General features: G+C 41.8%; 480 protein-coding genes, 2 tRNA genes, 1 other RNA gene, 3 pseudogenes, 4 riboswitches and 9 other annotated features (2 of these 499 only partly in view). Of the genes and pseudogenes, 386 read left to right on the plus strand and 100 right to left on the minus strand.

All coding sequences use genetic code 11. From position 1 onward, the window contains the following. Positions 1-858, minus strand: partial view of a helix-turn-helix domain-containing protein gene (locus BA81_RS00315; protein WP_034280716.1) — the start only. It extends 1,443 nt beyond the left edge of the window; only the first 858 of its 2,301 coding nucleotides appear in the window; its start codon is at positions 856-858; its stop codon lies off the left edge, out of view. A gap of 231 nt (positions 859-1,089) precedes the next feature. Between BA81_RS00315 and BA81_RS00320 the strand changes: the two genes are divergently transcribed. The 7 genes from BA81_RS00320 (at position 1,090) to BA81_RS00350 (ending at position 6,371) form a co-directional block, all read left to right on the plus strand. After that, complete coding sequence (locus BA81_RS00320) at positions 1,090-2,055, plus strand: ABC transporter permease (RefSeq protein ID WP_024424886.1); 966 nt, start codon at positions 1,090-1,092, stop codon at positions 2,053-2,055. 18 nt (positions 2,056-2,073) lie between these two features. Next, complete coding sequence (locus BA81_RS00325; protein ID WP_034279463.1) at positions 2,074-3,186, plus strand: glycoside hydrolase family 88/105 protein; 1,113 nt, start codon at positions 2,074-2,076, stop codon at positions 3,184-3,186. Further along, positions 3,183-3,707 carry a hypothetical protein gene (locus tag BA81_RS00330; RefSeq protein ID WP_034279466.1) on the plus strand — a complete coding sequence of 175 codons (525 nt, stop codon included), beginning with the start codon at positions 3,183-3,185 and terminating at the stop codon, positions 3,705-3,707. Before BA81_RS00325 ends, BA81_RS00330 begins: the two co-directional genes overlap by 4 nt. 17 nt (positions 3,708-3,724) lie before the next feature. Further along, a complete protein-coding gene (locus tag BA81_RS00335; protein WP_034279468.1) occupies positions 3,725-5,014 on the plus strand; it encodes a Gfo/Idh/MocA family protein in 1,290 nt (429 codons plus the stop codon). A gap of 24 nt (positions 5,015-5,038) precedes the next feature. Next, a complete protein-coding gene (locus BA81_RS00340; protein WP_034279470.1) occupies positions 5,039-5,722 on the plus strand; it encodes a YesL family protein in 684 nt (227 codons plus the stop codon). 54 nt (positions 5,723-5,776) lie between these two features. Further along, positions 5,777-6,088, plus strand: a complete 312-nt coding sequence (locus BA81_RS00345; RefSeq protein ID WP_034279473.1) for a rhodanese-like domain-containing protein — start codon at positions 5,777-5,779, stop codon at positions 6,086-6,088. Between the two features lie 100 nt (positions 6,089-6,188). Further along, the gene (locus tag BA81_RS00350) at positions 6,189-6,371 is read left to right on the plus strand and encodes a sporulation protein Cse60 (protein ID WP_024424881.1); all 183 of its coding nucleotides are present in this window, start codon (positions 6,189-6,191) and stop codon (positions 6,369-6,371) included. A 43-nt stretch (positions 6,372-6,414) separates the two neighbouring features. On the opposite strand, the gene BA81_RS00355 is transcribed toward BA81_RS00350, so the two are convergent. The 4 genes from BA81_RS00355 to BA81_RS00370 all read right to left on the minus strand — a co-directional run bounded on the left by BA81_RS00355 (position 6,415) and on the right by BA81_RS00370 (position 10,208). Next, a complete protein-coding gene (locus BA81_RS00355; protein WP_024426197.1) occupies positions 6,415-6,939 on the minus strand; it encodes a CbrC family protein in 525 nt (174 codons plus the stop codon). 130 nt (positions 6,940-7,069) lie between these two features. Further along, positions 7,070-8,602 (minus strand): glycine betaine transporter OpuD, encoded by a 1,533-nt coding sequence (opuD, locus tag BA81_RS00360; RefSeq protein ID WP_034279475.1) that lies wholly within the window; start codon positions 8,600-8,602, stop codon positions 7,070-7,072. 140 nt (positions 8,603-8,742) lie between these two features. Further along, entirely contained in the window at positions 8,743-8,940 is a 198-nt protein-coding gene (locus BA81_RS00365; RefSeq protein WP_024424878.1) for a hypothetical protein, read from the minus strand. Continuing rightward, on the minus strand, positions 8,937-10,208 hold the full coding sequence (locus tag BA81_RS00370; protein ID WP_034279477.1) for a BaiN/RdsA family NAD(P)/FAD-dependent oxidoreductase: 1,272 nt from the start codon (positions 10,206-10,208) through the stop codon (positions 8,937-8,939). Before BA81_RS00370 ends, BA81_RS00365 begins: the two co-directional genes overlap by 4 nt. A gap of 175 nt (positions 10,209-10,383) precedes the next feature. Here BA81_RS00370 and BA81_RS00375 point away from each other — a divergent pair, with 175 nt between their 5' ends. Together BA81_RS00375 and BA81_RS00380 are read left to right on the plus strand one after the other, a co-directional pair. Beyond that, the gene (locus tag BA81_RS00375) at positions 10,384-12,006 is read left to right on the plus strand and encodes a putative polysaccharide biosynthesis protein (RefSeq protein WP_034279480.1); all 1,623 of its coding nucleotides are present in this window, start codon (positions 10,384-10,386) and stop codon (positions 12,004-12,006) included. A gap of 16 nt (positions 12,007-12,022) precedes the next feature. Then, entirely contained in the window at positions 12,023-12,739 is a 717-nt protein-coding gene (locus tag BA81_RS00380) for a pseudouridine synthase (protein WP_034279483.1), read from the plus strand. A 69-nt stretch (positions 12,740-12,808) separates the two neighbouring features. Here BA81_RS00380 and BA81_RS00385 read toward each other — a convergent pair whose 3' ends face one another. Then, complete coding sequence (locus tag BA81_RS00385) at positions 12,809-13,030, minus strand: DeoR family transcriptional regulator (RefSeq protein ID WP_008356419.1); 222 nt, start codon at positions 13,028-13,030, stop codon at positions 12,809-12,811. A 370-nt stretch (positions 13,031-13,400) separates the two neighbouring features. Further along, positions 13,401-14,699 (minus strand): NCS2 family permease, encoded by a 1,299-nt coding sequence (locus BA81_RS00390; RefSeq protein ID WP_034279487.1) that lies wholly within the window; start codon positions 14,697-14,699, stop codon positions 13,401-13,403. A 94-nt stretch (positions 14,700-14,793) separates the two neighbouring features. Here BA81_RS00390 and pepV point away from each other — a divergent pair, with 94 nt between their 5' ends. Continuing rightward, complete coding sequence (pepV, locus tag BA81_RS00395) at positions 14,794-16,194, plus strand: dipeptidase PepV (RefSeq protein WP_034279489.1); 1,401 nt, start codon at positions 14,794-14,796, stop codon at positions 16,192-16,194. 28 nt (positions 16,195-16,222) lie between these two features. Further along, a complete protein-coding gene (locus tag BA81_RS00400) occupies positions 16,223-16,849 on the plus strand; it encodes a Type 1 glutamine amidotransferase-like domain-containing protein (protein WP_034279491.1) in 627 nt (208 codons plus the stop codon). A gap of 48 nt (positions 16,850-16,897) precedes the next feature. On the opposite strand, the gene cysK is transcribed toward BA81_RS00400, so the two are convergent. After that, positions 16,898-17,827: a cysteine synthase A gene (gene cysK / locus BA81_RS00405; protein ID WP_034279493.1), complete on the minus strand. Its 930-nt coding sequence runs from the start codon at positions 17,825-17,827 to the stop codon at positions 16,898-16,900. 94 nt (positions 17,828-17,921) lie between these two features. Between cysK and thpR the strand changes: the two genes are divergently transcribed. From thpR to BA81_RS00430, 4 genes are all read left to right on the plus strand, one after another. Further along, positions 17,922-18,473: an RNA 2',3'-cyclic phosphodiesterase gene (gene thpR, locus BA81_RS00410; RefSeq protein WP_034279495.1), complete on the plus strand. Its 552-nt coding sequence runs from the start codon at positions 17,922-17,924 to the stop codon at positions 18,471-18,473. Between the two features lie 25 nt (positions 18,474-18,498). After that, positions 18,499-19,434 carry a hypothetical protein gene (locus BA81_RS00415; RefSeq protein WP_034279497.1) on the plus strand — a complete coding sequence of 312 codons (936 nt, stop codon included), beginning with the start codon at positions 18,499-18,501 and terminating at the stop codon, positions 19,432-19,434. Between the two features lie 48 nt (positions 19,435-19,482). After that, on the plus strand, positions 19,483-20,412 hold the full coding sequence (locus tag BA81_RS00420) for a YegS/Rv2252/BmrU family lipid kinase (protein WP_034279500.1): 930 nt from the start codon (positions 19,483-19,485) through the stop codon (positions 20,410-20,412). A 284-nt stretch (positions 20,413-20,696) separates the two neighbouring features. Then, positions 20,697-21,497: a phosphotransferase family protein gene (locus BA81_RS00430; RefSeq protein WP_024424868.1), complete on the plus strand. Its 801-nt coding sequence runs from the start codon at positions 20,697-20,699 to the stop codon at positions 21,495-21,497. Here the strand turns inward: BA81_RS00430 and BA81_RS00435 are convergent. Next, positions 21,494-21,769: a YtzH-like family protein gene (locus BA81_RS00435; protein ID WP_024424867.1), complete on the minus strand. Its 276-nt coding sequence runs from the start codon at positions 21,767-21,769 to the stop codon at positions 21,494-21,496. The genes BA81_RS00430 and BA81_RS00435 overlap by 4 nt on opposite strands. A 188-nt stretch (positions 21,770-21,957) precedes the next feature. Here BA81_RS00435 and trmB point away from each other — a divergent pair, with 188 nt between their 5' ends. The 3 genes from trmB (at position 21,958) to BA81_RS00450 (ending at position 25,337) form a co-directional block, all read left to right on the plus strand. Continuing rightward, the gene (trmB, locus tag BA81_RS00440) at positions 21,958-22,599 is read left to right on the plus strand and encodes a tRNA (guanosine(46)-N7)-methyltransferase TrmB (RefSeq protein ID WP_024424866.1); all 642 of its coding nucleotides are present in this window, start codon (positions 21,958-21,960) and stop codon (positions 22,597-22,599) included. A 117-nt stretch (positions 22,600-22,716) separates the two neighbouring features. Next, complete coding sequence (locus BA81_RS00445; protein WP_034279506.1) at positions 22,717-23,565, plus strand: YtnP family quorum-quenching lactonase; 849 nt, start codon at positions 22,717-22,719, stop codon at positions 23,563-23,565. Between the two features lie 74 nt (positions 23,566-23,639). Beyond that, positions 23,640-25,337: an NAD-dependent malic enzyme gene (locus BA81_RS00450; RefSeq protein ID WP_034279508.1), complete on the plus strand. Its 1,698-nt coding sequence runs from the start codon at positions 23,640-23,642 to the stop codon at positions 25,335-25,337. A gap of 41 nt (positions 25,338-25,378) precedes the next feature. Here the strand turns inward: BA81_RS00450 and BA81_RS00455 are convergent, their stop codons facing one another. Then, positions 25,379-25,693 (minus strand): PepSY domain-containing protein, encoded by a 315-nt coding sequence (locus BA81_RS00455; protein ID WP_003217759.1) that lies wholly within the window; start codon positions 25,691-25,693, stop codon positions 25,379-25,381. A gap of 199 nt (positions 25,694-25,892) precedes the next feature. Here BA81_RS00455 and BA81_RS00460 point away from each other — a divergent pair, with 199 nt between their 5' ends. After that, on the plus strand, positions 25,893-26,966 hold the full coding sequence (locus BA81_RS00460) for a M42 family metallopeptidase (protein ID WP_034279511.1): 1,074 nt from the start codon (positions 25,893-25,895) through the stop codon (positions 26,964-26,966). 46 nt (positions 26,967-27,012) lie between these two features. Here BA81_RS00460 and BA81_RS00465 read toward each other — a convergent pair whose 3' ends face one another. Next, positions 27,013-27,459 (minus strand): YtoQ family protein, encoded by a 447-nt coding sequence (locus BA81_RS00465; protein WP_024426182.1) that lies wholly within the window; start codon positions 27,457-27,459, stop codon positions 27,013-27,015. Between the two features lie 200 nt (positions 27,460-27,659). On the opposite strand from BA81_RS00465, the gene BA81_RS00470 reads away from it, so the two are divergent. The 11 genes from BA81_RS00470 (at position 27,660) to ccpA (ending at position 39,226) form a co-directional block, all read left to right on the plus strand. Then, the gene (locus BA81_RS00470) at positions 27,660-28,688 is read left to right on the plus strand and encodes a PTS sugar transporter subunit IIC (RefSeq protein ID WP_034279513.1); all 1,029 of its coding nucleotides are present in this window, start codon (positions 27,660-27,662) and stop codon (positions 28,686-28,688) included. Next, positions 28,675-28,995, plus strand: a complete 321-nt coding sequence (locus BA81_RS00475) for a thioredoxin family protein (protein ID WP_024424860.1) — start codon at positions 28,675-28,677, stop codon at positions 28,993-28,995. Before BA81_RS00470 ends, BA81_RS00475 begins: the two co-directional genes overlap by 14 nt. 20 nt (positions 28,996-29,015) lie before the next feature. Then, entirely contained in the window at positions 29,016-29,828 is an 813-nt protein-coding gene (locus BA81_RS00480; RefSeq protein ID WP_034279516.1) for a DUF1444 domain-containing protein, read from the plus strand. A gap of 16 nt (positions 29,829-29,844) precedes the next feature. Further along, positions 29,845-30,450 carry a YtpR family tRNA-binding protein gene (ytpR, locus tag BA81_RS00485; protein ID WP_024424858.1) on the plus strand — a complete coding sequence of 202 codons (606 nt, stop codon included), beginning with the start codon at positions 29,845-29,847 and terminating at the stop codon, positions 30,448-30,450. Between the two features lie 194 nt (positions 30,451-30,644). Beyond that, positions 30,645-33,377, plus strand: a complete 2,733-nt coding sequence (locus BA81_RS00490; protein WP_051627314.1) for a DNA translocase FtsK — start codon at positions 30,645-30,647, stop codon at positions 33,375-33,377. Positions 33,378-33,679: 302 nt separating this feature from the next. Next, the gene (murC, locus tag BA81_RS00495) at positions 33,680-34,978 is read left to right on the plus strand and encodes a UDP-N-acetylmuramate--L-alanine ligase (RefSeq protein WP_025092288.1); all 1,299 of its coding nucleotides are present in this window, start codon (positions 33,680-33,682) and stop codon (positions 34,976-34,978) included. A 223-nt stretch (positions 34,979-35,201) separates the two neighbouring features. Next, a complete protein-coding gene (locus tag BA81_RS00500) occupies positions 35,202-35,621 on the plus strand; it encodes a DUF948 domain-containing protein (protein WP_024424855.1) in 420 nt (139 codons plus the stop codon). Between the two features lie 26 nt (positions 35,622-35,647). After that, on the plus strand, positions 35,648-36,118 hold the full coding sequence (locus BA81_RS00505) for a YtxH domain-containing protein (protein WP_034279523.1): 471 nt from the start codon (positions 35,648-35,650) through the stop codon (positions 36,116-36,118). A 33-nt stretch (positions 36,119-36,151) separates the two neighbouring features. Beyond that, positions 36,152-36,475, plus strand: coding sequence for a bacillithiol system redox-active protein YtxJ (gene ytxJ / locus BA81_RS00510; protein ID WP_034279524.1), 324 nt, complete (start codon positions 36,152-36,154; stop codon positions 36,473-36,475). 221 nt (positions 36,476-36,696) lie between these two features. Continuing rightward, entirely contained in the window at positions 36,697-37,773 is a 1,077-nt protein-coding gene (locus tag BA81_RS00515; protein WP_034279528.1) for a bifunctional 3-deoxy-7-phosphoheptulonate synthase/chorismate mutase, read from the plus strand. 451 nt (positions 37,774-38,224) lie between these two features. Next, entirely contained in the window at positions 38,225-39,226 is a 1,002-nt protein-coding gene (gene ccpA / locus BA81_RS00520) for a catabolite control protein A (protein WP_034279529.1), read from the plus strand. 43 nt (positions 39,227-39,269) lie between these two features. On the opposite strand, the gene BA81_RS00525 is transcribed toward ccpA, so the two are convergent. Genes BA81_RS00525 through BA81_RS00535 form a run of 3 tightly spaced genes read right to left on the minus strand, consistent with a single transcriptional unit; the run spans position 39,270 to position 41,740 of the window. Further along, a complete protein-coding gene (locus BA81_RS00525; protein ID WP_024424850.1) occupies positions 39,270-40,430 on the minus strand; it encodes an acetoin utilization protein AcuC in 1,161 nt (386 codons plus the stop codon). Next, positions 40,427-41,068, minus strand: a complete 642-nt coding sequence (locus tag BA81_RS00530) for a CBS and ACT domain-containing protein (protein WP_034279532.1) — start codon at positions 41,066-41,068, stop codon at positions 40,427-40,429. The genes BA81_RS00525 and BA81_RS00530 overlap by 4 nt, the downstream gene beginning before the upstream one ends. A 39-nt stretch (positions 41,069-41,107) precedes the next feature. After that, entirely contained in the window at positions 41,108-41,740 is a 633-nt protein-coding gene (locus tag BA81_RS00535) for a GNAT family N-acetyltransferase (RefSeq protein ID WP_034279534.1), read from the minus strand. A 155-nt stretch (positions 41,741-41,895) separates the two neighbouring features. On the opposite strand from BA81_RS00535, the gene acsA reads away from it, so the two are divergent. Both acsA and tyrS read left to right on the plus strand, forming a co-directional pair. Continuing rightward, positions 41,896-43,620: an acetate--CoA ligase gene (gene acsA / locus BA81_RS00540; RefSeq protein ID WP_034279536.1), complete on the plus strand. Its 1,725-nt coding sequence runs from the start codon at positions 41,896-41,898 to the stop codon at positions 43,618-43,620. Between the two features lie 59 nt (positions 43,621-43,679). Next, positions 43,680-43,911: a binding site (T-box leader), on the plus strand. A 52-nt stretch (positions 43,912-43,963) separates the two neighbouring features. Next, positions 43,964-45,232 (plus strand): tyrosine--tRNA ligase, encoded by a 1,269-nt coding sequence (gene tyrS, locus BA81_RS00545; protein ID WP_034279538.1) that lies wholly within the window; start codon positions 43,964-43,966, stop codon positions 45,230-45,232. 72 nt (positions 45,233-45,304) lie between these two features. Here tyrS and BA81_RS00550 read toward each other — a convergent pair whose 3' ends face one another. Further along, the gene (locus BA81_RS00550; RefSeq protein WP_034279540.1) at positions 45,305-45,661 is read right to left on the minus strand and encodes an antibiotic biosynthesis monooxygenase family protein; all 357 of its coding nucleotides are present in this window, start codon (positions 45,659-45,661) and stop codon (positions 45,305-45,307) included. Between the two features lie 270 nt (positions 45,662-45,931). Between BA81_RS00550 and BA81_RS00555 the strand changes: the two genes are divergently transcribed. Together BA81_RS00555 and BA81_RS00560 are read left to right on the plus strand one after the other, a co-directional pair. Next, positions 45,932-46,510, plus strand: coding sequence for an esterase/lipase family protein (locus tag BA81_RS00555; protein ID WP_369810476.1), 579 nt, complete (start codon positions 45,932-45,934; stop codon positions 46,508-46,510). Positions 46,511-46,706: 196 nt separating this feature from the next. Beyond that, on the plus strand, positions 46,707-47,273 hold the full coding sequence (locus tag BA81_RS00560) for a cysteine hydrolase family protein (protein ID WP_034279545.1): 567 nt from the start codon (positions 46,707-46,709) through the stop codon (positions 47,271-47,273). A 44-nt stretch (positions 47,274-47,317) separates the two neighbouring features. On the opposite strand, the gene BA81_RS00565 is transcribed toward BA81_RS00560, so the two are convergent. From BA81_RS00565 to BA81_RS00575, 3 genes are all read right to left on the minus strand, one after another. Then, on the minus strand, positions 47,318-47,872 hold the full coding sequence (locus BA81_RS00565; protein WP_034279547.1) for a hypothetical protein: 555 nt from the start codon (positions 47,870-47,872) through the stop codon (positions 47,318-47,320). 296 nt (positions 47,873-48,168) lie between these two features. After that, positions 48,169-48,771: a 30S ribosomal protein S4 gene (gene rpsD, locus BA81_RS00570; RefSeq protein ID WP_024424838.1), complete on the minus strand. Its 603-nt coding sequence runs from the start codon at positions 48,769-48,771 to the stop codon at positions 48,169-48,171. 303 nt (positions 48,772-49,074) lie between these two features. Beyond that, complete coding sequence (locus BA81_RS00575) at positions 49,075-49,572, minus strand: GAF domain-containing protein (RefSeq protein ID WP_034279549.1); 498 nt, start codon at positions 49,570-49,572, stop codon at positions 49,075-49,077. A gap of 126 nt (positions 49,573-49,698) precedes the next feature. Here BA81_RS00575 and refZ point away from each other — a divergent pair, with 126 nt between their 5' ends. Beyond that, positions 49,699-50,364, plus strand: coding sequence for a forespore capture DNA-binding protein RefZ (gene refZ, locus BA81_RS00580; RefSeq protein ID WP_024426169.1), 666 nt, complete (start codon positions 49,699-49,701; stop codon positions 50,362-50,364). Here the strand turns inward: refZ and hisJ are convergent. Then, positions 50,334-51,149, minus strand: coding sequence for a histidinol-phosphatase HisJ (hisJ, locus tag BA81_RS00585; protein WP_034279551.1), 816 nt, complete (start codon positions 51,147-51,149; stop codon positions 50,334-50,336). The two genes, refZ and hisJ, sit on opposite strands and share 31 nt — an antisense overlap. Before the next feature lie 341 nt (positions 51,150-51,490). On the opposite strand from hisJ, the gene ezrA reads away from it, so the two are divergent. After that, entirely contained in the window at positions 51,491-53,194 is a 1,704-nt protein-coding gene (gene ezrA, locus BA81_RS00590; protein WP_034279553.1) for a septation ring formation regulator EzrA, read from the plus strand. 41 nt (positions 53,195-53,235) lie between these two features. On the opposite strand, the gene brnQ (BA81_RS00595) is transcribed toward ezrA, so the two are convergent. Both brnQ (BA81_RS00595) and brnQ (BA81_RS00600) read right to left on the minus strand, forming a co-directional pair. Continuing rightward, on the minus strand, positions 53,236-54,579 hold the full coding sequence (brnQ, locus tag BA81_RS00595; protein ID WP_034279555.1) for a branched-chain amino acid transport system II carrier protein: 1,344 nt from the start codon (positions 54,577-54,579) through the stop codon (positions 53,236-53,238). A 215-nt stretch (positions 54,580-54,794) separates the two neighbouring features. Continuing rightward, a complete protein-coding gene (gene brnQ, locus BA81_RS00600) occupies positions 54,795-56,135 on the minus strand; it encodes a branched-chain amino acid transport system II carrier protein (RefSeq protein ID WP_034279558.1) in 1,341 nt (446 codons plus the stop codon). A 186-nt stretch (positions 56,136-56,321) separates the two neighbouring features. Here brnQ (BA81_RS00600) and BA81_RS00605 point away from each other — a divergent pair, with 186 nt between their 5' ends. The 6 genes from BA81_RS00605 to BA81_RS00630 all read left to right on the plus strand — a co-directional run bounded on the left by BA81_RS00605 (position 56,322) and on the right by BA81_RS00630 (position 63,146). After that, the gene (locus BA81_RS00605) at positions 56,322-57,464 is read left to right on the plus strand and encodes a cysteine desulfurase family protein (protein WP_034279560.1); all 1,143 of its coding nucleotides are present in this window, start codon (positions 56,322-56,324) and stop codon (positions 57,462-57,464) included. A 4-nt stretch (positions 57,465-57,468) separates the two neighbouring features. Beyond that, entirely contained in the window at positions 57,469-58,674 is a 1,206-nt protein-coding gene (gene thiI / locus BA81_RS00610; protein ID WP_034279564.1) for a tRNA uracil 4-sulfurtransferase ThiI, read from the plus strand. A gap of 89 nt (positions 58,675-58,763) precedes the next feature. After that, positions 58,764-58,976: an alpha/beta-type small acid-soluble spore protein gene (locus tag BA81_RS00615; protein WP_024424829.1), complete on the plus strand. Its 213-nt coding sequence runs from the start codon at positions 58,764-58,766 to the stop codon at positions 58,974-58,976. 226 nt (positions 58,977-59,202) lie between these two features. After that, positions 59,203-60,783 (plus strand): acyl-CoA synthetase MbcS, encoded by a 1,581-nt coding sequence (mbcS, locus tag BA81_RS00620; RefSeq protein WP_034279567.1) that lies wholly within the window; start codon positions 59,203-59,205, stop codon positions 60,781-60,783. A 132-nt stretch (positions 60,784-60,915) separates the two neighbouring features. Then, entirely contained in the window at positions 60,916-61,530 is a 615-nt protein-coding gene (locus BA81_RS00625; protein WP_034279570.1) for a LysE/ArgO family amino acid transporter, read from the plus strand. 263 nt (positions 61,531-61,793) lie between these two features. Next, the gene (locus tag BA81_RS00630) at positions 61,794-63,146 is read left to right on the plus strand and encodes an amidohydrolase family protein (protein WP_034279572.1); all 1,353 of its coding nucleotides are present in this window, start codon (positions 61,794-61,796) and stop codon (positions 63,144-63,146) included. A 38-nt stretch (positions 63,147-63,184) separates the two neighbouring features. On the opposite strand, the gene BA81_RS00635 is transcribed toward BA81_RS00630, so the two are convergent. Both BA81_RS00635 and BA81_RS00640 read right to left on the minus strand, forming a co-directional pair. Continuing rightward, positions 63,185-65,122: an ABC transporter permease gene (locus BA81_RS00635; protein WP_034279575.1), complete on the minus strand. Its 1,938-nt coding sequence runs from the start codon at positions 65,120-65,122 to the stop codon at positions 63,185-63,187. Beyond that, on the minus strand, positions 65,112-65,873 hold the full coding sequence (locus BA81_RS00640; RefSeq protein ID WP_024426158.1) for an ABC transporter ATP-binding protein: 762 nt from the start codon (positions 65,871-65,873) through the stop codon (positions 65,112-65,114). The genes BA81_RS00635 and BA81_RS00640 overlap by 11 nt, the downstream gene beginning before the upstream one ends. Before the next feature lie 327 nt (positions 65,874-66,200). On the opposite strand from BA81_RS00640, the gene BA81_RS00645 reads away from it, so the two are divergent. Together BA81_RS00645 and BA81_RS00650 are read left to right on the plus strand one after the other, a co-directional pair. Further along, positions 66,201-66,545, plus strand: a complete 345-nt coding sequence (locus tag BA81_RS00645; protein WP_034279578.1) for a PadR family transcriptional regulator — start codon at positions 66,201-66,203, stop codon at positions 66,543-66,545. Then, positions 66,536-67,789 (plus strand): FtsW/RodA/SpoVE family cell cycle protein, encoded by a 1,254-nt coding sequence (locus BA81_RS00650; RefSeq protein ID WP_034279581.1) that lies wholly within the window; start codon positions 66,536-66,538, stop codon positions 67,787-67,789. Before BA81_RS00645 ends, BA81_RS00650 begins: the two co-directional genes overlap by 10 nt. 57 nt (positions 67,790-67,846) lie before the next feature. Here the strand turns inward: BA81_RS00650 and BA81_RS00655 are convergent, their stop codons facing one another. The 8 genes from BA81_RS00655 to BA81_RS00690 all read right to left on the minus strand — a co-directional run bounded on the left by BA81_RS00655 (position 67,847) and on the right by BA81_RS00690 (position 76,222). Continuing rightward, positions 67,847-68,851, minus strand: a complete 1,005-nt coding sequence (locus tag BA81_RS00655; RefSeq protein WP_034279583.1) for a sensor histidine kinase — start codon at positions 68,849-68,851, stop codon at positions 67,847-67,849. Beyond that, positions 68,851-69,540 carry a response regulator transcription factor gene (locus BA81_RS00660; RefSeq protein WP_034279586.1) on the minus strand — a complete coding sequence of 230 codons (690 nt, stop codon included), beginning with the start codon at positions 69,538-69,540 and terminating at the stop codon, positions 68,851-68,853. Before BA81_RS00660 ends, BA81_RS00655 begins: the two co-directional genes overlap by 1 nt. A 109-nt stretch (positions 69,541-69,649) precedes the next feature. Next, positions 69,650-70,570, minus strand: coding sequence for an iron-hydroxamate ABC transporter substrate-binding protein (locus BA81_RS00665; RefSeq protein WP_034279589.1), 921 nt, complete (start codon positions 70,568-70,570; stop codon positions 69,650-69,652). Positions 70,571-70,768: 198 nt separating this feature from the next. After that, positions 70,769-71,368 carry a response regulator transcription factor gene (locus tag BA81_RS00670; protein WP_034279592.1) on the minus strand — a complete coding sequence of 200 codons (600 nt, stop codon included), beginning with the start codon at positions 71,366-71,368 and terminating at the stop codon, positions 70,769-70,771. Then, positions 71,365-72,501 (minus strand): sensor histidine kinase, encoded by a 1,137-nt coding sequence (locus BA81_RS00675; protein ID WP_034279595.1) that lies wholly within the window; start codon positions 72,499-72,501, stop codon positions 71,365-71,367. The genes BA81_RS00670 and BA81_RS00675 overlap by 4 nt, the downstream gene beginning before the upstream one ends. A gap of 116 nt (positions 72,502-72,617) precedes the next feature. Further along, entirely contained in the window at positions 72,618-73,673 is a 1,056-nt protein-coding gene (desA, locus tag BA81_RS00680) for a Delta(5) desaturase DesA (RefSeq protein ID WP_034279598.1), read from the minus strand. Positions 73,674-73,861: 188 nt separating this feature from the next. After that, on the minus strand, positions 73,862-75,304 hold the full coding sequence (locus tag BA81_RS00685) for a DEAD/DEAH box helicase (protein ID WP_034279601.1): 1,443 nt from the start codon (positions 75,302-75,304) through the stop codon (positions 73,862-73,864). Positions 75,305-75,418: 114 nt separating this feature from the next. Next, positions 75,419-76,222 carry an NAD kinase gene (locus BA81_RS00690; protein ID WP_034279604.1) on the minus strand — a complete coding sequence of 268 codons (804 nt, stop codon included), beginning with the start codon at positions 76,220-76,222 and terminating at the stop codon, positions 75,419-75,421. A 445-nt stretch (positions 76,223-76,667) separates the two neighbouring features. On the opposite strand from BA81_RS00690, the gene sppA reads away from it, so the two are divergent. The 14 genes from sppA (at position 76,668) to BA81_RS00760 (ending at position 90,043) form a co-directional block, all read left to right on the plus strand. Further along, a complete protein-coding gene (sppA, locus tag BA81_RS00695; protein WP_034279607.1) occupies positions 76,668-77,669 on the plus strand; it encodes a signal peptide peptidase SppA in 1,002 nt (333 codons plus the stop codon). 14 nt (positions 77,670-77,683) lie between these two features. After that, positions 77,684-78,208, plus strand: coding sequence for an RDD family protein (locus BA81_RS00700; protein WP_024424812.1), 525 nt, complete (start codon positions 77,684-77,686; stop codon positions 78,206-78,208). 97 nt (positions 78,209-78,305) lie between these two features. Beyond that, positions 78,306-79,013, plus strand: coding sequence for a DUF2953 domain-containing protein (locus BA81_RS00705; RefSeq protein WP_034279610.1), 708 nt, complete (start codon positions 78,306-78,308; stop codon positions 79,011-79,013). A gap of 14 nt (positions 79,014-79,027) precedes the next feature. After that, the gene (gene ytfJ / locus BA81_RS00710) at positions 79,028-79,480 is read left to right on the plus strand and encodes a GerW family sporulation protein (RefSeq protein WP_007501733.1); all 453 of its coding nucleotides are present in this window, start codon (positions 79,028-79,030) and stop codon (positions 79,478-79,480) included. 112 nt (positions 79,481-79,592) lie between these two features. Continuing rightward, on the plus strand, positions 79,593-80,093 hold the full coding sequence (gene tpx / locus BA81_RS00715; RefSeq protein WP_024424810.1) for a thiol peroxidase: 501 nt from the start codon (positions 79,593-79,595) through the stop codon (positions 80,091-80,093). 88 nt (positions 80,094-80,181) lie between these two features. Beyond that, positions 80,182-81,156, plus strand: a complete 975-nt coding sequence (locus BA81_RS00720; protein ID WP_034279615.1) for a class I SAM-dependent methyltransferase — start codon at positions 80,182-80,184, stop codon at positions 81,154-81,156. Positions 81,157-81,385: 229 nt separating this feature from the next. Then, entirely contained in the window at positions 81,386-82,570 is a 1,185-nt protein-coding gene (locus BA81_RS00725; protein WP_024424808.1) for an acetate kinase, read from the plus strand. Between the two features lie 105 nt (positions 82,571-82,675). After that, positions 82,676-83,191 carry a MogA/MoaB family molybdenum cofactor biosynthesis protein gene (locus BA81_RS00730; RefSeq protein ID WP_024426150.1) on the plus strand — a complete coding sequence of 172 codons (516 nt, stop codon included), beginning with the start codon at positions 82,676-82,678 and terminating at the stop codon, positions 83,189-83,191. Positions 83,192-83,363: 172 nt separating this feature from the next. After that, positions 83,364-84,575 carry an argininosuccinate synthase gene (locus BA81_RS00735; RefSeq protein ID WP_024424806.1) on the plus strand — a complete coding sequence of 404 codons (1,212 nt, stop codon included), beginning with the start codon at positions 83,364-83,366 and terminating at the stop codon, positions 84,573-84,575. After that, positions 84,572-85,945 (plus strand): argininosuccinate lyase, encoded by a 1,374-nt coding sequence (gene argH / locus BA81_RS00740; RefSeq protein WP_034279618.1) that lies wholly within the window; start codon positions 84,572-84,574, stop codon positions 85,943-85,945. Before BA81_RS00735 ends, argH begins: the two co-directional genes overlap by 4 nt. 118 nt (positions 85,946-86,063) lie before the next feature. Further along, positions 86,064-86,969, plus strand: coding sequence for a phosphotransferase (locus BA81_RS00745; RefSeq protein WP_034279621.1), 906 nt, complete (start codon positions 86,064-86,066; stop codon positions 86,967-86,969). Positions 86,970-87,065: 96 nt separating this feature from the next. Beyond that, positions 87,066-87,821: an SDR family oxidoreductase gene (locus BA81_RS00750; RefSeq protein ID WP_034279624.1), complete on the plus strand. Its 756-nt coding sequence runs from the start codon at positions 87,066-87,068 to the stop codon at positions 87,819-87,821. Positions 87,822-87,888: 67 nt separating this feature from the next. Further along, the gene (locus BA81_RS00755) at positions 87,889-88,572 is read left to right on the plus strand and encodes a metal-dependent hydrolase (RefSeq protein ID WP_034279627.1); all 684 of its coding nucleotides are present in this window, start codon (positions 87,889-87,891) and stop codon (positions 88,570-88,572) included. Positions 88,573-88,720: 148 nt separating this feature from the next. After that, on the plus strand, positions 88,721-90,043 hold the full coding sequence (locus BA81_RS00760) for a CBS domain-containing protein (protein ID WP_034279630.1): 1,323 nt from the start codon (positions 88,721-88,723) through the stop codon (positions 90,041-90,043). A 37-nt stretch (positions 90,044-90,080) separates the two neighbouring features. On the opposite strand, the gene BA81_RS00765 is transcribed toward BA81_RS00760, so the two are convergent. Further along, positions 90,081-90,383, minus strand: a complete 303-nt coding sequence (locus tag BA81_RS00765; RefSeq protein ID WP_003216665.1) for a YtpI family protein — start codon at positions 90,381-90,383, stop codon at positions 90,081-90,083. 147 nt (positions 90,384-90,530) lie between these two features. Here BA81_RS00765 and BA81_RS00770 point away from each other — a divergent pair, with 147 nt between their 5' ends. Further along, entirely contained in the window at positions 90,531-91,472 is a 942-nt protein-coding gene (locus BA81_RS00770; protein ID WP_024424800.1) for a DHH family phosphoesterase, read from the plus strand. A 52-nt stretch (positions 91,473-91,524) separates the two neighbouring features. Here the strand turns inward: BA81_RS00770 and BA81_RS00775 are convergent, their stop codons facing one another. The 3 genes from BA81_RS00775 to ytrH all read right to left on the minus strand — a co-directional run bounded on the left by BA81_RS00775 (position 91,525) and on the right by ytrH (position 92,660). After that, positions 91,525-91,710 (minus strand): YtzJ family protein, encoded by a 186-nt coding sequence (locus BA81_RS00775; protein WP_003216400.1) that lies wholly within the window; start codon positions 91,708-91,710, stop codon positions 91,525-91,527. A 108-nt stretch (positions 91,711-91,818) separates the two neighbouring features. After that, positions 91,819-92,322, minus strand: a complete 504-nt coding sequence (gene ytrI / locus BA81_RS00780; protein ID WP_003216226.1) for a sporulation membrane protein YtrI — start codon at positions 92,320-92,322, stop codon at positions 91,819-91,821. Continuing rightward, on the minus strand, positions 92,319-92,660 hold the full coding sequence (gene ytrH, locus BA81_RS00785; protein WP_024424798.1) for a sporulation membrane protein YtrH: 342 nt from the start codon (positions 92,658-92,660) through the stop codon (positions 92,319-92,321). Before ytrH ends, ytrI begins: the two co-directional genes overlap by 4 nt. A 137-nt stretch (positions 92,661-92,797) precedes the next feature. Here ytrH and dnaE point away from each other — a divergent pair, with 137 nt between their 5' ends. From dnaE to BA81_RS00820, 7 genes are all read left to right on the plus strand, one after another. Then, entirely contained in the window at positions 92,798-96,133 is a 3,336-nt protein-coding gene (gene dnaE, locus BA81_RS00790) for a DNA polymerase III subunit alpha (RefSeq protein WP_034279637.1), read from the plus strand. Between the two features lie 141 nt (positions 96,134-96,274). Next, positions 96,275-97,507: an NADP-dependent malic enzyme gene (gene ystJ, locus BA81_RS00795; protein WP_025092260.1), complete on the plus strand. Its 1,233-nt coding sequence runs from the start codon at positions 96,275-96,277 to the stop codon at positions 97,505-97,507. Between the two features lie 304 nt (positions 97,508-97,811). Next, positions 97,812-98,687, plus strand: a complete 876-nt coding sequence (gene accD, locus BA81_RS00800) for an acetyl-CoA carboxylase, carboxyltransferase subunit beta (protein ID WP_034279640.1) — start codon at positions 97,812-97,814, stop codon at positions 98,685-98,687. Further along, on the plus strand, positions 98,672-99,649 hold the full coding sequence (gene accA, locus BA81_RS00805) for an acetyl-CoA carboxylase carboxyl transferase subunit alpha (protein ID WP_024424795.1): 978 nt from the start codon (positions 98,672-98,674) through the stop codon (positions 99,647-99,649). The genes accD and accA overlap by 16 nt, the downstream gene beginning before the upstream one ends. Before the next feature lie 342 nt (positions 99,650-99,991). Further along, on the plus strand, positions 99,992-100,951 hold the full coding sequence (pfkA, locus tag BA81_RS00810; RefSeq protein ID WP_024424794.1) for a 6-phosphofructokinase: 960 nt from the start codon (positions 99,992-99,994) through the stop codon (positions 100,949-100,951). Between the two features lie 27 nt (positions 100,952-100,978). Next, on the plus strand, positions 100,979-102,739 hold the full coding sequence (gene pyk, locus BA81_RS00815; RefSeq protein ID WP_024426143.1) for a pyruvate kinase: 1,761 nt from the start codon (positions 100,979-100,981) through the stop codon (positions 102,737-102,739). A 99-nt stretch (positions 102,740-102,838) separates the two neighbouring features. After that, the gene (locus BA81_RS00820) at positions 102,839-103,228 is read left to right on the plus strand and encodes an FxsA family protein (RefSeq protein ID WP_024424793.1); all 390 of its coding nucleotides are present in this window, start codon (positions 102,839-102,841) and stop codon (positions 103,226-103,228) included. Between the two features lie 25 nt (positions 103,229-103,253). Here the strand turns inward: BA81_RS00820 and ytvI are convergent, their stop codons facing one another. Next, the gene (gene ytvI / locus BA81_RS00825; RefSeq protein WP_034279643.1) at positions 103,254-104,372 is read right to left on the minus strand and encodes a sporulation integral membrane protein YtvI; all 1,119 of its coding nucleotides are present in this window, start codon (positions 104,370-104,372) and stop codon (positions 103,254-103,256) included. 100 nt (positions 104,373-104,472) lie between these two features. Between ytvI and BA81_RS00830 the strand changes: the two genes are divergently transcribed. From BA81_RS00830 to BA81_RS00925, 20 genes are all read left to right on the plus strand, one after another. Beyond that, on the plus strand, positions 104,473-104,937 hold the full coding sequence (locus BA81_RS00830; protein ID WP_024424791.1) for a DUF441 domain-containing protein: 465 nt from the start codon (positions 104,473-104,475) through the stop codon (positions 104,935-104,937). 376 nt (positions 104,938-105,313) lie between these two features. Beyond that, a complete protein-coding gene (gene citZ, locus BA81_RS00835; RefSeq protein ID WP_024424790.1) occupies positions 105,314-106,432 on the plus strand; it encodes a citrate synthase in 1,119 nt (372 codons plus the stop codon). A 149-nt stretch (positions 106,433-106,581) separates the two neighbouring features. Continuing rightward, positions 106,582-107,853, plus strand: coding sequence for an NADP-dependent isocitrate dehydrogenase (gene icd / locus BA81_RS00840; RefSeq protein ID WP_024424789.1), 1,272 nt, complete (start codon positions 106,582-106,584; stop codon positions 107,851-107,853). A gap of 34 nt (positions 107,854-107,887) precedes the next feature. Then, on the plus strand, positions 107,888-108,826 hold the full coding sequence (gene mdh / locus BA81_RS00845; RefSeq protein ID WP_008356047.1) for a malate dehydrogenase: 939 nt from the start codon (positions 107,888-107,890) through the stop codon (positions 108,824-108,826). A 185-nt stretch (positions 108,827-109,011) separates the two neighbouring features. Then, positions 109,012-109,740, plus strand: coding sequence for a response regulator transcription factor (locus BA81_RS00850; RefSeq protein ID WP_034279648.1), 729 nt, complete (start codon positions 109,012-109,014; stop codon positions 109,738-109,740). Continuing rightward, a complete protein-coding gene (gene pnpS / locus BA81_RS00855) occupies positions 109,733-111,475 on the plus strand; it encodes a two-component system histidine kinase PnpS (RefSeq protein WP_034279651.1) in 1,743 nt (580 codons plus the stop codon). The genes BA81_RS00850 and pnpS overlap by 8 nt, the downstream gene beginning before the upstream one ends. Before the next feature lie 254 nt (positions 111,476-111,729). After that, positions 111,730-114,369, plus strand: a complete 2,640-nt coding sequence (gene polA / locus BA81_RS00860; protein WP_034279654.1) for a DNA polymerase I — start codon at positions 111,730-111,732, stop codon at positions 114,367-114,369. A gap of 26 nt (positions 114,370-114,395) precedes the next feature. Continuing rightward, a complete protein-coding gene (mutM, locus tag BA81_RS00865) occupies positions 114,396-115,229 on the plus strand; it encodes a DNA-formamidopyrimidine glycosylase (protein WP_034279657.1) in 834 nt (277 codons plus the stop codon). Positions 115,230-115,403: 174 nt separating this feature from the next. Then, the gene (gene ytaF / locus BA81_RS00870) at positions 115,404-116,036 is read left to right on the plus strand and encodes a sporulation membrane protein YtaF (RefSeq protein WP_034279660.1); all 633 of its coding nucleotides are present in this window, start codon (positions 115,404-115,406) and stop codon (positions 116,034-116,036) included. A gap of 13 nt (positions 116,037-116,049) precedes the next feature. Next, positions 116,050-116,655 carry a dephospho-CoA kinase gene (gene coaE, locus BA81_RS00875; protein ID WP_034279663.1) on the plus strand — a complete coding sequence of 202 codons (606 nt, stop codon included), beginning with the start codon at positions 116,050-116,052 and terminating at the stop codon, positions 116,653-116,655. A gap of 172 nt (positions 116,656-116,827) precedes the next feature. Next, the gene (locus tag BA81_RS00880) at positions 116,828-117,850 is read left to right on the plus strand and encodes a glyceraldehyde-3-phosphate dehydrogenase (protein WP_024425707.1); all 1,023 of its coding nucleotides are present in this window, start codon (positions 116,828-116,830) and stop codon (positions 117,848-117,850) included. Positions 117,851-118,085: 235 nt separating this feature from the next. After that, the gene (speD, locus tag BA81_RS00885; RefSeq protein WP_003216492.1) at positions 118,086-118,466 is read left to right on the plus strand and encodes an adenosylmethionine decarboxylase; all 381 of its coding nucleotides are present in this window, start codon (positions 118,086-118,088) and stop codon (positions 118,464-118,466) included. 183 nt (positions 118,467-118,649) lie between these two features. Continuing rightward, positions 118,650-119,036, plus strand: coding sequence for a hypothetical protein (locus BA81_RS00890; RefSeq protein ID WP_034279668.1), 387 nt, complete (start codon positions 118,650-118,652; stop codon positions 119,034-119,036). A gap of 4 nt (positions 119,037-119,040) precedes the next feature. Next, positions 119,041-119,499 (plus strand): transcriptional regulator NrdR, encoded by a 459-nt coding sequence (gene nrdR / locus BA81_RS00895; RefSeq protein ID WP_003216720.1) that lies wholly within the window; start codon positions 119,041-119,043, stop codon positions 119,497-119,499. A 101-nt stretch (positions 119,500-119,600) separates the two neighbouring features. After that, on the plus strand, positions 119,601-121,025 hold the full coding sequence (gene dnaB, locus BA81_RS00900) for a replicative helicase loading/DNA remodeling protein DnaB (protein WP_034280722.1): 1,425 nt from the start codon (positions 119,601-119,603) through the stop codon (positions 121,023-121,025). A gap of 16 nt (positions 121,026-121,041) precedes the next feature. Further along, entirely contained in the window at positions 121,042-121,971 is a 930-nt protein-coding gene (dnaI, locus tag BA81_RS00905; protein ID WP_034279671.1) for a primosomal protein DnaI, read from the plus strand. 33 nt (positions 121,972-122,004) lie between these two features. Further along, positions 122,005-122,643 (plus strand): TVP38/TMEM64 family protein, encoded by a 639-nt coding sequence (locus BA81_RS00910; RefSeq protein ID WP_034280725.1) that lies wholly within the window; start codon positions 122,005-122,007, stop codon positions 122,641-122,643. 60 nt (positions 122,644-122,703) lie between these two features. Then, entirely contained in the window at positions 122,704-123,573 is an 870-nt protein-coding gene (ytxC, locus tag BA81_RS00915) for a putative sporulation protein YtxC (RefSeq protein WP_024425712.1), read from the plus strand. A gap of 43 nt (positions 123,574-123,616) precedes the next feature. Continuing rightward, positions 123,617-123,864, plus strand: a binding site (T-box leader). Between the two features lie 45 nt (positions 123,865-123,909). Beyond that, positions 123,910-125,850 carry a threonine--tRNA ligase gene (gene thrS / locus BA81_RS00920; RefSeq protein WP_034279675.1) on the plus strand — a complete coding sequence of 647 codons (1,941 nt, stop codon included), beginning with the start codon at positions 123,910-123,912 and terminating at the stop codon, positions 125,848-125,850. Between the two features lie 157 nt (positions 125,851-126,007). Next, positions 126,008-126,928 carry a methyl-accepting chemotaxis protein gene (locus BA81_RS00925; protein WP_034279678.1) on the plus strand — a complete coding sequence of 307 codons (921 nt, stop codon included), beginning with the start codon at positions 126,008-126,010 and terminating at the stop codon, positions 126,926-126,928. A gap of 56 nt (positions 126,929-126,984) precedes the next feature. On the opposite strand, the gene BA81_RS00930 is transcribed toward BA81_RS00925, so the two are convergent. Next, positions 126,985-127,764, minus strand: a complete 780-nt coding sequence (locus BA81_RS00930) for an HAD family hydrolase (protein ID WP_034279681.1) — start codon at positions 127,762-127,764, stop codon at positions 126,985-126,987. Positions 127,765-127,940: 176 nt separating this feature from the next. On the opposite strand from BA81_RS00930, the gene BA81_RS00935 reads away from it, so the two are divergent. The 8 genes from BA81_RS00935 to BA81_RS00970 all read left to right on the plus strand — a co-directional run bounded on the left by BA81_RS00935 (position 127,941) and on the right by BA81_RS00970 (position 133,515). Beyond that, a complete protein-coding gene (locus tag BA81_RS00935; RefSeq protein ID WP_034279684.1) occupies positions 127,941-129,698 on the plus strand; it encodes a sensor histidine kinase in 1,758 nt (585 codons plus the stop codon). After that, positions 129,695-130,432 (plus strand): LytR/AlgR family response regulator transcription factor, encoded by a 738-nt coding sequence (locus BA81_RS00940; RefSeq protein WP_034279687.1) that lies wholly within the window; start codon positions 129,695-129,697, stop codon positions 130,430-130,432. Before BA81_RS00935 ends, BA81_RS00940 begins: the two co-directional genes overlap by 4 nt. Positions 130,433-130,569: 137 nt before the next feature. Next, complete coding sequence (gene lrgA, locus BA81_RS00945; RefSeq protein ID WP_024425718.1) at positions 130,570-131,013, plus strand: antiholin-like murein hydrolase modulator LrgA; 444 nt, start codon at positions 130,570-130,572, stop codon at positions 131,011-131,013. 14 nt (positions 131,014-131,027) lie between these two features. After that, a complete protein-coding gene (gene lrgB, locus BA81_RS00950) occupies positions 131,028-131,723 on the plus strand; it encodes an antiholin-like protein LrgB (protein WP_024425719.1) in 696 nt (231 codons plus the stop codon). Between the two features lie 128 nt (positions 131,724-131,851). Next, positions 131,852-131,983: a sequence feature (ribosomal protein L20 leader region), on the plus strand. Positions 131,984-132,053: 70 nt separating this feature from the next. Continuing rightward, positions 132,054-132,569 carry a translation initiation factor IF-3 gene (gene infC / locus BA81_RS00955; protein WP_024425720.1) on the plus strand — a complete coding sequence of 172 codons (516 nt, stop codon included), beginning with the start codon at positions 132,054-132,056 and terminating at the stop codon, positions 132,567-132,569. 24 nt (positions 132,570-132,593) lie between these two features. After that, positions 132,594-132,794 (plus strand): 50S ribosomal protein L35, encoded by a 201-nt coding sequence (gene rpmI / locus BA81_RS00960; protein ID WP_003216324.1) that lies wholly within the window; start codon positions 132,594-132,596, stop codon positions 132,792-132,794. Between the two features lie 31 nt (positions 132,795-132,825). Continuing rightward, entirely contained in the window at positions 132,826-133,185 is a 360-nt protein-coding gene (rplT, locus tag BA81_RS00965) for a 50S ribosomal protein L20 (protein ID WP_007501659.1), read from the plus strand. A gap of 63 nt (positions 133,186-133,248) precedes the next feature. Next, on the plus strand, positions 133,249-133,515 hold the full coding sequence (locus BA81_RS00970) for a DUF1294 domain-containing protein (RefSeq protein WP_034279690.1): 267 nt from the start codon (positions 133,249-133,251) through the stop codon (positions 133,513-133,515). A gap of 17 nt (positions 133,516-133,532) precedes the next feature. On the opposite strand, the gene BA81_RS00975 is transcribed toward BA81_RS00970, so the two are convergent. Then, positions 133,533-133,937, minus strand: a complete 405-nt coding sequence (locus BA81_RS00975) for a hypothetical protein (protein WP_024426127.1) — start codon at positions 133,935-133,937, stop codon at positions 133,533-133,535. A gap of 179 nt (positions 133,938-134,116) precedes the next feature. On the opposite strand from BA81_RS00975, the gene BA81_RS00980 reads away from it, so the two are divergent. Next, entirely contained in the window at positions 134,117-135,205 is a 1,089-nt protein-coding gene (locus tag BA81_RS00980; protein WP_024425723.1) for a M42 family metallopeptidase, read from the plus strand. 345 nt (positions 135,206-135,550) lie between these two features. Continuing rightward, on the plus strand, positions 135,551-137,347 hold the full coding sequence (cstA, locus tag BA81_RS00985; RefSeq protein WP_034279693.1) for a carbon starvation protein CstA: 1,797 nt from the start codon (positions 135,551-135,553) through the stop codon (positions 137,345-137,347). A 42-nt stretch (positions 137,348-137,389) separates the two neighbouring features. Here the strand turns inward: cstA and sspI are convergent, their stop codons facing one another. Beyond that, on the minus strand, positions 137,390-137,611 hold the full coding sequence (gene sspI / locus BA81_RS00990; protein ID WP_024425725.1) for a small acid-soluble spore protein SspI: 222 nt from the start codon (positions 137,609-137,611) through the stop codon (positions 137,390-137,392). Between the two features lie 113 nt (positions 137,612-137,724). Between sspI and BA81_RS00995 the strand changes: the two genes are divergently transcribed. From BA81_RS00995 to pheT, 3 genes are all read left to right on the plus strand, one after another. Continuing rightward, positions 137,725-138,468, plus strand: a complete 744-nt coding sequence (locus BA81_RS00995) for a TrmH family RNA methyltransferase (protein ID WP_034279696.1) — start codon at positions 137,725-137,727, stop codon at positions 138,466-138,468. Between the two features lie 376 nt (positions 138,469-138,844). Next, positions 138,845-139,879, plus strand: coding sequence for a phenylalanine--tRNA ligase subunit alpha (pheS, locus tag BA81_RS01000; protein WP_034279699.1), 1,035 nt, complete (start codon positions 138,845-138,847; stop codon positions 139,877-139,879). A gap of 15 nt (positions 139,880-139,894) precedes the next feature. Further along, a complete protein-coding gene (gene pheT, locus BA81_RS01005; RefSeq protein ID WP_034279704.1) occupies positions 139,895-142,309 on the plus strand; it encodes a phenylalanine--tRNA ligase subunit beta in 2,415 nt (804 codons plus the stop codon). Between the two features lie 36 nt (positions 142,310-142,345). On the opposite strand, the gene rnhC is transcribed toward pheT, so the two are convergent. After that, complete coding sequence (rnhC, locus tag BA81_RS01010) at positions 142,346-143,224, minus strand: ribonuclease HIII (protein ID WP_046312320.1); 879 nt, start codon at positions 143,222-143,224, stop codon at positions 142,346-142,348. Positions 143,225-143,403: 179 nt separating this feature from the next. Here rnhC and zapA point away from each other — a divergent pair, with 179 nt between their 5' ends. The 15 genes from zapA to BA81_RS01085 all read left to right on the plus strand — a co-directional run bounded on the left by zapA (position 143,404) and on the right by BA81_RS01085 (position 160,283). Further along, on the plus strand, positions 143,404-143,661 hold the full coding sequence (gene zapA, locus BA81_RS01015) for a cell division protein ZapA (RefSeq protein ID WP_012010831.1): 258 nt from the start codon (positions 143,404-143,406) through the stop codon (positions 143,659-143,661). Positions 143,662-143,668: 7 nt separating this feature from the next. Beyond that, the gene (locus tag BA81_RS01020; RefSeq protein ID WP_024423226.1) at positions 143,669-144,202 is read left to right on the plus strand and encodes a CvpA family protein; all 534 of its coding nucleotides are present in this window, start codon (positions 143,669-143,671) and stop codon (positions 144,200-144,202) included. 114 nt (positions 144,203-144,316) lie between these two features. Further along, positions 144,317-146,029 carry a DNA polymerase/3'-5' exonuclease PolX gene (gene polX, locus BA81_RS01025; protein ID WP_034279715.1) on the plus strand — a complete coding sequence of 571 codons (1,713 nt, stop codon included), beginning with the start codon at positions 144,317-144,319 and terminating at the stop codon, positions 146,027-146,029. Positions 146,030-146,050: 21 nt separating this feature from the next. Further along, positions 146,051-148,408 carry an endonuclease MutS2 gene (locus BA81_RS01030; RefSeq protein ID WP_034280729.1) on the plus strand — a complete coding sequence of 786 codons (2,358 nt, stop codon included), beginning with the start codon at positions 146,051-146,053 and terminating at the stop codon, positions 148,406-148,408. A 14-nt stretch (positions 148,409-148,422) separates the two neighbouring features. Beyond that, a complete protein-coding gene (locus tag BA81_RS01035; RefSeq protein WP_008345990.1) occupies positions 148,423-148,827 on the plus strand; it encodes a DUF350 domain-containing protein in 405 nt (134 codons plus the stop codon). A 162-nt stretch (positions 148,828-148,989) separates the two neighbouring features. Then, positions 148,990-149,445 (plus strand): immunity 63 family protein, encoded by a 456-nt coding sequence (locus BA81_RS01040; protein WP_034280732.1) that lies wholly within the window; start codon positions 148,990-148,992, stop codon positions 149,443-149,445. 99 nt (positions 149,446-149,544) lie between these two features. After that, on the plus strand, positions 149,545-151,263 hold the full coding sequence (locus BA81_RS01045) for an AMP-binding protein (protein WP_034279720.1): 1,719 nt from the start codon (positions 149,545-149,547) through the stop codon (positions 151,261-151,263). Positions 151,264-151,431: 168 nt separating this feature from the next. After that, positions 151,432-152,016 (plus strand): fatty acid metabolism transcriptional regulator FadR, encoded by a 585-nt coding sequence (fadR, locus tag BA81_RS01050; RefSeq protein ID WP_024423221.1) that lies wholly within the window; start codon positions 151,432-151,434, stop codon positions 152,014-152,016. A 26-nt stretch (positions 152,017-152,042) separates the two neighbouring features. Further along, entirely contained in the window at positions 152,043-152,822 is a 780-nt protein-coding gene (locus BA81_RS01055; protein WP_034279724.1) for an enoyl-CoA hydratase, read from the plus strand. A gap of 31 nt (positions 152,823-152,853) precedes the next feature. Continuing rightward, a complete protein-coding gene (locus tag BA81_RS01060; RefSeq protein ID WP_034279727.1) occupies positions 152,854-153,627 on the plus strand; it encodes an electron transfer flavoprotein subunit beta/FixA family protein in 774 nt (257 codons plus the stop codon). Positions 153,628-153,670: 43 nt separating this feature from the next. Further along, positions 153,671-154,648 carry an electron transfer flavoprotein subunit alpha/FixB family protein gene (locus tag BA81_RS01065; RefSeq protein WP_034279731.1) on the plus strand — a complete coding sequence of 326 codons (978 nt, stop codon included), beginning with the start codon at positions 153,671-153,673 and terminating at the stop codon, positions 154,646-154,648. Positions 154,649-154,723: 75 nt separating this feature from the next. Further along, entirely contained in the window at positions 154,724-156,202 is a 1,479-nt protein-coding gene (locus tag BA81_RS01070; protein ID WP_034279734.1) for an alpha-N-arabinofuranosidase, read from the plus strand. Positions 156,203-156,448: 246 nt separating this feature from the next. After that, complete coding sequence (gene trxA / locus BA81_RS01075; RefSeq protein ID WP_007501629.1) at positions 156,449-156,763, plus strand: thioredoxin; 315 nt, start codon at positions 156,449-156,451, stop codon at positions 156,761-156,763. A gap of 139 nt (positions 156,764-156,902) precedes the next feature. Further along, a complete protein-coding gene (gene uvrC / locus BA81_RS01080; RefSeq protein ID WP_034279737.1) occupies positions 156,903-158,675 on the plus strand; it encodes an excinuclease ABC subunit UvrC in 1,773 nt (590 codons plus the stop codon). A 61-nt stretch (positions 158,676-158,736) separates the two neighbouring features. Then, positions 158,737-158,914, plus strand: a riboswitch (Lysine riboswitch). A gap of 133 nt (positions 158,915-159,047) precedes the next feature. After that, complete coding sequence (locus tag BA81_RS01085; protein ID WP_034279740.1) at positions 159,048-160,283, plus strand: aspartate kinase; 1,236 nt, start codon at positions 159,048-159,050, stop codon at positions 160,281-160,283. A 154-nt stretch (positions 160,284-160,437) separates the two neighbouring features. Here BA81_RS01085 and BA81_RS01090 read toward each other — a convergent pair whose 3' ends face one another. Next, entirely contained in the window at positions 160,438-160,881 is a 444-nt protein-coding gene (locus tag BA81_RS01090) for a YslB family protein (RefSeq protein ID WP_024423214.1), read from the minus strand. A 283-nt stretch (positions 160,882-161,164) separates the two neighbouring features. Here BA81_RS01090 and BA81_RS01095 point away from each other — a divergent pair, with 283 nt between their 5' ends. The 5 genes from BA81_RS01095 to BA81_RS01115 all read left to right on the plus strand — a co-directional run bounded on the left by BA81_RS01095 (position 161,165) and on the right by BA81_RS01115 (position 165,719). Next, entirely contained in the window at positions 161,165-161,773 is a 609-nt protein-coding gene (locus BA81_RS01095; protein WP_034279743.1) for a succinate dehydrogenase cytochrome b558 subunit, read from the plus strand. A gap of 37 nt (positions 161,774-161,810) precedes the next feature. Then, positions 161,811-163,571 carry a succinate dehydrogenase flavoprotein subunit gene (sdhA, locus tag BA81_RS01100; RefSeq protein WP_034279746.1) on the plus strand — a complete coding sequence of 587 codons (1,761 nt, stop codon included), beginning with the start codon at positions 161,811-161,813 and terminating at the stop codon, positions 163,569-163,571. Between the two features lies 1 nt (position 163,572). Further along, positions 163,573-164,337 (plus strand): succinate dehydrogenase iron-sulfur subunit, encoded by a 765-nt coding sequence (sdhB, locus tag BA81_RS01105; RefSeq protein ID WP_034279749.1) that lies wholly within the window; start codon positions 163,573-163,575, stop codon positions 164,335-164,337. Between the two features lie 121 nt (positions 164,338-164,458). Next, complete coding sequence (locus BA81_RS01110) at positions 164,459-164,920, plus strand: acyl-CoA thioesterase (RefSeq protein ID WP_034279751.1); 462 nt, start codon at positions 164,459-164,461, stop codon at positions 164,918-164,920. Between the two features lie 79 nt (positions 164,921-164,999). Next, positions 165,000-165,719, plus strand: coding sequence for a biotin--[acetyl-CoA-carboxylase] ligase (locus tag BA81_RS01115; RefSeq protein WP_034279753.1), 720 nt, complete (start codon positions 165,000-165,002; stop codon positions 165,717-165,719). Positions 165,720-165,945: 226 nt separating this feature from the next. Here the strand turns inward: BA81_RS01115 and BA81_RS01120 are convergent, their stop codons facing one another. Then, complete coding sequence (locus tag BA81_RS01120; RefSeq protein WP_034279756.1) at positions 165,946-167,076, minus strand: 2-methylaconitate cis-trans isomerase PrpF family protein; 1,131 nt, start codon at positions 167,074-167,076, stop codon at positions 165,946-165,948. Between the two features lie 135 nt (positions 167,077-167,211). On the opposite strand from BA81_RS01120, the gene BA81_RS01125 reads away from it, so the two are divergent. From BA81_RS01125 to BA81_RS01180, 14 genes and pseudogenes are all read left to right on the plus strand, one after another. Then, entirely contained in the window at positions 167,212-168,072 is an 861-nt protein-coding gene (locus BA81_RS01125) for a LysR family transcriptional regulator (protein WP_034279759.1), read from the plus strand. 153 nt (positions 168,073-168,225) lie between these two features. Further along, positions 168,226-169,542: a CitMHS family transporter gene (locus BA81_RS01130; protein ID WP_034280734.1), complete on the plus strand. Its 1,317-nt coding sequence runs from the start codon at positions 168,226-168,228 to the stop codon at positions 169,540-169,542. Positions 169,543-169,747: 205 nt separating this feature from the next. Further along, complete coding sequence (gene gerE / locus BA81_RS01135) at positions 169,748-169,972, plus strand: spore germination transcription factor GerE (RefSeq protein WP_003184172.1); 225 nt, start codon at positions 169,748-169,750, stop codon at positions 169,970-169,972. Between the two features lie 149 nt (positions 169,973-170,121). Beyond that, positions 170,122-170,562, plus strand: coding sequence for a MarR family winged helix-turn-helix transcriptional regulator (locus tag BA81_RS01140; RefSeq protein WP_034279763.1), 441 nt, complete (start codon positions 170,122-170,124; stop codon positions 170,560-170,562). A 7-nt stretch (positions 170,563-170,569) separates the two neighbouring features. After that, positions 170,570-171,388, plus strand: coding sequence for a glutamate racemase (gene racE / locus BA81_RS01145; protein ID WP_373271705.1), 819 nt, complete (start codon positions 170,570-170,572; stop codon positions 171,386-171,388). A gap of 102 nt (positions 171,389-171,490) precedes the next feature. After that, positions 171,491-172,552 carry a GerMN domain-containing protein gene (locus BA81_RS01150; RefSeq protein WP_034279767.1) on the plus strand — a complete coding sequence of 354 codons (1,062 nt, stop codon included), beginning with the start codon at positions 171,491-171,493 and terminating at the stop codon, positions 172,550-172,552. Between the two features lie 151 nt (positions 172,553-172,703). Then, positions 172,704-173,432, plus strand: coding sequence for a ribonuclease PH (gene rph, locus BA81_RS01155; RefSeq protein WP_034279770.1), 729 nt, complete (start codon positions 172,704-172,706; stop codon positions 173,430-173,432). Between the two features lie 10 nt (positions 173,433-173,442). After that, a complete protein-coding gene (locus BA81_RS01160; RefSeq protein WP_095409231.1) occupies positions 173,443-174,045 on the plus strand; it encodes an XTP/dITP diphosphatase in 603 nt (200 codons plus the stop codon). Between the two features lie 14 nt (positions 174,046-174,059). Then, on the plus strand, positions 174,060-174,584 hold the full coding sequence (locus BA81_RS01165; RefSeq protein WP_024427164.1) for a YfcE family phosphodiesterase: 525 nt from the start codon (positions 174,060-174,062) through the stop codon (positions 174,582-174,584). Positions 174,585-174,704: 120 nt separating this feature from the next. Next, positions 174,705-174,778, plus strand: a tRNA-Arg gene (locus BA81_RS01170). Between the two features lie 610 nt (positions 174,779-175,388). Continuing rightward, positions 175,389-176,669 (plus strand): RES domain-containing protein, encoded by a 1,281-nt coding sequence (locus BA81_RS01175; protein ID WP_161522983.1) that lies wholly within the window; start codon positions 175,389-175,391, stop codon positions 176,667-176,669. Positions 176,670-177,076: 407 nt separating this feature from the next. Continuing rightward, positions 177,077-177,210 (plus strand): annotated as a pseudogene (locus tag BA81_RS20130) (DUF4241 domain-containing protein); the annotation flags it as partial. 24 nt (positions 177,211-177,234) lie between these two features. Next, a pseudogene (locus BA81_RS20135) lies at positions 177,235-177,423 on the plus strand (DUF4241 domain-containing protein); the annotation flags it as partial. A gap of 662 nt (positions 177,424-178,085) precedes the next feature. Then, complete coding sequence (locus tag BA81_RS01180; RefSeq protein ID WP_034279778.1) at positions 178,086-178,997, plus strand: DUF2971 domain-containing protein; 912 nt, start codon at positions 178,086-178,088, stop codon at positions 178,995-178,997. Positions 178,998-179,396: 399 nt separating this feature from the next. On the opposite strand, the gene BA81_RS01185 is transcribed toward BA81_RS01180, so the two are convergent. Then, complete coding sequence (locus BA81_RS01185) at positions 179,397-179,792, minus strand: VOC family protein (RefSeq protein ID WP_034279780.1); 396 nt, start codon at positions 179,790-179,792, stop codon at positions 179,397-179,399. A 332-nt stretch (positions 179,793-180,124) separates the two neighbouring features. Between BA81_RS01185 and BA81_RS01190 the strand changes: the two genes are divergently transcribed. From BA81_RS01190 to BA81_RS01215, 6 genes are all read left to right on the plus strand, one after another. Further along, a complete protein-coding gene (locus BA81_RS01190; RefSeq protein WP_024427820.1) occupies positions 180,125-180,274 on the plus strand; it encodes a teichoic acid D-Ala incorporation-associated protein DltX in 150 nt (49 codons plus the stop codon). 14 nt (positions 180,275-180,288) lie between these two features. Beyond that, the gene (dltA, locus tag BA81_RS01195) at positions 180,289-181,794 is read left to right on the plus strand and encodes a D-alanine--poly(phosphoribitol) ligase subunit DltA (protein WP_034279782.1); all 1,506 of its coding nucleotides are present in this window, start codon (positions 180,289-180,291) and stop codon (positions 181,792-181,794) included. Beyond that, positions 181,791-182,975 carry a D-alanyl-lipoteichoic acid biosynthesis protein DltB gene (dltB, locus tag BA81_RS01200; protein WP_034279784.1) on the plus strand — a complete coding sequence of 395 codons (1,185 nt, stop codon included), beginning with the start codon at positions 181,791-181,793 and terminating at the stop codon, positions 182,973-182,975. The genes dltA and dltB overlap by 4 nt, the downstream gene beginning before the upstream one ends. Positions 182,976-182,996: 21 nt before the next feature. Beyond that, positions 182,997-183,233, plus strand: a complete 237-nt coding sequence (gene dltC, locus BA81_RS01205) for a D-alanine--poly(phosphoribitol) ligase subunit 2 (protein ID WP_024423191.1) — start codon at positions 182,997-182,999, stop codon at positions 183,231-183,233. Next, positions 183,233-184,399, plus strand: a complete 1,167-nt coding sequence (dltD, locus tag BA81_RS01210; protein ID WP_034279785.1) for a D-alanyl-lipoteichoic acid biosynthesis protein DltD — start codon at positions 183,233-183,235, stop codon at positions 184,397-184,399. Before dltC ends, dltD begins: the two co-directional genes overlap by 1 nt. Positions 184,400-184,494: 95 nt before the next feature. Then, positions 184,495-184,914, plus strand: a complete 420-nt coding sequence (locus BA81_RS01215; RefSeq protein WP_034279788.1) for a YkvA family protein — start codon at positions 184,495-184,497, stop codon at positions 184,912-184,914. A 32-nt stretch (positions 184,915-184,946) separates the two neighbouring features. Here the strand turns inward: BA81_RS01215 and BA81_RS01220 are convergent, their stop codons facing one another. Next, complete coding sequence (locus BA81_RS01220) at positions 184,947-185,990, minus strand: lactonase family protein (protein WP_034279790.1); 1,044 nt, start codon at positions 185,988-185,990, stop codon at positions 184,947-184,949. Positions 185,991-186,423: 433 nt separating this feature from the next. On the opposite strand from BA81_RS01220, the gene ilvE reads away from it, so the two are divergent. The 14 genes from ilvE to yihA all read left to right on the plus strand — a co-directional run bounded on the left by ilvE (position 186,424) and on the right by yihA (position 204,772). Then, a complete protein-coding gene (gene ilvE, locus BA81_RS01225) occupies positions 186,424-187,338 on the plus strand; it encodes a branched-chain-amino-acid transaminase (protein ID WP_024427825.1) in 915 nt (304 codons plus the stop codon). 8 nt (positions 187,339-187,346) lie between these two features. Continuing rightward, positions 187,347-187,594, plus strand: a binding site (T-box leader). 122 nt (positions 187,595-187,716) lie between these two features. Then, positions 187,717-189,441: an acetolactate synthase large subunit gene (gene ilvB, locus BA81_RS01230; protein WP_025092480.1), complete on the plus strand. Its 1,725-nt coding sequence runs from the start codon at positions 187,717-187,719 to the stop codon at positions 189,439-189,441. After that, complete coding sequence (gene ilvN, locus BA81_RS01235; RefSeq protein ID WP_007501584.1) at positions 189,438-189,956, plus strand: acetolactate synthase small subunit; 519 nt, start codon at positions 189,438-189,440, stop codon at positions 189,954-189,956. The genes ilvB and ilvN overlap by 4 nt, the downstream gene beginning before the upstream one ends. 18 nt (positions 189,957-189,974) lie before the next feature. Continuing rightward, on the plus strand, positions 189,975-191,003 hold the full coding sequence (gene ilvC, locus BA81_RS01240; RefSeq protein ID WP_024423187.1) for a ketol-acid reductoisomerase: 1,029 nt from the start codon (positions 189,975-189,977) through the stop codon (positions 191,001-191,003). Beyond that, positions 190,990-192,543 carry a 2-isopropylmalate synthase gene (locus BA81_RS01245; protein WP_034279793.1) on the plus strand — a complete coding sequence of 518 codons (1,554 nt, stop codon included), beginning with the start codon at positions 190,990-190,992 and terminating at the stop codon, positions 192,541-192,543. Before ilvC ends, BA81_RS01245 begins: the two co-directional genes overlap by 14 nt. Before the next feature lie 18 nt (positions 192,544-192,561). Then, positions 192,562-193,659, plus strand: a complete 1,098-nt coding sequence (gene leuB / locus BA81_RS01250) for a 3-isopropylmalate dehydrogenase (protein ID WP_034279795.1) — start codon at positions 192,562-192,564, stop codon at positions 193,657-193,659. 40 nt (positions 193,660-193,699) lie between these two features. Continuing rightward, positions 193,700-195,115 (plus strand): 3-isopropylmalate dehydratase large subunit, encoded by a 1,416-nt coding sequence (gene leuC / locus BA81_RS01255; protein ID WP_034279797.1) that lies wholly within the window; start codon positions 193,700-193,702, stop codon positions 195,113-195,115. A 13-nt stretch (positions 195,116-195,128) separates the two neighbouring features. Next, on the plus strand, positions 195,129-195,728 hold the full coding sequence (gene leuD / locus BA81_RS01260) for a 3-isopropylmalate dehydratase small subunit (protein WP_034279799.1): 600 nt from the start codon (positions 195,129-195,131) through the stop codon (positions 195,726-195,728). 125 nt (positions 195,729-195,853) lie between these two features. Beyond that, the gene (ddcA, locus tag BA81_RS01265; RefSeq protein ID WP_034279801.1) at positions 195,854-196,861 is read left to right on the plus strand and encodes a DNA damage checkpoint antagonist DdcA; all 1,008 of its coding nucleotides are present in this window, start codon (positions 195,854-195,856) and stop codon (positions 196,859-196,861) included. Positions 196,862-197,101: 240 nt separating this feature from the next. Further along, on the plus strand, positions 197,102-198,376 hold the full coding sequence (tig, locus tag BA81_RS01270; RefSeq protein WP_034279803.1) for a trigger factor: 1,275 nt from the start codon (positions 197,102-197,104) through the stop codon (positions 198,374-198,376). A gap of 251 nt (positions 198,377-198,627) precedes the next feature. Further along, complete coding sequence (gene clpX / locus BA81_RS01275) at positions 198,628-199,893, plus strand: ATP-dependent protease ATP-binding subunit ClpX (RefSeq protein WP_024423180.1); 1,266 nt, start codon at positions 198,628-198,630, stop codon at positions 199,891-199,893. 137 nt (positions 199,894-200,030) lie between these two features. Then, positions 200,031-201,692, plus strand: a complete 1,662-nt coding sequence (gene lonB / locus BA81_RS01280; RefSeq protein ID WP_024423179.1) for an ATP-dependent protease LonB — start codon at positions 200,031-200,033, stop codon at positions 201,690-201,692. 171 nt (positions 201,693-201,863) lie between these two features. Continuing rightward, positions 201,864-204,188, plus strand: a complete 2,325-nt coding sequence (gene lon, locus BA81_RS01285; RefSeq protein ID WP_034279805.1) for an endopeptidase La — start codon at positions 201,864-201,866, stop codon at positions 204,186-204,188. After that, positions 204,185-204,772 carry a ribosome biogenesis GTP-binding protein YihA/YsxC gene (gene yihA / locus BA81_RS01290; RefSeq protein ID WP_024423177.1) on the plus strand — a complete coding sequence of 196 codons (588 nt, stop codon included), beginning with the start codon at positions 204,185-204,187 and terminating at the stop codon, positions 204,770-204,772. The genes lon and yihA overlap by 4 nt, the downstream gene beginning before the upstream one ends. 210 nt (positions 204,773-204,982) lie before the next feature. Here the strand turns inward: yihA and BA81_RS01295 are convergent, their stop codons facing one another. Further along, complete coding sequence (locus tag BA81_RS01295; protein WP_034279808.1) at positions 204,983-205,468, minus strand: hypothetical protein; 486 nt, start codon at positions 205,466-205,468, stop codon at positions 204,983-204,985. A 242-nt stretch (positions 205,469-205,710) separates the two neighbouring features. Here BA81_RS01295 and hemA point away from each other — a divergent pair, with 242 nt between their 5' ends. The 8 genes from hemA to ysxE all read left to right on the plus strand — a co-directional run bounded on the left by hemA (position 205,711) and on the right by ysxE (position 214,532). Next, complete coding sequence (gene hemA / locus BA81_RS01300; protein WP_034279810.1) at positions 205,711-207,078, plus strand: glutamyl-tRNA reductase; 1,368 nt, start codon at positions 205,711-205,713, stop codon at positions 207,076-207,078. Positions 207,079-207,085: 7 nt separating this feature from the next. Further along, positions 207,086-207,916 (plus strand): cytochrome c biogenesis protein, encoded by an 831-nt coding sequence (locus BA81_RS01305; RefSeq protein ID WP_024423174.1) that lies wholly within the window; start codon positions 207,086-207,088, stop codon positions 207,914-207,916. A 37-nt stretch (positions 207,917-207,953) separates the two neighbouring features. After that, the gene (hemC, locus tag BA81_RS01310; RefSeq protein ID WP_034279812.1) at positions 207,954-208,886 is read left to right on the plus strand and encodes a hydroxymethylbilane synthase; all 933 of its coding nucleotides are present in this window, start codon (positions 207,954-207,956) and stop codon (positions 208,884-208,886) included. Further along, positions 208,883-209,674: a uroporphyrinogen-III synthase gene (locus BA81_RS01315; RefSeq protein ID WP_034279814.1), complete on the plus strand. Its 792-nt coding sequence runs from the start codon at positions 208,883-208,885 to the stop codon at positions 209,672-209,674. The genes hemC and BA81_RS01315 overlap by 4 nt, the downstream gene beginning before the upstream one ends. Then, positions 209,674-210,642, plus strand: a complete 969-nt coding sequence (gene hemB / locus BA81_RS01320; RefSeq protein WP_029706177.1) for a porphobilinogen synthase — start codon at positions 209,674-209,676, stop codon at positions 210,640-210,642. Before BA81_RS01315 ends, hemB begins: the two co-directional genes overlap by 1 nt. A 27-nt stretch (positions 210,643-210,669) precedes the next feature. Further along, positions 210,670-211,962, plus strand: coding sequence for a glutamate-1-semialdehyde 2,1-aminomutase (gene hemL, locus BA81_RS01325; protein ID WP_034279816.1), 1,293 nt, complete (start codon positions 210,670-210,672; stop codon positions 211,960-211,962). A gap of 136 nt (positions 211,963-212,098) precedes the next feature. Beyond that, positions 212,099-213,463: a LysM peptidoglycan-binding domain-containing protein gene (locus BA81_RS01330; RefSeq protein WP_034279818.1), complete on the plus strand. Its 1,365-nt coding sequence runs from the start codon at positions 212,099-212,101 to the stop codon at positions 213,461-213,463. A 37-nt stretch (positions 213,464-213,500) separates the two neighbouring features. Beyond that, positions 213,501-214,532: a spore coat protein YsxE gene (gene ysxE, locus BA81_RS01335; RefSeq protein ID WP_034279820.1), complete on the plus strand. Its 1,032-nt coding sequence runs from the start codon at positions 213,501-213,503 to the stop codon at positions 214,530-214,532. 51 nt (positions 214,533-214,583) lie between these two features. On the opposite strand, the gene BA81_RS01340 is transcribed toward ysxE, so the two are convergent. Then, positions 214,584-214,772 (minus strand): hypothetical protein, encoded by a 189-nt coding sequence (locus BA81_RS01340; RefSeq protein WP_034279822.1) that lies wholly within the window; start codon positions 214,770-214,772, stop codon positions 214,584-214,586. A 168-nt stretch (positions 214,773-214,940) separates the two neighbouring features. Beyond that, positions 214,941-215,170 (plus strand) — a binding site (T-box leader). 60 nt (positions 215,171-215,230) lie between these two features. Between BA81_RS01340 and BA81_RS01345 the strand changes: the two genes are divergently transcribed. The 20 genes from BA81_RS01345 (at position 215,231) to pheA (ending at position 233,396) form a co-directional block, all read left to right on the plus strand. Beyond that, positions 215,231-217,873, plus strand: a complete 2,643-nt coding sequence (locus BA81_RS01345; RefSeq protein ID WP_025092445.1) for a valine--tRNA ligase — start codon at positions 215,231-215,233, stop codon at positions 217,871-217,873. A gap of 65 nt (positions 217,874-217,938) precedes the next feature. Next, complete coding sequence (locus tag BA81_RS01350; protein ID WP_034279825.1) at positions 217,939-219,243, plus strand: bifunctional folylpolyglutamate synthase/dihydrofolate synthase; 1,305 nt, start codon at positions 217,939-217,941, stop codon at positions 219,241-219,243. A gap of 147 nt (positions 219,244-219,390) precedes the next feature. Continuing rightward, on the plus strand, positions 219,391-220,122 hold the full coding sequence (locus tag BA81_RS01355; protein ID WP_034279827.1) for a prepilin peptidase: 732 nt from the start codon (positions 219,391-219,393) through the stop codon (positions 220,120-220,122). Further along, positions 220,088-221,296: an SPOR domain-containing protein gene (locus BA81_RS01360; protein ID WP_051627320.1), complete on the plus strand. Its 1,209-nt coding sequence runs from the start codon at positions 220,088-220,090 to the stop codon at positions 221,294-221,296. The genes BA81_RS01355 and BA81_RS01360 overlap by 35 nt, the downstream gene beginning before the upstream one ends. A 177-nt stretch (positions 221,297-221,473) precedes the next feature. Beyond that, the gene (locus BA81_RS01365) at positions 221,474-222,043 is read left to right on the plus strand and encodes a Maf family protein (protein WP_034279829.1); all 570 of its coding nucleotides are present in this window, start codon (positions 221,474-221,476) and stop codon (positions 222,041-222,043) included. Between the two features lie 47 nt (positions 222,044-222,090). After that, the gene (gene radC, locus BA81_RS01370) at positions 222,091-222,765 is read left to right on the plus strand and encodes a RadC family protein (RefSeq protein ID WP_034280738.1); all 675 of its coding nucleotides are present in this window, start codon (positions 222,091-222,093) and stop codon (positions 222,763-222,765) included. A gap of 89 nt (positions 222,766-222,854) precedes the next feature. Continuing rightward, on the plus strand, positions 222,855-223,874 hold the full coding sequence (locus BA81_RS01375) for a rod shape-determining protein (protein ID WP_007501538.1): 1,020 nt from the start codon (positions 222,855-222,857) through the stop codon (positions 223,872-223,874). 27 nt (positions 223,875-223,901) lie between these two features. Further along, positions 223,902-224,801: a rod shape-determining protein MreC gene (gene mreC, locus BA81_RS01380; RefSeq protein ID WP_034279831.1), complete on the plus strand. Its 900-nt coding sequence runs from the start codon at positions 223,902-223,904 to the stop codon at positions 224,799-224,801. Beyond that, positions 224,798-225,316, plus strand: a complete 519-nt coding sequence (gene mreD / locus BA81_RS01385) for a rod shape-determining protein MreD (RefSeq protein WP_034279834.1) — start codon at positions 224,798-224,800, stop codon at positions 225,314-225,316. Before mreC ends, mreD begins: the two co-directional genes overlap by 4 nt. Positions 225,317-225,370: 54 nt before the next feature. Next, a complete protein-coding gene (gene minC, locus BA81_RS01390; protein ID WP_034279837.1) occupies positions 225,371-226,054 on the plus strand; it encodes a septum site-determining protein MinC in 684 nt (227 codons plus the stop codon). Between the two features lie 2 nt (positions 226,055-226,056). Then, positions 226,057-226,860, plus strand: coding sequence for a septum site-determining protein MinD (minD, locus tag BA81_RS01395; protein WP_017358134.1), 804 nt, complete (start codon positions 226,057-226,059; stop codon positions 226,858-226,860). Between the two features lie 217 nt (positions 226,861-227,077). Next, positions 227,078-227,869 (plus strand): M23 family metallopeptidase, encoded by a 792-nt coding sequence (locus BA81_RS01400; RefSeq protein WP_034279841.1) that lies wholly within the window; start codon positions 227,078-227,080, stop codon positions 227,867-227,869. Next, on the plus strand, positions 227,862-228,731 hold the full coding sequence (locus tag BA81_RS01405; RefSeq protein WP_034279844.1) for a M50 family metallopeptidase: 870 nt from the start codon (positions 227,862-227,864) through the stop codon (positions 228,729-228,731). Before BA81_RS01400 ends, BA81_RS01405 begins: the two co-directional genes overlap by 8 nt. 66 nt (positions 228,732-228,797) lie before the next feature. Then, positions 228,798-228,870, plus strand: a sequence feature (ribosomal protein L21 leader region). A 12-nt stretch (positions 228,871-228,882) separates the two neighbouring features. Continuing rightward, positions 228,883-229,191 carry a 50S ribosomal protein L21 gene (rplU, locus tag BA81_RS01410; RefSeq protein ID WP_003216781.1) on the plus strand — a complete coding sequence of 103 codons (309 nt, stop codon included), beginning with the start codon at positions 228,883-228,885 and terminating at the stop codon, positions 229,189-229,191. A gap of 14 nt (positions 229,192-229,205) precedes the next feature. After that, a complete protein-coding gene (locus BA81_RS01415) occupies positions 229,206-229,544 on the plus strand; it encodes a ribosomal-processing cysteine protease Prp (protein WP_034279847.1) in 339 nt (112 codons plus the stop codon). Between the two features lie 12 nt (positions 229,545-229,556). Further along, the gene (rpmA, locus tag BA81_RS01420) at positions 229,557-229,841 is read left to right on the plus strand and encodes a 50S ribosomal protein L27 (protein WP_003216586.1); all 285 of its coding nucleotides are present in this window, start codon (positions 229,557-229,559) and stop codon (positions 229,839-229,841) included. Positions 229,842-230,098: 257 nt separating this feature from the next. Continuing rightward, a complete protein-coding gene (locus tag BA81_RS01425) occupies positions 230,099-230,692 on the plus strand; it encodes a sporulation initiation phosphotransferase B (protein ID WP_034279849.1) in 594 nt (197 codons plus the stop codon). Positions 230,693-230,713: 21 nt separating this feature from the next. Then, a complete protein-coding gene (gene obgE / locus BA81_RS01430; protein ID WP_024423156.1) occupies positions 230,714-232,000 on the plus strand; it encodes a GTPase ObgE in 1,287 nt (428 codons plus the stop codon). A gap of 55 nt (positions 232,001-232,055) precedes the next feature. Further along, positions 232,056-232,499 carry an ACT domain-containing protein gene (locus BA81_RS01435; RefSeq protein ID WP_008342790.1) on the plus strand — a complete coding sequence of 148 codons (444 nt, stop codon included), beginning with the start codon at positions 232,056-232,058 and terminating at the stop codon, positions 232,497-232,499. A gap of 18 nt (positions 232,500-232,517) precedes the next feature. Beyond that, positions 232,518-233,396 (plus strand): prephenate dehydratase, encoded by an 879-nt coding sequence (pheA, locus tag BA81_RS01440; protein ID WP_034279853.1) that lies wholly within the window; start codon positions 232,518-232,520, stop codon positions 233,394-233,396. Positions 233,397-233,420: 24 nt separating this feature from the next. Here pheA and BA81_RS19830 read toward each other — a convergent pair whose 3' ends face one another. Together BA81_RS19830 and BA81_RS01450 are read right to left on the minus strand one after the other, a co-directional pair. Then, entirely contained in the window at positions 233,421-233,963 is a 543-nt protein-coding gene (locus BA81_RS19830) for a transcription repressor NadR (protein ID WP_024423154.1), read from the minus strand. Between the two features lie 3 nt (positions 233,964-233,966). Beyond that, positions 233,967-235,109: an IscS subfamily cysteine desulfurase gene (locus tag BA81_RS01450; protein ID WP_186365565.1), complete on the minus strand. Its 1,143-nt coding sequence runs from the start codon at positions 235,107-235,109 to the stop codon at positions 233,967-233,969. Between the two features lie 94 nt (positions 235,110-235,203). On the opposite strand from BA81_RS01450, the gene nadB reads away from it, so the two are divergent. From nadB to BA81_RS01475, 5 genes are all read left to right on the plus strand, one after another. Continuing rightward, the gene (nadB, locus tag BA81_RS01455) at positions 235,204-236,778 is read left to right on the plus strand and encodes an L-aspartate oxidase (RefSeq protein ID WP_034279858.1); all 1,575 of its coding nucleotides are present in this window, start codon (positions 235,204-235,206) and stop codon (positions 236,776-236,778) included. Next, on the plus strand, positions 236,760-237,623 hold the full coding sequence (gene nadC / locus BA81_RS01460) for a carboxylating nicotinate-nucleotide diphosphorylase (protein ID WP_034279860.1): 864 nt from the start codon (positions 236,760-236,762) through the stop codon (positions 237,621-237,623). The genes nadB and nadC overlap by 19 nt, the downstream gene beginning before the upstream one ends. Further along, entirely contained in the window at positions 237,610-238,719 is a 1,110-nt protein-coding gene (gene nadA, locus BA81_RS01465; RefSeq protein ID WP_034279863.1) for a quinolinate synthase NadA, read from the plus strand. Before nadC ends, nadA begins: the two co-directional genes overlap by 14 nt. 131 nt (positions 238,720-238,850) lie before the next feature. After that, a complete protein-coding gene (gene safA / locus BA81_RS20020; protein ID WP_034279865.1) occupies positions 238,851-240,137 on the plus strand; it encodes a SafA/ExsA family spore coat assembly protein in 1,287 nt (428 codons plus the stop codon). A gap of 133 nt (positions 240,138-240,270) precedes the next feature. Then, the gene (locus tag BA81_RS01475; RefSeq protein ID WP_034279869.1) at positions 240,271-240,888 is read left to right on the plus strand and encodes a YhcN/YlaJ family sporulation lipoprotein; all 618 of its coding nucleotides are present in this window, start codon (positions 240,271-240,273) and stop codon (positions 240,886-240,888) included. Positions 240,889-240,933: 45 nt separating this feature from the next. On the opposite strand, the gene BA81_RS01480 is transcribed toward BA81_RS01475, so the two are convergent. Next, complete coding sequence (locus BA81_RS01480; protein WP_034279872.1) at positions 240,934-241,566, minus strand: LysE family translocator; 633 nt, start codon at positions 241,564-241,566, stop codon at positions 240,934-240,936. A 235-nt stretch (positions 241,567-241,801) separates the two neighbouring features. Further along, a riboswitch (TPP riboswitch) is annotated at positions 241,802-241,910 on the plus strand. A 126-nt stretch (positions 241,911-242,036) separates the two neighbouring features. Here BA81_RS01480 and thiC point away from each other — a divergent pair. Continuing rightward, entirely contained in the window at positions 242,037-243,797 is a 1,761-nt protein-coding gene (thiC, locus tag BA81_RS01485) for a phosphomethylpyrimidine synthase ThiC (RefSeq protein WP_034279875.1), read from the plus strand. Positions 243,798-243,833: 36 nt separating this feature from the next. Here the strand turns inward: thiC and BA81_RS19680 are convergent, their stop codons facing one another. Beyond that, positions 243,834-243,977 (minus strand): hypothetical protein, encoded by a 144-nt coding sequence (locus BA81_RS19680; protein ID WP_169737546.1) that lies wholly within the window; start codon positions 243,975-243,977, stop codon positions 243,834-243,836. A gap of 192 nt (positions 243,978-244,169) precedes the next feature. Between BA81_RS19680 and BA81_RS01490 the strand changes: the two genes are divergently transcribed. Continuing rightward, on the plus strand, positions 244,170-244,352 hold the full coding sequence (locus BA81_RS01490) for a hypothetical protein (protein ID WP_008342761.1): 183 nt from the start codon (positions 244,170-244,172) through the stop codon (positions 244,350-244,352). A gap of 224 nt (positions 244,353-244,576) precedes the next feature. On the opposite strand, the gene BA81_RS01495 is transcribed toward BA81_RS01490, so the two are convergent. Then, complete coding sequence (locus BA81_RS01495; RefSeq protein ID WP_034279877.1) at positions 244,577-245,221, minus strand: serine/threonine protein kinase; 645 nt, start codon at positions 245,219-245,221, stop codon at positions 244,577-244,579. A 239-nt stretch (positions 245,222-245,460) separates the two neighbouring features. Between BA81_RS01495 and BA81_RS01500 the strand changes: the two genes are divergently transcribed. From BA81_RS01500 to yajC, 7 genes are all read left to right on the plus strand, one after another. Next, a complete protein-coding gene (locus BA81_RS01500) occupies positions 245,461-245,961 on the plus strand; it encodes an intercompartmental signaling factor BofC (RefSeq protein ID WP_046312308.1) in 501 nt (166 codons plus the stop codon). Positions 245,962-246,109: 148 nt separating this feature from the next. Continuing rightward, positions 246,110-246,715 carry a Holliday junction branch migration protein RuvA gene (gene ruvA, locus BA81_RS01505; RefSeq protein ID WP_024423144.1) on the plus strand — a complete coding sequence of 202 codons (606 nt, stop codon included), beginning with the start codon at positions 246,110-246,112 and terminating at the stop codon, positions 246,713-246,715. Between the two features lie 11 nt (positions 246,716-246,726). Next, positions 246,727-247,731: a Holliday junction branch migration DNA helicase RuvB gene (ruvB, locus tag BA81_RS01510; RefSeq protein WP_024423143.1), complete on the plus strand. Its 1,005-nt coding sequence runs from the start codon at positions 246,727-246,729 to the stop codon at positions 247,729-247,731. Beyond that, entirely contained in the window at positions 247,724-247,924 is a 201-nt protein-coding gene (locus tag BA81_RS01515; protein WP_012010741.1) for a DUF2905 domain-containing protein, read from the plus strand. The genes ruvB and BA81_RS01515 overlap by 8 nt, the downstream gene beginning before the upstream one ends. A gap of 34 nt (positions 247,925-247,958) precedes the next feature. Continuing rightward, complete coding sequence (queA, locus tag BA81_RS01520) at positions 247,959-248,987, plus strand: tRNA preQ1(34) S-adenosylmethionine ribosyltransferase-isomerase QueA (RefSeq protein ID WP_034279883.1); 1,029 nt, start codon at positions 247,959-247,961, stop codon at positions 248,985-248,987. 31 nt (positions 248,988-249,018) lie between these two features. After that, positions 249,019-250,164, plus strand: a complete 1,146-nt coding sequence (gene tgt, locus BA81_RS01525; RefSeq protein ID WP_024423141.1) for a tRNA guanosine(34) transglycosylase Tgt — start codon at positions 249,019-249,021, stop codon at positions 250,162-250,164. A gap of 47 nt (positions 250,165-250,211) precedes the next feature. After that, positions 250,212-250,478: a preprotein translocase subunit YajC gene (gene yajC / locus BA81_RS01530; protein WP_008360993.1), complete on the plus strand. Its 267-nt coding sequence runs from the start codon at positions 250,212-250,214 to the stop codon at positions 250,476-250,478. A gap of 49 nt (positions 250,479-250,527) precedes the next feature. Here yajC and BA81_RS01535 read toward each other — a convergent pair whose 3' ends face one another. After that, entirely contained in the window at positions 250,528-250,905 is a 378-nt protein-coding gene (locus BA81_RS01535; protein WP_034279887.1) for a TIGR04086 family membrane protein, read from the minus strand. 152 nt (positions 250,906-251,057) lie between these two features. Here BA81_RS01535 and BA81_RS01540 point away from each other — a divergent pair, with 152 nt between their 5' ends. Further along, positions 251,058-251,720, plus strand: coding sequence for a DUF421 domain-containing protein (locus BA81_RS01540; RefSeq protein ID WP_034279889.1), 663 nt, complete (start codon positions 251,058-251,060; stop codon positions 251,718-251,720). 1 nt (position 251,721) lies between these two features. On the opposite strand, the gene spoVB is transcribed toward BA81_RS01540, so the two are convergent. Further along, on the minus strand, positions 251,722-253,272 hold the full coding sequence (spoVB, locus tag BA81_RS01545) for a stage V sporulation protein B (protein ID WP_034279890.1): 1,551 nt from the start codon (positions 253,270-253,272) through the stop codon (positions 251,722-251,724). Between the two features lie 116 nt (positions 253,273-253,388). Between spoVB and BA81_RS01550 the strand changes: the two genes are divergently transcribed. The 8 genes from BA81_RS01550 to dtd all read left to right on the plus strand — a co-directional run bounded on the left by BA81_RS01550 (position 253,389) and on the right by dtd (position 262,838). Further along, positions 253,389-253,685, plus strand: coding sequence for a post-transcriptional regulator (locus tag BA81_RS01550; protein WP_003216788.1), 297 nt, complete (start codon positions 253,389-253,391; stop codon positions 253,683-253,685). A 41-nt stretch (positions 253,686-253,726) separates the two neighbouring features. Further along, positions 253,727-255,955, plus strand: a complete 2,229-nt coding sequence (gene secDF / locus BA81_RS01555) for a protein translocase subunit SecDF (protein WP_034279892.1) — start codon at positions 253,727-253,729, stop codon at positions 255,953-255,955. A gap of 186 nt (positions 255,956-256,141) precedes the next feature. Beyond that, complete coding sequence (locus BA81_RS01560) at positions 256,142-256,630, plus strand: cation:proton antiporter regulatory subunit (RefSeq protein ID WP_034279894.1); 489 nt, start codon at positions 256,142-256,144, stop codon at positions 256,628-256,630. Between the two features lie 101 nt (positions 256,631-256,731). Next, positions 256,732-257,082 carry a LapA family protein gene (locus tag BA81_RS01565; protein ID WP_034279896.1) on the plus strand — a complete coding sequence of 117 codons (351 nt, stop codon included), beginning with the start codon at positions 256,732-256,734 and terminating at the stop codon, positions 257,080-257,082. An 81-nt stretch (positions 257,083-257,163) separates the two neighbouring features. Next, positions 257,164-259,488, plus strand: a complete 2,325-nt coding sequence (gene recJ, locus BA81_RS01570; protein ID WP_034279898.1) for a single-stranded-DNA-specific exonuclease RecJ — start codon at positions 257,164-257,166, stop codon at positions 259,486-259,488. A 23-nt stretch (positions 259,489-259,511) separates the two neighbouring features. Then, positions 259,512-260,024: an adenine phosphoribosyltransferase gene (locus BA81_RS01575; RefSeq protein WP_034279900.1), complete on the plus strand. Its 513-nt coding sequence runs from the start codon at positions 259,512-259,514 to the stop codon at positions 260,022-260,024. 141 nt (positions 260,025-260,165) lie between these two features. Then, positions 260,166-262,376 carry a RelA/SpoT family protein gene (locus tag BA81_RS01580; RefSeq protein WP_034279902.1) on the plus strand — a complete coding sequence of 737 codons (2,211 nt, stop codon included), beginning with the start codon at positions 260,166-260,168 and terminating at the stop codon, positions 262,374-262,376. A gap of 18 nt (positions 262,377-262,394) precedes the next feature. Next, on the plus strand, positions 262,395-262,838 hold the full coding sequence (gene dtd / locus BA81_RS01585; RefSeq protein WP_034279904.1) for a D-aminoacyl-tRNA deacylase: 444 nt from the start codon (positions 262,395-262,397) through the stop codon (positions 262,836-262,838). 97 nt (positions 262,839-262,935) lie between these two features. On the opposite strand, the gene BA81_RS01590 is transcribed toward dtd, so the two are convergent. Then, positions 262,936-264,516, minus strand: a complete 1,581-nt coding sequence (locus BA81_RS01590; protein WP_034279906.1) for an N-acetylmuramoyl-L-alanine amidase family protein — start codon at positions 264,514-264,516, stop codon at positions 262,936-262,938. A 137-nt stretch (positions 264,517-264,653) separates the two neighbouring features. Here BA81_RS01590 and BA81_RS19630 point away from each other — a divergent pair, with 137 nt between their 5' ends. The 5 genes from BA81_RS19630 to BA81_RS01605 all read left to right on the plus strand — a co-directional run bounded on the left by BA81_RS19630 (position 264,654) and on the right by BA81_RS01605 (position 269,381). Next, entirely contained in the window at positions 264,654-264,824 is a 171-nt protein-coding gene (locus BA81_RS19630) for a YrzK family protein (protein ID WP_003216250.1), read from the plus strand. Positions 264,825-264,882: 58 nt separating this feature from the next. Next, positions 264,883-265,122, plus strand: a binding site (T-box leader). A gap of 73 nt (positions 265,123-265,195) precedes the next feature. Continuing rightward, complete coding sequence (gene hisS, locus BA81_RS01595; protein WP_034279909.1) at positions 265,196-266,470, plus strand: histidine--tRNA ligase; 1,275 nt, start codon at positions 265,196-265,198, stop codon at positions 266,468-266,470. An 18-nt stretch (positions 266,471-266,488) separates the two neighbouring features. Next, the gene (gene aspS, locus BA81_RS01600) at positions 266,489-268,267 is read left to right on the plus strand and encodes an aspartate--tRNA ligase (RefSeq protein ID WP_108909033.1); all 1,779 of its coding nucleotides are present in this window, start codon (positions 266,489-266,491) and stop codon (positions 268,265-268,267) included. A 76-nt stretch (positions 268,268-268,343) separates the two neighbouring features. Beyond that, a non-coding RNA gene (gene ssrS / locus BA81_RS19040) (6S RNA) lies at positions 268,344-268,524 on the plus strand. A 92-nt stretch (positions 268,525-268,616) separates the two neighbouring features. Next, positions 268,617-269,381, plus strand: a complete 765-nt coding sequence (locus BA81_RS01605; protein WP_024423127.1) for a tRNA threonylcarbamoyladenosine dehydratase — start codon at positions 268,617-268,619, stop codon at positions 269,379-269,381. A 33-nt stretch (positions 269,382-269,414) separates the two neighbouring features. Here BA81_RS01605 and BA81_RS01610 read toward each other — a convergent pair whose 3' ends face one another. After that, positions 269,415-270,680, minus strand: a complete 1,266-nt coding sequence (locus BA81_RS01610; RefSeq protein ID WP_034279916.1) for a replication-associated recombination protein A — start codon at positions 270,678-270,680, stop codon at positions 269,415-269,417. Between the two features lie 208 nt (positions 270,681-270,888). Between BA81_RS01610 and cymR the strand changes: the two genes are divergently transcribed. The 8 genes from cymR to BA81_RS19045 all read left to right on the plus strand — a co-directional run bounded on the left by cymR (position 270,889) and on the right by BA81_RS19045 (position 277,748). Then, positions 270,889-271,308, plus strand: coding sequence for a cysteine metabolism transcriptional regulator CymR (gene cymR / locus BA81_RS01615; RefSeq protein ID WP_024423125.1), 420 nt, complete (start codon positions 270,889-270,891; stop codon positions 271,306-271,308). An 18-nt stretch (positions 271,309-271,326) separates the two neighbouring features. Further along, positions 271,327-272,469, plus strand: coding sequence for a cysteine desulfurase family protein (locus BA81_RS01620; protein WP_034279917.1), 1,143 nt, complete (start codon positions 271,327-271,329; stop codon positions 272,467-272,469). Between the two features lie 94 nt (positions 272,470-272,563). Further along, on the plus strand, positions 272,564-273,682 hold the full coding sequence (mnmA, locus tag BA81_RS01625; RefSeq protein WP_024423123.1) for a tRNA 2-thiouridine(34) synthase MnmA: 1,119 nt from the start codon (positions 272,564-272,566) through the stop codon (positions 273,680-273,682). A gap of 59 nt (positions 273,683-273,741) precedes the next feature. Further along, a complete protein-coding gene (locus tag BA81_RS01630) occupies positions 273,742-274,395 on the plus strand; it encodes a tetratricopeptide repeat protein (protein ID WP_034279920.1) in 654 nt (217 codons plus the stop codon). Between the two features lie 19 nt (positions 274,396-274,414). Continuing rightward, positions 274,415-276,799, plus strand: a complete 2,385-nt coding sequence (gene recD2, locus BA81_RS01635; protein ID WP_034279923.1) for an SF1B family DNA helicase RecD2 — start codon at positions 274,415-274,417, stop codon at positions 276,797-276,799. Positions 276,800-276,872: 73 nt separating this feature from the next. Next, complete coding sequence (locus tag BA81_RS01640; protein ID WP_051627315.1) at positions 276,873-277,391, plus strand: PRC-barrel domain-containing protein; 519 nt, start codon at positions 276,873-276,875, stop codon at positions 277,389-277,391. Between the two features lie 13 nt (positions 277,392-277,404). Then, a complete protein-coding gene (locus BA81_RS01645; RefSeq protein ID WP_003216308.1) occupies positions 277,405-277,596 on the plus strand; it encodes a hypothetical protein in 192 nt (63 codons plus the stop codon). 20 nt (positions 277,597-277,616) lie between these two features. Beyond that, positions 277,617-277,748, plus strand: a complete 132-nt coding sequence (locus tag BA81_RS19045) for a YrzQ family protein (RefSeq protein WP_003216198.1) — start codon at positions 277,617-277,619, stop codon at positions 277,746-277,748. Between the two features lie 104 nt (positions 277,749-277,852). On the opposite strand, the gene BA81_RS01650 is transcribed toward BA81_RS19045, so the two are convergent. From BA81_RS01650 to BA81_RS01665, 4 genes are all read right to left on the minus strand, one after another. Further along, positions 277,853-278,503 carry an amino acid ABC transporter permease gene (locus BA81_RS01650; RefSeq protein WP_024427867.1) on the minus strand — a complete coding sequence of 217 codons (651 nt, stop codon included), beginning with the start codon at positions 278,501-278,503 and terminating at the stop codon, positions 277,853-277,855. A gap of 15 nt (positions 278,504-278,518) precedes the next feature. Continuing rightward, positions 278,519-279,172 (minus strand): amino acid ABC transporter permease, encoded by a 654-nt coding sequence (locus BA81_RS01655; RefSeq protein WP_024427868.1) that lies wholly within the window; start codon positions 279,170-279,172, stop codon positions 278,519-278,521. A 77-nt stretch (positions 279,173-279,249) separates the two neighbouring features. Further along, entirely contained in the window at positions 279,250-280,059 is an 810-nt protein-coding gene (locus tag BA81_RS01660) for a transporter substrate-binding domain-containing protein (RefSeq protein WP_034279926.1), read from the minus strand. A gap of 13 nt (positions 280,060-280,072) precedes the next feature. Beyond that, a complete protein-coding gene (locus tag BA81_RS01665) occupies positions 280,073-280,801 on the minus strand; it encodes an amino acid ABC transporter ATP-binding protein (protein ID WP_024423116.1) in 729 nt (242 codons plus the stop codon). A 230-nt stretch (positions 280,802-281,031) separates the two neighbouring features. On the opposite strand from BA81_RS01665, the gene BA81_RS01670 reads away from it, so the two are divergent. The 13 genes from BA81_RS01670 (at position 281,032) to udk (ending at position 294,283) form a co-directional block, all read left to right on the plus strand. Continuing rightward, a complete protein-coding gene (locus BA81_RS01670) occupies positions 281,032-282,096 on the plus strand; it encodes an AI-2E family transporter (RefSeq protein WP_034279929.1) in 1,065 nt (354 codons plus the stop codon). Positions 282,097-282,140: 44 nt separating this feature from the next. Further along, positions 282,141-282,348 (plus strand) — a binding site (T-box leader). An 80-nt stretch (positions 282,349-282,428) separates the two neighbouring features. Beyond that, on the plus strand, positions 282,429-285,065 hold the full coding sequence (alaS, locus tag BA81_RS01675) for an alanine--tRNA ligase (protein ID WP_034279932.1): 2,637 nt from the start codon (positions 282,429-282,431) through the stop codon (positions 285,063-285,065). An 89-nt stretch (positions 285,066-285,154) separates the two neighbouring features. Beyond that, positions 285,155-285,421, plus strand: a complete 267-nt coding sequence (locus tag BA81_RS01680; protein WP_008358522.1) for an IreB family regulatory phosphoprotein — start codon at positions 285,155-285,157, stop codon at positions 285,419-285,421. Between the two features lie 3 nt (positions 285,422-285,424). Beyond that, positions 285,425-285,841 (plus strand): Holliday junction resolvase RuvX, encoded by a 417-nt coding sequence (gene ruvX / locus BA81_RS01685; RefSeq protein WP_034279935.1) that lies wholly within the window; start codon positions 285,425-285,427, stop codon positions 285,839-285,841. A 15-nt stretch (positions 285,842-285,856) separates the two neighbouring features. After that, positions 285,857-286,138, plus strand: a complete 282-nt coding sequence (locus BA81_RS01690; RefSeq protein ID WP_024423112.1) for a DUF1292 domain-containing protein — start codon at positions 285,857-285,859, stop codon at positions 286,136-286,138. 154 nt (positions 286,139-286,292) lie between these two features. After that, positions 286,293-286,859, plus strand: a complete 567-nt coding sequence (locus BA81_RS01695; RefSeq protein WP_034279938.1) for a biotin transporter BioY — start codon at positions 286,293-286,295, stop codon at positions 286,857-286,859. After that, positions 286,856-288,319: an acyl-CoA synthetase gene (locus BA81_RS01700; RefSeq protein WP_034279941.1), complete on the plus strand. Its 1,464-nt coding sequence runs from the start codon at positions 286,856-286,858 to the stop codon at positions 288,317-288,319. The genes BA81_RS01695 and BA81_RS01700 overlap by 4 nt, the downstream gene beginning before the upstream one ends. Next, the gene (locus tag BA81_RS01705) at positions 288,307-289,395 is read left to right on the plus strand and encodes an acetyl-CoA C-acyltransferase (protein ID WP_034279944.1); all 1,089 of its coding nucleotides are present in this window, start codon (positions 288,307-288,309) and stop codon (positions 289,393-289,395) included. Before BA81_RS01700 ends, BA81_RS01705 begins: the two co-directional genes overlap by 13 nt. Before the next feature lie 73 nt (positions 289,396-289,468). Continuing rightward, positions 289,469-290,551, plus strand: coding sequence for an endolytic transglycosylase MltG (gene mltG / locus BA81_RS01710; RefSeq protein ID WP_034279946.1), 1,083 nt, complete (start codon positions 289,469-289,471; stop codon positions 290,549-290,551). Positions 290,552-290,762: 211 nt separating this feature from the next. After that, positions 290,763-291,428, plus strand: a complete 666-nt coding sequence (locus BA81_RS01715; protein WP_034279949.1) for an O-methyltransferase — start codon at positions 290,763-290,765, stop codon at positions 291,426-291,428. Then, positions 291,425-292,354 carry a peptidase U32 family protein gene (locus BA81_RS01720; RefSeq protein WP_034279952.1) on the plus strand — a complete coding sequence of 310 codons (930 nt, stop codon included), beginning with the start codon at positions 291,425-291,427 and terminating at the stop codon, positions 292,352-292,354. The genes BA81_RS01715 and BA81_RS01720 overlap by 4 nt, the downstream gene beginning before the upstream one ends. Positions 292,355-292,374: 20 nt before the next feature. Then, positions 292,375-293,643, plus strand: a complete 1,269-nt coding sequence (locus BA81_RS01725) for a peptidase U32 family protein (protein WP_024423107.1) — start codon at positions 292,375-292,377, stop codon at positions 293,641-293,643. Positions 293,644-293,650: 7 nt separating this feature from the next. Beyond that, a complete protein-coding gene (gene udk / locus BA81_RS01730) occupies positions 293,651-294,283 on the plus strand; it encodes a uridine kinase (RefSeq protein ID WP_024423106.1) in 633 nt (210 codons plus the stop codon). A gap of 52 nt (positions 294,284-294,335) precedes the next feature. On the opposite strand, the gene BA81_RS01735 is transcribed toward udk, so the two are convergent. Then, positions 294,336-294,683 carry an Ig-like domain-containing protein gene (locus BA81_RS01735; RefSeq protein ID WP_034279955.1) on the minus strand — a complete coding sequence of 116 codons (348 nt, stop codon included), beginning with the start codon at positions 294,681-294,683 and terminating at the stop codon, positions 294,336-294,338. Positions 294,684-295,306: 623 nt separating this feature from the next. On the opposite strand from BA81_RS01735, the gene greA reads away from it, so the two are divergent. The 3 genes from greA to BA81_RS01750 all read left to right on the plus strand — a co-directional run bounded on the left by greA (position 295,307) and on the right by BA81_RS01750 (position 298,306). Further along, a complete protein-coding gene (greA, locus tag BA81_RS01740) occupies positions 295,307-295,780 on the plus strand; it encodes a transcription elongation factor GreA (RefSeq protein WP_008358505.1) in 474 nt (157 codons plus the stop codon). A 50-nt stretch (positions 295,781-295,830) separates the two neighbouring features. Continuing rightward, positions 295,831-297,573, plus strand: a complete 1,743-nt coding sequence (locus BA81_RS01745) for a peptidoglycan D,D-transpeptidase FtsI family protein (protein ID WP_034279959.1) — start codon at positions 295,831-295,833, stop codon at positions 297,571-297,573. Between the two features lie 67 nt (positions 297,574-297,640). Beyond that, positions 297,641-298,306, plus strand: a complete 666-nt coding sequence (locus BA81_RS01750; protein ID WP_034279962.1) for a YrrS family protein — start codon at positions 297,641-297,643, stop codon at positions 298,304-298,306. Between the two features lie 233 nt (positions 298,307-298,539). Here the strand turns inward: BA81_RS01750 and BA81_RS01755 are convergent, their stop codons facing one another. Then, positions 298,540-298,743, minus strand: a complete 204-nt coding sequence (locus BA81_RS01755; protein ID WP_034280743.1) for a DUF2536 family protein — start codon at positions 298,741-298,743, stop codon at positions 298,540-298,542. A gap of 186 nt (positions 298,744-298,929) precedes the next feature. Here BA81_RS01755 and BA81_RS01760 point away from each other — a divergent pair, with 186 nt between their 5' ends. The 7 genes from BA81_RS01760 (at position 298,930) to BA81_RS19520 (ending at position 303,610) form a co-directional block, all read left to right on the plus strand. Beyond that, the gene (locus BA81_RS01760) at positions 298,930-299,571 is read left to right on the plus strand and encodes a class I SAM-dependent DNA methyltransferase (protein WP_034279965.1); all 642 of its coding nucleotides are present in this window, start codon (positions 298,930-298,932) and stop codon (positions 299,569-299,571) included. A gap of 15 nt (positions 299,572-299,586) precedes the next feature. Further along, entirely contained in the window at positions 299,587-300,282 is a 696-nt protein-coding gene (gene mtnN / locus BA81_RS01765; protein WP_034279968.1) for a 5'-methylthioadenosine/S-adenosylhomocysteine nucleosidase, read from the plus strand. A gap of 46 nt (positions 300,283-300,328) precedes the next feature. Continuing rightward, positions 300,329-301,252, plus strand: a complete 924-nt coding sequence (locus BA81_RS01770) for a PLP-dependent cysteine synthase family protein (protein ID WP_034279971.1) — start codon at positions 300,329-300,331, stop codon at positions 301,250-301,252. A 1-nt stretch (position 301,253) separates the two neighbouring features. Further along, positions 301,254-302,402, plus strand: a complete 1,149-nt coding sequence (locus BA81_RS01775; protein WP_034279973.1) for a bifunctional cystathionine gamma-lyase/homocysteine desulfhydrase — start codon at positions 301,254-301,256, stop codon at positions 302,400-302,402. A gap of 72 nt (positions 302,403-302,474) precedes the next feature. Then, complete coding sequence (locus tag BA81_RS01780) at positions 302,475-302,705, plus strand: YrhC family protein (RefSeq protein WP_034279976.1); 231 nt, start codon at positions 302,475-302,477, stop codon at positions 302,703-302,705. Between the two features lie 449 nt (positions 302,706-303,154). Further along, on the plus strand, positions 303,155-303,289 hold the full coding sequence (locus tag BA81_RS19050) for a YrzI family small protein (RefSeq protein ID WP_065214597.1): 135 nt from the start codon (positions 303,155-303,157) through the stop codon (positions 303,287-303,289). Between the two features lie 159 nt (positions 303,290-303,448). Continuing rightward, positions 303,449-303,610 (plus strand): hypothetical protein, encoded by a 162-nt coding sequence (locus tag BA81_RS19520; RefSeq protein WP_155267112.1) that lies wholly within the window; start codon positions 303,449-303,451, stop codon positions 303,608-303,610. A 43-nt stretch (positions 303,611-303,653) separates the two neighbouring features. On the opposite strand, the gene BA81_RS20140 is transcribed toward BA81_RS19520, so the two are convergent. Next, the gene (locus BA81_RS20140) at positions 303,654-303,779 is read right to left on the minus strand and encodes a YjcZ family sporulation protein (protein ID WP_008342643.1); all 126 of its coding nucleotides are present in this window, start codon (positions 303,777-303,779) and stop codon (positions 303,654-303,656) included. A 269-nt stretch (positions 303,780-304,048) separates the two neighbouring features. On the opposite strand from BA81_RS20140, the gene BA81_RS01785 reads away from it, so the two are divergent. The 10 genes from BA81_RS01785 (at position 304,049) to BA81_RS01825 (ending at position 314,895) form a co-directional block, all read left to right on the plus strand. Further along, positions 304,049-304,651, plus strand: coding sequence for a class I SAM-dependent methyltransferase (locus tag BA81_RS01785; protein WP_034279979.1), 603 nt, complete (start codon positions 304,049-304,051; stop codon positions 304,649-304,651). Positions 304,652-305,052: 401 nt separating this feature from the next. Then, positions 305,053-306,267, plus strand: coding sequence for a formaldehyde dehydrogenase, glutathione-independent (gene fdhA, locus BA81_RS01790; protein ID WP_034279982.1), 1,215 nt, complete (start codon positions 305,053-305,055; stop codon positions 306,265-306,267). Positions 306,268-306,352: 85 nt separating this feature from the next. Further along, positions 306,353-307,126 carry a class I SAM-dependent methyltransferase gene (locus BA81_RS01795; RefSeq protein ID WP_034280745.1) on the plus strand — a complete coding sequence of 258 codons (774 nt, stop codon included), beginning with the start codon at positions 306,353-306,355 and terminating at the stop codon, positions 307,124-307,126. A gap of 41 nt (positions 307,127-307,167) precedes the next feature. Then, positions 307,168-307,296 (plus strand): hypothetical protein, encoded by a 129-nt coding sequence (locus BA81_RS20025; protein WP_282707022.1) that lies wholly within the window; start codon positions 307,168-307,170, stop codon positions 307,294-307,296. A 552-nt stretch (positions 307,297-307,848) separates the two neighbouring features. Next, positions 307,849-308,412, plus strand: a complete 564-nt coding sequence (locus tag BA81_RS01800; protein WP_034279985.1) for a GNAT family N-acetyltransferase — start codon at positions 307,849-307,851, stop codon at positions 308,410-308,412. Then, a complete protein-coding gene (locus BA81_RS01805; RefSeq protein ID WP_034279988.1) occupies positions 308,412-310,130 on the plus strand; it encodes an ABC transporter ATP-binding protein in 1,719 nt (572 codons plus the stop codon). The genes BA81_RS01800 and BA81_RS01805 overlap by 1 nt, the downstream gene beginning before the upstream one ends. Positions 310,131-310,485: 355 nt before the next feature. Next, positions 310,486-311,235 (plus strand): SDR family NAD(P)-dependent oxidoreductase, encoded by a 750-nt coding sequence (locus BA81_RS01810; RefSeq protein WP_034280747.1) that lies wholly within the window; start codon positions 310,486-310,488, stop codon positions 311,233-311,235. Positions 311,236-311,606: 371 nt separating this feature from the next. Then, positions 311,607-312,827, plus strand: coding sequence for an MFS transporter (locus tag BA81_RS01815; protein ID WP_034279991.1), 1,221 nt, complete (start codon positions 311,607-311,609; stop codon positions 312,825-312,827). Positions 312,828-312,897: 70 nt separating this feature from the next. Beyond that, the gene (locus BA81_RS01820; RefSeq protein ID WP_024427903.1) at positions 312,898-313,938 is read left to right on the plus strand and encodes a 2,3-butanediol dehydrogenase; all 1,041 of its coding nucleotides are present in this window, start codon (positions 312,898-312,900) and stop codon (positions 313,936-313,938) included. 126 nt (positions 313,939-314,064) lie between these two features. After that, positions 314,065-314,895 (plus strand): manganese catalase, encoded by an 831-nt coding sequence (locus BA81_RS01825; RefSeq protein ID WP_034280749.1) that lies wholly within the window; start codon positions 314,065-314,067, stop codon positions 314,893-314,895. A gap of 35 nt (positions 314,896-314,930) precedes the next feature. Here the strand turns inward: BA81_RS01825 and BA81_RS01830 are convergent, their stop codons facing one another. From BA81_RS01830 to BA81_RS01845, 4 genes are read right to left on the minus strand one after another with little or no spacing between them, the layout of a single operon-like run. After that, positions 314,931-315,644, minus strand: a complete 714-nt coding sequence (locus BA81_RS01830; RefSeq protein ID WP_034279995.1) for an amino acid ABC transporter permease — start codon at positions 315,642-315,644, stop codon at positions 314,931-314,933. Between the two features lie 12 nt (positions 315,645-315,656). Continuing rightward, positions 315,657-316,355 carry an amino acid ABC transporter permease gene (locus BA81_RS01835; RefSeq protein WP_025092844.1) on the minus strand — a complete coding sequence of 233 codons (699 nt, stop codon included), beginning with the start codon at positions 316,353-316,355 and terminating at the stop codon, positions 315,657-315,659. Beyond that, positions 316,352-317,212, minus strand: coding sequence for an amino acid ABC transporter substrate-binding protein (locus tag BA81_RS01840; RefSeq protein WP_024427907.1), 861 nt, complete (start codon positions 317,210-317,212; stop codon positions 316,352-316,354). The genes BA81_RS01835 and BA81_RS01840 overlap by 4 nt, the downstream gene beginning before the upstream one ends. Continuing rightward, positions 317,209-317,973 (minus strand): amino acid ABC transporter ATP-binding protein, encoded by a 765-nt coding sequence (locus BA81_RS01845; protein WP_034280000.1) that lies wholly within the window; start codon positions 317,971-317,973, stop codon positions 317,209-317,211. The genes BA81_RS01840 and BA81_RS01845 overlap by 4 nt, the downstream gene beginning before the upstream one ends. Positions 317,974-318,117: 144 nt before the next feature. Between BA81_RS01845 and BA81_RS01850 the strand changes: the two genes are divergently transcribed. From BA81_RS01850 to BA81_RS01905, 12 genes and pseudogenes are all read left to right on the plus strand, one after another. Then, positions 318,118-319,281, plus strand: coding sequence for an acyl-CoA dehydrogenase family protein (locus BA81_RS01850; protein ID WP_034280002.1), 1,164 nt, complete (start codon positions 318,118-318,120; stop codon positions 319,279-319,281). A 125-nt stretch (positions 319,282-319,406) separates the two neighbouring features. Continuing rightward, positions 319,407-320,195, plus strand: coding sequence for a BPU family class D beta-lactamase (gene blaBPU / locus BA81_RS01855; RefSeq protein ID WP_034280751.1), 789 nt, complete (start codon positions 319,407-319,409; stop codon positions 320,193-320,195). Between the two features lie 103 nt (positions 320,196-320,298). Continuing rightward, positions 320,299-320,913: a hypothetical protein gene (locus BA81_RS01860; protein WP_034280005.1), complete on the plus strand. Its 615-nt coding sequence runs from the start codon at positions 320,299-320,301 to the stop codon at positions 320,911-320,913. 94 nt (positions 320,914-321,007) lie between these two features. Continuing rightward, positions 321,008-321,616 (plus strand): annotated as a pseudogene (locus tag BA81_RS01865) (hypothetical protein). Positions 321,617-321,682: 66 nt separating this feature from the next. Then, entirely contained in the window at positions 321,683-322,030 is a 348-nt protein-coding gene (locus BA81_RS01870) for a YxiJ family protein (RefSeq protein ID WP_034280008.1), read from the plus strand. A 240-nt stretch (positions 322,031-322,270) separates the two neighbouring features. After that, entirely contained in the window at positions 322,271-323,140 is an 870-nt protein-coding gene (locus BA81_RS01875) for an alpha/beta hydrolase (RefSeq protein ID WP_034280011.1), read from the plus strand. A 77-nt stretch (positions 323,141-323,217) separates the two neighbouring features. Beyond that, a complete protein-coding gene (gene hxlR / locus BA81_RS01880) occupies positions 323,218-323,574 on the plus strand; it encodes a transcriptional activator HxlR (RefSeq protein WP_029708013.1) in 357 nt (118 codons plus the stop codon). A 239-nt stretch (positions 323,575-323,813) separates the two neighbouring features. After that, positions 323,814-324,446 (plus strand): 3-hexulose-6-phosphate synthase, encoded by a 633-nt coding sequence (hxlA, locus tag BA81_RS01885; RefSeq protein ID WP_024423080.1) that lies wholly within the window; start codon positions 323,814-323,816, stop codon positions 324,444-324,446. Beyond that, a complete protein-coding gene (hxlB, locus tag BA81_RS01890) occupies positions 324,443-325,000 on the plus strand; it encodes a 6-phospho-3-hexuloisomerase (protein ID WP_034280016.1) in 558 nt (185 codons plus the stop codon). The genes hxlA and hxlB overlap by 4 nt, the downstream gene beginning before the upstream one ends. 140 nt (positions 325,001-325,140) lie before the next feature. Beyond that, positions 325,141-325,866, plus strand: a complete 726-nt coding sequence (locus BA81_RS01895) for a DsbA family oxidoreductase (RefSeq protein WP_034280019.1) — start codon at positions 325,141-325,143, stop codon at positions 325,864-325,866. A 100-nt stretch (positions 325,867-325,966) separates the two neighbouring features. After that, positions 325,967-326,422, plus strand: coding sequence for a MarR family winged helix-turn-helix transcriptional regulator (locus BA81_RS01900; RefSeq protein ID WP_051627316.1), 456 nt, complete (start codon positions 325,967-325,969; stop codon positions 326,420-326,422). Further along, positions 326,423-327,433 carry a serine hydrolase domain-containing protein gene (locus tag BA81_RS01905; RefSeq protein WP_034280022.1) on the plus strand — a complete coding sequence of 337 codons (1,011 nt, stop codon included), beginning with the start codon at positions 326,423-326,425 and terminating at the stop codon, positions 327,431-327,433. It abuts the gene before it with no gap. A gap of 18 nt (positions 327,434-327,451) precedes the next feature. On the opposite strand, the gene BA81_RS01910 is transcribed toward BA81_RS01905, so the two are convergent. Then, positions 327,452-328,540: a GntR family transcriptional regulator gene (locus tag BA81_RS01910; protein ID WP_025092855.1), complete on the minus strand. Its 1,089-nt coding sequence runs from the start codon at positions 328,538-328,540 to the stop codon at positions 327,452-327,454. Positions 328,541-328,813: 273 nt separating this feature from the next. Between BA81_RS01910 and BA81_RS01915 the strand changes: the two genes are divergently transcribed. The 4 genes from BA81_RS01915 to BA81_RS01930 all read left to right on the plus strand — a co-directional run bounded on the left by BA81_RS01915 (position 328,814) and on the right by BA81_RS01930 (position 333,998). Then, on the plus strand, positions 328,814-330,439 hold the full coding sequence (locus BA81_RS01915) for a xylulokinase (RefSeq protein WP_034280025.1): 1,626 nt from the start codon (positions 328,814-328,816) through the stop codon (positions 330,437-330,439). Beyond that, positions 330,433-331,137: an L-ribulose-5-phosphate 4-epimerase gene (locus BA81_RS01920; protein WP_034280028.1), complete on the plus strand. Its 705-nt coding sequence runs from the start codon at positions 330,433-330,435 to the stop codon at positions 331,135-331,137. Before BA81_RS01915 ends, BA81_RS01920 begins: the two co-directional genes overlap by 7 nt. A gap of 17 nt (positions 331,138-331,154) precedes the next feature. Continuing rightward, positions 331,155-332,576 (plus strand): L-arabinose isomerase, encoded by a 1,422-nt coding sequence (gene araA, locus BA81_RS01925; RefSeq protein ID WP_034280031.1) that lies wholly within the window; start codon positions 331,155-331,157, stop codon positions 332,574-332,576. An 81-nt stretch (positions 332,577-332,657) separates the two neighbouring features. Continuing rightward, complete coding sequence (locus tag BA81_RS01930) at positions 332,658-333,998, plus strand: sugar porter family MFS transporter (RefSeq protein ID WP_034280034.1); 1,341 nt, start codon at positions 332,658-332,660, stop codon at positions 333,996-333,998. A 41-nt stretch (positions 333,999-334,039) separates the two neighbouring features. Here BA81_RS01930 and BA81_RS01935 read toward each other — a convergent pair whose 3' ends face one another. Beyond that, positions 334,040-334,252 carry a hypothetical protein gene (locus BA81_RS01935; protein WP_024427922.1) on the minus strand — a complete coding sequence of 71 codons (213 nt, stop codon included), beginning with the start codon at positions 334,250-334,252 and terminating at the stop codon, positions 334,040-334,042. 250 nt (positions 334,253-334,502) lie between these two features. On the opposite strand from BA81_RS01935, the gene BA81_RS01940 reads away from it, so the two are divergent. Beyond that, positions 334,503-334,796, plus strand: a complete 294-nt coding sequence (locus BA81_RS01940) for a spore coat protein (RefSeq protein ID WP_034280037.1) — start codon at positions 334,503-334,505, stop codon at positions 334,794-334,796. A 38-nt stretch (positions 334,797-334,834) separates the two neighbouring features. Here the strand turns inward: BA81_RS01940 and BA81_RS01945 are convergent, their stop codons facing one another. The 5 genes from BA81_RS01945 to BA81_RS01965 form a co-directional block, all read right to left on the minus strand. Then, on the minus strand, positions 334,835-335,503 hold the full coding sequence (locus BA81_RS01945; protein WP_034280040.1) for an ATP-binding cassette domain-containing protein: 669 nt from the start codon (positions 335,501-335,503) through the stop codon (positions 334,835-334,837). Continuing rightward, positions 335,496-336,041, minus strand: coding sequence for a hypothetical protein (locus BA81_RS01950; RefSeq protein WP_034280043.1), 546 nt, complete (start codon positions 336,039-336,041; stop codon positions 335,496-335,498). The genes BA81_RS01945 and BA81_RS01950 overlap by 8 nt, the downstream gene beginning before the upstream one ends. A 21-nt stretch (positions 336,042-336,062) precedes the next feature. Beyond that, on the minus strand, positions 336,063-336,602 hold the full coding sequence (locus BA81_RS01955) for a stage II sporulation protein M (protein ID WP_227001674.1): 540 nt from the start codon (positions 336,600-336,602) through the stop codon (positions 336,063-336,065). Continuing rightward, positions 336,565-337,470, minus strand: coding sequence for a hypothetical protein (locus BA81_RS19885; RefSeq protein WP_231122779.1), 906 nt, complete (start codon positions 337,468-337,470; stop codon positions 336,565-336,567). The genes BA81_RS01955 and BA81_RS19885 overlap by 38 nt, the downstream gene beginning before the upstream one ends. 933 nt (positions 337,471-338,403) lie before the next feature. Continuing rightward, positions 338,404-338,730, minus strand: a complete 327-nt coding sequence (locus BA81_RS01965; protein ID WP_034280046.1) for an uberolysin/carnocyclin family circular bacteriocin — start codon at positions 338,728-338,730, stop codon at positions 338,404-338,406. A 261-nt stretch (positions 338,731-338,991) separates the two neighbouring features. On the opposite strand from BA81_RS01965, the gene BA81_RS01970 reads away from it, so the two are divergent. The 7 genes from BA81_RS01970 to BA81_RS02005 all read left to right on the plus strand — a co-directional run bounded on the left by BA81_RS01970 (position 338,992) and on the right by BA81_RS02005 (position 343,453). After that, entirely contained in the window at positions 338,992-339,558 is a 567-nt protein-coding gene (locus BA81_RS01970; RefSeq protein ID WP_313960052.1) for a GNAT family N-acetyltransferase, read from the plus strand. A gap of 16 nt (positions 339,559-339,574) precedes the next feature. Further along, a complete protein-coding gene (locus BA81_RS01975) occupies positions 339,575-340,129 on the plus strand; it encodes a hypothetical protein (RefSeq protein ID WP_034280049.1) in 555 nt (184 codons plus the stop codon). Between the two features lie 204 nt (positions 340,130-340,333). Beyond that, positions 340,334-341,692, plus strand: a complete 1,359-nt coding sequence (locus tag BA81_RS01980; RefSeq protein WP_227001672.1) for a polysaccharide deacetylase family protein — start codon at positions 340,334-340,336, stop codon at positions 341,690-341,692. A gap of 107 nt (positions 341,693-341,799) precedes the next feature. Next, the gene (locus BA81_RS01985; RefSeq protein WP_034280052.1) at positions 341,800-341,991 is read left to right on the plus strand and encodes a hypothetical protein; all 192 of its coding nucleotides are present in this window, start codon (positions 341,800-341,802) and stop codon (positions 341,989-341,991) included. A gap of 279 nt (positions 341,992-342,270) precedes the next feature. Then, positions 342,271-342,696 (plus strand): NUDIX hydrolase, encoded by a 426-nt coding sequence (locus tag BA81_RS01995; protein ID WP_034280057.1) that lies wholly within the window; start codon positions 342,271-342,273, stop codon positions 342,694-342,696. A 35-nt stretch (positions 342,697-342,731) separates the two neighbouring features. Next, positions 342,732-343,160: a hypothetical protein gene (locus tag BA81_RS02000; protein ID WP_034280060.1), complete on the plus strand. Its 429-nt coding sequence runs from the start codon at positions 342,732-342,734 to the stop codon at positions 343,158-343,160. A gap of 2 nt (positions 343,161-343,162) precedes the next feature. Next, complete coding sequence (locus tag BA81_RS02005; protein ID WP_227001671.1) at positions 343,163-343,453, plus strand: DUF3986 family protein; 291 nt, start codon at positions 343,163-343,165, stop codon at positions 343,451-343,453. A gap of 22 nt (positions 343,454-343,475) precedes the next feature. On the opposite strand, the gene BA81_RS02010 is transcribed toward BA81_RS02005, so the two are convergent. Both BA81_RS02010 and sigK read right to left on the minus strand, forming a co-directional pair. Beyond that, positions 343,476-343,958, minus strand: a complete 483-nt coding sequence (locus tag BA81_RS02010) for a DinB family protein (protein WP_034280063.1) — start codon at positions 343,956-343,958, stop codon at positions 343,476-343,478. Positions 343,959-344,621: 663 nt separating this feature from the next. Beyond that, positions 344,622-345,350, minus strand: a complete 729-nt coding sequence (gene sigK / locus BA81_RS02015) for an RNA polymerase sporulation sigma factor SigK (RefSeq protein WP_034738387.1) — start codon at positions 345,348-345,350, stop codon at positions 344,622-344,624. Between the two features lie 221 nt (positions 345,351-345,571). Between sigK and BA81_RS02020 the strand changes: the two genes are divergently transcribed. From BA81_RS02020 to BA81_RS19685, 4 genes are all read left to right on the plus strand, one after another. Beyond that, a complete protein-coding gene (locus BA81_RS02020; RefSeq protein WP_024427938.1) occupies positions 345,572-346,693 on the plus strand; it encodes a response regulator aspartate phosphatase in 1,122 nt (373 codons plus the stop codon). A 157-nt stretch (positions 346,694-346,850) separates the two neighbouring features. Next, a complete protein-coding gene (locus BA81_RS02025; protein WP_034280068.1) occupies positions 346,851-347,591 on the plus strand; it encodes a polysaccharide deacetylase family protein in 741 nt (246 codons plus the stop codon). Positions 347,592-347,675: 84 nt separating this feature from the next. Beyond that, entirely contained in the window at positions 347,676-348,404 is a 729-nt protein-coding gene (locus BA81_RS02030; RefSeq protein WP_034280072.1) for an SGNH/GDSL hydrolase family protein, read from the plus strand. 78 nt (positions 348,405-348,482) lie between these two features. After that, positions 348,483-348,632, plus strand: coding sequence for a hypothetical protein (locus BA81_RS19685; protein ID WP_162842499.1), 150 nt, complete (start codon positions 348,483-348,485; stop codon positions 348,630-348,632). A gap of 135 nt (positions 348,633-348,767) precedes the next feature. On the opposite strand, the gene BA81_RS02035 is transcribed toward BA81_RS19685, so the two are convergent. Beyond that, positions 348,768-348,908, minus strand: coding sequence for a sporulation histidine kinase inhibitor Sda (locus BA81_RS02035; protein WP_003217327.1), 141 nt, complete (start codon positions 348,906-348,908; stop codon positions 348,768-348,770). Between the two features lie 361 nt (positions 348,909-349,269). On the opposite strand from BA81_RS02035, the gene BA81_RS02040 reads away from it, so the two are divergent. Genes BA81_RS02040 through BA81_RS02075 form a run of 8 tightly spaced genes read left to right on the plus strand, consistent with a single transcriptional unit; the run spans position 349,270 to position 354,287 of the window. Beyond that, entirely contained in the window at positions 349,270-349,791 is a 522-nt protein-coding gene (locus BA81_RS02040; protein ID WP_008356191.1) for a YqeG family HAD IIIA-type phosphatase, read from the plus strand. 2 nt (positions 349,792-349,793) lie between these two features. Continuing rightward, positions 349,794-350,894, plus strand: a complete 1,101-nt coding sequence (gene yqeH, locus BA81_RS02045; protein WP_034280075.1) for a ribosome biogenesis GTPase YqeH — start codon at positions 349,794-349,796, stop codon at positions 350,892-350,894. A gap of 21 nt (positions 350,895-350,915) precedes the next feature. After that, positions 350,916-351,758, plus strand: a complete 843-nt coding sequence (aroE, locus tag BA81_RS02050; protein WP_034280078.1) for a shikimate dehydrogenase — start codon at positions 350,916-350,918, stop codon at positions 351,756-351,758. Then, positions 351,752-352,042 carry a ribosome assembly RNA-binding protein YhbY gene (gene yhbY, locus BA81_RS02055; RefSeq protein WP_008342507.1) on the plus strand — a complete coding sequence of 97 codons (291 nt, stop codon included), beginning with the start codon at positions 351,752-351,754 and terminating at the stop codon, positions 352,040-352,042. Before aroE ends, yhbY begins: the two co-directional genes overlap by 7 nt. Before the next feature lie 13 nt (positions 352,043-352,055). Further along, entirely contained in the window at positions 352,056-352,625 is a 570-nt protein-coding gene (locus tag BA81_RS02060) for a nicotinate-nucleotide adenylyltransferase (protein WP_034280081.1), read from the plus strand. Further along, complete coding sequence (yqeK, locus tag BA81_RS02065) at positions 352,615-353,178, plus strand: bis(5'-nucleosyl)-tetraphosphatase (symmetrical) YqeK (RefSeq protein ID WP_034280084.1); 564 nt, start codon at positions 352,615-352,617, stop codon at positions 353,176-353,178. The genes BA81_RS02060 and yqeK overlap by 11 nt, the downstream gene beginning before the upstream one ends. Positions 353,179-353,190: 12 nt before the next feature. Next, positions 353,191-353,547, plus strand: a complete 357-nt coding sequence (gene rsfS / locus BA81_RS02070; protein ID WP_003217467.1) for a ribosome silencing factor — start codon at positions 353,191-353,193, stop codon at positions 353,545-353,547. Then, positions 353,544-354,287, plus strand: a complete 744-nt coding sequence (locus BA81_RS02075) for a class I SAM-dependent DNA methyltransferase (RefSeq protein WP_034280087.1) — start codon at positions 353,544-353,546, stop codon at positions 354,285-354,287. Before rsfS ends, BA81_RS02075 begins: the two co-directional genes overlap by 4 nt. A gap of 48 nt (positions 354,288-354,335) precedes the next feature. Here the strand turns inward: BA81_RS02075 and comER are convergent, their stop codons facing one another. Continuing rightward, positions 354,336-355,184 carry a late competence protein ComER gene (gene comER, locus BA81_RS02080; protein WP_024423047.1) on the minus strand — a complete coding sequence of 283 codons (849 nt, stop codon included), beginning with the start codon at positions 355,182-355,184 and terminating at the stop codon, positions 354,336-354,338. A 90-nt stretch (positions 355,185-355,274) separates the two neighbouring features. Between comER and BA81_RS02085 the strand changes: the two genes are divergently transcribed. The 3 genes from BA81_RS02085 to BA81_RS02095 all read left to right on the plus strand — a co-directional run bounded on the left by BA81_RS02085 (position 355,275) and on the right by BA81_RS02095 (position 358,859). Beyond that, positions 355,275-355,904 (plus strand): helix-hairpin-helix domain-containing protein, encoded by a 630-nt coding sequence (locus BA81_RS02085; protein WP_034280090.1) that lies wholly within the window; start codon positions 355,275-355,277, stop codon positions 355,902-355,904. Positions 355,905-355,969: 65 nt separating this feature from the next. Beyond that, entirely contained in the window at positions 355,970-356,539 is a 570-nt protein-coding gene (locus BA81_RS02090; RefSeq protein ID WP_024423045.1) for a ComE operon protein 2, read from the plus strand. Then, complete coding sequence (locus tag BA81_RS02095; RefSeq protein ID WP_034280093.1) at positions 356,532-358,859, plus strand: DNA internalization-related competence protein ComEC/Rec2; 2,328 nt, start codon at positions 356,532-356,534, stop codon at positions 358,857-358,859. Before BA81_RS02090 ends, BA81_RS02095 begins: the two co-directional genes overlap by 8 nt. Before the next feature lie 39 nt (positions 358,860-358,898). Here the strand turns inward: BA81_RS02095 and BA81_RS19065 are convergent, their stop codons facing one another. After that, positions 358,899-359,033: a YqzM family protein gene (locus tag BA81_RS19065; protein WP_012010638.1), complete on the minus strand. Its 135-nt coding sequence runs from the start codon at positions 359,031-359,033 to the stop codon at positions 358,899-358,901. Positions 359,034-359,269: 236 nt separating this feature from the next. On the opposite strand from BA81_RS19065, the gene holA reads away from it, so the two are divergent. Further along, the gene (gene holA / locus BA81_RS02105) at positions 359,270-360,289 is read left to right on the plus strand and encodes a DNA polymerase III subunit delta (RefSeq protein WP_034280095.1); all 1,020 of its coding nucleotides are present in this window, start codon (positions 359,270-359,272) and stop codon (positions 360,287-360,289) included. A gap of 134 nt (positions 360,290-360,423) precedes the next feature. Here holA and rpsT read toward each other — a convergent pair whose 3' ends face one another. Continuing rightward, positions 360,424-360,690 (minus strand): 30S ribosomal protein S20, encoded by a 267-nt coding sequence (gene rpsT, locus BA81_RS02110; RefSeq protein WP_024423042.1) that lies wholly within the window; start codon positions 360,688-360,690, stop codon positions 360,424-360,426. A 198-nt stretch (positions 360,691-360,888) separates the two neighbouring features. Here rpsT and gpr point away from each other — a divergent pair, with 198 nt between their 5' ends. From gpr to mtaB, 12 genes are all read left to right on the plus strand, one after another. Further along, entirely contained in the window at positions 360,889-362,004 is a 1,116-nt protein-coding gene (gene gpr / locus BA81_RS02115) for a GPR endopeptidase (RefSeq protein WP_034280098.1), read from the plus strand. Between the two features lie 66 nt (positions 362,005-362,070). After that, entirely contained in the window at positions 362,071-363,279 is a 1,209-nt protein-coding gene (locus BA81_RS02120; protein WP_034280101.1) for a stage II sporulation protein P, read from the plus strand. A gap of 13 nt (positions 363,280-363,292) precedes the next feature. Next, entirely contained in the window at positions 363,293-363,625 is a 333-nt protein-coding gene (locus tag BA81_RS02125) for a YqxA family protein (RefSeq protein ID WP_024423039.1), read from the plus strand. A gap of 141 nt (positions 363,626-363,766) precedes the next feature. Further along, a complete protein-coding gene (lepA, locus tag BA81_RS02130) occupies positions 363,767-365,605 on the plus strand; it encodes a translation elongation factor 4 (RefSeq protein ID WP_024423038.1) in 1,839 nt (612 codons plus the stop codon). Positions 365,606-365,719: 114 nt separating this feature from the next. Continuing rightward, positions 365,720-366,859 (plus strand): radical SAM family heme chaperone HemW, encoded by a 1,140-nt coding sequence (gene hemW, locus BA81_RS02135; protein WP_034280104.1) that lies wholly within the window; start codon positions 365,720-365,722, stop codon positions 366,857-366,859. Positions 366,860-366,940: 81 nt separating this feature from the next. Then, positions 366,941-367,972 carry a heat-inducible transcriptional repressor HrcA gene (gene hrcA, locus BA81_RS02140; RefSeq protein ID WP_003217350.1) on the plus strand — a complete coding sequence of 344 codons (1,032 nt, stop codon included), beginning with the start codon at positions 366,941-366,943 and terminating at the stop codon, positions 367,970-367,972. A 63-nt stretch (positions 367,973-368,035) separates the two neighbouring features. Next, the gene (grpE, locus tag BA81_RS02145; protein ID WP_024423035.1) at positions 368,036-368,593 is read left to right on the plus strand and encodes a nucleotide exchange factor GrpE; all 558 of its coding nucleotides are present in this window, start codon (positions 368,036-368,038) and stop codon (positions 368,591-368,593) included. A gap of 24 nt (positions 368,594-368,617) precedes the next feature. Then, on the plus strand, positions 368,618-370,456 hold the full coding sequence (gene dnaK, locus BA81_RS02150; RefSeq protein WP_034280107.1) for a molecular chaperone DnaK: 1,839 nt from the start codon (positions 368,618-368,620) through the stop codon (positions 370,454-370,456). 165 nt (positions 370,457-370,621) lie between these two features. Beyond that, positions 370,622-371,755 carry a molecular chaperone DnaJ gene (gene dnaJ, locus BA81_RS02155; protein ID WP_024427952.1) on the plus strand — a complete coding sequence of 378 codons (1,134 nt, stop codon included), beginning with the start codon at positions 370,622-370,624 and terminating at the stop codon, positions 371,753-371,755. 22 nt (positions 371,756-371,777) lie between these two features. Continuing rightward, entirely contained in the window at positions 371,778-372,713 is a 936-nt protein-coding gene (gene prmA, locus BA81_RS02160) for a 50S ribosomal protein L11 methyltransferase (protein WP_034280111.1), read from the plus strand. A gap of 23 nt (positions 372,714-372,736) precedes the next feature. Then, positions 372,737-373,507 carry a 16S rRNA (uracil(1498)-N(3))-methyltransferase gene (locus BA81_RS02165; protein ID WP_024427953.1) on the plus strand — a complete coding sequence of 257 codons (771 nt, stop codon included), beginning with the start codon at positions 372,737-372,739 and terminating at the stop codon, positions 373,505-373,507. Continuing rightward, positions 373,507-374,865 (plus strand): tRNA (N(6)-L-threonylcarbamoyladenosine(37)-C(2))-methylthiotransferase MtaB, encoded by a 1,359-nt coding sequence (gene mtaB / locus BA81_RS02170; RefSeq protein ID WP_024423030.1) that lies wholly within the window; start codon positions 373,507-373,509, stop codon positions 374,863-374,865. The genes BA81_RS02165 and mtaB overlap by 1 nt, the downstream gene beginning before the upstream one ends. A 42-nt stretch (positions 374,866-374,907) precedes the next feature. On the opposite strand, the gene BA81_RS02175 is transcribed toward mtaB, so the two are convergent. After that, positions 374,908-375,837 carry a Na/Pi symporter gene (locus BA81_RS02175; RefSeq protein ID WP_034280113.1) on the minus strand — a complete coding sequence of 310 codons (930 nt, stop codon included), beginning with the start codon at positions 375,835-375,837 and terminating at the stop codon, positions 374,908-374,910. A 182-nt stretch (positions 375,838-376,019) separates the two neighbouring features. Between BA81_RS02175 and rpsU the strand changes: the two genes are divergently transcribed. The 25 genes from rpsU to BA81_RS02295 all read left to right on the plus strand — a co-directional run bounded on the left by rpsU (position 376,020) and on the right by BA81_RS02295 (position 399,367). Further along, positions 376,020-376,193, plus strand: coding sequence for a 30S ribosomal protein S21 (gene rpsU / locus BA81_RS02180; protein ID WP_003152957.1), 174 nt, complete (start codon positions 376,020-376,022; stop codon positions 376,191-376,193). 14 nt (positions 376,194-376,207) lie between these two features. After that, positions 376,208-376,657 (plus strand): GatB/YqeY domain-containing protein, encoded by a 450-nt coding sequence (locus BA81_RS02185; protein ID WP_034280115.1) that lies wholly within the window; start codon positions 376,208-376,210, stop codon positions 376,655-376,657. Between the two features lie 139 nt (positions 376,658-376,796). Then, positions 376,797-378,110 carry an NfeD family protein gene (locus BA81_RS02190; RefSeq protein ID WP_034280117.1) on the plus strand — a complete coding sequence of 438 codons (1,314 nt, stop codon included), beginning with the start codon at positions 376,797-376,799 and terminating at the stop codon, positions 378,108-378,110. Between the two features lie 27 nt (positions 378,111-378,137). Then, positions 378,138-379,130, plus strand: coding sequence for a flotillin-like protein FloA (gene floA / locus BA81_RS02195; protein ID WP_024423026.1), 993 nt, complete (start codon positions 378,138-378,140; stop codon positions 379,128-379,130). Positions 379,131-379,161: 31 nt separating this feature from the next. Continuing rightward, on the plus strand, positions 379,162-379,659 hold the full coding sequence (locus BA81_RS02200) for a hypothetical protein (RefSeq protein ID WP_034280118.1): 498 nt from the start codon (positions 379,162-379,164) through the stop codon (positions 379,657-379,659). Positions 379,660-379,864: 205 nt separating this feature from the next. Continuing rightward, entirely contained in the window at positions 379,865-380,146 is a 282-nt protein-coding gene (gene yqfC, locus BA81_RS02205; protein ID WP_012010618.1) for a sporulation protein YqfC, read from the plus strand. Between the two features lie 18 nt (positions 380,147-380,164). Continuing rightward, positions 380,165-381,355 carry a sporulation protein YqfD gene (yqfD, locus tag BA81_RS02210; RefSeq protein ID WP_034280120.1) on the plus strand — a complete coding sequence of 397 codons (1,191 nt, stop codon included), beginning with the start codon at positions 380,165-380,167 and terminating at the stop codon, positions 381,353-381,355. Between the two features lie 3 nt (positions 381,356-381,358). Then, positions 381,359-382,318, plus strand: coding sequence for a PhoH family protein (locus BA81_RS02215; RefSeq protein ID WP_034280122.1), 960 nt, complete (start codon positions 381,359-381,361; stop codon positions 382,316-382,318). A 114-nt stretch (positions 382,319-382,432) separates the two neighbouring features. Continuing rightward, complete coding sequence (locus tag BA81_RS02220) at positions 382,433-384,544, plus strand: HD family phosphohydrolase (protein ID WP_411810298.1); 2,112 nt, start codon at positions 382,433-382,435, stop codon at positions 384,542-384,544. Then, positions 384,545-385,024 (plus strand): rRNA maturation RNase YbeY, encoded by a 480-nt coding sequence (ybeY, locus tag BA81_RS02225; RefSeq protein WP_024423021.1) that lies wholly within the window; start codon positions 384,545-384,547, stop codon positions 385,022-385,024. Next, positions 385,002-385,388, plus strand: a complete 387-nt coding sequence (locus tag BA81_RS02230; protein ID WP_034280126.1) for a diacylglycerol kinase family protein — start codon at positions 385,002-385,004, stop codon at positions 385,386-385,388. Before ybeY ends, BA81_RS02230 begins: the two co-directional genes overlap by 23 nt. Positions 385,389-385,501: 113 nt before the next feature. Beyond that, on the plus strand, positions 385,502-385,900 hold the full coding sequence (locus tag BA81_RS02235; protein ID WP_008356263.1) for a cytidine deaminase: 399 nt from the start codon (positions 385,502-385,504) through the stop codon (positions 385,898-385,900). After that, positions 385,893-386,798, plus strand: coding sequence for a GTPase Era (gene era, locus BA81_RS02240; protein WP_007501305.1), 906 nt, complete (start codon positions 385,893-385,895; stop codon positions 386,796-386,798). Before BA81_RS02235 ends, era begins: the two co-directional genes overlap by 8 nt. Before the next feature lie 148 nt (positions 386,799-386,946). Continuing rightward, positions 386,947-387,090 (plus strand): YqzL family protein, encoded by a 144-nt coding sequence (locus tag BA81_RS19070; RefSeq protein WP_003217288.1) that lies wholly within the window; start codon positions 386,947-386,949, stop codon positions 387,088-387,090. 34 nt (positions 387,091-387,124) lie between these two features. Next, positions 387,125-387,895 carry a DNA repair protein RecO gene (gene recO / locus BA81_RS02245; protein WP_034280128.1) on the plus strand — a complete coding sequence of 257 codons (771 nt, stop codon included), beginning with the start codon at positions 387,125-387,127 and terminating at the stop codon, positions 387,893-387,895. Between the two features lie 39 nt (positions 387,896-387,934). Continuing rightward, positions 387,935-388,112, plus strand: a binding site (T-box leader). A gap of 111 nt (positions 388,113-388,223) precedes the next feature. Beyond that, positions 388,224-389,111 (plus strand): glycine--tRNA ligase subunit alpha, encoded by an 888-nt coding sequence (gene glyQ / locus BA81_RS02250; protein WP_012010611.1) that lies wholly within the window; start codon positions 388,224-388,226, stop codon positions 389,109-389,111. Further along, positions 389,104-391,149: a glycine--tRNA ligase subunit beta gene (glyS, locus tag BA81_RS02255; protein WP_034280130.1), complete on the plus strand. Its 2,046-nt coding sequence runs from the start codon at positions 389,104-389,106 to the stop codon at positions 391,147-391,149. The genes glyQ and glyS overlap by 8 nt, the downstream gene beginning before the upstream one ends. Before the next feature lie 167 nt (positions 391,150-391,316). Continuing rightward, positions 391,317-391,955 carry a transcriptional regulator CcpN gene (ccpN, locus tag BA81_RS02260; RefSeq protein ID WP_024423017.1) on the plus strand — a complete coding sequence of 213 codons (639 nt, stop codon included), beginning with the start codon at positions 391,317-391,319 and terminating at the stop codon, positions 391,953-391,955. A gap of 25 nt (positions 391,956-391,980) precedes the next feature. After that, the gene (locus BA81_RS02265; RefSeq protein WP_008342399.1) at positions 391,981-392,802 is read left to right on the plus strand and encodes a pyruvate, water dikinase regulatory protein; all 822 of its coding nucleotides are present in this window, start codon (positions 391,981-391,983) and stop codon (positions 392,800-392,802) included. A 261-nt stretch (positions 392,803-393,063) separates the two neighbouring features. Next, entirely contained in the window at positions 393,064-393,564 is a 501-nt protein-coding gene (locus tag BA81_RS02270) for a YaiI/YqxD family protein (RefSeq protein ID WP_034280132.1), read from the plus strand. A 33-nt stretch (positions 393,565-393,597) separates the two neighbouring features. After that, a complete protein-coding gene (dnaG, locus tag BA81_RS02275) occupies positions 393,598-395,427 on the plus strand; it encodes a DNA primase (protein WP_024423015.1) in 1,830 nt (609 codons plus the stop codon). Positions 395,428-395,633: 206 nt separating this feature from the next. After that, entirely contained in the window at positions 395,634-396,755 is a 1,122-nt protein-coding gene (gene rpoD / locus BA81_RS02280) for an RNA polymerase sigma factor RpoD (RefSeq protein ID WP_008342392.1), read from the plus strand. Between the two features lie 301 nt (positions 396,756-397,056). Beyond that, positions 397,057-397,416, plus strand: coding sequence for a cytochrome c550 (gene cccA, locus BA81_RS02285; RefSeq protein WP_034280134.1), 360 nt, complete (start codon positions 397,057-397,059; stop codon positions 397,414-397,416). A 120-nt stretch (positions 397,417-397,536) separates the two neighbouring features. Continuing rightward, positions 397,537-398,253, plus strand: a complete 717-nt coding sequence (locus BA81_RS02290; RefSeq protein ID WP_034280137.1) for a tRNA (adenine(22)-N(1))-methyltransferase — start codon at positions 397,537-397,539, stop codon at positions 398,251-398,253. Further along, positions 398,246-399,367, plus strand: a complete 1,122-nt coding sequence (locus tag BA81_RS02295; protein WP_034280138.1) for a Nif3-like dinuclear metal center hexameric protein — start codon at positions 398,246-398,248, stop codon at positions 399,365-399,367. The genes BA81_RS02290 and BA81_RS02295 overlap by 8 nt, the downstream gene beginning before the upstream one ends. Positions 399,368-399,404: 37 nt before the next feature. Here BA81_RS02295 and BA81_RS02300 read toward each other — a convergent pair whose 3' ends face one another. Together BA81_RS02300 and vrrA are read right to left on the minus strand one after the other, a co-directional pair. Continuing rightward, on the minus strand, positions 399,405-400,349 hold the full coding sequence (locus BA81_RS02300) for a 4-hydroxy-3-methylbut-2-enyl diphosphate reductase (protein WP_034280141.1): 945 nt from the start codon (positions 400,347-400,349) through the stop codon (positions 399,405-399,407). A 157-nt stretch (positions 400,350-400,506) separates the two neighbouring features. Then, entirely contained in the window at positions 400,507-401,211 is a 705-nt protein-coding gene (gene vrrA, locus BA81_RS02305; protein WP_034280143.1) for a VrrA/YqfQ family protein, read from the minus strand. Positions 401,212-401,366: 155 nt separating this feature from the next. Here vrrA and BA81_RS02310 point away from each other — a divergent pair, with 155 nt between their 5' ends. Together BA81_RS02310 and BA81_RS02315 are read left to right on the plus strand one after the other, a co-directional pair. Continuing rightward, positions 401,367-402,686 (plus strand): DEAD/DEAH box helicase, encoded by a 1,320-nt coding sequence (locus BA81_RS02310; RefSeq protein WP_034280145.1) that lies wholly within the window; start codon positions 401,367-401,369, stop codon positions 402,684-402,686. Between the two features lie 9 nt (positions 402,687-402,695). Further along, positions 402,696-403,589, plus strand: coding sequence for a deoxyribonuclease IV (locus BA81_RS02315; RefSeq protein ID WP_034280147.1), 894 nt, complete (start codon positions 402,696-402,698; stop codon positions 403,587-403,589). 48 nt (positions 403,590-403,637) lie between these two features. Here BA81_RS02315 and BA81_RS02320 read toward each other — a convergent pair whose 3' ends face one another. Further along, the gene (locus tag BA81_RS02320; RefSeq protein ID WP_034280148.1) at positions 403,638-403,892 is read right to left on the minus strand and encodes a DUF2624 domain-containing protein; all 255 of its coding nucleotides are present in this window, start codon (positions 403,890-403,892) and stop codon (positions 403,638-403,640) included. Positions 403,893-404,032: 140 nt separating this feature from the next. On the opposite strand from BA81_RS02320, the gene BA81_RS02325 reads away from it, so the two are divergent. The 5 genes from BA81_RS02325 to BA81_RS02345 all read left to right on the plus strand — a co-directional run bounded on the left by BA81_RS02325 (position 404,033) and on the right by BA81_RS02345 (position 408,129). After that, positions 404,033-404,914: a YitT family protein gene (locus tag BA81_RS02325; RefSeq protein ID WP_024427967.1), complete on the plus strand. Its 882-nt coding sequence runs from the start codon at positions 404,033-404,035 to the stop codon at positions 404,912-404,914. Between the two features lie 135 nt (positions 404,915-405,049). Further along, positions 405,050-405,826 carry a metal ABC transporter ATP-binding protein gene (locus tag BA81_RS02330; protein ID WP_024423006.1) on the plus strand — a complete coding sequence of 259 codons (777 nt, stop codon included), beginning with the start codon at positions 405,050-405,052 and terminating at the stop codon, positions 405,824-405,826. After that, positions 405,826-406,686, plus strand: coding sequence for a metal ABC transporter permease (locus BA81_RS02335; protein WP_034280150.1), 861 nt, complete (start codon positions 405,826-405,828; stop codon positions 406,684-406,686). The genes BA81_RS02330 and BA81_RS02335 overlap by 1 nt, the downstream gene beginning before the upstream one ends. Then, positions 406,664-407,092: a zinc uptake transcriptional repressor Zur gene (zur, locus tag BA81_RS02340; protein WP_003217433.1), complete on the plus strand. Its 429-nt coding sequence runs from the start codon at positions 406,664-406,666 to the stop codon at positions 407,090-407,092. Before BA81_RS02335 ends, zur begins: the two co-directional genes overlap by 23 nt. 119 nt (positions 407,093-407,211) lie before the next feature. Beyond that, on the plus strand, positions 407,212-408,129 hold the full coding sequence (locus tag BA81_RS02345) for an ROK family protein (RefSeq protein ID WP_034280152.1): 918 nt from the start codon (positions 407,212-407,214) through the stop codon (positions 408,127-408,129). Between the two features lie 66 nt (positions 408,130-408,195). On the opposite strand, the gene BA81_RS02350 is transcribed toward BA81_RS02345, so the two are convergent. Then, the gene (locus BA81_RS02350) at positions 408,196-408,774 is read right to left on the minus strand and encodes a 5' nucleotidase, NT5C type (RefSeq protein WP_034280154.1); all 579 of its coding nucleotides are present in this window, start codon (positions 408,772-408,774) and stop codon (positions 408,196-408,198) included. 139 nt (positions 408,775-408,913) lie between these two features. Between BA81_RS02350 and BA81_RS02355 the strand changes: the two genes are divergently transcribed. Then, positions 408,914-409,276, plus strand: coding sequence for a DUF308 domain-containing protein (locus BA81_RS02355; RefSeq protein WP_024423002.1), 363 nt, complete (start codon positions 408,914-408,916; stop codon positions 409,274-409,276). A 43-nt stretch (positions 409,277-409,319) separates the two neighbouring features. Here BA81_RS02355 and ispG read toward each other — a convergent pair whose 3' ends face one another. Then, positions 409,320-410,435, minus strand: a complete 1,116-nt coding sequence (ispG, locus tag BA81_RS02360; protein ID WP_024423001.1) for a flavodoxin-dependent (E)-4-hydroxy-3-methylbut-2-enyl-diphosphate synthase — start codon at positions 410,433-410,435, stop codon at positions 409,320-409,322. Positions 410,436-410,540: 105 nt separating this feature from the next. Beyond that, entirely contained in the window at positions 410,541-410,843 is a 303-nt protein-coding gene (locus BA81_RS02365; protein WP_034280157.1) for a hypothetical protein, read from the minus strand. Between the two features lie 200 nt (positions 410,844-411,043). Here BA81_RS02365 and BA81_RS02370 point away from each other — a divergent pair, with 200 nt between their 5' ends. Then, entirely contained in the window at positions 411,044-411,589 is a 546-nt protein-coding gene (locus BA81_RS02370; RefSeq protein ID WP_034280160.1) for a GNAT family N-acetyltransferase, read from the plus strand. A 72-nt stretch (positions 411,590-411,661) separates the two neighbouring features. Here the strand turns inward: BA81_RS02370 and BA81_RS02375 are convergent, their stop codons facing one another. Further along, positions 411,662-412,420: a DUF1189 domain-containing protein gene (locus tag BA81_RS02375; protein ID WP_034280162.1), complete on the minus strand. Its 759-nt coding sequence runs from the start codon at positions 412,418-412,420 to the stop codon at positions 411,662-411,664. A 144-nt stretch (positions 412,421-412,564) separates the two neighbouring features. Here BA81_RS02375 and BA81_RS02380 point away from each other — a divergent pair, with 144 nt between their 5' ends. The 9 genes from BA81_RS02380 (at position 412,565) to pstB (BA81_RS02420) (ending at position 422,164) form a co-directional block, all read left to right on the plus strand. Next, the gene (locus BA81_RS02380) at positions 412,565-413,050 is read left to right on the plus strand and encodes a DUF456 domain-containing protein (RefSeq protein WP_024427974.1); all 486 of its coding nucleotides are present in this window, start codon (positions 412,565-412,567) and stop codon (positions 413,048-413,050) included. Positions 413,051-413,232: 182 nt separating this feature from the next. Further along, the gene (sodA, locus tag BA81_RS02385; RefSeq protein ID WP_007501264.1) at positions 413,233-413,841 is read left to right on the plus strand and encodes a superoxide dismutase SodA; all 609 of its coding nucleotides are present in this window, start codon (positions 413,233-413,235) and stop codon (positions 413,839-413,841) included. 122 nt (positions 413,842-413,963) lie between these two features. Then, a complete protein-coding gene (locus BA81_RS02390; protein WP_034280166.1) occupies positions 413,964-415,250 on the plus strand; it encodes an MFS transporter in 1,287 nt (428 codons plus the stop codon). Between the two features lie 122 nt (positions 415,251-415,372). Continuing rightward, the gene (locus BA81_RS02395; protein ID WP_034280763.1) at positions 415,373-417,508 is read left to right on the plus strand and encodes a peptidoglycan D,D-transpeptidase FtsI family protein; all 2,136 of its coding nucleotides are present in this window, start codon (positions 415,373-415,375) and stop codon (positions 417,506-417,508) included. A 214-nt stretch (positions 417,509-417,722) separates the two neighbouring features. Further along, positions 417,723-418,640: a phosphate ABC transporter substrate-binding protein gene (locus BA81_RS02400; protein WP_034280168.1), complete on the plus strand. Its 918-nt coding sequence runs from the start codon at positions 417,723-417,725 to the stop codon at positions 418,638-418,640. A gap of 79 nt (positions 418,641-418,719) precedes the next feature. Then, positions 418,720-419,646, plus strand: a complete 927-nt coding sequence (pstC, locus tag BA81_RS02405; RefSeq protein WP_024422994.1) for a phosphate ABC transporter permease subunit PstC — start codon at positions 418,720-418,722, stop codon at positions 419,644-419,646. Then, positions 419,646-420,530, plus strand: a complete 885-nt coding sequence (gene pstA, locus BA81_RS02410) for a phosphate ABC transporter permease PstA (protein WP_025092964.1) — start codon at positions 419,646-419,648, stop codon at positions 420,528-420,530. The genes pstC and pstA overlap by 1 nt, the downstream gene beginning before the upstream one ends. A gap of 23 nt (positions 420,531-420,553) precedes the next feature. Then, positions 420,554-421,366: a phosphate ABC transporter ATP-binding protein PstB gene (pstB, locus tag BA81_RS02415; protein WP_034280171.1), complete on the plus strand. Its 813-nt coding sequence runs from the start codon at positions 420,554-420,556 to the stop codon at positions 421,364-421,366. Positions 421,367-421,381: 15 nt separating this feature from the next. Further along, positions 421,382-422,164, plus strand: a complete 783-nt coding sequence (gene pstB, locus BA81_RS02420) for a phosphate ABC transporter ATP-binding protein PstB (RefSeq protein WP_034280173.1) — start codon at positions 421,382-421,384, stop codon at positions 422,162-422,164. A gap of 43 nt (positions 422,165-422,207) precedes the next feature. Here the strand turns inward: pstB (BA81_RS02420) and BA81_RS02425 are convergent, their stop codons facing one another. Both BA81_RS02425 and BA81_RS02430 read right to left on the minus strand, forming a co-directional pair. Beyond that, entirely contained in the window at positions 422,208-422,708 is a 501-nt protein-coding gene (locus BA81_RS02425) for an endolytic transglycosylase MltG (protein WP_034280176.1), read from the minus strand. Then, positions 422,705-423,052, minus strand: a complete 348-nt coding sequence (locus BA81_RS02430) for a hypothetical protein (protein WP_024422989.1) — start codon at positions 423,050-423,052, stop codon at positions 422,705-422,707. Before BA81_RS02430 ends, BA81_RS02425 begins: the two co-directional genes overlap by 4 nt. A gap of 413 nt (positions 423,053-423,465) precedes the next feature. On the opposite strand from BA81_RS02430, the gene rpmG reads away from it, so the two are divergent. The 11 genes from rpmG to BA81_RS02480 all read left to right on the plus strand — a co-directional run bounded on the left by rpmG (position 423,466) and on the right by BA81_RS02480 (position 433,103). Continuing rightward, complete coding sequence (gene rpmG, locus BA81_RS02435; RefSeq protein ID WP_008360061.1) at positions 423,466-423,615, plus strand: 50S ribosomal protein L33; 150 nt, start codon at positions 423,466-423,468, stop codon at positions 423,613-423,615. 48 nt (positions 423,616-423,663) lie between these two features. Continuing rightward, positions 423,664-424,224, plus strand: a complete 561-nt coding sequence (locus tag BA81_RS02440; RefSeq protein ID WP_034280180.1) for a 5-formyltetrahydrofolate cyclo-ligase — start codon at positions 423,664-423,666, stop codon at positions 424,222-424,224. Between the two features lie 131 nt (positions 424,225-424,355). Further along, positions 424,356-424,820: a hypothetical protein gene (locus BA81_RS02445; RefSeq protein ID WP_034280765.1), complete on the plus strand. Its 465-nt coding sequence runs from the start codon at positions 424,356-424,358 to the stop codon at positions 424,818-424,820. A 99-nt stretch (positions 424,821-424,919) separates the two neighbouring features. Continuing rightward, positions 424,920-425,093, plus strand: coding sequence for a hypothetical protein (locus BA81_RS19635; RefSeq protein WP_162176177.1), 174 nt, complete (start codon positions 424,920-424,922; stop codon positions 425,091-425,093). Positions 425,094-425,179: 86 nt separating this feature from the next. After that, positions 425,180-426,718 (plus strand): rhomboid family intramembrane serine protease, encoded by a 1,539-nt coding sequence (locus tag BA81_RS02450; protein ID WP_034280182.1) that lies wholly within the window; start codon positions 425,180-425,182, stop codon positions 426,716-426,718. Between the two features lie 70 nt (positions 426,719-426,788). Beyond that, complete coding sequence (locus BA81_RS02455) at positions 426,789-426,992, plus strand: YqgQ family protein (protein ID WP_008342322.1); 204 nt, start codon at positions 426,789-426,791, stop codon at positions 426,990-426,992. A gap of 13 nt (positions 426,993-427,005) precedes the next feature. After that, entirely contained in the window at positions 427,006-427,959 is a 954-nt protein-coding gene (locus tag BA81_RS02460; protein WP_025092968.1) for an ROK family glucokinase, read from the plus strand. A gap of 213 nt (positions 427,960-428,172) precedes the next feature. Continuing rightward, positions 428,173-430,092 carry an LTA synthase family protein gene (locus BA81_RS02465; RefSeq protein WP_034280185.1) on the plus strand — a complete coding sequence of 640 codons (1,920 nt, stop codon included), beginning with the start codon at positions 428,173-428,175 and terminating at the stop codon, positions 430,090-430,092. An 85-nt stretch (positions 430,093-430,177) separates the two neighbouring features. Then, positions 430,178-431,302, plus strand: coding sequence for a M14 family metallopeptidase (locus BA81_RS02470; RefSeq protein WP_034280188.1), 1,125 nt, complete (start codon positions 430,178-430,180; stop codon positions 431,300-431,302). Between the two features lie 156 nt (positions 431,303-431,458). Continuing rightward, positions 431,459-432,712: an MFS transporter gene (locus BA81_RS02475; protein WP_034280190.1), complete on the plus strand. Its 1,254-nt coding sequence runs from the start codon at positions 431,459-431,461 to the stop codon at positions 432,710-432,712. 76 nt (positions 432,713-432,788) lie between these two features. Next, on the plus strand, positions 432,789-433,103 hold the full coding sequence (locus BA81_RS02480) for an MTH1187 family thiamine-binding protein (protein WP_034280193.1): 315 nt from the start codon (positions 432,789-432,791) through the stop codon (positions 433,101-433,103). A 23-nt stretch (positions 433,104-433,126) separates the two neighbouring features. Here BA81_RS02480 and BA81_RS19075 read toward each other — a convergent pair whose 3' ends face one another. Continuing rightward, entirely contained in the window at positions 433,127-433,300 is a 174-nt protein-coding gene (locus BA81_RS19075; RefSeq protein WP_003217333.1) for a DUF2759 domain-containing protein, read from the minus strand. A 157-nt stretch (positions 433,301-433,457) separates the two neighbouring features. Between BA81_RS19075 and BA81_RS02490 the strand changes: the two genes are divergently transcribed. Continuing rightward, entirely contained in the window at positions 433,458-434,096 is a 639-nt protein-coding gene (locus BA81_RS02490) for an MBL fold metallo-hydrolase (protein WP_034280195.1), read from the plus strand. 45 nt (positions 434,097-434,141) lie between these two features. Here BA81_RS02490 and BA81_RS02495 read toward each other — a convergent pair whose 3' ends face one another. Then, on the minus strand, positions 434,142-434,384 hold the full coding sequence (locus tag BA81_RS02495) for a DUF2626 domain-containing protein (RefSeq protein ID WP_003217440.1): 243 nt from the start codon (positions 434,382-434,384) through the stop codon (positions 434,142-434,144). 212 nt (positions 434,385-434,596) lie between these two features. Between BA81_RS02495 and BA81_RS02500 the strand changes: the two genes are divergently transcribed. Then, on the plus strand, positions 434,597-434,977 hold the full coding sequence (locus tag BA81_RS02500; protein ID WP_007501232.1) for a Spx/MgsR family RNA polymerase-binding regulatory protein: 381 nt from the start codon (positions 434,597-434,599) through the stop codon (positions 434,975-434,977). A gap of 55 nt (positions 434,978-435,032) precedes the next feature. On the opposite strand, the gene BA81_RS02505 is transcribed toward BA81_RS02500, so the two are convergent. Continuing rightward, positions 435,033-435,103, minus strand: a tRNA-Gln gene (locus tag BA81_RS02505). Positions 435,104-435,200: 97 nt separating this feature from the next. Between BA81_RS02505 and BA81_RS02510 the strand changes: the two genes are divergently transcribed. The 9 genes from BA81_RS02510 to BA81_RS02550 all read left to right on the plus strand — a co-directional run bounded on the left by BA81_RS02510 (position 435,201) and on the right by BA81_RS02550 (position 440,465). Further along, positions 435,201-436,076, plus strand: coding sequence for an STAS domain-containing protein (locus tag BA81_RS02510; RefSeq protein WP_024422979.1), 876 nt, complete (start codon positions 435,201-435,203; stop codon positions 436,074-436,076). Positions 436,077-436,253: 177 nt separating this feature from the next. Beyond that, positions 436,254-437,324: a competence type IV pilus ATPase ComGA gene (gene comGA, locus BA81_RS02515; RefSeq protein ID WP_034280199.1), complete on the plus strand. Its 1,071-nt coding sequence runs from the start codon at positions 436,254-436,256 to the stop codon at positions 437,322-437,324. Beyond that, on the plus strand, positions 437,305-438,345 hold the full coding sequence (gene comGB, locus BA81_RS02520) for a competence type IV pilus assembly protein ComGB (RefSeq protein ID WP_034280202.1): 1,041 nt from the start codon (positions 437,305-437,307) through the stop codon (positions 438,343-438,345). The genes comGA and comGB overlap by 20 nt, the downstream gene beginning before the upstream one ends. Positions 438,346-438,361: 16 nt before the next feature. After that, positions 438,362-438,655 carry a competence type IV pilus major pilin ComGC gene (gene comGC / locus BA81_RS02525; RefSeq protein ID WP_024422977.1) on the plus strand — a complete coding sequence of 98 codons (294 nt, stop codon included), beginning with the start codon at positions 438,362-438,364 and terminating at the stop codon, positions 438,653-438,655. After that, positions 438,648-439,094: a competence type IV pilus minor pilin ComGD gene (gene comGD, locus BA81_RS02530; protein ID WP_034280204.1), complete on the plus strand. Its 447-nt coding sequence runs from the start codon at positions 438,648-438,650 to the stop codon at positions 439,092-439,094. The genes comGC and comGD overlap by 8 nt, the downstream gene beginning before the upstream one ends. Beyond that, complete coding sequence (gene comGE, locus BA81_RS20030; protein WP_034280206.1) at positions 439,078-439,392, plus strand: competence type IV pilus minor pilin ComGE; 315 nt, start codon at positions 439,078-439,080, stop codon at positions 439,390-439,392. The genes comGD and comGE overlap by 17 nt, the downstream gene beginning before the upstream one ends. After that, a complete protein-coding gene (gene comGF, locus BA81_RS02540) occupies positions 439,379-439,831 on the plus strand; it encodes a competence type IV pilus minor pilin ComGF (RefSeq protein WP_193510698.1) in 453 nt (150 codons plus the stop codon). The genes comGE and comGF overlap by 14 nt, the downstream gene beginning before the upstream one ends. Then, positions 439,828-440,211 carry a competence type IV pilus minor pilin ComGG gene (locus BA81_RS02545; protein ID WP_034280210.1) on the plus strand — a complete coding sequence of 128 codons (384 nt, stop codon included), beginning with the start codon at positions 439,828-439,830 and terminating at the stop codon, positions 440,209-440,211. Before comGF ends, BA81_RS02545 begins: the two co-directional genes overlap by 4 nt. 59 nt (positions 440,212-440,270) lie before the next feature. Further along, complete coding sequence (locus BA81_RS02550) at positions 440,271-440,465, plus strand: YqzE family protein (RefSeq protein ID WP_024718846.1); 195 nt, start codon at positions 440,271-440,273, stop codon at positions 440,463-440,465. A gap of 34 nt (positions 440,466-440,499) precedes the next feature. Here the strand turns inward: BA81_RS02550 and BA81_RS02555 are convergent, their stop codons facing one another. Further along, entirely contained in the window at positions 440,500-440,778 is a 279-nt protein-coding gene (locus tag BA81_RS02555) for a DUF3889 domain-containing protein (RefSeq protein WP_061109527.1), read from the minus strand. A 299-nt stretch (positions 440,779-441,077) separates the two neighbouring features. On the opposite strand from BA81_RS02555, the gene tapA reads away from it, so the two are divergent. Genes tapA through tasA form a run of 3 tightly spaced genes read left to right on the plus strand, consistent with a single transcriptional unit; the run spans position 441,078 to position 443,088 of the window. After that, entirely contained in the window at positions 441,078-441,605 is a 528-nt protein-coding gene (tapA, locus tag BA81_RS02560; RefSeq protein ID WP_034280215.1) for an amyloid fiber anchoring/assembly protein TapA, read from the plus strand. Positions 441,606-441,657: 52 nt separating this feature from the next. Further along, the gene (sipW, locus tag BA81_RS02565; RefSeq protein ID WP_034280218.1) at positions 441,658-442,230 is read left to right on the plus strand and encodes a signal peptidase I SipW; all 573 of its coding nucleotides are present in this window, start codon (positions 441,658-441,660) and stop codon (positions 442,228-442,230) included. Positions 442,231-442,287: 57 nt separating this feature from the next. Beyond that, a complete protein-coding gene (gene tasA, locus BA81_RS02570) occupies positions 442,288-443,088 on the plus strand; it encodes a biofilm matrix protein TasA (protein WP_034280222.1) in 801 nt (266 codons plus the stop codon). A 67-nt stretch (positions 443,089-443,155) separates the two neighbouring features. Here the strand turns inward: tasA and sinR are convergent, their stop codons facing one another. The 4 genes from sinR to BA81_RS02585 form a co-directional block, all read right to left on the minus strand. After that, a complete protein-coding gene (gene sinR, locus BA81_RS02575) occupies positions 443,156-443,491 on the minus strand; it encodes a transcriptional regulator SinR (RefSeq protein ID WP_024422969.1) in 336 nt (111 codons plus the stop codon). A gap of 33 nt (positions 443,492-443,524) precedes the next feature. Beyond that, positions 443,525-443,689 (minus strand): anti-repressor SinI family protein, encoded by a 165-nt coding sequence (locus tag BA81_RS19080; RefSeq protein WP_075623492.1) that lies wholly within the window; start codon positions 443,687-443,689, stop codon positions 443,525-443,527. Positions 443,690-443,872: 183 nt separating this feature from the next. After that, on the minus strand, positions 443,873-444,670 hold the full coding sequence (locus BA81_RS02580) for a YqhG family protein (RefSeq protein WP_034280228.1): 798 nt from the start codon (positions 444,668-444,670) through the stop codon (positions 443,873-443,875). Positions 444,671-444,684: 14 nt separating this feature from the next. Continuing rightward, the gene (locus BA81_RS02585; protein WP_034280230.1) at positions 444,685-446,355 is read right to left on the minus strand and encodes a DEAD/DEAH box helicase; all 1,671 of its coding nucleotides are present in this window, start codon (positions 446,353-446,355) and stop codon (positions 444,685-444,687) included. Positions 446,356-446,608: 253 nt separating this feature from the next. Continuing rightward, positions 446,609-446,715, plus strand: a riboswitch (glycine riboswitch). Between the two features lie 3 nt (positions 446,716-446,718). After that, a riboswitch (glycine riboswitch) is annotated at positions 446,719-446,813 on the plus strand. Between the two features lie 103 nt (positions 446,814-446,916). Between BA81_RS02585 and gcvT the strand changes: the two genes are divergently transcribed. Genes gcvT through gcvPB form a run of 3 tightly spaced genes read left to right on the plus strand, consistent with a single transcriptional unit; the run spans position 446,917 to position 450,845 of the window. Beyond that, positions 446,917-448,029, plus strand: a complete 1,113-nt coding sequence (gcvT, locus tag BA81_RS02590; protein WP_034280232.1) for a glycine cleavage system aminomethyltransferase GcvT — start codon at positions 446,917-446,919, stop codon at positions 448,027-448,029. A gap of 16 nt (positions 448,030-448,045) precedes the next feature. Beyond that, on the plus strand, positions 448,046-449,392 hold the full coding sequence (gene gcvPA / locus BA81_RS02595) for an aminomethyl-transferring glycine dehydrogenase subunit GcvPA (RefSeq protein WP_034280234.1): 1,347 nt from the start codon (positions 448,046-448,048) through the stop codon (positions 449,390-449,392). Beyond that, entirely contained in the window at positions 449,385-450,845 is a 1,461-nt protein-coding gene (gene gcvPB, locus BA81_RS02600; protein ID WP_034280236.1) for an aminomethyl-transferring glycine dehydrogenase subunit GcvPB, read from the plus strand. Before gcvPA ends, gcvPB begins: the two co-directional genes overlap by 8 nt. Before the next feature lie 44 nt (positions 450,846-450,889). Here gcvPB and BA81_RS02605 read toward each other — a convergent pair whose 3' ends face one another. Continuing rightward, a complete protein-coding gene (locus BA81_RS02605; protein ID WP_024422963.1) occupies positions 450,890-451,270 on the minus strand; it encodes a rhodanese-like domain-containing protein in 381 nt (126 codons plus the stop codon). Between the two features lie 219 nt (positions 451,271-451,489). Here BA81_RS02605 and BA81_RS02610 point away from each other — a divergent pair, with 219 nt between their 5' ends. From BA81_RS02610 to BA81_RS02620, 3 genes are all read left to right on the plus strand, one after another. After that, positions 451,490-452,326 carry a lipoate--protein ligase family protein gene (locus tag BA81_RS02610; RefSeq protein WP_034280239.1) on the plus strand — a complete coding sequence of 279 codons (837 nt, stop codon included), beginning with the start codon at positions 451,490-451,492 and terminating at the stop codon, positions 452,324-452,326. 85 nt (positions 452,327-452,411) lie between these two features. Then, positions 452,412-452,846, plus strand: a complete 435-nt coding sequence (mntR, locus tag BA81_RS02615; protein WP_024422961.1) for a transcriptional regulator MntR — start codon at positions 452,412-452,414, stop codon at positions 452,844-452,846. A gap of 104 nt (positions 452,847-452,950) precedes the next feature. Continuing rightward, complete coding sequence (locus BA81_RS02620) at positions 452,951-453,826, plus strand: patatin-like phospholipase family protein (protein ID WP_024422960.1); 876 nt, start codon at positions 452,951-452,953, stop codon at positions 453,824-453,826. Here the strand turns inward: BA81_RS02620 and BA81_RS02625 are convergent. Further along, complete coding sequence (locus tag BA81_RS02625; RefSeq protein ID WP_034280242.1) at positions 453,823-454,218, minus strand: SA1362 family protein; 396 nt, start codon at positions 454,216-454,218, stop codon at positions 453,823-453,825. The two genes, BA81_RS02620 and BA81_RS02625, sit on opposite strands and share 4 nt — an antisense overlap. Before the next feature lie 38 nt (positions 454,219-454,256). After that, positions 454,257-455,213, minus strand: a complete 957-nt coding sequence (locus tag BA81_RS02630; RefSeq protein WP_034280243.1) for a DUF1385 domain-containing protein — start codon at positions 455,211-455,213, stop codon at positions 454,257-454,259. A 223-nt stretch (positions 455,214-455,436) separates the two neighbouring features. Between BA81_RS02630 and BA81_RS02635 the strand changes: the two genes are divergently transcribed. The 10 genes from BA81_RS02635 to spoIIIAE all read left to right on the plus strand — a co-directional run. Continuing rightward, the gene (locus tag BA81_RS02635) at positions 455,437-455,964 is read left to right on the plus strand and encodes a YqhR family membrane protein (RefSeq protein ID WP_034280245.1); all 528 of its coding nucleotides are present in this window, start codon (positions 455,437-455,439) and stop codon (positions 455,962-455,964) included. Positions 455,965-456,072: 108 nt separating this feature from the next. After that, positions 456,073-456,516 carry a type II 3-dehydroquinate dehydratase gene (gene aroQ, locus BA81_RS02640; RefSeq protein WP_034280247.1) on the plus strand — a complete coding sequence of 148 codons (444 nt, stop codon included), beginning with the start codon at positions 456,073-456,075 and terminating at the stop codon, positions 456,514-456,516. Then, the gene (locus BA81_RS02645; RefSeq protein ID WP_034280249.1) at positions 456,513-457,574 is read left to right on the plus strand and encodes a M24 family metallopeptidase; all 1,062 of its coding nucleotides are present in this window, start codon (positions 456,513-456,515) and stop codon (positions 457,572-457,574) included. The genes aroQ and BA81_RS02645 overlap by 4 nt, the downstream gene beginning before the upstream one ends. Positions 457,575-457,599: 25 nt before the next feature. Continuing rightward, positions 457,600-458,157, plus strand: coding sequence for an elongation factor P (gene efp / locus BA81_RS02650; RefSeq protein WP_007501192.1), 558 nt, complete (start codon positions 457,600-457,602; stop codon positions 458,155-458,157). Positions 458,158-458,327: 170 nt separating this feature from the next. Continuing rightward, positions 458,328-458,609 carry a YqhV family protein gene (locus tag BA81_RS02655; RefSeq protein ID WP_024422953.1) on the plus strand — a complete coding sequence of 94 codons (282 nt, stop codon included), beginning with the start codon at positions 458,328-458,330 and terminating at the stop codon, positions 458,607-458,609. Between the two features lie 66 nt (positions 458,610-458,675). Then, positions 458,676-459,599 carry a stage III sporulation protein AA gene (gene spoIIIAA, locus BA81_RS02660; RefSeq protein WP_034280251.1) on the plus strand — a complete coding sequence of 308 codons (924 nt, stop codon included), beginning with the start codon at positions 458,676-458,678 and terminating at the stop codon, positions 459,597-459,599. Next, positions 459,593-460,108, plus strand: coding sequence for a stage III sporulation protein SpoIIIAB (spoIIIAB, locus tag BA81_RS02665; protein WP_024428003.1), 516 nt, complete (start codon positions 459,593-459,595; stop codon positions 460,106-460,108). Before spoIIIAA ends, spoIIIAB begins: the two co-directional genes overlap by 7 nt. Before the next feature lie 19 nt (positions 460,109-460,127). Beyond that, a complete protein-coding gene (spoIIIAC, locus tag BA81_RS02670) occupies positions 460,128-460,334 on the plus strand; it encodes a stage III sporulation protein AC (RefSeq protein ID WP_003153142.1) in 207 nt (68 codons plus the stop codon). Continuing rightward, on the plus strand, positions 460,331-460,744 hold the full coding sequence (gene spoIIIAD, locus BA81_RS02675) for a stage III sporulation protein AD (protein WP_087978339.1): 414 nt from the start codon (positions 460,331-460,333) through the stop codon (positions 460,742-460,744). Before spoIIIAC ends, spoIIIAD begins: the two co-directional genes overlap by 4 nt. A gap of 19 nt (positions 460,745-460,763) precedes the next feature. Further along, positions 460,764-461,373: the 5' portion of a stage III sporulation protein AE gene (spoIIIAE, locus tag BA81_RS02680; RefSeq protein WP_034280254.1), read on the plus strand. It continues 584 nt past the right edge of the window; 610 of the gene's 1,194 nt are visible here — the first part of the coding sequence; the start codon lies at positions 460,764-460,766; its stop codon lies beyond the right edge, outside the window.

A 461,373-nucleotide genomic window follows, 5' to 3' on the forward strand; every position in this document is an offset into this window, starting at 1 on the left:
AATAGAAACGAAGGATAGGTACGTCCATTCATTATAATCTGATTTTTGAAATGTGATTTGATAGTTGAGTTCGTCGATCTTCATATCAAATTGCCCTGATCGTTTTTCAAGTGAGAGCACATGCTTGACGAAATCCTGATGTTTCAGCGATTCACCAATTTGTTCTTTGCGGTTATGTAGCAGCACTTTTCCGTTGGTATCGATGACAAACATACTATCTGATTGAGAGAAGTCAGGCATGTTATCAGCAATTACGCAGCTTGGAATGCTGGCGACAGCGATTCCCTTTTTTTGAACGCTGTTCATAGGCAGTTGTTTGATTAAATTCACATTGTACTTACAAAAGGATGCTTTTCCTTCTTTTGTCGCAACAAGTGGATTATTCTCTTCAAGTGCCCAGCTGGAGTGACTTGGTATATTGAGGTAAGAGGTCAGCGCTTTTTCTTGGTCTTCGCTTGTGACATGATAAAGCCCCGAATTGTTCATGTACCAGTCTTCCATTTTACTGACGAGTGTAATATTGGAAAGATCGGTGTCAAAGGTTTGCAGGTAGTTCAGTTCCTGCTGTACTTGATTATAAAGCTGAAATTGGTCTGGATTTAAAGGTTCTGCCAGTGTTTGAAGGAGAGGCGGCGAACTGACATAGTGAGTGAGAGAATGATCAACAGTTTTTAAAATATGCTCAATATTGGATTGCGTTTGTTTAACGCTGTCGAGCTTTTCATTTGAGATATTTTCAAGTGCTGTTTTTTGCGAATGCTGATAAGAAAAAATGCCGACAATGATAACAGGAATCGTACTAAGTATGAAAAAAAACGTCACTAGCTTGTAATAAAATTTGTACTGCCTTCTTTTCATAAAACCCCCCATTTCAAACAAAACAATCTTTTCCCCTTAATTTATTAATCCAAAAATCTGGTAGGTTTGTCAATAATCATTTTCTGAGATTAGGATCATTTTCTTATGTTTTATGTAACGTTTTGATCAGCATCACCTATGAAAATATGATCTGTTGATATGATTGTAGACGGATTTTTCATCCTTAAGATACAGTTAACACATGCATTAGCATGAGGGGAGGCTTTATCAATGAAAACAGAGGATGTCACTGCCAAGGGTGTGCCTGCGGCAGCTTTGAAAAGTGAAAAAAGAAAGCGCTTACTTAATCAATTGCTAAGTCAAAAGTTTTTGTATTTAATGATTTTGCCGGGGCTCATTTATTTTATTGTTTTTAAATATGTGCCAATGTGGGGGCTCATCATTGCCTTTCAAGATTACCAGCCGTTTCTCGGCATTCTTGGCAGTGAGTGGGTTGGCTTCAAACACTTTATTCGATTGTTCACAGAACCAACATTTTTCATCTTATTAAAAAATACACTGATTTTATTTGCCATGAATGTCGTGATTTTCTTTCCAATTCCGATCTTATTAGCGCTTCTTTTAAACGAAGTGAGATTGGCATTGTTTAAGAAATTTGTACAGACGATGATTTATATTCCTCACTTCATGTCATGGGTGATTGTCGTGTCCTTATCTTTTGTTTTGTTAACAGTAGATGGCGGGTTAATGAATGAATTGATTGCTTTCTTTGGTGGAGAAAAGATTAACTTCCTTCTTAGTCAGGAATGGTTTAGACCGATGTACATTTTACAGGTCATCTGGCGGGAAGCAGGATGGTCAACAATCATTTACCTTGCGGCGATTACAGCGGTAGATCCGCAGCTATATGAAGCAGCAAAAATGGATGGGGCCGGAAGACTGAGACAAATGTGGCACATCACACTTCCTGCCATTAAAAGTGTCATTGTGGTTCTGCTTATTTTAAAAATCGGTGATACGCTTGAGCTTGGCTTTGAGCATGTCTATCTATTACTGAACGCAACGAACCGGGAAGTAGCGGAGATTTTTGATACGTACGTCTATACAGCAGGTCTTAAGCAAGGACAATTCAGCTATAGTACCGCTGTTGGTTTATTTAAAGCAGCTGTTGGACTTATTTTGGTCATGCTGGCAAACCGTTTAGCGAAGAAATTCGGGGAAGAAGGTATTTATTAAAAAGGGAGATGAGGAAGAATGACTTTATCGATTGAAAAGGGATCACCGCTTGAGCATGCAGAGAAATTAGCACAAACCATTATGAAAGCGTATACACCAATAGAGCTGCCGCCAGCTGGAAGATGGCATTATCATCAAGGCGTTTTCCTTTGCGGCGTCATGAAGCTATATGAGGCAACAGGGAACGAGGCGTATTTCGATTATGTGAAAAACTATGCGGACTCCCTCATTGATGAGTACGGTAATCTGTTATTTCGCAGGGATGAGCTTGATGCCATTCAAGCAGGACTCATTTTATTCCCTCTTTACGAACGAACGAGAGAGAAGCGGTATGTGCTGGCGGCGGAGAAGCTGCGCGGACTATATCGTACGCTAAACCGCACGTCTGAGGGCGGATTTTGGCATAAAGACAATTATGCTTATCAAATGTGGCTCGATGGTCTCTACATGGGCGGTCCTTTTGCCTTAAAGTATGCACAGCTTAAAGGTGAAGAGTCGCTAGTGGATATGGTCATCCATCAAGAGCATCTCATGAGAAAGCATACGAAAGATGAACAAACAGGTCTGTATTATCACGCGTGGGATGAACGAAAAACGATGCCATGGGCTGATCAAAAGACAGGCTGTTCCCCAGAGTTTTGGGCAAGATCGTTTGGCTGGTATGTCCTTGCATTAGCAGATATGATCGAGGACTTGCCCGAGCATCATGAAAGGCGGAAGGTGTGGAAGGAAACGCTGACAGACATGCTGGAAAGTGTGGCAAAGTACCAGGATCAAAAGACAGGTCTCTGGCATCAAATCATTGATAAAGGAAATCACAGTGACAATTGGCTTGAAAGCTCGGGATCGTGTTTATTCATGTATGCCATGGCAAAGGCCATGAATGAAGGGTATGTAGGTCTCCGTTATGTTGATCATGTGGTCAGAGCATATCAAGGCTTGATTCAGCATAAGACGGCTGAGAAAGAAAATGGTGATTTTACCATCAATGATATTTGTATTGGAACATCTGCGGGATTTTATGATTACTACGTTGGAAGAGAGCGGAGCACTAATGACTTGCACGGGGCAGGCGCTTTTATTATGGCGTTAACTGAGCTAGAAAAGCTGTCTGTTTTTCAAAAGGCATGAGGAGGCAAAAAAGAGCCGCCGTATGGCTCATCAGTATCATCGCTGCCCTTTGTTTATCTGCCTGTCAGGGGAAAACAAACGGGATCGATGTTCTGATTTTTTCTGATATGTCAAAGGGGATGAAGGATCAATTAGTGGCGAAGGCTTTTCAGCCGGAACAAGAGACGTATAGCGTCCACATCTTTCCGGCGATTCCTGAAAAGCTTCTTGTTGAAATTACCTCAAAAGAGGGGGACGTGATGCTTGTTCCAGAAGAAATGTTTAGAACATATGATGATCCTGAAAGCTTTCAGCTGCTTGAAGAGATGGAAATAGGCGGTCAAGCAGCAGGACCATATACGGTCGATGACAAAAAGACAGGGAAAACGGTCGATTATGCGGTTCAAATCAATAAAGGAAAGAAAAAACTAAACGGCTATACCTTTCAACTACACCGAGATATGGTCGCTTTCATTCCCGTGTATGCTGATAAGACGGAAGAGGCGCTGTCTCTTATGAAACAGCTTCGTGAAAACCAATAGAAAATGGGGTGGGGAATGTGAAACGGGTCGTGATTTGCGGGCTGAGCCATCGTGCGTTCAATATGTTTATTAAACCGCTCACAGAGGATTTCAATGAGCATTATCGGATTACAGGGCTCCTAGATATAGATCATCAGCGGTATATACTTTGTCAGGAGCGTTTTCCATCACTCCGGGGCGTTTCGTTTTTTCATGAAGATGCATTTGATCAGATGGTCAAGGAAACAAAGCCAGATATCGTCATTGTGGCAGGCAGGGATGACACCCATGTCACATATATCATGCAGGCACTTGACCATGATCTAGATGTCATCACTGAAAAGCCGATGGTGACAACAGCAAAAGACGCCAAAAAAGTGATGGAAAAAGAGGCGGAAAGTAAAGGGAAGGTCACGGTCACCTTTAATTATCGCTACAATCCTTTCCATCGAAAAGTAAAAGAACTTATTTTAGACGGGAAAATTGGAAGGGTCACATCTGTTGAACTGAGCTGGCTCATTGATACGTACCATGGTGCTAGTTATTTCAAAAGGTGGAACCGCACACGTCAATTTTCTGGCGGGCTGTCCATTCATAAGTCGACGCATCATTTTGATTTGGTCAACTGGTGGATTGATCAAAAGCCGAAGCAAGTATTTGCTTACGGGGCGCTGAACTATTACGGCAGCGAAAGCCCTTGGAATCCCTTGCAGGGGGAGGAAAATAGATTTTGCGGAACATGTCATGTGAAGGATATATGTCACTATGAAGCAAGGTGGAATCCGCGGGTTGAGCGCTCGAAGGTGGAGGACGACCATATTGAATCCGGTCAGGAGCAAACGCAGCAGTACTCAAACTATCGCCCTGATGCCTGCATTTTTGATCAGGAAATTGATATTGAGGATACATATGTGGCGTCAGTCGCTTATGACCAAGGGGCTTTGCTCAGCTATTCGATTCAATTCTCAGCCCCATATGAAGGCTATCGTCTTGCCATTAATGGGACGAAGGGACGTATTGAAACAAATGAGTTTCATGTGCCATCAAGAATTCCTTTTCAATTCCCAGAACAAACAATTTCTTATTACCCGATGTTTGGATCAAAGGAGACGATTGAAGTCGTAAAGCAGCCAGGCGGACATGGCGGAGGAGATCCTCTGCTTTTGGCTGATTTATTTATAGGAAAAGATCCCTTGATTCACTATGACATCTTAGCAGGAGTAGAGGCTGGTGCTTATTCGATTGCTCTTGGGGAAGGCATGTGGCGCTCTGTCGCAGAAAAGCGCCCAATTGAAATCGATGAATTGTTCCATAAAGAGACGGTGTAAAGAGAAAGAGAGGAGGGGAAGGAGATGGATCATGATGGTTCAATGAGCAGAATGCTGAGGATGTGTGATTGGGTGATGAGGCTCGCCTATACGAATTTGTTATGGCTTTTGTTCACCATCCTGGGGCTTGGCGTATTTGGCTTGATGCCTGCGACCACTGCGTTATTTTCCGTGATGAGAAAGTGGATTCAAGGGCATGAGCAGGTCAATGTATTCCGCACTTTTTGGAAGGTATTCAGGGAGGAGTTTATACGCTCTAACATCATTGGAGTGGTGCTATGCATCATTGGAACGATTATTTATGTCGACCTTGCTTATATCTATCCGGCGAGCTGGCTCTTACATGTGCTTCGCTTTGCTATATATATTTTCGGTTTTCTGTTTATTGTGAGCTTATTTTATATTTTTCCGCTGCTTGCGCATTACGATTGGAAAAAACGTCTCTATCTGAAATTCTCTCTTCTGCTCGGTATCTCATATTTGCAATATACACTCTCTATGCTTGTTTTCTCTGCTGTGCTGTTTATTCTGTTTGCTTATTTACCGGGAATCGTGCCGTTTTTCAGTGTGAGCATACTCGCCTATGGTCATATGTGGCTGGCCTATCAAGTCTTTAAAAAGGTAGAGTTTGAAATTGAGCACGAGACAGCCGAAGTGAAGAAGCGGCTGCCGTCTTTCCTTCAATCAAAGCGGGTGAATACGCAGTGAAGTGAATCATTTGCTATAATGGTGTCACCGTAATGAAAAGGAGAGATGAGAGTCGTGTCAGTGAAAGAAATTTCAATAGAAGAATTAAAACAAAAGCTGGAGCAGGAAGACGCCATTCAGCTTATCGATGTACGTGAGGATGAAGAGGTAGCAGAAGGTATGATCCCGGAAGCCATCCACATTCGAATGGGCGATATCCCTGAGAAGCTGGATGTATTCGATCAAACGCAGGAATATTATATTATTTGCCGTTCTGGTAAACGTAGTGAAAATGTCTGCTATTACCTAGAAGATCAAGGCTACCAAGCGACAAATGTCGTTGGCGGGATGCTTGCTTGGACAGGAGAAACAAAACCGAAGCTGTAAATAGAAGGCCTTTCATCTTAACGATGAAAGGTTTTTTTGTTCATATGCCTCTTTCTATGTGCATAAAGATAGAGTAGCGAGAGAAGGGAGAGTGGCATAGGTGCTAAAGGTAGCTGTATTTGATGAAGAGCATGAGAAAGATTTGCAGAGTGAAATCAATCATTTTTTAAAAGGAATGGATGACGACCAAATCATTGACATCAAGTACAATGTAGCGGTGATCTGTGAGCAGGGAGGGGAACAGCTCTACTGTTTTTCTGCACTCATTTTATATAAAAAATAGACAGCTCAAAAAAGGACCTGCTTGAAGGGTCCTTTTTCTTTGGTTAGCTGGCGTCAATATATAAACGATGCTTGTTGCAGTGAACACATTGAAAGAGGTAGCCTTGTAAGTCTCCTCCGTTGACGAGCCATTGCTTTAGGTTCTCTTTTGTTAATCCTTCGCCGCTGCAAATGTCTTCGATATCCTCGGCGAGTTCTTCCTCTAGATGTTCAATCTCTTTCCAGCCGACATACTGGACGATTGCGCAAAAATCTCCGCAATGACTTAACCAATATTCCTGCTGCCATCCGCGATAGCCTGGCGTTCTGAAGATCAGCTCATCTATATATTCCTCTTGATCGACATCATCACAGCTCGCATCGTCTTGAAAGGTTCCATTGTATTTTTTCGCTGCTGATCCATCTTTAATGCACCAAGGACAAATTCCCTCCACATCTTCCACAGTATAAAAAGGGCCATGGTACACATAATCTCTTTCTTTCTCACAAACAGGACATGTTGTATGCTCTTTTTTGATCACGTTTAACGAAACTGGATCTGGGTTGTACTTGAACGTAGGTAACGTCATATAAACCTCCATTATGTAGAAAGTGATGATTCATCACTATTTCAAAGGAATCCTCAAGCTCGCGACAATCTTAAATTGTATATATAGAAAAAAGCCGTTCGGATAAGGAACGGCTTTTTCTCGCTTGCGATTATGCTTTTTTTACTCTTGGACTTCTTGGTTTATTGACTTGATTGGTTTGTTTGATGATTCTTCGTTCATCATTTAGTGATTTATACAGCGAGACAATCATCAATATAATGACAACGGAGAACGGTAAGGCTGCGAGCTTGGCTGTATTTTGCAGGGCTTCAAGTCCCCCTGAAAATAAAAGCACAGCAGCAACAGCCGATTGTATAATGCCCCAGCTGACTTTGACACTGCCAGAAGGGTTCAATGATCCGTAGGTTGTCTGCATTCCAAGCACAAATGTAGCTGAATCAGCCGATGTAATAAAGAATACGGCGATTAAAATGAGTGCCAGTATCGATGTAATCATCGCCAGCGGATATTCATTCAGTACACCGAAGAGCATCGTTTCAGTTGAAAGACCTGCAACATCGACAATATTCTTTTGCTGTAAGTCCATTGCAGATACACCGAAAATCGAGAACCATAGGAATACTAGGATGGAAGGAGCGACTAAGACACCCACTAAAAATTCGCGAATTGTCCGCCCGCGAGACACTCTAGCGATAAAGATCCCGACAAATGGAGCCCAAGAAATCCACCATGCCCAATAAAAGATCGTCCATCCATTAATCCATTCTCTCTTTTCAGGATCATTGGGAGATAGACGAAAGCTCATTTGAACGATATTGGATAAGTATTGTCCAATCGAATCAGTAAAAGAATTTAAGATAAAAACAGTTGGACCTACCAAAAGTAAGAAAAACATCAGAACAGCTGCTAATACCATATTGATATTACTTAAGTATTTAATGCCTTTTCCAATCCCGCTTAAAGCAGATGCAAGGAAAAGCACTGTCACAATGATAATAATGATCAATTGTGTGCTAAAGGCAATTGGAATATGAAAAAGGTAATTCAATCCACCATTTATTTGTGCCGCGCCTAATCCTAGGCTTGTTGCAACACCAACCACAGTTGCAAATACTGCAATACAATCGATGGTTTTACCGATCCATCCGTGAATTTTATTTCCTAAAACGGGCTGCAGCGTTGCACTGATTAAGCCAGGTGCATCTTTTCTAAATTTAAAGTAAGCAATGCAAAGTGCAACAATGGCATAAATAGCCCATGCATGAAGCCCCCAGTGGAAAAATGTATAGCGAAGGGAATCGCGGAAGGCCTGAGCTGTTTCAGTCTCTCCTGTTGGTGACTGAATAGCATAGTGGCTGATCGGTTCAGCTGCTCCGTAAAAAACAAGACCAATTCCCATACCGGCACTAAATAGCATAGCAAACCAAGAAAATAAACCAAATTCAGGCTCTTCCCCGGGTTTTCCTAGCGTAATCTTACCGATTGGGCTAAAGATAAAGAATAGACAAAAGCCGACAAGCAGTGATACCACTAACAAGTAATACCAGCCAAAGTCATTTGTAATGTATGTTTGAATTTGATCTGTGACATTTTGCAATGTGTCTGGAGAAAACGCTCCCCACATCACGGCAACAAATGTGATCGCAATCACAATCCAAAATACACTTGATACGTTTTTCACACCATCTCACTCTCCTGTTGTTCTACACGTTTAAGCAGAGGACTTCGCTTAATATCCCCTAACTCAACTTATTTCAAACAAAAAGAGGCGAGCTTCTCACTCGACCTCTACTTTACCGTAACATGTTTTGCTTTCATTTATCAACTATCGATATGGGAAGACGATTTTTCCTCAATTCGTTTACGAAGACGGTAGACATATTCTTTTAAACATACTGCGAAAATGGTAAACGCCAAAACAATGGCGACTTTTAACGGGGTAATGGACAGCTTCAAGAAAACAGCAGCTGTCAAACTGATAACGACCGCAAGAACAATCGGTAATGCACGTCTGATCATTGATCTCTCTCCTTTGCTTCTAGTGCAGCATTCATGCCGGCAAGCCTGCCTGTCACAAGTGCTGATGTGATATTGTAGCCGCCTGTGTAGCCATGGATGTCTAAAATTTCTCCGCAGAAATAAAGACCGGGCATTTTTTTAGACGCCATTTTCTTCGGTTCAATTTCCTTCACAGAAACGCCGCCTCCTGTCACAAACGCTTTGTCCAAGGATAGCGTACCATTTGCATGCACAATAAAATGTTTGCAATCATGGGCAAATGCACGCAGTTTATCCTTGGCTAGACCAGAGAATGTGTCTTGTGGATCAATCCCGTTCCGTTCTAACAGAAACAATAAATAGCGTTCTTGCATCCAAGACTTGAGGACATTTTTAATGGCTTTCTTCGGTTCATCTTTTAGGTCGCGATGAAGCTTTTGGAACAGCTCCTCGTCATTCAGCTTCGGATATAAGTCAATTTGAAGACGTACACTCGGCTGTTTTTTCAATTCCTTCACAACAAATCCACTGCATCTAAGAACAGCTGGACCTGATAAACCAAAGTGAGTAAAAATCATATCCATGACGTGTGTGACGACGGGTTTCCCTTTTTTATTTAAAACACTGACAGCCACACTTCTTAAAGAAAGACCTTGAAGCACTTTTTCTTTAATAAATCGTTCATCGGATGTGACCGGTACCTCTGTTGGGAAGAGCTCTGTAATGGTATGACCGGCTGCTTCTGCCCATGCATAGCCGTCACCAGTAGAGCCGGTATGCGGCACACTTTTTCCGCCGACAGCAATGACGACAGACTTACTTGAAATTTTTTCATCATTATTTGTAACAATTCCAGCTGCTTGTCCGTCTTGATACAGAACTGTTTTAATTTTTTCGTTCGTTCGAATGGTGACATTGAGGGCTCGGAGCCTGTCTAGAAGGGCATCCACAACAGATTGTGCTTTGTTTGAGACAGGGAACATACGTCCATGGTCTTCTTCTTTTAGTTCAATGCCAAGGTTTTCAAAAAACGAAATAATATCCTCGTTGTTGAACTCAGAAAATGCACTATATAGAAAACGGCCGTTTCCGGGTATATGCTTGATGATTTCTTCTACTGGAAGGCGATTGGTGACGTTACAGCGTCCGCCGCCAGAAATGGCCAGCTTTCTGCCAAGTTTGTTTCCTTTGTCAATTAACAAAACAGTAGCGCCGTGCTCTGCTGATGCAATCGCGGCCATCAGCCCAGAAGGTCCGCCGCCAATGACAATGACATCATAATGTTTCATGTTACATTCCTCTTTCTACTTTCAGTCATTTTTCTATTATAACGAAGATTAGGGAAGGCTGAAATATGAATTGATTGGTTTTGTGACTTCCGTATTGGATTTGTTACCTGTGTGTTGAATTGATGTGGTAAAATAGTTAAGTTGAATATTCATTAGAAAAATGGTGGTTAAGCGCATGTCTAATAAACTGCTTCGTGGTACGTTGGTTTTAACGATAGGGACGTATCTCTCTCGTATTCTGGGTATGATTTATTTAATTCCATTTAGCGCAATGGTTGGAGCAACTGGTGGAGCGTTATTCCAATATGGATACAATCAATATACGATCTTTTTAAGTATTGCTACGCTTGGTTTTCCAACAGCGGTATCAAAATTTGTTTCCAAATATAATGCGATCGGCGATTATGAGACAACAAGAAAAATGTTCAGGGCGGGTATGTCGGTCATGCTTGTCACCGGGATTATCGCCTTTTCTATTTTATATTTGTCCGCACCGATTTTTGCCAAAATTCAGCTTGGCGGATCAAATGAAACAGGCGGTTTGACTGTCGATCAAGTAGTATATGTGATTCGAATGGTCAGCTTAGGTCTTTTGGTTGTACCGATCATGAGTCTTGTACGCGGGTTCTTCCAAGGACACTCCATGATGGGACCGACAGCTGTTTCCCAAGTGATTGAACAGCTTGTCAGAATCATCTTCCTATTAACGGCGACGTTTATTATTTTAAAGGTGCTTGACGGCGGGCTTGTCATTGCTGTCGGATATGCAACATTTGCCGCACTGATCGGTGCATTTGGCGGTTTATTCACGCTTTATTTATATTGGCTGAAGCGGAAAGACCGGCTCTTAGCTATGCAGCCGAATACAGGCTCTCACTCTGAATTATCTTATAAGCAAATGTTTACAGAGCTGTTTAGCTATGCAGCGCCGTATGTATTTGTTGGACTTGCGATTCCAATTTATTCTTATATCGATACAAACACAATTAACAGAGCCATGATTGCATCAGGACATCAGGATATTAGTACAGCGGTATTGTCCATTGTGACGTTATATTTACCGAAGCTCGTGATGATTCCTGTGTCACTTGCAACAGCGTTTGGCTTAACCTTGATTCCGACGATAACGGAATCATTTACAGCACGTAATTACAAGCTGCTCAATAGACAAATTGATCAGACGATGCAAGTCATTTTATTTTTCGTGCTGCCTGCTTCATTTGGTATCTCTGCATTGGCTGGACCGGTTTATTGGTTTTTCTATCCGTCTGTTCATCCTGAGATTGGGATCTCCATTTTGTTCTGGTATGCACCTGTTGCATTATTGTTTTCTTTATTCACCATTAATGCAGCGATTCTGCAAGGGATCAACAAACAAAAATTTGCCATCGTCAGTCTTTTGTTAGGGATCATTATTAAAACGGTTCTGAACATCCCGCTGATCAGCTGGCTGCAAGGAAATGGTTCTGTACTTGCAACAGCATTAGGCTACAGTGCGTCCATCTTGTATATGTTTATCATGATTAAACGCCATGCCGGCTATTCGTTCCGCAGAATTTTCAAACGTTTTATTCTCATTGGTATTTTAACGGCGATCATGGCTGTCGTGGCATATGTGACAAGTCAACTTGTGAGCCAAGTGATTTCTTATGAAGGCGGAATTGTACAAGCGGGTATCGTCATTTTGATTTCCATGATCACTGGCGGCGGTGTGTATATGTTCTTGTCTTATAAGGTGGGATTACTAGAGCGTGTACTTGGCAGCCGTATGCCGAAATTTTTAAGAAAAAAGAGTTAAGAAGAGGTAGATATTCATGAGGCTTGATAAATTACTTGCTAACAGCGGCTTTGGTTCAAGAAAAGATGTGAAAAAGCTTGTCAAGGCCCGGGCGGTCACAGTGAATGGAGAAGTGGCAAAGCAGGTGAAAGATCATGTTGATCCATCAAATGATGAAGTGCTCGTACACGGAGAGCGTGTAGAATATAAAGAATTCATTTACTTAATGATGAACAAGCCAGACGGGGTGATCTCGGCAACTGAAGATCTGCGGGATGAAACGGTTGTCGATTTACTTGAGCCGGAGGATATCGCAAGGGAGCCATTCCCTGTGGGGAGACTGGATAAGGATACGGTCGGTCTCCTTCTCCTCACAAATGATGGACAGCTTGCTCATCAATTACTTTCTCCAAAAAAGCATGTGCCAAAAATGTATGAGGTTCATTTGAAATATCCTTTAGGAGATCAAGACATTAAGCGTCTTGAAGAGGGCGTTGTCATCTTAGATGATTATCACACGAAGCCGGCGAAGGTGGAAGTAGATGCGAATGAAGACGAAGATACACGCATCCGTTTAACGATTACTGAAGGGAAGTACCATCAAGTGAAGCTGATGGCGCAAGCGGTGGGAAATGAAGTGATCTTTTTAAAAAGGCTCTCGATGGGGGCTGTCTCTTTAGATGAAGATCTAGCACCTGGAGAGTACCGTGAATTGACGGATGAAGAATTAGACAGCTTAATGAATCGTGAATAACATAAGAACAAAAGAAAAGAACCGGCATATCGCCGGTTCTTTTTGTTATATGGACAATTCATTATACGCTTAAGATGATATTTTTACTTTTTTTCTCGTTGTTTCCCATTTGCCTCTGCTTGGACTATGAACAAGATCGTTATAGGCAAGCACGTTTAAGTCTCTTTGAATGGTTCTAGGTGTGATCCCGAATTCATCAACCAGCTCTTGTGTCGTCACAAGACCTTTCTCTTGAATGAACATATAGACTGATTTGATTCGAGTCATCATACGGTTTGTTGAAGGTTTCAAAAAACCACTCCCTATCAATAAGATCGGATGGACTTGACTAACCACAACTTACTACACTAAAACTGCGAAATAAGGACATGCAACAATGGTAAATGTTCGTGTTTGTTAATGTTTTATTCTATTATACACGTTATTATGCATCTAGTTCCACCAAAAAGTCAACTTTACGTGTTTTTAAACTTGTCTTCATGAAATGAAATATGGTATATATCATGATTTGAATCCGGTTACAACCCAATAATGATAAGGGATGCGATTGGAGCTGACATTTTCAAATGTCCGAAAAATAAACACAGAAAATTTACAAAATAAAAAATTCAGTGAAGCAAAAAGACACATTCCATGTGAGGATGTGCCTTTTTTGTTTCTGTTATCCTTCTAAGAAAAAGAGCTGAATGAAAAATAAGACCGCAAAGATGAGAACAAGCACATGTACTTCTCTCCATTTCCCTTTCGCCAATTTCACAAGCGGATATGAAATAAATCCAAGTGAAATCCCTGTAGAGATACTAGAAGTCAGCGGCATCGAAAGAATGACAAGAAAAGCAGGGAATGCTTCGTCTAGTTCGTTCCAGCGAATGCGTGACACTGAGTTCATCATCAAACAGCCAACAATGATTAAAACAGGTGATGTGATGGATGGTAAAGAAGAAATCGCTTGAACGAGCGGGCCAAAAAATAATGCCACAATAAACAGTGCAGCGACCGTTAGAGACGTCAGCCCAGTTCTTCCGCCAGCAGCAACTCCTGATGATGATTCAATATAAGCAGTGGTTGGGCTTGTACCAAACATAGAACCAACCGTCGTTGCAGCCGAGTCAGCGAGCAGGGCTCTGCGCACTTTTGGCAGCTGGCCATTTTTCATTAATCCGGCTTGTTCTGCAACGCCGATCATCGTGCCTGTTGTATCAAAAATCGTCACCAGTAAGAAGGAGAAGACGACGGCATACAAATGATGAGAGAACACGTCACCAAAGGCAGAGATCGGATTTGTAATCAGCATGCCTTCAGGCAGTGCAGGGATGTCCATCAGTGTTTTAGGGAAATGAAGCTGGCCGGTTGCGAGCGCAATCAATGTGGTCGCTAACATACCGATAAACAGTGCACCATTTATTTGCAGAACCATTAAAATAACCGAAATCATTAAGCCGACAAGCGTTAAAATGACAACAGGCGAGCTTAAATTGCCAAGCTTCACAAGGTTTTCTGGATCAGCAGCGATGATCCCAGACTGACGGAGGCCGATGAACGCAATGAAAAGCCCAATTCCTGCTGTAATGCCGTACTTTAAATTATCTGGAATGGCTTGAATCAGTTGTTTTCTAAGGGATGTTAACGATAAAATAATAAAGAGTATACCAGCAACAAATACCGCACTAAACGCTGTTTGATAGCTGATGCCGCCACCGCCGACAACGGTAAAGGTGAAATAGACATTCAGCCCCATGCCTGGTGCAATGGCAATCGGATAGTTTGCAAATAGTGCCATCCAGAGCGTACCGACAACAGCAGCAATGATTGTTGCAGTAAAGACTTGGTCAAAAGGAATACCTGCTTTTGAAAGAATTCCCGGGTTGACGGCAACAATATAGACCATAGTAAAGAATGTCGTCATACCAGCGATGATTTCTTTCTTTATGTTGGTTTGATTTTCTTTTAACTGAAACATAAAATCCTCCATTTACGAACATTATTACAAAACAATTAATATAATATTCGTTTTAAGGGTGGATTGCAACCTTTTTTCAAGGAGGAATGGAAAAATGAATTGGGAAGCTGAAGTAATACGAAAAAAAGACGATTTGATCAAGGACACACAATCTTTTTTACAAATTGAAAGTGTCCTTGATGAAGAAGGCGGCAAGGAAGGAAAGCCATTTGGTGAAAAAGTCGATGATGCCCTGCAGTATATGCTGAAAAAAGGGGAAGACGAAGGCTTCACAGTCAAGAATGTCGACGGCTATGCGGGTCATATTGAATATGGGGAAGGCGATGACATTGTAGGTGTGCTTTGCCATGTGGACGTGGTGCCTGCTGGTGACGGCTGGACAACCCCGCCATTTTCAGCTGACATCAGAGAAAATAAAATCTTTGCACGCGGGGCTATTGATGACAAAGGCCCAACCATGGCGGCATTTTATGCGCTGAAGATCTTAAAAGATTCTGGTCTGCAGCTGTCGAAAAAAATCCGCATGATCATTGGAACAGATGAAGAAAGTGATTGGCGCTGTGTGGATCATTATTTCAAGCATGAGCCAATGCCGCAAATTGGATTTGCACCAGATGCCGATTTTCCGATTATTCATGCGGAAAAAGGGATCATTGATGCGGTTGTGTCATTTACATATCAACAAACAGCGAATCATCAGCGCTATACGCTGAAGCAATTTACATCGGGTATGAGGCTCAATATGGTGCCGGATGAGGCAGCTGCTACTGTGACTGCTGCACAGGAACACGATGCTGAATCATTAAAAACAGCCTTCGAAGCCTATCTTGCTGATCATCAATTATCTGGTGAGGTAAAAAGCGCAGCAGATGGACTGCATTTTACATTAAAAGGGGTGTCCGTTCATGCCATGGAGCCGGCGCATGGGACAAATGCGGGCATTCATATGGCGAATTTCTTATGCGGACACGAATTAGATGAGCAGGGACTTGCCTTTACTTCCCAAATCAACGCTTTATTTGATCAAGATACAAGAGGACAAAAGCTGGGAATTGCTTGCAAAGATGAGATTAGTGGAGATTTGACGTTGAATGTTGGGACAATCCGCTTTAAACAGAATGAGGAAGCAAAGCTAGGGTTAAATGTCCGCTATCCAGTAACAGCAGACGGCAAGGACGTCAAAAAAGGAATTGAAAGCATCAAAGGGGCAGCCCTGCTAAAATTCGAAGACAGCCCTCCGCATCACGTCTCAAAAGATCATCCGCTTGTGAAAACCTTGCAGCGGGTATATGAGGAACAAACGGGAGATCCTGCAACCCTTATTGCCATTGGGGGAGGAACGTATGCAAGATCTTTAGAAGCAGGCGTTGCCTTTGGACCTTTATTTCCTGGCAGGCCAGACTGCGCCCATCAAAAGGATGAATATATTGAAATTGATGACTTACTGAGAGCAGCAGCTCTTTACGCACAAGCTATGTATGAATTAGCAAAATAGAAATGGAAAAGAGAAGAGGGGATTCATAGTGAAAAAAATGTTCTTATGCTCTTCATTCAAAGACAGCTATTCTCTCTTATCTGACTTTGCGGGGGAATCATTAAAAGGAAAGCACGTGACTTTCTTTCCAACGGCAAGTGCTGTAGAAGAAGTCACGCACTATGTAGAGGCAGCGAAGGAAGCCTTTCAGCAATTAGGGATGCAGCTTGAGACTGTGCAGATAGATGAACAGTCCGCTGAAGAGATCTCGCAGATGATCAAACAAAATGATGTGATCTACGTGTCAGGAGGCAACACGTTTTATTTATTGCAGGAATTAAGAAAGCATCGTCTCGATGACGTGTTGAAAGAAGAAATCAACAACGGCAAGCTGTACATCGGAGAGTCTGCTGGGAGTATTATCATGGCGCCAAGCATTGAATATATCTCTCTGATGGATGATCAAAAGAAGGCACCGGAGCTTTCATCATATCAAGCTTTCAATGAAATAAGCCGCTATCCAGTACCGCATATGCACAATACCTATTTAGGCGAGGCTGCGCAGCAAATCACAGAGAAGCATCAGCAGACGCTTGATTTATGTCCGCTTACTGATGAACAGGCTTTACTTATCAGAGGGGAACAGGCTGAAGTGAAATCTGTCAAAGCATCTTAACCGTGAAATGAAGAAAAAGGAACAGGGATTCATCGCCCTGTTCCTTTTTTAATTTTGAAAAACATCACTGGATAAGTATCGTTCGCCCGTATCTGCTGTCATACAGATCACAATTTGATCTGCCGGCAATTGCTTGGCTGTTTCAATGGCTGCATAGCAAGCCGCCCCAGAGGATGGGCCTACCAAAATTCCTTCAAGCTGAGCGAGCTGCCGTGTGATGTGGTACGCATCTTCGTCACTTACTTGCACGATGTCATCATAGACGTGCTCGTTTAAAATATGGGGGATAAATCCTGGGCTTGTGCCAACGAGCTTATGCTTCCCAGGTTTCCCGCCAGATAAGACAGGGGAGCCCTTAGGCTCTGCCACACGGATGGTTAAATGAGGGAATGCCTTTTTTAATTCCTCTCCAGTTCCTGTAATAGTACCGCCAGTTCCAGCTGTTGCGATAAAGGCTCCAAGAGGCTGTCCAAGTTGTTTCACAGCTTCCATAATTTCGACTGCTGTTGTGCCTCTATGTGCATCTGGGTTCGCTCTATTGTCAAACTGCATGGGAATAAAGCTGTGAGGAATTTGAGCAGCCAGTTCCTCAGCCTTGCGGATGCAGCCCGGCATTTTTTCTTCTCCTGGGGTTAAGACGACCTGCGCCCCGTATGCCTTCAAAATATTGATTCTTTCCTTTGTCATCGTATCAGGCATGACAAGGATGGCTTTGTAGCCTCTTGCGGCGGCATTCATGGCTAAACCAATCCCTGTATTCCCGCTCGTAGGCTCAATAATGGTTGCTCCTTTTGTGAGTTTCCCTTGTTTTTCTGCCTCGACGATCATATTGTAAGCCGCGCGGTCTTTTACACTTCCGCTCGGATTAAATGATTCCAGCTTTAAGTAAACAGCCGCCGCATTTTCTGGCTGGAGCCGCTGTAATTTGACAAGTGGTGTATCGCCAATCAGCTCAGCTATATTTTGTGCAACTTTCATCAGATGACACCCTTTCTTCTCATTCCGCATTTCTTTAGTTATACTATCATCAATGGGGATTCGTAAAGTTTGTTAAAAAAGGACAGGTGATATTGTGTCAGAAAGCCGTCATTATTTTATAGGGATTCACATCCCTGAACAACTTGCGCATCAAATCAAACAAGACATTGATCAAAGGAGCGGACTGTTCTTTCAAAAATGGACAGCACCACATGATTATCATGTGACCCTTATCTTTTTAGGCGCCATTCCAGAAGAGCGTTTAAAAAAGATCATCCAGCTGCTTGACATCCTTTCAAATGAAGCGTCTGCATTTCCACTAGAGCTGAATGAGGTAGGGCAGTTTGGTGCGAAAGAACGCCCAAGAGTCTTTTTTGCAAAGCCTCATGAAAGTGAGCCGCTCATGCATTTAAGAGAAAAGGTAAAGGAAGCCGTCTTGTCAGCAGGACACCCTGTTGAAAAGAGACCGTTTCATCCGCATATGACGATTGCGCGCAAATGGAATGCGGATGACCCTTATGAAAAGCAAGCTCCTTTACGCAAAGAGCCATATGTGATGGAGGTTTCTCGTATCACTTTATTTGAAATACGTCCGAAGGAAACCCCTCGTTATCACGCAATCAAACAATTTACACTACATAAATGATTCTAGAAGTTGGAGTGAGCAGCAGATGGCGCAAATTATCAAAATTCAAGATTATATATCACGATATGAACAAGACCCGCATCACTATATCAATCAATTCAATCGGTTGAAAAAACAAAGATGGGACGAGTTAAAAAAGGCTTCAAAAGAGGAGGCGCAGCAACCGTTTGATCAAATTCCTCAACAAGCGCCAGAACAAGAGGAAGAAAAGAGAAAGAAATTCTCCTTAAAGAGAAAGCAAAAAGAAGCCGATATGAAAAAGGAACGGGACCTGAGTCTTTTTAACGAGCCGACAGATATAGAGCAAGGGGTTTTCAGAAACGTTCCTGCCGATGAAACGAAGCTGATTCACTTTTTTAAGGATCATCTCTTTGAAGTGCAATTAAAATGGGCGAGTTCGACGATTTCACATATTTCAACCGTTTCCCATCATATTCGGTATGATGAAAAGCTGCGGATGCTTGCAAGGCAGCTTCCGGATTCTTATTTTGTGATGTACAAGCCGGTGCTGCTCATTCAAAAAGCTGAGATGGAATTATGTCCGATACTCATCACGCCGCTCGAAGTGATCTGTTTATCTTTCTTAGAGGCTGAGCCAGACAGCGTCTATATCGGAACGAAGGAACGTTTTTGGGAAAAACGGGCGACTGGGAAAGCTGTTCAGTCCGTCTTGAATCCTTGTGCAAGCCTTTTGCGATCTGGCACCGTCGTGTCAAAAATCTTACAGCAAAGTGGTGTAGACCTTCCTGTGAAAAAAATCCTCATCAGCCGAACCTCTTATATTGATTTACCTGAAGTTCCATATGGGATGGAGGTTATCGATAAGAAGAAGGCAGAAGAGTGGTTTGAAAAGCAGCGGAAAAATACGGCGCCGACAAAGCATCAGCAATTTAAGGCGACAAAGGCATTGCTTGCTTATGGTGAATCAGACAGCAAAAGAAGACAGGAATGGCTCGATTAAAGGCATGATGGAAGGTCACGAAAAATGAGACCTGAGTGGAGCTAATATATGAATGAATGGTACTTTATCGTTAATCCAGAAGCAGGACATGGAAAAGGACTCCGCACATGGAGGAGCATAGAGAAAGAATTACAAAAGGTGGAGGTCTCTTATCGATCATTTCTCACCCAGCATGAAGGCCATGCAGAAGTTTTGGCAAGACAAATCAGTGCCATGCAGGATGACAGGCTGAAGCGCTTGATTGTTATTGGCGGTGACGGCACCATTCATGAAGTACTGAATGGCTTAAAGGAAATCGATCATGTGCAGCTTAGTTTTGTCCCTGCTGGTCATTGGAATGATGCTGCGAAGGGTCTCGGTATCCATCGTCATGATGTCCTAAAAGAAGTGAGAAAGCAAAAGAGAATGCTCACCAAAACATTTTCTCTCGGCTCCTTTCAAGATCATGCCGAAAGTCCGCAATCTGTTCTCTTTCTCAATCATATCGGTGCGGGGTTTGACGCACATGTACTGAGGAAAACGGTGCATTTTAGAGGGAAAAAGTGGCTGAAACGGCTGGGGCTTGGCTTTATCATCTACCCTCTGTCATTTCTCCATTCTTTATGGTCGTTTAAGCCGTTTGATCTTGCGTTATTTATTGAAAATGAGAAGAAAGTCTTTCGCCAAGTGTGGTTTGTGATCGTCTGCAATCACCCGTATTACGGGGGAGGGCTGGAAGCGGCACCGGAAGTGAGTGCGAGGCAGCCAGGTTTTCAAACGTTGGTTGTCACAGATTTGAATCCATTCAAAGTCCTTTTGTTTCTAAGCGCGATGGTGTTCCGAAAGCATCTTGGGATGAAGGGGGTTACCCTGTTTCAGCATGAGGAAGCGTTTTTAGAAGCAGATGAAAAAATCTTATTTCACGCAGATGGAGAAGTGATCGGCGCAACGCCTGTCTTTGTAAAGGCAAGTGAACGATCCTTAAAATTACGTGCTTAAATAACTTGTGGTATATCCTTAGTCAAAGAACCATGAAAAAAGCCTTCTTTTTCGTAAGGTTCTTGTCCTGATTTTTTAGTTTTGCTTGACGAGTATAAGAAGGTAACGATAAAATCTATAGGACGGCTATTGTTTAGCATCTCATTCTCAATAGCTGTCCTTTTTGTTTTTATGATCATATAAATAAAAAAAGAAACAGCCAATTGATCCTCAATCGGCTGAATTTTGTCGACTAAAAAAGCAAGATTTAAAATATTTTAAGAAATGATGGGTTGAAAATTGATATGAACTGGTTGGGACAAATATTAGGTAGCGAATGGCACATCTCTCCGGCTGGAGGCGCTACGGGAGATGCGTACTTCGCAACACACAATGACCAAAAGCTATTTTTAAAACGCAATACGTCACCGTTTCTTGCGGTTTTGTCAGCTGAAGGCATTGTGCCGAAGCTTGTCTGGACAAAACGGATGGAAAATGGAGATGTGATTACTGCACAGCACTGGCTGAGCGGCAGAGAGCTGAAGCCAAAGGACATGAATGATCGTCCTGTAGCAGAGCAGCTAAGAAAAATTCATACATCAAAAGAATTGCTCGATATGCTGAAACGATTAGAGAAGCACTCTCTAGACCCAGAATCCATTCTGATGCATCTGAAACAGTCCATATTAAACGAGCAAATTGATTCACAAGACATTTCGCGTGCCATCCAGTATTTAGAGAAGCATGTGGAGGCTGTCCATTTTGAGGACAAGGTCGTCTGTCATTGCGATCTCAATCATAATAATTGGCTGCTGACAGATGAAAACCAGCTCTATTTGATCGATTGGGATGGGGCGATGATTGCAGACCCAGCGATTGATCTTGGACCGCTTTTATACCATTATGTTGAGGAAGAGAACTGGGAAAGCTGGCTCTCTATGTACGGCGCCCCGCTGACGGACAATTTGCGAAAGCGCATGGCGTGGTACGTGCTCGCTGAAACCGTATCGTTTGTCGTTTGGCATAAACGAAAAGGGAATGAAAAGGCGCAAAAAGAAGTGCAAGCGGAGCTAAATGCACTCTTAAAACGGTTAAACATCCATTAAGACAGTGGAATGTTCTCGACCCACTCAGACAGATGTGATTGATGCTCCTCAATATGTGCATCAATTGAACTGACAGAGGTGCCCTTTTGGCTGTAATCATAAATATCTGTTAACAGCTGACGAATGTCGGCATCCAGATCTTCTTTTGCCAGCATTAATTGAATCACGCGTCCCACCTGTTCATATTCTGCAACAGTCCCGCAGCAATCCAGCTGGTGATCGGTTAAAATATCTTTGATTAATTGAAGCTGATGTTGACGGTTTAAACCCATACAAATGCTCCTTTCCTGCGTGTCATTTATGAGGTTAAACTGTGCATTCAGTGTCCAATTTATACATGCGGCAGACCAGCTCAAGCGAAGGGCTGGTCTTTTTATATGGACATAGAAGATGCTGTCTTGCGGGTCTTTATGTTTCATGGTATCTTGATAAAATGTAAAGAAAATAGAGGTGTATCAAATTGAGAATGCGACATAAACCATGGGCGGATGATTACTTAGCTGAGAATGCTCATATTGCTTTAGCAAGTCCCGAGCAATATAAAGGGAAATGGCATGAGCTGTTTGGAAATGATCATCCAATCCATATCGAAGTTGGGACAGGAAAAGGGAGCTTTATTGCTGGAATGGGCAAGCTTCATCCTGATATCAACTATATTGGCATTGAATTATTTAAAAGTGTTATTGTGACGGCAGTAGATAAAATCAAAGAGACAGATGTTGAAAATGTAAAGCTTTTGAACATCAATGCTGAGACGCTGACAGATGTGTTTGCGGAAAATGAGATTGACCGGGTGTATTTGAATTTCTCTGATCCGTGGCCAAAAGCAAGACACGAAAAGCGCAGATTGACGTTTAAAACCTTTTTAGAGCGATATGAACATATTCTTCGTCCAGGCGGTGAATTACATTTCAAAACAGATAACCGCGGGTTATTTGAATATTCCTTAAAAAGTTTTTCTGCATATGGCCTTCTTTTAACGTATGTCAGCTTAGATTTACATGAGGACGGCTTAGAAGGAAACGTGATGACTGAATATGAAGAGAAATTCTCGTCTATGGGACAACCGATCTATCGATCAGAAGTCAAATTCCCAGAATAACAAGTGATATCAAGCTGGCTGCAATAGAAAAATGGCAGTCAGCTTTTTTTATGAAAAGATTGGTGCATGCGATTTTTGGCTGTATTTGCTACGATAGAAAAAGGAGGGATGACAGCAATGGAGACAATGAAAATAGGTGAAATGGAACTGTTTTGGTTAAACGGGGGAGATACGCACATGGACGGCGGAGCGATGTTTGGTGTCGTGCCAAAGCCATTATGGTCAAAAAAATACCCGGTAAATGACCGCAATCAAATTGAATTACGATGTGATCCAATTCTCATTCGGTGGAAGGGTCTTCATCTGTTAGTGGATTCCGGCATCGGATCAGGGAAGCTGACGGATAAACAAAAACGCAATTACGGCGTGACAGAGGAAACCAAATTGGAAGAATCTCTAGCGGCGCTTGGCCTGCGCCCATCAGATATTGATTACGTATTGATGACACATCTGCACTTTGATCATGCCAGCGGATTAACAAAACGTGAAGGCGATAAGCTTGTGTCTGTTTTTCAGCAGGCAAAAATCATCACATCGAAAATCGAATGGGATGAAATGAGAGCGCCAAACATTCGCTCAAGAAATACATATTGGAAAGAAAACTGGGAGCCTGTGGCAGATCAAGTCGTCACATTTGAAGAAAGCATCGAAGTGACAGAAGGAATCGAGCTGCATCATACAGGCGGCCATAGCAATGGTCATAGTATTTTAACGCTCACAAGTGAGGGCGAAACAGCGATTCATTTAGCTGATATCATGCCAACACACGCTCATAAAAATCCACTCTGGGTTCTGGCATATGATGATTACCCAATGACTTCGATTCCAGCCAAGCAAAAGTGGCAGGCATATGCTGAAGAAAAAAATGCTTGGTACTTGTTTTATCATGATGCCATTTATCGTGCTGTAAAATGGGACGAAGATGGGCAGATCACACACGACATCAAAAGAGAAACAGGAAGATAAAAGATCATCTGTATGTTTTATTCGCCTTTCACACAAAATAACGACAAAATGAACTTGTGAAAGGAAGAGTGCAGGTGAACCAATTTTATCGTGTACATGGTGATGTGATCGAAACACCATTAAGAGGAATGGAAGTCATGTCAGTCCCTTATTTAAACAAAGGGGTTGCATTTACAAAGGAAGAGCGGGAGGAGCTCGGTTTAAAGGGATTCCTTCCGCCTAAGGTCTTAACCTTAGAGGATCAGGCAAAGCGTGCATATGAACAGTTTAAGGCACAGCCTGATGAACTGGGGAAAAATGTGTATTTAACAGCGCTTCATGACAGAAATGAAGTGCTTTTTTACAAACTGCTAAATGAGCACTTGGCGGAAATGCTTCCGATTGTCTACACGCCGACTGTAGGAACGGCTATTCAGCGTTATAGCCATGAGTATCGAAAGCCGAGAGGGCTGTATTTATCGATTGATGATCTGGAAGGCATGGAAGAGATTTTTGCCTCTTATGGTGTCGATGAATCAATCGACTTAATCGTTGCAACGGATGCAGAAGGCATTTTAGGCATTGGAGACTGGGGCGTTGGCGGGATTGCCATTTCAGTTGGAAAACTTGCTGTTTATACAGCTGCAGCAGGCATTGATCCCAGCCGCGTGCTGGCAGTAGTGCTTGATGCCGGAACGAACCAGGAAAGTCTCTTGAATGATCCGCTTTATGTTGGAAACCAGCACTCCCGCGTTCGAGGAGAGCGCTATGATCAGTTCATTGATCAATATGTCGAGCTTGCCCGCGCTACTTTCCCAAATGCACTCCTTCACTGGGAAGACTTTGGGACAAAGAATGCCCGTGCGATATTGGAAAAATATAAGGACCGTATTTGTACATTTAACGATGACATTCAAGGGACTGGCGCCGTTTCACTTGCTGCAGTTCTGGCATGTGCAAAAGCTTCGAAGGTTCCGCTGAAAGATCACCGTATTGTCATTTTTGGAGCGGGTACGGCAGGTATTGGCATAGCCGAGCAAATCCGTGATGCCATTGTCAGAGATGGAGTCAAAGAAGAGGAGTCCTATGATCATTTCTGGTGTATTGATAAAACGGGGCTGCTCACAGATGATTCACCTGACATTCAGCCATTTCAAAAGCCGTATGCAAGGCGCTCTGACGAAGTAAAGAATTATGCCCGTAATGGTCCAAAGCATTCGATTGATCTATTAGAGGTCGTCAAGCAGGCGAAACCAACAATCTTAATTGGCACTTCGACGGTCGGAGGAGCATTTACAGAGGAAATTGTAAAAGAAATGGCGTCACACGTGGAGCGTCCTGCGATTTTACCGATGTCGAATCCGACACCTCTTTCAGAAGCAAAGCCGCAAGATCTGATCGAGTGGACTGAAGGACGTGCCCTTGTGACAACGGGAAGTCCATTTGATCCTGTCGAATATGGCGGTGTCACATATGAAATTGGACAAGCGAATAATGCCCTTGTCTTCCCAGGCCTTGGTCTAGGCACAATTGTGTCAAAAGCACGCCTCATGACAGATAGTATGTTTGTTGCGAGTGCTGAAGCCATTGCAAGCATGGTCAATGTTGGGAAGCCGGGTGCAGCGATGCTGCCAAGTGTCGATCAGCTTCGAACCGTTTCAGCGACAGTGGCCGTCCGTGTGGCGCAGGCAGCAATTGATGAAGGAATTGCAGAAGAAACGCCTGATGATCTCATTCAGGCTGTGCAGGACGCTATGTGGCATCCTGTTTACAAAAAAATCAAAGCCATATAAAAAAAGCTTCGCAAGGACATGTCTTTGCGAAGCTTTCTTGATCAAGCAACAGAATCAATTACATCCACGATCATGCCAGTTTTGGCATCAATCATCACTTCATACTGTTCAAGCTCACCAAAGGCAGAGCGGGTAATGCCAGATTTGTATACATCAATCGTTTCGCCATTTACGGTATACGGCTCTGGTACAGTATAAATCCAAGAGCCATCAATCGGGCCGCGCTGTTTAAAAGCAGATTTCACAATTTTTAATGCTTTTTCAGATGAGATATACGTAGGGAAAAATACTTTCTTTGCAACAATTGCAGCGGCTACGCCAATACTCGCACCAATCAGAACATGTTTTAACTTCAACGTGCTGCACCTCCGTATTGCTGTTTTTTCCATTATACAAAACTTGTCCAACGATGTTAAGGAATCCGAATACTTGAAAGCATATTCAAAATTTCTGGAGAGATACTTGGAAAACCGAAAGAATTCTTATAGTATAAAGTGAGTGTTATTTTTATAGGAATATATATGGTCATTACATAGAAACGAGGTAAACTGTAGAATGAACGAAGAAACATTGTCGCTTTTCCGAAATTTAACAGAATTACAGGGAACTCCAGGAAATGAGCACCATGTGCGTGCTTTTATGAAAAAGGAACTTGAAAAATATTCTGATGAACTCATTCAAGACCGTCTTGGCGGAGTGTTTGGCGTACGCAAGGGACCGGAAAACGCACCGAAAATTATGGTAGCGGGTCATATGGATGAAGTCGGATTCATGGTCTCATCGATTACGAAAAACGGGATGATTCGTTTTCAAACACTTGGCGGCTGGTGGAGTCAAGTCATGCTGGCGCAGCGTGTGGACGTCCATACCGATCACGGGCCAATTCCTGGTGTCGTCTCTAGTACACCTCCTCACCTTCTCACGCCAGAACAAAAAAGCAAACCTGTGAAGCCGTCAGATATGCTTATTGATATTGGTGCAGACAGTGAAGAAGAGGCAAAAGAGCTTGGCGTTCGTCCAGGACAGCAAATCGTTCCTGCAACGGTTTTTACCCCAATGGCGAATCCAAAAAAGATTTTAGCGAAGGCTTGGGATAACCGCTATGGCTGCGGCCTTGCAATTGAATTATTAAAAGAATTAAAAGACGAATCACTTTCATGTCAGCTGTACTCAGGAGCAACTGTTCAAGAGGAAGTTGGGCTTAGAGGAGCTGAGGTAGCTGCGAATATGATTCAGCCAGATCTTTTCTTCGCTTTAGATGCGAGTCCTGCAAACGATGTGACAGGTGACAAAACACAGTTCGGCCAGCTTGGAAAAGGTGCACTTCTGCGTATTTTTGATCGGACAATGATTACGCACCGCGGAATGAGAGACTTTGTGCTTGATACTGCTGAGACAAACAACATTCCATATCAATATTTCGTATCACCGGGTGGTACGGACGCTGGACGTGTTCATATTTCAAACCAAGGTGTGCCTTCTGCTGTGATTGGAGTTTGTGCACGCTACATTCATACAAGTCATTCTGTTTTGCATGTGGACGATTACGCAGCGGCAAAAGAGTTAATTGTCCGCCTTGTCAAAAATTGTGATCAAAGTACAGTGGATTCTATTTACCAACAAGTATAAATAGAATAGAAAAAGGCTGCTTCTTCAATGAGAGCAGCCTTTTTTCTTATTGCTGTTCAAACACATAAGATAACGCCTTGATCGCTTGGTTTACGGTTTCCACAGTGATATTTGCTTTGTTTGAGAGTTCTTTTAACGGATGGTGCAGCTCTTTTGGACGGATTAAAATAAGAGGTTTCCCTTTTGCAATCGCAGCAGATGCATCCATGGCTGTGTTCCACTGCTTATATTTCTCACCAAAGCGCGCAATGACGACATCTGCTTTGTTTAATAAAATTTCAGTGCGGAAATTGTTCAAATCAGAAGCTGCATCATCTTTGAAAATGGCATTCGGCTGCTCACCTAAAATATCCTCACCGATGTTATCTGAGCGGTCATGATTTTCCATTGGACCGACAAATGTCACCGGCAGCTTCAAAGATTGGCTTTTCTCCTTGATTTCATCACGCCACTGGCTATGAATTTCTCCAGCTAAATAGACAGTTAATTGCATAACGATCTCCTCCTTTTGTACAAACTTAGTAAAGGTTTGTCCTGTTTCTTTTCATGTTACACAAGAAGTGCTTGATAAAGCAAAAAAAATATGATTATGATATTCATGGTAGAGACTATTTTTCATCGCAAGAATACTACATATAATGGGAAGGACAGGCCTCTTCGTCTTTCCTATGAGAAAGCAGGAAGACGACGTTGATGACTTATTTAAAAAGAAAGGGGATCTCCCTTTCGCCAAAGGTGTATTTCATTGATGCACTTTCTTATATGGCTTTAGGTCTATTTGCTACATTAGTGGTAGGACTGATTTTAAAAACAGCAGGCGGTCTGTTATCACTTCCACTCATCATTAAAATGGGAACCCTTGCCATGGGGCTCATGGGACCGGCGATCGGCGTAGCGGTTGCGTACCGTTTACATGCATCTCCTTTGATCATTTTTGCAAGTGTTGTCTCAGGCGCTGCAGGAGCAGAGCTTGGGGGGCCTGCTGGAAGCTTTGCCGCAGCATTAATTGGTGTGGAACTAGGCAAGCTGGTCAGTGGTGAGACAAAAATTGATATTATTTTAACGCCGCTTGTCACCATTATCACTGGCTTTTTCACCGCTGCCCTAATCGGACCTGGAATTGAAGCCATGATGACAGGGCTCGGCAGGCTCATCATGTGGGGGACAGATCAAAGCCCGCTGATCATGGGCATGCTGGTAGCGACCATTGTTGGACTTGCTCTCAGTTCTCCGATCTCAAGTGCTGCACTTGCGCTTATGCTTGACTTAAGCGGAACAGCTGCTGGTGCTGCAACGATTGGCTGCTGTGCTCAAATGGTCGGCTTTGCCGCTGCAGGCTTTAGAGAAAATCGCTTTGGCGGTCTTGCGGCTGTCGGCATTGGAACGTCAAAGTTGCAGCTTTCGAACATTGTGAAAAATCCCCTCATCCTGATTCCGCCGACAATTGCTGGTCTGATTCTCGCGCCAATTGGTATTATTGGCTTTGGGATGGTCAATAATGCGGCAGGAGCGGGAATGGGAACGAGCGGGCTTGTTGGACAGCTCATGACGCTGACCGTCATGGGGTTTCATCCATCTGTATTTCTGGCGATCGCTCTCTTGCATATCGTTGGCCCGGCAGTGATTAGTTTGGTAGTATCAGAATGGATGAGAAAGAAAGGCTATATACAATTCGGAGATTTAACCATACAAACTGGAGGAATGAAACATGAAAAAAATTGAATCAAACGAAGAATTACAAAAAGTGATTCAAGAAGACTTAACGGTATTGCTATTTTCAGCTGACTGGTGCCCGGACTGCACATTTATTGAGCCATTCTTGCCAGAGCTTGAAGCAAACTACCCAGAATTTGAGTACTTCTATGTCGATAGAGACAAGTTCATTGACACTTGTGCAGAGTGGGAAATTTACGGTATTCCAAGCTTTTTAGTCTTTAAAAACGGACAAGAGATTAACCGCTTTGTCAGCAAAGATCGTAAGACAAAGGAAGAGATTGAAGCTTTTTTAACAGATTCTCTTTCTAAATAACGAAAGGAGAGTCTAAAACGATGGCAAAAATGACATCAAGACAGCTTGCGAATGAACTCAAAAGCCGTCTGACGAACGACAGCTGGTCACACGAGTTTGACCGGGAAAAAGATACGCTTCGTATTGAAGATAAACAAACAGGCAAAGGCATCACACTAGAGCTCCCGCCAATTATTGCAAAGTGGGAAGTAAAGCCTGATGAAACCATTGATGAGATCGTCTATTATGTGAAAGAAGCGCTGAGTGCCATGAAAGGCGAAGCGCAGCACATCTCAGGAAAAGAAAAGCAGATCTATCCGGTCATTCGTTCCACTTCCTTTCCTGAGGCATCAAGTGATGGGATTCCGCTTGTGTTTGATGAGCATACAGCAGAAACGAGAATCTACTATGCGCTTGACCTTGGAAGCACCTACCGATTAATTGATGAAAAGATGCTCCAAAAGGAAAACTGGACAAAAGAGCGAATCAGAGAAACTGCAAGCTTCAACGTCCGTTCGCTAGAAACAGTAGTGAAAATGGATGAAGTGGCAGGCAACCGGTTTTATTTCTTCCGTGCAAATGACGGGTATGACGCCAGCAGACTTTTAAATGAATCGTTATTACAAGAATACGCGCAAAAAATAGAAGGACAGATGGCGATTTCTGTTCCCCATCAAGATGTATTCATCATTGCTGATGTTCGCAATGATTCAGGCTATGATATTTTAGGACAGATGTCGATGAGCTTCTTCGCCAGCGGCACGGTTCCGATTACCGCATTGTCATTTTTATATGATGAGGGTAAGCTTGAACCGATCTTTATACTTGCAAAAAGCAGACCAAAACAGCAGTAGAAGGGAATTTTGAAGAATGAACGTTTTTTATAATGCAGAAGGTGTAGGCGACACACTCCTTATCTCATTGAAAGATGTGACGAGAGAAGAAGTAGGTCATGAGACGTTTGGAGATGTTGTACGAATCTTCAATCAAGAAACAAAAGAAACAACAGGCTTTAATATCTTCAATGCATCCACTTACATGAAAATTGAAGAAAACGGATCTGTTCCGCTTTCTGAAACCATTGTTCAAGATATCAATGAAATTTTAAACCGTAACGGTGTCAGTGAAACGTTGACTGTGGATTTATCACCAAAATTTGTTGTCGGCTATGTAAAGGAAAAAGAAAAGCATCCGAATGCAGATAAATTAAACATTTGCCAAGTTGATGTGGGCGATGAAACCTTACAAATCGTGTGCGGTGCACCAAACGTTGACCAAGGCCAATATGTTGTGGTGGCGAAGGTCGGTGCAGTGATGCCAAGCGGTATGGTCATCAAAGATGCTGAGCTAAGAGGCGTTCCATCAAGCGGTATGATTTGTTCTGCAAAAGAGTTAGATCTTCCAGACGCACCTGCTGAAAAAGGGATTCTTGTTTTAGATGGAAGCCATCAAGCTGGCGAACCCTTTAAAGCGTAACCTCCCATAAACGGGCACATAGGAGCGAAGAATGTGTTATACCAAAAGTCACTAAGTACGTACTTAGTGACTTTTTTTCATCTACAACAGCATGAACAGCAAAAGCGGCACTTTTCTCGCTTTTCTGCATGAAAAAGCAATGGTATACTAAAAATCGCCCAAGAAAACGTAAGGGGAGTTAAAGTGAGTGATAAATGATGAGTTGGTTAGATAAATTTTTCAGTGTATTTTTAGGAGAAGAAAAGAAAGAAGAAAAAGCTGCAAGACCTGAAGAAGATCTAGCTGCACCAAAGCAGCCAGCTTTTGAACCGCATAAAGAATATAAAAAAATCGAAGATACGAAAGTGTATTATGAATATCCAAAAGGGAACTTTCGCTTTCCGCTCGTTCCAGATGAACCCCAGCGTGATGGAGTGAAGCAGGAGAGAAGACGCGTGAAACCAAGCCAGCCAAAGGCAAAGCAGAAAACCTATCAGCCTAAACAAACGCTTCAGCCTGATATAAATAAAAAGCCATTCAAGCCAGAGCAAATTCCATCACCGATCTATGGCTATCATCAGGATATGCGTCCAAAACGGGCAGATGCAAAAGAAGAAACAGCTTCAGTTCAAAGGAAATCAGCAGAAGAAACGGCGCAGCGTGTCACACTGTTATCAGAAGAGGCAGAGCGTGAACGGAATGTCAGACAGCAAATGAACATCCCGTCTATACAGAAAGAAAAACGTATCGAGGAAATGGCTTCAGCGTCAGCAGAAGAGAGAACGGACAAAGAGCCAGCAGTAACCCCGCATACATTGCAAGAAGAACTCGCTTATCAAGATCATGTTCAAACGACGATGGAACGTTTAACTGACGAGCCGTTCGTCCAGCAAGAAGAAAACGAGCCAGAAGATCATCATGAAGCTGATGTACATAAGCAGCAAGCAGAAGTCTATCAGAAGCAGCCCGTTGGGTCTGAGCCGGAACAGACTGTCTCCGGTGATGAAGAAGAAATTAAGGACGAGCCTGTCCATCAGTTTGAAGATCATACTGAGGAAATAGACATGTTGACCTTCGAAACACCGGAACCTTCGCAGCCAGCGATTGAAATGGAAGTAGACATGCCATCAGAAGAAGCGGCGTTAACAGAAAACATTTCAGCAGAACCGGTGGAAGAACTAGCGGCTGATCCAATAGAAGACAAACAAGAAGAAGCGCCTGCGGCAGCATTTGAAGAAGCTGAGCCAGTCAAACATGACCTGCAGGAAGATCAGCTGGTCCAAGAAGCTGAAATTGAAGAAGATCAAGTGCTGCCAGTAGAACAAGTAACAGAGGAACAAACTGCATCTGAAGCGGCAGAAACGGTTATAGAGCAGACAGAGCAGCAAGAACAAACGCATGAAGTCAAGAAAGAAGAACCAAAACAGACATCTCCGCAGCCACAACGCACAAGCGGGCAAACCTCTACGGTTCCGTTTAATGTCATGATGTTAAAAAGCGATCAGCGCGTGCAAGGACAAAAGAAAGCAGCCGATACACAAGGGTATGTTTTTCCAAGCCTTGCCCTTTTAGACGTACCGCCAGCTCAAAAAGAAGAGGACGGCACATGGGTGAAAGAGCGGGCAGAGCTGCTCAATGCGACGCTTAAAAATTTCAACGTAAGAGCAAGTGTCGTTCATGTCACACAGGGACCTTCTGTGACAAGGTTTGAAGTACATCCAGAACCAGGTGTCAAAGTGAACAAAATCACGAACCTGTCAGATGATATTAAACTTAGTTTGTCCGCAAAGGATATTCGAATTGAAGCCCCGATTCCAGGGAAAAACACGATCGGGATCGAAGTGCCAAATCTGCACAGTAAAATGGTGTTCTTAAGAGAAATGATCAGAAGCAGTGCGTTTAGAGACAATCCATCTCCTTTAACAGCGGCACTCGGATTAGATATTTCAGGCCAGCCTGTCGTGGTTGATCTGCAAAAAATGCCGCATGGCTTAATTGCCGGAGCCACTGGTTCAGGAAAAAGCGTCTGCATTAATACGATTTTAGTGAGCTTAATGTTTAAAGCATCACCAGATGAAGTGAAAATGCTCTTAATTGATCCTAAAATGGTTGAATTAGCGCCGTATAACCACATTCCGCATCTTGTGAGTCCAGTCATCACCGATGCCAAGACAGCAACTGCTGCTCTGAAATGGGTAGTGGATGAAATGGAAAGACGCTATGAACTATTTGCACACTCTGGCGTGAGAGAAATTAAACGATTCAATGAGCTTGTGAAAGAAAAACAAATGGGAGAAAAACTGCCTTATCTCGTCGTGGTGATCGATGAGCTGGCTGATTTAATGATGGTCGCACCAAATGAAGTCGAAGAAAGCATCTGCCGAATTGCACAAAAAGCAAGAGCATGCGGCATTCACTTATTGATTGCGACACAAAGACCTTCTGTTGATGTCATTACAGGTCTCATTAAAGCTAATATTCCAACAAGAATTGCGTTTTCTGTTTCAAGTCAGGTGGATTCAAGAACGATCATTGACATGGCAGGTGCAGAAAAGCTTCTCGGAAAAGGAGACATGCTCTTCTTAGAAAATGGCTCCGGCAAACCGACAAGGCTGCAAGGGAACTTTGTATCAGACCGTGAGATTGATCAAGTGGTGGCACATGTGAGAAAGCAGCGCAAGCCAGTGTTCCTTTTTGAACAGGAGGAACTCATGCTGCAGGGCTCTGCGATTACAGACGAAGATGAATTGTTTATGGATGCCTGCCGTTTTGCCATCGAGCAGAATAGCGCTAGTACATCAAGTTTGCAGCGAAGATTTAGAATTGGCTACAACCGTGCAGCCAGGTTGATTGACATGATGGAGCGCGAGGGGATGATCTCTGGTGCGAAAGGCAGTAAGCCAAGAGAAGTGCTCATGACACTGAGTGACTTAGAACAGTTGATCTAAACAAACCACTTCATTTTTTTCATAAACATGGTATGATAGCACATAGGTGCAATTTTGTAATTGGACGCTTTTCGCATGTCTGTCAGAGCGCTTTTTTATGTAAAATAAGCGGAAACAGGTGTTAGAAATGGGAAGGTTGTCGGATACTAATCATAGTTAATATTGATTAGAATAGGAAGATCGGAAAAAATCTTTATTTGGAGCTGCGATCTGTGATCAGCTAGAGGCAAAAATCACAAGTTGCAAATTGAAATGAGCGTCATATACTGTAAGTCAGATAGACGTTTGTTGGAGGTACAATTATGACTGTTTATCATTTTGTTGGAATAAAAGGGACAGGTATGAGTCCACTGGCCCAAATTCTTCATGATACTGGGTATACTGTCCAAGGATCGGATATCGAAAAACATATCTTTACACAAAAAGCATTAGAAGAACGAAATATTAAAATTCTACCATTTGACCCAGATAATATTCAGCCAGGGATGACGGTCATCGCAGGAAATGCATTCCCTGATACACACCCTGAGATTGAACGTGCCCTTTCTGAAGGGATTCCTGTCATTCGTTACCATAAATTCCTTGGAGAATACATGGATTCATTCACAAACGTTGCGATTACTGGTGCTCATGGCAAAACATCGACAACAGGACTGCTTGCTCACGTCATGCAGGCAGCCAAACCTACTTCGTACTTAATCGGTGATGGATCTGGAATGGGGAAAGAAAACAGCGAGTATTTTGTTTTTGAAGCATGCGAATACCGCAGACACTTCCTCAGCTATCATCCAGATTATGCGATCATGACCAATATTGATTTTGATCACCCTGATTATTTCTCGGATATTGATGACGTGTTTGATGCGTTTCAAAACATGGCGCTTCAAGTGAAAAAAGCCATTATTGCCTGCGGTGATGATGAGCATCTGCCAAAGATTCAAGCGAAGGTACCTGTTGTGTACTACGGTTTCAACGAAGAAAATGATTTCCAAGCACGCAATGTTGTGAAAAATACGGAAGGTACCACATTTGATGTATTTGTACGCAATACGTTTTATGATACCTTCTACATTCCTGCCTACGGAAATCATAATGTCCTCAACTCGTTAGCTGTCATTGCATTATGTCACTATGAGTCCATTGATGTAGAGCTTATCAAAGGCGCATTAACGACATTTGGCGGTGTGAAACGACGCTTTAATGAAAAAGTGGTCGGTGAGCAGGTCTTAATTGACGATTATGCACATCATCCAACTGAAATTGAAGTCACGATTGAAGCAGCTCGCCAAAAATATCCGGACCGTGATATTGTGGCTGTCTTCCAGCCGCATACGTTCACACGTACACAGCAATTCTTAAGTGAATTTGCTGACAGTCTAAAGAAAGCCGACTATGTCTACCTTTGTGATATTTTCGGTTCAGCCCGTGAAAACATTGGGAAGCTGAGCATTGAAGATTTACGAGAAAAAATCCCGCAGGCCCAATTAATTGAGGAAGAAGATACATCTGTGCTGAAAACGCACGAAGATGCGATTCTGATCTTTATGGGAGCAGGAGACATTCAGAAGTATTTGCGTGCTTATGAAAAAGTCGCTGTATAAATGCTTTAAAAAAGTGCCGTTTCACCCGGCACTTTTTTTATTTTGAATAAAATGTGACAAAAGGGCTAAATGTGTCAACATGCGGCGCTTTTTTTCGTTCGCTGTGGACAGGAATTAGCGAATAAGTGTAGAATTATTATTCAATCGGTCATTCTAGGCGATGTTTGAATGATACAACGAGAGGGTAATGAATTGAATATGCCCGCAGCAAAGGAGGTATCAGATGATTATTATTCTATATCTAAGCGTTGCACTGATCGCAATTGCTTTCCTCATTCTTGTCATCTATTTGTCCAAAACATTAAAATCCTTACAGCTGACATTAAAGAATGTTGCATCAACTTTAGAAGGTCTTGAAGGTCAGATGCAAGGCATCACCACAGAGACAGCACAGTTGCTACATAAGACGAATCAGCTTGCTGAAGATATTCAAGACAAATCAGCTAAACTTAACACAGTTGTGGATGCGGTGCAGGGAATTGGCGGCTCGATCAACCAATTTAATACAAGCATAAAGCAGGCAGCTGGTGCGGTTTCTTCATCCGTTGAAAGAAATCAAGAAAAAGTGACGGATGTGGTAAGCTGGAGTAACGCAGCACTTGAAATTTATAAAAAATGGAAACAGCGTAAACATCAAAAATAAACCATATTCGCATAGGAGGAATAATCATGAGCAAAGACGGAATCAATAGCAAAGACTTTTTGATCGGAACACTTATTGGTGGAATTGTTGGTGCAACAACAGCATTATTTTTAGCACCGAAGTCAGGGAAAGAGCTTCGCGATGATTTGAACACCCAAGCGAATGCGTTAAAAGAAAAAACAGACCGGCTCACAACAGATGCAAAAGAAAAAGGCACTGAATATGTGACGATTGCAAAAGATAAAACGTCTGAATTGTCTCAGCTTGTAGCAGAGCAGTCAAACCAGATTTTAGACAAAGTGAAAGACATAAAAGAGCGTGCGGCTGGAAAAGCTAATCATGTGAAAAATGAAGCAGAAGATGCGGCAGCGGATTTGGCAAGCGAAGCATCTGATGTAGCAGATGAAGCAAAAGTAAGAGCACAAGAAGCAAAATCAGAAATTGAAGACGGCATCAAAGATGTCAAAGAAAAAGTAGAACAATCTACTAAAGGCTAACTCTCACTGCTCGAAGTGAAGAAGGAGAACATCATGTCAAAACAACTCATTGAAACAGAAGAACAGTTTGATCAACTAACGAATCAAGATGGGACCTTTGTCTTTTTTAAGCACAGTTTGACATGTCCGATCAGCCAAGCGGCTTTTCAAGAGTTTGAAGCATTTGCGTCTGCACATGAAGACGTGCCAACGTATTTCTTGCAAATTCAAAACACGAGAGAGCTTTCATCCTACGTGGCTGAAAAGTCAGGTGTAAAGCACGAAAGTCCGCAGGCACTCATCTTTAGCGGTGGAAAAGTAAAATGGCATGCTTCTCACTCAAGCATTACAAAAGAAGCGCTTGAACATAATCTGTAAAAGAAAGAAACGTCAGCAGCAGCTGACGTTTTTTTTATAAAAAAGGTTTACTTGAACAAAAAGTATGCTATAATCTTACATACAATACTTTATCGCTTAAAAGCGTTTGGGTAATAAAGAAAATTTTCGTGACAATTCCGAAATCTTTGTTTATAATAAACCCTATCATGCAAGAATGAAAAAATAAAAAGCGAGAGCAGGCAGAGGAAAGGATGACAAAAATGAGCAACAATGAACTAGAAAAATTGAGGCAGCAAGCAGATGAACTAAATCTTCAAATTCTAAAACTGATCAATGAAAGAGGAAACATTGTCAAAGAAATTGGAAAAGCAAAAGAAGCGCAAGGTGTCAACCGTTATGATCCTGTCAGAGAGCGCACAATGCTGAACCAAATTCTTGAAGAAAATGATGGACCATTTGAAAACTCAACGATTCAGCATATTTTCAAAGAGATTTTCAAAGCAGGTCTAGAGCTTCAAGAAGATGACCACAGCAAAGCACTTCTTGTTTCTCGTAAGAAAAAGCCAGAAAACACAATCGTGAATATCAATGGGGAAGCGATCGGTGATGGAAAGCAGCGTTTCATCGTTGGACCATGTGCCGTTGAAAGCTACGAGCAAGTCGCAGAAGTAGCGGCAGCAGCGAAACAGCAGGGATTAAAACTACTTCGTGGTGGTGCATTTAAACCTCGCACAAGTCCATACGACTTCCAAGGACTTGGTGTAGACGGTCTAAAGATTCTAAAGCGTGTAGCGGATGAATACGGTCTTGCTGTCATTAGTGAAATTGTCAATCCTGCTCATATTGAAGAAGCGATTGAGCATATCGATGTTATCCAAATTGGGGCACGTAACATGCAAAACTTCGAGCTGTTAAAAGAAGCCGGTTCCGTGAAGAAACCAGTTCTTTTAAAACGCGGTCTTGCAGCGACCATTTCAGAATTCATCAATGCAGCTGAATACATCATCGCCCAAGGAAATGATCAAATCATCCTTTGCGAGCGCGGTATCCGCACATACGAAACAGCGACAAGAAATACACTAGATATCTCGGCAGTGCCAATCTTGAAACAAGAGACACATCTACCAGTCTTCGTTGATGTGACGCACTCAACTGGACGTAGAGATCTTCTCCTTCCAACAGCAAAAGCAGCTCTTGCGATTGGAGCAGACGGTGTCATGGCAGAAGTACATCCAGATCCATCTGTTGCACTGTCTGACTCAGCGCAGCAAATGGACATTCCACAATTCGAAAAATGGTTAGATGCGTTAAGACCACTTGTGAATATTCACGCGTAATCATAGATAGAAATAGCCGCCGGATAACTGCCCGGCGGTTTTTTGATGGAGAAATACCATGAAGTTTGGGAATGAAAGGAAGAAAGCACATTGCAACCCTAAAAAGTGCTTGTTCACAATGTTTTCATTTTTAAAATTTGATAGAATCTGCTAAGATCATTGTCATAGCTGGCGTTCTCAATGTTTTTTTATGAAATATGATTCAATTTACAGGTAACAAGCTGATTAAAGTTTGTTTAATTTAGTTATAAAAAGAAAGGGAACGTTTTCATATGACAAAAAAACGTGTATAATTTCATAAAAGAATGTCATTTTGATGTAGATTGAAAAATTATGTGTCTCTTTTCATCGTTTTAATGACAAATAGGATATTATTTTCCTCGTATCTGACATGTCTCTATCCAATTGGTGAATGCTATAGATATGAAGTGTATTTGAAGGAGTGATTTATGTGAATAATGTTACAATATATGATGTAGCAAGAGAAGCAAATGTAAGTATGGCAACGGTATCACGCGTAGTAAATGGTAATCCAAACGTAAAACCAACAACAAGAAAAAAGGTGCTTGAAGCGATTGACCGCCTTGGCTATCGTCCGAATGCAGTGGCTCGAGGCCTAGCAAGTAAAAAAACAACGACAGTTGGGGTCATCATCCCTGATATTTCTAGTATCTTCTATTCGGAATTAGCACGCGGTATTGAAGACATCGCTACGATGTATAAATACAACATTATTTTGAGCAACTCAGACCAAAATACAGATAAAGAGCTTCATTTGTTAAATACGATGCTCGGCAAACAAGTAGACGGAATTGTCTTTATGGGCGGAAATATCACAGATGTGCATGTGGAAGAATTTAAGCGCTCTCCTGTGCCGATTGTTCTTGCAGCATCTGTTGAAGAGCAGGCTCAAACACCATCCGTCAACATCAACTATGAGCAGGCCATTTATGACTCAGTTCAGCTGTTAGTTGAAAAAGGACATAAACGAATTGCGTTTGTTTCTGGTCCAATGTCAGAACCAATTAATTCCGTGAGAAAGCTTGCAGGTTATAAGCGAGCACTTGAAGAAGCGGGCATAGCGTTTGACGATACGCTCGTCGCTGAAGGCGATTACTCGTATGATTCTGGAATTGAAGCACTTGCTCATCTGCTTGAGCAGTCTGACAAGCCGACAGCTGTTATCGCAGCTACAGATGAAATGGCTCTAGGTGTCATTCATGGAGCACAAGACAGAGGGGTATCTATTCCTGAAGACTTAGAAGTGATTGGCTTTGATAACACAAGACTTTCTCTCATGGTGCGTCCTCAGCTGACAACAGTTGTACAGCCGACATATGATATTGGTGCTGTTGCGATGAGATTGCTCACAAAGCTGATGAACAAAGAACAAGTGGACGATCAAATTGTTGAGCTTCCGCACAGAATTGAAGAAAGACAATCAACGAAATAAAGCAAAAAAAGCAGGCTACCTTATGAGGGATAGCCTGCTTTTCTTATGCCTTTTTCTTTTCTCTTCTAACAGGCATAAGTGCTTTTTCTACTGTTTGTGCATTTTTTTCTGTGATTTCTGCTTTTCTTGGGATCGGTGGATATAAATCGTCAGGATCTTTCCATGTAGGTGGAAGGGTAACAGGCGATTGCTTATTCCATGCCTGAATCCAGTCCTGAGGGAGCTCATCTGGCGGTGTAATGCCTTTCATCTCAAGCCAAATACGGCTCCACGCTCTTGGAACGACGCGCCAAATATCATATCCCCCTCCGCCAACAGCGATCCACTTGCCGTCACAATATTGATGTGCAAGCTCATGAGCAAGTCTAGGAATTTCTTCATATATTTTCATGGTGGCAGATAAATGAGTTAACGGGTCATAGTAGTGTGCATCTGCCCCGTTTTGCGTCAAAATCACATCTGGTTTAAAAAAAGCAGCAATCTCAGTCACTGCTGTTCGGTATGCTTCGAGAAACGATTCATCTTCCGTAAATGCATCTAGTGGAATATTATAAGCATAGCCATAGCCTTTATCGTGGCCTCTTTCCTGTACTTGTCCGGTTCCAGGGAATAAGTAGCGTCCCGTTTCATGAATGGACACCGTACATACCTCTGGGTCGTCATAGAAGCTGAACTGGACACCATCGCCGTGATGAGCATCCGTATCAATATATAAAATTCTAGCGCCATATGTCTTTTGAATATATTGAATCGCCACAGAGCTGTCATTATAAATACAAAAGCCAGATGCACGCCCTTTGAATCCGTGGTGAAGCCCGCCGCCGAGATTGAGGGCATGCTGCGAATGACCGAGCATCACTTGGTCAACCGCTGTTAATGTTCCGCCAACAAGGAGAGATGCCGCCTCATGCATGCCTGCGAACATCGGTGTATCTTCAGTGCCAAGACCGTATCGTTCACCCTCTGCCGTAGACAGCTTTCCTTCACTTGCCCGCTGCACAGCCTGGATATAATCTGCTGTATGGACGAGCTTTAATTCCTCCAGAGTAGCCATACGCGGTGCAACGATTTCATCCTCTGTTAACGCCTTCATTTTTTGAAGTAGATCATAAGTTAAGTAGACACGAAGCTGATTGAAGGGATGATCTTGGTTAAATTGGTACGTTTGAAAAGATGGTGAAAAAACAAAGGTCGCTTCCTTCATTTGATCGTCTGCTCCATAGGCCAGAGCACTTTATAGCCTTTTGCGCGAATCAGCTTCGTCACATGATCTGCATGAATGGTTTGAAGGCGGAATACGAGCACTTTAGATGCCTCATTGGCATGCGGGTACACGAGCACACTCAGCATTTGAATATGCTGCTCCTTTAAAATGGCTGTAATATCTGCGAGGCTTTCTGTCATCTGCTCCACTTCAACCTCTAAGTGCGACCCAGGCTGATCTGCACCTGTCAGTCTTACAAACGTACGAAGCAGATCTGTTTTTGTGATAATGCCTACAAGCTTGCCGCGTCTCACCACTGGAAGACAGCCAATTCCGTGCTCAAAAAAGACACTTGATATCTCCTCAACGAAATCAAGCGGGTGAGCCGTGATCGTCTCTAATACCATGATCTCTTCTACTGGCCGCTGAATAAAGAGCTTCCTTTTCTCTGTTTCAAAAATACTTGGACTGGCATTTTTAATATCCCGATCTGTCACCATCCCAATGACAGACCCTTGATCAGATACGATCGGGATATGCCGGATGTGGTGTGCACTCATTTTTTGAATGGCTTCTTCAATCGTATCGGTTTTTCGCAGCGTGATCACATCACGCTCCATAATTTGTTCAATCATCATTGTTTACCAATCCCCTTTGCCAAAAAAACGAATTGAACGTTAATACATAAAACGCTGATGGAAGCGAAGACGATCGAAACGCTCGATCGAATCAGGACTCACATGTTTCCCAATTCTGGCCATTAAACAATTGGCTGGATGTGAGCTGATTTCTGGCTCGTCTGTTGCAAACCAGACAAGACCGCCTGCGTTCATCATTTTCTCCATCATTTTGCGGTACTCCCAAACGTTTTTCTTTGTCCCCTTTAAATCCCAATGCCAGTAATATTCAGTTGTAATGATGATGTAATTCTCCATTTGCTCATCCATCATGCTCACATCAAGCAAATGCTTGCCAAGTGAGCATCCTCTAAATGGAGGAGCGACCTCAATCGCGCCAAGCTCAATTAAATTGTCCATTTTGCCCTCTGACCAGCGCTCAAGTGGATCAGGATACAAATACGTGACATAGCCTACGACAAGCTCATTCGCTCTTGCAATGATAATACGTCCTTCTGGAAGATCTGCTATTTCAACAAGTGCTTGTTTCTGTTCCTCAGGCGTGCGAAATGCCGTTAGTCCTTCATGAAACGTATAGTTCGCAAGCTCTGATGCAGGTACCGGTCCTTCAACCAGGATGGAACCTGTTTCTCGCTCAATGGTTTTTGAATAATAAGTTTTAGGATGCTCCACGTATCCACCGCCCCTAATTCTAGTGAGTCGTCTCTATTCTATCTTAAAACTTGCAATAATTAAAACGGTTTCATCAGAAGTTTTTTAAAAATTGAGAAAAAAAGTCATCTATACTATAATGGTCATTGTAAACGTATGCAAAGGGGGACTGTTTGATGAAATTGGAAACGCTACCATCAGTAAAAGGGGATTATCATTTAAATGATTATGAGCAGGCATACAAAGATTTTTCATGGGAGGAAGCTAGAAAAAACTTCTCCTGGTATGAAACAGGAAAAATAAATGCAGCCTATGAAGCGATTGACAGACATGCGGACTCGTTTCGTCACAACAAGGTGGCGCTTCACTACAAAGATTCACAGCGGGATGAAAAGTATACGTTCAGGGATATGAAAATCAACACAAACAAAGCGGGGAATCTATTCAGAGAAAAGGCACATGTAGAAAAAGGGGATCGCGTGTTTATCTTTATGCCAAGATCACCTGAGCTCTATTTTCTTTTGCTTGGTGCAGTTAAAATTGGAGCGATCGTTGGCCCATTATTTGAGGCATTTATGGAAGGTGCCGTCAAAGACCGTTTAGAAAATAGTGAGGCAAAGGTGATCGTGACAACACCAGATTTGCTTGAGCGAATTCCATTTGCAGAGCTTCCGAAGCTTGAATCTGTCATCATTGTCGGCGGTGAAAACGAAGACGTCGATGGCGTGCGGACAATTCACTATGAAAAGGCGTTTGAGGAGGCAGCAAAGGAGCTTGAGATTGAATGGATGGATGAAAAAGACGGCTTCCTGCTTCATTACACATCAGGATCTACTGGGACGCCAAAAGGTGTGCTTCATGTCCATGGTGCAATGGTCCAGCAAGGTCAGACTGGTAAATGGGTGCTAGACTTGAAAGAAGATGACGTTTACTGGTGTACAGCTGATCCAGGCTGGGTTACAGGCACAGTGTACGGTATTTTTTCACCGTGGTTAAATGGGGCAACGAATGTGATTTTAGGCGGCCGGTTTAATCCTGATACGTGGTATGAAACCATTGAATCACTCGGTGTAACCGTTTGGTACAGTGCCCCGACCGCCTTTAGAATGCTCATGGGGGCAGGGGATGATCTCATTCAAAAATATGACCTCAGCTCGCTCCGCCATGTCTTAAGTGTGGGAGAGCCGCTTAATCCAGAAGTCATCCGCTGGGGAGATGCTGTTTTTGGCAAACGGATTCACGACACTTGGTGGATGACAGAAACCGGAGCACAGCTGATTTGTAATTATCCATGCATGGACATCAAGCCAGGTTCGATGGGAAAACCGATTCCAGGCGTAGAAGCAGCGATTGTTGATAATGCAGGAAATGAACTTCCGCCATACCGGATGGGCAACCTTGCGATTAAAAAAGGCTGGCCTTCTATGATGCATACGATCTGGAACAATCCTGAAAAATATGAATCTTACTTTATGCCGGGAGATTGGTATGTTTCAGGAGATTCAGCTTATATGGACGAAGACGGATACTTTTGGTTCCAGGGACGTGTCGATGATGTCATCATGACGTCAGGAGAGCGGGTCGGTCCATTTGAGGTGGAAAGTAAACTGGTCGAACATCCAGCTATTGCGGAGGCTGGTGTCATTGGAAAGCCAGATCCGGTCCGCGGTGAAATTATTAAAGCATTTATAGCGCTTAGAAGCGGATATGAGCCGACAGATGAGCTGAAAGAAGAGATTCGTACATTTGTGAAAAAAGGACTCGCAGCACATGCGGCACCGCGAGAAATTGAGTTCAAAGACAAACTGCCGAAAACGAGAAGCGGAAAAATTATGAGACGTGTGCTAAAGGCGTGGGAGCTGAATTTACCTGCTGGCGACCTTTCGACAATGGAAGATTAAATTTTTTCATCAGTTGACTTGATATCAAAAGTGTGTTAAAAATGACATTAGTTGAATATGAAAAGGTTTTGACTGAGATTCAGTAGAATGATCTTTCCCTGTTGAAGAGAGCTGACGGCTGGTGCGAGTCAGTACAAAGAGATATTCGAATTACCCTCACGAACCGCTTTTACGAAAAGGAGCATGCCCTGATTAGTGAAAGAACGGATCTGTCCGTTATCAGTGTAAGTGAAAAGACGAGATTTTTTGTCTTTTAAGCAGGGTGGTACCGCGATATATATCGTCCCTTCGTTCATTCGAAGGGGCGTTTTTTTGTTGAATTGTAAAAAAAGGAGATTTGGAAATGAGTCAATTGATGGAAGAGCTATCGTTCAGAGGATTAATCCAGCAGCAAACAGATGAAGAAGGTTTAACAAAATTATTAGCAGAAGAAAAAATCAAACTATACTCCGGCTTTGATCCGACAGCTGACAGCTTACACATTGGTCATCTATTGCCAATTTTAACATTACGCAGATTCCAAGAAGCAGGTCATCATCCGATTGCTCTTGTTGGCGGCGCAACTGGACTAATCGGCGACCCTAGCTTCAAGAAAGCAGAACGTTCACTAAATCCAGCAGAAATCGTCGAACAGTGGTCAGAAAAAATCAAAGGACAACTGTCTCAATTTCTTGATTTTGAAGCAGGCGAGAATCCAGCCGTCATCGTGAATAACTACGACTGGATCAGCCAAATGAATGTCATCACGTTCCTTCGTGATATTGGTAAGAACTTCGGTGTAAACTTCATGCTGGCAAAAGATATCGTGAGCTCACGTATCGAAACAGGGATTTCTTACACAGAATTCAGCTACGTCATCCTGCAGTCTTTAGACTTCTTAAACCTTTACAGAAATGAAAATTGTAAGCTGCAAATCGGCGGTAGTGACCAGTGGGGAAATATCACATCTGGACTTGAGCTGATCCGTAAGTCTGAAGCAGAAGGGGCAAAAGCATTTGGTCTGACGATGCCGCTTGTCACAAAAGCAGACGGTACAAAGTTTGGTAAAACAGAAGGCGGCGCCATCTGGTTAGATAAAGAAAAAACGTCTCCATACGAGTTCTACCAATTCTGGATCAACACAGATGACCGTGATGTCGTGAAATATTTAAAATACTTTACGTTCTTATCAAAAGAAGAGATCGCATCGTACGAAGAAAAAGTGAAAACAGCACCTGAAAAGCGTGAAGCGCAGCGCCGTCTAGCAGAGGAAGTGACAACACTTGTACATGGCCGTGAATCACTAGAACAGGCTGTTAACATCTCAAATGCGCTATTCAAAGGTGAGATCAAATCTCTTACAGCTGAAGAAGTGAAAGTAGGCTTTAAGGATGTTCCATCAATGGAGAAAAGCAGCACAGAAGAATTAACACTAGTCGATATCCTTGTGGAATCAAAGCTGTCTCCATCAAAGCGTCAAGCACGTGAAGATATCACAAATGGTGCTGTATCCATCAACGGAGAGAGACAAACAGATAAAGATTATGTTCTTTCCGCTGACGACCGAATTGAAAACCAATTTACCGTTTTAAGAAGAGGGAAAAAGAAATACTTCCTCGTGACGTATAAATAAAGTATGAAACAGTAAGCATCATGGAAAAGCACCCCAACATTGAGGTGCTTTTCTTTTTTATGTAGAAGTAGCTCATTCGTCTGCTTCTTGTTCAAGGAGTGAATCTTTGTTTGTATAAGCATGTTCTACCTTACAAATTCGGGTTGTATAGGATTCATACCAATCTTTTTTCCCCTTTTTTTGAACACGCTGATGTGCTGTATGTGCTTTCCATTCTTTGATGGATTCTAATGAATCCCAGTAAGAGACAGTGATTCCAACACCATGTTCATCTCGTACACTTTCCATTCCAAGAAACCCATCTAGATCTTTCGCTAATTCTTCCATTTTTTGAGCAGCAGCAGCGTATTCTTTCTGCTCGACATTTGTTCGTTTTGATGTGAAAATCGCGGCGTAGTAGGGTGGTGCAGGTGTTTGAGTAAATAGCATCTAGTAGAACCTCCTTAGTCTATTGATATTATATATGAAAGAAAGAAGGTCTCGTAGTCTTTTTGTTTTAATTTAAAAAAGTCCAAGGTGCTTTTTGATTATTTATATTTTTGTAAAATCATCTCATAAACATTACCTTGTTCACTTTTCTGACATATTTTTCTTGTATAAAATAGAGTCGTATAAGATGAATAAGGGGGAATGAAAGTGATTTTTGTTAAGAAAAGGAGTTTGCAAATTCTCATTGCGCTTGCATTGGTGATTGGTTCAATGGCGTTTATCCAGCCGAAAGAGGCGAAGGCGGCTGAGCATAATCCGGTTGTGATGGTGCACGGCATTGGCGGTGCCTCTTATAACTTTTTTTCTATTAAAAGTTATTTGGCCACACAAGGCTGGGATCGAAACCAATTATATGCTATTGATTTCATAGACAAAACAGGAAATAACCGCAACAATGGTCCGCGTCTATCGAGATTCGTCAAAGATGTGTTAGACAAAACGGGTGCCAAAAAAGTAGATATTGTGGCTCATAGTATGGGCGGGGCGAACACGCTATACTATATTAAGAATCTAGATGGCGGCGATAAAATTGAGAACGTTGTCACAATTGGTGGAGCAAACGGACTCGTTTCAAGCAGAGCATTACCAGGCACAGATCCAAATCAAAAAATTCTTTACACATCCGTCTATAGCTCGGCAGATCTTATTGTCGTCAACAGCCTCTCTCGTTTAATTGGCGCAAGAAACATCCTGATCCATGGCGTTGGTCATATCGGTCTATTAACCTCAAGCCAAGTGAAAGGGTATATTAAAGAAGGACTGAACGGCGGAGGACAGAATACGAATTAAAAAACGAAAAAAGACAGCGGCATATGCTGTCTTTTTTGATGTCAGCTGGCATATGGCAGCTAGAGATATTGAAAAGGGTGGCAAAACGATGATACACAAACAGACCATCGTACATAGCTGAATAAAAACATGTACAAAACGATCGCCATTCCTTACACTACATGTAGTGAATGTGAATATTCGGAGGTGGGCGTTTGTGAAAACGAATCAAAAGGCTTTCATCATTGTAGATGTACAAAAAGCGTTCGAGCATGAAAAATGGGGAGAACGCAATAACCTAGAGGCAGAGGAGAATATTAGCCGGCTATTAACGTTTTGGCGAGAGAAAGGCTGGAAAGTGATTCATATTCAGCATACATCCAACAATCCGGACTCTGTATTTCATCCAGCAAATGAAGGGCACCTTTTCAAAGATTTGGCTAAACCGCTAGAGGAAGAAATGGTGATACAAAAGAAAGTCAACAGCAGCTTTATTGGTACTAACTTAGAGGAACATCTAAGATCAAACCAGGTTGACACGGTCGTGATCGCAGGATTAACAACCCCTCACTGCGTATCAACAACCACAAGAATGAGCGGAAATCTTGGCTTTGATACGTATCTGATCTCAGATGCAACAGCCGCCTTTGGACTAACAGATCAAAATGGTACATATTTTGACCCAGAAACGATCCACCGGCTCTCACTTGCAACCCTGCATGATGAATTTGCGACTGTCATGACAACAGAGCAGCTCATCGCAAAATGGACAAGTCAAGAATAAAAGTTTGAAAGCTCCTAGAAAGAGATCTAGGAGCTTTTTTCATGCTAATGATATGTGTCCAGCGATTGTTTTCGTTGTTTCTTACGTGAGTAAACGAGATCAATCTCAATAATTAAAAAACTGACAAAGAATGATAAAATCAATACGCCGGAATCCCCTATCGATACATTCATTAAATTTAAGTAAAGGACATACTTGATAGAGAGATGTAAAACGATCCAAGAACTCACCCATTCCAAAGTATAAGTGAGCCATACAGGAAGCTTAAGGAGATAAGCCAGTCCTTTTCCTATGAATAGAAGGACAGGTGACCAAAAAACGACGATAACACTTACTAACAAAGAGAAAGAGATCAAAGAAAAAAACGAATCATACGTGATGGTTTCTCCAAAAAGAAAATTCACGCCTAGAACAGTGATGTATAGCAATAGACTTGGAACCGCGATCACAAAGCAGATAGAAAAAAAGAGCAGAAAGATAAACAGACTTGCAGCAAATCTATTGGGCGGCTCATCGATAATCTGTTTTTTTCTTAGAAGAGAATAGGCAATCATTGCCAAGATTAAAAGTAAGAATAGAATGATTGTAATACTATACATGGAACTCCTCCATCTGCGTACTATAGAAGACCAAACGACTGATATGTCATCTATCATGATTGTACCAATAGATAAAAGGCACTTCAATGAAATGTTTCCTATATTTGTATATAAAAATAGAGACAGGTTTGATTGAAGTAAGAATGGAGCAGGCAGCCGGGGAAAATAAGTATTGAAAATGGAAGATGACTTCAAATGATTTCATGTATAATTGAGAACATACAAAAAACCCTAGAAATCCTTGAACAATCAAGGGATCTAGGGTTTTTTTGCTCTCTCTTAGAGAAGTAAAGAAATTAACGAGAGTAGAACTCAACGATTAGTTGTTCGCTGATTTCAGGCGCTAATTCAGAACGCTCTGGAAGACGAGTGAAAGTTCCTTCAAGCTTTTCAGCATCGAAAGAAAGGTATTCAGGAACGAAGTTGTTTACTTCAACTGATTCTTTCACTACTGCAAGGTTTTGAGATTTCTCACGAAGAGCAATCGTTTGACCTGGTTTCACAGAGAAAGATGGGATGTCTACACGGCTTCCATCAACAAGGATGTGACCATGGTTTACTAGCTGACGAGCTTGGCGGCGAGTACGAGCAAGGCCAAGACGGTATACTAGGTTGTCAAGGCGAGTTTCAAGAAGGATCATGAAGTTTTCACCTTGTTTACCAGGAAGTTTAGCAGCTTTATCATATAGTGTACGGAATTGACGTTCGTTGACACCGTACATGTGACGAAGCTTTTGCTTCTCTTGTAATTGTAAACCGTATTCAGATAGTTTTTTGCGTTGTCCTGGACCATGTGGGCCTGGAGCGTAAGGGCGTTTTTCAAGTTCCTTACCTGTTCCGCTTAATGAAATGCCTAAACGGCGGGAAATCTTCCAACTTGGACCTGTATAGCGAGCCATAATGTGACTCCTCCTTATTGTTTTTATTTGTGAAAAATAAAAACCGTCTGTTCTTCCTCTTTTTCGTCATTATGTTTTCATGCATCCTCGCTCCAGCAGCAGGGAGTTACAAGATGCACCTTCATAATATAGAAGGAACAAAATGATACAAAAAAGCCGAACAAAAAGGCTGCCATATTTCACACAAACTCTATTATATGACGCTGGATAGGAGAAGTCAACCTATTTAGAGGCAGAGGTGACGTTCTCCATTATATAAAGAAACATAAAAAAGCAGACAATGTGCCTGCTTTTTCTGCATGATTACGCATCCATAGAGACGGATAACGCCTGTTGGAGAATTTCTGTAAATTGAATAAGGTAGGACTCATCTACTTCACTGAAGCGGTCTTTCACAGGGCTGTCAATATCGAGCACCCCAATGATCTGTCCATTGACCTTGAGCGGAATGACTATTTCAGATTGCGATGCTGCGTCACAGGCAATATGTCCAGGGAATGCATGGACATCAGCGATACGCTGCACTTCACCTGTCGCAAACGCTGTACCGCAAACACCTTTTCCAGAAGGGATGCGCACACATGCAGGCAGTCCGTTAAATGGTCCAAGCACAAGCTCGCCGCCCTTTGCTAAATAAAACCCTGCCCAATTGACTTCAGGAAGTGAATGATAGAGCAGCGCAGCTGCATTTGCCAAGTTGGCAATCAGATCAGGTTCACCATCTGTAATGGCTTCTACCTGTTTGACAAGCAATTGATAGTCTTTTGAAGGATCGCCAGACTGTTTTTCGACATGAAACATGAAAATCTCCTACTTTCTATCTTAAAAATACATAACTTGCGTCTCGCATGTGGGATTTGTCGAGCAATTGTAAAAGGAACTTCCGCCTTCATCTTGAAGTATGTACACATGAAGAGGGGTGAGCGGATGAAAACATCAACAACCGTGCAAACAAAAGACCGTATTATGGATGCTGCCATCAGACTTTTTAACCAAAAAGGATTTTCTGGAACCTCTGTCCGTGAGATTGCGAAGGAAGCAAACGTCAACGTTGCCCACATTTCTTATTACTTTCAAGGAAAAGGAGGGCTGCTTGAGCAGCTCGTATCCGATTTTTATGAAGGTTACATTCACATGATTGAATCACATCTCCATCACATGGAAACCCGTCATGCAAAAGAATGCTTACTACATGTGGTTTTTGATATTTTATCTTATCAGCACAAGCACCGTCAATTAACCCGTTTCGTTTATCGGGAGGTGACGATTGATTCGACACTCATCAGAGAAATCATGTCGACATATTTAACAAAAGAAAAGTATTTGTTTCAGCTCATCATTGAAAAAGGAAAAAGCACCCATGTTATTTGTGAGCAGCTTTCACTCGCATCCTTTATGATTCAGCTTAAATCACTTCTCATGATGCCATATTTACAGCCGCAATATTTAACAGAGGTGCTTTATTTGAACCCAAGTGAGCCGTATTTCTATCAAATGTACTTTAAGGAGCTGAGCCGCTCGCTTCATTATCTGTTAGAACCAAAAGAGCCGGCACTAGATTCTCATCTGAACCTCATGATGTCCTCGAATTGATCATACGCATATCCGAGATCTTCCGCTTGATGGGCATCAGAGCCGAATATGAGCGGAATTTTTTTCTTTTTTGCAAGGTCTATCATCCATTGATCTAAATAGATACTTCTGGCATATGTTTTACGAAGACCTGATGTATTAAAATCTAAGGACATGCCTTTTTTTGCCGTTTCTTCAAGGCAAAGGGTGACCTTTTGACAAAGTTCAGGTGACATTTCATATGGAAAAAGCTGTTTGAATTTCTGGACAAGGGTGATATGACCGATTCTCTTTGGCTTATATTGGCCTAAAGATGATAGAATAGAAGAATGAATTTGGTCATAGTAGCTTTGATAGACCTGTTCGATGCTGCCATAGATGCTTATTAGCTGCTGGAAGGCATGCTCGTCAAAATCAAGGCAAATATAATCATCGCCAGCAGGAAGAAAGTGAACAGATAAAATGGCGTCGTCTAGTTCTGGACCGTAGCAGTCTAAAAAGGTTCTTGTTTCCTCTTCATACTCTTTGATAAAGTCAACCTCAAGCCCAGTTTTTACTATTAATTGTCCTTTGTATTCTTGTTTCAGCTGAGCCAGTTTCGTTATATACGCTTCAAGGTCTTGGAGCTTCATGGCACTATCCTGCTCAGGTGTTGGATCTTGAAACGATGGAGGCAGCGGGGCATGCTCGGTAAAGGTTATGGAATCAAATCCCTTTTTAATGGCTTTTTCAATATAAGAATGAAAAGAATCAAGCGAACCGTGCGGGCAAAACGGTGTATGTAGATGTGCATCTTGTTTCAGCATGTCGTCACCTCTTGTCGATATTTTGAAAAACGTGATGTTTATCAGCGAAAATAATGAAAAATCATGACCAAAAATGCTGGTTACATGGTATCATAATAACAATGAAAACGACAGCTTCCGCATACATAAAAGCAGGTCACATTGATACGTGTGATCAAATGATAGAAAGCGCACAAATACTTTCTTGAAAAAACATACATAAAACCGTGAATGGATGGTATTGGAAAACATACGATCCTGCTTATAAAAAAACAAATGCAAAGCGGACACGAAAGGGTTCTCAGGTCTACTCGGGACACTTTTACCCTGACATCACTTAGATCACAACAAGGGGGCTCATTATGGAGTTAATCATCGGTTTAATTGTCATTTTGCTTGCTTTGTTTTCAGTCGGTTATTTCCTGCGAAAAAATATATATAAAGAGATTGACCGATTGGAAGCATGGAAAATTGAAATTTTAAACAGATCAATTGTAGAAGAAATTTCAAAGATTAAACATTTAAAAATGACCGGAGAAACAGAGCAATTTTTTGAAAGATGGCGTGCAGAGTGGGACGATATCGTCACAGCCCATCTTCCAAAGGTAGAGGAGCTATTATATGATGCAGAAGAGTATTCTGATAAATATCGATTCTCCAAAGCCAAGCAGGTTCTTACGCACATTGAGGACTTGCTGAGTGCTGCTGATTCGAACATTGAAGACATTTTAAAAGAGATTGCAGACCTTGTCACAAGCGAGGAGCAAAATCGCAAGGACATTGAAAAGGTCAAAGAACAATATCAAACAGTTCGAAAAAATCTGCTTGCGTACAGCCATTTATACGGCACCCTTTATGACAAAATGGAGCAGGACTTAGATGAGGCCTGGGAAGGGATCAAGCAGTACGAAGAAGAGACAGAAAACGGCAACTATATGAAAGCAAGAAAGATTTTGCTTGAGCAAGACCGCAGACTCGATCAGCTTCAGCTGTATATCAATGATGTACCGAAGCTCATTGCAGACTGTAAACAAACCGTACCAGGCCAGCTGACGAAGCTGAAAGACGGATATAAAGAAATGACAGACAAAGGCTACAAGCTCGAGCACATCCAGATCACTAAAGAGCTTGAGAACTTAAACAAACAGCTGACCCGTGCGGAAAAACTACTGATTGATGAACTCAATCTGGAAGAAGCATCAAGCATTTTGCAAATGATTGATGATGCCATTCAGACGCTGTATGATCAGCTGGAAGCAGAAGTAGAAGCAGGTCAGGAAATCAAAAGTAAAATGCCTGAGCTGACGGAAGCATTTGAAAAGCTCGAGCAGGATCACACCCAAACAAAGGCAGAAACAGCTCTTGTAAAAGAAAGCTACAAGCTGACAGCCGGAGAGCTTGATCAACAGAAGGCGTTCGAAAAACGCTTAGAAGAAATTGAAAAGCTCATGAAACAAATTCGCGAGAAGCTTGATCGTGACCATGTCGCATATTCATTATTAATGAATGAAATCAATCAGCTTGAGACCTTTATCGATGATGCAAAAGCATTGCACGATACATTTAAGGATCATCTTCAATCATTAAGAAAAGAAGAGCTGCAAGCGAGAGAAACACTGGCTGAGCTCAAAACGATGCTGACAGATACAGTGCGTCAGCTGCAAAAAAGCAATATTCCAGGTGTACCTGCTGATATGAAAGAGCAGGCTGAAAAAGCGCAGGAGATGATTCAGCAAGTGCACGAGCAGCTGGAGAACCTGCCGCTCAACATGCCAGCTGTGAATGGGCAATTAAAAGAAGCCTCCGACACAGTGAGACATGTTGTGAATGAGACGGAAGAAATGCTCACTAAAGTGGATCAAATTGAACGAATCATTCAATATGGCAATCGTTTTAGAAGCCAAAATCATATTCTTTCAGAACAATTAAAAGAGGCAGAGCGAAGATTTTATGCGTATGATTATAATGGTTCATTTGATGTAGCAGCCTCAGCTGTTGAAAAAGCATCACCTGGAGCCGTTCAGAAGCTATTAGCTCAGCACGAAAAAGAATATCAGCATCAATAAAAAAGCTGAAGTCCATTGATAGGACTTCAGCTTTTTTTGTATTATGATGCCTGTTTCTGGCGTTCTTCTGAAGCAGAAGAAGTGAAAAGTGAGATCACGAACCCAATGGCGACCCCAAGTATCGCAGGGACAAGCCAGCCAATGCCAAGGTCATAAAAAGGCAGCACTGTTTGGAAAATGTCTTTTACTGGACCGATTGGAAGCTTTGCTGCTGCTAAGCCGTCAAATAAGCTGACGCACCCTGTTAAAATTAACGAGAGGACATACACAGGTCTTCTATGTCCAAGCCATTTATCAGCAAGTGATAGAACGATGATCACAATCGCCAGCGGATAAATCGCTGTTAAGACTGGAACAGAGAAAGCAACAATATGAGCAAGTCCAAAGTTAGAAATAATGAAACTAAATAATGTAACAAGTGTCACGACCATTTTATAAGAAAGCTTAGGAAGTAACTTTGAGAAATACTCTCCGCATGATGTGACAAGACCGATACTTGTTGTTAAACAAGCGACTGTGATGGCAGCACCTAACACAATATTTCCTAGACTTCCGAAAAGGAACTGAGAAGACTGAGCTAAGATTTTGCTTCCATCTCCAACGAATCCAATGGCATGTGTACTAGAAGCACCTAGATACGCAAGTGACAGGTAAACGAAGGTTAATCCAGCAGCTGCAATCAAACCCGCTTTGATACAAGCAGAAGCCAGTGCCTTTTTACTTGTCACACCGCGTCCTTTAATTGCGTTGATGACAACAATTCCAAATACAATAGAAGCAAGAGCATCCATCGTTTTATAGCCCTCTAAAAATCCTTTGAAAAACGATCCGTTGCTATAAGATACATCTGGTGTACCAATGACGCCCATCGGTGTCAAAATGGCTTTAACAATGATAATAAAAATGATCGTAAATTTAATCGGTGTTAATATTTTCCCTACACGATCCACGATTTTCGTTGGATTTAAAGCAAGGTAATACGTAATACCGAAAAAGACGAGTGTAAATAAAAGAAGGGACAGCCAAGCTGGTACACTTGATAAAAATGGTAATGCCCCAATCTCATACGAAACTGTTCCTGTACGCGGAATAGCGAAAAGCGGTCCAATGGATAAATATAAAATGACGGTGAATGCTGTTCCAAACACTGGGTGAGCCTTATCTGCAAGTCCTTTTGCATCACGCCCTGTTAAAGCAATTGCAATAATCCCGAGTAGAGGTAAACCGACACCTGTTAATAAAAATCCGCCCATTGCTTTCCATACATTTGTTCCGGCATATTGCCCAAGCTCTGGTGGATAAATCATATTTCCGGCGCCGAAGAATAAAGCAAATAACATAAAACCTATAATAATCGTATCTTTCGTCGACAATGTTGCCTTCATTGAATATAAAGCCTCCAATATTATGTTGAAATATTCTGTTAATTAGCTGCTAAAACGGTTCTTCATTAACATTCACTAATTATAAAGGATGTACGCCTGATGTCAACATGTGTTTTCATACAAAAGTCATGAATTTTTCTATTTTAGTATATGAAGAACATAAAAAAACATCCCTTTCTCTTATGGAAAGGGATGTTTTTAGTTTTGATGCTTGATTAAGCAGGCTGTTTAGGTGGACTCGTAAACAAAGAAATAAGAAGACCAATAATGGCTCCAAGTACGGCAGGGATAGCCCAGCCGATCCCAAGTTTGTATAAAGGAACAACAGCTTCTAAAAATTCAGGTAATCCGCCAAGAGGGATTTCCGCTGCAACTAACCCATCAATCACAGCAAAGACACCTGTGAAAAGGAGTGAAGCGATATAAATAATCCGTCTTCCGTTGATCCAGCGATCAAGAAAAGATAAGAGAATGATCACGATGGCTAACGGATAAATCGCAACAAGAACCGGAACAGAGAGCGAAATAATTTGTGCCAGTCCAAGGTTTGCTACAAATGTACTGAATAAAGATACAACTAAAACTACTGTGCGATAAGAAAAGCGTGGAAATAGCGAAGAAAAATATTCCCCACAGGATGAAACAAGTCCAATACTTGTGGTCAAACATGCAAATAAAATCGCAGCTCCTAACACAATATTTCCAGCAGAACCAAATAAAAAGTTTGCCGCAAGCGAAAGGAGTTTCCCTCCGTCATTTGCCCCGACCATGCCTGTAGCCTCAGGACTTGACGCCCCGACATAAGCGAGTGATATGTACACAAGAGCTAGTCCAGCAGCTGCGACAAGCCCTGCTTTAATACAGGCTGCTGCAATCGATTTTCGTTCTGTCATACCACGTTCTTTCACAGCCGTGACAACGACAATTCCGAAAACGATTGAAGCAAGAGCATCCATCGTTTTGTAGCCTTCTAAAAACCCGGTAAAGAGCGGGCTTCCTTCATAGGTTGGATGCGGACTGCCAATTCCACCCATTGGTGTCGCAATCGCTTTGATCACAATTAAAGCAATGACAGCGAGTAAAATTGGTGTTAAAATTTTACCGATTCGGTCAACGAGTTTCGATGGATTTAAAGCAAGAGCATAAGTAATGCCGAAAAAAGCAATCGAAAACAAGAATAATGGAATCCATGATTCAGACTGCGCTTCAGTCAGAAACGGCGCCAGCCCAATTTCATAAGAAACCGTTCCAGTACGAGGGATCGCAAAGAAAGGCCCAATGGATAAATATAAAATGACGGTGAAAATGGTACCGAATGTAGGATGAGCTTTGTCAGCAAGCCCTTTTGCTCCAGTTCCTGTCAGGGCAACGGCGATGACACCTAAGAGCGGAAGTCCAACTCCTGTCAGTAAAAATCCACCGATCGCAAGCCATACGTTTTCACCTGCGTACTGTCCAAGTACAGGAGGGAATATCATATTGCCTGCGCCGAAAAAGAGTGCAAACAACATTAAGCCGATGGCTAATGTGTCTGTTTGACTTAACTTATTATTCATAAGGTTATCCCCCTATTATTTTATTTTTCCGCCATGTTTAAATATTCTGTCAATTTAGGAAAAAATATGACAATGGCACTATGCATGATATAGTGAATTGATGAGGTTGTCAATATACCGCTTTATATTGAAATAAAAGGAATTCGGATCATATTAGTTAAACGCAAGAGGATAAGGAGTTTCGCCATGATGTATCTTGATAATAGTGCAACCACAAAACCGTACCCTGAGGTTTTACAAGTATATCAGCAAGTGAGTGAACGTTATTTTGGAAATCCATCTTCGCTTCATCAGCTCGGAATTGATGCAAGCCGGCTGTTAAATGAAACGAGAAAACAAATGCTTCACTACACGGGCTTGAAACAATATAAGATTATTTTTACTTCTGGTGCAACAGAAGCGAATAACATTGCCATTAAAGGGGCAGCACTTGCCAAAATGAACCGGGGCAAGCATATTGTGACCACAGAAATAGAGCATCCTTCTGTTATTGAATCGTTTGAACAGCTGAAGGCGTTATTTGGCTTTGACATCTCCTATATTCAAGTAAATGAGCATGGCCATGCAGATATGACTCATTTAAAAGAAGTGCTTCGCCCTGATACAGTGCTTGTCAGCATGATGCACGTCAATAACGAAACCGGTGCCATCCAGCCAATTGAAGAAGCTGCTGGCATTATTCGCGAGCATGCCGAAAACGCACTTTTTCATGTCGACGGGGTGCAGGGAATGTGCAAGGTGGCACTCAATAAACAGCTGGATGTAGACATTTTGACAATGTCAGGCCATAAAATTCATGGTTTAAAAGGCACTGGAGCACTCTTTTTAAAGAAAGATGTCACTCTCGCCCCTTTCATTACTGGGGGAGAGCAGGAATTAGGACTTCGTTCAGGTACTGAAAACCCTGCTGGAGCTGTCAGCTTAGCAAAAGCCATGAAACAATCATTTGAACAGCTTGACAAGTATCATAATGAGATGCTGAACTTAAAAACGCAGCTGCAAAAACAGCTTGGAGAGATAGAAGGTATTGTGATGAATACACCGAGGGCGCAAAGTGCGCCGCACATTGTGAATTTTTCAGTGCCGGGTATTCAAATTGAGGTCCTCCTCCATATGCTTGAAAAAGAAGGCATATATGTTTCTACAACCTCTGCCTGCTCAGCTAAGAAAAAAGAGCCAAGCCGTATCCTGTTGGCAATGGGAAAACCAGAGGAAGTAGCCAAAAGCAGTATGAGAATCAGCTTGACGTATGGACAAGGACCAGAGCTAACGCCGCAAATCATCACATCGATCGCACAAAGTGTGAAAAAATTAAAAGGAATGAGATAACAGCATGAAATATGATCATATTTTAGTCCGTTTTGGTGAGATCTCAACAAAAGGGAAGAATAGAAAGAAATTTATTGAAAAACTAAGACAGCACATTCGATTCGTCCTAAAGGATTTTGAAGCATTAAAGGTTGCATCTGATAGAGACCGCATCACGATTATGCTGAACGGAGAAGACCCTGAACCAATTTCAGAACAGCTCAAAAGTGTATTTGGCATTCAGAGCTTTAGTCTTGCGGTTAAATGTGAGACGAATCTAGATGCGATTAAAGAAGCGGCACTAACAGCGGTACAGGAAGTGTATGAACAAGGAAATACATTTAAAGTCTCAACGAAACGCTCTTATAAACAATTTGAACTTGATTCAAATGAAATGAACCGTGAAATTGGCGGACATGTTCTAAGGAATACGGAAAACTTAACGGTCAATGTGAAACAGCCGGATGTGCATTTACGCATAGAAATCAGAGAGAACGCAACGTACATTACATTTAAAGATGTTAAAGGTGCAGGCGGCCTGCCGGTCGGTTCTAGCGGAAGAGCGATGCTCATGCTTTCCGGCGGCTTTGACAGCCCGGTTGCCGGCTATCAAGCAATGAAACGCGGAATTGAAATTGAAGCTGTGCATTTCTTTAGTCCGCCGTATACAAGTGAACGTGCCAAACAAAAGGTCATTGATCTTGCAGAATGCCTGGCAGCATATGGAGGCGAAGTGAAGCTTCACATCGTACCTTTTACAAAAATTCAAGAGCTGATTCACAAACAAGTACCTGAAAACTATACGATGACATCAACAAGAAGAATGATGCTGAAAATAGCTGACAAAATAAGAGAAAAGCGCGATGCCCTTGCGATTATTACCGGAGAAAGCCTTGGTCAAGTGGCAAGTCAGACACTTGAAAGCATGTATGCCATTAACCATGTGACCAATACACCAATCATCCGCCCGCTCATTGCTGTCGATAAAAATGACATTATTGATGAAGCGAGAAGAATTGGCACATACGATACAAGCATTCAGCCTTTCGAGGATTGCTGTACGATCTTTACGCCGCCGTCCCCTAAAACAAAACCAAAGCTTGAGAAGGTAGAACGCTACGAAAGCTTTGCTGATTTCGAGCCGATGCTGGACGAGGCAGTAGAGCAAATTGAAACAATTATTGTGACAAATGAAAAGAAAGCGGCAGACGAATTCGCTGATTTATTCTAAAACGAAAATTTCATAATAATTACCATAAAATCAATCGCATGAAGTCATGTGTTTCTACACATTCTATATTCACAAGGAGGTGAGAACACATGGCTCAACAAAACAGACAAAGCAGTTCTAACCAATTACTAGTACCAGGCGCTGCACAAGCTATCGACCAAATGAAGTACGAAATCGCTTCTGAATTTGGTGTAAACCTTGGTGCAGAAACTACATCTCGCGCTAACGGATCAGTTGGTGGAGAAATCACTAAGCGTCTTGTATCTTACGCTCAACAACATATGGGTGGCGGATCTTTCTAAGACACACAATTTAAAAGCTATGGCTTATGAGCGGGATCCTTCCCGCTCTTTTCTTTTTGTACATATAAATAGTTAGAATATTTTTAAAAAAGAAGACGGATGAAAAAAATTATGGCATAATACTAGGAGTAGGTCCTAATTCAAGCATTTTTCAGTTATGAGTGTTAGAATAGGTAAATTGAAACATGTTTCGTTTCATAAGAAAGAGGCTAAAAGGAGCTGTACCATGAAAAGAGAAGACTTAATTGCACCAGAACAATATAACTTAGTCAGCGAGATTGAAGCGTTCAGTCATGACAAGGAGAAAATGGCCCTGCACTGGCAGGACGGCAATGGCCACGAAGCGCATGTGACGTATGCAGCATTAGTGGAAGAGGCAAATAAAATTGGACATGTTTTATTAAAAGCAGGCTTCAAAAAAGGCGATAAAATCATTGTGATGGTGCCGCGCATGCTCGAGGCATACAGCATTTATTTAGCGATTTTGAAAACAGGAATGGTCGTGATTCCTTGTTCAGAAATGCTGCGTGCAAAAGATATAGATTATCGAATTGAACATGCAGAAGCAAAGGGAGCGATCGTTTACTCTTCATTCATTCAATCGTTCGACGGAACCAAACAGCCAAACGATTTTAAAACATTCTCAATCGGTGAAAACGATCATGGCTGGAGAAACATTCTAGCGCAAAAAGAAGAGCAATCAAACGAACTTGAATTGGCAGATACAAAGCGCACAGACATGGCGTTTTTATCCTATACATCAGGTACAACAGGGAACCCTAAAGGGGTTGTTCATACACACGGATGGGCGTATGCACATTTACGCACAGCTGCCAAAGCATGGCTCTCCATTAGTGAAGGAGATAAAGTATGGGCAACAGCAGGACCAGGCTGGCAAAAATGGGTGTGGAGCCCCCTCTTATCTGTGTTAGGAAGTGGAGCAGAAGGCTTTGTGTATGGAGGAAAATTCAATCCAAATACATACTTAGAGCTGCTTCAAAAAAATGAAATCAATGTCCTATGCTGTACACCGACAGAATATCGCTTTATGGCAAAAGTAGATGATTTAAGTCAGTATGAGCTGCCAAAGCTGCATAGTGCTGTTTCTGCGGGAGAGCCGCTGAACCGTGAAGTCATTGATACATTCAAAAAGCATTTCGATATAGAAGTACGAGACGGCTATGGCCAAACTGAAAGCACACTGCTCGTAGGGGTGCTAAAAGGAATGGACATCAAGCCAGGCAGTATGGGAAAACCAACCCCTGGCAACGAAGTAGACATCATTGATGAGGATGGAAACATCTGCGCACCTGGAGAAATTGGTGACATTGCGGTCCATCTTGAAACGCCGGCTTTATTTAAGGAATACTATAAAGACGAAGAGCGTACAAAGGCGCAGCGCCGCGGCAATTACTTTATTACGGGTGACCGCGCGAAAAAAGACGAAGATGGTTACTTCTGGTTTGAAAGCCGCAGAGATGACATCATTGTCAGCTCAGGCTATACAATTGGACCGTTTGAAGTAGAGGATGCGCTGATCAAGCATCCAGCAGTGAAGGAATGTGCAGTTGTGGCAAGCCCGGATGAAATCAGAGGATCAATCGTGAAAGCATACGTCGTCCTTCGTGATGGAACTGTGCAAAGTGATGAATTGATCAAAGAGCTGCAAACACATGTGAAAAACACAACAGCACCATACAAATACCCAAGAGAAATCGAATTCATTGACGAACTGCCAAAAACACCGTCAGCGAAAATTCGCCGTGTAGAGCTGAGAGAAAGAGAGCTTGCACGAAAAAATAAATAATGAATAAATGAGAAGCGTTTGGATGGAAGCATCCAGCGCTTTTTTTGTACGGAAAATGAAATTTATTGAAAGCAGGCAGGGTGCTTTATGTTAAAATATGTAGGAATTTCTGAAAAAGGAGAATGTTTGTAGATGTCCATTGCGATCATTCATGGAATTGTACTTGCCTTTGGTCTCATTTTACCTTTGGGCGCACAAAATGTATTTGTATTTCAACAAGGAGCGCTGCAACCTCGATTATATCGAGCATTGCCTGTCGTCATCACGGCTGCTCTTTGTGACACACTTTTAATTGCTTTAGCTGTCATAGGTGTTTCTGTTGTGGTGTTTACCATTCCAGTGCTGCAAATCGGTCTTTATATCATTGGTTTCTGTTTTTTAGTTTATATGGGATGGTCTGTATGGAACACAAGCTCATCAGCAGGGGATCAAGAGAAGCAGAAATTAATGCCTGCAAGAAAACAAATTTTATTTGCTTGTTCAGTTTCTCTTTTAAATCCCCACGCGATTCTCGATACGATTGGTGTCATTGGTACGAATTCGCTGCAATATAGCGGAGCAGAAAAGCTGGCGTTTACACTTGCCTGTATCATCGTGTCCTGGTTATGGTTTATTGGGCTCGCCCTTTTAGGGAAGATGTTAGGAAAGTTAGATACAAACGGCAAATGGATGAACCGTATTAATAAGGCTTCGGCGGTCATGATCTGGCTGGTTGCGTTATACATTGCGTATCAATTGATTGTGTAAGGTACATAGAGAATTAAACAAAGAAGCGTTTGGACGTAATGATCCAGCGCTTTTTTTATGTTGGAAGTGTAGCAGCCTTACAATATATCGGAATCAAACCTATGAAATTCTTTGAGTTTGGGATGATCGAAAGAACTATTTCAGAAACGTCTGCTCTTCATATATTGGGATAAGTCACTTTTCTTCTAATTTGATCCTGTTCTGTTTTAAAATGACATTGAGACGGGGTCACTCATCCTCGTCATTTGAAAAGGGGGATATGGATGAAGAAAACATTGTTTAAAGATGCAGCTCTTTTAACACTGGATCCATCTTTAGGTTTTCTTGAAAAGGGAGATTTATTAATTGAAGGGAAACATATTTTAGAAGTTGGACCTTCAATTGAAGTAAGTGATGCTGACATTGTTGATGCATCTGATATGGTCATCATGCCAGGTCTTGTAGATACACATCGGCATGTATGGCAGTCTGTCATCCGGGGCATAGGAACAGATTGGTCTTTGCAGACATATTTGAGCAAAATCTATTATGGCAACTATGGAGCGATGAGACGCCCATCCGACGATCGAATCGCCAATTATTTAGGGGCATTAGAGGCTTTAGATGCAGGTGTGACCACGTTTTTAGACTGGACGATGATCAATTCAATGGATCATACAGAAGAGCTCATTGAAGGATTAAAAGATGCGGGCATACGAGCTGTTTTTGCTTTTGGGTCCTCTGGAGATGCTGAATATTGGGATAGAGAGAGTACGCTCACCAATATGGAGGACGCAGCACGTGTGAAAAAAGCGCATTTTCAATCATCAGATCAGCTTTTAACAATGGGACTTGCGATTCGTGGACCAGAGTTTTCTTCATGGGAGACGTCGGTATTTGAAATTGAAACAGCCCGGTCTCTAGATGCTCTATGCAGTATGCACATCGGCTTTGGGAATTGGGGAGCGGAGGATCGATCGATTGAGCGGCTTCACAAAGCAGGGTTACTCGGACCGGATTTGAACATGGTGCATATTAATGCAATTGATGCGGATCAAATGAAGATGCTGGCAGACAGCGGAAGCTCCATATCCATTACCCCTGAAATTGAAATGATGATGGGTCACGGTTATCCTGTCACAGGACTTGCGATTGCACAAGGTGTTCTTCCAACGCTCGGTGTAGACGTAGTGACAGCGACAGGAGGAGATTTGTTTGCCCAAATGAAATTCGGACTTCAAGCAGAGCGCGCGATCCAAAATCAATCGTTATTAATGGATGGGATCATGCCGGGGCCTGAACTTGGGCTGTCTGCTCATCAAATGCTTGAGGCTGCGACGATCAATGGCGCTCGTGCATTACAGCTCGATCATAAAATTGGGTCGCTTACACCTGGGAAAGAAGCTGATTTCATCCTAATCGACCGGACAAGCATGAATCTTCTGCCCATGACAGATCCGGCTGGCGCGGTTGTCCAAACGGCACACCCTTCAAATGTTGATTCTGTTTATGTGGCTGGAAAAGCCGTGAAACAAAACGGAAAGCTTGTCGGTGTGAATCTAGAAGAGGTCAAACGAAAAGCTTATGCAGCAAGAGACCATATTTTATCACACAAGTTTGAATCAACACCTTCGTAAATAAAATAACCCCATAGGCGATGCCTATGGGGAATTGATTACAAGGATTCTTTAATGACCTTTTTATAATATTGGACAGACAGGAATCCGAAGACAGAATAGAGGGCAGTGTAAATCGACATGACGATAAGCATTGGAGTCCACAATTCTCCGCCGAACAAAAACCAGCCTGATTGTACAGCAAAGTAGCTGTGCAGCAATCCGATGATGAGCGGAATCCCAAAGTTAAACAGCTGTTTAAGCCGGATGCCTTTTAATAGATCCTTCTCAGTAAAACCAAGCTTACGCAAGATCGTGTAGGAGCTTTGTTCCTCTTCACTTTCATTCATTTGTTTAAAGTATAAAATACAGCCTGATGTGACAAGGAAGCTGAGACCTAAAAATCCGACCACAAACATCATCAGTCCTATTGTTTGTTTTTGCTGCTGAGCTGAAGCTAATTGAGACATGCTTTTGTCACTTAGTTTTAAAGATGTAAACACGCTATTTGCTTGTTCAAGATTTTTATCATCTTTTATATTGACTGCGTTATATTGGCTATTCTTAAGCTGCAGCTTTGGATCTTTCTGCTTGTCGAGCTGCTCAAAAACATTTTGACTCACGACGGCAACAGGCAGACCGCCAAAAGTGAAGTTGTAAGAAATGAGATAATCTTTCTTCATATCCATGACTTTCAAATCAACAGGCTTTTTGATGAGAAGTTTCACATTGCCTGAGCTTTGAATCGGCATGAATTTCTTTAATAGATCACTGTAGCCGCTTAAAATCACTTCGTTGTTCTCCACATGAATATTTGGTGCGTTTTTCTCACTGATCACAGGCAGTGTCAATACGCCTGGATCATTATTCATATTTTTCAACTCTGAATCCATGATTTTTTTCGCATCAAATTTTGCTTGAATCACTTTGACCTGTTTTTGATCATAAGCAATATGTTTGTCAGAAAGTGCACGAGTGAAGGTTGCTGCTTCTTTTTCTGAGCCCATGACGAAATGAGCTGGAATTTGCTGCTCAGCGGTTTTTTCTGCTGAGTAATAGGAAATGTAGCTAAGAGCCAGCAAACCGATGGCAAGTGCAGATACGGTTGTAATAATCGTTAAAAGCAGTGCATTTGATTTTAGCCGGAACATAATGGATGACAAAGATAACACTTCATGAATGGCGAGATAGCCATTTTTTCTTTTACGTACGATATTGGCAATGAAAGAAACAGAGCCTTTGTAAAAAAGAAAGGTACCGATGATGACAGAGGCTAAAATATAAATCATGGCTAAAAGTAACTCAAGCATCGACTTATATGAGCCGGTAAAAAGCTTAGAAGAAATATAATAGCCTGAGCTGATCAAGACAATACCGAAAACCCCAATGATGATTTCAAACACAGAGATCTTTTTCACACGCTGTTCTGTCGAAGATGTTGTTCTAAACAAAGATAAAATGGTCTGTCTATTAATAAACCATCTATTTCTTAACATGATTAATCCATAGATGATGAAAAAGACGATAAGTGTCTGTAAAAGGGCCATGCCTGAAAAGTGCAGGTTGGCGATGGCGCTGACGCCGGTTACTTTAAATAGCACCATCAGCATGAGTTTTGAACCGATAAATCCAGCTATGATGCCAACACCCATGGAGAATACGTATAGAATAAAATTTTCTGCATTAAGCAGTTTGGCAATTTTTTGTTTCGTCATGCCAATGAGCTGAAGGAGGCCTATTTCTCTTCCTCTGCGTTTAATAAAAATGCTGTTCGCATATAACAGGAAGATCCCAACAATGGCAATGAGTAGTACAGAAGCGGCTTTGATCGCCGCACCGCCCTTAATGGAGCCTTTTACATCATCAAGTGCTGGTGAGTACTGCAAGGTGACAAAGGAAAAATAGAGCGCGACACTAAACACGAGAGCAAACACGTATAAATAGTAATTCTTCAAATTTTTCTTCAGGTTACGGAAGATGAGCTGATTAATGTTCATGCTTCACACCGCCTAAGACACCTTGCGTTTTCATAATATCCTCGAAAAACATTTTTCTTTCTAAAGCGCCTTTATTCAACTGTGTATAAATCTGTCCATCCTTGATAAAAATGACGCGGCTTGAATAGCTGGCTGCGACAGGATCATGTGTCACCATCACAATGGTCGCTTTTCGTTTACGATTGAAATCTTGCAGCTTGTTGAGCAGGTCAGATGCAGATTTGGAATCAAGTGCCCCTGTAGGTTCATCAGCGAAAATAAGACTTGGTTCATGAATGAAGGCACGAACCGCCGATGTCCGCTGCTTTTGTCCACCAGAGAGTTCATTCGGGTATTTGTCTCTTAGTTCATAAATCCCCATGTCTTCTGCGAGCTGCTGAAAACGTTCAAAAGCTTCTTTTTTTGGTGTTTTGGAGATGGATAAAGGCAAAAGAATATTTTCTTTGACCGTGAGTGTATCAAGTAAATTATAATCTTGAAAAACAAAGCCAAGCTGCTTTTTTCTAAATTCCGCAAGCTGCTGATCCTTCATTTGCGTCATCTCAGCATCTGCAATACGAATGGATCCGCTGGACACATGATCGATAGATGACAATACGTTCAGAAGGGTTGTTTTCCCCGAGCCTGATGGCCCCATAATACTGACAAATTCCCCGGCTTCAATGGTCAAATCAATGCCGCTCAGCACCTCTTGTTTGTTGAATTTATTTCCATAGCTTTTATAAATTTTGCGAGCTTCTAAAATGTTCATTTGCTGAACCCCTTTTTCTTTTAATTGATATCTCTAGTATAAAAAGAAGCCTGCTAGACGTCCTTCGATTTGGCGAACAAAATAGACGAGCATGTGACATTGTTGTCACATGCCTGTTTTTTAAACAAATTGTATGTATACCAGTTTCTTATCAGGATGAGTTTTCTTTCCCCATTTATTTTATCTGTTTTTTACTCTTATGTATCAATCTTCTCTGATTTTTCATGTCATGATGTTGTTTGGAAGCTTTACATGGTCATTTTATTCATGTATGATATGCATATTGAATATATGCATAGTAAATCTATGTATTGGAGGTAACTAAGAATGAAAGTGAGTAAAGAGCTTCTAAAGGGAAGTACATCTACCCTTATATTAAGCTTATTAAATGAAAGACCAATGTATGGATATGAAATGATTAAAGAATTGGAGACGAAGTCGGAAGAGATTTTCAGTTTTAAAGAAGGGACAATCTATCCTATTTTGCACAATTTGGAGGCGAAAGAATTCATTATCTCTTACTGGGGCGAAGGGAGTGGCAACCGGAAAAGAAAGTATTACAAAATCAATGAACAGGGGAAAGCATTGATGCAGGAAAAGAAAGAAGAATGGAAAGTATTTAAACATGCAGTTGATGGCGTTTTGAATGGAGAGAAAATCGCATGGGATTAGATAAAAAGTTTGAGAAGTATGTCAAAAGTGTATGTAAACGAATTAAAAATAAAGATGTTCATTCGAGTGTAAAGCTTGAACTGATGGATCATTTATACACACTAAAAGAGGAAGCAATGAATGCTGGGGTGTCTGAAGAAGAGGCGGTAGATCAAGCGTTGAACCAAATTGGTGATGCGGAAATTCTTGGAATGCAGCTTCATGAAACTCATAAAACCCAAATGGATTTTAAAATGATTCTTCTAGTGTTAGCCACTTGTTTTTGCGGGCTGTTTGTGATGTACTTTTTGCAGTTTCATTCAGATTTTACAAATCTTCAAAACATGAACATTTTTTATAAAAGCCTTGCCTTTTATTTAGTGGGTCTAGTGCTTATGTTTGGTTTGTTTTCATTCGATTATCGGCGCTTATTGAAATACTCTTGGCATTTATACATTGGGACACTCGGAATGCTGATTTTTTCGATGATGTTCGGGGCAAGAGTGAACGGTATACTTTTTTTAAGAATAAGTGATGTATCAATAAATTTGACTGAGATTATGCCTTTTCTTCTAGCTATTTCTTTAGCAGGTATCTTTCACAATTGGAGTTGGGAGAATGGGCTCAAAGCTTGGCTTGGAGTAGGGATTATGGCTTTACCGATTATTTTAATCAGTACGATTGGTTTTCTTCCTGCGACCGTTATTTGTCTGGTCATGTGCTTAACCGTGATGTATGTGTCTAGCGCAAGTTTATGGCAAATCATTATGCTGACAGCAGCAGGCATTTTATATCTGATGGTTGAATTATTTTCTCTTTTTCAAGCAGATGGGCACCTTTCCTTTTATAGAATTCATGAATTCAGCTCAAACGGGCTTCAGATCACCTCTTATGCCATGTCAGAAGTTCACACGGATTGGATGTTTACATATATCATTTATTCATTTGGCTGGTTCGCAGGGCTCATTGCGCTCATGTTGTTTGTCATCTTTATTCACAGAGTATTTCATACAGCAAAACGAGTGAAAATGGCTTATGGCAAAATGGTCATGACAGGTTTAGCCGCTGTGTTTGCAGCAAAATGTCTCTTAAGCATTTTCACAAACTTTGGCTTTCTGCCTTTATCTGGAGTGTCTATGCCTTTCATGAGTTATGGAGGTTCACATATTCTTCTAGAAATGATGGCTGTTGGGCTGATCTTAAGTATTTATAGACGGAGACAGATGGGAGATGTTTTTCGCCAAGAAGCGGGGAGTATTTCCTAAGTAAACCACCGCAATCTCTTCGCGCAAGTTTTGACAGCCGCGAAGAGATTGCGATTGCTACATGCTCGCAATATGAACAAAATCATTCTTTTTCGGAAAGATGAAGGTGAAGGTTGTACCTTCATCTATCGTGGAGTTGACCTCGATCGTGATATGAAGAGCGTCTGCTCCTTTTTTCGTTAAATAGAGCCCCATTCCCGTTGAGGCGGTGTCATTGTGATGTCTTGTTGAGGTAAAGCCTTTTTCAAAAATACGAGAGATGTCTCTTGGATCAATTCCTCTGCCTTGATCTGTAATCGTCAGCATGACTTGGTCATTTATTTGCTTGCTTTCAATGACAATATCGGAAGAATGGCTGTATTTGACTGCATTTGTGAGTACCTGTCTGATCATAAAGGATAACCATTTTATATCACTTAATACGGTACGTTCCTCCAGCGTCAGCTCAAAGCCGATTCCTTTTTGCATACACCATGATTGGAGAGCCTTGATTTCTTTCGCTATGATGCTTTGCAGGTCCAGCTTTTCAATGAATAAATCATTTTCGATATGACGTACTCTGCTTTGGTGCAGCTGGGCATCAAGTAATAAATGGATTCTGAGCCACTCATACGTCATATTTGATTTCAGCTGCTGATCTGTTAAGCGGTCAATCATTAAGCGTATCGCTGTAAGCGGTGTTTTGACCTCATGTATCCAAGAGAGCAATTCATCTTTTTCTTCTTCAAGAGCGATTTTCTGCTCTGCTGCCATCCGCCGGTAGCGTGCAATTTGCTCTGACGTCGCATCATGGATGAGCTGCTCAAATGGGGAAGAGGGGGTTAGCCGCATTTGATGTTCAATGTCATCATCCCATTCTTTGAGCCTCTCATAATAAGCCGTTTCTTTTCGATATCGAAAAAAGAGAAAGACAATCATGAGAAATGTAGACAATAGCACAATATAAAAAAGAGAAGCGATTGGAATGGTCGTATCCAAATAAGCAACAAACAGAATGAGGAGCTGCAAACTAAGAAAGAAAAGAATCCAGCTTCTTCGTTCTTTTAAAAATGCTTGCAGCATCATTGATCATCCTTTTCCTTTGCAAGATAGCCTTGACCCACTTTTGTCTCAATGAAGGCGCCAAGGGAGATCTCGTCTAGTTTTTTTCTGAGGCGGTTGACGTTTACAGTCAGTGTATTGTCACTGACAAACCGTTCATCCTCCCACAATGCTTGAATGAGTGATTCACGGCTGACGATATGATTTTTATGCTGAATCAATTCCTTGAGAATAAATAACTCATTTTTCGTTAATTCAACTTCACCGTGATCATTTGTTACGGTGTTTTTTTCTAGGTCAATCGCAGCGCCGCACCATACCTTTAGGCTGGCCGGTTCTGCACTATAATCATGCACGCGGCGAAGAACAGCACTTATTTTGGCAATGAGTACGTCAAAGTGGAAGGGCTTTTGCACGAAATCATCGGCTCCGAGCTGCATCGACATGACCATATCAGCAGGGTGGTCTCTTGAGGAGAGGAAGATGATCGGAACATTTGAATGATGCCGAATCATCCGGCACCAGTGAAAGCCATCGTATTTTGGCAGCTGTATATCAATAATGACGAGATCAGGCTGGACATCCGTAAATTCCTGCAGCACCTGATGAAAATCTTGAATCCCATAGACATCATAGGACCAGTTGACTAGACGTTCTTTGATTTCTTGGAAGAGGGTTGTATCATCTTCAATCAGTAGAATCTTAAACAAAATCAGCACCACACTTTTTGTATTCGCTTGTTGTCATTGTAGCGGAAAAAAGGCCCTGCCGCTAGAAGCAGACAAGAAAAAAGCAAGGGAAGAGGTCCCTTGCTTCAGCTTATTTACCTAAAAAGTGCTTTTTAAAGAATGATAGTTGGAATTCAAGTGTGAGTGGGTCATTAAAATAGAATTCCTCTGCATTGGCTTCATACACACGATGTTTTTTGACAGCTGGGATGGACTTGTAAATTTCACTGTTTTGATAGGAATTGTCCATTTCGCTGTTTTTACTAATGATCATATAGTCTCCTGCAAATTCAGGGATGACCTCCTGTGAAACTGCGTAGTAGCCGGCTTTTAATGCTTTTTCTTTCACTTTCTCAGGCATTTTCAGTTTCATGGCTTGATAGAGAATTTCTGTTCCGCGGCCCCATGCATCTCCAAAGACGTAAAGATCTTTTGTGCCACTTTCAAAGACAGAAACGGTTGCATCTTCGCCGATTTTTGCTTTGATTTCTTTTCCAGCTTCAGCTGCGCGTTTTTTGAAATCTTTTACCCAAGCTTTTGCTTCTTTTTCTTTGTTTAAAACTTTTCCAATTTCAATGTGCTGCTGAAGGTAATCAACTTTGTTATACGTAAATAAAACGGTTGGTGCGATTTTTTTGAGCTTTTCTACATTTTTAGTATTGCTTAAGCCAATGATGACATCAGGCTTTAGCTTCATGATTTTCTCTACATTTGCATCAGATACTTCTTCCACATTTTTTAATTTCTTTTGGAAACGCGGATTCTTTTTGGACCAAGAGTCAACGCCGACAAGGTTCACACCAAGTGACATGACATTCCCTGTGTAAGAACCGAGCACAACAACACGTTTTGGATGCGCTGGCAGCTTCACAGGCCCATTTTCAGATTGATATGTAATTTTGTCTGATGATGTGGATTGATTTCCTTTATTTGAGGAAGAGCTGCTGCTATTGCCACATGCGCTCAATGCAAGTACAAAGATGAGCATCAGAGGGAACAATATTTTCTTCATGAATGTAGACTCCTTTGAAATCGGCACATAAGCCGGATATTGGTTGTATTAGTGATAATGATAATTATTATCACTTGGATATCATATCATAGAACTGTGGGCTGTTGTCAATGACATTTTGATAGCTGATGATAAAAAAATAAAGAGGGGATTTTCGATAAAAAAAAGATCAAGGCAGCATGTGTCCTGATCTTTTTTTTATTTAAACCAGCCTTTTTCTTTTGATCGTGTAATGGCTTCGATGCGGTTTTTCACTTCCAGCTTATCTAAAATAATGGAAATGTAGTTCCGGACAGTGCCGCTTTTAATGCTCAGTTCTTTTGCAATTTCTTTTGTGTTTTTACCATCTGCGACGAGTTCAAGAACCGATTTCTCTCGCTCCGTTAAAGGGTTTTCGTCACTATATAAGTCTTCCATCAATTCAGGTGCGTACACCTTTTTCCCTTTCATCACACTGCGAATGGCACTTGCCAGCTCCTCGCTTGGGCTGTCTTTCAGCATGTAGCCGCTGACGCCAGCTTTTAGCGCCCTTTGGAAATAACCGGAGCGGGCAAAGGTCGTTAAAATGATGATTTTCACATCTGATCCTTTAAGCTCTTCCGCTGCATCAAGCCCGGTTTTTCCCGGCATTTCAATATCCATTAAGAAAATATCAACAGGGTGTGTTTTGGCAAAATCGATGGCATCTTGGCCGTTCGTACCTTTCCCAACAACCGTCATATCGTCTTCTAAATCGAGAAGTGAACCGAGTGCACCAAGCAGCATTTGCTGATCTTCTGCGATAAAGATGTTGATCATTTCATCCCCTCCTTTTCTTTTGCTGCTGAATCATTTGGAATGCTCATAATGAGCTTTGTCCCGTCTTTTGTTTCAATACGCAGGCGGCCATTTGCAAATTCCAATCTTTCTCTTATTCCTAAAAGGCCGTGACCCTTCGTTTGAGAGGGCGGATAGTCGCCTTTAAATGTTCCGTCGTCCTCAACGGTGATGATGGCTTCCTTTGATTTTTGGTGAATGGTGATTTTACAAACAGTCGCGTCACTATGTTTGACGACATTTGTCACCGCCTCTTTGATGCACATGCTCACAATGTTTTCGTTCAGAAGTGAGATGTGTTTCGGTGCTTCCTTTTCATCATAGATCAATTCAATGCCGGCTGCATCGAGAATTTGCTCAATGTTCGACATTTCCTCTTTGATTCGGATCCCCTTCATGGAGGAAACAATCTTCCGTACTTCATTGAGAGACGTTCTGGCGGTCTGCTGGACGCTTTTGAGTTCGGCACGGGCCTGTTCAGGGTCTTTATACACGAGTTTACGGGCAAGATCACTTTTTAACCCGATCAAAGAAAGCTTTTGTCCAAGGGTGTCATGCAGGTCGCGTGCAATGCGCTGCCTTTCTTCAAGCTTCACAAGATCAGCAATCCGTTCATTGGCATATTCTAATTTCTCCTCAAGCCGTTCACGTTCCTTCCTGCTCCGAATGCTGAGAGGAAGAAGAATGGCACTAATCAGGGTGATCACGACAAAAGGAATTTGTGTGAGAAACCAGCCCTTTTTTAAGATCAAACTAAAGTTCACCGCTATAGCAGCGCTCCCTAGATGAATATAGTATAAGATATAAAAAGGTACTTTTCTTTTAATATGCCCATTGAAATAGGCGATGCAAAAAGCGAAATAAATATAGCTGTAGAGCATCACATAACCAGTTGAAATACCGATCAATAAAAGACCGAAGACATATAAAGACCAGCCTTTTGCGACAAAGGCAAAACGATACACAGCGAAAAAGACGACGTTCAAAATAATGCCGATCACAATACCTAAAGTCGAAGGTGTTTTAAAGATAAAATAGAAGGGCAGGATGAAAAAAATGGCCCATATATAGGGAGAAATCCCATGCAATTTTTGAATTTTAAACTGTTTTTTCATCCGTGTGCCACCTTTTCCGTTTTCGTTCTTTTTCCTTACTTTATCAAATTCAACTTATGGTTGCATCCTGTAAATGACAACAAGCTCCTTCTAGTGTAAGAAAGAGCTTGCACCAATTATGCATTTTTCTTTAGAATGTCTCCTTTAATGACAGGTGCGGGCATCTTCTTAGATTGCCGTGCTTCTTTAAAGGTAACGAATGCTTTCGTTTCTTCATCCCAAAGTCTAAATTTCATTGATTCAATACTTGTTTTTAAAGTGATGGTTGGAACATTTTGAAGCGGCTCACTATGATCATGTGCATGCTCCAAGTGATAATTCGGTACCCTCGGACTTAAATGATGGACATGGTGATAACCGATATTGCCTGTTAACCACTGAAGAAGCTTTGGCAATTTGTAAAAAGAACTGCCTTCTACCGCTGCCTGCACATAATTCCAATGTTCATCTGCTTCAAAGTAAGAATCCTCAAACGTATGCTGAACATAAAACAGCCATACACCGATTGATCCTGAGATCAGGAAGATTGGACCTTGGACAAGCAGGAACTCCTGCCAGCCAAAAAGAAGACACGTTGCAGCTGCTAGCGCAATGATGCTCACGTTTGTGAAATACGTGTTCCAGCGCTCTTTTTTACGAGCATTTTTGACGTTGAAACGGTTTTTTAAGAGAAAGACAAAGATCGGACCTAAAATAAACATCACAAAAGGGTTACGGTAAAATCTGTAGCGAAATTTTGTCCATGCTGATGCTTCTTGATATTCTTTGACTGTCAGGAGCCAAATGTCGCCAGTACCTCGTTTGTCTAAATTACTACTTGTGGCATGGTGAATTGAATGATCTCTTTGCCATTGAAGATAAGGGAAAAGGGTGAGTACGCCCGTTAAAAAACCGAACAGGTGATTCAGCGGCTTCTGTTTGAAAAAGGATTGATGGCAGCAGTCGTGAAAAATAATAAAGACACGTACTAAAAAACCAGCTGCAATAACCGCAAAAAAGAGGGTTAAAAGGTAGGAGATGTTCAGGCTATAATAGGCAAGAAACCAAAGCCCCAAAAATGGAATGAATGTATTAAAGAGTTGAATGATACTTTTTTTTGAATCAGCACCAGAGAATTGGCCAACTTGTTTTCTTAAAGAGGCTTGCTGCTGTGTGTTTGTTGAAGTCGTCATGAACGTTCAAGTCCTTTCCGTTTCTTTCTTCTTCAAAGTATAGAAGGAAAGGTGTCATACTCATAGTAGCACCCATCATGTATTCAATATGACATTTGTCATGTTTGACCTCAAAAAGGCTGATGGGATCACGGTTTTGAGTTTATTTCTCATCAATAAAAAAAGTAAAGGCGCTGGGCCTTTACTTTTTATGAACGAGCTTCATGTACTTTTAACTGCTTGCTTTTAATGGTTGTGTGGCGCATAGCATTCAGCACAAGAGGGCCTTTGCCGTTTAAAATATCGACATATGTTTTTGTGTCTTGAATCGTAATAATCCCAATGTCATCGAATGCAACGCCTTCTATTTTGGCAATGGTCCCAACGAAATCAACAGCCCGCAGTTTCTTTTTCTTTCCGCCGTTAAAATAAAGCTTCATAATATCCTTCTCAACGCCTGCCTGTTTATTTTCCTTTTGAATAGGCGTTTCAATCTTTTCTTCAAAGCTTTCTACATGCTTTTCTGCTTCTTCCTTTGTCGGATAAGGCTGAGTTTGAAAATCTATGCCGGCATCCTGCTTTAATTCATCAATAAGCGGCTTTGCATTCTTTGTCATAAAGGCAATCGTTTTCCCGCTTTTCCCCGCTCTGCCTGTTCTGCCAGTCCGGTGAATATAGCGCTCTTTTTCATAAGGAAGATCATAATGAATGACATGCGTCATATCACTGACATCAATTCCCCTGGCTGCTATATCTGTTGCGATCAGATAACGGAATTCACCTTTTTTAAATTCATCCATCACATCAAAACGGTCTTCCTGTCTCATGCCGCCATGAATTTTGTCACAGGGCACATCCCATTCGTCCAGCTTCAGCGTGAGTTCATTCACCCGGTCTTGTGTATTACAGAAAATAATGCAGCTATCTGGATTTTCAATGACGATCGTACGCTGAAGAAGGGAGAATTTCGATTCTTCTTCTGTTTCAATCACGGTGTGAGTGATTTGCTGTACAGACGTTTCTTCACGTGCGATCTCAATGACTTTGGGTGATTGTAAAAACTGTTCGCTCAATTTCTTCATGTCATCAGACATTGTCGCTGATAACAGCATCGACATGCGCTTTGGCGGCAGATACTGAATAATAGAAGAGACTTGATCGATAAATCCCATGTTCAGCATTTCATCCGCTTCATCTAACACGAAAAATTTGAGATTTTCTAAAGAAAGGGTGCCTTTCTCAAGGTGATCCAAAATGCGGCCTGGTGTCCCGCACACAATATGGTTTTTCTGTGAAAGCTCTACTTTCTGCGCTTGAAAAGGGGCTTTTCCATAAATGGCTGCGGCTTTGATTCGTTTGAATCGCCCGAGGCTTGTGAGGTCTTGTTTGACCTGCATGGCGAGCTCTCGTGTTGGAACGAGGATGAGGGCTTGAGGTTTATTTTCAGCCCAATCAACCATTTCACAAATCGGCAGACCATAGGCTGCAGTCTTGCCGCTCCCAGTCTGAGATTTGACGATTAAATCCTGCTTTGAAAAAGCAATTGATAATGTCTCGTGCTGAACAGGTGTTGGTGTATGGAAGTGAAGCGCTTCTAACGCTTGTTTCAATTCATCACTTAATGGATATTGATCAAAATGTTGTAATGTCATCGTGTTCTCCTTTTCGTACATTCATACTTGTGACATCATACCATAACCATGACCGTGAATGAAAAAACATAGAAAAAAGCCCCGTAAAGGAGCTTTCAGCGTGCGGACAAATTCTCAAAGGAATCTTCGTTTTACTTTTTCCCAGTAAGAGTTGTCTTTTAATTTCACCGTTTTAATGACTTTTCCTGAAAGGCCAATGTCAATTTGTTTGACGTGTTTTGTGCCGAGTGCTTCGTTATCAAGCCCGATAATTGGATGATCGTTTCCATCCTGCACTACCTTCAGCGTCAGCTTGCGGTCACTGCTCAAGATGAAAGGAGCGCCTAATGTACGGTAAGAGTTGTTATTCAGCGATGCAAGTTCTGTGACCTGCATACAAGGAAGCATCGGATCAACCACGGCGCCGCTCACGGATTTATTGTAGGCCGTTGAGCCAGTCGGAGTGGAAATAATCATGCCGTCGCCTCTAAAAGTTTCAAAGTGGAAATCATCTATATACACATCGATCACAAATGTTTTAATAATGCTGGAGCGGATTGACAGTTCATTTAAGCAATGGAACTGGTTTGTGCTGTCAACGCTTACATCGATGATCGGATATTTTCTCACTTCAAGCTGTTCAGTATTCATGGCATCAATCATTTTATCAAAATGCTCTAACGAGAAATCGCAGTATAGGTGCGTATTCTCTGATTTTGATACCCCTACATACAAGCAGTCATCCCGGAATTTTGTTTTACGTACTGCTTGAAGAAATGTGCCATCCCCGCCAATTGAAGCAATAATGTGGGCATCCTCTGCACGCTTGACGACGTGAAAGCCTTGATCAGTAGCGAGCTTCTCGAGAGAAGAAATGTGTCCATCCAATTCATGATCTTTTTTGTAAAAGAAAAATACATTGCGACGATTGTCTGTCATTGACGTTCTCCCCTTTGCTGTCAAAAATAAATTTCAATGATAAAGGGCTTACATGAAAACCCTTGCTCACATTTTACACTTTTTTCATATGAAAGTAAAAATTTTAGAAAGAACCATCTGAAGATCGGATTGCTTTATGAGAAATGAGTCGATGTGAGTGATTTGAAATGGCTGAATCCTGAGCATAATTGAATAGCCGTTTTCTCATGAAAGAATGGTTTAGGTGTTTCGTTGCGGTGAAGATCTAGCCTATTAGGTGCAGGGAGAGGATAAAAAAGCCAATTTTTCGTCATGCGCATGTCTAAGTAGACGATGTAAAGTTGATCGTTATTTAATAGAGGTGCTATCATATGCCTACATGAAATGTAAAAAAACCACAATTCCTGTGAAACATTTCGTGTGGGCATTCGTATGAATGAAGTGAGATAAAAAGGAGGAGAAAAAGATGAATGCGAAAAGATGGGTAGCACTAATTATTGCACTTGGTGTTTTCGGATTTTCAATTGTAATTAGTGTCACGATGGCCTTGTTCGATAGCTTCAATGACAATAAAATGAGCTATCAATTCGGGGATGAAATAGAAGAGAAGGTACTAGAGAATGGCAGCGGTGCAGGCAAGATTGCTGTTCTTGAGATTAATGGAACCATTCAAGATAATGGCGGCGCATCGAGCCTATTAGGCGGAGAAGGTTATGATCATCGTGCATTCCTCAAAGAACTAGATAAAGCGAAAGAGGATGCTTCTGTAAAAGGTGTACTTCTGCGCGTAAACTCTCCTGGCGGCGGTGTCTATGAAAGTGCTGAAATACATAAAAAATTAGAAGAAGTGAAAAAAGCGAAGAAGCCGATTTACGTATCTATGGGATCCATGGCAGCTTCAGGCGGCTACTACGTGTCAACTCCAGCGAAGAAAATCTTTGCTTCACCTGAAACATTAACAGGATCGTTAGGTGTCATCATGCAAAGCTTGAATTATTCAAAGCTCGCAGATAATCTGGGTATTAAATATGAAACGATTAAGAGCGGGAAATTCAAAGATATCATGTCTCCAAACCGTGATATGACAAAAGATGAGCGCAACATCATGCAAAGCATGGTCGACAACTCTTATGAAGGATTTGTCAAAGTGATCTCTGAAGGACGCGGCATGTCAAAACAGGAAGTCAAGAAAATCGCTGACGGCCGGGTATATGACGGGACACAGGCAAAATCGAACGGATTAGTCGATGAGCTTGGGTATTATGAAGATGCATTAAAAGTGATGAAGAAAAATGAAAAAGGCTTAAAAGGAGCAACAGTGGTCAGCTATTCTCAAAGCTTTGGCTGGAACTCTCTTTTCAACATGAGTGCAAGCAAGCTCTTTAAAAGCGAAATTGATTTTCTGAATTTAAAAGAAACACTGGCTGGCTCAAATGGGTCTAAACCGATGTATCTCTATTCAAAATAAAGGAGGGATCATAGATGGATTCTACATTCGATGAAGTAAGCGAAAGCCGCAGCCAAGAGGAAGAATCGAAGCCGGCCTTTGTGAAGCGCGCTTCAATTGAAGCACAGGCGTTTGCAGGTTTTTGGATTAGATTTTGGGCATTTATTCTTGATTGGCTCGTCGTCTGGGGTGTAAACCATTTGACGGTTTCTCCAATCTTTAGTCTGTTTGGCTGGTCCAAAGGAGGAGGATGGTTTTCTCCATTTTCCGTCACAACGACGATTGTATTCCTCCTTTATTTCGCCATCATGACGAAAATCTTTCAACAAACACTTGGCAAGATGGTGTTTGGGATTAAAGTGGTCTCACTTCAGCCTGAGAAGAAGCTGGCATGGGATGTTATTTTCTTTAGAGAGATTGTGGGACGCTACATTAATACGATCTTTATTCTCTATGCTATCGTTGGGTTCTCACCGAAAAAGCAAGGGGTTCATGATTACTTTGCCGATACGGTGGTCGTCCATGAACATTTATATGAAAAAACAGAATCAAACGTATAATCAGAGGGAGTTTGGCCGTAACGGTCAAACTCTTTTTTGTTGATTGGGTATAAAATCCAGAATGAGAGCCATAATCGTAGGGGAAGCATCATTTGTTATGGAGGAAGTGAGCACAGTGCTTTACGTTTGGATCGCAGCGTTTTTGTTTCTTGTGATCTTGTTGATTTTCATGAAAGTAACCATTTCGCTGGACTATTCGCATACAAACGACAATGACCACATTGCACTGAAGGTCATCACCTTATATGGATTGGTCAGACTCAAAAAAGAGATTCCGATGGTGAGGGTCAATCCAGAAGACCAAACGATTGATATTCGTGAAAAGAAAATGAAGAGCGCCAAAACGCCTGATCACGAAAAAGAATCGATGCATAAAAAAGTAGGAAAACGTGATATGAAGCAGATCCTTCATCAAATGGAGCGCATCACAAAAGAGATTGTCGATTTAAACCGGATCATGCGCAAGTTCTTCATCCACGTAAAGATTGACTCGTTTCACTGGTCGACATGGATCGGCTTTCAAGACGCCGCTTTAACAGGTGTAGCAGCCGGCGGTGTGTGGTCAGTTAAAGGAGCACTGCTTGCCTTTATGCAGGAGCATCTCACCTTTAAGCATAAACCGATATATGAAGTCATTCCGGCCTTTCAGCACAATGTGTCACAGACTCAGTTTGCATGTATAGCTTATTTCCGTATTGGACATGCTATGCTTGCAGCCATTCGTTTACTTGTCCATTGGTTAAAAGGAAGAAAGGCGAGAAAAAGTGCCTCTCTTCAAGCAACGAAGAATGAATCATCTGTTTAAGGAGGAACCCGAAAATGGCAGATCATCCAATCCAAGGTCTCATGAAGACAGCGATGGAAAACTTAAAAGAAATGATAGATGTGAATACAATCATCGGCGATCCAGTCGAAACCCCTGACGGCAGTGTCATTCTCACTGTGTCAAAGGTTGGTTTTGGATTTGCAGCCGGCGGCAGTGAATTTAACGGGAACCAAAAGAAAGAAAAGCGTTCTGATGAACAGGAACGAAAAGAGCCGAGACTCCCATTTGGCGGCGGAAGCGGCGGCGGGGTGTCGATTACACCAATCGCCTTCTTAATTGTAGGAACAAACGGAGTTCGAATGCTTCATTTGGATGAACACACCCATCTGCTCGATAAAATATTGGATTCTGCTCCTCAAGCAATTGAACGTCTTCAGCACATGTTTAAGAAGGATGAGCGGGAGCACCGTCACAAAGAACGAAAACTAGATGACATAGACCTTTAAAAAGTTAGCTGCGCTGCAGTTAACTTTTTTTGCAAAATGGACGATTAGGCTTTGCAGTTTTTTGCTTTCTCTACTATGATAGAACCATACATTTGAAAAGGGAGGAATTGTTTTGGCATCGATCACATTTAAAGGAAGTCCTGTCACGCTTGTAGGAAATGAAGTAAAAGTAGGCGAGCAGGCTCCTGATTTTACGGTATTAACGAACTCACTTGGAGAAGTTTCACTTTCTGATTTAGCAGGAAAAGTGACGATCATCTCAGTGATTCCTTCTATTGATACAGGTGTGTGTGACGCACAAACAAGACGTTTCAATGAAGAGGCAGCGGGTTTAGGTCCTGTCAATATTTATACGATTAGTGCAGACCTTCCATTTGCACAAGCACGCTGGTGCGGAGCAAACGGAATTGAAAATGTCGAAACATTATCTGATCACAGAGATATGTCATTTGGTGAAGCATTCGGAGTGTATATGAAAGAATTGCGTTTATTGGCGCGCGCAGTCTTCGTATTAGACCCTAACGGAAAAGTGGTTTACACTGAATACGTAAGTGAAGCAACGAATCACCCAAATTATGAAAAAGCCATTGAAGCTGCAAAATCACTGTTATAAAAGCAGCATCGACAAGAGCTCCGGCTTCATCCTGGGGCTCTTTTCAATGAGAACATATAGCTTTTAACAAAGCGAGGAGAGAAAAGCATTGCAGAAAGATCAAGTAAGTACGATTTTTGAACTGCTCGATACAGCTTCTATTCGATTAAAAAAGGAACAGAGTATTTCTTATATTGAAGCATTGGCAGAAGCAGGAGAAGCCTTTTTCCAAGCAAATGATCGAAACGGTTTATTAAAGGATTTAATAGAGAAAGCAGATTTTGCTTCTTATGATCATGAGCAGATTCGTAAAGCGTTTCAGCTCGCCGTATTGAAAGGTCAAAAGGATATTTCTCATCCAAATCGCCAGATGACACCAGATACGATTGGACTGTTTGTCAGCTATTTGGTGAACAAATTTTTAGATGGTCAAAAAGAGCTTGTAGTCTTTGATCCAGCAGCGGGAACAGGAAACTTACTTCTTGCTGTTTTAAATAATCTCACTGCAGAAACAAAACGCGGCTTTGCGTCTGAAATTGATGATGTGCTCATTAAAATTGCTTGGGCGCAGGCGAATTTAGAGGAGAAAGAAGTTGAGCTTTTCCACCAGGACAGTCTTGAGCCGCTTCTGATCTCACCGGCAGATGTCACTGTATGCAGTCTCCCAGTCGGCTATTATCCAAATGATGAGCGTGCAGCAGACTTTGAATTAAAGGCAAAAGAAGGACATGCTTTTGCCCATTATTTATTCATTGAACAAAGCCTTCGCTACACAAAAGAAGGCGGCTTCCTATTCTTCATCATTCCAAATGATTTGTTTGAAGGAAAAGAGAGCGTACAATTAAAGGATTTCATCAAAGATCATGCGTATATGAATGCGTTAATTCAGCTGCCAGTGTCCATGTTTAAGGATAAAAAACACGCCAAAAGCTTATTTGTGATGCAAAAGAAAAAAGAAGGGCTGGAAGCACCAAAACGAATGCTGTTTGCCAATCTTCCATCTTTCTCACAGAAGGAAGCAATGGTCGGTGTGATGAGAAAACTAGACCAGTGGTTTATAGAAGAAAAAGAAACGAAAGAATAGCCAGAGTGATTTCTGGCTATTTTACTATTCAGAAAATAACGACTTATTGATGTAAGCGATAACAGTTTGAAGGTGCACTTGAAATGCAAAGTTTTCAATGTTTAAATGAAAAAGTCAGATATTTTTCGGACTTATCGTTAAACTATAAAAGACCCGTCAAACAGGTTGAATATAGCACCGGAAAAAACGTGAAACCTTATATAACAACTGAGTAAAAGGAGCGACAGTAATGTCCAAAATTATTGCAATTAACGCAGGAAGCTCATCTCTTAAATTCCAATTGTTCGACATGCCAGAAGAAACCGTTTTAACAAAAGGGCTTGTTGAAAGAATCGGAATGGACAACAGTATCTTCACGATCTCTGTAGATGGAGAAAAGAAAACAGAAGTGACAGATATTCCAGATCACGCAGTAGCGGTCAAAATGCTGCTTGAAAAACTAACTGAATTTCACATCATCAAAGACTTTAATGAAATTGATGGCGTAGGACACCGCGTTGTTCACGGCGGAGAGAAATTCAGCGATTCTGTTCTTTTAACTGATGAAGTGATCAATGACATTGATCAGCTTTCAGAGCTTGCACCACTTCACAACCCTGCAAACGTTGTAGGAATCAAAGCATTCAAACAAATTCTGCCTGACGTACCAGCGGTTGCTGTGTTCGATACAGCATTCCACCAAACTATGCCAGAGCAGTCTTACCTATACAGCCTTCCGTACGACTACTACAAAAACTTTGGTATTCGTAAATACGGATTCCACGGGACAAGCCACAAGTTCGTTACAGAGCGTGCAGCAGAGCTATTAGGCCGTCCACTAGAAGAGCTTCGTCTGATTTCTTGCCACCTTGGAAATGGTGCGAGTATCGCAGCAGTTGAAGGCGGAAAATCAATCGATACATCTATGGGCTTTACACCACTTGCTGGTGTTGCAATGGGTACACGTTCTGGTAACATTGACCCTGCCCTTATTCCATTTATTATGGAAAAAACAGGACATACTGCTGAAGAAGTGCTTTCTACTTTGAATAAGAAGAGTGGTCTTTTAGGTGTGTCTGGTCTGTCAAGTGACCTTCGTGATATCGAAGAAGCAACAGAAGAAGGAAACGACCGTGCAGAAGTTGCTCTTGATATTTTTGCGAGCCGTATTCATAAATACATCGGTTCTTATGCAGCTAGAATGAATGGCGTAGATGCGATCATCTTCACAGCTGGAATCGGTGAAAACAGTTCAGAAGTTAGAGCACGTGTACTTCGTGGTCTAGAATTCATGGGCGTTTACTGGGATCCATCCCTAAACAACATGAGAGGCGAAGAAGCATTCATCAGCTACCCGCACTCACCTGTAAAAGTAATCGTCATCCCAACAAACGAAGAAGTAATGATTGCAAGAGACGTTATGCGTTTAGCGTAATCAAGTTTGAGAAGCTCTTTTCCAATAAGGAAAAGAGCTTTTTTCTGTTAAAAGCAGCATGCTATAATGTTGTCCAATACGAAGCAAAAGGGAGCGGTGCGAAAGATGAGCGTGACAGAACATAAACGTGAGGCGAAAGAAAGGCTTTATGTGAAAGTCATTACGGTCAGTGATACAAGAACGAAAGATACAGATAAAAGCGGCCGTCTGATGATTGATTTGCTCAAAGAACAGGGACATCTTGTTCTTGCATACGATATTGTAAAAGATGATATAGGATCGATTCAAGACGCTGTGCTGGAGGGAACAAGCGAACCGAAAATAGATGCCGTCTTGTTAAATGGCGGCACAGGAATTGCTGCAAGGGATGTGACCATTGAAGCGATCACCCCTCTTTTTTCCAAGGAACTGCCTGGCTTTGGCGAAATCTTCCGCATGCTCAGTTATACAGAAGACATAGGTTCAGCTGCTATTTTATCCAGGGCAACGGCAGGGGTCGTCAATCAAAAGGCTGTCTTTGCCACGCCGGGATCTACCGGAGCCGTTCGTTTAGCCATGACCAAACTCGTGATTCCAGAGCTTCCTCATGTCTTACGAGAGCTTGAAAAGGATCAAAAATAGCCCAAAATGACTCTGCCAAGAAAATTTGGCAGAGTTTTTTTCATAAAGGGGTTGAAAAAACAATTTTTCCTTGTTACAGTGTATACATACTAAATGCATGTTTATAAATTAAAACTTATTTTTATGCAAAAACATTCACAGAATCAAAACAAGCGAGAGGAGCTTTTCAATCATGTCACAAAATAAAAAAGTCGTATTAGCATATTCCGGAGGTCTTGATACCTCTGTTGCAGTTAAATGGTTACAAGAGCAAGGATACGAAGTCGTTGCTTGCTGCTTGGACGTAGGTGAAGGAAAAGATTTAGCATTCGTTCAACAAAAAGCACTTCAAGTCGGAGCTGTTCAATCATACATGATTGACGCAAAAGAAGAATTTGCTGAAGAGTTTGCGCTCACTGCATTACAAGCACACACAATGTATGAAGGAAAATATCCACTAGTATCTGCCCTATCCCGCCCGCTTATTGCAAAAAAATTAGTGGAAGTGGCAGAAAAAGAAAATGCAGTAGCAGTTGCTCATGGATGTACTGGAAAAGGGAACGACCAAGTTCGTTTCGAAGTATCCATTAAAGCATTGAATCCAGACCTAGAAGTTCTTGCACCAGTGCGTGAATGGAAATGGTCTCGTGATGAAGAAATCGATTATGCACAAAAACACGGTATTCCAATCCCGATTAACTTAGACAGCCCATATTCAATCGACCAAAACCTTTGGGGCAGAAGTAACGAATGTGGCATTTTAGAAGATCCTTGGGCTGCGCCGCCAGAGGGTGCATACGATCTGACAAATCCACTTGAAAAAACGCCTGACACACCTGAAATCATTGAGATCACGTTTGAAAAAGGAAAACCGACTGCGATTGATGGTATCCAATATTCATTATCTGATCTCATCCTTCATTTAAATGAAGTCGCTGGTCAGCATGGTGTAGGCAGAATCGATCACGTTGAAAACCGTCTTGTCGGCATCAAATCCCGTGAAGTGTACGAGTGCCCAGGTGCTGTCACACTTCTTAAAGCACATAAAGAGCTTGAAGACTTAACGCTTGTCAAGGAAGTGGCACACTTTAAACCAATCGTTGAACAAAAAATGGCTGAATTAATATACAACGGCTTATGGTTCTCACCGCTTAAAGAAGCACTAGATGCATTCTTACAAGAAACACAGCAGAACGTAACGGGTGTTGTACGTGTGAAACTATTTAAAGGTCATGCCATTGTAGAAGGACGTAAATCACCATATTCACTTTATGATGAAAATCTAGCAACTTATACAAAAGCAGACGAATTCGATCATGATGCAGCTGTAGGATTTATTAACCTTTGGGGCTTACCGACAAAAGTAAACAGCATCGTGAATAAAAAGGAGCAGGTTAAAGCATGAAAAAGCTTTGGGGAGGCCGATTTCAAAAAACACCAGAAAAATGGGTCGATGAGTTTGGCGCGTCCATTCATTTCGACAAACAATTAGTCAAAGAAGATTTGACCGGCTCCCTTGCTCATGCAAGTATGCTGAATAAATGCGGTATCCTCGGCGATGAGGAGGCCGCTGCCATCAAAGACGGACTAAATACACTCATGAAAAAGGCAGAGGCGGATGAACTGGAATTCTCAGTAGATTATGAAGACATTCATTTAAACCTTGAAAAAATGCTCATTGATGAGATTGGTCCGCTTGGCGGCAAATTGCACACAGCGAGAAGCCGGAATGATCAGGTTGCAACCGATATGCACTTATATTTGAATAACCAAGTCGAGCATATTATTGAGCTGATCTCTTCTTTTCAAACGGTGCTTGTAGAAAAGGCAGAACAGCACGTTGAAACAATTTTTCCAGGATATACGCACCTGCAGCGTGCACAGCCTATTTCGTTTGCCCATCATATGCTCGCCTATTTTTGGATGCTTGAGCGTGACAAAGCGCGCTTTCAAGATTCATTGAAGCGAATTAACGTGTCTCCACTTGGATGCGGAGCGTTAGCAGGAACGACATTCCCGATTGATCGTGAATATACAGCAGAGCAGCTTGGCTTTGACCACATTTACGAAAACAGCCTCGATGGTGTGAGTGACCGGGACTTCATTTTAGAGTTTTTATCTAATAGCAGTCTTGTGATGATGCACCTCTCACGTTTTTGTGAGGAAATCATTTTATGGTGCTCGCAAGAATTTAAATTCATTGAACTCGATGACACGTATGCAACAGGCAGCAGCATGATGCCGCAGAAGAAAAACCCGGATATGGCTGAATTAATCCGCGGGAAAACAGGCCGCGTGTATGGCAACCTGATGGGGCTTCTCACGATTATGAAAGGCTTGCCGCTTACGTATAACAAAGACCTGCAAGAAGATAAAGAAGGCATGTTTGATACAGTGAAAACCATCGCTGGCAGCCTGCAAATTTTTACAGGCATGATTCAAACGATGACAGTGAACGAAGATGTCATGAAAAAGGCAACAAAAGAAGATTTCTCAAACGCGACAGAAGTGGCAGACTACCTTGCGAAAAAAGGCATGCCATTCCGTGAAGCACACGAAATCGTTGGCAAGCTTGTGTATACATGTATTCAAAAAGGCATCTATCTAAGTGATCTTCCTTTTGAAACATTTACAGAAGCAAGTGAGCTTTTTGAACAAGACATTTACACAGTTCTTGATCCATATGTTGCTGTTGAAAAAAGAACAAGTGCAGGCGGAACTGGATTCAAACAAATTCAGCTCGCTTTAGAAAAAGCAAAAACCTGCCTGGCATAACTTATCAAAACCATTCATTTATACGGATGGTTTTTTTGTCATGGAAAAAGGAGATTGATGATCATTGGAGAAATGAAAGCATACCTGCGTCAAGCAGAAGAGGGAGTGACAGCAGATCATGAAGAAAACGCTTGAGGCTTTGTTTCATCAACCAATCGTATCAGTGAAAACGTTAGGAGAACAATATGACGGACGGGTTAATGATGTGTGGCTGATCTCCTTACAAGATAAAACGGAATATGTAGTCAAATCTCCTAAAACTGCAAGAGAAGAAAGTGAATTTGTATTTGGGATCAAGATGATCTATGGAGTAGATGACCGTACTGTACAAGAGCATATCGATCAAATCAATCAAAAGCTGTCTCATATGAATTCCTTTCATATTCCAGAAGTTGTTCGTAAAGTGAAGAAGGCAGGGAGACATTTTTATGTAATGGAAAAAGTAGAAGGAACACCTTGTACATCTTTTGAGGGACGTTCATCAGACTTTTATAAGGATTATGGGAGGAAACTAGCACAACTTCATTCATATCGTACTGACTTTTTTGGTGCAGTCTACGGAGCTGAAAAGAAGCATTTGAGAGAATTCCATGCTGTGTTAAAAAAGGCTGTATCCAAACTCATAGACCGCTATTACGCTGATCAGCCTGAATTTCACTGTTATGCAGAAATTGTGCTGCAAAAGATTGAAAAGCTAAGGACGCCTGATTCAGCCAGTCTTATTTTAATTGATTTAGATCCGTCTCAATATATTGAAAATGATGATCTAGTGACGAGTTTAGTTGATACAGAATATGTCGTATATGGACCAGCTGCGTTTGATTTTATTGCATTGGAATACCTTTTGACGAAAGAAGCTGCCCGCAATGTTCAATTGGGTTATGAAGAGATTTGCCCGCTTCCTCGTGATCTTCATGAGGTGAGAGAGTGCTATCGTTTTGTTTCGCTGCTTCTCGATATCCATGGCTCATGGGATTTGAAAAAGTGGATGAATCACCCTATACTGTTTGACTCATATCGATAAAGGGTTCATAAGTGCGCCAGATGCCGGTTTATAGTAAAGTAAAAGATAAGATAAGAAACACGTGAACTTGCAACCTTTGCTTTAGGAGGAGATTGTGTGCGACACGCATTAATAACAGCGGGTTCTAAAGGACTTGGCCGGAAAGTCACCGAGTCTTTACTGAATATGGGGTATTCTGTGACAGTGAATTATCGAAGTGATGATGAAGCTGTCCGGCAGATGAAAGAAGAATTACAGCAGTACGAAGATAAGCTTCAATTTGTCCAAGGTGATGTGACAAAAAAAGAAGATTTAAAAAACATGGTAGAGCTGGCAGCAGAGCGATTTGGGCGGATTGATGCCCTGATTAACAATGCTGGCCCTTATATTTTTGAACGAAAAAAACTGGCGGATTATTCTGAGGATGAATGGTATCAAATGATGGAAGGCAACCTATCAGCAGTATTCCATTTGTTCCGAATGGTCATCCCAATGATGAGAAAACAAGGCTTTGGCCGCATTATCACTTATGGCTTCCAAGGTGCAGACCATGCGCCAGGCTGGATGCACAGATCAGCCTTTGGAGCGGCAAAAGTGGGTCTTGCGTCATTGACGAAAACCATTGCGATTGAAGAAGCCGAAAATGGTATCACGGCCAATATGGTGTGTCCAGGCAAAATCGTTGGAGACATGAAAGAATCGACAATAGAGGAAGCCCGCCAAATCAAAGACGATGAAACGCCGATAGGCAGGTCTGGCACTGGAGAGGATATAGGACGTATCATCTCATTTCTATGCGATGACCGTTCAGATCTTATTACAGGGACCGTCATTGAAGCAACAGGTGGTCTTAACGTGATTCACAGGCATTAAGTTTTTCAGCTTTTTATAGAGGGAATAAATGATATGAGATCAAAAATTGAAAGGTGGATATACTCACATGAAAGCTACATATCATGGACATTCAGTTGTACACATTGAAACAAACGGATACCATATTTGGATTGATCCATTTTTAAATGGAAATAAGCACACAGATATCAAACCGCAAGATGTGAAAGCGAATGTCATTTTACTGACACATGGACATGGAGATCACATCGGCGACACCATTGAAATTGCTAAAAACAATGATGCACTTGTTGTCGCGCCTTTCGAACTTGCCACGTATTTAAGCTGGCAAGGGGTGAAAACGCACCCGCTTTCTATTGGAGGCGGCCGTGAGTTTGAATTTGGTAAAGTGAAGCTCACGCAAGCGTTCCATGGTTCAGCTGTCATTGATGAAGAGGCACAGACGATTACGTATACAGGGATGCCATCAGGTATTTTATTTACCGCAGAGGGCAAAACCATTTATCATGCTGGAGACACTGCACTCTTTTCAGATATGAAGCTGATTGGTGAACTGAATCATATTGAGCTCGCATTCCTTCCAATTGGTGATAACTTCACGATGGGACCGGAGGATGCAAGAATCGCAGCAGAATGGCTGCGGGCAAAACAGGTCGTTCCGATTCACTACAGCACATTCCCGCCAATTGAACAGGATCCGCATGCATTTGCAGACAGCCTGCATGGCGGCGTCGGTCATGTGTTAAACAGCGGGGAATCAATCGAGATTTAATCCTCATATGAATAAAGCTGGCACACAAATGCCGGCTTTTTTTATTTGCCTTCATCTGCTGAAAGAAAAGACAAATTGCTATTAAAAGCCTCCTGCCCTTATAATGAAACATAGATGAAAACGCTGAAAACAAAAAGGGTGAACGGGATTGGCGACAAAGCATGAGCAAATTTTATCGTATATTGATTCATTAGATGTCGGGGAGAAAATCTCTGTCCGGCGCATAGCGAAAGAAATGAAAGTGAGTGAAGGCACCGCTTACCGGGCCATCAAAGATGCTGAAAATAAAGGATTCGTCAGTACCATTGAACGAGTCGGCACCATTCGAATTGAACAAAAGAAAAAAGAAAATATTGAAAAACTGACATATGCAGAAGTGGTCAATGTCATTGATGGCCAGGTCCTTGGAGGACGCGCCGGATTACATAAAACGTTAAACAAATTTGTCATTGGAGCGATGGAGCTGGACGCAATGATGCGCTATACGGCTGCTGGCAACCTGCTCATCGTCGGAAACCGGATCAATGCCCATAGGCAGGCATTAGAGGCAGGAGCGGCTGTGCTGGTCACAGGCGGATTCTCAACAGATGATGAAATCATTCAGCTCGCAGATGAGCTGGAGCTGCCGATTTTATCGACAAGCTACGATACATTTACCGTAGCGGCCCTCATTAACAGAGCCATTTATGACCAATTAATTAAAAAAGAAATTGTGCTTGTAGAAGATATTTTAACGCCGATTGAACGCACCGTGTATTTATCACCAGAGGATAAGCTTGAAAAATGGTATGAAAAGAATTATGAAACTGGCCACGGTCGTTTCCCGGTCGCAGATGATCAAATGAAGATTCACGGAATCCTCACCTCAAAGGATATTGCGGGGCATGACCGCTCCACACCGATTGAAAAAGTGATGACGAAAAATCCACTGACGGTCATTGGCAAAACATCTGTCGCCTCAGCTGCACAAATGATGGTGTGGGAAGGCATTGAGGTGCTGCCAGTTGTGGATGATCATGCGAAGCTGATCGGTATGATCAGCCGTCAGGATGTGCTCAAGGCGCTCCAAATGATTCAAAAGCAGCCGCAGGTCGGAGAAAAGCTGGATGATGTTGTCTCAAGAGGGTTTAAAGAAACCGATACAGAGAAACCAAAAGCGGATGCGGTTTATCAATACGAGGTTACCCCGCAAATGACGAATCAGCTTGGAAACATTTCATATGGGGTGTTCACACAAATTTTAATCGAATCTGCCAACCGCTTCTTAAAATCTCATAAAAAGGGCGAACTGATCGTCGAGAGTCTCTCTGTCTATTTCTTAAAACCGGTCCAAATGGAATCCACAATCCAGATTAAGCCGAATATTTTAGAAGTAGGGCGCAAGTTTGGAAAGCTGGAAGTGGAGGTTTATCACCAATCGAATATCGTAGGCAAAGCGATGCTGATGGTGCAGCTGATGGAGAGGGGATAATGATAAAAAGGGCGAACTTATGTCGCCCCTTTCCTTATTACGCGTGATCTTTTTCGCCTTCCTTTAAGAAGAGCGGAAGGTAATGCTTGTAGGCTTTATACCCAGCCCACGTACTGCCGATACCGACGGCAACAAAAATAAATCCGATGACAAATGCGAGTGACGAGCGGTTTAAAAATAATTGATTCACACCGAAGAGCAGGACAAAGCAGCCAAGTGCCATACTGGATTTCGCCGACCAGAATTTTTTCTCGACTGGCCGGTTCGTACGGACATTTTTTGCTTTGTAGTATAAATAAAACATGGCAGAACAAATAATAAACACAATCAAAACAAGCATGTGCCAAGCCTCCATTGTAAGTGGTTACAACCCTATTTTAAACGTAAATAGGCTTGCTTACTAGAATAAATTGTCTATTCCTCACTTTTCCGTCACGATAGATTATGATTTAATAATAAAAAGAGTATCGCATGAGAAGGAGTTTTTATGAAAAAAGAACTGATTAGAACCATATCATTATATGACACCATCATCATCCATAGACATGTAAGACCAGATCCTGATGCGTATGGATCGCAGTGCGGCCTTACGGAAATCTTGCGTGCCACCTATCCAGAAAAAAATATTTATGCGACAGGAACGCCTGAGCCATCCCTTTCATTTTTATATGAACTCGATGAGGTACCAGACGACGTGTATAAAGGGGCCCTTGTCATTGTCTGTGATACGGCCAATCAAGCAAGAATCGATGATCAGCGCTATTTAATGGGCGATAAGCTGATGAAAATCGACCATCACCCAAATGAAGATCCTTATGGTGATTTGCTTTGGGTGGATACAGAGGCAAGCTCTGTGAGCGAGATGATTTATGAATTGTACTTAGAGGGGAAAGAAGAAGGATATCAGCTGAATACAAAGGCGGCTGAATTGATCTATGCCGGCATTGTAGGAGACACAGGCCGCTTCCTTTTCCCAAACACAACGAAAAAGACACTCAAATATGCAGGTGAACTCATCGAATATCCATTTTCATCTTCAGATCTTTTCAATCAATTGTATGAGACAGATTTGAATGTCGTGAAATTAAATGGTTATATTTTTCAACATATTTCTTTGTCAGAGAACGGGGTTGCATCTGTTTTCATTAAGCGTGAAATTTTGGAATCGTTCCAAACAACAGCGCAGCAAGCCTCACAGCTTGTTGGGACACTAGGAAATATTGCAGGCATTAAGGCATGGGTCTTTTTTGTGGAAGAAAACGATCAGATTCGTGTTAGATTCCGCTCTAAAGGAGTCGTCATTAACACCATTGCGAAAAAATATCATGGCGGCGGCCACCCGCTTGCAGCCGGTGCGTCCATTTATGATTGGGCAGTAGCAGATGAGATTTTGCGTGATTTAGAGGAAGTATGTAAATCATCATCATAAGAGAGGAGGGATACTTAAGTCCCTTCTCTCTTTTTTGTCATGGAGAAAAGGGTTACTTGCATACAGGGATAAACCAGCAGCCGATGTCTGTTGAATCTTCATAGGCTTGGAGATTTTGATGCTTTAATTCTTTTTTAATTAAATGAGCCATCATTTCTGTCTCAGCATAGGCGCACATGCCGTCTTTGATCCGGCTTGCTTTGTCTCGTGCCATTTGACGATAGCTGTAAACCTCCATTGTCCTCACCTCTTTCTATTTAAGATTTCATTCTACTTTTAGTGTATAAAAATGAAGCGTGAAAAGCGATCATTGAGGGCAGAAATTCATAAAAATTCCACAACCTCCTTATTCAGCAAATGAAATACGTACTTCAAGTGAAAGCTTCGTATAAATTGTCAGCTCTGTCACTTTCGCGCGATATGCCTTTTCCCGAATGGTATATTCTTTATTTTCCACTGTCCGTTTTAGTAATTCCTTTGTTTTATAGACACTTTCAATATCCTTTGTAATGACTTCTGAGATATCCTCCTTGACCTGATCTTCAAACTTTAGCGTATCTGGCTCTGGGATTTTATACTGCTCACGATTCACGAGATGAACATCTACGCTTTGAATCAGCAGCCGCTTCTTATTATCCTCATTTAACTTATGCAAATCTTCCCGATAGAGTGTGATTTGTTCTTTTAGACTGTCCATATGATGCTGCTGGCTTCTCAGCAGTGTCACTTGCTTTTCCTGAAAGGTTCCGTATGTAAAGAGAAAAATGAGCCAGCTTACAATCGCACCAAACATCATTCCTGCAAAAAAACGCTGCCAGCCTGGGCGTTTATACAGCTCCGGCACCCTCATGATGACACATGCTCCTGGGTGAGCCACGTAATAATGAGATACCCCGTTTGTGCACCGCCCATGGCAGAGATAATTAATAAAATCTGCTTGAAAATATCACGCGTGTTTCCTTCGAAAATGCCTCGTTCAAAGCTATAAACAGCATCAAATGTTCCACCGATAGCGGCGACAAGCGCCCAAATCTTTAAACGGTTGGCAAGACTAGTAATAATGGATAAAGGCGGCTGACCAGATAAATACGCACCAACACCGCCTATGATAGCACCACCCAAAATGACTCCAAGGGCGATAAAATAACAGCTGATAAAATTCGGAATAAAAGCTTCCTTCACATCCATTTTGTCCACCTCACTCTATTCAATATATGGCGTGTGCTGGACAAGTATGAACGGTCAGAAAAGAAAGAACATTTGTTTCTCATCGCATCGCGTTTTATAATGAAAGAATGACTTTAGACGAAAGGAGTGGATTAAGCATGTCTTATGTTCATCTTCAGGTCCACAGTGGATACAGCTTGTTAAGCAGTGCAGCTAAAGTAAAGGAGCTTGTGCTGAAAGCAAAAGAACTTGGCTGCAAGGCGCTTGCTCTTACCGATGACCATGTGATGTATGGCACGGTTGAATTTTATAAGGAATGTAAAAAACATGGCATCAAGCCGGTTATCGGTTTAACAGCTTCTGTCTTCATAGATGAACAAGAGACAGAGGCTTATCCCTTGGTACTCCTTGCAAAAAACAATGAAGGCTATCAAAACCTGATCAAAATCAGCAGTGTGCTGAAATCAAAATCAAAAGCCGGATTGAAAGAGAAATGGCTCAAAAGCTATCACCGCGGGCTCATTGCCATCACACCAGGCGCATCTGGGTATATTGAAACGCTTTTGCAGCATGATCAGTTAGAAGAAGCGCGTGAAGCCGCCAAACAATTGAAGCATATATTCGGCGAGGGACATGTGTATATCGCACTTCAGCCATTTCAGCAGGACGAATCGCTCGCCGGCAAACTGCGGGACGTCTCACAAAGTACGGACATTCCTCTTGTTGCGACGGGTGATGTTCACTATATCAATCGAGAAGACAAAATGGCTTATACGTGCTTAAAGGCGATTAAAGCAGGTAAGCAGCTTTCAGAGATAGAGGAAGACCGAGGAGAAAAGCATTTCAAATCCTTTGATGAAATGTTGGAATGGTATAGAGATGATCGAGAGCTGCTGACAAGAACGGTGGAGATTGCAGACCGCTGTGAAGTCGATTTAAATCTTGGGCAGACAAAACTTCCATCCTATCCAACTCCTGATCAATCAACAGCAGATCAGTTTTTACGCAGAGTGTGCGCAGAAGGGATGAAGCAAAGAAAGATTGCTTCAAATGACATGTATGTTAAAAGGCTTGAATATGAGCTGAGCATTATCCAAAAAATGAATTTCAGTGATTATTTTCTCATTGTGTGGGATTTTATGAAGTATGCGCATGACAAAGGGATTGTCACAGGCCCTGGACGGGGATCAGCAGCGGGTTCACTTGTTGCTTATGTTCTGTTTATTACGGATGTCGATCCGATCCGTCACGGTCTTTTATTTGAGCGTTTCTTAAATCCAGAGCGGATCAGTATGCCAGATATAGATATTGATTTCCCCGATACGAGAAGAGATGAAATCATTTCTTATGTAAAAGACAAATACGGAGACATGCATGTGGCGCAAATTGTCACGTTTGGAACACTTGCAGCAAAAGCTGCTTTAAGGGATGTTGGACGTGTGATGGGAATTGATTCAAAAGCAGCGGACCGTCTTGCCAAGCTGATTCCATCAAAGCCAGGAACGACGCTGAAAGAAGCGGTGACTGCATCTTCTGAATTAAAAACGATGCTTCAGCAATCCGAAGAGCTTCGAAAGGTCTTCCAAACTGCTTTAAAAGTAGAGGGCTTGCCAAGACACACCTCGACACATGCAGCCGGCGTGGTGCTGAGCGAAGAGCCGCTGACAGAGGTCGTTCCGATTCAAGACGGCCATGAAGGTGTGTATTTAACGCAGTACGCCATGAATTATTTAGAAGACCTTGGACTTTTAAAGATGGATTTCTTAGGGCTCAGAAACTTAACATTAATTGAATCCATTAAAAACCAGATTGAAAGACAGGAAAACGTCCACATTAACTTTAGTGACATTTCATACGAGGATCAGAAAACGTTTGAATTGTTATCCGCCGGAGATACAACTGGAATATTCCAGCTTGAATCACAGGGAATGCGACAGGTGCTGAGACGCCTGAAGCCGTCTAGTTTAGAAGATATCGTGGCGGTCAATGCCCTCTATCGTCCAGGTCCAATGGAAAATATCCCGCTTTTTATCGACCGAAAGCATGGCAGAGTCAAGGTCTCCTATCCTCATCCTGATTTGTATGACATATTAAAGGATACATATGGGGTCATCGTCTATCAGGAGCAAATCATGCTGATTGCAGCGAAGATGGCTGGTTTTCAGCTGGGCGAGGCAGATCTATTAAGAAGAGCTGTTTCGAAGAAGGATAAAAAGGTCCTTGATGAAGAGCGAAGCCATTTTGTTGAAGGATGCCTAAAAAAGGAGTATCCTGTTAACATTGCAAATGACGTTTATGACTTAATCGTCAAATTTGCAAACTATGGTTTTAATAGAAGCCATGCTGTTGCATATAGCATGATTGGCTTTCAGCTTGCTTATTTAAAAGCGCATTATCCGTTATATTTTATGTGCGGTCTTTTAACGAGTGTAATTGGAAATGAAGACAAAGTTGCTCAATATTTCTATGAGGCGAAGGAAAAAGGGATATCTGTGTTGAAGCCTTCTATTAATAAGAGTGAGTTTCCATTTACGGTTGAAAAAGGGGAGATCCGCTACAGCTTAAGAGCGATCAAAAATGTCGGAGTGTCAGCTGTAAAGGATATATACAGAGCAAGACAGGAAAAGCCGTTTGAAGATTTATTTGATTTTTGCGCAAGAGTATCACCAAAGAGTGTCAACCGAAAAACGATTGAAGCGCTCATTTTTTCAGGGGCGATGGATGAATTTTATCCCAATCGTGCTTCGTTATTAGCATCGATAGATATTGCGTTAGACCACGTGTCATTTTTAAATCCAGAGGATCAGCTGGACTTTCTTGGGGATACAACCTTCTCCATTAAGCCAAAATATGCGGAGATAGAAGAAATGCCGCTTGTTGACCTCCTGCAATTTGAAAAAGAGGCACTCGGGTTATATTTATCAAATCATCCAGTACAAGCGTACCGAGACCGCTTAAGAGAGAATGGTGCAGTGGAAATCATCAGACTTTCTTCCTATATAAAGCGTAAAATCTCAATGGGTGGTCTTTTGACAAAAGTGAAATCGATTCGGACAAAAAATGGACAATCGATGGCATTTGTTACATTTGGGGATGAAACGGGAGAAATGGAAGGCGTCGTCTTTCCAGAGCAATTTAGAAAGCTGTCCCCCTTACTTGAGGAGGGCACCATGCTTTATGTTGAAGGCAGAGTAGAGGTCAGAAATGACAGCAGTCAAATCATCGTGCAAGAAGCTGCTTTGCTGGAAGAGATGGACGCAAAAAGAAAAGAGTCTGTCTACATTCGGGTCAAAGAAGAGAATCATACGCAGGAGCTGCTAGAGCAAGTAAAACGAGTCCTCTCGATGCACAGCGGAGAAGCAGATGTCTATTTGTATTATGAGAAGCAAAAAAAGACGATGAGACTTCCAGATGCATACAAAGTTCATGCAAATCATGCTGTGATTTTCCAGTTAAAAGAGCTGCTAGGTGAACAAAACGTTGTGATTAAATGATGACAAATCGCCTGAATATGTTTTACAAATTCACCTATTGTGTTATCATTTTAAAGATTCTGTGTATTTAAAACTGCCAGTATGTGCTTATCAACTTAGCAAATCATTAAATCATTTTCCACTTGAAGGAGTGTTCATCACATGTCATTAAGAGAAGAAGCATTACATATGCACAAAGAGAATCAAGGCAAACTCGAATCAAAATCAAAAGTACAAGTGAAAAATGCGAAAGACTTGAGCTTGGCTTATTCACCTGGTGTTGCAGAACCATGTAAAGATATTTATGACGACACAAGCAAAGTGTATGATTATACAATGAAAGGCAATATGGTCGCTGTTGTCACAGACGGAAGCGCTGTTTTAGGGCTTGGAAATATTGGTGCAGAAGCATCTCTTCCAGTAATGGAAGGGAAAGCTGTATTATTCAAAAGTTTTGCAGGCGTGGATGCTTTCCCAATCGCGCTTGCAACGAACGATGTTGACAAAATCGTTGAAACAGTGAAGCTTCTTGAGCCGACTTTTGGCGGTGTGAACCTTGAAGATATTGCAGCACCTAACTGCTTTATCATCGAAGAGCGCTTGAAAAAAGAGACAAACATTCCAGTTTTCCACGATGATCAGCACGGAACAGCCATTGTGACAGTAGCAGGACTTGTGAATGCACTGAAGCTATCTGGAAAATCCATGTCTTCAATCAAAGTAGTGGCAAACGGCGCCGGGGCAGCAGGAATTGCGATTATCAAACTTCTTTATCATTTCGGTGTACGTGATATCATTATGTGTGATACGAAAGGTGCTATTTACGAAGGCCGCCCGAACGGTATGAATGCAGTGAAAAACGAAGTAGCTAAATTCACGAACCAAGACCGCAAAGAAGGTTCATTAGAAGAAGTCATTGAAGGTGCAGACGTCTTTATCGGGGTTTCTGTAGCAGGCGCTTTAACAAAAGAAATGGTTGGAAAAATGGCAAAAGATCCTGTCATCTTTGCTATGGCTAATCCAAATCCAGAGATCATGCCAGAAGATGCACATGCAGCAGGTGCAAGTGTTGTAGGAACTGGCCGTTCTGACTTCCCGAACCAAGTGAACAACGTACTGGCATTCCCAGGAATTTTCCGCGGAGCATTAGATGTACGTGCGACTCACATTAACGAAGAAATGAAAATCGCAGCTGTTGAAGCGATTGCGTCTCTTGTTTCAGATGAAGAATTGTCAGCTGAATATGTCATCCCTGCACCATTTGATGCACGCGTAGCACCAGCGGTAGCAAAAGCGGTGGCAAAAGCAGCAATGGAAACTGGCGTTGCAAGAATCAAGGTCGACCCAGAAGCTGTCGCTGAAAAAACAAGAAAATTAACGATTATCGGCGAATAATCAACTGGAAAAGTGTGCACGTTCTTTCTGAAACTGGAGGAAAAACGTGCACCATTTCCTCTCTTATGCGAAAAATTTTTCATCCGGAATGAGATTTTTTTGTAGACGTTCACAATTCAAACATATCAACTGCTCAGCGCCCCAAACACATACTCATTTCTCATCAATTCCCCACTGAAAAAATTGAATGAAGGATGACAGCGTTTGACAAAAAAAGTACAATAGTTTCGGTACAGTTATGACATGTCCTATAATAGTGGATGTGCGTGTAAAGAAAAAACCCTTCAAAAAGGGAGGTAGTCATTTGTCAATCAAGAATATTTTCAGTAAAAAGAAAAAATATGCATCTGTACCCTCTGAACAGGCAAGTCAAGATGTGCCTGAAGGCATCATGACCAAATGTCCGCAATGTAAAAAAATAATGCTCACCAAAGAACTAGATAAAAATTTACGTGTTTGTATGAATTGCGGCAGACATTTGCAAATGAATGCAAAACAGCGTATTGAAAGCCTTGTAGATGAAGGCACATTTGAAGAATTTAACGGGCACCTCATTTCAGCAAACCCGCTCGGTTTCCCAGGCTACGAAGAAAAGCTTGAGAAAGACAGAGAAAAGACATCTTTGAATGAAGCCATTGTCACAGGTAAAGGTGAAATTGAAGGCCAAAGTGCTGTGATTGCTGTCATGGATGCCACGTTCCGTATGGGCAGCATGGGATCCGTTGTTGGTGAAAAGATCACGCTGGCGATCGAGAAAGCAAAAGCGGACAAGGTGCCATTTATTATCTTTACTGCATCTGGCGGAGCGAGAATGCAAGAGGGAATTCTTAGTCTCATGCAGATGGCAAAAACAAGTTCAGCATTAAAACTGTTCAGCGAGGATCAAGGTTTGATTATCTCTGTGATGACGAACCCAACAACTGGCGGTGTATCAGCTAGTTTTGCGTCTCTCGGTGATTACAATTTTGCAGAACCTGGTGCTTTAATTGGTTTTGCAGGACGAAGAATCATTGAACAAACGATTCGTGAAGACCTGCCAGAGGACTTCCAGACGGCTGAATTTTTAATGAAGCATGGACAGCTTGATGCTGTCATCCATCGTGCAGAAATGAAAGAAACACTAGGCCGAATCTTAGCACTACACAGCACAGGAGGTGAACGAGAGTGGCTGGAGAACTAGAATTTGAAAAACCTGTCATTGAACTTCGAGCGAAAATTGATGAACTGAAAAAGTTCACACAAAACTCAGAAATGGATTTAAGTGCAGAAATTGAGCGCCTTGAAACACGTCTGAGCAAGCTTGAAGCAGACATTTATACAAATTTAAAGCCGTGGGACAGAGTGCAGATTGCTCGGCATGCGATGCGCCCAACAACTCTCGATTACATTCAAGAGCTGTTTGACAACTTTTTCGAATGTCACGGTGACCGTTTTTATGGTGATGATGAAGCGATCGTTGGAGGAATTGCCACGTTTAAAGGGCTTCCTGTCACTGTTATTGGCCATCAGCGCGGTAAAGATACAAAAGAAAACTTGCGCCGTAATTTCGGAATGCCTCATCCAGAAGGCTATCGTAAAGCGCTGCGCTTGATGAAACAAGCAGATAAATTTAATCGCCCGATCATTTGCTTTATTGATACAAAAGGAGCTTATCCTGGTAAAGCAGCTGAAGAGCGCGGACAAAGTGAAGCAATTGCGAAAAACCTATTCGAAATGGCAGGACTTCGTGTACCAGTTGTCTGTATTGTCATTGGAGAAGGCGGAAGCGGCGGCGCACTAGGCTTAGGCGTAGGAAACCACCTATTCATGCTAGAAAACTCAACGTATTCAGTGATTTCACCTGAAGGTGCAGCAGCGCTGCTCTGGAAGGACTCATCACTTGCGAAAAAAGCTGCAGAATCAATGAAAATTACCGCTCCAGACCTAAAAGAATTAGATATTATAGATGATGTTATTAAAGAAGTGCAAGGTGGAGCACATCGAGACGTGAAACAACAAGCAGCTTACATGGAAAAAACATTAAAACAGTCACTTACATCTTTGCTCAAACTAACACCTGAAGAACTAGTCGAACAAAGATATGAAAAATATAAAGCAATCGGGAAAGTATCGATTGAAAATCAATATATTGGGGTAAACTAAATAAACGTACAGCCATTTTGGCTGGCGTTTATTTTTTTTCATCTTTTTTCATGAAAACCGACTTCATGTAAGCGCTATTTGAAAATAATTTTCTTTTGTTTTCATAAAATTTGAAACGTCTGAAAACCTTGATATGATAAGGTTTATAGCACCTCCCTTCACAGATTTCAGAGAGATTTGCTTTCATGACGTTCTTAACTTTTGTTTAAAAACGGTTTATTTAATTGTATAATAAGTAGGGTTTTAGAAATTCGTATTGAAAACATCCAAATTTGCTCATGATTGTTTTCAAGCAGTGGAAATGGTATGTTTAATTCATATATGGTCTCTGAGGTGAAAAAGATGAAGCGTATAGGAGTTTTAACAAGCGGTGGGGATTCCCCAGGAATGAATGCAGCTGTGCGCGCAGTTGTAAGGAAAGCAATTTACCATAATGTTGAAGTTTACGGTATTTATAATGGATACTCAGGTCTAATTAACGGTAAAATTGAGAAACTCGAAATAGGTTCAGTAGGCGATATCATTCATCGTGGAGGAACAAAACTTTACACGGCAAGATGTCCTGAATTCAAGACAGTTGAAGGTCGTGAAAAAGGAATTGAAAACTTAAAAAAATTCGGTATTGAAGGACTTGTAGTCATTGGTGGAGACGGGTCATTTATGGGAGCGAAGAAATTAACAGAGCTCGGTTTTCCATGTGTAGGTGTTCCAGGCACGATTGACAACGATATTCCAGGTACTGATTTCACTATTGGCTTTGATACAGCACTGAATACTGTCATTGATGCCATTGATAAAATTCGTGATACAGCCACATCTCATGAACGTACATACGTAGTGGAAGTAATGGGAAGACATGCTGGTGATATTGCCCTTTGGTCAGGTCTTGCGGGCGGAGCCGAATCTATTTTGATTCCTGAAGCAGACTATGACATGGACGAAATTATTGCTAGGTTAAGAAGAGGTCACGAACGCGGCAAGAAGCATAGTATCATCATCGTTGCAGAAGGCGTAGGCAGCGGTGTTGAATTTGGTAAGCGGATTGAAGAGGAGACAAGCCTTGAAACACGTGTATCTGTCTTAGGGCATATTCAGCGCGGAGGTTCTCCGAGTGCGTTTGACCGAGTGCTGGCAAGCCGTTTAGGAGCATATGCAGTTGAGCTTCTTCTTGAAGGACAAGGCGGACGCTGTGTAGGCATTCAAAGCAATGAACTCGTTCATCACGATATTTTAGAAATCTTAGATAAAAAACATACAGTCGATAAAAATATGTACCGACTTTCACAAGAGCTCTCTATATAAAACGAGAAGACCTTAGGAGGAACAGTAATGAGAAAGACAAAAATCGTTTGTACAATCGGTCCAGCAAGTGAAAGCATTGAAAAGCTGACTGAATTGATTGAAGCAGGAATGAATGTAGCCAGACTCAACTTCTCCCATGGAGATTTTGAAGAGCATGGTGCACGCATTGAAAACATACGTAAAGCAGGTAAAACATTAGGCAAGGACATTGCGATCCTTCTAGATACAAAAGGTCCAGAGATCCGTACACGTACAGTTGAAAACGGCTCAATTGAGCTAGTCGCTGGTGCTGATCTTATCGTGAGTATGGAAGACATTGTTGGAAATACGGAAAAAATTAGTGTGACATACGAAGATTTAATTCATGATGTAGAAGTAGGCTCAACGATTCTATTAGATGATGGTCTGATTGGTTTAGAAGTAAAAGAAATTAACAAGGACCGCAAAGAAATCGTCACTAAAGTCATGAATACAGGCACGCTCAAAAACAAAAAAGGCGTCAACATACCTGGCGTCAGTGTGAACCTGCCAGGTATTACAGAAAAGGATGCCAATGATATTCTGTTTGGAATTGAACAAGGCGTCGATTTCATCGCAGCTTCTTTTGTGAGACGAGCTTCTGATGTTCTTGAAATTCGTGAGCTTCTTGAAAAGAACAATGCGACTGATATTCAAATCATCCCTAAGATTGAAAACCAAGAGGGTGTTGATAACATCGACGAGATCCTTGAGGTATCTGACGGTTTAATGGTTGCGCGTGGAGATCTTGGTGTAGAGATCCCGGCAGAAGAAGTACCGCTTGTTCAAAAAATGCTGATCAAAAAATGCAATCGTTTAGGCAAGCCTGTCATCACAGCGACTCAAATGCTGGACAGCATGCAGCGTAACCCACGTCCTACCCGTGCGGAAGCAAGTGACGTGGCAAATGCTATTTTTGACGGCACAGATGCGATAATGCTTTCTGGTGAAACAGCAGCAGGAACATATCCAGTAGAAGCCGTACAAACAATGCATAACATTGCATCACGTTCAGAAGAAGCACTAAACTATAAAGCCATTCTTTCTCGCAGAAGCGAAGAAGTAGAAGTCAGCATTACAGACGCGATTGGTCAATCTGTTGCACATACAGCAATGAAGCTTGATGTAGCAGCCATTGTGACACCGACAGAAAGCGGACATACAGCAAGAATGATTTCAAAATATAGACCAAAAGCACCAATCGTAGCAGTTACTGCAAACGAATCAGTGGCGAGAAAGCTTTCACTCGTATTCGGTGTATTTGCAAAGAGCGGATCAAAAACGACATCTACTGATGAAATGCTTGAGAATGCGGTAGAAAAGTCAATTGAAACAGGCTATGTAAGACACGGCGATTTAATCGTGATTACAGCAGGTGTGCCAGTTGGTGAAACAGGTACGACGAACTTAATGAAAGTATATGTTGTCGGTGACATCATTGCGAAAGGTCAAGGTATTGGCCGTAAATCTGCATTTGGACCGGTTGTCATTGCACAAAGCGGAAAAGAAGCAGAAGAAAAAATGTACGATGGTGCGATCCTGGTTGCAAACTGCACAGATCGTGATATGATGGGAGCTTTAGAAAAAGCATCTGCCCTTATCACAGAAGAAGGCGGTTTAACAAGCCATGCAGCAGTTGTTGGACTAAGCCTCGGCATTCCAGTGATTGTTGGTCTTGACAGCGCAACGACACTATTAAAAGAAGGCGAAGAGATTACAGTAGATCCAGCACGCGGAGCGATCTACAAAGGCCGTGCAAGCGTCCTTTAAATCATACTAGAGGGGAGTTGTCTGACTCCTCTCTTTTTTTATGTTACACTAAAAAAAGTAAACAGCTTTCGATGAAAGATACCCCATGAGGTGATATGGTTGAAGAAATATTTTCTACTATTATTAATTCTGTTCCCTGCGGTGGAAATTAGTTTATTTTTAATCTCAAGTAAAATCATTGGCATTTTGCCAACCATGCTGCTCATCGTGCTGACAAGTGCCTTAGGTGCTTATTTTGCAAGAAAACAAGGTATAGAAGCCTTCCAAAAAGTGCAGCGAGATTTACAATATGGCAAGATGCCAGGGGGAGCGATTGTCGATGGTTTTTGTATTCTAATCGGCGGTCTGCTGCTGCTCATTCCAGGCTTCTTATCGGATCTCATTGGGGCTTTGCTGCTCATTCCGGTGACGAGAAAGGGAATCAAGCCGCTCTTTGAACGCTGGCTTAGAAACATGTCTAATCGCAACCGCTACACGATCATTCGTTAAAGAGACCTTCAGCTGAAGGTCTCTTTTATTTTTGCATTCCATACCGAATGTACTCATAAATATCTCTGAAAACTCCTGCATTACGGAATGCCTGCCACACGACAAGGGAAGCAGGGCCAATCACAAGTCCTAGAAAACCAAACCATTTTAACCCGACAAATAGCGCCACAAGCGTGGCTAAAGGATTAAGTCCGATGGATTTGCTTAAGACTTTTGGCTCTGATATTTGTCTTTGAATGAGGACGACAATATACAAAATGCCCAGTCCAATGGCGAGGGAAAGATTTCCTGTCATAGCAGAATAAATGATCCACGGTAGAAAAACAGTGCCGCTCCCGATATATGGAAGTAAATCGACGAGCCCGATACATAGAGCGATAACGAAGGCATGCTTGACCTTTAAAATGATGAGTCCAATCAATACAATACCAATCGTCATGGCAACAAGCAGAAGCTGAGCCTTCATAAAGCCGGTAATGGCTTTTTTGATTTCAGATAAAATAGCGCGTGTATGCTGCATCCATTTTGCGGGAAAGATACGTGAGCCATATGTTTTTAACGTAAACCAATCTTTCGTGATAAAAAAAGTCGCCAGAGCAGAAAATAACAGTGTGGCTGCTGCATCAGGCAAAAGACCTAAAAAAGCCGGAATAAGCTCGAATGTTTTTGAAAGAAAAGACCCGATTTTTGCGGCCGCTTCATCACCAAGTGCTTGAATTTGTCCCAAAATCGATTCCTTTTGACCTGCTTGAAGCGTATTAAATTGGGCCGTCACATCATGATATAAAGGCAGAATCTTGTCTGTGAAAAATTGCTCTACAATCCCAATCATTTGATCAAGATGACGGGGCAGCACCTTTGCCAAATAAGCACTTCCTGAAATGATTTCCGCAACTAGAAGCGTCATTAAGCCGGCGGCTGCGACTAAAAAGAGCAAGAGCACAATGACCACAACAAATCCTCTTGGCATCCCGGTGATCTCTTCGATTTTGCAGACGGCAGGATGAATTAAACAAGACACGATAAGGGCGATCCAAAAAGGATATAAAAACGGAAAAGACTGATATAAAAAGACAACCGCAAAAACAGCAATGCTGATCATCATCAAACTTCGAAGAAAAATGGCCACATAGGCGTGATTCACACAATCCCCTCCAAAAAACAAGCATGTCCGATACTTCATTTTATTCAAAAAGATTAGTAATATGAAAAGGTCGCAATAAAAAGAAAGAAAGGAGCGGCGTATGTTTACTCAAGCAAATTTGTTTTTGGTTCTTTTACTCGTTATTGCACTTATTGCAAAAAACAATTCGTTAATTGTAGCAGTCTCTGTGCTGATCGCGATTAAGCTGATTGGCCTGGATCAAAAAATTTTCCCGGTTCTCCAATCTAAAGGCATTAATTGGGGGGTCACCGTTATTACCATTGCAGTTCTGGTCCCGATTGCAACAGGTGACATTGGATTTAAGCAGCTTGGAGAAGCGATGAAATCTTCCTATGCTTGGATAGCTCTTGGAGCGGGTATATTAGTAGCATTAATTGCAAAAAACGGGATTGTGCTACTCGAAAATGATCCGCATATTACGGCAGCGCTTGTGTTCGGTACCATTTTGGCAGTCAGCTTATTTAAAGGTGTGGCAGTTGGACCGCTTATCGGGGCTGGAATTGCTTATTTGGCGATGCAGGCTGTGAAATTTTTCAGCGGGTGAAAAGAGAGTGGTTCCTGCCACTTTCTTTTTTAAATTTTTTCTTGCGTGAGCTTTTGCAAAAAAACATAATTAAATATATTAAAAGAAGCAAAATCCCTTTATTCCATGCCTGATATGGGAGACTGGAAAAAAAAATATCAAAAAAAATTATAGTTAAACATTTAACAAATGTCTGATTATTGTTTATAATGGGAATAGGCTTAATTTTGAACTCATTGATCACACAAGAGATATGAGGCTAAAAGCGCTCTAACCGTATAGGTAAATGTAAGCATTTTCTTTTCTGAGCCTGCTATCTTATCCGGATTGGATAGCGCTTTCAAAAAGTGAGAATTCTGCAACGAAGGGGAATCTTTTTAAAAAGGGGAGATTGAACATGACAGCAACAAGAGGTCTTGAAGGTATCGTGGCAACAACTTCATCCGTAAGCTCAATTATTGATGATACTCTTACTTATGTAGGGTACAATATCGATGATTTAACTGAAAAAGCTACATTCGAAGAAATTGTCTACCTGTTATGGCACTTAAAGCTGCCGAATGAGCAGGAGCTGAGTGAATTAAAACAGCAGCTCAATGAAAATGCTCAGATTCCGCAAGAAATCATTGAGCATTTTAAATCTTATTCGCTTGATGGGGTTCATCCAATGTCTGCGATTCGTACAGCAGTATCTTTACTAGGTTTACTTGATGACGAATCAGAGATTATGGACAAAGAAGCGAATTACAGAAAGGCGATTCGCTTACAGGCGAAAATTTCTGGACTAGTCGCTGCGTTTTCACGCATTCGCAAAGGGCTTGAGCCTGTACAGCCAAAAGAAGAATACAGCTATGCTGCAAACTTCTTGTATATGCTAAATGGCGAAGAGCCGTCACCAGTAGAAATTGAAGCCATTGATAAGGCACTTATTCTCCATGCGGATCATGAATTAAACGCATCGACATTTACAGCACGTGTATGTGTTGCTACACTATCAGATATCTACTCTGGTGTGACAGCGGCTATCGGTGCGCTGAAGGGACCGCTTCATGGCGGCGCTAATGAAGGCGTGATGAAGATGCTTTCAGAAATTGGCGAAGTTGAAAACGTAGATTCCTATATTCATGGTAAGCTAGAGAAGAAAGAAAAAATTATGGGCTTTGGCCACCGTGTATACCGTCAAGGCGACCCGCGTGCAAAGCATCTAAAAGAGATGAGCCAGCGTTTAACAAACCTCACTGGCGAGCCGAAATGGTATGAAATGTCTGTTCGCGCAGAGGAAATCGTGACATCAGAGAAAAATCTTCCACCAAATGTTGATTTTTATTCTGCATCTGTATATCACAGTCTTGGGATTGATCATGACTTGTTTACACCAATTTTCGTGATCAGCCGATTCTCTGGATGGATTGCTCACATTCTAGAGCAATATGACAACAACCGTCTCATCCGTCCAAGAGCTGACTACATTGGACCTGATCTTCAAACCTTTGTTCCGATCAGTGAAAGAGACTAATGTTTATAGAATAAGCGGGGGCTGATTTCAAAAGGCCAATCAGCCTCCATATCAACAAAAAAAACGAATCACGTGAAAAACTTCTTTGTTTGCAGACATCAAGCCAAGAAGTTTCAAATATTCACTACATAACCTGGGAGGTAATATCATTGTCACAAGGCGAAAAAATTACAGTTACTGGCGGCGTATTGAATGTACCAAATAATCCAATTATCCCGTTTATTGAAGGGGACGGAATCGGTCCTGACATTTGGAAAGCAGCATCAAGAGTACTTGAAGCAGCTGTAGAAAAAGCATATAAAGGTGAAAAGCAAATCACTTGGAAAGAAGTATATGCAGGTGAGAAAGCTTACAATAAAACTGGAGAGTGGCTTCCTGAGCAAACGCTTGAAGACATTCGCGAATACTTAATTGCGATTAAAGGGCCACTAACAACACCAATTGGCGGAGGAATCCGTTCATTAAACGTGGCACTTAGACAAGAGCTTGATTTATTCACATGCTTACGTCCTGTTCGCTGGTTCAAAGGGGTACCTTCTCCTGTGAAACGTCCAGAAGACACAGATATGGTGATCTTCCGTGAGAACACAGAAGATATCTATGCTGGTATCGAGTATGCAAAAGGTTCAGACGAAGTGAAGAAGTTAATTGACTTCTTAAAAAACGAATTAGGTGTGAATAAAATCCGTTTCCCAGAAACGTCAGGTATCGGAATCAAGCCAGTTTCTGAAGAGGGAACATCCCGTCTTGTCAGAGCGGCTATCCAATATGCAATTGACCAAGGCCGTAAATCTGTGACGCTTGTTCACAAAGGAAACATCATGAAATTTACAGAAGGTGCCTTCAAAAACTGGGGCTACGAAGTGGCTGAAAAAGAGTTTGGCGACAAAGTCTTTACATGGGCACAATATGATCGTATTGTAGAACAAGATGGAAAAGATGCGGCAAACAAAGCGCAGAGTGAAGCAGAAGCTGCTGGCAAAATCATTGTCAAAGACAGCATTGCAGATATTTTCCTTCAACAAATCCTAACTCGTCCAGCTGAGTTCGATGTTGTGGCTACAATGAACTTAAATGGAGATTACATCTCTGATGCACTTGCAGCACAAGTTGGTGGAATTGGTATCGCACCAGGTGCAAACATCAACTACGAAACAGGACACGCTATTTTTGAAGCGACTCACGGAACAGCACCAAAATATGCTGGTCTTGATAAAGTGAATCCATCTTCTGTTCTTCTATCAGGCGTGCTTTTACTTGAGCACCTTGGCTGGCAGGAAGCAGCTGATCTAGTGATTCAATCTGTTGAAAAAACAATTGCATCTAAAGTCGTCACATACGATTTTGCTAGATTAATGGATGGCGCAACAGAAGTGAAATGTTCTGAGTTTGCTGACGAGCTCATCAAAAACTTGTCTTGATTCTTAAACTTTAAAGTTAAAGGGGAAAAAGGAAATGGCAAACAAGCGTAAAAAAGTATCTGTCATCGGAGCAGGTTTTACAGGAGCAACTACAGCATTTCTAACGGCTCAAAAAGAATTAGCGGATGTCGTATTAGTTGATATCCCGCAGCTTGAGAACCCAACAAAAGGGAAAGCTCTTGATATGCTGGAAGCAAGCCCTGTTCAAGGCTTCGATGCGAACATTACAGGCACTTCTAACTACGAAGATACAGCCGGTTCTGATGTCGTGGTCATTACGGCAGGAATTGCAAGAAAGCCGGGAATGAGCCGTGACGATCTCGTGTCAACAAATGAAAAAATCATGCGCAGCGTGACACGCGAAATCGTTAAATATTCTCCAGAAGCCATTATTGTTGTGTTAACAAACCCTGTTGATGCAATGACATATGCCGTTTATAAAGAATCAGGATTACCAAAAGAAAAAGTCATTGGACAATCGGGCATTCTTGATACAGCACGCTTCCGTACGTTTGTTGCTCAAGAATTAAACCTATCTGTCAAAGATGTGACGGGCTTTGTGCTTGGTGGACATGGCGATGACATGGTTCCGCTTGTTCGTTACTCTTACGCAGGCGGTATCCCGCTGGAAACATTGATTCCAAAAGATCGTATTGATGCGATTGTTGAAAGAACAAGAAAAGGCGGCGGCGAAATCGTAAACCTATTAGGTAACGGTAGTGCCTATTATGCACCTGCTGCTTCACTAGTAGAAATGGTTGAGGCGATTCTAAAAGATCAGCGCCGCGTGATCCCAACGATTGCATACCTTGAAGGTGAATATGGCTACGAAGGCATTTACCTTGGTGTACCAACAATCGTAGGTGGAAACGGCCTTGAGCAGATCATTGAGCTTGAGCTGACAGAAGAAGAAAGAAGTCAGCTTGACCGTTCTGTTGAATCTGTTAAGAACGTCATGAAAGTATTGTCTTAATATGAAAAAAAGAAGGCTTCTCTTATGAGGGGCCTTCTTTTTGTTTACAAAACCAATCTTGTCGAAATTTTAAATTGTCCTCTTGTTAAGCTTTCGTTAAAATGAAAGAGAAAGCATGACTTCTCGCTTTTCACATAAGATACAAAAAAACGGATGCAGGGGAAATCACTAATTGGAGGCACAACATGAATAAAAAAATATTAGTTGTGGATGATGAAGAATCGATTGTAACACTTCTAAGCTATAACCTTGAAAGGGCGGGCTATGATGTCGTCACAGCAAGAGATGGGGAAGAAGCGCTTGAAAAAGCAGCAAGTGAACAGCCTGATCTCATTGTATTAGATTTAATGCTTCCGAAAATGGACGGTATTGAAGTGTGCAAACAACTGAGAATTCAAAAAATGATGTTCCCTATTTTAATGCTGACAGCAAAGGACGATGAATTTGATAAGGTGCTCGGTCTTGAACTTGGAGCCGATGATTACATGACAAAGCCATTCAGTCCTAGAGAAGTGGGTGCTCGGGTAAAAGCCATCTTGAGAAGAGCGCAGCAATCTCAGCCTGTCCCCGCGCAAGAGGAGAGGGAAGAGTTCATTGCAGACCAAATTAAAATTGGTGAACTGCGCATTTTACCAGAACACTATGAAGTCTACTTCCAAGAAGAACGCCTAGAGCTTACGCCGAAGGAATTTGAACTGCTGCTTTATTTGGCCAAGCATAAAGGACGTGTCCTCACACGTGATCTGCTGCTAAGTGCCGTTTGGAATTATGACTTTGCAGGTGACACTCGTATTGTGGATGTACATATCAGCCACTTGCGGGACAAAATTGAAAAGAATACGAAAAAACCAACATACATTAAAACCATTCGCGGCTTAGGCTACAAATTGGAGGAGCCAAAGCCAAATGAGTAAAATTCGAACCCGCCTGTTTTCGGGACTTATTTTTCTCCTTTTTATTGTGTTTGTTGCACTTGGCCTTTTTTTGGATCACATGTTCCATGTTTTTTATGAAACTAAATTAACGGAACGAATGGAAAATGAATCGAGCTTTCTTCTTTCTTCCATGGATGGTGATGATCTGCAGGCGAAGCAAAACAAGGAGATCCTCAATCAGGCAAAGCAGCATCTCGATATGAATGCGTCAATTGTGGACCTGAAGGGGAATATCATACATACAACAGGTCAAGCGGAGCAAAGGGGCATCATTCAAAACACACTGAACAATGAACGCCTTCAAACAAAAGGAGTCGTCATTGAGGATGAAAAGGATGCGCTGTTTCATTACGCAGTCCCTATCCTGAAACAAAATGAACCGGCAGGCTATTTATTTCTCCATGCGTCATTCCAGCCTTTAAATGAAATTGACGGCCAGCTTTGGCTCGCATTAGCCGTTTGTCTTGGAACGGCGATTATTATTATCGTTTTCTTTGGATACCGCATGTCGATGAAATATGTAAAACCGATAGATTATGCCACAAAGGTAGCCAAACAGCTGGAACGCGGGAACTATGATACCAATCATTATGAAGAGCTTATCATTGAAACAAGTGAGCTTAATACATCAATGAAGCGCCTGGCAGAAAGCCTTCAAGAAATGACAAGCACTGGGGAGATGCAGCGAGACCGTCTGCAAACAGTCATTGAAAACATCGGAGCAGGGATTATTTTGATTGATAAGATGGGGTATATTAACCTAGTCAATCGAACTTTCCGCAAGCAGTTTAAGGTGCAAAAGCATATTTACATGCACAAGCTGTATCATGAAGCATTTACACATGAAGAAATTATTGAGCTGATTGACGAAATTTTCATGACAGAAACGAAGGTGCGGAAGTTTTTACGCCTGGCCGTTGACATTGAACGGCGCTACTTCCAGGTGGATGGTGTTCCCATTTTAAGTACAGACGATGAATGGAAAGGAATAGTCCTTGTGTTTCATGACGTGACAGAAACAAAGCAGCTGGAGCAGATGCGAAAAGATTTTGTCGCCAATGTGTCTCACGAATTAAAGACACCGATTACGTCGATTAAAGGATTCTCCGAAACTCTTCTTGATGGAGCGATTGATGACAAAGAAGCGCTGACACAATTCCTTTCCATCATTCTAAAAGAGAGTGTCCGTCTCGAAACACTCATTCAAGATTTACTCGATCTTTCCAAAATCGAGCAGCAGCATTTCAAACTGAATATTCAAGACGCCAATGCGACAGAAATCATTCAAGAGATTGAAGTCCTTTTAAAACAAAAGGCTGCAGAAAAAGGCATTCAACTACAAGTGCGTATCCCGAAAGAGCCTGTCTATGTGATGGCAGATCCGCTGAGGTTAAAACAAATCTTCCTCAATCTCGTGAACAATGCCCTTACCTATACACCAGAGGGAGGGAGTGTCACCATTTCGGCAAGACCGCGGAAAGGCGCCTATGAATTTGATGTAGCAGATACAGGAATCGGCATGAAGAAAAGCGAGATTCCAAGAATATTTGAGAGATTTTATCGAATTGATAAAGATAGAAGTAGAAATTCAGGCGGTACAGGACTTGGTCTTGCCATCGTCAAACACCTTGTGGAGGCGCATGAAGGGACGATTTCGGTCCATAGCAAACAAGGTAAAGGAACGACTTTTACAGTGAGCCTGAAATCAAAATAGGGAAAAAGGAAAGTCGCGTTAAAATTTACATGATCTTTACAATGGATTCATGTTTAGTTAAACAATCATTGGTAGGATGAATAGGAACCCCTTCATCCAAGGAGCCAATTTTGTAAGGACGAAAACACTTGTTGTTTTCGTCCCTTTTTTTATGCAGGTTCGACTATTTTCTTTTCAAAATAAACTTTGATAAAATGATGATACAATGTGTGAAAGAGACGGCTGAAATGGCTCAGCCGATGGAGGATTAAAACATGACAGACAAAAAGAAATTAGTACTAGTGGATGGAAACAGTCTCGCATATCGAGCTTTTTTTGCTTTGCCGCTATTATCAAATGATAAAGGCGTCCATACAAATGCCATTTATGGCTTTGCGATGATCTTAATGAAGATGCTCGAGGACGAGAAGCCAACCCATATGCTCGTCGCATTTGATGCGGGAAAAACAACATTCCGCCACGAGACATTTAAAGAATATAAAGGCGGAAGACAAAAAACGCCGCCAGAGCTATCAGAACAAATGCCGTTCATCCGTGAGTTATTAGATGCCTATCAGGTGAAAAGGTACGAGCTTCCTCAATACGAGGCAGACGATATTATCGGGACATTGGCTGTGGAGGCAGAAAAAGACGGCTTTGAAGTCAAAATTTTCTCAGGAGATAAGGACTTAACGCAGCTCTCAACAGACCATACGACGGTGGCAATTACGAAAAAAGGCATTACAGAAGTAGAATATTACACACCGGCTCATATTGAAGAGAAATATGGCCTGCGCCCAGATCAAATCATCGATATGAAAGGTTTGATGGGAGATTCCTCAGATAATATCCCAGGGGTGCCGGGTGTAGGCGAAAAAACAGCGATTAAATTGTTAAAGCAGTTTGAAACGGTTGAAAACCTGCTTGAACATATTGACGAAGTCAGCGGTAAAAAACTCAAAGAAAAGCTTGAAGAATATAAAGAGCAAGCGGTGATGAGTAAAAAACTCGCAACGATTCTTGTAGAAGCGCCAATTGATGTATCAAGCAAGGATCTCGCATATGAAGGTCCTCATATGGATCAAGTGATCTCTCTTTATAAAGAACTAGGCTTTCAAACGCTGCTAGAGCGTCTAGGAGAAGCACCAGAAACAGGTGAACAGGTCGAAGTAGAAGCATTAGAAGTGAAAAAAATGACCGAAGTAACGGATGAGTTGCTGACAGATCAAGCTGCTCTTGTGGTAGAGCAGCTTGGAGATAATTATCATGAAGCAGATTTGATTGGTTTTGCGATCCATAATGAAAATGGTGCGTTTTTTATCACGAAAGAAGATGCGCTTCAATCAGACGCATTTAAACAATGGGTACAGGATGAAACGAAGAAGAAATGGGTCTTTGATTCAAAAAGAGCAGTTGTCGCCCTCAGATGGCATGATGTCGATCTAAAAGGTGTCGATAACGATGTCCTGCTCGCTTCCTATGTCGTCAACCCTCAGAAATCGTATGAGGACGTCGCAAGTGTGGCGAAGGAATATGGTCTTAACATCGCTCTTTCTGATGAAAAAGTGTACGGAAAAGGAGCAAAGCAGGCGATTCCACCTGAAGATGAACTGAAGGAACATCTTGGACGAAAAGCAGCGGCGATCTCTGCTCTGCATGATTTAACACTTGAAGCGTTAGAAAAAAATGATCAGCATGAACTATATGAAGACTTAGAGCTGCCGCTTGCCCTCATCTTAGGTGAAATGGAATCCCTTGGGGTAAAGGTAGATATTGAGCGCCTAGAGAAGATGGGTGAAGAGTTAACGAAAAAGCTGAAAGAATATGAAGAAACCATTCACCGCTTAGCAGGTGAAACATTTAACATCAATTCTCCTAAACAGCTTGGCGTGATTCTTTTTGAAAAATTAGGACTGCCGATTATTAAAAAGACAAAGACGGGCTACTCGACATCTGCGGATGTTCTTGAAAAGCTTGAAGATAAGCACGAGATCATTCGGTCCATTCTGCATTACCGCCAAATTGGAAAGCTCCAATCGACCTATGTGGAAGGCTTAATGAAAGTAACGCGCAAGGATACCCATAAAGTGCATACACGATTTAATCAAGCGCTCACGCAAACAGGAAGACTAAGCTCGACAGACCCAAACCTGCAAAACATCCCAATTCGTTTAGAAGAAGGACGAAAGATTCGACAAGCATTCGTTCCATCAAAAGAAGGCTGGCTCATGTTTGCTGCTGACTATTCACAAATTGAGCTGCGTGTACTCGCTCATATTTCTCAGGATGAGAATTTGATCGAAGCGTTTACGCAAGATATGGATATTCACACGAAGACAGCGATGGACGTGTTCCATGTCTCAGAAGAAGAAGTGACTTCCTCTATGAGAAGACAAGCCAAGGCTGTCAACTTCGGTATTGTATATGGGATCAGTGATTATGGGTTATCTCAAAACCTTGGGATCACAAGAAAAGAAGCAGCTGCCTTTATCGAACGCTATTTAACAAGCTTTAAAGGCGTGAAAACCTATATGGAAGAGATCGTGCAGGAAGCGAAACAAAAAGGATATGTCACGACGCTTCTCAAACGCAGACGGTATATCCCGGATATCACAAGCCGTAATTTTAATATCAAAAGCTTTGCCGAACGAACAGCCATGAACACACCGATCCAAGGAAGTGCAGCTGATATTATTAAAAAGGCCATGATTGATATGGCGCGTAAATTAAAAGAAGAAAACTTGCAGGCAAATCTTTTATTACAGGTGCACGATGAATTGATTTTCGAAGCGCCGAAAGAAGAAATTGCCATACTCGAAAAAATTGTTCCTGAAGTCATGGAAAATGCACTTCAGCTAGATGTGCCGCTAAAAGTTGATTTTGCTTCAGGGCCATCTTGGTACGACGCAAAATAATAGAGAGAGAAAAAGGAGCGGGGAGCATGCCGGAATTACCAGAAGTTGAAACCGTCCGGCGCACACTCAAGCGGTTAGTCGAAGGAAAGACGATTGAAACGGTCAATATCAAATGGCCAAATATCATCAAACGTCCTGGGGAGCCGGAAGAGTTCGCAAGAAGGATGGTAGGAGAAACGATACAAACCATTGAAAGAAGAGGAAAGTTCCTGCTCTTTCATTTAGACCACTACGTAATGGTCTCCCATTTAAGGATGGAAGGGAAATACCGTGTACATGAAGCGCATGAGCCATACGATAAACATGTACACGTCGTCTTTACATTTACAGACGGTACTGAGCTTCGGTATCATGATGTGCGTAAATTTGGCACGATGCATTTATTTCATCCGGGTGAAGAAGAAAAGGAACTCCCGCTCTCGCAGCTGGGGTATGAGCCTTTTGATGATCAATTCACTCCGGAATATTTATGGGAGCAATTGGAAAAAACTTCCCGTGTGGTCAAAACAGCGCTGCTTGATCAAAAGATTGTCGTGGGACTAGGTAATATTTATGTAGATGAGGTTTTGTTTAAAGCAGGCATTCATCCAGAAACAAAAGCGAATCAGCTCAGCCTTGAATCGTGCAAAGTGCTTCACAGGCATATTATCGATACACTTCAAGTAGCGGTAGATGCAGGAGGAAGCACGATTCGCTCATATATCAATTCACAAGGTGATATTGGAACATTTCAGCTGCAGCTTCTTGTGTATGACCGGCGGGGAGAGCCTTGTCAAACATGCGGAAGCATCATTGAGAAAACAGTAGTCGGAGGGCGCGGCACTCATTTTTGTGTGACCTGCCAAAAGCGTCCTCAATAAAAATCAGCCATCAGCATGCTTCCTTTTTGCTGTGCATACGATAAAAAACATTCATTTTTCAGCAAGGTGTAGACTGACACACAGCCCACCTGCTCTTCATATAGTGAAGAAGAGTCTAAGGACGCCTAGAGACTCTTGATCATCGTTGCATGAACAGAAAGGAAGAGTTCAGGTATGATTTCGATTTCGCTCCTGTTTTTAGCTATTGCAGTCAGCATTGACAGCTTTTCTGTAGGATTTACGTATGGACTTCGTAAAATGAAGATTCCATTTAAAGCGATTGTCATTATTGCGTGCTGTTCAGGGATTGTGCTGCTCATTTCCATGCTGATTGGCAGCCTGCTGACGACATTCCTCCCTGTCTCAGTGACAGATAAACTTGGTGGAGGCATTTTAATCGCCATTGGACTTTGGGTCCTTTATCAATTTTACAAACCAGCGAAAGAGCGTGATTTGCTCCTTCATGAAAAGACATTGCTCAATGTGGAAGTGCAATCGCTTGGTCTTGTCATTCAAATTTTGCGAAAGCCGACAAGTGCAGATATTGACCGTTCTGGGACGATCAATGGAATAGAAGCGGTGCTTCTTGGGATTGCTTTATCCATTGATGCATTTGGCGCAGGGATTGGCGCTGCGATTCTAGGCTTTTCTCCAATTGTCATGAGTATCACTGTGGCCGTGATGAGCTCACTTTTTGTGTGTATCGGGCTCCGTTCCGGTCATTACTTGGCCAATTGGCGCTGGATCGATAAACTTGCATGCTTACCAGGGCTTCTGCTCATTTTAATTGGAGTGTGGAAGCTGTAAAGGAGGAAATCAATTGACGCTTGTCATTGGATTAACAGGCGGGATTGCTAGTGGAAAAAGCACCGTCTCGCAAATGATAAAAGAGCAGGGCATCCGGGTCGTGGACGCAGATGTCATTGCAAAAGAAGCAGTTGCCAAAGGAACACCAGCTCTTCAACAAATCGTTCAAACCTTTGGTGAGGATGTTCTCCTGCCAAATGGGGAGCTGAACCGGCAGCAGCTTGGAGCCGTCATTTTTTCTGATGAAGAGAAAAGAAAGCAGCTGAATGCGATTGTTCATCCTGAAGTGAGAAAAGAAATGCTCAAACAGAGAGATGAAGGGGTTAGTCAGAAGGAAACCTTCGTTGTCCTCGATATCCCGCTTTTATTTGAAAGTCAGCTGGAAAGTCTCGTCGACCGCATCATTGTGGTGTATACAACGCCCGAATTGCAGCTGTCGCGGCTCATGAATCGAAATGACCTCAGCGAGGAAGAAGCGCTGAATCGTATTCACTCTCAGCAGCCTCTTGAGGAGAAATGTAAAAAAGCAGACCGCGTGATAGAGAACACACAAGATCTCGCGTTTATTAGAAAGCAATTGCAGAACATATTAAATGAATGGGAACATACAGATAAGTAAGAGTACATACACGTACTCTTCTTTTTTTATGCTTTATTCTGATTTCCTTTGAAAAGAACAGCCCTTTTTAGAAAATATACGTTTATATACTGGCAATTACATTCTAATGTGATATACTAATTTCATAAATAAATTTATTGAGTATAACACATAATAGAGGAGTGACCTGTTCATGAAGGTAAAAGCAGCGATCAATGGGTTTGGCAGAATTGGACGCATGGTCTTCAGAAAAGCAATGCTTGATGATCAAATTCAAATTGTAGCGGTGAACGCAAGCTATCCTGCCGAAACGCTAGCACATTTAATTAAATATGACACAAATCATGGACGTTACGAATGTGATGTGACAGCAGAAGATGACGCCTTGATTGTGAATGGCAAAAGAGTTCTTTTGCTTAATAATAGAGACCCGAAGCAGCTTCCATGGGGAGAGCTTGGGATTGATATCGTCATTGAAGCAACAGGTAAATTTAATTCAAAAGATCAAGCGATGGGCCATATAGATGCCGGAGCGAAAAAAGTCGTTCTAACAGCTCCAGGTAAAAATGAAGACATTACGATTGTGATGGGTGTCAATGAGGATGATCTTGATCCTGAAAAGCACGTCATTATTTCAAACGCATCTTGTACAACAAACTGTTTAGCACCAGTTGTGAAACTGTTAGATGATGAATTTGGCATCGACAATGGTTTAATGACAACGGTTCATGCTTATACAAATGATCAAAAAAATATCGATAACCCGCATAAGGATCTGCGCCGGGCAAGAGCATGTGCTCAGTCCATTATTCCAACTACGACGGGTGCCGCTAAAGCGCTTTCTTTAGTGCTTCCGCACATGAAAGGGAAATTACACGGACTTGCACTCCGCGTACCAGTTTCCAATGTGTCGATGGTTGATCTTGTCGTTGACTTGAAAAAAGATGTCACAGCAGAAGAAGTCAATGCAGCCTTCTCGAATGCATCTAAAACATCTCTTGCCGGTATTTTAGATTACACAGATGAGCCGCTTGTCTCTACGGACTTTAACACAAATCCTTATTCAGCAGTCGTTGATGGACTGACAACGATGGTAATGGAAGGGAGAAAAGTGAAAGTTCTTGCATGGTATGACAATGAATGGGGTTATTCATGCCGAGTGGTTGACCTTGTAAAGTTTGTCGGCGCACAGATGAAAGAGCTGTCTGCTGTTTGAAATGAAGAAGACGATCGTCCCTTTTCAAGAAATGAGAGAAAATCCCACTAAAAACACAGCTTGCAAAATGGGTCTAAACAAAGTATACTATTTTTCGTGAACTTCTTGTTCGCAGACTCATTCGGGTATACTTAAAGGGTTAGGACCTCTTAGGACTAACTTTCCCCCGTGGTATATGTCCGGTCCGGCTGCTTAGAACTTCACTCTTTCATTCTTGTTTAAAGGGGGGTCCATGATGGAAACAATCGGACGTCACGTTATCTCCGAGCTATGGGGATGCGACTGTGATAAACTGAACGACATGGATTTTATTGAAAAAACGTTTGTAAATGCAGCTTTGAAATCAGGAGCTGAGGTAAGAGAGGTTGCTTTTCACAAATTTGCACCTCAAGGAGTAAGTGGAGTTGTCATTATTTCTGAATCTCATCTGACAATTCACAGCTTTCCTGAACATGGTTATGCGAGCATAGATGTTTATACTTGCGGTGACCTAGATCCGAATATTGCAGCAGATCATATCGGAGATGAATTAGGTGCTGAAACAAGAGAAAACATCGAAATTCCTCGAGGCATGGGACCTGTACAAGTAAAACAGGCACAAGCCAAAGCACTGTAAACATAAAAAAGATTGCAATGGGAGCTGGCCAAAAGCATTGAATGCCTTTGTGTTATGCTCCTTTTTATATTTTTTTGATAAAAAATCCAACATTCCCCAGCTTGTCTATACTTTTGTTCTAGGAAAACAAAGGTTTTTTTTATAAAATAAAGAAAGAGGCATTATGGCAAAGGGGATACGTGTATGACTTTAAGACAAAAGTTTAAACGGTTCATGTCAAACCATACAGAAACATCTGACGAGCATCCAGTGTCAGAACTGAAAAGCCATTACTACAAATCGACGAATACACAAGTTTTTCAAGCGGTGGAAACCATTCTTTCCCGAAGCGATTCTTATCAAGTGACATCTGTTTCAGCAGAACGAGGTGAAATCAGCGCAAACATACGATTGCCGAAAAAAGCCTTTCTTGTGGCGACTGTCATTTCAATTCGTCCTTTTGAAACAGCTGTCGATTTTAATGTAACAACAGAAACGGCCCTGCCAACAGATTTCGGCTATAGTCAAAAGACCGTTCTGTCCCTTTATGATGAACTAGACAAACAACTTCCAAGAATAGATCGGAGCTGATGAAATGAAATGTCCCACATGTCAGCACCTTGGCACAAGGGTGCTTGATTCAAGACCAGTAGATGAAGGGAAATCCATCCGTCGCAGAAGAGAGTGCGAAAGCTGCCAATATCGCTTTACGACGTTTGAAAAATTAGAAGAATTACCGCTGATTGTGGTGAAAAAAGAAGGGATTCGAGAAGAATTCAGCCGCGAAAAAATGCTGAGAGGACTCATCAAAGCGTGTGAAAAGCGTCCTGTCGCTTTAAAGCAGCTGGAGGATGTCTGCTTTAATATTGAAAAAGAACTGCGCAATCAAGGCATGTCAGAGGTGAAAAGCGAGCTTGTAGGTGAAATGGTCATGGACGAGCTGGCGAAAATTGATGAAGTGTCTTACGTCAGGTTTGCCTCGGTTTACCGGCAGTTTAAAGACATTAATGTCTTTATTGATGAATTAAAAGATCTTTTAAAGAAAGAACGCTAAAAAGAGCTGGAGATTCTTCATGCTCTTTTTCCTGCGTAAAGCGTAAAACGCAAAAAGAGTGTACAATGGAAACAATCGCAATTCATGGGGAGGATCAGCATATGACAGAGCATTGGAAGGAAGTGCTAGCCGTCGATCCGTATGTCGTCAAAAGCGCTTCATTGCTCGGTGACATCGATAGACAGCTCATCACTCTTTTATATCAGCCGCTTATTGGCATGTCCGCTTTCAGCTTATACATGACGCTGTGGGGAGAGCTGGAACAAAATCGTATGTGGGGGAAACCTGCACCTCATCGGCAGCTCATGGTCATGCTGCAAACGAATTTAAATGATATTTTTGAGGAACGTTTAAAGCTTGAAGCGATCGGCTTACTCCGCACATATGAACAGGAAACGGAAGAAGGCAGACTGTTTACATATGAGCTTGTACCGCCGCTAAGACCAGATGAATTTTTCCAAGATGGTATGCTGAATGTCCTGCTGTACCATCGTGTAGAGAAAGCAAAATATATGCAGCTGCGTAATTATTTCTCTTATCCGGGTGTTCCTGCAGAAGCAAAGAATATTTCACGGTCGTTTGAAGAAGTGTTTCACGTATTGCAGCCAGGCGAGCGCAAGATGACAGAAGAAATTCATCAGGCGTCATCGCTAGATGAAGGCTATGAATATGTGACCGTTGGATCGAGTCAGCCGGCACCGCTCTCGGACGAATCCTTTGATTTCGATCTATTATTAGCGGGTATGTCTGACATGATGATTCCAAGAAAGGCTTTGACAAAGCAGGTAAAAGAAACAATTAAGAAGTTAGCTGTTGTATACGGCATCACCCCGCTTCAAATGCAAAATATTGTAGCAGGTGCATGCGGTTCGGATCAAATGATCTCAACAGAAGAGCTGAGAAAAGCAGCAAGAGACTGGTACCAAATTGAATACAGAGGCGAACAGCCAAAGCTGATTGATCAAAAACAGCCAAGACACTTGCGCCAAGATGCTTCAAAGACGCAGGCGGCAGATACTCCAGATGCAAAATTAATTGAAAAGCTGGATCATATTTCGCCTAGGGAGCTGCTAAAAGACATGGCAGATGGCATTGAGCCAACATATGCCGACTTAAGAATTGTCGAAGATATCATGCTCGAGCAGCAGCTAGAGCCAGGTGTCATGAATGTTCTCATCTACTATACATTACTCAAAACAGATATGAAGCTGTCGAAAGCATATATGCAAAAAATCGCTTCTCATTGGGTGAGAAAGAAAATCAAAACCGTTGCTGCGGCCATGAAAATTGCAAAAGAAGAGAACAGACAAATGACAGAGTGGGCGCAGCAGAAAAAGCAGCGCAGCCCATATGGTTCAGGAAAAGTCGTCCGGGAAGAGAAACTGCCTGACTGGATGAAAGAAACCGAAACAAAAGAACAGCCGGCAAAAGAGCAAACGGACAATCTGTCTACAGAAGACCTTGAACGAGAAAAAGAAAAACTGTTAGATCAGTTTAAAAATATGAAAAAGTACAATGCACATTAAGGTGAGGTGAGATGGGATGAAACCGATCGGTCGTTCATTTGAACAGCTAAAAGGACGAGTAGATTTTCGCGTGAGATACAATCAGATTAAAGAAAGTGTGTTGTCTGATGAAGATGTGAAGGCATTTTTACAGAAGCATCAAGAAGAGATACATGAAGACATGATCAATCGCAGCTTGAACCGGCTCTTTGAATATGTGCAGCAGTCGAAGGGCTGCTCTTACTGCTTAGATGACGAAAACGTCAATGCCATTTTAGATGGGTATCACCCGAAGCTTGTGATCAAAGGTCAGAGTATTGATATTGAATATTCCCCTTGCCTGGTCAAGCTGCGGCTCGATAGACAGAAAAAACAGCAAGAGCTGATGAAAAGCATGTATATTCCGCAAAATGTCCTTCAAGCGACGTTCGCTGATCTGAACGTTGTGGGAAGACAAGAGGTCATTCAAAAAGTAGGTCAATTCCTCCAAAGCTATGATGAGACTGGAAAAGGAAAAGGCTTGTATTTACACGGAAAGTTTGGAGTAGGAAAAACGTATATACTAGCAGCTATTGCGCAGCAGCTAGCGGAAAAAGAGTACCCATCTCTCCTTGTTTACGTTCCTGAATTTGTAAGAGAGTTAAAAAATTCATTAGCTGATCATACGCTAGAAGAAAAGCTGAATATGGTTAAATCCACTCCTATTTTAATGCTTGATGATATTGGGGCAGAATCGATGACAAGCTGGGTGCGGGATGAACTGCTCGGTACGATCTTACAATACCGTATGGCAGAACAGCTGCCGACATTTTTCTCTTCTAATTTCTCCCCAAATGAGCTGAAGCATCACTTTACGTACTCGCAGCGGGGGGAAAAAGAAGAGGTCAAAGCCGCTCGTTTAATGGAACGGATTCTCTATTTAGCAGAGCCTGTCTTGCTCGAAGGAGAAAACCGCCGTCATTTATAAAAGCGTATGTCACCTGAAGGAGGAGCAATTGAAATGAACAAAAGAAAATGGCTGCTTTTTCTTGTGATTGGCATTCTTGCTGCTGCGCTGTGGTGGCTGAATAAACAGCATCTTCAGCTGGCGCCGAAAGATGTGAAGAATTGGGTGCTTCAATTTGGAATGCTGGCTCCCTTTGTTTTTCTTTTCTTATCTCTTTTCCGCCCGTTTGTTCTCGTCCCGATTACGGTCTTTTCGCTTGCGGCGGGTTTGGCATTCGGCAGTGTCCTTGGGACGATTTATGCCCTCATTGGAGCGACAGCCGGGGCAACAGGCTCCTTCATGATTGCTTCAACCTTTCGAGCAAAAAAGAAGGAAACGGAATCAAACAGCCGGAAGCTGAAAGCGGTGACGTCCCGTATTCAGGAGCATGGATTTCTTTATATTTTGTTATTGCGTATTGCACCGATTCATTTTGATTTTGTCAGCTATGCGGCAGCCGCTTCACGTGCAAATTATCGTGCATTTGTGGCAGCCACCTTTTTAGGCTTAATACCGGGTACAATTGCGTTAAATGTTCTCGGCTCAAGCTTTGTCAGCGGCAATTATGCCGCCTTAGCGGTTGTTTGTTTGATTTATTTGATCTTTATCTCTGTTCCACTCATTTTAAAAAGAAAGATGCCTGATTTATTTTAGGCGTCTATTTTTTATGTTCCCCCCATATATATGTAACAGATGTCGTTAGGGGGGACAAACATGCTTGAAATAATCTTTGAAGATGAATATGATACCGCCGCTTTTTTACATCTTGCTGAACACTTGGACAGTCGGCATCACATGTCAATTCAACAAGGGAAAGACCGGCTTCTCATAGAGGCGAAGGAATCCGAAGAAGCACTTGAGCACATTGTGCGGCCATTATTGGTTCACTTTTTTTTGGAATGCAAAGAAAATGAGCGCATGCGCAGCATCCTTGAAAACACCTATTTGTTTAAAGATCCCGAAGAGCAGCACCAAATTCTTTCCATCGCTCACAGTATTATGAACGGGGACTTAGATGATATTCCCGGCATTCAGCAAGACCCGTCAAGAGAAGCCCTTTTAAAAAAGGAGCTTGAAGCGATTTCTTTACAGCAAGGTGTTTTTTCAATTGGTTCATTTATGACATTTAGGCTGTCAGAGTATGACCGAAGGCTGAAGAACTATGTTGAAGTGTCCATTGAAGAATACAAAATGGAGCAAGAGTATCAAAACTTCATTCAATCGCTTCGAGACTATGTGATGGCAAGAGAGCCTAGGCTCGAAAAAGTACATGTTGTGCATCAGGACCGCCTGGTGATTTGGGAATTTCGCTACGCTTCTGAGCGTGATCAAAAACAATACATAGACAGACAGTTTGTAAGAGAGCATCCAATGTATATTGATTCACAGCTGATTGCACCGCTTGTCTCCATTGCACCGCAAAAAATTGACCTGTTTACAAATGATACAGGTCACTCGATGGTGCAAACCATTCAAAATATTTTTCAAGAAAGGGTCGAGGTGTTCCCGTCTCATTCATTCCAAGAGCAGAATGTTCAATTTGTACATGCTCATTTCAACAAGAAAAGTGAAAAGCTTTCTTGATTTTCACGAAAAAACGTTTTATAATACGGTGTAACTTCATACAGAGACCGTATTGATAAGGACATGAACAAATGAACACCCGCTTAAAGAGAGGGAAGCCGCGGCTGAAAGCTTCCTAGCAGAGGACCATTTGCTTTACCACCTTTGAACATCAGCTGTGAACATTTTAGTAATGGCTGACGGGAATTCCCGTTATCGAAACACAAGCCGTATTTGCTTATGAAAAAGCAAGCTGCAAGTACGGGAAAAAGGGTGGAACCACGATTCCGTTTATTCAACCTCGTCCCTTTCCAGGGGGCGGGGTTTTTATATTGCCAAAAAAAGGAGTGACCAGAGATGTCAGAACAAATTCAACTTACATTTCCAGATGGAGCAGTCAAGGAGTTTGACAAAACAGCTACAACAGAAGACATCGCGGCATCAATTAGCCCGGGCCTAAAGAAAAAAGCACTTGCCGGTAAATTGAACGGTAAAGAAATAGATCTGCGTACGCCGCTATTAGAAAGTGGAACAATCGAGATCATCACAGATAAAAGTGAAGAAGCACTCGACATTATGCGCCACAGCACAGCACATTTGCTAGCGCAGGCGATCAAACGCCTTTATGGAAAAGAGCATCACGTTCAGTTTGGCGTAGGTCCTGTCATCGAAAATGGTTTCTACTACGATGTGGACATCGATGTTGCCATCACACCTGAAGACTTACCAAAGATTGAAAAAGAAATGAAGAAAATCATTAACAGCAATCTGCCAATTGAGCGAATTGAAGTATCAAGAGAAGAAGCGAAAAAGCGCTTTGAAGCGATTGGTGATGAATTAAAGCTTGAACTGTTAGAGGCGATTCCAGAAGGTGAAGCTGTGACGATTTATGAGCAGGGGGAATTCTTTGACCTCTGCCGCGGGATTCATTTGCCGTCTACAGGAAAAATCAAAGAGTTTAAACTGTTAAGCCTTGCCGGTGCATACTGGAGAGGCGACAGTAACAACCAAATGCTTCAGCGTATTTACGGAACAGCTTTCTTCAGCAAAGAAGATTTAAATGAGCACTTACGTCTGCTGGAAGAAGCGAAAGAACGCGATCACCGTAAGCTTGGAAAAGAGCTGAAACTGTTTGCGAATTCCCAAAAGGTTGGTCAAGGACTTCCGCTTTGGCTGCCAAAAGGCGCTACAATCCGCCGCGTCATTGAGCGTTACATTGTCGATAAAGAAGTGCGTCTTGGCTATGAACATGTGTACACACCAGTTCTTGCAAGTGTTGAATTGTATAAAACATCAGGACACTGGGCGCATTATCAAGAAGACATGTTCCCAGTAATGGAAATGGACAACGAAGATCTTGTTCTTCGTCCGATGAACTGTCCGCACCATATGATGATTTACAAAAACGAGCCGCACAGCTATCGCGAATTGCCAATTCGTATTGCAGAGCTTGGTACAATGCACCGCTATGAAATGTCAGGTGCCTTATCCGGCCTTCAGCGTGTTCGCGGTATGACATTAAACGATGCACACATCTTTGTTCGTCCAGATCAAATCAAAGACGAGTTCATCCGTACAGTTCGCTTAATTGAAGAAGTGTATCAAGACTTTGGTTTGAATGACTACACATTCCGCTTATCTTACCGTGATCCGGAAGATACTGAGAAGTATTTCGATGACGATGCGATGTGGAATAAAGCACAATCGATGCTGAAGGATGCAATGGACGAGCTTGGTCACGACTACTATGAAGCAGAAGGCGAAGCGGCATTTTATGGGCCGAAGCTTGATGTACAAGTAAAGACAGCTCTTGGAAAAGAAGAGACATTATCCACTGTACAGCTTGATTTCTTACTTCCAGAACGCTTTGATCTCACATATATCGGAGAAGATGGAAAGCACCATCGTCCAGTCGTGATTCATAGAGGCGTTGTTTCTACAATGGAACGTTTCGTTGCCTTCTTAATTGAAGAATACAAAGGAGCCCTTCCAACATGGCTGGCACCTGTACAATTCCAAGTCATCCCAGTTTCACCGTCTGTTCATTTAGACTATGCGAAAAAAGTACAAGAACGTTTGCAGCTTGAAGGCCTTCGTGTAGAGCTTGACAGCCGCGATGAAAAAATTGGGTACAAAATTAGAGAAGCGCAAATGCAAAAGATTCCGTACATGCTTGTCGTCGGAGATCAAGAAGCAGAAAATGGCGCTGTCAATGTAAGAAAGTACGGGGAACAAGATTCAGAAACAATGGATCTTGAAGGCTTTGTGAAACATGCAGTAGCAGAAGCAAAGAAATAATAAGCACAGCCAGTGATTCTCTTTAGGTCACTGGCTTTTTTCTTTTTGGAAAACACCTCCACTAGTGATCCAATTCCTAAAAAGAGACGTTTAGATAGTACAAAAGTAAGGGTAAGTATGTACTATTGGTTCGAGACAAATTGGGGGAATGAAAGCGATGATGCAAACAACAAACAATTTATCGTCACATGTATTGGAGCAATCAGCTGTTCTTCGTGCATTAGAGCACTCGCTGGCAATGATTGAATTTAATGTGACAGGTGAAGTTCTATGGGTGAACGATATTTTTGCAAAAGCCATGGGATATTCTAAAGAAGAGATGATCGGTCTTCAACATAGACAGCTCTGTCCTCCGCATATTACAGAACACACGAGCTATCACATGTTTTGGAAGCGTTTGAGAGAAGGTCAAGTTTTTCAAGAAAAAGTGCAGCGGATCACGAAAAACGGCAGCAGCTTATGGCTTGAAGCGACATATTCACCTGTTCGAGATGAAGAAGGAACTGTAGTAGGTGTTGTGAAAGTGGCGACAGATATTACGGAGAGAGAACATACAATGAAGCAAGTCGTAGAAGACTTAAAGGAGATGTCTGCAAAATTAATGGAACGAGCAGAAGTTGGCATTCAGCATAGTCAAAGTGTCAATGCCTCCTTTGATCATATAGCAAACGAAACCGATCAAAATATGAGCTTGCTAAAAGGATTAACCGAGCAGGTAGAGTCCATCAGCTCCATTGCTGCAAGCATTAACAGCATTTCTTCACAAACCCAGCTGCTCGCCTTAAATGCGGCAATAGAAGCGGCACATGCGGGTTCCTATGGAAATGGCTTTAGTGTAGTGGCAGCAGAAATTCGAAAGCTAGCGACAAATTCAAAAGAAGCGATCGTCAAGGTAGATCAATACGTGAAGGCGATCCATGCAGAAGTAGAGAAAGTCAGCAGCGGAACAAGCCGGGCAAAGACAACCGTGTTTACTAACCGGGATCTTGTAAAGCAGGCAAGTGAGGAATTCATCATTGTAGGAGAAGCAGCACGCGGCTTAGACCGGCAAGCGCAAAGTCTAGCGGCAATCATATAGCTCTAAGACTACAAAAACACCCAATCTCGTCGTCAGGAGAAGGGTGTTTTTTTGTTCTATTTTAATATATCAAACAATTCATGTAAGTCTTTGATTTCATAATCAGGCGTTACATCTGTTTCGTTTTTCTTGCCATGGCGATTGATCCAAACGGTTTGGATGCCAGCGCGAGATGCGCCGAGAATATCTGTTTTCGGATTATCTCCAACCATGATCACTTCGTCTTTTGTTAAGTTTAACAGCTGAAGGCAGTGCTCAAAGATACCCGGATCAGGTTTGCCTTTCCCGTAGTCTCCTGAAATCACAATTTCGTTAAAATAAGGGGCAAGCTCAGGAACACCTGCCAGTTTTTCCTTTTGAAGGCTAGGATCTCCGTTTGTTAAAAGGAGCAATTCGTAGCTGCCTTTCAGGCGGTTTAAAACAGGGTATGTTTCTTCATAGACATATGGGCGTTTTCTGCGCTCTGCTGCAAAGAAATCAGCCAAATATTGTCCAAATGCCTCATCGTCAATTCCCGCTGCCCTTAAGCCATTGGTCCAAGCGTTTTTGCGATACTCAGGTGCAAGGGCGTTCAGCTTTTGAAAGCCTTCGCTAATCGGTTCACTAAAATTCGACCACAGTCCTTCGAAAGGATTAATGCCGATCATGACAGTATAATCATATGTTTCATAGGAAGAGTACAGCTTTCTTGCTTCTTCACGTACAATCTGTTCAAACGATTCTGGATCAAGTCCATATTTCTTTTCCGCTTCCCGGCAAGTTTCCTGAAAAGTTGTGTGAATGCTTTTTTCATCCCAAAGCAAAGTATCATCTAAATCGAAAAATACGGCTTTCATGATCTTCTCCCTTGTTATGTATGTGTTACCTTCAATTGCAAGTGACAGGCTCATGTTCATTTTACAATAGAAGAAGAGGGCAATAAAGAAAAGATTTGAGAGATATTTGATCATTGACCGCACATGATAGAATAGAAAGACAGTAGATATGACATACATCATTTGAGGTGGCCGGTTTGCTTCATTTAATTATCATGATGATCGAGCGTGTGGGGATCATCGTTATTTTAGGATTTGTGCTTGCCCATGTGAAGGGCTTTCGCAATCTATTGCTACATAATCAAGGGTTTCGGAAAAAGGCAATTCTTGTCTTCATTTTTGCTTCTTTTAGTATTATCAGCAATTACACAGGAATTGAAATTCAGCAGCAAATTGTCATGAATCATGAGTTTTCTTATCACCTTGGCTCGTCAAGCTCTATCGCCAATACGAGAATTATGGGGATCGAAATGGGAGGTTTAATCGGGGGGCCGTTTGTAGGGATTGGCGCAGGGCTTTTAGCTGGAATTCATCGCTATTCCTTAGGAGGAAGCACCGCGCTCAGCTGTGCGATTTCTTCCATTTTAGCGGGTGTCATTGCAGGCTATGTCGGCAGCAGGTTTAAGCGGAGGAATCGAATGGTGACACCTCGCCAAGCAGCTCTTTTTGGGGTGGCGATGGAATCATTACAGATGATCATTATCCTTCTGTTTGCAAAGCCATTTGCGGATGCATGGGGGCTTGTCAGTATCATCGCCCTGCCGATGATCTTTGTGAATGGAATCGGCAGCTTTATCTTTTTATCTATTTTACAGTCAGTCATTCGGCAAGAAGAGCAGGCAAAAGCGATGCAGACACATCGTGTATTTTCGATCGCCGATCAAACACTGCCTTTTTTCCGCCAAGGGTTAAATGAACAGTCATGTAAAAGTGTGGCGGAGATCATTCATCGGTTGACTGAAACAGATGCGGTCTCCTTAACAGACACAGAAAAGATTTTAGCACATGTCGGAGATGGAACAGATCATCATATTCCATCTAAAAGCCTGATTACAGGGCTGTCGAAACAGGTTTTGATGAGCGGCAAGATTATGAAGGCACATTCGAAGGGCGAAATCAATTGTTCAGTCGCCCATTGCCCTCTTGAAGCGGCCATCGTGCTGCCGCTCACTTCTAACGGTCAAACGATTGGAACGTTAAAAATGTATTTCAATTCTCCGGTCGGATTAAGCAGGGTGGAAGAGGAGCTTGCAGAAGGTTTGGCGATGCTGTTTTCCACACAGCTTGAGCTGGGGGAGGCGGAAACTCAAAGCCGCCTCTTAAAAGATGCAGAGATCAAAGCACTTCAAGCACAAGTGAACCCGCACTTTTTATTTAACGCTATTAATACCATCTCTGTTTTATGCAGAACCAATGTGGAGATGGCAAGGAAGCTGCTGCTTCAGCTAAGTATTTATTTCCGTTCAAATATGCAAGGCGCCCGCCAGCTGCTGATTCCAATGCAGAAGGAGATTCAGCATGTGGAGGCATATTTATCACTCGAACAAGCAAGGTTTCCAAATAGATACCATGTGACCTTTCAAATCGAAAAGGAGCTGGAGCAGGTGATGATTCCGCCCTTTGTGCTTCAGGTGCTTGTTGAAAACGCAGTGAGACATGCTTTTCCTAAACATCAAAAGAATTGTGAAGTCATCGTATCTGCTTTGATGAAAGATGGGCATGTTTATATGAAAGTGACAGATAATGGACAAGGGATCGATGATGACAAGATGGCTCAGCTATTAAAAGCGCCTGTCGAATCACTAGAAGGAACAGGGACAGCCCTTTTTAATTTAGATCAGCGGTTAAGAGGGATTTTTGGCAGACAAGCCGCTTTATCCATTCATAGTGACAAAGGCACTGACATCTCATTTCGCATTCCGATGGACTATGTAAAAAAGGATGATTCTCGTTGATGAAAGTATTAATCGTAGATGATGAAGTGTTAGCAAGAGATGAATTAAAATACTTATTACGAAGAACGAAAGAGGATGTTCAAATAGAGGAAGCAGAAAATATAGAATCTGCTTTTGACCGGATGGTCGATCATAAGCCGGATCTGCTCTTTTTAGACATTGATTTATCTGGTGAGAACGGATTTGATATTGCCAAAAGGCTCAACCGGATGTCTGATCCGCCAGCGGTTGTATTTGCGACTGCCTTTGATCAATATGCGCTGAAGGCGTTTGAGGTAAGTGCCCTTGATTACTTAACAAAACCATTTGATGAAGAGCGGCTGCTCCAGACGATTCAAAAGTTTAAAAAGTGGAAATCTGTTGAGACGCAAGAGCGCCAGCTGTCAGATGAGAAAGCGCCCCGCCAGCAAAAATTAGCCATCTCAGTCGATGACTCAATTGTGATCCTGCAAGTTGAAGAGATCATGTATGTTGGACTCAGCGAGGGGAAAAAGGTCGTGAAAACAAAGGATCACATGTATGAGGTCACAGAACCGCTTGTGGTCATTGAAAAGAAACTTCCTGAGGCTTACTTTATGAGGGTTCATCGCAGCTATATCGTGAATACCTCTCATATGAAAGAAGTACAGCCGTGGTTTAATTCGACGTATAATCTGCATATGACAGACGGGTCGATCATTCCTGTCAGCCGCACATATGCCAAAGAATTAAAGAAGTCACTCCTGCTAGAGTAGGAGGGCTTTTTTTGTTTGTATTTCAATACTCGTTTTTTGCATTTCAGTCATTGAATCCAGCGAGTTTTATTGTAAACGCTTCATTCGTTTATTTCATGCCTTATACTGAGGGCAGTCGAAGAAAGAGGTGAAGCGGCATGAGTGCCACGAAAGTATATGGATTTCTATCTCAAGCATTTATTTTTGCAACCGTAATGTTTGTTTCTAATCTCATTTCAATGTATTTACCGATTCCGATGCCCGCATCCGTCATTGGTTTGGTTCTATTATTTGTTTTGTTAACAACGAAAATCGTTAAACTGGAGCAGGTGGAGCAATTAGGTACATCATTGACAGGACTCATTAGCTTTCTATTTGTTCCCTCTGGAATCTCAGTCATTCAATCACTAGGTGTCATGCAAGAAGTAGGTGTGCAAGTAGTCGGCGTCATTATCATTGCAACCATTATGCTACTTGCAGCGACAGGGCTGTTTTCGCAGCTTCTCATGCAATTATCAGAAAGACCGCAGAAACGTAAAGAGACAAAGGAGAGTAAATCTGCTCCTTCTCATTCAAATAAACCAGCTTCAAGTACGCATTAAAGGAGAGATGCAAAATGGGTACAAGTACAATGAGTCCTTACTTTGGCATTGTCGTCTCATTGGTCGCCTTTGGAATAGGGACATTCTTATTTAAAAAATCAAAAGGTTTCTTCTTGTTCACTCCGCTGTTTGTGGCGATGGTACTGGGCATTTTATTTTTGAAAGTTGGCGGTTTTTCCTACGCAGATTATAATGAGGGCGGCAAGATTATCAAATTTTTCTTAGAGCCTGCCACGATTGCTTTCGCTATCCCGCTTTATAAGCAGAGAGCCTTGCTTAAAAAATATTGGTGGCAAATTTTATCCGCTATTTTTGTCGGTTCACTTTGTTCCATTACGATCGTATATCTCGTAGCGAAAGGGATTCATTTAGATGCGGCTGTGATGAAAAGCATGCTTCCACAAGCAGCGACAACAGCGATTGCTCTTCCGATTGCAAAGGATATTGGCGGAATCGCAGATATCACAGCCTTTGCAGTCATATTTAACGCAGTCATTGTCTATGCACTAGGTGCCTTCTTCTTAAAATTATTTCGCATTAAAAACCCAGTGGCAAAAGGTCTTGCACTTGGTACATCAGGACATGCGCTTGGGGTTTCTGTTGGAATTGAGATGGGAGAAGTAGAAGCAGCGATGGCAAGTATCGCCGTTGTGGTCGTAGGAGTTGTGACCGTTATCGTCATCCCAATCTTTATGCAGTTGATTCTTTGATGGCGTCATTGTGTGAAAAAGTCTTGCCCAATTCGTCTCATCATGTTAAACTGAAAAAGTTGTTTCAAGAGTTCGGTTACTTGACGGACGAATGAAAATTGTGTAGAATAATTAACGAATTGAATAGATATCACAAGCAGAAGCACCCGCTTCTCACCTGATTGACACATGTTTGTAGTTGACAGGTTGACCGTACATTTATTTTTTCATGCAAATGTTCGCAGTGTGGGTGTTTTATATGCCCACACTTTTTGTTTGCCTGTAAAACATACAACGAAATGGTCAAATGAATTGTGAACTCAATTCAAAATCTCATGGAGGTGGCTCACTATTAGCAAAGATCAATTAGTTAATGAAGGTATTCGTGCGCGTGAAGTTCGTTTGATCGGACAAAATGGCGATCAGCTTGGGATTAAAACCCGCCAGGAAGCTCTGGAAATTGCTGCTAAAGCCAATCTTGACCTTGTGTTAGTTGCTGCAAATGCAAAACCACCTGTTTGCCGAATCATGGACTATGGTAAGTTCCGATTCGAACAGCAGAAGAAGGAAAAAGAGGCACGTAAGAATCAAAAAATCATTAGCTTAAAAGAAGTTCGGTTGAGCCCGACAATCGATGAACATGATTTTAACACGAAGCTCCGTAATGCTATCAAATTCCTTGAAAAGGGAGATAAAGTGAAAGCTTCTATCCGCTTTAAAGGCCGTGCGATTACGCATAAAGAAATCGGACAGCGCGTGTTAGACCGTTTCTCTGAAGCTTGCGCTGAAGTAGCAACAGTAGAAACAAAACCTAAGATGGACGGACGCAGCATGTTCCTCATGCTTGCACCAAAAGTCGAAAAGTAAAGTAACAGAGGGAGGAAACATCCAATGCCAAAAATGAAAACTCACCGCGGATCTGCTAAACGTTTCAAAAAAACAGGTTCTGGTAAACTTAAACGTTCTCATGCGTACACAAGTCACTTGTTCGCTAACAAATCTACAAAGCAAAAACGTAAATTGCGTAAGAGTGCAATCGTAAGTGCTGGAGATTTCAAACGTATCAAACAACAACTTGCAAACATTAAGTAATTTGGAATAGGAATCATAGGAGGGAATTACAATGCCAAGAGTAAAAGGCGGAACTGTGTCGCGTCAGCGTCGTAAAAAGGTTCTTAAATTAGCAAAAGGTTATTTCGGTTCAAAACATAGATTATACAAAGTAGCAAACCAACAGGTGATGAAATCTGGAAACTACGCTTTCCGTGACCGTCGTCAGAAAAAACGTGACTTCCGTAAACTATGGATCACTCGTATCAACGCTGCAGCTCGTATGAACGGTCTTTCTTACAGCCGTTTAATGCATGGCTTAAAGCTTTCTGGTATCGAAGTAAACCGCAAAATGCTTGCTGACCTTGCTGTGAATGACCTAAATGCATTCAATCAGCTTGCTGATGCTGCAAAAGCACAACTAGACAAGTAAGTTCTATAAAAGATCATTCCTTCGAGGGGTGATCTTTTTTTCTCATCATGTGAGGTGAAATGAATGAATATGGCTTTGATCCTGCTGCTTATTTTGGTGAATGGCTATGGCTTTTTTCTCATGGGTGAAGACAAACGCCGGGCCAAAGCACATAAATGGAGAATTTCAGAGGCGCATTTATGGAGTGCTGCGGTTCTTTTTGGCGCTGCCGGGTCGTATCTAGGAATGCAGTATTTCCGGCATAAAACAAAGCATCCTGCCTTTCAAATCGGCATGCCTTTATTAATTATTTTGCAGTTGATCCTATTGGGATATATCCAAGTTATTTGAAAAAGGAGCAGACGCCATTAGGACGGCGTGTCTGCTCCTTTTTTTTGTTTGATTTTTTTTATGGGCTGATCCCAATCAATTTTTGTTTGAGGATAACGCTCGATAATGTTTTCCTCCAGTTTTTCAAAGTCTTCTAATGTAAATTCACTCAGCTTCTCAGGTGACTCCGTCCAAACGTAAATGGAGTGGACAAACAGAGGATGATCCTTAGAAGGAACATGCTTCTCCCCTTCAAACAAGACACCTTTATAGACGAAATTAAAATTTTTGCGCGCATTTTGCTGTTCGTCCATAAAATAAAAGCCTTCTTTTAATTGTGCTTGTTTCAGCTTTCTTCTCGGATTTGAGAAGAATTTTACCGCCATGTAGAAGATGTAGACAAGCAGTGCAACAAGAGCTAGTCTCATGAGGATTACAAACATGACAGGATGCACCTCCAATACCGTTATCTGATGTACTACGAATGAAAACGCCAAAAGGTTTCAACTTTTTTTAAAAAAATATTTCGTAAAACGAAAAAATATTCATAAAAAGATCGTATTGAACGAAAGAGGTTTTGTATAATAAGAATGCACCATGAAGATAAAGGAGGATAAATGGAATGACAAAGCTCGATCAAACATTAACTATGCTGAAAGACCTAACGGATGCAAAAGGGATTCCAGGAAATGAACGTGATGTCAAAAAAGTCATGCAGACATACATAGAATCATATGCAGATGAAGTCTCTACAGACCGCCTTGGCAGCTTGATCGCTAAAAAGGAAGGAAACGCTAACGGACCTAAAATTATGCTCGCTGGTCACTTAGATGAAGTAGGATTCATGGTGACAAAAATTGATGACAAAGGCTACATTCGTTTTCAAACAGTCGGCGGCTGGTGGTCACAGGTCATGCTCGCCCAGCGTGTCACCATTGTGACGAAAAAGGGAGAGATCACAGGGGTAATTGGTTCAAAGCCACCACACGTCTTGTCACCTGAAGCTCGTAAAAAGTCAATTGAGATTACGGATATGTTTATTGATATTGGGGCGTCAAGCAAAGAACAGGCAATGGAGTGGGGCGTGCTGCCTGGAGATCAAATCGTTCCTTACTTTGAGTTTACAGTCATGAATGATGAAAAAATGCTCCTTGCAAAAGCATGGGACAACCGCATTGGCTGTGCAGTCGCCATTGATGTCATGAAAAATTTGCACAATGCTCAGCATGAGAATATTGCTTACAGCGTCGCAACTGTCCAAGAGGAAGTAGGCCTGCGCGGAGCTAAAACAGCAGCGGCTACGATTCAGCCTGATATTGGATTTGCCATTGATGTAGGTGTAGCAGGAGATACACCGGGCATCACTGAGAAAGAAGCAACTAGCAAACTTGGCAAAGGCCCAACGATTGTTGTATTTGATGCTTCAATGGTCTCTCATAAAGGACTTCGTGATTTTGTTGTCCAAACAGCTGATGAACTGAACATTCCTTATCAATATGACTCAATGCCTGGCGGCGGGACAGATGCTGGCGGTATTCATTTAACAGGCCATGGTGTTCCATCACTATCTATCGGAATTCCGAGCAGATATATTCATACCCATGCCGCAATGATTCACCGAGATGATTATGAAAATGCAGTGAAGCTTTTAACAGAAGTGATCAAAAGACTTGATCAAAAAACCGTTGAACAGATTACGTACGGTTCTTAAGTAAGAAAGCCTTTCCTCAGTACAGGGGAAAGGCTTTTTTTATTGAATTTCCCAGGAAATGAACGGTGTGTTCGAAGTGAGTTAAAAGAACTATTTTCGGTAAAAGAAGAGAATGTTTCCTAGTGAATAAGGCACATGTGATCGAGCGTTTATTTTTGTAAGATGAAAGCAATAAAAAGGACAGAGCCATAGAATGCCCTGTCAAAAGAGAGTTTATGGAAGTAGGTGAAGCTCCTTAAGAATAAACATATTATTCTTATTTGTCAACTTGGTTTTAAAAGAAAGAAAAATCAATCAATTTATGTTATATTTGTAACAAATTGTTTATACAAAGGGGATGGTTAAATGAATGCGGTTACAATTGTCATAGGATCTATGTGCATTTTAGCGATTGCCTATCGTCTTTATGGTACATTTATGATGGTCAAGGTATTAAAGGTCACAGATGATCATCCTACACCGGCTCACACGCTAGAGGACGGGAAAGATTATGTGCCGACAAATAAATGGGTCACATTTGGGCATCACTTTGCTGCCATTGCAGCTGCTGGTCCGTTAGTGGGTCCGATTTTAGCCGCTCAATTTGGGTATTTACCTGGTCTCCTTTGGCTTTTGATTGGAGCAGTCATAGGCGGAGCTGTACATGATCTAGTCGTCTTATTTGCATCGATGCGAAAAAAGGGGAAATCATTATCAGAGGTAGCGAAGGAAGAGCTGGGACCTGTTGCCGGGTTTTGTACAGGGCTTGCGATGCTGTTTATTATTACAATCACAATGGCAGGTTTGTCTATGGTTGTGCTTCATGCTTTAGAACGTAACCCTTGGGGGACATTTGCAGTTGGAATCACGATTCCGATTGCGATGGGGGTTGGTGTGTATTATAAAAAAACAGGCAATTTAAAGCTGGCGACATCTGCGGGATTTATTTTGCTGATGTTTGGGGTATTCCTTGGTCCAAATATTCAAGGAACGGCACTAGGTGATTTTTTAACACTTGATACAAAAACGCTTGCTCTTGCCCTGCCGATCTATGCCTTTTTTGCTGCGGCTCTGCCAGTGTGGCTGCTGCTTGCACCGAGGGACTATTTAAGTAGTTTTATGAAAATTGGTGTATTCATTGCGCTGATTGCTGGTATCTTTGTCGTGAATCCGTCCATTCAATTCCCCGCGTTTACAGAGTTTGTGAATGGAGGAGGACCTGTATTAGCTGGTCCTGTCTGGCCATTTATTTCGATTACCATTGCTTGCGGTGCCATTTCTGGTTTCCACGCATTTGTTGGTTCAGGGACAACACCTAAGATGCTGGACCGATGGAGTGATATGAAGCCTGTTGCGTTTGGCGCAATGCTTGTGGAATGCTTAGTTGGGATTATGGCTTTAATTGCGGCTACTGCTCTGCATCCAGGAGATTATTTTGCGATAAACAGTACACCAGAAGTGTTCCGCACACTCGGTATGAGTGTCGAAAACCTTCCGCAGCTGAGTAAGGAAATCGGCCTTGACTTAGAAGGAAGAACGGGTGGTGCCGTAACATTAGCGGTAGGGATGGCGTATATCTTTACGGGGATTCCGTTCTTTAGTCATTTGGCTTCTTACTTCTTCCAGTTCGTCATTATGTTTGAGGCTGTCTTTATTTTAACTGCTATTGATGCGGGGACACGTGTGGCACGCTATTTGATTCAAGACTTCTTAGGTGAAGCATATAAACCGCTTAAACGAACTGACTGGATACCTGGTTCGGTGTTTGCAAGTGCGCTTGCTTGTTTTATGTGGGGATATTTACTTTACTCAGGGGACATCGGGTCTATTTGGGCGCTGTTTGGGGTTTCAAATCAGTTAATGGCCTCGGTTGGGTTGATCATCGGGGCAACCGTTGTATTAAAAATTGCAGATAAAAGACGATATATGCTGACTTGTTTAATTCCGCTTGCTTACTTATATGTGACGGTGAATTATGCAGGCTATTGGATGGTAGCAAATGTATATCTCAATCCTGAAGCATCCGGTTACAGCGTGCTGAATGCGGTACTGTCGATCATCATGCTGATCTTAGGTTTTGTGATTATTGTGTTTGCGATAAAAAAATGGGTCGAAATCTGGCGTGATCCAGCGCTTCGAATGGAAACGCCTATCACTGGCTAAACGAAAAAGGCCGGCTTGCTTATATAAGCAAACCGGCTTCTTTTATTGCTGCTGCTGAGGCTTTAAGCCTTGCTCTAATGTTTCAAGGATCTCATTTTTCTCGTTTTCTGATGCTTCTTGCCATAGCACTTCGAACAACACGCCAAGGCCTGGCAGCATTTTTTCCTCGCCGCTTTGAATAGCATCTAAAATCGTATGTTCAAGCTGTTCTTGATTATGGCCAGTAATGTTTTGAATGACTGCGCCTCTTAAATTAAAATCCATTGCCCACACTCCTTTTTTGATGGTAATAGCCCTATTCTGTCTCAAAGACAGGTTTATTATGTAGGGTGCATGAGATATAATAAATTCATGATAATTAAAGGAGTTAACGTCGCTTGAAATATATAGAATCAGCTAAAAACACAAACATTAAACAGTGGAAGAAGCTCCATACGAAAAAAGAACGAACGAAAACGGGGCTGTTTCTCGTTGAGGGAATACATTTAGTCGAAGAAGCATTAAAGAGCGGGATCGTGAAGGAATTAATGGTCACCTCGCCCGATATGCTTCCTTCTCATATCCAGCCTGACATTGAGCTTTATGAACTGAGCGAAGAGGCCTTTTCTGCCATGACAGAAACGGAAACGCCTCAGCACATTGCCGCAGTCTGTACAGTTCCTGTTTTTGAAGAAAAGAAGGTTGAACGGCTTCTTCTATTAGACGCAGTGCAGGACCCGGGGAATTTAGGCACACTCATTCGAACAGCAGATGCCGCTGGTCTTGATGCTGTGATCTTAGGAGAAGGAACAGTTGATGCGTTTAATGGAAAAACGCTCCGTTCGGCACAAGGGTCTCATTTCCACCTGCCTATCTTGAAGCAAACCCTTCAACAGGCGATCACCGAACTGAAAGAACAAGGCATACCTGTATACGGAAGTGCTTTAAAAGATGCGAAAGAGTATAGAAGCGTAACGGCAGAAGGTCCGTTTGCATTAATTGTTGGAAATGAAGGAGCAGGTATTGATCCAGAGATTCTGCAAATGACAGATCAAAATTTATATGTGCCAATGTATGGGCAGGCAGAATCATTAAATGTCGCTGTTGCAGCCGCTGTTCTTGTCTATCATTTGCGTGGATAATGTTGCAACATGCGTTCATTTTCACTATAATGAAACTAATATTTTAAAAACCATGATAGAGGAAGATTGTTTCAAGAAGCGGCCTTATAGGGAGAATGCATCGTAGACTGAAAGTGCATTTAAGGAATGCTGAAACAGGAATTCACCTCTGGAGTTGTCACCGGGACCGCAGGTTTTGCGTAAAGGTGAACCGGATTCGTTTGATTCCGTTATGTCAATGAAGCTTATTCGCACATGCATTTGTGCTTAACAAGGGTGGTACCGCGACCACAACTCGTCCCTTCTTTTATGGAGGAACGAGTTTTTTTATTGTCTTCAAACGATCAAACAGCCGTTTATCCGAGCGGTTTTGTATATCAAAAGGAGGATTACACTCATGCAAGAAACGTTAAAACAGCTTGAAACAGAGGCGATAGCGAAGGTTGAAGCAGCTAGCTCGCTCAAAGAGGTCAATGACATTCGTGTTCAATACTTAGGGAAAAAAGGACCGATTACAGAAGTACTTCGCGGAATGGGCAAGCTCTCCGCAGAAGAAAGACCGAAAATGGGTGCACTCGCAAACGAAGTAAGAGAGCAGATTGCTGGTGCCATTGCTGAAAAAAATGAACAGCTGGAAAAAGAAGAAGTGAAGAAAAAACTTGCTTCTCAAACGATCGATGTTACTTTACCGGCAAGTCCAATCAAAATGGGAGCAAGACATCCATTAACGATAGTTGTCGAAGATATTGAAGATTTATTTATTGGCATGGGCTATACCGTTGAGGAAGGTCCTGAGGTGGAAACGGATTATTATAACTTTGAAGCACTGAATCTCCCAAAGGAGCATCCGGCACGTGATATGCAGGACAGCTTCTATATTACCGAAGATACACTGATGAGAACACAAACATCACCAGTACAAGCACGTACACTTGAGAAATATAAAGGACAAGGTCCTGTGAAGATCATCTGTCCTGGGAAAGTATATAGACGTGACAGTGATGACGCGACTCATTCACATCAATTTATGCAAATTGAAGGGCTTGTCGTCGATCACAATATTAGCATGAGTGATTTAAAAGGAACGCTGGAGACAGTCGCAAGAAAAATGTTTGGTGAAGATCGTGAAATTAGACTGCGTCCAAGCTTTTTCCCATTCACAGAACCATCTGTCGAAGTCGATGTGTCTTGCTTTAAATGCGGCGGGAAGGGCTGCTCCGTATGTAAAGGAACAGGCTGGATTGAGATTTTAGGTGCAGGAATGGTTCATCCGAATGTCCTGAAAATGAGCGGATTTGATCCAGAAACTTACCAAGGCTTTGCTTTTGGAATGGGTGTGGAACGGATCGCGATGCTGAAATACGGCATTGATGATATTCGCCATTTCTACACAAATGACATTAGATTCACAAAGCAATTCAAGCAGGACTAAGAGGAGGAAATCAACATGTTTGTTTCATATAAATGGTTAGAAGACTATGTCGATTTAGAAGGCATCAAGCCGGCTGAATTAGCAGAAAAAATCACAAGAAGCGGAATTGAAGTGGAAGCCGTTGAATATAAAGGCGAAGGTATTAAAGGAGTTGTCGTTGGACACGTCATTGAACGTGAACAGCATCCGAATGCGGATAAATTAAACAAATGTCTTGTTGATATCGGCGAAGACGCACCGGTGCAAATTATTTGCGGAGCTCCCAATGTGGATAAAGGACAGTATGTGGCCGTCGCAACGGTGGGTGCAGTCCTTCCTGGCAACTTTAAAATTAAAAAAGCAAAACTGCGCGGTGAAGAGTCTCATGGCATGATTTGTTCTCTGCAAGAATTAGGCGTAGAAAGCAAGCTCGTACCAAAGGAATATGCAGAAGGCATCTTTGTTTTCCCGAATGACGTGAAACCAGGGGATGATGCCCTTCAAGCACTTCAATTAGATGATGCGGTACTTGAGCTTGGCTTAACACCAAACCGTGCCGATGCCCTGAATATGCTGGGTGTCGCTTATGAGGTTGCCGCCATTTTAGGAAGAGACATCAAGCTTCCTGATACAGCACATGACACTTCTTCCGAAAAAGCAGCAGACTATATTTCTGTTAAAATTGAGGATCAAGAAGCGAATCCACTTTATGCAGCGAAGATCATTAAAAATGTAAAGGTTGGACCAGCACCGCTTTGGATGCAAACAAGATTGATGAATGCAGGCATCCGTCCAATTAACAACGTTGTGGATATTACAAACTTTGTACTGCTTGAATACGGCCAGCCGCTTCATGCCTTTGATTATGACCGCTTTGGTTCAAAGCAGGTGGTCGTTCGTAAAGCGTCTGATAGCGAAATCATTCAAACACTGGATGAGCAAGAGCGCACATTGTCATCAAAGCACCTTGTCATCACGAATGGAACGAAAGCGCACGCGGTAGCAGGCGTCATGGGCGGCTTTGAATCAGAGGTACGTGATGAGACGACAACGATTCTTTTAGAAGCGGCATATTTCAACGGTCAAACAGTCCGTCAAGCATCTAGAGACTTAGGGCTTCGCAGTGAATCAAGCACACGATTTGAAAAAGGACTCGATCCGCAGCGTACGAAACCGGCAGCAGAAAGAGCAGCTCAATTGATCAGCTTGTATGCAGGCGGTGAAGTGCTAAGCGGTACAGTTGAGGAGAATCACCTTGAAGCAAGTATGAATGTCATCCACGTATCAACTGAGCGTGTGAACAAGGTGCTTGGAATGAGCATTTCAAAAGAAGATATGATTCAGATTTTCAACAAACTAGGCTTCACAGTGGGCGAATCAAATGATGTTCTTGTCGTAACGGTTCCTTCCCGCAGAATGGATATTACGATTGAAGAAGACCTCATTGAAGAAGTGGCAAGATTATATGGCTACGATAATATTCCATCTACACTGCCTAGGACAGCTGGCACCGTTGGCGGTCTCACGCCATACCAAGTGAAGCGCAGAAAGGTAAGACGTTTCTTAGAGGGGGCAGGACTTTCTCAAGCGATTACGTATTCATTGACGAATCAGCATAAGTCCACAGCTTTTGCACTGCATCCAGCCTATGAAACGAGACTTTCTCTGCCAATGAGTGAGGAACGCAGTGTGCTGAGACAAAGTCTTCTGCCAAACTTACTTGATTCTGTTGCATATAACTTGGCAAGACAAGCTGATTCATTTGGATTTTATGAAACGGGCTCTGTTTTTTTAGCAGAAGCTGAAGGGGCAAAACCAGTGGAAAAAGAACATGTCGCTGGTGCGCTGACAGGCTTATGGCATAAAAATCTTTGGCAGGGCGAGAAAAAAGCCGTCGATTTTTATGTAGCGAAAGGAATTGCTGAAGGATTGTTCGAAAAGCTTGGTGTGTCAGACCAAATCACATATGTTCAAGCAGAACGTGAGGGTCTTCACCCAGGGCGAACTGCAGATGTTCACTTAAATGGTCAAGTCATTGGCTTTGTTGCCGCACTGCATCCAGTCGTTGAAAAGGAATTGGATTTAAAAGAAACGTATGTCTTCGAGTTTGATTTAACAGATGTAATGACATCTGAAACGAAGGATATGAAATATACAGCGATCCCGAGATTCCCAGCCGTGACAAGAGATATCGCACTTGTTGTCGATCAGCATATCTCAAGCGGACAGCTGGAGCGTGTCATCTATGAAGCAGGCGGTCATCTACTCACAGACCTATCTGTATTTGATGTGTACGAAGGGGAGCATATGGAAGAAGGCAAAAAATCTGTTGCATTCTCTCTTCAATATTTAAATCCTGAACAAACGTTGACCGAGGAAGAAGTCACAGCTGTTCACACAAAAGTTTTGAAAGCACTAGAAGATACGTATCAAGCCGTCTTACGCGGTTAAAGAAAAAAAGCTAAGGCCTCATGGCCCTAGCTTTTTTTATAGCATTTTTTTCGCTTTTTGTGTGTTGGCAAAATGCAGCTTTGTAAATTGACGTAAAGCATCTTCACCGTGCAGCTTGATGAGCTTGGCGGCGGCCTTGTCTACATGAGGACCGGCTCCTTTTGGGATGTCAAAGCCTGCAGCCTGTGATAATTTGTCCATTTCAATTAAAAAGGCGTACCTTGCGATAATGGAAGCTGCAGCGACTGACAAATGGATGCCTTCTGCTTTTGTACTAAAATACGTCCGCTCCCGGATGATTTTTTTCCCGGCAAGATGCTTGAAATAAATCCCTGGTTCTGCAAATTGGTCAATCAAAATGGCTTCAGGCTGCTGTCCGTCCAGTTTTTCTAGCACAGAGGTGATGACTTGGTTATGAAGCAGTGCCTTCATTTTTCCTTGACTCATGCCCTTTTCCTGCATTGTATTGTACTTTTCATTTCGGAGAACGAGAAGGCTGAACGGAATGGTTTTGATGAGATCCTTGGCAATGTTGATAATTTGCGGGTCCTTTAGCCCTTTTGAGTCTTTTACGCCAAGCTCTTTCATTAAAGCAAGCTGGCTGGCATCAACATAGGCCGCACAGACTGTGATCGGTCCGAAATAATCACCTGTACCTACTTCATCTGAACCGATGACCGACATGGAAGCAATGCCGGGCGGCGGACTGTATTTTGTAACAGCAGGTGATTTTTGACTTTTCGTATCAGCTGCTTGCAAGTGGCTGAATTGACTGGCTTCAGCTTCTGCCTTTTGTCCTTGAAACAATACTTTTCCAGATCGATAGGCTGTAATCGTACAGCCAGGGACTTTTGCTTGAAAGAGGGCGCCTGGCGGCAAATTGTCTGTTAAATGGTGCGCATACGCGCTCTTCATCTTTTTGAGGTCTTCTGATGTTGCTTTTAAAACGGATTGGGGCACAGTGGATAACTCCTTTTTACCTTGATATCATTGATTTCTAAAGTGTACCATAACAGGGAAGGGCTCGTCTTTCCATTCAATGTCTAAACATGTTATGATAGAGACTAGGATTCTCGTGGAATGGAGGAGAAACGTTGTCTGACGGCGGTAAAACGAAAACAACAGTTGAGATTTACGGACAGTCCTATACGATCATCGGACAAGAAACGAAGATGCATATGCGACATGTTGCGTCAATTGTTGATGATAAAATGAGAGAAATAAATGAAAAAAATCCATACCTTGATATAAACAAATTAGCTGTACTGACAGCAGTCAATGTCGTCCACGACTACTTGAAATTAAAAGAGCAATACGAAAAATTAGAGATTCAGCTAAAAGAAAAGGAATGAAATTACCGTGATCGATATCATCATTTTGTTTTTGCTTCTTATGGGAACGCTTGTCGGTCTAAAGCGCGGGTTTATTCTTCAATTTATTAAATTGATCAGTTTTGTTGTTTCTATCTTAGTGGCTTCTATGTTTTATCAGTCACTTGCACCACAGCTTACGTGGATTCCGGCACCTAATTTTAGCGGCGGTCAACCGCAGCTCGCTTTCTTTAGCGGGAATTTAGAAACAGCTTATTATAATACCATTGCGTTTATCATTCTGTTTATCTTGACCAAAATCCTGCTCGCCATCATTGGCGGATTGCTCACAACCATTGCAAGTATACCTGTGATTAAACAGGTGAACAAACTGCTTGGCGGTGTTTTAGGATTTCTTGAAACCTATTTATTTGTGTTTATTCTATTGTTTGTCGCTGCATTACTTCCAGTAGATGCGCTGCAAACAATGATGAGCAAATCAATGTTAGCAGATGTGATCGTAAACAACACCCCTTACCTGTCCGGTCTTGTCAAAGACCTATGGTCGACGTATGGAGTTTAAAAACTTCTCCTTTCCTGGAGAAGTTTTTTCTCATTACATGACAGAAAGTTGTAGGATGAAGGGAAAGTTTGTATATTTATATAGGAAGATGCCAAAGCGGCTGGAGGATGAGAGATGAATAAAAAAGATATTATCAAACTTCTTGAAACAATTGCAGTATATATGGAACTAAAAGGAGATAATCCTTTTAAAATTTCTGCCTTTCGTAAAGCAGCAGCGGCACTGGAACAAGACGACCGCAGCCTTTCTCAAATAGATGATTTATTAGCATTACCCGGCATTGGAAAAGGAACCTTTGCTGTGATCACAGAGTATATCGAAAAAGGACAATCAGAAACACTCGAACAATTAAAAAAGGAAGTGCCTGAAGGGCTTGTCCCGCTCTTAAAATTGCAAGGGCTTGGCGGGAAGAAGATTGCGAAGCTTTACCAAGAGCTTGGCGTCCATGATGCACAGTCATTAAAAGAAGCATGCGAAGCGGAAAAAGTACAAGCGCTTGCAGGCTTCGGTAAAAAAACCGAAGAAAAGATACTCGCCGCTCTTGAGGAGGCTGGAAAACAGCCAGAACGACTGCCAATTGGCTTTGCATTAGATGTGGCAGAGCGGATTGATCATGCGCTTGAACAGATGAAGGGGATTCTTCGTTTTTCTAGAGCTGGCAGTCTAAGACGTGCACGAGAAACTGTCAAAGATTTAGATTATATCATTGCGACCAGCGATCCTGAACAAGTCAGAGAGCAGCTCGTTGCACTTGATGATGTCAAAGACGTCATCGCAAGCGGTGATACGAAGGTATCTGTCATTCTTGCCCTTGATTTTGAGATCAGTGTAGACTTCCGGCTTGTGACAACAGACCAATTTGCAACAACGCTGCACCATTTCACTGGCTCAAAAGATCACAATATTCGCATGCGACAGCTGGCGAAGGAACGCGGAGAGCGTATTAGTGAATATGGTGTGGAAACAATTGAAACTGGAGAAGTCAAAACGTTTGAAGACGAGGCCGCTTTTTATGCGCATTTTCAACTTCCGCTCATCCCGCCAGAAATTCGTGAAACCGGAGCGGAGATTGATACGTATAAAGAAAGTATGCAATTTGTAGAGTTAAAAGATATCAAAGGCGACCTTCATATGCACTCAACATGGAGTGACGGCGCATTTTCTATTCGCGAAATGGCAGAGGCATGTATCGCAAAAGGCTATGAATACATGGCGATTACAGACCACTCGCAATATTTAAAAGTAGCAAACGGTTTAACAAAAGAACGTTTACGTCTGCAAGCAAAAGAAATTGACAAGCTGAATCAAGAATTCGAGCATTTTCACATTTTCAAAGGGGTCGAAATGGATATTCTCCCGGATGGATCATTAGATTATGATGATGACTTTTTAGCAGACATGGATTTTGTCATTGCGTCTATCCACTCGAGCTTTTCTCAGCCGGAAGAAGTCATTATGGAGCGCCTTGAAAATGCCCTGCGGAATCAGCATGTGGATTTAATTGCACATCCAACAGGCCGTTTGATCGGCAGACGGGACGGTTATGCCTTAAATATAGATCAGCTCATAGAGCTTGCGAAGAAAACGGGAACTGCACTAGAGCTCAACAGCAACCCGTCAAGACTTGATTTAAAAGCAGAGCATTTAATGAAAGCAAACGAAGCAGGTGTGAACATCATGATCAATACAGATGCACACAATATCACCATGCTGGATCATATGGAAGTTGGTGTAACAGCTGCAAGAAAAGGCTGGACACCAAAAGCAAATGTCGTGAATACTTTTTCTCTAAACGAGATCAAAAAGTTTTTAACGCGTGACAGGTAGTCGTTAGGAGGCTGGACCATGCTGCAACAAAAAGTGTTAGCATCATTAGAATTTCATAAAGTAAAAGAAAAAGTCATGTCCTATACCGCATCCTCATTAGGAAAAGAAAGAGCGCAGGATTTAACGCCGCTGACGGATATAGAAACCATTCAGCATTTGCTGGAAGAGGTAGCAGAAGCACAGGATGTCATCCGCTTAAAGGGATCGGCGCCATTTGGCGGGCTGACGGATATTAGACGCGGGGTCAAACGGGCAGAAATCGGCAGTACATTAAGCCCATCTGAGCTCATGGAAATTGCAGCGCTGTTATACACTGCGAAAAATATGAAGCACTTTCTCACGTCCCTGTATGAAGATGGTGTAGACATACCTCGCCTTCATACATATGCAGAGACGCTGATATTACTGCCTGAAGTCAGAAAAGAAATCGAAAGCTGTATTGGTGATAATGGAGAAGTGCTTGATCACGCAACTCCGGCGCTACGAACAATACGTACGCAATTACGTTCATTAGAATCAAAAGTTCGAGATAAATTAGAATCCATGATTCGCTCACAATCTGCTTCAAAAATGCTGTCAGACACGATTGTCACCATTCGTAATGATCGGTTTGTGATTCCGGTAAAGCAGGAGTACCGCTCGAATTACGGCGGAATTGTTCACGATCAATCATCATCTGGGGCAACCCTTTTTATTGAGCCGCAAGTGGTCGTGGATTTAAATAACACCTTGCAGCAAACCCGTTTAAAAGAAAAACAAGAGGTCGAAAAGATCCTCCAAATGCTGACAGCGAGCGTGTCAGAACACATTGAAGAACTGCTTCACAATGTAAAGGAGCTTCAGACGTTAGATTTTATTTTTGCTAAAGCCAAATATGCAAAGGCAGAAAAAGCCACAAAGCCTGCTGTGAATGATCAAGGGGAGATTTATTTAAAGCGGGCAAGACATCCTCTATTGCCTAGGGATCAGGTTGTGGCAAATGACATTGAGCTCGGCAAAGATTTTTCAACCATCGTTATTACTGGCCCAAATACAGGGGGTAAGACAGTTACCTTGAAAACGCTTGGTCTTCTTACGCTGATGACGCAGGCAGGCCTTCATATTCCAGTTGAAGAAGGCTCGGAAGTGGCTGTATTCGACCAAGTCTTTGCTGATATTGGAGATGAACAATCTATTGAGCAAAGCTTGAGTACGTTCTCATCTCATATGGTCAATATTGTAGATATCTTAAAGAATTTGACATCTAACTCACTCGTGTTATTTGATGAATTAGGGGCAGGAACAGACCCTGCAGAAGGTGCCGCGCTGGCCATGAGTATCTTAGATGAAGTGCATCAAACAAATGCACGCGTCATCGCAACGACCCATTATCCTGAGCTGAAGGCTTACGGATATAACCGGGAAGGTGTCACAAATGCGAGCGTGGAGTTTGACATTGAAACCTTATCACCAACGTACCGCTTGCTCATCGGTGTGCCCGGACGAAGTAATGCATTTGAAATTTCTAAACGTCTTGGGTTGCCAGATCACCTCATTGACCGTGCAAAAGCGGATATGCATGCCGAGCATAATGAAGTAGACCAAATGATTGCTTCATTAGAAGATAGCAAGAAACAAGCAGAAGAAGAGCTGCATGAGACAGAAGTCTATAGAAAAGAAGCAGAAAAGCTTCATAAAGAATTGCAGAGACAAATTCTTGAATGGAATGAGCAAAAGGACAAACTGCTTGAAGAAGCTGAAAAAAAAGCGGCAGAAAAAATTGAACAAGCCTCAAAAGAAGCAGAAGACATCATTCAAGAGCTTCGTTCGATAAAAAATGAGCATCGATCATTTAAAGAACATGAACTCATCGATGCGAGAAAGCGTCTTGAAGAAGCAGTCCCTGAGTTTGACCGGAAGAAAAAGCCAGAGCCGGTGAAAAAAGCAGCAAGACAGCTAAAATCAGGAGACGAAGTGAAAGTGCTCACCTTCGGGCAAAAAGGAACGCTGCTTGAACAAACAGGTGACAAAGAATGGAGTGTCCAAATGGGCATTCTGAAAATGAAAGTAAAAGAAAAAGACATGGAATTTATCAAATCAGCACCTGAATTTAAGCAGGAGAAAGCCATTACGGCAGTCAAAGGAAAAGACTATCATGTATCGCTTGAGCTTGACTTAAGGGGAGAGCGTTATGAAAATGCCTTAAGCAGAGTCGAGAAATATTTAGATGATGCTGTCTTAGCTGGTTATCCGCGTGTGTCAATCATTCACGGAAAAGGAACTGGCGCCCTTAGAAAAGGGGTTCAGGAATTACTGAAACAGCACCGAAGTGTGAAAAATGCTCGTTTTGGGGAACAAGGCGAGGGAGGATCAGGCGTTACCATCGTCGAATTAAAGTAAAAAGGAGAAAACGCATGAAAGCCTTTTGGGAAAATGAACTTGTGGAAATTGCCGCCTATTACAGCGTGGCCGTCCTATGTCTTGTCTTATTTCTAACCATTTTTGAACTCGTTACCTCCTATAAAAACTGGGAAGAGATCCAGCGGGGGAACTTAGCTGTTGCCATGGCAACAGGCGGAAAGATTTTTGGGATTGCGAATGTGTTTCAGCATTCTATCGCACAGCACAATTCCCTTCTGCAAATGATTGGATGGGGCGTATACGGCTTTGTGATGCTGCTTGTCAGCTATTTCATTTTTGAATTTTTAACACCACGATTTAAAGTAGACAAAGAAATTGAGAATGATAATAGAGCGGTCGGGTTTATTTCACTCATTATTTCAGTTGGGCTGTCTTATGTAGTAGCAGCCGGCATTTAAGGAGACGACATGGAAAAGCTAGCAAAAGTATTAATCGTAGTTGCCTGCACTTTTGCGGTCATTGGTGCCGTTTACATGTTCCTGTGAAATGAAGAAGACAAAGTGAGAAAGCTGTCAGGGATTCCTTGGCAGCTTTTATCTCACCAGAAGGCGGTGAATCACATGAAGCAAATTCTGCAAAAAGACGAACTCATAAAGCGAATTGATACTTGTCTCCAAATGACTTCCCTGCCAAGAGACATATACGAACCGTATATTGCACGTCCATTTCAAACGACTGGATTTTTTGATGATTTGAGCCCTTATATTCAAATCGATCCGAGTGGCTATATTCTTATTCAATATGAACGAGGAATCCAAATGCTGCATAAAAGAACAAAAGCGGCGGATGAAGTCATTTACTGGATTTTAGAAGACACAATCTTTCTTACAGTCTACATAGATATGATGAGGCAGTATCAAGTCGACAACATCCAGACGCATTTACCTAATGACCCGAGTATCCATCAACAGATCGTGGAGAGAGTAAATGAGTCATTTCGTGCAATCGGTGGATTATATGAACAGTGGCATCATGAAGGAAAAAGAGCATCGATCGAAACACCGGCAAAGAAGTAAAGATGCCATGGAACCAAGCTCTATTTGAAAAAAGAAAACTGCCTTAAGGAAAAGTTTGCTATAATAAAATAGTACGAAAGTTCAGGAAGGAGGGTTTTTATGCAGTCAGATAAACGTTGGCTTCTGCATTACCCGAATCAAATTCCCCACGAACTCACCATTCCAAATGAGACGTTACAATCTTACTTATTCAGCTCCGCAGAGGCTGCACCTGAGCATACAGCCATTCATTTTCTAGGAAAAAACATCACCTATGAACAGCTCCAGGAAGAAGCATTGAAACTAGCTGGTCACCTGATGAAAATTGGCGTGAAAAAAGGCGACAGAGTAGCAATCATGCTGCCAAACTGTCCTCAATCTGTCATTTCTTATTATGCTGTTTTAATTGCAGGCGGCATCGTTGTTCAAACGAACCCGCTTTATACGGAGAAAGAACTGGCATATCAAATGGAGGACAGCGGCTCAAAAGTGCTGATTACACTGGATTTATTGTATCCAAAGGCCTATAAAATGAAAGCGCTGACAAGTATGGAGCACTTGATCATCACCAAACTGCAGGATTATTTACCATTTCCGAAAAACATTCTGTTTCCTATCGTCCAAAAAAGAAAAAATAAAATGGTCATCCAAGTAGAGAAAAGCGAGACCATTCATCACTTCTCACAAATTATGAAAGAATCGTCAGAAGAACAGATTCCGGCTCTTGCCTTTGAACCGAAAGAGGATGTCGCTGTTTTGCAATATACAGGCGGAACGACTGGTTTACCAAAAGGGGTCATGCTGACGCATGAAAATATTTTAGCGAATACTGAAATGTGCGCTTCTTGGATGTATAAAACGACAAGAGGAAAAGAACGAATCCTTGGCATCATTCCGTTTTTTCATGTATACGGAATGACGACCGTATTAAACCTTGCTGTGAAAGAAGGGCATTCAATGATTCTCCTTCCGCGATTTGACGCAGCTGATACCCTCAAAACGATTGAAAAACAGAAACCGACACTCTTTCCAGGTGCACCCACCATGTATATTGCCTTGCTGCATCATCCGAACATTGAAAAGTATAATCTGTCGTCCATCACTGCATGTTTAAGCGGCTCGGCGGCTCTTCCTGTTGAAGTCAAACAGAGCTTTGAGAAATTAACAGGAGGGCGTTTAGTTGAGGGGTATGGTCTTTCAGAAACTTCGCCAGTGACCCATTCTAACTTTTTATGGGGAGCGAACAAAACAGGCAGCATTGGCTGTCCGTGGCCTGGGACAGACGCAGGCATTTATTGCGAGGAAACGGGTGGCCTTAAAGAGCCGTATGAGCACGGAGAAATTATCGTCAAAGGGCCGCAAATTATGAAAGGCTATTGGAATCAGCCAGAGGAGACAGCAGCTGTATTAAGGGACGGATGGTTTTTCACTGGAGATATTGGGTATATGGATGAGGACGGTTTTTTCTATATCGTTGACCGGAAAAAAGATGTCATTATTGCGAGCGGTTATAATATTTACCCAAGAGAGGTCGAAGAAGCCCTTTATGAGCATGAGCTTGTACAAGAAGCCGTTGTCGCAGGCATACCAGATCCTTATAGAGGAGAAACAGTAAAAGCGTTTGTTGTGCCGAAAAAGGATGCTTATTTAACAGAGGATGAACTCGATCGCTTTGTCAGAACGAGAATTGCTTCATTTAAAGTACCGCGCGTGTATGAATTTAAAGAATCACTGCCTAAAACGGCTGTCGGAAAAATTTTGCGCAGAGTATTAATTGAAGAAGAAAAAAGAAAGCAAGCTTCATCATCTGAGACACCTGTCGATCAATTGAAGAAATAACGACCTTCATCATCCGGTCGAGCGGCCGGATGATTTGAATGATGACAGTCTGCTCTGGTATGATAAAGGTTGAAAAGAAAGAAGAAGATCTCTTGACAAATCACCCGTTTCTTTTTAACATAAAGTTATGAATGAATGCTCATTCAATTTAGAAAGGGACGAAGCACATTGAAGCAGAAAAGACCGAAGTACATGCAAATTATTGATGCAGCAGTTGTGGTGATTGCGGAGAACGGCTATCATCAATCACAAGTTTCAAAGATTGCGAAACAAGCAGGGGTGGCAGACGGAACCATTTATCTTTATTTCAAAAACAAAGAGGATATTCTCATCTCATTGTTCAAAGAAAAAATGGGACAATTCATCGAACGGATGGAAACAGATATCCAAAAGAAGCCATCTGCCAAAGAAAAGCTTCTACTGTTGATTGAGGAGCATTTTCGCATGCTGGCGCAGAATCATCATTTGGCTCTTGTGACACAGCTTGAACTCAGGCAGTCAAACCTTGAGCTGCGGCAAAAAATCAATGAGGTGCTAAAAGGGTATTTAAATATGCTCGAGTCTATTTTAACAGAAGGAAAGAAAACAGGAGAATTTAGACAAAATTTAGATGTCCGCTTAGCGAGACAAATGGTATTTGGGACGATTGATGAAACCGCAACAACATGGGTCATGAATGATCAAAAGTATGATCTGCCTGCACTCGCAGAAAATGTACATGATCTGCTGTTAAACGGAATACATCAATCCTAAAGACAATGTGAAAAAGGATGATTGACATGGAAAAAATACTCAGCTTACATCATGAAGGACAGACAGCGCTCATCACGATTCAGAACCCGCCTGCAAATGCCTTATCCTCTCAGCTGCTCACTGAGCTTAATGACATGTTCGAAGAGCTCGAACAGAATGAGGAAGTAAGAGCGATTGTGATCCACGGGGAAGGCAGATTCTTCTCAGCAGGTGCTGATATTAAAGAATTTACGACTTTACAGGAAGAGTCTGATTATGCAAGCCTCGCTGATAGAGGACAGCAAGTCTTTGAACGGATTGAACAGTGTCCAAAGCCAGTCATTGCCTCGATTCATGGAGCAGCATTAGGCGGAGGCCTTGAGCTTGCCATGTCTTGTGATATCCGAATCGCAACAAAAGATGCAAAGCTTGGACTGCCGGAATTAAATCTTGGCATTATTCCAGGATTCGGCGGCACGCAGCGCCTCCCGCGCTACGTTGGTTCTGCTAAAGCACTTGAAATGATGGGAACAGCTGAACCGATTACAGGTGAAGAAGCATTTACGTGCGGCCTTGTTACAAAGCTGGCAGAAACAGAGGAAGAAGCGCTCGAAGCGGCCAAAACACTTGCGGGGAAATTTGCCGCGAAAAGCCCTAAATCACTTGAATATGTGCTTGATTTATTGAACGCCACAAAACTGTATTCATATGACGGCGGAATGAAGCTGGAAGCCAAAAAATTTGGTGAGGTTTTCCAATCAAATGACGCCAAAGAAGGCATTCAGGCCTTTATCGAAAAGCGCAAACCGAACTTTAAAGGGGAATAAAGGATAAGTACGACACAAGGGGGAGAAATAAATGAATATATTTGTTTTGATGAAGCGTACGTTTGACACGGAAGAGAAAATTTCGATTCAGTCTGGTGCAATTCAAGAAGATGGAGCAGAGTTCATTATTAATCCTTATGACGAGTATGCCATTGAAGAAGCCATTCAGCTTCGCGATGAGCACGGGGGAGAAGTGACCGTTGTGACAGTTGGCGGTGAGGATGCAGAGAAACAGCTGAGAACAGCGCTTGCTATGGGCTGTGATCAAGCTGTCTTGTTAAACGTCGAAGATGACTTAGAAGAGTGGGACCAATATTCAGCTTCTACCATTCTTTATCACTATTTAAAAGACAAAGAGGCTTCCTTGATCTTAGCAGGGAATGTAGCAATTGACGGCGGCTCTGGACAGGTAGCCCCGCGTCTTGCTGAATTACTCGGTTTTTCATATGTGACTACGATAACAAGTATTCAAATTGACGGCGGCTCTGCGGCGATTGAACGAGATGCAGAGGGGGATGTGGAAGTCATTTCTGCCGAACTCCCGCTTGTCGTCACAGCTCAGCAAGGACTCAATGAGCCTCGCTATCCATCATTACCAGGCATTATGAAGGCAAAGAAAAAGCCTTTAGAAGAATTGGAACTTGATGATTTAGATCTGGATGAAGACGATGTACCATATAAAATCAAAACAATTGAACGTTTCTTACCGGAGAAAAAAGAGGGTGGCAAGGTGCTGAGCGGCGAGCTTCAGGATCAAGTCAAAGAACTGACAGATCTACTCAGAAATGAAGCAAAAGTCATCTAAACATCCACTTTACGATATCACGAGAACAAGGGGGAGCTTGAAGATGAGTAAAAAAGTTGTTGTACTTGGAGAAAGTCGTGACGGTAAATTAAGAAATGTGACATTTGAAGCCATTGCTGCCGCTCACAAAGTGGCAGAGAGCGGCGAGGTCATTGGCGTGTTAATAGGGGATGACGTCAAAGGCCTAGCAGATGAACTGCTTTACTATGGAGCGGATCATGTCATGATTGTGGAGCATCCGCACCTTTCATATTATACGTCAGATGGTTTTGCGCAGGCGCTTCAAGCCATATTAGATCAGGTTGATCCAGATGCTGTGCTCTTTGGCCATACATCTATCGGAAAAGACTTGTCGCCGAAAATAGCCGCACGTCTCCAGACTGGCTTGATTTCAGATGCGATTGATGTAAGCGTTACCGGTGAACATCTTGTTTTCACTAGACCGATTTACTCTGGAAAAGCCTTCGAAAAAGTCATTTCGACAGACCGTCTGCTTCTAGCAACCATCCGGCCAAATAACGTGGCACCACTTGAGCGGGATACGTCACGAGGCGGAGAAGTCACACCAGTTTCTGTCGACATTCAAAACCTTCGGACGATCGTGAAGGAAGTCATTAAAAAAACGTCAGAAGGTGTAGATTTATCAGAAGCAAAGGTCATTGTTGCTGGAGGGCGCGGGGTTAAGAGCAAGGAAGGCTTTGAACCGCTGAATGAACTCGCTGAGACGCTGGGGGCAGCAGTCGGAGCTTCGCGCGGAGCCTGTGACGCTGATTATTGTGATTATGCCCTGCAAATTGGTCAAACGGGAAAAGTCGTCACACCTGATCTTTATATTGCATGCGGGATATCAGGAGCGATTCAGCATTTAGCGGGAATGTCTAACAGTAAAGTCATTGTGGCCATCAACAAAGACCCAGAAGCGGAAATCTTCAAAATCGCCGATTATGGAATTGTTGGTGACTTGTTTGAAGTGGTACCGCTTTTGAATGAAGAGTTAAAAAAGATGAATATCCACTCGTAACGCTCATACACTCAGAATGCCTAGGTATTCTGGGTTTTTTTGTATGTGATCAAGAAGAAAAGGAGCGGTTGACAAGTGAAGGGGACAGTAAAAGTCAATGACGTGATTGGACGCATTTCTAAACACATTTATGGGCATTTTCAGGAGCATTTAGGAAGAGGAATTTATGACGGGATTTGGGTAGGAAAAGACTCAGAGATTGATCATATTGAAGGGATTCGTACCGATGTACTGAAGGCCCTTCAAGCATTACATATTCCGGTGCTGAGATGGCCGGGGGGCTGCTTCGCAGACGAGTATCATTGGGCAAATGGTGTAGGTGAGCTGAGTGAACGAAAGCCAATGGTCAATACCCATTGGGGTGGTACGGTTGAATCCAATGCATTTGGTACGCATGAATTTATGGCATTGTGTGAGCTGCTTGAATGTGAGCCTTACATTTGCGGCAATGTGGGAAGCGGGTCTGTTCAAGAATTAGCCGATTGGGTCGAATACATGACATTTCCAAAAGGGACACCTATGTCAGATTGGCGCATTAAAAATGGAAAACAAGAACCTTGGAAGCTGACCTATGTTGGTGTAGGCAATGAAAGCTGGGGCTGCGGCGGGAATATGACGCCTGAATACTATGCAGATTTATATAAACGCTATCAAACGTACGTAAGAGAGTTTGCAGGGCAGCGTATTTATAAAATCGCCTGCGGTGCGAACTCTAATGACGTGAATTGGACGAAAGTATTGATGGAGCAGGCCGCACCGTGGATGGATGGGCTCAGTTTACATTATTACACCGTACCGGGTACATGGGAGAAGAAAGGATCAGCGACTGAATTCGATGAGGATGAATGGTTTATCACGCTGAAAAAGGCCTATGAGATGGAACGGCTTGTCGAAGACCATGGAGAAATCATGGATCGTTATGACCCAGACAAGCGAATCGGGATGATTATTGATGAATGGGGGACATGGTATGACCCAGAGCCAGGGACAAATCCTGGGTTTTTATATCAGCAAAACACACTAAGAGACGCCCTTGTGGCCGCCCTCCATTTTCATATTTTTCATCGCCATTGCGAGCGGATTCATATGGCAAATATTGCTCAGACGGTCAATGTGCTGCAAGCGATGGTATTAACAAAGGACGAAAAGATGCTTCTGACACCTACGTATCATGTATTTCACATGTTTCAAGTGCATCAAGAGGAAGAAGCGCTTGAAGTGGAGTTCGTTTCACCGCCGTATGAACGAAGAGGTGAAAAAATTCCTCAGGTCAGTGTGTCAGCCTCGCGTTCATCAGGTAAGATGCATATTAGCTACTGTCACTTGAATCCGCATGAACAAACAGAGATATCCCTTGCCATTGCAGGGATTGAAGAACAAACGAAAGTCACTGGACGTGTACTGACGGCTGATCGCATGAATGCCCATAATACATTCGATGATCCTCATTCTGTTCAGCCAAAAGACTTTGAGCAAATGGCTATAAAGTCCGGAGAATTAACGGTGGAGCTGCCGCCAATGTCAGTGGTCATGATAACTGTCGACCTCGCTTAATTGCATATTTCGATGTTTGATGAGAAGAATGTTGGGGCATCATACATTGTAAATGAAGCGGAAAGGGTGTCATGTCATATGCTTAGAACCATTCTTATGATCATCGGTGCGATTGTTGTTATTGGTGCGATTATACGGTTTGTTTTTTAATTCATTTCCTAAAAAATGATTCGTAAGCATTTCATTCGCAAGTCACATTGGTAGATGCTATACTAAAAAGCATAATTTACATTGGAGGAATGAATAATGGCAATCGTAAAAGCTACTGACGCAACATTTTCACAAGAAACTGCAGAAGGTGTTGTTCTTGCAGACTTTTGGGCACCATGGTGTGGACCTTGTAAAATGATTGCTCCAGTTCTTGAAGAACTTGATCAAGAAATGGGCGACAAAATGAAAATTGTAAAAATTGATGTAGACGATAACCAAGAAACTGCTGGTAAATACGGCGTTATGAGTATCCCAACACTTCTTGTTTTAAAAGACGGTGAAGTTGTAGAAACTTCTGTTGGTTTCAAACCAAAAGAAGCACTTGCTGAGCTTGTCAACAAACATCTATAAACCAATCTATGCTCAAGCGGCATAATCATTGAAGCGGTTCTCGTAAAGACGAGAGCCGCTTTTCTTTCAACATGGTATAAAACAAATGTTCGTGATACACTAGAAGGAGTGAAAGAGGAAAACAAGGACGGATGAAAAGATGAACAAACTAATCAAAGAAAAGCTGTCAGTCCTGCCGGATCAACCAGGCTGTTACTTAATGAAAGATAGACAAAATACGATCATTTATGTGGGAAAGGCAAAGGTTTTAAAAAATAGGGTGCGCTCTTATTTCACTGGATCACATGACGCCAAAACGCAGCGGCTTGTCAGTGAAATTGAAGACTTTGAATACATTGTCACCTCTTCTAATATCGAGGCGCTCATTTTAGAGCTGAATTTAATCAAAAAATATGACCCAAAATACAATGTCATGCTCAAGGATGACAAGACGTATCCATTTATAAAAATTACGAATGAACGCCATCCTAAGCTGATCGTCACCCGCAATGTAAAAAAGGACAAAGGAAAATATTTCGGTCCATACCCAAACGTACAAGCAGCTCGAGAAACAAAAAAGCTGCTCGACCGCTTATATCCACTGAGAAAATGTGCCACTCTTCCTGACCGGGTCTGTCTTTATTATCACCTTGGACAATGTCTTGCGCCATGTGTGTATGACATTTCCGAGGAAACGAATAAGCAGCTCGTGGATGAAATCACAAGGTTTCTAAACGGAGGACATCAGCAAATCAAAAAAGAACTCACCGAAAAGATGCAGGAAGCTGCTGAAAATTTAGAGTTTGAACGGGCAAAAGAACTAAGAGACCAAATCGCATATATCGACTCAACGATGGAAAAACAGAAAATGACGATGAGTGATTTATCAGATCGAGATGTCTTTGCCTATGCCTATGATAAAGGCTGGATGTGTGTCCAAGTTTTCTTCATCAGACAGGGGAAATTGATTGAACGTGATGTCAGCCTGTTTCCAATGTATCAGGACCCTGAGGAAGAGTTCCTCACGTTTATGGGGCAATTTTATGAAAAGAACAACCATTTTCTGCCGAAGGAAATTTTGGTGCCTGACAGTGTCGATCAAGAGATGATTGAGCAATTGCTTGAGACGAACGTTCACCAGCCGAAAAAAGGAAAGAAAAAGGATTTACTTTTACTTGCCCATCAAAATGCCAAAATCGCCTTAAAAGAAAAATTTTCGCTCATTGAGCGTGATGAAGAGCGGACAATTGGTGCGGTGAAACAGCTCGGGGATGCACTTAATATTTATATGCCATACAGAATCGAGGCATTTGATAACTCAAATATTCAAGGAGCAGACCCGGTTTCTGCCATGGTCGTCTTTCAGGACGGAAAACCCTATAAAAAGGAATACCGAAAATACAAAATTAAAACCGTCTCAGGGCCAGATGACTATGCATCCATGCGTGAAGTCATTAGAAGACGATATACCCGCGTGTTAAAGGATGAACTGCCGCTGCCAGATTTAATTTTAATTGACGGAGGAAAAGGACAAATCAACGCAGCCATCGATGTGCTTGAAAATGAATTGAATCTGTCTGTCCCAGTCGCAGGTCTTGTAAAAGATGAAAAACACCGGACATCGAATCTCATGATGGGAGATACACTTGAAATTGTTGCGCTGGAGCGGAATAGCCAGGCCTTTTACTTATTGCAGCGCATTCAAGATGAAGTGCATAGGTTCGCCATTAGCTTTCACCGGCAGCTGCGCGGAAAAAATGCATTCCAGTCTATTTTAGACGATGTACCAGGTATCGGAGAGAAACGTAAAAAACAGCTCCTCAAACATTTTGGCTCTGTGAAAAAGATGAAAGAAGCCTCTATCCAAGACTTTCAGGAGGCTGGCATTCCGAAACAGACGACTGAACTTTTAATGGAAGCATTAAAAAAATAGATTGTACTTTTACCGAAAGTCTGTTAAGATGTGACTAATTTAATAAATGAACGTGTTGTTTGTTGAAGATAGAGGTGCGAACTTCAAGAGTAAGCCTTCGGAGATCGATGGGATCTAAGAAGAGGGCTGAAAGGGGAGCGTCGCCGAAGTGAATAAAATCCACTCATTTTATTCGCTGGCTGTACATTGAAGAAATGTAGGGCTGTCAAGAATTCATTTCTTGGAGGGCTATCTCATTGTTTGCATCGTTTAATGATGATTTTAAAGCAATGGGAGATTTGTTCTCTCATTGCTTTTTTATTTGCAGTGAGCGGACAGTCTCCAAAGCTGCCTCTTCTCTCACACGTGAACTTTTGAAAAAGGGTGGTAGACATGGGACTAATTGTACAAAAATTTGGCGGAACTTCCGTTGGGTCGGCAGAAAAAATTCGCAATGCCGCAGAGAGAGTGATCGCTGAACGCGAGGCAGGACATGATGTGGTTGTGGTTGTATCAGCGATGGGCAAATCAACGGATGTTCTAGTAGACTTAGCGAAAGAACTCACAGACGATCCAAGCAAAAGAGAGATGGATATGCTGCTCGCAACTGGTGAGCAGGTGACCATTTCATTATTAGCGATGGCGCTCCAAAGAAGAGGTTATGATGCCATTTCCTTTACAGGCTGGCAGGCTGGTATGAAAACAGAGCATGTACACGGAAATGCAAGAATCGTGGACATTGATGAATCAAGAATAAAAGAGGAATTAAGTGCGGGGAAAGTTGTTGTTGTGGCAGGCTTCCAAGGAATTGCAGATGACTTACATATCACAACACTTGGCCGCGGCGGATCAGATACGACTGCTGTGGCACTGGCTGCCGCACTAAAAGCTGATAAATGTGATATTTACACAGATGTACCAGGAGTGTTTACAACAGATCCGCGTTATGTACCATCTGCGCGGAAACTTGCAGGCATTTCATACGATGAGATGCTTGAGCTGGCTAATTTAGGAGCTGGCGTTCTGCATCCAAGAGCTGTTGAATTTGCGAAAAATTATCAAGTCCCGCTAGAAGTCCGTTCTAGTATTGAAAATGAATCGGGTACGTTAATTGAGGAGGAATCATCCATGGAACAAAATTTAGTCGTCAGAGGCATTGCATTTGAAGATCAGATTACACGTGTGACAGTGTGCGGACTTTCAAGCGGTTTAACAACATTATCGACCATTTTTACGACGCTTGCGAAACAGAATATCAATGTTGATATCATCATTCAGTCTGTCACAAGCACCAATCAGACGTCGATCTCTTTCTCTGTCAAAACGGATGATTTGTCCAAAACAGTTGAAGTATTAGAAGAATATAAAGGGGCGCTTGGCTACGAGCAGATTGAGACAGAAAGCAAATTAGCGAAAGTATCCATCGTGGGATCTGGAATGGTCTCAAACCCAGGCGTAGCTGCTGAAATGTTTGCTGTGTTAGCGCAAAAAGACATTCAAGTGAAAATGGTCAGTACGTCTGAAATCAAAGTCTCAACAGTGGTCGGCCGTGATGATATGGTCAAAGCGGTTGAAGCGCTGCATGATGCGTTTGATTTATCAAAGGTGAGCGCCGCTGCTCATTCTTAAAAAGGTAAAGAGGTGCTCTCATGAAAGAGGGTCGCCTCTTTTTTCTATATGGAATCGGCTGAAACGGGCGTAAACCCATTCATTAAGTATGCTATGATAGATGTAGACATATAAAAAAGGCGTGACCTGAAGTCCGCGCCTTTTATCAAGAGTATTAGCTAGGGTCTCTTAAATCCCATTTAACGGTTAAAATGACTTTCTCAGCACGCTTTTTCACTTGTTCATAGGATTCAGCCACGTGCTCATTCAGAAGCTGAATTTGTTCAGCAATAAAACCCGCTTCCATCTGAAAGCATGGCTCCTTTTGATAGGTGAGTCGATTTGATACTAGTGGACCTTCGAGCTCAAACTCAATTTCCTGTTTTTTCGAATGGACCATTGTGAGAGTCCCCCATCCGGCATCATGGAAAAATTCGGGGATCTTCTCCCATGACTCTTGAGGAAATTTACGAGCAAGCAGTTTACCCGCAAAATACATCATAGATGAATGGTCCTGACCAAGAATATCAGGCAGCAGAACTTCGCGTATCAGCTCGTAGGCAAATCCATTGACTTCAATTTCTTTTAGCTGTTCTAAGTTAGATTCGAATTTATTCATTGTACGGCTCCCCTCTTTCAACAATTTATTATAGCTTATGTGGGCATATGATGACAGAGTTTTCCCTGAAGTCTAAGAAATTCTTATTGTAGTAAAACGAATTTTGATTTAAAACTTTTAAATTTCGGAAAATTTTAATTTATGTACGCGGTTTCTTGACGCTTTTTTGACATAGGAGTAAAATGAAATTGTCAATAAATTTGAATAAAGTGCTTACAATTGAAAGAAGCGGGGGTAAGACAATTTTCAAGCAATTGCACTTTTTTTACTAGGGGGTAAAGTAATGTCGGGGAACAAAGAATTTTTTTATCGGAGATTGCATTCTTTGCTTGGCGTCATTCCGGTCGGTCTATTTTTAATACAGCACTTAGTGGTTAACCACTTTGCGACGAATGGACCTGAGGCGTTTAACAAAGCTGCACACTTTATGGAACAGCTTCCTTTCAGATATGCACTTGAGCTGTTCGTGATTTTCTTACCACTGATCTATCATGCTGTTTATGGGGTGTACATAGCCTTTACGGCACAAAACAACACGTCTCGCTTCAGTTACTTAAGAAACTGGCTGTTCAGACTGCAAAGGATTTCAGGTATTATCACATTGATTTTTGTCTCTTGGCACGTATGGGAAACACGAATTCAAGCTCAGCTTGGAGCTGAAGTCAACTATGACATGATGGCGAATATTTTAAGCTCTCCATTTATGCTAGGCTTCTATATTGTCGGCGTTTTATCTACTATTTTCCACTTTGCTAATGGCTTGTGGTCATTTGCTGTCAGCTGGGGAATTACTGTTTCATCACGCTCACAACGAATCTCCACATATGTGACATTAGGTATATTTATAGCGCTTTCATATGTAGGGCTAAGAGCAATTTTCGCTTTTGTTTAAGAGGAAATAGATTAGTAGAAGAGGGAGAGGGGCTACAATGAGTAATTCTAGCATCATCGTTGTCGGAGGCGGCTTAGCTGGTCTCATGGCAACTATTAAAGCAGCAGAAGCGGGAACAGCTGTTCAACTATTTTCAATCGTACCTGTGAAACGTTCGCATTCTGTATGTGCACAGGGCGGAATCAACGGAGCGGTTAATACAAAAGGTGAAGGGGATTCACCTTATGAGCATTTTGATGACACGGTATACGGCGGAGATTTCTTAGCCAACCAGCCGCCAGTAAAGGCAATGTGTGAAGCAGCGCCGTCCATTATCCATTTACTTGATCGTATGGGTGTTATGTTTAATAGAACACCAGAGGGATTATTGGACTTCCGCCGTTTCGGGGGAACACAGCACCACCGTACAGCGTTTGCTGGAGCTACAACAGGCCAGCAGCTATTATACGCACTGGATGAGCAGGTTCGCCGCTATGAAGTAGCAGGACTTGTCACGAAATATGAAGGCTGGGAATTCCTTGGCGCTGTTTTAGATGACGAGGAAGTGTGCCGCGGGATTGTCGCGCAGAACTTGACGACAATGGAAATTGAATCCTTCCGTTCAGATGCAGTCATCATGGCAACAGGCGGTCCTGGAATCGTGTTCGGTAAATCAACGAACTCCATGATTAACACTGGGTCTGCTGCGTCCATCGTCTATCAGCAAGGTGCGCATTATGCAAATGGAGAATTCATTCAAATTCACCCGACAGCGATCCCAGGAGATGACAAGCTTCGTCTCATGAGTGAATCGGCTCGTGGTGAAGGCGGACGTGTTTGGACGTATAAAGACGGGAAGCCTTGGTACTTCCTTGAAGAAAAATACCCAGCATACGGGAACCTTGTACCGCGTGACATTGCAACGCGTGAAATCTTTGACGTATGTGTCGAGCAAAAGCTTGGCATCAACGGAGAGAACATGGTATATCTCGATCTTTCTCACAAAGATCCAAAAGAGCTTGATATTAAGCTTGGCGGAATCATTGAAATCTATGAAAAATTCATGGGTGACGACCCGCGTAAGCTGCCGATGAAAATCTTCCCAGCTGTTCATTACTCAATGGGCGGATTATGGGTCGATTATGATCAAATGACGAATATCAAAGGTCTATTCGCTGCCGGAGAATGTGATTACTCAATGCACGGCGGAAACAGACTTGGTGCAAACTCACTTCTTTCTGCGATTTACGGCGGAATGGTCGCTGGACCAAATGCGGTGAAGTACATTAGCGGTCTTGAAAAATCTGCGGAAGACCTTTCTTCTGCACTATTTGACAGCGCCGTGAAGAAAGAGCAGGAGAAATGGGACAACATCCTCAGCATGGACGGAACAGAAAATGCCTACGTGCTTCATAAAGAGCTTGGAGAATGGATGACGGATAACGTGACAGTGGTTCGTTACAATGACAAACTCTTAAAAACAGATCAGAAGATCGAAGAACTAATGGAGCGCTACAAGAAGATCAACATCAATGATACCGCATCATGGAGCAACCAAGGCGCTGCCTTCACACGTCAGCTTGACAACATGCTTCAGCTGGCAAGAGTCATTACGATCGGGGCATATAACCGGAATGAAAGCCGAGGCGCACACTATAAACCGGAATTCCCAGAAAGAAACGATGAAGAATTCCTTAAAACAACGATGGCTACGTTCAAAGGGAAAAATCAAAAGCCTGCATTCCACTATGAGGACGTCGATGTATCGTTAATTGCACCTCGTAAACGAGATTACTCGAAGAAAAAGGTGGAGAAATAAGATGAGTGAAAAAAACACAATTCAATTCATTATCACACGTCAAGATACAGCAGATGGAAAGCCTTATGATGAGGAATTCGAAATCCCCTACCGCCCAAATATGAACGTCATTTCCGCACTCATGGAAATTAGACGTAACCCGGTCAATAAACAAGGTGAAAAAACAACGGCGATCAACTGGGACATGAACTGTCTTGAAGAGGTGTGCGGAGCTTGTTCCATGGTCATTAATGGAAAACCGCGCCAGTCATGTACAGCCTTGATTGACAAGTTAGATCAGCCGATCCGTCTTCAGCCGATGAAGACATTCCCGGTCGTGAGAGACTTGCAGGTTGATAGAAGCCGCATGTTCAACTCCTTGAAAAAAGTAAAAGCATGGGTGCCGATCGATGGCACATATGATCTTGGACCTGGACCAAGAATGCCTGAGAAAAAACGTCAATGGGCGTATGAGCTTTCTAAATGTATGACATGTGGTGTCTGCCTTGAAGCTTGTCCAAACGTAAATGATAAGTCTTCCTTTATGGGCCCTGCACCGCTTTCGCAAGTTCGTCTATTTAACGCACATCCGACAGGTGCGATGAATAAGTCTGACCGTCTAGAAGAAATTATGGGAGACGGCGGTCTTGCGAACTGCGGGAACTCTCAAAACTGTGTGCAGGCTTGTCCGAAAGGAATCCCGCTGACAACGTCAATTGCAGCACTTAACCGAGATACAACATTACAAGCTTTCCGTAACTTCTTCGGAAGCGATCACGCAGAATAACATCACATTCAGTCCTCTTTGCCAATCATGATGAGTGTTTAAAAGAGGCTGGATGGAACACAAAATAAACGCCTCTTCCAATATGGGAGAGGCGTTTATTGATGAATAAGGAGATGATGAAGTGAGACTTCCATCATATATTGAGGAACCATTTGATGAATGGAGAGCATCTTTTCGATTTTATGTCGAAACGACTGTCCGTTTTTCAGAAACGGATATGTTCGGCCATATGAACAATGTCACCCCTTTTGTGTATTTTGAAGAAGCACGGATTGCCTTTTTTCAAAAAACAGGAATTGTGGATAAACGAATGAAACGTGTGAAAGAGACGATTACAGTCGTGGCAAACCTGCAATGTGATTACATCAAACAGGTGGAGATAGGGGAGCGGCTTCGTGTGTATGTAAAGCCAGAAAAAGTCGGATCAAGCTCACTCATCCTTCATTATTTAGGAGAAAACGAAAAGCAGGAACCATGCTTTACAGGCTCAGTCACCATGGTGCAAATTAATAAAGAAACAGGCGCATCTGTCCCATTTACAGAGGAAGAAAAAGAGACATTTCAAGCTCAACGAAATAAGTAACATAGAGCCCTCATCATCGTGTAAGCTTCATTTTGTTATAATAAAAGGATCATATCAAGAAGAAACAAAAGGAGAACACATGAAGATTTTTCAATATGACACCATTGATAGTACAAATAATGAAGCAAAAAGGCTTATGCAAAAAGGAGAAAAACCTTCATTTGCTGTCTATGCACATCAGCAGACAGAAGGAAGAGGCAGGCTGGGCAGACCGTGGGAAACGCCTGCAGGGAATGTCGCTGTGACCATGACAGTTTTGCCGCCAGAAGAACTCTCCACCCAGTCAACGATCGCTCCGCTGACGGCACTAGCGATCTACGATGTACTCAAACCTCTCATCAGGGCTGAGGATCAGCTGGCGATCAAATGGCCAAATGATATTCTCATCAATGAAGCAAAGGTATCAGGCACATTGATTGAAGCGGACCGTACCGCCATTTATATCGGGGTTGGCATCAATGTGAAGACAAAGCCAGAGCATGTTCCGTACAAAACCATTTGCCTATCAGAGCTTACAGAGGTAAAAGCTGATCAGCTTGTGAAAGAACTTGCCGCCGCTTTTGAAAAATATCATACACGCTGGAAGAATGAAGGGTTTGAAGCACTCACGGCCCTCTACAACAAACGATTATATCGTCTTCATAAACCGCTGCGGATTTCGTTAGACCGTGAAAAACAAACATGGGAAGAGGGCATTTGCTGCGGAGTCAACCGCTACGGTCATCTCCAGCTCAAAGATGAGAAAGGGCAGATAAAAGCTCATTCTGCCGGAGATATAGATGCACCGCTTCAGCATTAAAAAAAGCAGACGATATTCTCGTCTGCTCAGCGTGTAGACAAACCCCTGCATTCGTTGTCAGGTCTGCGCTCCGGTGCTCGCGAATGTCAAATTCGCTCCGCTCCTGTGCTCGTCCTTCCTAGGGCTGCAAAGGTTTTCTATCACGCTGAAAAGAAGACAAAGGGCTAAAATCAAGATCATTTTAGCCCTTTGTCAACAATCTGAGCAGACGATGTTCTCGTCTGCTTTAAGCTTCTCTTTTAATATGAGGCTGAATCACATAGTCTTGTTTTGTGAAAACAACTCCGTCTAGAATTTCTCTTGCCGTTCGAATGACTTTGACTCTGTTTTGAGAGATGTCAATTTCCGTTTGCATAATCCCGGCAGGATGCCCAATACGAAGGGTGTCATCTTGACCTTGGAACAGCTGAGAAGGAAGCGTTTCATCCAGGAAACAGCTGGCTGTCACGCAGACAGAGCCGGTAATGGCAAGTGCTTGGTGCGGTCTTTGCATTGATAGCATACGAACGATGATGTCCATATCTTCTGCTCGTCTCAAGATTCCATTTGTATCTACATAATCAGCAGGCTCGCTGATGAGCGCAAGCTTTGGAACAGCTGGAGACTGTAATGTGGCCATTTCTTTTGGTGCAAAGTGACACATTTCAGCAGCGAGAGAACGGATTTCTTCTAAATCATCCAGTAATTCATCTGTAAACTCTTCAGGTAATTCAGTTCCTTTTAATTGAATATCCTTGGCACGAATAAAGGCAATTGGATTTGCAATGTCAATGATCGAGATAGGAATCTCTCCAAATTTTGTTTGAATCGTATCCATTTTGTTTCCAGTCGGAAAGGTTTTACCTGTGACAGCGCCTTCAGGTTTCTCAAAGGATAAATAAATGGGAGAACCGGTTCCTTTTACGCCTGGAATTTCTGCCTGTCCTTCAAATTTTACTTCCCCATTTTCGACTTCGACCTCTGCCGTAATGACTTTATTTGTATTGGTATTGAGAATACGCACAGTCGTAATGGGCTCAACCGCTTGAACAAGTCCTTTAATGATCGCATACGGCCCAACGGCTGATGAGATGTTCCCGCAGTTTCCTTTAAAGTCGACATATCTCTCATTAATACTGACCTGTGCAAATGTGTAGTTCACATCCACATCCGGGCGTGTGGCTTTATCGATAATGGCCACTTTGCTTGTTAAAGAATTACCGCCGCCGATCCCATCGACCTGCAGCCGGTCAGGGCTGCCCATAATGTCTAATAGAAATGCCTCGAGCTCATCGTGTTCATATGGTGCATTGTTTGCGTGAATGAATACCCCTTTGCTTGTACCGCCTCGCATGATTGTGATTGGAACTTTTCTCATGACTCTCACCCTCAATTTTTAATGAACTGTTTATCTAACCAAAATGGTAAAGTATAATAAGAAATAAGTTAAATACATTATTTTAAGAGAAATCAATAAAAATATTTTATAATTAGTAAAAAAGGAGGGCATACAATGGATGAAAAAGATTGGCGGTTTTTAAAGGTGCTTTATGAAGAAAAGAACATCACAAAAGCGGCAGAAAAATTATTTGTCTCTCAGCCTGCCTTAAGCTATCGATTGAAACAGCTTGAAGAGGAGTTTGATATGAAGCTTTTCTTTAAAAGAAAACGAGGAATTGAATTTACATCAGAGGGCGAATACTTGGCTAAATACGCAAATGACATGCTCAAACAGCTGCATCAAACGAAAGATGGCATGCTCAATATGCAAAAAAAGGTCAAAGGAACGATCCGGTTAGGGGTCTCAAGTAACTTTGCCCAATATAAACTACCAGAAATATTAAAAGAATTTTCTAAGCAGTATCCACATGTTCAATTTATGGTCAACACAGGCTGGAGCACAAAGGTAATGGATTTATTAGGAACATCAAGTGTGCATTTAGGGATTTTAAGAGGTGATTATGACTGGAATGGAGAGCGTTTTTTGCTTGATAAAGAGCGTCTTTGCATTATTTCAAAATCAGAGATTCAGCTAAAGGATCTCCCGAATCTGCCGCTCATTGACTATCATACAGACAGTTCATTAAAACGGCTGATTAACAGATGGTGGCAGGAAACATTCACAATGCCTCCGCTTGTCACGATGGAGACAGACCGTCAGGATACATCAAAAGAGATGGTGAAGCATGGTTTAGGCTATGCCATTGTCCCAGAAATTTGCCTCAGACCAAGTGATGAGTTATTTGTAAAAGGACTTTCGTATAAAGATGGACAGCCTGTTTTAAGAGATACATGGCTCATGTACCAGCCAGACTCACTTCATTTGTCTGTGGTGAAAGCGTTCATTGAGTTTTTAAGAAATCAGCAAGGTTGATTATAAAAGAAATTTATTGAATAAGCGAAAAAATCGATATTTTCATTATAAAAAAAGCTATTATATCCTTGAAATAGAAAGCGCTAACATATAGATCGCAAGTGCAAGGGGGCGCTTGCAGATCATGTAAAGAAGAGGATGGAGGGATATAAAGTGCTAGCTATTTTAGGGATCTTGATGGTCTTGACATTTACATTTCTCATTATGACAAAACGTATGCATCCGGTGGTGGCTCTAACCGTTGTACCTATCATATTTGCATTGATCGGCGGCTTTAACAAAGGGTTAGGGGACATGATGCTTGATGGACTGAAAACTGTTGCACCATCAGCTGCTTTATTGTTATTTGCGATTTTATTCTTCGGTGTCATGCTGGATGCTGGATTGTTTGATCCTCTGATTAAACTCATTCTACGTATTGTAAAAGGTGATCCTGTCAAAATTGCTTTTGGGGTAGCAATTTTGTCTATGCTTGTTGCATTAGATGGTGACGGAACAACAACGTACATGATTACCGTATCAGCGATGCTGCCACTTTTCTTAAGAATCGGGATGAACCCATTAATTTTAGGAACAATTTCATTATTATCATTAGGAATTATGAGCGGAATGACGCCATGGGGCGGTCCGGCTACTCGTGCAATCGCGGCGCTTGGATTAGATGCAGGCGAATTTTTCATTCCATTACTCCCAACGATGGTTGGAGGCGGTCTTTTTATACTTTTTACTGCTTATGTACTTGGGAAAAAAGAAAGAAAACGGATTGGGATTGCAGAAATTCAGCACAAAAAAGAGGTGTCCATTTCTCCTGAATTGGCTGCGTCAATTGAAGATGGAGTAGCCGATATCAAGAGACCGAATCTGATTTGGATTAACTTCTTCCTTACAGTTGCTGTCATGGTCACACTCGTCATGGATATCATACCAATTCCTGTACTCTTTTTAATTGGATTTGTCATCGCTCTTATGATCAACTATCCAAAGGTTGAAGATCAACGCGAGCGAATTTTATCTCATGCAGGCAACGCATTAACGGTTATCACACTTGTATTTGCAGCAGGGATTTTCACAGGGATCTTTTCTGGAACAAAAATGGTTGAGTCCATTGCCAATTTGGTCATTTACATGATTCCGGATTCCTACAGCTCATTTTTCCCGCTGATTGTGGCTTTGACGAGTATGCCATTTACATTTGTGCTTTCAAACGATGCTTACTATTTCGGGGTGCTGCCAATCTTGGCTGAAGCCGGCGCAGCTTACGGAATTGATCCGGTGGAAATTGCACGTGCCTCTATCATAGGGCAGCCTGTCCACTTACTGAGTCCGCTTGTCGCTTCAACACTGCTGCTTGTCAGTATGCTGAACAAAGATATTGGTGATTTGCAAAAATATGCACTGCTATGGACCGTGTTAACTGCCATTTTTACAACACTTATTGCATTGTTAACAGGCGCCATTTCAATCTTTTAAATACCACGCAAAAAAGGACGATGTCTCGGGGAAGAGGCACGTCCTTTTTTGCGTGGATGAAAGCGCAGAAATTGGACGCTGATATGCGGGATTTCTTGATTTTAACGTCACCTACCTCAGGCACCCGGCATATGATATCTCGACTATACAGAATCCCATTCTATAGAGACTAGAGCTCTCACCTTAGCAAGGAGGGTTACAATACTTGAAGGAGAAAGAGTTTCAATCCAAGCCGCTATTAACCAAAAGAGAAAGAGAAGTATTCGAATTGCTCGTCCAAGATAAAACAACAAAAGAAATTGCAAGCGAGCTTTTTATTAGCGAAAAGACTGTTCGAAATCACATTTCGAATGCCATGCAAAAGCTAGGAGTCAAAGGCCGTTCACAGGCTGTAGTCGAGCTTCTGCGTATGGGTGAGCTAGAGCTCTAAAGTCAGCCGGTTTTCCTTCCATATCGGGAAGGAACCGGTTATTTCTATATGGTTTCCATGAGTCTCTTCTTGCATTTTCTTTGAAAAACGAGGAAAATAGACATGTACGTTTTAATCAAAGTGAGATGCTATAGTGAGGTATCAATTAAATGGAAACGAATGAGTCAGGCCATGTTGCAGAGATTGAAAAATCATTGCGTCACATTGCCGCAATTATTAAGCAAAAAGGCAGAGAAATCCTGAATCAATATACGATTACACCTCCACAATTCATTGGGCTTCAGTGGCTTTATGAATTCGGAGATATGACAATAGGCGAGCTGTCACAAAAGATGTACTTGGCTTGCAGTACAACCACTGATTTAATTGATAGAATGGAAAAAAGTGAACTTGTCGAACGGGTGAAAGATCCATCTGACCGCCGCGTGGTTCGCATTCATTTATTGCCTGAAGGCGAGCGGATCATTCAAGAAGTGATTGCTAAACGCCAAGAATACGTCAGTGAACTTCTAGAGGCTTTCTCAGAAGAAGAAGCCATCGTTTTCAACCAATCCTTAACGAAACTACAGCAGCAAATGAAAAGAAAATGAGGCGATTTTGTTGGATCAACCAATCGGCGTCATTGATTCCGGCGTCGGCGGTTTAACCGTTGCAAAGGAAATCATGAGACAACTGCCAAAAGAAAAAATCATTTATGTAGGCGATACAAAACGATGTCCATATGGCCCAAGGAAAGAAGAAGAAGTTCTTCAATATACATGGGAAATGGCACACTACTTACTAAAACACCACCATATTAAAATGCTCGTCATTGCATGCAACACAGCAACAGCGATCGCACTGGATGAAATTAAAGCAACGCTTGATATTCCGGTTATTGGCGTCATTCAGCCTGGCGCCCGTACAGCAATTAAAGTGACGAACAACCAGCATATTGGCGTTATTGGCACAGTCAATACGATCAAAAGCGAGGCATACAAAGAAGCGCTGCTGTCACTAAAAGCAGGTCTAACAGTTCAAAGTCTGGCGTGTCCGCTCCTTGTCCCATTTGTGGAAAGCGGTACGTTTTTAGATCAGACAGCAGAGGCAGTGGTGAAAGATTCCCTTGAACCGATGAAAGAGACAGGAATTGACACACTTATTCTTGGCTGCACACACTATCCAATTTTAAAAGAGCCGATTCAGCGCTTTATGGGCAGTGATGTCAGCATCATTTCATCAGGGGACGAGACAGCGAGAGAAGCGAGTACGATTCTTTCATATAAAGGGCTGTTAAATACCTCTAAAGAAGCGCCTGTCCATACATTTTACACAACGGGGCAGCAGCAAAATTTTCAAAACATCGCTCGTGACTGGTTTGGCTACCTGCCAGGGAAGGTCGAAACTGTGTCACTTGAACACATCTACCAGCAATAACCCCCTTCTATTTTGAAGTGGGTTATTTTTTTATGAAAAGGGTCTAATCCTCTGGGGGAGCTCGTATACATAGTAGTACAAACTACTAGAGGAGGGTGAAGTATGCTGAAAAAAGGATCTACAGCAGCTGTTACGTGTATCGCGTCAGCCATGCTTTTGTCAGGATGCGGATTGTTTCAAACAGACCAAGCGAAAACAGAGATTGACCCGCCACAAAACGTCACATATGTGAAAGAAAATAAAGAAGATAAACAAACAGCCAAAGAAGGAAAAGAAGAGAAGCAGGCAGATACGGTCATGAGAGAATTATATTTAATAGATAAAAACGGGTATGTCGTATCTCAATCCATTCCATTGCCGAAAAATGAAGGGAGTGCCAAACAAACCCTTGAATATCTCGTGGATGGGGGGCCTATTTCGAACTTAATGCCGAATGGATTCAGAGCAGTGTTGCCAGCGGATACGAGCGTATCTGTCGATATTAAAGACGGAACGGCGGTTGTCGATTTTTCAAATGAATTTAAAAACTATAAAAAAGAAGACGAGCAGCGCATTTTGCAATCTGTTACTTGGACGTTAACACAGTTTGATTCCATAGCCAAAGTCAAATTGAAGATGAATGGACATGAACTAAAAGAAATGCCTGTGAACGGTACACCTATCTCAGATGATTTAAGCAGAGAAGACGGTATTAATATCCAGCACGAGGCTGCTGCTGATATGACAGCGACAAAGCCAGTGACGGTTTACTATTTAGCTGAATCTGATGAACAGACGTACTATGTTCCGGTGACCAAAAGAGCGCCAAAAGACGAGGATGATCCGATTACAGCAGCGATTGATGAGCTCGTCTCTGGACCAAGCAAAAAAAGCCATCTGCTTACAGACTTCGATCAAGATGTGAAGCTGAATGATGTACCAAAAGTAAAAGATGGCCATGTGACACTTGATTTCAACGAATCCATTTTTGGCAGTGCAGATGAAAAGAAAAAGGTCATTTCACAAAAAGTTCTTGATAGCATTGTGCTCACATTAACCGAGCTGCCGGACGTCAAAAGCGTATCTGTCAAGGTGAACGGCAAGGCTGAGCTTGTGAACGAAAAAGGAGCAGAGCTCACAAAGCCGGTTTCACGACCAGAACAAGTGAATACAGGTAGTTTTTAACGTCACACATTGATATAATGGAGAAAAAGAGGCATGCATATTCGCTGCCTCTTTTTTATTCCAAGCGATTAGAACGAGCTGAGGTTGTCAAAGTTAGTAGGAGAACCCCGCTGGCACTCGCGAGGAATGTATATCGTAACGGAGGTAAAACATGAGATTAGATGAAAGACAATATGACGAATTGAGAAAAATTGAAATAGAGGCAGGCTACATCACGCACCCAGAAGGCTCTGTCTTAATCTCAGCGGGAAATACGAAGGTGATTTGTAACGCATCGATCGAAGACCGCGTACCTCCTTTTTTAAGAGGAGAAGGAAAAGGCTGGATCACAGCAGAATATAGCATGCTTCCAAGAGCAACTGCACAAAGAACGATAAGAGAATCATCTAAAGGAAAAGTCACAGGACGCACTATGGAGATTCAGCGTTTAATTGGACGAGCACTCCGCGCAGTCGTTGACTTAGAAAAGCTTGGCGAACGCACCATTTGGATTGATTGTGATGTTATTCAAGCAGACGGCGGCACACGCACAGCATCCATCACAGGTGCTTTTGTTGCCATGACACTTGCGATTCAAAAGCTACGAGCTGAAGGAGTCATCAAAGAAAACCCGATTACTGATTATTTAGCGGCGATATCCGTCGGAATTGATTCTCAGCAAGGACTTCTGTTAGATTTAAACTATGAAGAAGATTCGTCTGCTGAAGTAGATATGAATGTCATCATGACAGGCGCTGGTCGCTTTGTTGAACTTCAAGGAACAGGAGAAGAAGCGACATTCTCAAGAGAACAACTAAACGGACTGCTTGAATTAGCCGAAAAGGGCATCAAAGAACTAATCGAAAAGCAAAAAGCAGTAACAGGAGAAGTCATCGAATAAAGAGAAGGGTTTGATCAGGATGAAAACAGCCATCATTGCAACGCACAATGCGGGCAAAGCGAAAGAATTCAAAGCCATTCTTGAGCCGAAAGGATTCACGGTCAAAACACTAGCAGACATTGGCTTTACTGAAGAAATTGAAGAAACAGGACAAACCTTCGAAGAAAATGCCATCATCAAAGCGGAGGCCATTCAAGCCAAAGCAGGTGAAATGGTCATTGCAGACGATTCCGGTCTGTCGATTGATTATCTGGGCGGAAAACCTGGCGTGTATTCAGCGAGATACGCAGGTGAGCATAAAGACGATGCGGAGAATGTGGAAAAAGTGCTGAGCGAACTTCAAGGCATTGAAAAAGAAGACCGCACAGCCAGATTCAGATGTGCCCTTGCTGTCAGCATACCAGGTAAAGAAACAAAAACGGTAGAAGGATCAGTAGAAGGCTTTATCGCAGAGGAACCAATCGGCGAAAACGGCTTCGGATACGACCCAATTTTCATCGTTAAAGACAAAGACCAGACGATGGCCGAGTTATCACCAGAGGAGAAAAACAAGATCAGCCATCGAGCGGTCGCGCTTCAAAAGCTTTCATCACTGCTAGACGCAAATGAATAAGGGGGAATGAAGCCATGAAGATACTCATCATTAGTGACAGTCATGGACTCACAGACGAACTTCAAACCATTGCCAAACGGCATGCGGCTGAAGTTGACATGATGATTCACTGCGGAGATTCAGAACTCGAAACGAACCACCCAGCACTCGAAGGATACAAAGTCGTCAAAGGAAATTGTGACTTTATGGGCGATTTTGAAGAAGAGCTCCTGCTCCCACTTGATGGAGGCGGAAAACTATTTCTCACTCACGGACATCTGCATGGCATCAAACAATCCTTACTTCAAGTCTACTACCGTGCAGAAGAGCTGGGCGCAGACATTATCTGCTTTGGCCACTCGCACATTCCAGGCAGTGAACTGCTCAGAGGAAAACTGCTCATTAACCCAGGCAGCGTGCACCTGCCAAGAGTGCGAAAAGAGCGCAGCTATGCTATACTGACACTAGATGGAAGCGAAGCAAACGTACAGTTTTTCACGGACGAAGGTCAGGTCATACAAGACCTCGAAAACACTGTCACATTGGAAGGTATTTCATAAGGGTGCAGCATTTGCCCCTTATGAAAAAACTTTCGAAAAACCGTTGACTTTAAAGAACAATAGTAATATAATAAATCTTGTCGCTGAGGTAATACACCAAAGCACACTACATAACAACATGTCCCAGTAGCTCAGCAGGATAGAGCAACGGCCTTCTAAGCCGTCGGTCGGGAGTTCGAATCTCTCCTGGGACGTATAATAAATCGGGTGCTAAAGCCCGTCAAATCAACCTCTTATATCGTTTAGTGAAACGGTCAGTATAACGGTTATTTAAGGAATTATACCGTATATCACCCTGTATTACTAACGATAGGGGTTTTTTTTATGACCTAAAAAGATACGACTATTTGAGGAATTATCTGTTTCTTGCTCTACCGTTCAATACCAAATATTGATTAATCAGCTGTATTAAGTGACTTTATCATGATTTCAAATGTAACTTGACGTCATTACAAGGCAGATGAAAGTTAGCGGTAATAGAAACAAGCGTACCATAAGAGATTACGCACTTCATGTATAGTATTTTCAAAGCGTAACGAATATTCAGCATAGAGTGGATATTCGAGTCAGTTTTTTGAATGAAAAGAAGTATAGATTATGTGGTGTTACGGAAGAACGTTTCCTTGAAGTGAGTCATAAGTTTTATAGAATCATGAAATCATTCTAATAAGCAAGAGTACTTAGATGTGATTTTAATTTTAGAAAGAATTATGAATATTACGATTAATGAAAGCATTAAGTGACAGGAGTCTCATATGTTATATAAAATAAAGGTATTTTATTCACATTGATAGTAGGTATATGTTGGGATTAGAATTGACATTACCAGTCGTTGAGATGTTTTTAAACTTAAAAACTGAGGTGGGAAAAATGCAGGAAGTAATTTGTTTAAATTGTTTTAATGTAGACGAACAAATGGAAGCATTAAATATAGAAGTTGATGATTTAAATGAATCTCCTCCTATTTATATTGTTGGATATGCAGAAGAAGGCGAATATTATTGTACAAAGTGTGAGGAAGAATTGTTACCAACGGAATGCTATGTAATTGATGAAGGTTCAAAGGAAGTACTAATGAGAATAGTTGCGGAAAAGGCCGGTGAAATTCTATCTGAGAAAATTGAATACTGCTCTTACTGTTCTGAAGGCCAAGAAATAGAATACACTTCATATAAGTATGAGAAAGAGGAGCTTAACTTTTTACATATAGGAGAGCATGTATATGACTTCTTGAGTGAAAATGGTGTGTTTGAAGAGTATTTTGATCTAATTTTAGATAACTTAATATGTCCAAACTGTAACTATGGGTCAGGCTACGATCCAAAAAATGATCCTGATAATGGAAGTTTCGAATCTCTTGATAAAATATATACAAGAGAGGAAATTAATTCCTTTTGGGGATTTGATGAGGACTCTTTTTCAGAAATTGCCAAGAAATATGAAATTAATATCGAGTCTTCAAAATTAAAGGAATTTGAGGATTATCTATTTGAAAAACCTCTTTTGGCTTATAAACATGAAATTGGTAAAAAAATATATCGAACATTAGAGAATATTTACTCGCAAGAAGATTATTTTATATTAGAACGTGGTTTGGAGTTATTTAGAGGTCGAAATAGGGGAAAAGATAAAAAGAAACATAGTCAAGAGACAATGTGGAATCCGCCTAAAGGAGACACCTCACATGGCAGATATAATCCAGTAGGTATTTCCGTATTATATTGCACAAATGATTTGAAGGGGATTCCTTATGAAATTGAACCGAAAAAGAACGAAGTTACAGATGTAGCTACTTTTAATAATTGTAGGAAATTATTTTTATTAGATATTGATAGAATATTTACAGGATTTGAAGGCTTTTTATCAGCAGAAAACCAAGAAAGTACAAATGTTAGGAAAGGTTATCTAATTACTAACTTTATTGCAATTTGCTGTATTGAGATTGGATTCGATGGGATTAAGTATGAAGGTGCTAGTGACTTGGGTTATTATAACTTTGCTTTTTTTAACCCGAATGATTTTACATTTAATGTAAAAGGAGAAATCGATAGTATTAATTTTAAATCAAATTATGATATTTCTTAGATATTCGTTATAAAATACTTGTGGAGAAGTAATATGTATAAACCTTTTCATTTTATTAATAATAGGTAGCGTATAAAATACGAAGCATTCTAACCAGACTCCTTCTAAGTTGTGGATCGGGAGTTCGAATCTCTCCTGAGGCGTATTTGCCCGTTATTGATGCGTATAGTGTCCGTTGAATCAAACGATGGCATAAACGTATTAGTAGCGGGTTTTTCGTGTACGTAAGTCATACGTATAGGCGAAAGGAGTCCTTGGCTAAGCTATCAGTCTCACGGCTAACGCAAGAAACAACATCGATCCAACAAACTTAATTTTTGAAAATGGAAAGAACAAAAGAAGCCCAGAAGTGAAGGTGATCGGTTATTTGCTAAACAGTTAGGCCATATCAAGATCACAAGCAGTCTATCGTTGCCTGTGATCCTTTTGTTTCAGAAGGTGACCAATCTTTTACGAGGAAGGTTGCTCAAGGGAAATATCCTATTCTACTTGTAATTAAGCAGTTAGAAAGTAGAGACGAACGCGTAGCCTATGCGAGGACAATGATTTCTACTATCTTTGCGAGGAATTTGCAGAAGCGCTTGAGCAAAACTACAAGCACACATGGAACTGGCTCGTCACCCGTTTTCATGACAAGGTGGACATTGCTATGTTTACAACAGGCTTCGGCGACGGGATGTATCCAAGCTTTTGGGGGCTAGATGGAAGCGGAGAACCCGCTTGCCTTGTGACGGATTTTTTTATAATGAACTGATGAGAAACCCATGCAACTTTTTTATTGTTCTCTGATTATAGAGTATTAGCAGCAAAAAATAGTAAAAATGATAAAGTGTTGGCCGACTTGCAATAAGAAACCGTTTTTTTTGGATAAATGTTGATGGATATTCGAAAAAATATTCTTCTTATCGATAAAAAGTTAAAAGCACTAAAGAATGATATGAAGTTTGTTGATCAAATGCCAATGTCATTAACTTTGTCAGTTATGAAATAGGACTACCTAATTTTTGTATAATAGAGTATAATAAATATATAAATTTTATAATTTTAAATTATTCGAGGGAAGTGAACAGTGCTTTCCGATTTAAGAGAAATAATCGAGGAAATGTATATCATCGCCGAAACACTAAGAGAAAAACGAAGTATCTGACCATTGCTGAGTGGAAGGTCGATGTGGGGGTTAGATTGATTTTGTCTTCATTGGGGCAAAAGCAGAAAAGAAAATGCATCCGGGGTCATTAGATACCCAAAAAAGTTTATGCAGGCATCCAAATTAACTGGGTGTCTTTTTATAGTAAAGATTTAAGCTGTTTATTGATTTGCTGTAAGGTTGATAATAGTGCCTCTACTTAAATATTTACCGAATTTTCCAAATAAGATATATTAATAATTAGGACAATAATTTTAGGAGTGAATATATTGAAAGTAATAACAAGAGGTGCTCATGCACATGAATACAGTGAATTCTTTCAAAGAAGCATGAGGCCGATATTATCTAAAAAAAAGCCACCTCGTAAGATATATCATTACACAGATATATATGGTTTTAAGGGAATTCTAGAAAATAACTCATTTTGGATTTCTCATATTGATTTTTTAAATGACAAGACAGAAATTAAGTATACATTTAATTTAAGCCAAGAAATTTTGCTTTCTTTATGTAAAGATGAAGGTTTAAATGAGATTAGAACTAAAATGATTATGAATATATATGAATTATTAATCGATATGTATTTTGTTCAGAATAAAAAGAATTACTACTCTCTTTCATTTTGTATTAATCCAGATTCAAATTTACTATGGTCAAATTATTCACAAAATGATGGATATTGTATTATGTTTGATTATGAAAATTTAGTCAAGAGTTTCAAAGATACTAATACTTATTTGCTGGCTTCTTATGTAAATTATGATGTTGATGATCAAAAAACTATTTTGAAATCATTATTAAAAAAAGTATTCAATATTTTAAAGAATGATGAAATGACGGATGAAGTGTCGAATACCTTAATACATTTATCTTCTGCTTTAGAGCTAATACATATGGTTTCTATTTTTTTTAAAGATGAGTGCTTTGCTCAAGAAGAAGAGTTTAGAATTGCTTTGCATACAGTTGGAAATGATGAAACTTACCAATGTAGAATATCAAGTGGAACTTTTATTCCTTATATTGAAAGAAAATTTCATAAAGATGTAGTTTCAGGTGTTACTATTGGACCAAAGAACAATATGGATATTAATTTAGAGGGGCTTCGTAAATTTCTCGAATTAAAAGAAATTGATATTTCCCCTGATGAGATCAAGAAATCACGAATCCCATATCGATTTTAATAGTACTAATTTATTTTGCTATAAATAAGTTTTGAATCCTATCTTAAGTATAGGTTCACTTTTTAAGCAGTGACCACTTATTTGAGAATGATTTGTTTGAAAGGGAAAATGTCAAGCGCATTCGATATGACTAAAAGCCCGTAGTTGGCCATAATTATAGAAATGGATTATTGGTAGTCTATTTGGAGAACAATATATATGGATATTACATAAGATTTAGGGATATATACGTTTAGTTATTATGAAATTAATTTTTAAACAGATTCACATGAAATAGATAATGAGTAATAAATATATTGAAACATAAAGAAGAGCACGGCTACTTAAATTTAATCGCTCTTCTTTTTTGTTAAATGGATTGAGAATGTTAAAAGTCGATACAGCCTTTCTTAATTCAATTCAAGGTGCCACCAATTCAACTTTCATTCTATCAGGATCTTCAAAATAAGCAGCGTAATGTTTATCGCCGCCTGCGAAGGGGTGTGTATCGGTATAAAGAATTTTAACACCCATGCTTTTTAACTTTTCAGTCATATCATCTACTTGCTGCCGGGAACTGGCATGAAAAGCCAGGTGGTTTAGACCTGACCTGCGTCTATGATAGGGTATGCCCATAAATCGTTTCTCCGTTTGTACGAAAACGATATAAGTTTCTCCCAATTTCCAACTTCGACCGCTTTCCCAGGTTTGATACGGCTCGTAGCCTAACTCCTCTAAAAACCACCCCCAAAAAATAATCGAATTCTTTAAATTCGAAACATTTAGTTCAATATGATGAATCAGTCCTTTTGACAATAGAAGAACCCCCATTTAGAAGATTAATTATTATATGACTTAATGTAACTTAATTCAGATGAATATGGAACTCTATTTAATGGTTTAACTGTTAATGAATAAATCTAAAGAAGAATATGCTGCTTCTCGACAGCTTTCAGCAATTTTAAGGCAAATTTAAGATCGAATTTCATTTCAAATACATTAAATCTTTGTTACAATAAGACAGCTTTGCTCAAAAGAGACGTTCCAAGGTTCGACATTTTTTTAGCATTTCTTAAAATTTTTATGGTTTGATATGAAACTCTTTGAATGAGTCATGCGTCTCTATAAGTGTCAAAAGAAAAGAGGTTATCAATATGCTATTCAAAAAGCTATCAGAAAATAAGTCTGTAAAATGGATAGGATATACAAGCTTTTACTTACTTATTTTGCTATTATTGTTCTTTATTTACGGATTCCACACAGCAAATACGGGATCATTCATTTACAACGATTTTTAATTGGAGATTAAATTATGAAACTATTACAAACGATTCATGAATACCAGCAAACGAAACCAACACAGCCAGCATTTGTTTCTCAACATGCATCGATCACATATGATGAGCTTTGGCATTTATCAGACCAAATGGCTGGTGCGATCGATGCAGTCGCAGCTGGCAGTGAACCTGTCATTGTATACGGTCATATGGAGCCAGAGATGCTGATTTCTTTCTTAGGCAGTGTGAAATCAGGCAGACCGTATATTCCGGTCGATATCTCAATACCTGTCGAGCGTATCGTCTCAATTATTGAAAGCTCAAAAGCCAGTCTATTGATTTGTGCAAATGAGCAGAATGTATTAGATGTAGAAGAGCACATTGAAGTGAAGAGTGCGGCATCGCTTTTAGCACTTGAAAAAGAAGCACCGCCATCCACGCAGTGGGTTCAACAAGATGATGTTTTTTACATCATTTATACGTCTGGCAGTACCGGAAAACCGAAAGGCGTTCAGGTAACAGCCAATAATTTAGAAAGCTTTACAGATTGGATGTGCCGTGACTTCCCAATTGGTGAGGGACGCACATTCTTAAATCAAGCACCATTTTCTTTTGACTTATCAGTGATGGATCTTTATCCAGCGCTTCAATCAGGCGGCACGCTTTACTGTTTAGTAAAAGATCTCGTCAATAAGCCAAAGGATATGTTTGCAGCACTTGGTCAATCTGACGTTGAAGTGTGGACATCAACACCTTCTTTTGTGCAAATGTGCTTAATGGACCCTTCCTTTACAGGGGAGCTTTTACCTGAGCTGAAAGTTTTCTTGTTCTGCGGTGAGGCGCTTCCTGTAGCTGTAGCAAGTGCACTTCTGGAGCGTTTTCCAAAGGCGCAGGTCTTTAATACGTATGGTCCGACTGAAGCAACTGTTGCGATCACATCAATTGAAGTCACGCAGGCGATTCTTGATCAGCACGATTCTTTACCAGTCGGCTATGCCAAACCTGATACAGACATCGTCATTTTAGATGAAGAAGGCAAGACACTTCCTGATGGTGAAAAAGGGGAAATTGTCATCGTGGGCCCAAGCGTCACGAGAGGCTACTTAGGTGAACAAGCCTTAACGGATAAAGTGTTCTTTGAATACGAGGGACGCCCTGCTTACCGTACAGGTGACGCAGGTGTGGCGCAGGATGGATTAATTACGTGCCATGGCCGTCTCGACTATCAAATTAAGCTTCATGGATATCGGATGGAGCTTGAAGAAATTGAATATCATGTGAGCGAGACAACCTATGTCAATGCTTGTGTGATTGTGCCATTCCAGCCAAACGGTCATGTCGAGTACTTGATTGCAGCGATTGTTCCAGCAGCTCATCCATTTGAAAAAGAGTATCAGCTGACAAGTGCGATTAAGAAGGAAATGGCGGATTCACTGCCAGCGTACATGATTCCAAGAAAATTTGTGTATCTTGAGCAGCTGTACATGACGCCAAACGGGAAGGTTGACCGTAAGAGAATCGCGAAAGAGGTTCTTCTATGATTCCGTTTAGTTCATTCTTTTTCTTCATTCTAATTGGTATTCTTCTTTTGCCGACGATCATTCTTGGTCTTCGCGGCAAAAGAATGCAGGGCTACAACATGTTTGCAACGGTGGTGGCGCTGGCACTTATTTTCTCAAAGGATGCCCATGGCGCGCTGCTGCTCTTCTTGTTCACGGTGTGGCAAGTCTTCATCATCCGCCTGTACCTTGCATATCGGTTAAAGGCGAATCAGGCATCTGTTTTCTATGCAGCAGTGGTGGCATCTATTTTGCCGCTTGTGCTGTCAAAGATTTTACCGTTCTTTTTAACTCATCAGCCGCACCAGCCGGCGCCAATGAACTGGCTGAGCTTTTTGGGAATCTCATACTTAACATTTAAAGGTGTTCAGTTAATTATCGAGACAAGAGACGGCTTGATTAAGAAGAAAATTCCGATTCACCGTTTGGTCTATTTCATTGTCTTTTTCCCGACGATTTCATCAGGTCCGATTGACCGTTACCGCCGATTTGAAAAGGATATGGATACGCCGCCTGAAAAAGAAGCATACAGTGATCTTCTATATGCCGGTATTCATAAAATTTTTATTGGCTTCTTATATAAGTTCATTATTGGCTATCTGATTCACACATATATTCTGATGAATATCCATCACATTAGCAGCAGTCACTTTGTTCAGCAGTTAACATATATGTATGCTTACAGCATGTATTTGTTCTTTGACTTTGCTGGATATACAGCATTTGCTGTAGGTGTGAGTTATATGATGGGGATTAAATCACCAGAGAACTTTAATAAACCGTTTATCAGCCGAAACATTAAAGACTTCTGGAATCGCTGGCACATGTCCCTGTCCTTCTGGTTCAGAGACTACGTGTTTATGAGATTTGTGTTCTTTATGACTAAAAAGAAGTGGATCAAGAACCGAATGGCTGTATCAAACATTGGGTACTTTGTCCTATTTCTATTGATGGGTGCTTGGCATGGTCTTGCCCTTCAATATATTATTTACGGACTATATCATGCAGTTGTCATGTCCGGTTACAATTTATTTGAGAAATGGAATAAAAAGCACAAGTGGTGGCCGGATAATAAGGTCACAATGGTTGTGTCGATCATTATTACATTCCATGTGATTTGTTTCGGATTTTATATTTTTTCAGGAAAACCATTTCATCATTAATGATTAAGGGAGTAGAAAATTATGGAATTTAAAAATCAAGTATACGGTATTATTGCAGAGGTTTGTCAGGATGACGTTGTGAAAGAAAATCCAGAGATTGCGATTTTTGAAGAAGGTCTTCTTGATTCATTTGGTACAGTAGAACTGCTTATGGCAATTGAAAGTCAACTCGGAATCACTGTTCCGATTACAGAATTCGATCGTGATGTGTGGGATACGCCGAATCATATTGCTGAGCAGCTGGCAGAGATGAAGTAATGAAAAAGCGTTTTTTTGGGCCGCTTATTTTAGCGGCTGTTCTATTCATTGGTGTTCTTCTTGTACCAAATGCATGGCTCTCACACCTGATCCCAAAAGACAAATTACAAAAGTCAGCCACAGAATTAGATCCAGGGATGTTTCAAGGGCTCTATTTACAAGATGAAATGCTAAAAGATCCAACTTATTTGCCGATCTATGGATCTTCTGAACTATCACGTTTTGATCCATATCACCCTTCGAATTTCTTTCATGAGAATCCTCAAGGGTTTACACCTTATCTTATTGGAAAAGGTGGATCGCAATCATTAATTCATGCGATGAACTTCGCAGCGCATATGGATGAATTAAAAGGGAAGAAGCTTGTATTTATCGTGTCTCCGCAGTGGTTTGTGAAATGGGGATCTGACGAGAATCACTTTGCACCTAACTATTCAGCGCTTCAAGCGCTGAATCTCGCCTATAATAAAGAAATTGATCCAACTGTGAAAAAAGAACTGATTAAAAGAATCATGAAGTTTAAAGCAGTCAAAAACGACATGGTGATTACAGAGCTTTTTAAAGCAGAGCTATCTGGGAACAAGTTCGCTTATGGCGCGATTTCTCCTATTGCGAAAATGTATTATGGTATGCTTCAAAAGAAAGACATGTACTATACGATTGGATCGGGGCATGCGCGCAAGCTTCAACCGTCTCCTTCAGTCAAAGGAAAAACATGGGCTGAGCTTGAAAAAGAAGCGAGCATTTTTGGTGCGAAAAGAGCAGGGGACAACCCGTTTTATATTAACCAAAAACTGTTTGACCACAAGCTGAAACCGATTATGAAAAAGATGAAGGATTCCCGTGAAGGTCATTCTTATGCGGAATCACCAGAATACAAAGATTTTCAAATCATGCTGGATATTTTAAAACAGGCAGGGGCGAAGCCTTTGTTTGTGACGATTCCTGTCAACGGAAAGTGGTATGATTACACCGGTTTTCCGAAAGAAGGCCGTACAGGTTATTATGAAAAAATCAATCGTCAAATTCGAGATAATGGGTATGAAGTCGCGGATTTGACTAAGCATGAGTACGATCCATATTTCTTTAAAGATACGATTCATGTGTCTTATAAAGGATGGGTGTACATCGATAAGGCAATTGAAAAGTTTTACAAAGAGCAGTAGAATGCAGCAGCTTTCTGCTGCTTTTTGTTTGTCGAATCAGCGGATATCTTGTATAACTGAGGGAAAAGGGCTATGCTGTAGATGGAGGCGATATGATGAATCGTTCTGAGAAAAAAGAACTATTAAAGCGTTCAAAGAAGCATTTTAATGATCATGCCTTTTGGGAAAAGTTAAAAAAGACGGCACAAAAAGCTGGTGTCTCTCTTGTCTATGCTGTGCTATTACTTTACTATACATTGCAAAAACCCGAAGTGCCGGTCAAAGCAAAGACCTTGATTATTGGAGCACTCGGCTATTTTATCCTTCCACTTGATCTCATTCCGGATACATTGATTGGCGTCGGCTACACAGATGATTTAGGAGCCATCACATTTGCTTTGCTTCAAGTAGCGATGTACATTGATGATGATGTGAAAGGGAAAGCAAAAGACAGGCTGTCAAAATGGTTCGGTGAAAAAACGGATACGTCTCTGATTGATCAAAAGCTTGAGGATGGCGGTATGCCGTCTGCATGAAGAAAAGCCTCCGTTATTGGAGGCTTTTTTCTTTACCCTAAAAATTTCACGCAAACTGGATGAGGGACGGTAATGTCTGATTGTAAGACAGTGAGACGTCCTGTTTCTTTGTCGCGTTTGTATAACACAAGATTGCTAGATTCTTGGTTTGAACCGACGAGGAATTCTTCTGTTGGATCAAGCACAAAATCTCTAGGCCAGTTTCCTTCAGAAGAAGCAATCTCGACTAGGCTTAATTGGCCGTCATCATCTGCTTTAAAAATCGCAATGCTATCATGACCGCGATTTCCTGCATAAACAAATTGTCCGTCTGAAGAGACATGAATGGCACTGCCTTGATTGTTCTCTGTAAAATCGCTTGGAATGGTCGCGATTGTTTGGATCTCTTCAAAATGACCATCTTCAAAGTAACGAAGCACAATGACCTCTGAGCTTAGCTCTGTCATTACATATGCCACAGGTTTCGTTGGGTGGAATGTGATATGACGAGGTCCGCTGCCAGGCTTTGTTTCAAATGTATGAGCAAGCTCAAGTTTGCCGTCTTCTTTCTTATACGTATAAATTCCATCTGTTCCAAGGTCAACAGCTACTGCAAATTGTTCATCTGGCGTGAGACCCATAAAGTGAGTGTGCGGTTTTTCCTGACGATCTTCGTTAGGGCCAGTTCCTTCATGCTGCGCCTGTGACAGCGTGCGGATCACTGAGCCATTTTCAGCATCGATTTCATACATCTCTGCTGTCCCTTTATGATAGTTCGCTGTATACGCCGTTTTCGTTTGACTGTCCACGCTGACGTGGCAAGGAGAAGCTCCATCGGCAAGCTCTTGGTTGATGAAGTGAAGTCTGCCTGTTGTTGAATCAATTTGATACGCAGCAAGGCCGCCCTGTGATCCTTTTTTCACAACAGCATAAACAAACTTTTGATCCTCTGACACGGTTAAATATGTAGGATTTTCAAGTTCCGCAGCGACTTCTACTTGCTCAATCTGCTGCTTGTCCGTATTTAATGTAAACGTATAAACGCCTTTACTGTCTCCCTTAGTATACGTACCGATATAACCTCTGATGTTAGCCATGTATTGCCCTCCTTCTATTAGATGCTCTCATTCTATCATAAATTCATAGGAAAACGCTTTAGAAAGGCATGCCAAAAGAAAAAACAAAGTCAATGAAATCTCACAATATTCATCAAAAATCATGTGAAAAAATATCACAAAAGTTTTCTCAAAAGAAAAGCGTTCATGTAAAGTAAATAAATTGAAGAAAAAATACAAAAAATTTTAAGTTTTTTCATTCCTTGTCTAGCAAAGGTGTAAGCGTATACATTTAATTTTGATTAGTCTAAATTGTCTAATAATTTTAAAAATGCTGTTGACACTGTATGGAAAGCGGCGTAAGATGGGTTCAACAAAAGCTAAACAAACACGCAGTGCAAGCGAGAGACACTTCAATATAAAGTGTCTGAAAATTCAACTACTTTTTGTTTGAAAGAGAGGGTGCTCACTGAAAATGGAAGACCAAAAGGAACAGTGGATCTTTTTAAACGATGAACTCGTGAAAAAAGAGGATGCGAAAATTTCAGTTTACGATCATGGCTTCTTATATGGCGACGGTGTGTTCGAAGGGATTCGCGTATATAACGGAAATATCTTTCGAATGAAAGAACATTTAGACCGCCTGTATGATTCCGCCAGATCCATTATGCTGAACATTCCATATTCACTTGAGGAACTCACGGAGAAAATGATTCATACAGTTGAAAGGAACGGACTAAAGGATGCCTATATCCGCCTTGTCGTCTCAAGAGGAGCAGGTGATCTTGGATTAGATCCTAACAACTGCGGGAGAGCCAATACAGTGATCATTGTAGAGCCGCTGGCCATTTTTCCAAAGCACCTATATGAAACGGGTATCGATATTGTAACTGTTCCAACAAGACGAAATCGTCCAGATGTCCTTAGCCCAAAAGTGAAATCATTAAATTATTTGAATAACATTCTTGTCCGAATCGAAGCCCATATGGCCGGTGTGAGTGAAGCGCTGATGCTGAACGATCAAGGGTACGTGGCGGAAGGTTCTGCAGACAACGTGTTTATTTATAAAAAAGGCAAGCTTTATACACCGCCAGGTTATATCGGCGCACTTGAAGGCATCACAAGAAATGCCATCATGGAGATTGCAGAAGACTTAGGATACGAAGTGAAAGAAGAACCATTCACAAGACACGATGTGTATACAGCTGAAGAAGTATTTCTAACAGGAACCGCAGCCGAAGTCATCGCCGTTGTAAAAGTTGACGGCCGTACAATCGGTGAAGGGAAACCTGGATTCCACACAAACAAACTTCTTGAACAATTCCGCAAGCGAGTAGTTGAAGAAGGAGAAAAAGTCGTTTTTGCAGATGAAAACATTCATGCAAGCTAAATAGATATCGATAAACGTTGAAGAGGACTAGTAGCTTTAGAGTCAGTATCTACAGAGAGCCGGTGCTAGCTGGAAACCGGTGTTACTTTCTAAAGTGAACTCACCTCTGAGTGTCTGCTTGAAATGATAGTAGGGCAGACCGAGTGACATTGCTCACTCGTTACCAAAATGGACGAAAGATGTCCATGAGACGGCAGCAGGATATGCCGTGAACAAGGGTGGTACCGCGAAAAAACAAAGCTTTTTCGCCCCTTTGACCTAGTGAAAAGTAGTGTCATTGTGGGGTGAGAAGGCTTTTTTATATGGTCTCATATCTCTATCTTGAATAGAAAAGGGTGAAAGGACTTGACTGAAGCAAGACAAAGAGGAGGAAATCAAATGGGGACAAATGTACAAATGGAGACAGAAAAATCAAAAGCGCCACAAACGATGAACGGTGCACTCATGTTAATTGAAGCACTTAAAAGAGAAAAAGTAGAAGTCATTTTCGGCTATCCGGGCGGAGCGGTTTTGCCAATCTACGATAAAATTTACGATTCTGGTTTATTTCATGTCCTGCCAAGACATGAGCAGGGAGCGATTCACGCAGCAGAAGGATACGCAAGAGTATCTGGTAAACCGGGTGTTGTCATAGCCACATCAGGGCCGGGAGCGACAAACCTTGTGACAGGAATTGCAGATGCGATGATTGATTCACTTCCCCTTGTTGTATTCACAGGGCAGGTGGCAACGTCAGTCATTGGATCGGATGCTTTCCAAGAAGCAGATGTACTCGGCATCACAATGCCAATTACAAAGCACAGCTACCAAGTAAGAAATCCAGAGGAATTACCGGGTGTCATTAAAGAGGCATTCCATATCGCAACAACAGGCAGACCTGGTCCAGTTTTGATTGATATTCCAAAAGATGTTGCAGGCATTGAAGGAACGTTTGAATATGATCAGCCAATTGATTTACCTGGTTATCAGCCAAAAGTAGAGCCGAACTATTTGCAAATTCGCAAATTAGTAGAAGCTGTCAGCAGAGCGAAGAAACCAGTTATTCTAGCAGGAGCTGGCGTTCTTCATGGCAAAGCATCTGAAGAATTAAGACAGTATGTAGAGCAGCAGCAAATCCCAGTCGCTCATACATTGCTTGGACTTGGCGGATTCCCGGCAAAGCATCCTCTTTTCCTAGGGATGGCCGGTATGCATGGCACATATGCAGCGAACATGGCTCTTCATCAATGTGATCTGCTTATTTCAATCGGAGCAAGATTTGATGACAGGGTAACAGGCAACCTCAATCATTTTGCGAAACATGCGAAGGTGGCTCATATTGACATCGACCCAGCGGAAATCGGCAAGAACATTCATACCCATATCCCGGTAGTTGGAGACAGTAAGCTCGTTCTTGAAGAGCTGATCAAGCAGGACGGGAAGCAAGGGGAATCAGACGAATGGAAAAATCAATTAGATCAGTGGAAGGAAGAATATCCACTCTGGTACGTTGAAAACGAAGCAGAAGGCTTTAAGCCTCAAAAGCTGATTGAATACATTCATCAATTCACAAAAGGTGAAGCCATTGTCGCAACTGATGTCGGACAGCATCAAATGTGGGCGGCGCAGTTCTATCCATTTGAAAATGCAGATAAGTGGGTAACATCTGGAGGTCTTGGCACAATGGGCTTCGGATTACCAGCAGCCATCGGCGCTCAGCTGGCTGATCAAGAGGCAACTGTTGTGGCAATTTTAGGAGACGGAGGTTTCCAAATGACCCTGCAAGAACTTGCCGTTATCCGTGAGCTGAACCTTCCAGTCAAAGTGATTGTACTCAATAATCACAGCCTTGGAATGGTAAGACAATGGCAAGAAATTTTCTACGAAGAACGCTACTCACATTCTAAATTTTCAGAGCAGCCAGACTTCGTCAAATTATCTGAAGCTTATGGCATTAAAGGAATCAGAATCTCATCAGACGAAGAGGCGAAAGAAAAGCTTGAAGAAGCCTTAACCTCTAGAGAGCCTGTTTTCATCGATGTCAATGTAGCGAGAGATGAAAAAGTATTCCCGATGGTAGCACCGGGGAAAGGACTTCATGAGATGGTGGGGGTGAAACCTTGAAAAGAATTATTGTGTTGACTGTATTAAATCGATCAGGCGTACTGAACAGAATCACAGGCCTCTTTACTAAAAGACACTACAACATTGAAAGCATTACGGTCGGCCATTCTGAGATTCAAGATGTATCACGCATCACGTTCGTCGTCCATGTAGACCAGGAAAAAGACATCGAACAGCTGACAAAACAGCTGAACAAACAAATCGATGTTCTGAAAGTAACAGACATTACAAACCAATCAATCGTTCAGCGAGAGCTGGCTTTGATAAAAGTCGTATCTGCACCAGCATCAAGAATGGAGATCACGGGGGTCATTGAACCTTTTAGAGCTTCTATTGTAGATGTAAGCAGAGAGAGTGTCGTCATTCAGGTGACAGGTGAGTCTTCAAAAATTGAAGCACTCATTGAATTACTTAAGCCATACGGCATTAAAGAAGTCGCCAGAACTGGCACCACGGCCTTTGCGAGAGATAATCAGCAAAAGCCGCAAACAAATAAAACAATTTCAATTGTCTAAACAAAAGGAGAGAGTCAAATGGTAAAAGTATATTATAACGGTGATATTCAAGAAAACGTATTAAATGGTCAAAAGGTAGCGATCATTGGCTACGGATCACAAGGTCATGCACATGCATTGAACTTAAAAGAAAGCGGCGTAGATGTGATCGTCGGCGTAAGAAAAGGCGGATCTTATACAAAAGCACAAGAAGACGGTCATCAAGTATTTACAGTAAAAGAAGCAGCAGCACAAGCAGACGTAGTCATGGTACTACTTCCAGATGAGCAGCAAAAGAAAGTATATGATGAAGAAATCAAAGATCAATTAGAAGCTGGCAACTCACTTGTATTCGCACACGGATTCAACGTTCACTTCCATCAAATTGTTCCTCCAAGTGACGTAGACGTGTATCTTGTAGCTCCGAAAGGTCCAGGACATCTTGTGAGAAGAACATATGAGCAAGGCGCTGGTGTACCTGCCCTATTTGCTATCTATCAAGATGTATCTGGCCAAGCGAAAGACAAAGCACTTGCTTATGCAAAAGCAATCGGCGGAGCAAGAGCGGGCGTTCTTGAAACAACATTTAAAGAAGAAACAGAAACGGATCTATTCGGTGAGCAGGCAGTTCTTTGTGGAGGTCTTACTTCATTAGTAAAAGCAGGATTCGAAACGTTAACAGAAGCTGGTTATCAGCCAGAGCTTGCATACTTCGAGTGTCTGCATGAACTAAAATTAATCGTTGACCTTATGTATGAAGAAGGCTTAGAAGGCATGAGATATTCAATCTCTGATACAGCACAATGGGGTGACTTCGTATCAGGACCACGTGTTGTGGATGCAAAAGTAAAAGAATCAATGAAAGCTGTTTTGACTGATATCCAAAACGGAACATTTGCAAAAGAATGGATTGTTGAAAACCAAGTGAATCGTCCGCGTTTCAATGCAATCAATGCAAATGAAAATGAGCACCAAATTGAAATCGTTGGTAGAAAGCTTCGTGAAATGATGCCTTTCGTTAAACAAGGAAAGAAAAAGGAAGCGGTGAGCGTCGGTGCGGAAAATTAATTTTTTTGACACAACACTTCGAGATGGAGAGCAATCTCCAGGAGTGAACTTAAATGCACAAGAAAAGCTAATCATTGCAAAGCAGCTTGAGCGCCTTGGGGTTAATATCATTGAAGCGGGATTTCCCGCTTCATCCCGAGGGGATTTCTTAGGCGTACAAGAAATAGCAAGAACGATTAAAAGCTGTTCTGTAGCTGGTCTTGCACGATGTGTGAAAGGTGACATTGATGCTGCATGGGAAGCATTAAAAGATGGAGTGGAGCCAAGGCTTCATGTCTTTATTGCCACTTCTGACATTCACCTGAAGCATAAACTCAAGAAAACACGTGAAGAAGTCGTAGAACAGGCTGTCGCAATGGTGAAATATGCGAAAGAACGTTTTCCAGTTGTCCAATGGTCAGCAGAAGATGCGTGCCGTACAGATCTTGCTTTCTTGGCAGAAATTGTAGAAAAGGTGATTGACGCTGGGGCGAGTGTCATTAACTTGCCAGATACAGTTGGATACCTAGCGCCAAAAGAGTACGGAAACATCTTTAAATATATGAAGGAACACGTTCCAAATATCGACCGTGTCAACTTGTCCGCTCACTGTCACGATGATCTAGGAATGGCTGTGGCAAACTCACTTGCTGCCATTGAAAATGGAGCAGATCAAATTGAAACGGCTGTCAACGGAATTGGCGAGCGTGCTGGAAATGCCGCTTTAGAAGAAATTGCAGTAGCTCTTCATATTCGAAAAGACTTTTACCAGGTCGAATCAACGATTCAATTGAATGAAATTAAGCGTACAAGTGATGTAGTGAGCAAATACTCAGGAATGATTGTGCCGCGTAATAAAGCAGTCGTTGGAAACAACGCATTTGCACATGAATCAGGTATTCACCAAGATGGTTTCCTCAAAGAAAAAACAACCTATGAAATTATTTCTCCAGAGCTTGTCGGTGTGACAACAGATGTGCTTGTCCTTGGAAAACACTCCGGAAGACACGCGTTTAAAGACCGCCTGAAAACACTAGGCTTTAAACTAACGGAAGACGAAATCAATAAATTCTTTGAGACTTTCAAGAACTTGACAGAGAAGAAGAAAGAAATTACAGATGATGATTTGATCTCTATTATATTAGAAGAAAAAGTAGCAGACCGAAAAATCGGCTATGAATTTGAAAGTCTGCAAGTGCACTATGGAACAGAACAAATGCCAACAGCAACAGTTTCTCTGAAAAATCAAGAAACACAGGAAGTCATTCAAGAAGCAGCTACAGGTGCAGGCAGTGTAGAGGCTGTGTACAACACGCTTGAGCGCTGTATGGAAGAAAGAATTCATTTGCTGGACTACCGCATTCAATCAAATGGAAAAGGCAGAGATGCACTAGCAGAAGTATATGTCACTGTTTCAATAGAAGGAAAAGAAACAGCAGGACGCGGTGTAGCGCAAGATGTGCTTGAAGCATCGGCGAAAGCTTACGTCAATGCAGTAAACAGGCATTTAATCTTCAAATCAAATCTGATTGAAATTGAGAAACATCACGCGATCTCATAGGAAAGGAGGAAGGTTCTCATGAAAAAGAAAATTGCACTTTTGCCCGGCGATGGAATCGGACCGGAAGTCGTGACATCTGCAGTTGCTGTCCTTCAAGAGACGGCGGCTCAATTTAGGCACGAATTCGAATTTGAAACTGCGCTCATTGGCGGTATCGCAATAGATGAAAAAAACAACCCGCTTCCAAAGGAAACAGTAGATGTATGCAAAAACGCTGATGCGATTTTATTAGGAGCAGTCGGCGGACCAAAGTGGGATCAAAACCCGCCAGAGCTTCGTCCAGAAAAAGGCCTGCTCGCCATTCGTAAACAGCTGGACTTATTTGCAAACATCCGCCCTGTAAAGGTGTTCGATAGTTTAAGCGGGGCATCTCCGTTAAAACAGGATCACATTAACGGAGTCGATTTCGTCATCGTTCGTGAATTAACAGGCGGTCTCTATTTTGGTGAACCAAGCGAACGCTATACGGATGATGAAGGAAAAGAAGCTGCCGTTGATACGCTCCTTTATACAAAGGAAGAAATTGTCCGCGTATTAAAAGAAGCGTTCGATATGGCGTTAACGAGACGGAAAAAAGTGACGTCTGTAGATAAAGCGAATGTTCTTGCTTCTAGTAAACTATGGCGGGATGCGGTAGAAGAAGTTGCTGCTCAATATCCAGAAGTTGAATTTGAGCATATGCTCGTCGACAATGCTGCCATGCAGCTGATTTACAAGCCCGCTCAATTTGATGTCATTGTGACAGAGAATATGTTCGGCGATATTTTAAGTGACGAAGCTTCGATGATTACTGGATCACTCGGCATGCTGCCATCTGCTAGTTTATCAAGCACAGGTCTTCATTTATATGAGCCAATTCATGGTTCAGCACCCGATATTGCGGGGCAAAACGTTGCAAATCCTCTGGCAACCATTTTATCAGCAGCAAGCTTGCTTAGAACTTCCTTTGCATTAGAAGAAGAAGCGGCTGCAATAGAAGAAGCTGTCGAAGCTGTTCTTGCCTCTGGCAAACGAACAAAAGATTTAGCAGCAAAAGAGGGAACTTATCAAACGACTGAAGAAATCACTAATGCGGTTGTAGACGCACTCAAGCAGCGCGTGCAAACCATTGTGTAAATAGAATCTTGTGGAATTAGGTAGAGGGAGGAAAAGGGTTATGCCTCGAACAATCATCGAAAAAATATGGGATCAGCATGTAGTCAAAAGCGGCGAGGGAAAACCAGACCTTTTATATATTGATCTGCACTTGGTGCATGAAGTGACATCACCTCAAGCATTTGAAGGATTAAGACAAAAAGGGCGCAAGGTGAGAAGACCTCAAAACACGTTTGCGACGATGGATCACAACATCCCAACTGTGAATCGATTTGTGATCAAAGATGAGATTGCTAAAAAGCAAGTGAGTGCCTTAGAGCGCAACTGTGCGGAATTTGGCGTTCGTCTTGCTGACCTTTACAGTGTTGACCAAGGAATCGTCCATGTCGTTGGACCTGAGCTTGGATTGACACTTCCGGGGAAAACAATCGTTTGTGGAGATAGTCATACATCAACTCACGGCGCATTTGGTGCACTTGCCTTTGGGATCGGTACTAGTGAGGTTGAACATGTACTTTCTACACAAACACTTTGGCAGCAGCGTCCGAAAACGCTAGAAATTAGAGTAGACGGAAAGCTTCAAAAAGGGGTAACCGCCAAAGATGTCATTTTAGCCGTCATTGGTGCGCACGGCGTGAAGTTCGGCTCAGGTTATGTCATTGAATACACTGGGGAAGTATTCAGAAACATGACGATGGATGAGCGGATGACCGTTTGTAATATGTCAATTGAAGCAGGCGCAAGAGCAGGATTGATTGCACCTGATGAAGTCACCTTCGAATATTGCCGCGGCCGCAAATATGCACCGCAGGGTGAAGACTTCGAAGCAGCTATTAAAGAATGGGAAGAACTTAGAACAGATCCAGGTGCAACCTACGATAAAACCATTGTGTTAGATGGAAATCAGATTTCACCAATGGTTACGTGGGGAATTAATCCAGGAATGGTACTGCCTGTGGATGCATCGATCCCAGGACCTGAGGACTTTGCACAAGAAGATGATCAAAAAGAAGCGATTCGTGCTTATGAATACATGGGTGTCCATCCGCATCAGCGTATAGAAGATATTACGATTGAGCATGTCTTTATCGGCTCATGTACGAACTCAAGAATGACTGATTTACGCCAAGCCGCTTCTATGATTGAAGGACAAAAAGTAGCAGATCATGTCAGAGCGATTGTGGTGCCTGGCTCTCAAAGTGTCAAATTGCAAGCAGAAAAAGAAGGTCTTCATGAAATCTTCCTTGAAGCAGGATTTGAATGGAGAGAATCAGGCTGCAGTATGTGCCTTAGTATGAATAACGATGTGGTACCGGAGGGTGAACGCTGCGCGTCCACATCAAACCGTAACTTTGAAGGGCGTCAAGGGAAGGGTGCGAGAACGCATCTTGTCAGCCCGGCAATGGCTGCAATGGCTGCGATACATGGCCGCTTTGTCGATGTCAGGAAGTTTAATCAAGAGAAAACAGTCGTGTAAGGAGTTGTCATAGATGGAGCCTTTAGTCACTCATAAAGGAAAAGCCGCTGTGCTTAACCGTATCAATGTAGATACAGATCAAATTATTCCGAAGCAATTTTTAAAAAGAATCGAACGAACAGGATATGGCCGCTTTGCCTTTTTCGACTGGCGTTATTTAGCCGATAGCAGCCCAAATCCAGATTTCGAACTAAATCAGCCGATCTATGAAGGAGCATCCATTTTGATCGCAGGGGAGAACTTTGGCTGCGGATCATCTAGGGAACATGCTCCTTGGGCGCTTGATGATTATGGCTTTAAAATTGTCATCGCACCATCATTCGCAGATATATTTCATCAAAACTGCTTTAAAAATGGGATGCTTCCGATTCGCCTTGATTATGATGTGTGGAAAACCTTCGCTGCGTCATATGAGAACAAAGGGTATGAGATGACGGTTGATCTTGAAAAACAGCAGATAGAAGATCACGAAGGGAATATCACCCCTTTTCAAGTCGACCCTCACTGGAGAGAAATGCTCCTGAATGGTTATGATGAGATTTCATTAACATTACTATTAGAAGATGACATTCAAGCATTTGAAGAAAAGCGCAGCAGCTGGCTGCGCGCTTAAGCAACGAGAAGCTGTCCGCCCGAGGTGTGACGGCTTCTTTTTTGCATGAAAACCTCTCGTTACTTGTGTTTACTAATCTTCGTTGGTAAACTGATAAAAAATATGCGCCCGAAAGGAACGTAAGCATGAAGCATGACAAGAAGAAAGATAATGTCATTTTGTTTCCTGGTCTGAAAGAAAGACTGATTGAAAAAGGAATGGCAGCATTAAAAGATAAACAGTATCAAGAGGCGCTTCACTTGTTTTCAGAAGCAAAATCGTATGATGACGATGAAGAATCCGATATTCACCTCGGAATGGCCATTTGTTTTCTGGAGCTGGGTGAGCTGCAGGATGCAAAGCGTGTTTGTGAAAAAATGCTGCATGAAGGATATGGTCACTATTTCACTGTGCTCCAAGTGTATATGACGATCCTCATTCAGCTGAAAGAATATGAAGAAGTCAAACAGACGATTGAGGCTGTGCTCGAGGAAAACCATCTTCCGGCAGAAAGCGCGGAGCATTTTTACAAGCTGCTCGAATTTAGCAGAAAAATGATCGAATCACCTGAAGAGATTCTAGATGAAGATGAGGACGCCGGAAGTGAGATCAACATAGATGACATGCTAAAGCGGCCGGAAGAACAGGTACAGTTTATCCATTCGTTGAAAGACCGGAACATCACACCGCACATGGGTCTATTAAATACCATCTTACAAAACCCTGATGGGAACCCTTTGGTCAAATCAATGATCCTGCAGCTTCTGGCAGATCATGATGTGGCAAAGCCGGTTCATGTGACGAAATTCGGTGATTCTTTAACCCTTATTCCTTCTGAGGCTGTAAAGCCAGAGCAGATGCCGCTTCTCCAGCAAGTGCTTCGTATGCTCGATGACACGCTCGGCAATGAGAATCCGACCCTTTACCAAGGCGTGGAAGAGTTATGGCGCCGACACTTATTTGTGCTGTATCCATTTCTTCCTAAATACACAGATCCGAGTCTTTGGGCAGCGGCACTTCATAAAGTCGGCTATGAAATGCATGGGATCGAGATTGAACTCGAAGAATTGCATTTATTGTATGAATTTAACGAACGAGAGCTGAGAGAAGCTTGCACAATGCTGAAAGATATTGAAGAAATTTCTTATTTGTAATTTGTCGATTTAGTTGAAAGACGGACTTGTTATGTTATAATATAATGGTTGTATTTGTGCATATATAGTGCAGTTGTCAGATTCCAACGGTTGAAAGACGATATGTATAATCAAGTCAAATGTTGTATACATAATGCAAGCTTCTTAGCGGAGTGCGTGGTTTTTGATTGGACGAAGTCTTTATGATGCTTTAGAATGGAGCAACGCACAATCTGAATAGATTTTTGGAGGGAAACACACATGTCAGTAAAATGGGAAAAACAAGAAGGTAACGAAGGCGTTCTAACTGTAGAAGTTGACGCTGAAACATTTAACAAAGCACTTGATGATGCATTTAAGAAAGTGGTTAAGCAAGTATCGATTCCTGGATTCCGTAAAGGGAAAGTACCACGTGGTCTTTTCGAGCAGCGTTTTGGTGTAGAATCTCTTTATCAAGATGCATTAGATATTCTTCTTCCAGTTGAATATCCAAAAGCAATCGACGAAGCTGGTATCGAGCCAGTTGACCGCCCTGAAATCGATGTTGAGAAAATCGAAAAAGGCGAAAGCTTAATCTTCACTGCAAAAGTAACTGTGAAGCCTGAAGTAAAACTTGGTGACTACAAAGGTCTTAACGTAGAAAAAGACGACACAGCTGTCACTGATGAAGATGTACAAGAAGAGCTAAAAGGCATGCAAAACCGTCAAGCAGAGCTTGTTGTCAAAGAAGAAGGCGCAATCGAAAACGGCGATACAGTTGTTCTTGATTTCGAAGGATTCGTTGATGGAGAAGCATTCGAAGGCGGAAAAGCTGAGAACTACTCTCTTGAAGTTGGTTCTGGTTCATTCATCCCAGGTTTCGAAGAGCAATTAGTTGGTCTTGAAGCTGGCGCTGAAAAAGACGTAGAAGTTACATTCCCAGAAGAATACCACGCTGAAGACCTTGCAGGTAAACCAGCTGTATTCAAAGTGAAAATTCATGAAATCAAAGCAAAAGAACTTCCAGCACTTGACGATGAGTTCGCTAAAGATGTTGATGAAGAAGTAGAAACGCTTGCTGAATTAACTGAAAAAACGAAGAAACGTCTTGAAGAAGCAAAAGAAAACGAAGCAGAAGGAAAACTTCGTGAAGAGCTAGTTGCGAAAGCTTCTGAAAATGCGGAAGTTGACATCCCACAAGCGATGGTTGACACAGAGCTAGACCGCATGATGAAAGAATTCGAACAACGTCTTCAAATGCAAGGAATGAACCTTGAGCTTTACTTCCAATTCTCTGGACAAGATGAAGATGCGCTGAAAGAGCAAATGAAAGAAGATGCTGCTAAACGCGTAAAATCTAACCTAACACTTGAAGCAATTGCTGCTGCAGAAAACTTACAAGTGTCTGACGAAGAAGTGGAAGAAGAACTTTCAAAAATGGCTGAAGCATACAACATGCCAATTGAAAATATCAAACAAGCGATCGGATCTACTGAAGCAATGAAAGAAGATCTAAAAGTTCGTAAAGCAATTGATTTTCTTGTAGAAAACCGTTAATATGGTGCATAATAATAAAACAGGGCGCGAGTGACTCGTGCCTTGTTTTGTACAATTTTTGACTTATCATCGCTTCTTTTGGAAACGATAGTGTAAGTCGCATCTTTCTGTCATACATATTTCAATGTGCAGTGTTAGAAACACATCGTTACCGTCTTTTAGGAAAGTATGGTAAAATGCATACATACTGGACCCAGAAAGGTAGCTGACTGTTAGCTACAGGCAAGTGAAGAAGAATAAGGGGTGAAAGAATGTTTAAATTCAACGAGGAAAAAGGTCAATTAAAATGCTCGTTTTGCGGAAAAACGCAAGATCAAGTGCGTAAACTGGTCGCAGGACCTGGCGTATATATATGTGATGAATGTATCGAGCTTTGCACGGAAATAGTTGAAGAAGAGCTCGGCACAGAGGAAGAAGTTGAATTCAAGGATGTTCCGAAGCCTCATGAAATTCGGGAGATTCTTGATGAATATGTCATCGGACAAGACAATGCGAAAAAATCCTTAGCTGTAGCGGTGTATAACCACTACAAACGGATCAATTCAAACAGCAAGATTGATGATGTTGAGCTTTCGAAAAGTAATATTTCTATGATTGGACCAACAGGAAGCGGTAAAACATTACTTGCTCAAACACTTGCACGTATTTTAAATGTTCCATTTGCGATCGCAGATGCTACATCATTAACTGAAGCAGGTTATGTTGGTGAAGACGTAGAGAATATTTTACTAAAGCTGATCCAGGCAGCGGATTATGATGTAGAAAAAGCGGAAAAAGGCATTATCTACATCGATGAGATCGATAAAGTAGCAAGAAAATCAGAAAACCCTTCTATCACTCGCGATGTATCTGGGGAAGGCGTCCAGCAAGCCCTTTTGAAAATTCTTGAAGGAACAGTCGCTAGTGTACCGCCTCAAGGTGGACGTAAGCACCCGCATCAAGAATTCATTCAAATTGATACGACGAATATCCTCTTCATTTGTGGAGGAGCCTTTGACGGGATTGAGCAAATCATCAAACGCCGCTTAGGTCAAAAAGTAATTGGATTCGGTGCGGAAAATAAAGTCGAAGATCTTGAAAAAGAAGTCCTTCTATCAAAAGTACTGCCAGAAGACTTGCTTCGCTTCGGTTTAATTCCAGAATTCATCGGCCGCCTGCCGGTTATTGCAAGCCTAGAGCCGTTAGATGAAAAAGCACTTGTAGAAATCTTGACGAAGCCTAAAAATGCGCTTGTTAAGCAATATACAAAAATGCTTGAGCTTGACGATGTAGAGCTTGAATTTGAAGAAGATGCTCTTAGCGAAATTGCGAAAAAAGCAATTGAGCGTAAAACAGGGGCTCGTGGTCTTCGCTCGATCATTGAAGGCATCATGCTTGATGTCATGTTTGACCTTCCATCTCGTGATGATATTGAAAAATGTGTCATCACTGGTGCAACGGTTGCTGATGGTGAGCCGCCGCGTCTTGTGTTAAAGGATGGCACAGTCGTCAACAAAGATACAAAAACATCTGCATAAGAGAAGTTATCACTCCTGAATCATTTTGATTCAGGAGTTTTTTATTTATCGCAGAAGACGTGTTTATTCCGTCCAGCTCTAGGAAATACTAGCAGACAGAAACCAATACATACGATAGATGAAGGAGGGAGCACCGATTGAGCTGGACAGGAATCGTATTATTCATACAGCTGTTCTTTGGTATCGTCATCGGGCTGTACTTTTGGAACTTACTGCGAAATCAGCGCACACAAAAGGTGACGATAGACAAAGAATCAAAAAAAGAAATGGAAGCACTCAGAAAGATGCGGTCAATCAAGCTGAGTGAGCCTTTATCAGAGAGAGTCCGGCCAAAGGGATTTCAAGATATTGTAGGGCAGGAAGACGGCATTCGTGCTCTAAAAGCAGCGCTGTGCGGACCGAATCCTCAGCATGTCATTGTCTACGGACCCCCGGGGGTTGGAAAAACAGCTGCTGCCCGTCTTGTCATGGAAGAAGCGAAACGTCATGCTGATTCACCGTTTAAGAAAGATGCGGTATTTGTAGAGCTCGATGCCACAACCGCAAGGTTCGATGAACGGGGCATCGCAGACCCGCTCATTGGTTCCGTGCATGACCCGATTTACCAAGGGGCGGGAGCGATGGGACAGGCAGGCATTCCGCAGCCAAAACAAGGAGCCGTTACGCATGCGCATGGCGGGGTTCTGTTTATCGATGAAATTGGGGAACTGCATCCGATTCAAATGAACAAAATGCTGAAAGTCCTTGAAGATCGGAAAGTATTTTTAGACAGTGCCTACTACAGTGAGGAAAACACTCAAATTCCGAATCACATTCATGACATTTTTCAAAATGGACTTCCGGCTGATTTTCGATTGATAGGTGCCACGACAAGAACACCTGAAGAAATTCCACCAGCGATTCGATCGAGGTGTTTGGAAATTTTCTTTAAGGACCTTGACCAGCATGAACTGAAAATTGTCGCTGCTAAGGCTGTCCAGAAAATCCAAAAGGAATTATGTGATGAAGGGCTGAACCTGTTAACCTCTTATGTGAAAAATGGCCGTGAAGCAGTCAATATGGTGCAGATCGCCGCTGGAATGGCCGTCACAGAAAATCGAAAAGACATCACGATCGCCGATGTCGAGTGGGTCATTCACTCAAGCCAGCTGACACCAAGATATGAACAAAAAGTACCGGAAAAGCCAAAAGTCGGTGTAGTGAATGGTCTGGCAGTCTACGGACCAAACAGCGGTGCCTTGCTCGAGATTGAAGTGAATATATGTAAGGCACTCGAAAAAGGAAGTATCAACATTACAGGCATTGCAGAAGAAGAAAGCATTGGCAGTCAATCGAAATCCATTAGACGAAAAAGTATGGCTAAAGGATCAGTTGAAAATGTATTAACAGTGCTGAGAAACTTGGGCATACGGACAAATGAATATGACATCCATATTAATTTTCCAGGCGGTGCCCCTATTGATGGACCGTCTGCTGGGATTGCCATGGCGGCGGCGATTTTCTCTGCCATTCATCAAATCCCGATTGATCATCTGACAGCGATGACAGGTGAAATTGGATTGCAGGGTCAGGTGAAGCCGATCGGCGGTGTGATACCGAAGATTAAGGCGGCGAAACAGGCTGGTGCCACAACCGTGATTATTCCTTATGACAACCAGCAGTCGATCTTAAAAGAGATTGAAGGCGTCACCATTGTGCCTGTGAAGCACTTCCAAGAAGTGCTGGATCAGTGTTTGGTCAACCCGCCAGACGAGAAGAAAGATGGACTAGAAGAGGAAATGAAAAGAAAATCTGTTTAATCCCCATCACATATGGGGATTTTTTAGTGAAATAGATCTTTTTTTCTTTTTCAAGATAAAAAGAAAGGGTATACTACGGTAAGATCATCATTTCTCAAGTCTTTTACATTGTACAAGACTGAAACAGGTATATTATAATGATTCATACTAGTGACGGAGGTGTCAATCAACATGGCAGATGAAATCAAAAAGAATGTTCCGCTCCTTCCACTGCGAGGCTTGCTTGTTTATCCAACAATGGTCTTGCATTTGGACGTTGGACGCGAGAAGTCTGTTCAAGCTTTAGAACAGGCGATGATGAACGATCATATGATTTTTCTAGCAACACAGCGGGAAATTTCAATAGATGAACCAGGTGAAGAGGAAATTTTCAAAGTCGGCACCTACACAAAAATCAAACAAATGCTGAAGCTGCCGAATGGAACGATTCGTGTACTCGTTGAAGGCTTAAATCGAGCGCAGATCGAATCATACGTGGAGCTTGAGGACTATACGTCCGTCGATATTAAAGAATTGGCAGAAGAAGAATTAAAAGACGCAGAAGCAGAAGCACTCATGCGCACTTTGCTAGATCATTTTGATCAGTACATAAAAATTTCAAAAAAAATCTCAGCTGAAACATATGCAACGGTGACGGATATTGAAGAACCGGGGAGAATGGCAGATATCGTCGCTTCTCACCTGCCGCTCAAGTTAAAGGACAAGCAAGAAGTGCTGGAAACAGTGGATGTCAAAAAACGTCTGAATCGCGTCATCAGCTTAATCCACAATGAAAAAGAAGTGCTGGAAATTGAAAAGAAAATTGGACAGCGCGTCAAACGTTCAATGGAACGAACGCAAAAAGAATATTATTTGCGTGAACAAATGAAAGCCATTCAAAAGGAGCTTGGAGACAAGGAAGGAAAAACAGGCGAAGTCAGTTCATTAATGTCTAAAATTGAAGAGTCCAGCATGCCGGATTCTGTTCGTGAAACGGCGTTAAAAGAATTGAACCGTTATGAAAAAATTCCTTCAAGCTCTGCGGAGAGCTCTGTCATTCGAAATTATATTGATTGGCTGATCAATCTTCCATGGGGCATCTATACAGAAGATCGTCTAGATTTAAAGCTTGCAAGTGAAATTTTAGATGATGAGCATCATGGGCTGGAGAAAGTCAAAGAACGTGTGCTTGAATACCTTGCTGTACAGAAGCTGACCAATTCATTAAAAGGACCGATTCTTTGCTTAGCAGGACCTCCTGGGGTAGGGAAAACGTCACTTGCCAAATCGATTGCTAAATCACTTGACCGAAAGTTTATCCGTATCTCTCTTGGCGGTGTGCGTGATGAATCTGAGATTCGTGGACATAGAAGAACATATGTAGGGGCGATGCCAGGCCGTATCATTCGCGGGATGAGTAAGGCAGGCACTATGAATCCAGTGTTTCTTTTAGATGAAATCGATAAGATGTCCTCTGATTTTAGAGGTGATCCGTCCTCTGCGATGCTTGAAGTGCTGGACCCTGAGCAAAATCACAACTTTAGCGATCACTATATTGAAGAGACATTTGATTTATCGCAGGTGTTATTTATTGCCACTGCCAACAATTTAGCAACCATTCCAGGTCCACTTCGTGATAGAATGGAGATTATCACGATTGCAGGGTATACAGAGGTTGAAAAAGCAGAGATTGTGAAAGACCATCTTCTGCCGAAGCAGCTAAAGGAGCACGGATTAAAGAAAGGGAACTTGCAGCTTCGTGAAGCCGCGATTTATGATACGATTCGCTATTACACAAGAGAAGCGGGTGTTCGTGGATTAGAGCGTCAGCTTGCGGCCATTTGCCGAAAAGCGGCAAAAGCGATTGTGGCTGAAGACCGCAAACGCATCACAGTGACGGAAAAGAACTTATCTGAATTTCTCGGAAAAAGACTTTACCGTTATGGTCAGGCTGAAACGACAGACCAAGTGGGGGTTGTCACAGGACTTGCGTATACGACTGTTGGCGGAGACACTTTATCAATTGAGGTATCACTCTCGCCTGGTAAAGGCAAGCTCTTGTTAACAGGTAAGCTAGGTGATGTCATGAGAGAATCTGCACAGGCGGCATTCAGTTATATTCGATCCAAAGCAGATGAACTGAACATTGATCCTAATTTTAATGAAAAGCACGATATTCATATCCATGTTCCAGAGGGTGCGGTTCCAAAGGACGGGCCATCAGCTGGTATCACCATTGCGACGGCTCTTGTATCAGCACTCACAGGACGTCCTGTGTCAAAAGAAGTTGGTATGACAGGAGAGATAACGTTAAGAGGAAGAGTGCTTCCGATTGGCGGACTAAAAGAAAAAGCATTAGGCGCACATCGTGCAGGATTGAAAACCATTATTCTTCCAAAGGACAATGAGAAGGATATTGATGATATTCCTGAAAGTGTGAGAGAAGGACTAACCTTTATTCCGGTCTCACATTTAGATGAGGTGCTTGAGAAAGCGTTGGTAGGAGAGGGAAGATGAAAGTAACAAAATCAGATATCGTCATTAGTGCGGTGAAACCAGAGCAGTACCCGAGCGGCGGGCTGCCTGAAATCGCGCTTGCTGGACGATCAAATGTTGGAAAGTCCTCGTTCATCAACTCATTGATTAATCGTAAAAATTTAGCGCGTACGTCTTCTAAACCAGGTAAGACCCAGACGCTTAATTTCTACATTATTAATGATATGCTCCATTTTGTGGACGTTCCGGGCTACGGCTTTGCCAAAGTATCAAAAACAGAGCGCGAAGCCTGGGGGAGAATGATCGAAACGTATATTACAATGCGTGAAGAATTAAAAGCAGTTGTCCAAATTGTGGATCTGCGCCATAAGCCATCAGTAGACGATGTGAACATGTATGAATTCCTTAAATATTACGGAGTTCCCGTGATCGTCATCGCAACAAAAGCGGATAAAATTCCAAAAGGCAAATGGGAAAAACATGCGAAAGTCGTCAAACAGACGCTCGACATTGACCCATCAGATGAACTCATCTTATTCTCTTCTGAAACAAAAAAGGGAAAAGACGAAGCCTGGAATGCGATCCTTGCGAAAGTAAACGGTTAAAAAAAGCATCTGCGATGAGCAGATGCCTTTTTTATCTTTGTCTTCTTTTCAGCGTGATTTGAAAACCCTTGAAGTCTAGAAAGGACGAGTACTGGAGCGGAGCGAATTTGCTATTCGTGAGCACCAGCACGCAGGACTGACACAGAATGCGAGGGTTTGTCTTCACGCTGAAGGCATCTGCCATGAGCAGATGCTTTTTTATTGTATAAGTTATTTCCTTTTTAAAAATAATAAGAGGAGACTGACAGCAATCAGTACATAAGGCCAGTACAATTCAAAGCCAGAAGTAGGAATCGAAAGGGAACTTAGCTGTTTTGTAATTTGCTGAAAGAAATAAAGGAACAGACCGAGTGCGATCAGCACAACACTTTCAATACGATATTCTTTTTTCTGAGATGATTTCACAAAGAGTGCAAGTCCTACGATGAACACAATCATTGTAAATGTGTCTGGCCAGTGGTCCAATTTAGGCTGTAGAATAAAGTGTAGCGAAAGGCCTGTCATAAGCATACCGATAAACACATGAGCGCTTTCTTGCTCCTTCTTTCCTTGATATAAAAAAGCGAGACCAAAAAGCAGTACAAGTGTATACCATTTCTCTTGATCCTTCCAAATGTCAAATTGACCTCCTGAGAGAATGGCATATAGCGCTACAGCCAGTAAAGTAAGCGGCAGCAAAATGGATTTCTTCTTCAAAGATGTCACCTTCTTTTAAGCAGATCATTTGTCCGCACGCGCCAAATCTGGTAAATTGCTTGAAGTGATGATATGGCATAAACAGTGTCGAACATTTTTCTACTATATCACAACATTTTTGAAATCTGTTCACAATTTTTATCCAGTTAAAAATGAATATATGTTATAATCATTATAAATAATAAATTCTATATTGTAATTATTATAAATTAGACAGGGCGTTGGGGGTGCAAGCTGAAGTTATGCATATTCTTGTTGTGGGTTTAGATTATAAAACAGCCCCTGTTGAGATACGGGAACAGCTGAGCTTTGAACCGAGTGAGCTCGGAACAGCGATGTCCAAGCTTAAAGAAGAAAAAAGCATTCTAGAGAATATCGTCATCTCAACATGTAATCGAACAGAGATCTACGCAGTAGTAGATCAGCTTCATACTGGACGGTTTTATATAAAAAGATTTTTAGCCGATTGGTTCGGTTTAGAAAAGGAAGATGTCTCTCCTTATTTGAAGTTCTATGAAAACGATGGAGCGGTTGAGCATTTATTCCGTGTGGCCTGTGGACTTGATTCCATGGTCATTGGTGAAACGCAAATACTCGGTCAAGTACGCTCCAGCTTTAAAGTAGCTCAAGAGGAGAAGACCATTGGTACCGTTTTCAATTATTTATTTAAACAGGCGGTAACCGTTGCAAAGCGCTCTCATGCGGAAACGGATATTGCGTCTAATGCCGTATCTGTCAGCTATGCAGCTGTTGAGCTTGCCAAAAAAATCTTTGGACGTCTTTCTGATAAGCATGTCCTGATTCTTGGTGCGGGCAAAATGGGCGAACTGGCGGCTCAAAACCTTCAAGGTCAAGGAATCGGCCAAGTAACGGTCATCAATCGAACGTTTGAGAAGGCAAAGGAATTGGCGGGTCGTTTTTCAGGAGAGCCTAAGAGCTTAAACCAATTAGAAAAAACATTATCCGAAGCGGACATTTTAATCAGCTCAACGGGAGCGAAACAATTTGTCATTACAAAAGAAATGGTCGAAAGTGCGAATAAAAAACGGAAGGGCAGACCTCTATTTATGGTGGATATTGCTGTACCCCGTGATTTAGATCCAGCTATTTCTGAAGTAGAAGGTGCTTTTTTGTATGACATTGATGACCTTGAAGGTATCGTGGCTGCCAACTTAAAAGAGCGCCGTGCAGTGGCTGAGCAGGTTGAGCTTCTGATTGAAGCAGAAATTGTGGAATTTAAGCAATGGCTGAATACGTTAGGTGTTGTTCCGGTCATTTCTGCACTTAGAGAAAAGGCACTCACAATTCAAGCCGATACGATGCAGAGTATTGAGCGGAAGCTTCCAAACCTCACAAACCGTGAAATGAAGCTGTTAAATAAACATACGAAAAGCATCATCAACCAAATGCTGAAAGATCCTATCTTAAAGGCAAAAGAAATTGCCGCGGAGCCGAATGCAGAGGAAAAGCTTTTACTCTTTAAAGAAATCTTTGATTTACAGGTTGAAGATGAAGAGCAAAAGGTCGAATCTGCGCAGGTGGAGCAAGGATCATTTCAGCTGTTCAAACCAAATATGGCACAAGGCTTTGCTACAGTTGCCAGTGAGTGATTAAGCGATGATGGAATCCATTGTAGCGAGACTCAATGAAGCGACGATCTTAATCTATGCACTAAGTGTCTTGTTCTATTTCATAGATTTTCTTCAACACAACCGGAAGGCTGGAAAAATGGCTTTCTGGTTGCTTTCTATTGTCTGGCTGCTGCAAACAGTCTACATGTTCTATATTATGATGGAAACAGACCGATTCCCTGTGTTGAATGTAGCAGAGGGGTTATATTTTTATACGTGGGTGCTTGTGACACTTTCTCTTGTCCTCACAAAGGTATTGCGTGTTGAATTTATTGTCTTTTTTACAAATGTGATCGGTTTTTCCATGATGGCGATTCACACCTTTACACCATCTGACCTCCATTCAGCAGAACTAACGGGGAAGCTCACGAGTGAACTGCTCGTGATTCATATTACGATGGCGATTTTATCCTACGGTGCCTTTTCACTTTCATTTGCGTTTTCACTGCTTTATCTCTTTCAATATCGTTTACTGAAAAAGAAAAAATGGGGAAAATGGCTTCTGAGAATTGAAGACTTATCAAAGCTCGATCATATGGCGTACGTATTAAACATTATTGGTGTGCCAATGCTCTTGCTTAGTTTAATTCTTGGCATCATTTGGGCATATATTTCGTATGATACGTTGTACTGGACAGATGCAAAGGTGCTTGGTTCGTTTATTATGCTGTTTTTATACGGATTTTACTTATATATCAGATTGGTGAGAAATATGCAGGGCAAAATCGTAGCACTATGGAATGTCGCTTCATTTCTTGTGCTGATGATCAATTATTTTCTGCTTGGTAGCTTATCAACCTTTCATTGGTTTCAATAATGATGAGTCTTAAAGGCATTGTCGGGAGGAAGACGTATTGCGTACAATTAAAGTAGGTTCTAGACGAAGTAAGCTGGCAATTACACAAACAAAATGGGTCATTCAAAAGCTGTCTGAACTAAACCCTTCTTATTCTTTTGAAATAAAAGAAATTGTGACAAAGGGTGATCAAATTTTAGATGTGACCTTATCTAAGGTTGGCGGAAAAGGACTGTTTGTTAAAGAGATCGAGCAGGCGATGCTGAATCATGACATCGATATGGCGGTGCACAGCATGAAGGATATGCCGGCTGCTCTTCCGGAAGGTTTAGTGATTGGCTGTATTCCTGAGCGTGAAGATGTGCGGGATGCACTTATTTCGAAGGATCATCTGAGTCTCAGCGAACTGCCTAAGGGCGCAATTGTGGGAACGAGCAGCTTACGGCGCAGCGCCCAGCTTCTTCAGGAGAGACCAGATCTTGAGATTAAATGGATTCGAGGAAACATTGATACAAGATTGGAAAAGCTGAAAAATGAAGAGTATGATGCCATTATTTTAGCGGCCGCCGGTCTGTCTAGAATGGGATGGAGCAAAGAGGTCGTGTCGGAATTCTTATCTCCTGAGACGTGCCTTCCTGCCGTTGGACAAGGCGCGCTGTCGATTGAGTGCCGCGGGGATGATGAAGAGCTGTTGCAGCTTCTCGCCCAATTTACGAATGAATATACGAAGAAAACGGTCCTCGCAGAAAGAGCCTTCCTCAAACAAATGGATGGAAGCTGTCAGGTGCCGATCGCCGGCTATGCAACGATGAATGAGCATAATGAAATTGAACTAACAGGTCTTGTTGCATCTGCTGATGGGCACACGATTATTCGAGAAACCGTCACAGGCACCGACCCTGAAGCCATTGGAACAGCGTGTGCGAAGCAGATGGCCGATAAGGGAGCAAAGGATTTGATCGACAAGGTGAAAAAGGATCTGTCTCAATGAGCATAGGCAAATCGCTTTACGGACAGACGGTGCTTGTCACTCGAAATGAACGTCAAGCGGGCGTGTTTCAGCAAAAGATCGAAGCGCTGAACGGCCATGCGGTTTTAACCTCTCTTATTCGGTTTGAGCCTACGCTCACAAAAGAAAAAGCGCAGGCCTTTTTAAAGGACTTACAAAATAGCCATTGGCTTGTTTTCACGAGTGTGAATGGTGCGTCTTTTTTTCTCAACTACATAAAAGACCATCATTTACATAAGAGCTTAACCCATTTGAAAGTCGCTGCTGTAGGCGAGAAAACCTCTGCCTATCTTGAGCAGCACGGCTTGAAGGTGGATGTGGTGCCAGAACGATTTATAGCGGAAGAGCTGGCAGATGCATTACTTGATCATGTACGCCCAGGAGAGCGTGTGTTTGTAGCAAAAGGGCATCTGTCACGAGATGTGGTGAAAGAGACCCTCGTTCCGCTCGGCATAGAAGTAAAAGAATGGATTTTATATGAAACAGTCAAGGATGAGGAAGGAATTGCTGCACTTAAATCGGCAATGACGAAGCAATCATTTGATTTTATTACATTTACGAGCTCATCCACTGTTCATTCTTTTATGCATGTGATGGAAGCAGATGCAGCGATGCTGGCTGCATCTGACACCTGTTTTGTGACGATCGGTCCTCTGACAAAAGAGGCACTGCTTCAATACGGGATTTCTTCTGAAACCCCAGATACTTATACGATAGACGGAATGCTAGATTTAATGTGCCGTTTATCTGAAAGGAAGTTGAACCATTGATGAAATTTAACAGACACCGCAGATTGCGGACAAGCGCAGGAATGAGAGAATTAGTCAGAGAAACCTTTTTAAGACCATCTGATTTCATTTACCCGATCTTTTTTGTAGAGGGAGAAAATGTACGAAAAGAAGTCTCTTCAATGCCGGGTGTATATCACATTTCTGTAGACCTTGTGAAAGAAGAAGTTCAAGAGCTTGTTGATCTTGGCATCAAATCGATCATTGTATTTGGTGTGCCGGATCATAAAGATCATGTAGGCAGTGAGGCGTATCACGATCATGGCATTGTTCAAAGGGCAACGCTTGAGATCAAAAAGCATTTCCCAGAGCTCGTGGTCATTGCAGACACTTGTTTATGCCAATATACAGATCACGGACATTGCGGAATCGTTGAAGATGGAGAAATTTTAAATGATGAATCTCTTCAGCTATTAGCGAAAACTGCTGTCAGCCAAGCGCGTGCAGGTGCAGATATCATCGCGCCTTCAAATATGATGGACGGATTTGTTGTTGCTATTCGTGAGGCACTTGATGAAGCAGGCTTTATTCATGTACCTGTCATGTCATATGCGGTGAAATATGCAAGTGCTTTTTACGGTCCGTTCCGTGATGCGGCACATAGTACACCGCAGTTTGGAGATCGTAAAACATATCAAATGGACCCTGCAAACCGTTTAGAGGCTCTAAGAGAAGCGCAATCTGATGTAGAAGAGGGAGCTGACTTCTTGATTGTCAAACCATCTCTTTCTTACTTAGACATTATGCGTGATGTGAAAAATGAATTTACACTCCCTGTTGTTGCTTACAATGTGAGCGGAGAGTATGCGATGGTGAAAGCCGCTGCTCAAAATGGCTGGATTTCTGAAAAAGAGCTTGTTCTTGAAATGCTGACAAGCATGAAACGTGCAGGAGCAGAACTCATCATTACGTATCATGCAAAAGATGCAGCAAAATGGCTCTCAGAATAAAGAACGGATAGACAGGAGGACGTTGAAATGGGACGTAGCTATGAAAAATCAAAGCAAGCATTTGAAGAAGCACAGCATTTAATGCCTGGTGGTGTCAACAGCCCTGTACGTGCATTTAAATCAGTCAACACAGACCCGATTTTTATGGAACGAGGCAAAGGTGCCAAGATCTATGATATTGATGGGAATGAATACATCGATTATGTCTTATCATGGGGACCGCTTATTTTAGGACATACAAATGACCGTGTCGTTAAAAGCATTCAGCGAGTAGCGGAAAATGGGACAAGCTTCGGTGCTTCTACGTTAGTTGAAAATGAATTAGCTAAACTTGTATCAGAACGGGTTCCTTCAATCGAAGTTATTCGTATGGTCAGCTCTGGTACAGAGGCGACGATGAGTGCACTTCGTCTAGCTCGCGGTTTTACAGGCAGAAATAAAATTGTGAAATTTGAAGGCTGCTATCATGGCCACGGTGATTCTTTGCTCATCAAAGCGGGTTCTGGAGTGGCGACGCTTGGACTGCCGGATAGTCCTGGTGTTCCTGAAGGGACTGCAAGCAACACAATCACAGTACCGTACAATGATTTAGAAAGCATTCAAGTTGCTTTTCAAGAATTTGGAGACGATATCGCGGGTGTCATTGTAGAACCGGTTGCAGGAAATATGGGGGTTGTCCCTCCGCAAGAAGGTTTCTTGCAAGGACTGAGAGACATCACGGAGCAATATGGATCATTACTTATTTTTGATGAGGTCATGACAGGCTTCCGCGTGGATTATCACTGCGCGCAAGGCTATTTTGGCATCACACCTGATCTGACGTGCCTTGGTAAAGTCATTGGCGGCGGTCTTCCGGTCGGTGCTTATGGCGGAAGAGCGGATATTATGAGACAAATTGCGCCAAGTGGTCCAATTTATCAAGCAGGAACGTTATCTGGTAACCCTCTTGCGATGACAGCAGGCTTAGAAACCCTAAAACAGCTGACACCTGAGTCTTATGAAGAATTTAAACGAAAAGGTGACCGTTTAGAAGAAGGCATTTCGAAAGCGGCAAAAGCATACGGAATTCCATTAACGTTTAACCGTGCGGGTTCCATGATCGGATTCTTCTTTACAAATGAAGAAGTGATCAATTATGACAAAGCGAAAACAGCTGATCTTGCTTTATTCGCTGAATTTTACAAGGAAATGGCCGATCACGGCATTTTCCTCCCGCCTTCTCAATTTGAAGGACTATTCCTGTCAACAGCTCATACAGATGAAGACATCGAATATACAATTGAGACAGTGGAAAAGGTTTTTCAAAAACTACGTCGATAAAACAAAAGGCCGATATGGAGACATATCGGCTTTTTTGCATTGGAGAAAACCAATCATATTTTCACTCCCTCCCTCATACAACTGTATTGACATCTAATTTTATTTTTTAAGGATTAGATGAAAGGAGGACACCGACTTGTCTCAAAACAATCGATTACAGTTTTCGGTAGAAGAATCCATTTATTTCAAAAGCGGACAGGAAGTCAGTGAGCTGCTGTCAATTTCTCTCGACCCTGACATTCTCGTTCAAGAAGTGAATGATTATGTTTCCATTAGAGGTTCACTCGAGCTAACAGGAGAATACAACATAAATCAAGAGGAGCTATTGGGTGAATTGAGTTCCTTTCCAACATACAGGGAAGCAGATGAGGTAAAGGTCAGAGAAGACGGAACGGCGGAGCTTCTGCATCAATTTCCAGTCGATATCACCATTCCGAAGAACAAAATTAGTCATTTAAATGATGTGTTTGTGTTTATTGATGCGTTTGATTACCAGCTGACAGAGAATCGTTTGCTCACCATTCAGGCTGATTTAGCCATTGAGGGCTTGTTAGACGAGGAAACGCCTGAAGCGCCTGTAGAGGAGCCATATGAATTTGTCCATCGTCCTGAAGAGGATTATGGCGATATGGCCTACGATTATCAGTTGCAGCCGGAACAAGAAGAACAAGAAGAGCTGCAAAGCGAAGAACGTGAGCATGATGAGAATCAGCCTGTATTCCAACATGCCACGCGCGCGGAGCAAGAGGAACAGGCAGTACAGGAAGAACAAGAAGAACAAGAAGAACAAGAAGAACAAGAAGAACAAGAAGAGGAAGAAGAAATTAAGATAGAGCTGGTGAGGGAAGTAGCGGAAACGCCCGAAGAAACGCCCGAAGAAACGGAAGAATTAGAAGAACAAGAAGAGCCGGAACAGCCGGAACAGCCTAATAACCAAGAAGAAGCGGTGGCGTCTGGCTATCGATCTATTCCTGAAGCTCAGGTGCAGGAACCGCCATTTTTTGAACCGCCAAAGCTTTTAGAAGAAGAGGACCGAGAAGATCCGTTCTTTGAAGTGGAAGTGAGAAAGGATCCGGAAGCTGCTGAAGAGCAGGAAGAAACGGTACAGTCGTATCCGGCTTTTGAAACACCTGCTGATCAAGTGGAACCTGAGCATGAGGCGCACGATGATGAATATCAGCTCGGGCGTTTATATGAACGGGAAGCACCTAAAATATATGAGTCAGCTCAAGAAGAAGAGGAGCTTGAAGAAGACGTGAGAGAAACGTCTGGCAGTGAGAACTCTCTTTATTTAACAAAGCTGTTCGCTAAGCAGGAGGAGGAAGATTTTTCCCGCATGAAAATATGTATAGTTCAGCAAGAAGATACGGTCGATCGTATTTGTGAGAGATATCAGTTGAATGTGCAGCAGCTTCTTCGCACAAACTCATTATCGATGGATGCGGAGCTTGAGGAAGGGCAGATTCTTTATATTCCTGAATATCAAAAAAGCAATGCATAGCAAGCGATGACTGACCGAGAAAATGTGGTGAGTGAACGTGGATGAAATCCAATCTGTCTTATACGAATACGGGCTTGAGGCTGAATATATTGAACCTGTCAGTCCTGCTGTCATCAAGGTCTATACAAAGCAGGGTGTATTTGCTCTGAAACGAGTAAAAGCCAGCCGGCATATGCAATTTACAGAACAAATGCTTGAACTGGAATCAAAGGGCTATCGCTCCTTTGTGCCGATTTATCGGACGAAGAGCGGTTCCTTTTTCTCAAGTCATCGGGAAAGCCGGTATGCATACTATTTGATGCCGTGGCTGACGAATGAAAAGAGAGAAGAGCAGGACGATAAGCATGAATATTTATTTCAAGAGATTGCAAGACTTCATAAGCGGACTGAAGTCATGATGGATATCACAGCGCAAGAGATAGAAGCACATTACACACAAATCAAGACCAAATGGGAAACAGAGAAAGACATGTATGAACGATTCATAGAGCGGGCAGAACAAACGTGGTATATGTCGCCATTTGAGCTGGCCGCTGCTATGTATTTTTCAGAGGCGATGTCTGCCAGTGAATTTGCGCTTGAACGTTTAGAAGATTGGCATGAAGAAATGACAGACAAAGAGACAACGCGTGTTGTGCTAAATCATGGACAGCTATCGATCCATCACTTTTTGTATAATGATGTAGGGACAGGACATTTCACCAATTTTGAGCGGTCTAAAAAAGCCGCCCCCATTTATGATCTTCTGACCTTTTACTTTCGGACATTCAAAACCTATCCCACGTCTTGTCCTGAATGCACTTCCTTGTTTTATACGTATCAAAAAGGAAACCCTCTTAGGGAGGAAGAACTGCATTTATTCCTAAGCTACCTCGCTTATCCGCAAGGTCTGTTTGATACGGTAAAAGCCTATGAAGCAGGCGGGCAGGATGAAATGGAAAGCTGCCAGCAGCTGTTAAGAGCGTATTGGCAGATGAAAAATTCAGAGCCGACTGTCATGAAGATTCACGAGATTGAGCAGGCTAGACGGCTTGAAGAAGAACAAAGTGCCTCGTCATCGGCGGAATGACGAGGTTATGCTGCGCTGGCTTTATATGGGCAGGTACATAATGATAAGTTTTTAAAACCAATCAAGGTGAAAGGCACAGACGAGAAAAATAAGAATACCTAGAATGAGGACGTCAAATGTCGTAGGGAAAATGATCGTACGAAATCCTTGAAATATAGCAATCGGGAGAACGACTTGGGAAGCAACTGCCCGAATTTGTCTCAGCCAGGGGGGAAGTGTGTAAGGATTGATCTTCTTCAAATCAAACGCCCTCCTTCTTCATTTTGTTATTATCATATGGGCAAAAGGGCGAAGGGTGCCTGCCCAATTTGTATAAAGAAGAAGAAAAGCGGAAAAGATGATTGACGAAAACAAAAGGCATTTAGTAATATTAATAAAAGATGAGTATGTGCTGATGAACGTGATATATCGTAAGCGTGGATCAGGAAGAGTACGAGCAAGACCCTAAAGAGAGGGAAGCCAAGAGCTGAAAGGTTTCCTAGGATGTACTTGTTTGGAAGGTCGCCTGTGAGCTTAATTTCTTGAATGAACAAGTAGAGAAATTCGGGAGAACCCCGTTATCCTTTAGAGTGTATGGGACACGTGTATGTGTCTCATGAAAAAAGGTGGTACCGCGAAAAAGCTTTTTCGTCCTTTTATAAGGATGGAAAGGCTTTTTTTTATGTTTCATCAGCCGAAAAAATGTGGAGGTTACACAAATGGGAACAAATAATCAAGAAATGCCAACAAAGTACGATCCAAATGCGATTGAAAAAGACCGCTATACGTACTGGCTTGAAGGGAAATTCTTCGAAGCACAAAATGACAAAACGAAAGATCCATATACAGTCGTCATTCCTCCACCAAACGTGACAGGAAAACTGCACCTTGGGCACGCATGGGATTCTACACTCCAAGACATCGTGACACGTATGAAACGGATGCAGGGCTATGACGTTCTTTGGCTTCCAGGTATGGACCATGCCGGTATTGCGACTCAAGCAAAAGTCGAGGCAAAGCTTCGCGAAGAAGGCGTAAGCCGGTATGACCTTGGCCGGGAGAAATTTGTAGAAGAAACGTGGAAGTGGAAAGAAGAATATGCAGATTTTATTCGGAGCCAGTGGGCGAAAATGGGCCTTGGCCTCGATTACTCCCGTGAACGTTTTACTTTAGATGAAGGTCTGAATAAAGCCGTTCGCCAAGTGTTTGTTCAATTGTATGAAAAAGGGCTTATTTATCGCGGAGAGTACATCATTAACTGGGATCCAGCAACGAAAACGGCACTTTCTGATATTGAAGTGATTTATAAGGATGTTCAAGGTGCGTTTTATCACTTGAGATATCCGCTTTCAGATGGAACAGGTTCAATTGAAATTGCGACAACAAGACCTGAAACTATGCTGGGGGATACAGCCGTAGCCGTACACCCTGATGACGAACGCTATCAGCATTTGATTGGAAAAACAGTGGTTTTACCAATTACAGGCCGTGAAATCCCAATCGTCGGTGATGACTATGTCGATATGGAGTTTGGTTCAGGTGCTGTGAAAATTACACCTGCTCATGACCCGAATGACTTTGAGCTTGGAAACCGCCATGGGTTAGAGCGTATTCTTGTCATGAATGAAGATGGCACAATGAATGCGAATGCACTGCAATATAAAGGGATGGACCGCTTCGAATGCCGCAAACAGCTTGTGAAGGATTTACAAGAGGAAGGCATTTTGTTCAAAATTGAAGACCACATGCATTCAGTTGGTCATAGTGAGCGAAGTGGAGCTGTCGTTGAACCGTATTTATCGACACAATGGTTTGTGAAAATGCAGCCGCTGGCAGACGAAGCCATTCATCTGCAAAAAGGAGACGATCAAGTTCAATTTGTTCCAGATCGATTTGAGAAGACATATTTACATTGGATGGAAAATATCCGTGACTGGTGTATTTCTCGTCAGCTATGGTGGGGACACCGAATTCCGGCTTGGTATCATAAAGAAACGAAAGAAGTATACGTTGGTCTTGAAGCACCAGAAGATATTGAGAACTGGGAACAGGATAACGATGTGCTTGATACATGGTTTAGTTCAGCACTTTGGCCGTTTTCTACAATGGGCTGGCCAGATGCAGACAGTGAAGACTTCAAGCGCTACTACCCAACCAATCTGCTTGTAACAGGCTATGACATCATTTTCTTCTGGGTATCCCGCATGATCTTCCAAGGTCTTGAATTCACAGGAGAAAAACCGTTTAAAGATGTCCTCATTCATGGACTCATCCGCGACGAACAAGGACGTAAAATGAGTAAGTCGCTCGGAAACGGAATTGATCCAATGGAGGTCATCGACAAATACGGTGCGGATTCATTAAGATATTTCTTAGCGACTGGAAGCTCACCAGGTCAGGATCTTCGTTTTAGCTTTGAAAAGGTTGAATCCACTTGGAACTTTGCGAACAAAATTTGGAACGCATCCCGTTTTGCTTTAATGAATATGGATGGTTTAACGTATGATGAGCTTGATTTATCAGGGGAAAAATCAGTTGCTGATCAATGGATTTTAACACGCTTAAATGAAACGATTGAAAGTGTCACACAGCTTGCTGACAAGTATGAATTCGGTGAAGTGGGCAGACATTTATACAACTTCATTTGGGATGATTTCTGTGATTGGTACATTGAAATGGCGAAACTTCCGCTTTATGGTGAAGACGAAGCGGCGAAGAAAACGACTCGTTCGATCCTTGCGTATGTATTAGATCAAACGATGAGGCTTCTACATCCGTTTATGCCGTTCTTAACAGAAGAAATCTGGCAGCATCTGCCGCATGAAGGTGAGTCCATTACTGTAGCGGCATGGCCTGAAGTGAAGCCGGAGCTTTCCAATGAACAAGCTTCTGCTGATATGAAGCTGCTTGTTGAACTCATTCGTTCTGTTCGTAACATTCGCAGTGAAGTGAACACGCCAATGAGCAAACAAGTTGAGCTTTACATTAAAGCATCTACGTCTGATGTTCAGGAACGTTTAGAGAAAAATCGTTCATATATTGAGCGCTTCACGAACCCAAGTGTTCTTGAAATTGGCACAGATGTTCCAGCTAGTGATAAAGCGATGACGGCTGTTATTTCTGGAGCAGAACTCATTCTGCCGCTTGAAGGCTTAATCAACTTGGATGAAGAAATTGCACGTCTGCAAAAAGAGCTTGATAAGCTGACAAAAGAAGTGGAACGAGTACAGAAAAAGCTTGGCAACGAAGGCTTTATGAAAAAAGCACCTGAAAGTGTCGTAGAAGAAGAGCGTGCGAAAGAACGTGATTATGTCGCAAAACGCGAAGCTGTTCAAAAGCGTATTGAAGAGCTGAAAGCATAAGGTTGAAAAGACGGCTCCTAATGAAATGGAGTCGTCTTTTTTGAAAATTTCGTATGAAATGAGAGATGACATTGTTTACAACCTATCATGAAGCGATTGAGTGGATTCACAGCAGACTGGCCTTTGGTGTAAAACCGGGTCTTGAACGAATGAAATGGCTGATGAACAGACTAGGCAATCCGGAACAAAGCATAAAAGCAATACATGTTGCAGGTACAAATGGTAAAGGATCAACCATTGCGTTTACGCGTTCTGTTTTACAGGCAGCCGGCTATTCGGTCGGAACCTTCACCTCCCCATTTATACTAACGTTCAATGAAAGAATCAGCGTGAACGGAGCGCCTATAGAGGATGAAGAATGGCTGAGTTTGGTGAATGAAATCAAGCCGCTTGTTGATGAATTAGATCAAACTGAGCTTGGCGCAGCAACAGAATTTGAAATCATTACAGCGTGTGCATTTGCTTATTTTGCTCATGTGCACCAAGTAGACTTTGTCCTCTTGGAAACAGGGCTTGGCGGAAGGCTTGATTCTACAAATATTGCTGTGCCAATCTTAACAGCGATTACGTCGATTGGTCATGATCATATGGCCATTTTAGGTGACACACTTGAACAAATTGCAGCTGAAAAAGCAGGCATTATCAAAGAGGGTATTCCGATGATCACGGCAGTTCACCAGCCTGAAGCTCTTGCTGTCATTCAAAACACAGCCAAAGAAAAGAATGCCGAATGTATTTCCTTACATGATACTTGTAGTTTTGATGAGCAGCAGCCGACAGAAACAGGTGAACGATTCACGTTACGCACATCAAAAAGGCGGTATCCTCAGCTTGAAACAGGATTAATTGGAACGCATCAAAGGCAAAATGCTTCCCTTGCTGTTTTACTCATTGAATGGCTGGAGCAAGAAGGCTATATTAGCGTGACAGAAGGGCAAATATATGAAGGCATTCGGCAGGCAGTTTGGGCTGGAAGGTTTGAAAAAGTCAAAGATCATCCTCCAGTGTATTTAGACGGTGCTCATAATGAAGAAGGGATCGACCGTTTAATTGAAACTGTGCAAGCTCATTTTTCTAGTAAACAGGTGCATATATGTTTTAGTGCTTTAAAAGATAAGCCGTACAAGCAAATGATTCAAAAGCTTGAAGCCGTTAGTTCTTCTATCCATTTTGTTTCATTTGATTTTCCAAGAGCCGAATCAGCTGAAAAGCTTTATGTATGCAGTCAGTTAGACGCAAAGTCTTATGATGATGACCCTCGTACAGTGCTTGAGTTCATTCAGAAAAAAAGTGATGATCCTTCAGCGGTGATTCTTGTGACAGGCTCTCTTTATTTTATTTCAGATATACGTAATCGTATGATCGGGTAACAAAAAAACGCAAATGGCTTCAATGCCTCTTGCGTTTTTTTCTTTTGATACGCAGAAGGGAAGTAAAATCATATTTTCGCTATGTGCTCAATGAATAGGGTCGTGGTAAAATCCGGTCTATCTTATTCTCGGAAGGGGTCACAATATATGATAGGCATTTTTGTGTTTCTTGCAGGCATCACTATGGGGTCGTTCTTTCATCTAGTTGGTGAAAGGCTGCCACTGAAGCGGTCTATTCTTTTTCCTCGTTCTCACTGCACAGTCTGTAAACAGCCGCTTTCCTTGCGCGAGATGATTCCGCTAGTTTCGTATGCATTATTGAGGGGGGCTTGTAAACATTGCGGCACTCGGCTGTCTTTGCTATATCCACTGATTGAGCTGCTGTCAGGCAGTCTTTTTTTGCTCATGTATAGAATCGCTGGTATTTCGTTTGAAGGTCTTTTTCTTGTGATTCTTTGTAGTTTATTTGTGATTGCTGTCGTGAGCGATCTCCTTTATATGAGGGTGCCAAACGAGCTGTTTCTCTTCTTTTTCCCTCTTTTCGTCATATACCGCACGCTTGAACCTCTTCTTATTTGGTGGGAAGGAGCGGCTTCGCTTCTTTTTTGCTTTCTCTTGTTTTATAGTTTAGATCGTTTCAAGCCAAATAGCATGGGCGGAGCTGATATCAAGCTGTTCGGAGTGCTTGCATTTTGCTTAGGATTCAAGCCATTCCTTCTCATTCTTTTCCTCTCGTGTATCGCTGGAATCGTCTATGCGAAGGTTTTTTCCTTTCGATTAGATGAGCCATTTCCCTTTGTTCCTGCGATCTCTTTTTCTTTTTGGTTGTATCTCTTTGGAGCTCATGTCATGCTCTCATTCACCGGGTCGACCGGTTGAAAAAATTGGCGAACACTTTTTTTCCCTGCCGACAAAAGTCTTGTTCTTTTTTTTATCCGCTATGTTAAAGTGTGAAACAGAAAGAAGGACGGGTTACATTCGCGCTGATTCATTGGACAAAAAGGTCTTTCTTACAAACAATGTCAGAAAGCGGGGAATGACAGTGAAAAAAAGGCAGGCAAAAAAACAGGGATTAAAAGTCAATATTAATGGCAAAGAAGAAATGCTTCATGAAGATGACCATCAGCCGCTAAAACAACAAGAGGATGATCAAGTGACGTTTTCGAATTGGGAGGAAAAAAGGCAGTCAGAACTGGAGACTGCTGCTTCCGAGGAAGAACCGGCTAAACCGAAAGAAGAAGATTTCCAGTGGGATGATGCAGCTGATCATATTTATCATTCTGATCCAAAGGTCGTCACACCTTATCAAAAGAAAAAAGGCTCCTTTGATCAGAAGTTCGGTAAAAACCGCGGCCCGTTTAAGAGAGTGATGACAACGATTGTGTTTGCAGTGGTTCTTGGGACAGGCCTAGGTGTGTTTGCACTTAGCTTAAGTCAAGATGGTAATCAGAATCCATCAGGGGGAGATATCAGCGTTTCAGCTTCCGGAAATCAATCATCGATGAAAGCGGGCGGGGATGCGCCGCCAGCAGATACTGCTGATGAATCAAAAGAGAATAAAGATGAAAAAAGCGCCTCTGGCAGCTTTTCAACATATGTTGTACAGGCTGGAAAGTTTTCCTCTGAAAAAGGAGCAGATGAATTAGTTGGCAGTTTAAAAGAAGCAGGATATGCGGGGAAAAAGGTCTCAATGGATGATGGCTATTATGTTATTGCCGGGCTTGCGACAGAACAGGGCATGACAAGCGCTGTTGGGAAGAAGCTGATTGATCAGCACTTTGAGGCGTGGGGAGGCAAGGAGCTCTCATTTCAAGTACCGGAGGAGCTGACTAGTTTAATAGAAAAGGCATCTGTTTTATCCTCTAAGGTCATTGCAGGGGATGATGTGGATCAAAAGGACGTTGCGCAGCTGATCTCTGAGCTTGAAAGTGCCAAAACAACGGACGCACCAGCTAAAAGCAGTTTGCTGAAAGCGGTGCAGCTGTTAAATGAACCTACTGCTGAAAACGGGTGGAAATCTCAGCAGGCACTGCTTGATCAATTAAATACGTAAAATCATATTTTAAGAAACCAAACTAGTCAAAAAATGACTAGTTTTTTTCTTTTGCATCCAACATAATGATGAAGGAACATGAAAAATGAATTTTCGTAAATTGTCGGTAAGATGTACATTTGATAGGATGAATGGGTATCTTACTTCTTAGGCTAAACCCTGAAAGGATGAACAAACATGAACCAATTGATTCTCGCATCTCAATCCCCTAGAAGAAAAGAATTGCTTGATCTAGCAGGGTTTTCTTATGAAATTCAAGCAAGTCAATTAAAAGAAGAAATAAATCGAAACTTTTCTCCTGCAGAGAACGTCCAATGGTTGGCAGAACAAAAAGCAAGTGATATTCAAAGATTATATCCCGAAGCTGTGATTATTGGTGCAGATACGATTGTTGCAATTGACGGCAAATGTCTTGGGAAACCAAAAGACAAGGAAGAAGCGGCCTCAATGCTTCAATTATTGTCAGGAAAGACACATCAAGTCTTGACTGGTGTCACGATTCAGTCAGAGAATAGAAAAGAAACATTTTATGAACAAACAGAAGTGACGTTTTGGACACTTGCGCAAAATGAAATAGACCGCTATATCGAAACGGGAGAACCGCTTGATAAAGCGGGAAGCTATGGCATTCAAGGAAAAGGCGCACTGTTTGTTCAAAAAATAGATGGTGATTATTTTTCCGTTGTCGGTCTCCCTATTGCCAAAACAGTTAGAGTGCTCGAAACATTTGGAATCACCCCTTTTTGATGACAGGAAGGAATCTAAAAGGAGTGGGCATCATGAACGATTTCCCTATGTTGCTAAAGCATTTTCCTCAAGATGAAAAGCCGAGAGAACGATTTATGAAATATGGTCCCGGCAGTCTGTCAAACCATGAACTTGTTGCGATTCTTTTAAGGACAGGCACAAAAAAGGAATCAGTTCTCCAAATTTCTGCAAGACTTCTGCAAACATTTGGCGGTCTTCGCTCTGTAAGAGAAGCCTCAATTGAAGAAATGTCGAAGATTCGAGGAGTTGGAAAGGCGAAGGCGGTCTCTCTATTAGCTGCTTTAGAACTCGGCACTAGATTACACCATCAAACGACGGACAACCGCTATGTGATCCGCACACCAGAGGATGGGGCAAAATATGTGATGGAAGATATGAGGTTTTTACAACAGGAGAATTTCGTTTGTCTTTATCTCAATTCAAAAAATCAAGTTCTTCATAAACATACTGTGTTTATTGGAAGTTTGAACTCATCCATCGTTCACCCGCGTGAAATTTTCAAAGAGGCGTTTAAACGTTCGGCTGCTTCATTTATATGTGTGCACAACCATCCATCTGGAGACCCGACGCCGAGCAGGGAAGATATTGAAGTCACACAGCGACTTTTTGAATGTGGAAAGCTGATTGGAATACAGCTGCTTGATCATCTTGTCATAGGTGATCAAAAATTTGTGAGTTTGAAGGAAAAAGGGTATTTGTAACACTTTTTTTTTCAATGTTTTACGATATAATAGAGTTTATGAGTTTTTCCCTAAGGGAATTTTGGTTTAAGAAAGGAAGATACATACATATGTTTGGAATTGGTACAAAAGACCTTGGAATAGATCTTGGAACAGCGAATACGCTTGTTTTTATTAAAGGAAAAGGCATTGTTGTGAGAGAACCTTCGGTCGTAGCCTTGGAAACTGATACGAAGTCTATAGTGGCAGTCGGAAATGATGCTAGAAACATGATTGGCCGTACACCTGGTAATGTTGTGGCATTACGCCCAATGAAAGACGGAGTCATTGCAGATTACGAGACGACAGCAACAATGATGAAATATTACATTAATCAAGCATTAAAAGGCAAAGGGCTTTTTGCTCGTAAACCTTACGTCATGGTATGTGTACCATCTGGTATTACAGCTGTAGAAGAGCGTGCAGTCATTGATGCAACAAGACAAGCTGGTGCACGTGACGCATACCCGATTGAAGAGCCATTTGCTGCGGCAATTGGTGCTAACCTGCCTGTATGGGAGCCAACAGGAAGTATGGTTGTGGACATTGGCGGCGGTACAACAGAGGTAGCGATTATTTCTCTTGGCGGCATTGTGACATCACAATCAATCCGCGTGGCAGGAGATGAAATGGATGATGCGATCAGCAGCTACATCCGTAAAACGTATAACCTAATGATCGGTGATCGTACGTCAGAAGCGATTAAAATGGAAATCGGTTCTGCGCAGCCTGATGTACATGATGAGATGGACATTCGCGGCCGTGACCTTTTAACAGGTCTGCCAAAAACAATCTCTATTACGGCAGAAGAGATTGCAAAAGCGCTTCGCGATACGGTGGAAACAATTGTCGATGCAGTGAAAATGACTCTTGAAAAAACCCCGCCTGAGCTGGCAGCAGATATTATGGACCGCGGAATTGTTTTAACAGGAGGCGGAGCATTGCTTCGTAATCTTGACAAAGTCATTAGTGATGAAACGAAAATGCCAGTCATTATTGCAGAAGACCCGCTTGACTGTGTGGCAATCGGAACAGGGAAAGCACTAGAACATATTCATTTGTTCAAAGGAAAATCAAAAGATAATCGATAATCGGTCGTAATTAAAGAGGTGTAAGACATGCCGCAGTTTTTTATGAATAAAAGATTAATGTTGCTCCTTGTCTGTGTCATCGTACTGGTGGCCATGATTGGTTTTTCAGTGAAAAGCGGCAGAGGTGCTTCATGGCCGGAAAAATTAGTGGGGGATACGACAGGCTTTTTTCAAGGTGTCTTTCATAAACCATCACAATTTATTGCCGGTATTTATGGGAACGTACAAGATTTAAAGAACACATATGATGAAAACGAGCGTCTTCGAAAAAAACTTGATGGACAAACCCAATATGAGGCGAAACTTCAAGAACTAGAAGATGAGAACAAAAAGCTTCGCAAACAGCTTGGCTATGTGAACTCTATTCGTGACTACACGCCAATTCTCTCAACTGTTATCGCAAGAAACCCATCTCTTTGGGATAGCTTTGTGATGATTGATAAAGGGAAAAAACAAGGCGTGGACAAAGATATGGCGGTCACAAATGAGAGTGGTGCGTTAATTGGGAAAATTGAAAGTGATAAGCTCAACAATTTTACTTCGACTGTAAGGTTGCTAAGCTCTACTGACCAAAATAATAGAATTTCAACGAAAATTTATGCGAAAAAGGGCAAAGAAGAACTCAATGGAATCATTAACGGTTATGACAGCAAGAAAAAAATGCTGACTATGAATATTCTGAAATCCGATGCAGATGGGGATGTCAAAAAAGGAGATCTTGTTGAAACATCTGGAGCAGGGGGCGTATTCCCGCAAGGCTTAACGATTGGTAAGGTGAGTGAAATTGAGCCAGACCATTACGGCCTGACAAAGATCATTTACGTAGAACCAGCGGCTGAACTCAACAATTTAGACCGCGTGATTGTGGTGAATCGCAGCACAAGTACAGCAGATGCATCTGAATTGACGAAGGAGGAAGGCTCGTGAAACGTGTCCTTCTTGCTTTCGTCATGTTGTTTATCTTCGTATTTGACAGCATTTTTGTTGATTTAGTGAAGCTCCCATTTGTTTCAGAGAATCAAATTTTAGCTCCTCATTTCATTTTACTCGCACTTGTATTTGTGACTGCTTTTGTGAATCAAAAATATGGTGTGATTTACGGATTTATCTTTGGACTTTTATATGATATTTCATATACAGGTATACTTGGTGTTCATATGTTTGGCTTTGGGGCGCTTTGCTATTTGTTAGCAAAAGCCTTTAAAGTTCTGCAAACGAATATGTTAGTTGTCGTCTTTCTGTCGATTATTGCTGTTTCCGTGATGGAGTTTTATGTATACGGCGTTCAAGCGACAATTCAACCAGGAATTATGCCGTTTAATACGTATGTCATCGAACGTTTTATTCCAACGATTCTTTTAAATACTGCTGCGTCTCTCATACTTGTTGTGCCGCTAAGGCTCTTTTTCACCCATGTGAAACAAGAACTGATCGACGAATAAAAGCAGGAGTTTGTCCAATTACGGCGAAATGAGTATGTTGTTGAGGTGAGCATCTTGAAAACTCAAAAACAGCAATATGTGACGATAAAAGGTACAAAAAACGGATTAACATTACAGTTAAATGATGACTGTTCGTTTGATGACCTTCTTTCTGGCTTGCGAGAGGTTCTATTACTTGAGCAATATACAGATGGAAGAGAAGGACATAAGGTCAATGTGCATATTAAGCTTGGTTTTCGTTATTTAACAGAGGATCAGGAGACACGTTTGACCGAAGTGGTGTCTGAAAATGAACATCTCGTTATCCACTCCATTGAAAGTGACGTCATGTCAACTGAAGAGGCGAGACGATTAAAAGCAGAGGCTGAAATTACTTCTGTAGCAAAAATTGTACGCTCTGGACAGGTGCTGTATGTCGAAGGAGATCTTTTATTAATAGGAGATGTCAATCCTGGCGGAACGATTCGCGCAGGGGGAAATATTTTTGTGCTTGGCGCATTAAAAGGTGTGGCGCATGCTGGATGTAATGGCAACAAACAGGCTGTTATTGCGGCATCACATATGATTCCAACACAGCTTCGCATCGCACAAGTTATTAACCGTGCACCAGACCAAAAAGAAGATGGAAATGAAATGGAATGTGCTTATTTAGATATAGATGGCAATATGATCATTGAACGCCTGCAGCAATTGGCTCATATAAGACCTAATCTGACAAGGCTTGAGGGAGGAATGTGAAATTGGGCGAGGCTATTGTGATTACCTCAGGAAAAGGCGGCGTTGGCAAAACAACAACATCTGCAAACTTAGGCACAGCACTAGCAATTCAAGGGAAAAAAGTGTGTCTAGTTGATACCGATATCGGCCTTCGGAATCTGGATGTCGTGATGGGGCTAGAAAACCGCATTATTTATGATCTAGTCGATGTAGTAGAAGGAAGATGCAAAATTCACCAAGCGCTTGTAAAAGATAAGCGTTTCGAGGATCTTTTGTATCTTTTACCTGCTGCTCAAACAAGCGATAAAACGGCTGTAGAGCCGGAACAGATCAAAGAATTAATTCAATCATTGAAACAAGACTTTGATTATGTTGTCATTGACTGCCCTGCTGGAATTGAGCAAGGCTTTAAAAATGCTGTATCCGGTGCAGACAAGGCTATTGTCGTGACGACGCCTGAAATCTCAGCTGTGAGAGATGCGGACCGAATCATCGGTTTGTTAGAACAAGAAGATATCGAACCGCCTCGTTTGATTGTCAACCGTATTCGTACACACATGGCGAAAAATGGCGATTCAATGGATGTAGATGAAGTGGTACATCACTTATCGATTGATCTACTTGGCATCGTAGCAGATGATGATGATGTGATTAAGGCTTCAAACAATGGTGAACCGATTGTCATGGATGCTAAAAACAAAGTATCGATTGCCTATCGCAATATTGCCCGCCGCGTACTAGGCGAATCAGTACCGCTTCAATCTTTTGAAGAAGAAAACAAGGGAATGTTTGCAAAGCTTAAAGCATTCTTTGGTGTAAGAGCATAATCACTGAACCGTGATAGAAAACCTTTGCAGTCAGGAAAGGCGGCTGCCTTTGCGAAGCGAATTTGACATTCGTGAGCACCGGAGCGCAGACCGACACTGAATGCGAGGGTTTCTCTGCACGCTGAGACCGATTCGATGAGAATCGGTCTTTTTGTTGCATATCAGATGGGGTTGTCACATAAAATGTACAAACTGTTTGTATGTAAAGGGTGATCTCATGAAAAGAGTGGACGAGTACCGAAAGAAAATCGCGCAGCGACGCAAAACGATGCAGCCAGCTGCTCTCCCTAAGAAGACGGCTTTCAAGAAAAAAGAAGATATCCCGCCATGGGTTATGCTGACAGAGGAAGAAAAGCATTCTGGCTCGACCTCCTATGAACCGGCGTCCCATCAGCCAAAGAAATATCGTCATCCCTTATTTAACCCGAATACCTTTGTGCTTAAATGTTTATTATCAGCGTCCCTTGTGTTGATTGCAGCCATTTCATTTAAAGGTCAGACAGGTCCGTTTCAGCAGCTGAAGCCGATGATTACTCAGACCTTTGAGCAAGATTTTCAATTTGCTGCTGTTAACCGCTGGTTTGAAAAAACAGTTGGACATCCGCTGGCCTTTTTAACAGAGAAAAAAGATGGCCAAAAGGACGTACAAGCGAATCAAGAACTGGCTGTTCCTGCCTCTGGTAAAGTGCAGGAATCCTTTACGCAAAATGGAGCAGGTGTCAAAGTGGAGACATCCGCTGAAGCCATAGATAGTATGAAGGAAGGCTATGTGGTTGAGGTGAAAAAGAAAAGCGATACAGGGCTTACCGTGGTGGTGCAGCATGCAGATAACAGCTATAGCTGGTACGGTCAATTAAAGAAAGCGGATGTGGCCTTATACGATTTTGTCGATAAGGGTGAAAAAATTGGCCAGATTTCGCTTGATGATCAAGGGAAGGGCACGTATTATTTTGCCATTAAGCAAAATGAACAATTTATCGATCCTATTCAGGTGATGACCTTTGAATAGATGGCTGCTCATGCTGACGAAAATTCATATCCATCCGCTGCTGTGGATTGTGATGGCGTTTGCGGTTCTGTCAGGCCAAATTAAGCCGCTGCTTTGTCTGCTTATCATCGTCTGTGTCCATGAACTTGGACATGCAGCGGCTGCCTGCTATTATCATTGGCGCATTCGGCGGATTTTTTTACTGCCATTTGGCGGAACGGTGGAAGTAGAGGAACATGGGAACCGTCCGTTAAAAGAAGAGCTGGCGGTCATTTTGTGCGGGCCGCTTCAGCATGTACCGCTCCAGCTCATGGCATGGCTTTTCATGGAGGCTTCTCTTATTTCGCATGACGTCTTTACGATGTTTACCTTTTATAATATGGCGATTTTTCTTGTGAATCTTTTGCCCGTTTGGCCGCTTGATGGCGGAAAATTATTCTTTTTGCTCTTATCCGTTTTTTACCCTTTCCAACGTGCACATGCCCTAGCAATAAAAGGCTCACTTGTCTTTTTCGGTCTATTGACAGGAGGGTTACTTTTGTTTGCACCGCTGCAATTCAATGGCTGGGTGCTGCTCACTTTTTTAGCTTATTCACTCGTGATGGAGCACAGGCAGCGGCATTACGTCAGGGTTCGCTTTTTACTAGAACGGTATTACGGTAAAAAAGAGCAAAAGGTAGAAAAACTGATTCCGCTGAGAGCAAGTGCAGAGGAAAAAGTATACGAAGTGATGGCACGATTTCAAAGGGGCTGCAAACATCCGATTATTATTGAAAGAGATGGCGTGAAGATGAGCCAGCTTGATGAAAATGAACTGCTCCATGCGTATTTTTCAGACCGCAGAACCACCTCCTCAATGGAAGAGCTTCTTTTACCGTACTAATGGTGAAAATACATTGACATTCTGCGTCTAGTTTGATATATTTTTTAATGTTATGGATATGTAGCACCCGTGCTACAACCGCGCGGAGCAGGTGTAAAGTGCCTATGGCCCCCTGTATTCGGCGAGTCTGAGTTTATTAGGAGGTGCAGAGATGTACGCAATTATCGAAACTGGTGGTAAACAAGTAAAAGTTGAAGAAGGTCAAACTGTTTATGTTGAAAAACTAGCTGCTGAAGCAGGTGAAACAGTAACTTTCGAAAACGTATTGTTTGTCGGCGGAGACACTGTCAAAGTGGGTAACCCTTCAGTTGCTGGAGCAACAGTAACGGCTAAAGTTGAAAAACAAGGTCGCGGTAAGAAAATTACTGTGTTCAAGTACAAACCGAAGAAAAACAACCACAAGAAACAAGGTCATCGTCAACCTTACACTAAAGTTGTTATCGAAAAAATCAACGCTTAAGGCGTGTGAGTGATATGATCAAAGCAACCATTACTCGGTCTTCAGCAGATGAAAGCATTACGTCTTTTCAGATGACTGGACATGCCGAGTTTGCTGAAAAAGGTCAGGATCTCGTTTGTGCAGGTGTATCTGCTGTTGTTTTCGGCTCAGTCAATTCAATTATTGCACTGACAGGATTGGACCCACTGCTTGATATTGGTGAAGAAGGCGGCTACTTCTCTTTTGAACTGCCGGCTGATACAGATCCAGTATCCTTTGAAAAAGCCCAGCTGCTTTTAGAAGGCATGGTCGTTTCCTTGGAGACAATTGAACGAGATTATCACGATTATGTGAGAATATCAACAAAAAAATAGGAGGTGAACTTCATGCTTAGATTAGATCTTCAATTTTTCGCATCTAAAAAAGGGGTAGGTTCTACAAAGAACGGACGTGACTCTGAGTCTAAACGTTTAGGCGCTAAACGTGCTGATGGTCAATTCGTAACTGGTGGTTCTATCCTTTATCGTCAACGTGGAACGAAAATCTATCCAGGTGAAAACGTTGGACGCGGAGGCGACGACACTCTTTTCGCTAAAATCGACGGAACGGTTAAATTCGAACGTTTCGGTCGTGACCGTAAAAAAGTGAGCGTATATCCTGCGGCACAATAATTGCTAAAAACTCCGGTCATTGACTGGAGTTTTTTTCACTTTTTACAAGCAGTACCGAAGATGATAAAAGAAGATGCACTCCATAAATATCAAAGAACGTTTGCTGACTTTGCCTCATTTTCTCCTATACGATCAGAAAAAACAACCTTTCCTCACATAACTAGTGTTTTTCTATGCTGTCTTCTCTGTTATAATTCAGGGAGACATATTGATGATAAGACTCCTAAAAGAGAGACCAAACGATTGGGAGTGCGATAATGGAAGAGATACCAAGTAAAGAAAATGAAAAATTAACTCACGTTGCATTAACAAATGAATTGATTGATCTGCTCAGTCGTTCAAGACACGACTGGATGAATAAATTACAGCTGATCAAAGGCAACTTGACATTAGAAAAATATGACCGCGTGTTTGAAATTATAGAAGAAATGGTCATTGAAGCACAGCATGAATCCAAACTCTCAAATTTAAAAATTCCCCAATTGGCCTATTACTTTCTAACATTTAATTGGGAGTCGCATTTTATCACCTTAGAATATGAAGTGCTTGGTGAAACCCGAGACTTATCAGCATATGAATCGCAGCTGCTAACGGTATCACAGGAGTTGTTTTCGATATTTGATCAATCAGTTTGCCAAAAAACTGAAAATCATTTAACGGTCACGTTCCAAACAGATCATGAAGAAAATGATGTGATCTTATATTTTGATTTCAAAGGAAAATTAACAAGTTTGGATGCGTTAAATGCGTTTCATGACGCAAACTATCCATGTATGAGTATAACGCAATTTCATGTGACGCCTCATGAGTCCATGATTGAGCTTTGTTTGAGGCAAGAACGAGATATGTGATGCAGAGAAACGGAGGAAGTTATGTTTGTAGATCAGGTTAAAGTGTATGTTAAAGGCGGTGACGGCGGAAACGGTATGGTGGCGTTCCGTCGTGAAAAATATGTACCAAAGGGCGGCCCAGCAGGCGGCGACGGCGGAAATGGTGCAGATGTTGTGTTTGAAGTAGACGAAGGACTCAGAACGTTAATGGACTTTCGTTATAAGCGCCATTTTAAAGCTGACCGCGGCGAGCATGGAATGAGTAAAAACCAGCATGGCCGAAATGCGGAAGAAATGATTGTCAAAGTTCCGCCGGGTACGGTTGTAACAGATGCAGAGACGGAACAAGTACTAGCTGACTTGACAGAGCATGGGCAGCGGGCTGTAATTGCCAAAGGCGGACGTGGCGGACGTGGGAATTCACGCTTCGCAACACCAGCAAACCCTGCACCACAGCTGTCTGAAAACGGTGAACCAGGTAAAGAACGTGACGTCATTTTAGAATTAAAAGTACTTGCAGATGTTGGACTTGTTGGTTTCCCAAGTGTCGGGAAGTCAACGCTGCTCTCGATTGTTTCTTCTGCGAAACCAAAAATTGCGGATTACCATTTTACAACGCTTGTACCGAACCTCGGGGTTGTTGAAACAGACGATAACCGAAGCTTTGTTATGGCGGATCTGCCAGGACTGATCGAAGGAGCGCACGAAGGCGTTGGCTTAGGTCATCAATTTTTACGTCATATTGAGCGTACACGTGTCATTGTCCATGTCATTGATATGTCTGGACTTGAAGGACGTGACCCATACGAAGACTACGTGACGATTAATGAAGAGCTTGAGCAGTACAATATGAGATTGACAGAGCGTCCGCAAATCATTGTTGCGAACAAAATGGACATGCCAGATGCAGCTGACAATCTAGAGGCATTCAAGGAAAAATTAACGGATGACTATAAAGTGTTCCCGATTAGTGCGATCACAAGAGAAGGGCTTCGTGAGCTCTTATTTGAAATCGCCAATCAGCTTGAAACAACACCGGAATTCCCGCTCTATAATGAAGAGGAGCTGTCGGATAACCGCGTGATGTACAGGTTTGATGAAGGCGATGCACCATTTGAAATCTCTAGAGATCCAGATGGCACATTTGTCTTAACGGGTAAAGCACTTGAGCGTCTGTTTAAGATGACAGACTTCTCAAGAGATGAATCTGTTAAACGATTCTCTAGACAGCTGCGCGGAATGGGTGTCGATGATGCCTTGCGTGAGCGCGGAGCAAAAGATGGCGACATCATTCGTCTGCTTGAATTTGAATTCGAATTTATTGATTGATCAAAAGGAGGGTCCAGACCATGGGCTCTCCCGTTTTTAAAAGGGGAGAAAACAGGTGAAAGAAGAAACGTTCTATTTAGTAAGAGAGGATGTACTTCCAGATGCGATGCGAAAAACGCTTGAAGTCAAAAAGCTTCTCGATCGCAAAAAAGCGGATTCAGTTGCCGATGCTGTTCAAAAAGCGGATTTAAGCCGCAGTGCTTTTTATAAATACCGAGATGCTGTTTTTCCATTTTATACAATGGTGAAAGAGCAGATCATCACATTGTTTTTCCACCTTGAGGACCGGTCTGGGGCTTTATCAAGACTGCTTCAAATTGTGGCTGACTCTGGCTGTAATGTGTTATCCATTCACCAAACGATTCCGCTGCAAGGAAGAGCGAATGTCACCTTATCAATTAGTACAGCTGGAATGGCAGATGATATTAACACCGTCATGAATCAATTAAGAAAGCTTGAATTTGTCGAAAAAGTCGAAATTTTAGGTTCCGGGGCGTAAAAGGAGAGATCATAGCAGATGAAGCAATTAACTGTAGGTTATTTTGGACCAGAGGCAACATTTACTCATTTGGCCGTATGCTCTTGTTTTCCAAAAGATGCGGTGCAGCGTGCCTATGCAACGATTCCGCAATGTATGGATGCTGTGTCAAAGGGCGAAGTCGATTTGGCGGTCGTTCCACTTGAAAATGCACTCGAAGGCTCTGTGAACTTAACGATTGATTATTTAATTCATGAAGAAGCGCTGTCCATTGTGGGGGAAATGACAGCACCAATTCGGCAGCATTTGCTTGTCCACCCATCAAGAGCCGAGAGCTGGGAGACATTAGATGTCATTCAATCACATCCTCACGCGATTGCCCAGTGTCATCAATTTCTGAAAAAGCAGTACCCTCATATTCCTCATCGGCCAGTGGAATCAACAGGCTATGCAGCAAAATACATCAGTGAGCATCCAGATGAAGCTGTCGGGGCTATTGCTAATGAAATTGCCGCACAAACGTATGGTTTGACGATTGCGAAAAAAGACATTCATGATTATCCGCACAACCATACACGCTTTGTGATTTTACATAAAGATCCTAACGCATCGTTCCCAATGAATTCTGGTTTCTCATCAAAGCCAAAAACGACCATTGTGGTCAGTCTGCCTAAGGATGACCAATCAGGCGCATTGCACCGCGTGCTGTCTGCTTTTTCTTGGCGGAATCTCAACTTGTCAAAAATTGAATCTCGTCCGACAAAAACAGGTCTTGGACATTATTTATTTATTATTGATATTGAAAAAGAAATGGATGATGTCCTCGTTCCTGGTGCGATTCAAGAATTAGAGGCGATTGGCTGTGAGGTTAAGCTGCTCGGCAGCTATCAAACATATGAATTAACGAATGAAAAATAGTGTCCCGTGCAGGACACTATTTTTTTAGTCTTTTATTAAAAACCCAGCATCATCCAGCGCTTGAATGGCTTGGTCAAGTTGCTTTTGGCTGTAAGAAGTGAGAGTATGCAGGTGCACGCCGTCTGTTAGTTCTGACAAGTAGGAAGCGCCGGTGTTAGAAATATGATGCACAAAATCAGCGACTTGTTTCCGTGTACTGACGCGAATAGAGGCCGTCAGTTCACCATAAACAGGGTGCTCAATGATCACATCTTTCACCGTCACACCAAAGTCTACAATTAAGGTCAGTTCCTCTTCTGTACGAGCAGGATCATGCTTGCAGGCGATGATTTGTTCAATTTCTCTTTCTGGCGCATGCTGCGCTGCCATATACACATAGCCTTGGCTTGTGGCAATAATGGGTTCGTTTTTTGCTTTTAATAATGAAATATCTTGTACAATGACTTGCCGAGAGACAGCCGCCTTTTTAGCTAAAAAGCTTCCAGTAAGCGGTGTGTCTGTTTCTTTCAGCCACTCTAAAATGGCGTTTCTTCTTTCTTCGCCAATGAGTTTCCTCTCTTGCTCCACGTCCTAAGCTCCCTTCTTCTCCTTTTGCAAATGCTCAAATGTATGCAAAAGCTGATCGATGTCCTCTTTTGATGACTGCCATCCAAATGATAGTCGAATAAATTGAAGGGCATCACGATCTGATACACGCAATGCCTTCACAGCAGGGGAAGGATGGTGATAGCCAGAAGCACATGCGCTTCCAGTTGAAAGACAAATCCCATGCCGGTTACATGCTAACATTACATATTGTCCTTCAAACCCTTCAAAAAAACAACCAATAATATGAGGCAGCGTGCGGCGGTTGTCATTGTCCTGAAGTGTACGAACTGGCAGCTGTCTTATTTTTAACTGCTGAAGAAAATAATCACGCAGCTGCTTATCTAATTTATGCTGTTCATCCAGCCTAAGCATCGTTTGTTCGCTCGCGGCCGCAAAAGCACCGATACATGGAACGTTCACTGTCCCTGGACGTAAGCCATTTTCCTGAACTGCACCTGCATATAAAGGTTTCCAAGGAACATGTGCGCCCATATAAACAGCACCAGCGCCTTTAGGAGCATACACTTTATGACTTGAGATGGACACAGCATCGACTCCAAGTTCTTTGATGGACACACGAATCTTTCCAAATGTTTGCACAGCATCTGTATGAAAAAGAATGTTCCTTTCTTTTAAAAGAGGGGCTAATTCAGCAAGCGGCTGGATAATTCCTGTTTCTGAATTAGCATGCTGAATAGATACTAGCCCTGTTTCAGGCAATAATGCTTTTTTGAGAATGTCCTTTGTTATGATTCCATCCTGATTCGGTTCAATGATCGTGACTTTTACGCCAAGACGCTCTAAGCTGCTAACTGCATGATGAACAGAAGGATGCTCAACTGAAGTTGTGATGACATGCTGTTGATGTGCTGGCAGTCCATTGATGATCGATTGAATCGCAAGGAGATTGGATTCAGTTCCACCGCTTGTAAAGTAGATTCCATCTGGTTCACCCTCGATCATGGCAGCGAGTGATTGTCTGCTGTAAGTCAATATGTCATTTGCTTTTCCCCCGGCATCATGAAGACTGCTTGCATTTCCGTAGAAATTTTTACTTAGCTGCTCAAAAACATGCAGCGCTTCCTCTGAAACAGGTGTAGAAGCTGCGTAATCTAAATAAACCAACCCATCCATCTCCCGTGTGAAAATTTTTTCTTGTATTTATTTTAGTGTTGTGTAATGATATGTGTCAAGACAGGTGTAAATGACAGGAGGGGCGATGGTGTCATCAATCAAAAAAGTCATTGTGGTGGGATCAGGCATTGCAGCGCTTTCCTTTGCAAAAACCATTTCGAAAAGCTGCCAGGTCATCATGATGACAAAAAAACAATGTTCATCTAGTAATTCCATGCTGGCACAAGGAGGAATCGCTGCTGCCTTTTCAGCACATGATTCAGTTCAGCAGCATGTGCAGGATACACTAGCTGCCGGCTGTGACCACAATGATGAAAGAATTGTACAAGAAATCGTGAAACTTGGAAAACATCTTGTGGAGCAGCTCGTAGCAGAAGGCTGTCCATTTGATCAAGATGAGGCGGGAGAGCCGCAATTAGGCAAAGAGGGAGCACATACCACTCATCGCATCTTGCACGCGGGAGGAGATCAATCAGGCAAAACCCTTGTTCAGTTTCTAAAAAGTCAGCTTGGCTCACATATTCATTTATACGAATATCATCATGTCATTGATCTATTGATTCATGAAGGGACATGTACGGGTGTTGTATGGAAAGACGAGAAAGGACACGTACATACGATGACCGCAGATGCCGTTGTTTTATCAACTGGCGGCTGCGGCTCCTTATATGAGACAAACACAAATGATCCTTCTGTAACAGGAGACGGACTGATGATGGCCTATCGAGCCGGGGCGCAATTAGTGGATCTCGAATTTGTTCAATTCCATCCTACTCTTTTAACAATCGCGGGAAAAGCAGCTGGTCTCATTTCAGAGGCAGTACGGGGAGAGGGAGCTTATTTAGAAGATGAAACAGGCAGGCGGATCATGAAAGATATTCACCCGCAAGCTGATTTAGCACCTAGAGATGTGGTCGCTAGAGCGATTTTTCATGAGCAGCAATTAGGTCATCAATTGTATCTTAACATCCATGATATTCCGCATTTTTCAGCTCGTTTTCCGGCCATAGCTCAGATGTGCGAGCGCGCAGGCGTCGATATGGCAAGCGGCAGGCTGCCAATTTCCCCAGGTATGCACTTTTTAATGGGCGGTATCAGCGTGAATGAATATGGAGAAACGACTGTTCCAGCGCTATTTGCCATTGGAGAAGCGGCCTGCACTGGCTTACACGGTGCGAATCGATTGGCGAGTAATTCTCTTCTGGAAGGTCTCGTGTTAGGCAGCAAAGCGGCACAAAAAATTGAACAGCTCCCTAAACTGAAAGAAACAAGTCCACCTTTTTCTATTCGAGAAATATGGATGGTCCCAATGATTTCAACAGCTCAGCTGAGACAATGGATGACTACATTTGCGGCCATTGTGAGAGATGAAAAAGGCTTGCAGACTTTGCTTCATTCGTTGCAACATGTCAATTTTCAGCAAATTAATGTGAAGGATATCACAAATGAACAGATCGAATTAAGCAATCAATGGGCATTAGCGGTTTGCCTTGCTAAATCTGCATTACTTCGTACAGAAAGCAGAGGCGGCCATTATCGAATGGATTATCCAGAGCGGAGTGATGCGTTGTGGCGGGGCAGGCAGATTGTTCATGAAAAAGGCCACATTCACATTATGAAAAATGAAAGGATCGGTGCCAAATGGAACGTTTACAGTTAAAACAAATGCTCACTCATTTTTTCACAGAAGATATTGGCTTTGGAGATGTATCAGCAGATGCCATCTTTGGAGACAAGAAAGGAACAGCTCTTATCATTGCGAAACAATCTGGTGTATTGGCAGGGTCACAACTGATTGATACAGGGTACCGCCTGTTGAATGAACAGATTCAAACTGAGCTGTTTTTTCAAGAAGGTGATTGGATTCATTCAGGCGCTGTACTGGCGAAAATAAAGGGCCCAGTCAACGGCTTATTAAAGGGAGAGAGGGTCATTTTAAATCTATTGCAGCGAATGACAGGTATTGCCACCTTAACACATGAGGCGGTGCAGCGATTAGGTGACCCGTCTATTACGATTTGTGATACGAGAAAAACGACACCCGGCTTGCGTATGTTAGAAAAATACGCAGTAAAGACAGGCGGTGGTAAGAATCATCGCTTTGGCTTATCGGATGGGGTGATGATTAAAGATAATCATATTGCCGCATGCGGTTCTATCCGTGAAGCTGTAGAGAAAGCAAGAGCATATGCCGGTCATATGGTGAAAATTGAAGTGGAAATTGAATCAGAAACGCAGCTAATGGAAGCCATTGAAGCAAAAGCGGATGTTATCATGTTTGATAACTGCTCTCCGGACGAGGTAAAACGTTTTAAACAAATGACGCCAGAGTCCATTCTGACAGAGGCTTCAGGGGGAATCACCTTAGAGACATTGCCAAGCTACAGGGGGACAGGAGTCGATCTTATTTCACTTGGTTTTCTGACTCATTCAGCCCCAGCATTTGATTTTAGTATGAATATGGAATTCAGTCATAAAGGGGGAACAACTCATGTCCATGCTTAATGTATTAGCCAATCAACATGCAGTCATGATGCCAGATGAATATAAACACCGCTCTGATGATGAGATGAAGCAGCGAGTGTTAGAAATTAAGCGGGCTTTTGGTTCAAAGCTTTTTATACCGGGCCACCATTATCAAAAGGATGAGGTCATCGAATTTGCAGATGCCACAGGAGATTCATTGCAGCTGGCACAAATAGCTGCCGACAATCACGAGGCTGAATACATTGTGTTCTGCGGTGTTCACTTTATGGCAGAAACGGCAGATATGCTGTCAAACAAGAATCAAAGCGTCGTTTTGCCAGATATGAGGGCGGGCTGTTCAATGGCAGATATGGCGAACATGAAACAAACAGACAGAGCATGGGAGCAGCTCACTGATCTGTTTGGGGATACAATACTTCCGCTTACGTACGTCAATTCAACAGCAGATATTAAAGCATTTGTCGGCAAGCATGGCGGGGCGACTGTTACTTCGTCAAACGCTAAAAAAGTACTCGAGTGGGCACTGACACAAAAAGAGCGGATTCTGTTTCTCCCTGATCAGCATCTAGGGCGTAATACGGCTTTTGATTTAGGTATTCCGCTAGAAGAAATGGCTGTGTGGGATCAGATAGAAGAAAAGCTCATCACCGATCAGCCGCTTTCTCGTATTAAGATGATTTTATGGAAAGGCCATTGCTCCGTACACGAGAAGTTTACCGTTCAGAATATAGAAGAAATGAGAAAAAAAGATCGTGACATTCAAATTCTTGTCCATCCTGAATGCACGCATGAGGTCGTAAGGGCTTCTGACCTAGCAGGTTCAACGAAATTTATTATTGATACGATCAAACAGGCACCAGCAGGAAGCAAATGGGCGATTGGAACAGAGATGAATTTAGTCAAACGGATCATAGCGCAGCACCCAGATAAACAAATTGAATCCCTTAACCCAGATATGTGTCCATGTTTGACTATGAACCGGATTGATCTGCCTCATTTGTTATGGTCACTTGAAAGCATTGAGAAGGGTCAGCCGGCCGGGTTGATACAGGTCAATGAAGACATCACGAAAGACGCATTGCTTGCACTCAAGAAAATGCTCACCATTAAATAATGAATCAGCCCCTCCTATCAGAAAACAAGTTTTTATCATATCGGCTTGTAAATAGGCATAAATTTATGTTGAAACATATTGTACTTCTGACATAACCGTTACGTTCACGTTTTGCATAGGAGGGGAAAACGTTGAAAATTCATATTGTGCAAAAAGGAGACTCCCTTTGGAAAATTTCAAAGAAATACGGAGTCGACTTTCAAGAATTGAAAAAACTAAATTCACAGCTCAGTAATCCTGATTTGATCATGCCGGGTATGAAGATTAAAATTCCATCTAGTGGTGTTCCTGTGAAAACAGATCATCACAAAGCAAAAGAAATGCCAAAAACGAAAGAACATCCGTATGTGAAAGAAAAGCCAAAAGATGTTGTGCAAGTGCAAGATACGAAACCGAAGGAAAAGCCAAATGAACCGGTACCATATGTACCGCCAGTGCCAAAGATCGAGCAGCCAGTTTTTCCGCAAGTCGATGTGAACTATTATCAGACCAATCTCTACCAGCCATTCACGCCTCCTCCCAAAAAAGATCATCATGAGAAAAAAGATCACGTTCATCACAAAAAGGATCACAAGGAAAATTTTCATCACGAAAATAAAGACCATAAAGATAACAAGGATCATTTTCATCATGAAAATAAGGAACATATAGACCACAAGGATCATTTTCATCATGAAAATAAGGAACATAAAGATAACAAGGACCATTTTCATCATGAAAATAAAGGTCATCTAAAAGAAGAAGTGGCGAAGGGGTATGATCCGTTTATTCATATTCCGCATCAAAAAGAGGAGGGAAAAGACATGGAGCATGGCAATTATCCGAACCTTCCTAACTTCCCGCAAATGCCAAATATGGGAGGGGCAGCGGTAGGGGGAGTGGCTGAAAATAACGAGCATCATCATCAGCACCATCATCATGAACCATATGATCCTTATTTTGGTTATGGTCATTACATGCCGGCGATGTATCCATATCCGCAGCAAATGGTGCCGGCATCGCCAATTTTACCGGGATCAGGCCTATGTTATCCAATCCAGCCATATTATCATCATCATATGATGCCATATCCATACCCGGCTCATCCGTATTATCCTGCGTATCAAGCGCCAGCTTACTACGGAGAGAATCATGAGCACCATGCAAACGACGGACATCACTGGCATCACCATATGCATTCAAACGCCAACGCAAATGCCAACGCAAATCAAGGATTTTATCCAAATGTTTCAAATCCAGCATATGGAAAGGGAGACTGCGGATGTGATGATGGCATGAAGCATCATCAGCCTTGGCCAGGACATGATCCGAATCCTGTTCCTTATGGCCAAATGGGGGCTTATCCAGCTCAGCCTTATATGCAGCCATATCCAGGTCAATCCGTTTTTGCAAGGCCGGAGGAAGAGGAAGAAGATTAATGACAGAAGGAACGATCTCAATCGTTCCTTTTTTTGTTTATAACTGACAGCTTGATTTTTTTCCTAACTGTACATGCTAAAACAGAGCCTGTTTCGCGCTCATGAGATTGAATTTGTACAGGGGGTTTTTCGTTTGAGACAAAAATGGCAAAAAACAATCGCATTAGTGCTTCTTCCTATTGGTTTAACGGCATGTGGTGCAAATAATAACGCAGGTGTCGATACACGTCATAATCAATCAGGCCAGCCGGTTGGTTATCATTCAAATCAACGAGCGGAAGACAACAACCAAGATCATCAAGGACCAGTTTCTGAACTTATGGAGGGAATGAACGGGAGAAATACAACAAATGTTGATTACCGTACACGTCCTCAAACGGATGATCGAATGCCTCTCACAGGTGGAGATGGACGCTACAGTCATGGAGATATGAATTATCATAACCAAATGTCGTTCTCAGGCTATGATAAACAAGAGAACATTCAGCGTTCAAGAAAAATTGCCAACCGCGTCAATAAAATGAATCACGTGGCAGACTCTCAAGTCATGGTGACGGATGAGAATGTGTATATTGCCATTAAATCAGATGGCCGCCTGACGTCAGAAGGCGTATCACAAGTAGAAGAAGCAGCGACTCGTTATGCGGATGGAAGAGCAGTCCAAGTCATAAAAGATGAAGGTGCATTCACTCGCTTTAGAGACATGAGAAGAACGCAATTTGAAACAGGCCAAACAGGCATGACCCGATAGTTTGACACAAAAAGGCTAAAGTTCATCACGAACTTTAGCCTTTTCTTAAAAATAAACCTTGATGCCTATATAAAATTCGTAAAAGAAATAACAGCCAAACCCTAGTAATAAAATACCAGCAATAATGGATGTCCACTTGATCATCGTCCGATTCATCACTTTTCTTGTTAACGATACAAGTGTGAGAAGACCGATGTCATGAAGGAAAATCCCTGCCAAGATACCGCCGGCAGCCAGCATAAATTCAGATGAATCTGTTTTTGTATACGCATCCGCAAGTACAGCACCAAAAACAGAAACCCAGAACACAAGATTTCCAGGAGATACCGCCACGAGCAAGCCGTTTCGATATGTTTTTGCGAATGATTTATTGACCTTTTCTCCTGCTAAATGGATATCTTGATCCGCGTGTTTAATGGAGTCGTATGCGAGAATCATTAAAAATACAGCTCCGATCAGCCAGAGCGGGATTTGAACAAACGGCAGAGATAAAAACTGAGCAAATCCAGCATATAAAGTCAAGATAAGTAATAAGTCTATGGTCATACCGCCTGCTCCGACAGTTAAACCATGAAAGAATCCGTTTTTGAGTCCCTGTTTTGTCATTTCAACCGTGATTGCTCCAACAGGCAGAGCAATTGAGAATCCTACGACGATAAATGTGAGAAATGTTTGCAATCGACTAGAACTTCCTTTGAATAAATTGTATAAAAATTCTCCGTTTAGATTAATTATACATAATAGGAGAAAAGGATCAACGATTATTTCAGATTTAATTGAAATGAGAGAGACAGATCATGTATAGAAATCTGTATATCAATATAATCCATAAAGCTTGTAGGGGAAAGGAACTATTTTCCTGAATTCTCTTTTTTTCATGATGTCTCTATGCTACACTGATGTGGAAATCAATAAAAGTGACTAGGGGTGCCCGTAAATGGGCTGAGAGAGTAGCATAAGCTTCTTAACCCTTTGGACCTGATCTGGCTCGTACCAGCGTGGGGAAGTTGAAGATGATGCATGTATCCTATCAATGATATGCATGTTTATTTCTGACGACGAAACCAGGTTCTTTCAATAGAGCCTGGTTTTTTGCTGGTGCTGATTCCATCCTGTCCGGTGACAAGAAGAAAAGGAGAGAACAGCAAATGAAGGAAAAGAAAAGTGTCCCATCCAACCAATCATTATTATCCAGCTTTGACGGCAGCCGAAAGGTGTATGAGAAAGGATCAAGGCCCGATATCTTAGTGCCGAAAAGAGAGATTGCGCTCTCACATACTGTGACAGAGGCGGGCGGCATAAAAAATGAACCAGTCCGTGTATACGATACGAGTGGACCGTACACTGATGAGAACGTTCATATTGACGTCACAAAGGGATTAAAGCGTCTTAGGGCAGCATGGATTGAAGAAAGAGGAGATACAGAAAGCTATGAAGGGCGTCATGTAAAACCGGAAGATAACGGATATCGTTCAAGGGAGAAGGAGTCCTTCCATTCTGTCCAAACTGATTTTCATCATAAGCCGCTCCGCGCGAAACAAGGAGCGCGCGTGACGCAAATGCATTATGCCAAAAAAGGCATCATTACGCCTGAAATGGAGTTTATCGCAATAAGAGAAGAGCTAAGCCCTGAGTTCGTTAGAGAGGAAGTAGCGAGCGGAAGAGCCGTCATTCCTTCGAATATTAACCATCCAGAAAGTGAACCAATGATTATCGGAAGGAATTTTCATGTCAAAATCAATGCGAATATTGGTAATTCAGCTGTCACGTCATCCATTGATGAAGAGGTTGAAAAAATGACATGGGCGATCAGATGGGGGGCAGATACAATGATGGATCTGTCTACTGGAAAGGATATTCATACAACGAGAGAATGGATCATTCGGAATTGCCCAGTCCCAGTAGGAACCGTTCCTATCTATCAGGCCCTTGAAAAAGTGAATGGAGTCGCAGAAGATTTGACGTGGGACGTGTACAGGGACACATTAATTGAACAAGCAGAACAAGGTGTAGATTATTTCACAATTCATGCGGGCGTGCTGTTAAGATATATTCCGCTTACAGTCGATCGGGTGACTGGAATTGTTTCAAGAGGCGGTGCAATTATGGCAAGATGGTGTCTTGCTCATCATCAAGAGAATTTCCTCTACACTCACTTCGAAGACATTTGTGAAATTATGAAAAAATATGATATCGCCTTTTCACTTGGAGATGGACTTAGACCAGGCTCGATTGCTGATGCGAATGATGAGGCGCAGTTTGCAGAGCTGGAAACGTTAGGTGAATTAACAGAGATCGCTTGGAAACATGATGTGCAGGTGATGATTGAAGGGCCCGGACATGTCCCAATGGATAAAATCAAAGAGAATGTGGACAAGCAAATGGACATTTGCAAGGAAGCACCATTTTATACGTTAGGGCCTCTTACAACAGATATCGCGCCGGGGTATGATCACATTACATCCGCAATCGGTGCGGCCATGATCGGCTGGTACGGAACAGCCATGCTGTGCTATGTAACACCAAAAGAGCATTTAGGTCTGCCGAACAAAGAAGATGTGAGAGAAGGCGTGATCGCCTATAAAATTGCCGCACATGCCGCTGATCTAGCAAAAGGACATCCTGCTGCTCAAAAGCGCGATGATGCTTTATCGAAAGCGAGGTTTGAATTTAGATGGCGGGACCAATTCAACCTGTCACTTGATCCAGAAAGAGCCTTGGCGTTCCATGATGAAACATTGCCTGCCGAAGGCGCTAAGACCGCTCACTTTTGCTCGATGTGCGGACCGAAGTTTTGCAGTATGAAAATTTCTCATGATATCCGCAATCAATCTGAAGAAGTGAAAAGAGAGATGGAAAAGAAGGCGAAGGAGTTTGTCAGTCAGGGAAGTCAAATTTATCAGCCCTAAAAAAAGAACCTCGCACGCATGCTGTGCGGGGTTTTATCAAACGGCTGAGAAGGCTTTTCTTAAAAGGTGAAAAAATGCCTTTGCTGCATACATCATGTCCACACTTGGAATGAGAGCATCTGTTAAATGAAAAAAGACTGTTTGTTTTTCGGGAGATGTTCGTTTCTTTTTCTGCTTCATTAAGGACAGCCTCCTTTTTAATCAATATACTTCTTTGCAGATCTGAGAGATAGATATGTTGTGTGAATTTAAACAAAATTTAAACTTCTTGGGTTTGAATGGAAACAAAGAGGGGAAACGAGTTGAATAGAGAATGAATGAAAAGAGCTGATCTATTTGACCAGCGAACAAGAAGAGTGGAAGGTGATCTTTATGATGAAAGTATTTAAGGTAACATTTCATATGAACAATGGGGAAGTGCTTGATTTCGAGCTCAAACGTCCAGCTACCTATGATGTGTATAAAAAAATTGAAGAAGCCAATCATTGGTTTAAGCTGAATAATGAAATCATTAACCTATTAAACGTCAATAGTATCCATGTAGAAACAGAATAACGCAGAAAGCCGCTCAAAGAGAGCGGCTCAGCGTGTAGACAAACCCTCGCATTCGTTGTCAGTTCTGCGTGCCGGTGCTCACGAATGTCCAATTCGCTCCGCTCCGGTACTCGTCCTTCCTAGACTGCAAAGGTTTTCTATCACGCTGAAAAGAAAGGGCTAAAATCAAGATCATTTTAGCCCTTTGTCAACAATCTGAGCCGCTCAAAAGAGAGCGGCTTTCATTATGCAGAAAAATCATTTCGATTATTAAGCTGCCCGCGGGACAGCCAGTTCTTTTTATACAAATATGCAATGACTTCAAGCCACAGACGCGGTGCTTTTTTAGGGAAAAAAGGTTTTTGGTAATAGGCATAAGCGGCTTTTAAATCATCCCATTGATGACATGCTTTCGTTTGCGTGAATCTGGCAACGTCAATGACCCTGATCCGTCCTTCTTTTGTTAAGATCAAATTGCGCAGATGAATATCAGAAGGATTCAATCCTTTCTCGCGCGCTTCCTCCAGCGCATCATCGACTTGTTCAATCATTTGTTTTTTAATAGGAATTCCTTTTGTAAGGCATTCATAGAATGTGTAGCCTTTAATATATTCCATTAAAATATACTGATCCCCAGACTCATAAATCTCAGGGTAGTAAGACGAACCAGAAAGTTTTTCGTAAATGGCAGCCTCTTTGCGGGCAATATGCTGATAAGAAGGGAAAAAAACTTTTAGTGCCATTTTCTTGCCGTCTTTTTTGTATAAAAAGACATAGGCACTTCTTCCTTTGCCGCACAGTTCAAGCTCTGCCGGTTTATAGGCAAGCTTATGAAAACGTTTCTCTTCATGATATTGAATCGATTCGGCTAATCTTTTGACATCTGACATTGACTTCACCTTCTTTGGTTTCAGTTTATGCGGCTGAAAAACGAATGATGAAAAAACCGTGTCATTCGATAAAGCAATGGATTGTATAAAACATAACATTTACGAATGAAGGATACAACGAAAGACTCTTACCATACATTTGAATGATCGATTTGGTTAATGTTTAGAAAAATGGGTCAAACTACATATGTCATGCATCGATCTCATGTTCTAAAGAGGTGTAAATAGTGAAAGTGAAGATGAAATGTTTCGTTACAGGACTTATCATGACAAGTGTGCTTTTTTTTGCTGCGGATATGGAAGGGAAAGAACACTTGCAAAAGCAGTCAAACTCTATTACCGTCCAGCTTGAAAAAGTCTATCTAGACGGCGATGTGAGTATTGAAAGACACCGGGCATCATTAGAAGACAAAGACACATTCTGGGCGCAGTATAAAGGCTGGACGCTCGTAGAACAAAAAGAGGATTTTGCCCTTTTTAGAAAGCAAATTGATGATATCTCTCCATTAAGTAAAGCAAATGGATATATCGGATTATCAGAGGACGGTGTGATTTCTACGTTTCATGGAAGGCCTGACGGCTGGGCGGAGCCTATTCATCTCTTTTTTCAAATTGATACGTCCCGTTTAGAAAGTCATGTGGAAAAGCAGCTTGAGCAAGGCATTCCTTTTCGAACAAAGGATGAATTTGAGCATGTGCTTGAAGTCATGAAGCCTTATCGAAATGAAGTATCGTTTTAAAGCGTGTAACAGCTTGCTGGTGTGAAGGCCGCAAGCTGTTTTTCGTGGTTTCATCATAAAAATGTACTGAGCGAACGTATGTTAACTTTTATTGCGGTTTTCTCTTCGATTTATGTTACAATGAAGAACAGTCAAAGAGGTGAAAACGGTGATAGAGTTTGTAAAAGGGACCATTGATTATGTGTGCCCGCAATATGTTGTCATTGAAAACGGCGGAGTGGGATATCAAGTCTATACCCCAAACCCGTTTATCTATCGAGTAAATAAACAAGAAACGATTTATACGTATCATTACATAAAGGAAGACGCCTTTTCGTTATACGGTTTTCAAACACGAGAAGAAAAAGCGCTGTTCACAAAACTGTTAAATGTCACAGGAATTGGGCCAAAGGGCGCACTCGCCATTCTTGCTTCCGGGGATCCTGGCGCTGTCATTTCAGCGATAGAACGTGAAGATGAAGCGTTCCTGATTAAATTCCCTGGTGTGGGCAAAAAAACAGCACGCCAAATCATTCTGGATCTAAAAGGCAAACTTGCAGATGTGGTGCCAGAGATGATTGGCAACTTATTTAATCACGAGGACCACATTCAGGTCGAAACGCAGCAAACTGCATTAGATGAAGCGCTTGAAGCCTTAAGTGTCCTTGGATACGGTGATCGTGAAATCAAAAAGGTTCTTCCATTATTAAAAGAAGAAAAGAATCTCACAACCGATCAATATGTGAAAAAAGCTTTACAAAAAATGTTGAAATAGGGTGATGTCTCATGGATGAACGGCTCGTCTCAACTGAAGCAGACAACCATGAATCAGCCATTGAGCAAAGTCTGCGGCCACAGACACTTAGCCAATATATCGGTCAGCAAAAAGTAAAGGATAACCTCAGCGTATTTATTGAAGCTGCCCGCATGAGGCAGGAAACGCTTGATCACGTCCTTTTATATGGACCTCCTGGACTTGGGAAAACAACGCTTGCGTCGATCATTGCCAATGAAATGAATGTTCAGCTGCGTACAACGTCAGGACCAGCGATTGAACGTCCTGGTGATTTGGCGGCCATCTTAACATCTCTTGAGCCAGGTGATGTATTGTTTATTGATGAAATTCACCGCTTGCAGCGCTCAATTGAAGAAGTGCTGTACCCAGCAATGGAGGACTTTTGTTTAGATATTGTCATTGGAAAAGGAGATACAGCACGCTCTGTACGGCTTGATTTACCGCCATTTACGCTTGTAGGTGCAACAACCCGTGTCGGGCTGTTAACAGCGCCGCTTCGTGATAGGTTTGGGGTACATGCAAGATTGGAATACTATGAACAAAGAGATTTGGCTCACATTGTGGCAAGAACAGCCGAGCTGTTTGAGATTGGGATCGATATTCGCTCTGCTGAAGAGATTGCGAGACGTTCCCGGGGAACACCGAGGGTTGCCAATCGTTTGCTCAGAAGAGTAAGAGATTTTGCGCAGGTGCTTGGGAATCATGCCATTACGCAGGATATTGCGGAAGATGCCCTAGAGCGTCTTCAAGTCGACAGGCTTGGCCTTGATCATATAGACCATAAGCTGCTTTTAAGTATGATCGAAAAATTTAGAGGCGGTCCTGTTGGGCTTGATACGATCTCAGCGACAATTGGAGAAGAATCACATACGATTGAAGATGTGTACGAACCGTACTTACTGCAAATTGGTTTCCTGCAAAGAACACCAAGAGGGCGGGTCGTCACAAGAGAAGCGTATGAACATTTTCAAATGGAGGTTCCGATTCGTGACTGAATTCCCTAAAATATTAATGATTTTAGGTGGTGTCCTTTTTGCCGCAGGATTAGTATTTCAATTGGTTGGTAAGCTTCCAGGTGATATTTTTGTGAAAAAAGGAAATGTAACGTTCTTTTTTCCTGTCATTACATGCATTGTCATTAGCATCGTACTAACCATATTACTTAATATCTTTGGACGGATGAAATAACGTTAACTAGTTAACTACAGAATAGGTGAAGGAAATGAAGCTAGAACTATTTGATTTTGATTTACCAGAAAGATTGATTGCACAAGTACCGCTTGAAAAAAGAGATGCATCAAGACTGATGGTCTTAAACAAACAAACGGGTGCGATTACACATGATACATTCTCACAAATCATCAATTATTTTCAAAAGGGTGATTGTCTCGTTCTAAACAATACGCGCGTTCTGCCTGCACGTCTGTTTGGTATGAAAGAGGATACAGGTGCCAAAGTAGAGCTGCTTCTATTGAAACAAGAAGAGGGAGACAACTGGGAAACACTTGTCAAACCAGCCAAACGGGTGAAAAAAGGGACGGTTATCACGTTTGGTGATGGACGGCTCAAAGCAGTATGCACAGAGGAAATGGAACATGGCGGAAGAAAAGTCGAGTTTCAATATACAGGCATTTTTTATGAAGTGCTTGAATCCCTTGGTGAAATGCCGCTGCCTCCATATATTAAAGAGCAGCTTGACGACCGTGAACGCTATCAAACCGTTTATTCAAAAGAGGTTGGCTCCGCTGCTGCGCCAACTGCCGGTCTCCACTTTACAACCGAGCTGCTGGATGCGCTGAAAGCGAAAGGTGTACACATTGCTTTCATTACGCTGCACGTAGGGCTTGGCACATTTCGTCCGGTAAGTGCAGAACGTATTGAAGAACACGAAATGCACGCAGAGTTTTATGAAATGAATGAAGAAACAGCTGATGAGCTTAACCGCATTCGCAAGGAAGGCGGGCGGATTATTTCAGTCGGCACAACGTCAACAAGAACGCTTGAAACCATTGCAAGTGCACATGATGGTGAGTTCAAAGCCTCAAGCGGCTGGACGTCGATCTTTATTTACCCTGGCTACACATTCAAGGCAATTGACGGCATGATCACGAATTTCCATCTGCCAAAATCCTCGTTAATTATGCTTGTCAGCGCATTAGCTGGACGAGAGCACGTACTTAAAGCGTACAATGAGGCTGTTAAAGAGGAATACCGATTCTTCAGCTTTGGCGATGCCATGCTGATTCAATAACATCATACAACAAAGACAGGAGGGCTCATTTTTGTCGCAATTACCGATACGTTATGAGTTCATTAAATCATGCAAACAGACAGGTGCACGTCTTGGCCGCGTTCATACACCGCACGGCTCCTTTGAAACACCTGTATTTATGCCAGTAGGTACACTGGCTACAGTCAAAACAATGGCGCCTGAAGAATTAAAGGCTATGGATGCAGGCATCATCTTAAGCAATACGTACCACCTATGGCTCCGTCCAGGTCACGATATCGTAAAGGAAGCAGGCGGTCTGCACAAATTTATGAACTGGGATCGAGCAATCCTAACAGATTCAGGCGGATTCCAAGTTTTTTCATTGAGTGAATTTAGAAAAATTGAAGAAGAAGGCGTTCACTTCCGTAATCATTTAAACGGAGACAAGCTGTTCCTATCTCCTGAAAAAGCCATGGACATCCAAAATGCACTTGGCTCTGATATTATGATGGCATTTGATGAATGCCCGCCGTATCCTGCAGAGTACGATTATATGAAACGTTCTGTGGAGCGGACAAGCAGATGGGCAGAGCGCTGTCTAACAGCGCACCAGCGTCCTGAAGATCAAGGGCTGTTTGGGATTGTCCAAGGCGGAGAATACGAAGAGCTTCGTAAACAAAGTGCAAAAGACCTTGTTTCACTTGATTTCCCAGGTTACGCCATCGGAGGCTTATCTGTAGGGGAACCAAAAGATGTGATGAATCGTGTACTAGAGTTCACAACACCATTTTTACCGGCAGACAAGCCGAGGTACCTAATGGGTGTCGGCTCACCAGACTCCTTAATTGACGGCGCCATTCGCGGTGTAGATATGTTTGACTGCGTACTGCCGACGCGAATTGCAAGAAACGGCACCTTGATGACAAGTGAAGGCCGTCTTGTTGTGAAAAATGCAAAATATGAGCGTGACTTTAGACCAATCGATGAAAACTGTGACTGCTATACATGTAAAAACTATACACGTGCCTATATTAGACATCTCATCAGAACAAATGAAACGTTCGGAATTCGATTAACAACTTATCATAATCTTCATTTTCTGTTAAAATTAATGGAGCAAGTGAGAGAAGCTATCCGTGAGGATCGTTTAGGTGATTTTAAAGAAGAGTTTTTTGAGCGTTACGGCTTTAACAAACCGAATGCGAAAAACTTTTAACGCATAAACGAAAGGCTTTACAATGCTTTAGAAAGGGGTGAAATAGAATGGATGGTGGTATGGGTTCAATCATTATGATTGTTGTCATGTTTGCTGTGCTTTACTTCTTGTTAATCCGTCCACAGCAAAAGCAACAGAAAGCTGTGCGTCAGATGCAGCAATCTTTATCAAAAGGCGATAAAATCGTCACAATCGGTGGTTTACACGGTGAAATCGACTCAATTGATGAATCAAAAGTGGTCATCAAAACAAGCGAAAACAACCGTTTAACTTTCGATCGTCGTGCTATTAGAGAATTAGCTGACAAAGGCTAATCCTCTGATACATAGCCATAAAAAAAAGAGCGATATAACCGCTCTTTTTTTATTTGCCTCGAAGATTGACGCCAATCATTCCCCCCAGCATACAAATGCCTAAAAATGCTCCATGATAGATAAACTGCTCTGGTGAAAACGTTTTTCCAAATCCCAAATATTGAAATAGAAATACAGTGAGGGAAAAAATGATAGACGTGACCGCACCAATCAGCCAGCCACGCTCCTTTGCTTTCCCTCCAGAAATGATGCCTCCTAATAAAAGGGCAGCAAAGGACAAAATCATAATCATCCATTTAAATGATGTTTCCTGCATACTTGTGAATGTAAGCATGAGCGACACAAGTAAACTTGTGACAACCATCACGACAAAAATGGCAATTAAGCCGGATAAAATGCCTTTTCCAATATGTTTCGTTTCCTGCATGTAGATTCGTCTCCTCTCCAATTGAACGAAGCTTGTCTTTTACTAAAATGTATTCACAGTGAAGAAAAAATAGACATGTTTCAGACGTTTCTTTTCTACATAAATAAAGTGTTTTGACACAAGCTATGTTGGAGAAGGAGGGTTTACATCACATGCAGGATATCTTGATCATTTCCATGAGAACCATCATTTTATATTTTCTTATTTGGTTTATATTTCGCTTAATGGGCAAAAGGGAAATTGGCGAGCTGAGCATTTTAGATTTAGTCATTTTTATGATGATCGCAGAAATTGCGGTTCTCGCCATAGAAGAAGTAGAGGATCACATGTTACATACGGTATGGCCAATCCTGCTGTTAACCTTCATTCAAATCACACTTGCTTACCTCTCACTGAAATTCCAAGGCGTCCGGCGCTTTCTTGACGGCAAACCGGCCCTGCTCATCATCAATGGGAAAATAGACGAGGGTGCAATGAGAAAACAGCGATACAATTTTGATGACCTTCTCATTCAATTAAGAGAAAATAACATCGACAGCATTCAGGATGTCTCTTACGCCATTTTAGAGCCGTCTGGAAAGCTCGCCGTTGTCGAAAAAGAAAACAAGCGCAAACATGCAGCGCTTGAGCTTCCACTTGTTGCGGACGGTGTCGTGCAGCATGACCACCTTAAGCAAATCAATCAAAATGAACAGTGGCTGAAAGATGAGCTTGCTAAAAGAGGCTATCATGATATCGATCAAATCTCTTACTGCAGCTTTAATCAAAAAACATTTTATATTGATTTGAAAGATGAAGTGATCAAAAAGAGATGAGCTAAAACAGCTTCCCAATGAACGGGATGCGGCGCAGCTCTTCTCGTTTCACTAGCCCTAGGCAGATTAATAGAATGACATAGAGCGTGCACGTAACAAAAATGAGCGTCACAAGTTCAATAGGAGCAGAAAAGAGTCCGTCTACTTGAGATTTCAGCCAGAGGCTGACAGCCCCTGTACCGATAATCACAAGGACGCATAGTCCATATTCCTTTAATGGTAAATGAATAGGCAGCACCTTTCCGACAGTTGCCGCATGGAGCAGCGTGACAAGGATGATGCCGATTAAGATCGCAAGTGCTGCGCCCATAATGCCAAAGCCAGGCTGGGAAGCAAGGACAAAAATCATCCCTGTTTTCACAATTGCACCTATCAGGCTGTTGGTCATCGCCGCACCAGCTAAATTGAGTGCTTGAAGCACGGCTTGAAGGGGCCCTTGAAAATAATAAAGAAGGAAAAATGGCGCCATGAATTTCACATAAATGGCCGCGTGCGATGAACCATACATAAAGAGCGTTAAATCTTCTGCGTAAACGAAAAGAATAATACATGAAATGCCTCCGCTGAGTAAACAAAGGCGCATCGCCTGCTTCAGCCGGTATTCGACCGTTTTACGTTTGTTCTGCTCCATTCCTTCACTGATCGCCGGAACTAATGCAGTGGAGAGTGAATACGTAATAAAACTAGGCAGTGTCAAAAGGGTCAAGGCAAGACCAGTCAACTCCCCGTACTGCCTTGTCGCCTCTACAGCTGCATAACCAGCAATGGCAAGACTTTGCGCGACAACAATCGGCTCTAAAAACCACGAAATATTCCCGATAAAACGGCTGCCTGTTGTTGGCAGGGCAATGCTCATCAGCTGTTTAAACGTGTCCTTCCCGTCATGAATCGCCTTAAAAAATCGTTTTCGAATACGAATCGTCTTTTTATAGCGGAAGGCGATCAGTAAGTAAGCAAGTGAAATCATCTCTCCAATCACAGATGAAATCATCGCACCTGCTGCCGCAAATTCAATCCCGTAAGGAAGGAAAGCCGTTGTACATACTGCCACTAATGAAATTCTTGCGACCTGCTCCAGAACTTGAGACATCGCAAGCGGGCTCATCTGCTGTCTGCCCTGGAAATAGCCTCTTAACACACTGGAAATGGCGATGACTGGTACGACGGGTGTAATGGCAAGCAGTGGATAGACCGTTCTAGGATCAGTCAGCATATTTTCTGCCATGATGGGCGCAAACCATAAAAAGAGCGGAGTGAATATCAGGCTGAGTGTTCCTGTTATCGCAAGGGACATGACCAGAATACGTTTTGTTTTCTGTTTGTCACCCCGGGCTTCTGCTTCTGCGACAAGCTTACTAATGGCGACAGGCAGTCCGAATTGTGTGAGCGTCACGGCGAGAAAAAAGGTAGGTGCAGCCATCATATAAAGCCCGACCCCTTCTTCGCCAATGAACCTCGCAATGACAATTCGATTGACAAAACCCAATATTCTCGTGATAAAACCTGCTAAAATTAAAATAATGGTCCCCTTTAAAAACGTTTGCTTCGTCAAATCACAGATCACCTGCCTTCTCAAACGACATAGAATCATATACAATAAGATATGCGTGTATATCGTCCAAGCATGACAAGTCTCTCGATAAAAAACTGAAAAGGGGGAGCTACGCAATGACACAACACCCAGCTGCTATATACAAAGACCATTTAAAGCCTTTTCTGTTCAGTAAGCTTGAAGAATTCATCGTTTTGGGCTATAAAGATGTAGATTTAGAGGAATTATGGTCATACTTAGAGAATAAGAAGTGGAAGAAAAAACAAGAGTATCCGATTCATGAAATGGTTGCAGATATTTTATCTGTGAAAATAGGCGAATTTATGAACTATGCAACCGTTCAGTCGTTTAAAACGTCTGCTTTTTTGGACAGTGAAGATGGCAAGAATATGCTTGATGAACTGTTGAAATAAGCCATCTTAATGGATTCAGGTGTTTAAGGAGGAAATACATAATGAAAAAAGGGCGCATTCTTGCGTTTTTCTTAGTGGTTCTGTTAATCGGAACTGGCGTGGGCTTACTGACAAAGCCTGTTGCGAAAGATATGACGCTAGGGCTGGATTTACAGGGTGGATTTGAAGTCCTGTATGATGTACATCCAGTGAAAAAAGAGGACAAGATCACAAATAGTGTTCTCGTTAGTACAGTGGAAGCTCTTAACCGAAGAGCCAATGTGCTAGGTGTAAGTGAGCCGAACATCTCGATTGAAGGCAATAATCGTATCCGTGTGCAGCTTGCAGGGGTAAAAGATCAAAACAGAGCTAGGGAGATTCTTTCCACTGAAGCACAGCTATCCTTCAGAGATACGAATGATAAAGAACTTCTTAACGGGGCTGACCTAGTCGAAAACAGTGCAAAACAAACATTCAGTCAAACGAATGAGCCAATTGTGACGGTTAAACTAAAGGATGCGAAAAAATTTGGTGACGTCACAAGAAAAGTAGCAGCGATGGCGCCGAATAACCAGCTTGTCATTTGGCTTGATTATCACAAAGGAGATTCCTTCAAAAAAGAAGTCTCAAAATCAAACCACAAGTATGTATCTGCACCAAATGTGAATCAAGAGATTAACAGCAGTGACGTACAAATTGAAGGGAAATTTACTGTCCAAGAGGCAAAAGACCTCGCAAGTATTTTAAATGCCGGGGCATTGCCAGTAAAATTAACAGAAAAATATTCCACATCTGTGAGTGCACAGTTTGGTGAACAAGCACTGAACGAAACAGTGTTCGCAGGAATTGTAGGAATCGCATTTATCTTCTTATTCATGCTGCTTTATTACCGATTACCTGGTCTTATAGCTGTCATCACACTCTCAGCCTATATCTACATTACGCTGCAAGTGTTTGACTGGATGGGCGCGGTCATGACACTGCCTGGAATTGCCGCACTTATTCTAGGGGTAGGGATGGCTGTTGATGCCAACATTATTACTTATGAGCGGATCAAAGAAGAGCTGAAGCTCGGCAAATCTGTCCGTTCTGCTTTCAGGTCAGGGAACCGCAGATCATTTGCGACCATCTTTGATGCAAACTTAACAAGTATTATTGCCGGCGGAGTGCTGTTCTTCTTCGGGACAAGCTCTGTAAAAGGATTTGCAACAATGCTCATCCTCTCGATTTTAACAAGCTTTATCACGGCTGTATTCCTATCAAGATTCCTTCTTGGACTGCTTGTAGAAAGCCGTGCGCTCGACCGCAAAAAAGGCTGGTTTGGTGTCCGCAAAAAAGACATCATGAGTATCCACGAAACTACAGAAAATACCGAACCGAAAACGCCATTTGATAAATGGGATTTCGTCAGCAAACGTAAAGGCTTTATGATTTTCTCCATAGCTGTTACTATTGCGGGAATCATCGTCCTTTCGATCTTCAAGCTCAATGCTGGTATTGACTTTGCTAGTGGAACGAGAATTGATGTTCAAAGCGATCACAAGCTGACAACTGCACAAGTAGAGCAAGACTTTAAAAAGCTTGGTCTTGAAGCAGACAGTGTTGTGCTGTCGGGGCAAAAAGAAAATCAGGCAGCTGCTCGATTTGTCGGGGTGCCGAACAAAGAAAAAATCGCTGAAGTGAAGGATTACTTCAAAGATAAATACGGCACTGAGCCGAACGTAAGTACAGTATCACCGACTGTCGGTAAAGAACTTGCCCGTAATGCGCTATATGCCGTCATCATTGCTTCCATTGGGATCATTTTATATGTATCCGTCCGTTTTGAGTATAAGATGGCGATTGCGGCGATTATCTCACTGCTGTACGATGCATTCTTTATTGTCGCCTTCTTTAGTATTACGCGCTTAGAGGTGGATGTCACCTTCATTGCCGCGATCCTCACGGTCATTGGGTACTCGATCAACGACACGATCGTTACCTTCGACAGGGTTCGTGAGCAAATGAAGAAACGTAAACCGAAAACCATTGAAGATCTATCGTACATTGTGAACTTAAGCTTACAGCAAACCTTTACGCGATCTGTCAACACGGTGCTGACTGTACTTGTCGTTGTTGTCGCACTGCTTATCTTCGGATCAGCGTCGATTACAAACTTCTCCATCGCCTTACTTGTCGGCTTATTAACAGGGGTGTACTCATCCCTTTATATCGCGGCACAAATTTGGCTGATGTGGAAAGGCCGTGAGCTGAAAAAACCAGCTAAGATTGATACAGATCAAGATATTTAATCTAGAAAGACTGCCTTTTTCGGCAGTCTTTTTCTATCGATTTTTCTGAAAATAAGATGATTTGAAAAAACATTTCGGGTTTCATTGATCTTAAAATGGTCTTTTGCTATAATGACTTACGTTTAGACCAGTATAGAAAGCAAGTGTCTGTTTAGGCATTTGGCTTTATTCATTGGAGGGGCTGTTATGAAGGTTCGGGAAACTGAACTGCCAGGTATCGGTCATAAAGCCGAAATGATCACAAGAAATAATGAGAAGCTTGCCATCATTACACATGATGACGGCAGAAGAGAAATGTATCATTTTCATGAGGACGACCATGAAGAAACGATTTCTGGCATCCTGCTAAACGATGAAGAAGCAAGACAAATTGCGGCTATTTTAGGCGGCATGGTCTATAAGCCGAAAGCGCTTGAAACCGTAGAGGTAGCCATTGATGAACTGGTGATTGAATGGTTTAAAATTGAAAAGAATGCACCAGCTGTTCAAAGAAGCATCGGTGACCTCAATGTTCGCCAAAACTATCAAGTAACAGTCATCGCCATTGTGAGAAAATCACATGAGAAGATTTTAAATCCAGGACCAGATACCATTATCGAAGAAGGGGATACCCTTGTCATTTCTGGAGAAAGAAAAGAATTAAAGAATCTGATTAAAGAAAAACTCAGCAGCTGATGATGCCCATGCTGATAGGTTTTCTTCCACTGCTTTCTTTCGGTGTTTAAAAAAGGCAGCGAAAAGGGAAGAATAAAAGAAAAAGCTTGGGGGATATGTAGATGAACAAACAACAATGGACCATCATACTCGCATTTATTTTCGTATTAATTGTCTCAGTATTTGCCGTGATTAATGTACGGCCTGTCGAGGTACACTACTTATTTGGAACGGCTGAATGGCCGCTGATCCTTGTCATTATCGGTTCAGTTTTAATGGGCGGGCTGATTGTGGCATTTGCAGGGATCTTCCAAATTGTGAAACTGAAACGTGAACTAAAAGCATTAAAAGCTGAGCGTGCAGCCGCTGCACCTGCTGCGGCGACGAAAAAGGCAGACAGAGATCTTCAAAAGAAATCTCATGTCACGCCTTTAAAAGAACAGCCAGCATCATTTGACCGGAAGGAAAAATAATCTTCCAGCACAATTTCATAAAATAAAAATTGAAACCCCTCAGGCCACTCTAGTATAATAGTGTGGTTGAGGGGTGAATTTATGTTATTATCCAAAATGCGCTGGGAATATGAACATCCAAGCGAAGAAAAAGTGAAATCACTCTCTGAAAATCTGAATATTTCAGCGCTGACTGCATCGCTTCTCGTAAAAAGAGGAATTGAAGAAGTAGAAGAGGCGAGGTCTTTTTTATTTGATCAAAAAGCCGAATTTCATGATCCATTTCTATTAAAAGGAATGAAAGAAGCAGTAGAGCGCATCAACAAAGCGATCGAAGAGCAGGAATCGATTGTGATCTTCGGAGACTATGATGCAGATGGTGTGACAAGTACGTCTGTACTTTTACATACATTAAAAGAGCGGTCTGCGATAGTAGACTTTTATATTCCAGATCGATTTAAAGAAGGCTATGGGCCTAATGAACAGGCATTTCGATATATCAAGGAGCAAGGAGCATCGCTTGTCATCACGGTCGATACAGGCATTGCTGCTGTAAATGAAGCACGTATTGCAAAAGAAATAGGGTTAGACCTAATCATTACAGATCACCATGAACCAAGTGAGGAGCTGCCTGAGGCACTTGCTATTGTCCATCCTAAGCAGCCTGGCTGTGAGTATCCCTTTAAAGAACTTGCTGGTGTAGGCGTAGCGTTTAAAGTGGCGCATGCACTGCTTGGGAAGCTGCCAGTTCAGCTGTTAGATCTTGCAGCAATCGGGACAATTGCGGACCTTGTACCGCTTCATGATGAGAATAGGTGGCTCGCCAAAAAAGGCCTTGTGCAGCTTCGGCAGTCGAATAGACCGGGGCTGAAAGCGTTATTGAAAGAAGCGGGAGCCACTCTAGAAGAAGCCAATGAGGAAACGGTCGGCTTTCAAATTGCGCCAAGGCTGAATGCTGTAGGACGAATTGAACAGGCAGATCCTGCCGTTCATCTTCTGATGACTGAGGATAAGGATGAAGCAGAAGAGCTCGCTCGTTTTGTACAGGAACTGAATAAAGAACGTCAAAAGATTGTCAGTACGATCACAGAAGAAGCCATTCAAATGGTGGAAGAGGCAGGTGATGACCAGTCTGCGATCGTTGTAGCGAAAGCTGGCTGGAATCCGGGCGTTGTCGGAATTGTTGCCTCTAAATTGACGGATACTTTTTCTCGTCCGGCGATTGTGCTTGGAATAGATGAAGAGACGCAAATGGCAAAAGGATCAGCCCGGAGTATTCCTGGCTTCGATCTGTTTTTCCATCTAAGCAAATGCCGCGACATCCTGCCGCATTTCGGGGGGCACCCGATGGCAGCAGGGATGACACTTCGAGCGGATGATGTCGCTTTACTAAGGGAAAGATTAAATCAATATGCAAATGAAACATTGACGGAAGAAGATTTTATTCCAATACAGCGGGTCGATGCCGTGTGCAAGGTAGACGAATTGACGGTTGAAGCGATTGAGGAAGCGGGGATGCTGTCACCATTCGGTATGTCAAACCCAAAACCGTTCATTATGATTGAAGATGCGAAGCTTGAAGATATCCGAACGATTGGGGCAAATCACAACCATATTAAAATGTCTCTGAAAGACGAAGACAAGCTGCTTGACTGTGTCGGTTTTCACCAAGGGAAATTAAAAGAAGAAATTGTTCCAGGAAGCCGCATTTCCGTGATTGGAGAAATGTCCGTCAATGAATGGAATAACCGGAAGAAGCCCCAGCTGATGCTAAAAGATGCACGAGTTGATGAATGGCAGCTGTTTGATCTGCGCGGGAAAAAGGATTGGGAGAAGAAAGTTTCGACGCTTGATTCAGAAAAATCTTTGGTTGTCTGTTTTGATGAAGCAACAAAACAGGACGTCGATATCCCCATTCATCATGTTCATGCAGAAAATGTATCAACGTTTGATGTACAGGGCAAATATGTGGTCTTTGCGGATGTTCCCGCAGATGAGCAATTGCTGAAGCAGCTTTTAGAAAATCAAAAGCCTGCCAGAATTTATACGGTTTTTCAAAGAAAAGAAGATCATTTTATGTCCTCTTTCCCAAGCCGTGACCAATTCAAATGGTTTTATGGGTTCTTGTTTAAACGGGGAAGTTTTCCTATCAAAGAACAAGGAATGGACCTTGCCAAACATAGAGGCTGGACAAAAGATACAATCATTTTTATGACAAAGGTGTTTTTTGAACTCGGTTTTGTTAAAATAGAGAATGGTGTGCTGTCAATAGTACTTGATGCCCCTAAAAAAGATTTAACGGCATCAGCATCCTATACAGCAAAACAACGATTGATGGAACTCGATCAAACACTAACATATTCCTCAGCTAAAGAGCTGAAGGAATGGCTGAATAGCATGATGAGCGAAGTCTCACCTGTGCTTTGACGTACGAGGAGGAAAAGGAAAAGATGGATTTAAAACAATATGTGACAGTTGTACCTGACTACCCAAAGGAAGGTGTACAATTTAAAGATATTACAACGTTAATGGATAAAGGCGAAGTGTACCGTTATGCAACGGATCAAATCGTTGATTACGCGAAGGAAAGAGACATTGATCTCATTGTTGGACCTGAAGCGCGTGGATTCATTATTGGCTGCCCTGTAGCATACGCACTTGGTGTAGGTTTTGCACCGGTTCGTAAAGAAGGAAAGCTTCCTCGTGAAGTCGTTAAAGTCGATTACGGCTTGGAATATGGTAAAGATGTATTAACGATTCATAAAGATGCGATTCGTCCTGGTCAGCGTGTCCTGATTACAGATGACTTACTTGCGACTGGTGGAACAATTGAAGCGTCCATTAAGCTTGTAGAGGAATTAGGCGGCGTTGTGGCAGGGATTGCATTTTTGATTGAACTGACGTATCTGGACGGCAGAAAGAAGCTTGACGGCTACGACATCATGACGTTAATGCAATACTAATGGAGTTTTCGTAAAAAGCACTCAGTAAGAAGGGTGCTTTTTTCCTATCAAAAATCTTTTAGCGGACTTCTTCTCTTTACATCTATCGAATTTTTCTTGATAATAAACTACAATACAGTTTTCATTTAAAAAGGTGATTCCATGGCGAACGAACAAGTTTTAACGGCGCAGCAGGTCATTGACAAAGCAAGAGAATACCTGTCCGCTGAACATATTCAATTTATAGAGCGAGCATATGAATATGCTGAAAATGCACACAAGGAGCAATACCGGAAATCTGGTGAGCCCTATATTATCCATCCAATTCAAGTGGCGGGCATTCTTGTTGATCTTGAAATGGACCCATCAACCATTGCAGGCGGTTTCCTGCACGATGTAGTTGAGGATACAGATGTGACATTACAGGATTTAAAAGAGCATTTTAACGAGGAAGTAGCAATGCTTGTTGATGGTGTCACAAAGCTCGGGAAGATTAAATATAAATCACAAGAAGAACAGCAGGCCGAAAACCATCGAAAAATGTTTGTTGCAATGGCGCAGGATATCCGCGTAATCTTGATTAAGCTGGCAGACCGTCTTCATAATATGAGAACGCTCAAGCATCTTCCGCAGGAAAAGCAGCGGAGAATTTCAAATGAAACACTTGAAATCTTTGCACCGCTTGCGCACAGATTAGGGATTTCAAAGATTAAGTGGGAGCTTGAAGATACAGCACTCCGCTATTTAAATCCGCAGCAATATTACCGGATTGTGAATCTGATGAAGCGCAAACGAGCGGAACGTGAGGAATACTTGGACGAGGTCGTCAATGAAGTGAAAGACCGCGTGTCTGAGGTAAACATCAAGGCCGAATTTTCCGGCAGACCAAAACATATTTATAGTATTTATCGCAAAATGGTCTTGCAAAATAAGCAGTTTAATGAAATTTATGATCTGCTTGCCGTTCGTATTTTGGTTGACAGCATTAAAGACTGTTATGCTGTGCTCGGGATTATCCATACGTGCTGGAAGCCGATGCCAGGCAGGTTTAAGGATTATATTGCGATGCCAAAGCCGAACATGTACCAGTCTCTTCATACAACGGTGATTGGGCCAAAAGGCGATCCGCTTGAAGTTCAGATCCGTACAGTGGAAATGCATGAAATTGCAGAATACGGAATTGCGGCACACTGGGCATACAAAGAAGGCAAAGAGTCAGCAGAATCAACAGAAGAAGCAGTCTTCCAGAAGAAGCTCTCTTGGTTTAGAGAAATTCTTGAGTTCCAAAATGAATCCACAGATGCAGAAGAATTTATGGAGTCGTTAAAGATTGATCTTTTCTCTGATATGGTGTTTGTGTTTACGCCAAAAGGAGACGTCATTGAACTGCCGTCGGGCTCAGTTCCGATTGATTTCTCTTACCGGATTCACTCGGAAATTGGGAATAAAACGATCGGTGCCAAGGTCAATGGCAAGATGGTCACACTCGATCACAAACTAAAAACAGGTGACATTATTGAAATTCTGACATCAAAGCACAGCTACGGGCCAAGTCAGGATTGGGTCAAGCTTGCCCAAACCTCCCAAGCGAAGCACAAGATCAGACAGTTTTTCAAAAAACAGCGCCGTGAAGAAAATGTCGAAAAAGGCCGAGAGCTCGTGGAGAAAGAGATCAAAAACCTTGAGTTTGATGTCAAAGACATTCTGACCGCTGAAAACCTGCAAAAAGTGGCTGACAAATTTAATTTTTCAAACGAAGAGGACATGTATGCAGCTGTTGGATATAACGGCATTACTGCACTACAGGTCGCCAATCGTTTAACGGAAAAAGAAAGAAAACAAAGAGATCAAGAAGAGCAAGAGAAAACCGTTCAAGAAGTGACGGTGGAACCGAAGACGTATCACGGGAAAAAACGGGAAGCTGGCGTAAGGGTCAAAGGAATTGATAACCTGCTTGTCCGCTTATCTAAGTGCTGTAATCCTGTTCCTGGCGATAGCATTGTCGGTTTTATTACGAAGGGCCGAGGCGTATCTGTTCACCGCGACGACTGTCCGAACGTGAAGACAGGAGAAGCGCAGGAGCGGTTAATTCCCGTTGAGTGGGAGCATGAGCAGCCTGCTCAAAACCGTAAAGAATACAATGTAGAAATTGAAATATTAGGATATGATAGACGCGGCTTACTCAATGAGGTGCTTCAAGCAGTCAACGAAACCAAAACGAACATCTCCTCTGTTTCTGGGAAGTCTGATCGTAACAAAGTGGCGACGATCCATATGGCGATCTTTATCCAAAATATTAATCACTTGCACAAAGTGGTCGAACGCATTAAACAAATCAAAGACATTTACTCTGTTCGCCGATTCATGAATTAGAAAGGAAGTATATCGTCTATGAGGCTTGTTGTGCAGCGTGTGACAAATGCATCTGTGAAGGTAGAAGAAGAGATCACAGGTGCCATCAACGAAGGATATATGGTGCTTGTTGGTGTCACACACGAAGATACAGAAGAAGATGTGCTTTACTTAGCTGAAAAGCTTGCACATTTACGTATTTTTGAAGATGAAAATGGGAAAATGAATCGTTCATTATTGGACATAAAAGGAAGCGTTCTGTCTGTATCACAATTTACCCTATATGGTGATACGAGAAAGGGCAGACGGCCGAATTTTATGAAAGCCGCCAAGCCGGATGCAGCTAACTCGCTTTATGAATGTTTCAATAAAACCCTTAGAGAAAAAGGCATCCATGTGGAAACTGGCCGTTTTGGTGCGATGATGGACGTGACATTGACCAATTCAGGACCAGTCACGATCTTGATGGACAGCAAAGAATAGATTCTCTTTAGACTGTAGATGAACTCGTGCGGGAGTTTGTTTAGAGTCTTTTTCTTTTGCGGATAAACAAAAAAGAGGCGCAGTGGCCTCTTTCTTTTTAACGGAAATATTGTTTTAATCCTTCAGTCATTCCTTCTGTGACTCGTTCTTGGTAAGAGGCGCTATAAATGATCGCTTCCTCCTGAGGATTGCTTAAATACCCGAGTTCATATAAAAGGGAAGGGCGTTTGTTTTCTCTTAAAACAAAGTAATCTCCGAATTTGACACCCTTATCAGGGATTTGAGAGCGTTTTGCGACTTCTGAATGAACGCTTGACGCTAATTGCTGATCTTTTGCTGCTTGATAATAATACGCTGTACTTCCTCTAACACTTTGATCCATAAAACTATCGTAATGAAGACTAATAAATGCATCTGCATTTCGGTAATGAGATGTTGCCACCCTTGATTGAAGGCTGATAAAGGTATCATCACTTCTTGTTAAATATACATTTGCACCAGAAGCCCTTAATTTGCCTGCCAGTAAATTGGCGGTTTTGATGGTGATGTTCTTTTCAAAAGCCCCGTCTGCGCCAATTGTGCCGCTGTCTTTTCCGCCATGACCAGGATCAAGAACAATCGTTTTTCCTTTTAAAGAACCAGTTCCAGACGATGAATCGTGCTGAGGTCTTGGCGCGTCGCTGCTATTTTTCTTCGTTTGAACGACCCAGCTCGCCACATAGCCAGTTCCGCCGTTTGATAGTGTCACCTCGTACCAGTCACCTTGTGTCCGAACGATTTGATAGGCAGCTCCTTTTGTTGCTCTTTCTGCAATCCCAGCAGAGGTAGAAGCGCTTTTTCGAATATTGGTGCCATCATAGACAATGTACGCTTTTTGTTCAGAAGCCGAAGAGGATGAACTCTTTTCAGGTGCAGAGCCTGCTCCTTTGCCTGTGACAATGTAATAGCTTGCAACCCAGCCTTTTACGCCTTTCCCCTCAATTTCATACCAGCCGTTCTGCTCTCGCAAAATGGTGATCTGTGTGTTGCGGGCAAGTGAAGCGACGACTTGTGCATTTGGTGCGGCCGATTGCCTTACATTCAAGCTCGATACGCCAACTGTGCCTGTCTGGTTAGAGCGAGAGGACTCGCCGGAGCTTGATTGAGAAGTTTTCTGCCCCCCTGAAACATAATCAGAGTGAACCCAGCCTTCTGCTTGTTTATACGAAATTTTCGTCCATTCGCCGCTTGTCTCGAGCTTTTTAGCGGTAGCACCTTTCGGGAAAGTACCAATCACTTGATAGGAAGTCCCAGGGCCTGTCCGGATGCGAAGGTCGGAAGCTGTTGATGTAATTGTACTGCCTCCAGCCGTGCTTTGACCTTGCGCCTTTGGCTTCGCGGATTTTTGAGCGCCGGATGATGTGGTAATCAGCCATGAGACGACCCAGCCTTTTTGTCCGTTTGATAATTGGATCTGCACCCATTCTCCTTGTTCAGTGAGAATGGGATAGCTTTCGCCGCGTTTTACAACAGCTGCAATTCCATAGCTTAAACCAGGGCCCGTTCTCACATTGATTTCATCTGTTGCGACAACAGCTTGATCTGTTTGTGCTGTAGCATGTGTCATAGGCAAAGAACTCGCGATGAGAACAAAACAAGTAAGCAGCATCATCATTTGATTGTGTTTTTTCAGATTCAAAACGGTGTTTTCCCCTCCCTTGTAAAACCGATGAATGTTAATTCGTTATGTAGTGGATGAATTCCTTGCAGTTTCCCTAATAAAAATGAATCAATCTGTTTATACTAAATAAAAATGTGATAAAAGGATGTACAAACATGAGATTAAGCAGAAAATTAGGACGAGTGCAATATAATGGACATCGTGATATCGACCGCTGGCAGCACGACGAAATGGATCAGCCAGGCTTCCTTGAAGAGACCGCATCTGAATACGGATGTACGTCAAAAGAAGAGCTGGAAAAGAAAAAGAGGCACGGCAAGGGTTGACAGAGTGGCAGCACCGACCTTATTATAATATAAATCAACACACTTGAAAATTTAAAATGTGGAACTGATGATAGAGAATAGTAGGGTAAATTGCGTGAGCAGAGAGGAATCGCCTTAGGCTGAAAGCGAATCCGCATGGCATTTATCACGAAAGAACACTCTGTAGGTTTCCTGCTGAACGCTCTAAAAATGAGTCAATAGGCGGAGAACGTGAATCTGCGTTAAGGATTTGAGCGGGAACATGGCTGGATCATGTTCCAACTAGGGTGGCACCACGGGTATAACTCTCGTCCCTACTATACACATAGTAGAGGCGGGGGTTTTTTATATGTCCACATAAAAAATGAATGATGGTCGTAGGAGGACGAAAAATGAGTTTTAATATTCCAAGAGGCACACAGGATATTTTACCTGGAGAGTCAGAACGCTGGCAGTATGTTGAACAAATTGCGAGAGATACATGTGCAGCCTTTCAATACAAAGAAATCCGCACACCGATTTTTGAGCATACTGATCTGTTTGCACGGGGAGTAGGCGAATCAACTGATATCGTTCAAAAAGAGATGTACACATTTGAAGATAAAAAAGGACGCAGCATCACACTTCGTCCAGAGGGAACAGCTTCAACCGTCCGTTCTTATGTTGAAAATAAATTGTTTGCACAGCCTGCTCAGCCAACAAAGCTGTATTACATCGGACCAATGTTCCGCTATGAACGTCCGCAAACAGGAAGATATCGTCAATTTTATCAATTTGGGATAGAAGCGATTGGTTCCAAAGATCCTGCCATTGATGCTGAGGTCATTTCGCTTGCGATGAGTGTGTATGAGAAAGCAGGTCTTTCCAACTTAAAACTTGTCATTAACAGCCTTGGTGACAAAGAGAGCCGTGCAGACTACCGCACAGCACTGGTCAAGCACTTTGAACCAAGAATTGAGGAATTCTGTCACGACTGTCAAACGCGTTTACATCAAAATCCGCTGCGTATTCTTGATTGTAAAAAGGATCGTGATCATGAATTGATGGCAACAGCTCCATCCATTCAAGATTTCTTAAATGAAGAATCGCGGACGTATTTTGAAAAGGTTAAACAATACTTATCGGATATAGGCATTGAGTATGTCGTTGATCCAAATTTAGTACGCGGTCTTGATTACTACAATCACACAGCATTTGAGATCATGAGTAATGCAGAAGGCTTTGGTGCGATTACAACATTAGCCGGCGGCGGCCGTTATGATGGGCTCGTTGAAGGAATTGGCGGTCCTGAATCACCAGGGATCGGATTTGCGATGAGTATTGAGCGTTTCTTATCTGCGATCGATGCTGAAGGAATTGAGCTTCCTCTGCAAGATGGTATTGATCTATACATTGCTGCTCTCGGAGATGAAGCGAAGGATTATTCTGTTTCATTATTAAACCGTCTGAGAAAAGAAGGTATCTCAAGTGAAATGGACTATACAGGGAAGAAACTAAAAGGACAATTTAAAGCGGCTGATCGATTAAAAGCCAAATTTATTGCAGTTCTTGGTGAAGATGAGCTTGCGCAGCAAATTGTGAATGTGAAAGATACGACAACGGGTGAACAAATTGAAGTGAAGCTTGATGAGCTGATTCAAATGTTGAAGGCCCACCAGAAAGCGTAAAGAAGGAGTGGAATGTTTGTGTTTGGTAGAACTTTTTATTGTGGAGAAGTAACAGAAGACCAAATCGGTCAGTCAGTTGTATTAAAAGGATGGGTTCAAAAAAGGCGTGACCTAGGCGGATTAATCTTTATTGATTTGCGCGACCGTACAGGGATTGTACAAGTTGTCTTCAATCCAGACCTATCAAAAGAGGCGCTTGAGACAGCAGAATCAATTCGTAATGAATATGTCCTTGATATTAAAGGAACGGTTGTTGCAAGAGAAGAAGCAACGATCAACCCAAATTTAAAAACGGGCAAAATTGAAATTCAAGTCGAAACGGTCAGCGTTTTAAATGAAGCGAAGACTCCTCCTTTTGTGATTTCAGATCAAGCAGATGAGGTATCAGAAGATGTTCGTTTAAAATATCGTTACCTGGATCTTCGCCGCCCTGCAATGTTTGAAACAATGAAAATGCGACATGAAGTCACAAAAGCATTCCGCCATTTCTTAGACGACAACGGCTTTCTAGACATTGAAACACCAATTTTAACGAAAAGTACCCCAGAAGGTGCGCGTGACTATCTTGTTCCAAGCCGTGTACACGAGGGAGAATTTTATGCATTGCCTCAGTCTCCGCAATTATTTAAACAATTGCTGATGGTTTCTGGAATGGACCGTTATTATCAAATTGCCCGCTGTTTTAGAGATGAAGACTTGCGTGCTGACCGTCAGCCGGAATTTACACAAGTCGATATTGAAATGTCCTTTATGAGTCAAGAGGATATCATGACGCTTGCTGAAGAGATGATGGCGAAGGTGATGAAAGATGTCAAAGGAGTAGACCTTACATTGCCATTACCTCGTATGACATACGATGAAGCGATGAATTCTTATGGATCTGATAAGCCGGATACACGCTTTGAGATGAAGCTAGTGAACATTTCAGACACGGTAAAAGACTCCGATTTCAAAGTGTTTAGCGGAGCTGTGAAAAATGGTGGGTCTGTGAAAGCCATCAATGTAAAAGGGGCTGCAGCGAACTACTCAAGAAAAGACATTGATGCACTTGGTGCATTTGCAGCGAACTACGGTGCAAAAGGTCTAGCTTGGCTAAAAGCAGAAGGGACTGAATTAAAAGGTCCGATCGCTAAATTCTTTGATGAAGCAAAGCAAGCTGAATTAAAAGAACAGCTGCAAGTTGAAGAAGGCGACCTTTTACTTTTTGTTGCAGATAAGACGTCTGTTGTCCATGATGCGCTTGGTGCACTTCGCTTAAAACTTGGTAAAGAGCTTGGACTGATCGATGAGTCTGTATTCAATTTCTTATGGGTTGTCGATTGGCCGCTGCTTGAAAAAGATGAAGAAGAAGGCCGCTTCTATGCTGCCCATCATCCATTCACAATGCCAGTTCGCGAGGATCTTGAATTAATTGAAACAAGCCCGGAAGACATGAAGGCACAGGCTTACGATCTTGTGCTGAATGGCTACGAGCTTGGCGGAGGTTCTATTCGTATTTTCGAAAAGGACATTCAAGAAAAAATGTTTGGCTTACTTGGTTTTTCAAAAGAAGAAGCTTACGAACAATTTGGCTTCCTGCTGGATGCGTTTGAGCACGGTGTTCCTCCGCATGGCGGAATCGCGCTGGGTCTTGACCGTTTAGTGATGCTGCTTGCAGGCCGCTCTAACTTAAGAGATACGATTGCATTCCCAAAAACGGCAAGTGCGAGCTGCGTTCTCACAGATGCCCCTGGCCATGTAAGCGAGGCGCAGCTTGATGAGCTGAGTTTAGCGATTAAAACAAAAGTAAAACAGTAAAATAGGCGCATGTTTATAGGTATGTAAACGCTTGAAAAAGAAATATGCCTATGATATGCTTTCATCAATAATAAATAAAGTCCTGATACGTACGGTGGTTACCTAGTTTTGACCGAACATTTTTTTATACGGGAGCTTGCCTTTCCTTTCTGCATAAATGCCTCTTTAGAGGACTTATAAAGTCAGGAAGAAAGCACCCACCTGCATGGTGCGGGGTTCAAAACGAAGGAAATGCTGGCGGCGTCATCGGGACTTTTTTGTGTTTTTTTCTTTTAGAGAAGGATGACGGAGAAGTCTGAATATGATATGATTCTTTCGATTCATTTTAAATAAAGGTGGAGTGAGGCACTTGTTACATCAGTTTTCAAGAAACGAGCTTGCCATTGGCAAGGAAGGCTTAAATATACTAAAAAACAGTACAGTTGCAGTGCTTGGTGTGGGCGGCGTTGGTTCATTCGCAGTTGAGGCACTCGCTCGTTCAGGCGTTGGCCGTATTGTTCTTGTTGATAAAGATGATATTGATATTACAAATGTAAATCGTCAGCTTCCAGCATTGCTATCAACAGTTGGCCAGCCAAAGGTTGACTTAATGCAGGCGAGAATCGCTGATATTAATCCAGAATGTGAAGTTGTTGCGCTGAAGATGTTTTATACAGAGGAAACATACGAACAATTTTTTGAGTATCCGCTTGATTATGTCATTGATGCCTCAGATACCATTCACTATAAAATTCATTTAATGAAAGAGTGTCTGAAACGAGGTGTGAACATCATTTCAAGTATGGGAGCTGCGAACAAAACAGATCCGACACGCTTCAAAATTGATGATATTTCAAAAACACATACCGACCCTATTGCAAAAGTTGTGAGAACACGTCTGCGTAAGGAAGGGATTCGTAAAGGAATTGAAGTCATTTTCTCTGATGAAAGTCCGATTGTTATTCGTGAAGATGTCAGAAAAGAAGTTGGAAATGATGAAGCGAAGATTCGCAAGGCGCAAATGCCGCCATCATCCAATGCATTCGTTCCGTCTGTTGCTGGGCTGATCATGGGTGGTCATGTCATTATGAAGCTTTTAAAAGATATTCCAATTACACGTGTGAAGGATAAATAAACAGCCCGCCTGCTAACATGCAGGGGGCTTTTTTTATTTCTGGCGTTTTAAATTTTCATAGACCTGTTTCAATGCACCTTCAAATTTTCCGGTTTGTTTCGGTACATAGTATTGCTTGTTTTTCAGCGGATCAGGTAAATATTGCTGCTTCACCCAGCCGTTTTCGTAATCATGCGGGTATAAGTAATCGACGCCTCTTCCGAGTGCTGTGGCGCCTTTGTAGTGAGCATCTTTTAAATGAACTGGAACTTCACCAATTCTCCCTGTACGAATATCACCAAGTGCCGCATCAATCGCCTTATATGCTGAATTGGACTTAGGAGAAAGACACAGCTCAATCACTGCGTTCGCCAGTGGAATCCGTGCTTCTGGGAAACCGATTCTTTCTGCTGTTTGTACTGCGCTTAACACGCGGGGGCCAGCCTGCGGACTGGCTAAGCCAATGTCCTCGTAAGCCATCACGAGTAATCTTCTGGAAATGCTCTCAAGGTCTCCTGCTTCGATCAGTCTGGCAAGGTAATGCAGCGCCGCATCTGTATCAGATCCCCTAATGGATTTTTGAAAAGCCGAGAGGACATCATAATGAGCATCACCATTCTTGTCATGTGAGAAGCTCTTTTTTTGTAAACATTCTTCTGCTGCGGCAAGAGTGATTGTGATATGCCCTGTCTCATCAGCTTTTGTCGATAGGACAGCGAGCTCGAGTGCATTTAAAGCAGAACGCACGTCTCCTCCGCATCCATTGGCAAAATGATTCATCGCTTCATCGTCCACTGTCACCTCATAGCCGCCAAGCCCTCGATGCTCATCCTGTAAGGCTCTTGTTAACGCAGCTTTGATTTGCTCTGTTTCAAGCGGCTTCAGCTCGAATATTTGTGTCCGGCTTCGAATGGCAGGATTGATCGCATGGTAGGGATTAGCCGTCGTTGCCCCAATTAAAATGATCATGCCATTTTCTAAATAAGGAAGAAGAAAATCCTGCTTTCCTTTATCAAGCCGGTGGACTTCGTCTAAAATAAGGATCACCTGGCCGCTCATTTTCGCTTCAGCGGCAACAGCTTCCATATCCTTTTTGTTATGAATGACCGCATTCAACGTTCGAAAAGCAATGCTTGTACTGCCAGCAATCGCGGTTGCAATCGATGTTTTGCCGATGCCCGGCGGTCCATATAAAATCATCGAGGATAAATGTTTTGCCTCGACCATTCGCCTAATAATTTGACCTTCTCCAACAAGATGCTCCTGCCCAATAATGTCTTCAATATGACTTGGGCGCATCCGGTACGCTAAAGGTTTCATAATTATCTCTCCTATAGCAATGTCTTGTTTGTATAGAGTACCGAAATTTCTTCAAATAGAAAAGGGATTCGTCCTTCTATCATGCTCAGAACCCGTAAATGAAAGTTGGCTGAAAGTATGATATAATTGCTTCTGGTCTATATATCGGCGTATATGAAATCAGAAAAATAATTGATGACATAGAATAGAAAACGCAGAGGTGTTTAACTTGAAAATATCAACTAAAGGCAGATATGGTCTGACGATCATGATCGAATTAGCCAAAAAACATGGCGAAGGCCCTACATCATTAAAATCAATCGCTCAAAACAATGATTTGTCTGAGCATTATTTAGAGCAGCTTGTATCACCACTCCGCAATGCCCGTCTTGTAAAAAGTATCCGCGGAGCGTATGGCGGCTATGTTCTTGCACATGAACCAAACGAGATCACAGCAGGTGATATTATTCGTGTATTAGAAGGACCCATTAGTCCTGTTGAAGTCATCGAAAACGAAGAACCAGCAAAGCGTGAACTATGGATTCGTATTCGTGATGCAGTAAAAGACGTACTAGACAATACAACTCTTGAAGACTTGGCAAGCTACACAGATGACGGGGATCAAGACTCGTATATGTTCTATATTTAGATCAGAGGTGTACCGGAAATGGAACGAATCTATTTAGATCATGCGGCCACAACGCCGATGGATCAGCGTATTGTGGACAAGATGATGCCGTACTTTACAGAGATATTTGGCAATCCCTCTAGTATTCATTCATATGGGCGCGAGGCAAGAAAGTGGCTCGATGAAGCAAGAGAAGTCATTGCAGGAGAATTACACTGTAAACCGCAGGAGATCATCCTCACAAGCGGTGGAACCGAGGCGGACAACCTGGCAATTACAGGTGTTGCCATGGCAAGACAGCATGAAGGAAAACATATCATCACAGTGAAAACAGAGCATCATGCGGTGCTGCATACATGTGAACGCCTAGAAAAACTAGGATTTGAAGTGACATATTTAGATGTGGACGAAACAGGATTGATTCATCTTGATCAATTAAATCAAGCATTGAGAGATGATACGATTCTTGTGACCGTCATGTACGGCAATAATGAAACAGGTGTGATTCAGCCAATCAAAGCCATTGGCGAACTTCTGCGTGATCACACTGCTCATTTTCATACAGACGCAGTGCAGGCGTTTGGCACAGTGCCCATTGATGCAGCAGATCTCCATATTGATCTTTTATCTGCTTCTGGCCATAAGCTGAATGGTCCGATGGGAACAGGTTTTTTATATGTAAACGAAGGCGTGAAACTTTCTCCGCAAATATTCGGAGGCGAACAAGAAAGAAAGCGCCGTGCCGGCACTGAAAATGTGGCAGGAATTGTTGGGCTTGCAGAAGCTGTTCAATTAACGAAGCAAAATAGAAGAGAAAAAGCGATGCATTATGGTAAGCTCAAAGAAACCATGCTGCAAGTATTCGAAGAGGAATCTCTCAATTTCTCTATCAATGGACATCCGAAAGAGACATTGCCGCACATTTTAAATGTTCATTTCCCGGGCGTCTCCATTGAATCGCTGCTTGTGAATTTAGATATGGAAGGAATTGCTGTTTCAAGCGGATCGGCATGTACGGCTGGATCTGTCCTTCCTTCGCACGTGTTAAGCGCCATGTATGGCGAAGAAGCAAAAGAGCTGACATCCTCAGTCAGAATAAGCTTCGGTCTTGGGAATGAAGAGGATCATGTGAAGCAGGCGGCACATAAGATAGCGGCTGTTGTCAAACGCCTAGCCAAATAAATGCTTCCTTTTGTTCGTGTGTGAAAAATGAAACAGCGAAGCACCTGAAGAACGAAACGCGCATGTTGTTTCATTGAAATTGGAGTTGATGAAGATGACAAAAAGACCAGAAGATACAAGAGTTGTGGTCGGTATGTCCGGAGGAGTCGATTCATCAGTTGCCGCTCTTATGTTAAAGGAGCAAGGCTATGATGTCATCGGCATATTTATGAAAAACTGGGATGACACCGATGAAAATGGTGTTTGCACAGCAACGGAAGACTATGAGGATGTCATCCGCGTATGTAACCAAATTGGAATCCCTTATTATGCAGTGAATTTCGAGAAGCAATATTGGGACAAAGTGTTTCAATATTTTCTTGATGAATATAAAGCGGGCAGAACGCCAAACCCAGATGTCATGTGTAACAAAGAAATTAAGTTCAAGGCATTCCTTGAGCATGCACTTTCACTTGGTGCGGATTATTTGGCAACAGGACACTATGCTCGTGTTGATCGAACTGGTGATGAAGTCAAAATGCTGCGAGGTCTTGATGCAAACAAAGACCAAACGTATTTCTTAAATCAGCTGACACAGGAACAACTTGATAAAGTCATGTTCCCAATCGGTGATTTAGAGAAAAAAAGGGTTCGTGAATTGGCAAAAGAAGCAGAGCTCGCAACAGCAGCGAAAAAAGATTCAACAGGTATCTGCTTTATTGGAGAAAGAAACTTTAAAACGTTCCTCAGTCAATATTTGCCTGCACAGCCTGGTGTGATGCAGACAATGGACGGAGAAGTAAAAGGGGAGCACGATGGACTGATGTATTACACGATCGGTCAGCGCCAAGGACTTGGCATTGGCGGCAGCGGTGATCCTTGGTTTGTCGTTGGAAAAGACTTGGAGAAAAACATCTTGTTTGTTGAACAAGGCTTCCACAATCCACTTTTATACTCTGAAAGCATTTCAGCTGTTAATATCAGCTGGACTCGTCCTCATATTGTCGGAGAAAACGGTGAATTAACTTGCACAGCAAAATTCAGATACCGTCAAGAAGATCACCATGTGAAGGTCAAAATGACAGGTGAGCAAGAAGCGATGGTTATCTTTGATGAACCTGTTCGTGCTGTTACCCCGGGACAAGCGGTTGTTTTTTATGATGGCGACGAATGTCTTGGCGGCGGTACAATTGACGATGTCTTCAAAGATGGTCAAAAGCTGTCGTATGTGTAGCATGTTTCAAAACCTCAACGTCGCTGTTGAGGTTTTTTAATGAAAGGATGAGAGAGCGAATGAATTATAACGAAATCGGCATAGAAGCCTTGAATCAAGGGAATATCGAAAAAGCAGCTGAAGCTTTTACAAAAGCGATCGAAGAAAGCCCGAAGGACCCGGTTCCATATATTAACTTTGCGAACTTACTTTCAAGTATCAATGAATTTGAACGCGCTTTAAACTTTTTTCAGAAAGCAATTGAACTTGATCATACCGCAGCTGCAGCCTATTATGGAGCAGGAAATGTATATACATTAAAAGAAGACTTTATGAAAGCGAAAGACTACTTTGAACAAGCACTAAAAGCGGGCATGGAAAATAGTGATTTGTTTTATATGCTTGGGCAGACGCTCATCAAATTAGAGCAGCCAAAGCTTGCGATGCCGTATCTTCAGCGTGCTGTTGAACTAAATGAAGAAGATAATGAAGCAAGATTCCAATTTGGCATGTGCTTAGCCAATGAACACATGCTGGAAGAAGCGGTGACAACTTTTAGTGAAGTCATCACGCGTGATCCGCAGCATGCAGATGCCTTTTATAATTTAGGTGTTGCGTATGCGTACTTAGAGAAAAAAGACGAAGCACTTGAGATGCTGGGTAAAGCCATTGACGTGCAGCCTGACCATATGCTGGCACTACATGCGCAAAAGCTGATTCAAGAGGCAGAATAGATGGAAGGAGGGAAGACCTGTGCAGGAACATCCAGATCAAATGAAGCTTGAGGACGAACCGTTTTTAAAGGGGACCATTCAAGCCGTTATTTTCCATAATGAAAGTAATTTATACTCGGTGTTAAAGGTAAAAGTCATTGAAACATCGGAAAACTTAGAGGAAAAAACAGCATCTGTCACAGGCTACTTCCCAGCACTTCATGAGGAGGAAACCTACACCTTTTATGGCAAAGTGACAAGCCATCCGAAATTTGGTGAACAGTTTCAGGCCACTCATTTTCAAAAGGAAGTACCAACAACGAAGCAAGGAATCATACATTATCTCTCAAGTGATTTATTTGAAGGGATAGGGAAAAAGACGGCTGAAGAAATCGTCGGGAAGCTTGGCAATCAGACGCTTCATAAGATTATGCGTGACCCAGCTGTTTTGTATGATGTACCGCGCTTATCAAAAAAGAAGGCGGATAAGCTGGCCGCAGCGCTTCAGGAGCATCAAGGGCTGGAACAAATCATGATCAGCCTGAATCAGTATGGCTTTGGTCCACAGCTCAGCATGAAGATTTACCAAGTATACGAGAGTGAAACGCTGCAGAAAATCGAGGAAAATCCCTATCAGCTTGTCAAGGATGTCGAGGGAATCGGATTTATTAAGGCGGATGAGCTTGGTGCTAGAACAGGCATCTCAGGTAATGACCCAGAGCGGATTCGCGCCGCCTTGCTATTTACAGTGGAGACAGCTAGTCTTCAGGACGGTCATACGTACATACAAACGAAAGATTTGATCGTCGAAACCCGCAAACTGCTCAACCAAACAGGCAATGATTACAAAGTGACTGAAATGGATGTTGCCAATCAGATCATTGCACTTGGCGAAGGAAAAGAAATGATCATTGAAGACGACCGCTGCTATCATCCATCCTTATTTTATGCAGAGCAAAGTGTCGCCAAACGCATTCAAAAAATCGTCTCCCAAACAGAATATGCAGATCAATTTCCTGAATCAGAATTCCTGCTAGCACTTGGCGAGCTGGAGGAGCGGTTAGGCGTCCAGTATGCACCGACACAAAAGGAAGCGATTCAAAAGGCACTCATGTCCCCGATGCTGCTTTTAACAGGCGGGCCTGGAACAGGGAAGACGACGGTCATTAAAGGAATTGTCGAGCTTTACAGTGATCTTCACGGTGTTTCTCTTGATCCGAGTGATTATAAAAAAGATGAATCCTTCCCATTTGTGCTTGCGGCACCAACTGGACGGGCGGCTAAACGGATGACAGAATCAACAGGGCTTCCAGCTGTCACCATTCACCGGCTGCTAGGCTGGAACGGTTCGGAGGGCTTCTCGCATGATGAGGAACAGCCGATAGAAGGAAAGCTTGTCATCATTGATGAATCAAGTATGCTGGATATTTGGCTGGCGAATCATTTGTTTAAAGCGATTCCTGATCATATCCAAGTGATTATGGTAGGAGATGAACATCAGCTGCCATCTGTCGGACCAGGCCAAGTTTTACGGGATTTGCTTGCCTCAAAAGCCGTGCCGGCTGTTACCCTGACAGATATTTACCGGCAGGCAGACGGCTCCACCATTGTTGAACTGGCACATGATATGAAAAATGGTGTGCTGCCAAAGGATATTACTGCACGCTCAAAGGATCGGTCCTTCATTCGGTGTTCAGCTGATCAAATGAAAGAAGTCATTGAGAAAGTTGTCAGCAATGCTGCTCAAAAAGGATTTTCGGCAAAGGACATTCAAGTGCTCGCACCAATGTATAAAGGAAAAGCAGGCATCAATGAGCTCAACAAAATGCTGCAGCACATTTTGAATCCTAAAAAACCAAAAGGCAGAGAAATCCAGTTTGGTGATGTGGTGTACCGGACAGGTGATAAGGTGCTTCAGCTTGTGAATCAGCCGGAGAACAACATTTTTAACGGCGATATCGGCGAAATTGTCTCGATTTTTTATGCAAAAGAAAATACAGAAAAAGAGGACATGGCCGTAATCTCCTTTGATGGGAATGAAATCACCTTTACAAAAAAGGATTTTCATCAATTTACACATGCTTATTGCTGCTCCATTCACAAATCACAAGGAAGTGAATTCCCGATTGTTGTGCTGCCAGTCGTCAGGAGCTATTACCGAATGCTTCGGCGGAATCTGCTGTACACAGCCATTACACGCAGTAAAAAGTTTTTAATACTGTGCGGCGAGGAATCAGCGCTGGAGTGGGGCGTGAAAAACAATGAGGATTCCCTTAGACAAACGTCCTTAACGATGCGGCTGGTGCAAACCGAACAAATCATGGATGCAGAACTTGAAGCGCTCCAAAAAGAGCTTCCGTTTAGCGTACATGACGCAAATATTGGCATGGAGGGAATCACTCCATTTGATTTTATGCATGAGTAGAAGGCTTCCATATGGAAGCCTTTTAGTATGAAAAGAACTTCTCCCATTCTGTTCATGGAAGCCATTTCTTCGTATGAGTCATGAAGCAAACGCACACGATAAGACTGTTCCGCAAAAGGTGGTTGAGCACATTTTGAGAACATGCCGAGAACTTGAAGGAATGACGATCTATACAGATGAGCTGTCCCGATCACTTGGTTCCATAAAAGATATTTGCTTTTTAGCCGGAGGCAGCTGCGGAGGATATGTGTTAGAGGGGAAAAAGAAAGACTGTGCACTCGTTCCATTCTCTGCTTTTGATCAGCTGACAGATAAAGGTTTGTATGTGAGCTGTCAGGAGGGAGTGGGCATGGATTCCTCTGCTCCATTCTTGTTATTTTCAAAATTAAAAAAGAAAATGATGCAGTCGCCTGATGGTGAAAATTTAGGCATTTTGGAAGATGTATACTTTTGCTCAAATTCGGGCACAATCGTAGCATATGAACTCTCGGACGGCTTCTTTACAGAGCTATCAGGGATTCGGAAACAGCTGCAGGCTGCCGGAACCTTGATGAACGTTCAAAAGGAAGCACTGGTTCTAAACCGAACGTAAAGAGGTGCTGATTATGCTCATTTGCCCAAATTGCAAATGTAAAGACATCGGAAAAATTGGGGTCAATCAATATTATTGCTGGGGCTGTTTTATTGAATTGACACTGTCGAAAGGCAAAATATCTACACACCAAGTGGAGGAAGACGGGACACTAAGCAGCTTAGATGATCTGTTTAGTGACGATGAACGTTCAATTCAACTATAAGTGTTAAGGGGGAATTTCGAATGGGCAAAATGACTTCTTCACTATTAACGCTTGGTGCAGGTGCACTCGCATATCACTTTGCAAGCCGATATGATATGCCATCAAAGCGGGATATGAAAAAGCTAAGAAAACGTGTTATGAGAATGATGTAAACAAAAAGGGCTAAAATGATCTTCATTTTAGCCCTTTGTTTTTTTCAGCGTGATCGAAAAACCGGTCTTTACGCTGAGGCATCCGTCAAGAGCGGATGTTCTTTTTATGCCTGCCTGTATTCTAATCGTCTTGCAAGAATAGATAAGCTGAAATTGACGACAAAATACATCATAGCTGCCAATAGGAATATCGGCAGTAAATAGGATTGGCTTTGCCCATTTAATATTTGTGCGTGATGTAATAATTCTGGAAGCGCAATGACAACAGCAAGCGACGTATCTTTTAAAAGGGATATGAATTGACTGACAATTGGCGGCACCATTCGGCGCAGGGCCTGCGGCATAATAATCATTTTCAATGTTTGAATATAGGTTAAACCAGAAGACCTGGCTGCTTCGATCTGACCCTTATCAATTGATTTAAGGCCGCTCCGAATAATTTCTGACAGCATCGCAGATTCAAACACGGTTAAAGCTGCAATAGCAGAGGCTGTGATGCTCAGCTTGATGCCGATTTCAGGCAATGCAAAATATGTGAAAAAGATGATCAGTAAAAGCGGCAGGTTCCGAATGGTTTCTACAACAACCGCAAGCACTTTTGATAAAACCGGAATTTGAGCGAACCGCAATGTACCAACGACTAATCCAATGATAAAGCTCAAAATGATGGAAATAAAAGCCACTTTTAAGGTGACAGCAAATCCTTCAAGTAAAAAGGCGAGATGATCAGGCTGGTAGGCACCTATAAAATCCATGATGTTTCCTCCTTTCTAGTGGCTTCTTGCTAATCTTCTTTCTAAATAACCAACACCTAGACTGAGCGGAATGGTTAATAGCAGATAGAACATGGCGACAAAGATGTAGACATCAAACGTCACAAATGTTCTAGACGCAATGAGGTCTCCCTGATACATAAGATCAAACCCTGCAATGACACCTAAAATAGAGGAGTTTTTAACAAGGTTAATAAATTGATTCCCAAGAGGGGGAATGACGATTTTAATCGCCTGCGGCAAAATGATATACCGCATCGTCCCGCCATATGACAGACCTGAAGCACGGGCTGCTTCCATTTGTCCAAGCGGCACAGCTTGTATCCCTGCACGAATGGCTTCAGCAATAAAGGCAGACGTATAAATGGCAAGAGCGATCGTTCCAGCAGTAAAACCATCTGCTACTATACCCAGCACTGGTAAACCAAAGAAGAAAACAAAGGTGATCAATAATAACGGAATATTCCGAATAAATTCCACGTAAGCCGTCCCTAACCAGTTGAGCGGCCTGAGTGGCGCTATTCTCATAATGGCAATGAGTGTACCGATCAAAAAGCTTCCAATCAGAGCAATGACACTTGCACCAATGGTATATTTAAAGCCTTCTAAATAAAGATGAACATTTTCAGTGAGAATGGAAAACCGCAGCAATCAGTTCACTTCCTTCCTGATCAACAGGGGAGCCAAGGAGCGGCTCACCTGAGGCATTGATCTTGACGAATCAAATGCTATTCTTTGATCCATTTTTTAAGAATCTTGTCATACTCTCCATTGTCTTTTAACGTTTTTAAGGCTTTATTGATCGCATCTGTTAATTCTTGATCTCCTTTTTTCACAGCAATGCCATAAGGCTCATCTGTAAAGGTGCCGCCGACCACTTCATAATTTGAATCCTCATCTGCCATACCAAATAAGATCGCATTATCAGTTGTCAGCACTTGCCCTTGGTTTGATTTTAATGCTGTAAAAGCCTCCTGATAGTTCTCGAATTCTAATACGGATGCTTCAGGTGCTTTCTCGCGGATATTTTGAGAAGAAGTAGAGCCTTTTACGGCGAGCACCTTCGTTCCTTTTTTAAGATCATCAATGGATTGAATGTCGCTTCCTTTTTTCACAAGCAGTGATTGTCCTGCTTCAAAGTATACATCTGAGAAATTGACTTCTTTTTTACGTTCTTCTGTAATTGTCATGGTCGCAACAATCGCATGAATATCTCCTTTTTGAAGTAAAGGAATTCTCGTTTTAGATGTGACTTCTTTGAATTCTGCTTTTCCTTCATCGCCGAGTATTTCCTTTGTGATGGCTTTTGCAATGTCAATATCAAATCCTTCAATATCACCGCTGCTCGGATTTTTTAGACCGAATAAACGTGTGTCATTTTTTACACCGAAAATGATTTTTTTGTCTTTCTTAATGGTTTCTAAAGAACTTCCTTGTTTTGCATCAGTTGACCCTTTTTCAGTCGATCCACAAGCAGCCAAAGCGGCAATGCAGCAAGTCATAAAGAGCATCAGGCCAAAGCGTTTCATTTTTTTCATCAAACCATTCCCCCTAGTGATTTAATATACGGCTTAAAAATAATTGAGCACGTTTTTCTTGCGGTTTTTCATAAAATGCAGCCGGTGTTGATTCTTCAAGAATTCTGCCTTCATCAATAAAGACAATGCGGTCGGCCACTTCGCGGGCAAAGCCCATCTCATGTGTGACGACAACCATGGTCATGCCTTCACGGGCCAGCTGCTTCATCACATCTAATACCTCGCCGATCATCTCTGGATCAAGTGCAGATGTCGGTTCGTCGAAAAGCATCACCTCCGGCTTCATCGCAAGCCCTCTTGCAATGGCAACGCGCTGCTGCTGTCCGCCAGAGAGTCGTGAAGGGTAGGTGTCTGCCTTTTCAGGAATGCCGACTTTATTTAAATAAAATTCAGCTGTTTCCTTTGCTTCTTCCTTGCTTACTTTTTTGACCTTCATCGGCGCAAGCATAATGTTTTCAAGCACCGTCTTATGCGGATAGAGGTGAAAATGCTGAAAGACCATTCCGATATTTTGCCTGACAAGATTGATGTTGGTCTTCGGATGCTGAACAGACACTTGGTTGACGAGAACTTTTCCCGCATCAATGCTTTCAAGACGATTGATACACCTGAGCATCGTGCTTTTACCAGACCCTGAAGGACCGATGATCACAACAACCTCCCCTTTTTGAATATGTAGGTTAATGTCCTTAAGTACATGGAACTGGCCATAATGCTTGTTGACTTCTTCGAATGTGATCATGAAGAACCTCCTCTTGTGTTTCATTGGCTAAAGCTAAAGTGGATTCTAGCACAACTTGCGTAAAAAGAGGTAAATAATGGAATATTTTCTGACGAGATTTTACTGCAAACAGTGACTTTGGATGGAGCTGTATGTTTCATGTGTATTCATTTTTAACAAAGTTAGGACAAATTTTATTTACGTGGATAATTGCAGAAAATGGTTAAACAATAAGAAAAGAGGTGAAAAAGGTGAAGAAACGTCCGATCCAATTTCTGATATATGCTGCAGGGGTCCTGCTTGTCCTTGCATCCTTGCTCATTTTACTGCAGCTCGACGAGTTATGGATGCCTGTTTTTGTATTGCTGAAGGCGGTTCTCATTCCGCTTCTCATCGCCATTTTTATTTCTTACCTGCTTTATCCTATTGTCGAAAGACTGCATGCACGAGGGCTGCCGAGAACAATCAGTCTCTTACTCATCTATGTCCTGTTTTTTGGCGGGATTGGTTTTGCGGTTTATAAAGGAGCGCCTGTTATGATCGCACAGTTAAATGAGCTGTCAGAACAAATTCCTGTCATCGCGGAAACGTATAATGGCGCTTTATCACATATTCATCATCATACGAGCCACTGGCCTGACGGACTTCACGACCGCTTGGACCGCTTCATTGTTCAATCGGAGACATATGCAGCCAATAGCGCTGAGCGGATGATTCTTAGCTGTAAAGTTTTATTTGATTACGCATTAGTCGCAGCACTTATTCCTTTTCTTGTTTTTTATATGGTAAAAGACATGAACACGATGAAGCGGGCGGCATGGTATTTAACGCCGCCATCATTTAGGAAGAGGGGGCATGCCTTTGTCAAAGCAGTGGATGAATCGCTTGGTGATTATATTCGAGGGCAGCTGCTTGTCTGTTCTTTAATCGGGGGTGCAGCAGCCATTGTGCTCTGGCTTTTCCATATCCCGTATCCGCTCGTTCTTGGCATGCTGATAGGAGCAACGAACGTGATTCCGTATTTTGGACCGATAATTGGCGCAGTTCCTGCCATCTTTATTGCGTTTACCATCTCAGTGAAATCGGTCATCATTGTATTGATCACAGTAGCGGTGCTGCAATTTTTAGAGAGCAATGTCCTCAGCCCGATCATTGTAGGGCGAAGCCTTCATATGCATCCTGTCGTCATTATGCTTGTCTTGCTTGCAGGAGGGGAGCTGTTTGGCTTAATTGGGATGATTTTAGCCGTACCAGCAGCTGCGATTATCAGGGTGATCATTGTGCAATATATCCTGATGAGACGAAGCGTTCATTGACAAGACGAGCCGAGTTGTCTATAATAATTTCGATTCATACATATTGAAATTCAATGACGGACCCGAGTACGTTAAAAAGCTGTTGCAGAGAGAGGCTTTATTTGCTGTGAAAAGCCTTATCAGACCTTTAACGGAAGCTAGTCCCGAGTGCAGATAAACACTGCCGCTCTCTTCCGGCGTTATCGGATGTGAAGGTGATAGACGAATTTGTCTATAATCAGGGTGGTACCGCGAGAACATCTCGTCCCTGTGTAAGTCGTTTTGTGCTTGCATAGGGCGGGGTGTTTTTTCGTTTGTGTGGAGATTGATGAATGAAAAGGGAGGATTTTTGAATGAAAACTTTAACTTCAGCTCAAGTACGTCAAATGTTTTTAGACTTTTTTAAAGAAAAAGGACATGCTGTAGAACCGAGTGCGTCACTTGTACCGCATGACGATCCGACACTTTTATGGATCAACAGTGGGGTGGCAACATTAAAAAAATATTTTGATGGCCGCGTCGTACCTGACAATCCGCGTATTTGCAACGCGCAAAAATCGATTCGTACGAATGATATTGAAAATGTAGGGAAGACAGCACGCCATCACACTTTCTTTGAAATGCTTGGCAACTTCTCTATTGGTGACTATTTTAAAGAAGAGGCCATTGAATGGGCGTGGGAATTCCTCACAAGTGAAGAGTGGATTGGTTTTGATCCGAATTTGTTATCTGTGACAGTCCACCCAGAGGACGAAGAAGCATATATTCTTTGGAGAGATAAAATTGGTGTGCCTGAAGAACGTATTATTCGTCTTGAAGGAAACTTCTGGGATATTGGCGAGGGCCCAAGCGGACCAAATACAGAAATTTTCTATGATCGCGGTGAATCATACGGTGACGACATGAACGATCCAGAATTATATCCAGGCGGGGAAAACGAGCGTTATCTAGAAGTATGGAATCTTGTGTTCTCTGAATTCAACCATAATCCAGATGGATCATATACCCCACTGCCGAAGAAAAACATAGATACAGGGATGGGCCTTGAACGAATGGTATCTGTCATTCAAAATGTGCCAACGAACTTCGATACAGACCTTTTCATGCCGATTATTCGTGCAGTCGAAACCATTTCTGGAGAAAGCTATGGTTTGGCGAAGGAAAAAGATACAGCATTTAAAGTCATTGCTGACCATATCCGGACAGTTGCCTTTGCTGTAAGCGACGGTGCGCTTCCTTCCAATGAAGGCCGCGGATATGTATTAAGACGTTTGCTGCGCCGCGCTGTGCGTTATGCAAAAACGATCCATATCCACCGTCCGTTTATGTATGATCTAGTGCCAGTTGTTGCTGAGATCATGAAGGATTTCTACCCAGATGTACAAGCAAAAGAAGAATTTATTGCGAAAGTCATCAAAAACGAAGAAGAACGTTTCCACGAAACACTGAACGAAGGGTTAGCGATTTTGTCAGAAGTGATCAAAAAAGAAAGAGACAAAGGCAGCTCACAAATTTCAGGTGAAGATGTATTTAAGCTGTATGACACGTATGGATTCCCTGTCGAGCTGACAGAAGAATACGCAGAAGATGAAAACATGACAGTTGATCGAGAAGGCTTCCAAGCGGAAATGGAGAAGCAGCGTGAACGGGCAAGAAATGCGAGACAAGATGTCGGCAGTATGCAGGTTCAAGGCGGCGCTTTAGGCGATATTAAAGTGGAAAGTACCTTTGTTGGCTACGAAAATTTAACTGCGGAAACTCGCATTATCGAACTGCTTCAAAATGGTGAACTTGTCTCTGAAGCACATGAAGGAGACACGGTGCAAATCTTGTTAGATGAAACACCTTTCTATGCGGAAAGCGGCGGACAAGTGGCTGATAAAGGGACACTAAAAAGTGCAGAAGCCATCATTGAGATCAAAGACGTGAAAAAAGCACCAAACGGTCAGCATGTCCATGAAGGAGTTGTCGTAAGCGGTACGGCTCAAAAAGGTCTCGAGGTCACTGCTGAAGTGGAATCAGCTCTTCGAAAAGGCATTGTGAAAAACCATACAGCGACACACCTTCTGCATCAGGCGCTGAAAGATGTATTAGGCAGCCACGTGAACCAAGCAGGGTCATTGGTGAATGAAAACAGACTTCGCTTTGATTTCTCTCACTTTGGACAAGTGACGAAAGAAGAATTGTCTCAGATTGAAAAAATCGTGAACGAAAAGATTTGGGAAGGTATCTCAGTTGCTATTGATCTGAAACCAATTGCTGAAGCAAAAGAAATGGGTGCAATGGCGCTCTTTGGCGAGAAGTATGGCGATATTGTCCGTGTTGTCCAAGTGGGCGATTACAGCATCGAGCTATGCGGCGGCTGTCACGTGCAAAACACTGCGGAAATCGGTTTGTTTAAAATCGCGTCTGAGTCGGGTATTGGTGCTGGAACACGCCGTATTGAAGCTGTGACTGGAAAAGGTGCTTATGAAGAATTAAATGACCAGCTGGCGATTTTAGAGCAGGCAGCAAGCGAGCTGAAGTCAAATACGAAGGATGTACCAAAACGGATTGCTTCATTACAGGCAGATTTAAAAGAGGTTCAAAGAGAAAACGAATCTCTCCTTGCGAAATTAAGCCAAGCAGAAGCAAGCTCTATTTTAGAGAAAGTGACAGAAGTTGGCGGAGTGAAAGTATTAACTGAAAAAGTAAACGCTAAAGACATGAACCATTTAAGAACAATGGTTGATGACTTAAAAGCTAAATTAGGATCAGCTGTCATCGTCCTGGGAGCCGTTCAAAACGGAAAAGTAAACATTTCAGCAGGAGTGACAAAAGACGTGATCGAAAAAGGTCTTCATGCAGGAAAGCTTGTGAAGCAGGCAGCTGAAATCTGCGGCGGAGGCGGAGGCGGACGTCCAGACATGGCACAAGCAGGCGGAAAACAACCAGAAAAGCTTGAAGAAGCACTGGCAACTGTCGAAGAATCTGTCAAATCCGTTTTATAATCAGGCGATGTAGTGTAGAATAATGGTATTAGATGAGCGGTTAGAAAAAAGCTTGCTAGTAGAATGTTGGAAGAGAGGTGCAAGAAACAGTGAGTTCATTTGATAAGACAATGAAGTTTAACTTCTCTGATGATTCAGCTGAAACCAATGTGAATGAAGTGCTCATTACAGTTCATGACGCACTCCAAGAAAAAGGATACAACCCGATCAATCAAATTGTCGGATACTTGCTGTCAGGCGACCCTGCTTATATTCCAAGACATCAGGATGCACGCAACCTAATTCGTAAACTAGAACGAGACGAATTAATTGAGGAATTGGTTAAATCGTACTTAGAGACACATAAAGAGGCGTAAAACATGAGAATTCTGGGCTTAGATTTAGGCACGAAAACCCTTGGTGTTGCGATCAGTGATGAAATGGGATGGACAGCGCAAGGGATTGAAACCATTAAAATTGATGAAGCAGGCGGAGACTTTGGTCTCAGCCGCCTGTCTGAGATCGTTGCAGAATACGGGGCAGATAAAATTGTACTTGGCTTTCCAAAAAATATGAACGGCACGGTCGGTCCTAGAGGCGAAGCCAGCCAATCATTTGCGAAAGTGCTAGAAAACACGTACAATGTTCCTGTTGTGCTTTGGGACGAGCGTCTGTCAACAATGGCAGCGGAAAAAATGCTCATCTCTGCAGATGTGAGCAGACAAAAGCGTAAAAAAGTCATTGATAAAATGGCGGCTGTTATGATCCTGCAAGGATATTTAGACAGCTTAAATTAAAATGAGGTGAATCAAATGGAACACGGAGAAAAGCAAATTACAATCGTTGATGATAATGGAAATGAACAGCTTTGCGAAGTACTATTTACTTTTGAAAGCGACCATTTTAACAAATCTTATGTCCTTTACTACCCAATTTCTGAGCAAGACAATGAGGAAATTGAAATTCATGCATCAAGTTTTACACCGAACGAAGACGGTGAAGATGGCGAGCTAGAGCCGATTGAAACGGATGAAGAATGGGACATGATTGAAGAAACGTTAAATACGTTCTTAGATCAAGAAGACGAAGAATAGAACAAATAAAAGGCCTGTGAACAGATCTTCTTGATCTTTCTTCACAGGTCTTTTTTTACGATTAATATGTTAACTTTATTTTATTTTATGTTGACATAATGAATTGTACCTTTTACTCTGTTTTTAACAATAAATTGAGTGAGGGGCATGGAGATTGAAAATACAAGATATGATGCAAATAGCGTTAATGACAGCGGTCATCGGGATGTTAGGCTTAATTCCGCCGATTTTACTTACATTTACACCTGTACCGATTACATTGCAAACCGCAGGTCTTTTGCTTGCTGGCGGGCTGTTAAAGCCTAAACAAGCACTAATCAGTTTATGTCTTTTTCTTTTGGTTGTGGCAGCAGGCGCACCTCTTTTGTCAGGCGGGAGAGGCGGGATAGGGGTCTTTTTTGGTCCAAGCGGTGGTTTTCTTCTTGCTTATCCTGTTGCTGCCTTCATGATCAGCTTATGGGTGAACCGGCTGAAAAAAGTAACCGCACTGCGTCTTTTTGTGATCTATGCGGTTTGCAGTATTGTGATTTTGTATATGTGCGGCATCCCCTTTCAAGCCATGATGATGCATATGAAGGTCTCGCAGGCGGCTTTCCTTAGTTTGATTTATCTTCCAGGTGATCTCATCAAAGCGGGAATGTGTGCTGTCTTTACGGTCAAAATCATACAGGCCCTGTCATATCGAAAAAGGGATCTGCATAAAGGGAGGCGTGCAGTTTGAACAGAATAACGGAAAGCTATGCAGTACATGCAGAAATGAAACCAGATCAGATTGCCATCATAGATGAGCAAGAAAGCATTACATATCAAGATTGGTATGAACGTGTGCAGAGATCAGCACAGTGGTTACAAGGAACGGTTCATCAGCAAAAAAGAATCGCTTTTTTATTATCAAATGGTGCTTCTTTTTTGCAAATATTTGCGGGCGCTGCTTATGCAGGATGGACAGCCGTTCCGCTTGATCCGAGATGGAGTCATGAAGAATGTGTCGAAAAGCTCCAGTTAAGTGAGGCGGATCTCGCCATTATAGAGGATCGATTGATAAAGAGATTTGAACAGGGAAGCGTGGACATGCCGCTTCTTTCTTTATCTGAATGGAAGGAAAGAATGAGCCTTCTCACAGACAGTCCATATAACAGCTGCGATACCGAGAAGGATCCTGTCTTTTATATGGGGTTTACGTCAGGATCAACGGGCTCACCGAAAGCCTTTATTAGGCGTCAGCAGTCTTGGATCGAGAGCTTTCGAACGACCACTGCTTCATTTGGAATCACTCATCAAGATCATGCTCTTATATTAGGTACACTCTTATCCTCTCACTTTTTATATGGTGCCATCAGTACATTATATTTTGGCGGCACAGTGACGCTTTTAGAAAAATTTGTGCCAGTAAAAGCGAAGAAAGCCTTAGAGACAGGTGATATCACCGTGATGTATACTGTCCCGACAATGACAGAAACGTTACTGCAAATCGATGCTTTTAGAGAAGACAATCCGCTTCTTGTCATGTCATCGGGAGCAGATTGGAGCGTCTCTTCAAAAGAACAGCTCGTGACCAACTATCCACATGTCACTTTTTTTGATTTTTATGGCACATCAGAGTTAAGTTTTGTCTCTTATTTGTCTTCAAATGACTTTATGCAAAAACCTTCTTCTGTTGGACGGCCTTTCTCCTCCATTCAAGTAGAAGTAAGGCGGCCCGATCAATCTGTCTGTCAGCCAAATGAAACAGGGAGAATTTATGTAAAGAGCCCAATGACGTTTTCAGGATACTTGCATGAGCAGAAACCGCCGGAGGAGTGGCTGACAGTTTACGATATGGGATGGCTGGATGAAGACGGTTATCTGTATATGTGCGGTCGTGAGAATGGCATGATTGTCTATGGAGGACTAAATATTTTCCCAGAGGAAATTGAGCGTGTGCTAAATGAACAGCCAGAGGTCAAACGGTCGATTGTGGTTGGCGTTCCTGACCCATATTGGGGTGAAATCCCTGTTGCCATATTGGAGCAAGTGCCGCAAATAAAGGCGGTTCAACAAGCTGTTAAAGAAAAGCTGGCGGCATACAAGGTACCAAAAAAATGGCTTGTGATTGATCAAATGATTGCAACATCCGGCGGAAAAATAGCCCGTGCGAGCATGAAAAAGTGGGCGGAGGAGCAATTGTCATGCAAGCAGTGATCGTAGAAGCAAAACGAACACCCTTCGGTGACAAAAATGGGATGCTGAAAAATTATCGCCCAGAGCAATTAGCCGCTCCCCTTATTCGGCATTTGTCTCAGATGAGGACACCGGATGACGTCATATTAGGCAATGTCGTCGGAGGCGGTGGAAATATGGCCCGTCTGTCCTCCTTAGAAGCAGGTCTTCCTTTACACGTTCCCGGTATGACAATTGACAGGCAGTGTGCCTCGGGTCTTGAAGCGATCCGAACAGCTTGCGTCATGGTTCAATCGGGGGAGGGCACGATGTATATCGCTGGCGGGACTGAGAGCATTTCCAGATCACCAATGAAAGAGAGAGCCCGCTTTTCACCGGAGCGGATAGGAGATCCGCATATGGGAGAAGCAGCTGAGCTGACCGCGTCGGCATTTTCTGTCACGAGAAAAGAACAAGATGACTATGCCCTTTTAAGCTGGGAAAGAAGTTTAGCAGCATTCACACATGGTACATATTCAGAAGAAATCGTTTCGATTGACGGGATGAACATAGATGAAGCGGCTGCTAAAATAAGACCAATGGCAAAGCTGATCAAGCGGGCAAAGCCTGTATTTTTACCGGGAAAAGGAACTGTGACCGCCGCCAATAGCTGTAAGGAAGCAGACGGAGCAGCCGCCGTCGTTGTGATGGAAAGATCGCTAGCGGAAGCAAGTGGATATAAGGTGATGCTACGGTATGCCGGAAGTGCTGTGACAGCGATACATCCTCATTTTCCAGCTGCTTCACCAATTGATGCGATCAAGAAGCTTTTACATCAAGAGAACATCAAGGCAGAGGAAGTAACGTTATTTGAAATCAATGAAGCGTTTGCGCTGAAAGCTGCACTTATTGCCCGGACGCTGGGGATACCATATGACCGGATCAATAGAAGAGGCGGTGCACTTTGCCTTGGGCATCCTTACAGCGCGTCAGGAGCTGCTATGATGGTGAGATTATTTTATGAAGGGCGCGCCTTACCGAATGGAAGCTATGTCATGGCTGCTATTGGAAGCGGTGGCGGCATTGGTTTAGCCGTGTTATGTCAAGTTCTGTCATGACATGCATAAGCAAGGAATTGCCGAACTCCGTCGAATCATGTACTATAAAAGCTAGATGTGAGGAGGGCCATGCATGTTTTCAGAACAAAAGAAACGACCATTCTTCAAAAGAAAAATGGGGATCGTCCTGTTATCTGTCCTTGCTGTCATCATCATTGCAGCATTATCAGGCTTTTTATATGTTAAATCAGCACTCGGACCGGTCGATCAAAAAAGTAAACAAACCATCAATATTCATATTCCAAACGGGACATCTGTCCGCGAAATTGCAGGCATTTTAAAAGATAATGGGCTCATTTCGAATGACACGATTTTCACTTATTATGCAAAATACAAAAAAGCGTCCGGCTTTAAAGCAGGATATTTTCATTTAAAACAAACAATGGACGCAGACACACTGATTAAAAAGCTGACATCTGGCGGGACAGATTACGCCTTTCAGCTAGTGATTCCTGAGGGAAGACAGCTGTCTGATATTGCAGCCATTATTGCAAATCAGACGAATTTTTCAGCGAATGAAGTTGAAGCGAAGCTGGATGATCCTGATTTTATTCAAACACTAATGAAAAAATATCCGAAAACCGTGACATCACAGGTGAATAGAAAACAGGTGAAACATCCGTTGGAGGGTTATTTATTCCCTGCTACGTATCCATTTTATCGTGAGGATGAATCGCTCGAAACGATCATTGAAACGATGATTAAACAAACAGATCAATACGTGAAAACGTATGAAAAAGACATGAAAAAAAGAAACATGTCCATACATGATGTGTTAACGATGGCATCACTGATTGAAATGGAAGCAACAGAAAAGACAGATCGGGCAAAAATCTCAAGTGTATTCTATAACCGGTTGAAAAAGGACATGCCGCTTCAAACTGATCCAACCGTTCTTTATGCACTTGGTGAGCATAAATCCCGCGTGTATTACAAAGACCTAAAAGTGAAATCTCCTTATAACACGTATAACAACAAAGGGCTGCCGCCTGGACCTATTGCAAATGCTGGTGAATCTTCTTGGAAAGCCGCACTGCATCCAGAGAAAACGGATTACGTTTACTTCCTTGCGAAGAAAAATGGAGAGGTCGTATTTACGAAAACGTTAAATGAGCATAATAAAGCAAAAGCGAAATACATCACAGGCAGCAATTAATGTACAAGTGAATCGAAAAAGACTGTAGACAATACGAGATTGCCTGCAGTTTTTTTCGTTGGAATCTCCATTTTATAGGTTCGCAATTGCCACTTCTTTGTGGTAAAATATATCGGGTTGTTTTTACTTAGATGAACGAAAGATTGACGAGAAAGAGAGCTGCAATAGGCAGGACTCTTCTTTTTCAGGTCATGAAGGAGCTAGACAGATAATGACTATCGAAGATGATCGAATAAATGATTATATTGAACATTTAATTCACCCAAGTCCTGAAGCAATCGCTCAATTAGAGATCTATGCAAAAGAGCATCATGTGCCAATTATGGAAAAGGTGAGCATTGAGCTTTTACTGCAGCTGCTTTCGATGAAAAAGCCGAAAAAAATTCTTGAGGTCGGGACAGCGATTGGCTATTCCGCCATTCGAATGGCAACAGCTCTGCCAGATGCTGAGATTTATACGATTGAGCGCAATGCAAAGCGCTATGAAGAAGCGACACGGAACATTGAGGAATTAAAGTTAAAAGAAAGAATACACGTGTTTTTTGGTGATGCGATGGAATCGGCTAAAACGGTCCAAACGATGGCGCCCTATGATGTGATCTTTATTGATGCTGCAAAAGGGCAGTACAAGCGTTTCTTTGAATTGTTTGAACCGATGCTCGCTCATGACGGAATGATTATTACAGACAATGTCTTATTTAAAGGCTTAGTGGCAACGAATTATGAAGAAGAAATTGAAGATAAACGAAAAAAACAATTAATTGGAAAAATTGATCGATACAATCAATGGCTCATGTCAAACCCTGATTTCCAAACGTGCATTATTCCAGTTGGAGACGGGATCGCCATTAGTACAAAAAGAGGTGACCAATCATGAAGAAACCAGAATTGCTTGTGACGCCAAGCAGCGTGTCAGACGTACTGCCATTAATTGAGGCAGGAGCTGATGCATTCTTAATAGGCGAACAAACATACGGTATTCGTCTTGCAGGTGAGTTTTCAAGAGAAGATGTGAAACAAACGGTTCAGCTTGCACATGCCCATCACAAAAAAGTGTATGTGGCAATGAATGCGATTTTTCATAATGACCGCGTGCAGCTGCTTGGAGATTATTTAATCTTTCTCGATTCATTAAGCGTGGATGGCGTCGTTTTTGGAGACCCAGCCGTGATCATGGCAGCAAAGGAAACAGGGGTGAACCTGAACCTTCACTGGAGTACAGAAACGACTGGGACCAACTATTACACTTGTAACTACTGGGGCAGAAAAGGCGCATCGCGTGCTGTTCTTGCAAAAGAGCTGAATATGGACAGTGTGATCGACATCAAAGAAAATGCTGAGGTGGAGATTGAAATTCAAGTTCATGGCATGACATGTATGTTTCAATCAAAACGTACGCTCATCGGCAACTACTTTGAATACCAGGGCAAGCAAATGGATGTCGAAGGCAGAAATATGGAGGAAGGGCTATTCCTGCATGACCAAGAGCGTCAAAACAAATACCCTATTTTCGAGGATGCAAACGGGACACATATTATGAGTCCAAATGATGTGTGTATGATTGACGAATTAGAAGAGTTTGTTGACGCAGGCATTGACTCATTTAAAATTGACGGAATTTTAAAGTCACTTTCTTATATGACAGAGGTGACATCACTTTATAGAAAAGCAATTGATTTACTAACGACTGACAAAGACGCGTATGAAGATCAGAAAGAAGACTGGGTGAAGCGGATTGAAGAGATTCAGCCAGTGAATCGTTCGATTGATACAGGGTTCTTCTTTAAAGAAACGGTTTATTAAGATAAGAGGAGGCAGAGGAAATGGCATTATTGAAAGATGGTATTTCTGAAATGATTGATGGGAAACGTGTCATTACAAAAAAACCAGAACTGCTTGCACCCGCAGGAAACTTGGAAAAGCTGAAAATTGCTGTACATTACGGAGCTGACGCTGTTTTTATTGGCGGGAAAGAATTTGGACTTCGCTCAAATGCAGATAACTTTTCAATTGAAGAAATGGCAGAAGGTGTCGCATTTGCAAACAAATATGGTGCACGCATTTATGTGACAACAAATATCTTCGCCCACAATGAAAACATGGACGGGCTGGAGGAATACCTTCAAGGGATCGAAGGCGCTGGGGTAGCAGGCATTATTGTAGCTGATCCATTGATCATTGAAACATGTAAACGTGTTGCACCGAAGCTTGAAGTCCATTTAAGCACACAGCAATCTCTTTCAAATTGGAAAGCTGTTCAGTTTTGGAAGGAAGAAGGGCTTGAGCGTGTGGTGCTCGCACGTGAAACTAGTGCGCTAGAAATTAGAGAAATGAAAGAAAAGGTCGATATTGAAATCGAAACATTCATTCACGGTGCGATGTGTATCGCATACTCTGGTCGCTGCGTGCTCAGTAACCATATGACGGCAAGAGATTCTAACCGCGGAGGCTGCTGCCAGTCCTGCCGCTGGGATTATGATCTTTATAAACTAGAAGGTTCTGAGGAAGCGCCTTTATTTGGTGAGGAAGATGCGCCATTTGCAATGAGTCCAAAAGATTTGAAGCTTGTTGAATCCATTCCTCAAATGATCGAAATGGGAATTGACAGCTTAAAAATCGAAGGACGGATGAAATCCATTCATTATGTTGCCACTGTTGTAAGTGTATACCGCAAAGTCATTGATGCGTATTGTGCAGATCCAGACAATTTTGTCATTCAGCAGGAATGGTTAGATGAATTAGATAAATGCGCAAACCGTGACACAGCACCAGCCTTTTTCGAAGGCGTACCAGGAACAGATGAACAAATGTTTGGCATCCATGGAAAGAAAACGACATTTGATTTCGCAGGTCTTGTTCTTCATTATGATGAAAAAGAACAAATCGTGACATTGCAGCAGCGTAACTTCTTTAAGCAAGGCGACGAAGTCGAATTCTTCGGACCAGAAATTGAGAATTTCACATGCAAAATTGAAACGATTTGGGATGAAAAAGGAAATGAACTAGATGCTGCTCGTCATCCGCTGCAAATCGTCAAATTCAAGCTTGATCAAAAAGTATACCCTAGCAACATGATGAGAAAGGGGAAATAACAGCCACATGAGGAGTAAACCAGTTGTCATTGGTATTGCTGGCGGCTCGGGTTCAGGTAAAACGAGCGTCACCAATTCAATCTATGAAAAATTTAAAGGACATTCCATCCTCATGCTTCAGCAAGATTTATATTACAAAAATCAAAGTCATATGCCATTTGAAGAGCGCCTGCTCACGAACTATGATCATCCGCTTGCATTCGACAATGACCTGATGTTTGAGCATTTGGAACAGCTCTTAAGGTACGAATCCATTGAAAAACCAATATATGATTTTAAACTAAACACACGTTCAGAAGAGACGGTTCATGTTGAGCCGAAGGATGTCATCATCGTTGAAGGTATCTTTGCACTCGAAGACGAACGTTTGAGAGACTTAATGGATATTAAACTGTATGTTGATACAGATGCAGACCTTCGCATCATCCGCCGCATTTTACGCGATACGAAGGAAAGAGGCCGGTCGATCGATTCTGTGATTGAACAATATGTATCTGTTGTCAGACCGATGCATAATCAATTCATTGAACCGACAAAGCGATACGCCGATATCATCATCCCAGAAGGCGGCCAAAACCATGTGGCGATAGACTTAATGGTGACAAAAATTCAAACGATTCTTCAAAACCGAGCAGAGTAAATGGTGGAGAAGAAAAAGACCTTTACATTGTAAAGGTCTTTTCAGCATCATATTAATAAACAGTCACGAAAACTTGTCCTAAGACAGACGTCCCTTTATAAAGAGTGATAGTGGCTTTGCCAGGTGAATGAGCGGTCACTATTCCGTTAGAGCTAACAGAAGCTACACTCTGTTTATCTGTCCAATAACGTGTAGCTGCAGAATTATAGACCGAGTATTGCTCACCAACTCTTAAAGATACACTGTAATCTTGAATCGAAATCACATCTAAAGTTTGAAATCCAGAAGAGCTGCTATTGACTGTGAAATCCGCTGTTTCTTTGGCTGAAGCCATGCCCATTAGTGAAAAAGATAAGGTAGAGATGGATAGAACAGAAACAATTGTTTTCTTCATGTTCATTTAAAACACTCCCTAGCATGTATTTGGTCTTGCATTGATAAAATTCAACAAAAACCAAATATTTCCTTGTTAATATTTGTTAATTGTGTGTGAACATTTATTAAAGCAGCATTCTCGGAAAAAATCTTAAGGGTTTGATATGATAAGAAAACAATGAAGAAAAGAAGAGATGGAGAAATCACTACCACATAGCGAAAGAATGAAGTTGAAAAAGTATATTAAAAAAACGACAAACAAATCATCACAAATTTTCAAACAATTCTTGATCAAAATGCAATTTTGTAATAATATAGCATAGACATATCGTACACTGACCATATTATGTATTGGAAGATGGAGAATGGATAAGCTATTCTTCTACATATGATCGAAATGGCCGAACGAGGTACAGGAGCTTCCTGTGCCTTTCCACAGTTTGTGCGATTTTAGACCGCTGCGAGTGGTCCTGTCTAATAAAAGGCATAATAGTTGCATCTAAAAGGGACGCCATGTAAGATGGACTTTTACGAATATGGTACAGAAGGAATGAGGGCCTGAACATGTCCTCATTCTTGTATATTTCAGTCGTCACTCACGTGCAGAAAGTTTGTATGATGAGGATTAATAGAAGGAGTGAATGATTCATGGCACAAGAGAAAGTATTTCCAATGACAGAAGAAGGAAAACGTAAATTAGAAGAAGAGCTTGAATATTTGAAAACGGTTAAACGTAAAGAGGTTGTAGAGCGTATTAAAATCGCTAGAAGTTTTGGAGACCTTTCTGAAAACTCGGAATATGATTCTGCTAAAGAAGAGCAGGCGTTTGTAGAAGGCCGTATTACAACGCTTGATAATATGATTCGTAATGCTAAAATTATCGAAGATGAAGGAAACTCAAATGTGGTTTCACTTGGTAAAACGGTGACATTCGTTGAATTACCAGACGGGGAAGAAGAGTCTTACACAATTGTTGGAAGTGCAGAAGCTGATCCGTTCGAAGGCAAGATTTCAAACGATTCACCTATTGCAAAAAGCCTTTTAGGTAAACAAGTAGACGACAAAGTAACCGTTCAAACACCTGGCGGAGAAATGTTCGTTCAAATTGTAAAAATTTCATAATCACGTTTATCAGGTAAACACCTCGTCCACAATAGGGACGAGGTGTTTTTATGCGCAAAAAAAGAAGAATTCAATGGACAGGTGCGATTATTTTTATACTATTGCTCGGTCTTCTAATGAGACTGGCAGAAATTCAGCTGTTCTTCACAGAATCGTTTTCAAAGCTTGATATCAATTTAATACAAGAAAGTGTTAAACAGCGAACAGAAGAAGTCGTTATTTCAGACGGTCGCGGTGAGTTTTTAGATCGAAACGGCCAAGCACTCCTTACAAAAGAACAGCCTGCGGTTATCTTATTTCCTTTCCTGCAATATGATCTTCCACGCTTGCAGCAAACCGCCTCTATTCTTGAGATGGAAGAGGATGAACTCAAAAAACAGTTAACAGAAACGAAAAAACCTCTCATTTTAAAAGATGACATCACGAAAAAAAAACTGAAAGACATCAATGATATGAAATATTCAGGTGTGTACGGCGTATATATGAAAGAGAAGGACAAAAAAAGACTTGCCCTCCACACATTAGGTTTCACAAGCGAAAATCCAGAACTACTCAGAAAGCGTTATCCTGACAAAAAAGAGCTTTCCATACGTACTGAAATCGGCACATTTGGGCTGGAAAGCACCTTTGACGAATTTCTATTACCCGAGCAAGACACAAAATTGTTATATCATGTGGACGGAAGGGGAAACCCTTTGTTCGGTATGGACGTCAAATATACAGCAGAAGCTCATTCCTTTTATCCACTTCAGGTACAGACAACAATAGATGAAGACATGCAGGCTGAAATGGAGAAGGTGCTCAAAGACCAAGGCGTTGAAAAAGGCGGTGCCGTTCTGCTCGACATTGAAAGCAGCAGTGTACTGGCAATGGCAAGTACCCCAAATGTCACAAGCAAAAATCGGCATGAGGCAAGAAATTACATGCTGACAGCGATTGCTCCAGGCTCTGTCTTTAAAACAGCTGTACTTGCCGCAGCAATCGAAAAAAACCTTGACCAGCCACAAACCATGTATGACTGTCGAAAGAATTTATATGGAGAGCCTGAAGGAAAACAGGAAGTGCTGAATCTGACGGACAGTTTCTCGCAGAGCTGCAATTATACCTTTGCGGCACTTGCTGAAAAGCTCATTCAAACAGATGATCAAATCATCGAAAAGACGGCTGCAAAGCTTGGACTCATAGATCGAGCTGGCTGGGAAGGGGATGTCTATCATAAGCAGCACTTCAAACAGTTTGATCGTGAAGAAACAGGCAGTGTGTGGGGAGATAAAAGAGACAAGCATGTCAAAAAAGCCATTGCACAAACCGCAATAGGACAAAAAAATGTGAAAACGACACCTCTGCAAATCGCGAATATGATGGCTGCGATCGCAAGAGGAGGAGAACGAAAAGAAGTGAAAATCGCAGAAAAAGTGCTGTATCAAAACGGAACAACGATGCTGTCCTTTCAAAACAAACGGCCTGAAGGGGGCAGCATTGACCGCTATACAGCTCAAAAGCTGCAAAAATTCTTAAGGCAGGTGGTGACCTCTGACAAGGGAACCGGAAGAAGGTTTCAAGATTTGCCATACGATGTAGCGGGAAAATCAGGTACTGCCCAAACCGGCAGTCAAGACAAAAAGGGGAATCCGCTTTATCATAAGTGGTTTGCTGGATACTTTCCGGTAGAAAAACCAAAATACGCCCTTGTCGTTGTTCACCTTGATGAGACAAGTGGCCGGGCTAAGACAAATGATGCGTTTTATGATATTGTAAAAAAGGTCAATGAAATTGAAAAGAAACAGACATAGAACATCCCTTCATGACATGTTAGAATAGTAACGACTTAGGGAACAGAGGCAAAGGAGTGCAGAGATTTTGAGTAGAAATTCTCGATTTGAACATCGTGATAAGCGCAGAAAGGCAAATATGGTGCTTAACATATTAATTGGTATCGTTGTGGTGCTTATTTTGGTTGTCGCATCGAGTTTGTTAATTTTTAATAAGCCGAAAGATCCAGATGTAGCGAAAGAGCCATCAAAAACGGCACCTGCAACAAGTGAAAATAAACAAAACTCACAAGAAGATGTGAAAGATCCAAAGAAAGACACATCCAATGATTCAGATGCAAAAAAAGATGTTTCATCTGATCAAGACGACGAAACGAAGAAGACAGATGATGAAGAAAAGCCTAATAAAGATGCGTTAAAAGACGCCAAAGAAACAGATGGCGGCAAAACAAGTGACGTAGACAAAACATACGAAAACGATGACTGGGAGCCTGTAGGAACAGAGCAATCCGGTTCACATACAGCAACCTATGATTCCAGCTCAAAAGACTGGAAAGAAATGATCAAAGCCATGTCCTATGCGACAGGAATTTCAGAAGATCAAATGACTGTTCTTTGGTTAGGAAATAACGGAGGTCCTCAAGATGCAAAAGGAACCATCCGTGATAAAACAACAGGTGAACGCTACCGCGTGGAAATTACGTGGGTAGATGAAAAAGGCTGGAAACCTGTGAAGGTTGAAAAATTAAGATAAACATGAAAAAAAGATAGCAGAAGCTATCTTTCAGATTGATGACAAAGGGCTAAAATGAACTTTATTTTAGCCCTTTGTCTTCTTTTCAGCGTATAAAAAACCTTTGCAGCCCTAGGAAGGGCGAGCACCAGAACGGAGCGAATTTGACATTCGTGAGTACTGGAGCGCAGACCTGACACCGAATGCGAGGGTTTGTCTACACGCTGAGATAGCAGATCTGCTATCTTTTTTGTTTAAACATTTGCTTTAAAATGAACAACTGCTGTATGCAAAATCCGCTCATCGATCACAGTCGTTTGATGACTGACAGAATGAACGGTCAGCAGAATCGCCTGATTATGTTCAATTTGTTTTTGGATCTTTTGTTCAAGTTCTTTTAAAGATGTTGCTTCAAAAAATTCTATTTTATCCTTTAAAAAATCCAGCTGAAAATCCATTTGATTCACCTCTCTATACTCTTCATTCATCTTAATCTCTCTCCCTCAGAAGGGCAAATGTTTTTCTGTCTCTCCCAGTATTTTTTAGTAGGAAAGAAACAGAAGTTGTGGTAGGATAGGAACTGTTCGATGGAATAAAACATACTATACGCATAGGAATAAATAGATAAAGTGGAGGGAAAGAAAATGGGACGCGAATTTCTTTCTTTATTTGATCATTGGGCCGACTCTTATGACGACACGGTAAGTGGTCATGACGAGCAGTATAGAGAAGTGTTTCGCCGGTATCCGGCTATTTTAAAAGAAATTGCCCGCCGTTCAGGCCAAGATGTTCTTGAGTTTGGAAGCGGTACGGGGAATCTAACAGCGCTGCTCCTAACAGCTGATAAAAACGTGTTTGGTGTTGAACCATCAGATGCCATGAAGAAAGCGGCTCTTCAAAAAGGACTGCCAGATCTATTTCATGATGGGGATTTTTTATCATTTCCAGCGCCGCCTTTTGAGCCAGATACGATCGTCAGCTCATATGCATTCCACCATTTAACGGATGAAGAAAAAAAACAAGCCATTCACACCTATAGCAACATCCTTCACTCAGATGGTAAAATAGTTTTTGCTGATACAATGTTTCAAAATCAAGCAGCACATCAAGCTCAGATCGACAAAGCGAGAGCCGCAGGGTTCGATCAGCTTGCAGAGGATTTAGAAACGGAATATTATCCATCCATTGATGTGCTAAAGCAAATCTTTGAAGAAGAAGGTTTTAGCACGTCCTTTCATCAAATGAATGATTTTGTTTGGATCGTAGAAGCGAAGAAAAGGGAATGAAAGGATGTTTTTGATTTGAAAATCGCAGTTATAGGTGCAATGGAAGAAGAAGTGACGATTTTAAGAGATCAACTAAAAGATGCTACACAAGAAAACATCGCTGGGTGTGAATTTACAACAGGTGTTTATGAAGATAAAGAAGTGATTTTATTAAAATCAGGGATTGGAAAAGTAAATGCAGCGGTCAGCACAACATTACTGCTTGACCGCTTTCAGCCAGATTATGTGATCAATACAGGGTCTGCTGGCGGTTTCCACCACTCATTAAATGTAGGTGATATTGTCATCTCTACTGATGTGAGACATCATGATGTAGATGTGACCATCTTTGATTACGAATATGGACAAGTGCCGGGACTTCCAGCTGCTTTCATTGCAGATGAAAAGCTTGTGAAGCTGGCAGAAGAATCTGCTTTAGAAATTGATCATATTCAAGTGGCAAAAGGAACGATTGCAACAGGAGATTCGTTTATGAATGATTCGGATCGTGTAGCGTTTGTGAGAGAGAAGTTTCCAGAGCTATATGCGGTGGAAATGGAAGCCGCAGCCGTTGCACAGGTCTGCCAGCTCTTTGGTACGCCATTTGTTGTCGTTCGTGCGCTATCGGATATTGCAGGGAAAGAATCCAATATCTCCTTTGATCAATTCCTTGAGCAAGCAGCGATTCACTCAACCGACCTTGTCTTGCGTATGATAAAGCAAACACAATAAAAGAAGGGGTTTCCCCCTTCTTTTCCATGCAAAGGAAGGGAATCATATGGCTGTCATAAATGATATTACTGAATTAATTGGCCGCACACCGCTTTTAAAGCTGTCAGGGATTGGCGTCCCAGAAGGCGTTGAGGTGTATGCAAAGCTTGAGATGATGAATCCAGGTGGAAGTATTAAGGATCGATTAGGTGATATGCTCATCAGAGAAGCATTGGCATCTGGCAAACTGCGTCCAGGCGGAACTATTATTGAAGCGACTGCTGGAAACACAGGAATTGGGCTTGCCCTAAGTGCAAGAAAGCAGCAATTGCAGACCATTTTTTGTGTACCAGAACATTTTAGTCAAGAAAAACAACAGCTGATGAAGGCGCTCGGTGCAGAAATTATTCATACGCCGAGAAAAGAAGGCATGAAGGGTGCGATTGATCGAGCCCTTGAACTAGAGGCAAGCCTTGACAATGCCTATTGTGTTTTACAATTTAAAAACCAAGTAAATCCATTGACTTACTACAGAACGCTCGGTCCCGAATTGTGGTCCGACTTAAAAGGGAATATCGATGTATTCGTGGCGGGAGCAGGATCTGGCGGGACTTTTCAAGGGTGTGCCGCCTATTTAAAAGAGCAGCATCAGGCGTTAAAAACAGTGGTTGTGGAGCCTGAAGGATCAATTTTAAATGGAGGGGACCCGGGCCCGCATAGAACGGAAGGAATTGGCCTTGAATTTATCCCAGATTATATGGAGCAGGCTTTATTCGATGAGATTTACACTGTCAGTGATGATGATGCGTTTCGAATGGTGAAAGAAGCAGCTGAAAAAGAAGGTGTTCTCATCGGCAGCTCTTCTGGTGCCGCTTTATTTGCCGCTTTAGAGGAAGCAAAGAAAGCAGCACCTGGGACAGTCATTGTCACCATTTTTCCTGACAGCAGTGAGCGATATTTAAGTAAAGGAATTTATGAGGGAGGAAAATAGCATGAAACCAAAAACAATGATGATTCACAGCGGAACAACGGGTGATGAAAGAACAGGCGCCGTGTCTGTGCCGATTTATCAAGTGAGTACTTATAAGCAGCCGAAAGCAGGCGAACATACGGGGTATGAATACTCCAGAACAGCAAATCCAACAAGAACTGCACTGGAAACAGTCATTCGTGATCTTGAAGGAGGAGCAAGCGGCTACGCATTTGGTTCAGGGATGGCAGCCATTACGGCTGTGATGATGCTGTTTAACAGCGGAGATCATATTGTCCTGACAGATGACGTGTACGGCGGAACCTACCGCGTCATCACAAAGGTGCTAAACCGCATTGGCATTACTGCAACCTTTGTTGACACAAGTGATCCTGAAGCAGTGAAAAAAGCCATTTTACCTGAAACAAAAGCCGTTTACATTGAATCACCAACCAATCCTTTACTCAAAATGACGGATCTAAAAGCCATCAGCGAATTGACAAAAGAAGCCAACATCTTGATGATTGTCGACAATACATTTTTCACACCGTATTTCCAAAAGCCGATTGAATATGGCGCAGACATTGTCTTGCACAGTGCGACTAAATATTTAGGCGGCCATAGTGATGTTGTAGGCGGGCTTGTCGTCACAGCGACAAAAGAGCTTGGAGAAGAACTGCACTTTGTTCAAAACTCGACAGGCGGAATTCTTGGACCGCAGGATTCATGGCTTCTCATGAGAGGGATGAAAACGCTTGGACTAAGAATGGAAGCACATCAACAAAATGCACAGAAAATCGCTGAGTTTTTAAAGCAACATGCAGCCGTCACACGTGTTTATTATCCAGGTCTCGATACTCACCCTGGACATGAACTTGCGAAAACACAAGCATCTGGCTTCGGCGGCATGATCTCTTTTGATATTGGAAAAGAAGAACATGTCGATGTATTTTTAAGCCAGCTTAAGCTGTTTACAATCGCAGAAAGCCTTGGAGCGGTTGAAAGCTTAATTTCTGTCCCTGCCCGGATGACCCATGCGTCCATTCCAAAAGACCGCCGGGAGGAGCTTGGCATCACAGATGGTTTAATTCGTATTTCCGTCGGAATTGAAGATGTGGATGATTTACTACATGATATCAAGCAAGGACTAAGCGCACTGGCGAATGGATAGATTTACATGCTCCTCGCTTTCTCTCACTATGTTAAGCTATGAATAGACATTGATAACTGGAAGGTGAAACAAGTGAAGAAAAAGTGGAGTGATTTAGTGACAGATTACAAGCAGTACGCTTTTATTTTGCTTGCTGTCAGCACCTTTTTATATATTGGTACGATCTTACCGAACCAGCACATCGAAGCATCTCCAAAAATGCTGATGATGGGAATAGATTGTGTTTTCTTATTAGCAGCTTTTGTTTGTGTTAAACGCGCGATTTTCTTTCAAAAGAAACTGCAAGAATTAGATGAAGATTAATTCGAAAGCCTCCTCATTTGCCTGAGGAGGCTTTTTTTATTGTATTGGATAATCGGACAAGAATAACTGTAGAAATTTAGTCAAAAACACAAAAATCACCTATATGACTAAAAACAGGTTTACAAAATGGTGCTTGCTGGATATACTTACAAAGTAATTAAAAAAAACGTAAAGGAGGCTGAAGAATATGTTATTCGTATCTACTTGTGATCAATTCAACCAACAATTTCATCATGTCATCAGCCTGTGGAAGAGTTCGTGTCCTTCCTTTGCCTTATACGGTGCACGCTTCAAAACTGTTTAAGTAAACGAGGATTTCACACGTATCATCCATTGCAGGTTGGAAGACACTGTCTTTTGATCTGCATTTTTGTGTGCCCGCAGGTCAACTGATAAAGAAGATCTGCGGGCTATTTCGCGTGCTGCGAACTGAAGGGAGGTGAGCGTATATGACAATCCATTTATTTTTTATTACTTTGACAATTAAGCGGAAATACAAGGACATTGAGACCGTTCTTTACGAACAAGAAGTCGAAACAATTTATGAAGAAATGAAACAGAAACAACTAAAGTATATGAACTAAAACAGGAAATGAAAAATGTGAAAAGGAGGAGATTGACATGTTTATGATGCTAGCCATGCTTGATTGTTATACGATGGAGAAGGACCAGGTTTAGACACGCTCCACATTGATCACCTGCACATATGATACCGTAAAAGGTGATTGTGAGGTGATCAATGAATGTCGATGTCACCATATATGAGATTTCCGTCTGTGGGGCACGGGTATGCATCTATTCCGCATTCCTTAAAGCACGGATACGGCAATCCATACCGCATGCAAAGAGAGCAAGAGGAAATGCTCAGACGTTATATGTATCAGTACCGGACTTATTGGTATTAAAGAAAAGGAGCAGGAAACCATGACGTTTCCTGCTCCTTTTACGTTAGCAAATCCAGCTTGCACCAATGATGATCAACAAAATGAACAGTACAACAAGCAATGCGAATCCGCCTGCAAAACCGCCACCGTAGCCACCGCAGTAGCCTCCAGAATAACCGCCAAAGCCCATAATCTAGCACCACCTTTATCTAATCAAGATACATTTATAAATTATGCAGCTCATGCAGAAAACGAAATCAATCTGAGCACAAATAATGAAAACGCCTATTTAGGTTAAAAAATAATTTTCACTTTCTGCGAAACATTTTCTGAAAAGGAGCGTCTTATAAAAGACAAATAAATTAGGACTAGGTCTTAATTTTTGTTAGGTGAGAGCCGATATGAAAAGTAAGAAAATTTGTAAATAGTTTATTTACTGGTGAAAAGCAGGTGTTAACATTGATTCAAAGCTGGATTGGAAAACAAATGAGGGAACCAAAAGGCTTGTTCTCAAAATGGGTTGCCCGCTATATGGAAAAAAATCATCATAATATCAATGAATGGACGCTTCAACTCTTAAATATACAAGAAAATGACCGAATTTTAGAAATTGGGACTGGAAGAGGCATCACCTTATCAAAGGTAGCTGAAAAACTTGACCGCGGAAAAGTATATGGAGTGGATGCCTCTCGTCATATGATTAAATATGCAAAAAGAAAACATAAGAAGCTTGCGGAACAGGACAAAGCCGTTATTACGCTTGGTAAGGCTGAGCAATTACCTTTTGAAGACAGATCATTCAATAAATTATTTACGGTGCAGACAATCTATTACTTGAAGGATATTGAGCAAGTCATGAAGGAAGTGTACCGCGTCCTTCAAGTGGATGGAGAAGTATTTTTATCCTTCCAAAAGCAGGAGCTGATCAACGAACAAAAACGGTCAACATCTTTTTCATCGTACAGTGAAGAAGAGATCAGCCGTCTGTTTTCAGCATATCACTTTAGAGAAGTCTCGGTTTATCACTATGATACATACATCTGTATCAAAGCCTTAAAATGATGAAAATATTTCCCAGGTAATGAACAAGCACTCAAAAAAGAGACTCTTTGTCAGAGGAGCCTCTTTGCCTGCAATAAAAAAAGGCTCTTCATCAGAAGAGCCTTTTGTATGTGATATAGGCGCCAGCCAGGTGTGTAAGGAATGATAGTATATATAAGGAATTTGTTTGTCGATTAAGGATACCTGTCTGGCTTATTTCTTATATCGACACCGTTCTGCAAAAGTTTAGCTTTTTTTTCAATATTTTCTTTTTTATTTCACTGGAAGACACATTTTTCTTTCTCACGTAGACATGTATCTCCTTCTTTTTCACATAATTTGCTGTTTGAAGAAGGGAATTGCTTAAGAAATAGAGAAAATTGTAGAGACTTCATTTTTAAACAAAAGGGAGGAATGAAATCATGTCGGGAAACAAAGGTGTCGTTTATAAAGGAGCAGGAAAAGTAGCAGTTGAGGATATTGGATACCCTGATTTGGTCTTAAAAGACGGCCCGGGTGTACCTAAAGCCAATGTGGGACGCAAATGTGAGCATGGCGTCATTTTAAAAGTAGTGACGACGAATATTTGCGGAAGTGATCAGCACATGGTGAGAGGGCGTACGACTGCACCTGAAGGACTTGTCCTTGGTCATGAAATTACAGGTGAAGTCGTGGAAGTTGGGCGAGATGTGGAGTTTATTCAAAAAGGAGATCTCGTGTCCGTTCCGTTTAATATTGCATGCGGACGCTGCGTCATGTGTAAGGAACAAAAAACCCATGTGTGCTTAAATGTAAACCCGGACCGCCCAGGCTCTGCCTATGGATATGTAGATATGGGCGGATGGGTTGGCGGCCAATCCGAGTATGTCATGGTTCCATATGCAGATTTTCAACTGCTCAAATTTCCAGACAAAGATCAAGCGATGGAAAAAATACTTGATCTCACGATGCTTTCCGATATTTTCCCGACAGGTTTTCATGGTGCTTATACGGCTGGAGTAAAGCCTGGTTCGACCGTATATATTGCAGGTGCTGGGCCAGTAGGTCTTGCAGCAGCACATTCGGCTCAGCTTCTTGGCGCATCTGCTGTGATTGTTGGAGATCTGAATGAGCAAAGACTGGAACAGGCAAGAAGCTTCGGCTGCGAGACGATCAATTTACGAAAACACGATCGAATCGGCGAGCAAATCACACATATTTTAGGAGAGCCAGAAGTTGATTGTGCCGTCGATTGTGTCGGCTTTGAAGCTTCGGGTCATGGAGATCAGGGAGAAGCACCAGCAACCGTTTTAAATACAATTATGGATATTACCAAAGTTGGCGGCAAACTTGGAATTCCAGGGCTTTACGTCACAGAAGATCCAGGAGCAGTGGATGCCGATGCAAAAGTCGGTTCTCTGAAAGTACGAATTGGACTTGGCTGGGCGAAGGCTCATACCTTTGTGACAGGCCAAACCCCTGTTATGCAATATCAACGCAGTCTAATGAAATCCATTTTAAGCGGAAGAGCACAGATCGCCAAAGCCGTCAATGCAACCGTCATCGACCTTGATCAAGCCCCTAAAGGATATAGTGACTTTGATTCGGGTGTGGCGAAGAAATTTGTGATTGACCCGCACGGAATGCTACCTCGATAAATTTTTAACATGAAAGGAGCCGCTCAATAAAATGGGACGGCTCTTTATTGTGGAAAATCCAATCTATTTCAAAGGGGAGGATCAGATGAATTCAGATCAGGCCAAAAAAAGAGTGGTAGAACAATTTGGGAGAAATGCAGAAAAGTATGTGACGAGTCAAACTCATGCAAAGGGAGCAGACCTGGATCTAATTGTTGAATGGGCAGCCCCAGAAGAAAGCTGGGTCGTACTCGATATAGCAACTGGTGGCGGGCATACCGCAAAAGCACTGGCTCCATATGTGAATCAAGTGTTTGCGACGGATTTAACAAAAGAGATGCTTTCTCATACATCACTTCATTTAAAAGCGTATCCACAAATTTTTTATGTAGTAGCGGATGCGGAAAACCTTCCTTTTTTAGATGGCACATTTGATATGGTCACATGCCGAATTGCAGCACACCATTTCCCGAACCCTGAACAGTTTGCCAAAGAGGCATCTCGTGTATTAAAGTCAAATGGTCTGTTTTTCTTTATTGATAATGTTTCGCCAAATGATGAAGAGCTTGCACTATTTATCAATGAGCTGGAAAGATTGAGAGACCCAAGTCATGTGTCCTGTCTATCTACAGAACAATGGCGGGAATTGTTTTATAAAGAGGGAATAAAAGAAGTAAGATCAATGGAACGAAAAAAACGTTACCCTTTTCAAGAATGGGTCAAGCGAACAACGAAAACTTTAAAGGAAGAAGAGATCGTTACAAAATACATGTTAGATGCTAACGAGAAAATAAAGCAATATTATAGATTGAACATGACAGAGGATCAGATAGAATCAATAGAGGTGGATGACTGGATTGTTCTTTTCAGGAAAGAATAAAATTAAATTATTCATACCAGTCATAGAAAGGAATCAATCATATGCTGCATTTTCAAGGAAAAACCGTCATCATCACAGGCGCAGCCAATGGTATTGGTTTCTCGATAAATGTTAACAATAAAGAGCCGCTCCATAAATGGGACGGCTCTTTATTGTGTAATTCACATTGAATATACAATACATATCAACGAAAGTTATACTTTCTAAGGTTTCTTCATAAGGTCCTTGATGATAAATAATCTCATAGAACCCAGCTGGTTTCATTCTTGCTGACGGTCATATAGGCGACAAATAGGCAGCTCACTTCTCCAGACTCCTCATTTAAGTCATCTCTTTTTGCATACACAGTAATGTATTTTAACCCCAAGTTTTTTTAAAAAATGGCGTAGATTGCTCGTAAAGTTTCTCCGTTGGTACCGACCAACCTATTTTCTCGTCGCTTTACATAAGAGGTTTAGCTGATAATTATTTCTTCGAATATATTTTTCATTTCTTTCTTTACTCTAGAGTTACTCCATACCTTACACTATTTCTTGTGATTAACATGACCTAACATTCGAGCACTACTAACTTGGCTTGGTAAATGGTTGGGTTTCTCAATGAAATGGAGTAATAAGGCGGAAGGTTGGATTCGAAAATACGGAGTCTAGGCCATTATAGTGAGCTATTTTTAACAGTTGGTCGAATATTTTAATCAGTTTAAAAGAAAGGGTTTTTTAGAAATGACAAAACTAAATCAACAAATGACGTTAGCACCTGTACCGCAGGACGAGCTAGCAACATTTAAGGCAGAATTACAAGAGGCATTTACGAAAGGGTTACAAGATCGTTTTACAGATGCGGAAGATCCGGCAGAAATGGGACCAATCCCGTCTGAGGAAGATTTCAATCATTCACTTACTGCTAAAGAATCGGTTGTACGTCAACTTTTACTAAACGCCGAAAGAATTGGTGGTGTCGTATTGAAAATGAATAACGAAACCCAGCGAAACGAAGTGGACTTCCTGTATACAAGGGCAAATGCACATGGCAAAGGTCTTGGAACTAAAATGTGGGAAGCGATAGAAGCAGCGTTCCCAGAGACGAAGGTTTGGGAGCTGCACACACCATATTTTGAAAAGCGTAATATTCATTTTTACGTGAATAAATGCGGCTTTAAAATTGTTGAGTTTTATCACCAAGGCAACCCAGGACCTAATGTAGAAGGCAAAGAGCCGGAATCGGATGAAGAGTATGAGTTTTTCCGTTTTGAAAAGGTCATGACGAAAGTGAGCAGTGAATCATAATGCAAGGGAAAATCTCACAGCTTTGGATTTTGATGAAGCGCAGTCAGATGGCGAATAGTCAATTAGTTCTTTTATTTTTTATAAGTATCGTAGAGGTGGCAGCAGGACTTGCTGTGCCACTACTCACAATGAAGCTTATTAACCAAATTTCAGATACTGGTTTTGCATTAACGTCACTCTTACCAGTCATTGGTGTTTTAATTGTACAGGCGATGCTTAGTGCGGTTACATTTTATATGATGCGTCGTTTAGGTGAAGGAATTGTCGCGAATTTACGAACAGAAGTATGGGCGCATATGCTGCATTTACGATTAACATATTACGATGCACATGAATCTGGCGAAACGATGAGTCGAATTACGCAGGATACAAACGTCGTAAAGGAGTTTGTAACGGAAAAGCTCGTATCGTTTGTATCGGGGCTTTTTGCGATACTTGGTGCAATCGTTGTTTTACTGTGGATTGACTGGAAAATGACGCTGCTGCTACTGATCGCCGTACCACTCACAATTTTTGTGACGTATCCGCTAGGAGAAAAAATGTACGCGATTTCGAAAGCCAATCAAGATGAGTTGGCAGGATTTGGCGGACGATTAGGGAGAATTTTAACAAACATTCGCCTTGTGAAAGCTTCGCAAACAGAGCAGCAAGAGCTAGCAGGCGGAGAAAAGCAAATTAAGCAGCTGTACAAGTACGGATTAAAAGAAGCAAAAATTGTTGCGATTCTTTCACCACTTATGACGCTGCTCATGATGGTTGTGATCATTGCGATTTTTGGGTATGGCGGTTCACAGGTTGCTTCAGGTGCCATTAGTTCTGGCGAGCTTGTGGCAATCATGATTTATTTAGTACAAATTATTATGCCATTTACACAAATGGCGACATTCTTTACTGATTTACAAAAAACACTTGGCGCAACAGAGCGTATTGTCGAGGCTCTAGATGAGAAGCGTGAAGTCCAAGACGGTAAACCGGTAACTGCTGCGTCACAGCCGATTCAATTTGAAAATGTGTCGTTTAAGTACAACGAAAAGTACGTGTTAAAAGGTATGACGTTTACGTTAAAGCCAAATGAAACAACGGCCTTTGTCAGCCGAAGTGGTGGCGGGAAAACGACCATGTTCTCCCTTATTGAACGTTTTTATGATGTGTCATCAGGTGCGATATTGTATGGCAAAGAAAACATTGAGCAATTTAATTTAACAGAGTGGCGTGGGCTGTTTGGCTATGTAAGTCAAAATGCACCGTTATTAAACGGAACGATTCGTGACAACGTCATGTACGGGACGAATGGAGCAAGTGAACAAGAGGTACTTGCCGCATTAAAAGCAGCCTATGCCTATGATTTTGTCATGCAGCTGGATAAACGCCTCGATACAGAGGTTGGTGAAGGAGGTATTAAGCTTTCGGGTGGTCAAAAACAGCGTATTGCGATTGCTCGTGCGATTTTACGAAATCCGAGAATCCTATTACTTGATGAGGCGACATCGAACTTAGATAACGAATCAGAGCGTGAAGTGCAGCTTGCTCTTCAAGCGTTAACGAAAAACCGGATGACCATCATCATCGCCCATCGTTTATCCACGATTACAAGTGCAGACCAAATCCTTGTCTTTGAAGATGGACGCTTGTCAGGTCAAGGCACACATGAAGAATTACAAAAAACACATCCGTATTATCAACAGCTTTGGCAAAATGGTCGTTTAACTGAAGATTAAACGAAAATGTTTAGAGTCAGTTGCTTTCGTTTATTCTTTGAAAGTAAAGACGTTAAAAAAACGAATGAAATGGAAATGGGACAGAACAACATTCTACTTCCTAAATCTTAATCATTTTATATATTCAATTAGATTCTAAATAACAACAAATCAAGAGATGGACGACCTTTGATTTCGCTATAATACGTTTTTACTTTATCTACGATAAATGAAAAATCAATTACTGCTCAATTTTACGAAGCAGGTGATCCTTTTTGATCAGTTGATCTAGTCATACAAATTCAGCTTTGTGCCGAGATTCCTCAAAATGATATGATAGACGACAACATCTCATGGAGAAAGGATTGGATGAATGCTGCTTTTTCAACATAAAACCGTCATCGTCACAGGCGCAGCCAATGGTATTGGTGAAGCGATCGCCTGCGGTTATGCAAAAGAAGGGGCGCGTGTGGTGCTTGCGGATATAGATGAAGAGAAGGGGAAGCGTTTGGAGGAGCAGCTGAGAAAAGAGTCCTGTGAAGTTTATTTCATTAAAACAGATGTGAAACAGGAGAAGGATATTCAGCGCTTAATGTCGTTTGCGGCGGAGCACTGCAAAACGATTGATATTCTCATCAACAATGCCGGCGTCATGTGCACAGCATCGCCTTATGAGTTAACGGTCGATGAGTGGGATCATGTGCTGCATACAAATGTAAGAGGGACTTTTTTATGCGCTAGAGAAGCAGCACGTTATATCAAAGAGAATCCAAACGGCGGTTCCATTGTGAACATTTCATCTACCCGTGCGACCATGTCAGAGCCTCATACGGAAGCATATGCTGCATCAAAAGGCGGGATTTCCGCGCTTACTCATGCCTTGGCGGTTTCTTTTAGTCAGGATCATATTACGGTGAATAGCATTTCCCCTGGATGGATTGAAACGAAAGATGAGAAAAGTCTTCGAGAAATTGACCATCAGCAGCATCTTTCCAATCGAGTGGGTACGCCAAAGGATATTGTGAAAGCCTGTTTTTATTTAACTGATGAAGACAATCAATTTGTGACCGGCACAGATTTGGTTGTTGATGGCGGCATGACTAGAAAAATGATTTATGCGGATTAACATGAAAAAAATATTGACGCTTTGATCGAGGCGCAGTACAATATGTAACAATTCAGCTGAAGATCGTGATGAAAAAAAGACACAGCGCAAATAGAGAAGAGTACATCATAGCTGCCCCACACAGAGAACTCCGTGAAGCTGAGAAGGAGCTGGGAAGCATGATGGAACCAAGCCTCTTAGCTCTGCACCGGATTCCCTCGGATGGTGGTGCAGCGAACTTCTCCCGTTACAGAGAAGGGTGAATGATCACCCGCTAAGGTTCATCTGGCAACAGATGAATGAACTGAGGTGGCAACGCGGAGTAAATCCCGTCCTCAAGACAGACATGTCTTGGGGGCGGGATTTTTTTATGACAAATAGGGGGGATCATGATGAAAAAACATTGGCGGGATATGAGTATTTTACTTGGAGCCATCGGGATTGCGAACATAGGAGAATGGATTTATATGATTGCCCTCCATTTGCTTATTTTTCAAGAAACGGGCTCTGTACTTGCTGTAACAGCAGTTTATTTGCTAAGACCGGCTGCTGCTCTTTTGACCAATAGCTGGTCCGGCAGTTTGATTGACAGGCTGAATCAGCGGAATGTGATGATCAGTTTAGATATTACCCGTGCTCTGCTCATTGCATGCATCCCTTTTGCCTTATTTTCAGGACATCTGCTCATTCTGTATGTCATGGTGTTTTTCATACAGATGGCACAAGCGATGTTTCATCCAGCGTCGATGGTGTATATGACAGGACTAATCCCGGCGGATAACCGAAAACGGTTTAATGCCATTCGCTCTTTATTACAATCCGGTGGATTTTTACTTGGGCCCGCAGCAGCAGGTCTGCTCTTTCTCATCGGGACTCCTGTGCTTTCAATTTATGTAAATGCGATCTGCCTGTTGATATCTGCTTTGTTAACGATGTGTTTACCGAATTTGCTCAAAATAGATGCTGGCCAAAAGGCGTTTTCCCTTTCAATGTTAAAAGAAGATGCAAAGCTTGTTCTGCGTTTTAGTCTGACGTCACGCCAGATCATGACGGTATATTTATTATTTAGTGCCGCGATATCGGTCCTTCCTACGGCCATAGACTCACTTGAAACAGCCTTTGCAAAAGAAGTATTGATGCTGACTGATACACAATATGGCCTTCTTGTCAGTATAGCTGGAGCGGGTATTATCGCAGGGGCAAGTCTTAATTCGGTCATTGTCGAAAGGCTGTCAGTTTCGCTGATGCTTGGAATCGGCAGTTTGTTTGTGGCGTTTGGCTATCTTATTTATGCATTTTCCAGCAGTCTAGTTGCAGCCGCCGGTGGATTTTTTATATTAGCCTTCTTTTTAGCATTTGCGAATACAGGTTTTATGACGTTCTATCAAACAAATATCCCCGTAGAGGTGATGGGGAGGGTAGCCAGCTTTTATGCTTTGGTTGAAGCCATTCTGACGATGACCATGACAGGAATATTCGGCGGACTCGCTCATATTCTATCGATCAGAATTTCCGTCATCATTGGGTGTCTATGTATGCTTCTTATCTGTCTATTGCTATGTTTTGTCATCTTTCGTCCATTGACTGTCAAAAAAATAGTGCATCCTACTTAGAAAATTAAAAAAATTATGTTATCATTATTTAAGTAAGTTAATTAAATTGATGAGAAAAGGAGTCTTATAAATGAAAGCACTACGCTGGCACGATCAAAAGGACATTCGACTAGAGGAAATTGATGAACCAACAGTTGCTCCAGGAAAAGTGAAACTTAAAGTAAAATGGTGCGGCATTTGCGGTAGTGATTTACATGAATATTTAGGCGGACCGATCTTCATTCCTGTGAATGAACCTCATCCACTTACAAAAGAAAAAGCACCCGTTACACTGGGACACGAGTTCTCTGGTGAAGTTGTTGAAGTAGGAGAAGGCGTGAGCAATTACAAAGTAGGCGATCGAGTGGTGGTTGAACCTATTTTTGCAACTCACGGGCATCAAGGTGCTTATAACTTAGACGAAAACATGGGCTTTTTAGGACTTGCCGGAGGCGGCGGTGGATTCTCTGAATATGTATCAGTCGATGAAGAATTACTTCATTTATTACCAGACGAAATCTCATATGAGCAAGGCGCGCTTGTCGAGCCTTCTGCAGTTGCTTTATATGCGGTTCGTTCTAGTAAAGTACAAGCTGGGGATACAGCGGCTGTGTTTGGCTGCGGACCAATCGGTTTACTTGTCATTGAAGCATTAAAAGCAGCTGGTGCTACTGATATTTATGCAGTTGAATTATCAAAAGAGCGCCAAGTGAAAGCAAAAGAGCTTGGAGCGATCATTGTAGATCCATCTCAGTATGAAGATGTTGTTCAAGAAATTGCTCGCCGTACAAACGGTGGCGTCGATGTTTCTTTTGAAGTGACAGGTGTACCTGTTGTATTGAAGCAAGCAATCCAATCAACTAGAATTTCAGGCGAAACAGTGATTGTAAGCATTTGGGAAAAAGGCGCAGAAATTATGCCGAATGACATTGTCATTAAAGAACGTACAGTAAAAGGAATTATCGGCTACAGAGACGTATTCCCATCTGTATTAAACCTAATGAGAAAAGGCTATTTCTCTGCAGACACACTCGTCACGAAAAAAATCAAGCTGGACGATGTGATCGAGGATGGCTTCCATGCATTAATCAATGAAAAAGATCAAGTGAAAATTTTAGTCAGTGCTGAATAAGTAAGATAACAAAGAGGATGGCATAAGCCATTCTCTTTTTTTATGTATTCAGATCATTTTCATAAAGAGAGCTGCGGTTGAATAGTGATAATTGAAAAGATGTTTCATGATAAGGGAGATGACATCGTGTTTTATCACATCAAAGAATTGCAATATGAAGCAAAGCCCTCAAAGCCTGATGCGGTTTATGCAAAGAAATTACAAGAAGTATTAGGCGGTCAATATGGTGAAATCAGCGTGATGATGCAATATTTATTTCAAGGCTTTAATTGCCGGGCAGATCAAAAATATAGGGATTTATTATTTGACGTAGGAACAGAGGAAATTGGTCATGTCGAAATGCTGGCAACGATGATTGCGCGTTTACTTGATAATGCACCAGTTAAAGAACAAGAAGAGGCGTACCAAAGTGATCCTGCACTTGCAGCTGTCATGGGCGGAATGAACCCGCAGCATGCGATTGTTGCAGGTTTAGGGGCAATGGCAGCGGATAGTCAAGGATACCCGTGGAATGCCAAATACATCATTTCAAGCGGAAATTTAATGGCGGATTTCAGAGCCAATTTAAATGCAGAGGCCCAGGGCCGCCTTCAGGTCACAAGACTTTACGAAATGACAGATGACCGCGGCGTCAAAGATATGCTCTCCTTCCTCATTGCTCGTGATACATACCATCAAAATATGTGGCTTGCCGCAATTAAAGAATTAGAAGAGCGAGAAGGAGATGTCGTCGTACCAACCACCTTCCCTCGTTCACTAGAAAAACAGCAAGTATCCTATGACTTGTTTAACTTCTCAAGAGGGGAAGAAAGTAAGCAAGGCAGATGGGCACATGGCCGCAGCATGGATGGAAAAGGAGAGTTCAGATATATTTCTGCACCTGTCGTATTCGGCTCTGCACCAAAGCTCAAACCCGCACCAAAAGAACTATTTAACACACCAAAAAAGGGTGAATAAAAAAGTCGATCAGGTTTTTGTGCCTGATCGACTTTTTAACGTCCGAGAGTTCTTCCGTATACACTGACACGTTTCTCTAATAATGCAAAGGCTAATTCAAAGACAATGCTCAGCAGCCAATAGATCAAAGCAGAGACGAGATAAGTTTCTAAAAACTGATAGCCGTCATTTGCAATGATCCGGGAAATACCCATGATTTCGAGTACCCCAATTGTAAACGCAAGAGATGTCGCTTTTAATAACTGAACGAGCTGATTGCCTAGGTTTGGTAAGGCCACAACAAATGCCTGCGGCAAAATAATACGTATCATCGCCTGACGTGTGGTCATGCCTACAATTTTTGCCGCTTCAAGCTGCCCTTTGTCTACTGCCAGAAGTGCACTTCGGACCACCTCTGTTAAATGAGCGGCTGAATGCAGGCTGAAGGTAATAAGAGCCACAGCTAAAGGGGAGACCATATCCGGATGAAAGGTCAGTCCGAATGTGCCGCTCATACTGGTTAGAAGAAAAGGGAGCCCATAAAAGAAAGCGAACAGTTGAACAATAAGCGGCGTTCCTCTAAAAAAGGAGACGTATAGCGTAACGAGCTGTCTGAGTACAGGGATGCGAAAGAGGCGAATGAAAGCAAAAACAGATCCGATCACAAGACTCACAGCCATGGAAACAAGAGCAATTAATAAGGTGAAAGGAACACCTTTTAGAATATGTGGTACTTGGTCAATCGCAAATGGAATATCAATGGTTTGCATCAAATCGCCTCCTTAACGTGACAGACTGGTACGGCCTTTTACAAATTTCTTTTCAAGCAGCATGGTGACTAGTTCAATGCTCATACAAATGAGCCAGTACACAATCGCAATGATCACATACACTTCAAACATGCCGATTCCATAGTTATTTCCTAAGATGATCTTCACCTGTCCCATAATATCGATGAGTCCGATCGTAAAGGCAATCGCCGTGTCTTTCACAAGATCAATGGTGTAATTTCCGAGGTTTGGCAGGGCAATGAGAAAGGCCTGCGGGATAATGATCCTGATCAAGGCCTGTGTATCTGTCATCCCCACAATGTAGGCGGCTTCCAGCTGATCCTTCCCAACAGACGAATACGCACTGCGAAAAACTTCAGATAAATAAGCCCCCGTATGTAAAGAGAACGTCATCATCACAAATAACACACGATCCCAATGATTGATTTGAATTCCTGCCACAAGTAAAAGCTGAGGAAGTCCAAAATAAATTAAGAATAACTGAACAATTAATGGCGTACTTCGTGTAAAAGATAAATAGATAACAGCCAATTGCTTCAGCACTGGGATTTGTTTTATACGAATGCATGCAAATAAGAGCCCTATTATGATGGCGAAAAACAATGACACCGCAATAATGAGAAAAGTGAGTGGCAGGCGTTCAAGCACCTGTAAAAAGATTCGCAGCCAATCTCCAGCTGTAAACGTCATGACGCTTCCTTCCTTTCTTCATATTGATAGCCTTGCTCTGAGATGTAGTCAATATCTTGAAAGAAATCAACCCCAAACCACTTTTTCGCAAGCTTAGGTAGTGTTCCATCATCAATCATCTCTTGTGTGACCCGGTCCAAATCTGCTGCAAGCTGCTTCTCACTCGGCTGTAAGACAAGATAAATCGGCTCCTTTGACACAATGCCGCCAACTTTGACCTTTAGGTTGAGATGCTTTTGTATGGTATCGAAGGTCGAAATATTCATAAAAGCCGCATCAGACCGTCCGCTTTCAACGCGCTTTAAGTTGAGTTCATTTGAAGGGCTTTCAATGGTTGTCAGCGGAATATCTGGATCATGTTCTTCATTATATTGATTTAATATGGAACGCAATCCGCCGCTGGGACTGACAGGAGCGAGCTTTTTTGATGTCATATCATCAAGCGATTGAATATCCCGGTTTGATTCATTCACAATTAATCCTGTCATCGAATAGCCGTACGGAACTTGAGGGTAAAGAAACCGTTTTTCGCGTTCAGGGTTACTGAAAAACCAATTAGCTGCCATTTCAAACTTCCCTGCGCCAACACCAATTAAATTGGATTCTTCCTCGCCAAAGATGTAATCAAAATGTATGTGTGGAAGTCTTTTTTCCACTTCATTTAAATAATCAATGTTATAGCCAATCGGTTCGTTTCGGTCATTTGTGGCTAAAAAGGGTGGATTGACCTCTGCACTCAGTGCGACTTTCACAATTTGTTTTCCATCATCTGTTGTTGTTTTCACACTGCTGCAGCCAATCAGGGAGAGGAGAATCAGAAGGACACCAGCTGTCATGAATGCTGTCTTTTGCTTCATATGTCTTCCTCCGATCCTTGCCACATTCCGCGATGAATCCTAGATAAAAATTGTTTCGTTCGTTCATGCTTAGGCTTCATGAGGACGTCTTCTGGGGAGCCTTTTTCAACGATTTCTCCATCTGCCATAAAGATCACGGTATCCGCTACGTCCTTTGCAAACGAAATTTCATGCGTCACAATGACCATCGTCATCCCTTGGCTCGCAATATCTTTGATCATTTCAAGGATTTCTCCGACCATCTCTGGGTCAAGTGCGGACGTTGGTTCATCAAACAAAAGCACCGCAGGATTCATCGCAAGAGCGCGGGCAATTCCAATCCGCTGCTGCTGACCGCCAGATAATTCACTCGGAAATGCATCCTTTTTATGAAGCAGTCCAATCCGCGCTAAAAATTGCTCTCCAACCTTTTCAGCTTCTTTTTTAGACATGTTTTGGGACACAATCAATCCCTCTGTAATATTTTCAAGTGCTCGTTTATTTTGAAACAAGTGATAATGTTGAAACACCATGGAAGATTGCTGCCTTAGTTTTAAAAGATCTTTTTTATGATATCGTTCAAATTGAATCGTGGCTTCTCCAACAGTCAGCTCTCCTTTGTCTGGAATGTCGAGGCTGTTTAAACTGCGGAGAAGTGTTGTTTTTCCTGATCCGCTCGGTCCAATAATTGCGACCACTTCACCTTCTTGTACGGTGAAATCAATGCCTTTTAACACATGGGTCTGCCCATAAGATTTATGTAGATTAGTAGCTGAGATCATAAAAGCATCACGTTCCTTTGACAGATGTACTTAATATTGATAAAATTTAACACATTAAATCCTATAAGTAAAGTGTGTTTTATTCATTCCGATTGGAAAAATGAGATATCATAGATTGTGAGAAACAGAGGAGTTGGATACGTTTTGTCTAAAGCATTATTTGTCGATACCGATTTTCAAAAAACATGGCTTAATCAGCTGGAATCTCTTCGTGAAACGATTGAACAAAACGCAAAAAAACATGATGAAGGCGCTTATTTTCCTAAACAGAATATCGAATCATTAGTAAACATGGGATATACAGCCCTGTCTCTTCCCGCTGAATATGGAGGCGGGGGTCAATCTGTAACAGATATGGTTCTATTTCAAGAAACGCTTGGCAGCATGGACGGAGCGACTGCCTTATCGATTGGGTGGCACCAAGGAGTTGTTGGTGAAATTTATGAAAAGAAACTATGGAATGAGAAGCAGCTGCAATTCTTTGCGGAAGAAGTGAAGAAGGGCGCCCTTGTCAACCGCGCTGTGAGTGAGGCGCAGACAGGCAGCCCAACAAGAGGCGGCAAGCCTGGGACAACAGCGATGAAATCAGGTGATCGCTGGGTGATCAATGGACGTAAAATTTTCACAACAATGTCACCAGCTCTCACATACTTTTTAGTCGGCGTATGGATCGAAGAAAAAGAGGCGATGGGATTCTTCTTAATTCACCGTGACACAGAAGGTGTTTCTATAGAAGAAACATGGGATGTTGTCGGCATGAGAGGAACAGAAAGCCATGATTTAATCTTAGATCAAGTTGTGGTATCAGATGATATGCTTGTTGAAGTGCAAAAAGGACCTCGGGGCGGTACGTTAAACCCTTGGATCGCCCATATTCCTTCCTGCTATTTAGGAATTGCACAAGCGGCAAGAGACTATGCTGTACAGTATGCCATCACACATTCACCGAACAGTATCAGCGGAACGATTAGTGACCTGCCGAATGTCCAAACACTGATTGGCGAAATTGATTTACTACTAAAGCAAGCACGCCACGTCATCTATTCAACGACAACATTGTATGAAAAGCCTGAGAAAAGAGAGCTGTTAATCAATGAATTCGGTGCTGTGAAGCATACAGTCGTTAATCATAGTCTGCAAGTGGTCGATAAAGCCATGCGTTTAGTCGGTGCAAAAAGCTTAAGCCTCGGCTGTCCGCTTCAGCGTTACTATCGAGATATCCGGGCTGGGCTCCATAACCCGCCAATGGATGATATGACGATTTCAAAAATTGCGAAGCAGGCCATTGAAGAGAAAAAAGAAAGCTAATATGATCAAAAAGCCGGATGAAACCGGCTTTTTTTATTTGGCAGAAAAGAGGACAAGCGTACCTTATGTCTCATCACTCAGGCATGCTACAATCGATACAAATCATAGGAAAAGGAGCGATTTTTTTGAAGAAAAAGCATATGAAATGGCTGTTTTGCACCATCATGCTGATGGCATTTTGTATCGGCCAGCCTTCATCAAGTGAGGGAACATCTCCAGCGTGGTCAGTAGATGAATTCATGAAAGACCGAGAAGGCACATTTGTCATCCAAGAAGTAAAAGAAAAATCGCCATGGGTGTATAACAAAAAAAGAGCGAACGAGCGATTTGCCCCACAATCGACATTTAAAGTGGCAAATGCCCTCATCGGACTCCAAACAGGCGCAGTGAGAGATGAATACGACATCAAATATTGGGACGGAGTGAAAAGAGAGATTGATAACTGGAATAAGGATCATACACTGGGCTCTGGCATGAGAGATTCAGTCGTCTGGTACTATCAAGCCATGGCGCGTGACATCGGAGAAGAACGCATGAATCATTGGGTGAAAGCCATTCATTATGGGAACGAAGACATATCTGGCGGAATCGATCAATTTTGGTTAAGCAGTTCGTTGAAACTTTCTCCAGTAGAACAAGTCCATTTCCTCAAACAGCTATATGAAGAAAGTCTTCCATTTGACCTGTCTGTCATGAGAACCGTCAAACGAATGATGATACAAGAAGAAGAGAAACATGCCACCCTATACGGAAAAACAGGCTCCGGCTCAGGCATCGGCTGGTACGCAGGCTTCATCAAACATGAAAACAAAACCTACATTTTCGCCACAAATATCGAAGGCACCGGACTAAAAGCAAAAGAAATTACCTATCGTATTTTGAAAAAATATCATTTGATGGAAGCATCCGTTTAGGATGCTTTTTTATATATAAAAGGGGATATTTTGATAAGATGATGATATATGGGTTAGTTTTAGGAAAATGATAGTGATATCACATGAGAAGGAGGCTTTTTGCTTGAACCAGCCTGAGCCCTTATTTGTTCGTTCAGAAAAAGAATTCAGGTTCTATCAGAATTTAGTGGATCATGTATTTGATCAAAATAAAGGGCTGCCACAGCAAGTCTTCCGTAAGAATTTTGATTGTTTTTTGTTTCAAGAGTTTGATTGGGCATTAAGTGATGATATTTTACCAACAATCAAGGAGTTATCAAATTCAACACGTGATAGAGAATTTTTGACCGCAGTCCTTAAGCCAGATCCAGTTGATTACTATTTGAAGGAGTTTGGTTATTATCATTGGCTGAAAGCGAGTGTGAACATTTCAGGTGAGGATTATGTAAATGCACTATGGACGCACCCAAAAGGTTCTATAGCGGATAATATAATTACGAACTCAAACATAGTGGTTTGGTTATCCCGTTCTTTGCAGTGGGCGATTCTAGCAGATAGAGATTTGGAAATTTGTATAATAGGTATGGTATCAAAAAAAGAGTGTCCCCAAAATATTTTATTAGAAGAAGGATGGAAACCACTGGATCATCCTGATTTAGCAAATTGGTTAGAACTGTTATTGAAGGATCAAAAAACATTCAATGAATATTTCAGTCAATTGCTATCAAATTATTCGTAATGTTCATGAGGTTTGAAGTGGAGAGTATCAATGATTTGATAAAATAGCCAAAGAAATGATCATCAGTCACCCGAAGATATGAGAGGAGCATAAAGTGAAAAAATTATTTATATCCGATCCAAAAGAACTTGAACAGGTTCAATCGTTTATTCATTCGCTCGTTCACAGTACAAAAACATTCCCTGATCAAGTGTTTAAAACAAAAAAACCTCATTATTTATTTGAAGAATTTCATTGGTTGTTATCAGATGATAGCTGGGAGATGTTAAAAGGTTTAGCTTTGAAACACAGAGATAAATACATACTAATGGCTGCTTTAGATGATTCGAGATGTATGAATGATTTTTATCGGGAATTTGGTTATTATCCTTGGGTGAAAATTCCTTTAAATATAACACCAAGTGATTACCTTGATATCTTAACGGATTAACCGATACATAGCGTAAATGATAGTTTAATGAATATTGCTTCACGTGTGATATGGATTTCCCCTTCTGCGAAATGGATCATTTATGGCGAAAGGGGTTATGAGATTGGAGTATTAGCTATTCATCAATTAGAACAGATGAATAGCCAAACGTTAAAAACGTGGAGAACTTTAAATGAGGTTGTATTAGGTTGGATTTCTGTTGTATTTCCAAATCAGAAACTTCCAGAAGATATTAGAAATGAATTCATTCAAAATTACACAAATATTGAATAATAAGGACTATATTCTTCTTAAATTTTAACCTGCCTAAAAGCATTGAGAGAAAGGTGTAGTGGATCCATGAACACCAGCCAAGATAAACAAGAATTAATCAATGATTTGAAGCAGCGCTATCAATATTGTTTTCATTCCGCTTATCCAGAAGATATCGTATCTTTTGAGGAGGAAACTGGTATGTGGTCCGATGATTTTTATGAATTTTTCACTCTTGTGACAGGCAGCTTAAGTTATGTGATCGATCATAAACGAATTCCAAAAAAACAGTTAAACGTGCTGCGTCAGTCATTTGAAGAGCAATACCCTCAAATCAAATCATTTCAACACGTCCTTGAATCGTATCCTTTATTACATTCCTATGTCCAGTACCATGAAGAAACAAGAAAACGAATCATTGCATTTATACAATAACCTCTTGGAGGATAAACTATGACATGGTTTTTAGATGAAAAATCCAGAATCTAATTCTTGATTTCGATGTCAACCCTCTAGAGCAAATCAATGAATTTCACCACTTTAAGGAGTATAATGAATCTTACGACTTGATCAATTGTATTGCTCTGCACATCCCATATGAATTTAGTTTCGTGCTAGTTTATCTACATATCTGCTGAAACTCGTGCTTCCCCATCCCAAACATAGAAAGGTGCAATGACATTGAATCGATTCATGAAATGGCTCTTATTTGCGGCGGTCATCGCTGGTTTATTGGTATGCGCATTCTTTGTGTTCCGTTTCAACCAGCCTAAGCCGACAACCAATATCCATTATGCAGACACACAAAACAAACAGCAAACACTCGATATGTATATGCCAAAGGGCAAAGATGAATACAAAAAGAAGAAGCATCCTGTGATAATCTATCTCCATGGCGGCGGCTGGACAGGCGGCGATAAGAATAGAGTCGCTTCAAAGGCTGATTATTTTACAGGTCAAGGGTATGTGTTTGTTTCAATGAATTACAGGCTTCACCCTGATGCCAACTATGAGCAGATGGCAGATGATACAGCAAACGCCATTAAATGGGTGAAGGATCATGCAGATGAATATCAAATCGATTCATCAAAAATCAATGTCATGGGTCACTCAGCGGGCGGTCATTTGACTGCATTGGTTGCCACAGATTCGACCTACTTAAAACGTGTGGGGCTGTCGCCAAAAGCGATTAATTCCATCGTGATTTTAGATGGGCCGTTAAACCTCAATCAATTTATACAAGCCATCCCATCGTACAAAAAAGTCTTTGGCAAACAAGAGAAAAATTGGACAAAGGCATCACCTGTCACTTATATGAATCAAGCGAATGTACCTCCTGTCTATTTGGTCACGGGCTGGGAAAATCCTGAGGTGTACCGATTTGCAGAAAAACTAAATCATGATAAAGGCTCTCGGTTTGTTTTTCGGGTTCATACGTTAAGCCATAGTGATCTGAACAAATGGTTTGGATCAGACAGAGCGCCAAAAGAAGCACAAAAAATGACAGAGGCTGTGATGGCTTTTGTCAAAAAACAAAATCAATAACGAAGACCGTATGCTTGGGCAATTCATTTTGCCGCAGTATATGATAAAGCGTAAATGGTTTGAAATTAAAGGAGTGTATGTTGTTGTCATCACGAATGGAAAATAAAGTATTCAATTGCGAAAAAGAGCTGACGCTGAATATTATCGGCGGTAAGTGGAAAATGCTGATTTTATGGCACCTTGGCAGAGAAGGGACAAAACGTTTTGGTGAGTTAAAGTCGTTAATGCCTGGGATTACGCAAAGAATGCTTGTCAATCAGCTAAGAGAATTAGAGGAAGATCACATTGTGCACCGGGAGGTTTATCCTGTCGTCCCGCCAAAGGTTGAGTATTCTCTCACAGAACTAGGAGAAAGCTTAATGCCGATTTTAGAGGCGATGTATGATTGGGGAAAACAGTATCTCGACAGTAATTTTTTAAAAGATGATAAATAGAAAGATGACCGATTGTAGGCAAAGGGCTAAAATAACTTTATTTTAGCCCTTTGTCTTTACGCTGAGATACTGGCCAAAAGACAGTATCTTTTTTGTAACCATATGCGGAAAAGTATAGTATGTAAAAAAAAAGTGCGTACTTGGATTGCGTCCATCCTGTTGTTATACTCATTTCATCGTTCAAGATGCATCATCCGCGGAGCTCTTGAAGATGAGATGAAAAACGGGAGTGAAAGTTGATGAAATTACAATTAGCATTAGATTTAGTGAATATACCAGAGGCAATTGAGCTGATCAAAGAAGTAGAAGCATCCATTGATGTGGTCGAAATTGGGACACCTGTTGTGATTAACGAAGGGCTTCGTGCTGTAAAAGAAGTCAAGCAGGCTTTTCCGAATTTACGTGTACTCGCTGATCTGAAAATTATGGATGCTGCCGGCTATGAAGTGCAGCAGGCCTCCGAAGCAGGAGCAGATATCGTCACCATTCTTGCAGCGGCAGAAGATATGTCCATTCAAGGAGCGGTGAAAGAAGCAAAAGCAAGAGGAAAACAAATTTTAGTTGATATGATTGGCATCAAAGATATCGCAGGCCGTGCAAAAGAGCTGGATGCGCTTGGAGTCGATTATATTTGTGTGCATACAGGCTATGACCTGCAAGCGGTTGGTCAAAACTCATTTGCTGACCTTATGACAATTAAACAAGTCGTCAAGCAGGCAAAAACAGCGATTGCAGGCGGAATTAAGCTTGATACGTTACCTGAAGTCGTGAAATTAAACCCTGATTTAATCATTGTCGGCGGCGGTATCGCAAGCCAGGACAATAAAGCAGAAGTAGCGGCACAAATGAAGCAGCTGATCGCACAATCATGAAGACCAGCGACTATGTGAAGGCCATTTTAAATGAGCTTTCTGAGCATTCGCCAGCCATTCAAGACGAACAAGCAGAGCGCCTAGTCACAAGTATTTTATCTGCACAAAAAGTCTTTGTGGCAGGTGCAGGCAGGTCTGGTTTGATGGGAAAATCGTTTGCGATGAGACTTACGCATATTGGCGTCAAGGCTTATGTCATTGGAGAAACGAATACGCCTTCTTTTACCAAAAAGGATCTCTTGATTGTGGGGAGCGGCTCTGGTCGCACAGAGTCTTTGCTTGTCCTTGCAAAAAAGGCAAAAGCAATTGGCGGAAAAGTGGCAGCGTTCACGCTTTCTGCTGAGTCACCTTTAGCTGATCTATCGGATGAAGTCATCTTATTGTCAGGTGCACCGAAGGATCAACAGGAAGGAAGTCATCATACCATTCAGCCAATGGGTTCACTATTTGAGCAGCTGCTTCTTTTGACTTACGATGGGGTCATTTTGCGGTTAATGGAAATGAAAGAGCTCGATACACATACAATGTACGGTCACCATGCAAATTTAGAATAGTCATTTTCAACGCCTTTCCTTTCTTAAAAGGAGAGGCTTTTTCATTTCAATCAAGCCCAGAATCTTGACATAACCGATTTGATGTAACTATAATAGTTACATCGTTAAAGAAAAAGTGCAAGCACGGAAGGAAGATGAACATGAAAGTACAAATTTGGTCAGATATCGCCTGTCCTTTTTGTTATATAGGAAAAAAACAGCTGGAAACAGCGCTAGAACAATTCCCAGAGAAGGACCAGGTAGAGATAGAGTTTAAAAGCTTTGAGCTTGATCCCCACGCACCTGCTCAAGTCGATCATGACGTTCATGATATGCTCGTCAAAAAATATGGCATGAGCCGCAGCCAGGCCATGGCGATGAATGAGCAGGTGAAGCAGGCCGGCAAAGAGAAAGGGATCGATTTTCAATTTGATCCGCTCGTGTTGACCAACACCTTTGATGCCCATCGATTGGCGCAATATGCTGGTCAAATGGGGAAAGGCGATTTTGTCATGGGAGAACTGTTTCAAGCATATTTTACAGATGGAAAGCATGTTGGTGATCGTCAAACCCTTTTACAAATTGCAGAAAAAGCAGGTCTTGATGAGAAGGAAGTACAGCAAGTTTTGGGCAGCGAAGCATTTACCGATCATGTCCGAAAAGATGAACAAGAAGCGAGACAGCTTGGTATCAATGCTGTTCCGTTTTTCTTGATCAATGACAAGTATTCAGTTGCAGGTGCGCAGCCGGCCGATACGTTCCTGCGCGCACTTGAAACAGCTTGGACAGAGGAAGCAGCTCAAGCAGAGAAAGCGTCTGCCAATTCATTTGAAGCAGCATGTGCAGATGGCGTATGTGCGGTGCCTACCCCTAAAGAAGAAGCGTAATAGGCAAGTTCCCTATCTTTCTAAAAGATGGGGATTTTTTCTTGTTTTAATATAAAGGTTGCTTTATACTTAAGTTATCTTAATTATGAAGGTGATAAAAGTGACATCCAAAACAGCTATGATTCAAGAGCTAAACAATATCGAAGCCCGCATCCATCAAAAGCTCCGATTAGAGTTTGAAGAATTATTTGTAGATGAGTTAACCGATAAGCAGCATATTGTACTAAATTTTATTGAGCAGAAAGGGGGAAGTTCTCCTATTCAAATTGCCCAGCAATTAGGGATCACTCAAAGTGCAGTGAGTCAATTGTTAAACACGCTTGAAAAAAAAGAATGGATTCGCCGCAGCATTAACCCGAATAACCGGAGGGAATTGCATGTTGAACTTTCTGAGAAGGCAAAAACGTACCTTGAGAATATGCGAAAGGTAGAGCTTGCGATTATTGAAAAATATTATTCAGCATTATCCTTCGATGAGATCTCCACATTGACATCGATTTATGAAAAGCTTGATCAATTGATCCCACATCAAAACGAAGAGAAAGGAGGAGAATGAATGACGCTCAAACAAGAAGTACAGAGAATCGCTTCCTCTTATACAGAGAAAAAGAAGGAGGCGCTGCTTGTGATCGGACTGATTCATCAAGGGGAAACGCATGTCTTTCATTTCGGGGATCACCCTATACAAAAGCGAGTGCAGCCAGAGGATGTCATTTTTGAGATTGGCTCGATTTCAAAAGTCTTTACGACAAGTATATTGGCAAGCATGATGCAAAAAGGGCAGATGAAACTCGATAATTCGATTTCTCTGTATTGTCCTCACATTCGAAAGAATCACCCCATTCAAATAGAGCAGCTGGCAACCCATACGTCTGGTCTTCCTCCGCATCGTCTTCTTAGAGATTTGCAGCTATGCTTCCTTCCTAAAGTGAGAAGAGATATGTTCTGTCAGTATTCACTCGATGAATTAATGAAACTGTTAAATTCGAAAAAGTGGAATCAGCCAAAAAGCTTTCCATCTCGTTATTCCAATGTGGGTATGGGGCTGCTTGGTTTAATCATGGGCTGGTCTCGTCACAAAACATATGAACAGCTATTGATGGAATATATCGTGGATGAGCTTCATCTATCAAGTACCTTTATTACGATTAAGGATAATGTAGAAGCAAAGATGATCTTAGGGCATCGGGAAAATGGAAAAGAGGTTCCGCCGCTTCATATGCTTGACTATCAAGGAGCTGGCGCTATTCGCTCGACCATCACAGATTTATTGTCATTTCTCTCTAGCCATCTACACGCAGATGCGGATTCTTTTTGGAAAATCACGCATGAACCAAGACGGGATATGGGCAGGAACATGTCAATGGGACTCGGCTGGGTCATCGATGACACAGGACTCATTTGCCATAATGGGGCGACGTCTGGATTCTCCAGTTTCATGGGCTTCCGCCCGCATTCAAAAACAGGCGTGGTCGTTTTATCCAACTACCGTAATCGAATCACGCAAGACTCTCCCGATCGTATAGCGTATGATCTGCTGGATATGCTGGAATCTAAAATAAAATGAGCCACTTGGAGTAGGGGCTCATTTTATTCGTTTGATCGTTTCACCTGGAACCAATTCAGGCTCGTAAAACGTTTGATCAGGGAGATTCTTTTTTCCTTGTACTTTTTTAATCATCCAGTCAGCTGCATCCCGGCCCATTTGCTCCTGAGGATGGGTCAGTGTTGTCAGCTTCACATGGGCATTTTTCTGGGCGATATATGAATTATCCTGTCCAATAATCGAGAGATCATCTGGAATGGACAGCCCGATTTCGCTGCATACATTGGCTACTTCTAAACCCACCTCGTCGTTATAGCAAACAAGGGCAGTCAGCTCATGCCTGTGCGCCATCAGGAATGTGGAAATTTGCTCCCCTAAATGCTGCTTCGATTCTGTATCGAAAAAAAGCACATGCTCAGGCAGGAAATTAAGCTTCGCTTCACCTAGCGCCTGAATATAGCCCTTCATCCGATATTTTCCCTGTAAATCATCTGTTTTTGAAATAAGCCCAATTTGCTGATGTCCAGAGGTGATCAGCTCTTTTGTGGCTAAATAGCTGGATTTTACATCATCCAAACAGAGAAAAGGAACCTCTAACTGCTCATAATAGGCATTGATCATAATGAGCGGTACATCCTGTTCTTTAAAGGATAAATAGTACGAGATGTTTGGGTTATATAAATTGCTTTTCGTCGGCTCGACGATAAGTCCGTCCACACCAAACGACAGCATCATTTCAAGCGCTTTTTTCTCCTGCTCAACATCGTTATTTGTACTTGCCAGTAACAAGGAATAGTTCTCTTCGTTTAAACGGCTTTCAATGCCTCGAATGATAGAAGGAAAAATGTAATCGGATATGTATGTTGTAATGACACCAATCGTTTTCATATGTGCATGTCCCGCAGGTTTTGTTTGATATTGATTGGTCACAAATGTGCCTGAACCTTTTTCGCTGCGCAAAAATCCTTCGCTGGACAATTCCAAAATGGCTTTTCGAACTGTATGTCTGCTTACTTGATACATGTCTTGCAGGCTTGATTCGGTTGGAATACGCTCCCCGATCCGATAATCCCCTGTGAGTATTTTGCTTTTTATATCATCAATAATGATCTGGTACTTCTTTTTCATCGTTTCACTTCTTTCTCAGTTGATCATCTACTCGGATTGAGAAGAAATTGTATGGACATATTTTAACATGGTTGTCGGATCAAAAACAGGCGCTTCCCTTTTCTGTTATGACCCCTTCAGAAAAAATGAAAGTTTTTGTCGCATTATGTATGTACAACTATATTTATTATTGACATATGTACGTACAAATATTATATTGTGATTGTACCAGAGAATCAATGAATCTAGAAAAAGAAAATTGAAACCGCTATCAAAAATGGGGGTGAACGTAGAGTGGATCTCAAAGAGACGGCCAAAGCCTTGAAAGAAGGACGGACATCTTTAGGCATTGAATTTGGTTCAACACGAATTAAAGCGATTTTAATAGATGAGGAATTTCAGCCAATTGCACAAGGTGCATATGAATGGGAAAGTTTTCTCCAAGATGGAATATGGACGTACAACTTAATTGATATCATTACAGGTCTGCAAGTGGCGTATCGAGAGATGAAAGAACAGGCCGAGCAAAAGTATGGTGTGACCATTCAAACCATTGGCTCAATCGGGGTATCAGCGATGATGCATGGCTATGTGGCATGTGATCATACAGGAGAGGTTCTCGTTCCGTTCCGAACATGGCGGAATGGAACGACCATCGAGGCGAGTCAAAAGCTGACAGACGTATTTCAATTTCATATTCCAGAAAGATGGAGCATAGCCCATTTGTATCAAGCGGTATTAGAAGAGGAAAAACATCTATCCCGATTAGAATATATGGCCACTTTGTCTGGATATATTCACTGGCTGTTAACCGGAAAGCAGGCAATTGGTATTGGCGATGCGTCAGGGATGTTTCCAATTGATGAACAAACGAAGGACTACAATGAAGAAATGCTCCAGCAATTTGAAGCATTGATTGCAGAAAAAGGCTATCCGTGGAAGCTTCGGCACCTTCTGCCGCGTGTTTATTTAGCAGGCGAAGAGGCAGGCATGTTAACGGCAGCAGGGGCAGCCATTTTGGATCAAGGAAAACATTTGCAGCCAGGCATTCCATTTTGCCCGCCGGAAGGTGACGCTGGAACGGGAATGGTGGCGACAAACAGTGTAGAAAGACGGACCGGGAATATTTCTGTTGGGACGTCGGTTTTTGCCATGATTGTGCTGGAGCAGGATCTAAAAGGTGTGTATCCAGAAGTGGATCTTGTCACGACGCCGGATGGACTGCCAGTTGCAATGGTTCATGCGAATAACTGTACAAGTGACCTAAACGCTTGGATGAATATATTCAGAGAGGCATTTGAAGCACTTGGCCTGCAAGTGGAGTCAGAAAGGTTATACGAATCCTTATTGCAGCAAGCTTTAAAAGCAGATCGAGATGGCGGCGGACTCTTAAGCTATGGCTATTACTCTGGTGAAAATATTACGAGACTGCCAGAAGGAAGACCTCTTTTTGTCAGGTCTCCTGAAAGCCGCTTTAACCTCGCTAATTTCATGCGAACCCATTTGTTCTCCGCTTTTGGTGCTATGAAAATAGGCATGGACCGGTTAAAGGAACAGGAACATGTAGTGATTGACCGCTTACTAGGGCATGGGGGATTATTTAAAACACCGCTTGTTGGACAAAAAATGGTTGCCGCAGCGCTGAATACACCTGTATCAGTCGTTTCAACAGCCGGAGAAGGCGGTGCGTTTGGGATGGCTGTCCTTGCTTCGTATATGGTCCATCAGCAGCAGCAAACATTGGCTGAATTTCTCACCCATCGCGTATTTGCCCATACATCAGAAGAGCTCATGGAGCCCGATCCACTCGATGTCAAAGGCTTTTACGAATTTTTAAAGCGCTATCAAAATGGTCTTGCGATTGAAGAAGCAGCGGTAGCGCATCTCATGCCAAAGAAAGGAGTGACGACGGTATGCTAGATCGCTTAAAAGAAGAAGTGTATCAAGCAAATTTAGATTTGCCAAAATACGGACTTGTGAAATTTACATGGGGCAATGTCAGTGCATGTGATCGTGACAGTGGTTTGTTTGTGATTAAGCCGAGCGGCATAGCGTATGACCAGCTATCAGCAAAAGATATGGTCGTGGTGAACTTTGATGGTGAAGTGGTGGAAGGAGAATTGAGTCCTTCGTCAGATACAGCTACACATGCAGTTCTTTACAAACACTTTGAGGAAATTGGCGGCATTTCACATAGCCATTCCATGTGGGCAACCGTTTGGGCGCAGGCAGGACTTGATTTACCAGCAATGGGCACAACACATGCCGATACATTTTACGGCGCCGTTCCGTGCGCTCGTTTTCTAACAGAAGAAGAAGTCAATCGGGGTTATGAGGTAGAAACGGGCAAGCTGATCATCGAAACGTTTGAGAAAAGAAACCTAGATGTGATGGCGGTGCCGGGTGTATTGCTTCAAGGGCATGGTCCATTTACATGGGGGAAGGATGCTAAAAGTGCGGTCACAAACAGTGTGATTTTAGATGAAGTCGCCAAGATGAATCTTTTTGCCAAGCAATTGAACGAATTTGCTGAGCCATTGCCGCAGCGAATTTTAGATAAACATTACTTAAGAAAACATGGAAAGCATGCGTATTACGGACAAAAACCTTCAAGATAAAGAAACGAGGGATATTTATGTTAACAAGCCTGAAAAAAGAGTTTTGGTTTATCGTTGGGTCACAGCATTTATATGGTGATGAAGCACTGAAAAAAGTAAAAGCAGATGCACAAAAGATGACGGATGCTTTAAATGAGAGCGGTTTACTTCCTTATCCAGTGATCTTGCAGGACCTGGCTGTCAGTGCCGATCAAATCACAAAGCTTATGAAAGAGGTCAATTATCGCGATGAAGTTGTCGGTGTGATGACGTGGATGCATACATTTTCTCCAGCAAAAATGTGGATACGCGGCACCAGTCTTTTGCAAAAGCCTCTTTTGCATCTTGCTACACAATATTATGAAAAGATTCCGTGGGACACGATCGACATGGACTATATGAATCTCCACCAATCCGCACATGGAGACAGAGAATATGGCTATATTAATGCACGTTTAAATAAACAAAACCAAATTGTGACCGGTCATTGGTCAAAGCCGGAAGTGCAGCAGCAAATTGCGGATTGGATGGATGTTGCGGCTGCCTATCATGAGAGCTTTCACATCAAAGTAGCCCGGTTTGGTGACAACATGCGGCATGTGGCTGTGACAGAAGGCGATAAAATCGAAGCACAGATTCAATTAGGATGGACCGTTGACTACTTTGGAATAGGCGATCTCGTCGAATATGTAAATGCAGTAGATGACGAAGAGGTAGATGCATTATTTGCTGAGTATTTAACGCAATATGATGTGAATTATGGAACGTATTCAGTTGAAGAGTGGGAAAAAAGTGTCAAGGTGCAGGCGCGATATGAGATCGCCATCAAACGTTTCTTAGATGAAGGCGGCTATCATGCCTTTACAACAAACTTTGAAGATTTACATGGGATGAAGCAGCTGCCTGGACTTGCGGTACAGCGGCTGATGGCAAAGGGCTACGGCTTTGCTGGGGAAGGTGATTGGAAAACGGCCGCACTGGACCGCTTATTAAAAGTGATGAGCCATCATCAATCCACTGGTTTTATGGAGGACTACACATATGAAATGACGTTTGGAGAGGAAGCAGTGCTGCAATCTCATATGCTGGAAGTAGATCCAGCGCTCGCCCATACAAAACCTGTCATTGTCGTGTCTCCACTTGGAATTGGAAACCGGGAAGATCCAGCACGTCTTGTGTTTGATGGAAAAGCAGGCGAGGGTGTCGTTGTCTCTATAGCGGATTTTGGAACACATTTCAAATGGCTCATACAAGAAGTCGAAGCCTTTGAGCCAGAGGAAGCAGCACCTCATTTACCAGTTGCGCGTGTATTGTGGAAAATCAAACCGAATTTTCAGGATGGCGTCAAAGCATGGATTAAAGAAGGCGGGGGCCATCATACAGTCGTGTCTCTCAATTTAAAGGTTGATCAAATTGTTCACTTTGCAAAGCTAGCCAATGCAGAATATGTGGTTTTATAGAAGGGGGAAAGGTCTTCTACTGGTTACAGTAGAAGCATCGGGTGAAATGAAAGCGGTTAATTAAGTGAGGGGGTCATCCACTTGGAGAAAAAAGTGTCAAGCAAATTTATCTTCTTTTTCGGGTCCTTTGCAGGCATCTTATTTGGATATGATATTGGGATTATTGCAGGGGCAGAGGGACATATTCAGGAAGAATTTCAGCTCAGCCCATTATGGCTTGGAATCGTTGTCTCTTCATTAATGGGCGGGGCCATCATTGGCTCCATCTTAAGCGGTCTCTTAGGGGATAAATTTGGCCGCAGAAAACTCATTTTGGTCTCATCCGTGATCTTTTTTGTCGGGGCGATCGGATCAGCTGTCGCACCAGAAGAGATTTCACTCACCATCGCTCGAATCTTTTTAGGGACAGCAGTAGGAACAGCTTCATCTTTGGTTCCTGCTTACATGTCTGAAATCGCTCCTGCTAAAATCCGCGGGAAATTATCTGGGCTCAATCAGCTCATGATTGTAACGGGTCTATTGCTCAGCTATATTGTTGCGTTTGTGTTTGAGCCCATCCCGGACAGCTGGCGCTGGATGCTGGGAAGTGCCGCTTTATTTGCGATCGTGCTTTATATTGGCATGCTGAAGCTTCCTGAATCTCCGAGATATTTGATTAAACACGGAATGGCTCATAAAGCACGGGAAGTATTAGGATCACTGCGTTCTTCCCGTGAAGAAATCGAATCAGAAATGCAGGAAATTTTAGAAGTCGCCAAAGAAGAACGCTCGGGGATTCGTGAATTGTTTCAAAAGAAATTCCGAATGGCTCTTTTCATTGGGGTTGGAATGGCAACCCTTCAGCAAATTCAAGGCGCGAACTCCATTGTCTATTATGCAACGAGTATCGCTCGGAATGTAGGTCTTGCGCCGCAGGTCGCCGCAGGTTTTACAGTCATTGTCGGTGTCATTTTCGTCGTCACGACCGTGATCTTTTTACAATTTGTTGACCGCTTCGACCGCCGAACGATTCTCACCGTAGGGGGATCGGGCATGGCCCTTTCTTTCTTTGCTCCAGCCGCATTAGGGGCACTTGGCGTTAGTGAAGGAATTTTAAACTGGGTGACATTGATTTCACTTTGCTGCTTTATTTTGTGCTATGCCTTCTCGTGGGCACCGATCACTTGGATCATCATCGGCGAAATCTTCCCGCTTTCTGTCAGAGGCATCGGAGCAGGTATCTCTTCTGCCTTTAACTGGACCGGATCGTTAGCAGTTGGACTTGTTTTCCCTATTCTGGCTGATCAATTCAGCTTTGGGGTCATTTTCTCCTCATTCGGAGTCATCTGCTTAATCGGGCTGTTATTCACCCGATTTGTGCTAGTCGAGACAAAGGGAAGAAGCTTAGAGCAAATCGAAACCGATATGGCTGCACGTGTATAAATTTAAGAAAACCATCTATCCCATGTGGGTAGATGGTTTTTTTACTCAAGCGTCTGTTTGAGCTCATTTGGCAGTAAATCAATCAATTGATCATAGGAAGACAAATCCAGCACTTCAAGCAGTGCGTAATATTTCGCGTAAATTTCACTCAGCTGATCAGGATGGTTTGTTTGATATTGATTCAGATGTAATTGAGTTAGTTCAAGTGCAATGTCTAGCTTGTTTCGTTCGAATGGCTGTGTCGTGTTGATCATATCGTTCACCTCTTATTTGATAATGAGTGGAAAAAATGCATTGAATAAAAAGAGCTGATGTTTTGTTTTCATGGATGACCTGTCTTCCTAAGTTATCATTTGTATAATATGTTAAAATTGTCCTTTTGTAAAGATGGAGAAAACGAGGTCGATAGTGGATTTTTTTTAAAATAGACAAGCATCTAATCACGAAAGGTGTCTCTGACATACGATAGAGTGTAAGTGAAAGACAACTTGAAGGGGTGTTGAGATGAGCCGAAATCGATTAGATGATTTCTTCTTTGGACCTCGCAGAGGAAACCAAGGAGGAGACGAAACGGTTGTTTTCCCCACACGTCAAATTGTCAACACAAGAACGAATGAACAAACGATCAGAAAAATTCATCCAACGCATATCACAAACGTCAATAAAAACATCAAAAGAATCGAAAACTACTATCCTGTCACTGAATCGACTCACAACGAGTATATTGTAGAAGAATACGATTGCGGCAGTGATTTTAAAAACCCTTGCTGCCGTCCGGTGAAGCGCTGTAAGTGGTAATGAAGGGGGCATCCTTTTATGGGATGCCTTTTGTATGTCTAATGCTCCATTTCATTTAATTGTCCCTGATCCAGCTGGAAGAAACGATTTCCTAACTCTGAATAAAGGTAGCGCTGATGGCTTGTAAATAAAACACATCGATGAGAGAACTCTTTTTTTAATAAAGAAATCGATTGTATTTGAGAGTCTTCATCAAGAGAGGTAAAAGGCTCGTCAAGAATGATCAGCTCTGGAGATCTTGCCACCATACAATTAAAGAAAAGTTTATATCTCATGCCCAATGAATACTGTTTGACAGGCATTTTTAGGGCATGAGTTAAATCAAATGTATCACAAAGCGATAGAAAGGTCTCTTTGTATAAAACCTTTTCCGACTTTTTCATTTTCCATAAAGACTGGATAAGCTCCATATGCTCGAAACCAGTGAGCGCATCATAGACTAAAGGTTTATCTGGGATGTATGCTACCAGACTTTTATATTGAGCGGTTCCAGGGTGATGCTGCTCGTTAAGTAAAATCGTTTCTGATGCTGAAGGAAGCAGACCTGCGATGATCTTTAAAAGTGTCGATTTACCGCTGCCGTTCTTTCCAATAATACAAGCTCGATCACTTTCTTTCAGATCAAATGACACATGATCGAGAAGGGGAGAATTCTCTTCTGTTGTTTCATAGCGAAAAGATAGCTGAGACACTTGAAGTTTAGCCATTGATGAATCCTCCAATAACAAACGCAGTCGTCACAAGCATATACAAGATCACAGTTGCTAAGGCAGCTTTTTTTGATCCTTCAGCATAGTAAATAATTCCATCATAAAGGATCCGTAAAAGATATAAGTTGAATAAGAAGGAAACTATTTGAATCAAGAGAAAATAGTGATCTAATTGTAACACCATCACACAATAGATCGCTGCACTATTCACTAATAAAAGAAATGCATTATAAACCAAAATAACAAGATACATTTTGCGTAGAATAAAAGCTTTATGAAAAAAATACATATAAATAGAAGTTAGGACAGTACTGAGAAAATTTAAAATGAAATAAAGCGGGATTGTCAGCAAAAAGATAAAAACAATGCTGGCAAGTTGTTTCCCAGTGGATAAAGGTTCATCTACTAACAAATCAATAATAAAAAATGTTAAAAAGACAGTCGACACAAATAATGATAGTAAGACAAGGCCTACAATGGTTTTAATTGATTGATTCTGATTGAAAAATTGCTTAGGACGTAGAAGTAGCTCCATGGAACCGCATTCTCCTTTCTTCTATGGTAGATGTACATGGCTAACGTATTGCTCTAAAAGAGATGCCATGAATAAAAGAATGGCTGCTGCAAAAATCAATTGAAGCACAGTTAGAGTCAGTTTTTTTAATTCAATTGTTTCTCCTTTTATAAATCGATAGAGATAAATAAAAGGATAAGAGCTGACGATTGAAAACAGAATTAATCCAAGGACTTCTACGAAAGCATGAGGCAGGAGTCCTGTGAATAGCTGCTGCGCTTTGTGAATGACAATCAAATACTGAACGAGTTTGCCGATAATGTAGCCGTTGTAAAAAAGAATGCCTGCAGACATGATGCCGCCTGTAAAAGCTCCAATTCCTAATATCGCCATTCCAACTTGTAAATTGTTTAAGAAAATAGATAGAAAAAACATCTCTTCATCCTTTTTAAGATAAGGAATCTGATCATAAGGAAGAAGGCTTCCGATTAGCACAGCTGCAATAAAGATAGCAGCGTAGAGGTAACCGAGGCGTAGAATCAGTCTATTCTCCGATATAAAACATCTTATTTTTTTCAACATATTCAATCCCTTTATAGATGGTCTTGCGGCATAACACCCAGCAAATCACTGAAACGATCACAAAATATAAAGCAAACAGAACGCTTATGAGACTTGTAGAATGCTGCAAAATAGGTAGAAAAGAGGTCAAGATCATATAGTACATGAAAGGCAACACGAGAAAATTCCTTGCAAAGGCCTGTCCTTTATCGATAACTTCTATTTCTTCATTGGTTGTCCCTATTTCATGCTCGTGAATAAAATTGAATTTTGTTGTGAATGGAAACAAATACAGCTGAATCAATGGAAAAATGTAAAAGCCAATCCCCAATGCCACCAATTGAATGAGCATCTGAACATCAAAAAGGTGATATACACTCATGATTGATAGATTAATGAAAAGTAGAAAGAGTGATGGTATAGAAAATAAACAATAAAATAACTGGATTTTTGATAAGAAAAACTGCATAAGAGATGTTTGAGAAAGCTCATAGAGCCAAATATTCTTTTTTTCAGCACTCAAAGAAAATATAGAAGGGGTCAGCATTCTCATTTCATATGTTTGATTAGCTAAAATCATCACATTTAATGTGAATAATATCTGAATTTGCAAAGCTTGATGATCAATAAGCGAGATCAAACCTGTCATAACCCCGACATAGAAGAAGGCTTCATATGACATGAACATATAATTAAAAAACTCTTTAGACAGCAGCCACCTTTTTTCTTTTAACACCTTAAGGTCTTTTTGAATCAACATATTCTTTTGAAACAGCGAGCCCTGAATTTTATCAAGTGCTTGAAAGTACCAATAATATAAATCTCTAAAATGTTTTGAGCTTTGATCATGCTCTTTCCCAGTCGGAATCCAGCGAACAGGAGTCTTCATGACGAGTGTTGCAGCTAATATCACCACGAAAAATGTGACAGGTGAAGTAAAAAGCGCTAGAAATTGTAGAAATACCGAATCCTGTGAAAATAAAGCATGATGGATTTGCTGAAGATTATTCTGATATAAAGACACCAAGTTGTTTGAAAGTGTAATCCAAAACGCATCTTCTGCAAGCGAAGAAATTGATTGAAAAAGTTGTCGGAAGGTGTGATAAAAAGGGAAAATAACGTTCGATATTAGAACCCTTCCGAATAAGAAGAAAAGTAAAGAGATGCTTGCGAAAAAAAGAACACGAATGATCCCAATTTTTTTTACGACAATGTTATAGATGTAAGCACCAAATATCTTATTGCTGACGATAAAAAGTAAGAAGCCTGTCAATAAAACATTGAGATGCTTCAACCAAAATATCCAGTCATGTGTTTGAGCAATGAAATATTGAAAGAGAAAATAAATCAAATAAGTACTCAAGCTCGTAAATAGAAGCCATACCAACTCTGAAAATAAAAGCGTTTGAAAAAGGCGTCTCGCGGAAACAGGTGCAAGCTGTATTAACTCTTCAAAAGGAAGAATATGCGTTCTTCTATAAGATTCAATTCCTTTGACAATAGAGAAAAGGAACAAAAATATCACAAAAGCACTTTCCCATTCTATTTGATAGACCGAAGAGTAAAGATATGAATAAATAACGAATACAATCAGGCATCCGAATAAAGTATCAAGAATGCAAGAAAATAATATGTATTGTTTAGAAGAAAACGATTTGAAAAATGAAACCCTGCGTATTATAAACTGAGCTAGATTTGAATATTGTTGTTTCATTCTAATTGATAGAAGTAGTGATAATAATGGATATAACATCTTCTCACCTGCATAAAAATTTAAATAGAAGGAGAACAAAGTCTCCTTCTATTGGGTCATAAAATTGAATTACCAAGCAATAACAGCTTTACGGCCTTTTTTCTTAATTTCGTTTTTAAGGTACTGACGAATTGTCTCTTTACCAGCCGCTGCAATGAGAGAAAGACCACCTGATCCTACAGCAGTTAAAATGGAGACAATTGTTGTAACAGCCCCGCCCGCTTCAACCACGTTCAGAACAACAGCTGCAACACTGCCTGGAATACCAAATTCTTTTGCTAGATCAGCAACGGGCAGCATTTGTAGCGAGAAGGAAAAAAGAGCTAGCATAAGGAATCCTACTGCTAAAGCACCAAAAAGAACATGTAGTTTGATTTCATTTCTTGTTTCTGTCATATCAAATTCCTCCCTTTTTTGTATTTTTATTACTATTTTATCTTAAGATATCTTTTAGTTCATCGCAATCCTTTTTTTTCATTTTTTTCATGAATTAGTTATAGATTAATATAAAAAAGGTGAAAAGATAAGTGAGAAAAGAATCGTTTTTGCTAGAATAAAACACGTAAACATGATCTGAAATACCTTGTTTTCACAGGTGGGAAAGCGAGTCTAATTTGCATATAGGTAAAGAGATATGTGCAGAGGGACCAATATCCTTTGATCAAAATCTTCTTTCAAGATAAAATTGGAAGTATCCATCATTCTTTTGGAGGCGGTTTTCTGAATATTCGATTGTTAACACCAGATGATGCTGAAGAATATGCGGCACTCAGACTAGAAGCACTGCGATTAAATCCAGAGGGTTTTGCGATGAGCTATGAGGAAGAGCAAATCAATACAAAGGACAAATATAAAGCGCGTTTTGCTTCGGCCCAATCTATGTGGACTTTTGGCGCTTTTCATCAAGGGCAGCTTGTGGGGGCAGTCACGCTCATCCAAGAAACCTTGCAGAAGTTAAAGCACCGAGCGAATCTGACAGCGATGTATGTAACACCTAGTGCCCGCGGAGAAGGAGCAGGCCAGGCCTTGATGACAAAAGCTCTTTCCTTTGCGCGAGAACGGCAGGATATCGAGCAAATGTATTTATCAGTGGTGACAACTAATCACTCAGCCAAGCGCCTCTATCGCTCCGTTGGATTTGAGTCGTACGCTGTCGAAGAAAAAGCGCTAAAATGGGCTGATACATATGCAGATGAGGAAAAAATGGTTTTATTTTTATCATAGTCTGGAGGAGATAGAAGTGGATCAACAGGCCATGCGTATCATATTAGCAGCAGGACCCAATAGTGAGCTGGAATCTTTTGCCCTGCGTGCAGCACTTGAAAACTTCGGCGTGAAAGTCGATATGCATTGGATCGGAAGACCGAATGATCTGATTCATGTGTTATCTGGTAGAGCTAGAGGTGAAATAGATTACCTTCTTTTATCGTTTCACGGTGAAGAAGGAGCATTTATCATGCCTGAATTAGGGGAAGATGTTTACGAAGATGAGGAGCCTAGAGATACTGCCTTTGGAGTGGATGAAATCAAGCGGTATGCCTCCTTAAAAGGAGTTCATGTCATCTCTACAGGCTGCACACTAGGAGAGAAAAATTTAGCAGATGCTTTCTTAGAGTCAGGAGCTACATCTTATACGGCACCGGACGATTACATCGATGGGAATGCAGCATTTATTTTTGTGCTGACCATGCTGTACGAGCTCATGAACAATACAAAGACGGTCAGAGCGGCATTTGATCGAGCGCGTTCCATTGATGAAGAAACGAAATTATTTCAACTATATATGCAAAAGTAATCAAAGGACTGAGAAATCAAGTCCTTTTTTTATTCCTCTCTAAAAATGTGTCGAAAATGTGACAGTTATGTGATTTGCAAACTAAAAAGGGTGCATGCAAAGTCTATCCTACAAACACACGTCATTCAGGCATGACGGCATCACGAGAGGAGAATCATTGTGTCAATGAAATGGAAAGTCAGTCTCGTCCTATGAAGACTTGCGATGATCATCGGAATCGCTGCGTTTTATCATAATCAGCAGGCAAGCGGGACAGAGAAGAAGAAGGTAGAACCAGATGCGAGCTATAAAGAAGTTGAAATTGTGACCCTCGTGAATGACGGGAGATACTTGAGATATGCTGTGAACTATCCTGTGTTTCATCAAAAAAAGCTAGATCAAGAGATGAAAAGATTTGCAGAAACAGCGCTGGACAAATTCAAAACATCGTTTAGTGAAGCAAGTGATGTCGATGAAGATCATCGATACGAATTAAACATAGATTACGAGATTACTCATTATGCCAAACAAACTGCTGCGATCAAATTCAATACATATGAATTGAAAGGCGGAGTAAAAGGCGCACATGAAACGAAGATATTCAATTTTGATTTCAAGAAACAGCAGTTTTTATCAATTGATGATCTATTTTTATCAAAGAAAAAAAGTCTGCAAAAACTGTCTCAAATGACATTTGAGGAGTTGAAAAAAGATCGCTCTCTTGCTGAAAACGAGCATTTGCTCAAACAAGGAACGTCTCCTAAGGCAGAGCATTATCAGTATTTTGCCATCAAAGATCGTTTTATTGAATTTTACTTTCCAGCAGGGCAAATTGCACCAGTCAAACAAGGCCCTCAAGTGCTGGCGATTAAGAAAACACTGCTTAAAGGTATGTTAAAGCCAGAATACATCAATAAAGAAAAGAACAAAAACGAGAAAAAAGAACCGATCGCAAAAAGAAAGATCGTAAAACTGCCAAAACAGGGAGTATTCAACCCAAATCAAAAAGCCATTGCCCTTACATTTGATGATGGACCAAATCCATCAACGACCTCAAAAATCTTAACAGCTTTAAAAGAAAACAAGGGACATGCGACATTTTTTGTATTAGGAAGCAGGGTTCAATATTATCCTGATATGCTGGGTGAAATCAGAAAAGGTGGAAATGAAATCGGAAATCATTCCTATAACCACCCTTTACTCACAAGACTGCCATTAAAACAAGCTATCAAACAAGTAGAAGATACACAGCAAATCATTGAAAAAGCAGGCGGGTTCACACCGACTCACTTTAGACCGCCATATGGTGGAACAAACAGGCAGATCAACGAGGCTGTCAACATGAAAGTCACGCTTTGGGACGTAGATCCTGAAGACTGGAAATATCGCAACAGCCAATACGTCGCCAACTACATTCTTACACATGCGTCTAGCGGAGAAACCGTCTTAATGCACGACATCTATGACACCTCTGCAAACGCAGCTGTCACGATCATCAAAGAATTGACCAAACAAGGATATCAATTACTAACAGTCTCGGAGCTTGAGCAGTGGAAGGAAGCCCGGGCGAAAAAGGTGAATTGAATACGTAAAAAAGATGCATGTCTTAATGGATTCGCATCTTTTTTAAAGCCAATTATGAGAATGAAGGGAAAATATGTTAAAGTGATTGTAGAAAGGGAGGGCTTCGAATGGTATTGATGAGGTTGATCAGCATATATATGCTGACAGCGTTTAGTTTGGGATTTGTCGTAAACTATGTACCTGGTTTGATGCTGCCCATCTATATCCTTGCGATGATTGGGCTTATTTTATGTCTCGGTCATATTGCGCTTCATTATATTCGGCGAATTAGATATATGTTGTTTGATGAAAAACGATAAGATTTCTCCTATTGTAAACACCTCCGGTTGCGTGAGGTGTTTTTTTCGGTTTTTGATGTTCTAACAGTTGAATGATTTTCTCGTTTGACGCTTTGAGTTGTCTCAAAAGAGAAACGATATTTCCTGTAAATCCCACAAGCCCAACAAGTAAAATGATGATCATCCACATGCTCTGGCCTCCAATCGCTGACTACTAATACAGTATAATAAGAATGTATAAAATGAACAGTTCGTGCCATATATTCGGCAATTAAATGGAGAATGTTGAGGGGGATTTATTTGAAACGAGTAGACGTGGTTTCAGCTATTATTTATGATGAGGAAGGAAATCTATTAACAGTCAAGAATGTAAAGGGATATTGGGAACTTCCGGGCGGTGCTGTGGAAAAAGGTGAACACCTGCAGCAGGCTGTCATCCGTGAAGTAAAAGAAGAGACAGGGTATGTTGTCAAAGTAAATGAACTTCATTCGGTTCGAGAAGCGTTCTTTCAAGATAAAAAACATCATGCGCTTATCATTACGTTCTTTGCGAGAATCACCGGAGGAGAGATGAACATTCTAGATCCGGATCAGGATATTGAAGAAGTAAAATGGGTCAGCACTCAAACCTTTCAAAAGCTAAACCCAAAGCTATCTCACATGCTAAAATTAAACCAGCAAACACAAGCTTTTTATGATTTTGAGGGGAATAGAACAATTGGTTAAATCCAAATTGATATAGGCATGAAGGAGCGATATTGATGTTTTTATACTACGGGCCTACAGGAGCTCCAGTAGAAAATCCGGGAGAAGAATTCATGAAAAAGATCTTCTTTCAGGAGGGTGAAGAGTATTGGAAACAAGGTAACGGGGAATCTTCCATTGAGATAGAGGAAGATTGGGAATGCGAAACTCTAGTTTTCTTTTATACTGAGCCGTATGGATTCTTTATCATCAGATATCCAGATTTTTTAGTCCCTTTTCAAAAGGCAGAAAAGATCGAAACGATCGAGCATTTCATAGCAGGATCACCATTGCATGTGCCATCGTGCAGCTATGTCGACCGCAATCAGGCTTATCAAATCGTCCAATACTTTTTGACGACAAAAACGGTACCTGATTTTGTTGATTGGGTTGAGTTAAGGAATATTGATTTTCAGCAAGATATGAAAGTTAAGGGAGCAAGATAAAAGTGTGTACAGATGAAAGAATACATAGGTTAGATGAGAGTATGCATGTACATGTAGGATATTATGAACAAGGTTGTGATTATGAAGGCGTGTTTTTTAAGAGTTTAGAAACAGGAAAATGGTTATTGTTTTTTGATCAAAAAAGTTACGGGTTGAATCTCTTAAAGAGTTATGAGGAATACAATCATTTAGGCTTATTCATTGGGGAATATCCCATTGAAGATGATCAAATCGAAGAGAAAGGTCAGCAATTATTTGAGTGCTTTTTAAAAGAAAATGGCATTGTGGAATAAATGAATGGATCTTTAACTGACCTTACTTTTCATAAGAATGTACTGATTTTAACTTTCTACCGATAAAATTAGCAGATACAGGTGTTAATTCTTTTTCTCTTGCCCAAACAGAAAGTTGACCGATATGGTGAATTTCGTGGGCAATTATATGATGTAATATTTCATTTTTAGTGTATTCATCTTCATCCCAAGGAACTGTTACTATTCGATCTTGTTTTTCATCTAAATGAAACTTTAAAATTTCAACGATTTCATGTCGTAAAGTAGATGAGAGAGTTTTTACCTTCGTCAGAGACTTGTAATCATCAAAATTCAATACCACGTCTTCTTTACCCTGAATACCACGGAGCCAACTATATTCAACATCGATAATGTGAAAAAGAGTGTATAAAATACTCCCCACTCCACCTATGCGGTCTTGTAACAACTCTTCTGTTGTTAGTTGATGACACCAGTTAACCCATTCGTCTCTAACCTGCCAGTTGTACTCAAAAAACTTAATCATTATGATCACTCCAAAGTTAAATTGTTTCTTTAAGTACTGCTATTTCTTAAAGATATTCTTGTAGAATTAAACGACACAATGTACATGATCTGGTGTCAGTTTAGAACCAATCATACTATCAACCTTGTTTTCATAACATGACCCTTGGAAACTGTTACGTTTATAGGGTCTCTTGCAGCAAGTTGTTCTTTTGGGTAAGCGGTAGTTTATCAATGTGTTTTAACAAATTACTAAACGCCTTCCTCATACTTCTAATATCCCGAATGTTTGTTCCTGTATTGATTATACTAAGCTTTCTGACAGGTATCAAATATCAACATTTACTTTTAACAGAGCCTTTTTCTCTTCAAAAAAATTGATTAGCAAGAATACACGAAGCATCATATTTTATTTTTTCGTATTTAAATTTTTTAAGCATTAATGCAGAATACAATACTTATATGCAAATCGCTTTGCCATCATTTCCTGCAGTACTCTAAATAGTGGAGCATAATAAATTGATTTCCTTCATGCCTTAGTTCATGACCAAAATCTTGCCATTGTTCTTGAGGGCTAAGGCGGCAGCTATTATCAAAAGAAATGCAGAGTGACAGTAGCTTAGCGCCGAAATAAAAAACAGACCTCATGAGGTCTGTTTTTGTTAGAAGTTAGGAAAATTCATTTTCACTTCCCCTTCTCCCGCTTTCGTTTCTCCTTCTCCGCCCGGTAAAACTCATGAAACATCTTCATCAGCGCGCGCTTCTCAATACGAGACACATAGCTCCGCGATATCCCAAGCTCTTTGGCTATTTCCCGCTGCGTTTTTTCTTTCTTTAAATCAAGGCCAAACCGGCCGACGATCACTTCTTTTTCTCGGCCGTCGAGAATGTCGATATACTCCTTTACTTTTTCAAGCTCCATGTTGAGCTGAATGGTATCGATCACATCTTCATTTTCAGATTTTAAGACATCGATTAATGAAATTTCGTTGCCTTCTTTATCCTGACCGATGGGATCATGCAAGGAGACATCTTTTTTCGTTTTTTTGAGCGCGCGTAAATGCATGAGAATTTCATTTTCAATACACCGCGCCGCATACGTTGCCAGCTTTGTTCCTTTTCCAGAGGAATAGCTTTCGATGGCTTTAATGAGTCCGATCGTCCCGATGGAGATGAGGTCTTCAGCGTCTTCCCCGGTATTTTCAAATTTCTTTACAATATGGGCGACGAGCCGAAGGTTATGTTCAATCAGCATGTTTCTTGCATGTTCATCGCCCTGTGCCATGAGGGCTAAGTATTTTTTTTCATCATCTCCCGAAAGGGGCTGTGGAAAGGCATTGTTTTTGACATAGGACACTAAAAACACCAATTCTTTGACCATCAATCCCATCGCTGTAAATACTCCTGCCACGATTTTCACCTCCACCATGTTTAGGCCGCTGCCTATATCCTCAAATGTATGTGAAGGGGGGATTGTCTGTGTCTGTACGATGAAAAAATCATGTTTTTCGAAAAATGTTCGTCTCTTTTTACAGCTCCCCTCATATGTTTGCGGTTTCTTTGCGGTGCTTGGCGGTCAAGAAGCGTGCTAAAATATGTAATATTAGACCGAAAAGGAAGGGGTTTTTTCGGAACATGGGGAAGGTTCTATCTTCACATGTAGGTATGAAAATTAATGAATGGTATCGAATGATACGGCAGTTCAGTGTTCCAGATGCGGAAATCTTGAAAGCGGAAGTTGAAGCGGAAATTGAACAGATGGAAGAGGACCAGCATTTACTGATTTATTATCAGCTCATGTGTTTTCGGCACCAAATCATGCTTGACTATATACACCCTTCAAAATATCAACCTTTCTCAGTATCTAATCTAGTCGATAAAATCGAAAACTCCAATCATGAGTTATCTGATATGCTGCATTATTACCATGCATTTTTTCGTGGCATGCATGAATTTAGTCAAAAAGAATATTTAGAAGCAGTCAAATATTATCGAGTCGCAGAAAAGCAGCTGTCCATGGTATTTGATGATATTGAGCAGGCAGAGTTTCATTTTAAAGTGGCAGAAGCCTACTATATCATGAAACAAACACATGTCTCCATGCACCATATTTTAAAGGCGCTGGAAATATACGATCAGCATGATGCGTATACCATTCGCATCATTCAATGTCTCTTTGTCATCTCAGGAAATTATCAAGATTTAAAACGAAAAGACCGGGCACTGCCTCATTTAAAAAAGGCAAAACAGCTCGCATCTCAAATTGATCACCCGCGCATATACAGTTCAGCGCTCTATAATTTAGGAAAATGTTATGGTGAGCTTGGCTATAGAGAGGAAGCGGAACGATATTTAACGGAATCTGCTGATCTTGCCCGCAAAGAGCTGCTTCCAACGCTTCCGCATACGCTCTATACGCTGGCGAAGCTGCTTTTTAGACAGAATGAACAAGCGGATGCCCTGCGCATATTAGAAGATGGGAAATTGGCTGCAAAGAAGCATGAAGACCAGCTGTTCTGTCATATGTTTGAGTACCTGGATGCTTTATATGTTCAGGAAATCAATGAAGACCAACTGCAAAAAACCATTGATTATTTGGAAAAACTTAGCCTATACTCTTATATAGAGGATATCTCACTAGAAATTGCGACAGCCTTAGAAGCCTCTCAACAATACAAGAAGTCCAACCAGTATTATCAGAAATTATTATGGGCTCAAAATCAAATCCAAGAAGGAGAGTGTCTGTATGAATTCTAAGCAACGTTCGACAGTTGAAGAGAGAAACCAAACGTGAAACAAAGAGCGGGCCAATATGGCCGGCTTTTTTTATTTGAAAAAAAAGCGGATATGAGCATGAATTGATGAGAAAGCGGGCAATTTATCGGTAATGATGTTCGGTGGAGGAGGCGGTCGAATGAGAGGTCTGCATATCTTGATGTGTATATGGCTGCTATGTGCTTTTATTCCTAATAAAATAGAGGCACGTACATTAAAACGAGTCGATCTTGAAAAAACGGGACGTGCCTTTTGGGATGTGAGAGCGGAACGGAAAAAGATTGCGATCACCTTTGATGATGGACCTCATCCAGTGTATACAAATCAAATATTGGATGTGCTGAAGGAGCATCAAGTGAATGCAAGCTTTTTTGTGATAGGGAGCCGAATTCATACATATCCAATGATCGCAGAACGGATTGTGGACGAGGGGAATGAACTAGGCAATCATACGATGAATCATACGTATTTTGACCTTTTGTCGTCAAAGGAGATCAAGCGGGAATTAAAAGAATCAGCGGCCCATATCGCTTCACTCCAGCCTGGCGGTCCCTTATTATTTCGCCCTCCTGGTGGACGCTTAACAATGAAATCATTCCGCATTCTATCAAAGCAAGGGTACGATGTGGTCATGTGGTCCTTTACGCAAGATCCGAAGGACTGGTCAAGACCAGGCGCACGTAAAATTGCAAGCCGAATCATTGATCATATTCAAGGCGGCGATATCATCCTTTTACATGATGGCGGAGGAAATCGCAAGCAAACGGTAGAAGCATTGAAACAAGTGATTCCTGAGTTGAAGAAGAGGGGCTATGAATTTGTAAAAGTAAGTGAACTGCTGCACCATGACAAAGCATATATGCCTGTTCAGCTGCAATAGGCAGCATTCGTCAAAAACATTCATTCATTGAAACCAAAAGTCTTGTCGTTTACTATATGAAGAGGGCTTTTGGAGGTGAATGTTGTGAAGAAATATGTTTTCCTTTTTATCCTACTATGTGTTGCTGCTGGGTGCGCAAAGCCAGTACAAGAAAGCGTCATTGCATTTGGTGACAGCAATACAAGAGGATCAAACTGGGACTTTCGAGATTATCCAACATCTGAAAAATGGGTGAATCTCATGAAAAACGTCGAGCGCGGCCAAATTCAAGTGAAGAATGCAGGCATTGGCGGGCAGACGACTGAAGACGCGAAACTTCGCTTTGAGCAGGATATTTTAAAACAGAAACCAACTTACGTCCTCATCATGTTCGGCACGAATGATGCGGCGATTTTAGACGGGAAACATCCCCGAGTGACGAAAAAACGGTTTAAAGAAAATTTAATCTACTTTGTTTCTGAAAGTAGAAAAGAAGGCATAACCCCGATTCTCATGACCTGTGTGCCTGTTGTAGAAGGCGGGAAAAAGGGCTTGTATTATTACTCTAGATATAAGTCATCTTATTTTGCCGGGAGAGGCGGGGCAAGAGCCTGGCAAAACTCTTATAATGATATCACCAGAGAAGTAGCGAAGGATGAGCAGGTGCCGCTTGTCGACAACTGGAAAGCTTTCATCCGAGAAGCTGGAGAAGATAGTGATCATGCCCTGATTCAGTCAGGTTTAATCGACCCTTCTGGCAATCATATGACACCAAAAGGGGCGAGAATTATTTATAACGAAATCAAAGAGCGTGATGTCATCAAACATTTTTAAATGATGGCCATCTGCCTAAACAAGACCATCCATCCAGCATAGTCTAACAGTATATCTTCCTAGAAGGAGGTAACTGATATGTGGGGATGTCCTTATCCTTACCCTGCGTGTTCGCCTTATCCAGCACAAGGAGCAGGAATCGGTTACGCTTTTCTTGTTGTGTTCCTTGTGGTCATTTTAGTCGTAGGCGGAGGGTTATGGTTTTGGAATGAACAGCCTTGCAATTAAGACACCTCTTCTTTCATCAGAAGGGGTGTTTTTTACGGAAAATAGTAGTAAGCCTATAGCGCAAGTGATATAATATCAGTCACCTGAGTTTAAAAAAGGAGAGTGCTCGGGAGGCATGGTTCCTGTGATATGGAATTAAGAGGAAACAGAGAGCATATGCCCGAGCGAACGTCTTTTCATTTCTGTCTCAATTAATTCAATGAAGTCGCGATTTAAGTTCATTTCATTTGCTTTATAATACGATTCTATAAGTAAATCATCTGACAGCTTTTTCATACTAGAAACCCATATGATGGGAAAAACACCTCCCCTGAAAAAGTTGGCATAAAATTTGAGGAAAAGACATATCATCATAGGTTGATCGACTGTCTTTGAAGTACCTTTAATCTACCATGAATGGGAAACAAGAACAATCGTTCTGTTATCCACATGGTTAAGTGGATAACTTGTGGGTAGAGTGTTTATAATTGAATGAAAGCGTGATGGAATATAGGTGGATAATGTGTGTAAAATTATCCACACCTGTTGAAGGTCCTCATCATATGTCGAAAACTTTTTCATTGTATTCGATAGACAGACAAATTGTGATTTGATTCGACACAATCGCTGAAAACCAATGGAAGAAAGGGTGCAAATTGTGCTAAAGAAGTATTTCTTACCGGATGAATTTGTGAAAAGTATTTTCCACATTTCACCGCAAAAATTAAAAGAACGAAATGTAAAAGGAATTATTACCGATCTAGATAACACACTAGTAGAATGGGACCGTCCAAGTGCGACACCGCGCTTAATTGAATGGTTTCAAGAAATGAAAGATCACGGGATACAAGTGACGATTGTATCGAACAATAATGAAAAAAGGGTCAAGCTTTTTTCTGAACCGGTTCATATTCCGTTTATTTATAAAGCGAGAAAGCCTATGGGAAGAGCCTTTAATAAGGCAGTCGCTGATATGCAGTTGAAAAAAGAAGATGTGGTTGTCATTGGAGATCAGCTCATGACAGATGTTCTTGGCGGGAATCGTCATGGCTTCCATACGATTTTGGTCGTTCCTGTTGCTGCCTCGGACGGATTTTTCACAAAGTTTAACCGGCAGATTGAACGCAGAATTTTAGGAGCCTTAAAGCGTAAGGGCCACATTCAGTGGGAGGAAGAGTAATAATGGAAAAGGTTGTTTGTATTGGCTGCGGTGTAGCCATTCAGACGGAAGATAAAGATCAATTAGGATATGCGCCGGCAGCATCTCTATTGAAAGAAGATGTGATCTGTCAGCGCTGTTTTAGGTTAAAGAACTACAATGAGATTCAAGATGTTTCTTTAACAGAGGACGACTTTTTAAATATATTGCACAGCATTGGAGAGACAGATTCTCTCATTGTGAAGGTCGTTGATATTTTTGACTTTAACGGAAGCTGGATCAATGGACTGAGCCGTATTGTCGGTGGTAATCCGATTTTACTTGTCGGCAACAAAGTGGATATTTTACCGAAATCCGTGAAAAAAGATCGTCTGATTCATTGGATGAAACGGGAAGCAAAAGAAAACGGATTAAATCCTATCGATGTTTTCTTAATCAGTGCAAGCAGAGGCCAGGGTGTGCCTGAGGTGATGGAAGCGATCGATCATTACCGCGAGGGAAGAAATGTCTATGTTGTCGGCTGTACGAATGTTGGAAAATCAACATTTATCAATCGAATCATCAAAGAAGTATCTGGCGAAGAGAACGTTATTACTACATCCCAATATCCAGGTACTACACTTGATGCGATTGAAATTCCGCTTGATGACGGGTCTGCTTTATTTGATACGCCGGGCATCATCAACCGCCATCAAATGGCGCACTATGTCAGCAAAAATGACTTGAAGATTTTAACGCCGAAAAAAGAATTGAAACCGAGAACGTTCCAATTAAATGAAGCACAAACGCTTTATTTTGGCGGACTGGCTCGATTTGATTACGTAAAAGGCGGCAGAACATCATTTGTCTGCTATATGCCAAATGAGCTGAACATTCACCGTACAAAGCTGGAGAACGCAGATGATTTATATGAAAAACATGCAGGGGAACTCTTGTCACCGCCATCAAAAGAGGGAATGGAAGATTTCCCGCCGCTCATTCCGCATACCTTTACCATTGATCAGCCAAAAATGGACATCGTCTTTTCAGGTTTAGGCTGGGTTACTGCAAATGATGCGGGCAAGCAAATCAAAGTTTATGCGCCAAAAGGCGTTCATGTGTTTATGAGACGTTCGTTAATTTAAATGTTCAAAGGGGGAGAGACCTTGAAACCTTTATACGGAGTAATCGGTAACCCTGTTGGCCACTCAATGTCTCCTGATATTCATAATGCAGCACTAAAGGACGCTGGAATTGATGGACATTATCATGGCTTTCAAGTAGAAAATGATGACCTGAAAGATGCGATTAACGGCATGAAGGCGTTAGGAATCAGCGGCATTAACGTCACTGTTCCTCACAAGGTAGAAATCATGCAGTACCTCGACAAAATTGATGTGACAGCTGAACGCCTCGGTGCCGTCAATACGGTGAGGCTCGAAGGGGATCAGCTCGTTGGGTACAATACAGATGGAGAAGGCTTCCTTCATTCATTGCTTGAAGCCTTGGATCAGCCGCTATCAGAGCTGTCATTTCTCTTGATTGGTGCTGGCGGAGCGGCAAGAGCGATTTATACGACAATTGCTCAGTATGCACCGAAGAGCTTTGATATTACGAACCGCACCATTGAAAAAGCTGAAGCTTTAATTGAAAGTGCAGAGGGGAAAATCACATCTCAAGCAATCACATTAAATGCAGCAGAAGAGCGGCTTGGGGAATATGATGTCATCATCCATACGACCTCGATCGGCATGTATCCGAATGTTGAAGAAACCCCGATTTCTTTAGCGAACGCAAAAAAAACAGCGGTCGTTTGTGATATTGTGTATAATCCAATAGAAACAAAACTGCTCAGTGAAGCAGCAGGTTTAGGCTTGAAAACAGTGGATGGGGTTGGCATGTTTGTTGGACAAGCAGTAAGAGCCTTTGAACTGTGGACAGGCATTACGCCTGACGCCGGAAAAATGAAGTCAATTGTCATAGAGAAATTAGGAGGAACACCATGTTAAAAGGTAAGCAAAAACGTTTTTTACGTGCACAAGCACATCATTTATCACCTATTTTTCAAGTTGGAAAAGGCGGGGTAAATGACAATATGGTCAAGCAAATTTCCGAGGCGCTTGAAGCAAGAGAACTGTTAAAGGTCAGCGTATTGCAAAATTGCGACGAGGACAAAACGGAAGTTGCGAAAGCACTTGTAAAAGGTGCAAAGGCTGAGCTCGTTCAAACGATCGGAAATGTGATTGTCCTTTACAAAGAATCTAAGGAAAATAAACAAATTAAGCTGCCGTAAAGGTGGATGCGATATGAAAAAAATAGGGTTGTTCGGCGGTACGTTTGATCCTCCCCATAACGGGCATTTGCTGATGGCAAGTGAGGTGCGGATTCAAGTGGGGCTTGATGAAATTTGGTTTATCCCAAACCATATGCCTCCTCATAAAACTGGACGGAAACGAGCAGATAGTCATCACCGGATAAAAATGGTGGAGGCGGCGATTCAGTCAAATCCATATTTTCGGCTCGAGCTCATTGAAATGGAGCGGGAGGGCCCGTCTTATACGGTAGATACAGTCGATCTGTTAAAGAAGCGTCACCCAGAAGATCAGTTTTTTTTTATGATAGGAGCGGACATGGTCGAGTATTTGCCAAAATGGCATCGGATCGATGATTTGCTTCAAATGATCACCTTTATTGGGATGAAAAGGCCGGGTTACGTTGGAAGTACGGGATATCCTGTTTTATTTGCAGATGTTCCAGCTTTTGATGTATCATCGACATTGATTAGGCAGCGAATAGAGCAGGGGAACCCTGTCGATTATTTGATTCCGAAAGCTGTTGAGCGTTATATAAAGGAGCATCATTTATATGAATCGTGAAGAAGCATTGAACTGTGTCAAAGAGCAGTTAACAGAGCATAGATATACACATACACTCGGAGTCATGGAGACAGCCATTTCATTAGCGGAACGGTTCGGTGCAGATGTGAAAAAAGCAGAGATCGCCGCTATTTTTCATGATTATGCGAAATTTAGACCAAAAGAAGAAATGAAGGGGATTATCCAAAAAGAACAGATGAACCCTTTATTGCTTGAATATTCGCCCGAGCTTTGGCACGCCCCGGTTGGTGCCTATTTGGTCAAAAAAGAAGCTGGAATTGATGATCAAGATGTGTTAACAGCTATTGAATTTCATACTTCCGGCAGACCAGACATGACCTTACTTGAAAAAGTCATTTATGTCGCAGATTATATTGAACCAGGACGTCATTTCCCTGGTGTCGAAGAAGTAAGGGAATTAGCAGAACATGATCTAGATCGTGCACTGATCCAATCATTAAAAAACACCATCAGTTTTCTAATGAAAAAGAATCAGCCAGTCTTTCCAGATACGCTTGCTACTTACAACTCGCTTGTGCATAAGAACAACTAAGGAGGAATTTGGATGGATTCATCATCAATTTTAAACGTCGCAGCAGGAGCATGCGATGATAAACGGGCTGAGGATATTATTGCCCTTAATATGCAAGGAATCTCACTTGTTGCAGATTATTTTCTCATTTGTCACGGGAATTCTGATAAACAAGTGCAAGCCATTGCAAGAGAAGTAAAACATCTTGCTGAGGAAAGCGGAATCGAAGTGAAGAAGATGGAAGGCTTTGATGAAGCAAGATGGGTATTGATTGACCTAGGTGATGTCATTGCCCATGTGTTCCACAAAGAAGAAAGAGGATACTACAATCTAGAAAAGCTATGGGGAGATGCGCCAAGAGAAACGCTTTCACTTGGCATTAACTCATGATTTATCAAGGGTTTGCAGGTGTGTATGACGAGCTCATGACACATGCACCTTATGATGAATGGGTTCAGTGGATCCAGCAGTATATGAAGCCGAATGCTGCCATCATCGATGTAGGCTGTGGAACTGGAGAGATTTCTCTTCGGTTAGCTGAAAAGGGCTACAAGGTCACAGGAATTGACCTCAGTGAAGAAATGCTGGCCTTCGCGCAGCAAAAAGCGCAGGCGAAAAAGCAGTCGATTCAATTTTTACATCAAGATATGAGAGAGGTTACGGGCTTTGAGCAAGCCTTCCAGGCAGCTGTTATTTGCTGTGATTCCTTGAATTACTTAAAAAACGAAAATGACGTCAAAAAAACCTTTAAAAACATGTTTCAGCTTTTAGAGGCAGATGGGGTTTTACTTTTTGATGTTCATACGCCTTATAAAATGGAAGAGGTATTCCCGGGTTCGACTTATGCAGATCAAGATGAAGAGATCAGCTATATTTGGCAGAGTGATAAAGGGGATGACATGTATTCGGTCATTCATGATTTAAGCTTTTTTGTAAAAGACGGAGACATGTATCAGCGTTATGATGAGACACATGAACAGCGCACATTTCCATTTGAAACATATGCAGCGTTCCTTGAGTCCGCTGGCTTTGAACAAATAGAAGTGACTGCTGATTTTACAAATGAAGCCCCCGGTGAATTCGCCGAAAGGTATTTCATCTCAGCTAAGAAACCAAAAACCATCGTTTAATAGAACGATGGTTTTTTAAAACCCTTTTTTCGCTTGTTGCAAAGATGATTAATTTCTGCGATCATCAGTGAACACGCTTGGCGGATATTGATGCGCAACCGCCTCTAGATCTTCATCGAATTTTTCATGGGTGTTTTGAAAGAGACGGTGAAACATATCTTGCACCCCTGCTTCAAGTGCTTTAATGCCTTCACCAGTGACGCCGCCTTTCACACATACTTTGTCTTGCAGTGTCGGAAGGGTATAGACTCTTTTTTCAATCAATCGGCCAAGTCCAACAAGCATATCCTCTGATAAGGTGGTGGCTTCTTCTTTGGAAATATCCGTTTCTTCTACGGCCGCTTCAATCATTTTCTGAACGAGAAAACTGATAAAAGCAGGTCCGCAGCTGACAATATCGGAAGCCGCTCTTGTAATCGAATGATGGATCTCGATAGGTGTTGAAATGCACGAAGCTAACTGTCTTAACGCAGTTTTCGTCGCGGCATTGCATGATGAACCAAAAGTTAAAAGTGATGCGCCTGATAAAGCGCGGTTTGTAATGCTTGGAATCAGCCTGGCTGTTTGACAAGGAACGATATCCTGAAGCTGTTCAGGATGAACCGGACTTGTAATGATGACAATGGTTTGCTGCTCCGTTAAAAGAGGGCTCAGCTCTTTTAAAAGTGGATAAATATCAAGTGGTTTGACACAAACAAAAATGAAATCTTTATTCGTGACAGCCCCTGAAAGCTGTTTCGTTACTTCAAGCTCTGGATGGTTCTTTTTTATATTGAACGCTTTTTCAATGGTTCGGTTTGTAATAGTAATCGATGAGGGATTGACTGCCTTTGATTCAATAAATGCCTCAGTAAGTATGGTACCCATGTTTCCTGTACCGATTAACCCTATATTCAAACGTTCTCCCTCCTTAGACGCATTGGATCTGTTATCTTCTAAACAGTATGTTGAGCAGTAGAAAAATATGATTGAAAGAAGCGTGAGTAAGTGAAACGACTCATTTCATTAAAAAAATACAGTCTTTATATCGCCGCTGGACTCATAGTCGTGATCATCTTCAGTTTCTTCTTTTTCACTGGAAAAGGAGAGGGCAGCAGAGAGCCAAGTGTATTGAAGGAAAATAAAGACATACAAGTCACATTAGAAGACAAACAAGAAAAGACAGAAAAAGAGCCATCGACGATTTTTGTAGAGGTCAAAGGAGCTGTAAGGAAGCCAGGTGTTTATACGTTTCAATCTGATGCTCGGGTAGAGGAAGCGATTCAAAGGGCAGGAGGCTTTACCAGCAAAGCAGACTCGATTGAAATCAACCAAGCAGCTAAATTAGAGGATAGTATGATGATTTATGTTCGGAAGCAGGGGGAAGCGGAAAGAGAGGCGCAAACAGCATCAGCTGACGCATCAACGGGCGTTGAAAAGAGTGAAGGTGTGAATGTCAATCAGGCCGATGCAGCCGAATTGCAAACCATTAACGGCATAGGACCAGCTAAAGCCGAAGCTATAATAATGTATAGAGAGGAACACGGAGAATTTCAACAAATTGAAGACTTGCGGAACATTTCAGGTTTTGGGGAAAAGACGATTGAACGGCTGAAAAGTCAATTGACCGTGAAGTAGAATTGACGTTAGAGAAGAAAGGCATGTACACTTAATATCAACCATCATTCTGGAGGGATCAGCTCGTGGAAAGAATTTCATGGAATCAATATTTTATGGCACAAAGCCATTTGCTTGCTTTACGAAGCACCTGTGAGCGGTTAGCTGTTGGGGCGACCATCGTAAGGGACAAGCGCATCATTGCAGGGGGGTATAATGGCTCCATTGCCGGTGATGTTCATTGTGCGGATGTAGGGTGCTATGTCATTGATCATCACTGTGTTCGCACCATCCATGCGGAAATGAATGCTATTTTACAATGTGCCAAATTTGGTGCACCTACAGCTGATGCTGAAATATATGTCACACATTTTCCTTGTTTACAGTGCTGTAAAGCCATCATTCAAGCGGGCATACGAACAGTGTACTATGCAAAGGATTATAAAAATCATCCATATGCGATTGATTTATTCGAGCAGGCGGGTGTTCAAACAGAGCAAGTTGAATTAGATGAAATGATCATCGACTTAAAAAATCAAGAAAAATTGGCCTTTGTTGCAGATTTAATTGGGAAGCTGAGTGAATCAGGACTTAGCGAAACAGAAATTCGCGATATGCATGAGAAGGCGAATCAATTATTTACTTCCTATGTTTAAATATTTGCCGTTTGGGGCAATTTCAGCAGCTGTTGGAATTGCTCTGGCTGCATATCATCTTCATATGTATTTCCTTCTCTTTCTTCTCATCATATTACTTCTCAGCCTACTGAAAAAAATGCCTCAGCTCTTTTTAATGGTCAGCCTATGCGGGGCTGTCTATATACTCATTTTTATGATTCATGAGTCTCTTGAAACGGATCAACCCGTACTAGAAAAATTCCTATCTGGTTCCGTTGTGATTGAAAGTATTCCGAAAACAGATGGCAATCGTTTTTCAGCGACTGTTTCAACAGACCATGAACAACTAGCCACTTTTTATACAATTCAAACAGAGCATGAAAAAGAGGCATTAAAAGAGGTAGAACCTGGTATGAGCTGTCACATGACAGGTGATGTTCGTCCAGCAAAGCACGCAACCATTCCTAACGGGTTTCAATACGATCAATTTTTAAAATCAAAAGGCATTGACGCCATTTTTCTGCCACAGTCGATCAAAAACTGTACAAAAAAAGACGGGTCTTCCTATTTTCTTCAAGTGATAAGGCAAAAGGGTTTGAAATTTTTAGAAGATCATGTGCCTAAACACTCTGTTGGCATTGTACAGGCACTAATTTTTGGCGATCGTGAGTTGATAGAACCTGACACATTAAGAGATTATCAAATGCTCGGCATTATTCATTTACTAGCGATCTCAGGATTGCATGTGCAAACGCTTCTTGCATGTTTATTTTGGTGTCTCCTTCGTGCAGGCGTGACAAGAGAGACAGCACGTATTCTTCTATTATGCTTTCTTCCTATTTATGTTTGTTTGACAGGTGCTGCACCATCTGTTTTAAGAGCTTGCCTCATGGCAGGAATTTATTTAGTGATGACTAGTCTGCCAAAAGAAATGAAACAGCCTTCTGCTGTGGTATTAAGTGCAACGTTTTTACTCTTATTAGCGGTTCATCCTCTTTATTTATTTGATATCGGATTTCAGCTTTCATTCGCGGTCACGTTTTTTATTTTGTTATCGACTAGGATTTTATCAAAAGCAAAAAGTTCAGTCATGCAATTATTCCTGATTTCCTTTATTGCACAGCTTGCTTCACTTCCTGTTCTTTTATATCATTTTCATCAATTCTCTTTACTGAGCGTACCTTTGAACATGATATTTGTTCCTTTATATACGACGGTCGTTATGCCGCTGTCCTTACTCTTTTTTATTCTCACTATCATTTATCTTCCGCTTGGACAAACATTGTTTCAGCTGCTTGATTCGGTGATTCAGCTTAGTCATCAATTGTCAGCCAATATGGCTGTTTTTGATGAATTCAACTTGATTTTTATGAAGTCTGCTTGGTGGCATATTCTGCTTGAGGTGAGCGCCTTAATTGTTCTGTTATTTGTGATGGAGAGCAAAACTTCTGTGAAATCCTATGCACTGCCGATCCTTTTTCTTATTGGTGTCTTGAGTGCACACTATTTCACCCCGAATTTTTTCGAAAAAGGGGAAGTGACGATGCTGGATGTAGGACAGGGGGATAGTTTGTTTATTCAGCTTCCCTATCGAAAGGGGCACCTGCTTGTGGATACAGGAGGCAGACTTTCTTTTGAAGAAGAACCGTGGAAAAAAAGACGTAAGGTGTCTACGATCGGTGATCAAACACTGATCCCGTTTCTGCATTCTAAAGGAATAGCAAAACTTGATGTTCTTATTCTTACACATGCGGATCAAGACCATATGGGAGAAGCAGCTCGTTTAATCAAACGAAATAAAGTAAAGCGGCTGGCTATCCCAAAAGGCTTTGCACGGAGTCCAGAGGATGCGGAGCTGTTAAAAGAAGCAGCTGATCAAGGGATCATGATTGATGAATTAGAGAGAGGAGATCAGCTTCAGATTGGAGAACAAATATTTCAGGTCCTTCATCCATCGCGTGATCGGGTTACAACTAAGAATAATGATTCACTCGTTTTGACATTTACTCTAGGCGGGAAGCGGTTTCTGCTCACTGGAGATCTTGAACAAGAAGGGGAACGAGACATGATAGAAGCCTTTCCTCATCTGCGGGCAGATATCTTAAAGGTTGGACATCACGGGAGTAAAGGGTCAACAAGCGAAGAATGGCTTCAGCATCTCAAGCCCTCACATGCACTCATTTCAGCAGGTGAACGTAATCGTTATCAGCATCCACATCAGGAAGTTTTGAAAAAATTAAAGGACCAGCAAATGAAGGTGTATCGTACAGATACCGACGGGAGCGTGACGTATGAATTTCTCGATGAGGAAGGAACGTTTTACACACACCCTCCATATGATATCTTACAAACTCAATAAAAAAACTGCCAAAACGGCAGTCATGTAACCTTCATGAAGTTAAGATCCAACGAGGTGTATAATGGTTGCCAAAATAAACATTGAGGCGAAAAATCCGAATGTGACGATAAAACCAACGGCTGAGTCGGTCACATCATTCCGCTTGCTTTGAACATTTTTTTCAAATTCATTCATTTTCATCCCTCCTGGCTAATTTTAGTATACTTGAACTCATTTGGAATTGCTAGAAGGTAAAGTAACCGTTTTCCATTTTATGATCATTTTATGAATATCGTCTGACAGCAGGCTGACCCGGGAGCTTGCGCCGGACGTTTACTATAAATGAGGAGGCGGCACTTTCAGCTTCCTCTTTACTAATGTCTTCACACACTTTAGGATAGAGGAGGAAGTGAAAGAGAGGGATTCAATTGATGGTCTTTGATGTATGGAACAATTTAAAACGAGGGGATATCCATCCCGTTTATTGCTTATATGGGAAAGAAACATATTTACTGCAAGAAACCGCTGCTAAATTGAGACAAGCTGTAGTAGAGGAAGAAACGAAGGATTTTAATTACTCCGTCTTCGATATGGAAGAAGTGCCGCTTGAACAGGCTGTGACGGATGCAGAAACATTTCCGTTTATGGGAGAACGCCGTCTCGTCGTGATCAAGAATCCTTATTTTCTTACAGCTGAAAAGAAAAAGGAAAAGATTGAGCATGAGCTTTCTGTGTTAGAAGCTTATTTAGAAAAACCAGCGCCCTATACCATTCTCGTGTTATTGGCACCATATGAAAAGCTGGATGAGCGTAAGAAAATCACCAAATTGCTAAAAAAGAAAGCTGCTGTCGTTGAGGCGAAAGAGTTAAACCCAAAAGAAACAACTGATTTCACCATCACACTGGTGAAGACAGAAGGAAAGACGATTACATCCGAAGCGGCTGAGCAGCTTGTGATGCTATGCGGCGGAAGTCTCTCCTCTCTATTCCAAGAGGTTCGAAAGCTAAGTACATATATTGGAGAGCGGGAAGAAATTGAGTTAGCAGATGTCAATCAGCTCGTTGCAAGAAGCTTAGAGCAAAATATTTTCGAGCTGATTAATCAAATCGTAAACAGACGCCGCTCTGAGGCCATGCAGATGTTTTATGACCTGCTGAAGCAAAATGAGGAACCCATTAAAATATTAGCACTCATTTCAACTCAATTTCGATTGATTTTGCAGACGAAGTACTTCGCTCAGCAAGGATATGGACAAAAACAAATTGCTTCAAATCTAAAAGTCCATCCGTTTCGGGTCAAACTTGCGATGGATCAGGCAAGACTGTTTTCAGAAGAAGAGCTCAAGCAGATCGTCAAAGAGCTTTCAACGATTGATTATGAAATGAAAACCGGTAAAAAGGACAAGCAGCTGCTGTTAGAATTGTTCCTGCTTCGTTTGTTAGGCGCTTGAACATAAAAAAACGACCTTCTAAAAAGAGGGTCGTTTTTGTTTAGATGTATAATTGCCAGTCTGTCCTTAAGGCTCGGCCGGTCAGGACGGACGTACAGTTAAACAGGTGCCTCATCACTGAGGCGTTGCAAGCATTATGCAGAAAGTCCGTTTACTTGTTTAGCAAGTCTTGATTTGTAACGCGCAGCTGCGTTTTTGTGTACAAGACCAGTTTTAACGGCTTTGTCAATGCGTTTTGCAGCAGAAGCAAGAGCAGCTTTTGCTTGCTCAGCATCGTTGTTAGCTACAGAAACTTCAACTTGTTTAATCGCAGTACGCATCGCAGACTTGATTGTTACGTTATGTGCACGGCGTTCGTTATTCGTTTTTGTACGTTTGATCGCTGATTTAATATTTGGCATGTGTTTCACCTCCTAAGATACAACCTAAACACAATTGTCTTAAGGTTAAATCTTCACAATAGAACAAATTGTATTCTATCAAACACACCTTTAGAATGCAATATAAATGTAAAGTATTTTTCATTGATGACGTGCTCGAATGTTTCTTTCAAGAGATGGAAAGACTACTGTTTATTACTTGGTGGAAGGAGTCTTTTTATGGAGAAACAGAAACTTGATTTAAGCGTTTATCAAATCCGGACAGACCTCGCTGTTGAAACAAAAGAGATACTAGAACAAGAGAACAATCCGAATGTCGTCAAAAAGGACGGGATCCAAGGGATTGTCGAAAAGGAAAAAGATGAGCAGGGCATCCGCATACGCACTGTAGAAATCACGAAAGAAGGGGAGGCGCTGACCGGCAAAAAGGCAGGGACATACTTGACGTTTGAGGCGCAAGGTATTCGAGAGAAAGACTCTGAGATGCAAGAAAAAGTCGTCGAAGTCTTTGCCCATCATTTTGCTCAGTTTTTAAAAGACCGAGGCATTCAGGCTGATGCGAGCTGCCTTGTAGTAGGGCTGGGAAACTGGAATGTCACGCCAGATGCACTAGGGCCTCTCACAGTTGAAAACCTGCTTGTGACCCGCCATCTCTTTGAATTACAGCCGGAAAATGTTCAGGAAGGCTATCGCCCAGTTTCTTCTTTGTCACCTGGTGTGATGGGACTGACCGGTATTGAAACAAGTGACATTATCCAAGGTGTGATTGAGCGGTCTAAGCCTGATTTTGTCATCGCGGTCGATGCCCTTGCTGCTCGTGCGGTGGAACGAGTGAATACAACCATTCAAATTTCTGATACAGGTATCCATCCCGGTTCTGGTGTAGGGAATAAGCGAAAAGAATTAAGCGAAGAAACATTGGGAATTCCAGTGATTGCGATTGGCGTTCCGACAGTGGTGGATGCAGTAACCATTGCAAGTGACACAATTGATTATGTCTTAAAGCATTTTGGTAGAGAACTAAAAGATGATAGACCATCCCGCTCTCTTGTGCCAGCTGGTTTGACATTCGGGAAGAAAAAAGTGCTTAAAGAAGAGGACTTGCCAGATGAAGAAACGCGTCAATCATTCTTAGGCATCGTAGGAACCCTTCCTGAAGAAGAAAAAAGGCAGCTGATCCACGAAGTGCTTGCGCCCCTGGGGCAAAATTTAATGGTCACGCCTAAGGAAGTCGATACATTCATTGATGATATGGCAAACGTACTTGCCAACGGATTAAACACAGCGCTTCATCAAAAAATCACTCAAGATAACATGGGTTCATATAATCATTAATCGGTTCTACTTTCTCTAGCTCGCTCATAGTGTAATTACTAGAAAGCGTGCTGGAGGGAGTAAATCATGAAAAAAAGACCCCGCCGTCCTCGACAGTTGGTCGTTGCGATTAATGGAACGAAAGTAGTAAAAAGTATCTTCTTATTTATTGCCTCTCTTGTTGTGGTGTTTGTGATATCAGGGGCTTTGACCTCTTTAAAACCCGAGCTGAGGCCGCAAGCCTCGTTATATGGTGTAGCAGATGAGCTCTCTGGCGCATTTTTTGCCACATTAATGGGCATGGAAAACCAATATTTCGCCTCAGCAGTTCCAGAAGCTCAAAAAGGATTTCATTTCTCTGGGCTGTCACTGAAGCTTGCAACCAGTATTAATTTAGAAGACCCGCGCAGTTTCCTAGGAAGAGAACTCCCAGGCTTTGAACATTTTGATACAAAAATCATCTTAGCGGGTGAAGGAACAGACTATACCAATATGCCAATGGAATCGCCGCCGCCTAGTGAAGTAATCCAAGATGAAAAAGAAGCAAATCTGGCTGAGCTGGACAAGCTCGATGATGATACGCCGAAAAAGCCTGCCAAAGAACCTGACCGGTCAACAGGAAAACGAAAAGCTGTGTACATTTACCACACACATAATACGGAATCATATTTACCATTTTTAAAAGGAGAAACGAATCCAAATAATGCACGGCACTCAAAAGTGAATGTCACCCTTGTCGGCGACATGTTTGGAAAGGCGCTTGATCAGCAAGGAATCGGCAATACAGTCGACAAAACGGAAATTGAAAAAAGACTGGTGAAAAAAGGATTAAAGTATCCGCAGTCTTATAATGAATCAAGATTGGTCGTGAAAGAAGCCTTAGCGAAAAATGATGACCTCGATTATTTAATTGATATTCACCGGGACTCAAGAAGAAAGAAAGATACGACTGTCGAAATCAAAGGGAAAAAATATGCGAGAATTGCGTTTGTTGTTGGGAAGAAGAATCAAAGCTATGAGAAAAACTTAAAGCTTGCGACAGAGTTCCACCATTTGATGGAGAAAAAATATAAAGGTCTTAGTGTCGGTGTGTTTGCCAAAGGAGAAATTGGCGATAATGGAATCTATAATCAAGATTTATCCGACAAAGCCCTTCTTTTAGAATTTGGTGGAGTAGATAATAATATGGAAGAATTGAGAAATGCATCCAATGCGGCAGCTGATGTATTCAGCGACATTTTCTGGGACGCGGAAAAGGTTGACGGCAAAGCAAAGGATGAGAAAAAACGCTCTTAAGGTGGTGACGGATATGGGCTCATTTATTGGAAAAACCATTATTTTAGGATTGGTCTTGCTGTTTGGTGTCTTTTTAGGAATGCAGCAAGCGAATAATGGCATGCTGCAAATGAAGGGCTACCATGATCCGCAATTAAAAGGAGCTTTCTCCATTCAAATGAACGACAATGAAGAGAAGGAAGCTTCTATCTTAGGAACGGCTGTTACAGAAAAGGATCTTGCCGAAAAACAAAAACAGCTGGAGGAAATAGAGGGCTTTAATGCCTTTTCCAAGGCAGGAAAAGCCCTGTCTGATGGCATGACACATGCAGCCCGTTCTCTTTATGATTGGGTGAATGGGAAATAAACGAATTTCATGAGATATCACCCTTTTGATCAAAGCCGCTGACCAATAAGCGGCTTTTCTTGATTTCGATTGAATCTTTACAGCCCTATTGATATAATCTAACCTAGCGCAACCCGCGTTTTATAGTAGGAGTGATAGATTGTGACAGATAAAGAAAAACGATTAGAGCGGCAATCAAGAATTCGAAATTTCTCCATTATCGCCCATATTGACCATGGGAAATCCACATTGGCGGACCGTATTTTGGAAAAAACAGCGGCGATTACGCAGCGAGAAATGAAAGAACAATTGCTTGATTCCATGGATTTAGAGCGTGAACGCGGCATAACGATTAAATTAAACTCTGTCCAGCTGAAGTATAAGGCGAAGGATGGAGAAGAATATATCATGCACCTGATTGATACACCAGGGCATGTCGACTTCACCTATGAGGTATCTCGAAGCCTAGCTGCCTGTGAGGGTGCGATTCTCGTAGTAGATGCAGCACAAGGAATTGAAGCACAGACACTTGCGAACGTTTATTTAGCTCTTGATAACAACTTAGAAATTCTTCCGATTATCAACAAAATCGATCTGCCAAGTGCAGAGCCTGAGCGTGTAAGAGAAGAAATTGAAGATGTCATCGGGTTGGATGCGTCTGAAGCTGTTCTCACCTCTGCTAAGGCGGGTATTGGAATCGAGGATATTTTAGAACAAATCGTTGAAAAGGTGCCGGCTCCCGCTGGAGATCCAGAAGCACCACTTCAAGCCCTTATTTTTGATTCTCTTTACGATGCGTATCGCGGCGTTATTGCGTACATACGAATTGTCGAAGGAACCGTCAGACCTGGTCAGAAAATTAAAATGATGGCGACGGGGAAAGAATTTGAAGTACTTGAAGTTGGCGTTTTCACACCAAAAGCCATGCCAACAGACGAACTCACCGTTGGAGATGTTGGCTACTTAACCGCTGCGATTAAAAATGTCGGTGATACACGTGTAGGGGATACGATCACAAGCGCGGAAAACCCTGCGAAAGAAGCACTTCCAGGATACAGAAAGCTAAACCCAATGGTATACTGCGGACTTTATCCAATTGATACAGCGAAATACAATGACTTACGTGAAGCGTTAGAAAAGCTTGAATTAAATGATTCTTCACTTCAATATGAGGCAGAGACATCCCAAGCACTTGGCTTCGGTTTCCGCTGCGGCTTCCTTGGAATGCTTCATATGGAAATCATCCAGGAACGGATTGAACGTGAATTTAAAATTGATCTGATTACGACAGCGCCAAGTGTTATTTATGATGTATATATGACAGATGGAGAAAAAATTGTCGTAGATAACCCGTCCAATCTGCCTGATCCGCAAAAGATTGAGCGAATTGAAGAACCGTATGTAAAAGCAACAATGATGGTGCCGAATGATTATGTAGGCTCTGTGATGGAGCTTTGCCAAGGAAAGCGCGGGAATTTCATTGATATGCAGTATCTTGATGCGAACCGCGTGAGCATTGTGTACGAAATTCCTTTGGCAGAGATCGTATACGAATTCTTTGATCAGCTAAAGTCCAACACAAAAGGCTATGCGTCCTTTGATTATGAGCTGATTGGCTATCGTCCTTCGACGCTGGTGAAGATGGATATCATGCTGAATGGCGAAAAAATCGATGCCCTTTCCTTTATTGTTCACCGCGATTATGCATATGAACGAGGCAAGATCATCGTAGAAAAGTTAAAAGAATTGATTCCACGCCAGCACTTTGAAGTACCGGTTCAAGCAGCAATCGGTCAAAAAATCGTTGCTCGTTCCACCATTAAAGCGATGCGTAAAAACGTACTTGCTAAATGTTATGGTGGAGACATTTCCCGGAAAAGAAAGCTTCTTGAGAAGCAAAAAGAAGGGAAAAAGCGCATGAAGCAAGTGGGCTCTGTTGAAGTCCCGCAAGAAGCATTTATGGCTGTGCTGAAGATGGACGACAGCACACCAAAAAAATAACATCCTCAAGGCTACCTGCTTTACAATGTCTGCCTTGACGTTTATAGTCGATAACAAACAAAGACGCCGCAGCGATAAACTGCGGCTCTTTACCTGTAAAGAAGGTGTCATCTAATGAAAGCAGCATACATTCACATTCCATTTTGTGAGCATATTTGCCACTATTGTGATTTCAATAAATTTTTCATCAAAACGCAGCCAGTCGACGAATACTTAGCGGCTCTTGAGAAAGAGATGCAGCACACGATCGAGCAAAAAGGCGAGCAGGAACTAAAGACAATTTTTATTGGCGGGGGAACTCCGACATCACTGACTGTCAGTCAGCTAGACAAGCTCATGAACAGCATTCACAGCGTATTAAAGCCGACAAAAAATCTGATTGAATTTGCAGTAGAAGCAAACCCAGATGAATTATCGCTTGAGAAACTGCATGTGCTTAAAGCAGCCGGCGTGAATCGGCTGAGCTTTGGCGTTCAAACTTTTGAAGACGATTTACTCAAGAAAATTGGACGAGTTCATCAAAAGAAGGATGTCCTTACATCCTTTGAGCGAGCTAGAGCGATTGGATTTGACAATATTAGCCTCGATCTCATGTTTGGCTTGCCGCATCAAGAAAAGCATCATGTGATGAATTCACTTGAGACGGCTTTCTCGCTGGGGGCAGAGCATTATTCGGTTTACTCACTCATCGTCGAGCCGAAAACCGTTTTTTATAACTTAATGCAAAAAGGAAAACTTCATTTACCGCCGCAAGAACGTGAGGCTGAAATGTATGAGCTTGTGATGGATGAAATGGAGCGCCATGGATTAAAGCAGTACGAAATTAGCAACTACGCCAAACCTGGCTTTGAAAGCCAGCATAACCTGACCTATTGGAGCAATGAAGATTACTTCGGTTTTGGTGCAGGCGCACACGGGTATGTAGATGGCATCCGAAATGTGAACGCAGGGCCGGTGAAACATTATTTGGAGCTGATTGACCAAACAGGTTTCCCGTATAAGGAAACACATCAGGTCACAAAAGCAGAGCAAATAGAAGAAGAAATGTTTTTAGGTCTTCGAAAAATCGAAGGGATAAAAAGCGCTGATTTCCAAGCAAAATATGGTGCTGCACCAGAAGCACTTTTTTCCACTGTTCTTGAAGATTTAGAAGAAAAAGGCCTCATTGTAAAAGATGACAAGGGGATACGTTTAACAAGAAAAGGAAAATTGTTAGGCAATGAAGTATTTCAAGCGTTTCTCGGTGAGTTATAATTGACATTTTAATTTGAGTTTGGTAATTTTGTTTATACAATTAGCACTCGTTGAAAGAGAGTGCTAACAGGGGTGATGATGATGTTAACAAATCGTCAGCTTTTGATTCTGCAAGTCATCATTAATGACTTTATTCGTTCGGCGCAGCCAGTTGGATCAAGGACTCTTTCTAAAAAAGAAGACATTACATTCAGCTCTGCGACGATTAGAAACGAAATGGCTGATTTGGAGGAACTTGGTTTTATTGAAAAGACCCATTCTTCATCAGGAAGAATTCCTTCCGAAAAAGGATATCGTTATTATGTAGATCATTTGCTCTCTCCGCGAAAACTGTCGTCTAAAGAGCTTGTGCTCATCCAGTCGGCCTTTCAGGAGAAAATTTTTGAGCTGGAAAAGACAGTTCAAAAATCGGCGGAAATTTTATCAGATCTCACAAACTATACATCGATTGTGCTTGGTCCAAAGCTAAGTGAAAATCGATTAAAGCAAATTCAGCTTGTCCCTGTTCAGCCAAACAAAGCAGTGGCGATCATGATTACAGACAGCGGACATGTTGAAAACAAAACCATTACCTTCTCTGAGCATCTCGATGTCTCCGATATTGAGAAGCTGATGAATATTTTAAACAGCCGCCTAGCCGGAGTCCCGATGGATCAGCTGAAGGACAGAATGTATAAAGAAGTTGTGATGCTTCTTCGTACGCATTTAAAAGATTATGATCATATTTTAGATGCACTCGGCAATACATTTACATCGACTCAAAATGAATCAAAACTTTTCTTTGGCGGGAAGATTAATATGTTGAATCAGCCGGAGTTTCATGACATTGACCGCATCCGTTCACTCATGATGCTTATTGAGCAAAAGAATGATGTCATGCAGCTGTTTCATCCAAATCAGCAAGGAATCACCATTAAAATCGGTTCAGAAAACAATTTGGAAGCGATGGAGAACTGCAGTTTAATCACAGCTACTTATTCGATTGATCAAAAATCACTCGGCTCCATTGCCGTCATTGGTCCAACCCGTATGGATTATGGCAGGGTTGTCAGTCTCTTGCATCATGTATCAAAAGACTTGTCAAACGCACTTTCCAATTTGTATGATGAGTAGGGTGATAAAAGATAGGGGCACAGCCCCTTCGTATTTTTGAATCTTTTGAGGGAGGTGAACACAATGTCAGAAGAAAAACAGACACCTGAGCAAGAAGCAGAGGTTGAAGCACAAGAAGAAGCAGTTCAAGCAGATACTGAGGAAGTAACAAATGATGAACAGTCTGCCTTCCAAGAAAAAATCGATGAATTGCAGCAGCTTCTAGATGAAAAAGAAAACAAAATTCTGCGTGTTCAAGCAGATTTTGAAAACTATAAACGCCGTGCTCGAACTGAAGTGGAGACCGTGCAAAAATATCGTTCTCAACATGTTGTCAGTGATCTTCTCCCAGCTCTTGATAACTTTGAAAGAGCGCTTGGAATTGATCCAGACAATGAGCAGACGAAAAGTTTGTTAGAAGGAATGCAAATGGTTTACCGCCAGCTGGTAGAAGCGTTGAAAAATGAAGGCGTTGAACCAATTGAAGCTGTCGGCAAAGAGTTCGATCCAAACCTTCATCAAGCCGTCATGCAAGTTGAAGATGAAAACTACGATTCAAATATCGTTGTAGAAGAATTGCAAAAGGGCTATAAACTCAAAGACCGAGTTATTCGTCCATCAATGGTAAAAGTAAATCAATAACTACATAATGGGAGGTCATCGAATATGAGTAAAATCATTGGGATTGACTTAGGAACAACAAACTCATGTGTTGCAGTACTTGAAGGCGGCGAGCCAAAAGTCATTGCTAACGCTGAAGGAGCACGTACAACACCATCTGTTGTCGCTTTTAAAAACGGAGAGCGCCAAGTGGGTGAAGTAGCAAAACGTCAATCAATTACAAACCCGAACACGATCATGTCTGTTAAAAGACATATGGGTACTGATTATAAAGTAGAAGTTGAAGGCAAGAACTACACGCCGCAGGAAATCTCTGCGATTATTCTTCAGCATCTTAAATCTTACGCTGAAAGCTATCTTGGCGAAGAAGTAACAAAAGCTGTTATCACAGTTCCTGCTTACTTCAACGATGCAGAACGTCAAGCAACGAAAGATGCTGGTAAAATTGCTGGTCTTGAAGTAGAACGTATCATCAACGAACCAACAGCAGCTGCACTTGCATATGGTTTAGATAAAACAGAAGAAGATCAAACGATTCTTGTATACGACCTTGGCGGCGGTACATTTGACGTATCGATCCTTGAGCTTGGAGACGGCGTCTTTGAAGTGCGCTCAACTGCTGGGGACAACCGTCTAGGTGGAGACGATTTTGACCAAGTCATCATTGATCACCTAGTGGCTGAATTCAAAAAAGAAAATGGCATTGATCTTTCTAAAGATAAAATGGCGCTTCAGCGTTTAAAAGATGCTGCTGAAAAAGCGAAAAAAGATCTTTCTGGTGTATCTTCTACACAAATCTCACTGCCATTTATCACAGCTGGAGAAGCAGGACCTCTTCACCTTGAATTAACGTTAACGCGTGCTAAATTCGAAGAGCTTTCTGCAGATCTTGTAGAGCGTACAATGACACCTGTACGTCAATCACTGAAAGATGCTGGTTTATCTGCTAGCGAGATTGATAAAGTCATCCTTGTTGGTGGATCAACTCGTATTCCTGCAGTACAAGAAGCAATCAAAAAAGAAACAGGCAAAGAGCCTCATAAAGGTGTAAACCCTGATGAAGTAGTTGCACTTGGTGCAGCCATCCAAGGTGGAGTGATCACAGGAGATGTCAAAGACGTTGTTCTTCTTGACGTAACACCACTTTCTTTAGGAATTGAAACAATGGGCGGCGTATTCACGAAGCTGATTGAACGTAATACAACAATTCCAACAAGTAAATCACAAGTATTCTCAACAGCTGCTGACAATCAAACAGCTGTAGATATCCATGTCCTTCAAGGTGAGCGCCCAATGGCTGCAGATAACAAAACATTAGGCCGCTTCCAATTGACTGATATCCCGCCGGCACCACGCGGCGTACCGCAAATCGAAGTATCTTTTGATATCGATAAAAACGGTATTGTCAACGTACGTGCGAAAGATATGGGTACAGGCAAAGAGCAAAACATCACAATCAAATCTTCTTCAGGTCTTTCTGATGATGAGATCGAAAAAATGGTCAAAGAAGCAGAAGAAAATGCTGAAGCAGATGCGAAGAAAAAAGAAGAAATCGAAGTGCGCAACGAAGCAGATCAATTAGTGTTTACAACTGAAAAAACATTAAAAGATCTAGAAGGCAAAATCGATGAAGAGCAAGTGAAAAAAGCAAATGACGCGAAAGATGCGCTAAAAGCTGCGATCGAAAAAGGCGAGTTTGAAGACATCAAAGCGAAAAAAGATGAGCTGCAAACAATCGTTCAAGAATTAACGACAAAGCTCTATGAAGAAGCTGCAAAACAAGCACAAGCTCAGCAAGAAGGCGCTGAAGGTGCTCAAAAAGCAGATGACAATGTAGTGGATGCAGAATACGAAGAAGTAAACGACGATCAAGAGAAAAAATAATCACCTTTACTTTTGAAAAAGACTGCTGAAACGTACTCGTCAGAAAGTCAAAGTCAGGATCTCTTGGCTTTGACTTTTTTTCTTTTCAACGATGAAAGGAATTGAAAAAGGTTAAATCAAAATGATACAATCGTATTTATGTGAGAAAATCGGGAGTGTGAAGAGATGAGTAAGCGTGATTACTATGAAGTGCTTGGCGTAAGTAAGAGCGCCTCAAAGGACGAAATCAAAAAGGCATACCGCAAGCTTTCAAAAAAGTATCACCCTGATATTAATAAAGAAGCTGGCTCAGATGAGAAATTCAAAGAAGTAAAAGAAGCCTATGAAACCCTTTCTGATGATCAAAAACGTTCGCATTATGACCAGTTCGGTCATACCGATCCAAACCAAGGCTTTGGCGGCGGCGGTTTTGGCGGAGGAGGAGACTTTGGCGGCTTCGGCGGCTTTGATGACATCTTCTCTAGTATTTTTGGCGGCGGAGCCAGAAGAAGAGATCCAAATGCACCGCGCCAAGGAGCGGACCTGCAATATACAATGACGCTTTCGTTTGAAGAAGCGGCATTTGGAAAAGAAGCAACGATTGAAATCCCTCGTGAAGAATCTTGCGAGACATGTCATGGATCAGGTGCAAAGCCTGGTACGCAGGCAAAAACTTGTTCACATTGCGGCGGTTCTGGTCAGTTAAATGTTGAGCAATCTACTCCGTTTGGTAAAGTGGTCAACCGCAGAGTATGTAACTACTGCAGCGGAACAGGGAAACAAATTGATCATAAATGTTCAACATGCGGCGGATCTGGCAAAGTGCGTAAGCGTAAGAAAATTAACGTGACGATCCCTGCAGGTGTTGATGATGGCCAGCAGCTCAGAGTGTCTGGGCAAGGTGAACCAGGCGTAAATGGAGGACCTCCAGGCGATCTATTTGTTGTATTCCATGTGCGTGCGCATGAATTCTTCGAACGTGATGGAGATGACATTTACTGCGAGATGCCGCTTACCTTTGCGCAGGCTGCATTAGGTGACGAAATTGAAGTGCCGACATTACACGGAAAAGTAAAATTAAAAGTTCCTGCTGGCACTCAAACTGGCACGAAGTTTAGACTCAAAGGAAAAGGTGTGAAAAATGTACGCGGCTACGGCCAAGGCGATCAGCATATCGTTGTACGTGTCGTCACACCGACAAATTTAACAGACAATCAAAAAGATATCATTAGAAAATTTGCTGAAGTGAGCGGAAATAAACCAGACGAACAAGAAATGAGCTTTTTCGATAAGGTAAAACGCGCATTTAAAGGCGAGTAAGACGGATAAGGAGTTGGTAGTATTGAAGTGGTCAGAAATTAGCGTCCATACAACAAATGAAGCGGTGGAACCGATCACCAATATTTTGCATGAAGCAGGTGCAAGTGGTGTCGTGATTGAGGACCCGCTTGATTTAGTCAAGGAACGTGAAAATGTATACGGTGAGATCTACCAGCTCGATCCGAATGACTATCCAGATGAAGGTGTCATTGTGAAAGCCTATCTTCCAATGAACAGCTTTTTGATGGAAACGGTAGATGAGATCAAAGAAGCCATCAACAACCTTCTTCTATACGATATTGACCTTGGACGCAATACACTGTCAATTTGTGAAGTAAATGAAGAAGAATGGGCCACCGCATGGAAGAAATACTATCATCCTGTGAAAATCTCTGAAAAATTCACCATCGTTCCCACGTGGGAAGAATATACACCAGTTCATTCTGATGAACTGATTATTGAAATGGACCCTGGAATGGCATTTGGAACAGGTACGCATCCAACAACCGTCCTTTGCATTCAGGCGCTTGAGCGCTACGTAAAGGAAAACGATACGGTGATTGATGTTGGAACAGGCTCTGGAATTTTAAGTGTGGCAGCAGCGATGCTTGGTGCAAAGGACATTCAAGCCTTTGATCTCGACACCGTTGCGGTAGAAAGTGCGAAGCAAAACATCGAATTAAATGGTGTAAGTGACCAAGTGACGGTCAAACAAAACAATTTGCTTGACGGAATTTCAGGTGAGCGTGATGTAATTGTCGCCAACATTCTGGCAGAAGTGATTTTGCGCTTTACAGATCAAGCCTATGAACTATTGAAGAAAGATGGCTATTTCATTACATCAGGCATCATTGGACAAAAGAAATTACAGGTCAAAACAGCATTAGAAGAGGCGGGTTTTGACATTGTTGAAGTGCTGTCAATGGAAGATTGGGTCAGCATTATAGCGAAAAAATAAAGCGAGTAGGTGTCAGGACACGTATGCAACGATATTTTATCGACCTCACGAAAGAAGAAGTGACGTTAAAGGGAGCCATCGTTATAAAAGGTGAAGATGTACATCATCTTTCCAATGTCATGCGGATGAAAGCAGGACAGGAAATCCTTTGTCTAACGACAGACGGCTTTGAAGCGCTCAGTAAAATTGATACAATAACAAAGGAAGAAGTGATTTGTCACCTTGAAAGCTGGACAAATCAAGACAGAGAACTTCCGATTAGGGTGACGATTGCAAGCGGTCTTCCAAAAGGAGATAAGCTTGAGCTCATTATCCAAAAAGGCACAGAGCTTGGCGCAAGTGCTTTTATCCCGTTTCAAGCGGCTCGTTCTATTACAAAGCTTGACCAAAAAAAGTCCCATAAAAAACGAGAGCGCTGGGAGAAAATCGCGAAAGAAGCAGCCGAGCAGTCCTACCGGAATATCATTCCCCGTGTTTATTCAGTATCAACGTTTAAAGAGCTGACGCAATTAGCTGGTGAATTCGATAAATGTGTCGTTGCATACGAAGAATCATCGAAAGAAGGAGAGCAAAGCCGTTTTCAAACTGTGCTTCAACAGATGAAAGGCGGACAAACCTTGCTAGTGGTTTTTGGCCCTGAAGGCGGTTTGGCAGAAAAGGAGATTGAAGAGCTTGAAACGCTTGGTGCAGTCATTTGCGGGCTTGGACCACGCATTTTAAGAACAGAAACTGCTCCTTTATATGCGCTTTCTGCTATATCTTATCAAACAGAGTTATTAAGAGGTGAATCATGATGGGAACAGTAGCGTTCCATACACTTGGCTGTAAGGTCAACCACTATGAGACAGAGGCGATCTGGCAGCTGTTTAAAGAAGCTGGCTATGAAAGAAAAGAGTATGAATCAAAAGCAGACGTATATGTCATTAATACATGTACGGTCACGAATACAGGCGATAAGAAAAGCCGCCAAGTCATTAGGAGAGCCATTCGTCATAACCCGGATGGTGTCATTTGTGTAACAGGCTGCTATGCGCAAACATCACCAGCAGAAATCATGGCGATTCCTGGTGTTGATATTGTGGTTGGAACACAGGACAGACATAAATTACTAGGCTATATTGAAGAATACCGCAGAGAAAGACAGCCGATCAACGGGGTTGGCAATATCATGAAAGCACGTGTGTTTGAAGAACTTGATGTTCCTGCCTTCACAGACAGAACGCGCGCTTCATTAAAAATCCAAGAAGGCTGTAACAATTTCTGTACATTCTGCATTATTCCTTGGGCGCGCGGCCTTCTTCGTTCTCGTGATCCAGAAGAGGTCATCAATCAAGCGCAGCAGCTTGTTGATGCGGGCTATAAAGAAATTGTGCTGACAGGTATTCACACAGGCGGATACGGAGAAGACTTAAAGGATTATAACTTTGCAAAGCTTCTGAGAGAATTAGATGAACGTGTTATTGGCTTAAAACGAATCCGTATTTCATCTATTGAAGCAAGTCAAATTACTGATGAAGTGATTGAAGTGCTTGATCAGTCAGATAAAATTGTCAGACACTTACACATCCCGCTTCAATCTGGCTCAAATACTGTGCTGAAAAGAATGCGCCGTAAATATACGATGGAATTCTTTGCAGAGCGTTTAACAAAGCTGAAAAAAGCATTGCCGGGACTTGCTGTCACCTCTGATGTAATCGTTGGATTCCCTGGGGAAACAGAAGAAGAGTTCTTGGAAACGTACAATTTTGTCAAAGATCATCAATTCTCTGAGCTGCACGTCTTCCCTTACAGCAAACGTACAGGTACCCCTGCTGCAAGAATGGAAGATCAAGTGGATGAGAATGTGAAAAACGAACGTGTCCACCGTTTGATCGCTCTTTCTGACCAGCTTGCGAAAGAGTATGCATCAGCATACGAAGGTGATGTGCTAGAGATTATTCCGGAAGAATCCTTCAAAGAACAAGAAGGAAACCACAATCTTTATGTTGGTTATACCGATAACTACATGAAAGTTGTTTTTGAAGGGACAGAGGACATGATCGGCCGTCTGGTCAAAGTGAAAATTACGAAAGCGGGCTATCCTTATAACGAAGGACAATTCGTTCGCATCAGCGATGATGTGCAGCCAGACAAAGTGAGAATGACCTCATAATAGATAAAAAAACCGGCAGCCAAAAGAGCAAGCCGGTTTCTTTTATTTTGACTGATTCGGCATGAGACACAAGATCAATGCGTGAAAAGGGCGAATGAACGGAAAGAAGAGGAGAGAGCTTGCCACATTAAACAGCAGGCTGAAATGCGCAATCTGCTGGGCAGGAGAGCTTGCGAGAAGGGCGACAACCTCTGTGATCAGGGCGAGAAACGGCAGGCATAAAAGAACCCCAAGCACATTAAACACGACGTGTGCATAAGCCGTTTGACGTGCTGCGTAGCCGCCGGATATCGCAGCCATCACAGCCGTAATACATGTCCCAATATTGGACCCCAACACAAAGCTGATGCCTTCCTGAAGTGCCACAGTTCCTTCATTCATAAATCCCATTAAAATACCGATACAGACTGAGCTCGAATGAACAATTGCTGTGAAAATGGTACCCGAAAGCAGCGCTGTCCAGTCTGAATGCTGCATCATTTCAAGAAAACGCAATGTCTCAGGCTGGCTTGACATCATCCCTGCAATTTTTGAAAAGCCTTGTATGCAAAAAAAGATCATCCCGAGCCCAAATAAACTTTTTCCTGCATGTCTAAAAGATGTCCTGCCAAAAAGAATGCATACAAGACCGGCTATGATCAAAACCCACATGAATACGTCCATTTTAATGGCGATAAATTCTGTCGTAAACGTTGAGCCGATATTGGTTCCAAGAATCATTGGGATCGATTTTTTAAAAGAGAGAATGCCAGTACTGACAAAGCCGATGACGATGACCATAAAAGCAGAACTGCTTTGTAGAACCCCTGTAAACACAATGCTGACCAAGAATGCTTTGACCGGGTGATCTGTAAAGAGAAGAAGTGATTTCTCAATACGAGACGACGCAAGCGCCATTAATCCTTTTCTCAGCAAACCCATTGACCATAAAAAAATGAAAATAAGTGCACAAAAATAAATGATCGCCATCATAGAAAAGTCCTCCTCTTACCAATGAATATATGGACTTGTCTACCTGCTCATGACGAAAATATATTTCCAAATCACTTAGTTGACCTCACACTAGGCTTATATTATAATGTCTAGGTACATGTTTTGCATGTATATCTTTTTTTAATGCAGTCGATTGGTGTATTCGGAGGGAGGGAAAGAGAATGTCAAAAACGGTCGTTAGAAAAAACGAATCGCTTGAAGATGCTCTTCGTCGCTTTAAACGCAGTGTATCCAAAACTGGAACATTGCAAGAAGCAAGAAAGCGTGAATTTTATGAAAAGCCTAGCGTAAAGCGTAAGAAAAAGTCTGAAGCTGCTAGAAAACGTAAATTCTAAAGAGGGTGGATTTTATGAGTCTTCTTGAGCAATTAAATTCTGATATGAAGCTTATGATGAAAAACCGTGAGAAAGACAAGCTTGTTGTCATTCGTATGGTAAAGGCTTCGCTGCAAAATGAAGCAATTAAGCTTAAGAAAGACAGTTTGACCGGCGATGAGGAACTAACCGTCCTTTCCCGCGAGATTAAGCAACGTAAAGACTCCCTCCGTGAATTTTCGAAAGCTAATCGCTTAGATTTAGTAGATAAAGTTCAAAAAGAGATTGACATATTAGACGTTTATTTACCTGAACAGCTTTCTGAAGAAGAACTGCAAACGATCGTGAAAGAAACGGTCGCTGAAACAGGTGCTTCCTCGAAGGCTGACATGGGTAAAGTCATGAGCGCTATTATGCCAAAAGTAAAAGGTAAAGCTGATGGAGCTGTCATTAACAGACTTGTCAGCGAGCAGCTGTCTCAATAAAAAGTATCCTTCTATTGTTAGAAGGATACTTTTTTTATGCCCTCGTGATTCTGTCATATAAAAATGAAACCTATGATACATTTGTAACGTATGTAAAGGAACGGTAAAATGAAGAAAGAGAGGAGGGATCACCAAATAGATGAAAAAAATAAAAATTTCTATTGCTCTCTTCAGTTGTTTTATAATATGCTTGTTATTAGGGGTTCAATTGACCGCGAAATCAGCAGATCAGAAAGTTCATGTTATCCCAATTGAAGATACAGTAGAAAAAGGACTTTCTAAATTCATTGAACGATCGTTTGAGCAGGCAAAGTCGGAACGGGCGAAGCATATTATTCTCGACATCAATACACCAGGTGGTGCAGTTGATGCAGCGCTTGAGATCGCAGATACGATTCGTGCTTCCGATATCCCAGTGACAGCGTTTGTCAATCATAGAGCGCTTTCAGCCGGGGCCTTCATCGCGCTAAATGCCGATCAAATTTATATGACCCCGAATGGAAAAATGGGGGCTGCTGCGATCATTGATGGAGAAGGCAATGCTGCCGATCAAAAATCTGAATCTCTATGGCTTGCTGAAATGAGTGATGCTGCCGAAAAGCAGGGGCGTGATCCAAAGTATGCTCTTGCCATGGCAGATGTAGATATAGACGCAAAAGAAGCCGGTGCACCAAAAGGAGAATTGCTCACCTTCAATACAGACCGTGCGCTTCAATTCGGGTATGCAGAAGGGGAAGCAAAAAATATGGATGACTTGCTTCAGAAGCTGAAATTACAAGACGCTTCTGTTCAATACGATGAAGTGAGCTTTGCTGAAAAGGTTGCGCGTTTTCTTACGCACCCAATTGTCATTCCAATCCTTTTATCCATTGCAAGCTTAGGGTTAGTTGTTGAGCTCTATTCTCCTGGCTTTGGGGTCCCGGGCACCATGGGAGTGACAGCGCTTCTTCTATTCTTTTATGGTCATCTCGTGGCAGGTTTTGCAGGATATGAGACGTTGTTCCTGTTTTTAGCAGGGATTGCACTCATCATTCTGGAATTGTTTTTGCCAGGGGGAATCGTAGGTGTCATTGGACTGATCTGTGTCGTTGTCAGCTTATTTTTAGCAGCTGGAAGCTTTACAGAAATGGCGATTTCCATCTTGATTGCCACTGCTGTTTCAACCATAGCAGTTATTTTATTGACAAAGGTGTTGGGGAAACGTATGAAATTCTTTAAAAAGTTCATTTTAACCGATTCAACCAATAAGGAAAGCGGTTATGTCTCAAATGAAACAAGAGAGGATCTTGTTGGACAAATCGCAGTGACAGCCACTGCACTTCGTCCATCTGGTACGATCGTACTCGGAGATGAGCGCATTGATGTTGTGTCAGAAGGTGCATTTATCGATAAAGATGAACAAGTAAAAATTGTGAAAGCGGAAGGCTCACGCATTGTCGTGAGGAAAGTATAGATATACTGATTTTAGAGGAGGAATAAAATGGATCCATCTACTTTACTATTATTTGTGATTATCGCAGCAGGTTTGATTGTTCTATCGATCTTTTTCACTTTTGTACCGGTGATGCTGTGGATTTCTGCCCTAGCGGCTGGCGTAAAAGTGAGCATTTTTACACTTGTCGGAATGAGACTGCGCCGAGTGATTCCAAACCGAGTGGTCAACCCGCTCATCAAAGCACATAAAGCAGGTCTTGATGTGACGATTAACCAGCTGGAGAGCCACTATCTTGCAGGTGGTAACGTGGACCGAGTTGTGAACGCACTAATTGCAGCTCAACGCGCGAATATCGAATTGAACTTTGCTCGCTGTGCAGCCATCGACCTAGCAGGCCGTGATGTACTTGAAGCAGTTCAAATGAGTGTAAACCCTAAAGTCATTGAAACACCATTTATCTCTGGTGTTGCGATGGACGGGATTGAAGTCAAAGCAAAAGCACGTATTACAGTTCGTGCAAACATCGACCGACTTGTCGGTGGTGCAGGGGAAGAAACAATTATTGCCCGTGTAGGTGAAGGGATTGTCTCTACAATCGGTTCATCAGATAATCATAAAAAGGTTCTTGAGAACCCTGATATGATTTCTCAAACGGTTCTTGGTAAAGGATTAGATTCAGGTACTGCATTTGAAATTCTCTCGATTGATATCGCAGATGTTGATATCGGTAAGAACATCGGGGCGATCCTGCAAACAGACCAAGCAGAAGCAGACAAAAACATTGCACAGGCGAAAGCAGAAGAACGCCGCGCAATGGCTGTTGCACAAGAACAAGAGATGCGTGCGAAAGTTGAAGAAATGCGCGCGAAAGTCGTAGAAGCAGAGGCTGAAGTACCACTTGCAATGGCTGAAGCATTACGTGAAGGCAATATTGGTGTCATGGACTACATGAACATTAAGAATATCGATGCTGATACGGATATGAGAGATTCATTTGGCAAAATGACAAAAGGTCCATCTGATAATGAAAACAAATAAGCATCCTCTCACGCTTTAAGGAGGGAGCCCATTGGACATTCTATTTGAAAATCCGCTACTAATTGCGATTATCATCGGTATCATCTCTGCCGTCTTTGGGAAGATCGGCAAACAAGAGGAGAACGAAGAGCAGAATCAGCAAAAGAAGCCCGCTCCTCAGCGTAAGCAGGTGCCCCAAAAGCAAACAAAGCAAACAAGTCCAGATCCAGTCGTGACGGATCAGCTGGACGATTTCGGCGATGTACATGATCATGGCGGGATGAAGAAAAAAACTTCTCAGTCCTTACAAGATCGCTATACGGCTACACTTGCCGAAATGGAAGAAAGAAAAAACGAGCTGAACAAAGAGTTCCAATCGCTTGAAAGAGAGCTGACAAGGCCAAAGGCTGCATCTGCTGAAATGAGGCCAAAATTCATTGAGAAGCTGAACCAAGATACAATTATTCAAGGAATGATCCTTGGAGAAGTATTTGGAGAGCCGCGCGCGAAAAAGCCGCACAGAACGATGAAACGGCCATATAAAAGATAAAGAAGAAAGCCCCCTTTATGAAAAAGGGGGCTTTTTTTGCATGATGACATTTTTTCTTAAAGAAAATGCTGAAACAGCTATTTTACGGGATTCATTAGCATGATATGAACCCCTGAGGAATAGGATGATACAGAGGCTTTCTCATCAGTCTCACCATCTTTCAGTTTGATCTCATACACATGAGGTGGGAAGGGGTTCTTATTGAATGGGAAAAAGAAAAAATCGACTTAAAGCATGGCTGACAAGAACACTTGAAATCCCTCCAGACGTGATGATGGATCTTCCCCGTATTACGATGGTTGGCAGACTCCACATTTACATAGAGAACCATAAAGGGCTTTTGCTTTTCAGTGATCAAGAGGTAAGGCTGATGCTCAAACAGGGACAATGCATTATTTCAGGGAAAGATTTTGTGATTAAAACGATTTTGCCAGAAGAGATTTTATTGGAAGGGAAAATCGATGAGGTCCGTTATATTGATTCTTAACTGACGGAGGGGAGAAGCGTGAAGAATAAATGGTTCGCCTATTTTATTGGCAGAGTGGAAGTGGAGATCAAAGGAAATGGCATTGAGCGGCTTATCAATGAGTGCACGAGGCAGGGGATCACAATGTTTCAAGTGAGCCGCCGTCAAGACAGCGTGCGCTTATTTATTCGCTTATCAGATGTACATGCCTTCAGAAAGGTACGCAGACATCATGACGTGACATGTTCATTTCATCAAAAAAAGGGCTTTCCATTTCTACTCCTATGGTCAAGGAAGAATATCGGATTTACCCTTGGGATTGTATGCTTTCTAGTGACGATATTGGCGCTTTCAAACATGGTATGGAAAATCGATATTAAAGGAGCCAATCCAGAAACTGAACATCAAATGAGAAAGCATTTAGACGACATTGGGGTGCAAAAAGGACGTTTTCAGTTTCTAATGGGAACACCTGAAAAAATTCAAAAATCCCTGACAACCAATATTCAAAGCATCACATGGGTCGGCGTAGAACTAAACGGCACAACCTTTCAAATGAAAGTTGTGGAAAAAAATGAACCTGAAAAAGAAAAATACACGAGTCCTCAGCATATCGTCGCCAAGAAAAAGGCTGTCATCACGAGAATGTATGTAGAAAAAGGGGAGCCGCTCGCCGCGGTTGATGAACATGTAAAGAAAGGACAGATGCTTGTCTCTGGACTCATTGGCAGCGAAGATCAGCAAAAAACGGTAGGAGCCAAAGCGAAAATCTATGGTGAAACGTGGTATCGTTCAGAAGTTTCTGTCCCTCTTCGAACATCTTTTGACGTTTTTACGGGTAAAATGAAGACAAAGCACAAGCTCTCCGCATTTGGAGGCTCACTGCCATTTTGGGGCTTTTCTTTTAAAAAGGATGATTTTAAGCAGCCAAAAACAGAAACAGAAGTTCATCCGCTTCATTTCTTAAACATTCAGCTCCCATTCTCTTATGAAAAGGAAATTACACGCGAAAGTGAGAAAATAAATCGCGAATACACAAATAAAGAAGCGGTTCAAGCAGGGATTAAAATGGGTAAAAAAGAATTAGAAGAGAAGCTAGGTCAAACAGGAGAGGTGAAAAGTGAAAAAGTTTTGCACGAGACAACAGGGAATGGTAAAGTTAAGTTAATCATCCTTTACCAAGTAATAGAAGATATTGTTCAACCAACACCTATTGTTCAGGGAGACTAGAGAATGACAGAACATTTACTTGAGATTCAACAAAAATTGGATAGCCCAAACGAAGCGATTGCTTTATTTGGCAATCAAGATGCTTATCTGAAACTAATGGAAAACGAGCTGAACGTCTCCATTATTACGCGTGGAGAAAAAGTGTATGTTTCTGGTGAGGAAGCATCGAGAGATACAGTAAGCCGTTTGATCACATCTCTTTTACATCTCATCCGTAAAGGAATTGAGATATCTGAACGGGATGTCGTCTATGCCATTAAAATGGCGCAAAAAAACAAGCTGAATTATTTTGAAAATATGTATGAAGATGAAATTACGAAAAATGCCAAAGGAAAGTCGATCAGGGTGAAAACAATCGGCCAGCGTGAATATGCTGCGGCGATGAAAAAAGATGACCTGGTCTTTGGAATTGGACCTGCTGGTACAGGGAAGACGTATTTGGCAGTCGTCCATGCGGTCCATTCGCTGAAAAATGGACATGTGAAACGGATAATCCTGACAAGACCAGCTGTTGAAGCAGGAGAGAGTCTTGGCTTTTTACCAGGCGATTTAAAGGAAAAAGTAGATCCTTATTTAAGACCACTATATGATGCCCTGCATGATGTGCTTGGCAGTGATCATACGGAACGACTAATCGAGCGCGGCGTGATTGAAATAGCGCCCCTTGCCTATATGAGAGGCCGGACGCTTGATGATGCATTTGTGATTTTAGATGAAGCGCAGAATACAACACCTGCCCAAATGAAAATGTTTTTGACGAGACTTGGGTTTGGCTCTAAAATGGTCATTACAGGAGATATTACACAGATTGATCTGCCAAAGGGCATGCAGTCAGGTCTTGCAGCTGCAAAGGACATGCTTGCAGAGATCAGGGGCATCTCATTTATTGAATTAGACCAGACAGATGTGGTCAGACACCCGCTTGTGGCGAAGATCATTGGCGCATACGAAAAGCAAAAATGAACTGAGTGACCCGATCGTCTTCATCGGGTCATTTTGTTTCGATCGTGGTTTAAAGTAAAAAAGGAGGTACTTTCCTTGAGAAAGAATCAAAAAGGCAGTAAGCGCAAAAGACTGCTGTCTAAAAAAGAACCTCAGAAAATGGAGCGCTCACGTTATTTAAATGTTTTGCTGTACGCTGGTTTAGCAGCCATTTTATTCGTGGTGCTCTTCTTCCATGTAAAGCCTGAATCGCTCGACTTAGATTTATTTTCAGTGAGCGAACAGACCATCTATTCTCCGTCAACCGTTGATGATCAAGAAGCGACAGAAGAAAAGAAACAAGAAGCAACAGATCAGGTAGAAGATCAATATACGCTCAAAAAAGCGTATTCTGATAATCGCGTAGACCTCATCTCATCCCTCTTTGAAGCCATTAAAGAAGAGAAGAAAGCAGCTGATGATAAAGAGAACGCGCCATCAGATCAAGAAATGGTCAAGCGTGTCAAAGAAAAGCTCACAACAGATATGCAGGAAGCTGTTTCGGATCAATCCATCAAAGCACTGCTCCAAGCAAGTGATGAAAATCTCTCATTTACTAAGGATTCCATCATCACAGTGGTGAATTCACTGATGAGTAAAGAAATCACAGCAGCGAAATTACAAGATGAGAAAAAACAAGTCAAAACAGAGCTTAAAAACAATTCGATTCCATCAAAATACTTAAATGCGGCGAAAGAAATCGGTGAATTTGCGATCATTCCAAACTATGTATTTGACCCAGTGGCAACAGAGAAGAAAAGACAGGAAGCGGCTGACAATATTCAGCCTGTGCAAATTAAGCAGGGGCAAATCTTAGTTGAAGAAGGAGAGCTCATTGACCGGGAAGTTTATCGCAAATTAGAACTCACGGGTCTGTTAAACAGCTCAAATTTATTTAAGCCTGTAAGTGGTCTTCTCATATTAATTGGACTTTTCTTAGCAGCGATTGTTCATTCCCTTGAATCGAGGAAAAAATCGCTTGTCCATAAGAATAAGTCGTTACTGCTTTACTCGCTTATTTTCACGATTATATTAATTATCATGGAAGTGTTCAGCCTCTTCCAGGAAACGAAGTATACGACGATAGGCTATGTCGTGCCAGTGGCACTTGGCACGATGCTGATCAAGCTGCTCATTAATGAGCGGCTGGCGATCTTCTCCGGTCTTGTATTTGCTCTTTGCGGCAGTATGATGTTTAATCAAGGAGTAACCGGCGTCTTTAACTATGTGATCTGCGCTTATTATCTGATGAGCGGGATGGCGGGTATTTTATTTTTAAGAAAACATAATGCAAGATCAAAAATATTGCAGGCTGGGCTTTTGGTTGCTTTGGTGAATGTACTTGTGGTTTTATCCATTACACTCATCCAAAATTCTTCACCATCAGGGCTTGAAATCGGTGTGAACCTCATGATGGCGATTGTGTCAGGGTTTGCATCATCTATCTTGGTCATTGGGTTAATGCCTGTTTTTGAGAGCATGTTTGGTATTCTTTCCACAATGAAACTGATTGAATTATCCAATCCAAATCATCCGCTGCTCAAAAAGATTTTAACCGAGACACCAGGTACATATCATCATAGTGTCATGGTGGCGAATTTAGCGGATGCTGCATGTGAAGCAGTCGGCGCAAATGGTCTTTTAGCAAGGGTCGGTGCTTATTATCATGACATTGGGAAAACGAAAAGACCGCAGTACTTTATCGAAAACCAAATGAACATTGATAATCCGCATGACAAGCTTTCTCCTCAGCTGAGTAAAAATATTATTATTGCCCATACGACAGATGGCGCTGATATGCTGAGAGAAAAGAAGTTTCCTGAAGAACTTGTCGACATTGCCGAACAGCATCACGGGAAGTCTCTTTTAAAGTTCTTTTACTATAAGGCGAAAGAGCGTGATGATCAGGTGACAGAAGATGAATTCCGTTACCCTGGTCCAAAGCCGCAATCAAAAGAAGCAGCGATTATTTCTGTGGCTGACAGCGTTGAAGCGGCGGTTCGTTCGATGCATAATCCAAATCCAGAGCGGATTGAAAAGCTTGTCAAAGGCATTATTTCAGATAAAATGCAGGACGGGCAATTTAGTGAATGTGACCTCACATTTAAAGAATTAAATATTATCAGCCAAACGATTTGTACAACATTAAAGGGGATTTTCCATTCTCGGATTGAATATCCAGATGCCCCGAAGCAGAAGGTGAAGTAAATGACATTGTTAATCGATTTAATAGATGAAACAGGACAAGTATCAAAAGAGCAGCTTGAAGAAGTGGAAAAGCTTCTTCAGTTTGCTGCAGACGAACTTGAGGTCAAGGATCAAGCGGAAGTATCAGTGACGATCGTTTCGAATGAAGAAATTCATCAAATCAATAAAGAATACCGCGGAAAAGACGCACCAACAGATGTGATCTCCTTTGCACTTGAGGAAGAAGGAGAAGGGGAAATTGAAATCATTGGAGCAGATGATATCCCGCCTGTACTCGGTGACATTATTATTAGTGTAGATCGAACGAAAGAGCAGGCAGAGGAATATGGACATTCCTTTATGAGAGAGCTTGGATTCTTAACGATTCATGGCTTCCTCCATTTGCTCGGGTACGATCATATGACAGAGGAAGATGAAAAAGAAATGTTCGCCAAACAGACAAAGATCCTGGATGATTATGGTCTTTCGAGATCATCGTAAGAAAAGAAGGCCGCTCGCCCGTTTTTTTCGGAGTTTTTACTATGCATTTAGAGGAATATGGCGAACTTTCTTGAATGAACGGAATTTTCGATTTCACACAGTCGCAGCCATCATCGTGGTGATCTGCGGCTTTTGGTTCCGCATTGACCCATTTGAATGGCTGATCGTTCTTCTTCTTTGCGGGGGGATGTTTGCGCTTGAGCTTGTCAATACAGCCATTGAACATACAGTGGATCTGATGACAGAAGAAAGGCACCCGCTTGCAGAGAGAGCGAAGGACGCTGCGGCAGGCGCTGTTTGCGTTTACGCCGCGATTTCGGTTATGATTGGGTTGATCATCTTCTTACCGAAGATCATGCAATAGAACAATATTACTATTTATTAACATTTTTAGAAATGGGCGTGAAAATGTCACGTGAATTATGTAAAATATAAATGTGACAGTGGTACCATTTCTTCTGAAAGTGGGAACTAGGAATGAACAAACAAGAGTTGATTTCAGAAGCAATCAAAGCAAGAGATTTTGCATATGTACCCTATTCTAAATTCAAAGTCGGTGCAGCATTACTGTCGAATGATGGAAAAGTGTATGGCGGCTGCAACATTGAAAATGCAGCATATGGTATGTGTAATTGTGCGGAAAGAACAGCACTTTTTAAAGCCTATTCAGAAGGCATTACATCTTTTCAAATGTTAGCAGTGGTGGCTGATACAGACCGTCCTGTTTCGCCGTGCGGCGCATGCAGACAGGTCATTTCAGAGCTATGTGCACCTGATATGCCAGTGATTCTAACGAACTTAAAAGGACATATATACGAAACAACAGTAAACGAACTATTGCCAGGCGCATTTTCACCGGAGGATTTAAATGACTAACGAAAGCTTCAAATCAGGATTTGTATCAATTATTGGAAGACCAAATGTAGGGAAATCAACCTTTCTTAATCGTGTCATTGGACAAAAGATCGCCATCATGAGCGATAAGCCCCAAACGACGCGAAACAAAGTGCAAGGTGTTCTGACAACAAACACATCACAAACGATCTTTATCGATACACCGGGGATTCATAAACCTAAGCATAAGCTTGGTGATTTTATGATGAGGGTGGCTCAAAATACACTGAAGGAAGTCGACCTGATCTTGTTTATGATTAACGCACAGGAAGGCTATGGCAAAGGTGATGAATTCATCATTGAACGACTAAAGCAAACATCTACACCGGTGTTCCTAGTCGTTAATAAAATTGACCAAATTCATCCAGATGAACTGTTCCTTTTAATTGATGAATACCGCACACGTTACCCATTCAAGGAAATTGTGCCAATTTCAGCTCTTGAAGGAAACAATATCGACACGCTTCTTCAGCAGATTGAAGGTTATCTTCCAGAGGGCCCTCAATTTTATCCGGCAGATCAAGTAACAGATCATCCAGAACGGTTTATTATTTCTGAATTAATTCGTGAAAAAGTGCTGCATTTAACGAGAGAAGAGATTCCGCACAGTATTGCGGTTGCGATTGAATCGATTAAGCCAGATGAAAATGGCAAGATCCATGTCGCGGCGACCATTGTCGTAGAACGTGATTCGCAAAAAGGGATCGTCATTGGTAAACGAGGCAGCTTGTTAAAAGAAGTGGGACAAAAAGCGCGCAGAGATATTGAAGCACTTCTAGGCTCAAAAGTGTATTTAGAGCTTTGGGTCAAAGTTCAGAAGGACTGGCGTAATAAATCCACTCACCTGCGTGATTTTGGATTTAGAGAAGACGAATATTAAAAAATCGCTGCATTTGTCAGCAAATCTGACAATGGTGCGGTTCGATTAGTAAAAATTGTTTATCATGAAATGGAGGTAGCCTGGTCAAGATAAAATTAATATGTTGGATGTAGCGTTGCTGCTTCTAATAAAGAAAGGTGGGGTTTTTATGTTGAATTTTACATGGAACGTATTTTCACAAACAGGAAGCGTTGACACGTATCTGCTTTTCAAAGAGTTAGAAAAGGAGAACCTGGAAAGACCCGATGTACTTGAAGAAGAAATAGCACGATTTGATTTTCCAATCTTATAATTCTTGACCCCTCCAATGCTCGGAGTGTAGACAAATGCTCATTAAAAGTGAAGGAATCGTCCTTAGAACAACAGATTATGGCGAAACAAACAAAATTGTCACGCTGCTCACTAGAGAACATGGAAAAATTGGCGTGATGGCAAGAGGCGCTAAAAAATCAAACAGCCGCCTGTCAGCTATAAGCCAGCCGTTTTTATACGGCACCTTTCTCATCCAATCATCAACAGGACTTGGAACGCTCCAGCAAGGCGAAATGATTGAAAGTATGCGGGCCATTCGGGAAGACTTATTTCTGACCGCATATGCCGCATATATGACGGAATTGATGGATAAAGGGACAGAAGAAAAAAAGCCAAACCCTTATTTGTTTGAGCTTCTGCTTCAATCTCTGCGTCATCTCAACGAAGGTACAGATGCTGATATTATTTTATTTATCGTAGAGGTCAAAATGTTATCAGTGATGGGGATGAAGCCTGAACTTGATCAATGTGTGCACTGTGGTCAAAAAGAAGGGCAGTTCCATTTCTCAATAAGAGATAACGGCTTCATTTGCCAAAATTGTTTTTCGAAAGATCCATATAAACTGCCCTTATCCCCCGCAGCTGCAAGGCTGCTCCGTTTGTTTCATTATTTTGATTTATCAAGGCTTGGTCAGGTTGATGTGAAACAGCAGACGAAACAAGAAATTCGTCAAGTGCTTGATCACTACTATGACGAATATTCCGGCCTCTATTTAAAATCAAAAAAATTCATGAATCAGATGGAATCCATGAAAAAGCTAATGGGCGGGGAAAACAAAAGTTGACATCTCCCATGACTTTTTGTAAGATCATCTAAGATAAAATATGTTGCATTGACAGAAAGAAGTACTTACGTAAAATCCATAAAAGCGACCTTAGGGCGGTGTGAGCTAAGGATGGAGGCGTAACGAAAGGCATTCTTGAGCAACGTAAAACAAAGCGGCTGGGTGCTACTACACCAGCAAATAGGGTGGAACCGCGGGAAAAACTCTCGTCCCTATGTTTGCAAGAACCTTGCGAGCATAGAGACGGGAGTTTTTGTGTTCTCTTACAAGGTTCTCATCCCACCCGCCATACATAGCGGTTGGTCTAGAAAAGATGGAGGTGCGATCATTGAATATTCAAGACATGATTTTGACGTTGCAAAAGCATTGGTCAAATGAAGGCTGCGTATTAATGCAGGCGTATGACACAGAAAAAGGTGCCGGAACGATGAGTCCATACACGTTCCTCAGAAGCATCGGCCCAGAGCCGTGGAAGGTAGCTTATGTAGAGCCTTCAAGACGCCCGGCTGATGGCAGATATGGAGAAAACCCAAATAGATTGTATCAGCATCACCAATTTCAAGTGATCATTAAGCCATCACCTGACAATATTCAAGAGCTATATCTTGAATCATTGAAGGCACTTGGCATTGACCCGCTGAAACATGATATTCGTTTTGTGGAAGATAACTGGGAAAATCCATCTCTTGGCTGTGCAGGACTTGGCTGGGAAGTATGGCTTGATGGGATGGAAATTACGCAGTTCACGTATTTCCAACAAGTCGGCGGCTTAGAATGTAAGCCCGTTTCTGTTGAAATCACATACGGTATTGAACGTCTTGCTTCTTACATCCAGGACAAAGAAAATGTCTTCGATCTTGAATGGACAGACGGATTTACGGTCAGAGATTTATTCTTAATGGCTGAATACGAGCACTCTGTTTATACATTTGAAACATCTAATACTGACATGCTGTTCGAGCTATTTACAACCTATGAGAAAGAAGCACATAGCCAAATGGACAAAGGGCTTGTTCACCCGGCATACGATTATGTCCTCAAATGCTCTCATACGTTTAACCTGCTCGATGCAAAGGGTGCTATTTCTGTGACTGAGCGAACTGGTTATATCGGAAGAGTGCGTCAGTTAGCAAGAAAAGTAGCCAAAACCTATTATGAAGAACGCGAAAAACTGGGATTCCCTATGCTAAAAGAGGAGGCGGCTTCTCATGAATAAACAAGATGTATTACTTGAAATCGGCTTAGAAGAGATGCCGGCTCGTTTCATGCCAGAAAGCACAAAGCAGCTGGGTGAGAAAGTAAAAGCATGGTTTGAAACGCAAAATATTTCATTCGAAGAGACTGCTTTATTTAACTCACCTAGACGTCTTGCTGTACTTGTGAAAGGTGTCGCAGAAAAACAAGAAGACATCAAAGAAGAAGCAAAAGGCCCGGCTAAAAAGATTGCCCAAGATGCTGAAGGCAATTGGACAAAAGCAGCTGAAGGCTTTGCAAGAGGACAAGGTGCTTCAACAGATGATCTCTATTTCAAAGAGATCAAAGGAGTGGATTATGTCCATGTCCAAAAGTTTCAAGAAGGAAAGCAAGTCAAAGACCTTCTGCCAGCGTTAGGTGAAATCGCCGCTTCATTAAGTTTTCCAAAGAACATGAGATGGGGAAGCGAGGATTTACGCTATATCCGTCCGATTAAATGGATTGTTTGTTTATTTGGAGAAGAGATTGTACCTGTTGAAATTGCTGGGGTGAAAAGCGGCCGGGAGACTAGAGGACACCGTTTCCTTGGAACGACAGCCAGCATTGACACACCTGCTTCCTATGAACAAACATTGCGCGATCAATTTGTGATTGCAGACTCAGAGAAAAGAAAACAATTCATTACTGAACAGCTAGATGCGCTATCTTTAGAAAAAGGCTGGGTCATTCCTGTTGATCCTGAACTTCTAGAAGAAGTGAACGATCTTGTAGAATATCCAACTGTGCTGTCTGGTTCCTTTGAAGAAGAGTTTCTTGCATTGCCGGAAGAAGTATTGGTGACGACAATGAAAGAGCATCAGCGCTACTTCCCTGTGAAAAATGAGCAAGGGGAATTATTGCCGCACTTTATTACAGTCAGAAATGGAAACAGTGAGGCGCTCGAAAATGTCGCAAGAGGGAATGAAAAAGTACTTCGTGCGCGTTTATCAGATGCTGCATTCTTCTATAAAGAAGACGAAAAACTAGTGATTGAAGACAATATTAAAAAGCTTGATAAAGTGGTATTCCATGAGAAACTTGGAACAATCGGCGACAAGCTGAAGAGAGTGACAGACATTGCAACCCGTCTAGCGGCGCATGTCGGAGCAGATGACGAAACCACTAAACGTGTGGCGAGAGCAGCAAGTATTTCGAAGTTTGACCTTGTGACTCAAATGGTCTATGAATTCCCAGAATTACAAGGAATCATGGGTGAGAAATATGCAAGAGCTCTTGGTGAACATGAAGAAGTAGCAAGAAGCATCAACGAGCACTATATGCCGCGCTTTGCTGGTGACGAGGCGCCGTCCACTTTGATTGGTGCGATTGTGGCAGTAGCAGATAAGCTTGATTCTATTTGTTCATTCTTCTCAATTGATGTGATCCCAACGGGTTCTCAAGACCCTTATGGACTTAGAAGACAAGCGAGCGGTATCGTTCAAATCCTGCTCGACCGCCATTGGAATATTTCATTTAAAGAGCTGTTTGCACTTGCTCAAGTAAAGGCAGAACATGAAGCTGCTCTGATTGAATTTTTAACGCATCGTTTAAAATATGTTCTTCAAGCAGAGCATATCCGCCATGATGTTGTTGATGCAGTGCTGGATGTTGAAAATATTGAGCCATATGCAGTCGTCAAAAAAGCAGCTGTTCTTGAAGAGAGTGTGAAACAAGAAAGCTTCAAAGAAACGGCTGAAGCATTGGGGCGCGTCATTTCAATCAGTAAAAAAGGGGAAGATGCAGAGATTCAGCCTGAACTGTTTGAAAATGAACATGAGCAAAAGCTGTTTGAGGCGTATCAGCAAGTAGAGAAAGCTGTAAAGGAACATGTAGCAGCAGGACAATACAGCTTGGCACTTGAGGCGCTGGATACGTTAAAAACACCGATTGTTCATTATTTCGATCATACAATGGTTCATGCGGATGATGAAAAACTGAAGCGAAATCGTTTAGCACAAATGGTCAAACTAGCCAAAGTCATTCAATCATTTGCGAATATGAACAATTTAATTGTAAAATAAATACCTAAGAACGGTTGCCTTTTCCGAAGGGCAATCGTTTTTTACTCATTTAATTCAAGGTTTTTGAGTGGATTTTTGTTTCATTCGGACAAAGATGCGCTATAATATGATGAGTTATGAAAATGATATACATAAAATAAAGATTTCGCTCTCTCTATTTAAAGGTGGTGAGTACAATCGAGTTAAATAAACGGCAAGAGCAGATTTTACAGATTGTCAAAGAGAATGGTCCGATCACTGGAGAGCATATCGCCGATCGGCTGAACTTAACAAGGGCGACCCTCAGACCGGATTTAGCCATTTTAACAATGTCAGGCTTTTTAGAAGCAAGACCAAGGGTCGGCTACTTTTTCACAGGAAAAACAGGCACGCAGCTTCTCGCAGATAAGCTGAAAAAACTTCAAGTGAAAGACTTTCAATCCATTCCAGTGGTAATACATGAGAATGTTTCGGTTTATGATGCGATTTGTACGATGTTTTTAGAGGATGTGGGCACATTATTCGTTGTGGACGATCACTCTATTTTAACAGGCGTGTTATCCAGAAAAGACCTCCTTCGCGCAAGTATAGGGAAACAGGAGCTTCCATCTATCCCTGTCCATATTATTATGACAAGAATGCCGAACATCACCGTTTGCCGCAAGGAAGATTTCATTATGGATGTGGCGAAGCACTTGATTGAAAAGCAAATAGATGCACTTCCTGTGATAAAAGATACGGATAAAGGCTTTGAAGTGGTCGGAAGAATTACGAAAACAAATATGACGAAAATACTTGTCAGCTTATCGGAGAACGAAATAATCTAATGACAGAAGACTGCGAGGGGATGTTATGAGTAATCGCGTAATTTTTGTGGTATCAGATTCAGTTGGAGAAACGGCAGAGCTCGTGGTCAAAGCGGCACTTAGCCAATTTGATGGCGGCTCATCAGACCATTCAAATATTAGAAGAATCCCGTATGTAGAGGATGTTGGTACGATTAAAGAAGTCATTTCACTGGCGAAAGCAGATAATGGGATCGTCTGCTTTACTCTTGTTGTGCCAGAAATGCGCCAATTCTTAATCGAGGAAGCAGAAGCCAACGGTGTCGTTTATTATGACATCATCGGTCCGCTCATTGATAAAATGGAAACGGCATATGGAAATGAAGCGAAACATGAGCCGGGTCGTGTACGTCAATTAGATGAGGACTATTTTAAAAAGGTAGAAGCCATCGAGTTCGCTGTGAAATACGATGACGGCAGAGACCCTAGAGGTATTCTAAAGGCTGATATTGTGCTCATTGGTGTATCACGCACGTCCAAGACACCATTATCTCAATATTTGGCACATAAGCGGCTGAAGGTAGCGAACGTTCCAATTGTACCTGAAGTTGATCCGCCAGAAGAGTTATTTTCAGTTGATCCGAAGAAATGTATCGGTTTAAAAATTAGTCCAGACAAACTAAATCATATTCGCAAAGAGCGTTTAAAATCTCTTGGTTTAAATGATCGCGCTATTTATGCGAACATTGAGCGGATTAAAGAGGAACTAGAGTATTTTGAAAAAGTGGTTGACCGCATTAACTGTCAAGTCGTTGATGTATCGAATAAAGCAGTTGAGGAAACGGCAAATGTCATTCATCAAATGCTGACCAAAAGAGGTTCCGAATAAACTCAGGATGCTCCTCCTGGGTTTTTCCTATGGTGGGAAACGGGTAAACAAAAACAATGGCATATTTGCTGCATTTGTATTATAATAAAAAATTGTGATAAAATGATTGATTTTAGGTTTAAGTTAAGTCAAGAACGAATAAACTAATATTGGCAGAAGTCAAGTGATTCTGAACATAACTTTTCGACAAAATGAGTTTTACTGTTGATTGCTTTATGGGGGAAAAGTATGGTCTTTTTGCTTCTCTAAAGCAGGAATAAGGTGGAGGGATGGAGAATTAGTCACCTGAATGAACGTAAAAAAGAGAGGACGATTTATGTCGATGCAGATGCTTGTCCTGTAAAAAACGAAATCCTTTCTGTCGCATCTCAATTTCAAGTACCAGTGACATTCATTGCTTCATATGAGCATTTTCAAACCAAAAGATCTCCACTTGAAGATTGGCGGTTTGTAGATACACATAAGGAAGCAGCGGATTTAGTCATTGCAAACTCAGCTGCCGCACATGATATTGTCGTCACCCAAGATATTGGTCTTGCCTCCTTACTGCTTCCGAGACAGGTCATTGTTCTGTCTGAAAGAGGACGAATGTACACAAACGAAACAATTGATTTTGATTTGGAACGCAGGCATGTTTCTAGCAAACAGCGAAGAAAAGGTGTATACGGAAAAGGTCCCAAAAAGCTTTTAGAAGAGGATAAGAAGCGATTTATGGCGCAACTACAAAAAATCCTGTCGAATCATGAAGGATTTTTAAATTAAAAGGCGAATAATGTACGACGGAGTGTTATTAGGATGAGCAAACGTATACCAGATGAACTTTTGGAGCAGATCCAAAAAAACGCAGACATTGTCGAAGTGATTGGAGAATACGTACAGCTTAGAAAGCAAGGTCGAAATTACTTCGGTCTTTGTCCATTCCATGGTGAAAATACTCCTTCATTCTCTGTTTCAGCAGATAAGCAAATCTTCCATTGTTTCGGCTGTGGTGCAGGAGGCAATGTGTTTTCTTTCCTCAGACAAATGGAAGGCTACTCATTTATTGAAGCCGTTTCACATGTGGCTGATAAGTACCATATTGATCTGCCTGATCAGGTAGCGAATGCTCAGATGAGTTCCTCTCAGCAAGAGGACACTGCAGATCATAAAATGATTGAGGCCCATGAGCTTCTTAAGAAATTTTACCACCATTTGCTGGTAAATACAAAGGAAGGTCAAAACGCACTCGATTATTTACGGTCCAGAGGCTTTACGGATGAAACAATTGCCAAGTTTGAGATCGGATATGCTCTTGATTCTTGGGATTTCGTGACCAAGTTTTTAGAAAAACGAGGATTTGATCCTGTGATGATGGAGAAGGCTGGTCTTTTGATTCAACGTGAAAACGGCACAGGCTTTTTTGACCGCTTTAGAGATCGTGTCATGTTTCCCATTCATGATCATCATGGAACGGTCATCGCTTTTTCCGGAAGATCGCTTGGTGATCAGCAGCCTAAATATATGAATAGTCCTGAAACGCCGCTTTTTCATAAAAGTAAGCTGCTTTATCACTTTCATGACGCACGTATGCATATTCGCAAACGCGAACGGGCGGTTCTTTTTGAAGGATTTGCAGACGTCATCTCAGCTGTTACATCAGGTGTCGGTGAAAGTGTTGCAACAATGGGTACGTCTCTTACAGAAGAGCACGTAAAGCTTCTCAGGCGGAACGTAGAAGAGATCATCCTTTGCTATGACTCTGATACGGCCGGATACGAAGCGACCATGAAAGCATCAGATTTGCTTGGAAAAAGAGGATGTAAAGTTCGCGTTGCCATGATACCAGATGGACTTGATCCAGATGATTACATTCGTAAATATGGCGGCGAGAAATTTAGGAATGACATCATAGATGCAAGTGTGACATTAATGACGTTTAAGATGAATTTTTTCCGAAGAGGAAAAAACTTATCAGATGAAGGAGACCGTCTTACTTATATGAAGCAGGTTCTCCGAGAAATCAGCCGGTTAAACGGCTCTTTGGAGCAAGAGATTTACATGAAACAGCTTGCTGGGGAGTTTTCGATCTCACTTGATTCATTAAAAGAACAACTGGAGCTGTTTGAAAAACAGCAGCGGCAAGAAACCAAAAGCACGCAGGAAGAAAACGGGCTTGAAAAACGGCGTGCACATCTGTCAACACAAGTGAGAAGAAAGCGTCTGCGGCCGGCATATGAAAATGCAGAGCGAATGCTGCTTGCTCATATGTTAAAAAGCGATGACGTGATCCGCAAAGTACTTGACAGAATCGGGATTGAATTTAATATAGATTCGCACAGGGCGCTGGCAACGTACATTTATGCCTTGTATGAAGAAGGCAAAGAACCAACGCCGCAGCACCTGATGAACCGGATAGAAGATGATGTCATGAATCAGTTGTTGACGGATATATTGATGATTCAAGTCGGAGACGAGCTAAGTGAAGCTGAATTAAGTGATTATGTAAAAAAAGTGTTGAATCATCGGAATTTGTCAATGATAAAGGAAAAAGAACTAGAACGTGCAGAAGCGGAGAGGCAAAAAGATTTCTTCAAAGCGGCAACACTTGCAAAAGAAATTATTCAGTTGAACCGTTCGCTGAAGTAATACGTCTATTATTAATGACAGGACTTACGGCTGGCAATGAATCCTTTACGGGAGGAGCATAAGACCGCAAGCATCTTGCCTTCATCATTATTTATTTTATTTCCTATTTGCTTCGTCATCTGTTTGATAGAGAGAGAAAAGCAGGGCGGAAGTAAATCGCAAGTTACTTTAGAATTCGTTGCAAGCTTTGGAAGGAGGGATCCATAATGGCTGATAAACAAGCCCACGAAACCGAAACTGAATTAACCTTTGAACAGGTGAGAGATAAGCTCACTGAAACGGGTAAAAAACGGGGCGTTTTAACATACGAAGAAATTGCAGAGCGTATGTCTAGCTTTGAAATTGAATCAGACCAAATGGATGAATACTATGAATACTTAGGCGAACAGGGTGTAGAGCTCATTAGTGAAAACGAAGAGACAGAAGACCCAAATGTTCAGCAGCTGGCTAAAGCAGAAGAAGAATTTGACCTGAATGATTTAAGCGTACCACCAGGTGTCAAAATCAATGATCCTGTTCGTATGTACTTAAAAGAAATCGGACGCGTCAATTTGTTATCTGCTAAAGAAGAAATTACGTATGCTCAAAAGATCGAAGAGGGCGATGAGGAATCAAAAAGAAGATTAGCGGAAGCGAACCTTCGTCTCGTTGTCAGCATTGCGAAACGCTATGTCGGTCGTGGTATGCTGTTCCTTGACTTGATTCAAGAAGGAAACATGGGTCTGATGAAGGCGGTTGAGAAGTTTGATTACCGCAAAGGATATAAATTCTCAACATATGCGACTTGGTGGATTAGACAGGCGATCACACGTGCGATTGCCGATCAGGCGAGAACAATCCGGATTCCGGTTCATATGGTGGAAACGATTAATAAATTGATCCGTGTTCAAAGACAGCTTCTGCAAGACCTAGGCAGAGAACCAACGCCTGAGGAAATTGCTGAAGACATGGATTTAACTCCAGAAAAGGTAAGAGAGATTCTTAAAATTGCGCAAGAGCCTGTATCTTTAGAAACACCTATTGGTGAAGAAGATGACTCGCATCTTGGTGATTTTATCGAAGACCAAGAGGCGACATCTCCATCTGACCACGCTGCGTATGAACTCTTAAAAGAGCAGCTTGAAGATGTATTAGACACGCTGACGGACCGTGAAGAAAATGTGCTAAGACTACGTTTCGGACTAGACGACGGAAGAACTCGCACGTTAGAAGAGGTTGGAAAGGTGTTCGGCGTAACAAGAGAGCGTATCAGACAAATTGAAGCGAAAGCTCTTCGTAAATTAAGACACCCAAGCAGAAGTAAACGATTAAAAGACTTCTTAGAGTAGAAACCGGACGGATCTTGAAAGAGATCCGTTCTTTCTTATCAAAAATGAAAACGCTTTTTTCAATCTGATTATATTTTACTGAATAACAAATGAATTTGCAACGTTCTTAGAGAAAAGATGTATAAAAAATACATCTAAATGTGCTGAAGGCTTCATTTCTCATCTTGAATCATTTTTGTCTAATCTGTGAACTTGACCAAAGTTTTGTATCATAATTCGTTTACTTTTTGTAAAATTAAAGTAGAATTAGAATTGTTTGCATAGTCTCAAAGGGGTTTTCACAAAGGGGAGGATGAAAGAAATGAAACGGAATCCACTTATACCATTTTTATTGATTGCCATTTTAGGTATTGGACTCACTTTTTTCTTATCAATGAAGGGGCTGAAAGATGAAGAAAAAATTGCCTCTGGGGGCAAAGAGCAAAAGCAAGAAGAGACAGCAAATGCAACGCCGGAAGAATTGTATAAGCAGAACTGTCTAAGCTGTCACGGGGAAAACTATGAAGGCGGCGCAGGTCCTGCATTAAAAGGTGTTGGAGACAAGCTTGAAGTAGCTGACATCAAGAAGAAAATCCAAGAAGGCGGCAACGGGATGCCAGGCGGGCTGATTCCAAATGAAAAGCTCGATGAAATGGCGGAATGGGTGTCTAAAATTAAATAATCTTACACAAAAAGCTCTTTTTCAAAAGAAGAGCTTTTTTCATTTGAAAACGACTTTTAAAAAGTCCATAATTTATATAAGATAGACAAGTATGAACATTAAAGAAAAGTAGTGATACGTATGAATGAAATGAATTTATCGAAACGATTAAAAAAAGTCGCAGACTTTTTACCAGATGAGGCAGTCTTCGCTGATATCGGCTCAGATCATGCCTATTTGCCATGCTATGCGATCCTGCATCAAAAAGCAGTGAAAGCCATTGCTGGTGAAATTACCGATGGACCGCTTCAATCGGCGCAGCAGCAAGTACATAGACTTGAATTAAATGAAGAAATTTCGGTCAGAAAAGGAAATGGCCTTGAAGTCATTGAAAAAGGCGAAGTGAATGCAGTGACAATTGCAGGTATGGGCGGGGCGCTCATCGCAAGCATTCTAAATGAAGGAAGGCATAAGCTCGCAGGCCATGAGAGGCTCATTCTTCAGCCGAATATCCATGCCCATCATATTCGTTTATGGCTTTATCAAGAGGGGTATGATTTGTTAGATGAAGTCATTTTAGAAGAGGACGGCAAAATATACGAAATCATCATCGCAGAAAAAGGCGATAAAAATAAAGCCTATGAAGGAATGTCACTTGAAGCAGGCATGCTGGTTGGTCCGTTCCTTGCGAAAGAGCAAAATGACGTCTTCCGGCGCAAGTGGATGCAAGAGCTTCAGCATATGGAGAAGATAGAAAGTCAAATTCAGCAGGCGGCGCGGACAGAAGAAAATAAAGAACGCCTTGAAGAGCTGAATGCGAAAATAAAGATGCTAAAGGAGGTTTTGACTGTTGGCTAAAACAGTAAACGGGCATGAAATCATCCAATTGTTTGAACAATTTTCACCAAAAGCATACGCCATGGAAGGGGATAAAATTGGTCTTCAGATTGGGACTTTAAATAAAAAAGTAACCAATGTGATGATTACCTTGGATGTATTAGAGAATGTAGTAGATGAGGCGATCGAGCGAAAAGTGGATCTTATTATTGCCCACCATCCGCCGATTTTCCGTCCATTAAAACATGTAGCGACGGATCAGCCGGCTGGACGTATCATTGAAAAATGCATCAAACATGATATTGCGGTATATGTGGCACATACGAATTTAGACGTAGCTGATGGCGGAGTCAATGACCTGCTTGCTGAGGCCTTAGAACTTGAAGAAACAAGAGTGTTAGTGCCGACATACGAAGATCCAATCAAACAGCTTGCTCTGTATGTCCCAGAGGAATTTGAAGAGGCCATCCGGACAGCTTTAGGAAATGCGGGCGCCGGCCATATCGGCAACTACAGCCATTGTGCGTTTTCAAATGAAGGGACAGGCAGCTTTCTGCCATCAGAAGAAGCTGAGCCGTTTATTGGTGAGTCGGGTCAATTAGAATTTGTGAAAGAAGTGCGGATTGAAACCATTTTCCCAGCAAGTATAGAAAAACAAGTGATTCGCGAAATGATCAAAGCACATCCTTATGAAGAAGTCGCCTATAGTGTACACAGGACAGATCTTCCTCCTATTCAAAAAGGTCTTGGCCGTATCGGAGAGTTAAATGAGCCAATGACACTTAGAGATTTCACACAATTTGTGAAAACGAAGCTGGATGTGAATGGTGCTCGTTTTGTAGGAGACCAAAACGCTGTTGTGAAAAAAGTGGCGGTGCTTGGGGGAGACGGAAATAAATACATCCATCAAGCAAAAAGAATGGGTGCAGATGTGTATGTGACAGGAGACCTTTATTTCCATGTTGCGCACGATGCCATGATGCTAGGTCTGAACGTTGTGGACCCGGGGCATTATGCTGAAAAAATTATGAAAGAGGGCGTAAAGGCGAAGCTTCAATCGCTGTGTGCGGATAAAAAATATGACGTACAGCTCTTTGTTTCTGAATCAAACACAAACCCATTTCAATTTATGTAAACAAAAAACGTCAGAGCGGATATGCTCTGACGTTTTCTTATTTCTTTGTTTTGACGCGAGGTAAAATTTTAGAAAGGGGAACGGTTCGTTCAATCTTCCAAGTTGTTTCATCATCTGGTTCATAGTTTTCTAAGAAACGAATGACTTCCTTTGTAATAGGTGTTGGTGTTGAAGCACCAGCAGTAACGGCAACGGTTTTGACGCCCTGCAGCCACTCCAGCTTTAGTTCACTTAAGTCGCCAATACGGTAAGCCTGCGTTCCGGCAATCTCCATTGACACTTGTGCGAGACGGTTAGAGTTATTACTTTTTGGATCGCCGACAACAATGGTTAAATCGGCTTGGCCAGCTTGCTGCGATACTGCTTCCTGACGCACCTGTGTCGCAAGACAAATTTCTTGATGATACTCGACGTGAGGGTATTTCTCTTTAATCAGCTCCATCAGGTCGTGGACATCCCATTGAGACATCGTCGTTTGGTTCGTGATAAGCAGTTTTTCTGATGTTAAATCGAGTGCCTCAATGTCAGCTTCTGTTTCGACAAGGTGTACCTTGTCAGGGGCTACTCCGACAGCTCCTTCTGGCTCAGGATGACCCTTTTTCCCAATATAAATAATGTCATAGCCATCGGCTGTTTTCTCTGAAATGAGTTCGTGAGTTTTCGTTACATCTGGACAGGTCGCATCAATGGTGACAAGGCCTTTTTCTTCTGCGATTTGACGAACCTCAGGAGAAACGCCGTGAGCCGTGAAAATGACTGTTCCGCTTTCAACCTGCTTTAAAATGTCTAAGCGGTTTGGTCCGTCCAGTGTGTAAATACCATCTTCTTCGAAGGCATCAGTGACATGTTTGTTGTGCACAATCATACCTAATATATAAATTGGGCGTGGCAAGTTCTTATCAAGTGCGGCATTTTTAGCAATGACCATTGCATCCACAACGCCATAGCAATAGCCACGCGGTGATATTTTAATTACATTCATTTATTCGTCCTCCTGTAGGGAAGTGCTGCTAGAGAAGAACAATATAAAAAGCCGTAAAAAACGGCTTTTTATCATTCTCTTGCTTCCATTATAGCCAAAGTAAGCGTATATATCAAAGATTGTTATACGCAGTGAACACTTCGCCGTTAAAAGATCACTAGACATATAGTTTTGGAACAGAGCTGCCAGATCTTTTTTTCGGTTTTGCTTCAGGAGCAGGTGATGTGTGAGGTGCTGTTTTTTTGACGAGGATGTCTTCTGGTTCTTTATTTTTTTCTATTTCGTCAGTTTGTGCTTCTTCCTCGGGCACTTCTGTTTCCGCGCTGGTCTCCGCTGATTCTGCATCAGCATCATTTGCACTTTCTTCATCATCATCCGCACTGCCAAGCTGGCTGTACAGTTTAATCATCGCAGGCAAATTTCTCACTAATGGACCGTATTGCTGAATCATTGGCGTAAATTGCTGCGCCATCCCGAGCACTTTTTGAACATTTCCTAACATGCTTGAGAGGGTTGCAGGATTTGTGAAGCTCTGGATTCCTTGTACTCCCGCACCACCTCCAGAGACTCCAGCTCCTCCTGCGCCAGGAAGAAATTTAGAGAGCATGCCTTTAATTCCTGCGCCGCCGCCTAGTGCACGGCTCTCACCTCCTGGAATTCCGCCCATCCCGGGTAAACCGCCTCCCTGTACAGACGGGGAGCGAGGCATCATTTGCTGAAATGGATTGCCCTGCCCTTGAAAAGGCTGCTGGATAGGAGGCTGCTGCCCTCTTTGAAACATTCCGGGCTGTCCGCCATTTCCAAGGTGCCGGCGTGAGGGACGGCGCGGCTGAAAATCGCCCATAGGCCTTTGCCCTAACATACTTGTACCTCCCTTACTGCATTCTCTTTCTCTTCATAGGTTATGCAAGGAAGCACCAATTGGTTTCCTGTAGGAAAAGCGGACATGGTTTTTTTACTGAAAATCAGCTATAATGAGGAGATGAGCAAAAAGGCATTGCCTTAAGGAGTGAAAACATGAAAGAAACGAAATTTACGACATATGAATTAAAGCCTTTTATTATAGATGCTATTCATGAACTAGGCTTTTATGAGCCGACTGATATTCAAAAAAGAATTATCCCTGCTGTTTTAAAAGGAGAAAGCGTGATTGGCCAGTCACAAACCGGAACAGGAAAAACTCATGCCTACTTACTGCCGCTGATTCATTCAATTGATCCAAGCAAAGAACAGGTACAAGTGGTGATTACTGCACCTACAAGAGAATTAGCCAATCAAATTTTCAAAGAAGCTCAAACGATTTTAAAGAATGCTTCTCCAGAAGAAGAGATCAAAGCAAAGCTTTACATTGGCGGAACGGACAAGCAGAAATCAATTCAAAAGCTAAAAAACCAGCCGCATTTGGTTGTCGGTACACCTGGACGTATTGCTGACCTCATTCATGAGCAGGCGCTGAATGTTTATAAAGCGACCTCTCTTGTTATTGATGAAGCTGATTTAATGCTGGATATGGGATTTTTAGAAGATGTGGACCGTATTGGTGCACAAATGCCAGAACAGCTGCAAATGCTTGTGTTCTCTGCAACCATTCCAGAAAAACTAAAGCCTTTCTTGAAGAAATATATGGACAATCCAAAGTATGCGCATGTTGAACCAAAACGGATTACAGCTGAAAACATTCAGCATATTTTAGTTCCGTCTAAACAGCGTGATAAATTAAAATTGCTCCATGAAATGGTGACGAATGTACAGCCTTATTTAGGAATCATTTTTGCCAATACAAAAACAACTGTTGATGAAATCGCCGCATTCCTACAAGAAAAAGGAATGAAAATCGGTGTGCTTCATGGCGGATTAACGCCGCGCGAACGTAAAAAAGTCATGAAACAAATTGAAGATTTGGAGTTCACTTATATTGTGGCATCTGATCTTGCAGCACGCGGGATTGACATCAAAGGCGTCAGCCACGTGATTAACTATGAACTTCCATCTGATCTTGATTTTTATGTGCACCGCGTTGGAAGAACAGCTCGTGCTGGTTCTTCTGGAATTGCCATGACCATTTATGAGCTGGCTGATGAGGATGCACTCATTCAAATTGAGAAAATGGGCGTTGTATTTGAAAACAAAACCATTGTTCATGGCGAATGGCGAGATGCAGATGACCGTCTGAAGCGTCAAAGACGCAAAAAAGCCCCGAATGAAATTGAAGAAAAAGCAAAACGTCTTGTGAGAAAACCGAAAGCCGTCAAACCTGGATATAAAAAGAAAATGACACGTGAGATGGATAAAATCAAAAGACAGGAACGTAGAAAGTCAAAGCGTAATGGAAAGTAGGGGGAAACATTGTTAAAGATTGGTTCACATGTATCCATGAGCGGAAAACATATGCTTCTTGCAGCGAGTGAGGAAGCTGCCTCTTATGGTTCGAATACGTTTATGATTTATACAGGTGCACCGCAAAATACGCGCCGCAAAAAAATTGAAGACCTGAATATTGAAGCTGGACAAGCGCATATGAAAGAGCATGGCATGACGGATATCGTCGTGCATGCTCCGTATATTATCAATATTGGAAATACAGTGAATCCAGCGACATTTGAGCTTGGTGTAGACTTTCTTCGATCTGAGATTGAGCGTACAAAAGCGCTGGGAGCAAGACAAATTGTTCTCCACCCGGGTGCGCATGTCGGAGCAGGGGCAGAAGCAGGGATTCAAAAAATCATTGAAGGTTTAAACGAAGTCATTGTAAAAGGTCAAGAGGTTCAAATTGCACTTGAAACAATGGCAGGAAAAGGATCAGAGTGCGGAAGAAACTTTGAAGAGCTTGCCCAAATTATCGACGGAGTGACACATAACGAAGCTCTTTCTGTCTGCTTTGATACGTGTCACACGCATGATGCTGGTTACCCGATTGTGAGTGACTTTGATGGTGTATTAGAAGAATTTGACCGAATCGTCGGTATTGACCGAATCAAAGTTCTTCATATTAATGACAGTAAAAACGTACAAGGCGCAAGAAAAGACCGACATGAAAATATCGGTTTTGGTGAAATTGGTTTCGATGCACTGAGCTATATTGTGCATCATCCGCAGCTTCAAGATGTGCCGAAAATTCTAGAAACGCCTTATGTAGGTGAAGATAAAAAGAACAAAAAACCACCTTACAAATTCGAAATTGCGATGCTGAAAGAAAAGCAATTTGATGAAGGCTTACTAGATAAAATTACGGGTCAGTAAAAAAGGATGCAACATGTTGAGGTGCCGCTAAATGCGGCCCTTTTTTGCTTAACTTGTAAACTGGTTAAACAAATCATTCACAGTCTGTGCTGTCTGTTTAGAAGTAATCGCTTCCACTTGCTTAAGAAGCCGGTTACGCTCTGAGTCTTTAAAAATATTGATGTTTTTCCCGTTCATGAGTTTGGCAACCTCAGCAGCTTGATGAGACGTTAAACTGACGCCGTACTGTTTCGCATACCTTAACAGATCGTTTGCTGTGATCTGATTGAGCCGCTGCAGGACAATTTTTTGAATTAAAATCAATTCCATTCCTCCCCTCTGTAACAATGTATGGGCGAAAACGGAAAATGTGCAAAAAATTTTATTTTATTCTGTGAAATGATAAAATAGTAAAGTGAATAAAATGTTCATTGAAAATTTAACATGTGTAGAAGGGAGAACGTATGGCAAATAGTAAACAGCATAGAAAGGAATCAGTGCCTCATTTTATTTTGAGAATTTTTCTGATTCTAGTAGGAGCTGCATGTGCAGCAGTCAGCATTGAATTATTTTTAGTGCCAAACAATATTATTGATGGAGGCATCATCGGCATTTCGCTTATTTTGGATTATCTCTTTACAGATAACCCGTTTATAAATTTTGCGACGATTGTTGTCATTTTAAATATTCCATTTATGATATCAGGATACAAGCATATTGGGAAAACCTTTCTGATTTCCACTGTGATTGGGATTGTCAGCTTAGCCGTGATTGAATCTTCACTTCATCATGTGGAGGCATTTACAACACAGCCGATCTTAGCCACTGTATTTGGAGGGCTATTACTTGGATTTGGTGTTGGACTTGTCATCCGTAATGGAGGTTCAATGGATGGAACAGAGATCTTGGGAATTCTTCTGACGAAAAAAATTCCTTTCTCCGTCGGTGAGTTTGTCATGATCGTCAATGTGTTCATTTTTATTTGGGCAGGCTTTGTTTTCGGACCAGAGCAGGCTATGTATTCTGTCATGACATATTATTTGGCAATGAAAACAATTGATGCTGTTATTCAAGGGCTTGATGAAACAAAAGCTGTGATTATCGTATCAGACTATTATGATGAAATTTCAGATGCGATTCTGCATCGACTCGGCAGGGGAACGACAAAGCTGAGAGGAAAAGGCGGCTATACAGATGAAGAAAAAGATGTCATCTACGCCGTTGTCACAAGGCTTGAAATTACAAAGCTGAAATCCATTGTATTTGAAATTGATGATCAAGCATTTATCACGATTATGGATACGCATGAAACAAAAGGCGGTAAATTCAAAACAGCCATTCATTAGCTTTTATTTTACTTTTTTATCTTTCTTTTATATAATGAAATGTATGTATGGACAGAGAAAATGGCAAAAGCCATTTTCTTTTTGTTGTATAAATCGTAATCATTCTTTTTATATTGATTAAAGGTGGAAAGATTCATGGCAAAGCCAATTATTGAAATGAAGGACATTTCGTACTCGTATGGACAGCGAAATGTCATTGATCACATTCATTTAACAGTAGAGGAAGGAAACTTTCTAGCACTTGTTGGACCGAATGGTTCTGGTAAAACAACCTTATTAAAATGCCTGCTTGGGCTCATTAAACCGCAGCAAGGTGAATTAAAGCTATTTGGCACGCCTGTTTCAAAATTTAGAGACTGGGATCAAATTGGATTTGTTTCTCAAAAGGCGAATAGCTTTAATACGGGTTTCCCTGCTTCTGTATATGAGGTCGTCGCAAGCGGACTGACCGCGAAAATTGGTTTGTTTAAACGAATGAGCAAGCAGGATAAATGGCAAGTAGAAGATGCCATTCGCTCAGTTGGCATACAAGATTTAAAGCATCAAAACATCGGTGAGCTTTCTGGCGGACAGCAGCAGCGTGCATTTATTGCCCGTGCGCTTGTCAGCCAGCCAAAGCTGCTCATTTTGGATGAGCCCACGGTTGGAGTAGACCAGCGGACAGTAGAAGGCTTTTATCAGCTGCTCGAAACATTGAACAAAGAAAAAGGAATGTCTTTAATTCTCGTCACACACGACGTTGGCACCGTTTCTGATAAAGTCACCCATGTGGCTTGTTTAAATCAGACACTGCATTTCCACGGAGATGCAGAAGCGTTTGATTCAATGGATGATCAGGCGCTATCCCAATTTTACGGGCATGACATTCAAGTGATTCATCACGACCATCACCATCATGGGGGACATGAATAATGCTATTTCCATTTTTTCATTATGAATTTTTACAAAATGCGTTTATCGCAGGTATACTGATTGGTTTTATTGCGCCCTTACTTGGTGTATTTATTGTCGTAAGAAGGCTCTCGCTTATTGCAGATGCCCTCAGTCACGTATCACTTGCCGGTATTGCCGCAAGTCTATTTCTTGATAAAAAGTTTGGCCTTTTGACAGGGGTAAGCCCGCTCTACTTAGGGATGGCTTTTTCTGTTGCGGGTTCATTGTTTATTGAACGCCTGCGCTCAGTGTATAAGCATTATCAGGAGCTTGCCATTCCTATTATTTTATCAGGGGGTATTGGGATCTCCGTCATCTTCATTTCACTAGCGAATGGCTTTAATACAGATTTGTTTAGTTATTTATTCGGAAGTGTCAGTGCGGTTTCAAGACTTGATCTTTGGATTATTGTAGGGATCTCACTCGTTGTTGTGTTAGTTGTTGTGCTTTTATATAAAGAATTGTTTCTGCTTTCTTTTGATGAAGAGCATGCAAAGGCTTCTGGTATTTCAGCAAAATGGATTCATTTTATTTTTATCTTAGTCGTTGCACTTGTCATTGCGGCATCGATGCGTATCGTCGGTACACTGCTTGTGTCGGCGCTTATGACGCTTCCTGTTGCAGCAAGTATCCGCATTGCCAAAGGATTTAAACAGGCGATTTTCCTTTCGATCTTATTTGGTGAATTGTCTGTATTGGCCGGATTGATTTTAAGCTATTATCTTGATTTAGCGCCAGGCGGAACCATTGTGATGCTGTCTATCTTGATTTTAATCGGGTGTATTAGTATTGGGAAATTCAGAAGGGGGAATCAACATGAACGTACAAGAAGCGCTTGATTTATTAAAGGAAAAAGGCTACAAATATACAAGCAAACGTGAAGACATGCTTCAATTGTTTTCTGATTCTGATAAATACTTGACGGCTAAAAATGTGCTGACGGCACTAAGTGAAGACTACCCTGGTCTCAGCTTTGATACGATTTATCGAAACTTGTCACTATATGAAGACCTTGGAATATTAGAAACAACAGAATTGTCAGGGGAGAAACTATTCCGTTTTAAATGTTCATTTTCCCATCATCACCATCACTTTATTTGTCTTACATGCGGGAAAACAAAAGAGATCGATGCCTGCCCTATGGACAAGCTCGACGCCGATTTAGAGGATTATCATATTAGCGGACATAAGTTTGAAATATATGGAACGTGTCCTTCCTGCGAACCGAAGGAAGTTCACTCATGAGAAAGCCAGCCCTGGAGCTGGCTTTTTTGTTTTCTCTTTTGAAAACGTTTTACAAAGGGAGGCTGTTTCATTAAAATGAGATCAAGGTACTACATTTTGAAGTAAAGGGAGGGGTAAAAGTGGCCTATTATGTCGTGTTTGATGTAGGCGGGACCAGAACGAAACATGGATTAATGGACCAGGATGGAAAGCTGGTCTCTAGCGGTGACTATCAGACGAACTGCCGGCAGCTTGAACCGTTTTTAGAAGCCATGGCAGATGTGGTCAAGGAATATCAAAGGATGACGAATGTCAGCGGTATCGCCATCAGTCTACCAGGCTTTGTGGACAGTGAATCAGGTTATACAGAATTTGCAGGGGCCATCATCGCCTTAAATGGTCAAAATGTAAAAGCACTTTTAGAAGAGAAAACGTCTCTTCGTGTAGAAGTGGAGAATGATGCGAACTGTGCAGCTCTCGCAGAAAAATACAGCGGTCATGCGAAAGATTGTGACAGCTTTATTTGTATGACAATTGGCACGGGTGTCGGCGGGGGTATTTTTGCTAATGGTCAGCTTGTGCGCGGTGCATCCTTCCGCGGTGGTGAATTCGGCATGATGCTGACAGAGACGGAAAATGGCCAGTTTACAACTCTTAACAGCAGCGCTTCAACGGCTGGATTAATTCGGAGCTATAAAGAAAAGCAAGGAATACCGCAAAGTACTCAAATAGACGGTCAAGAAATTTTTGAAAAGGCGAAGCATGATCCGGCCATTGAGAAGCTGGTGGATCAATGGTACAAGCGAATAGCCATAGGCGTTTACAATGTAGCGACTGTTCTTAACCCGGAGAAAATCCTCATTGGCGGAGGCGTAAGTGCAAGACCAGATTTATTACAAAACATTGAAAAACATTTACATACACTGCATGCATGGAAGAACATTCAGGTGAAGCTGGAAACTTGCTGCTACTTGAATCAGGCAGGCATGAAGGGGGCACTTTACCATTTCCTCATGAAAGAAGGGCAGCTTGCTCCATTAAAAAAGCCGATACATTAAATGTATCGGCTTCAGCGTGTAGACAAATCCTCGAGTTTGATCCGCTTCGGTGCTCGCTCAGTTACATTAATAAGCAGTTTGCAGACGCTGCTCGTATTGTTTGATCCACTTAGATGCTTCCTGCCAGTTGTTTACGCGTATAATTCTGTCGTCGATCGGCATCTGGTTATAAGGGGAGTTAAAAAGGATCACCGGGATGTCAGCCTCTTTTGCAATCATTGTGGCATTGCCATGATGGTCTTCAAAAAATACATCAATTTTGTGCTTTTGAACGGCTTCCAGCTTATGATGACCGCCAACCAGCTCAATAGCATCATAGTGTACGTCATGTTCTTGAAACCACTTGTAGGTGATATCCGAATGCTGCTGCCTTCTTGCGGTAATATAAATCAGTCTGTGCTGCAACTTCATTTCGTCGAGGATCTCTTTTGCACCCTCAGCAGGCTCTGCCTGTTTATAAATAAGAGGCTCGTGCTGATCCATCCAGCCCCAAAATTCTTCTTGAGAAATCTTTAAAAGCTTCGTCAAATCATACTCTGTCATATCTTCTAGTGTCATGGCACATTGGAACGACTCATTTAAGTAGGGAACAAAGGTGTCCTGCGCCGTCACTGTACCATCAATATCAATTCCTAAACGTAACATGCCCACACTCCTCATTTTTATACTCTTAAAGTGTAACATAATCAATTCACAATTCCAGCAAGTTTTAGCAATCATGAAACAGACATTTTTGCTCATACTAAAAAAGCTCCTTTCTATTAACCAAAAGGGGGAATTGATCATGGAAAGAGACGAGGATTTCAGAAGAAATGATCGTGAAATCGACACACACTTTAGTAATGATGATGGCTATTTAGAGGAAACAGCTGCTGAAATTGCAGAGCCATATCAAGCTTCAAGAGATCGAGAAGATAGACGAGGACGTGACCAAGCAGGTGACGATTCAGGCAGTAAAGGGATAGGCTATACAGCACTCGCGATTGCGATTATCTCATTATTTGTCTTGCCGGTGCTATTAGGGGTAGCGGCAATCGTCGTTGGTTATATTGCACGAAGAAAAGGAGCACATGCGCTTGGCGCGTGGTCAATTGGGATCGGAATTGTTTCCGTCATCCTAGGCATATTTATCACCCCGTTCTTTTAACAAGAACAGAAAAACGCCTGACTATGACGTCAGGCGTTTTTTGTTAGGCATTCGCTTGTTTTTCTTTTTCAGCTTCCATTTTCGCATAATGTTCTTCAGCGATTTTATCAATTTCTTTTTTCAGTTCTTCGACCATTGTTTCTTCCGGTACTTTACGAACAATTTCACCTTTACGGAACAATAAGCCTTCGCCTCTAGCGCCTGCGATTCCGATGTCCGCTTCACGCGCTTCACCTGGACCGTTAACAGCGCAGCCGAGAACAGCTACTTTAATCGGTGCTTTAATTTTAGAAATATATTCTTCGACTTCATTTGCAATGCTGATGAGGTCAATTTCAATTCGTCCACAAGTTGGGCAGGAGATCAGTGTTGCTGCATTTGATGCAAGACCAAATGATTTCAACAATTCACGTGCTACTTTTACTTCTTCAACTGGGTCAGCACTTAATGAAATGCGGAGTGTGTTCCCAATTCCCATATTCAAAATAGCGCCAAGTCCAGCTGCACTTTTGACTGTACCTGCAAATAACGTACCTGATTCTGTAATCCCAAGGTGAAGAGGATAATCAAAGGCTTTAGCCGCTTTTTCGTATGCTTCAATTGCAAGGTTTACATCAGATGCTTTCATACTGACGATGATGTCATGAAAGTCTAGGTCTTCTAAAATTTTAATGTGATGCAGTGCACTTTCGACCATACCATCTGCTGTTGGGTAGCCGTATTTATCAAGAATTTTTTTCTCTAATGAACCAGCGTTTACGCCAATACGGATTGGAATGCCTTTTTCTTTTGCTGCTTTGACAACCGCTTCGACTTTTTCTCTTCTTCCGATGTTTCCTGGATTGATTCGGATTTTGTCTGCGCCTGCTTCAATCGCTTTCAGGGCAAGCTTATAGTCAAAATGAATATCCACAACAAGCGGGATGTTAATTTGCTTTTTAATGTCCGCAATTGCATTTGCTGCACGCTCATCTGGACATGCGACACGCACGATTTGACAGCCTGCCTCTTCTAAACGTTTAATTTCAGCGACTGTCGCTTCGACATCATGTGTTTTGGTTGTTGCCATACTTTGAATGACAACCTCATTATTTCCACCTATAGTTAAAGGTCCCACTTTGACGGGACGCGTTTTAGTACGATGTGTGACTTCACTCACTTGTCAATCGCTCCTTAGTGTACAAGCAATCCTTTGCCGTGTACGTCGTGTTTTACAGTTCATATTGTAACAGTCTCTTTGTATGAATGACAAGGAATTAACGTTTTATCTCTTGTAGACAGGAAACTTATATGTGCTGCCTGCCCTGATTTCGTTCGCTTTAACACCTTGATTCAGCTCCTCGAAATCTTTAATGACGTCATCAAGCGGCTTGCTTGTATGTACGATGGAGAGGACCGTTTCACCTTGTTTTACAGTGACGTTCTTATATGTCTTTTTCTCAGTTGTTTGAAGGGCACTTGCTGGAACGGCTGGGTTTTCCTCAACAGGAATGGTTCCATTTTTTAAATCAAAAAAGATAATAAAGAGGACAAACAAACTGATTAGTAAAAAAAGAATTCGCCGCATTTTACTCACCGCTTTTAAGAGTTTACTTCAGTCTATGCATGTCCTGAAATGATAGAACCAAAAAGAGGAGAAAAGCTGGAAAGGATGGTTCTAGTTAGTCCTAGTATGTCTTGTAATAAAAACTTCTTGGGTCGTTGGTGTAGTAAATAGGAGAGCAACCTCATATGGCCAGTATGATAAAATAATAATGGGGGGATTTTATGAAGAAGGTTAGTCAGCATATATATGTGAGAACACTAACAGAAAATGATGCAGAATCACTGTTAACATTAGAGCTTGAGAACCGCTCATATTTTCAGGAATTTACACCTTTGGTCAAAGATGATTTCTTCACGTTACCTCGCCAAATTGAGCGAATTCAGCGGAGTAGGCAAAGAAGTGCACAAGATGAATCTTACATGCACGGTATTTTCTTAAATGAAACCGATGCTTTAATTGGGACGATCTCATTAAGTTCTGTCGTAAGAGGTCCGATAGAAGGAGCTTGGCTCGGGTATGTACTCGATCAAAGGCAGGGCGGAAATGGATATATGACAGAAGCCATTCGTTTAATCATTGACTATGCCTTTTTTGAGTTGAATCTCCATCGTATTGAGGCTGGAGTAAAGCCGAGTAATAAGGGTTCCATTCGTGTACTTGAAAAGACAGGTTTTGAAAATGAGGGATTAAATCGTAAAAAAGTAAAGATTAATGGAGTGTGGGAGGATCACTATTTGTTTGCGATCATCCATCCAGATGAGTCCTAGCATGAACATACATAAAAAGCTCCTCCGAGCCGGGGGAGCTTTCATTGTGTAGACAAATCCTTGTTGGATGGATCATTTGCTTTTTTTGGCAGGAATTTCTTTCACAACAAGATATAAAAAGATAAAGTTAATGACCCAATTTAATAAAAATGAGTTTGCAACAGGCGTGTTTAATGCACTCATAATGGCGAAAAAGACCGTTGTTAATGTGAGTGAATAAGCGGAGAGCTTCCAAAGCATTTGGAAAGACAGCTCTTTTTGCTGCATTCGTTTAATAAATGTACCAAGCATCGCAAGGAATGTTGCGCTGATAAACATGAGAGCCGCAGTTGATAAATATAGCAGTACACAGATGACAGGGATGATAATCGCTTGGTTCTGATTTGTGACCCGTGCGAGTTCATCTTTTGTCAGCGTTCCACCAAGGAGCTGATATGGAATATCTGTCATTTGCCCATCAATGGCAATCACTGCTTTTTCCTTTAATAAAGCGATGGCCGTTTGCTTTGATTCTAGCTCACTTGCTTTTATTTTTTCAGCAGGTTCAAAGATGATCGTGATGCCGTTTTCTTCTTTTTCTATTGGTGCACTTTGATCCGCTTGAAGTTTTCCTTTTTCAATTGAAAAGTCGGGTAAATCTTTTTTGATCACATGCTGAAATCCTGACATCGCATTCGAGATCTCTTGGCTCATATGATAGCCCTGAGGAACTGCTGCGATGATTGAAAGGATAAAAATGAATAAAATTGCTTTACCGATCCCTGTAAAGCGTGCTTTAGCAATATCTTTTGGTGAATAAATTCCTTTTAACAATAGATTAAATACGTTCAATACCCATTCACTTCCTACATTCTTTTCTATTTCTCATATTGTATCAATGTCTATCCATCAAGTACAAGTATGGCCTTCATCACTGGTTAAGATAGAAGGAATGAGGCATAATGTATACAGCATATAAAAGGAGGCGGCAGGGTCTTGGACATTTTGTATTGGATACTGATTGGCTGTGCATTTATCATTGCGTTTGTTGGACTGGTTTATCCAATTATCCCGAGTGTAGTCTTTATGGTTCTCGGATTTATTCTATATGGTTTCTTCTTTAGCTTCGAGCCGCTTACACTGACGTTCTGGCTTATTCAAGCCATGTTTACTGCCGTCTTATTTGCGGCAGATTATGTCTCAAACCTGATTGGGGTAAAGCGCTTTGGCGGCAGCAAGGCAGCTATTTGGGGAAGCACCATTGGGTTATTAGCTGGTCCTTTTGTGATACCCATTGCAGGAATTATTATTGGTCCATTTCTTGGGAGTGTTATTGCAGAGCTCCTTGTTCATCAAAAAGATCTGAAGACGAGTGTGAAAGTCGGATTAGGCTCATTAATTGGATTTGTATCAGGTGTTTTTGCAAAAGGATTGATTCAAGCGCTGATGCTTGGCATCTTTTTATTTTATGTCCTTCGTTAAGTTGAAAAAGGGTGTTTAAAACTTTTTCAAAAGGGCTAAATACAAAATAAACACTGAAATGTTTCAGAACATGAGCAATAACGTTGAAACAAGCTGTTTCTTTTGATACTCTTTGAGTAGGGTGAATTGCTGACTTACAAAGGAAGCATTTCAGTACATACATTTTAAGGAGGAATTTAACCATGGCTTTTAAACTTCCAGAATTACCATATGCTTACGATGCATTAGAACCACATATCGACAAGGAAACAATGACGATTCACCACACAAAACACCACAACACATATGTAACAAACTTAAACAAAGCAATCGAAGGTGTATCAGCTCTTGAAGATCAATCAATTGAAGAGCTAGTGGCTAACTTAAACTCAGTGCCTGAAAACATTCGTACAGCTGTACGTAACAATGGCGGAGGACATGCGAACCACTCATTATTCTGGACGCTTCTTTCACCAAACGGTGGCGGCGCACCAACTGGTGAACTTGCAGATGCAATCGAAAAAGAATTAGGCGGATTTGAAAAATTCAAATCTGATTTCGCTGCAGCAGCTGCAGGACGCTTTGGTTCTGGTTGGGCATGGCTTGTTGTGAACAACGGAAAACTTGAAATCACAAGCACGCCAAACCAAGATTCTCCTTTAACTGAAGGAAAAACGCCAATTCTAGGACTAGACGTTTGGGAGCATGCTTACTACCTAAACTACCAAAACCGTCGTCCTGATTACATTTCAGCATTCTGGAATGTTGTGAACTGGGATGAAGTAGCTCGCCTTTACAGCGAAGCTAAATAAATCATTTGATTTGAAAAGACCTGCTCTTTAGAGAAGCAGGTCTTTTTATATTTTCCCTCCTTTTTTTACATATCTGCCTTTTGATGAGACAGACTATTGTGTAGAAAAGGAGAATGAATGGTATGAGCAGATTAAAGAAAATGTTCGGGGACATGGATGTTACAAAAGATTTATTGCTCCTCCTCACGATTGGCGGGTTATACGCACTTGCCATTGCGCTTTCGAATACGTTTGTAAATGTGTACTTATGGAAACAGTCTGGGAAATTCACAGATCTTGCGATTTATAATTTGGCCATTGTTGTGCTTCAGCCCATTACATTTTTATTCGCTGGCCGGCTCGCAAAAAAAATAGACCGGGCGTTTGTCCTTCGTTTCGGTGTCATCTTTTTAGCCGCTTTTTATTTAATTGTCTTAATGGCAGGAGAACAAGCGGCCGCACGGCTAGTTTTATTGGGAAGTGTCCTTGGGATCGGCTATGGTTTTTACTGGCTTGCTTTTAACGTACTCACCTTTGAGATCACCGAGCCTGAAACAAGAGATTTCTTTAATGGATTTCTTGGGGTGCTTTCCTCAACTGCCGGCATGATCGGTCCGCTCATTGCGGGGATTGTCATTTCTCAGTTAACGGATGATACAGGCTACACCGTCATTTTCACATTATCGCTCTTTTTGTTTTCACTAGCGGTTGTGATGAGCTTTTTCCTCAAAAGAAGGCAGTCAAAAGGCAAATTTATGATCAAACAAATTTGGAAAGAACGTCATGCAGATGAGAATTGGCGTAGGATTACAACAGCTCACTTTTTTCAAGGGCTTCGTGAAGGGGTCTTTGTCTTCTTAATCAGTGTCTTTGTGTTTATTGCAACAAACAGTGAGCTTGCTCTCGGGACGTTTGGTTTAGTGAATTCAGGTGTTGCCTTTTTTACTTATTTCTTCGCTACACGTTTGATTAAGAAAAAGTGGCGGAAGAAGGCCATCATGCTTGGCGGGCTGATTTTATACGGCGCCTTGTTTTTAATCGTTTTCCACTTGTCCTATGTATCACTTCTGATGTATGCGGTAGCCATTGCAATAGGATATCCGCTCCTGCTTGTTCCTTATGTATCCTTAACATATGATGTTATCGGCCATGCAAGGTACGCCAGAAAGGCCCGAATTGAATATATTGTGGTCAGAGAGCTATTTTTAAATGCCGGCCGTATTTGTTCGATTGTTTTGTTCCTGCTGTCTGTCACCTTACTAGGTGATGAGCTCGGAATCCCTGCATCACTTGTTGTGCTCGGAGCGGGGCACACCCTCATTTATTACTTTGTAAAAGATATTCATTTGAAAGAAAAAACAGCTGATATGAAAGAGGCTGACGGTCAAAAGCCAGTTTCTCAAACGAACCTTATTAAGGGAGAAAGGTAAAATTTCTTACCTATGGAACATCAAATTTCTAGATAAATGATAGAAAAACCGCTAAAATGATGATGGCACCTTTTATAGACAAAAAGGGGTGCCATTTCTTTCTTGATAGAAAAGGTGATGTGATGAGAAACAAGAAAAACAAAAAAGACGCGAAGGAAGGGCGCAAAACACTTCCGATCCGGCTGAATTTATTATTTTTAGCTGCCTTTATTATTTTTACCGGCGTTGTCGTTAGACTCGGGTTTGTGCAAATTGTCAATGGAGAAGATTATAAAAAGCAGGCAGAAAAACAAGAGGATGTGAATGTCAGCTCATCTGCTCCGCGCGGAAAAATTTATGATCGAAACTACAATACGATTGTCAGCAATAAAGCGCTGAATGCCATTACATATACGAGAACCTCGACGACTTCACAAGAAGAGCGGCTCAAAGTGGCATCAAAATTAGCGGATATGATTCATGTGAGTACGAAAAAAATCACAGATCGTGACAAAAAAGATTTCTGGATCTTAACGCATCCGAATGAAGCGAAAAAGCTTGTTCAAAAAGAATCAGAATTAAAGGGTGACGATAAGGTCTCTGATGATAAACTATATGAGCTTCAGCTAAAACGCATCACAGACAAGGAATTAAATCAACTGACGAAAAAAGATTTACAAGTGCTTGCCATTAAAAGGCAGATGGATGGAGGCTATGCACTTACACCTCAATTTATTAAAAATGAAGATGTAAAGCCAAGCGAAATTGCTTACGTCTCTGAGCATTTGGACGAGCTGCCAGGTGTTGATGTGACGACAGACTGGTCACGCAGCTATCCGTATAAAGGACTGCTCCGCAGTATGCTCGGCAGTGTGTCTTCGAGTGATGAAGGTCTTCCGCAGTCACTTCTTGAGCATTATCTATCACTCGGCTACAGCCGAAATGACCGTGTAGGAAAAAGCTATCTCGAATATCAATATGAAGATGTCCTGCAGGGCCAAAAGGAAAAAGAACAGAGTACAACTGATAAACAGGGCAATGTCACAAGCTCTAAAGTGTTAACAGAAGGTAAGAGCGGGAAAGACCTTGTGCTTACAATTGATATTCAGCTGCAAAAAGCAGTTGAAAAAATTATTGAAAAGAACTTGAGAAGTGCGAAACAAAGAGGGGGAACTGAGCTTCTTGACCGCGCATTTGTTGTTATGATGGACCCAAGAAATGGAGAGGTTCTCTCTGTTGCGGGTAAGCAGATTTCTAACAAAAACGGAAAATACAAATTCGATGACTACTCATTAGGAACGATGACATCCTCATATGCGATGGGATCAGCCGTAAAAGGGGCCACTGTACTGACTGGATATAAAACAGGTGCTATTCATATTGGAAGTACCCAATACGATGAACCTCTCTATATCGCCCAGTCACCGCCAAAGAAATCCTATCAAAATATGGGACTCATTAATGATTTAACAGCACTAGAGCGTTCATCAAACGTATATATGTTCAAAACCGCAATCGCCATTGGGAAAAGCGAATATCGTAAGAATCAGGCGCTTCCAATTGATCCGAAAGCATTTGATACGTTCCGCTACAATTTCAGTAAATTTGGTCTTGGCGTCAAAACAGGTATTGACCTGCCAAACGAAGCAACGGGCTACAGAGGAACGTCTACACAATCGGGGCTCTTACTTGACTATGCGATTGGACAGTATGATACGTTTACACCGCTGCAAATGGCGCAATACGTTTCAACCATTGCAAACGGCGGGTATCGTTTACGTCCGCAGCTTGTTAAAGAAGTGAGAGAGCCAGATCCTCAGCGAGGCATTGGAGCTGTAACGGAATCCGTCAAACCAGATGTACTGAATAAGCTAGACATGACAAGTGATGAAATCAAGCGTGTCCAGCAAGGCTTCAAGCTTGTGATGCAGAACCCAAGAGGGACAGCCTATTCAAACTTTGGGAACAAAAAGTATAATCCAGCTGGCAAAACAGGAACCGCTCAATCATTCTATGACGGTCCAATTAAAAGCAAGCGCGGTACACCGACGTATAACACAACTCTTGTTGCGTATGCGCCTGCTGATAATCCAGAAGTGGCCATTTCCGTCGTCGTACCATGGGTGTATCAAGACTACAACCAGCGCTATCCAATTACAAATGATATTGGTGAACAAGTATTAGACAAATACTTTGAACTGAAATCAAAACAGGAAAGCAATGATACACAGGCGAAAAACAAAAACAAAATTGAAAATGAAGCAGAAACAAATAACTAGACCTTTCATAGGTAAAAACGCTCACTTTTTGTGGGCGTTTTTTTACGTTTTCTTCAAAAATTTCGATATAAATTGACAAAATTCATAAAAAACGCCGCAATTTCTCTACAAAACTTCGACATTTACAAAACCTTAACATTCCATTTAAACGAAATTAATAAAGAACCTTTAATGTATTACTCGTAGGACAAATTATTCAGGGGGTATTCTTGAAATGAAAAAGAACAAATTATGGCTGCTTACTTTCCTTACTATCGCATTGTTAGCATTCGTCACAGCATGCGGAAACAGCAGCTCAAGCGGAGATTCAAAAGACAGTAAAGGAAATGCTTCATACAAAGATGAGGCATCAGGTTCCATTACCATCTCAGGATCATCTGCGATGCAGCCTTTAGTTCTTGCGGCAGCAGAAAAATTCATGGATAAACATCCAAAAGCCGATATTCAAGTACAAGCCGGCGGTTCAGGAACAGGACTTTCTCAAGTTTCAGAAGGATCTGTACAAATTGGGAACTCAGATGTATTCGCTGAAGAGAAAGACGGAATCGACGCAAAAGCTTTAAAAGACCACAAAGTAGCAGTTGTTGGAATGGCCGCAGCTGTAAACCCTGAAGTGGGTGTCAAAGACATCACAAAGGACGAATTGAAAAAAATCTTCACTGGTAAAATCAAAAACTGGAAAGAGCTTGGCGGGAAAGACCAAAAAATCACGCTTGTCAACAGACCTGATTCTTCAGGAACTCGTGCAACATTTGTGAAATATGCACTTGACGGTGCAACACCTGCAGAAGGAATTACAGAAGATTCTTCAAACACAGTGAAAAAGCTGATTGCAGAAACACCAGGTGCGATTGGATACCTAGCATTCTCTTATTTAACAGATGACAAAATTACACCGCTCAGCATTGATGGTGTGAAACCAGAAGAAAGCAATGTAGAAAGCGGTAAATATACAATTTGGGCATACGAGCACTCTTATACAAAAGGTGAGCCGGAAGGTCTAGCAAAACAATTCTTAGATTACCTTATGAGTGACGAAGTACAAAAAGAAATCGTCAAAGACCAAGGCTACATCTCAGTCTCTAATATGAAAGTAGAAAGAGACGCAACAGGCAAACAATCAGATAAGTAAGAGGTCTTGAATTGCTGATGAAGGAAAAGTGGAGCATTTCACTTTTCCTTTTATGACATTCATAGGAGTGTAGAAAAAGATGAAGCAGATAGAACATACAGAAGCGAGCGATCGGCTGATCAGCTCGAAGAAAAATAGGCAAATGGATGAAGTAAGAGGAAGTATTTTGGTGAAATTCTGCGCATTCTTAATGATTGCAGTATCCATCGCCATCACCATCTTCCTTGGCATTAAGGGTTTACAATCTTTCATCGTAAATGGTGTAAGCCCAATTGAGTTCTTAACCAGTATCAATTGGAACCCAACAGCAGAAAACCCGGAGTACGGCGCATTTCCTTTTATTTTTGGATCGATCGCCGTCACGCTTCTATCGGCACTTATTGCAGCGCCGCTAGGCATCGCAGGAGCGATCTTTATGACAGAAATTGCACCTGCATGGGGCCGGAAAATTCTCCAGCCAGTCATTGAATTGCTTGTAGGGATTCCATCCGTTGTTTACGGATTCATAGGTCTTACAGTATTGGTGCCGTTTATCGGACATTTCAAGTCAAGCGGCTCAGGGCATAGCGTGTTAGCAGGAACGATTGTCCTGTCTATTATGATTCTGCCAACCGTTACATCCATTGCAACTGATGCTATGGCTTCCCTTCCAAAAAGCTTACGTGAGGGATCGTATGCACTTGGCGCTACAAGATGGCAAACGATTAGACGTGTACTTGTACCAGCAGCTCTTCCAACATTAATGACAGCAGTCGTTCTTGGGATGGCAAGAGCATTTGGAGAAGCCCTTGCCGTTCAGATGGTCATTGGAAACACGCGTAATTTACCAGAGAGCATTATGGATACAGCTGGTACATTAACAACCATTATTACGTTAAACATGGGTCACACAACGTATGGAAGTGTTGAAAACAATACACTTTGGTCAATGGGGCTTGTCCTTCTAGTTGTATCGTTTATGTTCATTCTCATTATCAGATACTTGTCGTCTAGGAGGAAGATTTAATGAATAGCAAAATGACCGATCGTTTTGCCACGTTTGTTTTTGGATTATGTGCTGCCATTATTACAGCGATCCTAGTTGGTTTGTTTTCTTATATCATCTTCAACGGTGCAAAAGAATTAAATTTCGACTTTTTGACAACCCGCTCAAGTGCAATTGGCTCTGGCGGCGGTATTAGGGATCAGCTGTTTAACTCGTTTTACATTTTGTTTATTACAATGCTGATCACAGTACCACTTGGTGTCGGCGGCGGAGTGTACATGGCTGAATATGCGCCTCAAAACAAAGTCACTGATTTTATTCGCACATGTATTGAAGTGCTGTCTTCACTTCCTTCTATTGTCATTGGTATGTTTGGTTTACTCATGTTTGTCAATTTAACAGGCTGGGGCTATACGATCATCGGAGGAGCTCTTGCGCTCACGGTGTTTAACCTGCCAGTGATGGTGAGGGTGACAGAAGACGCGCTTCGCTCTGTACCGAAGGATCAAAAGGAAGCATCACTAGCGCTTGGTGTGACGAAATGGCATACAGTGAAGACGGTCCTGATTCCAGGAGCGATTCCTTCTATTATTACCGGTGCGATTTTAGCATCAGGAAGAGTCTTCGGGGAGGCAGCAGCGCTTCTTTTCACAGCAGGCCTCACCACACCGCGTCTTGATTTTACAAACTGGAGTCCATTTTCTGATACGTCACCGCTGAATATTTTTAGACCGGCAGAAACATTAGCCGTTCATATATGGAACGTCAATACACAAGGAATCATTCCAGATGCAGAGGCCATTGCAAATGGTGCATCAGCCGTACTTGTGCTTTCAGTTTTAGTATTCAACTTAGCAGCTAGATGGCTTGGTTCATTTATTCATAAAAAGCTTACGTCAAAATAATGTGAGAGAGGTGTGAAGGGGATATGGTTCAAATGCTAGCAGAAAAAAAAGAGATTGCAGCAAAAAAGGCTCCACTTCAAGCGGAACAGATTTTACAGGTGCAGGATTTAAGCATTTATTATGGTGAAAAAAGAGCAGTCAATCACATTTCATTTGAAATTGAGAAGAACGCAATTACCGCATTAATCGGCCCATCTGGCTGCGGGAAATCAACCTTTTTACGCAGCATTAACCGCATGAACGACTTGATCCCAGGTGCGAGAAGTGAAGGGGCGATCATGTACGAAGGGCTCAATATTTTGGATGACCGCATTAATGTGGTGAATTTACGAAGAGAAATCGGCATGGTTTTCCAAAAACCAAACCCATTTCCTAAATCGATCTACAATAACATTACCCATGCGTTAAAGTATGCGGGGGAAAAAAGAAAATCAGTGCTTGATGATGCGGTAGAGGAAAGCTTAACAAAAGCAGCGCTTTGGGATGAGGTCAAAGATCGTCTGCACCGCTCGGCTTTGTCATTATCCGGTGGTCAGCAGCAGCGCCTTTGTATTGCGCGTACACTTGCGATGAAGCCCAGCGTTCTTTTATTAGATGAACCCGCTTCTGCCCTAGACCCGATTTCAAATGCAAAAATTGAAGAGTTATTATCAGAGTTGAAAAATGATTATTCGATCGTCATTGTGACACACAACATGCAGCAAGCGTTACGTGTATCTGATCATACAGCTTTTTTCCTGAACGGTGATCTAGTAGAATATGATGCCACTGAACGTATCTTTACACGTCCTGCGCAGCAAAAAACAGAAGACTATATCAATGGTCGATTTGGATAAGGCGGGTGGATTTTGATGAATGCAATAGCTACTGAAACAGCCAAAAAAGAAGTGTTTCGTGTGAATGATATGAACCTTTGGTACGGACAGCATCACGCACTGAAGCATATTGATTTAGACATTAGAGAGCATGAAGTCACAGCAATTATCGGTCCGTCCGGCTGCGGGAAGTCAACGTTTATCAAGACCTTAAATCTTATGGTCAAAACAGTGCCAGGTGTGAAAATCACTGGAGATATGATGTATAACGGCGACAATATTTTAAAAGGCCGCGTTGATCTAGTGGAACTGCGTAAAAACGTCGGGATGGTCTTTCAAAAAGGGAACCCATTCCCTCAGTCAATCTTTGATAATGTCGTCTACGGACCAAGAATTCATGGCGTGAAGAGCAAGCAGCAATTGAAAGAAATCGCTGAAAAAGCGCTTCGTGATGTTGCCCTTTGGGATGAAGTGAAAGATCGTTTAAGTGCGCCTGCATTAGGTCTTTCCGGCGGTCAGCAGCAGCGTCTTTGTATCGCAAGAGCTATTGCCACAAGCCCAGATATTTTACTAATGGATGAACCAACATCAGCGCTTGATCCTGTCTCAACATTAAAGATTGAAGAATTGATTATGAAATTAAAAGAGAAATACACGATTGCCATTGTGACGCATAACATGCAGCAAGCGGCGAGGGTATCAGATAGAACAGCCTTCTTTTTAATGGGAGAGCTTGTTGAGGTCAATGATACGAATGTGATGTTCTCTGAGCCAAATGATCAAAGAACAAATGATTATATATCTGGTCGATTTGGATAACAAAAACCCCCTGGAGGTCAGCGCCGCCAGGGGGTTTTTATTGTTATTTTGTTAAGGCTTTGACGATTTGTTTAAACGTCATCCCTGTTTTTAAATTGAACTTGCCTGCACGAATTTCTTTATGGTAGCCGGCGTCAATCACGTAATCATTAAAATCTTTAGACGAGTTGATGATTCCGTCCTTTTCAAGCATGTCTGAAACATCACTTGTGCTCATCCCGTTTTTAATAACAAATTTGACCGATTTGCCTTTAGGCTTGTCTGATGTTTCTTTATCATTTTTAGAATCGCCGTCTTCATTTGCCTTCAGTGCTTTTTCTTTATAATCAAGAAGCTGCTGATATGTTTCACGGCTGACGGAGACTTCTTTTTTAGAGTCTAAATAGTTTTTCACATCAGTGTCTGTTACTTTCGCTGCGAGCGTTTCTTTTGTGGCTGTATCAGCCGCAGCTTCATCTTTTCCAGTGAGGAAAAAAACGATCGCCAGAACACCAGTTGCAAGAATCATACCTGCCGCAAACGTTTGGATGCTTTTTTTCGTCATACAAGCACCTTCTCGTTGTCTTTAATGATCATGTTGACTTCATCTACAGATACATGCTCAGCGCGCGCAATGGCCTCAGGAGACATGCCATTTTGATGCTTTGAAATGATTTGTCTTGCGATAGATGGATCAATTTCTGAATGTTTGCGGACGACAATGTTTGTTTCAAGCAATTCTTCTTCAAGAACCTTCATTTTCTTTTTCAGTTTATAGATTTCTTGCATTGCAGATAGTTGAAGTGTTTCAAGTTCCTGCTCGACTTCTTTAATCGGCTCTCTTTGAAAATATGAGAATGCGATCAGTACGATACTGACAACAAGCAATCCGATAATTGCAATTTCCATGTTTCATCACCTTTTATTCATATTTTAATGCTGAAAGCCATAAAAGGCTTTCATGATTGTTTCAGACAGTTTTCGACCCTTCTTTTTTATACCATAAAAAAGCTAGTTTCAAAAGGAATTGCTGAAAAAATCACCTTTTTTTCATCTTTTTTCTTTTTATATGAAAAACGAGTATGAAAATCTTGCTCGCTGTCAAAATAAAAGAGGGTTCCTCATGTATACAGTACGACAAAGATTGAGGTTTTATAGGGGAGCAGGCCATTTTTCATGAAATGACCGTGTGATATGGATCAGAACGCGGACGGGATTGACTGAAATTCAAATTGGTGAAAAAACATTCTAGCATTCCTAAGCTAGAAGTGGTATTATAGTTAGGTCTGAATGTGAATTGATTTTAGTTTGGAGGGAAAAACATGCGCGTAAATATTACTCTAGCTTGCACTGAATGCGGTGAGCGTAACTATATTACTAAAAAGAATAAGCGAAACAATCCAGATCGCGTTGAATTCAAAAAGTATTGCTCACGTGATAAAAAACAAACTTTACATCGTGAAACAAAGTAAGCAGCAGGGAATTTTCCTGCTGTTTTTTTATGATGGGAGATGATCTGTGTGAAAAAAGAGCTTCGTCTTCAAACATTAGCCAAGCTGGACCAGATGAGTGCCGAGGAATTCAAGCGAAGCACCGCTTTACTTCATGAGCACTTGTTTCAACTGTCAGCATGGAAACAAGCGGATACGATTGCACTCACCATGTCTAGAGGAAAAGAGGTACCAACAATGCCTCTAATTGAAAAAGCATGGCAGGAGGGGAAAACAGTATGTGTACCCACCTGTTTTCCGGAAACAAAAGAGATGACGTTTTATGAATATACACCGGAAACGAAAATGATATCCCGCTACTTTGGGCTAATAGAGCCAGACCCTCTGGCGTCGGCTGCTGCATCTAAAGAATCAATCGATTTGATCATTGTGCCTGGTGTGTGCTTCGATCGACAAGGCTACCGTATCGGATATGGGGGCGGCTATTATGACCGCTACTTAGCTGACTATCACGGCGAAACGCTTGCCCTTTGCTTGACAGTACAGCAAACTGAGCATATTCCGGCTGAAACGCACGACATCCCGGTCTCAATCATGGTCAGTGAGAAAGGTACCATATATCCAAAATAAAAGTCCGCTGCTTATACATATGAACGGGCTTTTTGTGTTGAGCGAAGGTCTTGTTTGTGATCAAAAGTCACAAGAAAGATAGCAATCAACATTCTTCATTAAAAGGCATTTTAGCTGACGGGGGATATGTTTTGAAAAAATTTCGTGGAAAGAAAAGATACTTCCGTCATATGTGGGAGGAAGTAAATACTTGTGACTTAAAACTTGATCGTGATTCATGGTTTTATTTTTGGCTTACGCACCCTGATTTTTTTGGAGTCGGGGGAAATAGCTTAAAAATAAGAAGAGAGCATATCAAAGCTCATATCGCTTTATATTATAGGCTGCTAAAACAGCTAGAAGGCTTTGAAAAGCCATACCAAACTTGGATTTGTATTCACGAACATGACCCTGGTTTAGACGCTGTATATGTTTATACACCAAATCCATACGACAGTTACTTTACGCACAAGGTGGAGGAGTTAGAGCAGAATTGTAAGCTGCCTCATACTTTCATGGATTTAATCGACCTTCATCAATTTGACGTTTCTTATGATCAATCAGAGTGCGGAGAGGTCTATTATATTCAATCAAAAGAGCAAGGGATTAGATTGTGAAGGCCTGCTTATGAAAGGGACCTTTTAAGCGATAAAAACGATAGTTCATGCATAAACAAATCCTATTTAAGCCACGATACGAACATAGGAGGGAATATGATGAATAAAATGATTTGGAGCATTGTGTTCACACTATTTGCATTCGTTCTCGTGCAAAATCGTTATCGGCTCATGAATTTGGTTTTAGGCCAAAATCAAGTCCGACACTTTTTGATTAAATGGCTGATGAAAATCCCATATTTTCGGACGAAATTTATTCGCCAAGCATTCTAATCCCGCAAAAGCCGGGATTTTTTTGTTTAGAAATGCGGATAAGAACGATTCTTGCTATAATAATGTAAAAAATGGAGCGCGAATGTATGATTGTCATAGATAGTTTATTTTGGCGAGTTGTTGATGAACTAAGACAAAAAGGATACGAGATGATTCAAAGTCCGTACCCGGAAGATGAAATATTTTTTGAAGCACCACGAAACTCAGGTTATGATCTTATCCGTCTATATAGAAAAGATGTGAATTTCAGGCAGGAGATCGTTCGAGATATCGAGGAGCAAACATATCGGATCAATCAGCTGAGAGAAGCTATGCGTAAACGATCTCTTCATCTCCTGCAGCTGCAATTTACATCTAATGTTCCAGTAGATGATTGGGAAGACCTAAACGGTCAGCCGCAAAAAGAGAATAAGGTGACAGTTACTCCTGTATTACTCAATGCAGACACGCTTCAAAACGATGTAAACGAACTGCAAAAATGGCTGAATACATCGCTTGCAGTAAATGTAGAAGAAGCGAAGGAAGATACAGCTGAGGATGCCATGCAGCTGAAAAGGAACGTGCTTCAGGCATTTGATGATCAGGAAAAGCAGCGAGAACGAGAACGGGCCGTGTTTCAAAATGGCAGACCCATTTTTACCTACTTGCTGATCGCTGTCCAAGTGGTGATGTTTCTTTTGCTTGAGCTGTCAGGCGGAAGTACCAATACCGCAACTTTAACAGCATTTGGTGCTAAAAATAATGTGCTGATCTTAGAGGGTGAATGGTGGCGCCTGATGACACCAATGTTTTTACATATTGGCTTGACGCACTTACTCTTTAATACTTTTGCTCTTTGGTCCGTTGGAGCGGCTGTTGAGAGAATTTATGGGTCGGGAAGATTTTTGCTCATCTATTTCATTTCCGGCATTTTTGGCTCCATAGCGAGCTTTGTGTTTAATACGGCAATTGCAGCCGGCGCATCTGGCGCGATCTTTGGCTGCTTAGGCGCACTGTTATATTTAGCCATCTCAAATCGAAAGCTTTTCTTTCGGACGATGGGGACAAATATTATTGTCATTATCCTCATTAACCTAGGAATAGGCTTCACTGTATCAGGTATTGATAACGCAGGGCATCTTGGCGGCCTGGTTGGCGGTTTTTTCACCGCATTAGCTGTCCGTCTGCCTAAACAGATCCAGCCTGTCAAAATGCTTCTTGCGAGTGCTGCTCTGCTCTTTATTGGCGGTTTTGGATTGTATACAGGGTTTCATTCTGACAATCAAAAGGAAGCAGCGGCAGCAAGTGAGGCAGCAAGTTTATTTGATGAGAAAAAGTACAGCGAAGCAAGTGAACGACTAGAGGAATATGTGCACGATAAAGATGCATCAGCTGAGGCACTTCATATCTATGCACTATCGGAAGCGCAGCAGGGCCGACTTGATAAGGCTATTCAATTTTTACAAAAGTCGCTTGAAAAAGATCCAGATGATCCAAATAAACTGTATCATTTATCGCTTTTATACGTAGAAAAAGGAGAGACAGCGAAAGCAGAGGATCTATTAGCGAAAGCGTTAAAACAAGATCCTCAAAATGATCAATTTTTAAAGCTGAAACAATATATCGAAAATAGTCAAACACGTTGAATGACTTGACTGAAAGCGCATTTATGAATACGCTTATCCTAACTGTTGATGAGAAGAAATGGTGGAAACAATGAAAACGTTATATGATGTACAGCAGCTGCTCATGAGATTTGGAAATTATGTGTATTTCGGAGATCGTGAAGTAGAATTAGAATTTATGGCAGACGAATTGAAGGAAATGTATACATCAGGCATCATTGACCGGACCGAATGGTCAAACGCAATGACGATTCTTCAAATGGAGCTAGCCAAATTAAATCGAAAAACAATGTGAAGGTGGAGGACATATGACAGGGGATTGGTTTGTAGGTATTGATCTTGGCGGTACGACAATTAAGCTTGCGTTCATTAATCTATATGGTGAAATTCAGCATAAGTGGGAGATTCCTACTGATAAATCCGGGCAGACGATCACAGTCGATATTGCCAAATCAATTGACCATAAACTGGTTGAGATCAGTATGCCGAAATCAGCACTTATTGGGATCGGAATGGGTGCACCTGGACCTGTAGATAAAGTATCTGGCATCGTCTATAAAACAACGAATCTGGGCTGGACAAACTACCCCTTGAAAGATCACCTAGAGGCAGAGACGGGACTTCCATCTGTCATTGAAAATGATGCGAATATTGCTGCACTCGGTGAAATGTGGAAGGGGGCAGGCGATGGCGCAAAAAATATCCTGATGGTCACACTTGGAACAGGGGTTGGCGGCGGCATCATCGTCAACGGTGAAGTTGTTCAAGGGGAAACAGGAGCTGGCGGAGAAATTGGCCATATTTGTGCTGTTCCATTTCAAGGTGCACCGTGTAACTGCGGAAGAACAGGCTGTATTGAAACGATCGCATCTGCAACTGGCATCGTCCGGATTGCAAAGGATAAATTAGAAACCGAGCAGCATACATCTTCACTTGGCAAGCTCGCTTCGCTATCGGCAAAGAATGTATTTGAAGCGGCAGAAAATGGAGATGATCTTGCAATGCGTGTCGTAGAAGAAGTGACGACACATCTTGGACTTGTCCTAGCGAATCTTGCTAGTGCTTTAAACCCAACAAAAATTGTGATTGGCGGCGGTGTTTCAAAAGCAGGTGAGCTTCTTCGCAGTAAAGTAGAGCGCATTGTGAAACAACATGCTTTCCCGCCTTGCGCTGACGATGTTGAAGTGGTAATTGCATCACTCGGAAACGATGCGGGTGTTATCGGCGGGGCATGGATGGCAAAAACCAAATGGCTGTCTTGAACAAAAAAGTCATAATGATGTCATTTTTATTAAAAAAAGCGATAGATAGGCATGAAATTGGATGTTTAGCATATTCATAAGTTTGTCATGAGGAAAAAGACATTGATTTTCCATCATATACAGGATAAGATATACTTTAGTTATTTTTCTAGAAGCACCAATAATTAGGGTATATCCAGAGCCTGGGTGCGCGCTTAGCATAAGGAGGTTACAATGCGAAAGAATAGATTAAAGGCGATTTCATTTTTACTGATTGCGACATTGCTGATGTGGGTCAAAACCTATGTTATCTATAAATCTAGCTTCAATATTAAAATTGAAAATTTCATGCAGGAGTTTATCCTGTTTATTAATCCGCTTAGCTTTCTCTTGTTTATCTTCGGTATCGGTTTATTTTTCAAAGAAAAAAACCGCAATCGATATATCATCGTGACAAGCTTTATCCTAACATTCGTTTTGTTAGCCAACATTGTGTTTTATCGATTCTATAGTGATTTTCTAACCATCCCCGTCCTATTTCAAACAAACAATATGGGTGACCTCGGGTCAAGTATTACCTCTTTAATTGAACCAGTCGATTTACTGATGTTTGTTGATATCATCATTTTAATTTGGCTCTATAAAAAACAGCCTTCCTTTAGAACAGATGTCACAATTTCACGAAAAGAACGAGCGGCCTATTACTTATTTGTGGCAGCTACATTCTTCTTTAACCTTGGTTTAGCTGAAACAGAACGACCAGAACTCCTTACTCGCTCATTTGACCGTGAGATGCTGGTGAAAAATATCAGCTTATATAACTTCCATATTTATGATGGGGTATTGCAATCGAAGCAGTCCGCCCAACGAGCTCTTGCTGACAGTAATAGCTTAACTGAAATTGAAAACTATGTAAGCGCAAATCAAACGGACCGTAATGAAAAGACATTTGGTCAAGCAAAAGGACGAAATGTCATTCTTGTATCACTTGAATCTACACAGAGTTTCGTGATCAATGAAAAATTAAACGGGAAAGAAATTACTCCGTTTTTAAACAAATTGATCAAGAAGAGCTATAACTTTACTAATTTTTATCACCAAACAGGTCAAGGGAAAACATCTGATTCAGAGTTTATTGTAGATAATTCACTTTATCCACTTGGAAGAGGGGCTGTGTTCTTCACAAATCCAAGCAATGAGTTTACAGCGACACCTGAGCTGTTAAAGGATGAGGGCTACCACTCTTCTGTTATTCATGCGAATAACAAAAGCTTCTGGAACCGTGACCTTATCTACGATAGCTTTGGCTACGATAAGTTCTTTGATATTAAATCATTTGATGTGAATGAAGAAAACTCAGTTGGCTGGGGACTGAAAGATGGTCCGTTCTTTGAGCAGTCCGCTGAATTAATGAAATCGATCCCGCAGCCTTTCTATACGAGATTGATTACATTAACGAACCATTTCCCTTTTGATTTAGATGAAGAAGATAAGCTCATTGATGAATATGATTCAAAAAGCAAAACGCTGAACAAGTACTTCCCTACAGTGCGTTATCAAGATGAAGCCCTTAAGCTTTTCTTTAAAAAGATGAAGGAAGCTGGGTTATACGATAACTCCATTTTTGTTTTGTATGGGGATCACTACGGAATTTCTGAAAACCATAACGAAGCCATGGGACAATTTTTAAATAAAGAGATTACGCCATTTGAAGAAGTACAGCTTCAAAAAGTCCCGTTTGTTGTACACATTCCAGGGGTGACAGATCAACATCCAAAAGAAATTGATACGGTAGGCGGTCAGGTCGATATCCGCCCAACTGTACTCAATCTTCTAGGGATTGATACAAGTAAACAAATTCAATTTGGTCATGACCTTTTATCGAAAGATAAGAATGACTTTACAGTACTCCGTGATGGAAGCTTTATTACGAAGGACAGCATTTTTACAGATGGTGTTTGCTACAATAAAGAGACAGGCGAGCCAGCAGATGATAAAAACGTCTGTCAGTCTTATGAAGAGAAGGCGAAGCAGGAGCTTCAGTTCTCTGATCAAATCATCTACGGGGATCTCCTTAGATTTTATGATCGAAACAGCCCGGACCATTCACCATCCAAAAAAGAAGATGAAACGGAGCTGAAAAAGGCGTCCTAATAGATGAAAAAACCTCTGCTATTTTAGAAGCAGGGGTTTTCTTTTTTTGCCTTTCGGCTCATATAGTATGAGAGGAGGGATGTAAATGAAGACAACGTCGTTTGGAAAAATTGAATGGCAGCTGGATGAAGCAGGGAGGGATGCTGTGGCAAAGCAGCTTGGTATTGGCAAAGCTGCTTTTCATTTATCTAATCAATCAAGCACTGATAACCTTCTTTTACCGGGATATAGACTTCCAGAAGGAGTCCATGTATTTGATTCGATAGGTGATGTGCAGAGATTTATTGCACCTTACAGACTGCAGCAATCCGATGATTGGATTAATGGAACATTTGAATATGATAGCGCTCGATTAGAAGAAGAGCTGAGCCGCTTGAAAGCCGTATTTCCTTTTCTTCATATCAGCGTCATTGGCCATTCAGTGCTTGATACACCTATTTATGAGATCCGAACAGAGCCTGTTCAGCATTTACATTCTATTCATCTCAATGCCTCATTTCATGCAAATGAATGGATTACGACGTCTGTTTTATTAAAATGGTTGAAATCGCTTTGCTTAGCAGCGTCTGACCCAGTGCAGGCAAGACATTATGAAGCGGTTCATATCCTGCAGACCACCGCTTTATCCATCGTGCCAATGGTCAATCCAGATGGAGTGGATTTGGTTCGTAATGGACCGGAGTCACTAGGTCTTCATCGTGAAGAATTCACACTGCTAAACGGTGGATATACTGATTACCGGGAATGGAAAGCAAATATTCGAGGGGTGGATTTAAACAATCAATTCCCTGCTTATTGGGAAATCGAGTATTATCGTCATCAGTCGAAAGCACCGTCCTACCGGGATTATCCTGGGCGCGAGCCATTAACAGAACCAGAAGCGAAAGCGATGGCCAATCTTGCGTTGCGAAAACGATTTGACCGGCTGATCGCCCTTCATACACAAGGAGAAGAGATCTATTGGGGGTTTCTTGGCCATGAGCCAGCCATCTCAAAAGAAACGGTCAAACGATTCGAACTAGTGAGCGGCTACAAACCGATCCAATATCTCGACAGCTATGCAGGCTATCGCGATTGGTTTATTTATCAATTTCATAATGAGGGCTATACAGTCGAGCTTGGTCTAGGGAAAAATCCTCTTTCCATGGTTCAATTTGATTCGATCTATGAAAAAACAAAGCGGCTTTTGTGGGAAGCGTGTAAGTGTTAAAAGCACCTGTCTGGTGCTTTTTCATATTCTGAGAAACAATCAATTGCTTATGGTCAATAAAAACAATGTTGAAGCAATTGACGAAGGTCTCCTTGTAAGCTATTGTGAAAGATATGGATGTAAAAAAAAGGATATGATTTAGGGAGATGTCGACTATTGAGTGCGCAAAGCCTGTGGAAAAGAAATTTTACTTATTTATTTGTTTCTAAAATGTGCAAAATTACGGCTGATAGTTTATCTTTCAACACCATCTTGTGGCTTTTAGTACTAGGAGGGAAAGGGGCCATAGGGACAGCTTTTTTTATTGCGGTCAGCTTTGTCCCTCAAGCGATTGTTGGGCCATTTATTACGCCCATGATGAAGCCGCATCAATTGAAATTCTGGATGTGCTTTGCTGATTTAACAAGAGCAGCGATTATCCTTGTAATTGTGGTTAGTTACTTTTATGGTTTCACACCATTAGTCCTCATCATTGGCTGTATGCTGCTGCATTCGGCGACAGGAGGTTCCTATGAACCGGCATCTGTATCGATTATTCCAAAGCTTGTCCATGAGGACTTCATACAAAAAGCGAATGCAACCATCCAATCAGCAAGTCATGTAGTAAGACTTGTGACGGTCACGATTTGTGGTGTCATGATTGCATTTGTAGGCGTAGGTTATACAATGCTTGTGATCATTCCTCTTTACCTTTTGTCCGCTTTATTGGTGTTCATGATTTCATATCAAACAGACGTCATCATCGATAAAGCCAAAAAAGGATTATCTTACGGCAAAAGATTAATTCGAGGTTTTTCACTTGTTAGAAGCCACCATATTTTGTTTCCATTAGCGATTTTTTGTGTCTGCTCAAACTTTGCTGCGGCACCATGGGAAGCATTGTCTGTTATTTATTTAACGGAAGACTTACATAGTGGACCGGTCGTCTATTCATTCATCAAAGTCACAACTGCACTAGGCGCATTTTTGATGGGGTTTGTTTTGACAAAGATAAAAGTGAATCGGTATGGATTGCTGTTTATAGGCGCTGGGATCGTTGATGGAATCGCCTTCTTCATCACAGGTATGAACGCATTGTTGCCTCTTGTGTTTATATCAGCTTTTGCTTTAGGAGCAGCAATTAGTGCAGTTAACGTACCCGAACATACGATGATTCAATTGTCAGTAAAGGCAGAGGATCAGCCGCAAGTGTATGCGATCATCAACATGATTTCCTACTTAATGATTCCGTTAGGCGCCCTCCTTGGCGGCTATATGGCAACAATATTTGGATCTGGGTATGTCATTGCGGCCGGCGGCATCATTGAAGCTGTTTCAGGTATATGCCTGCTTCTGTTTACAAAGATCGGGAAGGTAGAGAGAGCGGATTTGACGATAGAACGAGACAAACCTGCCGTAAACGCAACGTAAGCATGGCATGATTGAATGAGGATAGGTTACAATGAGGACGAGAAAACATGAGAATTTAATGGAAAGGAGAAAAATTATGGCTATAGCAGACGTCACCATCATTCCGATAGGCACTGAAACACCAAGTGTCAGTGCTTATGTAGCAGATGTACAAAGAATTTTAGAAGGCTTTCAACAAGAAGGGAAAATCAAATTTCAATTAACACCGATGAATACGTTAATTGAAGGCGAATTATCCGTTTTATTTGAGGTCATTCAGCGCATTCATGAAGCCCCTTTTGAAAAGGGATTGCACCGAGTAGCGACCAATATTCGCATCGATGACAGACGGGATCAAACCACAACACTTACAAGCAAATTAGAAAGCGTGAATAAGCATTTAAATCAATAAAAAAGCCTGCTATAAGCAGGCTTTTAATGTGCAGTTGGATAACCGCTATAGATGATGGTCATGACAGTGAACCATCCAAAAACCAAAAATGTAGCGCCTGCAAAAGCGATGGCAAGTACGTTCACTTTTTTTAGTGAGCGATAGATGCCGAGCGCAGCTAAAATCGTGACTAGACCAAAAATAATGACGAGCATCATGTGAAAGTCCCCCTTTGTCATCAATCCCCTTGATTTCCTTTCTTTTCATTTTAACCGTTTTCATAAAGCTTGTCGAGTAGATTCCAGTTGACGATTGTTTGAATTTTTATTGAATAGCCTTCATAATAAAAAAGAATGAATAAAGTAGGTGATGAAAATGAATTGGAGAAGAATGCCACTAGGCTATGTACAAGCGAACGCATATATTTGGAAAAATGAGCAGGGAGAATGCTTAATTTTTGATCCAGGCGGTGAAGCGCAAAAGCTGATTTCCTATGTAAAAGAAAAACAGCTTACACCGCTTGCTGTCTTATTGACACATGCTCATTTTGATCATATTGGCGCGGCAGATGAGGTGCGCGAAGAGTGGGGAGTGCCGCTGTATGTACACGAAAATGAAAAAGAATGGCTCACGAACGCTGAATTAAACGGTTCAGCTCGATTGATTGGGAATGGAATTACGGTCAAAGAAGCTGAAAAATTGATTACGTCAGAAGGAACGCTTCAAATTGGGTCGTTTACATTAGAAATGTTCCATACACCAGGGCATTCACCTGGCAGTGTGTCTTACTATTCGGCGGAAGAGGGATTTGTTATTTCTGGTGACACGCTATTTGAAGGCGGCATCGGAAGAACAGATTTAGTAGGCGGCAGTCAGGAAGTGCTGCTTCAATCAATCCATCATAAATTATTGTCATTGCCAGAATCAACTCTTGTTTTAAGTGGACATGGCGGAGAAACCACTGTGCTGACGGAGCAGGAGCAAAATCCGTTTATTAATGGATTTTCTCTTTAAACGTATGAAAAAAAGCATCTCTTTTTATAGAGATGCTTTTTTCAATTAATGTCCGGTACCGGGAACCATGATGAAAATCGAATAATATGTAAATCCGGCAAAGAAAATCGTCAAGTACGCTCCGAAAATGTAAATATACATTCTTTCGGATAAATTCAAGTAGGATAAAAATACAAAAAGAACGGTTTGACCGAAGAATAGCAGCGATGCATCTTTCATATGTCCTAAATAGAACATGACAGCAAAAATACCCGTCCAAAAGCCAAGAACGCGGAACATGCGATTCATTTCTTTCCCTCCCCTTAAAAACCCCTTTGATTCATATTATAGCTGATCATCACTTGTTATGTAAACATTTACATTTTTGACATCATGTGAACAATTTATTTTGAATGCAGAAAAAATTTTTTTGAAAAAATGATGAAAAAGTGTTTATGCCGAAAAACATGAGGGTACTTACTCCATAAGAGAAAAGGTTAACGACCTAAGGAGGAAGACTAATGAGTGACATTACTTTTTATTCATACCCGAGCTGCACGTCTTGCCGCAAAACAAAACATTGGTTAAAGGCGAATCAAATTGATTTTAAAGAGCGTCACCTTTTCAGAGAAACGCCAACACTAGATGAATTAAAAAAGATTCTTTCTTTAACAACAGAAGGAATGGATGAAATTTTAGCCACACGAAGTCAGGCTTTTAAAAGCTTAAATTTAAATATTAATGACTTAAAAGTAAACGAGGTCTTACAGCTTCTCATTGAAAAACCAAAGCTGCTCCGGAGACCAATCATCATTGATGGGAATAAATTAGTGGTCGGCTATAATCCCGGAGAACTTATGAAAATATCAAAGAAGAAAGCGATTCATCAATCGGTATCCTAATAAAAAACGAAGATCAGCTGAAACAAGCTTCAGCCGTCTTCGTTTTTGTGCTGAACTGGGCTAGCTGGGTTCGAACCAACGATCACGGAGTCAAAGTCCATTGCCTTACCACTTGGCTATAGCCCAATATCAAACGTGTAATGTTATTGTTCACCATCTGCGGTCATTTATACATAAAAGTTGTATGTCACGAGTTTTAGTGAAAAAGGAGCGAAAGAAATAAATGAAAAATGAAAAATCAAAGCAATTATACGAATTTATCCTAAAAGAAGCCCCTGTCATGACCGAAGAATGGCTAAAAACAAGAACAGAAGAAGGCTCATTATATTCTAAACATGCTTCAGAGGAAACGGAAAAGAAGCTGAAGGAACAGAACACAGCGTTTATTCAAACCATTGCAGCCACGCTTGTGACACTGTCTGACAAAGTAGAAAACCATTTGAAAAAGTGGTCTGTTGATATTGCACGTGATCGAGCAGTGCACGAGGTGCCGTTATATGAAATCATTGGACAGTTTAAGATTTTCCGCCACATTTTCTGTTCGAGAATTGAGACATTCACCCAAGAAACAGAGCTTGAAGTGACGCTGCAAGATGTGTGTCAGTGGAATCAGCACTTTCACGCCACATTTGATGACATGATTGAGCGTTTATCAGAAGAATATGACCGCGTGACACTTAGTCAGCTGAATGCACAAAGAGAAATGATTCAAGAGCTAAGTGCCCCAGTTATTCCAGTATCAAAGGAAATTGGGATTTTGCCGCTGATTGGGGAAATCGATACGTACCGGGCCAAAATCATTCTGGAGTCCGTACTAGAACAGGCTTCAAGACTGCGTCTAACACACTTATTTATTGATATTTCTGGTGTTCCCGTTGTTGATACGATGGTGGCTTATCAGCTGTTTAAAGTGGTCGATAGTGCGAAGCTGCTAGGAATTGAGACGATTATTTCAGGCATCCGCCCAGAGATCGCTCAAACTGTAGTGAAACTGGGCATTGATTTCTCAAAAGTAAATACTGAGCATAGCCTTGCAAAAGCGTTAGAAAAAAGAGGATTTCGTATCTTTGAAGAGCAGCCGCAAGAAGCCACATCATGACCAAAAAACCTGTACTTGTAAAAGTCAGGTTTTTTTATATGCTCTTTTTTAAAAAATGATGTAATGCATCGTGAGTTGAGGGTTTTCATCATTGTTTAGTCATTAAAATCATAAATTGCTCTTTTGTCATTCACGTTCCGCCATTCTACAATGTGATCAGAGAAAGGAGTGATCCACTTGTATGGGATTGAATATTTAAGGCAAGAGCTGCTAGAAGAAGCATGCCGCATGAGGGCTTCTGATGTGCATATTGTGCCAAAAGAAAAGGAAGCTTCGGTGTCATTTCGTGTTGATTCAGATTTAATCCAGCAGCGAACCATTGATAAAAAAATCGGAGAGAGGCTTATTGCACATTTTAAGTTTTTATCTTCTATGGATATCGGGGAAAAAAGGAGGCCGCAAAATGGCTCACTAGCTGTGATGCTAAGAAACGGTCAAGTGTTTATTCGGATGTCTACCTTGCCGACAGTGAATGATGAGAGCTTAGTGATTAGAATTTTACCGCAGGATCATGTTCCGAAAATAAAACATCTATCATTATTTCCGAAAGCCTCAGCCAGATTATTATCCTTTTTAAACCACTCGCATGGACTCATTTTATTTACTGGGCCAACAAATTCAGGGAAAACAACAACACTATATTCATTGATTCAGTTTGCAAAAAAGAATTTTAACCGAAATATTATTACCCTTGAAGATCCTGTCGAAACAAGGAATGAAGAAGTGCTGCAGGTTCAAGTGAATGAAAAAGCCGGCATCACGTATGCCGCTGGATTACGCGCTATTTTAAGACATGATCCAGATGTGATTGTGCTAGGAGAAATAAGAGATGCTGAAACGGCGAGAACGGCGATTAGAGCAGCACTGACGGGCCATTTAGTATTGAGTACGCTCCATGCAAAAAATGCAAAAGGAGCCCTTTACCGCATGCTTGAATTTGGTGTCACGATGAATGAACTTGAACAAACCATGGTTGCGATTGCTGCCCAGCGATTAATCGAGCTCACCTGTCCTTTTTGCGGAGAAAGATGTCAGCTTTACTGTAAATTAAATCGACCGATCAGACGAACAAATGTATTTGAGCTGCTGTTCGGAAAAGAGCTTGGTGAGTGTATCAAGGAGGCTAAAGGAGAATATGCTCACTCGTCATATGAAACACTGCAAAGATTAATTCGTAAAGGAGTGGCACTCGGCTATTTATCAAAAAACACTTACCATCGCTGGGTTTATGAAGAAGCGAGCCTCTAAAGTATGGTCTAAAAAGGATCAAGCTGAATGCCTATCAAAACTGGCTCAATTAATTCAGGCTGGATATACATTGATTGAGGCATTAGTGATGGTGAATATCCAATTATCAAAACAACAGCGGCAGCAATTAAAACTAGGTATTCAGTGGCTGCACGAAGGCGAGCCTTTTTATGTAGTGCTGGAGAGACTCCATTTTCAGAGGGAAGTCATCGCTATACTATGTTTTTCTGAGAAGCATGGCAGTCTAGCCCGTGCTTTAGAACAAAGCGCCCGTTTTTTAGAGAAAAAAATCAAACAGTTAGACACGTTTAAACGTATGTTACGTTACCCGCTTTTCCTCATCTTCACGGTTTTGGTCGTGCTGGTACTCGTTCAGCAAATGATCATTCCTCAATTTTCTGTTTTGTACTCATCGATGGATACCCGCATGTCTTGGCTGATTCAAGGGATGTTTGGATTATTTCAATTCCTTCATGCTTTTCTGCTCATCACTAGTTGTCTGTGTATCTGTCTTATTGGATATTATGCTGTTTTTTTTAGGAAAAAGTCGACCCTTGAGAAATTGAGGGTGATGAGCAAGCTGCCTTTTTTATATAAAGGGATGCAGCTGATGCATACGTACCTTTTTTCTCTTCAGCTCAGCGGACTGCTTCAGGCTGGGTTATCGATGTACGAAGGTTTGCAAGCTTTTAAACAGCAAAGCTACCTGCCTTTTCTTCAAGAAATAGGTGAACAAATGATGGAAGAGTTAAGAAAAGGAGAAAGCATGGCCCATCAAGTAAGCGTGTCTCCTTTTTTCGAAAAACATTTTGCAGCCATCATCAAGCATGGTGAAGCCAGTGGAATGCTTGCGAGAGAAATGTACACGTACAGCCAATTTCTATTAGAGAATGCAGAGCTAAAAATTGAAAAATGGATTTCTTGGCTGCAGCCGGTTATTTATGGGGTAACAGCACTTCTTATACTCATCGTGTATTTATCTATTCTTTTACCAATGTATCAACTAATGGAGCAAGTGTAAGAAGGAGGACAGAGTCATGAATGATAAAGGATTTACCCTGTTAGAAATGTTAATAGTCATGCTCGTAATATCCATTCTTTTACTCATTACCATACCGAATATCACACGTCATCACCAAGCTATTCAGGCAAAGGGCTGTGAAGGGCTTAAATCAATGGTCAGCACACAAGTGATGGCATATGAATTGGAGCATGATGGGAAGACGCCATCTTTAGCTGAATTAGAAAAAGAAGGTTATGTCAAAAAGGGGTTAACTTGTCCTAATGGAAAAGCGATTGTCATTCAAAACGGCAACGTGAAGCATGAATAAATTATTTTTACATGAGAAGGGTTTTACCCTGATTGAACAGCTGTTGATTTTACTTGTTTTATCGATTTTATTGTCGATCATGGGAGGGAAAATCCCAAATATAATAGAGAGCGCTGAAGCCAAAAGACAAGTAAACATCATGAAACAAGATCTTCAATTGGCATCATATACTGCATTTATCAAAAAAACACGTGTACATGTTGGGATCCATCCGCCGCAGGTATCTTATCAGGTAATAGATCAAAAGAGTAACGAAGTCATTGCTTCATATCAACATAAAAAGGGCAGCATCAAAACTTCTACATTCTCGCAAGGTATCTATTTTAATGCAAACGGACATCCAAGCAGCGGTGGATCTCTCATTGTCGAATTTGGCAGTCAATCGTATAAACTCACGATTTATTTAGGAAGCGGGCGAATCCATGTTCAAAAACAATAGAGGATTTAGTACGTTTGAGACACTGTTTGCCTGTCATCTCTTTCTATTTGCTGCTCTAGTGCTCATTCCAGCCTATGAAAAACTCATGATGGGGAAAAAGGAAGTGAGAGCCAAGCTTGATGCATATCAGGTTTTACATGAACAGATGAATGAAGCGTTCATAAATGGGACAACATCTTCCATCAAAAAGAAGAGAGGCGAGATCACGTATGTTTTCAATTGGCGTAAACAGAAGGGATGTGTTTCATACAAAGTACAAAAAAAAGAGACCATATGCTTTCAGCATGTGGAGCGATGACAAAGCTTTTACCCTTTTACAAGCTTTGTGGCAGTTGCAGCTCTTTCTATTTCTTTCTTTTGGCTGTGGGCTGATCTTTTTAGCAGCGGAGAAAGCTCGTCCATTTGAAGACATCAACGGATTTTCCCAAATGGAGTGGAAACAGACTGTTCTGCAATTAGATGAGGAATTAAGTCGTGCCGATGCTGTGAAATCAGTGAAAGATGGAAAAGTGTTAGAGTATATTTCTGATCAAGGGCGAGTGGTAACAATTGAGCCATACCAAGAGATGCTTCGAAAACGAACGGATCAAGCTGGACATCTTCCTTTATTGCATAAGGTGAAAAAATTTCACGTGAGAACGAGTCAGCATAGAGCGATTCTAAAAGTCACAGATGGATCTGGTAAAGTGTATGAAGCCGTTTTTTTCACATATAAAGGAGTGGTTTGTAAATCGTGAAAAGAGAGGAAGGGTTTATCTATCCGCATGTACTTGCGGCGATTTTATTTTTTCTCTTGATCCTAGGGGCGATAACGATGGGGTTTCAAAAAGAACTGAAAAGTGTAGAGCTGACGATTTCTTTTTATAAAAAACAGCAGCTTTTTAGGGTGGGTGTGAGTGAAGCTGCCAGCACAGTAGAACGTATTTGTGCGAAACAGAAAACCCATATTGATACTGAAGAAGGCCGTGTGACACTGAAGCGGATGAAATGCGATCTTAAGAAAAAACTTGTCCTTGTTTTGGTGAAGGTGAAAACAAAAGATGGTTTATCCGATGAGCGTGAACTGATGCTGGATTGGAAGACCGGTGAAATCATAAGATGGGCAAATCCTGATTAGCCAGTGTATAAAATCATCCTCTTCCTGGAAAGACTTGAAGGAAGAAGAGGTGAATGTGCTTGAAAACAAATGACTATGTAAAATATATGACGCAGGAAATCATTAAATATATGAATACACCACGTGACGAACGGAAGGAACACAAACAAGAAAAAATGGAAACGAAACCGCCGTTTTCACAGCGTTTATTTGGGGTTCTGCCGTTTGGCTTCTCCATGATGCTTAAAAAACGCCAGCGCCATCGACGAAAGTAAAAAGCCGCCCAGCAGGCGGTTTTTTTATGCCACTTTAGCTGTATTCCTCCACAACAATCACTTTATTCACCTTATTTGAGTAAGGATTATAGGAAATGGTGACAAACACCCCAAATTCCTTTGTATGGTCTTTTAACGTAATATGATACTGTTTCACAGATTCCTTATCGCGGTGGCGGTCCCATACTTTTTGTTTAAATAATACTTGCGTTAGCGGGTATCTTTTTTTTGCTTCTTTGACTGCCCGCGTTTCCCATTGATCTGCGGCGGCAGTCAAACCTCTCGCATCAACGGGTTTGAACTCTAGCATCATAGGACTCAGCAGTAAACTGAGCATGATTATGATTTTTCCATATTGCACTTAACATCACCTCACCTCTTCATATCCTGACCAAATCCTACATTTTTATGTAAGTTTTAAGAAGTACAAATGTCACACAAAAAAATATTGAATATGGTGAAAAAATGAGAAAATGGGAGAATTTTCTCGTAATGGTTCTTGTTTAAGAACAAAATGGACTAATTTGACGTTTTGGGTTTTATAGGTATTTCCTTATACTGTATATAATCGTTCTTTTTAAAGAACAAAAGTTCAAGGAGTTGAAGGAATGAATGAAACAGTCGCTCTTTGTACTCTTTTGTGCCATTTGTTTGATTTTGACGTCTTCCATCATGACACCAACAAATGCTTCTTTTAACGATGTCGAGCACAAAAACTTTGTCATGAAAACATGTGAAAATTTTGAACAGACAGATCAGCATTGTCAGCCTAAAAAATGGGACCTAAGTCAATTGGAGCTTATCGATCAAACGATGATCGAAGGAACAGTCTGCGCACCTCAAAAACTGAGCATGACACTAAAAAATAGTGGACAGCCTATTGCGCACTCTGAATGGAAGTGGGAATTACATAAAATAGGAAATGATCAGAAGCCATTACAAGATGGTCATATTCTTGAAAAGGGGTCCATAAAGTCCCTGTTGTCGCAAGAAACAGCGACTGTCACGACAGAAAAAGCAAAAACAAATGGAAGCTATGCATTTAAAATCTATTATCCTAAAGGGTTTGGCGCATCTGATCAGGCGTACTTTTGGTCTAAACCGATGGTGCTCTCAAAGTGTCAAGAAAAGGCGTCCTGAATGGAGCTGTCTTTTAAAGTGAAAAAATGATAGGCGAAGGGGAGAAGGGGTTATGAAAAAATGGATGAAGATGTCTGGGAGTATTCTTTATGTGATGGTGTTCACGGTGATGATAGCCTCTATTATTGTCGTGTTGTCATCAAGAACAACAGGAGGAGAACCTCAGATCTTCGGTTATCAATTGAAGCAAGTATTATCAGGTTCGATGGAACCAGAATTTTCAGCTGGGTCACTGATTGTCGTAAAACAGGTCGCCTCACCTGAGACGCTCAAAAAAGGAGATATTATTACGTTTCAAACAAAGCAGGATCAGTCCTTTGTGACCCACCGAATTGTTGGGGTGAAGGGAAAGGGTGCATATAAAGCGTTTGAGACGAAGGGTGACAACAATATGTATCAGGACGGCACGCTGGTAAAAGCGGATCAGGTAACTGCGCAGTATATGGGAGTGAACATTCCTTATGCGGGTAAGCTTCTTTCGTATGCAGGGACATCTGCTGGAACTGCTTTACTCCTTATCATACCAGGTGTCATGCTGCTCGTTTATTCAACCATTCATTTTGTGGGCGCAGCGAAACATCGTAGACACACGGCTGATGTACATATGAAAGAGGAACAAGCTTAAATCGTTTGTAACCTAATCAGGTTTCAATAAAACAATAAATTAGGGGGTTTATTATTCATGGCAATGAAGAAATCAATTCGTTTAGGTGTATTATCAGGGGCTTTAGGTCTTGCATTAATTGGCGGGGGAACATGGGCGGCGTTTAATGATATTGAAAAGGCAAACGCGGTCTACTCAACAGGAGAGCTGGATTTATCTGCTAAAGAGAACTCCGGCGCCATCAACCTTGCGAACTTAAAACCTGGTGATCGGATCAAGAAAGAATTTCATTTTGATAATAAGGGATCATTAGCGATAAACCAAGTGCTGATGAGTCTTGATTATAGCCAGTTTACAGATGGATCTTCCGCGAAGAATGGCGGTAAAAATACAGCTGAAGAATTTCTCAGCCAGTTTCAGGTGAGTGTTCTTACGGTTGGAGCCGAAGGTGGAAATGGTTATCCGAAAAATATTATTTTAGACCATGCAAACCTGCTTGACTTGCATCAATTAACGTCAAAACAGGATCAGACCGCATTTGAAAAGCTTCGTCATGCCGTCGATGAGAAGTTTTTACATGAAAGTGGGAAAATTAATGTAGCAACTGTTGATGGAACAGTGGCTCCAGAGTATGACGGCATTCCAAAGAATCCGTTTGATTACGATAAAGTGGAAATGATCATTGAATTTATCAATGACCAGACGAAGGATAAAGCTGGTCACTATATCCAAAATAAATACCAAGGCGATGCGATTCAAATTGATCTTTCCTTCGAAGCGACTCAGTGGAATGGTTTAACGATCAATCCAAAAAAGCATACGGATGAAAAAGGCTACGTGAAAGAAAACGAAAAAGCACACAGCGAAGATAAAAAATAAAGCCAGTCTTTAGGCTGATATCAAGGTCTGCATAGCAATTGGAGGAGTATGCGCTAAAACGTGCGCTTTACTCCTCTTCTTGCTTTTTTCTCCAGATTTGATAATCTAAAAATTCACGAAATTGCTTTTTCGAAACCCCTGATGTCATTGCATCTCGAACTAGTTTTTCCCATTCACTATCTAATTGACCATCGTATTCGGTTTCATCTTTTTCGTTTAAAAGTGTATGAACCGAGACGTCCAGAACAGCGGAGACTTTTTCAAGAAATTGAATGGAGGGGTTTGTTTGCAAGTTTCTTTCTATTGAGCTTAAATAAGACTTCGCTACCCCAGCCTTTTCGGCCAGTTCTGATAGTGAGTAGCCTTTTTCATTGCGGTATTGTTTAATACGCTGGCCAATCAATGTCATCACCTTCCTTTCGATATTATAGCACATTCAGAAAGGTTTGATAGAATGACTTCTTACCAGAGGGGGAGACTCAGAGGACTTTTCATTTGATTTGAGGAAATGACGGACTTCTTCAACTGTTAGTCCTGCCTTGCGAGCTTCGCGTAATAATTGAATCCATTCACTGTCTAATTTGTTCGTTTTCTTTTCCATACAAATACCCTCCTAAAATACTGAATCATGTATTTCAGGCACTTAACGCATGAAATGGAAAGACATAGGTGGTAAGACCTCATAGTTTGCTTGCGTCATGTTTCCGCCCAATACAAACAGACAAACTTTGCTTTAGACTGATCGAAAATTGTATGTCACATAAAAGGGGAGGGGGACCATGAGTCAACCTCCTCTTTTTTGCTGTAAGTAAAAAAGTCCGCCATTTTCAATCGTAAGACTGATTTTTGGTTCATATAAAGTTTTAAGTGCTTGTCTTTCTATTTCATATTCTACAGATGTGTCTGAAGTCCCTTCATAAAATTGGTTTAAAAGTTCGGAGTCTTCCTTCCATTTTTGAACGGCTCGCACTGCCCAGTCATCTGGCTCTTCATGGGCATAACGCTCCATGAGGCTGTAGAGCCGTTTGATTCCGCTTTCTGGCTTAATCATTGTACTCATCGTAAAGCAATAATCGGGAATTTGAGATGACAGCTCACGAGCTTCCAGCTTCTCTTGAAATTGTTCAATGACTTCTCCGCGAATGAGATGAAGGCCTAATGATAAAAGCTTATCCTTCTTCCGGTCTGCCAGATAAGAGATTTTTACATTGAGACCAAGCCATGGCTCAAGGGCGATCTGGTTGTTCGTGAGCGGGCTGACTCGTTCATAAAGCCGGATAAAACGGCCCTGCTCTTTGACCGCCTCAAATATTTGAAATAACCGTGGGGAGCCGAAATGGATAAATTCACCACTGGTCGTATCACCCGCTTTTTTTTGATCTGTGATGAATGTCAACTGCCGCGGTTCAGGTACACCGCCAGTTTTTTCAAGCCAGTGCCAATAAAAAGGACGGTTCATAATTAATTTATCCATTTCGATTGTCAGCTGTACGGTCATATGTCCTGCACTTTCTTCTAATATGCTGCATTGATTCGCCTTGAAAAAACGGAGAAGAAAGGTGTGAATGTCATGCTGCTCCATTGATCAACTCTCCTTTATGAGCCCTGCTGTCTTTTTTCTAAAAGTGGTGTTTGTGCTTCAGTTAAATAAGAAGCAAACTGGGTTAATTTCTTTTTCATGTCTCCGCCTGATTCATGCTGGAAGAGGATTTGATGCAACTTTGTTTCGACATCTTCAATATCAATTCTCGTTAAAATATCATCTAAATCGCCTATGACGTTTTCAAACAGCTGAATTTTCTCATATAAAAGCTTTAAAATATGCTCTTCAACTGTTCCGTTTGTTGACATATTGTAAATGTGCACATCCCGCTCTTGGCCAAGGCGGTGGATACGTCCAATTCTCTGTTCTAAACGCATCGGGTTCCACGGGAGGTCGTAGTTGATGATTTGGTTACAAAACTGAAGGTTGATCCCTTCGCCGCCAGCTTCTGTCGCAATTAACACTTGCGCCCTTTCTCTGAATAAATCTTTCATCCAATCTTTTTTGCCCCGCTTAAAGCCGCCCCGAAATGGCACAGAGCTGATGCCATTTTGCTGTAGAAACCATTGTAAATAAATTTGTGTGGCGCGGTATTCGGTGAAAATAATGACCTTCTCATTTAACTGCTGAATGAGTTTGACCACTTCAAGCGCCTTTGAGTTTTGCTCCACTTGATTAATTTTCTCCATGATTTGCGTTATAGCAGAAGATCCGAGAATATGCTTTTCTTCTTCCTGCATTTTTTTAATCGTCATATAAACTGCTTCACGGCTTGAACAGCATTCTCGTTCCAAGGTCATAATGGAAAACATATGCTTTGTATAAGACGGATTCTCTTTCAGCTTGCAGATTTCATCATACAATGCTTGTTCTGTCGGAGAGAAATCAATGGAAATCGTTTTGACATGCCGTTTTGTCCACTCGATGCCTGTGTCTTGTCTTCGGTTTCGAATCATCACTTTATTGACGAGCTGTTTTAATCGGTCATGGTCTTCAAGCTGCAAGTCCTTTTTGGCAAAGAGATCTTTAAATTGATGTTCATTTCCTAGGTGGCCTGGCTTCAGAAGGGAAACGAGATTAAATATTTCTCCGATCCGGTTTTGAATAGGTGTCGCTGTCAGCAGCAGGCAGAACTTCTTATTCAGGTTTCTCACAAATTCATAGTTTTTCGTTTTATTGTTTTTCAGTTTGTGTGCTTCATCGATAATGACCATATCGTACGCAATCGATAAAATCGTGTCTCGATGCGGTTGTCTTTTGGCGGTGTCAATGGAGGAAACCACAACGTCACACTGCTCCCACACATAGCTCTTTTTTTGTTCAACAGCATCAATATAAAATTTCGTCCGCAGCTCCTGTACCCACTGAGACACAAGGGAGGCGGGGACGAGAATGAGAATCTTTTTGGCAAGTCCACGAATCATGTATTCTTTGATAATGAGTCCTGCTTCTACGGTTTTTCCAAGTCCCACTTCATCTGCTAGAATGGCTTTCCCATTCATTTCTTCTACGACTCTTCTGGCTACTTCGAGCTGGTGCTTTAAAGGTGTGAATGCAGGCAGGTGCGCGGGAGCTTGCAGCCCCTCGAATGAATCAATGGCTGTGACTTTTTGAACCTGCGTCGCTAAACGATACATATCCCAGTTCGCCCAGGGGCCGTCTGCTGAAAGCCGCTGCTGAAATTCATTTGCCCATTCCTGATCAAAAATCGTTTGAATATTCAATGTGGTCGCCTGCCTTTCTTTCTAGTAGGGTCTGATAAAATTGTTCTGTTTTTAAACGCTTCATTTTTTAAGAGGTCTCTAAAAGACTAGATATATGAATAAAAGCGAACGATATCGAAAGGTTGTTTTAAAAATGTTAATGATTTTTCTGTTGCTCTTCATCCATTTCTAATGGTAGGATGTTGATAAGTGATCTAGAAAATAAGTCACCCATTTTGATAGTATGTCCAATAAATGTGAAAAATATGAGCGGATGATGGTAAGGGGAGAGACTTGGCGGTTATTTTGCACTGGCAGGCGCCGAAGGAGCAAGCTGAATGATTCAGTGAATCTCTCAGGCAAAAGTACTCTTACCGGACGCAACTCTGGAGAGTGTTTGCTTAAGGGTTTTAGCAAACCACCAAAGGGGAAAACGCACAAGGATATTGTGCTGTAAACTTTCAGGTGCAAGGACAGAGACTTCTTTTTGATAAAAGGGAGCGCTCTGTCCTTTTTTGCTGTGATTTTTTTCTGAAAATTCAGCTTGCATTTGCACTGTAAGAAAAAAGGGGGAAACGATTGATGTTGAAACGAACACCGCTTTTTCATGCGTATGAAACGTTTGGCGCAAAAACCATTGACTTCGGGGGCTGGGAATTACCTGTCCAATTTTCTTCCATTAAAGAAGAACATGAAGCTGTTCGAACAAAAGCAGGGCTTTTTGATGTGTCTCACATGGGTGAGGTGGACGTCAAAGGTCAAGATGCCCTTCCATTTTTACAAAGGTTATTAACCAATGATGTGTCTAAGCTGACAGACGGTAAGGCACTATATACAGCGATGTGTTATGAAGATGGCGGAACGGTAGATGACCTGCTCGTCTACCAAAAAGAAAAGAATCACTATTTACTTGTCATCAATGCATCAAATATCGATAAAGACGTGGATTGGCTATTGAAGCACCAAGAGAAGGATGATGTATTGATCAAAAATATTTCTGATCAAACCGCCTTGCTAGCGCTTCAAGGACCTCTTGCAGCTGACATCATCAAAGAGGTGGCAGATGAAGAGGTGGCAGATGAAGAGGTGACATCGCTTAAGCCATTTACGTTTTTATCAAAAGCTGAGGTCGCAAATAAAGAAGTGCTCGTTTCCAGAACAGGCTACACAGGTGAAGACGGCTTTGAAATCTACTGCCAGTCAGAAGATGCGGTCCACCTTTGGTCAGCTTTATTAGAAGCGGGGCAGCCAAAAGGACTCATTCCATGCGGACTCGGTGCACGTGACACCTTGAGATTTGAAGCAAGACTTCCGCTTTATGGCCAGGAGCTGACAAAGGATATCTCTCCATTAGAAGGCGGCATTGGTTTTGCTGTCAAAACGGATAAAGAAGCTGATTTTATCGGAAAAGCTGCACTTAAAAAACAAAAAGAAGAGGGACTGAAACGAAAGCTTGTCGGCATTGAAATGATCGATAAAGGGATACCGCGTACAGATTATCCAGTCTTTTCAGGAGAAAAGCAGGTTGGGATTGTGACAACAGGCACTCAATCCCCAACATTAAAGAAAAATGTCGGGCTTGCTTTGATCGAAACCTCAGTGGCAGAGCTTGGGGCAGAGGTGGAAGTACAAGTTCGCAAAAAACGTCTAAAAGCCAAAATCGTCGCAACACCATTTTATAAAAGAGCCAAATAACGAGGGGGAATAGAGGATGAAGCACAGGTATTTGCCGCAAACAGAGCAAGATCAAAAAGAAATGCTGGATGTCATCGGCGTTCAGTCGATTGATGAGCTTTTTTCAGATATCCCAGAGAAAGTTAGATTCAAAGGAGCATACAACATCAAAGAAGCCGCATCTGAAACAGCGCTTGTCAGGGAATTATCCCGACTAGCTGCAAAGAATAAGGATACAGTTTCATATGCATCGTTTCTTGGTGCAGGTGTATATGATCATTACCAGCCTGTCATTGTCGATCATGTGATCTCACGCTCTGAATTTTATACTGCGTATACACCTTATCAGCCGGAGATTTCGCAAGGTGAATTGCAAGCGATCTTTGAATTTCAAACAATGATTGCTGAGCTGACGGGTATGGATCTTGCCAACTCCTCGATGTATGATGGCGGGACGGCACTTGCTGAAGCGGCAATGCTCGCTGCGGGACATACAAAGAAGAAAAAAGTGGTTGTTTCTGAAACGGTTCACCCTGAATCAAGAGCGGTGCTGAAAACATACGCCAAAGGACAAAACATTGAAGTTGTTGAAGTGCCTGCGAAAAAAGGGCAGACAGATCTAGCTGCATTGGAAAAGACGGTCTGCGATGATACAGCAGCAGTTCTCGTGCAATATCCAAACTTTTTTGGTGTAGTCGAGCCGTTAAAAGACATTGAACCCATTGCACATAAAGGAAAAAGCCTGTTCATTGTCTCTAGCAATCCCCTCGCACTCGGACTATTGACGCCTCCTGGAAAACTCGGGGCAGATATTGTCGTTGGTGATGCGCAGCCGTTCGGCATCCCGGCTGCATTTGGCGGACCTCACTGCGGATATTTCGCCGTGACGAAAAAGTTGATGAGAAAAGTGCCAGGTCGTTTAGTCGGGCAGACAGAAGATGAAAATGGTGTTCGTGGATTTGTCCTGACCCTTCAAGCGCGTGAGCAGCACATTCGAAGAGATAAAGCGACGTCAAATATTTGCTCAAACCAAGCATTAAATGCATTAGCTGCTTCTGTTGCCATGACGGCACTAGGGAAAACAGGCATAAAAGACATCGCCTATCAAAACGTGCAAAAAGCCCATTATGCCAAGTCGCAGGCAGAAAAATATGGACTGCAGGCGGATGTAGAAGGAGCTCATTTCAATGAATTTGTGATCAAGTTACAGGAGCCTGTGAAAGAAGCCAATAAACGATTGCTTGAAAAAGGAATCATCGGCGGCTACGACTTGGGGCTATACTACCCAGAGCTTCAGCAGCACATGCTTGTAGCCGTGACAGAGCTAAGAACAAAAGAAGAAATTGATACGTTTATCAAGGAATTGGGGGATCGCCATGAATAAACAAGATCAGCCGCTTATTTTTGAATTATCTAAAGAAGGAAGAATTGGGTACAGCCTGCCTGATTTAGATGTACCTGAACAGGAGATCCCGTCTTTATTTGATGAGACGTACATCCGTGATGAGGAAGCTGAGCTTCCTGAAGTATCTGAGCTTGATATTATGCGTCATTATACAGCATTATCAAGACGCAATCATGGGGTCGATTCCGGATTTTATCCTCTTGGCTCATGCACGATGAAATATAATCCAAAGATTAATGAAAAGGTTGCACGGCTTGCAGGGTTCTCACAGGTTCATCCGCTACAAGAGGCAGACACTGTGCAAGGTGCATTAGAATTACTATACGATCTAGGTGAACATCTTGAAGAAATTACGGGAATGGACGCTGTGACATTACAGCCTGCGGCAGGAGCACATGGCGAGTGGACGGGACTCATGATGATCCGTGCGTATCATGAAGCAAGGGGAGATCATCAGCGTACAAAAGTCATTGTGCCTGATTCTGCTCATGGAACGAACCCGGCATCTGCGACAGTCGCTGGATTTGAAACCATTACCGTCGCATCTGACGAAAACGGGCTTGTTGATTTAGAAGATTTACGCCGCGTTGTTAATGAAGAAACAGCTGCTTTAATGCTTACAAACCCGAATACACTCGGCCTCTTTGAAGAAAATATTTTAGAAATGGCTGAAATCGTTCACGGAGCTGGCGGTAAGCTTTATTATGACGGAGCCAACTTGAACGCTGTTTTAAGCAGAGCAAGACCAGGAGATATGGGATTTGATGTTGTCCACTTAAATCTTCATAAAACCTTTACAGGCCCGCACGGAGGCGGAGGTCCTGGCTCAGGTCCTGTTGGCGTTAAAAAGGAATTAATTCCTTATTTGCCAAAGCCAGTGCTTGTGAAGAAGGAAGGCCGTTTTTACTTTGATCATGACCGTCCAGAATCAATTGGGCGCGTGAAGCCATTCTATGGCAACTTTGGCATTAACGTCAGAGCTTATGCGTACATCCGCTCTATGGGGCCAGACGGTTTAAAGGCTGTAACCGATAATGCCGTGTTAAATGCGAACTATATGATGCGCCGCTTAAGTGCTCATTATGATTTGCCGTTTGATCGTCACTGTAAGCATGAATTTGTTCTTTCAGGTAAACGTCAGAAAAAATTAGGTGTGCGGACACTGGATATTGCCAAACGATTACTTGATTTCGGCTATCATCCGCCAACGATCTACTTCCCGCTCAATGTAGAGGAATGTATCATGATTGAACCGACTGAAACAGAATCAAAAGAAACACTTGATGCATTCATCGAAGCAATGATTCAGATAGCGAAAGAAGCAGAAGAGAATCCTGAAGTGGTGCAGGAAGCGCCGCATACAACGGTTGTCAAACGTATGGATGAAACAAAGGCCGCACGGAATCCAGTTCTCGTTTTTGAAAGAAAATAAAGAAAAAAGACTCAGGGGGAATCATGCTCCCAGAGTCTTTTTAGTTAGTTCTTCGTTTTAATGCGGCCGCCCCATTTTTTAAAGCCGCCTTTTAAATTATAAATCTCACGGCAGCCATTTTTACGTAAAGTTTGGGCTGCTTTTCCGCTTCTAAAATTATTTTGACAATAGAGATAAACAGGCTTGTCAGGACGTATTTCGTTTTTACGCTGCTTTAGCTGGGAAAGGGGGATATTTCTTGCCCCTAAAATATGTCCGCCTTCAAACTCATTTGGCTCTCTCACATCAATGAGCTGGGCTTTGCGGTAACCTTTAATAAATTCTTCTTCCGTCAGCGTTTTCATAATGCGCTGCTGATAAATGTAGCTGCCGATGGAATAAAGAACGAAAAGTCCACAAAGTGAGAGGACGATATAGTTGAATATTGACAATACAACTCGACTCCTTCTTGAGCATCAGCACAGTAGCCTGTCTGATGGTACGTTTTAGACAAATACTATTATAGTAAAGCATAAGAAACTTGTCATCATAAATGGTAAGAATTATTTTCAATTCCGTCCCTATTTGATAGACTGATGAAGAGAGAAAACCGGTGGTCACCACCATCATCTAACATTGACTACGTAAAAGAGAAGGGATTTTATATGCAAAAAGAGAAATGGTGTTTCATTGATTCAGGAAACCAAGACCCTGCCTTTAACATGGCAATGGACGAAGCTTTGCTTTATTGGCATAGTGAGAAGCTCATCCCGCCTGTTATCCGCTTTTATGGATGGGATCCGGCGACATTATCTGTTGGGTATTTTCAGAACGTTGAAAAAGAAATCAACCTAGAAGCCGTCAAGCGATATGGTCTTGGATTTGTCCGCAGACCAACCGGAGGACGGGGAGTACTTCATGACCAGGAGCTGACCTACAGCGTGATTGTGTCAGAGGAACATCCAGAAATGCCAGCGACGGTGACAGAGGCGTACCGCGTTATTTCAGAAGGCATTTTAGAGGGCTTTAAAGAGCTGGGACTCGATGCGTATTTTGCCATTCCTCGTACAGATAAAGAAAAGGAAAGCTTAAAGAACCCAAGATCATCTGTATGCTTTGATGCCCCTTCTTGGTACGAGCTTGTTGTAGAAGGCAGAAAGGTAGCGGGCAGTGCTCAGACGAGACAAAAAGGTGTCATCCTCCAGCATGGATCTATTTTAATTGATCTTGATGAGGACAAATTGTTCGATTTGTTCCTTTATCCAAACGACCGGGTGAGAGAGCGGATGCAGCGAAGCTTTAAAAACAAAGCGGTTGCCATCAATGAAATCTCAGACCGAACATGTACAATAGACGATGCGCGTGCTGCGTTTAAAAGAGGGTTTGAAAAAGGATTAAATATTGAGCTTGAACCTTATGAGCTGACAGATGAAGAATTAGCGTTTGTCCATCATCTCGCAAAAACGAAATATGCCTCAGATGATTGGAATTACAAGCGTTAAGCCGATGGACACTCCTTGTTTTTTAATGAACGATGGTGTAGAATTGGGTTGATTATTAAGTAAAGGTGCATTATGGAGGGGTTTTATGACTACACCTAGTATGGAAGATTACATTGAACAAATTTATATGCTGATAGAAGATAAAGGATATGCCAGAGTCTCTGATATTGCAGAAGCACTCGCTGTCCATCCCTCCTCTGTAACAAAAATGGTTCAGAAGCTAGATAAAGATGAATACCTCATTTATGAGAAGTATCGTGGTCTAATTTTAACCCCGAAAGGCAAAAAAATTGGAAAACGTCTCGTATACAGACATGAACTGCTAGAGCAATTTTTAAGAATCATTGGTGTAGATGAAGAGAAAATTTATGATGATGTAGAAGGCATTGAACATCATCTCAGCTGGAACAGCATTGACCGCATCGGCGATCTCGTTCAATTTTTTGAAGAAAACGATGAGCGATCTGTTCAGCTGAAAGCGATTCAAAAGAAAAACGAACAAACAAATCAAGAATCTTAATCAAAAAGGACACCCTCAGCATGGGTGTCCTTTTTGATTAAAGTTCTAATTGAAAGCAAAAGCTCCTACACTATTATTAGCGTGAAATCAAAGGGGGCTCCTTGATGAAGATAGATGGTGTGTTCTCAGGTGGAGGCATTAAGGGGGCAGCGCTTGCAGGTGCCTATGAAGCGCTTGAAGCGAGAGGATTTCAATTTGTCCGTCTTGCTGGTACAAGTGCTGGAGCAATCATTGCTTCACTCATCGCAGCAGGTTTTACAAGCCAGGAAATTCGAACGCTTTTAGATGAAATGGATGAGCATCAATTGCTTGATAGGAGATGTCAATTCATCCCGTTTAAAATGCTCAGGTGGGTATCCATTTACTGGCGTCTCGGTCTTTATAAAGGAGACCGGCTGGAAAAATGGCTGACCGATGTGCTAAAACGAAAAGGGGTCACCGTGTTTGGAGACCTCAAAAAAGATTCGTTGAAAATTGTTGCGTCCGATTTAACGAATGGAAAAATCCTCGTGCTGCCAGACGACCTTCCTTCATACGGCTTAAATCCAGAGCGGTTTTCCGTTGCGAGGGCCATTCGAATGAGCTGCAGCCTGCCGTATTTTTTCGAACCTGTCAAACTGAAGTCATCAAAAGGCATTTGTACCATTGTAGATGGAGGAGTGCTTAGCAATTTTCCAATTTGGCTGTTTGCTGAAGAGAAAAAAAGACCGTTCGTCGGTGTCACATTAACGCCAAACGAAAAAGAACGCCCTCAACACTCCATCCGCAATGCGTTTGAACTGTTTGGCGCTCTTTTTGAAACGATGCGTGGTGCTCATGACGAAAGACATATCGCCACAAAACACGAACGTCATATTATTTTTATTCCTGTAGAACACGTCATTGCCACTGATTTTCAACTCATGACAGAAAAGAAAAAGGCGCTCGTCGATCTAGGCAGACAGAAGGCCGAGCAATTTTTAAAAAGCTGGACATTTTAAAATAAGGCGCGATTCTTCTTTTTATTTTTCTTGCCTTCAATCACAGTCAAATGTGTTTGGCTTTTCTTTTTGAGAAGGACGGGCTTAGACTTGTGGTCAGTCGGCACGCTTCGCAGATGAGTGACCCGATTTTTCATCTGGCTTTTCGTTTTTGGCTTAGGCTGCTGGTAGCGACGTTTTGATTGTTTGACTGCTTTACGATAAAGATTACCCTCTGTTCCAGTTCTTCGATTCATCAGCCATCTAAATAGGAAAAATAGAGCCGCTCCAACGATCACAACAGACAGCAGCATGGTAAAAAGTCTGCCTGGGTTCGTTGTGAGTAAGTACACAAACCCCAAAACACCTAAAGCGAAAATAATGGTAAAAGCAGGATGTACTCGGCGATTCATAACTGTCCACCTCCGAAGGAATTTACCGGATTTATAAGTTAGATCACTTGATGAGCAGAATCTGACGCTTGTTTCAGTGACGCTTCCTCTAAACGAAGAAGTTCATTAAAACTTGCAATGGCTACCTCGACTTGATCGTCAGAAGGTTCTTTTGTTGTGAGCAATTGCAGCCAAAGGCCAGGATAGCCAAGCACTTTAAGCACAGGCACTTCTCGGAGTTTGTTCGTGAGCTGAAGCACTTCAAATGAAATGCCCAGAACAACCGGAATAAGTGCCAAGCGGTTCAGAACTCTCACCCATAAAGGATCTGTCGGTACGAGTAAATAGACGAACATCCCGACAATGACAGTGAATAAAATAAAGCTGCTGCCGCATCGATAATGCAGGCGGGATTGCTTTTGGACATTTTCCACTGTGATGTCAAGGTTCTGTTCATAGCAGTTTATGACTTTATGTTCTGCCCCATGATATTGAAATACTCTTTTAATTAAAGGGGTCATGGAAATAAAGTAAATATAGCCTAATAAAAGGATCAATTTGAAGAATGTTTCCACTGCGATTTGTGCGAAATTCCCTGAAAAGATTGGGCGCACAAGCTCTGCTAAAAAGACAGGTACCAGGGTAAAGACAAATTTACTAAAGAGTAGAGAGAGAACTCCGATCACAGCAATGCCGAAGATCATGGATAATTTCGAGCCTTTTTGTTCTTTTTCAAGAGTATGATCTTCAGAAGGATCTAAGTCATATCGCTCACTGGAGAAGTTTAAGTGCTTACTGCCGTTTGCGCTTGCTTCAACAAGTGCAGTAACCCCCCTGACAAAGGGAATTTTCTTGAGAAAGGCGGTTCGTTTATTGGAGGTCCGGGGAAGCTTTAAAAACTCAATGGACTGGTCCTTTCGCCGAATCGCTGTCACATAGTTCTTCTTACCACCGAACATGACACCTTCGACAACTGCCTGCCCTCCATAAGCTGGAGGTTTTGTTTGATTGGACATATTTCATCAACCTGCCTGTTTCCTGTAATTTACATGCATTTCCTTATACCTTTATTGTACAGGAAATGAGGGGAAATCACTAGCTCACAGGTCGATTATCTACTAGAATTCTATCTACCTCTTTTTAGCCAGTATACCCTGTTTTAAAAATTTTACACTCACGCATGGAAATCCTTTTTTTTCATGACATTTTGGACATACTACTTGCTGGAGGTGTTCACAAATGAAACGTGATGAAAAGAAAAACCAAGAAGAAAAAAATCAGTCCGTGCAAACGACATCACTTGTGGCAAGAGCGGCTGCTACAGGCTTTGTCGGCGGTGTTTTTTGGGGCTTTATCGGGTTTCTGACCCATGTGTTTCATTTTTCAGAGGTGAGTCCCAATATGCTGCTTCAGCCATTTGTACTTGGAGAATGGAAAAAGGGAGGACTTGGTACTTTTATCAGTATTGTGCTGTTAGGAATTTTATCGATTGGAGCCGCCTTTATTTATTTTGGGCTTTTAAAAAGGATCAAAGGCTTTTGGATGGGTTTAGTATATGGCGGGCTTTTATGGCTGCTCGTTTTTTACGTATTTAATCCCATTTTCCCAGATGTAAAGCAAGTACAAGAGTTGCAGCAAAGCACCATTGTCACGACATTTTGCCTATATATTTTATACGGCATGTTTGTCGGGTACAGCATTTCGTTTGAATATAATGAATTGACGAGTCAGAAGCTTGCGAGGGCACTCGGGAAAAAGACAGAATAAAGTGTAAATCACCTATTCATATGATAAAATATTTTTGGAAACGAAAGGTTTCTAAGGAAAAAGAAACAGATCTCGATATAGATTGAATTAGGGTGAAGGAGTGGTCATATGCCTCATTTTCTTGTACTGAATGGACCCAATTTAAATAGGCTTGGCAAAAGAGAGCCTGCTGTTTATGGAAGTAAGACGCTGACAGATTTAGAGACGGATTTGTTCCAGTTTGCAGAACGAGCAAACATCCAATTAACGTTCTTTCAATCAAATCACGAAGGGGATTTGATTGATGCGCTCCATGAAGCAGAAGATCAGTACGATGGTGTCGTGTTTAACCCGGGTGCATTTACCCACTACAGCTATGCGCTGAGAGATGCCATTGCAAGTATTTCTTTATCAGTCATTGAAGTACATATCTCAAATGTTCATAAGAGAGAGGAATTCCGCCATCATTCTGTACTTGCTCCAGTATGCCAAGGGCAAATCGTTGGGCTTGGCTTAGAAGGGTATAAATTGGCGATTCGTTATTTAGTCAGTGAAGGGGGAGCAGTATCATGAAACTTGAAAAACTAAGAACACTTTTAAGTGAATTAGAGATCGATGGCCTTGTCATTACAAGCAGTTTTAATTTACAGTATATGACCAGCTTTACCGGATCAGCCGGTCTTGCTGTCGTTTCAAAGGACCGGGCAGCTTTTATCACGGACTTCCGCTATACAGAGCAAGCGAAGGACCAAGTCAAAGGCTATGACATCATTGAACATAAAGGAAACATTGTGGAAACGGCTGCTCAAACGGCAAAGGAATTTGGAGTGAAACGCCTTGGGTTCGAACAAAACCATATGACATTTGCCACGTACCAGCAGTACGCAGCCAAAGCAGGCGGTATAGAGCTTGTTCCAGTCTCTGAATCAGTTGAAAAGTTGCGCTTGATTAAGTCTAGTGAAGAGATTAAGATATTAGAGGAAGCTGCGAAGATTGCAGATCACGCCTTTGATCATATTCTCACTTACATCAAGCCGGGCCTGACGGAAATTGCTGTCATGAACGAGCTTGAATTTTTCATGAGAAAAGAAGGTGCTGAAGGATCTTCATTCGATATGATAGTGGCCTCAGGTGTTCGATCAAGCCTGCCTCACGGAAGAGCGAGTGAAAAGGTGATTGAATCTGGTGATTTAGTGACACTCGATTTCGGTGCTTACTATAAAGGCTATTGTTCTGATATGACAAGAACGATTGCTGTCGGAACACCAAGCGACAAGCTAAAGGAAATTTATCATATCGTATTAGAAGCAGAAAACGCTGGTGTGGATAGAATCAAGCCAGGCTTAACAGGAAAAGAAGCTGATCGCATCACACGAGACATCATTGAAAAGTATGGCTATGGTCAATACTTCGGGCATTCAACCGGGCACGGGCTAGGTATGGAAATACATGAAGCGCCAGGCCTTTCCTCACGATCAGAGGTCGTCTTAGAAGAGGGAATGGTCGTCACAGTTGAGCCGGGGATTTACTTGCCAGATGTCGGCGGCGTGAGAATTGAGGATGATATTGTCCTGACAGCTGACGGCAATAAACGATTGACCCACTCACCGAAAGAACTTATCATATTATGATGGTGAAATGTAGGAGGATGACAAAATGATTTCAGTAAACGATTTTCGTACTGGCCTGACAATTGAAGTGGACGGCGGTATTTGGAGAGTAGTGGATTTTCAGCACGTAAAACCAGGGAAAGGCGCAGCGTTTGTTCGTTCGAAACTGCGTAACCTGCGTACAGGTGCCATTCAAGAAAAAACATTCCGCGCAGGCGAAAAAGTAGCGAAAGCTCAAATCGAAACAAAAACAATGCAATACTTGTATGCAAATGGCGATCAGCATGTTTTCATGGATACAAGCTCCTATGAGCAGCTTGAACTAAGTGAAGCACAAATTAAAGATGAGCTGAAATATTTGCTTGAAAATATGTCTGTTCAAATCGTGATGTACGGTGATGAAACACTTGGAGTAGAACTTCCAAACACAGTAGAACTAGAAGTAGTAGAAACAGAGCCTGGTATTAAAGGTGACACAACATCAGGCGGCTCAAAACCTGCAAAAACTGAAACTGGTTTAATCGTCAACGTTCCTTTCTTTGTGAACCAAGGAGATAAATTAGTGATTAATACATCTGACGGCTCATACGTTTCAAGAGCGTAATGAACGAAAAAAGACTGTAAACCTCGTGTTTACAGTCTTTTTTTATTGGAAAAATGACTCCTCAAGACAGGCCTTCTCTCAATTCTCTCATTCATCTCTCTTCCTTCCTGAAAAACAAGACTACATCCAGCTGGTCAAGCATATAGTGTAAAAAAAGCTGGAGGTTCTATATGAAACAATTTCTCCCAGGTCTACACCCGTCAGTCGCTGCAATGGCAGGCATGAGATTCTTATCCGCCGCGATTGAACTGACGGCAGCCATCCTTATTTTAATCACAAATGATGTACGGAAAGCGGTAGTCATCAATAGTATATTGGCAATCATCGGGCCGCTCATTTTTATTATCACGATGACGATTGGAATCTATCAAATTGCCGGGCAGCTATCCTATGCAAAGCTCGTGTTCATTTTCATTGGTGTCGTGTTTATTCTTGTTGGGATCTATAAGTGAAACGGCTTGGCATAATTAACGGCTCACATCATACATTTTAGAGAAGAAAAAAAGGAGGGGAATTCGTTGCGGAGTTTGTTGGATATTCTCCCGCACTCGATTGGACAAGAACTCAGGCTGCTGAAAGAGGCAGAATGGGCGCAAATAGAAGAAATCCGCATTCGCACGGATCGTCCTATCGAATTGATGCAGGGAGGAAAACCACGTTTCCTTTCTTATCACACCACCTGGGAAGATGCGTCTCAGCTATTAGGCAGGCTGAGCAATTACAGCATGTACACACTTGAGGAAGAGCTAAAACAGGGCTATATCACCATATCTGGCGGACACCGGGTGGGACTTGCAGGAAAGGTGATCGTTGAAAACGGATTCGTCAAAGGGTTAAGAGATATCTCTTCATTTAATATCCGCATTGCCAAAGAAAAAATCGGAATTGCGCTTCCTTTTCTTCCTTATTTATATGAAGAGCACTGGCACAATACACTCATCATCGGTCCCCCGCAAACGGGAAAAACCACACTGCTCCGGGATATAGCACGTCTTGCTAGTACAGGCACAAAAACCATTCCTCCTAGAAAAACAGGCATTATTGATGAGCGTTCTGAAATCGCCGGATGTATCAGAGGGGTGCCGCAGCACCATTTTGGCCACCGGATTGATGTACTCGATGCGTGCCCAAAGGCTGAAGGATTGATGATGATGATTCGGTCTATGAGCCCAGAGGTCATGATTGTCGATGAAATCGGAAAGAGTGAGGATGTAGAGGCACTTTTAGAAGCGATTCATGCCGGAGTCAGCATCATCGTCTCAGCTCATGGCTATTCACTTGAAGATGTATATAAACGACCTTCATTTAAACCGTTATGGGAGCTTCGTGTGTTTGAACGATATGTTGAATTAAATCGAAACAATGGGCCTGGCACGATCGGGCGAATGTACGGCGGGGACGGCCAAGAGATGAAATGGAGGCGGGGAGTGGACGTATGTTAAAGCTCATTGGCGCTATTTTCATTGTCGCGGCCACGACTTGGGGAGGATTCGAGTTTGCCAAACGATATAGCGACAGACCTAAACAAATTAGGCAGCTGCGGTTTGCTCTTCAGTCTCTTGAAGCTGAAATTATGTATGGTCAAACCCCTTTAGCACGGGCGGCAGAGCAAATTGCAGCGCAGGTAGGTCCTCCTGTCAATCAGCTGTTTGAACAATTTGCAGAAAAACTGAAAGTGGGGACTTTTTCTGCACGTCATGCATGGAACGAAAGTCTTGAGGATGTTTGGAAAAAAACCGTATTGAAAAAAGGCGAATATGAGGCGTTGAAGCACTTTGGAGAAACACTTGGCCAGCATGATGTCACTTCTCAGCAAAAGTATATCAAGCTTGCTTTAGGCCATTTGGAATCAGAGGAGAAAGAAGCTGAAATCGCCCAAGCGAAAAATGAAAAAATGGTCAGAAGCCTCGGATTTTTAAGCGGATTACTACTGATTCTTTTATTGATGTGAGAGGAAGGGAGTCGAGAGCATGGGCGTTGATGTAAACGTCATTTTTCAAATTGCCGGAGTAGGCATCGTCGTGGCCTTTCTCCATACGATTTTAGACCAAATGGGGAAGAAAGAGTACGCTCAGTGGGTGACGCTGCTTGGGTTTATCTACATTTTGTTTATGGTGGCAACCATTGTAGACGATTTGTTTAAAAAGATTAAAGCCGTATTTCTATTTCAAGGATAGGGGAGGGCTTACAAATCGAAATCATACAAATTGTTGGACTTGGTTTAATCGCTACTTTTTTAGCATTAATCGTCAAAGAACAAAAGCCAACCTTCGCCTTTATGCTTGTTGTGTTTACCGGATGTGTCATTTTTCTTTATTTAATTGATCAAATCTATGCCATTATCTCGATGATTGAAAAAATTGCAGCAAGTGCCGGCGTCAATATGAAGTATGTTGAAACCATATTGAAGATTATTGGCATTGCCTATATTGCGGAATTTGGCGCTCAGCTGACAAAGGATGCTGGACAAGGCGCCATTGCATCCAAAATAGAGCTAGGCGGCAAGATCCTCATCTTGGTGATGGCAGTCCCAATTTTAACAGTCATCATTGAGACGATCTTAGGAATGATCCCGTCCATGACGTAAATGAAAAGAGGTGATGACAATGAAACAGGTGACCGCTGTAATGGGATTGATGCTTTTCTTTTGGCTGATTGCTCCGCATGCAGGGGCAGAAGAAAAAGAACCTTTATCTAATGAACAGCCAGCAGCACAGGAAGTGGCGAATGGACAGGCTGATGAACTTGAGCTTCATTCCATCAGTGACTTTTGGGAAACCATTTTGGACGAGTATGGCGGCTTTTTGCCAGAAAGCCAAAAGGGCACAGTGAAGGAAATGATTGACGGCGATAAAGAGCTGTCTCCCCAAACATGGCTGAAAGCTTTTGTACATTACTTATTTCACGAGGTTATTGCAAACGGAAAGCTCCTAGGTACTCTGATTTTACTCACCATCTTTTGTTCGCTTTTGCAGCTTTTACAAAATGCATTTGAACAAAGCACCGTCAGCAAAGTCGCATATGCTCTTGTTTATATGGTGCTGATTATTATTGCACTAAACAGCTTTCATGTGGCGATTTCTTATGCCACAGAAGCCATTCAAACGATGACCAGTTTTATTCTTGCTCTTATTCCTCTTTTACTAGCGCTTATTGCTTCATCAGGCGGGCTTGTCTCAGCCGGATTCTTTCATCCCGTTATTTTATTTTTAATGA

The sequence above is a fragment of the Bacillus safensis FO-36b genome (assembly GCF_000691165.1).
GTDB classification, from domain to species: domain Bacteria; phylum Bacillota; class Bacilli; order Bacillales; family Bacillaceae; genus Bacillus; species Bacillus safensis.

What these genes read in the sequence shown, in the direction of transcription:
- BA81_RS00320 (WP_024424886.1), top strand. Translation starts at nt 1,090, where the DNA reads ATGAAAACAGAGGATGTCACTGCCAAGGGTGTGCCTGCGGCAGCTTTG.
- BA81_RS00325 (WP_034279463.1), top strand. Translation starts at nt 2,074, where the DNA reads ATGACTTTATCGATTGAAAAGGGATCACCGCTTGAGCATGCAGAGAAA.
- BA81_RS00330 (WP_034279466.1), top strand. Translation starts at nt 3,183, where the DNA reads ATGAGGAGGCAAAAAAGAGCCGCCGTATGGCTCATCAGTATCATCGCT.
- BA81_RS00340 (WP_034279470.1), top strand. Translation starts at nt 5,039, where the DNA reads ATGGATCATGATGGTTCAATGAGCAGAATGCTGAGGATGTGTGATTGG.
- BA81_RS00355 (WP_024426197.1), bottom strand. Translation starts at nt 6,939, where the DNA reads ATGACGTTACCTACGTTCAAGTACAACCCAGATCCAGTTTCGTTAAAC.
- BA81_RS00365 (WP_024424878.1), bottom strand. Translation starts at nt 8,940, where the DNA reads ATGATCAGACGTGCATTACCGATTGTTCTTGCGGTCGTTATCAGTTTG.
- BA81_RS00370 (WP_034279477.1), bottom strand. Translation starts at nt 10,208, where the DNA reads ATGAAACATTATGATGTCATTGTCATTGGCGGCGGACCTTCTGGGCTG.
- BA81_RS00375 (WP_034279480.1), top strand. Translation starts at nt 10,384, where the DNA reads ATGTCTAATAAACTGCTTCGTGGTACGTTGGTTTTAACGATAGGGACG.
- BA81_RS00380 (WP_034279483.1), top strand. Translation starts at nt 12,023, where the DNA reads ATGAGGCTTGATAAATTACTTGCTAACAGCGGCTTTGGTTCAAGAAAA.
- BA81_RS00390 (WP_034279487.1), bottom strand. Translation starts at nt 14,699, where the DNA reads ATGTTTCAGTTAAAAGAAAATCAAACCAACATAAAGAAAGAAATCATC.
- pepV (WP_034279489.1), top strand. Translation starts at nt 14,794, where the DNA reads ATGAATTGGGAAGCTGAAGTAATACGAAAAAAAGACGATTTGATCAAG.
- cysK (WP_034279493.1), bottom strand. Translation starts at nt 17,827, where the DNA reads ATGAAAGTTGCACAAAATATAGCTGAGCTGATTGGCGATACACCACTT.
- BA81_RS00415 (WP_034279497.1), top strand. Translation starts at nt 18,499, where the DNA reads ATGGCGCAAATTATCAAAATTCAAGATTATATATCACGATATGAACAA.
- BA81_RS00420 (WP_034279500.1), top strand. Translation starts at nt 19,483, where the DNA reads ATGAATGAATGGTACTTTATCGTTAATCCAGAAGCAGGACATGGAAAA.
- BA81_RS00430 (WP_024424868.1), top strand. Translation starts at nt 20,697, where the DNA reads ATGAACTGGTTGGGACAAATATTAGGTAGCGAATGGCACATCTCTCCG.
- BA81_RS00435 (WP_024424867.1), bottom strand. Translation starts at nt 21,769, where the DNA reads ATGGGTTTAAACCGTCAACATCAGCTTCAATTAATCAAAGATATTTTA.
- BA81_RS00445 (WP_034279506.1), top strand. Translation starts at nt 22,717, where the DNA reads ATGGAGACAATGAAAATAGGTGAAATGGAACTGTTTTGGTTAAACGGG.
- BA81_RS00460 (WP_034279511.1), top strand. Translation starts at nt 25,893, where the DNA reads ATGAACGAAGAAACATTGTCGCTTTTCCGAAATTTAACAGAATTACAG.
- BA81_RS00465 (WP_024426182.1), bottom strand. Translation starts at nt 27,459, where the DNA reads ATGCAATTAACTGTCTATTTAGCTGGAGAAATTCATAGCCAGTGGCGT.
- BA81_RS00470 (WP_034279513.1), top strand. Translation starts at nt 27,660, where the DNA reads ATGACTTATTTAAAAAGAAAGGGGATCTCCCTTTCGCCAAAGGTGTAT.
- BA81_RS00475 (WP_024424860.1), top strand. Translation starts at nt 28,675, where the DNA reads ATGAAAAAAATTGAATCAAACGAAGAATTACAAAAAGTGATTCAAGAA.
- BA81_RS00480 (WP_034279516.1), top strand. Translation starts at nt 29,016, where the DNA reads ATGGCAAAAATGACATCAAGACAGCTTGCGAATGAACTCAAAAGCCGT.
- ytpR (WP_024424858.1), top strand. Translation starts at nt 29,845, where the DNA reads ATGAACGTTTTTTATAATGCAGAAGGTGTAGGCGACACACTCCTTATC.
- BA81_RS00490 (WP_051627314.1), top strand. Translation starts at nt 30,645, where the DNA reads ATGATGAGTTGGTTAGATAAATTTTTCAGTGTATTTTTAGGAGAAGAA.
- murC (WP_025092288.1), top strand. Translation starts at nt 33,680, where the DNA reads ATGACTGTTTATCATTTTGTTGGAATAAAAGGGACAGGTATGAGTCCA.
- BA81_RS00500 (WP_024424855.1), top strand. Translation starts at nt 35,202, where the DNA reads ATGATTATTATTCTATATCTAAGCGTTGCACTGATCGCAATTGCTTTC.
- BA81_RS00505 (WP_034279523.1), top strand. Translation starts at nt 35,648, where the DNA reads ATGAGCAAAGACGGAATCAATAGCAAAGACTTTTTGATCGGAACACTT.
- ytxJ (WP_034279524.1), top strand. Translation starts at nt 36,152, where the DNA reads ATGTCAAAACAACTCATTGAAACAGAAGAACAGTTTGATCAACTAACG.
- BA81_RS00515 (WP_034279528.1), top strand. Translation starts at nt 36,697, where the DNA reads ATGAGCAACAATGAACTAGAAAAATTGAGGCAGCAAGCAGATGAACTA.
- BA81_RS00525 (WP_024424850.1), bottom strand. Translation starts at nt 40,430, where the DNA reads ATGAAGGAAGCGACCTTTGTTTTTTCACCATCTTTTCAAACGTACCAA.
- BA81_RS00530 (WP_034279532.1), bottom strand. Translation starts at nt 41,068, where the DNA reads ATGATGATTGAACAAATTATGGAGCGTGATGTGATCACGCTGCGAAAA.
- acsA (WP_034279536.1), top strand. Translation starts at nt 41,896, where the DNA reads ATGAAATTGGAAACGCTACCATCAGTAAAAGGGGATTATCATTTAAAT.
- tyrS (WP_034279538.1), top strand. Translation starts at nt 43,964, where the DNA reads ATGAGTCAATTGATGGAAGAGCTATCGTTCAGAGGATTAATCCAGCAG.
- BA81_RS00550 (WP_034279540.1), bottom strand. Translation starts at nt 45,661, where the DNA reads ATGCTATTTACTCAAACACCTGCACCACCCTACTACGCCGCGATTTTC.
- BA81_RS00555 (WP_369810476.1), top strand. Translation starts at nt 45,932, where the DNA reads ATGGCGTTTATCCAGCCGAAAGAGGCGAAGGCGGCTGAGCATAATCCG.
- BA81_RS00565 (WP_034279547.1), bottom strand. Translation starts at nt 47,872, where the DNA reads ATGTATAGTATTACAATCATTCTATTCTTACTTTTAATCTTGGCAATG.
- rpsD (WP_024424838.1), bottom strand. Translation starts at nt 48,771, where the DNA reads ATGGCTCGCTATACAGGTCCAAGTTGGAAGATTTCCCGCCGTTTAGGC.
- BA81_RS00575 (WP_034279549.1), bottom strand. Translation starts at nt 49,572, where the DNA reads ATGTTTCATGTCGAAAAACAGTCTGGCGATCCTTCAAAAGACTATCAA.
- refZ (WP_024426169.1), top strand. Translation starts at nt 49,699, where the DNA reads ATGAAAACATCAACAACCGTGCAAACAAAAGACCGTATTATGGATGCT.
- hisJ (WP_034279551.1), bottom strand. Translation starts at nt 51,149, where the DNA reads ATGCTGAAACAAGATGCACATCTACATACACCGTTTTGCCCGCACGGT.
- ezrA (WP_034279553.1), top strand. Translation starts at nt 51,491, where the DNA reads ATGGAGTTAATCATCGGTTTAATTGTCATTTTGCTTGCTTTGTTTTCA.
- brnQ (WP_034279555.1), bottom strand. Translation starts at nt 54,579, where the DNA reads ATGAAGGCAACATTGTCGACGAAAGATACGATTATTATAGGTTTTATG.
- brnQ (WP_034279558.1), bottom strand. Translation starts at nt 56,135, where the DNA reads ATGAATAATAAGTTAAGTCAAACAGACACATTAGCCATCGGCTTAATG.
- BA81_RS00605 (WP_034279560.1), top strand. Translation starts at nt 56,322, where the DNA reads ATGATGTATCTTGATAATAGTGCAACCACAAAACCGTACCCTGAGGTT.
- thiI (WP_034279564.1), top strand. Translation starts at nt 57,469, where the DNA reads ATGAAATATGATCATATTTTAGTCCGTTTTGGTGAGATCTCAACAAAA.
- BA81_RS00615 (WP_024424829.1), top strand. Translation starts at nt 58,764, where the DNA reads ATGGCTCAACAAAACAGACAAAGCAGTTCTAACCAATTACTAGTACCA.
- mbcS (WP_034279567.1), top strand. Translation starts at nt 59,203, where the DNA reads ATGAAAAGAGAAGACTTAATTGCACCAGAACAATATAACTTAGTCAGC.
- BA81_RS00625 (WP_034279570.1), top strand. Translation starts at nt 60,916, where the DNA reads ATGTCCATTGCGATCATTCATGGAATTGTACTTGCCTTTGGTCTCATT.
- BA81_RS00630 (WP_034279572.1), top strand. Translation starts at nt 61,794, where the DNA reads ATGAAGAAAACATTGTTTAAAGATGCAGCTCTTTTAACACTGGATCCA.
- BA81_RS00635 (WP_034279575.1), bottom strand. Translation starts at nt 65,122, where the DNA reads ATGAACATTAATCAGCTCATCTTCCGTAACCTGAAGAAAAATTTGAAG.
- BA81_RS00640 (WP_024426158.1), bottom strand. Translation starts at nt 65,873, where the DNA reads ATGAACATTTTAGAAGCTCGCAAAATTTATAAAAGCTATGGAAATAAA.
- BA81_RS00645 (WP_034279578.1), top strand. Translation starts at nt 66,201, where the DNA reads ATGAAAGTGAGTAAAGAGCTTCTAAAGGGAAGTACATCTACCCTTATA.
- BA81_RS00650 (WP_034279581.1), top strand. Translation starts at nt 66,536, where the DNA reads ATGGGATTAGATAAAAAGTTTGAGAAGTATGTCAAAAGTGTATGTAAA.
- BA81_RS00655 (WP_034279583.1), bottom strand. Translation starts at nt 68,851, where the DNA reads ATGCTGCAAGCATTTTTAAAAGAACGAAGAAGCTGGATTCTTTTCTTT.
- BA81_RS00665 (WP_034279589.1), bottom strand. Translation starts at nt 70,570, where the DNA reads ATGAAGAAAATATTGTTCCCTCTGATGCTCATCTTTGTACTTGCATTG.
- BA81_RS00670 (WP_034279592.1), bottom strand. Translation starts at nt 71,368, where the DNA reads ATGATCAACATCTTTATCGCAGAAGATCAGCAAATGCTGCTTGGTGCA.
- BA81_RS00675 (WP_034279595.1), bottom strand. Translation starts at nt 72,501, where the DNA reads ATGAAAAAACAGTTTAAAATTCAAAAATTGCATGGGATTTCTCCCTAT.
- desA (WP_034279598.1), bottom strand. Translation starts at nt 73,673, where the DNA reads ATGACGACTTCAACAAACACACAGCAGCAAGCCTCTTTAAGAAAACAA.
- BA81_RS00685 (WP_034279601.1), bottom strand. Translation starts at nt 75,304, where the DNA reads ATGACATTACAACATTTTGATCAATATCCATTAAGTGATGAATTGAAA.
- BA81_RS00690 (WP_034279604.1), bottom strand. Translation starts at nt 76,222, where the DNA reads ATGACAGACAATCGTCGCAATGTATTTTTCTTTTACAAAAAAGATCAT.
- sppA (WP_034279607.1), top strand. Translation starts at nt 76,668, where the DNA reads ATGAATGCGAAAAGATGGGTAGCACTAATTATTGCACTTGGTGTTTTC.
- BA81_RS00700 (WP_024424812.1), top strand. Translation starts at nt 77,684, where the DNA reads ATGGATTCTACATTCGATGAAGTAAGCGAAAGCCGCAGCCAAGAGGAA.
- BA81_RS00705 (WP_034279610.1), top strand. Translation starts at nt 78,306, where the DNA reads ATGGAGGAAGTGAGCACAGTGCTTTACGTTTGGATCGCAGCGTTTTTG.
- ytfJ (WP_007501733.1), top strand. Translation starts at nt 79,028, where the DNA reads ATGGCAGATCATCCAATCCAAGGTCTCATGAAGACAGCGATGGAAAAC.
- BA81_RS00725 (WP_024424808.1), top strand. Translation starts at nt 81,386, where the DNA reads ATGTCCAAAATTATTGCAATTAACGCAGGAAGCTCATCTCTTAAATTC.
- BA81_RS00730 (WP_024426150.1), top strand. Translation starts at nt 82,676, where the DNA reads ATGAGCGTGACAGAACATAAACGTGAGGCGAAAGAAAGGCTTTATGTG.
- BA81_RS00735 (WP_024424806.1), top strand. Translation starts at nt 83,364, where the DNA reads ATGTCACAAAATAAAAAAGTCGTATTAGCATATTCCGGAGGTCTTGAT.
- argH (WP_034279618.1), top strand. Translation starts at nt 84,572, where the DNA reads ATGAAAAAGCTTTGGGGAGGCCGATTTCAAAAAACACCAGAAAAATGG.
- BA81_RS00745 (WP_034279621.1), top strand. Translation starts at nt 86,064, where the DNA reads ATGAAGAAAACGCTTGAGGCTTTGTTTCATCAACCAATCGTATCAGTG.
- BA81_RS00755 (WP_034279627.1), top strand. Translation starts at nt 87,889, where the DNA reads ATGAAAGCTACATATCATGGACATTCAGTTGTACACATTGAAACAAAC.
- BA81_RS00765 (WP_003216665.1), bottom strand. Translation starts at nt 90,383, where the DNA reads ATGCTTGTTTTGATTGTGTTTATTATTTGTTCTGCCATGTTTTATTTA.
- BA81_RS00770 (WP_024424800.1), top strand. Translation starts at nt 90,531, where the DNA reads ATGAAAAAAGAACTGATTAGAACCATATCATTATATGACACCATCATC.
- BA81_RS00775 (WP_003216400.1), bottom strand. Translation starts at nt 91,710, where the DNA reads ATGGAGGTTTACAGCTATCGTCAAATGGCACGAGACAAAGCAAGCCGG.
- ytrI (WP_003216226.1), bottom strand. Translation starts at nt 92,322, where the DNA reads ATGAGGGTGCCGGAGCTGTATAAACGCCCAGGCTGGCAGCGTTTTTTT.
- ytrH (WP_024424798.1), bottom strand. Translation starts at nt 92,660, where the DNA reads ATGGATGTGAAGGAAGCTTTTATTCCGAATTTTATCAGCTGTTATTTT.
- dnaE (WP_034279637.1), top strand. Translation starts at nt 92,798, where the DNA reads ATGTCTTATGTTCATCTTCAGGTCCACAGTGGATACAGCTTGTTAAGC.
- ystJ (WP_025092260.1), top strand. Translation starts at nt 96,275, where the DNA reads ATGTCATTAAGAGAAGAAGCATTACATATGCACAAAGAGAATCAAGGC.
- pfkA (WP_024424794.1), top strand. Translation starts at nt 99,992, where the DNA reads ATGAAGCGTATAGGAGTTTTAACAAGCGGTGGGGATTCCCCAGGAATG.
- pyk (WP_024426143.1), top strand. Translation starts at nt 100,979, where the DNA reads ATGAGAAAGACAAAAATCGTTTGTACAATCGGTCCAGCAAGTGAAAGC.
- BA81_RS00830 (WP_024424791.1), top strand. Translation starts at nt 104,473, where the DNA reads ATGTTTACTCAAGCAAATTTGTTTTTGGTTCTTTTACTCGTTATTGCA.
- citZ (WP_024424790.1), top strand. Translation starts at nt 105,314, where the DNA reads ATGACAGCAACAAGAGGTCTTGAAGGTATCGTGGCAACAACTTCATCC.
- mdh (WP_008356047.1), top strand. Translation starts at nt 107,888, where the DNA reads ATGGCAAACAAGCGTAAAAAAGTATCTGTCATCGGAGCAGGTTTTACA.
- BA81_RS00850 (WP_034279648.1), top strand. Translation starts at nt 109,012, where the DNA reads ATGAATAAAAAAATATTAGTTGTGGATGATGAAGAATCGATTGTAACA.
- pnpS (WP_034279651.1), top strand. Translation starts at nt 109,733, where the DNA reads ATGAGTAAAATTCGAACCCGCCTGTTTTCGGGACTTATTTTTCTCCTT.
- polA (WP_034279654.1), top strand. Translation starts at nt 111,730, where the DNA reads ATGACAGACAAAAAGAAATTAGTACTAGTGGATGGAAACAGTCTCGCA.
- mutM (WP_034279657.1), top strand. Translation starts at nt 114,396, where the DNA reads ATGCCGGAATTACCAGAAGTTGAAACCGTCCGGCGCACACTCAAGCGG.
- ytaF (WP_034279660.1), top strand. Translation starts at nt 115,404, where the DNA reads ATGATTTCGATTTCGCTCCTGTTTTTAGCTATTGCAGTCAGCATTGAC.
- BA81_RS00880 (WP_024425707.1), top strand. Translation starts at nt 116,828, where the DNA reads ATGAAGGTAAAAGCAGCGATCAATGGGTTTGGCAGAATTGGACGCATG.
- speD (WP_003216492.1), top strand. Translation starts at nt 118,086, where the DNA reads ATGGAAACAATCGGACGTCACGTTATCTCCGAGCTATGGGGATGCGAC.
- BA81_RS00890 (WP_034279668.1), top strand. Translation starts at nt 118,650, where the DNA reads ATGACTTTAAGACAAAAGTTTAAACGGTTCATGTCAAACCATACAGAA.
- nrdR (WP_003216720.1), top strand. Translation starts at nt 119,041, where the DNA reads ATGAAATGTCCCACATGTCAGCACCTTGGCACAAGGGTGCTTGATTCA.
- dnaB (WP_034280722.1), top strand. Translation starts at nt 119,601, where the DNA reads ATGACAGAGCATTGGAAGGAAGTGCTAGCCGTCGATCCGTATGTCGTC.
- dnaI (WP_034279671.1), top strand. Translation starts at nt 121,042, where the DNA reads ATGAAACCGATCGGTCGTTCATTTGAACAGCTAAAAGGACGAGTAGAT.
- BA81_RS00910 (WP_034280725.1), top strand. Translation starts at nt 122,005, where the DNA reads ATGAACAAAAGAAAATGGCTGCTTTTTCTTGTGATTGGCATTCTTGCT.
- ytxC (WP_024425712.1), top strand. Translation starts at nt 122,704, where the DNA reads ATGCTTGAAATAATCTTTGAAGATGAATATGATACCGCCGCTTTTTTA.
- thrS (WP_034279675.1), top strand. Translation starts at nt 123,910, where the DNA reads ATGTCAGAACAAATTCAACTTACATTTCCAGATGGAGCAGTCAAGGAG.
- BA81_RS00925 (WP_034279678.1), top strand. Translation starts at nt 126,008, where the DNA reads ATGATGCAAACAACAAACAATTTATCGTCACATGTATTGGAGCAATCA.
- BA81_RS00930 (WP_034279681.1), bottom strand. Translation starts at nt 127,764, where the DNA reads ATGAAAGCCGTATTTTTCGATTTAGATGATACTTTGCTTTGGGATGAA.
- lrgA (WP_024425718.1), top strand. Translation starts at nt 130,570, where the DNA reads ATGAGTGCCACGAAAGTATATGGATTTCTATCTCAAGCATTTATTTTT.
- lrgB (WP_024425719.1), top strand. Translation starts at nt 131,028, where the DNA reads ATGGGTACAAGTACAATGAGTCCTTACTTTGGCATTGTCGTCTCATTG.
- rpmI (WP_003216324.1), top strand. Translation starts at nt 132,594, where the DNA reads ATGCCAAAAATGAAAACTCACCGCGGATCTGCTAAACGTTTCAAAAAA.
- rplT (WP_007501659.1), top strand. Translation starts at nt 132,826, where the DNA reads ATGCCAAGAGTAAAAGGCGGAACTGTGTCGCGTCAGCGTCGTAAAAAG.
- BA81_RS00970 (WP_034279690.1), top strand. Translation starts at nt 133,249, where the DNA reads ATGAATATGGCTTTGATCCTGCTGCTTATTTTGGTGAATGGCTATGGC.
- BA81_RS00975 (WP_024426127.1), bottom strand. Translation starts at nt 133,937, where the DNA reads ATGTTTGTAATCCTCATGAGACTAGCTCTTGTTGCACTGCTTGTCTAC.
- BA81_RS00980 (WP_024425723.1), top strand. Translation starts at nt 134,117, where the DNA reads ATGACAAAGCTCGATCAAACATTAACTATGCTGAAAGACCTAACGGAT.
- cstA (WP_034279693.1), top strand. Translation starts at nt 135,551, where the DNA reads ATGAATGCGGTTACAATTGTCATAGGATCTATGTGCATTTTAGCGATT.
- sspI (WP_024425725.1), bottom strand. Translation starts at nt 137,611, where the DNA reads ATGGATTTTAATTTAAGAGGCGCAGTCATTCAAAACATTACTGGCCAT.
- pheS (WP_034279699.1), top strand. Translation starts at nt 138,845, where the DNA reads ATGCAAGAAACGTTAAAACAGCTTGAAACAGAGGCGATAGCGAAGGTT.
- pheT (WP_034279704.1), top strand. Translation starts at nt 139,895, where the DNA reads ATGTTTGTTTCATATAAATGGTTAGAAGACTATGTCGATTTAGAAGGC.
- rnhC (WP_046312320.1), bottom strand. Translation starts at nt 143,224, where the DNA reads ATGAAGAGCGCGTATGCGCACCATTTAACAGACAATTTGCCGCCAGGC.
- polX (WP_034279715.1), top strand. Translation starts at nt 144,317, where the DNA reads ATGAATAAAAAAGATATTATCAAACTTCTTGAAACAATTGCAGTATAT.
- BA81_RS01035 (WP_008345990.1), top strand. Translation starts at nt 148,423, where the DNA reads ATGAAAGCCTTTTGGGAAAATGAACTTGTGGAAATTGCCGCCTATTAC.
- BA81_RS01040 (WP_034280732.1), top strand. Translation starts at nt 148,990, where the DNA reads ATGAAGCAAATTCTGCAAAAAGACGAACTCATAAAGCGAATTGATACT.
- BA81_RS01045 (WP_034279720.1), top strand. Translation starts at nt 149,545, where the DNA reads ATGCAGTCAGATAAACGTTGGCTTCTGCATTACCCGAATCAAATTCCC.
- BA81_RS01055 (WP_034279724.1), top strand. Translation starts at nt 152,043, where the DNA reads ATGGAAAAAATACTCAGCTTACATCATGAAGGACAGACAGCGCTCATC.
- BA81_RS01060 (WP_034279727.1), top strand. Translation starts at nt 152,854, where the DNA reads ATGAATATATTTGTTTTGATGAAGCGTACGTTTGACACGGAAGAGAAA.
- BA81_RS01065 (WP_034279731.1), top strand. Translation starts at nt 153,671, where the DNA reads ATGAGTAAAAAAGTTGTTGTACTTGGAGAAAGTCGTGACGGTAAATTA.
- trxA (WP_007501629.1), top strand. Translation starts at nt 156,449, where the DNA reads ATGGCAATCGTAAAAGCTACTGACGCAACATTTTCACAAGAAACTGCA.
- uvrC (WP_034279737.1), top strand. Translation starts at nt 156,903, where the DNA reads ATGAACAAACTAATCAAAGAAAAGCTGTCAGTCCTGCCGGATCAACCA.
- BA81_RS01085 (WP_034279740.1), top strand. Translation starts at nt 159,048, where the DNA reads ATGGGACTAATTGTACAAAAATTTGGCGGAACTTCCGTTGGGTCGGCA.
- BA81_RS01090 (WP_024423214.1), bottom strand. Translation starts at nt 160,881, where the DNA reads ATGAATAAATTCGAATCTAACTTAGAACAGCTAAAAGAAATTGAAGTC.
- BA81_RS01095 (WP_034279743.1), top strand. Translation starts at nt 161,165, where the DNA reads ATGTCGGGGAACAAAGAATTTTTTTATCGGAGATTGCATTCTTTGCTT.
- sdhA (WP_034279746.1), top strand. Translation starts at nt 161,811, where the DNA reads ATGAGTAATTCTAGCATCATCGTTGTCGGAGGCGGCTTAGCTGGTCTC.
- sdhB (WP_034279749.1), top strand. Translation starts at nt 163,573, where the DNA reads ATGAGTGAAAAAAACACAATTCAATTCATTATCACACGTCAAGATACA.
- BA81_RS01115 (WP_034279753.1), top strand. Translation starts at nt 165,000, where the DNA reads ATGAAGATTTTTCAATATGACACCATTGATAGTACAAATAATGAAGCA.
- BA81_RS01120 (WP_034279756.1), bottom strand. Translation starts at nt 167,076, where the DNA reads ATGAGAAAAGTTCCAATCACAATCATGCGAGGCGGTACAAGCAAAGGG.
- BA81_RS01125 (WP_034279759.1), top strand. Translation starts at nt 167,212, where the DNA reads ATGGATGAAAAAGATTGGCGGTTTTTAAAGGTGCTTTATGAAGAAAAG.
- BA81_RS01140 (WP_034279763.1), top strand. Translation starts at nt 170,122, where the DNA reads ATGGAAACGAATGAGTCAGGCCATGTTGCAGAGATTGAAAAATCATTG.
- BA81_RS01150 (WP_034279767.1), top strand. Translation starts at nt 171,491, where the DNA reads ATGCTGAAAAAAGGATCTACAGCAGCTGTTACGTGTATCGCGTCAGCC.
- rph (WP_034279770.1), top strand. Translation starts at nt 172,704, where the DNA reads ATGAGATTAGATGAAAGACAATATGACGAATTGAGAAAAATTGAAATA.
- BA81_RS01165 (WP_024427164.1), top strand. Translation starts at nt 174,060, where the DNA reads ATGAAGATACTCATCATTAGTGACAGTCATGGACTCACAGACGAACTT.
- dltA (WP_034279782.1), top strand. Translation starts at nt 180,289, where the DNA reads ATGAAACTATTACAAACGATTCATGAATACCAGCAAACGAAACCAACA.
- dltB (WP_034279784.1), top strand. Translation starts at nt 181,791, where the DNA reads ATGATTCCGTTTAGTTCATTCTTTTTCTTCATTCTAATTGGTATTCTT.
- dltC (WP_024423191.1), top strand. Translation starts at nt 182,997, where the DNA reads ATGGAATTTAAAAATCAAGTATACGGTATTATTGCAGAGGTTTGTCAG.
- dltD (WP_034279785.1), top strand. Translation starts at nt 183,233, where the DNA reads ATGAAAAAGCGTTTTTTTGGGCCGCTTATTTTAGCGGCTGTTCTATTC.
- BA81_RS01215 (WP_034279788.1), top strand. Translation starts at nt 184,495, where the DNA reads ATGAATCGTTCTGAGAAAAAAGAACTATTAAAGCGTTCAAAGAAGCAT.
- BA81_RS01220 (WP_034279790.1), bottom strand. Translation starts at nt 185,990, where the DNA reads ATGGCTAACATCAGAGGTTATATCGGTACGTATACTAAGGGAGACAGT.
- ilvE (WP_024427825.1), top strand. Translation starts at nt 186,424, where the DNA reads ATGGAAGACCAAAAGGAACAGTGGATCTTTTTAAACGATGAACTCGTG.
- ilvB (WP_025092480.1), top strand. Translation starts at nt 187,717, where the DNA reads ATGGGGACAAATGTACAAATGGAGACAGAAAAATCAAAAGCGCCACAA.
- ilvC (WP_024423187.1), top strand. Translation starts at nt 189,975, where the DNA reads ATGGTAAAAGTATATTATAACGGTGATATTCAAGAAAACGTATTAAAT.
- leuB (WP_034279795.1), top strand. Translation starts at nt 192,562, where the DNA reads ATGAAAAAGAAAATTGCACTTTTGCCCGGCGATGGAATCGGACCGGAA.
- leuC (WP_034279797.1), top strand. Translation starts at nt 193,700, where the DNA reads ATGCCTCGAACAATCATCGAAAAAATATGGGATCAGCATGTAGTCAAA.
- leuD (WP_034279799.1), top strand. Translation starts at nt 195,129, where the DNA reads ATGGAGCCTTTAGTCACTCATAAAGGAAAAGCCGCTGTGCTTAACCGT.
- ddcA (WP_034279801.1), top strand. Translation starts at nt 195,854, where the DNA reads ATGAAGCATGACAAGAAGAAAGATAATGTCATTTTGTTTCCTGGTCTG.
- tig (WP_034279803.1), top strand. Translation starts at nt 197,102, where the DNA reads ATGTCAGTAAAATGGGAAAAACAAGAAGGTAACGAAGGCGTTCTAACT.
- clpX (WP_024423180.1), top strand. Translation starts at nt 198,628, where the DNA reads ATGTTTAAATTCAACGAGGAAAAAGGTCAATTAAAATGCTCGTTTTGC.
- lon (WP_034279805.1), top strand. Translation starts at nt 201,864, where the DNA reads ATGGCAGATGAAATCAAAAAGAATGTTCCGCTCCTTCCACTGCGAGGC.
- yihA (WP_024423177.1), top strand. Translation starts at nt 204,185, where the DNA reads ATGAAAGTAACAAAATCAGATATCGTCATTAGTGCGGTGAAACCAGAG.
- hemA (WP_034279810.1), top strand. Translation starts at nt 205,711, where the DNA reads ATGCATATTCTTGTTGTGGGTTTAGATTATAAAACAGCCCCTGTTGAG.
- BA81_RS01305 (WP_024423174.1), top strand. Translation starts at nt 207,086, where the DNA reads ATGATGGAATCCATTGTAGCGAGACTCAATGAAGCGACGATCTTAATC.
- BA81_RS01315 (WP_034279814.1), top strand. Translation starts at nt 208,883, where the DNA reads ATGAGCATAGGCAAATCGCTTTACGGACAGACGGTGCTTGTCACTCGA.
- hemB (WP_029706177.1), top strand. Translation starts at nt 209,674, where the DNA reads ATGAAATTTAACAGACACCGCAGATTGCGGACAAGCGCAGGAATGAGA.
- hemL (WP_034279816.1), top strand. Translation starts at nt 210,670, where the DNA reads ATGGGACGTAGCTATGAAAAATCAAAGCAAGCATTTGAAGAAGCACAG.
- BA81_RS01345 (WP_025092445.1), top strand. Translation starts at nt 215,231, where the DNA reads ATGGGAACAAATAATCAAGAAATGCCAACAAAGTACGATCCAAATGCG.
- BA81_RS01350 (WP_034279825.1), top strand. Translation starts at nt 217,939, where the DNA reads ATGACATTGTTTACAACCTATCATGAAGCGATTGAGTGGATTCACAGC.
- BA81_RS01355 (WP_034279827.1), top strand. Translation starts at nt 219,391, where the DNA reads ATGATAGGCATTTTTGTGTTTCTTGCAGGCATCACTATGGGGTCGTTC.
- BA81_RS01360 (WP_051627320.1), top strand. Translation starts at nt 220,088, where the DNA reads ATGTCATGCTCTCATTCACCGGGTCGACCGGTTGAAAAAATTGGCGAA.
- BA81_RS01365 (WP_034279829.1), top strand. Translation starts at nt 221,474, where the DNA reads ATGAACCAATTGATTCTCGCATCTCAATCCCCTAGAAGAAAAGAATTG.
- radC (WP_034280738.1), top strand. Translation starts at nt 222,091, where the DNA reads ATGTTGCTAAAGCATTTTCCTCAAGATGAAAAGCCGAGAGAACGATTT.
- BA81_RS01375 (WP_007501538.1), top strand. Translation starts at nt 222,855, where the DNA reads ATGTTTGGAATTGGTACAAAAGACCTTGGAATAGATCTTGGAACAGCG.
- mreC (WP_034279831.1), top strand. Translation starts at nt 223,902, where the DNA reads ATGCCGCAGTTTTTTATGAATAAAAGATTAATGTTGCTCCTTGTCTGT.
- BA81_RS01400 (WP_034279841.1), top strand. Translation starts at nt 227,078, where the DNA reads ATGAAAAGAGTGGACGAGTACCGAAAGAAAATCGCGCAGCGACGCAAA.
- rplU (WP_003216781.1), top strand. Translation starts at nt 228,883, where the DNA reads ATGTACGCAATTATCGAAACTGGTGGTAAACAAGTAAAAGTTGAAGAA.
- BA81_RS01415 (WP_034279847.1), top strand. Translation starts at nt 229,206, where the DNA reads ATGATCAAAGCAACCATTACTCGGTCTTCAGCAGATGAAAGCATTACG.
- rpmA (WP_003216586.1), top strand. Translation starts at nt 229,557, where the DNA reads ATGCTTAGATTAGATCTTCAATTTTTCGCATCTAAAAAAGGGGTAGGT.
- BA81_RS01425 (WP_034279849.1), top strand. Translation starts at nt 230,099, where the DNA reads ATGGAAGAGATACCAAGTAAAGAAAATGAAAAATTAACTCACGTTGCA.
- obgE (WP_024423156.1), top strand. Translation starts at nt 230,714, where the DNA reads ATGTTTGTAGATCAGGTTAAAGTGTATGTTAAAGGCGGTGACGGCGGA.
- pheA (WP_034279853.1), top strand. Translation starts at nt 232,518, where the DNA reads ATGAAGCAATTAACTGTAGGTTATTTTGGACCAGAGGCAACATTTACT.
- nadB (WP_034279858.1), top strand. Translation starts at nt 235,204, where the DNA reads ATGGTGTCATCAATCAAAAAAGTCATTGTGGTGGGATCAGGCATTGCA.
- nadC (WP_034279860.1), top strand. Translation starts at nt 236,760, where the DNA reads ATGGAACGTTTACAGTTAAAACAAATGCTCACTCATTTTTTCACAGAA.
- nadA (WP_034279863.1), top strand. Translation starts at nt 237,610, where the DNA reads ATGTCCATGCTTAATGTATTAGCCAATCAACATGCAGTCATGATGCCA.
- thiC (WP_034279875.1), top strand. Translation starts at nt 242,037, where the DNA reads ATGAAGGAAAAGAAAAGTGTCCCATCCAACCAATCATTATTATCCAGC.
- BA81_RS19680 (WP_169737546.1), bottom strand. Translation starts at nt 243,977, where the DNA reads ATGAAGCAGAAAAAGAAACGAACATCTCCCGAAAAACAAACAGTCTTT.
- BA81_RS01490 (WP_008342761.1), top strand. Translation starts at nt 244,170, where the DNA reads ATGATGAAAGTATTTAAGGTAACATTTCATATGAACAATGGGGAAGTG.
- BA81_RS01495 (WP_034279877.1), bottom strand. Translation starts at nt 245,221, where the DNA reads ATGTCAGATGTCAAAAGATTAGCCGAATCGATTCAATATCATGAAGAG.
- BA81_RS01500 (WP_046312308.1), top strand. Translation starts at nt 245,461, where the DNA reads ATGAAATGTTTCGTTACAGGACTTATCATGACAAGTGTGCTTTTTTTT.
- ruvB (WP_024423143.1), top strand. Translation starts at nt 246,727, where the DNA reads ATGGATGAACGGCTCGTCTCAACTGAAGCAGACAACCATGAATCAGCC.
- queA (WP_034279883.1), top strand. Translation starts at nt 247,959, where the DNA reads ATGAAGCTAGAACTATTTGATTTTGATTTACCAGAAAGATTGATTGCA.
- yajC (WP_008360993.1), top strand. Translation starts at nt 250,212, where the DNA reads ATGGATGGTGGTATGGGTTCAATCATTATGATTGTTGTCATGTTTGCT.
- BA81_RS01535 (WP_034279887.1), bottom strand. Translation starts at nt 250,905, where the DNA reads ATGCAGGAAACGAAACATATTGGAAAAGGCATTTTATCCGGCTTAATT.
- BA81_RS01540 (WP_034279889.1), top strand. Translation starts at nt 251,058, where the DNA reads ATGCAGGATATCTTGATCATTTCCATGAGAACCATCATTTTATATTTT.
- BA81_RS01550 (WP_003216788.1), top strand. Translation starts at nt 253,389, where the DNA reads ATGACACAACACCCAGCTGCTATATACAAAGACCATTTAAAGCCTTTT.
- secDF (WP_034279892.1), top strand. Translation starts at nt 253,727, where the DNA reads ATGAAAAAAGGGCGCATTCTTGCGTTTTTCTTAGTGGTTCTGTTAATC.
- BA81_RS01560 (WP_034279894.1), top strand. Translation starts at nt 256,142, where the DNA reads ATGAAGGTTCGGGAAACTGAACTGCCAGGTATCGGTCATAAAGCCGAA.
- BA81_RS01565 (WP_034279896.1), top strand. Translation starts at nt 256,732, where the DNA reads ATGAACAAACAACAATGGACCATCATACTCGCATTTATTTTCGTATTA.
- recJ (WP_034279898.1), top strand. Translation starts at nt 257,164, where the DNA reads ATGTTATTATCCAAAATGCGCTGGGAATATGAACATCCAAGCGAAGAA.
- BA81_RS01575 (WP_034279900.1), top strand. Translation starts at nt 259,512, where the DNA reads ATGGATTTAAAACAATATGTGACAGTTGTACCTGACTACCCAAAGGAA.
- BA81_RS01580 (WP_034279902.1), top strand. Translation starts at nt 260,166, where the DNA reads ATGGCGAACGAACAAGTTTTAACGGCGCAGCAGGTCATTGACAAAGCA.
- dtd (WP_034279904.1), top strand. Translation starts at nt 262,395, where the DNA reads ATGAGGCTTGTTGTGCAGCGTGTGACAAATGCATCTGTGAAGGTAGAA.
- BA81_RS19630 (WP_003216250.1), top strand. Translation starts at nt 264,654, where the DNA reads ATGAGATTAAGCAGAAAATTAGGACGAGTGCAATATAATGGACATCGT.
- hisS (WP_034279909.1), top strand. Translation starts at nt 265,196, where the DNA reads ATGAGTTTTAATATTCCAAGAGGCACACAGGATATTTTACCTGGAGAG.
- BA81_RS01610 (WP_034279916.1), bottom strand. Translation starts at nt 270,680, where the DNA reads ATGAAACCTTTAGCGTACCGGATGCGCCCAAGTCATATTGAAGACATT.
- BA81_RS01620 (WP_034279917.1), top strand. Translation starts at nt 271,327, where the DNA reads ATGGAACGAATCTATTTAGATCATGCGGCCACAACGCCGATGGATCAG.
- mnmA (WP_024423123.1), top strand. Translation starts at nt 272,564, where the DNA reads ATGACAAAAAGACCAGAAGATACAAGAGTTGTGGTCGGTATGTCCGGA.
- BA81_RS01630 (WP_034279920.1), top strand. Translation starts at nt 273,742, where the DNA reads ATGAATTATAACGAAATCGGCATAGAAGCCTTGAATCAAGGGAATATC.
- BA81_RS01640 (WP_051627315.1), top strand. Translation starts at nt 276,873, where the DNA reads ATGAGTCATGAAGCAAACGCACACGATAAGACTGTTCCGCAAAAGGTG.
- BA81_RS01645 (WP_003216308.1), top strand. Translation starts at nt 277,405, where the DNA reads ATGCTCATTTGCCCAAATTGCAAATGTAAAGACATCGGAAAAATTGGG.
- BA81_RS19045 (WP_003216198.1), top strand. Translation starts at nt 277,617, where the DNA reads ATGGGCAAAATGACTTCTTCACTATTAACGCTTGGTGCAGGTGCACTC.
- BA81_RS01650 (WP_024427867.1), bottom strand. Translation starts at nt 278,503, where the DNA reads ATGGATTTTATAGGTGCCTACCAGCCTGATCATCTCGCCTTTTTACTT.
- BA81_RS01660 (WP_034279926.1), bottom strand. Translation starts at nt 280,059, where the DNA reads ATGAAAAAAATGAAACGCTTTGGCCTGATGCTCTTTATGACTTGCTGC.
- BA81_RS01665 (WP_024423116.1), bottom strand. Translation starts at nt 280,801, where the DNA reads ATGATCACATTCGAAGAAGTCAACAAGCATTATGGCCAGTTCCATGTA.
- alaS (WP_034279932.1), top strand. Translation starts at nt 282,429, where the DNA reads ATGAAAACTTTAACTTCAGCTCAAGTACGTCAAATGTTTTTAGACTTT.
- ruvX (WP_034279935.1), top strand. Translation starts at nt 285,425, where the DNA reads ATGAGAATTCTGGGCTTAGATTTAGGCACGAAAACCCTTGGTGTTGCG.
- BA81_RS01690 (WP_024423112.1), top strand. Translation starts at nt 285,857, where the DNA reads ATGGAACACGGAGAAAAGCAAATTACAATCGTTGATGATAATGGAAAT.
- BA81_RS01705 (WP_034279944.1), top strand. Translation starts at nt 288,307, where the DNA reads ATGCAAGCAGTGATCGTAGAAGCAAAACGAACACCCTTCGGTGACAAA.
- mltG (WP_034279946.1), top strand. Translation starts at nt 289,469, where the DNA reads ATGTTTTCAGAACAAAAGAAACGACCATTCTTCAAAAGAAAAATGGGG.
- BA81_RS01715 (WP_034279949.1), top strand. Translation starts at nt 290,763, where the DNA reads ATGACTATCGAAGATGATCGAATAAATGATTATATTGAACATTTAATT.
- BA81_RS01720 (WP_034279952.1), top strand. Translation starts at nt 291,425, where the DNA reads ATGAAGAAACCAGAATTGCTTGTGACGCCAAGCAGCGTGTCAGACGTA.
- BA81_RS01725 (WP_024423107.1), top strand. Translation starts at nt 292,375, where the DNA reads ATGGCATTATTGAAAGATGGTATTTCTGAAATGATTGATGGGAAACGT.
- udk (WP_024423106.1), top strand. Translation starts at nt 293,651, where the DNA reads ATGAGGAGTAAACCAGTTGTCATTGGTATTGCTGGCGGCTCGGGTTCA.
- BA81_RS01735 (WP_034279955.1), bottom strand. Translation starts at nt 294,683, where the DNA reads ATGAACATGAAGAAAACAATTGTTTCTGTTCTATCCATCTCTACCTTA.
- greA (WP_008358505.1), top strand. Translation starts at nt 295,307, where the DNA reads ATGGCACAAGAGAAAGTATTTCCAATGACAGAAGAAGGAAAACGTAAA.
- BA81_RS01745 (WP_034279959.1), top strand. Translation starts at nt 295,831, where the DNA reads ATGCGCAAAAAAAGAAGAATTCAATGGACAGGTGCGATTATTTTTATA.
- BA81_RS01755 (WP_034280743.1), bottom strand. Translation starts at nt 298,743, where the DNA reads ATGGATTTTCAGCTGGATTTTTTAAAGGATAAAATAGAATTTTTTGAA.
- BA81_RS01760 (WP_034279965.1), top strand. Translation starts at nt 298,930, where the DNA reads ATGGGACGCGAATTTCTTTCTTTATTTGATCATTGGGCCGACTCTTAT.
- BA81_RS01770 (WP_034279971.1), top strand. Translation starts at nt 300,329, where the DNA reads ATGGCTGTCATAAATGATATTACTGAATTAATTGGCCGCACACCGCTT.
- BA81_RS01775 (WP_034279973.1), top strand. Translation starts at nt 301,254, where the DNA reads ATGAAACCAAAAACAATGATGATTCACAGCGGAACAACGGGTGATGAA.
- BA81_RS19050 (WP_065214597.1), top strand. Translation starts at nt 303,155, where the DNA reads ATGACAATCCATTTATTTTTTATTACTTTGACAATTAAGCGGAAATAC.
- BA81_RS19520 (WP_155267112.1), top strand. Translation starts at nt 303,449, where the DNA reads ATGTCGATGTCACCATATATGAGATTTCCGTCTGTGGGGCACGGGTAT.
- BA81_RS20140 (WP_008342643.1), bottom strand. Translation starts at nt 303,779, where the DNA reads ATGGGCTTTGGCGGTTATTCTGGAGGCTACTGCGGTGGCTACGGTGGC.
- fdhA (WP_034279982.1), top strand. Translation starts at nt 305,053, where the DNA reads ATGTCGGGAAACAAAGGTGTCGTTTATAAAGGAGCAGGAAAAGTAGCA.
- BA81_RS01795 (WP_034280745.1), top strand. Translation starts at nt 306,353, where the DNA reads ATGAATTCAGATCAGGCCAAAAAAAGAGTGGTAGAACAATTTGGGAGA.
- BA81_RS20025 (WP_282707022.1), top strand. Translation starts at nt 307,168, where the DNA reads ATGCTGCATTTTCAAGGAAAAACCGTCATCATCACAGGCGCAGCCAAT.
- BA81_RS01800 (WP_034279985.1), top strand. Translation starts at nt 307,849, where the DNA reads ATGACAAAACTAAATCAACAAATGACGTTAGCACCTGTACCGCAGGAC.
- BA81_RS01805 (WP_034279988.1), top strand. Translation starts at nt 308,412, where the DNA reads ATGCAAGGGAAAATCTCACAGCTTTGGATTTTGATGAAGCGCAGTCAG.
- BA81_RS01815 (WP_034279991.1), top strand. Translation starts at nt 311,607, where the DNA reads ATGAAAAAACATTGGCGGGATATGAGTATTTTACTTGGAGCCATCGGG.
- BA81_RS01820 (WP_024427903.1), top strand. Translation starts at nt 312,898, where the DNA reads ATGAAAGCACTACGCTGGCACGATCAAAAGGACATTCGACTAGAGGAA.
- BA81_RS01830 (WP_034279995.1), bottom strand. Translation starts at nt 315,644, where the DNA reads ATGCAAACCATTGATATTCCATTTGCGATTGACCAAGTACCACATATT.
- BA81_RS01835 (WP_025092844.1), bottom strand. Translation starts at nt 316,355, where the DNA reads ATGACGTTTACAGCTGGAGATTGGCTGCGAATCTTTTTACAGGTGCTT.
- BA81_RS01840 (WP_024427907.1), bottom strand. Translation starts at nt 317,212, where the DNA reads ATGAAGCAAAAGACAGCATTCATGACAGCTGGTGTCCTTCTGATTCTC.
- BA81_RS01845 (WP_034280000.1), bottom strand. Translation starts at nt 317,973, where the DNA reads ATGATCTCAGCTACTAATCTACATAAATCTTATGGGCAGACCCATGTG.
- BA81_RS01870 (WP_034280008.1), top strand. Translation starts at nt 321,683, where the DNA reads ATGAACACCAGCCAAGATAAACAAGAATTAATCAATGATTTGAAGCAG.
- BA81_RS01875 (WP_034280011.1), top strand. Translation starts at nt 322,271, where the DNA reads ATGACATTGAATCGATTCATGAAATGGCTCTTATTTGCGGCGGTCATC.
- hxlR (WP_029708013.1), top strand. Translation starts at nt 323,218, where the DNA reads ATGTTGTTGTCATCACGAATGGAAAATAAAGTATTCAATTGCGAAAAA.
- hxlA (WP_024423080.1), top strand. Translation starts at nt 323,814, where the DNA reads ATGAAATTACAATTAGCATTAGATTTAGTGAATATACCAGAGGCAATT.
- hxlB (WP_034280016.1), top strand. Translation starts at nt 324,443, where the DNA reads ATGAAGACCAGCGACTATGTGAAGGCCATTTTAAATGAGCTTTCTGAG.
- BA81_RS01895 (WP_034280019.1), top strand. Translation starts at nt 325,141, where the DNA reads ATGAAAGTACAAATTTGGTCAGATATCGCCTGTCCTTTTTGTTATATA.
- BA81_RS01905 (WP_034280022.1), top strand. Translation starts at nt 326,423, where the DNA reads ATGACGCTCAAACAAGAAGTACAGAGAATCGCTTCCTCTTATACAGAG.
- BA81_RS01910 (WP_025092855.1), bottom strand. Translation starts at nt 328,540, where the DNA reads ATGAAAAAGAAGTACCAGATCATTATTGATGATATAAAAAGCAAAATA.
- BA81_RS01920 (WP_034280028.1), top strand. Translation starts at nt 330,433, where the DNA reads ATGCTAGATCGCTTAAAAGAAGAAGTGTATCAAGCAAATTTAGATTTG.
- araA (WP_034280031.1), top strand. Translation starts at nt 331,155, where the DNA reads ATGTTAACAAGCCTGAAAAAAGAGTTTTGGTTTATCGTTGGGTCACAG.
- BA81_RS01935 (WP_024427922.1), bottom strand. Translation starts at nt 334,252, where the DNA reads ATGATCAACACGACACAGCCATTCGAACGAAACAAGCTAGACATTGCA.
- BA81_RS01940 (WP_034280037.1), top strand. Translation starts at nt 334,503, where the DNA reads ATGAGCCGAAATCGATTAGATGATTTCTTCTTTGGACCTCGCAGAGGA.
- BA81_RS01945 (WP_034280040.1), bottom strand. Translation starts at nt 335,503, where the DNA reads ATGGCTAAACTTCAAGTGTCTCAGCTATCTTTTCGCTATGAAACAACA.
- BA81_RS01950 (WP_034280043.1), bottom strand. Translation starts at nt 336,041, where the DNA reads ATGGAGCTACTTCTACGTCCTAAGCAATTTTTCAATCAGAATCAATCA.
- BA81_RS01955 (WP_227001674.1), bottom strand. Translation starts at nt 336,602, where the DNA reads ATGTTGAAAAAAATAAGATGTTTTATATCGGAGAATAGACTGATTCTA.
- BA81_RS19885 (WP_231122779.1), bottom strand. Translation starts at nt 337,470, where the DNA reads ATGAAGACTCCTGTTCGCTGGATTCCGACTGGGAAAGAGCATGATCAA.
- BA81_RS01965 (WP_034280046.1), bottom strand. Translation starts at nt 338,730, where the DNA reads ATGACAGAAACAAGAAATGAAATCAAACTACATGTTCTTTTTGGTGCT.
- BA81_RS01980 (WP_227001672.1), top strand. Translation starts at nt 340,334, where the DNA reads ATGATCATCGGAATCGCTGCGTTTTATCATAATCAGCAGGCAAGCGGG.
- BA81_RS01985 (WP_034280052.1), top strand. Translation starts at nt 341,800, where the DNA reads ATGGTATTGATGAGGTTGATCAGCATATATATGCTGACAGCGTTTAGT.
- BA81_RS02000 (WP_034280060.1), top strand. Translation starts at nt 342,732, where the DNA reads ATGTTTTTATACTACGGGCCTACAGGAGCTCCAGTAGAAAATCCGGGA.
- BA81_RS02010 (WP_034280063.1), bottom strand. Translation starts at nt 343,958, where the DNA reads ATGATTAAGTTTTTTGAGTACAACTGGCAGGTTAGAGACGAATGGGTT.
- BA81_RS02020 (WP_024427938.1), top strand. Translation starts at nt 345,572, where the DNA reads ATGGGGAAGGTTCTATCTTCACATGTAGGTATGAAAATTAATGAATGG.
- BA81_RS02025 (WP_034280068.1), top strand. Translation starts at nt 346,851, where the DNA reads ATGAGAGGTCTGCATATCTTGATGTGTATATGGCTGCTATGTGCTTTT.
- BA81_RS19685 (WP_162842499.1), top strand. Translation starts at nt 348,483, where the DNA reads ATGTGGGGATGTCCTTATCCTTACCCTGCGTGTTCGCCTTATCCAGCA.
- BA81_RS02035 (WP_003217327.1), bottom strand. Translation starts at nt 348,908, where the DNA reads ATGAAAAAGCTGTCAGATGATTTACTTATAGAATCGTATTATAAAGCA.
- yqeH (WP_034280075.1), top strand. Translation starts at nt 349,794, where the DNA reads ATGGAAAAGGTTGTTTGTATTGGCTGCGGTGTAGCCATTCAGACGGAA.
- yhbY (WP_008342507.1), top strand. Translation starts at nt 351,752, where the DNA reads ATGTTAAAAGGTAAGCAAAAACGTTTTTTACGTGCACAAGCACATCAT.
- BA81_RS02060 (WP_034280081.1), top strand. Translation starts at nt 352,056, where the DNA reads ATGAAAAAAATAGGGTTGTTCGGCGGTACGTTTGATCCTCCCCATAAC.
- yqeK (WP_034280084.1), top strand. Translation starts at nt 352,615, where the DNA reads ATGAATCGTGAAGAAGCATTGAACTGTGTCAAAGAGCAGTTAACAGAG.
- rsfS (WP_003217467.1), top strand. Translation starts at nt 353,191, where the DNA reads ATGGATTCATCATCAATTTTAAACGTCGCAGCAGGAGCATGCGATGAT.
- BA81_RS02075 (WP_034280087.1), top strand. Translation starts at nt 353,544, where the DNA reads ATGATTTATCAAGGGTTTGCAGGTGTGTATGACGAGCTCATGACACAT.
- BA81_RS02095 (WP_034280093.1), top strand. Translation starts at nt 356,532, where the DNA reads ATGTTTAAATATTTGCCGTTTGGGGCAATTTCAGCAGCTGTTGGAATT.
- BA81_RS19065 (WP_012010638.1), bottom strand. Translation starts at nt 359,033, where the DNA reads ATGAATGAATTTGAAAAAAATGTTCAAAGCAAGCGGAATGATGTGACC.
- holA (WP_034280095.1), top strand. Translation starts at nt 359,270, where the DNA reads ATGGTCTTTGATGTATGGAACAATTTAAAACGAGGGGATATCCATCCC.
- rpsT (WP_024423042.1), bottom strand. Translation starts at nt 360,690, where the DNA reads ATGCCAAATATTAAATCAGCGATCAAACGTACAAAAACGAATAACGAA.
- gpr (WP_034280098.1), top strand. Translation starts at nt 360,889, where the DNA reads ATGGAGAAACAGAAACTTGATTTAAGCGTTTATCAAATCCGGACAGAC.
- BA81_RS02120 (WP_034280101.1), top strand. Translation starts at nt 362,071, where the DNA reads ATGAAAAAAAGACCCCGCCGTCCTCGACAGTTGGTCGTTGCGATTAAT.
- BA81_RS02125 (WP_024423039.1), top strand. Translation starts at nt 363,293, where the DNA reads ATGGGCTCATTTATTGGAAAAACCATTATTTTAGGATTGGTCTTGCTG.
- hemW (WP_034280104.1), top strand. Translation starts at nt 365,720, where the DNA reads ATGAAAGCAGCATACATTCACATTCCATTTTGTGAGCATATTTGCCAC.
- hrcA (WP_003217350.1), top strand. Translation starts at nt 366,941, where the DNA reads ATGTTAACAAATCGTCAGCTTTTGATTCTGCAAGTCATCATTAATGAC.
- grpE (WP_024423035.1), top strand. Translation starts at nt 368,036, where the DNA reads ATGTCAGAAGAAAAACAGACACCTGAGCAAGAAGCAGAGGTTGAAGCA.
- dnaK (WP_034280107.1), top strand. Translation starts at nt 368,618, where the DNA reads ATGAGTAAAATCATTGGGATTGACTTAGGAACAACAAACTCATGTGTT.
- dnaJ (WP_024427952.1), top strand. Translation starts at nt 370,622, where the DNA reads ATGAGTAAGCGTGATTACTATGAAGTGCTTGGCGTAAGTAAGAGCGCC.
- BA81_RS02165 (WP_024427953.1), top strand. Translation starts at nt 372,737, where the DNA reads ATGCAACGATATTTTATCGACCTCACGAAAGAAGAAGTGACGTTAAAG.
- mtaB (WP_024423030.1), top strand. Translation starts at nt 373,507, where the DNA reads ATGGGAACAGTAGCGTTCCATACACTTGGCTGTAAGGTCAACCACTAT.
- BA81_RS02175 (WP_034280113.1), bottom strand. Translation starts at nt 375,837, where the DNA reads ATGATGGCGATCATTTATTTTTGTGCACTTATTTTCATTTTTTTATGG.
- rpsU (WP_003152957.1), top strand. Translation starts at nt 376,020, where the DNA reads ATGTCAAAAACGGTCGTTAGAAAAAACGAATCGCTTGAAGATGCTCTT.
- BA81_RS02185 (WP_034280115.1), top strand. Translation starts at nt 376,208, where the DNA reads ATGAGTCTTCTTGAGCAATTAAATTCTGATATGAAGCTTATGATGAAA.
- BA81_RS02190 (WP_034280117.1), top strand. Translation starts at nt 376,797, where the DNA reads ATGAAAAAAATAAAAATTTCTATTGCTCTCTTCAGTTGTTTTATAATA.
- floA (WP_024423026.1), top strand. Translation starts at nt 378,138, where the DNA reads ATGGATCCATCTACTTTACTATTATTTGTGATTATCGCAGCAGGTTTG.
- yqfC (WP_012010618.1), top strand. Translation starts at nt 379,865, where the DNA reads ATGGGAAAAAGAAAAAATCGACTTAAAGCATGGCTGACAAGAACACTT.
- BA81_RS02215 (WP_034280122.1), top strand. Translation starts at nt 381,359, where the DNA reads ATGACAGAACATTTACTTGAGATTCAACAAAAATTGGATAGCCCAAAC.
- ybeY (WP_024423021.1), top strand. Translation starts at nt 384,545, where the DNA reads ATGACATTGTTAATCGATTTAATAGATGAAACAGGACAAGTATCAAAA.
- BA81_RS02230 (WP_034280126.1), top strand. Translation starts at nt 385,002, where the DNA reads ATGGTCTTTCGAGATCATCGTAAGAAAAGAAGGCCGCTCGCCCGTTTT.
- BA81_RS02235 (WP_008356263.1), top strand. Translation starts at nt 385,502, where the DNA reads ATGAACAAACAAGAGTTGATTTCAGAAGCAATCAAAGCAAGAGATTTT.
- era (WP_007501305.1), top strand. Translation starts at nt 385,893, where the DNA reads ATGACTAACGAAAGCTTCAAATCAGGATTTGTATCAATTATTGGAAGA.
- BA81_RS19070 (WP_003217288.1), top strand. Translation starts at nt 386,947, where the DNA reads ATGTTGAATTTTACATGGAACGTATTTTCACAAACAGGAAGCGTTGAC.
- recO (WP_034280128.1), top strand. Translation starts at nt 387,125, where the DNA reads ATGCTCATTAAAAGTGAAGGAATCGTCCTTAGAACAACAGATTATGGC.
- glyS (WP_034280130.1), top strand. Translation starts at nt 389,104, where the DNA reads ATGAATAAACAAGATGTATTACTTGAAATCGGCTTAGAAGAGATGCCG.
- BA81_RS02265 (WP_008342399.1), top strand. Translation starts at nt 391,981, where the DNA reads ATGAGTAATCGCGTAATTTTTGTGGTATCAGATTCAGTTGGAGAAACG.
- dnaG (WP_024423015.1), top strand. Translation starts at nt 393,598, where the DNA reads ATGAGCAAACGTATACCAGATGAACTTTTGGAGCAGATCCAAAAAAAC.
- rpoD (WP_008342392.1), top strand. Translation starts at nt 395,634, where the DNA reads ATGGCTGATAAACAAGCCCACGAAACCGAAACTGAATTAACCTTTGAA.
- cccA (WP_034280134.1), top strand. Translation starts at nt 397,057, where the DNA reads ATGAAACGGAATCCACTTATACCATTTTTATTGATTGCCATTTTAGGT.
- BA81_RS02290 (WP_034280137.1), top strand. Translation starts at nt 397,537, where the DNA reads ATGAATGAAATGAATTTATCGAAACGATTAAAAAAAGTCGCAGACTTT.
- BA81_RS02300 (WP_034280141.1), bottom strand. Translation starts at nt 400,349, where the DNA reads ATGAATGTAATTAAAATATCACCGCGTGGCTATTGCTATGGCGTTGTG.
- vrrA (WP_034280143.1), bottom strand. Translation starts at nt 401,211, where the DNA reads ATGTTAGGGCAAAGGCCTATGGGCGATTTTCAGCCGCGCCGTCCCTCA.
- BA81_RS02310 (WP_034280145.1), top strand. Translation starts at nt 401,367, where the DNA reads ATGAAAGAAACGAAATTTACGACATATGAATTAAAGCCTTTTATTATA.
- BA81_RS02325 (WP_024427967.1), top strand. Translation starts at nt 404,033, where the DNA reads ATGGCAAATAGTAAACAGCATAGAAAGGAATCAGTGCCTCATTTTATT.
- BA81_RS02330 (WP_024423006.1), top strand. Translation starts at nt 405,050, where the DNA reads ATGGCAAAGCCAATTATTGAAATGAAGGACATTTCGTACTCGTATGGA.
- BA81_RS02335 (WP_034280150.1), top strand. Translation starts at nt 405,826, where the DNA reads ATGCTATTTCCATTTTTTCATTATGAATTTTTACAAAATGCGTTTATC.
- zur (WP_003217433.1), top strand. Translation starts at nt 406,664, where the DNA reads ATGAACGTACAAGAAGCGCTTGATTTATTAAAGGAAAAAGGCTACAAA.
- BA81_RS02350 (WP_034280154.1), bottom strand. Translation starts at nt 408,774, where the DNA reads ATGTTACGTTTAGGAATTGATATTGATGGTACAGTGACGGCGCAGGAC.
- BA81_RS02355 (WP_024423002.1), top strand. Translation starts at nt 408,914, where the DNA reads ATGGAAAGAGACGAGGATTTCAGAAGAAATGATCGTGAAATCGACACA.
- BA81_RS02365 (WP_034280157.1), bottom strand. Translation starts at nt 410,843, where the DNA reads ATGCGGCGAATTCTTTTTTTACTAATCAGTTTGTTTGTCCTCTTTATT.
- BA81_RS02370 (WP_034280160.1), top strand. Translation starts at nt 411,044, where the DNA reads ATGAAGAAGGTTAGTCAGCATATATATGTGAGAACACTAACAGAAAAT.
- sodA (WP_007501264.1), top strand. Translation starts at nt 413,233, where the DNA reads ATGGCTTTTAAACTTCCAGAATTACCATATGCTTACGATGCATTAGAA.
- BA81_RS02390 (WP_034280166.1), top strand. Translation starts at nt 413,964, where the DNA reads ATGAGCAGATTAAAGAAAATGTTCGGGGACATGGATGTTACAAAAGAT.
- BA81_RS02395 (WP_034280763.1), top strand. Translation starts at nt 415,373, where the DNA reads ATGAGAAACAAGAAAAACAAAAAAGACGCGAAGGAAGGGCGCAAAACA.
- BA81_RS02400 (WP_034280168.1), top strand. Translation starts at nt 417,723, where the DNA reads ATGAAAAAGAACAAATTATGGCTGCTTACTTTCCTTACTATCGCATTG.
- pstC (WP_024422994.1), top strand. Translation starts at nt 418,720, where the DNA reads ATGAAGCAGATAGAACATACAGAAGCGAGCGATCGGCTGATCAGCTCG.
- pstA (WP_025092964.1), top strand. Translation starts at nt 419,646, where the DNA reads ATGAATAGCAAAATGACCGATCGTTTTGCCACGTTTGTTTTTGGATTA.
- pstB (WP_034280171.1), top strand. Translation starts at nt 420,554, where the DNA reads ATGGTTCAAATGCTAGCAGAAAAAAAAGAGATTGCAGCAAAAAAGGCT.
- pstB (WP_034280173.1), top strand. Translation starts at nt 421,382, where the DNA reads ATGAATGCAATAGCTACTGAAACAGCCAAAAAAGAAGTGTTTCGTGTG.
- BA81_RS02425 (WP_034280176.1), bottom strand. Translation starts at nt 422,708, where the DNA reads ATGACGAAAAAAAGCATCCAAACGTTTGCGGCAGGTATGATTCTTGCA.
- BA81_RS02430 (WP_024422989.1), bottom strand. Translation starts at nt 423,052, where the DNA reads ATGGAAATTGCAATTATCGGATTGCTTGTTGTCAGTATCGTACTGATC.
- rpmG (WP_008360061.1), top strand. Translation starts at nt 423,466, where the DNA reads ATGCGCGTAAATATTACTCTAGCTTGCACTGAATGCGGTGAGCGTAAC.
- BA81_RS19635 (WP_162176177.1), top strand. Translation starts at nt 424,920, where the DNA reads ATGAATAAAATGATTTGGAGCATTGTGTTCACACTATTTGCATTCGTT.
- BA81_RS02450 (WP_034280182.1), top strand. Translation starts at nt 425,180, where the DNA reads ATGATTGTCATAGATAGTTTATTTTGGCGAGTTGTTGATGAACTAAGA.
- BA81_RS02455 (WP_008342322.1), top strand. Translation starts at nt 426,789, where the DNA reads ATGAAAACGTTATATGATGTACAGCAGCTGCTCATGAGATTTGGAAAT.
- BA81_RS02460 (WP_025092968.1), top strand. Translation starts at nt 427,006, where the DNA reads ATGACAGGGGATTGGTTTGTAGGTATTGATCTTGGCGGTACGACAATT.
- BA81_RS02465 (WP_034280185.1), top strand. Translation starts at nt 428,173, where the DNA reads ATGCGAAAGAATAGATTAAAGGCGATTTCATTTTTACTGATTGCGACA.
- BA81_RS02470 (WP_034280188.1), top strand. Translation starts at nt 430,178, where the DNA reads ATGAAGACAACGTCGTTTGGAAAAATTGAATGGCAGCTGGATGAAGCA.
- BA81_RS02480 (WP_034280193.1), top strand. Translation starts at nt 432,789, where the DNA reads ATGGCTATAGCAGACGTCACCATCATTCCGATAGGCACTGAAACACCA.
- BA81_RS19075 (WP_003217333.1), bottom strand. Translation starts at nt 433,300, where the DNA reads ATGATGCTCGTCATTATTTTTGGTCTAGTCACGATTTTAGCTGCGCTC.
- BA81_RS02490 (WP_034280195.1), top strand. Translation starts at nt 433,458, where the DNA reads ATGAATTGGAGAAGAATGCCACTAGGCTATGTACAAGCGAACGCATAT.
- BA81_RS02495 (WP_003217440.1), bottom strand. Translation starts at nt 434,384, where the DNA reads ATGAATCGCATGTTCCGCGTTCTTGGCTTTTGGACGGGTATTTTTGCT.
- BA81_RS02500 (WP_007501232.1), top strand. Translation starts at nt 434,597, where the DNA reads ATGAGTGACATTACTTTTTATTCATACCCGAGCTGCACGTCTTGCCGC.
- BA81_RS02510 (WP_024422979.1), top strand. Translation starts at nt 435,201, where the DNA reads ATGAAAAATGAAAAATCAAAGCAATTATACGAATTTATCCTAAAAGAA.
- comGB (WP_034280202.1), top strand. Translation starts at nt 437,305, where the DNA reads ATGAAGAAGCGAGCCTCTAAAGTATGGTCTAAAAAGGATCAAGCTGAA.
- comGC (WP_024422977.1), top strand. Translation starts at nt 438,362, where the DNA reads ATGAATGATAAAGGATTTACCCTGTTAGAAATGTTAATAGTCATGCTC.
- comGD (WP_034280204.1), top strand. Translation starts at nt 438,648, where the DNA reads ATGAATAAATTATTTTTACATGAGAAGGGTTTTACCCTGATTGAACAG.
- comGE (WP_034280206.1), top strand. Translation starts at nt 439,078, where the DNA reads ATGTTCAAAAACAATAGAGGATTTAGTACGTTTGAGACACTGTTTGCC.
- comGF (WP_193510698.1), top strand. Translation starts at nt 439,379, where the DNA reads ATGTGGAGCGATGACAAAGCTTTTACCCTTTTACAAGCTTTGTGGCAG.
- BA81_RS02555 (WP_061109527.1), bottom strand. Translation starts at nt 440,778, where the DNA reads ATGATGCTAGAGTTCAAACCCGTTGATGCGAGAGGTTTGACTGCCGCC.
- tapA (WP_034280215.1), top strand. Translation starts at nt 441,078, where the DNA reads ATGAAACAGTCGCTCTTTGTACTCTTTTGTGCCATTTGTTTGATTTTG.
- sipW (WP_034280218.1), top strand. Translation starts at nt 441,658, where the DNA reads ATGAAAAAATGGATGAAGATGTCTGGGAGTATTCTTTATGTGATGGTG.
- tasA (WP_034280222.1), top strand. Translation starts at nt 442,288, where the DNA reads ATGGCAATGAAGAAATCAATTCGTTTAGGTGTATTATCAGGGGCTTTA.
- BA81_RS19080 (WP_075623492.1), bottom strand. Translation starts at nt 443,689, where the DNA reads ATGGAAAAGAAAACGAACAAATTAGACAGTGAATGGATTCAATTATTA.
- BA81_RS02580 (WP_034280228.1), bottom strand. Translation starts at nt 444,670, where the DNA reads ATGGAGCAGCATGACATTCACACCTTTCTTCTCCGTTTTTTCAAGGCG.
- gcvT (WP_034280232.1), top strand. Translation starts at nt 446,917, where the DNA reads ATGTTGAAACGAACACCGCTTTTTCATGCGTATGAAACGTTTGGCGCA.
- gcvPA (WP_034280234.1), top strand. Translation starts at nt 448,046, where the DNA reads ATGAAGCACAGGTATTTGCCGCAAACAGAGCAAGATCAAAAAGAAATG.
- gcvPB (WP_034280236.1), top strand. Translation starts at nt 449,385, where the DNA reads ATGAATAAACAAGATCAGCCGCTTATTTTTGAATTATCTAAAGAAGGA.
- BA81_RS02610 (WP_034280239.1), top strand. Translation starts at nt 451,490, where the DNA reads ATGCAAAAAGAGAAATGGTGTTTCATTGATTCAGGAAACCAAGACCCT.
- mntR (WP_024422961.1), top strand. Translation starts at nt 452,412, where the DNA reads ATGACTACACCTAGTATGGAAGATTACATTGAACAAATTTATATGCTG.
- BA81_RS02620 (WP_024422960.1), top strand. Translation starts at nt 452,951, where the DNA reads ATGAAGATAGATGGTGTGTTCTCAGGTGGAGGCATTAAGGGGGCAGCG.
- BA81_RS02625 (WP_034280242.1), bottom strand. Translation starts at nt 454,218, where the DNA reads ATGAATCGCCGAGTACATCCTGCTTTTACCATTATTTTCGCTTTAGGT.
- BA81_RS02630 (WP_034280243.1), bottom strand. Translation starts at nt 455,213, where the DNA reads ATGTCCAATCAAACAAAACCTCCAGCTTATGGAGGGCAGGCAGTTGTC.
- BA81_RS02635 (WP_034280245.1), top strand. Translation starts at nt 455,437, where the DNA reads ATGAAACGTGATGAAAAGAAAAACCAAGAAGAAAAAAATCAGTCCGTG.
- aroQ (WP_034280247.1), top strand. Translation starts at nt 456,073, where the DNA reads ATGCCTCATTTTCTTGTACTGAATGGACCCAATTTAAATAGGCTTGGC.
- BA81_RS02645 (WP_034280249.1), top strand. Translation starts at nt 456,513, where the DNA reads ATGAAACTTGAAAAACTAAGAACACTTTTAAGTGAATTAGAGATCGAT.
- efp (WP_007501192.1), top strand. Translation starts at nt 457,600, where the DNA reads ATGATTTCAGTAAACGATTTTCGTACTGGCCTGACAATTGAAGTGGAC.
- BA81_RS02655 (WP_024422953.1), top strand. Translation starts at nt 458,328, where the DNA reads ATGAAACAATTTCTCCCAGGTCTACACCCGTCAGTCGCTGCAATGGCA.
- spoIIIAB (WP_024428003.1), top strand. Translation starts at nt 459,593, where the DNA reads ATGTTAAAGCTCATTGGCGCTATTTTCATTGTCGCGGCCACGACTTGG.
- spoIIIAC (WP_003153142.1), top strand. Translation starts at nt 460,128, where the DNA reads ATGGGCGTTGATGTAAACGTCATTTTTCAAATTGCCGGAGTAGGCATC.